This window comes from Pseudomonas sp. YA1 (assembly GCF_058680555.1).
In genome coordinates this window covers 1-431,422 of record NZ_JBZWBG010000002.1, presented here as the reverse complement: position 1 = coordinate 431,422, position 431,422 = coordinate 1, and the positions used below count along the sequence as shown (strand labels likewise).

Below are 431,422 nucleotides of genomic sequence, written 5' to 3'. Positions count from 1 at the left end.
TACAACACAGAGCGGCCTCACATGGCCCTGAAAAACAAAACGCCCGATGCGGTGCATCGGGCGCTTTGAGACCTATCGGCCTACCTGAGCAGGTGTAAACCTATTTCAGGACTAGACACTTTTCACGTCGGGCGGGGATCCAGCGGCCTGGCCGCCGGCGCGACGAAGGCGAAAACAGCGCGTTCTGCGGACCTGTTTCGCTCACTTCTTGTGAGTGTTCTTCGGCAGCCTGACCACCTGGCTCTCCGAATAGCGGTCGTGCCAGGTACGCTTGTCCTTGTCCCAGAGCATCCAGAGGAAGCCGAGGCCGAGGCACAGCCAGGAGGCGATGGCGATCATGAAGCGCAGCAGCGCCTGGAGCAGGCTGATGGCGCTGCCGTCGCGGTTCTGCACGCGCAGGCCCCAGACCTGCATGCCCAGGGTCTGGCCATTGTGGGTCCAGAATTTGGCGAAGAAGCCGAACAGGGCGAACACCAGCAGGGTCGAGAGCAGCGGGTCGCCGATCAGCGCGCCGCGGTCGGCCAGTTCGCGCAGGTGATCGCTGCCGTAGATCAGTCGAAGGATGCCTTGCTGGTAGACCAGGGTGACCACCATCATCAGCGCCACGCAGAGCAGGAAGTCATAGAACATCGCCGCCAGGCGGCGGACCAGACCGGCAGGGGCATAGTCGCCCTGGGGAGAAAGCATGTGTTTCGGCATCGGCGTGTTCCGTGCGGGGCAAAGCCGGGGATTATACGTCCATCCGCAGCTTGCGCCGCCCACCCGGGCAACGCTTTTCCCCGGCTGTTCTAGTCTTTGCGCAGACCCCAATCATTACGAGTCTTTTCTATGCCGATTCCGGTGAAGCGAGCCAGGAGAAAGGCGCTCCGGCTGTCGTTGTCCGTGCTGGTCGGGGTGATGCCGATCGTCCTGGGGCTGCTCATCCTCTACTGGCAGGCCGAGCGAAGCCTCCAGGAGACGTCCGAGCAGGCAGCCGGGAATGCGGTGCGGCAGTTCGAACGGATGCTCGACAACGCTGCGTTGGCGGCGCGCAAGGTCATGCCGGTGGCGGGGCGCCCTTGTCCCGAGGCCGAGCTGGCGCTGCGCGAGCAAGTGGCGATCATGCCGTTCGTGCGCTCGGTCAATTTGACGCGCGACAATACGATCTATTGCACGTCGTTGTTCGGCGGCTTCGACGAGCCGGTGCGGATCGAGAACTATGTCGACGGACGCCTCTTGCTGATGCCCGGCAACCAGGTCACGCCGGACGCCGCGCTGCTGGTCCTGCGGGACTCCGACGGCAAGCGCGGGGTATTGGCGGCGATCGACGGGCGCTACTTGAGCTACGTGCTGGACCTCGTCGACCGACGTAGCCGCCAGGTGCTGGTGGTTGGTCCCAATTGGCTGGATGCCGAGGGCCGCACTCACCGCGACGCGCCGCCCACCTATGAGGTCGCCGCCGTATCGCTCGCTTCGCAGCGTTATCCGTTGCGTGTGCTGTCGGGCTTCCCCGAGGGCGAGGAGTGGCGATCGATCCGCTCGCAGAACCCGGCGATGTTCGGCCTGCTACTGTTCTTCGGACTGCTGGCCGGCACTCTGTGCTACTGGCTATCCAGACGGGTCGCCTCGCCCAGCAGCGAACTGCGCCGGGCCCTGGAGGCCAACGAGTTCATTCCCTACTACCAGCCGCTGAGTCCCGGCCAGGGCGGACGCTGGATAGGCGTCGAGGTGCTCATGCGCTGGCGTCATCCGCGCGAGGGACTGATCCGGCCCGACCTGTTCATCCCCTTCGCCGAGCGCTCGGGACTGATCGTACCGATGACGCGCGCGCTGATGCGCCAGGTCGCGGAAGACCTGGGCGGGCATGCCGGGAAGCTGGAGCCAGGCTTCCACATCGGTTTCAACATCAGCGCCACCCATTGCCACGAACTGGCCTTGGTGGACGACTGTCGCGAGCTGTTGGCGGCGTTTCCGCCCGGGCACATCACCCTGGTCCTGGAACTGACCGAGCGCGAGCTGATCGAGTCGAGCGAAGTCACCGACCGCCTGTTCGACGAATTGCATGCCCTGGGAGTGAAGATCGCCATCGACGATTTCGGCACCGGACATTCCAGCCTGGCCTACCTGCGCAAGTTCCAGGTGGACTGCCTGAAGATCGACCAGAGCTTCGTCGCCCGCATCGGCATCGATACCCTTTCCGGGCATATTCTCGACAGCATCGTCGAGCTGTCCGCCAAGCTCGACCTGGATATCGTCGCCGAAGGCGTGGAGACCCCCGAGCAGCGTGACTACCTGGCCGCCCGCGGGGTGGATTACCTGCAGGGCTACCTGATCGGCCGGCCGATGCCGCTGGAGAGTCTGCTTTCCAGCCTGACTGTGCAGGAAGGGCAGGGGGCTTCCGTCGTCGAACTGCCGGCGGACCGAGGCTAGCGGCTGAAAGTCCCGCGCCAGGGGCGAGCTGCCAGCTTATTCGTCACGGATGAGCAAAAGACCCGCAGACCGAACAGGTGCAAACCGCCCCTGGCGCGACAAGAAGCCCGCATCCGCGGGGCTTCTTTTTGGCGTCGGCTGTGGTAGATTTTTTTCGCCGAGCTGGGAAGACAGCAGCTCGGGTAAAAGGCAGCGTCTCGACTCCAGCGCTGCCTTTTTTTATTTGCAGGCCGGATCAGCCAGATCGCGGACAACAAAAAACCGGCGCGAAGGCCGGTTTCTCTGCTGTCCTGTGCTCCCCCTGGAAACGCTTGGGAAGTCAGGATGGTGCCTCGGGAGAGACTCGAACTCTCACTCTGTCGCCAGAAACGGATTTTGAATCCGCCGCGTCTACCGATTCCGCCACCGAGGCAATGGCGGCGCAGTATAGGGAGGCGCCTACCGTTGGTCAATCGGGTTCGTGGCGGGGAAAACACATTTCCGGTAAGCTACGCGGCCTTTCGAGAGTCTCCCCATGCGTGTCGCCGATTTTCATTTCGACTTGCCCGAGGCCCTGATCGCCCGTCATCCCCTGCCTGAACGCCGCGCAAGCCGCCTGTTGGCGCTGGATGGCCCGACGGGAACCCTCGCCCACAGACAATTCGCCGATCTCCTGGACTACCTGCGTCCGGGCGACCTGATGGTGTTCAACAATACCCGGGTGATCCCGGCGCGCCTGTTCGGCCAGAAGGAGTCCGGTGGCAAGCTGGAAGTCCTGGTCGAGCGCGTGCTCGACCAGCACCGGGTGCTTGCCCACATACGCGCCAGCAAGGCGCCCAAGCCCGGTACGCGGATCCTCGTCGAAGGCGGTGGCAGCGCGGAGATGCTGCAACGCCGCGACGCCCTGTTCGAACTCGCTTTCGCCGAGCCTGTGCTGCCTTTGCTGGAGCGGGTCGGGCACATGCCGTTGCCTCCCTATATCGACCGACCGGACGATGCGGCCGACCGCGAGCGCTACCAGACCGTCTACGCCCAGCGCGCCGGTGCGGTAGCGGCCCCGACCGCCGGCCTGCACTTCGATGAGGCGCTGCTCGAGGCGATCCGCGCGAAGGGGGTGGATACCGCCTTCGTTACCCTGCATGTCGGCGCCGGTACCTTCCAGCCGGTGCGTGTCGAGCGTATCGAGGACCATGTGATGCACCGCGAATGGCTGGAGGTCGGCCAGGACGTGGTGGACGCGGTTTCCGCCTGCCGGGCCCGCGGCGGCCGGGTAGTCGCCGTCGGCACCACCAGCGTGCGCTCGCTGGAAAGCGCGGCACGCGACGGTGAGCTGAAGCCCTTCAGCGGCGACACCGACATCTTCATCTTCCCGGGCCGGCCGTTCCATGTGGTCGATGCTCTGGTCACCAACTTCCACCTGCCCGAATCCACCCTGCTGATGCTGGTCTCGGCCTTCGCCGGCTACCCGGAGACCATGGCCGCCTACGCCGCGGCGGTGGCGCAGGGCTATCGCTTCTTCAGTTACGGTGATGCCATGTTCATCACCCGCAATCCCGCGCCCCGCGGACCCGAGGACTGATCCATGAGCTTCATGAACTTCGAGCTGCTGGCGACCGACGGCAAGGCCCGTCGCGGCCGCCTGACCTTCCCCCGCGGCGTGGTCGAGACCCCGGCCTTCATGCCGGTGGGCACCTACGGCACGGTGAAGGGCATGTTGCCGCGCGACATCGAGGACATCGGCGCGCAGATCATCCTCGGCAACACCTTCCATCTCTGGTTGCGCCCGGGCACCGAGGTGATCCAGCGCCACGGCGACCTGCACGACTTCATGCAGTGGAAAGGCCCGATCCTCACCGATTCCGGCGGTTTCCAGGTGTTCAGCCTGGGAGCCATGCGCAAGATCAAGGAGGAGGGCGTGACCTTCGCCTCGCCGGTGGACGGCGCCAAGGTCTTCATGGGGCCGGAGGAGTCCATGGCGGTGCAACGCGCCCTGGGCTCGGACATCGTGATGATCTTCGACGAATGCACGCCGTACCCGGCCGACCATGACGTCGCCAAGCGCTCCATGGAGCTGTCGCTGCGCTGGGCCAAGCGCTCGAAGATCGCCCATGGCGATAGCCCGTCGGCGCTGTTCGGCATCGTCCAGGGCGGTATGCACGAGGACCTGCGCCTGCGCTCGCTGGATGGCTTGCAGGAGATCGGCTTCGACGGCCTGGCCATCGGTGGTTTGTCGGTGGGCGAGCCGAAGGAAGAGATGATCCGCGTGCTCGATTTCCTGCCGCCGCAGATGCCGGCCGACAAGCCGCGCTACCTGATGGGCGTGGGCAAGCCGGAAGACCTGGTGGAAGGCGTGCGCCGCGGCGTGGACATGTTCGACTGTGTGATGCCGACGCGCAATGCGCGCAACGGCCACCTGTTCGTCGACAGCGGGGTGATCAAGATCCGCAACTCGGTACACAAGCACGACGACTCCACGCTCGACCCGACCTGCGACTGTTACACCTGCAAACATTTTTCCCGCGCCTATCTGCACCACTTGGACAAGTGCGGGGAAATGCTCGGTAGCATGCTCAATACCATCCACAACTTGCGGCATTATCAGCGGGTTATGGCTGGTTTGCGCGAGGCAATCCAACAGGGTACATTGGCCGCCTTTGTCGATGCCTTCTATGCCAAGCGCGGCCTTCCCACGCCGCCGCTGGATGCCTGACTTTCCTTTATCCAACTCTATTGCTTTGTGACAGGAGTGCTACATGAGCTTTCTAATTCCCGCTGCCTACGCCGACGCAGCCGCTCCGGCAGCCGCTGGCCCGGCCGGCACCGGTTTCGAGTGGGTCTTCCTGGTTGGTTTCCTGGTCATCTTCTACCTGATGATCTGGCGTCCCCAGGCCAAGCGCGCCAAGGAACACAAGAACCTGCTGGGCAACCTGCAAAAAGGTGACGAAGTCGTCACTTCCGGCGGTATCGCCGGCAAGGTGACCAAGGTCGCCGACGATTTCGTCGTCGTCGAGGTTTCCGACAACGTCGAGCTGAAGTTCCAGAAGGCCGCGATTGCCGCGACCCTGCCGAAAGGCACCCTGAAAGCGATCTGATTTTCACCTAAACACATGACGGGGCGCGCAAGGCGCCCCGCGTCATAACGGGCGGTGTCATGCTCAACAAGTATCCTCTGTGGAAATATCTGCTGATCCTGGCGGTCCTCGCCGTCGGGTTCATCTATTCCGCACCCAACCTCTACCCGGACGACCCGGCGGTGCAGATCAGCGGCGCCAGCACGGCGCTGCAGGTCACCCAGGCCGATGTCGACCGCGCTGCCAAGGCGCTGACCGACGCCGGTATCGCGGTGAAGGCCGACAGCCTGTCGAAGAAGGGCGGCCTGATCCGCCTGGTCAAGCAGGACGACCAGCTTCCCGCCAAGGAAGTGGTGCGCCGGACCCTGGGCGACGACTACGTGGTGGCGCTGAACCTGGCCCAGACCACTCCCGAGTGGCTGCGCAAGCTGGGCGGCAGCCCGATGAAGCTCGGCCTGGACCTGTCCGGCGGCGTGCACTTCCTGCTGGAAGTGGACATGGACAAGGCGGTCGATGCCCGCCTGAAGGTCTATGAAAGCGAAGTGAAGAGCCTGCTGCGCAAGGAGCGCGTGCGCTACCGCAGCCTGCCGATCCAGGATCGCGCGATCCAGCTCGGCTTCACCGACAGCGAATCCCTGGACAAGGCGCGCAGCCTGATCGCCAAGGACTTCCGCGATTTCGAGGTCGTGCCCGAAGAGCGCAACGGCCTGCAGGTCCTGCGTGTCGCCCTGACCCAGGCCAAACTGGCGGAAATCCGCGAGTACTCCATCAAGCAGAACCTCACCACCGTCCGCAACCGGGTCAACGAGCTGGGCGTATCCGAGCCGCTGGTGCAGCGCCAGGGCGCCAATCGCATCGTGGTCGAGCTGCCGGGCGTGCAGGACACTGCGGAAGCCAAGCGGATCCTCGGCAAGACCGCCAACCTCGAATTCCGCCTGGCCGCCGAGCCGGACGCCCTGAAGTCCGCCACCGAGACCTTCGAGTTCCGCGAGCCGCGCCGTCCGCCGGTGCCGCTGGAGCGCGGGGTGATCATCACCGGCGACCAGGTCACCGACGCCAGCGCCAGTTTCGACGAGAACGGCCGCCCGCAGGTGAACATCCGTCTGGATGGCCATGGCGGCGAGCTGATGAACCGCGCCACCCGCAACAACGTCGGCCGCAGCATGGCGGTGGTGTTCATCGAGCAGAAGCCGGTGACCCGCTACACCAAGCAGATGGTCGATGGCGTCGAGAAGGAGGTCGCGGTTCCGGCGTTCAAGGAAGAGAAGCAGATCATCAGCCTGGCGACCATCCAGTCGCCGCTGGGCAACCAGTTCCGCATCACCGGCCTCGATGGCCCGGGCGAGTCCTCCGAGCTGGCCCTGCTGCTGCGTGCCGGCGGCCTGGCTGCGCCGATGTACTTCGCCGAAGAACGCACCATCGGCCCGAGCCTGGGGGCGGACAACATCGCCAAGGGTGTCGATGCGTCGCTCTGGGGCATGCTCTTCGTGTCCCTGTTCATCATCGTCATCTACCGTTTCTTCGGCGTGATCGCCACCGTTGCGCTGGCCTTCAACATGGTCATGCTGGTGGCGCTGATGTCGGTCCTCGGCGCGACCCTGACCCTGCCGGGCATCGCCGGTATCGTGCTGACCATGGGCATGGCGGTGGACGCCAACGTGCTGATCTTCTCGCGGATACGCGAGGAGCTGGCCAACGGCATGTCGGTCCAGCGGGCGATCCACGAAGGCTTCAACCGTGCCTTCACCGCGATCCTCGACGCCAACCTGACCTCGCTGCTGGTCGGCGGCATCCTCTACGCCATGGGCACCGGCCCGGTGAAAGGATTTGCCGTGACCATGTCGCTCGGCATCATCACCTCGATGTTCACGGCCATCATGGTCACCCGCGCAATGGTCAACCTGATCTTCGGCGGGCGTGACTTCAAGAAGCTGTGGATCTAAGGGGACTGAGATGAATATCAAGATCGGTACCATCAACTTCATGGGCATCCGCAACATCGCGTTTGCCGTCACCCTGATCCTGACCGTCATCGCCCTGGGCAGCTGGTTCACCAAGGGCATCAACTTCGGCCTCGACTTCACCGGCGGTACGCTGATCGAGCTGACCTACGAACAACCGGCCGATCTCGGCAAGGTGCGCGGTCAACTGGTCGGCGCCGGCTACGAGGACGCCGTGGTGCAGAGCTTCGGCGACGCCCGCGACGTGCTGGTGCGGATGCCCAGCGAGGACCCGGAACTGGGCAAGAAGGTCGCTACCGCCTTGCAGCAGGCCGATACCGGCAACCCGGCGAACCTGAAGCGGGTCGAGTACGTCGGCCCGCAGGTGGGTGAAGAGCTGCGCGACCAGGGCGGCCTCGGCATGCTCCTGGCGCTGGGCGGCATCCTGCTGTACGTCGGCTTCCGCTTCCAGTGGAAGTTCGCCCTCGGCGCGATCCTCTCGCTGGTGCACGATGCGATCATCGTGATGGGCGTGCTGTCGTTCTTCCAGGTGACCTTCGACCTGACCGTCCTCGCCGCGGTGCTGGCGGTGGTCGGTTACTCGCTGAACGACACCATCGTGATCTTCGACCGGGTGCGCGAGAACTTCCGCGTGCTGCGCAAGGCCAGTCTGATCGAGAACCTGAACATCTCCACCAGCCAGACCCTGTTGCGCACCATCGCCACCTCGGTCTCCACGCTGCTGGCCATCGCCGCGTTGCTGTTCTTCGGCGGCGACAACCTGTTCGGTTTCTCCATCGCTCTGTTCGTCGGTGTAATGGCGGGTACCTACTCGTCGATATACATCGCCAACGTGGTCTTGATCTGGCTGAACCTGACCAGCGAGGACCTGATCCCGCCGCAGGCCAAGGACACCGTCGACGATCGCCCCTGAGGCGCTCTGGTTCGGCACTCCGGCGCCTGCCGGTCACTCGAGGACTCCCGCTTTTGGCGGGAGTTTTCGTATCTGCGCCAACGAAACGTTTGTCGGGAGCCTGGAACTTGGTGGTTTTTGCCCAGTCCTAGGCAAGGCAAAGGGCGAACATAGCCCGCATTGGATGAAAGCCAGGAGGTACATGTGAACAAGTCGATGCTCGTCGGGGCCGTTCTGGGTGCCGTAGGCGTGACCGCAGGTGGCGCGGTAGCCACCTATAGCCTGGTGGATCGCGGTCCCGACTACGCCGAGGTCGTCGCTGTCCAGCCGGTCAAGGAAACCATCAAGACGCCGCGCCAGGTCTGCAAGGACGTGGCCGTGACCCGTCAGCGTCCGGTCAAGGACCAGCACCAGATCGCCGGTACCGCCATCGGTGCGGTGGTCGGCGGCTTGCTGGGCAACCAGATCGGCGGCGGTACCGGCAAGAAGATCGCCACCGTGGCCGGCGCCGTCGGCGGCGGCTACGCCGGCAACAAGGTGCAGGAAGGCATGCAGGAGCGTGACACCTACACCACCACCGAAACCCGCTGCAGCACCGTGCACGACAGCAGCGAGAAGGTCGTCGGCTATGACGTGAAGTACATGCTCGACGGCAAGGCCGGGCAGATCCGCATGGAGCGCGATCCGGGCAGCCAGATCCCGGTCGACAAGAACGGCCGGCTGATCCTCAGCCAGGGCGAAACGCTGCGCTGAGCCTGACTGTCGCAATGATGCACAAGGGCGCCTGCGGGCGCCCTTGTGCATTTTCATGGAGATGAAAAACCCGGCGCCAGGCCGGGTTCTTCGTCAGCGGCGGATCAGCGCTTCAGCGACGGCGGCAGGTGCGGCTGGATGGTGGTCAGCAGTGCCTTGAAGCACTTGGTGTTGCCGGCGACGATGTGACCCTTCTCGAGGAATTCGTGGCTGCCGGTGAAGTCGCTCACCAGGCCGCCGGCTTCCTGTACCAGTAGGGCGCCGGCCGCCATGTCCCATTCGGACAGGCCGAATTCCCAGAAGGCGTCGTAGCGACCGGCGGCGACGTAGGCCAGGTCCAGGCTGGCGGCACCGGCGCGGCGGATGCCGGCGGTCTGGCCGACCAGGCTGCGGAACATGTTCAGGTAGTTGTCGAGATTGTCGATCTGGTTGTCGCGGAACGGGAAGCCGGTGCCGAGCAGGGCGCCTTCCAGGCTCTTGCGGCCGCTGACGCGCAGGCGACGACCGTTGAGGGCGGCGCCGCGGCCGCGGCTGGCGGTGAATTCTTCCTGGCGCACCGGGTCGAGGACCACGGCGTGCTCCAGGCGGCCCTTGTACTTGCAGGCGATGCTCACGGCGAAGTGCGGTACGCCATGGATGAAGTTGGTGGTGCCGTCCAGCGGATCGATCACCCAGAGGTAGTCGGCACCCTCGCCGCTGCCTTCGATGAAGCCGCCTTCCTCGCCCATGATCGCGTGAGTCGGATAGGCCTTGCGCAGCGCGGCGACGATGGTCTGCTCGGCGGCGCGATCGACTTCGGTCACGTAGTCCTTGGCATCCTTCTCGTTGACCGAGATGACATCCAGGCGTTCGATGGAGCGGAAAATCAGTTCACCGGCGCTGCGAGCGGCGCGCAGGGCGATATTCAGCATAGGCTGCATGGAGAGGTCACCTGGGTCGTTAAAGAAAGCCGGCCATTCTAGCAGAAACCGATGGCGTTTGAAGGGCGACCTGTCGGCCGCATGGTATAAAGCTGACCTCTGCTGTAGGATTTCACACCCTTCAGTAACTTGGCGTTGGAGAGCATCGGCGTTGCTCGACCGTATTCGTGTGGTGTTGGTCAACACCAGTCATCCCGGCAACATCGGCGGGGCGGCCCGTGCCATGAAGAACATGGGCCTGTCGCAACTGGTGCTGGTGCAGCCGGAAAGCTTTCCCCACGGCGACGCGGTGGCGCGGGCTTCCGGCGCCACCGACATCCTCGACGCCGCAAGGGTGGTGGACACCTTGGAAGAGGCCCTGAGCGGCTGCAGCGTGGTGCTCGGCACCAGCGCCCGCGACCGGCGGATTCCCTGGCCGCTGCTGGATCCGCGCGAGTGCGCGACGACCTGCCTGGAGCACCTGGAGGCGAATGGCGAGGTGGCCCTGGTATTCGGGCGCGAATATGCGGGTTTGACCAACGAAGAATTGCAGCGCTGCCAGTTCCATGTGCATATCCCCTCCGATCCCGAGTTCGGTTCGCTGAACCTGGCGGCCGCGGTCCAGGTGCTCACCTACGAGGTGCGCATGGCGTGGCTGGCGGCCCAGGGCAAGCCGACCAAGATGGAAAAGTTCGAGTCCACCTCGATGCTCAACACCGAGCTGGTGACGGCCGACGAGCTGGAACTCTATTACGCGCATCTGGAGAGGACGCTGATCGATATCGGCTTCCTCGATCCGGAGAAGCCGCGCCACCTGATGTCGCGGTTGCGGCGCCTGTATGGGCGCAGCGCGATCAGCAAGCTGGAAATGAATATCCTGCGCGGGATCCTGACCGAAACCCAGAAGGTGGCCCGAGGCCTGTCCTACAAGCGGAGTGACGACTGATGTTCGAACGTGTGCGTGAAGATATCCAAAGCGTATTCCACCGTGATCCGGCGGCTCGCAACGCACTCGAGGTCCTCACCTGTTATCCGGGCCTGCACGCCGTCTGGCTGCATCGGCTGGCCCACGGCTTGTGGACGTCCGGCTGGAAGTGGCTGGCGCGCCTGGTGTCCAACTTCGGCCGCTGGATGACCGGCATCGAGATCCACCCGGGGGCCAGGATCGGCCGGCGCTTCTTCATCGACCACGGCATGGGCATCGTCATCGGCGAAACCGCCGAGATCGGCGACGACGTCACCCTCTATCAGGGCGTTACCCTGGGCGGTACCACCTGGAACAAGGGCAAGCGCCACCCCACCCTCGGCAACAACGTGGTGGTCGGTGCCGGTGCCAAGGTGCTCGGCCCGTTCACCGTCGGCGAGGGCGCCAAGGTCGGCTCCAATGCCGTGGTGACCAAGGAGGTCCCGCCGGGTGCCACCGTGGTCGGCATTCCCGGGCGGATCATCATGCGCGAGGATACCGAGCAGCAGGCCAAGCGCCAGGCGATGGCGGAGAAACTCGGCTTCGATGCCTACGGGGTCAGCCAGGACATGCCGGACCCGGTGGCGCGTGCCATTGGTCAGTTGCTCGATCACCTGCAGGCCGTCGACGGCCGGCTCGAGGGCATGTGCCAGGCGCTCACCGCCCTGGGGAGCGACTACTGCGCGAAGGATCTGCCGGTATTGCGCGAGGAGGATTTCGCCGGGGTCAAGGACGAGGACGGCAATCCGGCCGCGTAATGCGCGGCCGGCGGCTTTCTGCTAGCATGTAGCGCCCTGAATTTGCCTAATCCTGAGTAATTTGATCGGTCTTATAGTTGACTTAATTACTCGGATAAGAGCATAATCCGCGTCAACCCCGAATGATCCCGATGGGAAAAGCCCATGCGTCTGACCACCAAAGGCCGCTACGCCGTAACCGCCATGCTCGACCTGGCGCTGCATGCTCAGCAAGGTCCGGTCTCGCTGGCCGATATCTCCGAACGCCAAGGCATTTCCCTGTCCTATCTCGAACAGCTGTTCGCCAAGTTGCGCCGTGGCAACCTGGTGACCAGCGTGCGCGGCCCGGGCGGCGGCTACCAGCTGTCCCGCCATATGTCGGGCATCCATGTGGCGCAGGTGATCGACGCGGTCAACGAATCCGTCGACGCGACCCGCTGCCAGGGGCAGGGCGATTGCCACTCCGGCGATACCTGTCTGACCCATCACCTGTGGTGCGACCTCAGTTTGCAGATCCATGAGTTCCTCAGCGGCATCAGCCTGGCCGATCTGGTCAGCCGCCAGGAGGTCCAGGAGGTCGCGCTGCGCCAGGACGAACGCCGTTGCTCAGGCAAGACGCCTCGTCTCGACAAGATTGAAGCGTCCGCCATCGACTGAGCAGGGCGCCAGCCTGTAGGAGTTACCTGATGAAATTGCCGATCTACCTCGATTACTCCGCGACCACTCCCGTCGATCCCCGCGTCGCCCAGAAAATGAGCGAATGCCTGCTGATGGACGGCAACTTCGGCAACCCGGCTTCGCGTTCCCACGTGTTCGGCTGGAAAGCCGAGGAGGCCGTGGAGAACGCCCGTCGCCAGGTGGCCGAACTGGTCAACGCCGATCCCCGCGAGATCGTCTGGACCTCCGGCGCCACCGAGTCCGACAACCTGGCGATCAAGGGCGTCGCGCACTTCTACTCGGGCAAGGGCAAGCACATCATCACCTCGAAGATCGAGCACAAGGCGGTCCTCGACACCTGCCGCCAGCTGGAACGCGAAGGTTTCGAAGTGACCTACCTGGAGCCGGGCGAAGATGGCCTGATCACTCCGGCACTGGTCGAGGCGGCGCTGCGTGACGACACCATCCTGGTCTCGGTCATGCACGTGAACAACGAGATCGGCACCGTCAACGACATCGCCGCCATCGGCGAGCTGACCCGCTCCCGCGGCGTGCTGTTCCACGTCGACGCCGCACAGTCGACCGGCAAGGTCGAGATCGACCTGGACAAGCTCAAGGTCGACCTGATGTCCTTCTCCGCGCACAAGACCTACGGCCCGAAAGGCATTGGCGCGCTCTACGTCCGGCGCAAGCCGCGCGTCCGCATCGAGGGCCAGATGCACGGCGGCGGCCATGAGCGCGGCATGCGTTCCGGCACCCTGGCCACCCACCAGATCGTCGGCATGGGCGAGGCGTTCCGCATCGCCAAGGAAGAAATGGCCCAGGAGAACGCCCGCGTGCTGGCGCTCCGCGACCGCTTCTTCGCGCAGATCGACGGCCTGGAAGAGCTCTACATCAACGGCAGCATGACCTCCCGCGTCCCGCACAACCTCAACGTCAGCTTCAACTACGTCGAGGGCGAGTCGCTGATCATGGCGCTCAAGGACCTCGCGGTCTCCTCCGGTTCGGCCTGTACCTCGGCGTCCCTGGAACCGTCCTACGTATTGCGCGCCCTGGGCCGCAACGACGAACTGGCGCATAGCTCCATCCGCTTCACCTTCGGTCGCTTCACCACCGAGGAAGAGATCGACTATGCCGCGAAGAAGGTGGTCGAGGCCGTTTCCAAGCTGCGCGAACTGTCGCCGCTGTGGGATATGTACAAAGAGGGCGTCGACCTGTCCCAGGTCGAATGGCAGGCGCACTGAGCGCCTCGTGCCCCGGAAAAACGTGAGGATTAGCCATGGCATATAGCGAAAAGGTCATCGACCACTACGAAAACCCGCGCAACGTCGGCAAGCTCGACGCTGCTGATCCCAACGTCGGCACCGGCATGGTCGGCGCGCCGGCCTGCGGTGACGTGATGCGCCTGCAGATCAAGGTCAACGAGCAGGGCGTGATCGAAGACGCCAAGTTCAAGACCTACGGTTGCGGTTCCGCGATCGCCTCCAGCTCCCTCGCCACCGAGTGGATGAAGGGCAAGACCCTGGACGAGGCGGAAACCATCAAGAACACCACCATCGCCGAAGAGCTGGCCCTGCCGCCGGTGAAGATCCACTGCTCCGTTCTCGCCGAAGACGCCATCAAGGCCGCCGTTCGCGACTACAAGCAGAAGAAGGGTTTGCTCTAAGCCGCTCGTGACGAGTAAGGAGTTGCAATGGCCATCAGCATGACCGAAGCCGCCGCCAAACACGTGCAGCGCTCCCTCGAGGGGCGCGGCAAGGGCGAGGGTATCCGTCTTGGCGTGCGCACCACTGGCTGTTCCGGGCTTGCCTATGTCCTCGAATTCGTCGATGAACTGGCGGCCGAGGACCTGGTCTTCGAGAGCCATGGCGTGAAGGTCATCATCGACCCGAAAAGCCTGGTCTATCTCGATGGCACCGAGCTGGACTTCACTCGCGAAGGGCTCAACGAAGGCTTCAAGTTCAACAATCCCAACGTTCGTGGCGAATGCGGCTGCGGCGAAAGCTTCAACGTCTGAGGCCGGCGTGGGTAAACCCTGTCATTTCGCCCAGTTCGACCTGCAACCGGCTTTCCTGGTCGATCTCGACGAGCTCGGCCAGCGCTATCGCGAGTTGGTGCGCAGCGTCCATCCCGACCGTTTCGCCGACGCTCCCGAGCGCGAGCAGCGTCTCGCCTTGGAACGCGCGGCGCAACTGAACGAGGCCTACCAGACCCTGAAGAGCGCTCCGCGCCGGGCCCTGTACCTGTTGACCCTGAGTGGTCACGAGTTGCCCTTGGAGGCTACGGTGCAGGATCCGGAGTTTCTCCTGCAGCAGATGCAGCTGCGCGAGGAACTGGAGGAGTTGCAGGACAGCGCCGACCTGGCCGGCGTGGCGACCTTCAAGCGTCGGCTCAAGGCCGCCCAGGCCGAGCTGGAGCGCGAGTTCGCCGCGTGCTGGGACGATGCGCAGCGCCGCGAAGAGGCCGAACGCCTGGTCCGTCGCATGCAGTTCCTCGACAAGCTCGCGCAGGAAGTGCGCCAGCTGGAAGAGCGACTCGACGATTAATCCCTGCGGCCCCCGGGTCGCACCCCATAGTTAAGACAGAGCATGGCCCTACTGCAGATCGCCGAGCCCGGTCAGAGTCCCAAGCCCCATGAGCGTCGCCTGGCGGTTGGGATCGACCTGGGTACCACCAATTCGCTGGTCGCCGCGGTGCGTAGCGGCGTCGCCGAGCCCTTGCCGGATGCGCAGGGGCGCCTGATCCTGCCTTCCGCGGTGCGTTATCACGCCGAGCGGGCGGAAGTGGGTGAGAGCGCCCGCGCGGCCGCCGCGAAGGATCCCTTCAATACCATCATTTCGGTCAAGCGTCTGATGGGGCGCGGCCTGGAGGACGTCAAGCAACTGGGCGAGCAATTGCCCTACCGCTTCCGCCAGGGCGAGTCGCACATGCCCTTCATCGAGACCGTACAGGGGCTGAAGAGTCCTGTGGAAGTCTCGGCGGACATCCTGCGTGAGCTGCGCCAGCGCGCCGAAACCACCCTCGGTGGCGAGCTGGTGGGTGCGGTGATCACTGTGCCGGCTTATTTCGACGACGCCCAGCGCCAGGCTACCAAGGATGCCGCGCGCCTGGCAGGACTGAACGTCCTGCGCCTGCTCAACGAGCCGACCGCCGCCGCCGTGGCCTACGGCCTGGACAAGGGCGCGGAAGGCCTGGTGGCCATCTATGACCTGGGTGGTGGAACCTTCGACATTTCCATCCTGCGCCTGACCCGCGGTGTCTTCGAAGTCCTGGCCACCGGCGGCGATACGGCCCTGGGTGGCGACGACTTCGACCATGCCATCGCTGGCTGGGTGATCGAGCAGGCTGGCCTTTCTGCCGATCTGGACCCGGGCAGCCAGCGGCAGTTGCTGCAAATCGCCTGTGCGGCCAAGGAGCGTCTTACCGACGAGGCGTCGGTCCGGGTCGCCTATGGCGACTGGAGCGGCGAGCTGAGCCGGGCGACGCTCGACGAGTTGATCGAGCCGTTCGTCGCTCGCAGCCTGAAGTCCTGCCGCCGAGCGGTGCGCGACTCCGGTGTCGATCTGGAAGAAATCCGCTCGGTGGTGATGGTCGGTGGCTCGACCCGCGTGCCCCGTGTGCGCACGGCGGTTGGCGAGTTGTTCGGCTGCGAGCCGCTGACCGATATCGATCCGGACCAGGTGGTCGCCATCGGCGCGGCAATCCAGGCCGATGCCCTGGCCGGCAACAAGCGCGGCGAGGAATTGCTGCTGCTGGACATCATTCCGCTGTCGCTCGGCCTGGAAACCATGGGCGGGCTGATGGAGAAGGTGATTCCGCGCAATACCACCATCCCGGTGGCGCGCGCCCAGGAGTTCACCACCTACAAGGACGGCCAGACGGCCATGATGATCCACGTGCTGCAGGGCGAGCGCGAGCTGGTGAAGGATTGTCGTTCGCTGGCGCGCTTCGAGCTGCGCGGCATTCCGCCGATGGTGGCGGGCGCGGCGAAAATCCGGGTGACCTTCCAGGTCGACGCCGACGGCTTGCTCGGCGTGTCCGCACGCGAACTGAGTTCCGGCGTCGAGGCCAGCATCCAGGTCAAGCCGTCCTATGGACTGACCGACGGCGAGATCGCGCGGATGCTCAAGGACTCCTTCGACTACGCCGGCGACGACAAGGCTGCCCGCGCCCTGCGCGAACAGCAGGTCGAGGCGCAGCGGCTGCTGGAGGCCGTGCAATCGGCGCTGGACGTCGACGGCGAGCGGCTCCTGGACGAAGAGGAGCGCCTGGCCATCGCGGCGCAGATGGACACCTTGCGTGAACTGGCCGGTGGTAGCGACACCGCGGCCATCGAGAACCAGATCAAGCGCCTGTCCCAGGTGACCGACGCTTTCGCCGCACGGCGGATGGACGCGACCGTCAAGGCCGCGCTCTCCGGCCGCCGGCTCAACGAAATCGAGGAATAAGCGAAGATGCCGCAGATCGTGATTCTGCCCCATGCCGACCACTGCCCCGAGGGGGCGGTATTCGAGGCGAAGCCCGGCGAAACCATCCTGGATGCCGCGTTGCGCAATGGCATCGAGATCGAGCATGCCTGTGAGAAATCCTGCGCCTGCACGACCTGCCACGTAATCGTCCGCGAAGGCCTCGACTCCATGGAGCCGTCCGACGAACTCGAAGACGACATGCTGGACAAGGCCTGGGGCCTGGAGCCCGATTCGCGGCTATCCTGCCAGGCAGTGGTGGCCGACGAAGACCTGGTGGTCGAGATTCCCAAGTACACCATCAACCAGGTGTCGGAAGGCCACTGAGCCCGGCGGTAGAGAGGAGCGTGCAATGAGCCTGAAATGGACCGATGTGCTGGAAATCGCCATCCAGCTCGACGAAAGCAAGCCGGAGGTCGATCCGCGATACGTCAACTTCGTCGATCTGCGGCGCTGGGTGGTGGAACTTCCAGAGTTCTCCGATGATCCTCAGCGTAGCGGGGAGAAAGTCCTGGAGGCCATCCAGGCCGCCTGGATCGAGGAACGGGACTAGCCATAGGCCCGCCCTACGCATTTGCCGGGAACCCGCGTATAATTCGCGGGTTTTATTTTAGGTAAGGCCTGAAATCGCCCGCGGGCGCATTCCAGGCTAGGCGCGCCGGGCCCGATGCCAGGCGCAGCCACGCTGATTCCGGCCCTTTCGGGCCGTTTTCGTCAGCGTCCTGAACGAATCACGGCGTCCCGCCCCGCTGGCGGGGCCGCCCATGCTAGACAACCTTGTTTCGGAGTTTTACCAATGGCACTGCAACGCACCCTGTCCATCATCAAGCCGGACGCCGTTTCCAAGAACGTGATCGGCGAAATCCTGACCCGCTTCGAGAAAGCCGGCCTGCGCGTCGTCGCCGCTAAAATGGTTCAGCTGTCCGAGCGTGAAGCCGGCGGCTTCTATGCCGAGCACAAAGAGCGCCCGTTCTTCAAGGACCTGGTTTCCTTCATGACTTCCGGTCCGGTTGTAGTCCAGGTCCTGGAAGGCGAGGACGCCATCGCCAAGAACCGCGAGCTGATGGGCGCCACCGATCCGAAGAAAGCCGACGCCGGTACCATCCGCGCCGACTTCGCCGTCTCCATCGACGAGAACGCCGTCCACGGTTCCGATTCCGAAGCTTCCGCCGCTCGCGAGATCGCCTACTTCTTCGCGGCTACCGAAGTCTGCGAGCGCATTCGCTGATCGAGCGTGGGTGAGGGTGAAGCCATGACAACGACCACCGCCGGCAAGGTGAACCTGCTGGGCCTGACCCAGCCGCAGCTGGAACAGTTCTTCGAGTCCATCGGCGAGAAGCGTTTCCGGGCCGGCCAGGTCATGAAGTGGATTCACCACTTTGGCGTCGACGATTTCGACGCCATGACCAACGTCGGCAAGGCCTTGCGCGAAAAGCTCAAGGCCTCAGCCGAGATACGCGGTCCCGAGATCGTCAGCCAGGACATCTCCGCCGACGGCACCCGCAAGTGGGTGGTCCGGGTGGCGTCCGGCAGTTGCGTCGAGACCGTGTACATCCCCCAGGGCGGACGCGGCACCCTGTGCGTGTCTTCCCAGGCGGGCTGCGCCCTGGATTGCAGTTTCTGCTCCACCGGCAAGCAGGGTTTCAACAGCGACCTCACCGCCGCCGAGGTGATCGGCCAGGTGTGGATCGCCAACAAGTCGTTCGGTACCGTTCCGGCCAAGATCGACCGCGCCATCACCAATGTCGTGATGATGGGCATGGGCGAGCCGCTGCTGAACTTCGACAACGTGGTCGCCGCCATGAACATCATGATGGACGACCTCGGCTACGGTATTTCCAAGCGCAAGGTGACCCTGTCCACCTCCGGCGTGGTGCCGATGATCGACAAGCTCGGCGAGGTGATCGACGTGTCCCTGGCCCTGTCGCTGCACGCACCGAACGACGAGTTGCGCAACAAGCTGGTGCCGATCAACAAGAAGTATCCGCTGGGCATGCTGCTGGATGCCTGCCGCCGGTATATTTCCCGGCTCGGCGAGAAGCGCGTGCTGACCGTCGAGTACACCCTGCTCAAGGATGTCAACGATCAGCCCGAGCATGCTGAGCAGATGATCGCATTGCTGAAAGACACGCCTTGCAAGATCAACCTGATTCCGTTTAATCCATTCCCGCACTCCGGCTACGAGCGCCCGAGCAACAATGCCATCCGGCGTTTCCAGGACATGTTGCACAAGGGCGGTTTCAACGTGACCGTGCGTACCACCCGCGGCGACGACATCGACGCGGCCTGTGGCCAGCTGGTCGGCCAGGTCATGGATCGTACCCGCCGGAGCGAACGTTATATTGCCGTGCGCCAACTGGCCGAGTCCGAGTCGGCGGCGAATCGAAATTGAGTGAGAGGAGGGTTCCGATGACTGTACGCGCCGCGCTGGTGTTCCTGTTGGCAGTTGGGCTGACAGGCTGCGTGACGAGCGGAGATCAGAATCCCCTGAAAACCGACAAGGGCCGTGACGAGGCGCGCGATGCCTATATCCAGCTCGGCCTCGGCTATCTCCAGCGGGGGAACACCGAGCAGGCCAAGGTGCCGCTGCGCAAGGCCCTCGAGATCGACCCTTCCAGCGCCGACGCGCATGCCGCGCTGGCGGTGGTATTCCAGACCGAGATGGAGCCCAAGCTGGCCGACGAGGAGTACCGCAAGGCGCTCGCCAGCGATAGCCGCAATGCCCGGGTACTGAACAACTACGGCGGTTTCCTCTACGAGCAGAAGCGCTACGAGGAGGCCTACCAGCGTCTCCTGGAGGCCAGCCAGGACACCCTCTATCCCGAGCGCTCGCGGGTCTTCGAGAACCTCGGCCTGGTTTCGCTGCAAATGAAGAAACCGGCCCAGGCCAAGGAGTACTTCGAGAAATCCCTGCGTCTGAACCGTAACCAGCCCAGCGTCGCGCTGGAGATGGCCGACCTGCTCTACAAGGAGCGCGAGTACGTGCCGGCTCGCCAGTACTATGATCTCTTTGCCCAGGGCGGCGGGCAGAACGCCCGCAGCCTGTTGCTGGGCATTCGTCTCGCGAAGGTCTTCGAGGACCGCGACACGGCCGCCAGCTATGGCCTGCAGTTGAAACGCCTGTACCCAGGCTCTCCCGAATATCAGGAATTCCAGGCGGAAAAATGATGAAAGCGCCGCAGCCCGAAGTCGTAGCCACCGCTTCCCGTCAGAACCCCGGGGAAACCCTGCGCCAGGCGCGCGAGCAGAAGGGCTTGTCGTTGTCGCAGGTGGCCGGGCAACTGAACCTGACCGAGAATTCGCTGCGTCAGCTGGAAAACGGCGCGTTCGACAAGCTGCCGGGGCACACCTTCTCGCGCGGCTACATCCGCGCCTACGCCAAGCTCATGGGCCTCGACCAGGCCGAGCTGGTCAACAGCTTCGACCATTTCACCGGCACCAATGCCAGCGGCAGCACCGTACAGAGTCTGGGACGGGTCGCCGAGCCGGTGCGCCTGTCGCGCAACGTGCTGCGCATCGTCAGCCTGTTGCTGCTCGCCCTGCTGATCGGCTTCGGCTACTTCTGGTGGCAGGAACATTCCGCGCGCACGCCGGAGACCGCCGGCCTGAGCCTCGAGCATGTCGAAGTGGAAAGCGCCGACGGCACTACCGAGATCCATACCCTGGACGAGCCTGAAGACCAGGCGGTGATCGAAGCGCAGAAGGAGGGCGAGCAAGCGCCCGCCGAGGTTGCTCCGGAAGTCGCCGCCCAGGCCGAGGGTTCGCCGCCGGCGGCGAGCGAGGGTACGCAGGCTCCCGCCGCTCCGGCCCAGGGCACCCCCGCCGCGCCCCAGCAGCCCGTTACCGCTGCGCCTGCCGGCACGGCTCCCGCTCCCGGTACTGCTCCAGCCGTTCCGGCGACGGCCAGCCCGGCCGCCCCGCCAGCGCCGAGCGAACCTGCCGCCGCGCCCGTGGTGGCCGGCGAGGGCCAGGGGGTGGTCAAGGTACAGTTCGTCGCCGATTGCTGGACCCAGGTCACCGACGCCAACGGCAAGGTCCTGGTCAGCGCGCTGAAGCGCAAGGGCGACAGCCTGGAGTTGGCCGGCAAGGCCCCGCTGGAGCTGCGCCTCGGTTTCGCTCGCGGCGCCCAGGTCAGCTACAACGGCCAGCCGGTGGACGTGACCCCCTTCGTCCGCGGCGAAACGGCCCGTCTGAAGGTAGGACAATGAGCATTCATAGCGCTTCTCCGATCATTCGCCGCAAGTCTCGGAAAATCTGGGTCGGCAACGTTCCGGTGGGCGGCGATGCGCCGATCGCCGTGCAGAGCATGACCAACACCGAGACCTGCGACGTCGCTGCCACCGTCGCGCAGATCCGCCGCCTGGAAGATGCCGGCGCGGACATCGTGCGGGTTTCCGTCCCCGACATGGACGCCGCCGAGGCATTCGGCAAGATCAAGCAGCAGGTCAACGTGCCGCTGGTCGCCGACATCCACTTCGACTATCGCATCGCCCTGCGCGTCGCCGAGCTGGGAGTGGACTGCCTGCGCATCAATCCGGGCAACATCGGTCGCGAGGACCGGGTCAAGGCCGTGGTCGACGCCGCGCGCGAGCGCAACATCCCGATCCGTATCGGCGTCAATGCCGGTTCGCTGGAAAAGGACCTGCAGAAGAAATACGGCGAACCGACCCCGGAAGCCCTGCTCGAATCGGCCATGCGACACGTCGATCATCTCGACAAGCTGGACTTCCAGAACTTCAAGGTCAGCGTCAAGGCCTCCGACGTCTTCATGGCCGTCGCCGCCTATCGCCTGCTGGCCAGGCAGATCGAGCAGCCCCTGCACCTGGGCATCACCGAGGCCGGCGGCCTGCGCTCCGGCACGGTGAAGTCGGCGGTGGGGCTGGGCATGCTCCTGGCCGAGGGAATCGGCGACACCATCCGGATTTCCCTGGCTGCCGATCCGGTCGAGGAGATCAAGGTCGGTTTCGACATCCTCAAGTCCCTGCACCTGCGCTCCCGTGGCATCAACTTCATCGCCTGCCCGAGCTGTTCGCGGCAGAACTTCGACGTGGTGAAGACCATGAACGAGCTGGAAGGGCGCCTGGAGGACCTGCTGGTGCCGATGGACGTGGCCGTGATCGGTTGCGTCGTCAACGGTCCGGGCGAAGCCAAGGAGGCCCATGTCGGCCTCACCGGCGGCACTCCGAACCTGGTGTATATCGACGGCAAGCCGTCGCAGAAACTGACCAACGACAACCTGGTGGACGAGCTGGAACGGCTGATCCGCCAGAAGGCGGCCGAGAAGGCCGAGGCCGATGCGAGCCTGATCGCCCGCGGCTGACCCGTTTAAGGACCCTACGTGAGCAAGTCCCTGCAAGCCATTCGTGGCATGAACGACATCCTGCCGGAACAGACTCCGGCCTGGCGCTATCTGGAACGCACCTTCGCCGGCCTGCTGGACGGTTACGGCTACAGCGAGATCCGCCTGCCCATCCTCGAGTTCACCGAACTCTTCGCCCGCGGCATCGGCGAAGGCACCGACGTGGTCGACAAGGAGATGTACACCTTCCTCGACCGCAACGGCGAATCCCTGACCATGCGTCCGGAAGGTACCGCCGGTTGCGTGCGCGCCGTGCTGGAGCACGGCCTGAGCGGCGGTGGCCAGGTGCAGAAGCTCTGGTACACCGGGCCGATGTTCCGTTACGAGAAACCGCAGAAAGGTCGCTACCGGCAGTTCCACCAGATCGGCGTGGAAGTCTTCAACCTGCCCGGTCCGGACATCGACGCCGAGTTGATCATCCTCACCTGGCGCCTGTGGCAGAAGCTCGGCATGGCCGACGCGGTGACCCTGCAGCTCAACACCCTCGGCTCCAGCGAGGCCCGCGCACGCTATCGCGAGGCCCTGGTGGCCTATCTGCAGGAGCGCTTCGAGCAACTCGACGAAGACAGCCAGCGGCGCATGACCACCAATCCGCTGCGAATCCTCGACAGCAAGGTGGAGAGCACCCAGGCGTTGCTGGTCGGCGCGCCGACCCTGCACGACTATCTCGACGAAGAATCGATCGCCCACTTCGAGGGTCTCAAGGCCCGCCTGGATGCTGTCGGACTGCGCTATGAAATCAACCAGAAGCTGGTGCGCGGCCTGGACTATTACTGCCGCACGGCTTTCGAGTGGGTCACCGACAAGCTTGGCGCCCAGGGCACCGTTTGCGGCGGTGGCCGCTACGACGGGCTGGTCAGCCAGTTCGGCGGCAAGCCGACCCCGGGTGTCGGTTTCGCCATGGGCGTGGAACGCCTGGTGCTGCTGCTGGAGACCTTGGGGGTGATCCCCGCCGAACTGAACCGTCCGGCCGACCTCTACGTCTGCGCCTTCGGAGAACCGGCCGAGCTGGCCGCCCTGACCCTGGCCGAACAGTTGCGCAGCGCCATTCCCGGCATACGCCTGCTGGTCAACGCCGGCGCCGGTAGCTTCAAGAGCCAGTTCAAGAAGGCCGACAAGAGCGGCGCGCGCTTTGCCCTGATCCTCGGGGAGGACGAGGTGGCCAATCGCGTGGTAGGTTTCAAGCCCCTGCGTGACGAGGGCGAGCAACAAAGCATTGCCTGGGATGCTCTGCCCGAGCACCTGGCAGCCTGTCTGGCACAGGCTTGAGAACATAAAGAATAGGAGTGATTGGGGTGACATCGCGTACCGAAGACGAAGACCTGGCGCAGATCAAGGACTGGTGGCAGCGCAACGGCAAGCCCCTGGTCACCGGCGGCATCCTCGCGCTGGCAGTGGTATTCGGCTGGCAGGCCTGGCAGAAGTACCAGACCAACCAGGCGCAGGGCGCCTCGATCGTCTACCAGCAACTGATCGAAACCGCGCTGAATCCGGCCGGCCAGCCGGATCCGGCGAAGGTGGCGGAGCTGGCCGGCAAGCTGAAGAGCGAGTTCGGCGGCACCCATTATGCCCAGTACGGCAGCCTGTTCGTGGCCAAGGTCGCGGTCGACAGCGGCAAGCTGGATGACGCCGTTGCCGAGTTGAAGGCGGTCATGGACAAGCCGGCCGACGCCACCCTCGGCGAACTGGCGCGGCAGCGCCTGGCCCGGGTCCTGGCGGCCCAGGGCAAGGTCGAGGAAGGCCTGAAGCTGCTCGATGGCGACGCCGACAAGGCCTACGTCTCTACCCGCGAGGAGCTCAAGGGCGACCTGCTGGTGCAGCTCAAGCGCACCGACGAGGCACGCGCGGCCTACGAGAAAGCCAAGCAGTCGCTGCCCGAAGACGGTGCCGGCGATGCCCTGCAGATCAAGCTCGACGACCTGTCCAAGGGAGAGGCCTGAGATGGTGCAATGGAAACACGCGGCGCTGCTCGCCCTGGCCCTGGCGGTCGTGGGTTGCAGCAGCAACAGCAAGAAGGAACTCCCACCCGCCGAACTGACCGACTTCAAAGAGGAAGTCGTGTTGAGCAAGCAGTGGAGCCGCTCGGTCGGTGATGGCCAGGGCGACCTGTACAACCTGCTCGAACCGGCCGTCGATGGTTCCACCATCTACGCCGCGTCCGCCGAAGGGCGGGTGATGGCGATCCAGCGCGAGACCGGCGACGTGCTCTGGAAGAAGGACCTGGAACGTCCGGTTTCCGGCGGTGTCGGCGTTGGCTACGGCCTGGTGCTGGTGGGTACCCTGCGCGGTGACGTGATCGCCCTCGACGAAGCCACCGGCAAGAAGAAGTGGACCAAGCGAGTCAACAGCGAAGTGCTGTCGGCGCCGGCCACCAACGGCGACGTGGTGGTGGTGCAGACCCAGGACGACAAGCTGATCGGCCTCGATGCGGCCAGCGGCGACCAGCGCTGGATCTACGAAAGCACCGTGCCGGTGCTGACCCTGCGCGGCACCGGCGCGCCGCTGATCGCCGGCAACATGGCCCTGGCTGGCCTGGCCAGCGGCAAGGTGGTGGCGGTCGACGTACAGCGCGGCCTGCCGATCTGGGAGCAGCGGGTAGCGATTCCCCAGGGGCGTTCCGAACTGGATCGCGTGGTGGACATCGACGGCGGCCTCCTGCTGTCCGGCGACACCCTCTACGTGGTCAGCTACCAGGGCCGTGCCGCGGCGCTGGACGTGAACAGCGGCCGCCTGCTCTGGCAGCGCGAAGCGTCGAGCTACGTCGGCGTCGCCGAAGGCTTCGGCAATATCTACGTCAGCCAGGCCAGCGGTTCGGTGGAAGGCCTGGATTCGCGCGGCGCCTCTTCGCTGTGGAACAACGACGCCCTGGCGCGTCGCCAACTGTCGGCTCCGGCGGTATTCTCCAGCAACGTGGTGGTCGGCGACCTGGAAGGCTACGTGCACCTGCTGAGCCAGGTGGACGGTCGCTTCGTCGGTCGCGAGCGGGTCGACAGCGATGGCGTGCGGGTTCGTCCGCTGGTGGTCGGGAGCTGGATGTACGTGTTCGGCAACGGTGGCAAGCTCGTCGCCTACACCATCCGCTAGACTGGGTTTCAAGTGTCCGGCCGCTGCCGTCCGACGTCAGCGGCCTTTGTGTTTTCTGAATTCTCGTGGAGAGCCGCATGGTTCCCGTTATTGCCCTGGTGGGTCGCCCGAACGTCGGCAAGTCCACTCTGTTCAACCGCCTGACCAAGTCGCGCGACGCCATCGTGGCGGAGTACGCAGGCCTGACCCGCGATCGCCAGTACGGCGAGGCGCGCTGGCAGGGCCGCACCTATATCGTCATCGATACCGGAGGCATCTCCGGCGATGAGGAAGGCATCGATGCGAAAATGGCCGAGCAATCGTTGCAGGCCATCGAGGAGGCGGATGCCGTCCTGTTCCTGGTCGATTCGCGCGCCGGCATGACCGCCGCCGACCAGATGATCGCCGAGCACCTGCGCAAGCGGAACAAGCGCAGCTTCCTGATCGCCAACAAGGTCGACACCATCGATCCCGATCTCGCTCGCGCCGAGTTCAGCCCGCTGGGCCTGGGCGATGCGCTGCCGATCGCCGCCGCCCACGGTCGCGGCATCAACCATATGCTGCAGGAAGCCCTGGGGATCTTCCCCAAGGACAACGCGGAGGAAGAAGGCGAGGGCGAGCCGGCGAGCGAAGAGGTCGCCGAAGGCGAGGAACCGACCCGGATTCCCGGTCCCAGCGAGAAGGACGGGATCAAGATCGCCATCATCGGCCGGCCCAACGTGGGCAAGTCGACCCTGGTCAACCGCATGCTCGGCGAAGAGCGGGTGATCGTCTACGACCAGGCCGGCACCACCCGCGACAGCATCTACATCCCGTTCGAGCGCAACGAGGAGAAGTACACCCTGATCGACACCGCTGGCGTGCGGCGTCGCGGCAAGATCTTCGAGGCGGTGGAAAAGTTCTCGGTGGTGAAGACCCTCCAGGCGATCCAGGACGCCAACGTGGTGATCTTCGTCATGGACGCCCGCGAAGGGGTGGTCGAGCACGACCTCAACCTGCTCGGCTTCGTCCTCGAGACCGGCCGTGCCCTGGTCATCGCCCTGAACAAGTGGGATGGCATGGAGGCGGCCGAGCGTGACTACGTGAAGACCGAACTGGAGCGGCGCCTGCTGTTCGTCGACTTCGCCGACATCCATTTCATTTCGGCCCTGCATGGCACCGGCGTCGGCCATCTCTACAAGTCGGTCCAGGAGTCCTTCCGTTCGGCGGTGACCCGCTGGCCGACCAGCCGCCTGACCAGCATCCTCGAGGACGCCGTGCAGGTGCACCAGCCGCCGATGGTCAACGGTCGCCGGATCAAGCTGCGCTACGCCCACCTGGGCGGCGCCAACCCGCCGCTGATCGTGATCCACGGCAACCAGGTGGACGCGGTGCCGAAGGCCTATACCCGCTACCTGGAGAAGACCTACCGGCGGGTATTGAAGTTGGTCGGTACGCCGATCCGCATCGAGTACAAGGGCGGCGAGAACCCCTACGAGGGCAAGAAGAACTCGCTGACCGCGCGCCAGGTCAACAAGAAGCGCCGGCTGATGTCGCACCACAAGAAAGCCGAGAAGAAGAAGAAGGACAAGCGCCGCTGAGGGTGGCGTTTCCTTCGTCGAAAGGCCCGGCGGGTATCCCTGTCGGGCCTTTTTCATTGGCCGCGGCTGTAGAGCCAGGCCGCCGGCGTTGACCGCCGATGCCCTGTCGTGGCGACGAATGATCGCGAGGCGGTTGTTCGTCCTGCGCCATGGCCTGGCGCATATTCCCCTCTGACCTGAAGCGGCCACGGTTTTTTCTAAGGCGTGCCCCTGCAGCGTCGCTCCCGGATCGGCTATCCTGCCCTGCCACCCGTCTGGCCGGGCTGTCGTCCGGCGAGTCTCTGCAGGAAGTCCCGATGATTCAGAGCAAGCTGCCGAATGTCGGCACCACCATCTTCACCCGCATGTCGCAACTGGCCGCCGAGTGTGGCGCGATCAACCTCTCCCAGGGCTTTCCCGATTTCGACGGTCCGCCGGAGCTGCGCGAGGCGGTAGGCCGGCATATCGCCGCCGGGCACAACCAGTACGCGCCGATGACCGGCTTGCCGGCCCTGCGCGAGCAGGTGGCGAAGAAGATCGAGCAGTTCTATGGACGCCGGGTGAGCGCCGACAGCGAGGTGACCATCACGCCGGGGGCGACCGAGGCGATCTTCAGCGCGATCCAGGCGCTGGTCCATCCGGGCGACGAAGTGGTGGTACTCGACCCGTCCTACGACAGCTACGAACCCTCCGTGCAACTCGCCGGCGGGCGTTGCGTGCACGTGCCGCTGGCGCTGCCGGACTTCTCCATCGACTGGCAGCGCATGGCCGAGGCCATCGGGCCGCGTACCCGGCTGGTCATCATCAATACCCCGCACAACCCCAGCGGCGCGCTGATCAACCGCGAGGAACTGGACCGCCTGGCCGCGCTGATTCGCGACCGGGATATCTACCTGATCAGCGACGAGGTTTACGAGCACCTGGTGTTCGACGGTGTCGCCCATACCAGCGTGCTGTCCCACGACGAGTTGTATCCGCGCTCCTTCGTGGTCAGCTCGTTCGGCAAGACCTACCACGTCACCGGCTGGAAGACCGGCTACGTGGTCGCGCCGCCGATGCTCAGCGCGGAGCTGCGCAAGGTCCACCAGTACGTCAACTTCTGTGGCGTCACGCCGCTGCAATGGGCATTGGCGGACTACATGGCCGGCCATCCCGAACATTTGCGGCAATTGCCCGGTTTCTACCAGGCCAAGCGCGACCTGTTCTGCGACCTGCTGCTGGACTCTCGCTTCCGTTTCACCCGTGCGCCGGGCACCTACTTCCAGTGCGTGGACTATTCGGCCGTCCGTCCGGACCTGGACGACGTGGCCATGGCCGAGTGGCTGACCCGCGAACACGGAGTGGCGGCGATCCCGGTTTCGGTGTTTTATGAAAAGGCGCCGGACGCCATGCGGCTGGTCCGGTTCTGTTACGCCAAACGCGAGGAGACGCTGCGTCAGGCAGCGGAAAAGCTATGCGCGATCTGACGGTTCTGCCGGACCTGGACATCGCCCTGGTCCAATCCTCCCTGGCCTGGCACGACGCCCAGGCCAACCGCGAGCATTTCGCCGCCCTGCTGGAGAGCGCCGCCGGCGCCGACCTGGTGGTCCTCCCGGAGATGTTCACCACGGGTTTCAGCATGGCTTCGGCCGAGCAGGCCGAGCCCGAGCTGGGGCCGACCCATGCCTGGCTGCTGGAGCAGGCCCGGCGCCTTGGTGCGGTGGTCACCGGCAGCCTGATCGTCCAGCTCGCCGACGGCAGCCATCGCAACCGCCTGCTCTGGGCGCGTCCGGACGGCGAGATGCTGCACTACGACAAGCGCCATCTGTTCCGCATGGCCGGCGAACACGAGCACTACAGTCCCGGCGAACGCCAGGAACTGTTCGAACTCAAGGGCTGGCGGGTGCGCCCGTTGATCTGCTACGACCTGCGTTTCCCGGTGTGGAGCCGCGACCCGCACGACACTGACCTGTTGCTCTACACCGCCAACTGGCCCGCGCCTCGTCGACAGCACTGGAACCGCCTGCTGCCGGCGCGGGCGATCGAGAACCTTTGCTACGTGGTGGCGGTGAACCGTATCGGCGAAGACGGCAACGCCTTGCGCTACGCTGGGGATAGCCAGGTCCTGGACTTCCAGGGCGACAGCCTGTTCAACGCGGCGGACGCCGACGGCGTGTTCCGCGTCCGGCTGGACGCGGCGGCACTGGCGGCCTATCGCCAGCGTTTCCCGGCCTACATGGACGCGGATCGCTTCGAAATCCATCCTTGAGTGCCGGAACGTCCGCTTCCGGTCGATGTCCGAGGCCATGACCCGGCGCTGCGCATGATGGCGCAGTGCCGGGAATGGAGTTACCCGTATCCCGCGGCGCCGCGCCGTGGGCATCAGATCAGGAGGAAGACCAATGGGACTGCTCGATTCGATTCTCGGTTCGGCGCTGGGTGGCTCTGAAGGACAGGGAGGTGCTCGCGATCCGAAAGTGGCCCTGTTGATCGGGCTGGTGACCATGCTGATGTCGCGCCAGGGCGGTGCGGCACAGGGCGGTGGCGATGGCGGTGGTCTGCTCGGTTCGCTGGGCAGCATCCTTGGTGGCGCCGGCGGCGGGGCTGCGAGCGGCGGGCTGGGTGGCGTCCTCGGCGATCTGCTCGGTGGCGCCGCGGGCGGTGCCGGGCAGGCGGCGCCGGGCGTGGAGGCCGGCTCCCTGGGCGGACTCGGCGGGTTGTTCCAGATGCTCCAGAACGCAGGCCTGGGCGATGCCCTGAATTCCTGGATCGGCGCTGGGCCGAACCAGTCGGTGTCGGCGGCGGACATTTCCCGCGCCTTCGGCGACGGTCAGTTGCAGCAACTGGCGGACTCCGCCGGAGTCAGCCAGGGCGAGGCGGCCGAACACCTGAGCAGCCTGCTGCCGGAACTGGTCAACAAGCTGACGCCGGACGGCCAGGCGCCGCAGGGCGACCTGGACATCGGTTCGCTGCTGGCGCGCTTCAGCTAAGGCTTTCCCGTCGATGCGGGGCGGATAGCCGCGATACGGTTATCCGCTCTACGCAACGGGGCGAGGCCGCCCTCGACGGCAGGTCGGTCAATAGGCGCTGGCGCTGTCCAGGCGGTGGATCGCCTGTTCGTCGAGCTTCAGGTGGGTGGCGGCGATCAGGTCGTCGAGCTGTTCCAGGCTGGTGGCGCTGGCGATCGGCGCGGTCACCGTCGGGCGAGCGATGAGCCAGGCCAGGGCGACCTGGGTCGGGTTGGCGTTGTACTGCTCGGCCACTTCGTCGAGCGCCGCGAGGATGGCCACGCCGCGCTCGTTGAGATAACCCTTCACCTTCTCCCCCCGGGCTCGCCCGGCGGTGTCGGCCTGGCTGCGGTACTTGCCGCTGAGGAAGCCGCTGGCCAGCGAGTAGTAGCTGATCACCCCGATACCGAGTTCTTCCACTGTCGGCTCCAGGTTGGTCTCGTAGTCGGCGCGATCGTACAGGTTGTATTCGGGTTGCAGGCTCTGGTAGCTCGGCAGGTGGAGCCGGGCGCTGACCTGGCGTGCCTCGAGGAGGCGCCGGGCGTCGTAGTTGGAGGCGCCGATGACCCGCACCTTGCCTTTCTTGATCAGTTCGCCATAGGTGGAAAGGGTTTCCTCCAGGTCGGTGTGGGGATCGTCGGTGTGCGACTGGTAGAGGTCCAGGTAGTCGGTCTGCAGGCGTCGTAGCGAGCGCTCCAGGGCCTGCTCGATATAGGCGGCGGAGAGGCCTTTGTGGCCATTGCCCATGTCCATCCCGACCTTGCTGGCGATCACCACGCGGTCGCGTTTGCCGTTGCGTTTCAGCCACTTGCCGATGAGGGTTTCCGACTCGCCGCCCTGGTGCCCGGGAACCCAGCGCGAATAGACGTCGGCGGTGTCGATGCAGTTCAGGCCGGCGTCGAGCAGGGCGTCCAGCAGCCTGAAGGAGGTGCTTTCGTCGGCAGTCCAGCCGAAGACGTTGCCGCCAAATACCAGTGCCGGTATCTCCAGGCCGGAGTTGCCGAGTTTGCGTGTGGTCATGCGTCATCCCTCCTGAGTGCGGTCCTGTGTGGGCGCTTTCGTTCGCACGTCTTGCTGTGACTCCCGGCGGGCGCGGAATGTTCAGCCGGCGCGCGGCGTCCTATAGACTCTGCCGGTTGCCGGGATTTTCCAATGCCGGCCCTGGTAAAGCTTCAGTAAAGATCCGCAGGGAGCACACGCATGAACAGCGACACCGAGAATCCGTTCCGCCCGCCGGAGGCCCGCCTGGACGAGCCTGACGCCACCCATGTCGAGCCGTTGTACAGGCTTTCCGCGATCGGTCTGGGTACCTTCATCGGCACGCCCCTGGCCGGCGCCTTCCTCGCGGCGGTGAATCTCCGTCGCCTGGGACGGGCGCAGGAAGTCGGGAAAACCTGGCTGGTCGGCCTCGGTCTGTTCGTCCTGCTGCCGGTCCTGGGCGCGATACTGCCGGAGAACATCCCCTCGATCGGCTTCACGGTGGCGCAGATATTCGGCATGGTCTACTACGCCAAATCAGCCTTCGGTCCGGCCCTGGACAGCCACAAGGCAGCGGGCGGAGCGTTCATTTCCAACTGGCGGGCGGCGGGGATCGGCCTGCTGTTCATGTTGGTGGTCCTGTCGGTAGCGATCCCGGTGGTGATGCTGGTGGTGTGAGGGGCAGCCCGCGCTTTGCCTTATCATGAGTTCTTTATCCGCGATGACTGGCCATGACTACACAACGCTACCTGCTCGATGAACTGGAAACCGCCGACATGCTCGAGATCGACGGTCTGCACGCCTGGCGCTTCGAACTCAACGAGAACCTGCTGGACCAGGCGGACCTGGCGGCGGAAGCCGACCAGCCGTTCGCCAGCGAAGACTGGGTGCTGGCGGTGGAAAGCCTGGATGGACGCACCCGTCGCGAGTGGCGTTTTTCCTACAACGCGGTGATGGAAGCCGAGCCCCAGGCCGATGGCGAGTCCTGGCGCCTGACCACAGGGGAGGGGGCGTACCAGCTCCGTTGCCTGGGAGCGGTCAGCGCCAGCGGCGAGGATGAGTGAAGCGACTCAGCTGAAAGATGCCCATGAAAAAAGGGAGCCGCCTGGCTCCCTTTTTTCCTTCCGTGCCGGTCAGGCCGCCTTGGCCTCGGCCTGGGTCACCGCGCGGTTCAGCGCGCTGAACAGGGCGCGGAAGCTGGCGGTGGTGATGTTCTCGTCGATGCCGATGCCGTGCAGCGGGCGCTGGCCCTCCAGGCGGATCTCGATATAGGCCGCGGCCTTGGCATTGGCGCCGGCGCCGATGGCGTGCTCATGGTAGTCCATGATTTCCGCCTTGACCGGCAGGGCGGCCACCAAGGCTTCCAGCGGTCCCTTGCCGATCCCGCGCCAGTGCTGCTTCTCGCCGTCGAAGGAGACTTCCAGGTCGACGGCGCTGGTGCCGTTCTCTTCCTGCAGGCGATGGCTGGCGAGGACGTAGGGCGAGGTCGCCTTGAGGTATTCGTTTTCCAGCAGCGAGTAGATCTGTTGTGCGGTCATTTCCAGGCCGAGACGGTCGGTCTCGCCTTGCACTACCTGGCTGAACTCGATCTGCATGCGCCGCGGCAGGCTGATGCCGTACTCCTGTTCGAGCAGGAAGGTGATGCCGCCCTTGCCGGACTGGCTGTTGACCCGGATCACCGCTTCGTAGTCGCGGCCGATGTCGGCCGGATCGATCGGCAGGTATGGCACTTCCCAGATCGCGTCTTCCTTCTGCTGGGCGAAGCCCTTGCGAATGGCATCCTGGTGCGAGCCGGAGAAAGCGGTATGGACCAGGTCGCCGACATATGGATGGCGCGGGTGGACCGGCAACTGGTTGCACTCTTCGACCACCTTGCGCACCGCGTCGATGTCGGAGAAGTCCAGTTGCGGATGCAGGCCCTGGGTGTACATGTTCAAGGCCAGGGTCACCAGGTCGACGTTGCCGGTACGCTCGCCGTTGCCGAACAGGCAACCTTCGACGCGGTCGGCGCCGGCCATCAGGCCCAGCTCGGTGGCGGCCACGCCGGTGCCACGGTCGTTGTGGGTGTGCAGGCTGATGATCACGCTGTCACGCTTGTCGACGTGGCGGCCGAACCATTCGATCTGGTCGGCGTAGACGTTCGGCGTGGCGCACTCCACGGTGGCCGGCAGGTTGAGGATGATCTTGTTGTCCGGGGTCGGTTGCCAGACGTCGATCACCGCGTTGCAGACCTCCACCGAGAACTCCAGCTCGGTAGAGCTGAAGATTTCCGGCGAGTACTGGAACGACCACTGGGTATCCGGTTGCTCGGCGGCCAGCTTCTTGATCAGTTTCGCGGCGTTGGTGGCGATGTCCACGACGCCCTGCTTGTCCTGGTTGAAGACGATGCGGCGGAACGACGGGGCGGTGGCGTTGTAGACGTGGACGATGGCCTTCTTCGCCCCGCGCAGGGATTCGAAGGTGCGGGTGATCAGGTCTTCGCGGGCCTGGGTCAGCACCTGGATGGTGACGTCGTCCGGGATGTGGTTGCCTTCGATCAACTCGCGGACGAAGTTGAAGTCGGTATCGGAAGCCGACGGGAAGGCCACTTCGATCTGCTTCAGGCCGACCTGCACCAAGGTCTTGAAGAATCGCATCTTCTTCGCCGCGTCCATCGGTTCGATCAGCGACTGGTTGCCGTCGCGCAGGTCGGAACTGCACCAGATCGGCACCTCGGTGATGGTCTTCGACGGCCAGGTGCGGTCGGGCAGATTGATGGCCGGGAATGGGCGGTATTTCTGCGAAGGGTCTTTCAACATGCTCATGGGGCTAATCCTTTGGAGTCGGTTCCTGGGCCGGCGGGGCCAGGCGAACGCAGTGACGAGATGAAGAGAAGCGTCGCTCAGCCACGCAGTCGCGGGCTGACCAGGCACAGGCAGGCGTGTTGGCGGAGCAGGATGAGGGTGTGTGGTGTTTTCATGCGTACCACACTAGTGAGACTGCATTTGAATGGCAAGCATTAAAGGAAAATTAGTAGAATTTCCTATTTGTGCGGCTTTTGTGGGTTTTTATTCTTTCCCGGCGGTGAAAGCTTGTCCTCGATTGCGCCGCCGGCACGCTCTCCGCAACGGAAAATTCTGCGGCCCCATGCCGCAGAAGAGCCAGCCGCCCTTGTGCGATCATTTCGTTCCCCGTGCCTGGGGCGTATAACGACAGGCGCATTCTTCTTTTCGGCATGACCCGGCGCGAGCGGCCATCCGGCCCGCTACGCGGTGGTCTTCATTCAAGACGGCGGGAGTCGCAGGTGGCGACCACTCTGAAACGACAAGGCATCGGTGCATGGCTGGCTCTGTTCGCCATGCTGATGATCTTCGTCGGGCCGTTGATCTCCCAGTCGATGCCGATGGACCACCCGATGCCGATGGGCGTGGGGATGGGCCACGAAGGCATGTCCCACGAGCACATGGACCATGGCGACATGGCCCATGCCGGCTGTTCCGATGCCCAGCGCTCCGTCGTCCATGCCGGCATGCCGGGGATGGGCGGCGAGGAAGGCAATCGCCTGGCCAGCGACGTGCTCTGGGAGAAGTGCGGTTATTGCAGCCTGTTGTTCCACAGCCCGCCGCTCACCGAAGACGCCTGCCTGGCGCTGTTCTCCGTTCCCTTCGCGACGGCGCCCGCCGTCGCTTTCCTGAACGAGGCGTTCGTCGCCTCGCCGGTGTTTCCCGGCGCCCGTACCCGTGCGCCGCCGTTCCTGATCGGCTGACCTCTTTCAATCCGATAGCCGCCGCTTCCTGGGGGCACCGGCGCGTCTTCGCCGCGCCGGTGACGCGAGCCTGGCCGGGTGCCTGCTCGCCGTGGGGGCGGGGCGGAAGTCACATAGATCATGGAAAAACGTATGTCTACTCAACAACGAGCGGCCGGCAACGCCTGCCCGACCGCCGCTTTCAGCTTCGACCCTGCCCGTCTCGCACAACGCCGCCGCTGGGCGGGAGCCTTCGCCGCACTGTGCGGCCTGGCCCTGTCTCCGTCGGCGCTCCTGGCCGAGGAGCACTCCCAGCACCAGGATCACGCCGTGGAGCTGGCGCCGAGAGTGGTCACCGGAGTCGCCCAGAGTTCGCCGCTGACCATCGTCACCAATCCCAAGGAGCCGCGCCAACCGGTGCCGGCCAGCGATGGGGCCGACTACCTGAAGACCATTCCCGGCTTCGCGGTGATCCGCAACGGCGGCAGCAACGGCGACCCGGTGCTGCGCGGGATGTTCGGTTCGCGCCTGAACATCCTCACCAACGGCGGCATGATGCTCGGTGCCTGTCCGAACCGGATGGACGCGCCGACCTCCTACATCTCGCCGGAAACCTACGACAAGCTCACCGTGATCAAGGGCCCGCAGACGGTGCTCTGGGGGCCGGGCGCGTCGGCCGGGACGATCCTCTTCGAGCGTGAGCCGGAGCGCTTCGGCGAACTCGGCTCGCGGGTCAACGCCAGCCTGCTGGCCGGCTCCAATGGCCGCTTCGACAAGGTGCTGGACGCTGCCGCCGGCAACCGGCTCGGCTACCTGCGCTTCACCGGCAACCACGCGCAGTCCGACGATTACGAGGACGGCGCCGGGAATACCGTGCCGTCGCGCTGGAAGAAGTGGAACGGCGACGTCGCGGTCGGCTGGACCCCCGACGAGGACACCCTGATCGAACTCACCGCCGGCAAGGGCGACGGCGAGGCACGTTACGCCGGGCGCGGCATGGATGGCTCGCAGTTCAAGCGCGAAAGCCTGGGCCTGCGCTTCGTCAAATCGAACGTCAGCGATGTGCTGGAGAAGGTCGAGGCACAGGTCTACTACAACTACGCCGACCACATCATGGACAACTTCCGCCTGCGCACTCCCGACCCGTCCAGCATGATGCCCATGCCGATGGCGTCCCAGGTGGACCGACGCACCCTCGGCGGTCGCCTGGCGGCCACCTGGCGCTGGGACGACTTCAAGCTGGTCACCGGGGTCGACGCCATGCGCAACGAGCACCGCGCGCGCGGCTCCAAGTACGACATGATGACCGACTACTACACCGACGCCGACCAGTTCCCCTGGAGCAAGGACGCGGTGTTCCACAACTACGGGGCGTTCGGCGAACTGACCTGGTTCGCCGCCGAGCGCGACCGGCTGATCGGCGGGTTGCGCCTGGACCGCGCCTCGGTCAAGGACTACCGGCAGACCCTGAAGTCCGGGCACATGGGCCACGCCATGGCCAACCCGACGGCCAACGACACCCGCGCCGATACCCTGCCCAGCGGCTTCGTGCGCTACGAGCACGACCTCGCCGACTCGCCGACCACCCTCTACGCCGGCCTCGGCCATGCCGAGCGCTTCCCCGACTACTGGGAGCTGTTCTCGCCCAAGCGCGGGCCGAACGGGTCGGTCAACGCCTTCGACAAGATCAAGCCGGAAAAGACCACCCAGCTCGACTTCGGCCTCCAGTACAACGGCGACAAGCTGCAGGCCTGGGCCTCCGGCTACGTCGGGGTGGTCCAGGACTTCATCCTGTTCAGCTATCGCGAGGGCATGATGGGCTCCTCGACCCAGGCGACCAACGTCGACGCGCGGATCATGGGCGGCGAGCTGGGCGCTTCCTACCAGCTCACCGGCAACTGGAAGACCGACGCCAGCCTGGCCTATGCCTGGGGCAAGAACAGCTCGGACGACCGCGCGCTGCCGCAGATCCCGCCGCTGGAAGCGCGCTTCGGCCTGACCTACGAGGAAGGTGACTGGAGTGCCGGCAGCCTGTGGCGGGTGGTCGCGCCGCAGAATCGCATCGCCAGGGACCAGGGCAACGTGGTCGGCAAGGACTTCGACAAGAGCGCCGGCTTCGGCGTCTTCTCGCTCAACGGCGCCTACCGGGTGACTCGCAACGTCAAGCTGAGCGCCGGTGTCGATAACCTGTTCGACAAGGATTACACCGAGCACCTGAACAAGGCCGGCGACGCCGGCTTCGGTTTCTCCGCCAACGAAACGGTTCCAGAGCCGGGCCGGACCTTCTGGACCAAGGTCGACTTCAGCTTCTGAACCTTCAACGAGGCCCCGTCCAGCGGGGCCCGCCTTGCCTACGTGCGCTCCGATGAGGTGATCCATGCAATCGAACGAAAAGAACGGCCGTGACTTCTACGCGCTGGCCTGGCGCTGGCATTTCTACGCTGGCCTGTTCGTCGCGCCCTTCATGATCCTGCTGGCGCTGACCGGAATCGTCTACCTGTTCAAGCCGCAACTGGATGCGCTGCTCTATCCGCAACTGCTGCGGGTCGAGGCCGGTGCGCAGATGCGCAGCGCGGACCAGTTGCTCGCCGGGGTGCGCCAGGCGCACCCGCAGGCCGCCGTCAGCCAGTACCTGCCGCCGAGCGAGGCGGGGCGCAGCGCGCAATTCGTGATTGGCGAAGAGGGCAGGCAATGGAACCTCTTCGTCGATCCCTACAGCGGACGCGAACTCGGCCGCCAGGATGCGCAACTGAATCTCCAGGCGGTGGCCCGGGCACTGCATGGCGAGCTGATGGTCGGGACCGTCGGCGACCGGCTGATCGAGCTGGCCGCCGGCTGGGGCATCGTCCTGGTGGTCTCCGGTCTCTACCTGTGGTGGCCGCGCGGGCGGGCGGCGAGCGCGCTGTTCTGGCCGCGCCTGCACCTGCGCGGACGACCGCTGTGGCGCGATTTACATGTGGTCGCCGGTTTCTGGGGCAGCCTGCTGTTGTTGTTCATGCTGCTCAGCGGGATGACCTGGACCGGCTACTGGGGCAAGCAGTTCGCCGATGTCTGGAACCGCTTCCCGGCGGCGATGTGGAACGATGTGCCGACCTCCGACATGCAGGCCGGTAGCCTCAACAGCGCGTCGCGCCAGCAGGTGCCCTGGCCGCTGGAGAACACTCCGCTGCCGCGCTCGCAGCCGCCGGCGGCCGACGCCCATGCCGAGCATCGCGGGCACTCCGCCCAGGCCGGGCACGCGATGCCGGTGGACATGCCGATGCCGGCGGGCATCCCTCTGCAAAGGGTGGTGGATATCGCTCGCGAGCGCGGCGTGGCGGCGGGTTACGGGATCGCCCTGCCGAGCGGGATGGAGGGGGTCTACACGATTTCCGTGTTCCCCGACGATCCGCGCCACGACGCCACCCTGCACATCGACCAGTACAGCGGCAAGGTTCTCGCCGACGTGCGTTGGCAGGACTACAACGCGGTGGCGAGGAGCGTGCAGATGGGTGTCGTGCTGCACGAAGGCAAGCTCTTCGGCCTGGGCAACCAGTTGCTGATGCTCGCGGTCTGCCTGGCGATCCTGCTCAGCTCGGCGAGCGGCCTGTGGATCTGGTGGAAGCGCAAGCCGGCCGGACGCCTTGGCGTGCCGCCGCTGCGCCACGAGCTGCCGCGCTGGAAGACCGGCATCGCCATCATGCTGGCGCTGGGCGTGGCCTTCCCGTTGGTGGGGGCCTCGCTCCTGCTGGTCTGGGCGCTGGACTGGCTGGTGCTGTCGCGGCTGCCGGCGGTTCGCCGGGTCCTGGCCTGAGACCTGCTGCCCGGCGCTCAGTCGAGGTCGAGCTGGCGGGTCTTCCAGAGTGCCGCCAGCAACAGCATGCAGAGCAGCGCCTCGGCGCCGAGCCAGAGGAAGGTGGTTAGCGCCGGCGAGGCGTCGATCAGCACACCGTAGAGACGCGCCGCGCCGCCGCTGGCGATCACCGCCAGGGCGGCGAGCAGGCCGAGCACCAGGTAGCGGGGGCGCAGGGCGGCATAGCCGAGCAGCAGGCCGATGCCGAAGCTGGTGCCGCCGTAGCTGGCGCGCAGGTCGGTGAGGGCGGCGGGGGTGAGCGGTTCGCCGCTGGTGAGCAGGGAGGCGAGCGGGCCGGGGAAGAAGACGAAGCCCAGGCCGAGGACCACGAACAGTGCCGAGCACAGCCAGAGCAGGCGAAGCGGGTGAGTCATGCGGTGTCTCCCTTGGTCATGAAAGGGGCGCATCGACGCGGCCCCTGTTCCTTCTGACCTCAGCCGGCGCCGCGTTGCTCACTTCTCAGGGCTGGAAGGCACCGATGAAGATCGCCGGGTCGACCCGCGCGTCGTTCAGGCTGACGTTCCAGTGCATGTGCGGTCCGGTGGCCCTGCCGGTGGCGCCGACCTTGCCGAGTACGCCGCCGCGCGGCACCTGCTGGCCGAGCTTCACGTCGATCTTCGACAGGTGGCAGAACATGCTGATGAAGCCCTGGCCATGGTCGACGAACACCGTCTTGCCATTGAAGAAGTAGTCGCCGATGAGGATCACCTTGCCGGCCGCCGGCGCCTTGATCGGCGTACCGGCCGGTACCGCGAAGTCTAGACCGGAATGCGGGTTGCGCTCTTCGCCGTTGAAGAAGCGGCGCAGGCCGAAGGGGCTGGAGAGCGGACCGTCGACCGGCTTGTCGAGCATCAGGTTGCTGGGCAGGCCGGGACTGAAGCGGCGGTAGGCGGCGGTCTGCTCGGCGAGTTCGCGCTCGATGCGCTTGAGGTCTTCCGGCAGCGGATTGACCTGGCGCTTGTTCTTCAGGGTGATGCGCTGCTCGCGGTAGTGCTTGCTGCCGACGCTGAAGCGTTCCTCGTGGTTGCCGGTCGCCGCCCGCACTTCCAGCTTCTGCGGGCCGGGCTTGGTGCTCAGCGGGATGCCGACCACGGCGATCCAGCGGCGGCCTTCCTCGCGCACCACCAGCACCGGCTTGCCCTGGTAGAAGGCCCGCGGCGGCGGGCCTTCCTCGCCGAGGTCGACCACCGCCACCCCGCCGGGCACCGGCTTGTTCAGCAGGCGCATGATGAAGCTGTCGGCCTGGGCGGGCAGGGCGCAGAAAGCGGCGAGCAACAGCGTGGAAACGAAGGCTAGGGTGCGGGGCATCGGCTTCTCGACTCGTCGGGCGTCAAAGCCGTCTATGCTGGCGGAAGAGCGCGGCGGGGGAAAGCCCGCAAGGGTTGCAAACGTTTTCACCTGCGGCACTCTGTCGCGCCCGGCGTTTTTACTTTTGCCCCGCGCTCAGGCATAAAGGGCCCATTCTCCGGAGAACCGACGATGCCCCTGTCACGGCGCCCCGTGGCCTGGCTGGCCAGCCTGGCCGTGCTGATGAACCTGTTCGTGGTGCCGCTTTCGCAGGCGCTGACGACGCAGGAGCGCGCCTCGTTGCTGCTCGGCGGCTTCTGCAGCACTTCGTCCGACTCGCTGCTGCGCCTGAAGCTGAGCGCCGCGCTCAAGGACATCGATCTTCCCGACGACCACGAAAGCCTGACCCCGCACCTCTGCTGCTGCGCCGGCGCCGCCGGCACGCCCGGACTTGTCGCCTCCTGGCCGGCATTGCCGCTGGCGCCGCTGGCCAGCCCGGCCCGTAACGCTTTCTCCGCCACCGACCTGCCTCCCCTGCGCTACTGGCGCCTCGCCAATCCGCGCGCTTCTCCTGTCGCCTGACTCCTCCCCCGCGCCTTCGACAACCTGGACCTTCGGGTCGGGGCAGGTCGCGGCGCAATACCCTAGCTTCCCCCATGGAATCGCCGGTCCGACGGAAAAAGACCGGTCATACGCTACTGGAGAGTCACCATGCGCACATCCTTCTTCGCTGCCGCGGCCCTGCTGGCCGTTTCCGCTTTCGCCCAGGCCCACGAGTACAGCGCCGGCCAACTGCACATCGAGCATCCCTGGGCGCTGGCCCTGCCGCCGACCTCGCCGAACGGCGCGGCCTACTTCGTGGTGCAGAACCATGGCAAGGAAAACGACACCCTGCTTGGCGCCGACACGCCGCGCGCGGCTTCCGCCGAGGTGCACGAGCATGTGCACAAGAACGGCATGATGAGCATGCAGAAAGTCGACAGCGTCGACGTCGCACCAGGCAAGGACCTGCGCTTCGCTCCCGGCGGCTACCACCTGATGCTGATGGGCCTGAAGCAGCCACTGGTAGCCGGCGAGCGCTTCCTGCTGACGCTGCATTTCCGCAAGGCCGGCGACGTGCCGGTGGAAATCGTCGTCGAGTCCAAGGCGCCGGCCGAACAGGGCGGGCACGAGCAGCACGGCCACTGAGCGCCGTGTCGAGCAGGGGCGCCCGGCGCCCCGCCTTTGCGTGCGAGGTTCAGAGCATGAACAGCAACAGATATCCCTTGCCGGCGCAGACCGGCCTGGTGGTGGCTCCCAGCCTGCCGCCGAAGAACTCCACCCTGCGTCCGGACCAGCTCAACAAGCGCCTGAGCAGCGCCTGGCACCATCTCTACGACCTTTGCCCGGAACTGCTGAAGATCGATCCGCCGGATGGCCTGACCATCCTCCGCGGTTTCCTGCAATGGGCGGCCGAGCAGAAGGCCGCCTGGAACTGGGCGATGCACCTGCGCCTGTACTGCTGGCTGTTGCAGTCGCCGTTCGGCGCCAAGGTGACCGACGAGCACCTGGAGGTGCTGATGGACGCCTCCGCCGCGCGTTGGACGGTGGACGACACCAGCGCCAACCGCGGCATCCTCCTGGCCAGCCAGGGCGGTGCGCACATCACCCAGGACTGGAAGGCGCCGCAGGCCGGCGCCGGCACGCGCGTGCCGCTGGAGCGCCTGGACCTGCCGGCGCCGAACTGGACATTCGCCTATTGCGCGGTGCCCGACCCGCGGCTGCGCGAGTTCCCGGGCTGGAAGCCGTTGCCGGCGCGCGGCTCGCTGGTCGGTTGAGCGCTCGCCGCCCCGCGTACGGGGCGGCGCCGTTTCAGCGGTTGGCCAGGGCCCGCTGGTTGGAGTCGTAGATGTTGTCGCGTTCCGGAACGTGCCGGCCGGCGAGGCTTTCCAGCCATTCCTCGGTGCTGAGCACGGCGGCGAAGGAGGACTGCAGGACGATGCCGAAGATCCGGTGGATCTCTTCCGCGCTGGCCTGGCCGGCGCGGTTGCGGTAGGGCACCGAGCCGCTGGCGTCGTGCAGGTATTCCACCTGCCAGCCTTCGTGGATCGCCTGGCGGATGGTCGAGTCGTCGCAGTGCTGGGTCATGTAGCCGACCACGGCGAGGGTGTCGATGTCGCGCTCGCGCAGCCAGTCGGCCAGCCCGGTACCGACGAAGGAACTGGCCAGTTGCTTTTCCACCTTGTGCTGGTAGGGCCGCGAGGCGACCACCTCGTGCAGCTCGGCCTGCCGGCTGCCGCGCGCGAACAACGGCGAGTCCGCCGGCGCCAGGTGCTGCACCACGACGATCGGGATGCCCGCCGCGTAGGCGGCATCCATGGCGGCGCCGATACGTTCCAGCGACGATTGGATGGCGGGAAATTCGATACGCAGGTTGCCGCTGACGTATTCGTTCTGTACGTCGATGACCAGCAAGGCGCGTTTGGGTTGACGTGTGGACATGGCGTTTCCTCCTGAGTGGGTGAGGCGGATTCTGGTCCCGGTGCGGCGTAGCGAGTGAGTGGCCTGAGAGACAACTTTCGCTAGAATCGGGCCAACCCGCTCATACCCACCGAGGTGCGCATGTCCCGCCAGTCCGTGGCCGTGGTGGCCTTCGACCGCATCAGTCCGTTCCACCTGTCGGTGCCCTGCCTGGTGTTCGGCCAGGAGTGCTACGACCCTTGCGCGCAGGCCTTCGACCTGCGTGTCTGCGCCGCCGAGCCGGGCCGGCTGCGAACCACGGTGGGGTTCACCATCGAGGCCGAGGCCGGGCTGGAAGCGCTGGCCGAGGCGCAGACCGTGATCGTGCCGAGCTGGCGCGATCCACACGAGCGTCCGCCACAAGCGCTGCTGGAGGCGTTGATCGCGGCCCGTGCACGCGGTGCGCAACTGGTGGGCTTGTGCCTGGGGGCCTTCGTGCTGGCCGAGGCCGGGTTGCTCGACGGTCGCCGCGCCACCACCCACTGGATGTGGGCGGAGGATTTCGCTGGGCGCTTCCCTGCGGTGCGGGTGGAGCCCGACGTGCTGTACATCGAGGACGACGGCCTGCTGACCTCGGCAGGCACCGTCGCCGGCATCGACTGCTGCCTGCACCTGGTCCGCCAGCGGCTCGGTGCGCAGACTACCAATCACCTGGCCCGGCGCCTGGTGGTGGCGCCGCATCGGCAGGGCGGCCAGGCCCAGTTCATCGAGCAGCCGCTGCCGGACAGCGCCCAGGACGGCCGTCTCGGCGAGCTGCTGGTTTGGCTGCGGCAGAACCTCGACCAGGCGCACAGCCTGGACAGCCTGGCACAGCGGGTGCTGATGAGCCGGCGGACCTTCACCCGGCATTTCCGCCAGCTCACCGGCACCACCGTCAACCAGTGGCTGCAGGCCGAACGCCTGGCCCTGGCCCAGCGCCTGCTGGAAACCACCGAGCATTCGGTGCAGGCGATCGCCGGGCTGGCCGGCTTCGGTTCGGCGGTGTCGTTGCGCCAGCAGTTCTCCGCCGCGTTCGGCCTGCCGCCGCTGGGCTACCGGCGCGCCTTCGCCTCCTAGTCCGCCGGAGGGCGCTTCTGCAACTGCTGGCGCCAGAGCGCGTCCATCGCCTGCAACTGCACCGGGCCGAACAGCGCCTGCGTCGCGCCGGTGTGCCAGGCCCAGAGCTGGTCGCCGAAATCGTAGTGCCACCATTCGCTGGGCAGGTTGCTGAAACCGGCGTCGAGCATCGCGTGATAGAGCAGGCGACGATGATCGCGGACGCGTAGCTGGCGCGCGTCGGGCTCCGCCAGGCGTTCGAAGTAGGCGGTGTAGGAGGCCGGCACGGCTTCGTCGAAGGCGCTGCCCATGTCCAGCCAGCGGCCCTGGGCGTCGCACAGGGTGACGTCCACCGCGCCGCCGGTGAGATGCGGGCTGGGCGCCTCGCGGCTGCTGCTCGGCGGCGAGACGAACTGGCGGGTGAGCCGTTCCAGCTCGGCTTCGCCGGCCCGTGGGTAGTGCGCGGCCAGGGCGCTGGACAGGCTGTCGTAGAGATACTGCTGCACGGCGAACGGCCGCCAGGCGTCCAGCACCACCAGGCGCACGCCGCCGGGGAGGGCGGCGGCGACCCGCAGGAGACGCTCGAAGACCTCGCCGCGAGCGTGGCACTCCGGGATCGCGTGAGGAATGCCGAGCTTGTGGTAGGCCGGCCAGACGCTGAACTCGCGGCTCAGTCCGAGTGCTTCCAGCGGCGTGCCGGCATCGACGATGGGGATGCCGGCCACGGCGTGCCAGTCGGGCTCCGGGAGAACGGGGATGGCTTGGGTGAAGTCGGTCATGGTGTCAATTGAGCAGGCGTGGCAGCCACAGGGTCAGGGAGGGGAACAGGATCAGCAGCGAGAGTACCCCCAGGGCCAGCAGGATGAACGGCCAGATACCCTTGAACATTTCCAGGATATCGAGGCGGCTGATGGTCGCCACGATGAACAGGCAGGCGCCCATTGGCGGGGTGATCAGGGCGATGGTGATGTTCAGGGTGAAGATCAGCCCCAGGTGCACCGGATCCACGCCGGCGGCCAGCGCCACCGGAGCGACTATCGGCGTCAGCAGCATCAGTACCGAGACCTCCTCCATGAGCATGCCGCAGACGAAGATCACCGCGCTGATGATGAACAGCATCAGGGTTGGCGAGTGGCCGAACGGCTCCAGCAACTGGGCGAACTCGCTGGCGACCTGGGCGTAGTTGAGCAACCAGTTGACCACCGAGGCGGCGGCGATGATCACGTAGATGCTGGCGGTCAGGCGTACCGTCTCGCGCAGCGAGTTCCACAGCCCGACCAGGCTCAGTTGGCGCTGGAGCAGGCCGACCAGCGCCACGTAGAGGGCGATCAGGGCGCCCGACTCGGTGGGCGTGACCAGTCCCAGGACGATTCCGGCGACGATGATCACCGGCGCGATCAGCGCGGTCAGGGCGCCGGACAGCGCCGCCAGGATCTCGCCCCAGGCCGGTGCCGCATGGCGCGCCTGCAGCCCGTTGCGGTAGGCGTACACCGCGTTCAGCAGCATGAAGGCGGCGGCCAGCAGCAGGCCGGGAATCACCCCGGCGAGGAACAGCTCGCCCACCGAGGTGTTGGTCAGCGAGGAGTAGAGGATCATGAAGATGCTCGGCGGGATGATCGGACCGATCAGCGAACTGCCCGCGGTCAGCCCGGCGGCGAAGCGCCGCGAGTAGCCTTCCTTTTCCATGGCCGGCACCAGCAGGGTGCTGAGTGCCGAAGCGTCGGCCGCGGCGGACCCGTTGACCCCGGCGAAGAACACCCCGGCGACCACGTTGACGTGGCCGAGGCCGCCGCGGAAGTGGCCGACCAGGGCGTTGGCCAGGCGCATCAGGCGCGGGGTCATGCCGGAATGGTTCATCAGGTTGCCGGCCAGCACGAACAGCGGGATCGCCATCAGCGAGAAGATGTCCATGCCGCCGAAGAAGCGCTGCGGCAGGGTGTTGGCGAACAGCGCCGGGTCGACGAAGAGGAACCCCACCAGCGCGGTGAGCAGCAGGCAGAGGAACAGCGGCAGGCCGAGCAGGAGGTTGACCACGAAGGCTGCGATCATGGCGATGGCCATCATGCCTGCGACCCTCCCTCGACGGTGGTGCTGGCCGGCTGCCGCGGCCAGGGCCCCTGGAGCAACAGCATGAGGGTCAGCAGGCCGAAGCCGAGCGGCAGGCTGAGCAACGGCCAGGTGCGGCTGACGCCCAGGCCGAGGCTGCGGAAGCGCCCGGCGTTCAGCGCGTAGCGGGTGCTGACCCAGGCGGCGAAGGCGAAGAAGGCCAGCGCCAGCAGCCACTGGTAGAGCCTGAGGGCCTGCGCCAGGCGCGGCGGCAGGCGTTGTTCCAGCAGGTTGACGCGCATGTGCCCGCCTTCCATCCATACCGCGCCGAGCGCCAGCATTACTGCGCCGATGATGAGGTAGCGGGCCAGTTCGTCCATCCAGATCGGCGAGCTGCCGAGCAGGTAGCGGGCGAACACGCCGTAGATGAGCAGGACCAGGTCGAGCAGCAACAGCAGCGTGGCGAGATTCAGCAACGCGGCGCGCATGCCCTTGAGCAATGACGGCATGGGAGGTACTCCGGAAGTCGGACAGGCGCGCCCGGCCGACGGCAGCGGCCGTCGGGGGGCAACGCGCGAAGGTCAGGGGGCGGTGGCGAGACCGGCGTCGCGGAAGGCCATCTCGGTCCAGCGCGGCTCGATGTCCTGGGTCTTCAGCCAGGCCAGGTAGGACGGCTGGCCTTTCTCGCGGAAGGCGGCGAGGTCATCGGCGGACGGCTGGATGATCTGCATGCCCTTTTCCTTGAGGAACGCCAGGTCGTGCTCCTGCTGGGCGGCGACCGCCTCGCGGTTCAGCCGGGTGGCTTCGGCGGCGGCGTCGAGCAGGGCCTGGCGCGCCTTCGCCGGGAGGCCGGCGAGCAGCTCGCCGTTGGCCACCAGGAACTGGTCGGAGTACTGGATGTTGGCCAGGGTCAGGTACTTCTGCACCTGGTAGAGGCTGCCGAGGATGATGTAGGAGGTCGGGTTCATCTGGCCGTCGGCGACGCCGGTGCGCAGGCCCATGTACAGCTCGGTCCAGGGGATCGGCGTGCCGGAGGCGCCGAAGGCTTCGTAGAGCGCCACCTGGCTGGGATCCATGGCGCGGAAGCGCAGGCCCTGGAAGTCCGCCGGGCTGTGGATCGGCTTCTTGCCGTTGGTGAAGTTGAGGAAGCCGCCTTCCTCGACCACCGCCAGCAGCTCGGTGCCGGTGCGCTCGCGGAAGGCCTCGCGGGCGGCCTTCCAGTAGCTGCCGCTGTCGAAGAAGGCATGGGCCGCGGCGGCGTCCTTGAACATGAAGGGCGTGGCGCTGACGTAGATCTCCGGGAACAGCGGGGCGATCCCGGCGAACGAGGCGATGTTCAGGCCGGGGCCGGTCATCACCTGTTCCATGCGCTGCTCCTCTTCGCCGAGCATGCTGTTGGGGTAGAGCTTGAACTGCAGCTCGCCGCCGCTCTTTTCCTCGGCCAGGCGCTTGAGGTTGCTGGCGAACAGGTGCACCAGGTTCTTCTCGCTGTCGGCGGCGCCGTTATAGCTCAGGTTGAGGGTGGTGGCGGCCTGGGCGAGGCTGCCACCCAGGCCCAGGGCGGCGGCCAGCAGTCCGGCGGCGAAGCGGCGGGCGAGGCCGCGGCGCGGATTCGTGTGCATGTTGTTTTCCTTATGGCAGTCCGAACGGTCGGGGGATCGGCGGCACTTCTTGTCGGGGCGCGGGGCCGGGTGCTCGCACGAAAGCGAAGCAACGCTAGCCGTTGTCTCGTTGACTATTCAAGTCCGGACGTGATGCGAAAAAGACAACGCCTCAGCGCTGCGAGAGCCCGGGCGCGTCGCCACTGAAGAAGCGCATGCCACGGCGCAGGTGTTCCAGGCAGGCGATCGCCGCCACGGTCAGCTCGCGGCCCTTGTGGCTGACGATCCGTGCGCGGGCGTCGCGCAGCGCCGGGTGGGCCAGCGGCAGGCAACGGATATGCCCGGCCTCGATCTCGTGGCTGACCGTCAACTCCGGCATGAAGGCCACGCCGATGCCGGACTTGACGAAATTGGTCAGCACCGCCACCGAGTTGGTGCGCAGCTTCGGCCTTAGCTCGATGCGCTCCAGTTGGGCGGCGATCACCGCCAACTGGCCCATGCCGGTGCTGTTGTGGATCAACGCCAGCGACTCGTTGCGCAGCGCGTGCATCGGCACCGCACCGCGGTGTCCGGCGAGGGCATGGTTGGCGGGGATGATCAGGTCGAGGGGCTGGCGGGTGTCGACGTGCACGTCCAGCTCGCCGTCCTCGACCGGGGCGTAGACCAGGGCCAGGTCGACGGCGTCTTCCTTGACCAGCGCCACGCCTTCGTTGGCCCCGGCCATGCGGACCTCCAGCTCGATGCCGGGGTAGCGCAGGATGAAGCTCTGCAATGGCTGGGAGATCAGGTCGGCGATGAAGCCCTCGCCGACCGCCAGGCGCACCTTGCCCTGGCGCAGCCCCTGCAGGGCCGACAGACGCGACAGCACGCCCTCTTCGTTGGCCCGTTGCTGGCGGTAGTGCGCCACCAGCAGCTCGCCGGCCTCGGTAGGCGCCACGCCCTGCGGGGTGCGTTGCAGGAGGCGCACGCCAAGATGTTCCTCCAGGCTGGCGAGCTGCCGGCTGATGGCCGAGGGGTCGATGTTCAGGTGCTGGGCGGCGCGGCGAAGAGAACCGTGGTGGATCACCTCGTTGAGGTAGGCCAGGGCCCGTTGGCTGAGGCGGATCATCGCGGCTCAGTCCAGCAGCGACAGGGTCACCGGCGTCCGGTGGTTGTCCTCGACCCGCACCTCCAGTTCGCCTTCCGCGAGGCGCGCCTTCAAGCGCTGTCCCGGCTGGGTCTGGCCGGCATCGCGGATCGCCCGGCCACGCTCGTCGAGGAGGATGCTGTAGCCGCGGCCCAGGGTCGCCAGCGGGCTGACCACGTTGAGCGTCTGCGCCAGTCCTTCGAGGCGCTGACGACGATCCCTCAGTACCTCGCGGGCGGCGCGCGGCAGGCGCGCGGCGAGGCTGTCGAGCTTCTGCCGGAGCAGTGCCAGGGTGCGGCCCGGATGCTGTGCGGCGAGACGCGTCTCCAGGCGGGCCAGGCGTTCGTGGCGGACCGCCAGCTGGCGCTCGAAGGCACGGCGCAGGCGCATGTCCAGGTCGTCCAGGCGCTGTGCCTGCTGGCGCAGGCGTTCGCCGGGATGGCGCAGGCGGCGGGCGACGCCTTCCAGGCGCAGGCGTTCGCGCAGCAACTGGTCGCGCATGCGCAGCACCAGGCGCCGGCGCAGGCCGTCGAGACGCTGCTGCAGGTCGCCGGCGTTGGGCGCCAGCAGTTCGGCGGCGGCCGAAGGCGTCGGCGCGCGCACGTCGGCGACGAAGTCGCTGATCGATACGTCGGTCTCGTGGCCGACCGCGCTGACGATCGGCGTGGCGCAGGCCGCCACGGCGCGCGCCACCGCTTCTTCGTTGAAGCACCAGAGGTCTTCCAGGGAACCGCCGCCACGGGCCAGGATCAGCGCGTCGAAGCCCTGCCGGTCTGCCAGTTGCAGCGCGCGGACGATCTGCGCGACGGCCTCGCGGCCCTGCACTGCGGTGGGCACCAGGGTCAGCTCGACCTGCGGTGCGCGGCGGCGAAACACGCTGATGATGTCGCGGATCACCGCCCCGCTGGGCGAACTGACGATACCGATGCGGCGCGGATGGGCGGGCAGCGGACGCTTGCGTTCGCTGGCGAACAGGCCTTCGCCGGCGAGTTTTTCCTTCAATGCCTCGAAGGCCAGGCGCAGGGCGCCGTCGCCGGCCGGCTCGACGGTATCGGCGATCAACTGGTAGTCGCCGCGTCCCTCGAACAGCGAGATCTTTCCGCGCACCTTTACCGCCAGCCCGTCGCGCAAGGCCTGGCGTACGCGCAGGGCGTTCTGCCGGAACAGCGCGCAGCGGATCTGCGCGTTGCTGTCCTTGAGGGTGAAGTAGACATGGCCGGAGGCCGGCCGGGCGAGGTTGGACAGCTCGCCTTCGACCCAGACCTGCGGGAACACGTCTTCCAGCAGCAGGCGGGCGCGCTGGTTCAGTTGGCTGACGGTCAGCACCTCGCGATCGAGGCCGAGCCGTTGGAAGGGATCGTTACGCATGGGCGGCATGATAAGGCGGCGCACCGGGATGTGCGATCAATCCTTGGCTTCGTTCGGCAGATTCTCCAGGAAATATTCGACGAAGCCTTCCACCAGGGGGCTATCGTCGCGTCGCCAGGCCAGCGCCACCTCGCTGTATGCCTCGGCCTCGGCCAGAGACATGAAGCGCACGGCGGGCGGTGCGATGGCGCGCATCGAGGCGGGCACCAGGGCGACGCCGAAGCCGGCCTCGATCAGTTGCAACTGGCTGGTCTTGCGCGACAGCGCGCGCGCCGGGCGTGGGTAGAAACCGGCGCCGAGGCAGAGTTCGGCGGCGCGATAGCTGAGGCCGCCGCGTTGCAGGTGGGGAATGGAGACGAAGGTTTCTCCGGCCAGGGCGGCCAGGGCCACGGGGGCTTCACGGCGGGCCAGCGGATGGTCGGCGGCGAGAGCCAGGAGCAACGGCTCGCGGTACAGGGCGCGCAGGTGCAGCCGGGGATGCTGGCGCAGCACCGGCAGGCGCAGCAGGCCAAGGTCCAGGCGTCCTTCGGCGAGATCGGCGAGTTGCTGCTCGGAGGATTGCTGGGTCAGTTCCAGGCGGACGCCGCTCTGCGCCGCGAGGTAGCCGCGCAGCGCCGCTTGCAGGCCGCCCACCAGCGGCACCGAGCTGGAGTGCCCCAGGCGCAGCAGGCCATGGCCGCCTTCACCGACCTCGCGAGCCAGGCGCCGGGCGGCCTCCAGGTCGCCGAGCAGGCGCTGCGCGCGTGGCAGGAAGGCGCGACCGGCCGGCGTCAGCTCGACCTGGCGCGGACCGCGGCGGAGCAGTGGGGTGCCGATGCTGTCCTCCAGTTCGCGCACCTGCCGGCTGAGCGCCGACTGGGCGACGAACAGGCGTTCGGCGGCACGGCTGAAGCCGCCGGACTCGACGATTTCGACGAAATAATGGAGTTGCCGCAAAGAGATCATCGGAAGACTTTCCATGCCTTTTCGAGATGGCTACAGGACTCGGATTGTATTGGCTGGCGCCCCGTTGCGCTCGCTAGAGTGCGCAGGTCGTCGTTCCGGGAGCCGCCATGTCCTCGCTCGATCCGTCAGTCCTGTTCGCCGCCCTGCCGTTCAGCCTATGGCAATGGCTGCTGGTCGAACTGGCCATCGTCCTCGCCTATGTGGTGTTCGGCATCGCCGGCTTCGGTACCGCGCTGGTCGCCGGCCCGTTGCTGGCCAGGGTGCTGCCGCTGTCGCAGATCATTCCGCTGCTGGTCCTGCTGGATTTCAGCGCGTCGTTCGGCAACTGGCTGCCGGCGCGGCGGCAGATCGCCGTCACTGAACTCAAGCGTCTGCTGCCCTGCATGCTGCTGGGCTGTGCGCTCGGGGCGTACGGACTTCTGGCGCTACGCGCGGAGCTGCTGATGCTGGCCCTCGGCGTGTTCGTCAGTCTCTATGCGTTCTACGCGCTGTTCCTCCAGCCACGCGGCCAGCTGCGCTGGCGGGCGACCTGGGCGTTGCCCTTCGGTGTCTTCGGCGGGCTGTTCGGCGCGTTGTTCGGCAGCGGCGGCTTCCTCTATGCGCTGTACCTGAACGGACGCCTGGCGAGCAAGGAGCAGATGCGCGCTACCCAGAGCGCGTTGATCGGCTGTAGCACCTTCGTCCGCCTGGGGCTGTTCCTGCTCGCCGGGCTGTATGCCGCGCGCGAGCCCTGGCTGCTCGCCGCCTGCCTGCTGCCGGGCATGGCGCTGGGCCTGTGGATCGGCCGTCGGGTGACCCTGCGTCTGTCGCGTGAAGCCTTCGTTCGCCTGGTCACCTGGCTGGTGCTGTGCAGCGGCCTGGCGCTGGTCGGGCGCTACCTGGCCGCCTGAAGCGGCTGCGTCGGGCACAGGCCGAACTGTGCGGCCAGCTCTTCGAGGCGCTGGCGCTGGAAGTCGCGGAACGCCGCGTTGGGCTGCTGCAACTCGATGAAGTCGCGCAGCGGGTCGCGCACCGCGCTGCGCACGCCGCTGAGTTCTTCGATCACCGCCAGCCCGCAGAACGGCACGTAGGCTTCCGAGTAGCCGCCTTCGTGGACCACCACCAGGCGTCCGTCGGCATGCCGCTCGGCCGCGTCGCGGACCATCGCGGTCATCGCCCGGAAGCTGTCGCTGTGCAGTTGCATGCGTGCCAGCGGGTCCACCGCGTTGGCGTCGAAACCACTGGCGACCACGATCAATTGCGGGCGGAAGCGCTCCAGCGCCGGCAACACGATGCGTTGCATGGCCTGCATGTAGGCGTCGTGACCGCCGCCGGGAAGCAGCGGCACGTTGAGATTGAAGCCACGACCGCGATCCTCGCCGATGTCTTCGGCGCCACCGTAGCCAGGCGGGAAGCAGCCGTCCTGATGCAGGGAAATGCTCAACACGTCGTCGCGCCGGTAGTAGATCGCCTGGGTGCCGTTGCCGTGGTGTACGTCCCAGTCCAGCACTGCGACCCGCTCGACGCCGTGGCGAGCCTTGGCCGCCTCGATGGCCACGGCGATGTTGGCGAAGAAGCAGAAGCCCATCGCCTGGTCCGGCAGGCAGTGGTGACCCGGCGGCCGCGACAGCGAGTAGGCGTTGTCCGCCTCGCCGGCGAGCACCGCGTCCAGCGCGGCGATGGCCAGGCCGGCGGAGAGCCGGGCGATCTCGTAGCTGCCCGGGCCGATCGGCGCGTCCTGGCCGAGGCTGCCGCCGCCGGCGTCGCTCAACGCCTTGAAGCGTTCCAGATAGTGCGCCGGATGCACGCGCAGCAGGTCCTCGTCGCTCGCCGGCGGTGCGCTGCGCAGTTGCAGGCGGGCGGTCAGGCCGGACACGTCGAGCAGGCTTTTCAGCCGGCGCTTGGTTTCCGGTGATTCGGCGTGTCCGGCGGCGGCAGGCGGTTGCACCCAGCCGCCGACCGGCAGGGTTAGCGCGTGCGGGCCGGCGGCGTGCCAGAGGCAGAGTTCGTCGAAGAAGAAAGCGGTACGTCGGGTCATGGCGGGTATCCGTGGTTCGGGAAAGGGTTTCAGCGTGGCCGGCAGGCCAGGGCCAGCAGCAGCGAGAGGGCGGCCAGGCCGGCGGCGATCGGCAGCAGCGGGAGGAAACCGCCGCTGCCTTCGATGAGTCGTCCGGCCAGCGCCGGGCCGATGGCCAGCCCGCCGCCGATGACGAGGTTGGAGGCGTTCATCAGGCGGCCGGAGCGGTCCAGGTCGGCGAGGCAGGCGAGGATGAACGGCAGGGCGAAGGTCCAGGTGAACTTGAACAGCAGCGCGGCCAGGGCGAAGCGAGCCAGCGGCGGCTGGCCGATCAGCAGGAGGATCGCCGCGGCCATCGCCAGGTAGCCGCCGAGCAGCATCAGGTCGCGCGGCAGGCGGTTGCCGATGAAGGAGGCGCAGGCCGCCCCGGCGATGCCCATCAGGGTGGCGACGGCGAGTACCTCGCCGCTGGCGCCGGCACCGATCCCCGCGCCTTCGGCGATGGCGCCGATGAAGGTCCAGACGCCGCTGAGGCTGATATAGAAGGTGAGCACGGCGAGGATACCCAGCCCGACCCGCAGTCGCGAGTGAACCGCGCCGGTACTGGCGCGGGCTTCCGCTGGCGGGCTGCCACTGGGGAAGGCCCGCGACAACGGCAGGGCGAGGCCCATCAGGCCGGCCAGCAACAGGTAGCAGGCGGCCAGGCCGAAGCGTTCGAACAGCGCCGGCAGCAGTGCCAGGCCGACGGCGCCGACCACCAGTTGGCCCATCACCCAGAGCCCGTAGACCCGGCTCGGGGTGGCGGTGCTGGCGGCGCTGGACAGGCAGAGGATCATCAGCGAGCCGCCGGCGAGGGCGCTGCAGAAACGCAGGGCGAGCAGCAGCGGGTAGCTGCCGGCCAGCGCCGAGGCCAGGTTGGCGGCGATGAACAGCAGGCCGGCGAGCAGCGCCGCGTGGCGCCAATCGACGCGTTTCAGCCAATGGAAGGCCGGCAGCGTCGCCAGGCTCATGGCGCCCAGCTCCACCGAGAACAGGTCGCCGACCCGCGCCGGGCTCAGTTGCCACTGGGCCGCCAGTTGCGCGGCGACGGCGGGGGCGGTCATCAGGATGGTCGGGGTGATCGCGGCGAACACCACGATGGCCGCGAGCAGCGCGAGGTTGCCGGACGCCGGAGAGGCGCTGGCGAGGGTCTTGTCGGAAGCGTTCATGGCTGCGCCTCCTCAGAACACATGGACCAGGCGCAACAGGGCCTGGCTGCCATGGAACGCATTGTCGGTGGCGACGTTGCGCGAGAGACCGAACATCAGGCTGTTGCGCCGGTCCAGCCAGTGGCCTAGCTCGAAGCCGAGTTGGGTGTAGCGCTGGTGGGTGTCGTCGAGGGTATGGCCCTGCAGCTTCAGTTCGCCGCCATCGGCGTGCACCAGCTTGAGGGCGCCGTAGGTGCTCTGGCTGAAGTCGTAGGAGGCGAAGGCCTGCAGGCGATAGAGCGGTTTCTGTTCCAGGTCGCTGCCGAAGTAGTCGTCGTTCTTCGCGTAGAACTGCGCTTCCAGGTTGGCTTCCAGCACCCAGTCGCGGCCGATGCCCTGGGTGTAGTTGTAGACGAAGGTGGCGCCCCAGCGGTTGGTGCCGGGCGAGACATCGGGGTTCTTCGCGTGGTACTCGCCCAGCGGCAGGGTGATCAGGGTCAGCAGGCCGCTGTAGCGGCGCCGTTCCGGGTCGTTGATGAAGAACAGGGTGCCGCCGACCTGGGGATCGCCGAAACCGGTCTCGCCGGTATGCCCGGCGCTGCCGGGCAGGCGCGCATCGATGTCGACGAACGGAATGATGAACTGCGGCGTGCAGAGAGTGCCGCAGATGTCGCTGAAGAACACCTGGCGGTAGGCCACCGCGTTGGTCTTGAGTTCGGCCTTGCCGTTGCGATCGGCCGGCCCGTGGAACTCATGGGCGCGGGTCGCCGGCAGGTAGAGCACGCCGAGCGTGGTGCCCGCCGGGGCGCCGAAGAAGTCGCGGGCGTTGAGGTCGGCGGCGCCGGCCTCGGCGCCCAGCAGGAGCGGGATGCCGAGCAGCGCGAGGGCGCTGGCGGTCGGTGCGGCCATCGAGGCGGTGCGGTGGGTCATGTGTCGGTCTCCCCGGTCGTTGTGTGCCCGGCGTTCGTCGCGCCGGTGGTGGTTGCGCCTTTTCGCAGGCGAAAGGGCGCCCATGCCGCCCTTGGCGGGGCGGTCGAAGCGGTGATGGCAGGGGTGGAGGGCTGTCAGCCAGGCGGGAACTGGTGCAGCAGGTGGGCGATGCTCGCCTTGTCGTTGACGCCGAGCTTGGAATAGATGGTGCGTATGTGATGGCGCACGGTGTTCGGCGCCAGGCCGAGGTCGCGGGCGATCTGCTTGTAGGTCTTGCCTTCGCTGAACAGCAGGGCGACGTCGCCTTCGCGATTGCTCAACTGTTCGATCGCGCTCGGTTGCCGCGCGGTGAGCAGGTAGAGGTCGCCGACCTGCCGCGAGTCGATCACCAGGCGCGCATCGCGATAGCCCTGCGGGCTGGTTTCCTCCGGCAACTGCGGACCGGTCCAGCCCGGCCAGGCGCCGAGCAGCAGGTCGACGAAGCCGCGTTCGGCGCAATGCAGCACGCCGTAGCGGTCGCATACCGCCATGGCCAGAGCCTGGCGTTCGAGGGATTCGCGCAGGGCCACCAGGGTACGGATCTGGTTGGCCGAGACGGCCGCGGCCAGGTGCGCCGAGAGTTGCCCGAGGAGCAGCTTCTCCTGGTCCGCGAAGGGCGGGCCGCCAGGCGTGCGATAGAGGGCGACATGGTCGCTGAGGCGGGTGATCGGATCGACGTGGATCACGCAGAGCAGCTCACCGATGTCGTGACGCGCGCCAAGCCAGCGCAGCCCGGCGGTGGCCTGCATGTCGACGGCCACGGCGGTGCCCGGGCGGGCGTGTACCAGGCCGACGGTGATGTCGTCGTGGCTGATCGATTTCCAGTCCTCGACATAGTGCTCTTCGAGGTTGAACAGGTGTGCGCTGTGCTCCACCGGCACGCCGTCGATCAGCGCCGCGCGGCCCCACCAGGCACGCTGGAACGGCACCAGTTGCTGCAGACGTTCCAGCGCGGTGCGATGGAAACGCTCCAGGGTCTTGTCGCGCGCCAGCCGGTTGATGTCCAGCACGGCGGCGCCGAACGCCGCGAGCAAGGCTGCGGATGACGAATGCGGGTCAGTGCTCCCTTTCATTCTCTCCCCCGTCCCACTTTTATAGTTCTTGGAATCGGCGTCCCGCCGCCTGGGCGGTCGCTGGGTGACGTACGCAGTATCCGGCCATCCGCCGCCGCGCTGCCATCCTGCAAATGCGGGATAGGACAGGCGGAACGGGGCCTGGCGGGCGCCTTGCAAGATATTTGCCCATTCGCCGTTTTCGGCGATCAACTGCGTTGAGCGGAAGCGCGTGGCTGGGTATAATGTCGCGCTTCCATTTTTCCCGTCTGGGAGCGCCCGCCATGCTGCGAATCAGTCAAGAAGCCCTGACTTTCGACGACGTCCTTCTGATCCCCGGTTATTCCGAAGTCCTGCCCAAGGACGTGAGTTTGAAAACTCGCCTGACCCGCGGCATCGAACTGAACATCCCGCTGGTATCCGCCGCGATGGATACCGTGACCGAAGCCCGCCTGGCCATCGCCATGGCCCAGGAAGGCGGCATCGGCATCATCCACAAGAACATGGGCATCGAGCAGCAGGCCGCGGAAGTCCGCAAGGTCAAGAAGCACGAGACGGCCATCGTCCGCGACCCGGTCACCGTGACCCCCTCGACCAAGATCATCGAACTGCTGCAGATGGCCCGCGAGTACGGCTTCTCCGGCTTCCCGGTGGTGGAGCAGGGCGAGCTGGTCGGTATCGTCACCGGGCGCGACCTGCGGGTGAAGCCGAACGCCGGTGATACCGTCGCCGCGATCATGACCCCGAAGGACAAGCTGGTCACAGCCCGCGAAGGCACCCCGCTGGAAGAGATGAAGGCCAAGCTCTACGAGAACCGCATCGAGAAGATGCTGGTAGTCGACGAGAACTTCTACCTGCGTGGCCTGGTGACCTTCCGTGACATCGAGAAAGCCAAGACCTACCCGCTGGCGTCCAAGGACGAGCAGGGCCGCCTGCGCGTCGGCGCCGCTGTCGGCACCGGCGCCGATACCGGCGAGCGCGTTGCCGCGCTGGTCGCCGCCGGGGTCGACGTGGTGGTGGTGGACACCGCCCACGGCCACTCCAAAGGCGTGATCGAGCGCGTGCGCTGGGTCAAGCAGACCTTCCCGGACGTCCAGGTGATCGGCGGCAACATCGCCACCGCCGAGGCCGCCAAGGCCCTCGCCGAGGCTGGCGCCGACGCGGTCAAGGTCGGCATCGGTCCGGGCTCGATCTGCACCACCCGGATCGTCGCCGGTGTCGGCGTGCCGCAGATCTCCGCCATCGCCAACGTCGCCGCCGCCCTCGAAGGCACCGGTGTACCGCTGATCGCCGACGGCGGCATCCGCTTCTCCGGCGACCTGGCCAAGGCCATGGTCGCCGGCGCCTACTGCGTGATGATGGGCTCGATGTTCGCCGGTACCGAGGAAGCGCCGGGCGAGATCGAGCTGTTCCAGGGCCGTTCCTACAAGTCCTACCGCGGCATGGGTTCGCTGGGCGCCATGTCCGGCTCCCAGGGCTCGTCCGACCGCTACTTCCAGGACGCCTCCGCCGGCGCCGAGAAGCTGGTGCCGGAAGGCATCGAGGGTCGCGTGCCGTACAAGGGCGCCCTGTCCGCCATCGTCCACCAGCTGATGGGCGGCCTGCGCGCCGCCATGGGCTACACCGGCAGCGCCGACATCCAGCAGATGCGCACGCAGCCGCAGTTCGTCCGGATCACCGGCGCGGGCATGGCCGAGTCCCATGTCCACGACGTCCAGATCACCAAGGAAGCCCCCAACTACCGGGTTGGTTGAGGCTGATTGAAATGAGTGCTGCACGGGGCTGTTCGATTCAGCCCCGTGTCGTTTTCGAATTCCGTAGCGAGAGATGGCCATGTCCCAAGACATTCACGCCCACCGTATCCTGATCCTCGATTTCGGCTCCCAGTACACCCAACTGATCGCCCGCCGCGTGCGCGAGATCGGCGTGTATTGCGAAATCCATCCCTTCGACATGAGCAACGAGGCGATCATCGCCTTCGCGCCGCGCGGCATCATCCTCGCCGGCGGTCCCGAGTCGGTACACGAAGCCGACAGCCCGCGCGCACCGCAGGCGGTGTTCGACCTGAAGGTGCCGCTGTTCGGCATCTGCTACGGCATGCAGACCATGGCCGAGCAGATGGGCGGCAAGGTGCAGGGCTCCGACCTGCGCGAGTTCGGCTACGCCCGCGTCGACGTGGTCGGCAAGGCGCGCCTGCTGGACGGCATCGAGGACCACGTGGACGACGACGGCGTGCTCGGCCTCGACGTGTGGATGAGCCACGGCGACAAGGTCACCGAGATGCCGGCCGGCTTCCACATCCTGGCCAGCACCCCGAGCTGCCCGATCGCCGCCATGGCCGACGATGCCCGCGCCTACTACGGCGTGCAATTCCACCCGGAAGTCACCCACACCAAGCAGGGCCTGCGCATTCTCTCGCGCTTCGTCCTCGACATCTGCGGTTGTGCCGCGCTGTGGACCCCGTCGAACATCGTCGACGACGCCATCGCTACCGTGCGCGCCCAGGTCGGTTCCTCCAAGGTCCTGCTCGGCCTCTCCGGTGGCGTGGACTCCTCGGTGGTCGCTGCGCTGCTGCACAAGGCCATCGGCGACCAACTGACCTGCGTGTTCGTCGACAACGGCCTGCTGCGCCTGCACGAAGGCGACCAGGTGATGGCCATGTTCGCCGAGAACATGGGCGTGAAGGTGATCCGCGCCAACGCCGAGGACAAGTTCCTCGGTCGCCTGGCCGGCGTCGCCGACCCGGAAGAGAAGCGCAAGATCATCGGCCGCACCTTCATCGAAGTCTTCGACGAAGAAGCCACCAAGCTGCAGGACGTGAAGTTCCTCGCCCAGGGCACCATCTACCCCGACGTGATCGAGTCGGCCGGCGCCAAGACCGGCAAGGCCCACGTGATCAAGTCGCACCACAACGTCGGCGGCCTGCCGGAGGACATGCAGTTCGAACTGGTCGAGCCGCTGCGCGAACTGTTCAAGGACGAAGTGCGCAAGATCGGCCTGGAGCTGGGCCTGCCCTACGACATGGTCTACCGCCACCCGTTCCCCGGCCCGGGCCTGGGCGTGCGCATCCTCGGCGAGGTGAAGAAGGAGTACGCCGACCTGCTGCGCCAGGCCGACCACATCTTCATCGAGGAACTGCGCGCCTTCGACTGGTACCACAAGACCAGCCAGGCGTTCGTGGTGTTCCAGCCGGTGAAATCGGTCGGCGTGGTCGGCGACGGCCGTCGCTACGCCTGGGTCGTCGCCCTGCGCGCGGTGGAGACCATCGACTTCATGACCGCGCGCTGGGCGCACCTGCCCTATGAACTGCTGGAGAAGGTCTCGAACCGCATCATCAACGAGATCGCCGGTATCTCCCGGGTCACCTACGACGTGTCGAGCAAGCCGCCGGCGACTATCGAGTGGGAGTGAAGCCACTTCTTCCCTGGTGATTTATCCGAAAGACAACGGCCGTAAGGCCGTTGTCTTTTATGGCTCCGCCGAAAGCCTTGTGGCTCCGCCAAATGATGTCTGTATGGCGTTGGCTGGTGGTCCGGCAACTGTTTAACGGCCGTTTTACGGTTGAACCGGCCCGTCGATCATGAGATATACTGCTTCGCTTTAATGATGCTTTGCTTATTGTCATGGCAGCTTTTCAGTGAAAAGTGTCGGTTTCTCGGGGCTGTCGAAATTTTGCAGCATTTTTGGGGTTTCATTGTTTCAGAGGCGAGTTTCGGGATGAAAATAAAGGCCGCGTTGATTGTTGATGATCTTTCATTGAGTGAGTGGCAAAAACGGGCGATTGAAGATTCTTCTGAATATCTTGATATTCAATTGGTTCTCAGTTGTCGTAATAGCGCGACCAAGAAAAGTGTCATCAAGCATTGCGGGTATTATTTTCTCAATATTCTTTCCCTGAAGAATGATATGACTCGTCGAGTGCAGTTAGACTCTCGTGGCTCAGAAGTCATTCATTTCGATTCTGATTACGAAGGGGCCTGGCAGCGCATCCCGGAAGATGTCTGCGCCCGAATTCTGGATAAGGGTATAAAGCTGGTCATCAAGTTTGGCATGTCTCTGCTCCGCATCGATGGAGGATTGCAGAGGCTGGACATTCTTTCCTACCACCATGGCGATCCAGAGTACTACAGGGGGCGGCCCGCGGGCTTTTATGAGATCTATGAAAATGCAGACAGCGTCGGGATCATAGTCCAGAAACTCTCCAACAAACTGGACGCCGGCGAGGTTTTGGTGCGAGGGTACTCCAAGGTTCATCACCACTCCTACAAGAAAACCTCAAGAAACTTTTATATGAATTCGGTCGTGCTGCTTCGCAAGGCGCTTGTCAATTACTCTCGCGGAGAGCAGGTGGTATTAGAAAAGCTGGGCAAAAACTACCGTCTGCCCAGCAATTTCACCGTCTTCAAATTTTTCTGCAAGACCATCTTCCGGGGGCTTGCCCGGCTATCGTACGGGGCGCTTTTCGAAAAAAAATGGAATGTCGTTGCGCTTCCTTACAACGATATTCCTTCGTTGCAAGAATTGTCCGTCTCAGCGGGAAAGATTCCGAAGGTGGAGAAGGGGTATACTTTCTACGCCGATCCTTTCTTTAGTGCGGACGGTAAGCTGATACGTCTCGAAGCCTTGAATGCTAGCAACGGTCTGGGTGAAATCATTGAATTGAAGGCCCAGAGTCTTGACTTTTCACGTGTGATCTTGAAGGGGAATCATTTTTCCTATCCCTATTCGTTCGAGGCGTCTGGTGTCGAATATCTGATACCGGAAGTCGCCTCTCATTCCGCTCCCTGTCTTCTACCTCCTCCTTTCGCTCTGGAGAGCAAGAAGCTATTCCAGGGAATGGAGGGTGAGCGGATTCTGGATGGCACGCTTTTCGAACACGGGGGCAGGTACTACCTGTTCTGCGGCCAGACGGTATCAGGTTCGGACAACCTTTATCTTTATGTCGGCGAGAGCCTGGAAGGACCCTACACTTCCCATCCCTGTAACCCTGTGGTGATGAATCCCGGCTCCGCACGAATGGGCGGGCGTATCTTCAAGGAGGGAGGAAAGCTTTACCGGTTCGGTCAGAACAACTCCTATGGTTATGGAAGCAGTCTGGCCATAAACGAAATCGAGGTGCTCGATCCAGAGCATTATTCGGAGAAGCGTGTAGCAAACCTGGCGTTCCAGGACGCACGCGGTCCGCATACCATCGACATTCATGGGCAAACCATGATCCTCGATTTCTACCAGGACAGATTTTCGCTTCTGGCGGGGTATCGCCGTTTGGTGGCCAGGCTGCTCAGCAAGGGCTGAGCCATTTCCGCGTCGCTAGCAAGTTACCCACGAACTGGGCGGAGCGACTACTAGTCGTAGAGACGCACATGGGGGCAGGGTGGCCGACAGGTCGCCGTCTTCTATGTATGCGTCTTGGCAGGCCGGCGAATTTGTCATGTTAGCCATCGATTTTCTTCGCTCGGCGGCGAAAGCTTCTGTGGTTTTACCTCTTCCTGAGCAAGCGAGGGAGCGGCTTCAACAAGCAAGTACAAGTCAGGCTCATGTCGAACGGTTATCCACCAAAGTATTGCTCTGATATTGATGGCTTGCGCGCAGTGGCGGTGCTTTCCGTCGTTGTGTTCCATGCCTTCCCGGAAGTATTCGGTGGAGTGACCTGCCCCCAGTTTTAGTACAGCTGCCTAGTTAGTAGGCCCTGGGGTTGATATCAATTTTTCCTGCTTCAGCTGCTGTTGGCGAGTTCGCCAACGTACAGCAAATTTTGCGCCGTCCCATGCTTTTCTTGCAGCGGTGATGAAACAGCTGCTTACGGGATCGGACGATCTCGACAGAAAACTGGATTCCGCTGCATTCAGAGTCCGGTTTTCCACTTTGATAATGACCCTCGTCCCAAGAGCCAGCGCTATCCGCCTGGCCGCTTCCGCATGCGAGGAGAATTCTCATGACTATCAGGCAAACCCCCATCAATTCGGGATTCGGAGCGAAAACGCAGGCCAGCGAGGTGATGGCGGGGCGAGACCTCTCCGGAAAGACCGCCATCGTGACCGGCGGCTACTCCGGTCTTGGCCTGGAAACCACGAAGGCGCTGGCCGACGCGGGCGCGCGGGTCATCGTTACGGCGCGCAGACCGGATGTGGCAAGGGAGGCGCTGCTCGGGCTCGACGAAGTCGAGGTGCAGGCGCTCGACCTGGTCGAGTTGGCCAGCGTGCGTCGGTTCGCCGAGGCCTTCTCCGCCTCGCGCCGTCGTGCCGATATCGTCATCAACAACGCCGGTGTGATGGCCTGTCCTGAGACCCGCGTAGGCCCGGGCTGGGAGGCGCAGTTCGCGACCAATCACCTTGGCCACTACGCCCTGGTGAACCTCTTGTGGCCGTCGCTCGCGGACGACGCGCGAGTGGTCGCCGTGTCCTCCGCCGGGCACCACTACTCGGCGATCCGCTGGGACGACGTGCAGTTCGAACGGGGCTACGACAAGTGGCTGGCTTATGCGCAGTCGAAGACTGCCAACGCCCTGTTCGCCATCCAGTTGGATGCGCTGGGTCGCGAGAGGGGTGTGCGTGCCTTCGCAGTGCATCCGGGCAGCATCGCCACACCGTTGCAACGCCATGTTCCACGGGCGGAGATGATCGCCCTGGGCTGGATGGACGAAGCCGGCAATCCGGCCAGCCCCGATACGCTCAAGACCCCGCAGCAGGGGGCTGCCACCCAGCTATGGGCTGCGACCTCTCCGCTGTTGGCGGGGATGGGCGGGCTCTACTGCGAGGATTGCGACATCGCAGGCGTCGCGCCGGACGACTCGCGCACCCTGGCCGGCGTACGCGAACATGCGATCGATCCGGAGCAGGCCCGCCGCCTCTGGAGGCTTTCGGCGACGCTCACCGGGATCGACGCATTCGCGTCCTAGTCGAGCACACGGAAGACGCCGCGGATACCGCGCTTTCGCTGTCCATCAAACAAGCACCGGGATCGATCGAATGACCTCCAGCAGCGTAGGGAAAGGTATTGCCATCTCCGGCATGTTCTTCATGCTCGGACTGTGTTTCGGGAGCCTCAGCTCCCGGATGGCCACGATAAAAGACGGACTCCAGCTTTCCGACGGGGTGTTCGGCAGTGCGCTTTTCGCCATGTCGGCCGGGGTGGTGCTTTCGTTGCCGGTATCCGGCTGGATGATCGCGAAGCTCGGCAGCAGAAACGTTGGAGTAACGGCGATTCTCACGAACGCCGTTCTGCTGTCCTTGGTTCCCTTGGCTTCTAGCGTCTACCAGCTTGCTGCCCTGTTGTTCGTATCGGGGTTCTCCTATAGCGCGGTCAATGTGTCGAACAATACCCAGGCAAGCCTGTCGGAGGCGCTCAGCGGAAAGACCGAGTTGCCGTTCTTCCACGGTATATGGGGGTTGGCGGGATTCGTCGGCGCCGGGTTCGGGGCGTTGATGATCGGGCAGGACTTTGCCTTGTCCACGCATTTCGGCGTGATATCGGTGATCGCCTTCCTGGCCGCCCTGGCCTGCTGGCGCTTTCTCCACGACCAGCCTGGCGCGGAGCGGGTCGGGCGGGCCTTCGCGATGCCGGACAGGAGGCTTTTCAACTACGGGCTGATCGTTTTTTTCTCGATGGCCTGCGAAGGCATCATGTACGACTGGAGCGTCGTCTATTTCCAGGACGTGGTATCGGCCGAGCGGCAACTGGTCGGAGTCGGCTTCATGGTATTCATGGGCGCCATGACTGTCGGCCGGCTTCTGCTGAACCGGGTCGCCGACCGTTTCGGTACGCGCAGCACCTTGCAGTGGAGCGGGGGGCTCGCCTTGATCGGCATGGTCACGACGATTGCCTATCCGAGCCTGCCGGCGTCGATCATTGGCTTCTGCCTTGTCGGTCTCGGCATCTGTACCGTCATTCCGCTGGTGGCGGGGGCCGCCGCCCGCTCCTCGAGCATGGCGCCGAGTTCGGCTATCGCAGCCGTTCTGACGATCGGATTCCTGGGCACGTTGATCGGCCCGCCGCTGATCGGCTTTCTCTCCGAAGCGTTCGGCCTGCGTTATGCCTTCGGCGCGTGCGTGGTCCTGGCCATCGGGATCATCCTTCGGGCGGGAAAGATACCGCGGCAAGCTCCGTCGGTCGTTTGACCATGCGCTCGACCGCTCGGGGAACCTGCCGCATGGGCGGTTCGCCGAGCGCTATGCCCTGCTGGCCTGCCGGCTGCGATAGTCTCTGGGCGAGCATTTCATGATGCGTTTGAAGGCGTTGCTGAAGGCGCTGTCCGAGCCGTAGCCCAGGGTTTGCGCGATCGAGGAAATCGTCGCTTTGCTGTCGCGCAGGGCGCGAGCGGCCAATTGCATTCGCCAGTGCGACACATATTCCAGCGGCGCCAGTCCCGCGGTTTGCTTGAAACGCAGGGCCAGCGTGGAGCGCGAGGTACCCGCTACGTCGGCCAGGCGCTCGACCGTCCAGACTTTGGCTGGCTCGGCGTGGATCGCCCGGATCGCCGCGCCTATGCGCGGATCGGACAACGCCAGCAGCCAACTGGGCGTGTCGCTGCCCTCGCCGGCGAGATAGAGCCGCAGCACCTGCGCCAGCATGATGTGGCCCAGGTGGCGAGCGATCAGCGCGCTACCGGGTGACGGGCAGGAAAACTCATGGGCCAGTCGGTGCAGCGCCCAGCTCAGTACGGATGCCTGGTCCGAATCGCTTTTCACGACGGTCACCGGAGGCAGCCCGTCGAACAGCAGGTTGGCTTCTTCGCCAAAGGCGAAGCGACCGCCGATCAGGAAACAATCCTCGCTTTCCCCATAGTGCGCGACGCCGTCAGGGGCATCTCGGTAGAGCAGCGTGGCGTCGGCGGCGGGAAGGGATAGATCGCTGCCGACCAGCAGCGGACTGCGGCAGGACACCAGAAAGCAGTCGCCCGCTTCCAGTCGGATCGGCTCTTCCATGCCGTCGGTGGCCAGCAGGCAAGCGCCACGGACTACCACGTTGAACTTCACACCTTCCGGTGCCGGAAAGCGGAGTGCCCAATCGCCGCCGGTCTTCAGGGCGCCGAAGGAGGAGTCCTGGCTGTTGACCAGGGAAAGGACTTCGGAGAGAGGATCCATTGATACTGGACGATCGCGATAGAAGATAGGAGTTTTTTGCATTCTAAGTCCGGAGATGTTCTCTCACAATGAGATTGCATCAGGTTGCCATCGACTCGGAGAACAGCATGCACGACAGACAGTTTCACATGCCTCCCGCTTTCGGCGGTGAGGCCAGCGGCAGTGTCGCTCTCGCGGCGGGAGAGAAGCGATGATCAACCGTCAGATCGTTCTGAGCGAGCTTCCCCGGACTGCGCTCGCTGTCCGGCATTTTCAGGGGCGCGAGGTGCGTTGTCCGGTTCCGGCCGACGGTGAGCTGTTGCTCCGTGTCCTGTACATACCGCTGGACGCCGCCAGCCGGGCCTGGATGCAAGGCGCGACCTATCGCCCGGCCTCGTGGCCGGGGAGGTGATGGCGGGGTTGGGGCTGGCCGAGGTGGTGGAATCGCGCTCGGCGTCGTTCCAGCCCGGCGACCTGGTCTGTGCCGAGACCGGCTGGCAGACTTTCGCGGTCGTGCCGGCGGCCGGGCTCATCAGGCTGCCGCGCCTGGAGCCCCTCACGCATCTGCTCAGCGTCTACGGCGTAGCAGGCCTGACGGCCTATTTCGGCCTTCTCGAATGCGCCAGGCCGGTGCAGGGCGAAACGCTGGCAGTGTCTGCCGCCGCCGGTGCCGTCGGCTCTATCGTCGGGCAGATCGCCAGGATCAGGGGCTGCCGTACCGTCGGCATTGCGGGAGGCGCCAGCAAATGCGCCTGGCTGGTTCGTGAACTGGGTTTCGACGCGGCACTCGACTACAAGACGGGGACGCTGGCCGATGACTTGCGGCGGACCTGTCCGGACGGGATCGACGTGTATTTCGACAACACTGGCGGTGCAATCCTCGATGCCTGCCTGCCGAACATGGCGGAGCATGGACGGGTCGCCTGTTGCGGCGCGATTTCGCAATACGACCTGGACCGACCCGCCGCCGGTCCTGCCGGGATCCCCGGGCTACTCATCATCAAGCGCCTGACGTTGCGCGGATTCCTTCTTGGCGACTTTCTCGAGAGCAGAGAGCGGGCGCTCTCCGATCTCAAGGCATGGGTCGACTCCGGGCAGATCAAGGTATACGAGGATGTGCTCTACGGGCTGGAAAGCCTGCCGGCGGCTCTGGTTGGCCTGTTGAATGGCGAGAACTTCGGCAAGCGCATCGTGAAGGTAGCCTGAGCGCAGTCCGCGACCAGCGATCCGCCGCTGGCGCTGGGGAGCTCTTTTGCTTGCTGCAGGTCAGCGGGAGTGTATTTGTTCCGAGCGAGAACTCGCCTTGCGGGCGTGGAAATGAGAAAATCTATCATTTCCCAGCCGCAGTACCCGCGAAGGTGAAGGCTCCATGACATTTACCCGTAGACAAGTGCTCGGCGGCCTCGCCGGGCTGGCGGTGGTCGGCCTCGGCGCCGGCGGCGCGCGCCTCTGGCTGGCGCGTCCGCAGGTGGCGCAGGAGTACGACTACGAACTGATCGCCGCGCCGCTGGATCTGGAGATCGTCCCGGGCTTCAGCAGTCCGGCGCTGGCCTATGGCGGCCAGTGCCCCGGCGTGGAGTTGCGGGCGAAGCAGGGCGAGTGGCTGCGGGTGCGCTTCACCAACAGGCTGGACGAGCCGACCACCATCCACTGGCACGGCATCCGCCTGCCGATCGAGATGGACGGCGTACCGTACATTTCCCAGCCGCCGGTGCAGCCGGGCGAGAGCTTCATCTACCAGTTCAAGACCCAGGACGCCGGCAGCTACTGGTACCACCCGCACCTGATGAGCAGCGAGCAGCTCGGCCGCGGACTGGTCGGCCCGCTGATCATCGAGGAGCGCGAACCCACCGGGTTCCGCCACGAGAAGGTTCTCTGCCTGAAGACCTGGCACGTGGACGAGCAGGGCGCCTTCACCCCCTTCAGCGTGCCGCGCCAGGCCGCGCGCGAAGGCACCCGCGGGCGCTATTCGACGATCAACGGCAAGCATGTGCCGACCATCGACCTGCCGGCCGGGCAGATCGTCCGGGTGCGCCTGCTGAACGTCGACAACACCGTCACCTACCGTCTCAACCTGCCCAACGGCGAGGCGAGGATCTATGCCATCGATGGCCATCCGGTGGAACCGCGCGGATTCGAGGGGCAGTACTGGATCGGCCCCGGGATGCGCCTGGAGCTGGCGCTGAAGGTGCCGGAAGCGGGCACCGAGCTGTCCCTGCGCGACGGGCCGGTACGCCTGGCGACGATCCGCAGCGTGGCCAGCGCCGAGGCTCCTGCCGGCGACTGGCCGAAGCCGTTGCCGGCGAATCCGGTGAGCGAACCGGACCTGGCCAATGCCGAGAAGATCGGTTTCCGTTTCGAGTGGGTCGGGGCGATGTCCGATACCAGCGGCAAGAATCCCTATCCGTCGTTCTGGCAGATCAACGGCAAGGCCTGGGAAGGCGGCGAGGAGCACAAGCACAACGCGCCGCCGCTGGCCAAGCTCAAGGAAGGCCAGAGCTACATCTTCGAGCTGCGCAACATGGCGCAGTACCAGCACCCGATCCACCTGCATGGAATGGCCTTCAAGGTGCTGGATTCGGATCGCCGGGAGATCATCCCGTACTTCACCGACACCTACCTGCTGGGCAAGAACGAGACCGCTCGCGTCGCGCTGGTGGCGGACAATCCGGGCCTGTGGATGTTCCACTGCCATGTCATCGACCATATGGAGACCGGCCTGATGGGGACCATCGCGGTCGGCGAGGCCTGGTGCGGGTGACTAAGCTGATCAGCAACGGCAAGGGCTACCCGACGGTAAAAGGCGTGCGTCCGATCATCGATCGCAGCCGGGACCCGCATTTCATGCGCGAGGCCCTGGCAGAGGCGGAAAAGGCCGCGGCCCTCGGCGAAGTGCCGGTGGGCGCGGTCCTGGTGCGCGAGGGCGAGATCATCGGGCGGGGCTTCAACCGGCCGATCAGCAGCCACGATCCCAGTGCCCACGCCGAAATGCTGGCGATCCGCATGGCAGCGGCGGAGGCGGGCAACTACCGGCTGCCAGGCAGCACCCTGTATGTGACCCTGGAACCCTGCAGCATGTGTTCCGGACTGCTGGTGCACGCACGCATCCAGCGCCTGGTGTACGGCACGGTCGAGCCCAAGTCGGGCGCAGTGGAAAGCCGTGGGCGATTCTTCGAGCAGGAGCATCTCAACCATAGGGTCATGGTCGAGGGCGGCGTGCTGGCGGAAGAATGCAGCCAGGCGCTCTCGGCGTTCTTCCGCGCGCGGCGCGAAGCGGCGAAGAAGCCTCGCGAAGACTGACGGATGTTTCTCTTTTCGAACGCTCCGGCTGAAACGTTAAAGCACGCCATGGCGCCTCTCTCTCCTTCAAAAGCCATCTGCATCAATTATTTATCCGGATATTTCGGACGATCGGCATAGGCGTAAAGTCGTAGTCGCCGCGCGCTTCCTTCGTCGAATTGTGTGATATTTTGCACGGCCGCTTGAGCAAGCGGCCCGCAGGCAATGGCTTCAGGTGAGAGCGAGCCCGCCTGCGGATACCCCCGCCGGACCGCGCAGCCGAAAAGCGCGGCCGGTCCGGAGGCGTCCGCGATTCCCGGCCCTGCATTGTCCTCGAAGAAGGCCATCGGTACGGCGGTCCTGGCCGCCTCCCGCACAATGCCAATTCGAAATGCAGGGAGTTGTTGTCATGAGTGATACCCGGGTCCAGCAGTATCAGGATCACGCCGGGGCGGAAGCCGTCGATTCCTCGGGACTGGAGGTCAAGCGCCTGACGTTCCTCGAGGCGGTGGCGATGATCGTCGGAACCAACATCGGCGCAGGCGTGCTGTCCATGGCCTACGCCAGCCGCAAGGCCGGCTTCATGCCATTGCTGCTCTGGCTGGCGGTGGCCGGCCTGTTCACCACCATTTCCATGCTCTACGTCTCGGAAACCGCCCTGCGCACGCGCACCCACAACCAGTTGAGCGGCCTTGCCCAGCGCTATGTCGGCTCCTTCGGCGCCTGGGCGATCTTCCTGTCCGTGGCGGTCAACAGCATCGGCGCGCTGATCGCCTACATGAGCGGCAGCGGCAAGATCCTCAGCGCCTTCTTCGGCATCAGCCCGGCCCTGGGCAGCGTGCTGTTCTTCATTCCGGCCGCCGGCGTGCTGTATCTGGGACTGAGCGCCATCGGCAAGGGCGAGAAGTTCATCAGCATCGGCATGGTCAGCATGATCCTGATCCTGGTGGCGGCCACCCTGCTCAACGACAATACCGAGTTCGCTCGCCTGCTCGAAGGCGACTGGATCTACATGGTCCCGGTATTCAACATCGCGGTGTTCTGCTTCTCCGCCCAGTACATCGTCCCGGAGATGGCCCGTGGTTTCAGCCACGCTCCGGAGCGCCTGCCGAAGGCGGTGATCACCGGGATGCTGACCACCTTCGTCCTGCTCAGCATCGTGCCGCTCTCGGTGATCGCCCTGACCGGCCTGGAGAACCAGTCCGAAGTCGCCACCCTGGCCTGGGGCAAGGCGCTCGGCGAATGGGCCTTCTTCACCGCCAACACCTTCGCCCTGTGCGCCATGCTGACGTCCTACTGGGGCCTGGGCGGTAGCTTCCTGACCAACATCTTCGACAAGTTCCACAAGCTCGGTCCGGAGAACCGGCCGAAGACCCGCCTGCTGGTGCTGGCGATCGTCGCGCTGCCGCCGTTCGTCCTGGCCTACAGCGGGCTGGTCGGCTTCGTCAACGCGCTGTACTTCGCCGGGGCCTTCAGCGGAGTGATTCTCTCGATCATGCCAATCCTGATGCTGCGCTCGGCGCGCAGGAACGGCGACTTCGAGCCGGCCTGGAAATGCGGCTGGATCGCCCATCCGGCGATCCAGGCGGTGATCGTGACGATCTACCTGGCCAGCGCCGCCTACGCCATTTGCAGCGCCATGAACCTGCTGCCGGCCGGCTGGTAGGTCATCGCTGCCGGAAGAGGCCGCCATTGGGCGGCCTTTTTCATGGGATTTATTTTATCCGGATAATATTGTCGCTCTATTTATATCCGGGTATTATTCGGGCATTCCATCCATGGGAGCCTGTCATGGCCAATGATCCATACATCCGATCCTTCACCTGCTTCGATGGCACGCGCCGGCTGCTGACGGCGGCGCTGCCGGAGGTTGCGCTGGCCTTGAAGCAAGCGGTCGCCGGCGGTGCTGCCGGGCCGCTGCTGGTGTTCGACAATGCCACTGGGCGCTCCGTCGATCTCGATATCCGCGGTTCCAGCGAGGACCTGCTGGCGCGCCTGGTCGGCGCAGGCGAGCGGCAACCGGCGGAGGAGGCCGCGCCGCGCGGGCGCGGGCGGCCGAAGCTGGGCGTGGTGGCGCGCGAGGTGACCTTGTTGCCGCGCCACTGGGAATGGCTCGCCGCGCAGCCCGGGGGCGCCTCGGTGGCGCTGCGCAAGCTGGTCGAGGAGGCGCGCCGCAGCCAGTCCGGGCGTGCGCGGCAGGCGCAGGAGCGCGCCTACCATTTCATGAATGCGATGGCCGGCGACCTGCCGGGCTTCGAGGAGGCGACGCGGGCGCTGTTCGCCGGGGATCGCGAGGGCTTCGCCGAGCGGATCGCCGGCTGGCCGACCGATGTGCGCGAGCACGCCGCCTGGCTGGCAAGCGACGGAGAATCCTGAGGGGAGGGGGCGGCTAGAGTTTCTCGTCGCCGCTGTCTTCTTCCGGGCGCGTCTTGTTCACGCCGGGCAGGTGCAACCCGCTCTCGGCGATCTGGCTGCCTTCCATCTGCGGCTGGGTCACCCAGGTGAGGATGTCGTAGTAGCGCCGCACGTTCTGTACGAAGTGCACGGTCTCGCCGCCGCGCGCATAGCCGTAGCGGGTCTTGGCGTACCACTGCTTCTGCGCCAGGCGCGGCAGCATCTTCTTCACGTCCAGCCACTTGTTCGGGTTGAGGCCTTCCTTCTCGGCCATCTTGCGCGCGTCTTCCAGGTGCGCGCCGCCGATGTTGTAGGCGGCCAGGGCGAACCAGCTGCGGTCCGGTTCCTTGATGCTCTCGGGCAGTTCGCTGCGGATCTGCACGAAATACTTACTGCCGCCCTGGATGCTCTGCTTCGGGTCGAGCCGGTTGGACACGCCCATCGCCTGGGCGGTGCGGTTGGTCAGCATCATCAGGCCGCGCACGCCGGTCTTGGAGGTGGCGCCGGGCTGCCACAGCGATTCCTGGTAGCCGATGGCGGCGAGCAGGCGCCAGTCGGTATCCAGCTGCTTGCCGCTCTGCTTGAAGTGGCTTTCGTAGCGCGGCAGGCGTTGCTGCAGGTGCTGGGCGAAGGTGTAGGCGCCGACGTAGCCGAGTACGTCGACATGCCCGTAGTAACGGTCCTTCAGGCGTTGCAGCAGGCCTTCCTTCTTGGCCTGGTCGAGGAACGCGTTGACCTCGTTCATCAGGCTGTCGTCGTCGCCCCCCGGCAAGGCCCAGGCCAGCCCGCGGGCTTCGCCGAAGTCGAAGGCGACGCGGACGTTGGGGAAGTACACCTGGTTCATCGCCAGTTCGTTGGAGTCGACCAGGGTCAGGTCGATGTCGCCGACGTCGACCATGCGTAACAGGTCGACCACTTCGACAGCATCGGATTCTTCGTACTTCAGTTCGGGATACTGCTTCTTCAGCTCGGCGAGCTGCTCCGCGTGGCTGCTGCCCTTGAGCACCATGATGCGCTTGCCGACCAGGTCTTCCGGGCGGGTCGGGCGCTGCTGGCCGTTGCGGTAGATGATCTGCGGGGTGACGTCGAGGTAGGTGTGCGAGTAGCGCACGCTGGCGTCGTCTTCGCGTCCCGGGGTCAGGCCGGCCGCGGCGAGCGCCGGGCCGCCCTCGCGGGAAAGCTGGGCATAGAGGTCGTCGAGGTTGTCGGCGGTCTCGATCTTCAGCTCGACGCCGAGACGCTCGGCGAAGCGCTTGGCCAGTTCGTATTCGAAGCCGGTTTCGCCGTTGCGGTCCTGGAAGTAGGTGGCCGGGCTGTTGCGGGTGATCACGCGCAGTACGCCCTCCTTCTGCACGCGCTCCAGGGCGGTAGGGGCTTTCGCCTCGCTACAGCCCGCAAGCAGCAGAAAGATGCCGGTCGCCAACAGCCAGGCGGCGCAACGTAAGCGGTACGCGGTCAGGGCAAACATCGGCGCAGTATACGCAAAGGCGAGACGGCGCCATATCTCGACAGCCGGGACCTTCTCTGCTATCGCCGGGATACCGTTCGTCCGCCGTTTCCCTTGCCCCGTCGCAGAGCGCTGCGGCGCCGTTCTCGAAGTACTTCGAAGCGGGCCGCCGCGGATCCGATGGAGGGCTATGCGATAGCCATCGGCGCGGGTGCCGCCGGACGGTGCTTTACGGTAGAATGCACGGCCTCTGCGGGCCGGCCCGGCCGGCCCCCACACCTTCCCGTCTCCAGAGGCTGTTCCGACAATGCTGATCCTGCGCGGCGCTCCCGCCCTTTCCGCTTTCCGCCACGGCAAACTGCTCGAGCAACTGACCCAGCACGTACCTGCCGTTACCGGGCTGTACGCTGAGTTCGCGCATTTCGCCGACGTCACCGGCGCGCTCACCGCCGACGAGGAGCAGGTGCTGGCGCGGCTGCTGAAATACGGCCCGAGCGTGCCGGTGCAGGAGCCCAGCGGCCGGCTGTTCCTGGTGGTGCCGCGCTTCGGCACCATCTCGCCGTGGTCGAGCAAGGCCTCCGACATCGCCCGCAACTGCGGCCTGGCGAAGATCGACCGGCTGGAGCGCGGCATTGCCTACTATGTGCAGGGCGAACTTTCCGAGAGCGATGCCCAACAGGTCGCCGCCCGCCTGCATGACCGCATGACCCAACTGGTGCTGGACCGCCTGGAAGGCGCCGCCGAGCTGTTCAGCCATGCGCAGCCCCGCCCGCTCACCGCCGTCGACGTGCTTGGCGGCGGTCGCGCAGCGCTGGAGAAGGCCAACGTCGAGTTGGGCCTGGCCCTGGCCGAGGACGAGATCGACTACCTGCTGAAGAGCTTCGGCGAACTGGGGCGCAACCCGCACGACGTCGAGCTGATGATGTTCGCCCAGGCCAACTCCGAGCATTGCCGGCACAAGATCTTCAATGCCAGCTGGGACATCGACGGGCAGGCCCAGGACAAGAGCCTGTTCGGCATGATCAAGAACACCTACGAGATGAACCGTGAAGGCGTGCTGTCCGCATACAAGGACAACGCCGCGGTCATCGTCGGCCATGTCGCCGGGCGTTTCTTCCCCGATCCGCAGACCCGCGAATACGCCGCCAGCCGCGAGCCGGTGCAGATCCTGATGAAGGTGGAGACCCACAACCACCCGACCGCCATCGCGCCGTTCCCCGGTGCCTCCACCGGTTCCGGCGGCGAGATCCGCGACGAGGGCGCCACCGGCCGCGGCGCCAAGCCGAAGGCCGGCCTGACCGGCTTCACCGTGTCCAACCTGCAGATCCCCGGTTTCGAACAGCCCTGGGAAGTGCCCTACGGCAAGCCCGAGCGCATCGTCACCGCGCTGGACATCATGGTCGAGGGCCCGCTGGGCGGCGCCGCGTTCAACAACGAGTTCGGCCGTCCGGCGCTGACCGGCTACTTCCGTACCTTCGAGCAGAAGATCGCTACCCCTCACGGCGAGGAAGTGCGCGGCTACCACAAGCCGATCATGCTCGCCGGCGGCATGGGCAACATTCGCGACGAACACGTGCAGAAGGGCGAGATCAGCGTCGGCGCCAAGCTCATCGTCCTTGGCGGCCCGGCCATGCTGATCGGCCTGGGCGGCGGCGCCGCCTCTTCGATGGCCACCGGCGCCAGCTCCGCCGACCTCGACTTCGCCTCGGTGCAGCGCGACAACCCGGAAATGGAGCGACGTTGCCAGGAAGTGATCGACCGCTGCTGGCAGCTCGGCGAGCGCAACCCGATCAGCTTCATCCATGACGTCGGTGCCGGCGGCCTGTCCAACGCCCTGCCGGAACTGATCAACGACGGCGGCCGCGGCGGTCGCTTCGAGCTGCGTGCGGTGCCCAACGACGAGCCGGGCATGAGCCCGCTGGAAATCTGGTGCAACGAGTCGCAGGAGCGCTACGTGCTGTCGGTGGATGCCGCCGACTTCGAGACCTTCAAGGCCATCTGCGAGCGCGAGCGCTGCCCGTTCGCGGTGGTCGGCGAGGCCATCGAGCAGCGCCAGCTGACCGTCGCCGACAGCCATTTCGACAACAAGCCGGTAGACATGCCGCTGGAAGTCCTGCTCGGCAAGGCGCCGCGCATGCACCGCGCGGTCACCCGCGAGGCCGAGCTGGGCGACGATTTCGACGCCGCCGGGCTGGAGCTGCAGGAAAGCGTCGAGCGCGTCCTGCGCCATCCCGCCGTGGCCAGCAAGAGCTTCCTGATCACCATCGGCGACCGCACCATCACCGGGCTGGTGGCCCGCGACCAGATGGTCGGGCCCTGGCAGGTGCCGGTGGCCGACTGCGCCGTCACCGCCACCAGCTTCGACGTCTACACCGGCGAGGCCATGGCGATGGGCGAACGTACCCCGCTGGCGCTGCTGGACGCCCCGGCTTCCGGACGCATGGCCATCGGCGAGACGGTCACCAACCTGGCTGCCGCGCGTATCGGCAAGCTGTCCGACATCAAGCTTTCCGCCAACTGGATGGCCGCCGCCGGCCACCCCGGCGAGGACGCGCGCCTGTATGACACGGTCAAGGCCGTGGGCATGGAACTGTGCCCGGAACTGGGCATCACCATCCCGGTGGGCAAGGACTCGATGTCCATGAAGACCCGCTGGCAGGACAATGGCGAGGACAAGAGCGTCACTTCTCCGGTCTCGCTGATCGTCACCGGCTTCGCCCCGGTCGCCGACGTGCGCCAGAGCCTGACCCCGCAACTGCGCCTGGACAAGGGCGAGACCGACCTGATCCTGATCGATCTCGGTCGCGGCAAGAACCGTCTCGGCGGCTCGATCCTGGCCCAGGTCCACGGCAAGCTCGGCCGCGCCGTGCCGGACGTCGACGACGCCGAGGACCTGAAAGCCTTCTTCGCGGTGATCCAGGGGCTCAATGCCGACGGCCATATCCTCGCCTACCACGACCGTTCCGACGGCGGCCTGATCACCAGCGTGCTGGAGATGGCCTTCGCCGGTCACTGCGGCGTCGAGCTGAACCTCGATGCCCTGGCCGATAGCCGCGAAGAGTTGGCGGCCGTGTTGTTCAGCGAGGAACTGGGCGCGGTGATCCAAGTTCGCGAGGGCGCCACTCCGGAAGTCCTCGCGCAGTTCAGCGCCGCCGGTCTCGACGACTGCGTGGCGGTGATCGGCCAGCCGGTCAACGGCTACGAGATCAACCTGAACTACAACGGCGAGACCGTCTACAGCGCCCAGCGCCGCATCCTGCAACGCATCTGGAGCGAGACCAGCTACCAGATCCAGCGTCTGCGCGACAACGCCGACTGCGCCGAGCAGGAGTTCGACGCGCTGCTGGACGAAGACAACCCCGGGCTGTCGATCAAGCTCAGCTACGACGTCAACGACGACATCGCCGCGCCCTACATCAAGAAGGGCGTGCGGCCGAAAGTGGCGATCCTCCGCGAGCAGGGCGTCAACGGCCAGGTGGAGATGGCCGCGGCGTTCGACCGCGCCGGCTTCGCCGCGATCGACGTGCACATGAGCGACATCCTCGCCGGGCGGGTCGACCTGGACGCCTTCAAGGGCCTGGTGGCCTGCGGTGGCTTCTCCTACGGCGACGTGCTCGGCGCCGGCGAGGGCTGGGCCAAGTCGATCCTCTTCAACGCCCGCGCCCGCGACGGCTTCCAGGCCTTCTTCGCGCGCAAGGACAGCTTCGCCCTCGGCGTCTGCAACGGCTGCCAGATGATGTCCAACCTGCACGAGCTGATTCCCGGCACCGAGTTCTGGCCGCACTTCGTGCGCAACCGTTCCGAGCAGTTCGAGGCGCGGGTGGCGATGGTCCAGGTGCAGGAGTCGTCGTCGATCTTCCTGCAGGGCATGGCCGGTTCGCGCCTGCCGATCGCCATCGCCCATGGCGAAGGCCATGCGGAGTTCGAGTCGGAGGAAGCGTTGCTCGAGGCCGACCTTTCCGGCTGCGTGTCGCTGCGTTTCGTCGACAACCACGGCAAGGTCACCGAAGCCTACCCGGCCAACCCCAACGGGTCGCCGCGCGGCATCACCGGGCTGAGCAGCCGCGACGGCCGGGTCACCATCATGATGCCGCACCCCGAGCGGGTGTTCCGCGCCGTGCAGAATTCCTGGCGCCCGGACGACTGGCAGGAAGACGGCGGCTGGCTGCGCATGTTCCGCAACGCCCGGGTCTGGGTGGACTGATCCGGCATGGCGGGCGATGCGGACTCCAGCTCGTCGCCCGACCTTCTTCCCGAGGTTCGCCGGGTCTCTCCCGGCGACACCTTGCGGCTCTGTACCTGCGGGGCTTCGGCTTCGCTTCCCGACTGTCCCGCCGACTGCCGCAACGGTCTGACGCTCCACGCGACCCGCGAGCGCCTGTTGCTGTTGTGCCGCTGCGGGCGCTCTGCCGACCTGCCGTATTGCGACGGTAGCCATGCGCCTTCCGCCTCCGGGCTGAAGGCCAGGTGGCGGCGTTTCCGCGGGTGAACGTAAATCTGTGAACGCCCGCACGAAGGTGTTGTGACGGGCGAACAAATGTTGCGCTTATCTGTCGTAAAGACAGCGTCAAATATTCATCATGTCAAGGCAAAGTGCCATTATTTGGCGTCGGCAGTCGCACAACCACCGACCGCCTCGTGCAGCATTCGATTCGTGCGGAGAAAACGATGTACAAGCTGTGTTTCTATGTGCCTGAGAGCCATCTGGATGTCGTCAAGCAAGCGGTGTTCGCCGCGGGTGGCGGGCGCATCGGGGCGTACGACAGTTGCTGCTGGCAGTCCCTTGGCCAGGGCCAGTTCCGGCCCCTGGACGGTAGCCAACCCTACCTGGGCCAGGTCGGCCAGGTCGAGCACGTGGCGGAGTGGAAAGTGGAGCTGGTGGTGGCCGACGAGCTCATCCACGCCAGCGTCAAGGCGCTGAAGGCGGCGCATCCCTATGAGACCCCGGCCTACGAGGTCTGGCGCCTGACCGACATGGTCTTCTGAGTTTTCCTCGGACAAGCAAGAAGGGCGGCCAGTGGCCGCCCTTTTCGTTATCCGCCTCACGGGGAGAGCCCGACCCGGGGCTGTGGCGTGGCGCGAACAACCGTCTCGCGATTATCGAACCCGAGCGTGGGAGCTGTGGCGTAGGGCGGATAACCGCTTGGCGGTTATCCGCCGATTGGCCGAGGTCCAGCCCTCCTGCCGTCAGCGCCGCAGCAGCGGTTGCAGGGCCTGGCTCAAGGCCGCGGCGCGGGGGCCCACCAGGATATGGCAGATGCCGCCGGCGAGGGAACTGACGCCCTGTCCGCCGAGACGACGCAGTTGCTCGGTGGCCAGCTTGCGTTCGTCCGCCACGCTGACCCGCAGGCGGGTCAGTGCGACGTCCCGTACCTCGCGCAGGTTGCCGGCGCCGCCGAGGGCGCCGAGCCAGGCCTGGGCTTCGGCGGCGTCGACGGTGGCCTGCATCGACACCACCTCTTCGGCTGTGTTCGGACTGCCCAGCGGCGGTACGGCTTCGCCCGGTTGCGTATCGAAGGGCAGGGCGCGGCGGATCTCGTCGGCGATGCTGTCGGCCTGTGGGCCGACCACCACCTGCAGGCTGCCGGCCTTGCCCGGACGTACCACGGCCATCGCACCGAGGGCCTTGAGTTGGGCGTCCGAGGCCTTGTCGCGGTCGACCAGGCGCAGACGCAGGCGCGTGGTGCAGGCGTCCACCACTTCGAGGTTGGCTGCGCCACCCAGGGCGCGGATGAATGCCGGGGCGCGCTCGGCTTCGGTGTTGTCGCCCGATTCGCTGCTCGCGTCGTCTTCGCGGCCCGGGGTCTTCAGGTTGAAGCGGCGGATGCAGAAGTCGAACACCAGGTAATAGATGCCGGCATAGAGCAGGCCCAGCGGCCAGAGCATCCAGCCGTGGGTGGAACGGCCCCAGCCCAGGGCGAGGTCGATGGCGCCACCGGAGAAGGTGAAGCCGAGGCGGATGTCGAGCAGGTCGGTGAGGGCCATGGACAGGCCGGTGAGCAGCGCATGCAGCAGGTAGAGCAGCGGCGCGAGGAACATGAAGGCGAACTCCACCGGCTCGGTGACGCCGGTGAGGAAGGCGGTCAAGGCCATCGACAGGAGCAGTCCGCCGATCAGCTTGCGCCGCTCCGGACGGGCGTTGCGGTACATCGCCAGGCAGGCGGCGGGCAGGCCGAACATCATCACCGGGAACATCCCGGCCATGAACTGGCCGCCCTTCGGGTCGCCGGCGAAATAGCGCGCCAGGTCGCCGGTGACGACGCGCCCGGTTTCCGGGTCGGTGAAGCTGCCGAAGACGAACCACACCAGGTTGTTGAGGATGTGGTGCAACCCGGTGACGATCAGCAGGCGGTTCAGCACGCCGAAGGCGAAGGCGCCGAAGCTGCCGCTTTCCAGCATGAGTTGGCCGAGGCCGTTGATACCCTGTTGCAGCGGTGGCCAGATCACCCCGAACAGCAGGCCCAGGCAGACCGCGCTGATCCCGGTGGCGATCGGCACGAAGCGGCGGCCGCCGAAAAACGCCAGGTATTCCGGCAGCTTCACGTCCTTGAAGCGGTTATACAGGGCGCCAGCCACCAGGCCGCTGATGATGCCGGAGAGCACGCCCATGTCGATGCCCGGATCGATCACCTTGAGCACCGAGATCATCACCAGGTAGCCGATGGCGCCGGCCAGGCCGGCGGTGCCGTTGTTGTCGCGAGCGAAACCGACGGCGATGCCGATGGCGAAGATCAGCGCCAGGTTGGCGAAGATCGCCTTGCCGGCGTCGTGGACCAGCGGAATGTCGAGCAGGTCGACGTCGCCCAGGCGCAGCAGCAGGCCGGCGATCGGCAGGATCGCGATCGGCAGCATCAGGGCGCGGCCCAGGCGTTGCAGGCTTTCGATCAGGAACGGGGGCATGGCGGTGGTCTCCGATTGTTCTTGTCAGGCCAGCGGCCAGTGTTGCAGGCAGGCGTCGCGCACCGCCCGGGCGCTGCCCAGGTCCAGCAGCGCCTGGGCGTGGCGGCGGCATTCGGCGGCGTCGAGCTGGCGCACCCGGGTCTTGATCTCGCCGACCAGGTTCGGACCGACGGACAATTCCTCGACCCCGAGGCCGACCAGTACCGGTGTCGCCAGCGGGTCCGAGGCCAGTGCACCGCAGACGCCGACCCAGCGGCCGTGACGGGCTGCTCCGGCGCAGGTCTGGGCGATCAGCCGCAGCAGCGCCGGGTGGAGGGCGTCGATGCGGTCGGCCAGGCCGGCGTGGCAACGGTCCATGGCCAGGGCGTACTGCGACAGGTCGTTGGTGCCGATGGAGAGGAAGTCGGCGTGTTCGGCCAGTTGATCGGCGAGCAGGGCGGCGGAGGGCACCTCGATCATCACCCCGAGTTCGGGCAGGCGCTCGATCCCCAATTGCGTGGCCAGCTCGCCGAGGCGGCCACGGATGGCGCGCAGTTCGTCGACCTCGCTGACCATCGGCAGCAGTATCCGGCAGCGTTCCAGCGGTTCGACCCTCAGCAGCGCGCGCAACTGCTGGTCGAGCAGTTCCGGGCGCGCCTGGCCGAGACGGATGCCGCGCAGGCCCAGCGCAGGGTTTTCTTCCACCGGCAGCGGCAGGTAGTCGAGGTGCTTGTCGCCGCCGACATCGATGGTGCGGATGATCACCTTGCGCTGGCCCATGGCGTCCAGGACCTCCTGGTAGGCGTTGCGCTGCTCCTCTTCGTCGGGCGCGGCGCGGCGCTCGAGAAAGAGAAACTCGGTGCGTAGCAGGCCGACCCCGTCGGCGCCGTTGGCGAAGGCTTCGGCGGCCTCGCGCGGCGAGGCGACGTTGGCGCCGATCTCGATGCGCCGGCCGTCGCGGGTGAGCGCCTCGCGCTGCGCATCGGCCTGCTGGCGGCGGCGTTGTTCCTCGCGCTGCGCCACTTGCAAGGCGACCTGCTCCAGGCGTCGAGCGTCTGGGCTGAGTTCCAGCCGGCCCTGGCCGGCGTCCAGCACCACCTGCCGGCCTTCCTCCAGCTCCAGCAGCCCGGCGCCGAGCGCCACCAGGCACGGCAGGCCCTTGCTGCGGGCGAGGATGGCCACGTGGGAGGTGGCGCCGCCTTCGGCCATGCACAGGCCAGCCGCGCCGGCATCCACCAGCGGCGCGAGGTCGGAGGGGGTGATCTCCCGGGCGGCGACGATGGCGCCAGCAGGCACCCGCAATGGCGCGGTGTCGCCGAGCAGTACCCGCAGCACGCGTTTTTCCAGGTCGCGCAGGTCGTTGGCGCGCTCGGCCAGCAGCAGGTTGCCCAGCGCCTGGAGAATCTCGCACTGGGCCTGGATCGCCCGGTGCCAGGCGTGGGCGGCGCCGACGCCCTGGTCGATCAGCATGTCGGCGGCGTCCAGCAGACCCGGGTCTTCCAGCAGCGCGAGATGCGCGGAAAAGATCGCCGCTTCGTTCTCGTCGCCGCCGAGCCTGGCCTGCTGCAGGCTCCCCTGTACGTCGTCGCGCACCCGTTGCAGGGCCTGGTCCAGGGCGAGGTGCTGTTCCTCGGGACGATGCCGGCCGTCATCCGCCGGCAGGCTGATGGCGCCGAGCCGCGCCAGGGGACCGCTGGCCAGGCCGGGCGAAGCGCAGACGCCGGCCAGGGTACCGGCGACAGCCGCAGGTCGCGCCGGCTCGCCCGGGGCGATGGCGCGCGGGGCATCCTTCGGAGCCCCCGCGGTGGCGCTGGCGAGGGCCGCGAGCAGGGCGCCGAGGGCCGCCTCGCTGTCTTCGCCGCGACAGATCACCTCTACCTCGTCCTGTTCGGCGACCCCCAGGCCCATGATGCCGACCAGGCTGTCGACGCTGGCCACCTGCCCGGCGAAGTGCAGTTCGGCCTGGCTGGAAAAGCCCTGCGCGGTCTTGCGTAGCAGCGCTGCCGGGCGTGCGTGCAGACCGCCATGATGGGCGACCCGCGCCCGCCCGCGGACCTGGCGCTGCGCGGAGCCTTCGCCAGGCGCGGGATTGGCCGGACGTTGCTCGGCCTTCTCCGGACTCAGTTGCAGGAGCGGCGCGCCGACCTCCACCGGGTTGGTGGTCAGCGGGCGTACCTGGAAGCCGTCGCCGTTGGTCAGGATCATCACCGTGATCAGACTGCGGCTGCCGCGGGCGACGCGGTCCAGGTCGAAGCGCAGCAGCGGCTGGCCCTCGATCACCCGCGCACCTTCCTCGACCAGCGCCTCGAAGCCTTCGCCTTGCAGCTGTACGGTGTCGAGGCCGACGTGCAGCAGCAGCTCGGCACCGTTGTCGGCGCGCAGGCTGAGCGCGTGGCGGGTTCGCGCCAAGTGGCTGACCAGCCCGGCGCAGGGCGCGTGCAGGCAATCGTTGAGCGGGTCGATGGCGATGCCTTCACCCAGGGTGCCGCTGGAAAACACCGGGTCGGGTACTCGGTTGAGCGGCATCACGGGGCCGCTCAGGGGCGCTTTGAGGGCGAGATTCTTGTTGTTCATGGGCGCGCGCTCAGGCTCAGTGGGTTCGGGTGACTTTGCTCAGGTGCCGTGGCTGGTCCGGGTCCATGCCGCGGGCTTCGGCCAGGCCGGCGGCCATGACGTAGAAACTCTGGATCGCCAGGATCGGATCGAGCGCCGGATGCGCGGCGCGCTGCAGCGGCAGGTCGCGTTCGGCGATGTCGTCCGGGGCGGCGAGCAATACCTGCGCACCGCGCTGGCGCATATCCTCGGCGAGCGCCAGCAGGCCTTCCTGCTCCGGGCCGCGGGGAGCGAACACCAGCAGCGGATAGCGCTCCTCGACCAGCGCCATCGGTCCATGGCGGACCTCGGCGCTGCTGAAGGCCTCGGCCTGGATCGCCGAGGTTTCCTTGAATTTCAGCGCGGCCTCCTGGGCGATGGCGTAGCCGGCGCCGCGACCGATCACCATCAGCCGCTGGCAGTCGCGCAGGACCTCGATGGCCGGCGACCAGTCGAGCCTGGCGGCCTGCTCCAGCCCGGCCGCCAGGCCCTGGCCTGCGGCCAGCAGGGCATTGTCGCGCTGCCAGTGGGCGAGCAGGCGAGCGCTGGCGCTGAGCGTGGCGATGAAGCTCTTGGTTGCTGCGACGCTGCGCTCGCTGCCGGCGCAGAGCGGCACGACGAATTCGCTGGCGGCTTCCAGCGGCGAATCCTCGGCATTCACCAGGGCGATGCCCAGGGCGCCGCGTTCGCGCAGGATGCGCAGGCTGTCCACGAGGTCGGGGCTCTGCCCGGACTGCGAGAAAGCGAAGACGGCCTGCCCGGCGACACGCAGCGGCGAGCGGTTCAGGGTCACCACCGACATGGGCAGCGAGGCCACCGGCAAGCCGGCGTGCTGCATGGCCAGGTAGGCGAAGTAGCTGGCGGCATGGTCGGAGCTGCCGCGCGCGACAGTCAGTGCCAGGTTCGGATCGACCTCCCGCAGACGCTGGCCAAGCGCCGGCAGGCAGGCGTCGAGCACGGCCAGTTGACGGCTCGCCACCGTGGCGGCGGAGAGCGCTTCCTCGAGCATCAGCGAAGTCATTCGAGTTCTCCTTCCACCATCACGGCGTCGAGTTCCAGGGAGCGATCCAGGCGCACCACATCGGCCCAGGCTGCGGGCGCCAGGCGGCCGCGCTCGGCGAGGCCGAGGTAATCGGCGGGGAATTGCGAAAGGCGTTGCGAGGCTTCGGCCAGGGGCAGGCCGATCTTCACCAGGTTGCGCAGCGCCTGGTCCATGGTCAGGGTGCTGCCGGCCAGGGTGCCGTCGGGCAGGCGCACGCCGCCCAGGCACTTGGTCACCGTGTGGCTGCCGAGCTTGTACTGGCCGTCGGGCATGCCGGCGGCGGCGGTGGAGTCGGTCACGCAGTACAGGCACGGGATCGAACGCAAGGCCACCCTGATGGCGCCGGGATGGACATGCAGCAGGTCGGGGATCAGCTCGGCGTAGCGTGCGTGGGCCAGGGCCGCGCCGACGATACCCGGTTCGCGGTGGTGCAGGCCGGTCATCGCGTTGTAGAGGTGGGTGAAGCTGCTGGCGCCGGCCTCCAGTGCGGCCACGCCATCCTCGTAGCTGCCCAGGGTATGGCCGATCTGCAGGCGTACGCCGCGCTCGGCGAGGGCGCGGATCAGCGGCCGGTGTCCGGCGATCTCGGGGGCGATGGTGATCACCCGGATCGGCGCCCGGCGCAGGTAGTCCTCGACTTCCTCGAGCACCGCGGCATGGGCGAAGTTGGGCTGCGCGCCGAGCTTGCCGGAGTTGATGTGGGGGCCTTCCAGGTGCACGCCGAGTATCCGTGAACCGCCCTCCAGCGAGCGGCGGCAGTAATCGCCGAGCTGGCTGAGGATGTCGGCGATCTCCTCGCGCGGTGCGGTCATGGTGGTGGCCAGCAGCGAGGTCGTGCCGAAGCACCGGTGAGTGCGGGCGATGGTGGCGAAGGCGTCGCCGCCTTCCATGATGTCGCGGCCGCCGCCGCCGTGCACATGCAGGTCGATGAAGCCTGGCAGCAGGTACGGATCGGCGTTGCCGGCCGGATCGCAGGGCTCGCCTTCGATCCGCTGGATACGCCCGTCCTGGATGTGCAGGCGGCCGAGGATCCAGCCTTGCGGGGTGAGGATGTTGCCTTCGAGCATGGCGGCTCCGTGTCGGTCAGCGTCGCAGTTCGGCGACGAAGTCGTAGTAGTCGTTGCGGCAGTAGGTGTCGGTCAGCTCGATCGGGGTGTTGTCCTCGAGGTAGCCGATCCGGGTCATCAGCAGCATCGCGGTGCCCGGCGCGATGCCGACCAGCGCGGCATCGGACGCGGACGCGTTGATCGCGCGCACGTGCTGGAGGGCGCGGACCACCGGGCGACCGATGCCGTCCAGGTATTCGTAGAGGGAATCGCCGACCGCTGTCGGGTCCGGCAGCAGGCGTGCCGGCAGGGTGCTGTTCTCGATCGCCATCACCGTGCCGTCGGCCTTGCGCAGGCGCTTCATGCGCGCGACCTTCTCGGTCGGCGAGAGGCCGAGGCGGATCAGTTCGTCGTGGGTGGGCAGGGCGATGCCGCGTTCCAGCCAGGTGGAGCCGGGGGTGAAGCCTTTCAGGCGGAGCATCTCGCTGAAGCTGGAGAGACGCGACAGCGGTTGTTCGAGACGCGGCGTAATGAAGGTGCCGGAGCCCTGGTTGCGGCGGATCAGGCCCTGCTCGAAGAGTACTTCGAGGGCCTTGCGCGCGGTGACGCGGGAAATGTTCAGGGTTTCGCTGAGGTTGCGTTCGGAGGGCAGCGCCTCCTCCGCTTTCCACTGGCCGGCATGGATCGCGCTCTCGAGATTGCGCGCCAGCTGCAGATAGAGGGGGGTGGGTTGCGCCTCGTCGGGACGCAGGGCCAGGAGCAGGTCGTGGGCTGTCTTCATGAGAGGTTCCGATGCGGATTGTGTTGTTGTCGCCCGGTAATGCTGGGAAAACTAATACCACTTGAATACCACGTCAATGCCAGTTGTGCGTCGCGCACGCGTCAGCCAGCCGTCCCGTCGATTGACTCGGCCTGAGTAAGGGATGCAAGGGTTTGACGGATAAAAGAAAACGCCGCCGGAAAATCTCGCGGCGGCGTTCCTGGTGTGGCTGACGGCTGACGAGTGGTATCAGCCTGGTTCTGTCAGGGGCGGATCTCGATCAGCGTGCCGTCTTTCACCACGCTCCAGACTTCGCGCATGTCGGTGTTGTTCATGGCGATACAGCCATTGGTCCAGTCCAGGGTGGAGAAGTACCACTCCGGGTATTCGTCATCCAGCGGGGTGCCGTGGATCATGACCATGCCACCGGCCGGCAGGCCCTTTTCCCGGGCCTTGGCCACGTCGCGGGCGTTGGGGTAGGAAATGTGCATGGAGAGGTTGTAGTTGTTGCTGGTCTTGCGCCAGTCGATCCAGTAGAAGCCTTCCGGGGTGCGGTTGTCGCCTTCGGCCAGCTTCGGGCCGGTCGGGCGCTTGCCCAGCGAGACACGGTAGCTTTTCAGGACGTTGCCTTTGTTGAGGAGCAGCAGTTTTCGCTCGGACTTGAGCACCAGGACCTTGTCCACCTTGCCTTCCAGGCTCGGCGCGGCATTGGCCTGGGTCAGACTGGCGAAGGTCAAGCACAGCAAAGCAAGCAACCAGCGCATGGAAGTGAAATCCCCGATATTCCCTTGAGCCGCAACGGCGGCGGTGTTCGAGTGTTTGGCGTTCAGTCTTTCTTATAGGAAGCCAGCATAGGTGCAATGGCTTCGTTGCGCACCGGGAAGCAGCCTTCGCGGCGGTCGCTGAAGTAGCATTCTAAGGTACGGCCGATGGTCGGAAAAGCCAGCTCCGACCAGGGAATCTCCGCTTCGTCGAAAAGCCGCACCTCCAGGCTTTCATCGCCGGCGGAGAAATCCAGGTCGAGCAGCTCGGCGCGGAAGAACAGGTAGACCTGGCTGATGTGCGGTAGGTCGAAAAGGGTATAGAGCTGCAGGCCGCCGATCCGCGCGTTGGCTTCTTCCTCTGTTTCGCGGGCCGCCGCCTGGGCGAGGGTCTCGCCGTTCTCCATGAAGCCGGCCGGCAGCGTCCAGTAGCCCAGGCGCGGTGCAATGGCGCGACGGCAGAGCAGGACCTGGCCGTCCCACACCGGCAGGCTGCCGGCGACGATACGCGGGTTCTGGTAGTGCACGGTGTGGCAGGCGTCGCAGACGTAGCGCAGGCGGTTGTCGCCGTCCGGGATGCGCTGGACCACCGTGGCGCCGCACAGGCTGCAGAATTTCATGCCAGGTTCTTCTTCGGGGAAAGGCCTATCTTGCTCGGCTGGCCGGGAGGCGACAAGGCCCCGTGCGGGAGGGGTGGGCTGGCCGGGGCTTTCGTGCCATGATCTCGGGGAAACGACAAGACCTCGGAAACCCCGGCAGTATGAACTGCACGCTCGACGAGTTGCGCCAACGCATCGAGGCGCACCGCCCCCGCCAACTGGATACCGACCAGCGCTTCCCCCAAGCGGCCGTGCTGGTGCCCATCACCCGCAGCGACGATCCGGAGCTGGTGCTGACCCTGCGCGCCGCCGGTTTGTCCACCCATGGCGGCGAGGTCGCCTTCCCCGGCGGGCGGCGCGACCCGGAAGACGCCGACCTGGTGCGCACCGCCCTGCGCGAGGCGGAGGAGGAGATCGCCTTGCCGCCGGGCCTGGTGGAAGTGGTCGGGCCGCTGAGCACCCTGGTCTCGCGGCATGGCATCGAGGTCACTCCCTATGTCGCCTTCATTCCCGACTTCGTCGAGTACCAGCCCAACGACGGCGAGATCGCCGCGGTGTTCAACGTGCCGCTGAGTTTCTTTCGCGACGACCCGCGCGAGGTCACCCACCGTATCGACTACTTCGGCCGCAGCTGGTACGTGCCCAGCTATCGCTTCGGCGAGTTCAAGATCTGGGGCCTGACGGCCATCATGGTGGTGGAGCTGGTCAACCTGCTGTACGACGACCCCATCGACCTGCACACGCCGCCGGCTTCGTTCATCAAACTGAGTTGACCGACGGGGCGCAGACCCCGGCCATGAGGAGATCGCGATGAAATACCGCCTGGGCGATGCCCGCGTCGAAACCCATCCCGACAGCTGGATCGCGCCCAGCGCAGCGGTGATCGGCAAGGTTCGCCTGGATGCCGGCGCCAGCGTCTGGTTTGGCGCGGTGCTGCGCGGCGACAACGAGCTGATCCATATCGGCGAGCACAGCAACGTCCAGGACGGCTCGGTGATGCACACCGACATGGGCTATCCGCTGACCCTCGGCAAGGGCGTCACCGTCGGCCACAACGCCATGCTGCATGGTTGCAGCGTGGGCGACTACAGTCTGGTGGGGATCAACGCGGTGATCCTCAATGGGGCGAAGATCGGCAAGTACTGCATCATCGGCGCCAACGCGTTGATTCCCGAGGGCAAGGAGATTCCCGACGGCTCGCTGGTGATGGGCTCGCCGGGCAAGGTAGTGCGCGAGCTGAGCGAGCCGCAGAAGAAGATGCTCGAGGCCAGCGCCGCCCACTATGTGCACAATGCCCGCCGTTACGCCCGCGACCTCGTCGAGGACCCGGCGTGAACGAGCGACCGGTGGCTTCGCCCTGCGTGCATGTCTGCGCGCTGGACGAGCAGGACATCTGCATCGGCTGCCAGCGCACGGCGGCCGAGATCACCCGCTGGGGCTTGATGAGCAACGACGAGCGCCGCGAGGTGCTCGGTCGCTGTTTCGAGCGCGCCAAGGCGCAAGGGCTGGTCAGCGGTTCCGCCTGAAGCGGATTCCGTTTTCTTTCATTTCCGAGGTTCTTCCATGACCCGTATCGGTACCCCCCTGTCGCCGAGCGCGACTCGCGTCCTTCTCTGTGGCTCCGGCGAGCTGGGCAAGGAAGTCGCCATCGAGCTGCAACGCCTGGGTTGCGAGGTGATCGCCGTCGATCGCTACGGCAACGCGCCGGCCATGCAGGTGGCACATCGCAGCCACGTGATCAGCATGCTCGACGGCGCCGCCCTGCGCGCGGTGATCGAGCAGGAGAAGCCGCACTACATCGTGCCCGAGATCGAGGCCATCGCCACCGCGACCCTGGTCGAGCTGGAGGCCGAAGGCTACACCGTGGTGCCCACCGCCCGCGCCGCGCAACTGACCATGAACCGCGAGGGTATCCGCCGGCTGGCTGCCGAGGAACTCGGCTTGCCGACCTCGCCCTATCACTTCGCCGATACCTTCGAGGACTACCGCCGTGGCGTCGAGCGCGTCGGCTACCCCTGCGTGGTGAAGCCGATCATGAGTTCGTCGGGCAAGGGCCAGAGCGTCCTGAAAGGCCCCGACGACCTGCAGGCGGCCTGGGACTATGCCCAGGAAGGCGGGCGCGCCGGCAAGGGCCGGGTGATCGTCGAGGGCTTCATCGATTTCGACTACGAAATCACCCTGCTCACCGTGCGCCACGTCGACGGCACCACTTTCTGCGCGCCGATCGGTCACCGCCAGGTCAAGGGCGACTACCACGAGTCCTGGCAGCCGCAGGCGATGAGCGCGCAGGCCCTGGCCGAGTCCGAGCGGGTCGCCCGGGCAGTGACCGAGGCCCTCGGCGGACGCGGGCTGTTCGGCGTCGAACTGTTCGTCAAGGGCGACCAGGTGTGGTTCAGCGAGGTGTCGCCGCGCCCGCACGATACCGGCCTGGTGACCCTGATTTCCCAGGATCTTTCCGAGTTCGCGCAGCATGCGCGGGCGATCCTCGGCCTGCCGATCCCGGTGATCCGCCAGCTCGGCCCGTCGGCCTCGGCGGTGATCCTGGTGGAAGGCAAGTCCCGGCAGGTCGCTTTCGCCAACCTCGGCGCCGCGCTGAGCGAGGCGGATACGGCGCTACGCCTGTTCGGCAAGCCGGAAGTGGATGGCCAGCGGCGGATGGGCGTGGCCCTGGCGCGCGACGAGTCGATCGACGCCGCTCGCGCCAAGGCGACCCGGGCCGCCCAGGCGGTTCGCGTCGAACTCTGAGATGCGCCGGCTGGCATCGCTGGCCTGGTGGGCGGCGGCTCTGCCGTTGCTGCCGCTGGCGGTGCCGCTGGCTATCCGCACCCGCCGCCGAGCCTTGCGCCTGGCGCCCGCGGCGGGACCTCGCGAAGGGCTGGTCGGTGGGGCCGGTGCCGAAGAGCCGCTGCGCTTGTTGTTGTTCGGTGAGTCGACAGTGGCCGGGGTCGGCGCCAGTTGCCTGGACTACGCCCTGGCCGGCCGCCTGGCCGCGGCGCTGGGCGAGCGTCTGCGCCGCCCGGTGGCCTGGCAGGCGCTGGGCGAGAACGGCATCACCAGCGGCGAGGCGCGCGAACGCCTGCTACCGCAGGTGGCGGGACGTTTCTTCGACCAGGTGATCCTGGTCTTCGGCGTCAATGACACCACCAGCCTGCGCTCCCTCGAACGCTGGCGCGCCGACTGCGCGGCCCTGATCGACGGCTTCCAGGCGGCCGGCGCGCAGGTGACCTGCACCGCGGTGCCGCCGCTGCGGCATTTTTCCGCCTTGCCCGGGTTGCTGCGGGCCCTGCTGGGATGGCGCGGGCGGCTGCTCGACGAGGCGCTGCGCGATCTCGCTGGCGCGACCGGCGCCGGCTACTGCCCGATCTCGCTGGACCTGCTTCCGGACTACCTGGCCATCGACGGCTTTCATCCTTCGCAGCTGGGCTACCAGGTCTGGGCCGGGGCCCTCGCCGACTGGTTGGCGGCGAGGGAGAAGGGCGGCGTCGCGGTAGCCTGAGCGAGACTCAGGACACTGCGCCGAGGTCGTTGTCGCGGGTTTCCTTCAGGCACAGCACCGCCAGCAGGCTGAGCAGCGCCGCTGCGGAGACGTAGCCGCCGACCCAGCCCAGGCCGCCGATGCCGACCAGCTTCTGGGCGATATAGGGCGCCACCGAGGCGCCGAGAATGCCGCCCAGGTTGTAGGCCGCCGACGCGCCGGTATAGCGCACGTGGGTGGGGAATATTTCCGGCAGTAGCGCGCCCATCGGGGCGAAGGTGACCCCCATCAGGAACAGCTCGATGCAGAGGAACAGGGCGACGCTGAACGTCGAGCCCTGGCTGAGCAGCGGCTCCATGGCGAAGCCGGAGGCGATCGCCGCCAGGCTGCCGAGCAGTAGTACCGGCTTGCGTCCGAAGCGGTCGCTGAGCCAGGCCGACAGCGGCGTGGCGGCGGCCATGAAGAGCACCGCGAGGCACAGCAGACCAAGGAACTCCTCGCGGCTGAAGCCGAGGCTGGCCACCCCGTAGCTCAGCGAGAACACCGTGGAGATATAGAACAGCGCATAACACACCACCATCGCCAGGGCGCCGAGCAGGGTCGGCCGCCAGTGCTGGGCGAACAGCTCGGCGATCGGCAGGCGGACCCTCTCGTGCTTGGCCATGGCCTTGGCGAACACCGGGGTTTCCACCAGCTTCAGGCGTACGTAGAGGCCGACCACGACCAGCGCCGCGCTGAGCAGGAATGGGATCCGCCAGCCCCACTCACGGAACTGCTCCTCGCTGAGCAGCATCGCCAGGGCCAGGAACAGGCCGTTGGCGGCGAGGAAGCCGATCGACGGGCCGAGCTGGGGAAACATGCCGAACCAGGCGCGCTTGCCGGCCGGCGCGTTCTCCGTGGCCAGCAGCGCGGCGCCGCCCCACTCGCCGCCGAGGCCGAGGCCCTGGCCGAAGCGCAGCACGCAGAGCAGCAACGGCGCCCAGTAGCCGATGCTGTCGTAGCCGGGGAGGACGCCGATCAGGGTGGTGGATACCCCCATCAGCAGCAGCGAGGCGACCAGGGTCGACTTGCGCCCGATGCGGTCGCCGAAGTGGCCGAACAGCGCCGAGCCCAGCGGACGGGCGAGGAAGGCGATGCCGAAGGTGAGGAAGGCGCTGAGCATCTGCGCGGTGCCGGATGTCTGCGGGAAGAATACCGGACCGATCACCAGGGCGGCGGCAGTGGCATAGACGTAGAAATCGTAGAACTCGATGGCGGTGCCGATGAAGCTGGCGACTGCGACCCGGGTGGTCGAGTTGGCCGGTTCCGGAGCGGCGTCGGCGGCGAGGGTGGCGGCGGTCATGGTGGGAAGGTCCCTGGCAGTCGGGGCACGACGGAGTGCTTCCGTGCGGCCGGATGGTTATGGCCAGTGCGCCGATGCGGCGGCGCGGCGCCCGGGTGGGGCGGACGAGATCGGTCGCGCAGGGAGGATGGGGCTGCGCGCCGTGCGCCGGCTGGTACCGTCGGCATCGGGGCCGGACGGGCAGGCGGGACTGGCGGGTGACTGGCCGGGGCTCGGGCTGCGGGTAGCGGCGGAACCGGCGGCAGGGCTGGATAAGCTGGGGTCGATTATAGAGCGCCGCGGGGCGGGTTCGGCAATCCCGGATCAGACGCTGGCGTCGCTTTCGACCAGCGGGGTCAGCGCGCGGGGATGCCAGGCGCGCACGCTTTTCACACGGTTTTCCGCCGACTGCTGGATTTCCAGGCAGTAGGGGCCGATGCGCAGGCACACCGCGCAATCGGGGATCTGCTCCAGGGCTTCGGTGACCAGGCCGTTGAGGGTCTTCGGGCCGTCGCAGGGCAATTGCCAGCCAAGCGACTTGTTCAGCTCGCGCAGGTTGGCGCTGCCGTCGATGACGAAGCTGCCGTCCTCCTGGGCCTGGATATCCGGGTTGTCGAGGCTGTCGAGGTCGTTGAAGTCGCCGACGATCTCTTCGAGGATGTCCTCCAGCGTGACGATGCCGATCACCTCGCCATATTCGTCGACCACCACGCCGATACGGCGCTTCTCCTTCTGGAAGTTCACCAGCTGGGTCGACAGCGGCGTGCTTTCCGGCACGAAATACGGCTCCATGCAGGCCTGGCGGAGATTCTCCTTGGTCAGGCGGCCCTGGGTCAGCAGGCGCGCGATCTGGCGCATGTGCACGACCCCTTCGATCTGGTTGACGTCGTCGCGGTAGACCGGCAGGCGGGTGTGGCTGGTGGTGCGCAACTGCTCGACGATGACCTCGAGTTCGTCGTCGAGGTCGATGCCTTCGATTTCGTTGCGCGGGATCATCAGGTCGTTGACCGTGACCTTCTCCAGGTCCAGCAGGCCGAGCAGCATGTCATGCCGGTTGACCTCGCTGGCCTGGGGATTGTCGGCCGGATGCAGGGCCTCTTCGTCGCGGCTGCGTCCGCTGTCGTCCTGTTCCGCCGCGGCGACGCCGAGCAGGCGCAGCAGCGCGTTGCTCAGCAGGGTCAGCAGCCACAGCAGGGGCCAGCACAGGCGCTGCAGGATCAGGAGCGGCAGGCTGAGCGGCAGGGCGACGCGTTCCGAGCGGAGGGCGCCATAGCGACGCGGCAGCAGGGCGCCGAACAGCAGCAGGAGCAGGGTCATGCCGGGGATGGCGACGGCCAGGCCGATGACGCCCCAGTGGCGCAGCGCGGCCCAACTGGCCAGGGCGGCGGCGCTGACGTTGACCAGGGTGCGGCCGAACAACAGGGTGCCGCGCAGGCGGTCGTCGTGCAGCAGCAGCCAACTGCTGCGCCGGGCCCCGCGCAGGCCTTGCTTGGCCTGTAGGCGCAGGCGGTAACGGTCGAGGTTGAGCAGGGCGGTCTCGACGCAGGAAAAGAACGCCGAGCAGGCGACCAGGAGAACCAGCAGGCCGACCAGGTACCCGGGGTGCAGCTCATCCATGAAGGAGGCCCATCAGATGTGCAGGATGAATTCCCGCACCAGCTTGCTGCCGAAGTACGCCAACATCAACAGGCAGAAACCGGCCAGGGTCCAGCGGATCGCCTTGTGGCCCCGCCAGCCGAGCTGGTGGCGACCCCAGAGGAGCACGGCGAAGACCACCCAGGCGAAGCAGGACAGGATGGTCTTGTGCGCCAGGTGCTGGGCGAACAGGTTGTCGACGAACAGCCATCCGGACAACAGCGACAGCGAAAGCAGCGACCAGCCACCCCAGAGGAAGCCGAACAGCAGGCTTTCCATGGTTTGTAGGGGCGGGAAGTTGCGGATCAGCCCGGACGGATGCTTGTGCTTGAGGCGGTAATCCTGGAGCAGCAGCAAGAGCGCCTGGAACACCGCGATGGTGAGCAGGCCGTAGGCCAGGATCGAGAGCAGGATGTGGGCCAGGATGCCTGGTTGTTCGTTGATCGGCTCGACGGTGCCGTGGGGGATGAGTACCGCTAGCAGGGTGGTGAGGGCGCCCAGCGGGAATAGAAGGAGGAGCAGGTTCTCCACCGGTATCCGCAAGGTCGCCAGCAGGGTCAGGAGGATTACCGCGGCGGCGATCAGGCTGGCGGCGTTGAAGAAGTCCAGCACTAGGCCGGCCGGGGTCAGCAATTGCTGGTAGAGGCTGAAGGCGTGGGCGACCAGTGCCAGGAGTCCGAACAGGAGCAGCAGGGGTTTGCCCGGCGCGGTGCGCTTGGACACACAGGCACCCTGGTAGGCGGCGGTGCCGAGATAGAGAACAGCAGCGATGAGGCTGGGCAGCAGGGGATGCATAAGTCCTTGTAATCGCGGGCCCGAAAGGAAGGGAGTTTGGCATAGATCGAGCGTCGCGAGAAAGCCGTTGCGAACAGTTCTCTCGTACCTGTGGCCGGGTTGGCGGACCGCCTGCCGCGGGCGCCGTGACCTCCTGGCCCGGCAATCGCTTCGGCAAAGACGGAACGCATCGGCAAATCAAGGACTTGAGGCTGGCCTCCGGTCGTCGCCGGACACACACTCCGTCTTTCATCGCGTGTCCCGCGACGCGCTCTTGGTTATAATCCGCCGCTTGCCGCAACCCCCGTGGAAGGATCGCGCATGTTCGAAAACCTTACAGACCGCCTCTCGCAGACGCTTCGCCATGTCACCGGCAAGGCCAAGCTGACCGAGGACAACATCAAGGACACTCTGCGCGAAGTGCGCATGGCCCTGCTCGAGGCCGACGTGGCCCTGCCGGTGGTCAAGGACTTCGTCAACAAGGTCAAGGAGCGCGCCGTTGGCACCGAGGTCTCGAAGAGCCTGACCCCGGGACAGGCGTTCGTGAAGATCGTCCGCGCCGAACTCGAGGAACTGATGGGGGCGGCCAACGAGGACCTGGCGCTGAGCGTCGCGCCGCCGGCGGTGATCCTGATGGCCGGCCTGCAGGGCGCGGGCAAGACCACCACCGCGGGCAAGCTGGCGCGCTTCCTTAAGGAACGCAAGAAGAAGTCGGTGATGGTGGTTTCCGCCGACGTCTACCGTCCCGCCGCGATCAAGCAGCTGGAAACCCTGGCGGGCGAGGTCGGCGTAACCTTCTTCCCTTCCGACGTCAGCCAGAAGCCGGTGGCCATCGCCGAGGCGGCGATCCGCGAGGCGAGGCTGAAGTTCATCGACGTGGTGATCGTCGATACCGCAGGCCGCCTGCACATCGATGCCGACATGATGGACGAGATCAAGCAGGTGCACGCGGCGATCAAGCCGGCGGAAACCCTGTTCGTGGTCGATGCCATGACCGGGCAGGACGCCGCCAACACCGCCAAGGCCTTCAATGACGCCTTGCCGCTGACCGGCGTGGTCCTGACCAAGGTCGACGGCGACGCGCGTGGCGGTGCCGCGCTGTCGGTGCGGGCGATCACCGGCAAGCCGATCAAGTTCCTCGGCATGGGCGAGAAGAGCGAAGCGCTCGATCCGTTCCATCCCGACCGCGTGGCCTCGCGCATCCTCGGCATGGGCGACGTGCTCAGCCTGATCGAACAGGCCGAGCAGAACCTCGACCGCGACAAGGCCGAGAAGCTGGCGAAGAAGATCAAGAAGGGCAAGGGCTTCGACCTGGAAGACTTCCGCGACCAGTTGCAACAGATGAAGAACATGGGCGGCCTCGGCGGGCTCATGGACAAGCTGCCGATGCTCGGCGGGGTCAACCTGGCGCAGATGGGCAATGCCCAGGGCGCTGCGGAGAAACAGTTCAAGCAGATGGAGGCGATCATCAACTCGATGACGCCCGGCGAACGGCGCGATCCGGAAATGATCAGCGGCTCGCGCAAGCGCCGCATCGCCCTTGGCTCCGGTACCCAGGTGCAGGACGTCGGCCGGCTGATCAAGCAGCACAAGCAGATGCAGAAGATGATGAAGAAGGTCACCGCCAAGGGCGGCATGGCCAAGATGATGCGAGGCATGGGCAGCATGTTCCCGGGGGGCATGCCCAAGCTTTGATCGGACGCGCGGCCGCTGGCCACGCCGGCGGTTCCGCGCCGTCGGCCGGCGGGCGGACCGCGCGCTTCTCGCGCTCTCCGCGCCGGCCGATGGGTGGCCGAAAAAGAGATTTGCAAATTCCCCGATAATCCTTAGAATATGCGGCCTTTCGGGCCGTGGGCCCAGCGTGCATTCATTTTGCAAGCACCGACTACAGGAACGAAGTTCACATGGTAACCATCCGTCTTGCTCGTGGCGGCTCCAAAAAGCGCCCCTTCTACCACCTGACCGTGACCAACAGCCGCAATGCGCGCGATGGTCGCTTCGTCGAGCGCATCGGTTTCTTCAACCCGGTTGCGACTGGTGGCGAAGTGCGTCTGTCCGTCGACCAGGAGCGTGCAACCTACTGGCTCGCCCAGGGTGCACAGCCGTCTGAGCGCGTTGCTCAGCTGCTCAAGGACGCTGCCAAGGCAAACGCCTAAGCCGTCATGAGTGAAATGCCGACACCCGCCGACGACCTGGTCGTGATCGGCAAGATCGTTTCGGTGTACGGCATCCGCGGTGAGGTGAAGGTGTATTCCTTTACCGACCCGTTGGACAACCTGCTGGACTATCGCCGCTGGACGCTCCGGCGCGACGGCGAGATTCGGCAGGCCGAGCTGGTCAGGGGGCGCCTGCATGGCAAGGTCCTGGCCGCCAAGCTCAAGGGGCTCGACGATCGCGAAGAGGCCCGCACCTTCACCGGTTACGAGATCTGCATCCCGCGTAGCGAGTTGCCCTCTCTCGAGGAAGGTGAGTACTACTGGCACCAGCTGGAAGGCCTGAAGGTGATCGACCAGGGCGGGCAGTTGCTCGGCGTGATCGACCATCTGCTGGAAACCGGTGCCAACGATGTCATGGTGGTCAAGCCCTGCGCGGGCAGCCTGGACGACCGCGAGCGCCTGTTGCCCTACACCGGGCAGTGCGTGCTGTCGATCGACCTGGCCGCTGGCGAGATGCGGGTGGACTGGGACGCGGACTTCTGATCATCCATGGACAAGCGTTTGTGGGTGGGCGTCGTCAGCATCTTTCCGGAGATGTTCCGCGCGATCAGTGACTATGGCATCACCAGCCGTGCGGTAAAGCAGGGGTTGCTCACGCTGACCTGCTGGAATCCACGGGACTACACCGAGGACCGCCACCAGACGGTGGACGACCGGCCCTTCGGCGGTGGCCCTGGCATGGTGATGAAGATCAAGCCTCTGGAGGGCGCGCTGGCGGATGCCAGGCAAGCCGCCGGGGGCAGGAAGGCGAAGGTGATCTACCTTTCGCCGCAAGGCCGCCAGCTGACGCAGGCGGGCGTACGCGAACTGGCCGAAGAGGAAGCGTTGATCCTCATCGCCGGGCGCTACGAAGGCATCGACGAGCGCTTCATCGAAGAGCACGTCGATGAAGAATGGTCGATCGGCGATTATGTCCTGTCCGGCGGTGAGTTGCCGGCCATGGTGCTGGTCGATGCAGTGACGCGGTTGCTGCCCGGTGCATTGGGTCATGCAGATTCCGCCGAGGAGGACTCCTTCACGGATGGCCTGCTCGACTGCCCGCACTACACCCGACCCGAGGTGTATGCGGACAAACGTGTTCCTGAAGTGTTGCTCAGTGGCAACCATGAACACATCCGGCGTTGGCGTTTGCAGCAGGCCCTTGGGCGGACCTGGGAACGACGCGCCGATCTTCTGGATAGCCGCTCGCTTTCTGGAGAAGAGCAGAAGCTGCTGGCGGAATACATCCGTCAGCGGGACGATAGTTAACGTATCGATGGCTGGCCGATTGCCGGTCTTAGGAGCACAGCATGACCAACAAGATCATTCAGCAGATCGAAGCTGAACAGATGAACAAAGAGATCCCGGCGTTCGCCCCCGGCGACACCGTGATCGTCCAGGTCAAGGTGAAGGAAGGCGACCGTCAGCGTCTGCAGGCCTTCGAAGGCGTCGTCATCGCCAAGCGCAACCGTGGCCTGAACAGCGCCTTCACCGTGCGCAAGATCTCCAACGGCGTGGGCGTGGAACGTACCTTCCAGACCTACAGCCCGATCGTCGACAGCCTGAGCGTCAAGCGTCGCGGCGACGTGCGCAAGGCCAAGCTGTACTACCTCCGCGCCCTGTCCGGCAAGGCCGCGCGCATCAAGGAAAAACTGGTCTAATCCGGTTCTTCTCCGAGAAAAGCAGCCCGAGGGCTGCTTTTTTCATGTCTGGCGTTCGCCTTTCCGGCGGCGCTTCCTACTGCCCACGGCAGCGCATAACCAGTACAACATCCGCGGCACCCAGGCAGCCACTCCATCCGGTATTCGTGGCATGACCCCCAGAGAGCAAGAAATCCTGCGTCGCACCGAGCTTTCCGAAACCCGTGTGACCAAGGCGGTATTCCCGCCCACCACCAATCACCACAACACCCTGTTCGGCGGAACTGCGCTGGCCTGGATGGACGAGGTCTCGTTCATCACCGCGACCCGTTTCTGCCGCCTGCCGCTGGTGACCGTCTCCACCGATCGCATCGACTTCAACCACCCGATCCCGGCGGGCTCGATCGTCGAACTGGTCGGCCGGGTGGTCAAGGTCGGCAACACCAGCCTCAAGGTGGAGGTCGAGGTGTACCTGGAAAGCATGTACGCCGACGGTCGCGAGAAGGCCATACACGGCCTGTTCAGCTTCGTCGCCATCGACGACGAAAAGCGGCCGGTTCCGGTCCTGCCGGGGTTCCCGGCCAGCCAGGCGGCTTGAGCCAGGCGGAAAGAAGGCACCCAGGGGTGCCTTTTCCATATCCCCGGACGATCCGGCTCTGGGTTGGGATCAGGGCCGCAGGCTGATCTTCAGGGAAGCCTGGGACAGGTCGATCTGTTGCAGGCTGACGCTGCCGAACGTCTGCTCGCGCGGCGCGCCGGCAATGCGGATATTGTCGAAGCGCACCTCGCCGATACTGCTCGGCAGGCGCAGGTTGACCGAGCCGTCGGGGTTGAGCGTGCTTTGCGTCTTGCCGGTTTCGTAGCGAACGTCGCTCATCGAGGTTTCCGCCTCCAGGCTGTCGAGCACCGGCATCACCAGCTTCGCCAGTTGCTTCACCGCGGCCAGGCCGTCGCCGCCCTCGGCCTTCAGGAACAGGCCCTCGAGGCTTTCGTTGAGGCCCTGGGCGTTGACGTTGCTCATCTCGACGTCGGTCAGCGGACGCAGGTTCTTCGGCAATTCCTGGCGGCTCATGGCCGCTGGCGGCTGCATACGCTGGATGTCGGCGCTGGCCATCTGGAACGGACTGAGCAGGGCGGCGACCAGGGTCGCGGCCAGGCGCAGGTTGGTCTGCTTCTTCAGCGCCTTCTTCAGTTGCCGTTCGCTCAGCAGGCCCTGCTCGATCAGGGTTTCGCCCAGGCGCTTGTGGTTGCTCAACTGCGCCTGGATCGCGGCGTCCAGTTGGGCGGCGCTAATCAGCCCCTTGTTGATCAGGATCTGGCCCAGGCGGGAATGTTGTTGATTGGACATGGTCATGGCCTGATGAAAAAAGAGGATGATGGCTAGATGCAATCATCCTCTTCGTGGGCTTCGTTTGTCACCCAACCTTGGATAGGGTGACGACGGTCTTTCGTCGGTTCGTTGAAGTCTAGTCGGCGATTTCCGTGGCCTGCGACTTGCTGACTGACGGTTCTGCCTCGATCAGCGACAGCAGCGTCCAGCCGGTGCCCGGCGCCAGCGTGGACTGTGGCGTGGCGACGTGCATCCTGCCGTTCGGATCGCGGGCGAACAGCAGGATCGCGGACTCGCCGTGCAGCGCCTGGTAGTCGTTCCAGCCGAAGGTGTCGGTGAGCAGGGTGGTGCGGATTTCGGCGCCGCGCGACAGCAGGCTGGCGAACTGCGCGTAGGTCAGCGGTCGCTGGCCAAGCGGGCGGCCACGGTGTTCGTCGCTGGAGCGGTGCTTGTCGGTACGCTTGGCTTCCTGGCTGGTCGGCAGGCCGAACAACTGGCGATGGCCGAACTCGTGGCGGAAGCGCATGGCCGCCAGGGTGTTCAGCTCGCCGGCCGGAGAAACCCCCAGCAAATGCCCGATGCCGACCAGGTCGAGGTGGGCTTCGGCGTGCTGCGAGGTGGGGTTGCCGAAATAGGTGGGCAGGTTGTCCATGCGGGCGGCGCGGATGTTTTCCCAGCTCGAATCAGTCAGCAGCACGCGGCTGCCGAGGCTCTTCAGGGCCTTGCCGATGGCGCGCCCGACCGGATTGGCGCCGACGATCAGGTAGCCGCTGGGCGAGGGCTCGGCGACCTTCAGCAGGCGCGCCAGGGGGCGGGCGGTGGCGCTTTGCAGGACCACCGTGCCGATGATCACCAGGAAGGTCAGTGGCACCAGCAGCGCCGCCTGGGCATGGCCTTCGGCGCCCAGGCGGATGGCGAAGATCGCCGAGACCGCCGCGGCGACGATCCCGCGCGGGGCGATCCAGCTGAGCAGGGCGCGCTCGCGCCAGCTCAGCGGCGAACCCCAGGTCGACAGCGCCACGTTCAGCGGACGGGCGACGAACTGGATCAGCAGCAACACCAGCAGCGCCGCCGGGCCCAGGCCGAGCAGGGCATTGATGTCCAGGCGTGCGGCCAGGAGGATGAACAGGCCGGAAATCAGCAGGACGCTGAGGTTTTCCTTGAAGTGCAGGATCTGCCGTACGTCGACGCCCTTCATGTTGGCCAGGCCCATGCCCATCAGGGTGACGGCGAGCAGTCCGGATTCGTGCATCACCCGGTTCGAGGCGATGAACACGCCCAGCACCGCGGCCAGCGTCGCCAGGTTGTGCAGGTAGTCCGGCAGCCAGTGGCGGCGCAGGACGATGCCCAGCGCCCAGCCGCCGAGGATGCCGAACAGGCTGCCGCAGAGGATCACCCCGCCGAAGGTCTGCAGGCTGTGCAGCCAGCCGTCGCCTTCGCCGCTGGAGATGATGAAGCTGTACACCACTACCGCCAGCAGGGCGCCGATGGGATCGATGACGATGCCTTCCCAGCGCAGGATGTTCGCCACCGCGGCCTTGGGCCGGACCACCCGTAGCATCGGGACGATCACCGTGGGCCCGGTGACCAGGGTCAGGGTGCCGAACAGCAGGGCCATTTCCCAGCTGAAGTCGAGCAGGTAGTGGGCGGCCAGGGCGATCACGCCCCAGGTCGAGAGCGCGCCGATGGTCACCATTCGGTGCACCACGGTGCCGATTTCCTTCCATTCGCTGAAATGCAGGGTCAGGCTGCCCTCGAAGAGGATCAGCGCCACTGCCAGGGATACCAGTGGGAACAGCAGGGGGCCGAACATCTCGTCCGGATCGAGCCAGCCGAGCAGGGGGCCGGCGACGATCCCGGACAGCAGCAGGAAAAGAATGGCTGGCAGGCGCAGGCGCCAGGCCAGCCATTGACTGAGCAGGGCGGCGGCACCGATGCCGCCGAGGGCGAGCAGGATAGCGTTCTGGTCCATCGAGGATTCCTTGTCAGCGTCGCTCCGCTCGTCCTGAGCCGGGGCGAACCATCGAGCCACATGGCTCCGCTTTTTCCCGCGGGCACGGGAAGCCGGCCGACCTCCTGTCGACCGGCCTGACTAACCATTACGTGGCGATGACGGCCAACGCTCGCGATAGCGCCCAGGCTATGAAAGACTAGCCGCGCTTTCATTTGGTTCGCAGCCTTCATCCATGAGTACCCTCGAACATCCCCTGATCGACCGTTTCCTCGATGCCCTGTGGCTGGAAAAAGGCCTTGCCGACAACACCCGCGAGGCTTATCGCAACGACCTCCAGCAGTTCAACGCCTGGCTCGATGGCCGCGGGCTGCGCCTGGAGGGCATCGGCCGCGACGCCATCCTCGATCACCTGGCCTGGCGCCTGGAACAGGGCTACAAGGCTCGCTCGACCGCGCGCTTCCTCTCCGGCCTGCGTGGCTTCTACCGCTATTGCCTGCGCGATGGCCTGATCGCCGAGGATCCCACCTTGCAGGTGGACCTGCCGCAACTGGGCAAGCCGTTGCCGAAATCCCTCTCCGAAGCGGACGTCGAGGCATTGCTGGCGGCGCCGGAAGTCGACGACCCGCTGGGCCTGCGCGATCGCACCATGCTCGAAGTGCTGTATGCCTGCGGCCTGCGGGTCAGCGAACTGGTCGGCCTGACCCTGGAGCAGGTCAACCTGCGCCAGGGCGTGGTCAAGGTCTTCGGCAAGGGCAGCAAGGAGCGCCTGGTGCCGCTCGGCGAGGAAGCCATCGGCTGGCTCGAACGCTACCTGCGCGAGGCGCGCGGCGACCTGCTCGGCGGGCGGCCCAGCGACGTGCTGTTCCCCAGCCTGCGCGGCGAACAGATGACCCGCCAGACCTTCTGGCACCGCATCAAGCATCACGCGCAGGTGGCGGCGATCGGCACGTCGATTTCGCCGCATACCCTGCGCCACGCCTTCGCCACCCATCTGCTCAACCACGGCGCCGACCTGCGGGTGGTGCAGATGCTGCTCGGCCACAGCGACTTGTCGACCACCCAGATCTACACCCATATCGCCCGGGCCCGCCTCCAGGATCTGCACGCACGCCACCACCCGCGAGGCTGACGCTTTGTCCGAAAAATCCGTACCTATCCGAAAAGAGGCGCTTTCGTAGCGTTCTGCGACAAGCGTCGGGCCCGTCGGGATAGCGGTCTATGGTAGGCTTCGCCGACCGCACGACAGGAGTGACACATGCGCGTGACCCGTTTTCTGGCTGCTGCCGCCCTCGGCCTGATGAGTACCCTGGCCCTGGCAGACAATGCCGATCAGAACATCCGCAAGACCCTGCAGGCCCTGCAGCCGGACCTGCCCATCGACTCCATCGCCAGCAGCCCGCTGCAGGGGCTCTACCAGGTGCAGCTGAAGGGCGGCCGGGTGCTCTACGCCAGCGCCGACGGCCAGTTCGTCATGCAGGGCTACCTCTACCAGGTGAAGGACGGCAAGCCGGTCAACCTGACCGAGAAGGCCGAGAGCCAGGCGATCGCCAAGGCGATCAACGGCGTGCCCGCCAGCGAGATGGTGGTGTATCCGGCCAAGGGCCAGGCCAAGGCGCACATCACGGTGTTCACCGATACCACCTGCCCGTACTGCCAGAAGCTGCATGCCGAAGTGCCGGACCTGACCGAGCAGGGGATCGAGGTACGCTACATGGCGTTCCCGCGCCAGGGGCCGCAGTCGGCGGGCGACAAGCAACTGCAGGCGGTCTGGTGTGCGAAGGAGCCGACCAAGGCGATGGACGCCATGATGAACGGCAAGGAGATCAAGTCTTCCGAGTGCAAGAACCCGGTCGACAAGCAGTTCCAGATGGGCCAGATGGTCGGGGTGCAGGGAACGCCGGCGATCGTCCTCGCCAACGGCCAGTTGCTCCCCGGCTACCAGCCGGCCAAGCAGTTGGCCAAGCTGGCGCTGGAGGCCAAGTAGCGCCGGGCCTGCCGAACAATTGACTAATAAAGAGCCGCTTCGTAATGTGCGGCTCTTTTGTTTTCATCATTGGCGATTTCCGCCGCCCGCTGGCGGAATCCATCGCCAGGATGCGGCGTGGCCCGTACAGTGGTCGCGTCAACCTCGATTCGATCGGGGAACCATAGCAGGCCGGCGCGTCCGGCCGTCGTAGGTGAGATGGGGAGTTCCAGCGTGAAACCGGTCAAAGTAGGCATCTGTGGGTTGGGGACCGTCGGTGGCGGTACCTTCAATGTACTCGAACGCAACGCCGAGGAGATTGCCCGCCGTGCCGGGCGCGGTATCGAGGTTGCGCAGATCGCCGCCCGCCGGCCGAACCCGAAGTGCGATACCGGTGCGACCCCCATCACCGCCGATATCTTCGACGTAGCGTGCAATCCCGAGATCGACGTGGTCGTCGAGCTGATCGGCGGCTACACCCTGGCCCACGAGCTGGTGCTCAAGGCCATCGAGAACGGCAAGCACGTGGTCACCGCGAACAAGGCGCTGATCGCCGTGCACGGCAACGAGATCTTCGCCAAGGCCCGCGAGAAGGGCGTGATCGTCGCCTTCGAGGCTGCTGTCGCCGGCGGCATCCCGGTGATCAAGGCGATCCGCGAGGGGCTGTCGGCCAACCGCATCAACTGGCTGGCCGGGATCATCAACGGTACCGGCAACTTCATCCTCAGCGAAATGCGCGAGAAGGGCCGTACCTTCCCCGACGTGCTCGCCGAGGCCCAGGCCCTGGGCTATGCCGAGGCCGACCCGACCTTCGACGTGGAAGGCATCGACGCCGCCCACAAGCTGACCATCCTCGCCTCGATCGCCTTCGGCATTCCGCTGCAGTTCGACAAGGCCTACACCGAAGGCATCTCGAAGCTGACCAGCGCCGACGTCAACTACGCCGACGCCCTCGGTTATCGCATCAAGCACCTGGGCGTGGCGCGTCGCACCGAGAGCGGCTTCGAGCTGCGCGTGCACCCGACCCTGATTCCCTCGGATCGCCTGATCGCCAACGTCAACGGCGTGATGAACGCGGTGATGGTCAACGGCGACGCCGTCGGCTCGACCCTCTACTACGGCGCCGGTGCCGGCATGGAGCCGACCGCTTCCTCGGTGGTGGCCGACCTCGTCGACGTGGTCCGTGCCATGACCTCCGATCCGGAGAACCGCGTACCGCACCTGGCGTTCCAGCCGGACGCGCTGTCCGACCACCCGATCCTGCCGATCGAAGCCTGCGAAAGCGCCTACTACCTGCGCATCCAGGCCAAGGACCACCCGGGCGTACTGGCCCAGGTGGCCACCATCCTGTCCGAGCGCGGCATCAACATCGAATCGATCATGCAGAAGGAGGCCGAGGAACAGGACGGCCTGGTGCCGATGATCCTGGTTACCCACCGGGTCATCGAACAACGCATCAACGATGCCATCGCCGCCCTGGAAGCGCTGGAAGGCGTGTCCGGGCCGGTGGTCCGCATCCGTGTCGAACAACTGAATTGATCGAACGCCGGGCGCCGCTCGCGGGCCCGCGTCAACAGCGAAGGTTTTGAACATGCGTTACATCAGCACCCGCGGCCAAGCGCCTGCCCTGAACTTCGAAGATGTCCTCCTCGCCGGCCTGGCCAGCGACGGCGGCCTCTACGTCCCGGAAAACCTGCCGCGCTTCACCCTCGAGGAGATTGCCTCCTGGGCCGGCCTGCCCTACCACGAGCTGGCCTTCCGGGTGATGCGCCCGTTCGTCGCCGGCAGCATCGCCGATGCCGACTTCAAGAAGATCCTCGAGGAAACCTACGGCGTCTTCGCCCATGACGCAGTGGCGCCGCTGCGCCAGTTGAATGGCAACGAATGGGTGCTGGAGCTGTTCCACGGCCCGACCCTGGCCTTCAAGGACTTCGCCCTGCAACTGCTCGGCCGCCTGCTCGACCATGTGCTGGCCAAGCGCGGCGAGCGCGTGGTGATCATGGGGGCCACCTCCGGCGATACCGGCTCCGCGGCCATCGAAGGCTGCCGCCGGTGCGACAACGTCGACATCTTCATCATGCACCCGCACAACCGCGTGTCCGAGGTGCAGCGCCGGCAGATGACCACCATCCTCGGCGACAACATCCACAACATCGCCATCGAAGGCAACTTCGACGACTGCCAGGAGATGGTCAAGGCCAGCTTCGCCGACCAGGGCTTCCTCAAGGGTACCCGCCTGGTAGCGGTGAACTCGATCAACTGGGCGCGGATCATGGCCCAGATCGTCTACTACTTCCATGCCGCGCTGCAGCTCGGCGCGCCGCAGCGCTCGGTGGCGTTCTCGGTGCCGACCGGCAACTTCGGCGACATCTTCGCCGGCTACCTGGCGCGCAACATGGGCCTGCCGGTCAGCCAACTGATCGTCGCGACCAACCGCAACGACATCCTGCACCGCTTCATGAGCGGCAACCGCTACGACAAGGACACCCTGCATCCCTCGCTGTCGCCGTCGATGGATATCATGGTCTCGTCCAACTTCGAACGCCTGCTGTTCGACCTGCACGGCCGCAACGGCAAGGCCGTCGCCGAACTGCTGGATGCCTTCAAGGCCAGCGGCAAGCTGTCGGTGGAAGACCAGCGCTGGACCGAGGCGCGCAAGCTGTTCGACTCCCTGGCGGTCAGCGACGAGCAGACCTGCGAGACCATCGCCGAGGTATACCGCTCCTGTGGCGAGTTGCTCGACCCGCACACCGCCATTGGCGTGCGTGCCGCCCGCGAATGCCGGCGCAGCCTGAGCGTGCCGATGGTGACCCTGGGCACTGCGCACCCGGTCAAGTTCCCCGAAGCGGTGGAGAAGGCCGGCATCGGCCAGGCGCCGGCGCTGCCTGCGCACCTCGCCGACCTGTTCGAGCGCGAGGAGCGCTGCACCGTATTGCCGAACGAGCTGGCCAAGGTACAGGCCTTCGTCAGCCAGCACGGCAATCGCGGCAAGCCGCTCTGAGCCTGTCGTGAAAGGAAGAAGCCCGCCTTGATGGCGGGCTTTTTCATGTCTTCTCAAAGGGCGGCGGCGAGTTTGTTGCGCGAGGGGCGGAGCAGTCTCAGCGGATCGTTGAACTGGATGTCGCTGGCCAGCTTGTAGTAGCGCCCGACGAAATAGTCGCGGGCCTGGGCATCGTTCTTTCCCTGGTACAGCGCCCAGGCGACGCTGATGCCGGCGAACTCGTTGTACTCGATCTGTCGCAGCGGGCTGAAGTGGGTCGCCGTGGTGGCCGTGGCGCCCCAGGCGGGCACGTCGCGGATCAACGGGCCCTGCCAGAGGATCGGCCAACTGAGTGGCGGCACGACCACATCGGCCAGTCCGGTCAGCAGCAGGGTCGGGGTCTTTACCGTGGAACCGATGGCCAGGGGGCCTGGCTCGATCGGCAGGGCGCCGACCAGCTTCAACCGTGGCTCGATGAGTTGCAGGGCTTGTGCAGAGAGGCTGGCGCTCTGCAGCGTGGCCTGGCCGCCGGCGGAGTGCCCGGCGACCAGGGTCCGGGAAAAGTCGGCCCTGCCATGCAGGGCCGAGGTCGGGTCCTTGTCCAGTTTCGCGACCTCGAGGATGCCGAGGGCGTGCATCAGCGGGAAGGAATTGATGAAGTCGGAGGAGATCACCACGATGAAGCCGTGGCTGGCCCATAGCTTCATCAGTTCGTGATAGTTGCCGGCGTTGGAAAGTATGCCGCCGACGAAGGTGATGACCGGAAGCTTGGCGTCGGACGCGGCGATGTCCGCCGGATAGTAGACGCTGGTACTGATCGGGCTGGCGAAGCCATAGGGGAACGCCTCGTTGCAGCGGATCGAGCCGTCCAGCAGGACGATCCTGGCGATGGTCCCGACGAAGCCACGGCAATCGGCGAGCACGGCGGTGCTGGCGATCTCGGTGTCGGCGACCGGACGCGCGTACTGATCGTTGGCCAGGCCGACGGCGCCGAACAGCAGTGAGCCCTGTGCCGTGCCGGCGGCGAATGCCAGCGCGAGGATGAAGGCGCGCCAGGCGCCGCGGGGGGATGCGAAGGCAGTCATGAGATCCTCGCTGTTCGATACGCTGAGGGAAGTCTCGTTGTTACTGCCTGACGGACACGCCGGATACTGCAATTTCAAGCAGGTGAAGGCGTTGCGCGAGGGTGGGATGGTTGAAGTTTTTCCCGGTGCTTTCCTTATAGCGGGCTGATCGTTGCGTTGGCCTGGCTCAGCTCGAATGGCTATTTGCGCCGGCTCGTGGCCTTTCGCCAGATGCTGCCGTTAGTCCGGTAAATGCTTGCATCGACGAACCCTATTCGCGTTTTTTCGGTCTTTGACGAGTCTTATCGTCGAAACAGGAGACCTGATTTGGACAGCCTGAAGCAACGACTGGCCGATGCCTTCGCTCCCCATCCCTTCACCCTCAGTCAGCCCCGGCCCGATGGCGGACGGGTGGTCACGCTGGTCGATCCGCAGGGGGAAACCCTGTTGCAGCGGGTCATCGCCAAGGTGCAGTTGAACGACGAAAGCTATCTCGAGGATGCCGTGCAGACCATTCGCCGCGAATTGCAGGTGCTGGTCGGGCGGATGGAGGAAGACGTGCTGGCGACCTTCCGCGAGCGGGATCACGTGCTGCTGTATTCGTCGCGCTAGCGCCGTCTCGTTCGACGGCGCGTTGCGCATCGGGCGGTCAGGCCGAAGGCGCGCGCCGGTGTCGCGGCTCTTGCCGGATGGCGCCATGCTCGTGGAAGCGTGCGGATAACCCCCTCTCCCTTGCTGGATAGGGGGAGAGGGGGCCGCCCTGTCCGCGGAGCACCGATGAAGGGCTCCGCGTACCGTTCAGATGGCGCCTTCCCGGCGCAGGGCGGCGATGCGCTCGCTGTCGTAGCCCAGGTCGGTGAGCAGGGCATCGGTATGCTCGCCCAGTTCCGGGCCTACCCAATCCGCCGAGCCTGGCGTGGCGGACAGCTTGGGCACGATGCCAGGCATGCGGAACGGCTTGCCGTCCGGCAAGCGTGCCGAGAGGAACATCTCGCGGGCAAGGAATTGCGGATCGCGGAACATGTCTTCGGCGGAGTAGATGCGGCTGGCCGGGACTTCGGCTCGCGCCAGCACCGCCAGCACTTCCTCCAGGGGCTGCGAGGCGACCCAGCGGTCGATAACCCCATAGAGTTCGTCGCGGCGCGCATCGCGCCCGTCGTTGCTGGCCAGTCGCGGGTCGCTGGCCAGGTCGTCGCGGCCGATGGCCTGCATGAAGCGGCGGAAGATCGCGTCGCCGTTGGCGCCGATCTGTACGTGGCGGCCATCGGCGCTGGTGTGGATGGAGGAGGGGGTGATGCCCGGCATGATGTTGCCGGTGCGCTCGCGGATGAAACCGAACACGTCGAATTCCGGAACCATGCTTTCCATCATGGCGAAGATCGCCTCGTAGAGGGCGACGTCGACCATCTGTCCCTCTCCGCCGTTGACCTCGCGGTGTCGCAGCGCCATCAGCGCGCCGATCACGCCCCACAGGGCGGCGATCGAGTCGCCGATGGAAATCCCGGTGCGAACCGGCGGGCGGTCCTCGAAGCCGGTAATGTAGCGCAGTCCGCCCATCGACTCGCCGACCGCGCCGAAGCCCGGCTGATCCTTGTAGGGGCCGGTCTGGCCGAAGCCCGACAGGCGCACCATCACCAGGCGCGGGTTCAGCGCGTGGAGGACATCCCAGCCCAGGCCGAGCTTTTCCAGTACGCCGGGGCGGAAGTTCTCGATCAGGATGTCGGCATCGCCGAGCAGGCGTTTCAGGATCGCCTGGCCTTCGGCGTGCTTGAGATTGAGGGTCAGGGATTTCTTGTTGCGTGCCTGAACGAACCACCACAGCGAGGTGCCTTCGTAGAGCTTGCGCCACTTGCGCAGTGGATCGCCGCCGTCGGGCGACTCGATCTTGATCACTTCGGCGCCGAACTCGGCGCAGATCCGCGAGGCGAAAGGGCCGGCGATCAGGGTGCCGAGCTCGACCACCTTCAGGCCGGCCAGCGGTTTGGGCGAATGTTCCATGCGGTGTCCGTCAGGCTGCAGTGTGCGCATAGCCTAGAGCATTTGCCGGCGGTGCGGGCGGGTGCCACGGTAGGGTGAGACGTTTCCCGTTTTTTCCCGATATGCCCGGCGGTCCTTCAATTCCTTTTGCATAGAGGGTTTAATGCGGGAGTCGATACAGGATGTAGCGCGCCAGACACCGAGCCAGGGAGGCCCCTCGTGCCATTTCTTTCTCTCTTTCCTCCCCGTGTTTCTTTTCCATGCTCCGGCCGGCCCGGCGTAGATATGCGCGTGCGTTGGATTTTATTACATGTGATCTGTTGAAATCTTACATGTGATCTCGTAGTGTGAGTCCATGCAACGGAAATCATCAGCCCATTATCAGCGTGTCTTTCGCCAGCGCCTGCGCGAGCAGGGCCTGGTGAAGAAGGAAGTCTGGATCTTGCCGGAGAACGCCGCGGCGCTCGCCGGCATCGAGCGGATGCTGCGTCGCCCGGCTGCCGGAGCGGCTCATTTGGAGAAGGAGGAAGACATGACGGAAGCCCGGGTATGGAACGCTCGCTCGCTGGCCGAGGCCCTGAGCGGCACCGAGCTGTTCAGCAGCGGCGAGGCCCAGATCGAGCTGATCGAGGGGGCGGAAGCGAGTCTCTACGTGATCATGCGCGAATACGGCGACCTGCCGGTGTTCGTCGCGCCCCAGGGCGAGCAGATCATCGTCGAGGCGCTGCTCTGGCCGGAAAGCGACGTTACCGACGCGACCGCCTTCAACGAAGAGGTCCTGCTCAGCCGGCAACTGTTCCCGCTGTCGAGCATCGGCCTGCTCAACCTGCCGGGCGAGGAGCGCTGCTACAGCATGTTCGGCGCGTTGAGCACGACTTCGTCGCTGGCCAGCGTGCTGCACGAAATCGAAACCCTGGCCGGCAACGTGATCCGCGCCACGGAAGTCTACGCCGGCTACCTGAAAGCCCGGGCCTGAGGGAGGACACCATCATGACGGTATGGAGCAAGCTGCTGAGCGCCCTGCGCGGCGGAGCCAACGAGGTTGGCGAGGCGATCGTCGACAGCCAGGCGCTGCGCATCCTCGACCAGGAGATCCGCGACGCCGACGTCGAACTGCGCAAGTCGCGGGAAGCGCTGGCCTCGATCATGGCCCGCCACCGCCTGGCCCAGGAACGCGTCGAGAAGGGCGCGGCCCAGGTCGCCGAGTACGAGCAATACGCGATCAAGGCACTGGAGGCCGGCAACGAGGAGCTGGCCCGGGAGGTCGCGGAGAAGATCGCGACCCTGGAGAACCAGCTCGAGGGCGAGCGTGCCCAGGTCGCGGAATTCGCCGCCAGCGTAGCTCAGTTGCGCAAGTCGGTGAGCCAGGCCGAAGGCAACATCCGCCAGCTCAAACAACAGGTGGATACGGTCAAGGCCACCGAGAGCGTGCAGAAGGCGCAGATGGCCGTTGCCCAGCGCTACGGCAACTCGAAGAGCAAGCTGCAGACCGCGGTGGACTCCCTGGAGCGGATCAAGCAGCGCCAGGCCGAACGCGCGGCGACCATGGATGCCGCGGCCGAACTGGCCAGCGCGGCGGCGCCGGACGATGCGCTGGACGCCAAGCTGCGCGCGGCCGGGATCAAGGCCTCGGGCAACAGCGTGGATGGCGTGCTGGCGCGCCTGAAGGAAAAGGGCAAGGCCTGATAGGCCCGCGGCCCGGCGAAGGCGTCCGGGCCCGTTTTTCAGGGATAGAGCGACAATGGAAGGTTTCCTGCAGACGGCGCTGTCGTTCCCGACCGTGCTGTTCAGCTTTCTTCTGATCCTCGCGATCATCTACTGGGGCATCGTCGCCCTGGGCATGGTCGAGATCGATGTGCTCGATCTCGACGCCGAGTCGGTCGTCGATGGCGCCGGCCAGGCCGAAGGCCTCGCCGCGCTACTGGCGAAGCTGAAACTCAACGGCGTACCGGTCACCCTGGTGCTGACCCTGCTGTCCTTCTTCGCCTGGTTCCTCTGTTACTTCGTCCAGTTATGGCTGCTCAGCGCATTGCCGCTCGGCTGGCTGCGCTACCCGTTGGGCGCCGTGGTGGCGGTGGGCGCGCTGTTCCTGGCGGCGCCGCTGGCAGCCACGCTGTGCCGGCCGTTGCGGCCGCTGTTCCGCAAGCTGGAAAGCACCAGCAGCAAGTCGGTGCTGGGCCAGGTCGCGGTGGTGCGCAGCGGGCGGGTCACCCTGCAACATGGCGAGGCGTTGCTGGAAGACGGCGGCGCCGGGCTGATCCTGAAAGTTCGTGCGGAAGAAAACAAAGGCTTCAAGCGCGGCGATCGCGTCGTGCTGCTGGAGTACCTGGAGGCGGAGCACGCCTATCGGGTCGTTACCGAGGAAGAGTTCCGCGGTATCTGACCCGGGCTCGGTGAGAATCAAGGAGAACTGCTGCTATGGATATGACTTCGCTGATGCCCCTCCTGCTGGGAGTGGGCCTGGTCGTTCTGCTGGTCGTGGGCCTGCTGGCCCTGTTCAAGGCCTTCTACATCAAGGTCCCGCAAGGCACCGCGCTGATCGTCAACGACATGTCGTCGACGCCCAAGGTGCATTTCACCGGTGCGCTGGTCTATCCGGTGATCCACCTGAAGGAGTTCATGCGCATCTCGCTGATCACCCTGGAGGTCGACCGGCGCGGCAAGGACGGCCTGATCTGCCGTGACAACATGCGCGCGGACATCACCGTTGCCTTCTACCTGCGGGTCAACGAGACCCAGGACGACGTGCTCAAGGTGGCCAAGGCCATCGGCGTCGACCGTGCTTCCGACCGTTCGGCGGTGAACGAGCTGTTCAACGCCAAGTTCTCCGAGGCGCTGAAGACCGTCGGCAAGCAGTTCGACTTCGTCCAGCTGTTCGAGAATCGCCAGGACTTCCGTGACCGCATCATCGAGGTGATCGGCAACGACCTGAACGGCTACGTCCTGGAAGACGTCGCCATCGACTACCTGGAGCAGACCGCGAAGAACTCGCTGGACCCGAGCAACATCCTCGATGCCGAGGGTATCCGCAAGATCACCGAGCTGACCGCCACCCAGAACGTCATCACCAACGAACTGGAGCGCAACGAAGAGCTGGCGATCAAGAAGAAGAACGTCGAGACCCGCGAGGCTGCCCTGGCCCTGGAGCGCCAGCAGGCTGACGCCGAGGCCCGGCAGAAGCGCGAGATCGAGACCATCCGTGCCCGCGAGGAAGCGGAAACCGCGCGGGTCAAGGAAGAAGAGCGGCTGAAGGCTGAGCAGGCGCGGATCCAGGCGCAGCAGGAAATCGACGTGCGCACCGAGAACCACCAGCGCGAGGTCGAGGTGGCGCAGCAGAACCGCCAGCGCGCGGTGGTCATCGAGGTGGAGAAGGTCACCCGCGCCAAGGACCTGGAGATCGTCGCCCGCGAGCGTGAGGTGGAGCTGCAGAAGATCGAGAAGGAAAAGGCGCTGGAAGAGCAGCGCAAGAACATCGCCAATGTGATTCGCGAGCGCGTCGCGGTGGAAAAGACCGTGGCCCAGGAGGAGGAGCGGATCAAGGAGGTGCGCGAGGTTTCCGAGGCCGAGCGGGTCAAGCAGGTGATCCTGCTGCAGGCCCAGGCGGAAGCCGAGCAGGAGCTGGTACGCCAGGTCAAGCAGGCGGAAGCCGACGAGGCCCGCTCCAAGCACAAGGCGGTGGAAATCAACACCATGGCGCAGGCCGAGCTGGAAGCGGCGTCGAAGCAGGCCGAGGCGAAGAAGCGTCTGGCCGAGGGCATCGAGGCCGAGCGCGCAGCACCGGGCCTGGCCGATGCGCGGGTGCTGGAAGTCACCGCTGCGGCGAAGGAAAAGGATGGCTTGGCAGCGGCGCGGGTACGTGCCGAACAACTGATCGCCGAAGCCAGGGGCGACGAGGAGCGCGGCCTGGCCGACGCCCGGGTGCTCGAGGCGCAGGCCGCAGCCAAGGAGAAGGACGGCCTGGCCGAAGCCAAGGTGCTGGCCGAGAAGCTCGGCGCCCAGGCGCGCGGCGAGGAGCAGCTCGGCGCGGCCAAGGCCAAGGCCACCAAGGACCAGGGCAGCGCGGAAGCGGAAGTACTGCTGCAGCGCCTGAATGCCGAGGCCGAGGGGCTTGGCAAGAAGTTCGGCGCCCTGGATGCCCTCAGCGACAGCGCTCGCCAGCACGAAGAGTTCCGCATGCAGCTGGAGAAGAGCTTCGAGGAGGCCATGGCGGCCATCGCCGCGAACAAGGACATCGCCAAGGACCAGGCCGAGGTGCTCGCCACCGCGCTGGGCAAGGCGAACATCGAGATCGTCGGCGGCGAGGGCGACTTCTTCAACTCCTTCGCCAAGTCGCTGTCGGTGGGCAAGGCCATCGAAGGTGTGGTCGGCAAGAGCCCGGTGGTGCAGGACGTCCTCGCCCGTCTGCTCAACGGCCGTGGCGCAGCCGCTGCGGTGGTGCCGGAACGCAAGAGCGGCCACGAGAACGAGCCGGCGGCGGAAGTCTGAGCCGACCCGCAGCCTCCTCCGCCAACTGCGGAGGCGTTCCGCCCGCGCCCTGAGCGGCGCAGCCCCTGGCGTGGCCTGTTGGCTGCGCCCGGGACAGGCCGCTCGGGCCGGTTTCCATCGATGACCGCCGTAGACCCAGGAAGACCAGGATGTCGGACACTCAAGCCGCAACTCCCGCGCAGGACGTATTGGACAAGGCCGTTGCCGAGGGCGGCGCCTACGAGGTGCTGCACAAGCGCCTGCTGGAGCAGGGCCAGCGCCTGCGGCAGACCGCCGAAAGGCTCAACGCCAGTCGCCTGGAGGAGTTCGGCGACAGCCAGATGGATGTGATCGGCCGGGTCCGCATCCGTACCGAAAACAACTGCATCGCCCGCGATATCGTCCAGGTCGGCGATTGCCTGCTGTTCGGCTACAACGTGTTCATCGGCCTGCGCAAGGAAACCGGCGTGGCCGACGTGTTCTCCCTCTACCGCCTGGTGGAGGGCAGCGAAGGCTACGAGGCGGAGCCTGTGCCACTGGGGGACAGCTTTCTTGCCGCGCCGGGCTTCGTCAACGACTTCAACGAGCTTTACACCTACTACAAGAACACCCGCCTGCTGCAATTGGCGATCCGCGACGGCAAGCTGCTGGCCAGCTTCCAGATCGGCGAGCGGATCACCGACATCCGCGTGTTCCGCTGGTCGATCTCCAGCGACGGCAGCGAAGTCCGCTACATCGACAACCGCGGCGAGCGCGACATCGCCTTGCCGGCACCGTTCGACTTCGAATGGCAGCGGGCTACCCGCGAGATGGTGGTGGAGGGCCGTTTCCCGCACCTGAACATCCTCGACACCCTGTTCGTCGAGACCATTGGTGGCGACCTGACCATCAAGGTCGAGAACAACACCGAGGTCGGCCTGGGCATCTATCGCGAAGAGGTGATGGACAAGACCCAGTCGCTGGACGACGCGCAGGTTGAATTCGCCCGCCTCGGCAGCCTGCTGCTGCTCAAGGTCCTGCCCTATCGCGAAGAGCAGTGGCGCTACCTGGTGTTCAACAGCCTGACCGGCAAGGTCGAGCGCATCGACGCCATCGGCCTGGCCTGCATCCAGTTGCCGGAGGACCACGGGATCATCTTCCCCGGCGGCTACTACCTGCAGAACGGCGAGTACCGCACCTTCGAGCAATCCATGGAAGGCATGCGCTTCAAGCGCTCGGTACGCTCGCCCAACGGCGAGGACGTGCAGTACGTTTTCTACCATCCCGAGCAGGGGCGGAACGTACTGCTCACCTACAACCTGATCAACCGCCAGTTGCAGAATCCGCTGTTCGGCCATGGCTACGCGCGCCTGGAGGACGGGCGCATGGTGATCTTCGCCGCCGAAGGCGAGGAACCGACCCGCATCCACCCGATGCAGGTCTGGCAGACGCCGTTCTGCACCGAGGAGTACGCGGCCCGCCAACCGGCGCGTAGCGGTTTCCTCGGGCGGATCGGCAATGCCGAGCTGGTGCGCGGCGTCTCCGACCTCTACGACCTGTGCCGGGAGATCGAGACTCCGGCGGTTTCGATCCAGCGCTACTCGCTGCTGTGCCAGAACACCCAGCGCCTGTTCGACGTCTACCACTGGCTCGGCAGCGACCAACTGGACGGCTTGGCGCCGCTGTTGCGCGAAGTGGCGGCGACCGCCGAGCTGGTGCTCGACGAGTACGAGAAGGTCGAGAGTATCCGCCGCCAGTCGGCCCAGGCGATGGTCGACGCGGAGGAGCGGCACAAGGCGCTGCTCTCCGGCTTGCTGCCCGACGGCTGGGACCGGGTGCAGCAGTTCGTCGACGGGCTCAACGGCATCACCGCCCAGCGTGGCTTGCTGCTGACCATCCGCGAGTACCGCTACATCGACGTGGCGCGACTCGACGCCATGGAGGCCGAACTGCTCGCGGCCCACGAGCGGGTGGCCGCCGCCACCGCGACCTTCCTCGCCAGCGAACAGGCCCTGCAGCCCTTGCTGGAGCGCCTGCAGAGCCTCGATGGCGAGGCGCAGAAAGCCGAGACCGTGGCCCAGCTCGGCGAGCCGCTGGCGGCCCTGGAGGCGATGGCCGGCGACCTCGACATGCTGTCCTCGCTGATGGCTTCGCTGCGCATCGACGACGCGACCCAGCGGACCCGGATCATCGAGTCGATCTCGGAGATCTACGCCCGCCTGAACCAGGCCAAGGCGCGCGCCGAGCAGCGGCGCAAGGGACTCGGTTCGAGCGAGACCGTGGCCCAGTTCGGCGCCCAGTTCAAACTGTTCGGCCAGGGCATCACCAACGCCCTGGCCCAGGCCCAGGACCCCGAGCGCTGCGACGAGCAACTGTCGCGTCTGCTGGTGCAACTGGAGGAACTGGAAAGCCAGTTCGGCGACCATGAGCAGTTCCTCGGCGACATCCTGGCCAAGCGCGAGGAGCTGCTGGAAACCTTCGAAGCGCACAAGCAGACCCTGCTCGACGAGCGCCAGCGCAAGGCCCAGGGACTGCTCGACGCCGCCCGGCGAATCCTCGACAGCCTGCAACGACGCACCGCGCGCTTCACCCAGGCGGAGGAACTGAACGCGTTCTTCGCCGCCGACCCGCTGATCCTCAAGTTGCGCGAACTGGCCGAACGTCTTCGCGAATTGAAGGATAGCGTCAAGGCCGACGACGTCGAGGCGCGCCTGAAGGCCGCGCGCGACCAGGCGGTCCGCGCATTGCGCGACAAGAGCGAGCTGTTCGAGGAGGGCGGCGACGTCATCCGCCTGGGCCCGCGCCACCGCTTCAGCGTCAACACCCAGGAACTCGACCTGACCCTGATGCCGCGCGGCGGCGCGCTGTACCTGCACCTGACCGGCACCGATTTCCTCGAACCGCTGCAGGACCCGCGGCTCGATGAGTTGCGCGGGTTCTGGCAGGTGAACCTGGAGTCCGAATCGGAGACGCTGTACCGCGCCGAATATCTCGCCGGCGAAGTGCTCGTCGCCGCCGACGCGGGCCGCGATGGCTTCAGCCTGGAGCGCTTGCAGGCGCTGCTGGCGCAGCCGGACGAGCTGGTGCGGGCGATCCGCGATTTCGCCGCGCCGCGCTACAAGGAGGGCTACGAGAAAGGCATTCACGACCACGATGCGGCGGCGATCCTGGTTCGCCTGCTGCCGTTGCGCGAGAGTGCCGGACTGCTGCGCTACGCGCCCTCGGCGCGGGCCTTCGCCAGCCTGTTCTGGAGCCGCCGGCGCGAGGAGCGGGAAGTCGCCGGCTGGCCCGAGCGGGCACGCAGCAGCCGCAGCATCCAGCAGATGTTCGGTCGTGACGACGGCCTGCTCGCCCTTCGCGGCGAAGTGGCCGCGGCGATGCGTGCGCTGCTCGCCGAACAGCCCATCGCGCTGGACCCGCAGCATATCGACGAGGCGGCCGAGTACCTGGTCTGGGAATTGTCCGCCGAGCGTCCCGAATTCACCTTCAGCAAATATGCCCGGCAATTGCAGGAAGGACTCAAGCTGCGCCTGCAAGGCGCGCGTCTATGGGACGACTACCGGCAGACCCTGGAGCGTCTCGGCGAGCGGCCCGCCGCCCAGTGGGAACTGGCCGGCAACTGGCTGCGCGGACTATGTGGCGACGCCGAGTTCCAGCCGCTGGCGGCCTACCTGGACGAGGCGGTGGCGCTCTCGTTGCTGGACGAGGAGATGCCACGACGGATCACCGAGGTCGACCTGCGCTTCCAGGTCGACGGCCTGATGGGCGAGCATCCGCGCATCGTCGAACGCGGCCTGGCGCTGGCGGTGGACGATTTCTTCGGCCGCCTGCGTCGCCATCGCCAGCAGTTCCTGCCAGGCTTGCGGCGCTACCAGGCGCTGCGCCAGGAGATCGTCGAACGCGAGCGCGAGGCATTGCGCCTGGCCGAGTTCAAGCCGCGACCGCTGTCCTCGTTCGTTCGCAACAAGCTGATCAATGACGTCTATCTGGGTGTCATCGGCGACAACCTGGCCAAGCAGATGGGGACGGTGGGCGAGAACAAGCGCACCGACCTGATGGGCCTGCTGATGCTGATCTCCCCGCCAGGCTACGGCAAGACCACCCTGATGGAGTACGTGGCGCACCGCCTGGGGCTGATCTTCATGAAGATCAACGGTCCTGCCCTCGGCCACGAGGTGCGCTCGCTCGACCCCGGGCAGGCGCCGGACGCGACTTCGCGGCAGGAACTGGAGAAGCTCAACCTGGCGCTGGAGATGGGCAACAACGTGATGCTCTATGTCGACGACATCCAGCACACCCATCCGGAGTTCCTGCAGAAGTTCATCTCCCTCTGCGACGGCACGCGCCGCGTGGAAGGGGTGTGGAAGGGCCGGACCAAGACCTACGACATGCGCGGGCGGAAATTCTGCGTGGTGATGGCGGGCAACCCCTACACCGAGTCCGGCGAGGTCTTCCGCATTCCCGACATGCTCGCCAACCGCGCCGACATCTACAACCTCGGCGACACCCTCAGCGGCATGCAGGAGGCGTTCTCCCTCAGCTACATCGAGAACGCCCTGACCTCCAACCCGGTTCTCGCGCCGCTGGCCACCCGCGACATGGCCGACGTCTATCGCTTCGTCGCCAAGGCCGAGGGCAAGCCGTTCTCCAGCAACGAGCTGGCCCACGGCTACAGCGGTGCCGAGATCAACGAGATCAGCAGCACCCTGCAACGCCTCATGCAGGTGCGCGACGTGGTGCTCAAGGTCAACCAGCAGTACATCGCCAGCGCCGCCCAGGCCGACCAGTACCGTAGCGAGCCGCCGTTCAAGCTGCAGGGCAGCTACCGCAACATGAACAAGATGGCGGAGAAGATCTCCGCGGTGATGAACGATGCCGAGCTGCTGCAACTGATCGCCGACCACTACCAGGGCGAGTCGCAGTTGCTGACCACCGGAGCCGAGGAGAACCTGCTGAAGCTCGCCGAACTGCGCGGCAACCAGAGCCCCGAGCAGGCCGAGCGCTGGGCGCAGATCAAGCGTGACTTCCTGCGCAACAAGTCCTTGGGCGGCAGCGACGCCGACGTCGGCGTACGGCTGGTGGCGCAGCTCAACGACCTGGTGGAAAGCGTCCGTGGCCTGGCTCGCGAACCCCAGCCGGTACAACCGGCGCCCTGGGACGAGTTGCTGGCTGGATTGCGCCAGCTCGGCCAGGGCGCGCCGGCGCTGAACGTCGAGGTGACGGCGCCTGCGCAGCCGGGCGTGCAGCAGGTGCTGGAGAGCCTTGCCGCCTGCCTGCAGGACAGTTTCCTGCCGCTGATCAAGGTGATGGACCGCAAGATCGACGTCGACCTGCGCACGCACAACCGCATCAACGAGATATCCAGCCGCCTCGACGAACTGGGCCGGTTGCTGGGCGGCGAGCAGAGGCCGCTGGAGAACGATCAACCCTGAGGACACGAGGAGCGGGAAATGGACTTCGACGGATTGGACCGCCAACTGCGCGACAGCCTGGCCGACCTGAAGCTGAGCAACGAGGAACGGGACGAACTGCGCCAACTGGGCGGCGAGCTGGCGCCCGACCAGGTGCGTTTCCTGCGCAACCGTGCCTTCGGCCTGGTGCGTGAGCTGGTCCTCGTGGAGGAGCAGGGCGAACGGATAGCCGCCCTGAAGTGGCTGGAGCAGGTGGTGCGCACCCTGGAGGTTACCGCGGCGGCGCCGCGCAGCCGCGCCAGCGCCTATTTCAGTCCCGGCGAGGAGTGTCGGCGGAAGATCCGCGAGCTGTGCCGGCAGGCCAGGCAGAGCCTGGACATCTGCGTGTTCACCATCTCCGACGACCAGCTCAGTGCGGAAATCCTGGCCTGCCATCGGCGCGGCGTTCCGGTGCGGATCATCAGCGACGATGACAAGCAGTTCGACGAAGGCAGCGACATCCATGCGCTGCGCGAGGCCGGCGTGCCGCTGCGAATCGACGACAGTCCCTTCCACATGCACCACAAGTTCGCCCTGGTGGATGGCGCCTGGCTGCTCAACGGCAGTTTCAACTGGACCCGCAGCGCCAGCGTCAACAACGAAGAGAACCTGCTGGTAACCGACGACGCCGTGCTGATTGGCGCCTATCGGCGCGAATTCGAGGAACTCTGGGGCCGCTACGCCCCGCGCTGAGCGGCAGGGACGCGAGAAAGGCAGGGCAGGCGGTCGGCCGGCGGACCGCACGCGGGCGGGTTTCAGGTTAGACTTGCGCCCTTTCGCTTCCCACGCCGGTATTCCCATGGCCCTGCAATCCACGCCCTATAAAGCCGATATTTCCCTCACCGACCTGGACCGCGGGGTCTACGAGACGTTGCGCCTGACCGTGGCCCGGCACCCCTCCGAGACCGAGGAGCGCCTGGCCGTGCGCTTGCTGGCCTACGTGCTGTGGTACGGCGAGCAGATCGCCTTCGGGCGTGGCCTGTCGGACGTGGACGAACCGGCGCTCTGGGAAAAGAGCCTGGACGGCCGGGTCCTGCACTGGATCGAAGTCGGCCAGCCGGACGCCGAGCGCATCACCTGGTGCTCGCGTCGCTGCGAGCGCTTCAGCCTGCTCGCCTATGGCAACCTGCGGGTCTGGCAGACCAAGGTGCTGGACAGCGTGCGCAGCCTGAAGAACATCAACGTCGCGGCAGTGCCCCAGGAACCCCTGGAGAGCCTGTCCCGCGACCTGCCGCGTTCGATCAACTGGACCGTGATGATCAGCGAGGGCACCCTGTTCGTCACCGACGAGAACGGCCAGCACGAGTTGCAGCTGGAATGGCTGCAGGGCGAGCGTTGATCGCCGCCGCCGTTTCCTTCCGTCGAGCCGAACGAGTGACCTGATGCGTATCGAACCCCGCCCCCTGCCCGAAACCCTGCCCGATCTCGGCGACCTTCCGCCATTGCTGGCACGCCTGTACGCAGCTCGTGGCGTGCGTTGCGCCGAGGAGCTGGACAAGGGCCTGGCGCGGCTGATTCCCTTCCAGCGGCTGAAAGGCATCGAGGAGGGCGTGGCGCTGCTGGTGGATGCCCTGGAGGGCGGCCAGCGGATTCTCATCGTCGGCGACTTCGACGCCGACGGCGCCACCGCCAGCAGCGTCGGCGTGCTGGCCCTGCGCATGCTCGGCGCGGCCTGGGTCGATTACCTGGTGCCGAACCGCTTCGAGTACGGCTACGGCCTGACCCCGGAGATCGTCGGCGTGGCCCTGGAGAAGCGTCCCGACCTGCTGGTGACGGTGGACAACGGCATCTCCAGCGTGGACGGCGTCCAGGCGGCGAAAGCCGCGGGGCTCAAGGTGCTGGTCACCGACCACCACCTGCCTGGCCCGGAACTGCCGGCGGCGGATGCGATCATCAACCCCAACCAGCCGGGCTGCGAATTCCCCAGCAAGGCCATGGCCGGGGTCGGGGTGATCTTCTATGTGATGCTGGCGTTGCGGGCGCGCCTGCGCGAGCTGGACTGGTTCGCCCGGCGCGGGCTGAAGGAACCGAACCTCGCCGAGCTGCTCGACCTGGTGGCGCTGGGCAGCGTCGCCGATGTGGTGCCGCTCGATGCCAACAACCGCATCCTGGTCCACCAGGGCCTCGCGCGCATCCGCGCCGGCCGCGCCCGGCCGGGCTTGCGCGCGCTGCTGGAGGTGGCCGGGCGGCCTCCGGTACGGATCACCTCCACCGACCTGGGTTTCATCCTCGGTCCGCGCCTGAACGCGGCGGGTCGGCTCGACGACATGTCCCTCGGCATCGAATGCCTGCTCTGTGACGACGAAGCGCTGGCCCGCGACATGGCGGTGCAGCTCGACCAGTTGAACCAGGACCGCAAGGCCATCGAGCAGGGTATGCAGCGCGAGGCGCTGGCGCAGCTCAAGGAGCTGAGCCTGGAGCAACTGCCGTTCGGCTTGTGCCTGTTCGACGCCGACTGGCACCAGGGGGTGATCGGAATCCTCGCCTCGCGCCTGAAGGAGCGTTACCACCGGCCGACCATCGCCTTCGCCGACGCCGGCGACGGCAGCCTGAAAGGCTCGGCACGGTCGATTCCCGGCTTCCACATCCGCGACGCGCTGGACGCGGTAGCCGCCCGTCATCCCGGGCTGATCAGCAAGTTCGGCGGCCACGCGATGGCTGCCGGACTATCGTTGCCGCAGGAAAACTTCGGCGCTTTCTCCGCCGCCTTCGATGCCGAAGTACGCCGCCAACTGGCCGAGGAGGACCTGGCCGGGCGCCTGCTCTCCGATGGCCAGTTGAGCATCCAGGAGTTCCACCTGGAGCTGGCGCGCGCGTTGCGCCAGGCCGGTCCCTGGGGCCAGCACTTTCCCGAGCCGATGTTCCACGGGGTGTTCCAGCTGGTGCAGCAGCGGATCGTCGGCGAGCGTCACCTGAAGCTGGTGCTGAAAAGCGAATGCGGCTCGCTGCAACTGGATGGCATTGCCTTCAACATCGACCGCGAGCAGTGGCCCAACCCTACCGTGCGCTGGGCCGAGCTGGCCTACAAGCTCGACGTCAACGAATTCCGCGGCCAGGAAAGCGTGCAACTGATGATCGTCCACATGGCCCCTCGCTGAGCGCGTCCCGGGGCTGGGGGCAACCTAGCTGCCACCTGCTTTTCTGCTAGCTATTCCAGCGAAAACATACAGATTTCCGGCGAAATCAAGGCTACCTGCCAGTTCTGGCAGGTTTGGCCGCGGGTTCTTTTTGGTACACGAAAGCACCGTCGAAAACGGGACCGAGCCAGGGGAGTGCAGTTCCTTCTACCCGAAGGACTGATACGGCTGTTCCGATCAGCCCACAAGGCGGCGGTAAGCGTCGGCCGAGTACTTCGGCCTGAAAAAACCAGGAGAACTGAACAAGATGAAGAAGGTTTCTACGCTTGACCTGTTGTTCGTTGCGATCATGGGTGTTTCGCCGGCCGCTTTTGCCGCCGACCTGATCGACGTGTCCAAACTCCCCAGCAAGGCTGCCCAGGGCGCGCCCGGCCCGGTCACCTTGCAAGCCGCGGTCGGCGCCGGCGGTGCCGACGAACTGAAAGCGATCCGCAGCACGACCCTGCCCAACGGCAAGCAGGTCACCCGCTACGAGCAATTCCACAACGGCGTACGGGTGGTCGGCGAAGCCATCACCGAAGTCAAGGGTCCCGGCAAGAGCGTGGCGGCGCGGCGCAGCGGCCATTTCGTCGCCAACATCGCCGCCGACCTGCCGGGCAGCACCACCGCGGCGGTATCCGCCGAGCAGGTGCTGGCCCAGGCCAAGAGCCTGAAGGCCCAGGGCCGCAAGACCGAGAATGACAAAGTGGAACTGGTGATCCGCCTGGGCGAGAACAACATCGCCCAACTGGTCTACAACGTCTCCTACCTGATTCCCGGCGAGGGACTGTCGCGGCCGCATTTCGTCATCGACGCCAAGACCGGTGAAGTGCTCGATCAGTGGGAAGGCCTGGCCCACGCCGAGGCGGGCGGCCCCGGTGGCAACCAGAAGATCGGCAAGTACACCTACGGTAGCGACTACGGTCCGCTGATCGTCAACGACCGCTGCGAGATGGACGACGGCAACGTCATCACCGTCGACATGAACGGCAGCACCAACGACAGCAAGACCACGCCGTTCCGCTTCGCCTGCCCGACCAACACCTACAAGCAGGTCAACGGCGCCTATTCGCCACTGAACGACGCGCATTTCTTCGGCGGCGTGGTGTTCAACCTGTACCGGGACTGGTTCGGCACCAGCCCGCTGACCCACAAGCTGTACATGAAGGTGCACTACGGGCGCAGCGTGGAGAACGCCTACTGGGACGGCACGGCGATGCTCTTCGGCGACGGCGCCACCATGTTCTATCCGCTGGTGTCGCTGGACGTGGCGGCCCACGAGGTCAGCCACGGCTTCACCGAGCAGAACTCCGGGCTGATCTACCGCGGGCAATCCGGCGGAATGAACGAGGCGTTCTCCGACATGGCCGGCGAGGCCGCCGAGTTCTACATGCGCGGCAAGAACGACTTCCTTATCGGCTACGACATCAAGAAGGGCAGCGGTGCGTTGCGCTACATGGACCAGCCCAGCCGCGACGGGCGATCCATCGACAACGCCTCGCAGTACTACAACGGTATCGACGTGCACCACTCCAGCGGCGTGTACAACCGTGCGTTCTACCTGCTGGCCAACTCGCCGGGCTGGGATACCCGCAAGGCCTTCGAGGTGTTCGTCGACGCCAACCGCTACTACTGGACCGCCACCAGCAACTACAACAGCGGTGCCTGTGGAGTGATTAGCTCGGCGCAGAACCGCAACTACTCGGCGGCTGACGTCACCCGGGCGTTCAGCACCGTCGGCGTGACCTGCCCGAGCGCGTTGTAAGCTCGGTGGCCCCGGCCGGCACTCCAGGAAGGAATGCCGGCCGGGGCCGCTCAAGCCGTCTTCCGCCAGGAGGACGGCTGCTTTATGTCGCTTAGGCCGTTGGCCTCCGCGAACCCGGTCTAAAGTTCAGGTGTGAGCATTTATTCCAAGACCGACCGGGAGTCCTGCCATGAGTCTGCTGTTCGAGCCTCTTAGCCTGCGTCAAATCACCTTGCCCAACCGCATCGCCGTATCGCCCATGTGCCAGTATTCGGCGCAGGAGGGCCTGGCCAACGACTGGCATCTCGTGCACCTGGGCAGTCGCGCGGTGGGCGGCGCCGGCCTGGTGATCGTCGAAGCCACCGCGGTGTTGCCCGAGGGACGCATCACCGCTGACGACCTCGGCATCTGGAGCGACGCGCATGTCGAGCCGTTGCATCGCATCACCCGTTTCATCGAGTCCCAGGGCGCGGTCGCTGGGGTCCAGCTGGCCCACGCCGGGCGCAAGGCGAGTACCTGGCGGCCGTGGCTGGGCAAGCACGGCAGCGTGCCGATCGGCGACGGCGGCTGGATACCGGTGGCGCCGTCGGCGATCCCGTTCGATCCCCAGCACACGACCCCCGAGGCCCTGAGCGAGGCGCAGATCGAGGCGCTGGTGCAGGCCTTCGTACGCGCCGCCGAGCGCTCCCTGGCTGCCGGCTTCAAGATCGCCGAGGTGCATGCGGCCCACGGTTACCTGTTGCATCAGTTCCTCTCGCCGCTGTCGAACCAGCGTCGCGACCAGTACGGCGGCTGCTTCGAGAACCGCATCCGCCTGCTTCTGCAGGTCACCGCCGCGGTGCGCAAGGCCTGGCCGGAAGAGTTGCCGCTATTCGTGCGGCTGTCCGCCACCGACTGGGTGGAGGATGGCTGGAACCCCGACGAGACCGTGGAGCTGGCCCGGCGGCTGAAGGACCTGGGCGTGGACCTGATCGACGTGTCTTCCGGCGGTACCGCGGCGAATGCGGAAATCCCGGTAGGGCCGGGCTACCAGACCGAGTTCGCCGAACGGGTGAAGAAGGAGGCCGGCATCGCCAGCGGCACGGTGGGCATGATCACCGAGCCGGTGCAGGCCGAGCATATTCTGCGCACCGGTCAGGCCGACCTGATCCTGCTTGCCCGTGAACTGCTGCGCGATCCGTACTGGCCGTTGCACGCCGCCGACGAACTGCGCAACGAGCAGATGCCCTGGCCGCCGCAATACCTGCGAGCCGCTCATCGCAGCACGCCGCCGCGCAAATCCCTGGAAATGCAGTGAGCCGTCGGGGCCGTCGGCGCGGCGAGGCGCCGGCGGCCCACCTGATGGAAACCTTTGCCGCCCTTGGCGGTCTGCCTGGCATCAGGAAATCATCCTGAGCGTTTCGCGGGAGATATTGCGTAATGGCAATATGATGCTATTCTCCCGCGACGTTCGCTCCGGACCGCACTTCGAGAAAGGATGCTCGCATGCACGCTACCGCCGGTTCTCCCCACGCCTCCCTGCCTGACAGCGATGTCGCCCTGCTGGCCAATATCCTGGTCCTGGCGACACGCAACATGAACAACATGACCACCATGCTGGCGCACCTTTCGGTGGAACTCAGCCAGAGCGAAGAGCCACGCCTGCAACGGGTCGGTCATCGGGTCCTGAACGAACTCTCGGAGCTGGGGGCCGCCCTGGAGACCCAGTGGGACCTGATCGGCGCGCTGTCGCGTTTCTCGCCCCTGCTCGATCGCACCCTGCCGCGCCAGGAACCCCTGGTCACCGAGATCCACCTCACCGATCTGCCGGGCCAGGCGCTGCCGCCCTCCGCCTGAACGGCGCGTCGCTCAGCCCTGCGCGGGGCGCTGCGACAGGTGTTCCAGGTAGCAGGCGATGATGTCCACCGACAGCTTGAGGCGGGTTTCCAGCAGCGCCATGGTCGGCTGGAAGTCGGCCACGCTGAGGGCCTTGAGGAACAGGTCGGCCTTGAGCATCTCGAGAAACTGGCAGGCCACCGCGTAGAGCGTTTCCTCGTCCATGTGGGGGGCGACCGCTGCCAGTCGCTCGCTGAGCAGCAGGTAGCTCTGCTGCGGCCCCTGCTCGTAGAAGGACTTGCCGATTGCCGGAAACCTCGGAGATTCCGCCACCACCAGGCGATAGAGGCTCTGGCAGCGGGGATCGAGCAGGCTGGTGAGAAAGCGCCGGCCGAAATGCTCGAGGGTGGCGCTCAGCGTGGCGGCGGGGCGCGGCTGATCGGCGCTGTCGTCGAAGATTTCCTCGATCATGTGGGCGATCACCGCGGCGAACAGGCCTTCCTTGCCGCCGAAGGAGCTGTACAGGGTTCCCCGTGAACCACCGGCCCGTTCAATCACCATGTCCAGGGTGGTGCCTTCGAAACCGTGTTCGAGAAAGGCCTGGGTGGCGGCGTCGAGCATGGCGCGGCGGCGTTGCCTGCCGCGTTCGGTCAGACGGGGGGACGCATCGTTCATGGGCGGTATCGGGCCTCGCGGGGTGGCGGTCGGAAGGTGCGCATGGTGGGCCGTCGGGACGGTCCGTTCAAGTCTCCAGGCGGTTTGCTGAGAGCGTTTCTCGTTAGGGTTGACGCTGGTCATTTAAGAACTGTATCGTACAGTACTGTTTTGGCAAGCACTTCCGCTCATTCCTCCGCCTTGCCTCCCCGCAGGAGTCCCCCATGAATGCCCCCGCTAAGAGCCTGTTGGATATCGATGCCTTTCCCCTGGTCCAGGTCCGCGAGATGCCCCGCGAGCTGGCCGATGTCGAGCGCTGGTTGGAGGAGGTCGAAGCGCTGCTGGCCGTCGAGTGCGATTTCGCCCTGGTCTATCCGCCACTCCCGCAGGAAGAAGCTGAAGGCGACCAGCAAGCGCGCAAGCGCCTGGTGTTATGGCTCAAGGAAAATCGCCAGCGCTTCGTCGAGCATTGCCGGGGCATCCTGCTCAGTGCCAACGGCCAGCCGGACAACCTCGCCGACCTGCAGCAGCTGGCGCCGGTGCTGCAGGCTGTCTACGGCCCGCCGGTGAGCGTGGCGCCGGACCTGGCGTCCGCCCGCGGCATGGCGAAGGCGCTGCTGAGCGGGCCGGCGACGGGGATGAACTGGTGACGCCGCCATGTCCCTGAACACTCCGCGCAACAAACCGTCCCGCACCGAGACCGAGGCTGTCGCTGCCACCTCGGGACGATCCGCCGTCGGTCGGCGGGATTACACCGAGCAGCTGCGCCGGGCGGCCCGGCGCAATGCCTGGGACCTCTACGGCGAGCACTTCTACTGAGCGGGCGTGCCGGATTGCCATTGGTGCGGGCGATGGAACACATCGTTTGATTCCTGGGCTCTTTACCTCAAGTTAACTTGAGCTATCAGAATCCGCGCAGAGCGTCTGGCGACTTTGCCGGGCGCCACTCCATGCCCGGAGGCAACGATGGATAGCCCGTCCACTCCCGCTCGTCCGCACCCCCAGGCCAGCCCGCGATGGCTGGCAGTTGCCAATGTGATCTTCGCCGGCATCGCCGCCGCCCTGCATGTCGGCAAGGCGACCATCGCCCTGCCGTCGCTGCAACGGAGCTTCGGCGGCGACCTCGCCGCGCTGAGCTGGATCATGTCCGCCTTTCCGTTCGTCGGCGTATTCGGCGGCATCGCCGCTGGCCTCCTGGTGCGTCGCTGGGGAGATCGCCGGCTGCTGACCGGCGGACTGGCGATTCTCGGCGGAGCGAGCCTGCTCGGTGCGTCGATGCAGGACTTCGCCTGGTTGCTCGCCACTCGCTTCGTCGAGGGGCTCGGTTTCCTCATCGTGGTGGTGGCGGCGCCCGCCGTGTTGCACAGGATCACCAGCGAGACGCGGCGCAGCGTGGTGTTCGGTCTGTGGAGCACCTTCATGGCAGGCGGAATCGCCCTCTCGATGCTGTTCGGGCCGCTGCTCGCGGACTGGCGCGCCGACTGGCAACTGAGCGCACTGCTGGTACTGGTCGCGGCGCTGCTGCTGCCGCTCAGCGTCCCTGCCGACGATGGGCGCAGGGCGGCAGGCGTGAGGCCGGCCGGTCTTGGCACGTTGCTCAAGGTTCCGGCGATCACCCTGCTGGCGCTCGGCTTCACCACCTACAACCTGCAGTTCTTCGCCCTGATGACGTTCCTCCCCGTGTTCCTCATGCAGCGCCTGGGTGTCGCCCTGGAGACTGCGGGACTCATCGGCGCGGCCATCGTCGCGGCGAACGCCCTGGGCAATGTCGCGGCGGGCTTCATCCTTTCCCGCGGCATACGTCCCGGCGCCTTGCTGGTGACCACCGCGATCCTGATGGGAGTCACCGGTGCGGCGTTCTTCCATGCCGCGACGCCGGGGCTCCTGGCGATTGCGCTGGGGTTCGTCTTCTCGGCGGTCGCCGGCATGCTTCCCACCACCGTGCTGGCGACCGCGCCGCTGGCCTCGCCCACGCCTTCGCTGACGCCACTGGCCATCGGCTGGGTAATGCAGGGCAACTACCTGGGGCAGGTGATCGGCCCCTTGCTGATCGGCCTGATCGTCAGCCGTTTCGACTGGTCGGGCGCGATCGGCCTGATGCTGGTCGCGGGCGCGGCGGGGGCCGTCCTGGGGTTCTGCCTGCTGCGTGTGCTGGACGGCCTGCCTCGCGCCATTGCCACGGGTTCCGCGGCTCGCCCCGCGGATTAGAAGAGAAACCGGCTTCGTGCAGGGCGGATAGTCGAGCGACTATTCGTCCTGCGCATGGCGGCCAGAGGCCGCCGCCGTCCCTCGGCTCAGTCGTCGCGGGTGAGCACTTCCAGCAGTTCGATCTCGAACAGCAGGTTGGAGTGGGGCTTGATGTGCGCGCCGACCTGCCGTTCGCCGTAGGCCAGGTGGGAAGGGACGAACAGCCGTCGCTTGCCACCGACTTTCATGCCCATCAGGCCCTGGTCCCAACCCTTGATCACTCGTCCGGTGCCGATCACGCACTGGAATGGCCGGCCGCGCTCGTAGGAGGAGTCGAACAGCGTGCCGTCTTCCAGGGTGCCCTTGTACTGGGTGGTGATCAGCGCACCCTTCACTACCTCCTTGCCGTCGCCCAGGAGGAGGTCTTCGATCTGCAGTCGGTCGTTCATGGGGCGGTACCTGCGCGGTTTGCGGAAAGCCGCGATTCTGCCAGCAAGCGCGCCGCCTGTCGCCGAGCCGACGGACCAGGGCATTGCCAGGCGGTCCGCGGCACGGGCATCATGCCCGCGCCTTTCCGCCGGGAAGGCTACCGCGTTCCGCGATGTCGCGCGCATCGCGGCTGGACACATATCTCAGGGATCATACGAGAACATATCCGCATGCAAAGACTGTCGCGTATCGGCCGCAACACCCTCGCCGTCTCCGTTTCCACCTTGCTCCTCAGCGCCTGCAACCAGGGCGACGATGCGCCGAAGCCTGCGGCGGTCGCGCCGCAACCGGCCGCACCGAGCATGGCTGCACTGAGCATCCCGCTATGCCTCAACGGCCAGTGCGCGGTGATCGACCAGGACGCCAAGCTGCTCGTGCCGTTCGACAACGACTACGACAATATCGTCGCCAGCGCCTACCAGGGCACCCTGATGGCGGCGCGCGAGGAGCGCTGGAACCTGATCCAGGCGAAGGACGGCAAGGTGTTGCGCGACGATATCGGCGAAGCCCTGTCGCTGCTCACCCCCGACCTCTATGGCTTCGTCCGCGATGGCAAGTACGGCGTGGTCGACGGCCAGGGCAAGGAAGTCCAGGCGCCGCGTTTCGACGACATCTACCCCAACAGTGCCAACGAATTCATCATCTACGAGATCGATGGCAAGCGCGGCATCCTCGATGCCAAGGGCAAGCAGCTCACCGAGGCGCTCTACGACACCACCCTGGTCAACGGCAGCGTCGCCGAACACGGCGGCTTGATCAGCGCCGAGCGTGGCGAGGAGAAGTGGATCATCAACCTCGCCACCGGCGAACAGAAGGCCGTGGCCTACGAGAGCCTGGGCGACCTCCACGACGGCGTGATGAGCGCCAGCGTCATCGGCAAGGGCTCCCAACTGGTGGATGCCAAGGGCGACGTGGTCGGTGACGGCAAGAGCTACGATTACCTGGGCACCCCGGCCAACGGCCTGGTCGCGTTCCGCGAGAAGTACGACAGCCCCTGTGGCTACCTCGACTACCAGGGCAAGGTGGTGATCGCCGCCCAGTTCGCCGGTTGCGGCGCCTTCGGCAAGCAGGGCGGGCTGGCCCAGCAGCGCATGGAAGATGGCTCGTCGGGCAAGTACGGCCTGATCGATCGCAGCGGCGCCTGGAAGGTGCAGCCGCAGTACGATTCGGCCGACAGCGCCGGCCTCACCGCGCTTGGCTACACCGTCGACGTGCCCGGGCTGGCTGCCGTCGGCGTGAGCACCGGCCTGTTCAGCGCCGACTTCGGCATCTTCAACCTCGACGAAGGCAGCGAGTGGGTGAAGCCGGGTTATGCGCAGATCGGCGCGCTGGGCAACGACCTGTTCGTCGTGGCGAAGAAGGGCGGGCCGCAGAAGACCGTCAGCTTCATGGGTTCGGAAAGGCAGGTGCCGGTGGTGGGCCTGATGGACCGCAGCGGCAAGATGCTGCTGGAGCCGGGCGAACTGATCAGCATCCAGTCTGCGTATGACGGTCGTTTCCTGGAAGCTCTCGACGGTATGGACAACGCTGCCCACACCGTGTTGCTCGATCGCCAGGGACGCACGCTGGTTCCGGCGCTCTGGCAGAAGCTGGAGGTGAATCCGCAGCAGGGTTACATCCTGGGCTACGAAGTCAGCGGCACTGGCGACGAGGCGACGGAAACCTTGCGCGCACTGTACGACCTGAACGGCAAGCCGCGCTTCACCGTGGCCACCACCGATTGCGGCGCCGAACAGTTGCTCGACGGCAATGGCAAGGCGATCTGGCCGCAGGACCCGACGCCGTATTGCCAGTCGGACGACGAGCAGGGCGACGAAGGCGAGCCGGAGCAGGAGCCGGCGCCCGCCGAAGAGAGCGAGGAAACCAGCGAGAGCTGAGTTCCCTGCGCGCGTCCGCCCCTTGCGGCGGGCGCGCGGTTCCGCTGTTTCGCCGTGGCTGGTGGCCACGGCCTTCCCTCACTGGCGGTGCCAGAAGTCCGAATACTCCTCGAACGGGTAGCGCTCGCCGTCGTAGCGCAGCGTGCGCTTCACCGTGCGCAAGGGTTTGCCGTTCTCCGTTTCGCCGTCGCTGACCCGCGAGGTGACGACCAGGTCGGCAAAGCCGTTGGAGCGTCCGCGGCCGAGTTCCAGGGTCAGGTGCGAGACTTCCTGTTCGAACCCCGGCTCGGCGGAGCAGACCGAGCCTTTCAGCGTCCTCCACTGGTCCAGGTAGGTGTTGAGCACCGGCCGCAGCTTGCCGTCGCCGGCCGGCACCACCAGGGTCAGCAGGTTGTCGAAGCCGGCTTCCGGACAACTGGCGCCACGCGCCACGCTATGGAATACCACGCCGAAGGCGCGCACCGTCGGGCTCAGGCGATAGCGTGCGGTGTCCAGCCAGAGGCTGTCGCTGCCGACGGCGACGGACGCGTCTTCTTCGAAGTCGCTGTCGTAGCGTTCGAGCAGCCTGCCGCTGCGGCTGTCGGCCTTGGCCAATAGCAGATGCGGGTGGCGTTCGCCTTCCACGGCGGTGTCGCCCGGATCCAGGTAGGCCATGGCGATCACCGTCTGCGCGGGGTCGTCCGGCCAGGGCTTGCAGGCCACGGCGAGGAACGGACCGGAAGATTCGTACGAAGGGGCTATCCAGCCATCGTGGCCGACCTGCCTGGCTACGGCGTCAAGCAGTCGCGACGCGCAGGGCTGCGGTTCGCGGGCTTCGGCCTGGCTGGCGAGTCCCAGCAGCAGGAGGCAGAGTCGGGCGGAGAGGCGGCGGTTACGGTCCATGTGAAAAGAGTCCTTTGGCGGAGGCGGGCACGGAAGACGCCCGGCGCTGCGGGACATTCTAGCTGCTGCGCGGACCTTGCGAAGCGGGCTGGCGGGGCGGACATATCGCGGCCGCGCTGCTCAGGCCAGGCCGTTTTCCCGGATGTAGATAAAGAGTCCGGCATTGCTGTCCAGGCCAAGCTTGCGCATGGCGCTGCTCTTTTGCGCGCTGATGGTCTGCTTGCTGCGGCACAGTCGGATGGCGATTTCCCCGACCGCCAGGCCGCTGCCGTACAGGCGCAGCACTTCCACTTCGCGCGGGGTGAGTTGTTCGAGGCTGGCCAGCGGCTTGCCGTGCTCGGCTTCGCCCACTTCCAGCAGGTGTGCGATGGAGCGCGAGATGAATGGTCGACGGCCGGCGTGGCGGATCGCCTTGGGCAGATCGTCGAGCATGCCGCGTTTGCTCACCAGGCCGTGAATGCCCAGCTTGAGCAGGGATGAAACGAGTGCCGGGTTGCCGAGCATGGTGACGACGATGATCGGCAGGTCCGGATAGCGCCGCCGGACCTTCTGCACCAGGTGCAAGCCGTCGGCCTGCTGGCTGCCGGGCATCATCAGGTCGGTGATCAGCAGGTCGCAGGGGTGCGCTTCGAGCTGCGCCAGCAAGCCATCGGCGTCCTGGGCCTGGGCGACGATCCGCAGGTCGTCGTACGCACTCAGCAGATAGCGCATGCCGATCAGGGTGAGGGCGTGGTCGTCGACGAGGATGACGCGTGTTTTCATGAAATCGAACCCGATCGAGGTGGAGGTTTCCGCAGCGGCTACCGGCAACGCCGACAGGCGGATAATCCGCCAGGAGGCAGCTCCGGACGGGCTCGAATTCTAGCGATGGTGTCTGTCGGTTTAATCAGGACTTTTCTGAATGCTAGTAGGAAATTTCCTATGTGTTTTCCCTAGGTTATTTCGAGGGGAGGCCGAGAAACATAGGGTCTTTGAACGGCTTTCGTGGAGTAGGGGTTGAAATCTCTGTCAGTACATTTCTGTCAGTCTTGCTGGACATCGGAAGGGCGCGACGGCAGCGCGGGTCCCGCTGCCGTCGCCGTCCTTCAACCCAATTCGCGGACTGCCCGCACCGCCTGGTCGATGGCGGCATGGGCGTAGGCATCCCAGGCCGCATCCGAGTTGGCGATGGTGACATTGCCGACCTTGCTTCGCGCCAGTTCCATCAGCGCTTCGCTTTCCGCCTCGTCGTCGTAGAGGGTATTCATGAAGTAGGAGTAGCCGTGCGACCAGCGGTTCACGGTGATGCCGGTGATGTCGCGACGGTGGTCGAAGCCGGCCGGGCCGAGCATGGCCTGGAGCTGGTCGCGGATGTCCTTTTCCAGTTGCTCGAAGCTCATCGCGTAGAGCTTGCTGCGGCCTACGCGAGCCTGGGTGCGGGCGTCCATGCCGGCGTTCGGGGTGGTCGGCACGTAGACCATGTGCACGCCGATCGGCTGCCGCGGGTCGCGCGGGTGCCGGTAGCTGTCGAGGTCGACCGGGAAGTCCAGCTTGATCCGCGAGTAGGGCAGGGTCGGCGCGTAGATCTCGTGGATGCCGAGGGTCTTCCAGGCCTGCCAGTTGCGCAGCAATACCTTGGTGTACACCAGCGGGAACTTGACGTTCTGGCTCAGCGCGTGGGCCTGCTCCTCGGAGAGGTCGCGCAGCAGGTACGGCACCATCATGTTGTAGCAGGCCATCACGCAGTGCTTGCCGCGTACCCGGTGTAGGCGGCCGGCGCGGCTGTAGCCGACATCGACGCCGCCGGCGCGGTTGCGCACGCTGACGGCGGTGCTGTTCAGGCGCAGGCGCACCGGGTGCCCGGCGAGGTCCAGCTTCGAGTAGTCGAAGCGGGCCATGACGATGTCCTCCATGCCTCGGCCCGGCGCCACCGCGGGGATCAGGTCGCGCACCATGAGCCGAGCCAGCGAGGCGTTGCCGTCGGGGAAATGGTAGATGTACGGCTCGTCCATTTCCGCCTGGGCCTCCTCGCTGGGTTGCGGCAGGCCGAGGGCGTCGAAGCCGGGGAAGCCGGCGGCGTATGCGTCGGCCGCCGGCAGGGCGTCGGCGCCGAGGGCAGAGAAGTCGTTGCTGCGGCCCTGGAAGTACTTCACCGAGGTTTCCGAGAGCCCGACGTTCTTGAGCAGGTAGTCGCGGTAGCTGGTCTTCGCCAGGTAGGTTTCCTTCTCTTCCACGTTCTTGCCGGCAAGATAGTCGCGAGGTGATTCGTACAGCGCGATGAGCGCCTCCCGGTCTTCGCGGCTCAGCGGAAAGTCGCCGATGAAGGCGCGCCAGGAGCGGGCATTGAGACGATCGCGGGGGACCTCGTCGGCAACCATCGGCGTCGGGTCACCGCTGACCAGCTTGTCCACGCCGAAGCTGGCCTTGTCGAAGAACACCGCGCGGGACAGGCCCAGGCCGGGGTAGAAGTCGGTGTCGAAGGCTGTCTCGAAGCGCTTGAGCTCGACGCCCAGGCGTTTCAGCAGGTGTTTGGCGTCTTCGCTGTAGAGGGCGTTCGGCGATTGCAGCGACTCGCTGCCGCCGTAGCCGAGGATGGTGCGCCCGCCGGCCTGGAATTCGTTGCGCTTGGCATGGCCGCCGAAGTCGTCGTGGTTCTCGATGACGAGGATGCGCGCCGCGGGGTGCCGTTCGCGATAGAACCAGGCGGCGGCGAGGCCGCTGATGCCGCCGCCGACCACCACCAGGTCGTATTCCTCTTCGATCGGCAGGTGGTCGACATCGAAGGTCTTCTTCTCCCAGCCCATCTGGTGTGCGACTTCGAAGGCGCCCGGATGGCTACCGCGCAGGCCGGTGAGCGCGGGCGGATAGTAGCGGCCGCCGGGGGCGGCGCGGAGGATCTCGGCGGGGGTCAGGCCTGCGGCGATGGTCAGGGCTACGCCGTTCAGGAAGTCGCGGCGGGAGATGGTCATGGGAAGTCCTTTGCGAGGCAGTGGGTGGCTCGGGGGAGCCATGTTCACAGATTGCTGTTGCGAATGCGCGCGGAGCGGCTGGCGTCGGACGCCGACCCGCAGTCGCGGGCGGGCGCGGAGTTTAGAGGGCCATGCCGGCGCGTCGAAGGGCTTTCTGCTGGCACTAGGCCTCTATCTGGAGAAATGTGACATGTGTCGCGCTTTGCCACGGTGTCCGCGGAGGCCGGCAATATCTCGAAGCAAACTCCCGGCGGGCAGCGCGGACGCGAAGGGCTAGAGTCGGTCGAATCCGGTTGTTACCGAACGTCCTGGAGGTTCCTCATGAATACCCGTGGTTTGCTCGACCAATTGCTCAAGTCCGGGCAGGAAATGTTGCAGAACAAGTCCGGCGGCAAGCCCGGCGCCAGCGGCGGCGGACAGCTCGGCAGCCTGCTTTCCGGCGCCGGCGGCGGAGCCCTGGCGGCCGGCGCCATCGGCCTGCTGCTGGGAAACAAGAAGGCGCGCAAGTTCGGCGGCAAGGCGATCACCTACGGCGGCCTCGCCGCTCTCGGGGTGATCGCCTACAAGGCCTACAACAACTGGCAGCAGCAACAGAACGGCGCCGCGCCGCAGGCGCAGCCGCAGACCGTCGACCGCCTGCCGGAAGTCCAGGCCGAAGTGCATAGCCACGCGATCCTCCAGGCCATCGTCGGTGCGGCCAAGGCCGACGGCCACATCGACGAGCGCGAACGGCAGATGATCGAAGGCGAGGTGGCCAAGCTGACCAGCGACCGCGAGGTGCAGGGCTGGCTGGAGCGCGAGCTGAACAAGCCGCTGGACCCGGCCGAGATCGCCCGTGCCGCGAGCACCCCGGAGATCGCCGCGGAGATGTACCTGGCCAGCCTGCTGATGGTCGACGAGGAAAGCTTCATGGAGCGCTCCTACCTCGAGGAGCTGGCGCGGCAGCTGCGCCTGGAACCCTCGTTCAAGCTGGAGCTGGAGAACCAGGCCAGACAGGCGCTGCAACGCCTGGCCTGAGACGGCGGAGTGTCGTTCCGCGGATAACCGCCGCCATCATGGCGGCGGCGTTGCCGAAGGGCCGAGCAGAACCTCTCGCTCGCGCTGGCACAGCTCCAGCAGGAAGTCCCAGACCACCCGCAGGCGCACCGAGCGGTGCAGCTCCCGCCGGGTGCTCATCCAGTACTCGCGCTGGATGCTTTCCTCGGGCAGCACCGGTACCAGCAACGGATCGCGGCTACCCATGAAGTGCGGCAGGATCGCCAGGCCGATGCCGGCCTGTGCCGCCTGCTGCTGGGCGACCACGCTGGTGCTGCGGAACACGACCTGCGGGTGGCGGCAGAAACTGTGGTGGAACATCAGTTCCTGGCTGAACAGCAGGTCGTCGACGTAGCCGATCCACTGGTGCCTGCCGAGGTCGTCGCGGTCGCGCAGCGGCGGCGCCTGTTCCAGGTAGGCGGGGCTGGCGAACAACGCCAGGCGATAGCGGGTCAGCAGGCGGGTGATCACCAGGTCGGCGCTCGGCCGGTCTAGGGAGATGGCGATGTCCGCTTCGCGGTTGGTGATGCTGACGAAGCGCGGCACCGAGACCAGCTCGACCTCCAGGCCCGGGTAGTGGCGCATCAATTGCGCCAGGCGCGGAGCGAGGAAGACGCTGCCGAGGCCTTCGGTGACGCCGATGCGGATCTGCCCCAGCGGCGAGATGCTCTGGCTCATTTCTTCCTGGGCGAGCAGCGCGGTGTTCTCCATCGCCTCGGCGTGCTTGAGCAGCGCCTGGCCGGCCGGAGTCAACTGGTAGCCGCCGGTGTGCTGGGCGAACAGTTGGGTGCCGAGGTCGCGCTCGATGTTCTCGATGTGCCGGGCCACCGTGGCGTGAGTGGTGCCGAGACGCTTGGCGGCGGTCAGCAGGCGACCGCTGCGCTGCAACTCGAGGAAGAAACGCAGGTCATTCCAGTCGAACATGGGGAGCGCCTTCTGCCGGGCCGAGGGGGCGTTGTTAGAAAACGAACAATAGCTGCCCCGAAACGTTTGTTTTTTTATCGCGAATGAACGACTAGCCTCAAGCCGTTCGAGACTTGCCGGTCATCCGCAGGTCCGACGGCCCATCACAAGAACGACAAGACGAGGCTCGCCATGCCCGAGGTACTGGATACCTACGACTACCTCATCGTCGGCGCCGGACCTGCCGGCTGCCTGCTGGCCAACCGGCTTTCCGCCGACCCTGCCAACCGTGTCCTGCTGCTGGAAGCCGGCGGTCCGGACAACTATCCCTGGATCCACATTCCCGTCGGCTACCTCTACTGCATCGGCAACCCGCGTACCGACTGGTGCTTCGACACCGACGAGGTCCCCGGGCTCAACGGTCGTTCCCTGAAGTACCCGCGCGGCAAGGTGCTCGGAGGATGCTCCTCGATCAATGGCATGATCTACATGCGTGGCCAGGCCCGCGACTACGACCAGTGGGTGGCCGAAGGCAATCCGGGCTGGAGCTGGAGAGAGCTGCTGCCGCTGTTCCGCAGGATGGAGGACCATTTCGCCGGGACCAGCGAAATGCACGGCGCCGGCGGCGAATGGCGGGTAGAACGCCAGCGGCTCTCCTGGAAGCTGCTCGATGCCTTCCAGCAGGCGGCGGCGCAGACCGGAATCGCCAGCGTCGAGGATTTCAACGGTGGCGACAACGAAGGCTGCGGCTACTTCCAGGTCAACCAGCGCGGCGGGGTGCGCTGGAATGCCTCGAAAGGCTTCCTGCGCGGCATCGCCCAGCGCGCCAACCTGACGGTTCTGACCCATGCCGAAGTCCAGCGGGTGCTCCTCGAGGACGGCCGCGCCAGGGCCCTGTCGGTCCGTTGGCAGGGCCGCGAGCAGCGCTTCGAGGCGCGCCGCGAGATCGTCCTGAGCGCTGGCGCGATCGGTTCGCCGTGCCTGCTGCAACGCTCCGGGATCGGCCCGCGGGACCTGCTGGAGCGGCTCGGTGCCGGGGTCGTCCACGAGTTGCCCGGGGTCGGCGGTAACCTCCAGGATCACCTGCAACTGCGCATGATCTACAAGGTCGACGGCGTTCCCACCCTCAACCAGATCGCCGGCAGCCTATGGGGCAAGCTGGGCATGGGCCTGCGCTACCTGGCGAGCCGCAGCGGGCCGTTGTCGATGGCGCCGAGCCAACTGGGCGCCTTCGCCCGCTCCGATCCGCAGCAGCCCTCGGCCAACCTCGAATACCACGTCCAGCCGCTCTCGCTGGATCGCTTCGGCGAGCCGCTGCATGCCTTCCCGGCGTTCACCGCGTCGGTCTGCGACCTGCGTCCGCACAGCCGGGGAACGGTGCGCATCCGCTCGCTCGACCCGGGCGAGGCGCCGTCGATCCAGCCCAACTACCTGAGCGATCCGCGCGACCTGAAGGTCGCTGCCGACGCCATACGCCTGACCCGCCGCATCGCCGCCGCGCCGGCGCTGGCCGCCTTCCGTCCGCAGGAGTACAAGCCCGGCCCGGAATACCGCAGCGAAGAGGATCTGCAGCGCGCCGCGGCGGAGATCGGCACCACCATCTTCCACCCTGCCGGCACCTGCCGCATGGGCCAGGGGCCGCAAGCGGTGGTGGATGCGCAATTGAGGGTGCACGGAATCCCCGGCCTGCGTATCGCCGATGCCTCGATCATGCCCAGCCTGACCTCCGGCAACACCTGTTCGCCGGTGCTGGTGATCGCCGAGAAGGCGGCGCAGATGATTCTCGCCGAGCGCCGCCGCGAGGCCGCGCCGCAGGTCGTCGAAAGCGCCATGGCTACCGGCGGCAAGGAGGCGGTGGAGGCCTGAGGATCGCTACACCCCGTATCGCGTGGCGCCCGGCGCCGCAGCGGTCGACGCTGAAAACGGAAATGGCAGACAACAATAAGAGCCCCCACAAGGGGCGGGAGAGCCGCAATGACCGAGTACGCAACGACCCCTTCCTACACAGTGCCTGCGACCACGCCCCAGGAGGAGCGCAAGGTGATCTTCGCCTCCTCGCTGGGCACGGTCTTCGAGTGGTACGACTTCTTCCTCTACGGCGCCCTGGCGGCGGTGATCAGCAAGCAGTTCTTCGCCGGCGTCAACGACACCACCGCCTTCATCTTCGCCCTGATGGCCTTCGCCGCCGGCTTCCTGGTGCGGCCCTTCGGCGCGCTGGTGTTCGGCCGCCTGGGCGACATGATCGGGCGCAAGTACACCTTCCTGGTGACCATCCTGCTGATGGGGCTGTCGACCTTCGCCGTCGGCCTGCTGCCCACCTATGCCTCGATCGGTGTCGCCGCGCCGATCATCCTGGTCACCTTGCGCATGCTCCAGGGCCTGGCCCTGGGCGGCGAGTACGGCGGCGCGGCGATCTACGTCGCCGAGCACGCCCCGGCGAACAAGCGCGGTAGCTACACCAGCTGGATCCAGTCCACCGCGACCCTCGGCCTGTTGCTCTCGCTGCTGGTGATCCTGGCTTGCCGCCAGTTGACCGGCGACGAGTTCGAGACCTGGGGCTGGCGCCTGCCATTCCTGCTGTCCATCGTCCTGCTGGGCATTTCCACCTGGATCCGCCTGTCCATGCGCGAGTCGCCGGCGTTCCTCAAGATGAAGGCCGAGGGCAAGGTCAGCAAGGCGCCGCTGCGCGAGTCCTTCACCCAGTGGGGCAACCTCAAGGTGGTGCTGACCGCGCTGTTCAGCATCAATGCCGGCCAGGCGGTGACCTTCTACACGGCGCAGTTCTACGTGCTGTTCTTCCTCACCCAGGTGCTCAAGGTCGATGGCGGCACCGCCAACGGTCTGCTGATCGTCGCCCTGGTGCTTGGCGCGCCGTTCTTCATCGTCGCCGGCTGGCTGTCCGACCGCATCGGTCGCAAGCCGGTGCTGCTGGCCGGCCTGCTGCTCGCCACGTTGTTCTACTTCCCGCTGTTCAAGGGCCTGACCCACTACGCCAACCCGGCCATCGACCAGGCCAGCCGGCAGTCGCCGATCAGCGTGGTGGCCGACCCGGCGACCTGCACCTTCCAGTTCGACCCGGTGGGCAAGGCGACCTTCGACAGCCCCTGCGACAAGGTCAAGACCTTCCTGGTCAAGGCCGGCCTGCCCTACTCGACGGTGGCGGCGCCCGCCGGCAGCGACGTCAGGATACGGGTCGGCGAGACCGAGATCGCCGGCTTCGACGCCGAAGCGATGGCGGCCGCGGTGAAGGCGGCAGGCTACCCGCAGCAGGCCGACGGTAGCCAGGTGAACAAGCCGATGGTGATCGCCATCATCTTCGCCCTGGTGCTGATCTCCACCCTCTGCTACGGCCCGCTGGCGGCGCTGATGGTCGAACTGTTCCCGACCCGCATCCGCTATTCCTCGCTGTCCCTGCCGTACCACATCGGCAACGGCTGGTTCGGCGGCTTCCTGCCCACGGTCTCGTTCGCCCTGGTGGTGTACACCGGCGACATCTTCTACGGCCTCTGGTATCCGGTGCTGATCACCGGCGGCAGCCTGGTCTGCGCCCTGCTGTTCCTCCGCGAAACCCGCCATACCGATATCCACCGGTGACATCGCGCCCCGTTCCCGGCATGGGGACGGGGCGCACATTCCCTCCGTGATGTGCCTGTCTTCTCAGAAAAGTCTGGCTTGCCAGTTTTCTTTCTTTGTCTTTCTGCCACACTTCTGGCGTCAAAAAACGCCTTTCCAGCGCCTACAATAGCGGGAAAACCCTATGGCGCTGCTTGCCGGTGCCGGGGACGGCCTATACAGTCCGCGCGATTGACGGGCCGTTGTGGCGGCAGGAACGAATCCGGACTCGAGTCTTGGGGAAAAATGTGAAGAACTGGACTGTTCGCCAGCGAATCCTGGCAAGTTTCGCCGTGATCATCGCGATCATGCTGCTGATGGCCGCTACTGCGTACGTGAAGATGTTGACGGTGGAAAAGGGCGCCTACCGTGTCCAGGACGACGCCATGCCGGGGATGTACTTCATCACCCTGGTACGCAGTTCGTGGACCGACAACTACCTGCAGACCCAGGAACTGTTCGGCGTCACCGACGACCACGAGCTGAGCAAGGCCGAGGCTGACAGCATCCTTGCCAGCGAGGAGCGCCTGGACCAGCAGATCGCCTCCTACCAGAAGACCATGAACCCGGAGGAGGCCCGCGACCACGAACTGCTCGCCGGTTTCCTGGGTGTGCGCAAGGCCTACCTGGAGCAGCACGACAAGGTGCTCGAGCTGTATCGCGAGAAACGCTTCGAAGAAGCCGGCAAGCTCGTCGCCGGCCCGTTGACCGAGCACTGGCGCGACGGTCGCAAGTACCTCAACGAGCTGATCGAGCTGAACAAGGACATCGCCGATCGCGCCTCGGAGAACATCGTCAACGCGGTGGACGACGCCGAACTGAGCATGCTGGTGACCCTGTTGCTGGCGGTGGTGGTAGCCGGCATCTGCGGGTTCCTGCTGTTGCGGGCGATCACCCAGCCGATCCAGAAGATCGTCCGCAGCCTCGACCTGATGGCCGGCGGCGACCTCACCGCGCGCCTGAACCTTGGCCGCCGCGACGAGTTCGGCGCCATCGAGACCGGTTTCAATGGCATGGCCGAGGAACTCAAGGGCCTGGTGTCGCAGGCCCAGCGTTCTTCGGTGCAGGTCACCACCTCGGTCACCGAGATCGCCGCGACCTCCAAGCAGCAGCAGGCCACCGCCACCGAAACCGCTGCGACCACCACGGAGATCGGCGCCACTTCTCGCGAGATCGCCGCCACCTCGCGCGACCTGGTGCGGACCATGAGCGAAGTCTCCGGTGCCGCCGAGCAGACTTCGACCCTGGCCGGTTCCGGCCAGTTGGGCCTGGCGCGCATGGAGGAAACCATGCACCACGTGATGGGCGCGGCCGACCTGGTCAACGCCAAGCTGGCGATCCTCAACGAGAAGGCCGGCAACATCAACCAGGTGGTCACCACCATCGTCAAGGTCGCCGACCAGACCAACCTGCTCTCGCTGAACGCCGCCATCGAGGCGGAGAAGGCCGGCGAGTACGGCCGCGGGTTCGCCGTGGTGGCCACCGAGGTGCGCCGGCTGGCGGACCAGACCGCGGTCGCCACCTACGACATCGAGCAGATGGTGCGCGAGATCCAGTCGGCGGTATCGGCCGGGGTGATGGGCATGGACAAGTTCTCCGAGGAGGTCCGCCGCGGTATCGCCGAGGTCGGCCAGGTCGGCGAGCAACTGTCGCAGATCATCCAGCAGGTGCAGGCGCTGGCGCCGCGGGTGCAGATGGTCAACGAGGGCATGCAGGCCCAGGCGACCGGTGCCGAGCAGATCAACCAGGCGCTGGTGCAACTGGGCGAGGCCACCGGGCAGACCGTGGAGTCGCTGCGCCAGGCCAGCTTCGCCATCGATGAGCTGAACCTGGTGGCGAACGGGCTGCGCAACGGCGTATCCCGCTTCAAAGTCTGAGGCTGTGACCGTGTCCCGCTCCACCGGCGATCATCGACGCACCAGCAAGCTGTTCCTGCTGTTCCGCATGGAAGGCGACCGCTATGCCCTGGATGCCCGCGAAGTGGTCGAAGTGCTGCCGCTGCTGCGCCTGAAGCGCATTCCGGAGGCGCCGGAATGGGTCGCCGGGGTGTTCTCCCATCGCGGCGTTCTGGTCCCGGTGCTCGACCTCTGCGCAATGGCCTTCGGCCGCGCGGCGCTGGCCCGCACCAGCACGCGCATCGTGCTGGTCGAATACCGCGCCCGCCAGGAGCGGGAGCCGGTCTGGCTTGGACTGATCCTCGAACAGGCCACCGATACCCTGCGCTGCGAACCGTCGGCGTTCCGCGACTATGGCCTGGACAACGGCGGGGCCCGCTATCTCGGCCCGGTCTATGAAGGACCACGGGGACTGGTGCAATGGGTGCGGGTCGAGGCATTGCTGCCCGACGAAGTGCGCGCCCTGCTGTTCCCGCCGGAGTGCGGCGAGGGGGCGGCATGAACGATCGCTTCGAACGCCTGCTCAAGAGCAGGATCGGCCTGGATGCCAGCTCGGTGGGCAGCGCGGTGATCGAGCGCGCGGTACGCCAGCGCATGAGCGGCCTCGCGCTGCACGACGAGGACGAATACTGGATGCGCCTGAACGGCTCGCCGGGCGAGGTGCAGGCGCTGATCGAAGCGGTGGTGGTGCCGGAGACCTGGTTCTTCCGCTACCCGGAGTCGTTCACCACCCTCGCCAGGCTGGCCTTCGAGCGCCTGCCGAGCCTGGGCGGCGGACGCGCGCTAAGGATCCTCAGCCTGCCCTGTTCCACCGGCGAGGAGCCGTATTCCATCGTCATGGCCTTGCTCGATGCCGGGCTCTCCGAGTACCTGTTCGAGGTCGACGCCCTCGACGTCAGCGCTCGGGTGATCGAGCGCGCCAGCCTCGGGGTGTACGGCAGGAATTCCTTTCGCGGCGATGAACTGGGGTTTCGCGACCGCCATTTCAGCGAGGTTGCCGATGGCTACCAGTTGGCCGAGCAGGTTCGCCGCAAGGTGCGCTTCCGCTGCGGCAATTTGCTCGATCCCGGGCTACTGGCGGGCGAGGCACCCTACGATTTCGTGTTCTGTCGCAACCTGCTGATCTATTTCGACCGCCCGACCCAGAGCGAGGTGGTCGAGGTGCTCAAGCGCCTGTTGCGGCCGGACGGCGCGATGTTCATCGGTCCGGCCGAGGCGAGCCTGCTCAGCCAGCACGGCATGCAGCCGATCGGTGTGCCGCTGTCTTTCGTGTTCCGCCGGACCAGCGAGGCGCCCCGCGGCGTGCGGCCCAAGGCGGAAAGCGACGGAGCGCGCCCGGTCGTTGCCGCCGCCGCGGAACGTGCGAGTGTTCGGCCTTCGCCGCCGCCACCGGCGAAACCGCGCCAACGCCTGTCCAGCCTGGTTCCGCCAGCCAGCGGCCAGCCCCTCGCCAGTCCCGTCGGCGAGTTCGACGAAATCGCCCGCCTGGCGGATGCCGGCCAGCATCGCGAGGCGCGCGCCGCCTGCGAGCGCCAACTGGCCGCGCGTGGGCCGTCGGCCACGGTCTTCTACTGGCTCGGGCTGCTCAGCGATGTCGCCGGGCAGGAGCAGGAAGCCCAGGATTTCTACCGCAAGGCCCTGTACCTGGAGCCGCAGCACGCCGAGGCGCTGGCGCACCTGGCGGCGCTGCTCGCCGCCCGCGGCGACCATGCCGGCGCCCGGCGCCTGCAGCAACGCGCGGCCCGTGGAGTGAACAAAGATGGTTGAGGCGAGCCTGACCTTGCTCGATACCCAACAGGTGGATGACTGCTGGAACCGCATTGGCGTGCATGGCGACAAGTCCTGCGAACGCCTGGCCGAGCATGTCCATTGCCGCAACTGCGAGGTTTACGCTGCCGCGGCGACCTACTTGCTGGACCGCATCGCCCTGCGCCAGGACCAGCTCGACAGCGCCGAAACGATGGACAGCCAGCGCGAACAGAGCGACCTCGGCGAGACGCGCTCGATCCTGGTGTTCCGCCTGGGCGAGGAGTGGTTCGGTCTGGCCACCGGCAGCCTGGTGGAAGTGGCGCCGATGAACCCTATCCATTCCCTGCCGCACCAGCGCTCGCGCGCCCTGCAAGGGGTGACCAACGTGCGCGGCGCGCTGGTCGCCTGTCTTTCCCTGGGCGAACTGCTGGATCTCGAACCCGGCGCCGCGCCGGTCAGCGAGCGCCGGGTGGTTCCGCGCATGCTGATCATTTCCGCCGCCGGCGGTCCGGTGGTGGCGCCGGTGGAGGAAGTCGACGGCATCCATGCGATTCCGCTGGCGCGGATACTGCCGCCCAACCACGCCGACGGCCAGGCCTCGCGCCGGCACGTGGCCGGCGTGCTGCAATGGCGCGAGCGGAGCATCACCCTGCTCGACGAAGGCCCTCTCCTGCAAGCCGTAGCGCGGAGCCTGGCATGACCCCGGACCAGATGAGAGACGCGTCGCTGCTCGAGCTGTTCCGGCTCGAGGCGGAGGCCCAGACCCAGGTGCTCAACGCCGGCCTGATGGCGCTGGAGCGCAGCCCGACCCAGGCCGACCAACTGGAAGCCTGCATGCGCGCCGCGCACTCGCTGAAAGGCGCGGCGCGGATCGTCGGGCTGGACGCCGGCGTGCGCGTGGCGCACGTCATGGAGGATTGCCTGGTGGAGGCGCAGGACGGACGCCTGCTCCTGCAATCGGAACATATCGATGCGTTGCTCCAGGGCTGCGACCTGTTGCTGCGTATCGGCACCCCGCCCGCCGGCGACGCAGGCTGGGCCGAAGGCGCCGGGCGGGAAGAGATCGACGGTCTGGTGCAGCGCCTCGAAGGCCTGGTGCGCAGCGGCCTGCCGCTGGCCCGCGCGGAGCTGCCGGCGACGACTCCCGGCCTGCCGGAAGCGGCCCCCGAGGCGCAGCCAGCGGCGTCAGCGGCCGCCAGCGACGACAACGACGAGGAGCCCGCCGGGCAGGCGGGCGGCGAACAGGCCGAGGAGCGCCGCAGCCGGGTCCTGCGGGTCACCGCCGAGCGCCTGGACCGGCTGCTGGATATCTCCAGCAAGTCGCTGGTGGAGTTCCAGCGCATCAAGCCGCTGGCTGATTCCCTGCAACGCCTGCGTCGCCTGCAGTCCAGCGCCAGCCGCGCGCTCGACGTGGTACGCGAGACGGTCCAGGAAACCGCCCTCGACCCGCAGGCCCAGGCCATGCTCGGCGAGGCGCGGCAACTGATCGGCGAATGCCAGCAGATGCTGGTGCAGCACATCGCCGATCTCGACGAGTTCGCCTGGCAGGGCGGCCAGCGCGCCCAGGTGCTCTACGACGCGGCGCTGGCCTCGCGGATGCGACCGTTCGCCGACGTCCTTAGCGGCCAGGCGCGGATGGTTCGCGACCTGGGCCGCTCGCTGGGCAAGCAGGTGCGCCTGCTGGTCGAGGGCGAAAGCACCCAGGTCGACCGGGATGTCCTGGAAAAACTCGAAGCGCCGCTCACCCACCTGCTGCGCAATGCCGTCGATCACGGTATCGAGGCGCCGGAAACCCGCCTCGCCGCCGGCAAGCCGGCCGAGGGCAGGATCACCATCCGCGCCCGCCACCACGCCGGCATGCTGGTCCTGGAACTGAGCGACGACGGCGGCGGCATCGATCTGCAGCGCCTGCGCGAGACCGTGCTCAATCGCCAGTTCGCCACCGCCGAGACCGCGGCGCAATTGAGCGAGGAGGAACTCCTGGCGTTTCTCTTCCTGCCCGGCTTCAGCATGCGCGAGCAGGTCACCGAGGTGTCCGGTCGCGGCGTCGGACTGGACGCCGTGCAGCACATGGTCCGCCAGTTGCGTGGCGGCGTGCGCATGGAGCAACGCCAGGGGCAGGGCACGCTGTTCCACGTCGAGGTGCCGCTGACCCTGTCCGTGGTGCGCAGCCTGGTGGTGGAGATCGGCGAGGAGGCCTACGCCTTTCCGCTGGCGCACATCGAGCGCATGTGCGAGCTGGAGGCGGAGGAGATCGTCCAGCTCGAAGGTCGCCAGCACTTCTGGTACGAGGGGCGCCATGTCGGCCTGGTCTCGGCTGCGCAACTGCTGCAGCGGCCCGAGAGCAGCCGCACCGAAGGGGCCATCCCGGTGGTGGTGGTGCGCGACCGCGATGCAGTCTACGGCGTCGCCGTGGAGCGTTTCGTCGGCGAGCGCACCCTGGTGGTGATGCCCCTAGATCCGCGCCTGGGCAAGGTGCGCGACGTTTCCGCCGGCGCCTTGCTGGACGACGGTTCGCCGGTGCTGATCCTGGACGTCGAGGACCTCCTGCATTCGGTCGGCAAGCTGCTCAGCAGCGGCCGCCTGGAGCGCATCGATCGCAGCCGACGGCAGGCCGGCGGGGCGCAACGCAAGCGCATCCTGGTGGTCGACGACTCGCTCACGGTGCGTGAGCTGGAACGCAAGCTCCTGCTCGGCCGCGGCTACGACGTGGCAGTGGCGGTGGATGGCATGGACGGCTGGAACGCCCTGCGCTCGGAGCATTTCGACCTGCTCATCACCGATATCGACATGCCGCGCATGGACGGTATCGAACTGGTCACCCTGGTGCGTCGCGACAGCCGCCTGCAGTCGCTGCCGGTGATGGTGGTGTCCTACAAGGATCGTGAGGAGGACCGTCGGCGCGGTCTCGACGCCGGCGCCGACTATTATCTGGCGAAGGCCAGTTTCCACGATGAGGCCTTGCTGGATGCCGTCGTCGTCCTGATCGGAGAAGCACAGGGTTGAGGATCGGAATCGTCAATGACATGCCGTTGGCCGTCGAGGCGCTGCGCCGCGCGCTGGCCTTCGAGCCGCAGCACCAGATCGTCTGGGTCGCCAGCAACGGTGCCGAGGCGGTGACCCAGTGCGCCGCCGATACGCCCGACGTGGTGCTGATGGACCTGCTCATGCCGGTGATGGACGGCGTCGAGGCAACTCGTCGGATCATGGCGGAAAGTCCTTGCGCGATCGTGATTGTTACCGTCGATATCGAGCAGAATGTGCACCGGGTTTTCGAAGCGATGGGATATGGCGCGCTCGATGCGGTGAACACGCCGGCGCTGGGCATCGGCAACCCGCAAACGGCGGCGGCGCCGTTGTTGCGCAAGATTCAGAACGTCGGCTGGCTGATCGGCCAGCGCGATAACCGCGGCAAGGTTCAGGTGGTGCCGCCGAAGGCCGGCGGGGCGCGCCAGCGTCTGGTGGCGATCGGCGCCTCGGCTGGCGGTCCGGCGTCGCTCGCGGTGTTGCTCAAGCAACTGCCGGCCAGTTTCAATGCCGCGGTGGTGCTGGTGCAGCATGTCGACGAGGTCTTCGCCGCCGGCATGGCCGAATGGCTGGCCAGCGAATCGAAGCTGCCGGTGCGCCTGGCGCGCGATGGCGAGCCGCCGATACCGGGGCAGATCCTGCTGGCGGGGACCAACAATCACATCCGCCTGTTGCGCAACGGTTCGCTGGTGTACACCGCCGAACCGCGTTCTTTCGTGTACCGGCCGTCCATCGACGTGTTTTTCGAGAGCGTGGCGAACTACTGGCGTGGCGACGCCGTGGGCGTGCTGCTGACCGGCATGGGCCGCGACGGCGCCCAGGGCCTCAAGCAGATGCGCGAGCGCGGCTTCCTCACCATCGCCCAGGACCAGGCCAGTTGCGCGGTCTACGGGATGCCGAAGGCCGCGGCGGCGATCGATGCCGCGGTGCAGATCCTTTCCCTGGAAAAGATCGCCCCGCGCCTGGCGGAGGTATTCGATTAGCCGGGCGCGAGTCCGGTCAGGCGCCAGGGTAGGCGCCGGCGCCCGCCGTGGCGGTGCGTGGAACAGCATTCAATTTGATACGAGGGGCCCCGGTCCCGGAGAGAAACATGCACAACCCTCATGAGAGCAAGACCGACCTGGGCGCCCCTCTGGACGGCGCGGTCATGGTACTGCTTGTCGATGATCAGGCCATGATCGGAGAGGCTGTGCGTCGCTCGCTGGCGAGCGAGGCGGGCATCGACTTCCACTTCTGTTCCGATCCGCAGCAGGCGGTGGCGGTGGCCAACCAGATCAAGCCGACGGTGATCCTCCAGGACCTGGTGATGCCCGGCGTCGACGGCCTCACGCTGCTCGCCGCCTACCGCGGCAACCCGGCGACCCGCGACATCCCGATCATCGTCCTGTCGACCAAGGAAGAGCCGACGGTGAAGAGCGCGGCGTTCGCCGCCGGCGCCAACGACTACCTGGTCAAGCTGCCGGACGCCATCGAGCTGGTGGCGCGGATCCGCTACCACTCGCGTTCGTACATCGCCCTGCAGCAACGCGACGAGGCCTATCGGGCGCTGCGCGAGAGCCAGCAGCAGTTGCTGGAGACCAACCTGGTGCTGCAGCGGCTGATGAACTCCGACGGCCTGACCGGGCTCTCCAACCGTCGTCACTTCGACGAATACCTGGAGATGGAGTGGCGCCGCTCGCTGCGCGAGCAGTCGCAACTGTCGCTGCTGATGATCGACGTGGACTATTTCAAGAGCTACAACGACACCTTCGGCCACGTCGCCGGCGACGAGGCCCTGCGCCAGGTCGCCGGGGCCATCCGCGAGGGCTGCAGTCGCTCCTCGGACCTGGCGGCGCGCTATGGCGGCGAGGAGTTCGCCATGGTCCTGCCGGGCACCTCGCCGGGCGGCGCGCGGCTGCTGGCGGAAAAGGTCCGGCGTACGGTGGAGAGCCTGCAGATCAGCCACGACCAGCCACGCCCGGGCTCGTACCTGACCGTCAGCATCGGCGTCAGCACCCTGGTGCCGGGCGGCGGCGGACAGACCTTCCGGGTTCTCATCGAGATGGCCGACCAGGCGCTCTACCAGGCCAAGAACAATGGCCGCAACCAGGTTGGCCTGATGGAACAGCCGGTGCCGCCAGCCCCGGCGGGCTGAGTGGCGCGCGGCGGCCATGCGTCGCCGGCCGGCATTAAATAGAGGCCGGCGTACTGCCCGCAGGGCGCAAGTGCAGTATACTTCGCAGCTTTTCGACGTTTTCCCGCGAGTGAGCGCCAGCCATGGAAATCAACCCGATCCTCAACAGCATCAAGGACCTCTCCGAGCGCACCCAGACCATTCGGGGGTATCTTTGACTACGATCAGAAGCATGATCGCCTGGTCGAAGTAAACCGCGAGCTTGAAGACCCCAACGTCTGGAACAACCCCGAATACGCCCAGAACCTCGGCCGCGAGCGCGCCCAGCTGGCGCAGGTGGTGGAAACCCTGGACGATCTGACCAGCGGCCTGGCCGATTCCCGCGACCTGCTGGACATGGCGGTCGAGGAAGACGACGAGGGCGCCGTCGACGACGTCGCCAACGAAGTCGAGCGTCTGCGCGAGATCCTCGAGAAGCTGGAGTTCCGCCGCATGTTCAGCGGCGAGATGGACCCGAACAACGCCTACCTGGACATCCAGGCCGGCTCCGGCGGCACCGAGGCCCAGGACTGGGCCAACATGCTGCTGCGCATGTACCTGCGCTGGGCCGACAAGCACGGCTTCGACGCCACTATCATCGAGCTGTCCGAGGGCGAGGTCGCCGGCATCAAGGGCGCCACCGTGCACATCAAGGGCGAGTACGCGTTCGGCTGGCTGCGCACCGAGATCGGCGTGCACCGCCTGGTGCGCAAGAGTCCGTTCGACTCCGGCAACCGTCGCCACACCTCGTTCACCGCGGTGTTCGTATCGCCGGAAATCGACGACAACATCGAGATCGAGATCAACCCGGCCGACCTGCGCATCGATACCTACCGCTCCTCCGGCGCGGGCGGTCAGCACGTGAACACCACCGATTCGGCGGTGCGGATCACCCACGTGCCGACCAATACCGTGGTGGCGTGCCAGAACGAACGCTCCCAGCACGCCAACAAGGACACTGCGATGAAGATGCTGCGGGCCAAGTTGTACGAGCTGGAAATGCAGAAGCGTACCGCCGCGTCCCAGGCCCTGGAGGACTCCAAGTCCGACATCGGCTGGGGCCACCAGATCCGCTCCTACGTGCTCGACCAGTCGCGGATCAAGGACCTGCGTACCGGTATCGAGCGCAGCGACTGCGACAAGGTGCTCGACGGCGATCTAGACGAATACCTCGAAGCCAGCCTCAAACAGGGGCTGTAAAGCTGCTGCGCCTGGCCAGGCCGCGTTGGAAAATGGTTCGGACTGCTCGTTTTTTACGATCGTGAACTCCGTGTCCTCGCCATTTCCCGCCTTGCCTGGCCGGCGTTCGCTACGCTTTTCGCCCCTGTTGCGCAATCCGTTTCCACAGGCAAGAGAGCCTAACCAGGAACCACCAAGACCATGAGCGACCAACAACTCGACCAGCACGAACTGCAACAGGAAGAAAACAAGCTGATCGCCCAGCGCAAGGAAAAACTTGCCGCCGTGCGCGAAGCCCGGGCCATCGCCTTCCCCAACGACTTCCGCCGCGACGCCTACTTCGCGGACCTGCAGAAACAGTACGCCGACAAGACCAAGGAAGAGCTGGAAGCCGCAGCGATTCCGGTCAAGGTGGCCGGTCGGATCATGCTCAACCGCGGTTCCTTCATCGTCCTCCAGGACAGCAGCGAGCGCCTGCAGGTCTACGTCAACCGCAAGACCCTGCCGGAAGAAACCCTGGCCGAGATCAAGACCTGGGACCTGGGCGACATCATCGGCGCCGAAGGCGTGCTGGCCCGCTCGGGCAAGGGCGACCTGTACGTCGACATGACCAGCGTGCGCCTGCTGACCAAGTCGCTGCGTCCGCTGCCGGACAAGCACCATGGCCTGACCGACACCGAGCAGCGCTACCGCCAGCGCTACGTCGACCTGATGGTCAACGAGGAAACCCGCCACACCTTCCGCGTGCGTTCCCAGGTCATCGCCCACATCCGCCGTTTCCTCAGCGAGCGCGGTTTCCTCGAAGTGGAGACCCCGATGCTGCAGACCATCCCCGGCGGTGCCGCGGCCAAGCCGTTCGAGACCCATCACAACGCGCTGGACATGGCCATGTTCCTGCGCATCGCCCCGGAGCTGTACCTCAAGCGCCTGGTGGTCGGCGGTTTCGAGAAGGTCTTCGAGATCAACCGCAACTTCCGTAACGAAGGCGTCTCGACCCGGCACAACCCCGAGTTCACCATGCTCGAGTTCTACCAGGCCTACGCCGACTACGAAGACAACATGGACCTGACCGAGGAACTGTTCCGCGAGCTGGCCCAGGCGGTGCTCGGTACCACCGACGTGCCCTACGGCGACAAGGTCTTCCATTTCGGCGAGCCGTTCGTGCGCCTGTCGGTGTTCGATTCGATCCTCAAGTACAACCCGGAGATCACCGCCGCCGACCTCAACGACGTCGAGAAGGCGCGGGCCATCGCCAAGAAGGCCGGCGCCAAGGTCCTCGGCCACGAAGGCCTGGGCAAGCTGCAGGTGATGATTTTCGAGGAACTGGTGGAGCACAAGCTGGAGCAGCCGCACTTCATCACCCGCTACCCCTTCGAGGTCTCGCCGCTGGCCCGCCGCAACGACGAAGACCCGAGCGTCACCGACCGCTTCGAGCTGTTCATCGGCGGCCGCGAGATCGCCAACGCCTATTCCGAGCTGAACGACGCCGAGGACCAGGCCGAGCGCTTCATGCTGCAGGTCAAGGAGAAGGACGCTGGCGACGACGAGGCGATGCACTACGACGCCGACTTCATCAATGCCCTGGAATACGGCATGCCGCCGACCGCCGGCGAAGGCATCGGCATCGACCGCCTGGTGATGCTGCTGACCAACTCGCCGTCGATCCGCGACGTGATCCTGTTCCCGCACATGCGCCCGCAGGTCTGAGCGCCGCAACAGTCCATGGAAAAGCCGCCTTCGGGCGGTTTTTTCATGGCCGCGCGGTGTCCCGGCCGCCGGGCCAGGGGTCGATAGCCGCCGATCCGCCGGCTGACCACGGGAGGTGCGGGTGGGATCGGAGATTCCCCGGTAGCGGCCGATTGATTCCACGCGAAAAAGTCCGAACAATGCCCCATCGTCCGCGAGCGGAGGAAACACCGTGTCCCGAGTAGCTCCCAGAGACAGCGCCGCGCAGGCCGCCAGCGCGGTAGCCGAAAGCGTTCGTTACCAGGGCCGCAAGGCCAGCCGCCAGGGCAGCGAGCAGCGGCGCCAGGCGATTCTCGATGCCGCCATGCGCCTGATCGTCCGCGACGGCGTACGGGCCGTGCGCCACCGCGCGGTGGCCGCCGAGGCCCAGGTGCCGTTGTCGGCCACCACCTACTACTTCAAGGACATCGACGATCTCATCACCGACACCTTCGCCCTCTTCGTCGAACGCAACGCAGAGGCGCTGTCGGCGTTCTGGAGCAGCGTGGAGGGCGACCTCCAGGAGATGGCCGCGGTACTGGCCGACGACCCCGGCGCCCGTGGCTCGCTGGTGGAACGGATCGTCGAGCTGGCCGTGCAGTATGTCCAGGTCCAGCTCACCGAGCGCCGCGAGCACCTGCTGGCCGAACAGGCCTTCCGCCAGGAGGCGCTGCTCAACCCGCGCCTGCGCGAACTGGCCGATGCCCACCAGCGGATCCTCTCCCTCGGCGCCGTGCATTTCTTCCAGGTGCTCGGTTCCGGGCAGCCCGAGCAGGACGCCAAGGTGTTGACGTCGATTATTCTGCAGATGGAATATCAGGGCCTCGTGGACGGGGTCGAGCAACTGGCCGTGGACGAAATGCGCGCCATACTCAGACGGTACCTGAATCTGGTCATGGGCCTGTGACCTGAGCGTCAACCCCGCCATGGCGGGGTTTTTCATACCCGAACCTTCCCTCGGCCAGCCGGTCGCAGGTTGCGGAGGGTTCCTAAGGAGCGTGTGATGAAAGCCTGGCGTTGCCTGGTGGTCCTGAGTTTCCTGCTGTTGGGCGGTTGCCTGGTCACCTTCAAGGAGCCGATACCGCCGCGCGAGGCGGCGCCGAGCCACCTGCTCGGGACCTGGAGCCGCGAGAACGAGTGGAAGGAAGAACAATTCCTGGAGATCACCCGTTCCGGCAGCAATGTCTACCGCGCGCTCAGCTACGTGGACAGCAAGGACAATACCGAGAGCCTGGAGGACTACGGCTTCACCGTCTCCCACCAGGGCAAGCGCTGGTACCTGTCAGCCGGCCTGCCGAAGAGCCTGGGCGGCAACTTCGTCATCGCCGGCTTCGAGATCACCGACGGCGACGAACTGGTGATCTACAACCTCGACGTCGAGCGCATCGTCGAGGACCTCGGCGCCGGCCAGCTCGACGGCGAGACCGTCGACAGCGAGCAGGGCAAGGGCGCGCTGGTGCGCAGCCCGCTGGCGAAGGTCTTCGCCTACCTGAACGATCCCGCCAACTCCGACGTGTTCGTCGAGGCCGCCCGCTTCCAGCGGGTCACCCAATGAGATTGCCGATGAGCCAGCGCAAGGCGCAGAACGACTATCAGAAGATCATCCGCTCCCTGTCCGATCGCATCGTCGAGGCGCAGACGCCGATCCGCGTGCTGGATGCGATCAAATGGGACGACGGGATCCGCCAGGACTTCCTCAAGGGCCGCGGCAAGCATGCGCCGAAGGTCGACCGCGGCTACTACGACAGCCGCCCGCTGGCCTTCGACGCCAGCGCCAAGAAGCAGGAATTCCAGAACATCGAGCGCGACATCACCCGCCAGTTGGGCCAGTTCAACCCGGTCGGGCAGATCATGCGGCGGATGTGCAAGGAATACCGGATGGTCATCCGCATGCTCGAGGCGCGCGGCACCCCGGACCTCGGGCTGATCTCCCAGGAACTCTACGGCTCGGCCTCGGACGCCTTCCATGCCGGTGATCCGACCCTGGCCGACCTCGGCCTGATGCTCTCTGACTACCTGAACAACATCGCCGACCGCGGCGATCTCAAGGACGAACCCAAGACCCTGACCGCCAAGGAGGTCGTGCCGATCCTCCAGGCGCGGCTGAACACCGTGTTCGGCGAGGAGGAGGGCACCATCCGCGTGTTCGAGTCCGACGGCATCGTCGCCGACGCGGCGGCCGGCGCCGACTACATCAAGGTGCGCGCCGACGCCCTGTTCAACGAGCGCGACGTGCGCGCGCTGGAGGTCCACGAGGGCCTGGTGCACGTCGGCACCACCCTGAACGGCCTGAGCCAGCCGATCTGCACCTTCCTCGCCAAGGGGCCGCCGTCCTCCACCGTGACCCAGGAAGGCCTGGCGATCCTGATGGAGGTGATCGCCTTCGCCTCCTACCCGACCCGCCTGCGCAAGCTGACCAATCGCACCCGGGCGATCCACATGGCCGAGGAGGGCGCCGATTTCCTCGACGTGTTCCACTTCTACCGCGAGCAGGGCTACAGCCTGGAGGACAGCTACCAGAATGCCAGCCGGGTCTTCCGCGGCTCGACCCCGGATGGCCTGCCGTTCACCAAGGACCTGTCCTACCTGAAGGGCTTCATCCTCATCTACAACTACATCCAGCTCGCTGTGCGCAAGGGCAAGCTCGAACAGATCCCCCTGCTGTTCTGCGGCAAGACCACCCTGGAAGACATGCGCACCCTGCGCCAACTGGTGGACGAGGGCCTGGTGGCGCCGCCGAAGTACCTGCCGCCGCAGTTCCGCGACCTCAACGCGCTGTCGGCCTGGATGTGCTTCTCGAACTTCCTCAACCACCTCAGCCTGGACCGCATCGAAGCGGACTACGCGAACATCCTCTGACCGTTCCCCGCCGTGCCGGTCTTTCCCGGTGCGCGCGGGCGGTCGGCCGGCAAGCAAGGAGAACGGCGATGGCCAGCCACGAACTCGACTACCGCATCCTCGGCGAATCCATGCAGACCGTGGAGATCGAACTCGATCCTGGGGAAACCGTGATCGCCGAGGCCGGGGCGATGAACTACATGACCGGCGACATCCGCTTCACCGCGCGGATGGGCGACGGCTCCGACGGCAGCCTGCTGGGCAAGCTGTGGAGCGCCGGCAAGCGCAAGCTCGGTGGCGAGTCGGTGTTCATGACCCACTTCACCAACGAAGGCCAGGGCAAGCAGCACGTGGCCTTTGCCGCGCCCTATCCGGGCAGCGTGGTGGCGGTGGACCTGGACGATGTCGGCGGGCGCCTGTTCTGCCAGAAGGACTCGTTCCTCTGCGCGGCCTATGGCACCCGGGTCGGCATCGCCTTCGCCAAGCGCCTGGGCGCCGGTTTCTTCGGCGGCGAGGGCTTCATCCTGCAGAAGCTCGAGGGCGATGGCCTGGTCTTCGTCCACGCCGGCGGCACGCTGATCCGCCGCCAGTTGAATGGCGAGACGCTGCGGGTCGACACCGGTTGCCTGGTGGCCTTCACCGACGGCATCGACTACGACGTACAACTGGCCGGCGGCCTGAAGAGCATGCTGTTCGGCGGCGAAGGATTGCTGCTGACCACCCTCAAGGGCAGCGGCACCGTCTGGCTGCAGAGCCTGCCGTTCTCGCGCCTGGCCGGGCGCATCTACGACGCCACCTTTCGCGCCCGCGAAGAGGTAAGGACCAACAACGGATGAAGCGCCTGCTGATCCCGCTGCTGGTACTCGGCGCGCTGTTCCTCGGTGGTTGCAGTTCGCTGCTGTTCTATCCCGAGCCGGTGGTGCAGATCACCCCGGCGCGCGCCGGGCTGGAGTACCGCGACGTCACCCTGACCACCGCCGACGGCGTGCGCCTGCGCGCCTGGTGGCTGCCGGCGAAGAAAGGCGTGCCGGTGAAAGGCACCGTGCTCTACCTGCACGGCAACGGCGGCAACCTGTCCTGGCACCTCGGCGGCACCTGGTGGCTGCCCGCCGAGGGCTACCAGGTGCTGATGCTCGACTATCGCGGCTACGGCCAGTCGGAGGGCGAGCCGGGACTGCCGGAGGTCTACCGCGACATCGACGCGGCGTTCGCCTGGCTCGACCAGGCGCCGGAGGTGAAGGGCACCGAGCGCGTGCTGCTGGGGCAGAGTCTCGGCGGCGCGCTGGCGATCCACTACCTGGTCGAGCATCCGCAGCGCCAGGGCCAGTTCAAGGCGCTGGTGTTCGACGGGGTACCGGCGAGCTACCGCGGCATCGGCCGGCACATGCTGGACGGTTCCTGGCTGACCTGGCCGCTGCAGGTGCCGCTGTCCTGGCTGGTGCCCGACGACGACAGCGCCATCCATTCGATGGCGCGGCTTTCTGGCGCACCCATGCTGTTCTTTCACAGTATCGACGATACCATTGTGCCCCTCGAGAACGGCATCGCCCTGTACCGCCAGGCGCGGCCGCCGAAGGTCCTGCAACTGACCCGAGGCGGCCACGTGCAGACCTTCGCCGAAGCGACCTGGCAGGAAGTGATGCTGCGCTTCCTCGACGATCCCCATGGCTTCACCGGCCTGCGCCGGCTGGCCGAAATCCCGAACCGCGAATCCGCGAAACCCGAAGGCAATCCATGAGCGACCGTAACGTACTCCCCTGCATCCTGACCGGCATCGGTACCATCTTCGTCACCGTCGGCGTGCTCTGGTACTACGGCTACCTGCATTTCGCCAAGCCGCAGGACGCCCTGTTGCTGGCCGACTTCACCATGCTGAAGAGCCTGCCCGGCGAAGATGTGAAGCTGTCCCTGGAGCCGGCCAAGCAGGTCGCGCAGTGCATCGATGGCGTCCTGGTGCTGTTCGACACCGAGCAGAAGGGCCTTTCCGGCGTGCTGGTGGACAACAGGAAGCACGCCGTGCGCTGCGCCGGACAGGAAGTCCCGCAGGAAGTGAAATGACCGAGGTCCGCGTCTGGCAGGGGGACATCACCCGTCTTGCGGTGGATGCCATCGTCAACGCGGCGAACTCCTCGCTGCTCGGTGGGGGCGGGGTCGACGGCGCCATCCACCGCGCCGCCGGTGCCGAGCTGGTGGCGGCCTGCCGCCTGCTGCACGGTTGCAAGACCGGCGAGGCGAAGATCACCCGCGGGTTCCGTCTGCCGGCGGCCCACGTGATCCACACCGTCGGCCCGGTCTGGCGCGGCGGCGACAACGGCGAAGCGGAGCTGCTGGCCAGCTGCTACCGGCGCAGCCTGGCGCTGGCCGAGCAGGCCGGGGCGGCCAGCGTCGCGTTCCCCGCCATCAGCTGCGGCATCTACGGCTATCCGTTGGAGCAGGCCGCGGCCATCGCCGTCGAAGAGGTCTGCCGACAACGCCCGGCGCACAGCAGCCTGGAGGAAATCGTCCTGGTTGCCTTCGATAGCTCGATGGCCGAGCGCTACCAGCGCTTGCTCGGCGAGCGGCCTGTGGCCCGCTGATACCTGGAAAGCTCGGGCCACGCCCATGAAAAAGCCCCGCCGGATGGCGGGGCTTTTGGCTTCCGTAGGGCCTATCAGCCGCTGACGGAGGAGCGTGGCGCGACCGGCTTGGCGTCGTTGGAAATGGTGACTTCCACCCGACGGTTCATGGCACGGCCGGAGCTGGTGCCGTTGCTGGCCACCGGATATTCCTTGCCGTAGCCACGGGTGGCTACGCGTTCCGGGCTGATGCCGCGGCTGAGCAGGGCCATGCGCACCGAGTCGGCACGACGCTCGGACAGGCGCTGGTTGTAGTTGGCGGAACCGGTGCTATCGGTGTAGCCCTCTACGATCACCTGGCGTTCCGGGTTCTGCTGGAGGAACTCGGCCAGTTGCTGGATGTTGCGCATGGCGCCGGGCTTCAGGTCGGACTTGTCGAGATCGAACAGCACGTCGCCGAAAGTCACCATGGTGCCGCGCGAGGTCTGCTTGGCATTCAACTGGCTACGCAGCTTGTCCAGTTGCGCGGTGCGCGCGTCGAGGCGGGCCTGGGCGCGCTGGGCGGAGGCGTTCTGCAACTGCGCCTCGGCATTGCGCAGGACGATGGTCTGCTTGGCCAGTTCGATGCGCTGGTTGGTCAGGTAGGCCAGTTGGTCCACGTCGCGCTGGTCTTCGCCATCCTGGTAGGCCTTGTCGGCCTTGGCCAGCCAGTCGCCGGCGTCCTTGGTTTCCAGGGCCGCGACCTTGGTCGCGTCGGGCTGCGACTGCAGCGCGGAGAAGTTGCTGCGGGCCTGTTCCAGGTTGGCGTTCGGCGGCGTGGAGCAGGCGGCCAGCGCCAGGGCCAGCAGGGATACGGCGGGGAGGGCAATGTACTTACGCATAGGGGTCATCCTTAATCACGAATCGACGAAAGAAGGGCGGAATCCGGCTTAGTGCTGCGTATCGCGCATGCCTTCCTCACGCAGTTCCATGACGCCCTGCTGGGCATCCTTCACGGCTTTCTGCGCCTTGGCGGCCTGGGTCTTGCGCTCGGCGACCCGGGCGTCCCACTCGGCCTGCTGCGCCAGGCGCTTGGCCTGGTCGTATTCCTTGTCGTTCATGGCGATGCGCGCCTGGCTCAGCTTGTCCTGGGCGGACTTCATCTCGACCGGGGCATATTCCGGGCCGCCGGCGCTTACCGCGTTATTCACCGCGGACTCGGTCACGGCGAACTGCTCGGTCGGCGGGTTGCCGGCGCAGCCGGCCAGGACCAGGCTGCTGCCTACGGCCAGCAGGGCCAGCTTGAGGCCACGCAGGGAACCGGTGTGTTGCTTGCTCATCGCTTTTTGCTCCATGGGAAATTTCCTCTGACAGGGATGCTGATTCCTTGGCTTTCATCTCTGGCCATTACCGTGGGCGCGTTTCCGGCCCTCCGGTCTTTTCTTCCTGCTCACTGAGCAAGCCTCTGCCAGGCCTCTGTTTCAGGGGCTTGGCGATTGGCCATGTACTTTTAGTGACTCCCCCGCTGGTTCAGGGGTTCAAAAAAAAATCTGAAATTTTCTGACTGAACAGTCGGCTTCCGGCGTGGTCGCGGAACGCCGTCGCTCGTCATGAAAGCCCGTCGTACGGGGCTTTCGACCGTGAAGCGGGCAACCACGGCAGCGTTCCCAGCAGGTACGCCATCGCCTGCTTGTGCTTTTCCCAGGGCAGAAAAAAGCCCCACCTGAGTGGGGCTGGAGGAGGCCAGTGGGGCCTTTCAGAAACGCTTGCGCAACAGTCGCAGACCGTTGAACACCACCAGCAGGCTGGCGCCCATGTCGGCGAATACCGCCATCCACAGGGTGCCTTCGCCGGCCAGGGTAAGGGCGAGGAACACCGCCTTGATGCCCAGGGCCAGGGTGATGTTCTGGACCAGGATCGCGTGGGTGGTGCGCGACAGCCGGACGAATTGCGGCAACTTGCGCAGGTCGTCGTCCATCAGCGCGACGCCGGCGGTCTCGATGGCCGTGTCGGTGCCCGCCGCGCCCATGGCGAAGCCGATGTCGGCGCGGGCCAGGGCCGGCGCGTCGTTGATCCCGTCGCCGACCATGCCGACCCGCGAGCCGTCGGCCTGGCGCGCTTCCACTTCACGCAGCTTGTCCTCCGGCAGGAGGTTGCCGCGAGCTGCGTCGATGCCTACCTGGGCAGCGATGGCGGCTGCGGTGTGCGGGTTGTCGCCGGTGAGCATCAGGGTCTTCACGTCCAGCGCGTGCAGCTCGCGGATCGCCTCGCGGCTGCTGTCCTTGACCCCGTCGGCGACGGCGAACAGGGCCCGCACGCGCTGCGGATCGCACAGCGCGATGACCGTCTTGCCCTGGCGCTCCAGGGCGTCCAGGCGCTCTTCCAGGGCCGGCGAGCAGAGGCCCAGTTCCTCCACCAGGCGATGGTTGCCGAGGTGGTAGAGGACGCCGTCGATGCGTCCGCTGACGCCTCGTCCCGGCAGGGCGGCGAGGTCCTCGACCACGCCCAGGGCAAGGCCGTCTTCTTCCGCTGCGTTGGCCACGGCGCGCGATACCGGGTGGTCGGAACGCGCGGCCAGGCTGGCGGCGAGCAGGCGTGCATCCGTCCCGTCAGCCTCCGCGATCGGCAGGTAGTCGGTCTGTTGCGGTTTGCCATGGGTGATGGTGCCGGTCTTGTCGAGGGCGACCCAGGACAGCTTGCGCCCGAGTTCGAGGAACACCCCGCCCTTGATCAGGATGCCCAGGCGCGCCGCGGCGGAAAGGCCGCTGACGATGGTCACCGGGGTGGAGATCACCAGCGCGCAGGGACAAGCGATCACCAGCAGCACCAGGGCGCGGTAGATCCAGTCCAGCCAGGCGCCGCCGAACAGCAGCGGCGGCAGCACCGCGGTGGCGAGGGCGATGAGGAATACCACCGGGGTGTAGACGCGGGCGAAACTGTCGACGAAACGCTGGGTCGGTGCGCGGGAACCCTGGGCTTCCTCCACGGCGTGGATGATCCGGGCCAGGGTGCTGTCGTCGGCGCGGCGGGTGACGCGGTACTCCAGCGCGCCCTCGCCGTTGATGCTGCCGGCGAACACCGGCTCGCCGACCTCCTTCTCCACCGGCAGGCTTTCGCCGGTGATCGGCGCCTGGTTGACGCTGGAGCGGCCGCTGGTCACTTCGCCGTCGAGGGCGATGCGTTCGCCGGGCTTCACGCGCACGGTGGCTTCCAGTTCCACTTGCTTGGCCGGCAGTTCCTTCCATTCGCCGCCGACCAGTACCGTGGCCTGTTCCGGAGCCAGTTGCAGCAGGCCGCGGATGGCGTTGCGCGCGCGATCCAGGGACTTCGCCTCGATCAGTTCGGCGATGGCGAACAGCACGCTGACCATCGCCGCTTCCGGCCACTGGCCGATGAGCACGGCGCCGGTCACGGCGATGCTCATCAGGGCGTTGATGTTCAGGTTGCGGTTCTTCAGGGCGATCCAGCCCTTGCGGTAGGTCGGCAGGCCGGCGCCGAGGATGGCCAGCAGGGCGAGGCCGGCGACCACCCAGTCCGGCGCCAGGCCGAACCATTCGACGATCTCCGAGGCCAGCGCCATCGCGCCGGCCAGGGCCAGCGGCCACCAGGGTTTCGCCGGCGCTTGCGAGGGGCCGTCGGTATTTTCGCCGGCATCCAGCGGCACCGCTTGCATGCCGAGGCCGGCGATCAGCTTCTGCAGCGGCTCGACGCTGTCGAAGCGATGCTGGACGCGCAGCAGGCGCTGCATCAGGTTGAATTCCAGCGACTCCACTGCCGGCTGGCGACCGAGGGCGTCGCGGATCAGGCGTTCCTCGGTCGGGCAGTCCATCGCTTCGATGCGCAGGTCGCTCCAGCGCAACTCGGCGTTGCCGGCCAGGGTTCCGATGGCGGCCACCGCCGGGCGAGGCGCGTGGCGGTGCCCATGATCATGTCCGTGACCGTGACAGCAAGTGTCGGCGTGTTCGTGGCTCATGGAAACAATTCCCGTTTGACGTGTTGGGTGCGATTGCACACCCTGTAGCAACTACAGAGTCAAGCGGTACTGCCAATTCGGGTAGCCGCGTCGGCGATTGGAGGAGGGTTGGCATGAAGATCGGTGAGCTGGCGAAGAGAACCGGTTGCCCGGTGGAGACCATCCGCTACTACGAGCGCGAAGGACTGTTGCCCGAGCCCGCGCGTAGCGAAGGCAACTATCGGCAATACACCCTGGCGCATGTCGAGCGCCTGTCGTTCATCCGTCACTGCCGCTCGCTGGACATGACCCAGGAGGAAATCCGTACCCTGCTGGCGTTGCGCGACCGTCCCGAGGCGGATTGCGGCACCGCCAACCGGCTGATCGACGAGCACCTGCATCACGTCGAGGTGCGCATCGCCGAACTCCAGGCATTGCGCGAGCAACTGCAGGATCTCGGCTCACGCTGTACGGTCGCCGGCAACAGCCAGGCCTGCGGCATCCTCCGCGAACTGGAGCAGCCCGCGCCGCTGTCGCCGATCGCCGAGGAATGCGCCGAGGCCGGGCACATGCACGTCCCCGGCGTGCACCGCCGGCATGGCTGAAGTCGCGCTCAGTGACTGGAGGTGTCTTGTTGCGCGACCAGTTCGTGCAGGTACTTGCGCGAGAGCGACAGGAAGCGTGGGGTAGGGCCGACATCCTCATAGAGCGGATCGCCCTGTTCGTCGGTGGCCACCACCTGACTCCCCTTCACGTAGGGAAAGCTCGCCTCCAGTTCTTCCAGGGCGGCGCCGACCAGCTCGCCCAGTAGTTCCTCGACGCTGCGCCGCGGATACATCTCGTGCAGCGCGGCGAGGCGCGCGGCGCTTTCGACGTCCAGCGGGATGCTGTAGTGGTTGCGGGCCATGCGGCCCTTGGCGGTGTGTTCCCAATGGCGGACAAGCTCACGGATCTTCATGCTGACCTCTTCAGCCCGGTCGTGGCGGGCGTGCTGGGGGGCCCTCGTGGGGCCGTGCCTCGGTGCGGGCACTTCCTTCAGACTAGACCCGATCGGCGCCGGCAGCCTCGCTTCCGGCCCGGCGGCGCCGTACTGGCACCCTGCGGGCTTGTAAGCGCGGGGGCGCCTGAGCCAAGCTGGTTTCCCACCCGCAGTGGAGACAGGTCATGCCGGAAATCGATGCGCGCCTGCGCGAGGACGTCCACCAACTGGGCGAATTGCTCGGCGACACCATCCGCGAGCAGTACGGCCCGCGGTTCCTCGACAAGATCGAGCTGATCCGCAAGGGCGCCAAGGCTGCCCGCCGCGGTTCCGCGGAGGGCGCCCAGCAGCTCACCGCCACCCTCGACGGGCTCGAGGAAGACGAACTGCTGCCGGTGGCACGGGCTTTCAACCAGTTCCTCAACCTGGCCAATATCGCCGAGCAATACCATCGTATCCGCCGGCGCCGGCCGAACGAGCCGGAACCCTTCGAGAACCTGGTGCTGGAAGAGCTGCTGGGGCGTCTCAAGGACGCCGGGCATGCCCCCGGGCAACTGGCTCGCCAGCTCGCCGGGCTGGAGATCGAACTGGTGCTGACCGCCCATCCCACCGAAGTGGCGCGGCGCACGCTGATCCAGAAATACGATGCGATCACCACGCAGCTGGCGGCCAAGGACCATGCCGACCTGCTGCCGGAGGAGCGCAGTCGCATCCAGCAGCGCCTGCAGCGGCTGGTGGCCGAGGCCTGGCATACCGACGAGATCCGCAAGGTCCGGCCGACCCCGGTGGACGAGGCGAAATGGGGCTTCGCGGTGATCGAGCATTCTCTCTGGCAGGCCTTGCCGAACGTCCTTCGGCATGTCGACGAGGTACTCCTGCGCAGCACCGGCGAACGCCTGCCGTTGACCGCCGCGCCGCTGCGCTTCGCGTCCTGGATGGGGGGCGACCGCGACGGCAATCCCAACGTCACCGCCAGCGTGACCCGCGAGGTCCTGCTGCTGGCGCGCTGGATGGCCGCCGACCTGTACCTGCGCGATATCGACCGACTGGCCGCCGAGCTGTCCATGCAGCAGGCCTCGCCGCAGCTGCTGGCGCGGGTCGGCGATAGCGCCGAGCCCTATCGCGCCCTGCTCAAGCAATTGCGCGAGCGCCTGCGCGTGACCCGCAACTGGACCCACCAGGCCCTGGCCGGCGAGGTGCCGGCCGCGGAGGGCGTCCTGGAGCACAACCGCGACCTGGTCGAGCCGCTGCAACTGTGCCACGAGTCGCTGCACGCCTGCGGCATGGGCGTGATCGCCGATGGCGCGTTGCTCGACTGCCTGCGCCGCGCCGCCACCTTCGGCCTGTTCCTGGTACGCCTGGACGTGCGCCAGGACTCGGCCCGCCATGCCGCCGCGCTGAGCGAGATCACCGAGTACCTGGAGCTGGGCAGCTACGACGAGTGGGACGAGAAGACCCGCCTGGAATTCCTTCTCGAGGAACTGAACAGCCGCCGCCCCCTGCTGCCGGCGCACTACCAGCCTTCGGCGGATACCGCCGAGGTGCTCGCCACCTGTCGGGCGATCGCCGCCGCGCCACCGGCGTCGCTGGGTTCCTACGTGATCTCGATGGCCGGCCAGCCGTCCGACGTGCTGGCAGTGCAACTACTGCTCAAGGAAAGCGGCGTCGACTGGCCGATGCGCGTGGTGCCGCTGTTCGAGACCCTCGACGACCTGGACAACGCCGGCCCCTGCATGGAGCGCCTGCTGACGCTGCCGGGCTACCGTTCGCGGCTCTCCGGGGTGCAGGAAGTGATGATCGGCTACTCCGATTCGGCCAAGGACGCCGGTACTCTCACGGCGGCCTGGGCGCAGTACCGGGCGCAGGAGAAACTGGTGGAGATCTGCCGCCAGCACGAGGTCGAGCTGCTGCTCTTCCATGGCCGCGGCGGCACCGTCGGCCGCGGCGGCGGGCCGGCCCACGCGGCGATCCTGTCGCAGCCACCGGGTTCGGTGGCCGGGCGCTTCCGGGTCACCGAACAGGGCGAGATGATCCGCTTCAAGTTCGGCTTGCCGGACATCGCCGAACAGAACCTCAATCTCTACCTCGCCGCAGTGCTGGAGGCGACCCTGATGCCGCCGCCGGCTCCCGAGCCGGCCTGGCGCGCGCAGATGGACCGCCTGGCGAAGGACGCGCTGCTGGCCTACCGCAGGGTGGTGCGCGACGATCCGCAGTTCGTCGAGTATTTCCGCCTGGCCACGCCCGAGCAGGAACTGGGCCGTCTGCCGCTGGGCAGCCGCCCGGCCAAGCGCCGCGAAGGCGGGGTGGAGAGCCTGCGGGCGATTCCCTGGATCTTCGCCTGGACCCAGACGCGTCTGATGCTGCCGGCATGGCTTGGCTGGGAGACCGCCTTGCTGAACGCCATCGAGCGTGGCGAGGGCGCGCTGCTCGGGCAGATGCGCGAGCAATGGCCGTTCTTCACCACCCGCATCGACATGCTGGAAATGGTCCTGGCCAAGGCCGACGCGGATATCGCGCGGCTCTACGACGAACGTCTAGTGCCGCTCGAGCTGCGTCCGCTGGGGCGTCGTTTACGCGACCTATTGTCGCAGGCGGTGCGCGTGGTGCTGGGACTGACCGGGCAGTCGCTGCTGCTCGCCCACGCCAGCGAGACCCGCGAGTCGATCAGCGTGCGCAACAGCTATCTAGACCCGCTGCACCTGCTCCAGGCTGAGCTTCTGGCCCGTTCGCGGCGCTGCCGGGGCGACGCCTGCGGCGGCCTGGAGCAGGCGCTGCTGGTGACGGTCGCGGGGGTCGCCGCCGGACTGCGCAACACCGGATGAGGGAAGGCGGGGGGCAACTTTCGGTGTCTTGTGCGGTGGGGGGGCGCTGTGTATCTTGGACAGCCTTTTCGGCGCCATACAGTGCCGTTTCCTGCAAATACGAGATTGGCCCCACGAGGCGGATCCAGACTTTCGCTTACCAATTCTAAGGAGCATATCGATGCGTGTGATTCTGCTCGGGGCACCCGGTGCCGGCAAAGGCACCCAGGCACGGTTCATCACCGAGAAGTTCGGCATTCCGCAGATCTCCACCGGCGACATGCTGCGCGCCGCAGTCAAGGCCGGCAGCCCGCTCGGCCAGCAGGTGAAAGGCGTGATGGACAGCGGCGGCCTGGTATCCGACGACATCATCATCGCCCTGATCAAGGAACGCATCACCGAGGCCGATTGCGCCAAGGGCTTCCTGTTCGACGGCTTCCCGCGGACCATCCCGCAGGCCGAAGCGCTGAAGGACGCCGGCGTGACCATCGACCACGTGGTCGAGATCGCCGTCGACGACGAGGAGATCGTGTCGCGTATCGCCGGTCGTCGCGTGCATCCGGCCTCCGGCCGCGTGTACCACACCGAGCACAACCCGCCGAAGGTCGCCGGCAAGGACGACGTTACCGGCGAAGAGCTGATCCAGCGCGAGGACGACAAGGAAGAGACCGTGCGTCACCGCCTGTCGGTCTACCATTCGCAGACCAAGCCGCTGGTCGACTTCTACCAGAAGCTGTCGGCCGCCGAAGGCACCCCGAAATACCACAGCATCGCCGGCGTCGGCTCGGTCGAGCAGATCACCGCGAAAGTGCTTTCGGCCCTGAGCTGATCCGCAGCGCTGTAGCACCGACGGCCCGCTTGCGGGCCGTCGGCGTTTCCGGGGCGGCGAAGGCTGGTACAATCGGCGTCTTTTTCACCACGCGGAACCGTCGATGTCCACTCTGTTGGCCCTGGATACCTCCACCGAAGCCTGCTCCGTCGCCCTGCTCCACGAGGGGCGGGCGCTCAGTCACTACGAGGTGATCCCGCGCCTGCACGCCCAGCGCCTGCTGCCGATGGTCCGCGACCTGCTCGACGAGGCCGGCGTCGCCCTGTCCGCGGTGGACGCCATCGCCTTCGGGCGCGGTCCGGGCGCCTTCACCGGCGTGCGCATCGCCATCGGCGTGGTCCAAGGCCTGGCCTTCGCCCTGCAGCGCCCGGTACTGGCGGTCTCCGACCTGGCGATCCTGGCCCAGCGGGCCTACCGCGAGCAGGGTGCGGAGCGGGTCGCCGCGGCCATCGACGCGCGGATGGACGAGGTCTACTGGGGTTGCTACCAGTTGCAACAGGGCGAGATGCGCCTGGCCGGCAGCGAAGCGGTACTGCCGCCCGAGCGGGTCGCCGTACCGTGGGACGCCGCTGCCGCGGACTGGTTCGGCGCCGGCACCGGCTGGGGCTACGTCGAGCGCATGCCGCAGCGCCCGGCCGCGCTGGACGCGAGCCTGCTGCCGCATGCCGAGGACTTGCTCAGCCTGGCCGGCTTCGCCTGGGCGCGCGGCGAAGGCGTGGAGGCGGAACAGGCGCTGCCGGTGTACCTGCGCGACAACGTGGCGACGCCGAAAAAAGCGCCCTGAAAATGCCGCGCAGCGGTAATTGCCAAGCCTTTCGGGGCTGGCTAGAGTGTGGAGACTTCCCCGGGTTTTGATCATGCGTATCGACGGACTTTCTTCCTCTTCGTTGCCGCTGGAGCGCAGCGCCCGACCGGGCTCCGCGGTCACGCCGTATCGCGACGTGCAGCGCGAGGTCGAGGCGCGGCGCGAGCAGCCGGCGCCGGTTTCCGGCAGCCAGGGCTTCGAGCAGGCGCCGCAGGCGCGCAAGGTCCAGGCCAGTTCGGCGGGCGGCGACAGCCTGCCGGTGAGCGCCCGCGACCTGCTGGCGTTCCAGCGCCCGGTAAGCAGCCATGCGGCGATGGCCCTGGCCAGCTACAACTCCACCGCCAGCCTCAACATCGACGCCGGCGCCGAGGATGTCCTCGGCCTCGACCTCTACGCCTGAGCGGCTCCCTGCGCTGCCGTGGTTTCCCTTCCTTATTTCCTCGGTTGTCCATCCTGGAACGAGGCGGCCTGGCGCGGCAGCTTCTATCCGCGCGAATTGCGTTCCGCCGACTACCTCGGACACTACGGCGGCATCTTCAACGCGGTCGAGGGCAATACCACCTTCTATGCCCGGCCTTCGGCGGAAACCGTGCGGCGCTGGGCCGAGACGATGCCGGCGGGGTTCCGCTTCTGTGCCAAGTTTCCCCGCGATATCAGTCACGAAGGCGACCTGCGCGAACGGCTCGGGGCCGCCGGCGACTTCCTCGAGCTGCTGGCGCCGCTTGGCGAAAGGGTTAGCCCGCTGTGGCTGCAACTGTCGGCGGCGTTCACCCCGCAGCGCCTGGGCGAACTGCTGTATTTCCTCGATGAGCTGAGTCCGCGACGGATTGCCGTGGAAGTACGCCACCCGGCGTTCTTCGATAAAGGCGAGGACGAGCGCCTGCTCAACCGCCACCTGCGCGAGCGTGGCGTGGAGCGCATCTGCCTGGATTCGCGGGCGCTGTTCAGTTGCCGTTCGGACGATCCGGCGGTGCTCCACGCCCAATCGAAGAAGCCGCGCCTGCCGATCCGTCCGGCGGCCTTCAGCGATACGCCGCAGGTGCGTTTCATCGGCGGTCCCGACCTGCCGGCCAACGAGGTGTTCCTTTTGCCTTGGGTCGACAAGGTGGCCGACTGGATCGAGGCCGGCCTGACTCCATACGTATTCCTGCATACCCCCGACAATCACCTGGCGGCCCAGCAGGCCCAGCGTTTCCATGCGCTGCTGGGCCAGCGGCTGCCAGGCTTGCCGACGCTACCCGAGCCGATCCCGGCCCCGGAAGTGGAGCAACTGGGCCTGCTCTGAGCCGGTGCTCGACGCTCCGCCGGCCTGCGCCTAGGCTAGGGAGTCCTTTCCCCGCCACGGAGCCCGCCGCCATGACCAGCCAACGCCAACGCGCCGAACGTTTCCGCGATCTGCACCAGGGGCCCGGCATGCTGGTCCTGCCCAATCCCTGGGATGCCGGTTCGGCGAAGATGCTCGCCAGCCTCGGCTTCGACGCCCTTGCCACTACCAGCGCCGGCCTGGCGTTCTCTCTGGGCCGGCGCGATGCGGAAGGCGCGGTGAGCCGGACCGAGGCGCTGGAAAACGCCCGGGCGATCGTCGCCGCCACCGATCTGCCGGTCGCCGCCGACCTGGAAAACGGCTACGGCGATGCTCCGCAAGACTGCGCCACGACCATCCGCCTGGCCGCCGAGGCCGGCCTGGTCGGTGGTTCCATCGAGGATGCCAGCGGGCGCGCCGGACAGCCCATCTATGAGTTCTCCGCCGCGCTGGAGCGGGTCGCTGCCGCGGTCGAGGCGGCCCGTGCGTTGCCATTCCCGTTCACCCTCTGCGCCCGCGCGGAGAATTTCCTGCATGGTCGCGAGGATCTCGACGACACCCTGCGGCGCCTGCGCGCCTATGCCGATGCCGGCGCCGATGTGCTCTACGCGCCTGGCTTGAACCGCCGCGAACAGATCGTCGCGGTGCTCGAAGCGGTGGCACCGAAGCCGGTCAACGTACTGGTCGGTTCGCCGCGCCTGGAGCTGTCGCTGGACGAGCTGGAAGCCCTCGGCGTCAAGCGCGTGAGCCTGGGCTCGAACCTTGCCCGGGTCGCCTTCGGCGCTTTCCATGAGGCGGCGCAGGCGCTGGCGCGGCGCGACCTGGAAGCGACCCGTGCGGCGATGCCTTTCGACCGTATCAACGACCTGTTCCGCTGAACCCGTGCGCCGCCTGGCCTGGTTGCTGCCATTGCTGCTGGCGGGGGCCGTCGGCGCCCTGCGCTACCAGTGGCTCGATCTGCCGGCGCGCTGGAATCCCTGGCTGCCGCTGGACGTGCGCGAACCGCCGAACCTGCTGACCCGCTACAAGCTATGGCGGCTGGCCGACGACCGGAGCCTCTGTGACGCCGCCCTGGCCACCTCGCAACTGCGCTACCAGCGGGTCGCCGACGATCCGCCATCGGCTACCTGCCCGTTGAGCAACAGCCTGCGCGTGCGTGGGGCGGCATTGGAGTTGAGCAGCAGCTTCCTCGCCAGTTGCCCGTTGGCAGTGAGCTATGCATTGTTCGAGCGCCACGTGCTGCAACCGGCAGCCCTGGATATCTATGGCCAGCCGCTGACGCGGGTCGAGCATATCGGCAGCTTCGCCTGCCGCAACGTCTACAACCGCGAGAACGGCCGGCGCAGCCAGCATGCTTCGGCCAATGCCCTGGACATCAGCGGCTTCCGCCTGGCCGGCGGGAGGCGAATCCGCCTGGCCACGGACTGGGCCGACCAGGGCGCCGACGGGCGCTTCCTGCGCCGCGTGCGGGACGGCGCCTGCGCCAGTTTCAATGCGGTGCTGGGGCCCGACTACAATGCCGCCCACCGGGATCACTTCCACCTCGACATGGGCCTATGGAAGGTCTGCCGGTGAGCGCGCGCGGGCCAACTCTGGCAAAATCCGCGCTTTCCACGACGATTGCCCGACCATGACCGATTCCGCCGCTCCTCGCCTGCATGTCCAAGCCCTGTCCGCCGATTGCGCCGAGGCTGCGCGGCGCTGGGCGGAGCGGCTCGGCCTGCCGTTGGCGGCGGACGACGAGGCGGAGTTCGCCGTGCAGGTCGGCGAGCAGGGCTTGCAGGTCTTGCAACTGGGGGCGGACTCCCCCGGTCCGGTGCGGGTCGATTTCGTCGAAGGCGCCAGCGCCCACCGGCGCAAGTTCGGCGGCGGCAGCGGGCAGATGATCGCCAAGGCGGTCGGCGTCCAGCCAGGCATCCGCCCGCGCGTCCTGGATGCCACGGCCGGCCTGGGCCGGGATGGGTTCGTCCTCGCCAGCCTGGGTTGCGAGGTAACCCTGGTCGAGCGCCAGCCGCTGATCGCCGCTCTGCTCGAGGATGGCCTGGAGCGCGCCGGGCGCGATCCCGACGTGGCGCCGATCGCCGCGCGGATGCGTCTGCTCGGCGGCAACTCGGCGGACCTGATGCGCGCCTGGGACGGCGAGGCGCCGCAGGTGGTCTACCTCGACCCGATGTTTCCCCATCGCGACAAGAGCGCATTGGTGAAGAAGGAAATGCGTCTGTTCCGGCCGCTGGTGGGCGACGATCTCGACGCTCCGGCGCTGTTGCAGGCGGCCCTGGCCCTGGCCAGCCACCGGGTGGTGGTGAAGCGCCCGCGCAAGGCGCCGATCATCGAAGGGCCCAAGCCCGGCTATAGCCTGGAAGGCAAGTCCAGCCGCTACGACATCTACCCGAAGAAGGCCCTGGGCAAGGGCTGAGTGTCGACACCGCAGGGAGGCGGCGAGCATGCAGCAGACCATCGATTGTCCGATTCGCCGGCGCCTGGCGCACCTGCCCTGGGCCAACGACGGGCGTGCCGGCGCCCGCCACTGGCTGGAGATGCAGCGCGATCCGCTGGCCTGGTTGCAGAAGATGCACGTCGCGCAGCCGGACCTCGCGGTCGCCCGCATGGGCCCGCAGCGCCTCTGGTGCCTGTTCCATCCGCAGGCGGTGCAGGAATTGATGGTCGATCGCCGCGATGACCTGCAACGCTGGCAGCCGGCGCTGTGCATGCTGAAACAGTGGAACGGGCGCAGCTTCATGATGCGTGAGGGCGCCCCCGCCCAGGCCCGGCGCAAGGAGGTACGGCCGCACCTGGCGCCGCCGCCGGCCAGCGAGGTTCGCCGCCTGGCCGCGGAGTGGGGCGAGCGGGTGGAGGAGGGGCGAGAATACGACCTCGACCTGGAAATGGCTGCGTTCAGCGTCACCCTCAGCGGTCACGCGCTGTTCGACGTCGACCTGCAACCGTCGGCCTATCGGATCGCCAAGGCGGTGCGCCTGCTGTCGCGGGTGGCATTGCTGGAAATGAGCACCGGCCTGCCGCTGGGCCACTGGTTCCCGAGCAAACTGTGTCCGCGCAAGCGCTGGGCGCTGGGCCAGTTGCGCGAGGCGGTGGGCGAGGTGGCGGAGCGCTCGCCGCGGCCGCTGGCGGACCTACGCGATGAACTCTGCACCCTGCTCATGGCGTCCCACCAGTCCACCGGCGTGACCCTGACCTGGAGCCTGTTGCTGCTGGCCCAGCGTCCCGAGTTGCTCGCGCGGCTACGCGCCGAGCTGGCGGGGGTGAATTGGACGGCGATCCGCTCGGTCGCCGACCTGCGCGATTGCGCGCTGCTCAGGGCGGTCCTGCAGGAGTGCCTGCGCCTGTACCCGCCGGCCTACGGCCTGGCGCCGCGGCAGGTGACGGCGGACATCGAGGTGTTCGGCCAGCGGCTGAAGCGCGGCGACGTGACCATGGTCTCGAGCTGGATCACCCAGCGCGATCCCCGTTGGTTCGAGGCGCCGCTGGAGTTCCGTCCCGAGCGCTTCCTCGAACCGGCGCGCTGGCCGCGCGGCGCCTACTTCCCCTTCGGCCTCGGCGACCGCGCCTGCCCCGGCACCGCGATGGCGATGATCGATCTGGCGGCGGCGCTGGCCTACTGGGTCGAGCACTGGGACATCATGCACGACGGCGACCTGGCGCCGCGCGGCTGGTTTTCCCTGCGTCCGCAGCGAGCGCGGGTGCGTTTCCGCCGTCGCGCCTGAGCCGCGTCAGCCGCCCGCGGCGAAGGCGCGCAGGAACAGCGCCACCACTTCTTCCACGTGCCGCTCGCCTTCGGCCTCGTCCAGCGGTTCGGCGCAGCCGATCAACAGACGGTAATTGGCGCAGCCCTTGACCAGCATGAAGAAGTGTTCGGCGGCGTGGCGCGCGTCCGGGAACGCCAGCTTGCCGCTGCGGCGGGCCTGCTCGAGGAGGCGTTCCATCTCGTCGATCACCTGCTTCGGCCCGGCCTCGAAGAACAGCTCGGAAAGCTTGGGGTTCTGCCCGGCCTGCGCGGCCATCAGGCGGGTCAGGGCGATCGCCTCGTGGCTGTTGATCAGCCGGTGGAAGCCGCGGGCGATATTCAGCAGGACCTTTTCCAGCGGCGCGCCTTCGGCCAGCTGGAAGTACAGGGCGGGAAGCTGCTCGGCGCACTTGGCCTTCACCGCTTCGCTGAACAGGGTTTCCTTGTCGGTGAAGTGGCTGTAGACGGTGAGCTTGGAAACGCCGGCTTCCGAGGCGATGGCTTCCATGCTGCTGCCGTCGTAGCCGTTGCAGAGGAACAGGCGCTTGGCCGCCTCGAGAATGGCTTCCCGTTTGGCCGGGTCCTTGGGCCGGCCGGGACCGACGGAGGAGGTGGGTTCTGACATGCGCTTATACAATTGAAATACTGGACTGATGGGTTCTGTATTTTTACTATACCGCCCAGTATAAGAACTCGAACGCAGTTTGCGGAAGGTGTCACATGTACCGCCATATCCCGCTCGTCGCCCTGTCCCTGCTTTCCTCCCTGTTCCTCGCCGCCTGCGGCAACGGCACGCCGCCGCCAGCCGCGGCGCGTCCGGCGATCGTCGTCCAGCCCCAGCCGGCGGGGGAGGTGAGCCAGGCCTTTCCCGGCGAGATCCGCGCCCGCCACGAGCCTGAGCTGGCCTTCCGCATCGGCGGCAAGGTCATCCGCCGGCTGGTGGAAGTCGGCGAGCGGGTGAAGAAGGACCAGCCCCTGGCCGAACTCGATCCCCAGGACGTGCGCCTGCAACTGGAGGCGGCGCGGGCCCAGGTCAGTGCCGCCGAGGCCAACCTGCAGACCGTGCGCGCCGAGTACCGGCGCTACCGCACCTTGCTCGACCGCAACCTGGTCAGCCATTCCCAGTTCGAGAACATCCAGAACAGCTACCGCGCCGGCGAGGCGCGGTTGAAGCAGATCCGCGCCGAATTCAACGTCGCCGACAACCAGGCCGGCTACGCCGTGCTGCGCTCGCCCCAGGATGGCGTGATCGCCAGCCGGCGCGTCGAGGTGGGCCAGGTGGTGGCGGCCGGGCAGACGGTCTTCAGCCTGGCCGCCGACGGCGAGCGCGAGGTGCTGATCGGCCTGCCGGAACACAGCTTCGAACGTTTCCGCATCGGCCAGCCGGTGTCGGTCGAACTCTGGTCGCAACGCGACAGACGCTTTGCCGGGCATATCCGCGAACTCTCGCCCGCGGCCGATCCGCAATCGCGTACCTTCGCCGCCCGGGTGGCCTTCGACGACCGCGCGACTCCGGCCGAACTGGGCCAGAGCGCCCGGGTCTACGTCGCCGCCGCCGAGGCGGTGCCGTTATCGGTTCCCTTGTCGGCGCTGACCGCAGAGGCCGGCCAGGCGTTCGTCTGGGTGGTCGAACCGGGCAGCTCGACCCTGCGCCGGCAGCCGGTGCGCACCGGTCCCTATGCCGAGGACCGGGTGCCGGTGCTCGAAGGCCTGAAGGCTGGCGACTGGGTGGTGGCCACCGGGGTCCAGGTGCTTCGCGAAGGGCAGCAGGTGCGTCCGATCGACCGGGCCAACCGCACGGTGAAACTGGCGGCCAAGGAGTAGTCGCATGTCCTTCAACCTTTCCGCCTGGGCGTTGCAGAATCGCCAGATCGTCCTGTACCTGATGATCCTGCTTGGCGCGGTTGGCGCGCTGTCCTACAGCAAGCTGGGGCAGAGCGAAGACCCGCCGTTCACCTTCAAGGCCATGGTGGTGCAGACCAACTGGCCGGGTGCCAGCGCCGAAGAGGTGGCCCGGCAGGTCACCGAGCGTATCGAGAAGAAGCTGATGGAAACCGGCGACTACGATCGCATCGTGTCCTTCTCCCGCCCCGGCGTCTCGCAGGTGACCTTCATGGCCCGCGAGGACATCCATTCCAGCGAGATCCCCGAACTCTGGTACCAGATCCGCAAGAAGATCAGCGACATTCGCGCCACCTTGCCGCAAAGCATCCAGGGCCCGTTCTTCAACGACGAGTTCGGCACCACCTACGGCAACATCTATGCGCTCACCGGCAAGGGCTTCGACTATGCGGTGATGAAGGACTATGCCGACCGCCTGCAACTGCAATTGCAGCGGATCAGGAACGTCGGCAAGGTCGAACTGATCGGCCTGCAGGACGAGAAGATCTGGATCGACCTGTCCAACACCAAGCTGGCCACCCTCGGCCTGCCCCTGGCGGCGGTGCAGAAGGCGCTGGAGGAACAGAACGCGGTGGCCTCCTCCGGGTTCTTCGAGACCGCCAGCGACCGCGTGCAATTGCGCGTTTCCGGGCGTTTCGATTCGGTGGAGGAGATCCGCGACTTCCCCATCCGCGTCGGCGACCGCACCTTCCGCATCGGCGACGTGGCCGAGGTTCGCCGCGGCTTCAACGATCCGCCGGCGCCGCGCATGCGCTTCATGGGCGAGGACGCCATCGGCCTGGCGGTAGCGATGAAGCCGGGCGGCGACATCCTGGTGCTGGGCAAGGCCCTGGAAACCGAGTTCGCCCGCCTGCAGCAGTCGCTGCCGGCCGGACTGGAACTGCGCAAGGTGTCCGACCAGCCGGCGGCGGTACGTACCGGGGTCGGCGAGTTCATCCGGGTGCTGGCCGAGGCGCTGGTGATCGTCCTGCTGGTGAGCTTCTTCTCCCTCGGCCTGCGCACCGGCCTGGTGGTGGCGCTGTCGATCCCGCTGGTGCTGGCGATGACCTTCGCCGCCATGCATTACTTCGGCATCGGCCTGCACAAGATTTCCCTCGGTGCCCTGGTGCTGGCGCTGGGATTGCTGGTGGACGACGCGATCATCGCGGTGGAGATGATGGCGGTGAAGATGGAGCAGGGCTACGACCGCCTCAAGGCGGCCAGCTTCGCCTGGACCAGCACCGCCTTCCCGATGCTCACCGGCACCCTGATCACCGCCGCCGGCTTCCTGCCGATCGCCACCGCGCAGTCCGGCACCGGCGAATACACCCGCTCGCTGTTCCAGGTGGTGACCATCGCCCTGGTGGTCTCCTGGTTCGCCGCGGTGGTCTTCGTTCCCTACCTGGGGGCCAAGCTGCTGCCGGACCTGGCCAGGCTGCACGCGCAGAAGCACGGCGGCAGCGCCGACGGCTACGATCCCTATGCAACGGCCTTCTACCAGCGCTTCCGGCGTCTGGTGGAGTGGTGCGTGCGCTACCGCAAGACGGTGATCGTCCTGACCCTCGCCGCCTTCGTCGGCGCGCTGCTGCTGTTCCGCCTGGTGCCGCAGCAGTTCTTCCCGCCCTCGGCGCGCCTGGAGCTGCTGCTGGACATCAAGCTGGCCGAGGGCGCCTCGCTGCGCTCGACCGGCGAGGAAGTCCAGCGCCTGGAAAAAATGCTGCAGGGCCATGACGGCATCGACAATTACGTGGCCTACGTCGGCACCGGCTCGCCCCGCTTCTACCTGCCGCTGGACCAGCAGTTGCCGGCGGCCAGCTTCGCCCAGGTGGTGGTGCTGGCCAAGGACCTGGAGAGCCGCGAGGCGCTGCGCAAGTGGCTGATCGAGCGGATGAACGAGGACTTCCCGCACCTGCGCAGCCGCATCAGTCGCCTGGAGAACGGGCCGCCGGTGGGCTATCCGGTGCAGTTCCGGGTTTCCGGCGAGGACATCCCGCAGGTTCGCGAACTGGCGCGCAAGGTCGCCGACAGGATGCGCGAGAACCCGCACGTGGTGAATGTGCACCTGGATTGGGAAGAGCCGAGCAAGGTGGTGTACCTGAGCATCGACCAGGAGCGCGCCCGTGCCCTGGGGGTGAGCACCGCCAGCCTGTCGCAGTTCCTGCAGAGCGCGCTGACCGGTTCGCATGTGAGCTTCTTCCGCGAAGACAACGAGCTGATCGAGATCCTCCTGCGCGGCACCGAGCAGGAGCGTCGCGACCTGTCGTTGCTGCCGAGCCTGGCGGTGCCGACCGAGAATGGCCGGAGCGTGGCGCTGTCGCAGATCGCCACGCTCGAATACGGTTTCGAAGAGGGGATCATCTGGCACCGCAACCGCCTGCCGACGGTCACCGTGCGCGCCGATATCTACGACGATTCGCTGCCGGCGACCCTGGTCGCGCAGATCGCCCCGACCCTGGAACCGATCCGCGCCGAGCTGCCGGACGGCTACCTGCTGGAGGTGGGCGGAACGGTGGAGGACGCGGCGAAGGGCCAGAGTTCGGTGAACGCCGGCGTGCCGCTGTTCATCGTGGTGGTGTTGAGCCTGCTGATGGTGCAGTTGCGCAGCTTCTCGCGGATGGCGATGGTATTCCTCACCGCACCGCTGGGCCTGATCGGCGTGACCCTGTTCCTGCTGCTGTTCCGCCAGCCGTTCGGCTTCGTGGCGATGCTCGGGACCATCGCCCTGGCCGGCATGATCATGCGCAACTCGGTGATCCTGGTGGACCAGATCGAACAGGACATCAGCCATGGACTGGATCGCTGGCACGCCATCATCGAGGCTACCGTGCGGCGTTTCCGGCCCATCGTGCTGACCGCGCTGGCGGCGGTGCTGGCGATGATCCCGCTGTCGCGCAGCGTGTTCTTCGGGCCGATGGCGGTGGCGATCATGGGCGGGCTGATCGTCGCCACCGTGCTCACCCTGCTGTTCCTGCCGGCGCTCTATGCCGCCTGGTTCCGCGTGAAGAAGGACGAGGCGCGGGCCTGACGGGAGAAGGGGACGGGGCGATCGCGCCCCGTCCGTCGACTCACCTGGCCGCGCCGAAGACCTTCTTGGCCAGGCTGGTGGCGGCCGCCGCCGGGTTCTGGCGGATGCTCTTCTCCTGCTTGGCGATCATCTCGAAGAGCCCGTCGAGGGCCTGTTCGGTGACATAGCTCTCGACGTTGGCGCTCTTCGCATCGACCACCCCAAGGGTCGCCGCCTGGCTGGCGAAGGCGTTGTACTGCTTGACCAGGCCGACCTCGTCGGTGGCCTGCTTGACGATCGGCAGGAACTTCGCGCGCAGCTGTTCGCGGCTGGACTTGTCCAGGTATTCGGTGGCGGCGTCGTCACCGCCCTTGAGGATGCCCTTGGCGTCGGCCACGGTCATCTTCTTCACCGCCTCCACCAGCAGGCCCTGGGCCTGCGGCACGGCAGCCTCGGCGGCGCGGTTCATGCTCGCCTCGAGCTGGTCGACCTGGGCGCCCATGCCGAACTGCTTCATCAGCTTCGCCGCCTTGCCCAGCTTGCCGGGCAGTTCGATGCGCACGTCCGGGTTGTTGTTGAAGCCGCCCGGCTGGCCAAGCTGGCGGACGGCGATCTGCGCGCCCTGGGTCAGGGCGTCCTTCAGGCCGCTGGAGGCGTCGTTCTGCGACAGGTCGGCGAGGGACAGGGCGAGGGCGTTGGCCGAGAGCAGCAGGCCGGCGCAGAGGGCAGTGAGTCGGAACATGACAGCGTCCTTGATGTGGAACGTACGGGGTATCCGGCCGCTCGTCGTGAGGTGGATCGGCAACCGGTAGCGAATAGGAGGTGGAGTGTACTGGAGGGAACCACCGATTCGCACCGGCGGCTTGCCGCGGTGTGCTTCAGCGCGCCGATTCGACCTGCACGCGATAGGGCTGCGGGTCGCTGCCGTCGAGTTTCACCGAGTGGCGGGTGGTGTTGATGAACAGCAAGCGGCCGTTCAGCTCGATGCGCGCGCTCACCGCGTAGCTGTGGCCCGGCTTGACCTGCTTCGGGTCGTACTCCAGGTGGAACGCCAGCGGCACCTGGCTGGTGATCTCGCGGGTCTGGCTGGCCAACTGCACCGAAGGGGCGTCGGCCAGGGACACGTCTTCCAGGCTCACGCTCAGGCGCGCCGAGGGCGGCAGGGCGATACGCTCGCGGTAGAAGACCTCACCATCGAAGCTGGCGTTCGAAGTCGATTGCTGGGTACCGCAGCCGGCGAGGATGCTGGCGGCGAGCAGCAATGGCAGTTTTTTCATGGGAGCCTCCTTTCAGACGGAACAAAAAACGAGCGGGCCTCTGACCCGGGAAACCAGCATAGGTTGCCGGGCCGGAACAGGGAAAGGTCGCAGGATATTTCAGCGGAGCGGCGCCCGTCCCTCGCAGGGCGGGCGCCGGGTCTCAGTTGGCGGCTGCGTCGTTGCTTTCGGCGGCGGCTTCCTCGGCGGGACGCTCCAGCGCCACCTGGCGGATCGACAGGCGGATCTCCGCCGGCAGCACGCGCTTGGCGGCGCCTTCGGCCAGTTCGCCGAGCAGTTCGTGGTAGCTCAGTTTGCCGGCCTCGTCCTTGCGCAGCACACGCAGGTCGAGAAGGGTCTGGATGAAGTGGCGGAACAGGCTCTTGTCGAAGAACTCCGGGGCGTTCAGGCCATGCAGGATCGACAGGCGCTGGGCCATCACGGTGCAGAGGTTCTCCAGTTCCTCGGCGGTCAGGGCGTTCTGCCCGGCGTTGAGCAGCAGGGCGATGGCCATGTAGAAGCGCTGCAGGGTCTGGGTCACCGAACGAGCGAGGAGGATCAGCAGCACGTATTGCCGCGAGCTTGGCGCCGGGCGGATGAAGGTGTCGTTCTCCTGGCGCAGCAGGTCCTGTTCCACCAGGGCCGCCAGCCACTGGTCGATCACCGCGTCGAGTTCGTCCAGGCTCCAGCGGATGAACAGTTCCGCCTGCAGGTAGGGATAGAGCGCGCGGGCGAAGCGCAGCAACTGTTCGCGGCTGATCCGCGAGTTGCTCTGGAAGAAGCTGGCGATCAGCGCCGGCAGGGCGAAGACGTGGAGGACGTTGTTGCGGTAGTAGGTCGCCAGCACCGCGTTCTGTTCGTCGAGATAGAGGATGCGGCCCAGCGCGTCCTTCTGCTCGGCCAGCAGGTTCATGCTCTTCACGTATTCGATCAGGGCCTGGCCGTCGCCGTCCGGCAGGGTCGCGCTGGGCGAGTAGGGCACCTTGCGCAGCAGCGCCAGGTAGAGGTCGAGGATTCGCGCCAGGGCGCTTTCGTCGAGGGCCTGGCGGCTGGTGGAGAGCAGCGCCAGGGCGACCAGGTTGACCGGGTTGATCGCCGCCGCGTCGTTGAGGTGGCGGGCGACGTCCTTGGCCAGCAGGTTGGTGGTCTGCGGCAGCCAGTCGGGGCGGTATTCCGGGCCGAGGTCCTGGTCCTGCCAGTCGGGCTGGTGGCGGTCGAGGAACTGGTCGAGATGGATCGGCTCGCCGAAGTTCACCCAGACCTGGCCGAAACGCTGCTTCAGGGCGCCGACCACCTTGAACAGGTCGAAGATCGACTCCTTCTTCTTGGTCGCGCCGCGCAGTTCGCCGAGGTAGGTGCGGCCTTCCAGCACGCGTTCGTAGCCGATGTAGACCGGTACGAAGACGATCGGCCGGCGCGAGTCTCGGAGGAAGCTGCGCAGGGTGATGGCGAGCATGCCGGTGCGTGGGTGGAGCATGCGCCCGGTACGCGAACGGCCACCCTCGACGAAGTACTCGGTGGAGAAGCCGCGGGAGAACAGGGTGTGCAGGTACTCGTTGAACACCGCGGTGTAGAGCTGGTTGCCCTTGAAGCTGCGGCGCATGAAGAAGGCTCCGCCGCGGCGCAGGATCGAGCCGATCACCGGCATGTTCAGGTTGATCCCGGCGGCGATGTGCGGCGGGGTCAGGCCGTTGCGGAACAGCAGGTAGGAGAGCAGCAGGTAGTCGATGTGGCTGCGGTGGCAGGGCACGTAGACGATCTCGTTGCCCTGGGCCACGTCCTGCACCCGCTCGATGTGGTTGACCTTGACCCCTTCGTACAGCTTGTTCCAGAACCAGCTGAGGATGACTTCGAGGAAGCGGATCACCGGATAGGAGAAGTCCGAGGCGATTTCATTGGCGTAGCGCAGCGCGATGCCTTCGGCCTTCTCCTGGGATATCCGTTCGCTCTCGCATTCCTCGTTGATCGCCTGGCGTACCAGCGGCGCGCGCAGCAGGCCCTTGACCAGGTTGCGGCGGTGCGACAGGTCGGGACCGATTACCGCGGTCTTCAGGTTGCGGAAGTGCACCCGGAGGATACGGTTGACCATGCGCAGCGTGCGTTCGTGGCCCTTGCCCTGTTCCACCAGCTCGCGCAGGTGGATCGGCGCGGAGAACTGCACGCGGGTCTTGCGTCCGAGAATCAGGATGCGCGCCAGCTTGCGCAGGCGCCCGGTGACCGCCCAGTTGTCGGCGAACAGCAGCTTCCAGGGGCTCGATTCGCTGTCCGGCGATTGTCCCCAGAACACGCTGACCGGAATGATCTGCGCGTCGTCGAGACCGTTCTGGCCGACCGCGGCGAGCATGCGCACCAGGGTCGGCGAGGCGCCGCGCTTGTCCTGGCGGCCCAGCCAGTCGGGTTCGGGCGTCAGGTAGAAGAACGCCGCCGGCTCGATGGCGTCGCCTACCGCTACCGGCATCACCGGACGCGGCAGCCCGGCCTTGCGGCATTCGGTATCCACTACCGCGAGATCGCTGACCGAAGGCTGTTGCAGCACGTAGAGCACCGGCTTGCTGCGGTCGATCTTCAGGGTGAAGGCCGATTGGTTGATGGTTTCCGAGCGTACCCAGAGGTACAGCAGGCGGCGCAGGGCGCCAAAACCAAAGCGGCGGAAAGGGTAGCGGGGCATACGGTGTCTACTGGCAGTTGATCGGGACCCGGCGTGGCGGGCGCGGCTAGTTTGCCGCAATCCCCGGAGGGCCGCAAAAGAACGCAACGCGTCCTACGGCGAACGGCGGCGAACAGGTTGCGAATGTAGAACCTTCGGCAGGCGTTCGGGTTCTGTCACGTTTTGCCAAGGTTCTCCCGATGCCCCGTATTGCCAGGCGGCGGGGCGCTTCGGCTATAGTCCCTGCGCGTTTTTCGCGGCCCTGGCCGGACATGGCGGCGGCCGCCGGAACAGGTAGGGGACCATGATCGAAACAAGAAACCTCGGCAAACGCTTCGGCTCGCGGGTGGCGGTGGACGACCTGTCCTTCCAGGTGGAGACGGGGGAGGTACTGGGCTTCCTCGGTCCGAACGGCGCCGGCAAGTCCACCACCATGAAGATGCTCACCGGCTTCCTGGCGCCCAGCGCCGGCACCGCGAGCATCTTCGGCTTCGACATCCGCAACCGCACGCTGCAGGCGCAGCGGCTGATCGGCTACCTCCCGGAAGGTTCGCCCTGCTACGCGGAAATGACCGTGCAGGGCTTCCTCGATTTCATCGCCGAGATCCGTGGCTACCGTGGTGCCGGCAAGCGCGAGCGGGTCGCCCGGGCACTGGGGCTGCTGGAACTGGACGAGGTGCGCCGGCAGACCATCGAAACCCTCTCCAAGGGCTTCCGCCGGCGTGTCGGCCTGGCCCAGGCGATCCTCCACGAACCGCGGGCGCTGGTGCTCGACGAGCCCACCGACGGGCTCGATCCGAACCAGAAGCACCAGGTCCGCGAACTGATCCGCGGCCTCGCGCAGGAGCGCATCGTGATCATCTCCACCCATATCCTCGAGGAAGTCTCGGCGCTGTGCAGCCGCGCCCTGGTGATCGGCGGCGGGCGGCTGCTGGCGGACAGCACGCCGCTGGAGCTGGCCAGCCGCTCGCGCTACCACCAGGCGGTGACGCTCTACAGCGACGAGCCCCTGGATGCCGTGGCGCTGGCGGTGCTGCCGGGCGTGGCGGGCATCGAGGAGAACCCCGCCGAAGGCAGCCTGACCGTCCTGGCGCAGCCGGGCGCGGTGATCTTCCCCCAGGTCAGCGGGCTGGTCGCCGAGCGCGGCTGGCGGATCCGCGAACTGGACGTGGAGCGCGGCCGGCTCGACGAGGTATTCCGCAACTTGACCCGGGGGACGGAGGCATGAAGCAACTGCCGGTGATCTTCAAGCGCGAGCTGGCGAGTTATTTCGCCACGCCGCTGGCCTATGTGTTCATCGTGATCTTCCTGGTCCTGGCGGGCGTGTTCACCTTCTACCTGGGCAACTTCTACGAACGCAACCAGGCCGACCTGGCCTCCTTCTTCGCCTTCCATCCCTGGCTCTACCTGTTCCTGGTTCCCGCGCTGGCCATGCGCCTGTGGGCGGAGGAGCGCAAGTCCGGCTCGATCGAGCTGCTGATGACCCTGCCGCTGACCCGCTTCGAAGCCGTGGCCGGCAAGTTCCTGGCCACCTGGGCGTTCGCCGGAATCGCGCTGCTGCTGACCTTCCCCATGGTGCTCACGGTGAACTACCTGGGCGAGCCGGACAACGGTGCGATTCTCGCCGGCTATCTGGGCAGTTGGCTGCTGGCCGGCGGCTACCTGGCCATCGGTTCGTGCATGTCGGCCCTGGCGAAGAACCAGGTGATCGCTTTCATCCTCGCCGTGGCCGCCTGCTTCCTGTTCATGCTCAGCGGCTTTCCGCTGGTGCTCGATGCGTTCAGCCAGTGGGCGCCGCAGTGGTTGCTCGATGCGGTGGCCTCGCTGAGCCTGCTGACCCGCTTCGATGCCGTCAGCAAGGGCGTCATCGACCTGCGCGACCTGCTGTATTTCGTCAGCCTGATCGTCGCCTGGCTGGCCGCCACGGCGGTGGCGGTCGACCTGAAGAAAGCCGAATGAGGGGGAGTCGATGAAACGCGTGTTGTCCTCTGGCGCCGGGCTGTTGCTGATCGCGCTGGCGTTCCTGGCCTTCAACATGGTCTCCGGCCTGCTGTTCAGCGGCGCGCGGCTCGACCTGACCGAGCAGAAGCTCTACACCATCAGCCCCGGCACCAAGCGGATCCTGGCCGGCCTCGACGAGCCGATCAACCTGTACTTCTTCTATTCGGATAGCGGTGCCCGGGAACTGGTGCCGCTGCGCAACTACGCCAGGCGCGTCGAGGAACTGCTGCGCGCCTACGAGCGCGAGGCGAACGGCAGGATTCGCCTGCAGGTGATCGATCCCGAGCCGTTCTCCGAGAACGAGGACAAGGCCACCGAGTTCGGCCTGCAAGGAATTCCCCTGCAGCAGGGCGGCGACAACCTGTACTTCGGCCTGGCCGGCAGCAACGCCCTGGACGGAGTCCAGGTCATACCCTTCTTCCCGCTCGATCAGGAGGAGTTCCTCGAATACGACATCAGCCGCCTGGTGCAGACCCTGGCCCAGCCGCAGCGGCCGGTGGTCGGCCTGATGTCGTCGCTGCCGCTCAATGGCGGCTTCGACATGGCCAGCCGGCAGCCGACCTCGCCGTGGATGGTCATGGAGGAAATCCGCCAGCAATTCGACCTGCGCAGCCTCAAGAGCGATGCCACGGAAATCCCGCCGGAGGTCTCGGTGCTGCTGCTGGTGCATCCCAAGCAGTTACCCGAGCAGACGCTATACGCCATCGACCAGTTCGTCCTGCGCGGGGGCAAGCTGCTGGCGTTCGTCGACCCCTTCAGCGAGGCCGACAGCGGCAGCGATTTCACCGCTACGCTGGATGGCGACAAGTCGTCCGACCTCGCGCCGCTGTTCGAGGCCTGGGGGCTGCGCCTGCTGCCGGGCAAGGTGCTCGGCGACGGCGCCTATGCGATGTCCATCAGTCTTGGCCGGGACCAGCGTCCGGCCCGGCATCCGGCCTGGCTCAGCTTGCCGCGCGAGGCGCTGGACCAGGACGACATCGCCACTGCCGGCCTGGAAAGCCTGACCCTGGCGACGCCCGGCATCCTCGAAAGGCTCCCCGGAGCGAGCACCAGCTTCACGCCTTTGCTGCAAAGCTCGGCCCAGGCGATGCCGTTCGATGCCTCGCGCTTCGGCCTGCTGCGTGACCCCGGCGATCTGATGCGCGAGCTGCGCCCGAGCGGCCGGCGGCATACTCTCGCCGCCCGTATCCAGGGGCCGGCGAAGAGTGCCTTCGCGGAGGGCATCGAGGGGCATCGCGGAGGCCTGAAGGAGGCGCGCAACATCAATGTCATCGTCGTGGCCGATACCGACCTGCTCAGCGATCGCATGTGGGTCCAGGTGCAGGACTTCTTCGGCCAGCGCGTGCCGCAGCCCTGGGCCGACAACGGCGCGCTGGTGGTCAACGCGCTGGACAACCTGTCGGGCACCGATGCGCTGATCAGCGTGCGCTCCCGCGGCCGGTTCAGCCGGCCGTTCGTGGTGGTCGAGCGCCTGCAGCGCGAGGCCGAGACGAGCTTCCGGCAGAAGGAGGAGCAGCTCAAGCAGCGCCTCGCCGATACCGAGCAGCAACTCGCCGCTCTACAGCAGGGTGCCGACCCGGAGAAGGCCGTCGAACTGACGCCCGAACAGCAGGCCACGGTGCGCCAGTACATGCAGGAGAAGCTGCGCATCCGTAAGGAACTACGCGAGGTGCAGTACCAGTTGAACGCCGATATCGACGCACTGGGCCGCACCCTGAAGCTGGTCAATATCGCCCTGGTTCCCTCGTTGCTCACGGTCGGCGTGCTGCTCGGCTGGCTCTGGCGGCGCCGGCGCATGGCCCGGGGAGGGCATTGACGCATGCGGCGCAATACGCTGATCGTCCTGCTGGCGCTGGTGGCGGCGCTGGTCGGAACCTTCGCCTGGCTGCAGCGCGAGCGCGCAGCCGAGGTACCTGCCTTGCCGGTGGCAGAGGGCTGGCTGCCGGAACTGGACAGCGCGACGCTGAGTGGCCTGCACGTGCAGTTTGCCGACGGTTCGCCGGATATCTGGGTCGAGCGGCGTGCGGGCGCGTGGGTCCTGCCGGCCAAGGCCGGCTATCCGGCCGTTCGGCTACGCTTGTCGGCGCTGCTCGAGGCACTGGCAGAGGCGCGCAAGGTCGAGGCGAAGAGCGCCAACCCGAAGAACCACGCGATGCTTGGCCTGGCGGAGCGTGGCGAGGGGCAGGCGCTACGCCTGAGCCTGCAGCGGCAGTCCGGCGAGCCTCTGGTGCTGCTGGTGGGCAAAGATGCGCAGCATGGCGGTAGCTTCGTACGACGACTGGGCGACCCGCAGGCCTGGCTGATCGACAAGCGCCTGCCGTTGCCGAACAACGAGCTGGAGTGGCTCGACCGGCGGATCGCCACGCTGCCCTTCGCCCGGGTGCGCGAACTGCAACTGCGCTATCCGAAGGGCGAGCGTCTGGATCTCTATCGCGACGACGCCGGGCAGCCGAACCTGCAGGTCCGGCAATTGCCCACAGGGCGCAAGCTGGCCTATGAGGCAGCGGCCAACGGCGCGGCGGCGCTGTTCGCCGACCTGCGTTTCGCCGATGTAGCGCCGCTGGCGCAGGTGGGATTCAGACAGGCGCCATTGCTCCTGGCGTTCAGCCTGCGGACGTTTTCCGGCGCGCGCCTGGATGGCGAGATTCGGCGCCAGGGCGAGCAATACTGGTTGTTGCCGAAGAGCGTCGAGGGCTTCGCCGAGGGCGAGGTCGCCGCCCATCCTGACTGGGCCTATCGGATCGAAGAGGACCGCTACCGCGCCCTGGCCCGGCACCTGCCGGAGCTGCTGGCGCGCTGAGCGGGCTCAGCCGGCGGTCTGGCCGGCCAGTTCGCGCATGCGTTGCAGCACAGCGTTCAGGCCGTTGCTGCGCGAGGGCGACAGTTGGCGGGAAAGACCCAGGCAGGTGAACCAGTCGTTGAGGTCCAGGCGCGCCAGTTCGCGGGTCTCGATGCCGTCGACCCGTGCCAGCAGCACCGCCAGCAGGCCGCGGATCAGGCGCGCGTCGCTGTCGGCACGGAAGCGCCAGTGGCCGTCGCGCTGCTCGCCGAGCAGCCAGACCAGGCTTTCGCAACCGTGCACGCGATGCTCTTCCTGGCGTTCGTGTTCCGCGAGCGGCGCCAGGCGCTCGCCCCATTGCAGCAGCAGGCGTGCACGCTGTTCCCAACTGGCGGTGTGACCGAAGGCGTCCAGTGCCTCCTGGGCCTGTTCGGGGAGAACCGGGTTCATCGCAGCAACTCCAGTGAGCGGTCGAGGGCCAGGAAGAAGCGCTCCAGATCGTCGGCATCGTTGTACAAGCCCAGCGAGACACGCAGGGCGCCGGGTACCTGGAGGCGTTGCAGCAGCGGCATCGCGCAATGGTGGCCGGCGCGCACCGCGATGCCCTGCTCGCCGAGCAGGTGGGCGAGATCGGCGACGTGCACGCCGTCGACGCAGAAGCTGGCCAGCGCCGCCTGCGGTTCGCCGAGCAGGCTGACGCCGTCGCGCGCCAGCAGGCCGGCGAGCAGGCGGGCGTGGAGGGCGCCTTCGTGGGCGGCGACTTCGGCTTCGTCCAGGGTGGCCAGCCAGTCGATGGTCGCGCCCAGGCCGATCGCCGCGGAAACCGCCGGGGTGCCCGCCTCGAAGCCGAGCGGAGCGGCATGGAAGCTGGCTTCGTGGAAGCCGGTGTGGCGTACCATCTCGCCGCCGAACTGCCAGTGCGCCAGTTGCTCCAGGGCCTGCGGGCGACCCCAGAGCACGCCGATGCCGTCGGGGCCGTAGAGCTTGTGGCCGGAGAATGCGTAGAAGTCGCAGCCCAGGCCCGGCAGGTCGTGGCGTCCGTGGACGCTGCCTTGAGCGCCGTCGACCAGGGTCCAGGCACCGCGCTCGCGGGCCAGCTGGATCAACTCCACCACCGGTTGCCAGGTGCCGAGAACGTTGGACAACTGGCTGATCGCCAGCAGGCGGGTACGCTCGCCGATGATATGGCGAGCCTGCTCCAGGTCGATCACCCCGCGCTCGTCCAGCGGCAACACGCGCAGGACCAGGCCGCGGCGCAGGGCCAACTGCTGCCAGGGAAGCAGGTTGGCATGGTGTTCCAGGGCACTGACCAGCAGTTCGTCGCCAGGCCGGAAATGCCGCTCCAGGCCATAGGCCACCAGGTTGATCGCCTCTGTGGTGCCGCGGGTGAACAGCACCTCGGCCGGGTTGCCGGCGTGCAGCCAGTGGGCGACGCGGCTACGCGCGGCCTCGAAGGCCCGGGTGGCGCGCTCGCCGGGGACATGTTGGGCGCGGTGGACGTTGGCGGCGCCGCCAAGGTAGTAGCCGTTCAGGGCGTCGAGTACGGCCTGTGGCTTCTGGGTGGTGGCGGCGCTGTCGAGGTAGGTCAGGCCTTCCGCGGCGAAGGCGGAAAAGGCCGGAAAGTCGGCGCGCCAGGGAGACGGCAGGGACATGGCGGACACTGTGCGAGGACGGTTACAGGGGAAAGGGTAGCGCACCCGGCGGCGCTGGCGAGCGCCGTCGGGCGAACGGGGAGCGAGCTGGGCTCAGTTGTGCGCGTGCAGCGCTTCGTTCAGCTCGATGGCGGTCTTGTTGGTCTTGCACTCCACCGCACCGTTCTGCGAGTTGCGGCGGAACAGCAGGTCGGGCTGGCCGGCCAGGTCGCGGGCCTTGACCACTTTCACCAGGGCGTTCTGCTCGTCGAGCAGGGCGACCTTGGTGCCGGCGGTGATGTACAGGCCGGCCTCGACGATGTTGCGATCGCCCAGCGGGATGCCGATGCCGGCGTTGGCGCCGATCAGGCAGCCTTCGCCGACGCTGATGACGATGTTGCCGCCACCGGAAAGGGTGCCCATGGTCGAGCAGCCGCCGCCCAGGTCCGACCCCTTGCCGACGAACACGCCGGCGGATACGCGGCCTTCGATCATGCCCGGGCCTTCGGTGCCGGCGTTGAAGTTGACGAAACCTTCGTGCATCACCGTGGTGCCTTCACCGATGTAGGCGCCCAGGCGCACGCGGGCGGTGTCGGCGATGCGTACGCCGGCCGGGACCACGTAGTCGGTCATCTTCGGGAACTTGTCGACGGAGAAGACTTCCAGCAGCTTGCCCTTCAGTCGCGCTTCCAGTTGCAGTTCGGCCAGCTCGGCCAGGTCCACCGCGCCGATGTTGGTCCAGGCCACGTTCGGCAGGAGCGGGAAGATGCCGCTCAGGTTCACAGCGTGCGGTTTGACCAGGCGGTGGGAGAGCAGGTGCAGCTTGAGGTAGGCCTCCGGGGTGGAGGACGGCGCGGCGTCTTCCGCCAACAGGGTGGCGACCAGCGGCTTCTGGCTTTCCGCCAGGCGCGAGAGCAGGGCCGACTGAGCGGCGTCGATACCCTTCAGGGCGTCGGCCAGCTGGTAGGCCTGCTGCGAAGTGAAGGTCAGCGCCTGGTTGCCGGCTGCGTAGCCAAGGATCGGTGCGACGGCAGCGACGATTTCGCTCGAAGGCTTGAGCAGCGGCAGCGCGTAGAACACTTCCAGCCAGGCTTCCTGGCGGTTCTGGGTGCCGACGCCGAAGGCCAGGCTGAACAGGGATTGCGACATGTGGGTTTCCTCGAAACGGAGTGGAACGGTCAGGCCGGACGGCGGCTGAGCAGCAGGCCCAACCCCGCGCTGCCGAGCAGCGCGGCGCAACCGCGGTTGAACAGACGCCGGGCCCGCTGGCCGGCGAGCAGCCGGCCGAGGTGGAGCCCGGCATAGGAATAAAGAGCGATGGCCAGCCATTCGAGCAGCAGGAATGCCGCGCCGAGCTGGGCGAACTGGGCGCCCAGCGGTTGGCCGGGATCGACGAACTGCGGCAGGAAGGCGGTGAAGATCAGGATCGCTTTCGGGTTGCCCGCCGCCACCAGGAACTCCTGGCGCCCCAGGCGCCAGAGGCTGGGACGCGCCGGGCTGGCTTCGTTCGCCAGTGGCTGCGCATCGGCCCGCCACAATTGCACCGCAAGCCACAACAGGTAGGCAGCGCCGAGCAGCTTGATCGCCAGGAACAGCCAGGCCGAGGTGTGCAGCACCAGCGCCAGCCCGGAGGCGGCCAGGGCGAGCATGCCGGCGAATGCCAGCAGGCGCCCGCCGCCGGCCAGCGAGGCGGTGGCGAAACCGTGCCGCGCGGCGTTGTTCAGCGACAGCAGGTTGTTCGGCCCCGGCGCCAGGTTGAGGGCGAAGCAGGCGGGTACGAACAGGGCCCAGGCGATGCTCATGCGGCCTCCCGCTCAGGCCAGCGCGGCGGCGTAGGCGTCGGGCTTGAAGCCGACCAGCGTCCTGCCGCCCAGTTCCAGCACCGGGCGCTTGATCATCGACGGCTGGGCCAGCATCAGCTCGATCGCCTTGGCTTCGTCGAGATCGGCCTTCTGCGCTTCGTCGAGCTTGCGGAAGGTAGTGCCGGCGCGGTTGAGGACGGTCTGCCAGCCGTGCTCCGCGCACCAGCGCCGCAGGTGTTCGCGGTCGATGCCGACGGCCTTGTAGTCGTGGAAGTCGTAGGCGACCTTGTGCTCGTCGAGCCAGGTCCGAGCCTTCTTCATGGTGTCGCAGGCTTTGATGCCGTAGAGAACGTAGGTCATTGTTTTTCCTTTGGGGTTTTGGCTCCTCCAAAACCCCTCCAATATTCCTCTAAAATTCCTGCCGGATTATGCCACGTCGTTCCGCCCCTGTGCGGTCTCGGGGCTACCGCATCGGGAGCGGCGTGACGGCAGATAGCCGTGGACGGGCGGGCGGACAGGGAGCCGGGCTGTTTCCCTGGCCGGGAACGGAGAGAGCGCAGGTTGAACAGGTCGATTCGGCTCGCTGGAGAGCATCCTTACCGGTACTTTCGGAATGCTCCGGTCCGCGCTGTACAATCCTTCCCCCGCCGAGGAGATTTCCCATGAGTTGCATCGGTCGCCAGATAGACCAATTACGCCTGCAGATACCGGGCTTCGCCTGCAAGCCCGGCTGCCACGATTGCTGCGGGCCGGTTACCGCCTCGTCGGAAGAGATGGCCCGCCTGCCGCTGAAGAGCGAGGCCGAACACGACGCCGCCCTGGCCGAGTGGAACTGCGTCCATCTCGGACCGAACGGCTGCGAGGCCTATGAGGAACGTCCGCTGATCTGCCGGCTGTTCGGCACCACGCCGAACCTGCCCTGCCCGGAGGGGCGGGGGCCCGAAGTGCCGGTGGCGGAGCAGGTGGAGCGACAGGTCCATGCGCTGATCGCCAGCACTCGCCAGGTGCTGGTGTAGCGGCCTGCCCGCCGCTAGGTTTCCGCGGTCTCGGTGGCGCGGGACTGCAGGGACGGTTCGAAGGCTGGTTCGGGCGGCGTTTCCTCTAGGGGCATCGGCTCGTCCGCAGAGAGTTTCTGGAGAACCGCGGCGATCCGCTCGATGCTCTCTTCGAGCTCGAGCACCCGGTTGACCATGTACAGGATCATCTCCGGCGAACTCAGGTGCGCCAGCCGCATGGTCGCCTGCAAGTCGTCGTGGCGGTTGTCCCGGTCGGCCATTAGTGTTTCCGCCAGGCTCTTCAGCAACAGCATCTCGGCGCGCCTCATGGGCCGCTGCTCCGCGATTCCGCGGTAGGGGAAAAAGCTCGTTCCATCTCGCGACCTACCCGAAACGACTACATCCAAAGGTGTAATTCTACATTGCCATCACTTCGATCGTCGGACAATAGCCGCGTTCCAGACGCCTTGCACAGGTGACGAACGGGACTCGAAGCGGCCTGGTCTGCATGGCCGGGTGATGGGCGAGTTCCTTGATGCGGGGCGGCGGCTGTTTGGCGCAGGACAAAAAAAGCCCCGCCGGGTAGGCGAGGCTCAGGGGGAGAACAGCGTGCGGGGGCTCGCTGTCCGGGATGAATCGTCGTGGTGCGCTTAGCCGCAGGGCTGCTGCGGACCGCCGGTCATGCTCTCGACGCTGTCCAGCACGGCATGGCCCTTGCCGACCTTCTGCACGTCGTCGACGTCGCGCATGATGCTGCCGCCGTCGCTCATCTGGTTGCGGGTCTTGATCAGGTTGGTGGTGATGTCCAGCAGGCTGCGACCGGTAGCGATCAGGTCATTGGTGGCGCTGGGGGTGCAAGGGGTGTTGGCGGAGGCGACCTGGGCCTGGCCGGGTTGCCCGGGCTGGGTGGTGCGGTAGCCCTGGGTCAGTGCGTTCTGCTGGAGGCAGCCGGAGGTGGCGGCGAACATCGAGGCGAGCAGCAGTGCGGAAGTAAGTCCCTTGCTTGTCATGGCGGCATTCCTTTGTCTGAGTGGGCGCTGCACCCCGTACTCCTTCGGGGCGTCGTCCTGGCCGACGCTACGGCGGGCCTGGACTGAAGGGGAGTGTAGGAGCGTCTCGCACCGCTATGAAATAGCTCGGATGTACTAGTGCGGGAACCTTGGCCGGGCGCCCCGGTCGTCGCCGCGGAGGGGGCGGACGCGCGGGGTAGAGCGGCGGGGCTAGGAAAGACCGTACGGATTGTGCGAATGTCGGATAGCTGCCTACCGATCGCGATGGTGCAATCGGCGCAGTCGCATCGTCCAGGGACGAAGCCGGAGATCCCCGCCCTCATGCAAACCGTGTACACCGTTCTGACCCTGCTGCTGGTCGTCGGCGCCACCCGCCTGGCCGCCCAGTTGCTGCCCTTGCCGCTACCGCTGATCCAGATCGCCGCCGGGGCCCTGCTGGCCTTGCCGTCCCTCGGGCTGCACATTGCCCTCGACCCGGAACTGTTCCTCTTCCTGTTCATTCCGCCGCTGCTGTTCGTCGACGGCTGGCGCATTCCCAAGCGGGAAGTCTGGCGGATGCGCTGGCCGATCCTGATGATGGCGTTCGGCCTGGTGTTCTTCACCGTGGTCGGCGCCGGCTATTTCATCCATCTGCTGATCCCGGAAATTCCCCTGGCGGCTTCCTTCGCCCTCGCCGCCGTGCTGTCGCCCACGGACGCCCTGGCGGTCTCGGCGATCACCCAGGGGCGGCTGCCCAAGCGCCTGATGCACCTGCTGGAGGGCGAGGCGCTGATGAACGATGCCTCTGGCCTGGTGGCATTCAAGTTCGCCATCGCCGCGGCGATGACCGGCGTGTTCTCGCTGGTAGACGCCAGCCTCAACTTCCTCCTGGTCGCGGTCGGCGGCCTGGCCATCGGGGTGTTCCTCAGCTGGTCGCTGGGCCGCATCCGCGCCTGGATGATCTCCCGTGGCTGGGACGACCCGGCGACCCACGTGGTACTGATGCTGTTGCTGCCGTTCGCCTCCTACATGGTGGCGGAACACCTGGGTGTCTCCGGGATTCTCTCGGCGGTGGCGGCCGGCATGATGCAGAGCTGGGTCGACCTGCTGCCGCGGCAGACTTCCACGCGCCTGCTCAACCGCAGCGTCTGGTCGATGCTGGAGTTCGCCTTCAACGGCGTGGTGTTCCTGCTGCTCGGCCTGCAGTTGCCGGACATCATGAAGTCGGTGGCCAACCACCACGGCGACCTGCTCTGGCGTTCCTCGCTGCTGCTGGCCTACGTGGCGGCGATCACCGCCGTGCTGATGCTGATCCGCTACGGCTGGGTCTATGGCTACTGGAAGCTGTCGCTGCGCATCGATCGCTGGCGCGGCAAGAGCCCGCCCGGGCTGAGCGGCATCTCCCTGCGCCGTCTCTCCGCCCTCAGTGCATTGAGCGGCGTGCGTGGTGCGGTGACCCTGGCGGCGGTGCTGTCGGTACCGATGAGCCTGATGGATGGTAGCGCCTTCCCGCAGCGCGACCTGATCATCTTCATCGCCACCAGCGTGATCCTGATTTCCCTGATCGGCGCGACCATCGGCCTGCCGCTGCTGCTGCGCGGACTGCCGGCGAGCAACAATGGCGCCCACGAGCGCGAGCGGCGCGAGGCCTGGCGCAAGACCGCGGAGGCGGCGATCCGGGCCCTGGAGAGCGAGGAACTGCCGCAGGTGGAAGGCAACGATGCGGCGAATACTTCGCGGGTCGCCGAGGCGCGTGCGCAGATCATGGCCGAATACCGCCAGTCGCTGGATACCGCACCGACCACCGATGAGGCCCGCGACCAGGCCCAAGCCCTGGAGATCGCCGACAAGGCCTTGCGCCTGAAGGCGTTGCGCGCGCAGCGCCTGGAACTGTACCGGCAGCGGCGCAACAACGAGATCGACGACGAGACCCTGGGCGATATCCTGCGCGAGCTGGACCAGCAGGAAAGCTGGCTGACCAATCGCTTCGCCCGCTGGGTGTGAACGAAAAGGGATCGCCGCGGCGATCCCTTTTCGTTTCTCCGCGCAGGCTTCAGCGCGCCCGCAGGTAGTCGCGGATGCGCTCGGCGGCTTCGACGCACTCGGCCAGCGGTGCCACCAGGGCCATGCGCACGCGGTTGGCGCCGGGGTTCTCGCCGTCCACCTCGCGCGACAGGTAGGAACCCGGCACCACCGTCACGTGCTGCTGCTCGAACAGTTCGCGGGTGAATACGGTGTCGTCCACCGGGGTGCGTGCCCACAGGTAGAAACTGCCGTCCGGGCGCTGTACGTCGAGCACGCCGTCGAGGATCGCCAGCACGGCGTCGAATTTCTCGCGGTAGAGGCTGCGGTTGGCGCGCACATGGACCTCGTCGTTCCAGGCGGCGATGCTCGCCAACTGGGTCTGCACCGGCATGGCGCAGCCGTGGTAGGTGCGGTAGAGGAGGAATTTCTTCAGGATCTCCGCGTCGCCGGCGACGAAGCCCGAGCGCAGGCCGGGCAGGTTGGAGCGCTTGGACAGGCTGTGGAACACCACGCAGCGGCTGAAGTCCGTGCGGCCCAGCTCGGCGCAAGCGTTGAGCAGGCCGGGCGGCGGGGCGTTTTCGTCGAAGTAGAGTTCGCTGTAGCACTCGTCGGCGGCGATCACGAAGTCGTAGCGGTCGGCCAGGGCGATCAGCTTCTTCAGGGTCTCCAGCGGTACCAGGGCCCCGGTGGGGTTGCCCGGCGAGCAGAGGAAGAGAATCTGGCAGCGCTGCCAGGTCGCCTCGTCGACCGCGTCGAAATCGGGGTTGAAGCCGTTTTCCTCGCGGCAGGGCAGGTAGTGCGGCACGGCTCCGGCGAGCAGCGCCGCGCCTTCGTAGATCTGGTAGAACGGGTTCGGGCTGACCACCAGGCCGGGCGCCTCGCCGGGCTCGCTGCGGCGGACCACGGTCTGGGTGAAGGCGAACAGCGCCTCGCGGGTACCGTTCACCGGCAGTACGTGGCGCGCCGCATCCAGCCAGCCGGCCGGCACCGAGAAGCGCCGCTCGCACCAGCGCGCGATGGCTTCGCGCAGGGCCGGCAGGCCGAGGGTGGTCGGGTAGACCGCGAGCTGGTCCAGGTTCTCCGCCAGGGTTTCGGCGACGAAGCTCGGCGAGCGATGCTTGGGCTCGCCGATGGACAGTGCGATCGGCTTCAGCGTCGCGGGCGGCCGGGCGCCGCCGAGCAGGGCGCGGAGCTTCTCGAAGGGGTAGGGCTGGAGGTTGTCGAGTGCGGTATTCATGGCGTTGGCAAGGCTTCTCAGAAGTTTATCCGGGTAGGCAGGGTGTCCCGTCCGTTGTCTTGTGACAGCTGCTCGACCAGGGCGGCCTGCAGGCGTTTGCACAGGTCGGGGTCGGCGAGCGGCTGGTTGCGCGCATCGGTGATGTAGAAGACGTCCTCCACACGCTCGCCGAGGGTGGCGATCTTGGCGTTCTGCACCGACAGGTCGAAATCCAGGAAGATGCCGCCGATCCGCGCCAGCAGGCCGGGACGGTCGGGGGCGATGACTTCGAGCACCGAGACCTGGCGCAGCGCGTCGGTGGAGATGGTCACTTGCGGGGCGAAGGCGAAGTGCTTGAGCTGGCGCGGCACCCGGCGCTGGATGATGGTCGGGTAGTCGTCGGGGTTCTTCAGCGCGTCGATAAGCCCCTCGCGGATCTCGGCAATGCGCTCCGGGTTGTTGCCGATGGAGTCGCCATCGGCGTCGAGCACGATATAGGTATCGAGGGTGAACTGGCTGGTGGAGGTGATGATCCGCGCGTCCTGGATGCTCAGGTTGAGCTGGTCCATGGCGGCCACGGTGACCGCGAAGAAATCGTGCTGGTCGGCGGCGTAGATGAAGATCTGCGAACCGCTCTCGAACTCGCGCTGGGTGGTTTCCTTGATCAGCACCAGCGGCGTGCCGTCGTCCGGGTGCTGGAGGATCGCCTCGGTGTGCCAGGCCACGTCGCCGGCGGTGTGGCGCAGGAAGTAGTCGTCGCCGAGCTGGCTCCATAACTGCTCGGCATCGTCCTGGTCGATGCCGTTGCGTACCAGTTGGTCGAGGGCCGCGGTCTGCGTCTGGCGGATCTGCTCCTCGCGGTCCACCGGGTTCTCCAGGCCGCGGCGCAGGGCGCGCTTGGTCTCGGTGTAGAGCTGCCGGAGCAGGCTGGCGCGCCAGGAGTTCCAGAGCGTCGGGTTGGTGGCGTTGATGTCGGCCACGGTGAGCACGTACAGGTAGTCGAGGTGGGTCTGGTCGCCGACCAGTTGGGCGAAATCGAAGATCACCTGCGGGTCGGAGAGGTCCTTGCGTTGCGCGGTGGTCGACATCACTAGGTGGTTCTGCACCAGCCAGGACACCAGTTGGGTGTCCCAGGGCGGCAACTGGTGGCTCTGGCAGAAGGCCTCGGCGTCCACCGCGCCGAGTTCCGAGTGGTCGCCGCCACGGCCCTTGGCGATGTCGTGGTAGAGACCGGCGATGTAGATCAGTTCCGGCTTGGGCAGACGATCGATGATCTTGCTCGCCAGCGGATATTTCTCGGCCATCTCCGGCCGATTCAGCTTGCGCAGGTGCTTGATCAGGTTGAGGGTGTGGGCGTCCACCGTATAGATATGGAACAGGTCGTGCTGCATCTGCCCGATGATATGGCCGAACTCCGGCAGGTAGCGGCCGAGGATGCCGTAGCGGTTCATCCGCCGCAGGTTGCGGTGGATACCCTGGCTGCTCTTGAACAGCTCGATGAACAGGCTGGTGTTGCGGATGTCGTGGCGGAACTCGTCGTCGATCAGGTGTCGGCTGTCGCGCAGCAGGCGAATGGTGTCGGCGCGCACGCCCTTGATTTCCGGGTGCTGGGCCATCAGCACGAAGATTTCCAGGAGGGCGAACGGGGTGCGCTTGAAGACGTTCGGGTGCGTCACCTCGATGTAGCCGTCGCGCAACTGGAAGCGACTGTTCAGCGGCTGGATCTGCACCGGCTGCTCGCAGGGCAGGATGACTTCCTCGAAGTGCTGGATGATCAGGTCGTTCAGCTCGGAGATCGCCATCACCACCCGGTAGTACTTCTGCATGAAGCGTTCGACCGCCAGCTTGACGTCGTTGTCTTCGTAGCCGAACAGACGGGCGATGCTGCGCTGGTGATCGAACAGCAGGCGATCCTCGGCGCGCCCGGCGAGCATGTGCAGGGCATAGCGGACCCGCCAGAGGAACTCCTGGCTGGAAGCCAGCATGCTGCACTCGCTTTCCACCAGGAAGCCTTCGCGCACCAGGGCGTGCAGGTTGAGGCTGCCGAACTGGCGGCGGGCCATCCAGAGGATGGTCTGGATGTCGCGCAGGCCGCCGGGGGAGCCCTTGACGTTGGGCTCGAGGTTGTACTCGGTGTCGTTGTACTTGGCGTGGCGGCGCTGCTGTTCGTGGCGTTTGGCCAGGAAGAACTCCTTGCTCGGCCACATGTGCGCGCTGCCGGTAACCTGCAGCATGCGCTGGCGCAGGCTGTCGGGGCCGCAGATGGTGCGGCACTCCATGAGGGTGGTGATCACCGTCAGGTCGGCGCGCGCTTCCTCCGCGCACTGCTGCACCGAGCGCACGCTCTGGCCGACTTCCAGGCCGATGTCCCAGAGCAGGGTGAGGAAGCCTTCGATCGGTTCGCGGAAGCTCTCCTGGTCCTCGCTGTCGAGGAGGATCAGCAGGTCGACGTCGGAGTAGGGGTGGAGTTCGCCGCGGCCGTAGCCGCCCACGGCGACCAGGGCGATGTCGGCGTCGTCTCCCCAGTCGAAGCGCTGCCAGGCCTGTTGCAGGATCTGGTCGACGCACCAGGCGCGATCTTCGATCAGGCGGCGGATGTCGCGGCCGCTGTTGAAACGGTTGTCGAGCACTTCGCGGAATTGCCGGATGGCCTTCTTGAAGGCCGCGATCGGGCTGGACTTCAAGGCCAGTTCCGCCTGGAACTGCCCGCGATCGAACAATTCGGGATCCACCTGCGGCATGCGGCCTTCCTTTATCTGCTAGCGGTTGGGTTCGATACGCGAGCGCCCCGTTTTGGTGCGTTTATGCGCTGTATTGGTGCGCGCGCTGCGCCGAATCGGGGCGTCGGCCCCGCCGGAATGGGGCGGGGCGTCGAGGCGCACGGCTGGCAGCAAAAGCCGGGCCGGATCAGGCTGCCGAGGTGCGCGGGAAGGTTTCGTCGTTGCGCAGGGTGAGGATCTCGTAGCCATCGGCGGTGACCAGCACGGTGTGCTCCCATTGCGCGGACAGCTTGCGGTCCTTGGTGATCGCGGTCCAGCCGTCGCCGAGCAGGCGGGTCTCCGGGCGGCCCTGGTTGATCATCGGCTCGATGGTGAAGATCATGCCTTCCTTCAGCTCGATGCCGGTACCCGCACGACCGTAGTGGAGGACCTGCGGCTCCTCGTGGAACACCTTGCCGATGCCATGGCCGCAGTATTCGCGGACCACCGAGAAGCCGTTCTTTTCCGCGTGCTTCTGGATGATTTCGCCGATATCGCCCAGGTGCGCGCCCGGACGCACCACGGAAATGCCCTTGTACATGCATTCCTGGGTGATCTGGCAGAGGCGGTCGGCCCATTCCGGGGTCTTGCCGACCAGGAACATCTTGCTGGTGTCGCCGTGGTAGCCGTCCTTGATGACGGTGATGTCGACGTTGAGGATGTCGCCTTCCTTCAGCGGCTTCTCGTTGGGGATGCCATGGCAGACCACATGGTTGATCGAGGTGCAGATCGACTTGGGAAAGCCCTTGTAGTTCAGCGGGGCGGGAATCGCCTTCTGCTCGTTGACGATATAGTCGTGGCAGATGCGATCCAGCTCCTCGGTGGTCACGCCGGGCTTGATGTGTTCGCCGATCATTTCCAGCACTTCGGCGGCCAGGCGGCCGGCGATGCGCATCTTCTCGATATCGTCGGGCGTCTTGATGGTGACGGTCATGCGAATTCTCTTCGGGCGTGCAAGCACGCATGAATAATAAGGAATACGCGATTCTAGCAGACCTGACCGACCGATCTACTCCCGCCCGGCCATCCGCGGCGGGTTTCACTGCGTCCACGGTTATGGTATAAAGCGCCCCGCTCCGAGGCTGCGGCCTTTTCCGGAGCACAAACCCACACATGCATCGACACGATGGCCTGGGTGCCCGCAAGGGTTGGTCATTGGGATGCGTGGAGGCCTAACCCGACTTATCGAGGAACTATCATGTCCCAAGTCAACATGCGCGATATGCTGAAGGCCGGTGTGCACTTCGGCCACCAGACCCGTTACTGGAACCCGAAAATGGGCAAGTTCATTTTCGGCGCGCGCAACAAGATCCATATCATCAACCTCGAAAAGACCCTGCCGATGTTCAACGAGGCCCTGACCTTCGTTGAGCGCCTGGCCGCTGGCAAGAACAAGATCCTGTTCGTCGGCACCAAGCGTTCCGCCGGCAAGATCGTTCGCGAGGAAGCCGCTCGTTGCGGCATGCCGTACGTCGACCATCGCTGGCTGGGCGGCATGCTCACCAACTACAAGACCATCCGTCAGTCGATCAAGCGCCTGCGCGACCTGGAAACCCAGTCCCAGGACGGCACCTTCGACAAGCTGACCAAGAAAGAAGCCCTGATGCGCAGCCGTGACCTCGAGAAGCTCGAGCGCAGCCTGGGCGGCATCAAGGACATGGGCGGCCTGCCGGACGCTCTGTTCGTGATCGACGTCGACCACGAGCGCATCGCCATCACCGAAGCCAACAAGCTGGGCATCCCGGTCATCGGCGTTGTCGATACCAACAGCAGCCCGGAAGGCGTCGACTATGTAATTCCCGGTAACGATGATGCCATCCGCGCCGTGCAACTCTACCTGAACTCGATGGCCGAAGCGGTAATCCGCGGCAAGCAGGGCGCTGCCACCAGCGCCGACGAGTTCGTCGAGGAAGCGCCGGCCGAATCCGCCGAAGGCTGATTCCGGGACGTTCAGACGTCCGACGGTGCGCAGGAAGGGGGCTAGGCCCCCTTTTTGCCACCTTTGAGTTTCTGCCCGGCAGGCCGGGCACAAAGGTTTTTTGAGAGCTACCACTCAAGAGGATTTCGAAATGGCAGAAATTACTGCAGCCATGGTTAAAGAACTGCGCGAGCGTACCGGCTTGGGCATGATGGAGTGCAAGAAGGCGCTGACCGCCGCTGGCGGCGACATCGAGAAGGCCATCGACGACATGCGCGCTGCCGGTGCGATCAAGGCTGCCAAGAAGGCCGGCAACATTGCCGCCGAAGGCTCGATCGCCGTCAAGATCGCTGCCGACAACAAGGCCGCCGTGATCATCGAAGTCAACTCCCAGACCGACTTCCTGGCCCTCCAGGACGACTTCAAGGGCTTCGTCGCCGAGAGCCTGGAAAAGGCCTTCAACGAGAAGCTGACCGACGCAGCTCCGCTGGTCGAAGCACGTGAGGAAGCTCGTCTGGCCCTGGTCGCCAAGACCGGCGAGAACGTCAACATCCGCCGCCTGACCCGCGTCGAGGGCGACGTGGTCGGCGCCTACCTGCACGGCCACCGCATCGGTGTCGTGGTCAACCTGAAAGGCGGCAACCCGGAACTGGCCAAGGACATCGCCATGCATGTCGCCGCCAGCAACCCGCAGTTCCTGAGCGCTTCGGAAGTTTCCGAAGAAGCGATCGCGAAAGAGAAGGAAATCTTCCTGGCGCTGAACGCCGACAAGATCGCCGGCAAGCCGGAGAACATCGTCGAGAACATGGTCAAGGGCCGCATCAGCAAGTTCCTCGCCGAAGCGAGCCTGGTCGAGCAGCCTTTCGTGAAGAACCCGGAAGTGAAGGTCGGCGACCTGGCCAAACAGGCCGGCGCCGAAATCGTTTCCTTCGTTCGTTACGAAGTGGGCGAAGGCATCGAGAAGGCCGAAGTGGACTTCGCTGCCGAAGTTGCCGCTCAAGTAGCCGCCACCAAGCAGTAACAAAGACGGTTTCGACTGTCGCCCCGGAAGAGGCTGCCCGCTGATGCGTGCGGCCTCTTCGTCAAATGGGGAAGCGTTCGGGGCAGCTTCCGCGTTGCCGGCCCGCTCGGCGGGCTCGCACGCAACGCAGGCGCAAAGTCGTCTCCACCCACGACGGCCCGGCCGTCACGTATTTTTATCGCCGCAGGAGAAAAGGTCATGGCTCAGCAACTGAGCGCTCGTCAACCTCGCTATAAACGCATTCTTCTAAAGTTGAGCGGCGAAGCCCTGATGGGCTCGGAGGAGTTCGGCATCGATCCCAAGGTGCTGGACCGCATGGCGCTGGAAATCGGCCAGTTGGTCGGGATCGGCGTGCAGGTCGGCCTGGTCATCGGCGGCGGCAACCTGTTCCGCGGCGCGGCGCTGTCCGCGGCCGGCATGGACCGGGTGACCGGCGACCACATGGGGATGCTGGCCACCGTGATGAACGGCCTGGCGATGCGCGATGCGCTGGAGCGCTCGAACATCCCCGCGCTGGTGATGTCGGCGATCTCCATGGTCGGTGTGACCGACCACTACGACCGCCGCAAGGCCATGCGCCACCTCGGCGGTGGCGAGGTGGTGATCTTCTCCGCCGGTACCGGCAACCCGTTCTTCACCACCGACTCGGCGGCTTGCCTGCGCGCCATCGAGATCGACGCCGACGTGGTCCTTAAGGCTACCAAGGTCGATGGCGTGTACACTGCCGACCCGTTCAAGGACCCGAATGCCGAGAAGTTCGAGCGCCTGACCTATGATGAAGTGCTCGACCGCAAGCTCGGCGTGATGGACCTGACCGCCATCTGCCTGTGCCGTGACCAGAACATGCCGCTGCGGGTGTTCAACATGAACAAGCCGGGCGCATTGCTGAATATTGTTGTTGGTGGTGCCGAAGGCACCCTGATCGAGGAGGGTTGAGAATGATCAACGAGATCAAGAAGGAAGCGCAGGAGCGCATGGGCAAGACCCTGGAAGCGCTGGGCCATGCCTTCGCGAAGATTCGCACCGGTCGCGCGCATCCGAGCATCCTGGATAGCGTGATGGTTTCCTATTACGGTGCCGATACGCCGCTGCGCCAGGTCGCCAACGTCACCGTGGAAGACTCCCGCACCCTGGCCCTGGCCGTGTTCGACAAGAGCATGATCCAGGCGGTCGAGAAGGCCATCATGACCTCCGACCTGGGGCTCAACCCGGCCACCGCCGGCACCACCATCCGCGTACCGATGCCGGCCCTGACCGAGGAGACCCGCAAGGGCTACACCAAGCAGGCGCGTGCCGAGGCCGAGCAGGCGCGGGTTTCCGTGCGCAACATCCGTCGCGATGCGCTGGCCCAGCTGAAGGACCTGCAGAAGGAAAAGGAAATCAGCGAGGACGAAGAGCGCCGCGCCGGCGACGACGTGCAGAAGCTGACCGACAAGTTCATCGGTGAGATCGAGAAGGCACTGGAAGCCAAAGAAGCGGACCTCATGGCTGTCTGAGGCCGGGCTGACGTCATGGAAAAGACCCGGAAGGATGTGTGCGTGCCACGCCACGTGGCCATTATCATGGACGGTAACAATCGCTGGGCGAAGAAGCGTCTTCTGCCCGGCGTCGCCGGCCACAAGGCCGGTGTCGATGCCGTCAGGGCGGTGATCGAGGTCTGCGCCGAGGCAGGGGTCGAGGTCCTCACCCTGTTCGCGTTCTCCAGCGAGAACTGGCAGCGTCCGGCGGACGAAGTCAGCGCGCTGATGGAGCTGTTTCTCGTGGCCCTGCGCCGCGAGGTGCGCAAGCTCGACGAGAACGGCATCCGCCTGCGCATCATCGGCGATCGCACGCGTTTCCATCCGGAGTTGCAGGCGGCCATGCGCGAAGCGGAAGCCGCCACTGCTGGCAATACCCGTTTCCTCCTCCAGGTCGCCGCCAACTACGGCGGCCAGTGGGACATCGTCCAGGCCGCACAGCGCCTGGCGCGGGAGGTCCAGGGCGGGCACCTGGCGGCGGACGATATCTCCGCCGAGCTGCTCCAGGGTTGCCTGGTGACCGGCGACCAGCCGCTGCCCGACCTGTGCATCCGCACCGGCGGCGAACATCGCATCAGCAATTTCCTTCTCTGGCAGCTGGCCTACGCCGAGCTGTATTTCTCCGACCTGTTCTGGCCCGACTTCAAGCACGCGGCGATGCGGGCTGCCCTGGCGGATTTCTCCAAGCGCCAGCGCCGCTTCGGCAAGACCAGCGAGCAAGTCGAGGCCGAGGCCCGTCCGTCATGCTGAAACAACGGATCATCACGGCGCTGGTGCTTTTGCCCATCGCGCTGGGTGGTTTCTTCCTTCTCGAAGGGGCGTTCTTCGCCCTGTTCATCGGCGCGGTGGTGAGCCTGGGGGCCTGGGAATGGGCGCGCCTGGCCGGCTATGAACAACAGTTCGGCCGCGTTGCCTACGCGGCGACGGTCGCCGTGCTGATGGTCGCTCTCTACCATCTGCCGCAGCTTGCCGGAGCCGTGCTGCTGCTGGCGCTGGTCTGGTGGACGCTGGCCACCGTGCTGGTGCTCACCTACCCGGAAAGCGTCGGCTACTGGGGCGGCCGCTGGCGCCGCCTGGGCATGGGCCTGCTGATCCTGTTGCCGGCCTGGCAGGGGCTGGTCCTGCTCAAGCAGTGGCCGCTGGCCAATGGCCTGATCATCGCCGTGATGGTGCTGGTCTGGGGCGCGGATATCGGCGCCTACTTCTCTGGCAAGGCCTTCGGCAAGCGCAAGCTGGCGCCGCGGGTCAGCCCCGGCAAGAGCTGGGAAGGCGTTTACGGCGGCCTGGCGGTCAGCCTGGCGATCACCCTGGCGGTCGGCCTCTACCGCGACTGGTCCCTCGGCGCGCTGCTCCTGGCCCTGCTCGGCGCGGCGCTGGTGGTGTTCGTCTCGATCGTCGGCGACCTCACCGAAAGCATGTTCAAGCGCCAGTCCGGAATCAAGGACAGCAGCAACCTGCTGCCCGGCCACGGTGGCGTGCTGGATCGCATCGACAGCCTGACGGCAGCCATCCCGGTATTCGCGGCCCTGCTCTGGGCCGCCGGCTGGGGTGCGCCATGAGTCGACCGCAGCGGATCAGCGTGCTCGGCGCGACCGGCTCGATCGGTCTGAGCACCCTGGACGTCGTCCAGCGTCATCCCGATCGTTACGAAGCCTTCGCCCTGACTGGCTTCAGCCGCCTGGCCGAACTCGAGGCGCTGTGCCTTCGGCACCGCCCCGTCTATGCGGTGGTGCCGGAGCAGGCCGCGGCGATCGCCTTGCAGGGCTCGCTCGCCGCGGCGGGTATCCGCACCCGGGTGCTGTTCGGCGAGCAGGCGTTGTGCGAAGTGGCCAGCGCGCCCGAAGTGGACATGGTAATGGCGGCCATCGTCGGCGCCGCCGGGCTGCCGTCGACCCTGGCGGCCGTCGAGGCCGGCAAGCGCGTACTGCTGGCCAACAAGGAAGCGCTGGTGATGTCCGGCGCGCTGTTCATGCAGGCGGTCAAGCGCAGCGGCGCGGTGCTCCTGCCGATCGACAGCGAGCACAACGCGATCTTCCAGTCGCTGCCGCGCAATTATGCCGATGGCCTGGAGCGGGTCGGCGTGCGCCGGATCCTCTTGACCGCCTCCGGCGGCCCGTTCCGCGAGACGCCGCTGGAGCAACTCGCTTCGGTGACGCCGGAGCAGGCTTGTGCGCACCCGAACTGGTCGATGGGGCGGAAGATTTCCGTCGATTCCGCCAGCATGATGAACAAGGGGCTCGAACTGATCGAGGCGTGCTGGCTGTTCGACGCCCAGCCGAGCCAGGTCGAGGTGGTGATCCACCCGCAGAGCGTGATCCACTCGATGGTGGACTACGTTGACGGCTCGGTGATCGCCCAGCTCGGCAATCCGGACATGCGCACGCCGATTTCCTATGCCATGGCCTGGCCGGAGCGAATCGATTCCGGCGTTTCGCCGCTGGATATGTTCGCCGTCGGTCGCCTGGATTTCCAGCGCCCCGACGAGCAGCGCTTCCCCTGCCTGCGCCTGGCGAGCCAGGCCGCGGAAACCGGCGGCAGCGCCCCGGCCATGCTGAATGCCGCGAACGAGGTGGCCGTGGCCGCATTTCTCGAGCGGCGCATCCGCTTCAGCGACATCGCGGTTATCATCGAGGACGTGCTGAACCGCGAGGCGGTGACCGCAGTCGAATCGCTCGATCAGGTCCTGGCCGCCGATCGCCGCGCCCGTTCGGTCGCCGGGCAATGGTTGACCCGACACGCCGGCTAGTCTTCGGACGGCCTGGAGGTAGGAGATGAGTGCGCTTTACATGATCGTCGGTACCCTGGTGGCCCTGGGCGTGCTGGTGACGTTCCACGAATTCGGCCACTTCTGGGTCGCGCGACGCTGCGGGGTGAAGGTCCTGCGCTTCTCCGTCGGCTTCGGCACGCCGCTGGTGCGCTGGCACGACCGGCACGGCACCGAGTTCGTGGTGGCGGCCATTCCGCTGGGCGGCTACGTCAAGATGCTCGACGAGCGCGAGACGGAAGTACCGGCCCATCTGCTCGAACAGTCCTTCAATCGCAAGACGGTCCGTCAGCGGATCGCCATCGTCGCGGCTGGTCCCATCGCCAATTTCCTACTGGCGATTCTGTTCTTCTGGGTCGTCGCCCTGCTCGGTAGTCAGCAGGTGCGCCCGGTCATCGGTTCCGTGGCGCCGGAGAGCCTGGCCGCCCAGGCCGGCCTGGAGGCCGGGCAGGAACTGCTGGCGGTGGACGGCGAGCCCGTCACCGGCTGGAGCGGGGTCAACCTGCAGCTGGTTCGCCGTCTCGGCGAGAGCGGTACGCTGGAAGTGCGGGTGCAGGAAAAGGGCTCGAATGTCGATTCCACCCACCAGGTGCGTCTGGATGGCTGGCTGAAGGGCGAGGACAATCCCGATCCCATCGCCTCGCTGGGCATCCGGCCCTGGCGGCCGGCCTTGCCGCCGGTGCTGGCCGAACTCGACCCCAAGGGGCCGGCGCAGGCCGCCGGGCTGAAGCTCGGCGACCGTTTGCAGAGCATCGATGGCATCGCCGTCGACGACTGGCAGCAGGTGGTGGATAGCGTCCGTGCCCGTCCCGGGCAGCGCGTCCAGCTCAAGGTACTGCGCGACGGCGAAGTGCTGGATGTTGCCCTGGAGCTGGCGGTGCGCGGCGAGGGCAAGGCCCGGAGCGGCTACATGGGGGCGGGGGTCGCCGGTACCGAATGGCCGGCGGAAATGCTCCGCGAAGTGAGCTACGGACCGCTGGAGGCGGTGGGTCAGGCGCTTTCCCGAACCTGGACCATGAGCCTGCTAACGCTCGACTCCATAAAGAAAATGTTGCTCGGCGAGCTCTCGGTAAAAAACTTGAGCGGGCCGATAACCATTGCTAAAGTGGCGGGCGCTTCAGCCCAGTCTGGCGTGGGGGATTTTCTCAATTTCCTGGCCTATCTGAGCATTAGCTTGGGGGTTCTCAACCTGCTGCCGATCCCTGTCCTCGATGGCGGGCATCTGCTGTTCTATCTGGTTGAGTGGGTGCGCGGGCGCCCATTATCCGAACGGGTACAGGCTTGGGGGATGCAGATCGGCATCAGTCTGGTCGTTGGCGTGATGTTGCTCGCTCTGGTCAACGATCTGAGTCGTCTGTAGTCATGTTGAATTCGAATCTGCCGCCCTTTGCGGCAGATTCTCTATTTGTCAGTTGGAAAAAAAGGACTCCATGAAACGCTTTCTGCTACCCGCGCTGCTGTCAGCGCTGATGATCGCCGAGGTTCACGCCGAGTCCTTCACTGTTTCCGATATCCGGGTCAATGGCCTGCAGCGCGTGTCCGCCGGTAGCGTGTTCGCCGCCCTGCCGCTGAACGTCGGCGAGACCATCGACGACCAGGCCCTGGTCCAGGCCACCCGCTCCCTGTTCAAGACCGGTTTCTTCCAGGACATCCAGCTCGGCCGCGATGGCAACGTGCTGGTAGTCACTGTAGTCGAGCGCCCGTCGATCTCCAGCATCGAGATCGAGGGCAACAAGGCGATTTCCAAGGAAGACCTGCTCAAGGGCCTGAAACAGTCCGGCCTGGCCGAGGGCGAGATCTTCCAGCGCGCCACCCTCGAAGGCGTGCGCAACGAGCTGCAACGCCAGTACGTGGCCCAGGGCCGCTACTCGGCCGAGATCAACGCGGAAGTGATCCCGCAGCCGCGCAACCGCGTCGCGCTGAAGATCAACATCAACGAAGGCACGGTCGCCGCGATTTCCCACATCAACGTGGTGGGCAACACCGTCTTCTCCGAAGAAGACCTGACCGACCTGTTCGAACTGAAGACCACCAACTGGCTGTCGTTCTTCAAGAACGACGACAAGTACGCCCGCGAAAAGCTCTCCGGCGACCTCGAGCGCCTGCGCTCCTATTACCTGGACCGCGGCTACATCAACATGGATATCGCCTCCACCCAGGTATCCATCACCCCGGACAAGAAGCACGTCTACATCACCGTCAACATCAACGAGGGTGAGAAGTACACCATCCGCGACGTGAAGCTGACCGGCGACCTGAAGGTGCCGGAAGAGGAAGTGAAGCGCCTGCTGCTGGTGCAGAAGGGCCAGGTGTTCTCGCGCAAGGTGATGACCACCACCTCCGACCTGATCACCCGTCGCCTGGGCAACGAGGGCTACACCTTCGCCAACGTCAACGGCGTGCCGGAAGCCCATGACGACGACAAGACCGTCTCGGTGACCTTCGTCGTCGACCCGGGCAAGCGCGCCTACGTCAACCGCATCAACTTCCGCGGCAACACCAAGACCGAAGACGAAGTGCTGCGCCGCGAAATGCGCCAGATGGAAGGCGGCTGGGCCTCCACCTACCTGATCGACCAGTCCAAGGCCCGCCTGGAACGCCTCGGCTATTTCAAGGAAGTCAACGTCGAGACCCCGGCGGTTCCCGGCACCGACGACCAGGTCGACGTCAACTACAGCGTCGAAGAGCAACCGTCCGGCTCGATCACCGCCAGCGTCGGCTTCGCCCAGAGCGCCGGCCTGATCCTCGGTGGCTCGATCAGCCAGAACAACTTCCTGGGTACCGGCAACAAGGTCAGCATCGGCCTGACCCGCAGCGAATACCAGACCCGCTACAACTTCGGCTTCGTCGACCCCTACTGGACCGTCGACGGCGTCAGCCTCGGCTACAACGCCTTCTATCGGAAGACCGACTACGACGAGCTCGACGTCGACGTCGCCAGCTACTCGGTGAATAGCCTGGGCGCCGGCATGAGCATCGGCTACCCGATCAGCGAGACCTCGCGCCTGACCTATGGCCTGAGCGTGCAGCGCGACCAGATCGACACCGGCCGCTACACCGTGGACGAGATCTACGACTTCCTCGACAAGGAAGGCGACAACTTCACCAACTTCAAGGCTTCCATCGGCTGGTCCGAATCGACCCTGAACAAGGGCGTGCTGGCCACCCGTGGTCACTCGCAGAGCCTGACCCTGGAAACCACCCTGCCGGGCAGCGACCTGTCGTTCTACAAGATCGACTACCGTGGCCAGGTCTTCGCCCCGCTGACCGACAACTACACCATGCGCTTCCACACCGAGCTGGGCTATGGCGACGGCTACGGATCCACCGAGCGCCTGCCGTTCTACGAGAACTACTACGCCGGCGGCTTCAACTCGGTGCGGGGCTTCAAGGACAGCACGCTGGGGCCTCGTAGTACCCCCTCTAGGGCTTACAAGGATGGGAAGATCATTCCTGGGCCTGATGAGCGTGGTCGCTACACCGACCCGGACCAGGATCCCGAAGCCTTCGGTGGTAACATCCTGATCACCGGCGGCGCCGAGCTGCTGTTCCCGCTGCCGTTCGTCAAGGACCAGCGCCAGTTGCGTACCGTGCTGTTCTGGGACGTGGGTAGCACCTTCGATACCGACTGCCCGACCAAGACCACCACCAACTGCGACGGCATCAAGACCGACAACCTCGCCAGTTCCGTGGGCGTCGGCCTGACCTGGATCACCGCGCTGGGCCCGCTGAGCTTCAGCCTGGCGACGCCGATCAAGAAGCCGGACAACGCGGAAACCCAGGTCTTCCAGTTCTCCCTGGGCCAGACCTTCTGATTTGTACGTAGTACCGAGTAACGAAACCATGCTTTGTGCAGGAGTGCATCGTGCGTAAGTTCACCCAGTTCGTCCTGATCACCGCAGCCATCATGGCGGCTCCTTCGGCGTTCGCTGAAATGAAGATCGCGGTGCTCAACTACCAGATGGCGCTGCTCGAGTCCGATGCCGCCAAGCAATACGCCGTGGATGCCGAGAAGAAGTTCGGCCCCCAGCTGAACAAGCTGAAGAACCTCGAACGCGACGCCAAGGCGCTGCAGGACAAGCTGGTTTCCAACGGCAGCAAGATGTCCCAGGGCGACCGCGAGAAGGCCGAGCTGGACTTCAAGCAGAAGGCCCGTGACTTCCAGTTCCAGTCCAAGGAACTGAACGAGTCGAAGGCCGCCGCCGACCGCGACATGTTGAAGAAGCTCAAGCCGAAGCTGGACCAGGCCGTCGAGGAAACCATCAAGAAAGGCGGCTACGACATGGTCATCGAGCGTGGCGCCGTGGTCGACGTCAAGCCGCAATACGACATCACCCGCCAGGTGATCGAGCGGATGAACCAGCTGCGTTGATGATGAGTACCTTGTCCTACACCCTGGGCCAGCTGGCCGCGCATGTCGGCGCGGAACTCCGTGGCGACGCGGACCTGCCGATCCAGGGCCTGGCGACCTTGCAGGAGGCCGGACCGGCTCAGCTGAGCTTCCTGGCCAACCCGCAGTATCGCAAGTACCTGCCCGAAAGCCGTGCCGGCGCCGTCCTGCTGACGGCTGCCGACGCCGACGGGTTCGCCGGTACCGCGCTGGTGGTGGCCAACCCCTACCTGGCCTATGCCAGCCTGTCGCACCTGTTCGATCGCAAACCGAAGGCGGCCGCCGGTATCCATCCCACCGCCATCGTCGCGGCGGACGCCGAGGTCGATCCGAGCGCCAGCGTCGGCGCCTATGCGGTGATCGAGAGTGGCGCCCGCATCGGCGCTGGCGTCAGCATCGGCGCGCACTGCGTAATCGGCGCCCGTAGCGTGATCGGCGAAGGCGGCTGGCTGGCGCCGCGGGTCACGCTCTACCACGACGTCACCATCGGCGCGCGGGTGAGTATCCAGTCGGGCGCGGTGATCGGCGGCGAAGGTTTCGGTTTCGCCAACGAGAAGGGCGTCTGGCAGAAGATCGCCCAGATCGGCGGGGTGACCATCGGTGACGACGTCGAGATCGGCGCGAACACCACCATCGACCGTGGAGCACTGTCCGATACGCTGATCGGCAACGGTGTGAAGCTGGACAACCAGATCATGATCGCGCACAACGTGCAGATCGGCGATCATACCGCCATGGCCGCTTGCGTCGGCATTTCCGGCAGCGCCAAGATCGGCAGGCATTGCATGCTCGCCGGCGGCGTTGGCCTGGTCGGCCATATCGAGATCTGCGACAACGTTTTCGTGACCGGCATGACCATGGTGACCCGCTCGATCACCGAGCCGGGATCGTATTCCTCCGGTACCGCCATGCAACCGGCGGCCGAATGGAAAAAAAGCGCCGCGCGCATTCGTCAACTGGACGACATGGCGCGTCGACTTCAGCAGCTGGAAAAACGCCTGGCTGCCGTGACCTCAAGCGGTGACGCTTCATCTGATGCGTAATTGACGTTTTTTGCGTCACCCTTTTCTGAACAGGCTCCCCCTAACATGATGGACATCAACGAGATTCGCGAATACCTGCCTCATCGCTATCCTTTCCTGCTGGTGGATCGGGTGGTAGAGCTGGACATCGAGGGCAAGCGCATTCGCGCCTACAAGAATGTCAGTATCAATGAGCCGTTCTTCAACGGACATTTCCCCGAGCACCCGATCATGCCGGGCGTGCTGATCATCGAGGCGATGGCCCAGGCGGCCGGTATCCTCGGTTTCAAGATGCTCGACGTGAAGCCCGCCGACGGCACCCTTTACTACTTCGTCGGTTCGGACAAGCTGCGCTTCCGCCAGCCGGTCCTGCCGGGCGACCAACTGCAACTGCACGCCAAGTTCATCAGCGTGAAGCGCAGCATCTGGAAATTCGACTGCCACGCTACCGTCGACGACAAGCCGGTATGCTCGGCTGAAATCATCTGTGCGGAACGCAAACTATGAGTTTGATCGATCCTCGCGCCATCATCGATCCGAGCGCCAGGCTGGCGGCTGACGTCCAGGTGGGCCCGTGGTCCATCGTCGGGGCGGAAGTGGAGATCGGTGAAGGGACGGTGATCGGTCCGCACGTGGTGCTCAAGGGCCCCACGAAGATCGGCAAGCACAACCGCATCTACCAGTTTTCCAGCGTCGGCGAGGATACTCCCGACCTGAAATACAAGGGCGAGCCGACGCGCCTGGTGATCGGTGACCACAACGTGATCCGCGAAGGCGTGACCATCCATCGCGGAACCGTCCAGGATCGCGCGGAAACCACCATTGGCGACCACAATCTGATCATGGCCTATGCGCACATCGGCCATGACAGCGTGATCGGCAACCATTGCATCCTGGTGAACAACACGGCGCTGGCCGGGCATGTCCACGTGGACGACTGGGCGATCCTGTCCGGCTACACCCTGGTGCACCAGTACTGCCGGATCGGCGCGCACAGCTTTTCCGGCATGGGCAGCGCCATCGGCAAGGACGTCCCGGCCTACGTGACGGTCTTCGGCAACCCGGCCGAAGCCCGCAGCATGAACTTCGAAGGCATGCGTCGGCGCGGCTTCAGCAGCGAGGCCATCCATGCCCTGCGGCGTGCCTACAAGGTGGTCTATCGCCAGGGACATACCGTCGAGGAAGCCCTGGCCGAGCTGGCCGAAAGCGCTGCCCAGTTCCCCGAGGTCGCGGTGTTCCGTGATTCCATCCAGAGCGCAACCCGCGGCATCACCCGCTGAGCCATGGCTGACGGATTACGCGTAGCCCTGGTCGCCGGCGAGGCCTCCGGCGACATCCTCGGGTCCGGACTGATGCAGGCGCTGCGGGCGCGGCACCCGGATATCGAGTTCATCGGCGTCGGTGGGCCGCGCATGGAGGCCGAAGGGCTGTCCAGCTATTTCCCCATGGAGCGCCTGTCGGTGATGGGCCTGGTCGAAGTACTGGGCCGGCTGCCGGAGTTGTTGCGACGGCGCAAGCGCCTGATCCGCACGCTCATCGAGGCCCGGCCGGATGTGATGATCGGCATCGACGCTCCCGACTTCACCCTCGGCGTCGAACACAAGCTGCGCCAGGCTGGCCTGCGCACCGTGCATTACGTCAGCCCTTCGGTGTGGGCCTGGCGGCAGAAGCGGGTGCTGAAGATTCGCGAAGCCTGCGACCTGATGCTGGCATTGTTCCCCTTCGAAGCACGTTTCTACGAAGAGCATGGGGTGCCCGTGCGTTTCGTCGGCCACCCCCTGGCCAACACCATTCCCCTGCAGGCGGATCGCGCTGCGGCCCGCGCGCGGCTCGGATTGCCGGCGGACGGACAGGTGGTGGCGCTGATGCCGGGCAGTCGCGGCGGCGAGGTCGGCAAGCTCGGCGCCTTGTTCCTCGACACCGCCCAGCGCCTGCTCGTCGAACGGCCGGGCCTGCGTTTCGTGCTGCCCTGCGCCAGCGCTGCACGGCGCGAACAGATCGAGCAGATGCTCCAGGGCCGCGAGCCTCTGCCGCTGACGCTGCTCGACGGCGCTTCCCATGAAGCGTTGGCCGCCTGCGATGCGGTGCTGATCGCCTCCGGTACCGCGACCCTCGAGGCGCTGCTCTACAAGCGGCCGATGGTGGTGGCTTATCGGGTCGCCGGGCTGACGTACCGGATTCTCAAGCGCCTGGTGAAAAGCCCTTACATCTCCCTGCCGAACCTGCTGGCCGGGCGCCTGTTGGTGCCGGAACTGATCCAGGACGCCGCCACCCCGCAAGCGCTGGCCGCAACCCTCTCGCCGCTGCTGGACGACGGCTCGCAGCAGGTGGAATTCTTCGATGCCATCCATCGGGCCTTGCGCCAGGATGCTTCGGCACAGGCGGCGGAAGCCGTCCTGCAACTGGTGGAGCGCCGCTGATGCAACTGGGCCTGGATTTCAATCTGGTGGAGGATCTGGTCGCGGGCGTCGACGAGGTCGGTCGCGGTCCGTTGTGCGGTCCGGTGGTCACCGCCGCGGTGATTCTCGACCCGAGCCGCCCAATCCTCGGCCTGAACGACTCGAAGAAGCTCAGCGAAGCTCGTCGCGAGGCGCTGTTCGAAGAGATCCGCGAGAAGGCCCTGGCCTGGTGCATCGCCCGCGCCGAGGTCGAGGAGATCGACCGGCTGAACATTCTGCATGCCACCATGCTTGCCATGCAGCGCGCGGTCGAAGGCCTCAGCGTGACTCCGCGGCTGGCCCTGATCGACGGCAATCGCTGTCCGAAACTGGCGGTGCCCAGCGCGCCGGTGGTCAAGGGCGACAGCCAGGTACCGGCAATCGCCGCGGCGTCGATCCTGGCCAAGGTCAGTCGCGACCGGGAAATGGTCGAGCTGGACCGGGTCTATCCGGGCTATGGCATGGCCGGGCACAAGGGCTATCCGACCGCTGTCCATCTCGAGGCGCTTTCCCGTCTCGGCCCGACGCCGATCCATCGACGCTCGTTTGCTCCGGTTCGCGAATTGCTGGATGTCCCTGTTCAATAATTGAGCGGATGTCGCGTGACTGACCGTATCCGTCGCCTGGTGACAAGCGGTGAGCGGCGTCAATAGCGGAAAGTCCTGCCCCTTCCTGCCAGGTACCATTCACAGCGAAATTTCCTTCGGCTCGCACGTCATTCCGTGTGTGTCCGAAACACGCGGCCTTCTACCCGGGAGGTCGGCTGACAACAATCCGCCATAAGCGGAACAGGGGAGTTATCCATGCAAGAATTCGCCACTCAGGTCGTCGACCTGCTCAACGGCCTTATCTGGGGCAAGATCCTCATCTGGCTGCTGGTCGGTTGCGGCCTGTACTTCACTGTGCGCCTGGGATTGATCCAGTTCCGCCACTTCGGCCATACCTTCAGCGTGCTCAAGGGCAGCCGCCAGTCGGACGACTCGGGAATCTCCTCGTTCCAGGCGCTCTGCACCTCTCTGGCGGCGCGGGTCGGTACCGGCAACGTCGCCGGCGTGGCGGTAGCGATCACGCTCGGCGGTCCCGGCGCAGTGTTCTGGATGTGGGCGATCGCCCTGGTGGGGATGGCGACCGGCTTCGTCGAGGCGACCCTGGCCCAGTTGTTCAAGATTCGCGACGACAAGGGCCAGTTCCGTGGCGGCCCGGCCTACTACATGGAGAAGGGCCTGGGCGCGCGCTGGATGGGCATCCTGTTCTCGATCTTCCTGATCATCGCCTTCGGTTTCGTCTTCAACTCGGTGCAGGCCAATACCATCACCGGTGCCATGCAGGGCGCCTTCGGCGTGCCGACCTGGATCAGCGGCATCGCCGTGGTGATCCTCACCGCGTTGATCATCTTCGGCGGCCTGCGCTCCATCGCGCGCTTCTCCGAACTGGCGGTACCCTTCATGGCGGTGGCCTACCTGCTGCTGGCGGTGGGCATCATCCTGTTCAACCTCAGCGAACTGCCGGGCGTCCTGGCGATGGTGGTGAAGAGTGCCTTCGGCTGGCACGAGGCCGCCGCCGGCGGCATCGGCGCGGCGATCCTCAACGGCTTCAAGCGCGGCCTGTTCTCCAACGAAGCAGGCATGGGCTCGGCGCCCAACGCCGCCGCCTCGGCCACGCCCTATCCGCCGCACCCGGCGTCCCAGGGCTACGTGCAGATGGCCGGCGTGTTCATCGATACCCTGCTGATCTGCACCGCTTCCGCCGCCATCATCCTGCTGGCCGGACCGCAGGAAGGCGAGGGCATCATGCTGGTGCAGAATGCCCTGACCAGCCAGGTCGGCGACTGGGGCCGCTACTTCCTGGCGGTGATCATCCTGTTCTTCGCCTTCACCTCGATCGTCGCCAACTACTTCTATGCCGAGAACTGCCTGGTATTCCTCGAGCACAACCACCTGGCGGGCCTGTTGATCTTCCGCCTGATCGTGCTGGCGATGGTGATGTTCGGCGCGCTGGCTTCGCTGCCGTTCGTCTGGAACCTCGCCGACGTGTCGATGGGCCTGATGGCGATCACCAACCTGATCGCCATCCTGCTGCTGTCCAACCTCGCGATCAAGCTGGCCAAGGACTACAACGCCCAGCGCAAGGCCGGCAAGCTGCCGACCTTCGACGCCAGCCAGTTCCCCGAAGTCCAGCAGAAGCTCGAACCGGGTATCTGGGACGATCGCCGCGCCTGAGCGCGGGGCGGGCGACGTTTCTCGGCGCAGCCGAGGCGCATCGTCCGCTCTTGAACCTGTAGCTTTGCCACCGGGCCCGGTACAATCCGGGCCTTGTCGTTTTTGCGTTATTTCTGCTCCGGGGCCTTCATGACCGTATCCTTCGTTCACCTGCGTCTGCATACCGAATTCTCCCTGGTCGACGGCCTGGTCCGGGTCAAGCCCCTGGCCAAGGCGGTGGCGGGGCTGGGCATGCCGGCGGTGGCGGTCACCGACCAGAGCAACATGTGCTCGCTGGTGAAGTTCTACAAGACCGCCATGGGCGCCGGCATCAAGCCGATCTGCGGGGCCGACATCTGGCTCGCCAGCCGCGAGGAAGATGGCCCGCTCAGCCGCCTGAGCCTGCTGGCGATGAACGCGAAGGGCTATCGCAACCTCACCGAGCTGATTTCCCGCGGCTGGAGCGAAGGCCAGCGCAATGGCGAGATCATCATCGAGCGCGACTGGGTCAAGGAGGCGGCGGAAGGCCTGATCGCGCTGTCCGCGGCCAAGGAGGGCGAGATCGGCCACGCGCTGCTCGACGGCGAGGAAGCCAAGGCCGAGGCGCTGTTGCGCGAGTGGATGGAGGTGTTCCCCGAGCGCTTCTACGTCGAAGTGCAACGTACCAGCCGGGTCAACGACGAGGAGCACCTCCACGCGGCGGTGGCTTTGGCGTCACGCTGTAACGCGCCGCTGGTGGCGACCAACGACGTGCGCTTCATCAAGCAGGAAGACTTCGAGGCCCACGAGACCCGCGTCTGCATCGGCGAGGGGCGGACCCTCGACGATCCGCGGCGGCCGCGTACCTATTCGGACCAGCAATACCTGAAGTCGCCGGCGGAAATGGCCGAGCTGTTCAGCGACCTGCCGGAAGCGTTGGAAAACACCGTCGAGATCGCCAAGCGCTGCAACATCGAGGTGCAGCTGGGCAAGTACTTCCTGCCGGACTTCCCCACGCCCAATGGCATGGGCATCGACGACTACCTGCGGCACGCCTCCTTCGAAGGTCTCGAGGAGCGCCTGGAGGTGCTGTTGCCGAAGGACACCCCGGACTACGAGGCCAAGCGCCAGGTCTATGTCGACCGTCTGAACTTCGAACTCGATATCATCATCCAGATGGGTTTCCCCGGTTACTTCCTCATCGTGATGGACTTCATCAAGTGGGCGAAGAACAACGGCGTGCCGGTAGGCCCCGGGCGGGGCTCGGGCGCCGGCTCGCTGGTGGCCTACGTGCTGAAGATCACCGACCTCGATCCGCTGGCCTACGACCTGCTGTTCGAACGTTTCCTCAACCCGGAACGGATCTCCATGCCCGACTTCGACGTCGACTTCTGCATGGAGGGCCGCGACCGGGTGATCGACTACGTGGCCGACGCCTACGGGCGCAACGCGGTGAGCCAGATCATCACCTTCGGCACCATGGCGGCGAAGGCGGTGGTACGCGACGTGGCGCGGGTCCAGGGCAAGTCCTACGGTCTCGCCGACCGGCTGTCGAAGATGATTCCGTTCGAAGTCGGCATGACCCTGGATAAGGCCTACGAGCAGGAAGAAATGCTCCGCGACTTCCTCAAGAGCGACGAGGAAGCCGCCGAAATCTGGGAGATGGCCCTCAAGCTGGAAGGCATCACCCGCGGTACCGGCAAGCACGCCGGTGGCGTGGTGATCGCGCCGACCAAGCTGACCGACTTCTCGCCGATCGCCTGCGACGAGGAAGGCGGCGGCCTGGTGACCCAGTTCGACAAGGACGACGTGGAGGCGGCCGGCCTGGTGAAGTTCGACTTCCTCGGCCTGCGGACCCTGACCATCATCAAGTGGGCGATGGAGATCATCAACCGCGAGCAGGCCAAGAAGGGCCTGGAGCCGGTGAACATCGACTTCATCCCGCTGGACGACAAGCCGACCTATTCGCTGCTGCAGAAGGCCGAGACCACTGCGGTGTTCCAGCTCGAATCGCGCGGCATGAAGGAGCTGATCAAGAAGCTCAAGCCGGACTGCCTGGAAGACCTCATCGCACTGGTGGCGCTGTTCCGCCCGGGTCCTCTGCAGTCGGGCATGGTGGACGACTTCATCAACCGCAAGCACGGTCGCGCCGAGCTGTCCTATCCGCACCCCGATTACCAGTACGCCGGCCTGGAGCCGGTGCTCAAACCCACCTACGGCATCATCCTGTACCAGGAACAGGTGATGCAGATCGCCCAGGTCATGGCCGGCTATACCCTCGGTGGCGCGGACATGCTGCGCCGGGCGATGGGCAAGAAGAAGCCCGAGGAAATGGCCAAGCAGCGCGGCGGTTTCATCGAGGGTTGCAAGAACAACGGCATCGATGCCGATCTCGCGGGCAACATCTTCGACCTGGTGGAAAAATTCGCCGGCTACGGCTTCAACAAGTCGCACTCGGCAGCCTACGGCCTGGTCTCCTACCAGACCGCCTGGCTGAAGACCCACTTCCCGGCGCCGTTCATGGCCGCGGTGCTCACCGCGGATATGCAGAACACCGACAAGGTGGTGACGCTGATCGAAGAATGCCGGCACATGAAGCTGCGCATCGTGGCGCCGGACGTGAACAACTCCGAGTTCCGCTTCACCGTCGACGACGATGGCCGGATCGTCTATGGCCTGGGCGCGATCAAGGGCGTCGGCGAGGGGCCGGTGGAGGCGATCACCGAGTGCCGCGCCGAAGGCGGGCCGTTCAACACCCTGTTCGATTTCTGCGACCGCGTCGACCTCAAGCGCATCAACAAGCGCACCCTGGAAGCGCTGATCCGCGCCGGTGCGCTGGATCGCCTGGGGCCGCACTACCACGACGAGCTAAAGGCCTACCAGGCTACCGTCGACCTCAACCGCGCCGTGCTGCTGGCGGCGATGGAGGAAGCGATCCAGGCTGCGGAGCAGACCGCGCGCAGCCACGACAGCGGGCACATGGACCTGTTCGGCGGAGTCTTCGCCGAGCCGGAGGCGGATGTCTACGCCAACCACCGCAAGGTCAAGGAGCTGACCCTCAAGGAACGCCTGAAGGGCGAGAAGGACACCCTCGGCCTGTACCTGACCGGCCATCCGATCGACGAGTACGAAGGCGAGGTGCGGCGCTTCGCCCGCCAGCGCATCGTCGAGCTGAAGCCGGCGCGCGATACCCAGACGGTGGCCGGGCTGATCGTCAACCTGCGGGTGATGAAGAACAAGAAGGGCGACAAGATGGGCTTCGTCACCCTCGACGACCGCTCCGGACGGATCGAGGCCTCGCTGTTCTCCGAAGCCTTCGCCGCGGCCCAGTCGCTGCTGCAGACCGATGCGCTGGTGGTGGTCGAGGGCGAGGTCAGCCAGGACGACTTCTCCGGCGGACTGCGCCTGCGCGCCAAGCGCGTGATGAGCCTGGAGGAAGCGCGTACCGGACTGGCGGAGAGCCTGCGGATGAAGCTGCACGCCGACCTGTTGAAGGGCGACCGCCTGCGCTGGCTGGGCGAGCTGTTCAACCGCCATCGCGGTTCCTGCCCGATCACCCTGGACTACACCAGCGCCGACGCCAAGGCCCTGCTGCAGTTCGGCGAGAGCTGGCGGGTGGATCCGGCGGACGATCTGATCCAGGCATTGCGTGACCAGTTCGGGCGCGACAACGTCTTCCTCAATTATCGTTAATCGCGATGGGCGATAACGCCGTTGTTCCGCGCTCTGCGGCGGGAAAACGCGGATCGCCCTTGCTCCCGGCTCGACCCCTGGCGCCCGATCCCGTAAGGTAGGGCGCCAAACGGAAACGGCCCACTAGAATCTGCGCACGACGGAAGCCTATGAACCCGAACTTTCTTGATTTCGAACAGCCGATCGCCGACCTGCAAGCCAAGATCGAAGAGCTGCGCCTGGTGGGCAACGACAATGCGCTGAACATCAGCGACGAAATCTCGCGTCTGCAGGACAAGAGCAAGGCGCTCACCGAAAATATCTTCGGCAATCTGTCCAGTTGGCAGATCGCCCAGCTCGCGCGCCATCCCAAGCGTCCCTATACCCTCGACTACATCGGCTACCTGTTCAGCGATTTCGAGGAACTGCACGGCGACCGGCATTTCGCCGACGACCCGGCGATCGTCGGCGGCGTTGCCCGCCTCGACGGTTCCCCGGTGATGGTCATCGGCCACCAGAAAGGCCGTGAAGTCCGTGAGAAGGTCCGGCGCAACTTCGGCATGCCGCGTCCGGAAGGCTATCGCAAGGCCTGCCGCCTGATGGAAATGGCTGAACGCTTCAAGATGCCGATCCTGACCTTCATCGACACGCCCGGCGCCTACCCGGGCATCGATGCCGAGGAACGCGGCCAGAGCGAGGCGATCGCGTGGAACCTGCGGGTGATGGCGCGACTGAAGACGCCGATCATCGCCACCGTGATCGGCGAGGGCGGTTCCGGCGGCGCGTTGGCCATCGGTGTCTGCGACCAGTTGAACATGCTGCAATACTCCACCTACTCGGTGATCTCGCCGGAAGGCTGCGCCTCCATCCTCTGGAAGACCGCCGAGAAGGCGCCGGAAGCCGCCGAGGCCATGGGCATCACCGCCGAGCGCCTGAAAGGCCTGGGCATCGTCGACAAGGTCATCGACGAACCGCTGGGCGGCGCCCATCGCGATCCGGCGAGCATGGCCGAATCGATCCGTGGCGAACTGCTGGCGCAACTGAAGATGCTCCAGGGCCTGGAAATGGGTGAGTTGCTGGAGCGTCGTTACGACCGCCTGATGAGCTACGGCGCGCCGTAAGCCATCCGGCGCACTGGTACGATCGACAAGCCCGGCATTCGCCGGGCTTGTCGCATGAGGAGCGCAAGCATGCCGGCGGTGCCGCTCGAATCCCGTCTGTTACAGGCCCTGGCGCCCTGGCGCGAAGCGGGGGGCTGGTGCGTGGCGTTTTCCGGCGGGCTGGATTCCACGGTGTTGCTGCATCTGCTCGCCCAACTGGCCCGGAGCGAAGCCTTGCCGGCGCTGTCGGCGCTGCATGTCCACCATGGCTTGCAGGCTGCGGCGGACGGTTGGCCGGCGCACTGCCAGGCGGTCTGCCGGTCGCTGGGTATCCCGCTGCGGGTCGAGCGGGTGCAGGTCGCCGTTGGCGGCAGCATCGAGCAGGCGGCGCGCGACGCCCGCTATCGCGCATTCCAGGCGAGCCTGGGCGAGGGACAGGTGCTGCTCACCGCGCAGCACCTCGACGACCAGGCCGAGACCCTGCTGTTCCGCCTGTTGCGTGGAGCGGGCCTGCGCGGCCTGGCGGCGATGCCGGCGAGCCGGCCGCTGGGCGGCGGCCGCCTGTGCCGACCCTTACTCGGGGTTTCCCGCGCCGAACTGGAAGCCTATGCGCAGGCGCACCGGCTGGACTGGGTGGAGGATCCTTCCAACCAGGATCCGCGCTTCTCGCGCAACTACCTGCGCCGGGAGATCATGCCGCGTCTCGCCTCCCACTGGCCGCAGGCCGTCGCCGGCATGGCGCGCTGCGCGGCGCATCTGCGCGAGGCCGAAGACCTGCTGGCTGAACTGGCCGCCATCGACCTCCGGGCCTGCCGCCAACCCTCGGAACTGGATTGGCCGGACTGGCTGGATCTGCCCCGGATCGCCCTGGAGCCTCTGCGCCGCCTCAGCGCTGCGCGCCAGCGCAACCTGCTGCGGGCCTGGCTGGGACAGCTGACGCGGTTGCCGGACAGCGACCACTGGGTCGGCTGGGAGTCGTTGCGCGATGCCGGCGACGATGCCGACCCGATCTGGCGCCTGGAGAGCGGCGAGCTGCGTCGCGGCGCGGGGCGGATCTGGTGGTTGCCGGCGGACTGGCGTGCGGCGGCGGGACCGTTCGTCTGGGAGCGTCCCGCTCATCCATTGCTTCTTCCCGGCAATGGCCGGCTGGCGTTGCTCGGCGAGGTTCCGGCGGGGCCGTTGCGCGTCGACTACCGGCGGGGTGGGGAGGTGCTGGCCCTGGCCGGGCGCGGTCGCCGCGACCTCAAGCGATTGCTCAACGAAGCGGGCGTACCGAGCTTCCTGCGCGGTCGTTTGCCGCTGCTCTTCCGAGCCGACGAACTGCTCGCGGTGGCCAACATTCCTGGCCTGGACAGTCCCCGCGAGGGGGGCTGGCGACTGTCCTGGAGCCCGCCGACGAACGACCCGGGTTTGAGCTAGTAAGCCGTTTCCAGTAGACTACGCTCCCGTCTTGTACTGCTCCCGCCGATTCCCTCCGGAATCAGCAGGAGTTTGCTTTGCCCACGGATTTGTCCGTGGCGGGAGCTGGCCTCCCTTCTCCGAATCCCCGGCGGTTGATCCCGCCTAAACGCTGACTTCTAGGGTTTTTCATGACGCGCTACATCTTCGTCACGGGTGGTGTTGTTTCTTCATTGGGGAAAGGCATCGCTTCGGCTTCTCTGGCTGCGATCTTGGAAGCGCGTGGCCTGAAGATCACGATGCTCAAGCTGGACCCTTACATCAACGTGGACCCGGGCACCATGAGCCCGTTCCAGCACGGTGAGGTCTTCGTGACCCAGGACGGCGCCGAGACCGACCTGGACCTGGGCCATTACGAGCGCTTCGTTCGTACCACCATGACCCAGAACAACAACTTCACCACCGGCCGCGTCTACATGGACGTGCTGCGCAAGGAGCGCCGCGGCGACTACCTGGGCGCCACCGTGCAGGTGATCCCGCACATCACCGACGAGATCAAGCGGCGCATCATCAAGGGCGCCGGCGATGCCGACGTCGCCCTGGTGGAGATCGGTGGCACCGTCGGCGACATCGAGTCGCAGCCGTTCCTCGAGGCGATCCGCCAACTGCGCGTCGAGATCGGCGCCAAGCGCGCGATGCTGATGCACCTGACCCTGGTCCCGTACATCGCCACCGCCGGCGAGACCAAGACCAAGCCGACCCAGCACTCGGTCAAGGAGCTGCGCTCCATCGGCCTGCAGCCGGACGTGCTGGTCTGCCGTTCCGACCACCCGATCGACGTCTCCTCGCGGCGCAAGATCGCGCTCTTCACCAACGTCGAGGAGCGCGCGGTGATCGCCCTGGAAGACGTCGACACCATCTACCGCATCCCGTCGGTGCTGCATGCCCAGGGCCTGGACGACATCGTCGTCGAGCGCTTCGGCCTGGAGTGCGGGCAGGCCGACCTGTCCGAATGGGACCGGGTGGTCGATGCCAAGCTCAACCCCGAGCGTGAAGTCACCATCGCCATGGTCGGCAAATACATGGAACTGCTGGACGCGTACAAGTCGCTGATCGAGGCGATGACCCACGCCGGCATCCAGAGCCGCACCAAGGTCAACCTGCGCTACATCGACTCCGAAGACATCGAGCAGCAGGGCACCAGCCTGCTGGAAGGCGTCGACGCCATCCTGGTCCCGGGCGGCTTCGGCCTGCGCGGCGTGGAAGGCAAGATCAGCACCGTGCAGTACGCCCGCGAGAACAAGATCCCCTACCTGGGCATCTGCCTGGGCATGCAGGTCGCGGTCATCGAATACGCCCGCAATGTGCTCGGCTGGAGCGACGCCAACTCCACCGAGTTCGACAAGTCCAGCGGCCATCCGGTGGTCGGCCTGATCACCGAGTGGCAGGACGCGACCGGCGCCACCGAGATCCGCACCGAAGCTTCCGACCTGGGCGGCACCATGCGCCTGGGCGCCCAGGAATGCCAGCTGCAGACCGGCACCCTGGTGCACGACTGCTATGCCAAGGACGTGATCGTCGAGCGCCATCGCCATCGCTACGAAGTGAACAACAACCTGCTGCCGCAACTGGAACAGGCCGGCCTGAAGATTTCCGGCCGCTCCGGCGACGGCGCCCTGGTGGAAGTGGTCGAGGCCCCGGAGCATCCGTGGTTCGTCGCCTGCCAGTTCCACCCGGAGTTCACCTCCACACCGCGTGATGGCCACCCGCTGTTCAGCGGTTTCGTCAACGCCGCGCTGAAATATTCCGGGAAGGCCTGAGCATGGCACAGAAGATCGTTCGCGTCGGCGATATCCAGATCGGCAACGACCTGCCGTTCGTGCTGTTCGGCGGCATGAACGTGCTGGAGTCGCGCGACATGGCCATGCAGGTCTGCGAAGAATACGTACGGGTTACCGAGAAACTCGGTATCCCCTATGTGTTCAAGGCCAGCTTCGACAAGGCCAACCGTTCCTCGATCCACTCGTTCCGTGGCCCGGGCCTGGAAGAGGGAATGAAAATCTTCGAAGAGATCAAGAAGACCTTCAAGGTGCCGGTCATCACCGATGTCCACGAGCCGTTCCAGGCCCAGCCGGTGGCCGAGGTCTGCGACATCATCCAGCTGCCGGCCTTCCTCTCGCGGCAGACCGACCTGGTGGTGGCGATGGCCAGGACCAACGCGGTGATCAATATCAAGAAGGCCCAGTTCCTCGCGCCCCAGGAGATGAAGCACATCCTGACCAAGTGCGAGGAAGCCGGTAACGACCGCCTGATCCTCTGCGAGCGCGGCTCCTCCTTCGGTTACAACAACCTGGTGGTCGACATGCTCGGCTTCGGCATCATGAAGCAGTTCGAGTACCCGGTATTCTTCGACGTCACCCACGCCCTGCAGATGCCCGGCGGTCGCGCGGACTCCGCCGGCGGCCGGCGCGCCCAGGTCACCGACCTGGCCAAGGCCGGGCTCAGCCAGAAGCTCGCCGGGCTGTTCCTCGAGGCCCATCCGGACCCCGAGCACGCCAAGTGCGACGGTCCGTGCGCGCTGCGCCTGAACAAACTCGAAGCCTTCCTGTCCCAGCTCAAGCAACTGGACGAGCTGATCAAGAGCTTTCCTGCAATCGAGACTGCCTAGTCTCCTCAGACCGCCCCGTTCATTCACTTCGGAGTGTTAACAAGAATGGCAAAGATCGTCGACATCAAGGGCCGTGAGGTCCTGGACTCCCGCGGCAACCCTACCGTTGAAGCGGACGTGATCCTGGACAACGGCATCGTCGGCAGCGCCTGCGCGCCTTCCGGTGCTTCCACCGGTTCCCGCGAGGCCCTCGAGCTGCGCGATGGCGACAAGAGCCGTTACCTGGGCAAGGGCGTGCTGAAAGCCGTGGCCAACATCAACGGCCCGATCCGCGACCTGCTGCTGGGCAAGGACGCGGCCGACCAGAAAGCCCTCGACCACGCGATGATCGAGCTGGACGGCACCGAGAACAAGGCCAAGCTGGGCGCCAACGCGATCCTCGCGGTGTCCCTGGCTGCCGCCAAGGCCGCCGCACAGGCCAAGGGCGTACCGCTGTACGCGCACATCGCCGACCTCAACGGCACCCCCGGCCAGTACTCCATGCCGGTGCCGATGATGAACATCATCAACGGCGGCGAGCATGCGGACAACAACGTCGATATCCAGGAATTCATGGTCCAGCCGGTCGGCGCGAAGAACTTCGCCGAGGCGCTGCGCATGGGCGCCGAGATCTTCCATCACCTCAAGGCCGTGCTGAAGGCCCGTGGCCTGAACACCGCCGTCGGTGACGAAGGCGGCTTCGCGCCGAACCTGTCGTCCAACGAAGACGCCCTGGCCGCCATCGCCGAGGCCGTCGAGAAGGCCGGCTACAAGCTGGGCGACGACGTGACCCTGGCCCTGGACTGCGCCTCCAGCGAATTCTTCAAGGACGGCAAGTACGACCTGGAAGGCGAAGGCAAGGTATTCGACGCCGCCGGTTTCGCCGATTACCTGGCCGGCCTGACCCAGCGCTACCCGATCATCTCCATCGAGGACGGCATGGACGAGTCCGACTGGGCCGGCTGGAAAGGCCTGACCGACAAGATCGGCGCCAAGGTCCAACTGGTCGGCGACGACCTGTTCGTGACCAACACCAAGATCCTCAAGGAAGGCATCGAGAAGGGCATCGGCAATTCGATCCTGATCAAGTTCAACCAGATCGGTTCGCTCACCGAGACCCTAGAGGCCATCCAGATGGCCAAGGCCGCCGGCTATACCGCGGTGATCTCGCACCGCTCCGGCGAAACCGAGGACTCGACCATCGCCGACCTGGCCGTGGGTACCGCCGCCGGTCAGATCAAGACCGGTTCGCTGTGCCGCTCCGACCGCGTGTCCAAGTACAACCAGCTGCTGCGCATCGAGGAGCAGCTGGGTGCCAAGGCGCCGTACCGTGGTCGCGCGGAATTCCGCGGCTGAGCCTAGTCTGGTACGGTGAAGGGGTGGCAAGAGCCACCCCTTTTCTTCTCAAGGAGTTCGAGGCTTGAGGTTACGTAGCCCCTACTGGCTGTTCGTGGTGCTGATCCTGGCGCTGGCGGGCCTGCAATATCGCCTGTGGGTCGGCGATGGCAGCCTGGCGCAGGTGCGCGACCTGCAGAAGCAGATCGCCGACCAGCATGGCGAGAACGAGCGCCTGCTGGAGCGCAACCGGATTCTCGAAGCCGAAGTCGCCGAGCTGAAGAAAGGCACCGAGACCGTCGAGGAGCGTGCGCGGCACGAGCTTGGCATGGTCAAGGACGGCGAAACCCTCTACCAGCTCGCCAAGTGAGCTGACGACCCTTCTCCCGATGACGACTTCCGACCTTCCCGCCTTCTGGACGGTGATCCCCGCCGCCGGCGTGGGTTCGCGCATGCGCGCCGACCGCCCGAAGCAATATCTCGATCTTGCCGGCCGTACCGTGATCGAGCGCACCCTCGATTGTTTCCTCGAGCACCCGATGCTCAGGGGCCTGGTGGTCTGCCTGGCCGAAGACGATCCCTACTGGCCCGGGCTGGACTGCGCCGCCAGCCGGCATGTGCAGCGCGCCGCCGGGGGCGTCGAACGCGCCGACTCAGTGTTGAGCGGCTTGCTGCGCCTGCTGGAGCTGGGGGCACAGGCCGACGATTGGGTGCTGGTGCATGACGCTGCGCGGCCGAACCTGACCCGCGGCGACCTCGACCGCCTGCTCGAAGAACTCGCCGAAGATCCGGTCGGCGGGCTGCTGGCGGTGCCGGCGAGGGACACCCTCAAGCGTGCCGACCGCGACGGCCGGGTCAGCGAAACCATCGACCGCTCGGTGGTCTGGCTGGCCTATACGCCACAGATGTTCCGCCTCGGCGCCCTGCACCGGGCACTGGCCGATGCGCTGGTGGCCGGCGTGGCGATCACCGACGAGGCTTCGGCGATGGAGTGGGCCGGCTATGCGCCGAAACTGGTGGAAGGGCGCGCCGACAACCTGAAGATCACCACCCCGGAAGACCTGCTGCGCCTGCAGCGCAGTTTTCCGCACTGATCCCTGGCACAAGAAAGCCGACCCGAGGGTCGGCTTTCTTGTCGTTGCAGGCTCGCTCGTTCAGCTTTCCAGCGGCACCTCTATGAGGAAGCGGAACAGTGCGCCATGCTGCTCCACCGCCAGGCATTTGTAGCCCTGGCGCTGGGTGTCTTCGGGAATCCCGTGGACCGATTGCGAGCAGTCGGTGACCACTTCCAGGCGTTCGCCCGGCTGCATGGTCGCCAGGGTTTCCAGGGTGGCGATGGCGTTGTACGGGCAATGTTCGCCGCGCAGGTCAAGCGACAGGGTCGGTTTGTCGGGCTGGCTCATGGTTCGGTTTCCGCGGTCGGGTGAATCGGGAGGCGTTCAGTTGCACCAGCAGCAGGCACAGTGCCAGGCCGGCGAAGGTCAATAGCAGGCCGTTGCCGGGCCCGAAGCTTTCCAGCAGGTCGAGCTTGGGATAGGGCAGGGCGAGGCGGGTGCCCAACTGGTCCCAAAACACCGCCACCAGGGTTCCGCCGATGACGTTGCCGATGCCGACCACCCAGAAGTGCACCTGGCCTTCCATCGAACGGTACATCCAGCCGGTCTCGCAACCGCCGGCGAGGACGATGCCGATGCCGAAGAGAATGCCGCCGATGATCGCATTCGGGCCCATCCAGAAGATCTTCGGCGGGACGCCCAGGCGGATCGCGGCGAAGGTACCGATGCAGGCGGCCGCCATGCCGAGCAGGATGCCGAAGGCGGCGCGGGTCCGGCCGGTGGTCCAGAGGTCCCGTGCGGCGCTGGTGAAGCAGATCTGCGCGCGCTCGATCAGGCCGCCGAACAGCAGGCCGAACAGGCAGGCCATGCCCAGCACCAGCGATACCTCGAAGCGCCAGGCGGCGAACAGCGCGGCGAGCGCCAGCACCGCCAGGCCCAGGCGGGCCTGCAGGCGTGCGCGTCGGGCCAGGCTTTCGGCGCTGGGCAGGGCGCTGGCCGTGGCGCCGACTTTCAGCGGTGTGCGCAGGAACGGCAGCAGGCTGATCTTCACGCCGATCCAGGCGCCGCCGACGGTGGCGAACATGAAGGCCCAGGCGTGCAGGGAAAACATCGGGATACCGGTGAAGAACGCCGCCAGGTTGCAGCCCATCGCCAGGCGTGCGCCGAAGCCGGCGACGATACCGCCGACCAGGCCCTGCAGCAGGCGACGTTTGCTGGTCGGCCAGCGCAGGCTGACGTTGCCGGCCCAGAGGGCGCAGCACAGGGCGCCGAGGAACATGCCGATGATCATCACTCCGTCGATCCGGTCCAGCGGCGTGCCTTGAAGGCCGATCAGCCTGAAGTAGCTCCAGTCCTGTGGCTGGTAGCCGAACCAGGACAGCACGTGGCCGCCCCAGCGGGTGAATTCGCCGGTCACCGCCCAGAAGGTGCCGGTGAGCGCGAAGTAGTAGGCGGAGGCGACGCCGAGGGCGACCAGCGCCGGCAGCGGCGACCAGAACCTCACCAGGTAGCGTTGGCGAAACGCATTGAGGGCAGACATGCGACTTCCTTGAATCGATAGCGGGTGGAGCGGGAAACTGCCAAGTCTATCGCAGCGGCGAAACGCCTTACTGCTTCAGCGCAGGTTTTTCTCCCCGGCGAGTCCCGGATGGGATTGCGCCAGGCCTTCCTTGAGATAGTCCACCAGTTGCCGGACTTTCGGCGACAGGTGCCGCTGCTGCGGGTACAGCGCCCATACCGCGGTATTCGGCGGCTGGTGGCCTTCCAGCAGGGAGACCAGGCGGCCGCTGCGCAGATGCTCGATCACATAGTAGTCAGGCAACTGGCACAGGCCGAAGCCGCGCAGGGCGGCGTCGAGCACCGCCTGGCCGCTGTTGCAGCGCCAGTTGCCCTGGACCCGGTGCTGGGTTTCCCGGCCGTCCTCGAGGAAGCTCCACAGGTCGCTGCTGCCGATCAGGCAGTTGAACTGGCCGAGTTCCGTCGGCGACTGCGGAGTACCGTGGCGGCGCAGGTATTCCGGGGTGGCGCAGAGGTACATGAGGCGTGGCGCCAACCGTGTGGCGACCAATCGCGAATCGCTCAGGCGGCCGAGGCGGATGGCCAGGTCGAAGCCCTCGTGGAGCAGGTCCAGTTGGCGGTTGGACAACTCGATGTCGACCCGCAGTTGCGGATAGTCGGCCATGAAGGCATTCACCAGCGGCACGATGAAACGTTCGCCGTAGGCCACGGCGCAGGTCATGCGCAGCAGGCCCTTGGGCTCCGCGGAGAGGTCGCTGACCGCGCGCAGGGCTTCGTCGCGGGCGTCCTGCAGGCGCTGGCAATGTTGCAGGAAGGTCTGTCCGGCTTCGCTCAGCGATACTCGCCGGGTACTGCGGTAGAGCAGGCGGGTCTGCAGGCGCTCCTCCAGGCGGGCGACCTGGCGGCTGATGTGCGACGAGGAAACGCCCATGCGTTCGGCTGCCGCGGTGAACTGCCCGGTTTCGGCGACAGCGACGAATTCGTCGAGTCCTTCCCAGCGATTCATCTGGATTGTCCCTGTATGGCAATAATGTTTTGATTATTGCCTGATTATTCCTTGAAACGCGGTTTTCTACACTTTCCGTTTCAGTGGGTCGCTTAGCGGCCCGCCGGCTTCCATCGTTCAGGAGTTCCCAGATGATCAAGTCCCGTGCCGCCGTCGCCTTCGCCCCCAACAAGCCGTTGGAAATCGTCGAGGTGGATGTGGCGCCGCCGCAGAAGGGCGAGGTACTGGTGCGCATCGTCGCCACCGGCGTCTGCCATACCGACGCGTACACCCTGTCCGGCCAGGATTCCGAGGGGGTGTTCCCGTGCATCCTGGGCCACGAAGGTGGTGGTATCGTCGAAGCGGTGGGCGAGGGCGTGACCTCCCTGCAGGTGGGCGACCATGTCATCCCGCTCTACACCGCCGAGTGCGGCAAGTGCAAATTCTGCCTGTCCGGCAAGACCAACCTCTGCCAGGCCGTGCGCGCCACCCAGGGCAAGGGCCTGATGCCCGACGGCACCAGCCGTTTCTCCTACAAGGGCGAGCCGGTCTTCCACTACATGGGCTGCTCGACCTTCTCCGAATACACCGTGCTGCCGGAAATCTCCCTGGCGAAGATTCCCAAGGACGCGCCGCTGGAGAAGGTCTGCCTGCTTGGTTGCGGCGTCACCACCGGGATCGGCGCCGTGCTGAATACCGCCAAGGTGGAAGAGGGCGCTACCGTTGCCATCTTCGGCCTGGGCGGTATCGGCCTGGCGGCGATCATCGGGGCGAAGATGGCCAAGGCCGCGCGCATCATCGCGGTCGACATCAACCCGGGCAAGTTCGACATCGCCAGGGAGCTGGGCGCCACCGACTTCATCAATCCGAAGGACTACGACAAGCCGATCCAGGACGTCATCGTCGAACTGACCGATGGCGGCGTCGACTACTCCTTCGAGTGCGTCGGCAACGTGCAGTTGATGCGCGCCGCGCTGGAATGCTGCCACAAGGGCTGGGGCGAGTCGGTGATCATCGGTGTCGCCGGCGCCGGCCAGGAAATCAGCACCCGGCCGTTCCAACTGGTCACCGGCCGCGTCTGGCGCGGTTCGGCGTTCGGCGGGGTGCGCGGGCGCAGCGAGTTGCCGAGCTATGTCGAGAAGGCGCAGAAGGGCGAGATCCCGCTGGATACCTTCATCACCCACACCATGGGGCTGGAGGACATCAACGAGGCCTTCGAGCTGATGCACGAAGGCAAGAGCATCCGCACCGTCATTCATTACTGACAAGCCGTCGCGGCGGGCCCTGCAGCTCGCCACGACCGTTTCACGGAGGTCACGTGAAGGATTCCCTCGAACTGATCGGCAGCCAGAAGACCTTCGGCGGCTGGCACCAGCGTTACCGTCATTTTTCCCGGACCCTGAACTGCGAGATGGTCTTCGCCATCTACCTGCCGCCCCAGGCCGAGCCGGAGGCGGCGCTGCCGGCCCTGTACTGGCTGTCCGGGCTGACCTGTACCGACGAGAACTTCATGCAGAAGGCCGGTGCCCAGCGGGTCGCCGCCGAACTGGGATTGGTACTGGTGGCGCCGGATACCAGCCCGCGCGGCAGCGGTGTCCCCGGCGATCCCGACGGCGCCTGGGACTTCGGCCTGGGCGCAGGCTTCTACCTGAACGCCACGCAGGAGCCCTGGGCCGCGCACTACCGCATGCACGACTACGTGGTGCACGAGTTGCCGGCGCTGATCGAGGCGCATTTCCCGGTGTCCCGGCGGCGCGGCATCAGCGGGCACTCGATGGGCGGGCATGGCGCGCTGGTTTGCGCGCTGCGCAACCCGGGGCGCTACCTGTCGCTGTCGGCCTTCGCGCCGATCTGCCATCCGAGCGATTGCCCCTGGGGCCAGAAGGCGTTCTCCCGCTACCTGGGCGAGGACCCGGCAGCCTGGCGCGAGTGGGATGCCTGTGCTTTGCTCGAGGGTGCGTCCGAACGCTTGCCGATCCTGGTCGACCAGGGCGAGCGCGACGACTTCCTCGCCGTCCAGCTCAAGCCGGAAGCGCTACGCAATGCGGCGGACAAGGCCGGCCACCCGCTGGAGCTGCGTCTGCAACCAGGCTACGACCACAGCTACTACTTCATCGCCAGTTTCATCGAGGATCACCTGCGCCACCATGCCCAGGTTCTCAACGGTTGATCCGCGATACCTGAAGCCTGCCCCGATCCGGGGTAGAATCACGCCCTGACTCCAACCAGGGCGTTTTTTCATGCGAATTGGCCATGGCTACGACGTGCATCGCTTCGGCGAGGGCGACTTCATCACCCTCGGCGGCGTGCGCATTCCCCACAAACATGGGCTGGTCGCCCACTCCGACGGCGACGTGCTGCTGCACGCCTTGTCCGATGCGCTGCTCGGCGCGGCGGCGCTGGGCGACATCGGCAAGCACTTCCCGGACACCGACCCGCGGTTCAAGGGCGCCGACAGTCGCGCGCTGCTGCGACACGTGGTCGCCATCGTCGCCGAGAAGGGCTGGAAGGTCGGCAACGTCGACGCCACCATCGTCGCCCAGGCACCGAAGATGGCGCCGCACATCGAGACCATGCGCGGGTCGATCGCCGAGGACCTCGGCGTCGCGGTCGACCAGGTCAACGTCAAGGCCACCACTACCGAGCGGCTAGGTTTCACCGGACGCGAAGAGGGCATTGCTGTACATGCGGTCGCTTTGCTGATGGCCCGATGAGCGTTCTCGGCGAACTCGACCTGCTCGGGCCGCGCGCCCATGGGGCAGCCTGCGGCGAGGCGGTGCTCAAGGCCGTGGCCGAGGACTTCCAGGTCGACGAGGTGCTGGACATTCCCCTCAGCGGTGAAGGCGAGCACCTCTGGTTGTGGGTGGAAAAGCGCGGATTGAACACCGAGGAGGCGGCCCGTCGCCTCGGCCGCGCCGCCGGCGTGCAGCAGAAGAACGTCAGCTACGCCGGGTTGAAGGACCGCCAGGCCCTGACCCGGCAATGGTTCAGCCTGCACCTGCCGGGCAAGGCCGATCCCGACCTGGGCGCAGCCGAGGGCGCGGACCTGCGGATTCTTCGCCGCACCCGTCATTCGCGCAAGTTGCAGCGAGGCGCGCATGCCGCCAACGGCTTCACCCTGCGTCTGACCGGGCTGCGGGCGGAGCGTGCCGTTCTCGACGCGCGCTTGGAACGTATCGCCGCGGACGGCGTGCCCAATTATTTCGGCCTGCAACGCTTCGGCCACGGCGGCGGCAACCTGGTCGACGCGCGCAGTTGCGCGGAACAGGACCTGCTGCCGGCGAACCGCAACCTGCGTTCGCGCTTCCTTTCCGCCGGGCGCAGCTACCTGTTCAATCGCCTGCTCGCCGAGCGGGTCGCGGAGGGTAGCTGGAACCGGGCAGCGGTCGGCGACCTGCTGGCCTTCACCGACAGCCGCAGCTTTTTCCTCGCTGGCGAGGAAGAATGCCGCGATGCCCGTCTGGCCGCCCTCGACCTGCACCCCACCGGACCGCTCTGGGGCGAGGGCGATCCGCCGAGCGGCGCCGGCGTCCTCGAACGCGAGCTGGCCCTGGCCGGGAGCGAGCCGGCGCTCTGCCGCTGGCTGGCTAAGGCGGGCATGGCGCACGAACGGCGCATCCTGCGGCTCCCCATCCAGGGGCTGGCGTGGCATTATCCCGAACCTGATGTTCTGCAACTGGAATTCGTCCTGCCGGCCGGTTGTTTCGCCACCGTAGTGGTGCGTGAAATCCTCGACCTGGTACCGACAGGGCAGACGGAAAACCCATGCGCATACTGATTGCCAACGACGACGGGGTGACCGCACCCGGTATCGCCGCGCTTTACGACGCGCTGGCGGATCATGCCGATTGCGTAGTGATCGCCCCCGACCAGGACAAGAGCGGCGCCAGCAGTTCCCTGACGCTGGACCGCCCGCTGCACCCGCAGCGCCTGGACAACGGATTCATCAGCCTCAACGGCACGCCGACCGACTGCGTGCACCTGGGCCTGAACGGCTTGCTGGAGGAATTGCCGGACATGGTGGTCTCGGGTATCAACCTGGGCGCCAACCTCGGCGATGACGTCCTCTATTCCGGTACCGTGGCGGCGGCCATCGAAGGGCGCTTCCTGAAGGGGCCGGCCTTCGCCTTCTCGCTGGTCTCGCGGTTGACGGACAACCTGCCCACCGCCATGCACTTCGCCCGCCTGCTGGTCTCCGCCCACGAGCGCCTGGCCGTGCCGCCGCGTACCGTGCTCAACGTCAATATCCCGAACCTGCCGCTGGATCGCGTACGCGGTATCCAGTTGACCCGCCTCGGGCACCGCGCCCGTGCCGCCGCACCGGTGAAGGTGGTCAATCCGCGCGGCAAGGAAGGCTACTGGATCGCCGCGGCCGGCGATGCCGAGGATGGCGGGCCGGGGACGGATTTCCACGCGGTCATGCAAGGCTACGTGTCGATCACCCCGTTGCAGCTGGACCGCACCTTCCACGAAGCCTTCGGCGGCCTCGACGAGTGGCTGGGAGGACTGACGTGATGTCCGAAGACCTGCATCGCCGGGGTATCGGCATGACCTCCCAGCGTACCCGAGAGCGCCTGATCCAGCGCCTGTACGAAGAAGGCCTGTCCAACGCCCACGTGCTCGAGGTGATCCGCCGCACGCCGCGTCATCTGTTCGTCGACGAGGCGCTCTCGCATCGCGCCTACGAAGACACCGCCCTGCCGATCGGCCACAACCAGACCATTTCCCAGCCATTCATGGTGGCGCGGATGACCGAGTTGCTGCTGGCGGCCGGCCCGCTGGACAAGGTCATGGAGATCGGTACCGGGTCCGGCTACCAGACCGCGGTGCTGGCGCAACTGGTCGAGCGGGTCTTCTCCGTCGAGCGGATCCAGGCGTTGCAGGACAAGGCCAAGGAGCGTCTTGCGGAGCTAAACCTGCGTAATGTTGTCTTTCGTTGGGGCGATGGCTGGGAAGGCTGGTCGGCGTTGGCTCCCTACAATGGAATCATCGTCACCGCGGCGGCCACGGAAGTCCCGCAGTCGTTGCTGGACCAGTTGGCCCCGGGGGGGCGCCTGGTGATTCCGGTCGGTGGCGGCGAGGTCCAGCAACTGATGCTGATCGTCCGCACCGAGGACGGGTTCAGCCGCCAGGTACTCGACTCGGTACGTTTCGTCCCGCTGCTCAACGGCCCGATCGCCTGAGCCGGCGGCCGGCGTCGCCGGCCCGATTGAACGAAAGCGAAGAAGATGGATAAGGGGGAAGGATTGAGGCTAGCAGCGACCCTGCGGCAATGGACTCGGCTCTACGGTGGCTGCCACCTGTTGCTCGGGGCCGTCGTCTGTTCCCTTCTCGCCGCCTGTTCGTCGTCGCCTCCCGGCGGGGTCAAGGTCGTCGATCGCAACGGTTCCGCGCCTGCCGCTGCGCGGCGTACGCCGGTCACCAGCGGGCAGTACATCGTGCGCCGCGGCGACACCCTGTATTCCATTGCCTTCCGCTTCGGCTGGGACTGGAAAGCCCTGGCCGCGCGCAATGGCATCGCACCGCCCTATACCATCCAGGTCGGTCAAGCTATCCAATTTGGTGGGCGGGCACCGGCGCAACCGTCCGTCGCGAAAAACACGCCGGTCGTCGCTCCGCCCGTGGCGACCAAGCCTGCCCCGGTTCCACCCGCTGTTAGTACGTCGGTACCTGCCAAGCCCGCACCGGCTCCGGCCTCCACCACGACCCCACCCAGCAGCGGCGCGACTCCCGTCGTCGCGGGGCCTGCGGTGGGCGGTTGGGCATGGCCTGCGAGCGGTAGTCTGATCGGCCGTTTTGCCTCAAACGGAAGTTTGAATAAAGGGATTGATATAGCCGGTCAATTGGGCCAGCCTGTCCTGGCTGCGTCTGGTGGGACCGTTGTATACGCCGGTAGTGGTTTGCGGGGCTACGGCGAGTTGGTCATCATCAAACACAACGAGACCTACGTGAGTGCCTACGGTCACAACCGCAGGCTGCTGGTGCGGGAAGGGCAACAGGTCAAGGTAGGGCAATCGATTGCCGAGATGGGCTCCACAGGAACCGATCGGGTGAAGCTGCACTTCGAGATTCGCCGCCAGGGTAAGCCTGTCGATCCACTGCAATATTTGCCACGTCGCTGACCGGGAGTTCGCCCGCCCACATCATGTAGGTGAGCGGGTCCGGGCGTGTCCAGCGGGAAAGGAATCGCCCGGGCTTGAGTCGAACTCATGCAAGGGATAACGACATGGCACTCAAAAAAGAAGGGCCGGAGTTTGACCACGATGATGAAGTGCTCCTCCTGGAGCCTGGCATCATGCTGGACGAGTCGTCTGCCGACGAGCAGCCTTCTCCCCGGGCAACTCCAAAAGCCACCACTTCCTTCTCTTCCAAACAACACAAGCACATCGACTACACGCGCGCGTTGGACGCAACGCAGCTGTATCTCAACGAAATCGGTTTCTCGCCCCTGTTGACGCCCGAAGAGGAAGTCCACTTCGCTCGTCTGGCGCAGAAGGGCGATCCCGCTGGTCGGAAGCGGATGATCGAGAGCAACCTGCGGTTGGTGGTGAAGATCGCCCGGCGCTATGTCAATCGCGGACTGTCCCTGCTCGATCTGATCGAGGAAGGCAACCTAGGCCTGATCCGCGCCGTGGAGAAGTTCGATCCGGAGCGCGGATTCCGGTTCTCGACCTACGCCACCTGGTGGATCCGCCAGACCATCGAACGGGCCATCATGAACCAGACCCGGACCATTCGCTTGCCGATCCATGTGGTCAAGGAGCTCAACGTCTACCTGCGTGCGGCGCGGGAACTGACCCACAAGCTCGACCACGAACCTTCCCCCGAAGAAATCGCCAACCTGCTGGAGAAGCCGGTCGCCGAGGTCAAGCGCATGCTCGGCCTGAACGAACGGGTGACTTCGGTGGACGTCTCTCTTGGTCCGGACTCGGACAAGACCCTGCTGGATACGCTCACCGACGATCGCCCCACCGATCCGTGCGAGCTGCTGCAGGATGACGATCTCAGCGAAAGCATCGACCAGTGGCTGACGGAACTCACCGACAAGCAGCGTGAGGTGGTGATTCGCCGCTTCGGCTTGCGCGGGCACGAAAGCAGCACGCTGGAAGAGGTCGGCCAGGAAATCGGCCTGACCCGCGAGCGGGTTCGTCAGATCCAGGTCGAGGCGCTGAAGCGCTTGCGGGAGATCCTGGAGAAGAACGGCCTGTCGAGTGACGCGCTGTTCCAGTGACGGAAATCCTCAGACCCACGGAAGACCCGGCGTTCGCCGGGTTTTTTGTGTCTGCTCTTGTAAGCATTAACTTACACAGTGTGTGAGCCTAAGTAGATAAATGCCCGGGAGGTTTGCCAAAAACACTCGGTGAATTTAAGTAACTTATTGAAAATAAAGGAATATATTTTTCTAAAATGACTGCCGAAGAAGCTTCGCTGGGTTTTCTGGCAGGTTGCGGGAGCACAGGGAATCGCTAATATCACTCCTGCGTACAGGGAACACGCAACCCCGAAGGATCGGGGAAGGGACGTCGCCAGGGAGGCGATTCATCAGGATGATGACGAGGGACTGAAGAGTGGGCGGGGTAATACCCCGCCCCTTTTTTTTGCCTGCCGTTTTACTCGTCGCCAAAGAAAAGGCCCGCTGTTTGCGGGCCTTGGCGTATCAGCGCTCCAGATGCTGGAGCTTGCCGGCGACGCCGTCCCATTCCTCGGCGTCGGGCAGGGCATCCTTCTTCTCGGTGATGTTCGGCCAGACTTCCGCCAACTCGCTGTTCAGCTCGATGAATTCCTGCATGTTCTCCGGCACTTCGTCTTCGGAGAAAATCGCCTGGGCCGGACATTCGGGCTCGCACAGGGCGCAGTCGATGCACTCGTCCGGATGGATGACCAGGAAGTTGGGTCCTTCGTAGAAGCAGTCTACCGGGCAGACTTCCACGCAGTCGGTGTATTTGCACTTGATGCAGTTGTCGGTGACGACGAAGGTCATTTTCTAGTTCTCTCCTCAGGCGGGCGGCTAAGCGCGCGCGATTCTAGCAGCTTGTGCGGTAGTCCGTCAGACCCGCATCTTCCATGCATATAACAGATCGAGAGCTTGCCGCGGGCTGATATCGTCGGGATTGATCCTCGACAATTCATCGATCACCGGGTGCGGCAGGCTGGCGAACAGGTCGCTCTGCATCGGCGAGGCGGGCTTGCCGCTCTGCTGGCTCGGCATCTCGTGCGGCAGGCTGGTGGTTTCCAGGCGCTTGAGGTGTTCGCGGGCGCGCTGGATTACCGGAGTCGGCACGCCGGCCAACTGGGCCACCGCGAGGCCGTAGCTCTGGCTCGCCGGTCCCGGCAGTACATGGTGCAGGAACACGATGCGTTCATTGTGCTCGGTCGCGTTCAGGTGCACGTTGGCTACCGCGGGCTGGCTTTCCGGCAGTACGGTCAGCTCGAAGTAGTGGGTGGCGAACAGGGTGAAGGCGCGAGTCCGGGCCAGGTCCTCGGCCGCTGCCCAGGCCAGCGACAGTCCGTCGAAGGTGCTGGTGCCGCGGCCGACCTCATCCATCAGCACCAGGCTCTTGTCGGTGGCGTTGTGCAGGATGTTGGCGGTTTCGCTCATCTCCACCATGAAGGTCGAGCGGCCGCCGGCAAGGTCGTCGGACGAGCCGATGCGGGTGAAGATGCGGTCCACCAGGGACAGCTCGCAGCGTGCAGCCGGAACGAAGCTGCCGATGTGCGCAAGCAGCACGATCAGCGCGGTTTGCCGCATGTAGGTGGATTTACCGCCCATGTTCGGACCGGTGATCACCAGCATCCGGGTGTCGGCATCCAGCGCCAGGTCGTTGGCCACGAACGGTGTCTCCAGCACCTGCTCGACCACCGGATGGCGGCCCTGCTCGATGTGCAGGCAGGTGTGTTCGACGAACCGCGGGCGATTCAGGTCGAGGTTCAGCGCGCGTTCGGCGAGATTCGCCAGCACGTCCAGCTCCGCCAGCGCCGAGGCGCTGTCCTGGAGCGGAGCGAGATGGCCGATCAGGCGTTCCAGCAGCTCTTCGTAGAGCGCCTTCTCGCGGGCCAGGGCGCGGCTCTGGGCCGACAGCGCCTTGTCCTCGAAGGCCTTCAGTTCCGGCGTGATGAAGCGCTCGGCGCCTTTCAGGGTCTGCCGGCGGATGTAGTCGGCCGGCGCCTGTTCGGCCTGCACCCGTGGCAGCTCGATGAAGTAGCCATGGATGCGGTTGTAGCCGACCTTCAGGTTGGGCAGGCCGGTGCGGGCCTTCTCGCGCGCTTCCAGGTCCATCAGGAATTGCCCGGCGTTTTCGCTCAGCGCCTGCAGCTCGTCCAGCTCGGCGTCATAGCCGGTCTTGATCACGCCACCGTCGCGGATCACCGCCGGCGGGTTGTCGATGATCGCCTTGGCCAGCAGTTCGGCGAGTTCGGGATAGGTGCCGATGGTGGTGGCCAGCGCCTGCAGGTGCGGCGCTTCCAGTTCGGTCATGGCGTTCTGCAGGTCCGGCAACGCCGCCAGCGCGTCGCGCAGGCGCGCCAGGTCGCGAGGGCGGGCGTTGCGCAGGCCGATGCGGGCGAGGATACGTTCGAGGTCGCCGATTTCCTTGAGCTGCGGTTGCAGGTTCTCGAAGCGATAGCGTTCCAGCAGGCAGGCGATGGACTCCTGGCGGGCTTCCAGCACCGCGCGGTCACGCAGCGGACGGTTCAGCCAGCGGCTCATCAGGCGGCTGGCCATGGCGGTCTGGCAGCGGTCGACCACCGATTGCAGGGTGTTCTCGCGGCCACCGCTGAGGTTGATATCCAGCTCCAGGTTGCGGCGGCTGGCGCCGTCGAGGATCACCGTGTCATCGAGGCGGTCGTGGCGCAGGTTGCGCAGGTGCGGCAGGGCGGTACGCTGGGTTTCCTTGGCGTAGGCGAGCAGGCAGCCGGCGGCGCCGATGGCCAGGGTCAGGTTCTGGCAGCCGAAGCCTTTCAGGTCCTGGGTGCCGAATTGCTGGCAGAGGCTCTTGTGCGCCGAGTCGCGATCGAAGTCCCACGGCGCGCGGCGACGTACGCCGCGGCGCTTCTCCGCCGGCAGGCCCTGTGGCCAGTCGTCGGGAATCAGCAGCTCGGCCGGGTTGAGGCGCTCCAGTTCGGCCAGCAGGGTTTCCCAGCCTTTTATCTCCTGGACGCTGAAGCGGCCGCTGGTGATGTCCAGCACGGCGAGGCCGAACAGGCGCTCGTCGCCGAGGATTGCCGCCAGCAGGTTGTCGCGGCGTTCGTCGAGCAGCGCCTCGTCGCTCACCGTGCCGGGGGTGATGATCCGCACCACCTGGCGCTCCACCGGTCCCTTGCTGGTGGCCGGGTCGCCGATCTGCTCGCAGATCGCCACCGACTCGCCGAGCTTGACCAGCTTGGCCAGGTAGCCCTCCGCCGAATGGAAGGGAATGCCTGCCATCGGGATCGCCTTGCCGCCGGACTGGCCGCGTGCGGTCAGGGTGATGTCGAGCAGCTTGGCGGCCTTCTTCGCGTCCTCGTAGAACAGCTCGTAGAAGTCGCCCATGCGATAGAACATCAATTGGTCGGGGTGCTGATGCTTCAGTTTGAAGTACTGCTGCATCATTGGCGTGTGCTGAGAGAGGTCGGTCATACGGGCCTTCGGAAGCGGGCTTTGGACGGTGCAAAAGAGGGCAATGTTAACCCGATTCACCGGCCTGTGTCGGGTCCGTTCGGAACCGGCGCGGACCCTCAGGTCCGCGCCTGTGCGGGCTGCTTTCAGCGTGCCGCGGTATAGCTGGCGCCGAGCTTCTGCCGACCGTCGGGCAGGTTGATCTGCGCCGGGTCGAGACGCCAGACCCGCGCCGCGGCGATGTCGCCGAGGAGCAGGCTGTAGGTCGGGTCGAACGAAGTGCTGGAGAAGATCAGGTAGTCCTCGTTCACCGGCGCGGCATCGGAATTGTCGCCCTGGCAGTGGTTGAGCGGCAGGATCGCCGGGGTGCCGGGCGGGCTGTTGGGTACGACCATGGCCAACTGGTCGTTGCCGGCCGGCTGGGTACGCGAGAGGAAGTAGGCGGTGTAGTCGCGTACCACCGGGTAATAGTCGCGGCCCCCCGCGGCCGGGGTGGCGAGGGGGTTGACCTGGCCGTTCTCCAGGTTCCTGCGCACCACCCGCAGGCTGTCGCCGGCTCCTGTCGCGTAGACCACGTACTTGCCTGAGGGGGTGAGGAACGGCATCGACTCCTCGGTGCTCCAGCCGTCGCTGGTCACGGCTTTCCAGGCGCTCACGCCGACGCTGCCATCGCCATTGAAGACCAGGGTGGCGAGGCGGATGTCGCCCTCGTGCTTGAGCACGACCTGGCGGCCGTCGAAGGAGAACTTCGGGTCCTCGTTGCGACCGCCGATGGCCGCGGTCAGGTTGCTCGGCGCCTGGGTACCGCCGATGGCCCAGGCGAACACGTGCCAGGCGCCATTCTGGCGGCCCATGAAGGTCAGGTAGCGGCCGTCCGGGGAGAAATGCGCATTCATCGGGTCCTCGATGTTCCAGCCGGGTTGGTTGAGCTGGCGGGTGCTCTTGCTCTTGAAATCGTGCAGGTAGAGGTTCGAGGAGCCGTCCCCGTACTCCATATAGCTGTGGTAGACCAGGCGCCCGCCGAGCGCGGGCAGGCTGCTGGCGGGTTGCAGGGCCAGGTTGGCGGTGCAGGCCGCATGGGCGGGGAGGCTGGCAACGGGGGAGAGGAGCAGGGCGAGGGACAGCAGGGAGACCTTGAGTGGCGCTATGTTCATGGGGTGCCTTTCCTTGGACGGTGATGGAGCACGCATGTTCGCGCATTCGCTGCCTTCGCGCGGTTGCGCTTGTCCGAAAGCTGCTTCTGAATGGAAAAGCCGATGGTGTAGGGTAGTCCCTTTCCGTTTCTACCCTGGAGAACAGTGATGACCCTGATGGAGTCCGACCTGACCGCACTGGCCGCCCGCCTCGGCGAAAGCCTTCGTTACCTGGGCGAGCAGGTCAGCACGGCGGAATCCTGCACCGGTGGCGGCATCGCCGAGGCGATCACCCGCATCCCGGGGAGTTCGGGCTGGTTCGAGGCTGGCTACGTGACCTACTCGAACCGCCAGAAGACCCTCCAGCTGGAGGTGCCCGAGTCGCTGTTCCCGGCAGTCGGCGCGGTCAGTCGGGAAGTGGTCGAGGCCATGGTGCGCGGCGCCCAGCGGCACAGCGGAGCGCGTTTCGCGGTGGCGGTGAGCGGTGTCGCCGGGCCCGACGGTGGCTCGCCGGAAAAGCCGGTAGGCACGGTCTGGCTGGCCTGGGCCGACGGCGAGCGGCTGGTCAGCGAGCGCTGCCAGTTCAACGGCGACCGCGACGCCGTGCGCCGGCAGACGGTGGCGACCGCGCTGACCGGCCTGCTGCGCATGAGCAACGGCGAGAACCCGGGCTAGCCGCGCCTGCGGGCAACCGTTCGGAACATTCTTCCCGTCGGGGGTAGGCGAGCGACTTGCCCTGTGGAATAATACTGTCTACTTATACAGTTGTTCGTGGCCGTCCGGCCGCCCTGACTTCGCGAGGACTTCAATGGACGAGAACAAGAAGCGCGCCCTGGCCGCGGCCCTGGGACAGATCGAACGCCAATTCGGCAAGGGCGCGGTCATGCGCATGGGCGACCATGAGCGCCAGGCGATCCCGGCCATCTCCACCGGCTCCCTGGGCCTGGACATCGCCCTCGGCATCGGCGGCCTGCCCAAGGGCCGGATCGTCGAGATCTACGGTCCGGAATCCTCGGGCAAGACCACCCTGACCCTCTCGGTGATCGCCGAGGCCCAGAAACAGGGTGCCACCTGTGCCTTCGTCGACGCCGAGCACGCGCTCGATCCCGACTATGCCGGCAAGCTGGGCGTCAACGTCGACGACCTGCTGGTCTCCCAGCCGGACACCGGCGAGCAGGCCCTGGAAATCACCGACATGCTGGTGCGCTCCAACGCGGTCGACGTGATCATCGTCGACTCCGTGGCCGCGCTGGTGCCCAAGGCCGAGATCGAAGGCGAGATGGGCGACGCCCACGTCGGCCTGCAGGCGCGCCTGATGTCCCAGGCGCTGCGCAAGATCACCGGCAATATCAAGAACGCCAACTGCCTGGTCATCTTCATCAACCAGATCCGCATGAAGATCGGCGTCATGTTCGGCAACCCGGAAACCACCACCGGCGGTAACGCGCTGAAGTTCTACGCCTCGGTCCGCCTGGACATCCGTCGTACCGGCGCGGTGAAGGAAGGCGACGAGGTGGTGGGTAGCGAAACCCGCGTCAAGGTGGTGAAGAACAAGGTTTCCCCGCCGTTCCGCCAGGCCGAGTTCCAGATCCTCTACGGCAAGGGCATCTACCGTACCGGCGAGATCATCGACCTGGGCGTGCAACTGGGCCTGGTCGAGAAGTCCGGCGCCTGGTACAGCTACCAGGGCAGCAAGATCGGCCAGGGCAAGGCGAACGCCGCCAAGTACCTGGAAGACAATCCGGAGATCGGTTCGGTGCTGGAGAAGACCATCCGCGACCAGCTGCTGGCCAAGAGCGGTCCGGTGAAGGCTGACGCCGAAGAAGTGGCTGACGCCGAAGCCGATTGAGGCCAATGGCGACCGTGCTCGATACGCCCGTCGCCGTGCGGCGGGCGGCCATGGATCTGCTGGCGCGCCGTGAGCACGGGCGCGCCGAGCTTTCCCGCAAGTTGCGCCAGCGTGGCGCGTCTGCCGAGTTGATCGATCCCACCCTCGACCGCCTGGCCGAGGAAGGTCTGCTCGACGAATCGCGCTATCTCGAAAGCTTCATCGCCAGTCGCGCCCGCGGCGGCCATGGGCCGTTGCGCATTCGTGAAGAACTGGCGCAACGCGGCCTGCCGCGTGCCGATATCGAAAGGGCGCTGGGTGCCTGCGAGGTCGACTGGAGCGCGCAATTGCGTGAGGTCTGGCGACGCAAGTTCGCCCGCCTGCCGCAGGACGCCAGGGAAAAGGCCCAGCAGGGCCGCTTCCTGGCGTACCGGGGTTACTCCATGGAGTCGATCAGCCGCCTGTTGAACGGCCGCAGCGACGATTGAGCGCGTGCCGGACCGGCAGCTTCAGTCCCAGTTTTCCGGCAGGTTGATGTAGTCCAGCAATTCCCGCAGACGCCCCTGGTCGCGCCCGTTGAACACGAAGGCGAGGCGGGTCAGGTTGCGGAACTCCGGTTCGTCCTGTTCCTGCTCGCTGTAGGCCTGCTGCTGGAAGCCGCCGCTCAGGCAGAGGCTGGCGAAGTGTTCGTGCAGGTGCGCCAGCGCGGCTTCGTTCAGGGCGTGGTTCAGGCGAATAACGAACGTGCCTTTCAGCCAGCGGCTGGAGTGGAAGTTGCGGTAGAACTGGGCGATTTCCTTCACCGCGTCTTCGGCCGAATGCACCAGGCGCATCAGGCGCATGTCGGCCGGCAGGATATAGTGATTCTCCAGCAACTGTTCCTGCATGAACTCCAGGGCGTGTTCCCAGTAGCGGCCGCCCGGCTGGTCGAGCAGCACGATCGGCACCAGCGGGCTCTTGCCGGTCTGCACCAGGGTCAGCACTTCCAGCGCCTCGTCGAGGGTGCCGAAGCCGCCGGGGCAGAGCACCAGGGCGTCGGCTTCCTTGACGAAGAACAGCTTGCGCAGGAAGAAGAAGTGGAACGACAGCAGGTTGCCGCTGCCGTCCACCGTATGGTTGGCGTGCTGCTCGAAGGGCAGGGTGATGTTGAAGCCCAGGCTGTTCTCCAGCCCGGCGCCTTCGTGGGCGGCGGCCATGATGCCGCCGCCGGCGCCGGTGATCACCATCAGGTCGTAGCGGGCCAGTTCCTCGCCCAGCTTGCGCGCCAGGGCATAGACCGGATGTTCGACTGGCGTGCGCGCCGAGCCGAACACGGTGACCTTGCGCCGCCGCTTGAACTGCTCGAGAACGCTGAAGGCGTGCTCCATCTCGCGCAGGGTCTGCAGCATGATCTTGGCGTCCCAGCGGTTGCGGTCGGCCTGGGCCATGCGCGTCACGGTGAAGAGCATCTCGCGGTAGAGCGCGAGATTGGGGCTGTCGCCGGGAGCCGCAAGGGCCGCCAGTTCGTCGACCTTCCGCGCCAGGTCGGTGCCGCTGGTCTGGAAGTGCCGGGAAAGATAGTCATCGGCTTCGTAGGGCATTCGCATACTCCTTCTACCACCACCCTGTACAGGCGGTCATCCGCATACTGCCACGGACTGCGTGACAGTTGCGGACGGCGGCTCAGATCTCGATGCGTTCGCCGGGCTCGGGTATCTCGGCATCCCAGTCGAGGCGCTCGCGGATCGCGCCCCGCAGCGCTTCCATCTTTTCCCGCTCGCCATGTATCAGGTATAGCGCGGGACGGTGGGCGAAGTGAGCGACCCAGTCGAGCAACTGCGATTGCCCGGCGTGGGCGGAGAAGCCGCCGAGGGTATGGATCTGCGCCTTGACCGCGATGCGCTGGTGGAACACGCGAACCGCGCTGGCGCCGTCGACGATGTTGCGGCCCAGGGTGCCGCGCGCCTGGAAGCCGGGGAATACCACATGGCATTCCGGGCGCCAGAGGTTGTGCTTGAAGTGATGGACGATACGGCCACCGGTGCACATGCCGCTGCCGGCGATGATGACCGCGCCGCTCTTGATCCGGTTGATCGCCATCGACTCGTCGGCGCTGCGGGTGACGCGCAGGACCGGCAGCCATTCCTCCAGGCGGGTGGTGCCGGTGCCGCGGATGTACTCGCGGTCGCGGTCGTCGAACTCGTTGCTGTGGCGCAGGTAGATGCCGTTGGCGCGGGCGGCCATCGGGCTGTCGAGGAACACCGCCTGTTGCGGCAGGCGGCCCTCCTGGTAGAAGCGGCCGAGGTAGTAGAGCAGGTCCTGGGTGCGGCCGACGGCGAACGACGGGATCAGCACGTTGCCGCCGTCGCGATGCGCCTGTTCGAGGATCGCCGCCAGTTCCTCCAGGGTGTCGTTGCTGTCGCGGTGATCGCGATCGCCGTAGGTGGATTCGAGCATCACCACGTCGGCCCGGCTCAGCGGCGAGGGCGCGCGCATCAACGGCGAGCAGGTGTTGCCGAGATCGCCGGAAAACACCAGGCGGCGCGGTTGCACCTGGTCGTGGAATTGCACTTCGACGATCGACGAGCCGAGGATGTGCCCGGCGTTGTGAAAGGTCACCCGCACGCCACGAGCGACCGCCACGGTGCTGCCGAGGCTGATCGGCCGGCGCAGCTTGAGCGCGCGTTCGGTGTCGGCCTGGGTATACAGCGGCTTGATGCTCGGCTTGCCGATCCGGTTGCGCCAGCGGTTCTCCCACTCGGCGTCCTTTTCCTGGATGTGTGCGGAGTCCAGCAGCATGAGTTCCAGCAGTTCACAGGTGGCCTCGGTGGCGAAGATCGGGCCCTTGAAGCCCTCGGCCGCCAGGCGCGGCAGCAGGCCGCTGTGGTCCAGGTGGGCGTGGGAGATGACCACCGCGTCGATGCTCGCGGGATCGAAGGGGAAGGGCGCGCGGTTGCCGTTGTCGGCTTCGCGGCGCCCCTGGCGCATGCCGCATTCGAGCAGGACCTTCACGCCATCGAGGGTTTCCAGCAGATAACAGGAGCCAGTGACCTCCTGGGCGGCGCCTAGAAACGTCAGTGATGCCATCGAGCCTCCTCCGTCAGAGCTCTGTCGACCCCCCGATACCTTTCGGGGATCGTGGAATGCCATGGAACCTTCGTACAGAGCCAGGGTGAACGAATCGGGGGCGGGGAGCTTGATGCAGGTCAGCGCCCTTTGCCGTGTGCTGCCTAGACTGCAAGGCACCACTAGGGAGGCTACCCACCATGAGTCAGATTCTGCCCAGTCAGGACGAGTTGCTTGCCCATGCGGCGGCCGAGCCGGCGTTTGCCGCGTGGCTGCAAGGCCATGGTCCGCTCCAGCATAGCGCAGAGACCCGCGCCGCCGTGTTCCGCACCGCTCATCAATTGGTCCAAGCCGGGCTGCAACCGGACCTGGCCAGTGTCTACCAGCTGTTCCGCGCCCTCGACCGGCTGACCGCCAGCGCCCTGCGCATCGTCGTGCACATGACCTACGCCCGGCGCATCCGCCTGGACGGCCAGCCGTTGCAGGCCGAGGATTTCAAGACACAGCCCGAGGGCCACACCGGCGGAGCCCTGAACATGGTCCCGGCCTACGCCGGCTACCTGGCACTCAACGTCCTGACCGGCAAGACTCGCGCCTGGCTGATGGGCCAGGGCCATTGCGTGGCCGCCATCGACGCGCTGAACGTCCTGACCGGCAACCTGCACCCGGAGCAGGAGCGCGCCTATGCCGACGGCGAGGGGGGGCTGAACCGCTTGTTGCAGGACTTCTACGGCTACGCCCAGGCCCCCAACGGCGCACCGGCGGCGCCACTGGGCAGCCACGTGAATCCGCATACCGCCGGCGGTATCGCCGAGGGTGGCTACCTCGGCTTCGCCGAATTGCAGTACGCGCACATGCCGTTGCCCGGCGAGACCCTGGTGGCGTTCCTCTCCGATGGCGCCGCCGAGGAACAGCGCGGCAGCGACTGGATTCCGCGCTGGTGGCGAGCCGAGGATTGCGGGGCGGCGCTGCCGGTGATGATCGCCAATGGCCGGCGCATCGAGCAGCGCACCGAACTGGGCACCCATGAGGGCCTGGAGGGCTTCAAGCTGCACCTGCGCCGCTGCGGCTTCGATCCGATCAGCTTCGATGGGCGCGACCCGGCCGCCTTCGTCTGTACGCTCTGGGAGATGGAGCAGCGCCTGGAGCGGCGCGTGCAGGAGAAGAACAGCGGCATCCTCCGCTACCCGCTGCCGATTCCCTACGGCATCGCCGAGACGGTCAAGGGCTTCGGTTTCTATGGCGCCGGCAGCAACGCCGCGCACAACCTGCCACTGCCGGGCAATCCGCATAACGACGAACAGGCTCGGCAACTGTTCAACCAGCATGCGAACGACCTCTGGGTCGAGCCTGAGGCTCTCGAATTGGCCCGCCGGCTGTTCGCCGAGCAGCGCGGCGAGCGTCCCCTCGAACGGGACAACCCGCTGGCCCTGCGCCATCCCATCGAACCGATCATCCCGCCGCTGCGCTATCGCGACGACCCCTGCTCGCCGATGGCCGCGCTGGACCGTTTCTATACCGAGCTGGTGGAGGCCAACCCCGACCTGCGCGCCCGTGTCGGCAATCCCGACGAGTTGGCCAGCAACCGCCTCGGCGGCGTGCTCAAGGCGCTCAAGCATCGGGTCAGCGAGCCGGAGAGCGAACTGGAGTCGGTGAGCGGTCGGGTCATCACCGCGCTCAACGAGGAGGCGGTGGTGTCCGCCTGCCTGGCCAACCAGGGCGGACTCAACCTGGTTGCCAGCTACGAGGCGTTCTGCGTGAAGATGCTCGGCGCGGTGCGCCAGACCCTGATCTTCGCCCGCCAGCAGAAGGAAGTCGGGCGTCCGGCCGGCTGGCTGGGCTGGCCGCTGGTCGCTACTTCGCATACCTGGGAGAACGGCAAGAACCAGCAGTCGCACCAGGACACCACCTTCTGCGAGGCCCTGCTTGGCGAGATGAGCGACATGGTCCGGGTGCTCTTCCCGGCCGATCACAACAGCGCCCTGGCGCTGCTACCGACGATCTACCGCAGCCGGGGGCAACTGGCCTGCCTGGTGATCCCCAAGCGCGACCGGCCGATGGCGTTCGACGCCGTCCAGGCCGAGCGCCTGGCCCGTGACGGCGCGATCCTGGTCGAAGAGCGCTGCGGCTCCGATCCGCTGCTGCTGATCGCCAACGGCAGCTACCAGCTCGAACAGATGCGCCGCGCCGCGCAGCGCCTGGCCGAGGCCGGGCAGGCCTACCGGCTGGTCTACCTGCAGGAGCCGGGACGCTTCCGCGCGCCGCGCGATCGCTGGGAGGTCGAGGCGGTGGCCGAGGAAGCGCTGGTGGAGCGGCTGTTCCCGGATAGCCATGAACGCCGGGTGCTGCTCACCCATATGCGTGCGGAAGTGGCGCGTGGGCATCTCTGGCCGATCCTGCCGGATGCCCGGCGCACCTCGGTACTCGGCTATCGCAACCGCGGCGGCACCCTCGACGAGGCGGGCATGCAGTTCGCCAACCGCGCCTGCTGGGGCAACGTGCTGGCGGCTTGCGCCCGCTTGATGGAGGTCCCGCGCACCGCGCTGCTGACCCCGGAGGAGGCGGCGGCGGTGGCCGGCAAGGGCGATCCGGCGTTGTTGCGCTGAGTTCGGCTGCGTATCGGCGGATAACGTCTGTGGCGTTATTCGCCCTGCCGAACGGGGGCGGGTGTCTGGCGAAGGCAGGGTGTGGGCGGGGTATCGGCGGATAGCGTCGGCGACGTCATTCGCCTACGGAGCGGGGGGACGAAGCGGCTTGAGCAGCCCGTCCAGCCCGTCGATCTTCAGCTCCAGGGTCAACTGCATCAGCCGCCCGAGTTCACCGGGCGGGAAGCCTTTCTTGTAGAACCACAGCAGGTACTCCTCCGGCAGGTCGACCAGCATCCGTCCCTGGTACTTGCCGAACGGCATCGGCGTCCTGGCGATCTTCAGCAGATGCTGCTTATCCAGCATGGCGACCGCGCGGCGCGCTTACTTCTTGCCCTGGATGCGGCAGCTGCCGGCATCGAAGCGTTCGGTGGCGACCGGCTGGTTGGTCTTGTACTCGGTGAAGCTGTAGGTGAGGATCGCGCCGCGGGCGAGCAACTGGCGATAGCCGGTGTTGCTGCACACGCTATCGCCGAGCTGGCTGCGCACGCTGTCCGGGTTGGAGCGCATGCGCTCGGCGTGGCTGGCGCGTACGCTGAGGTGATTGATCAACTGGTTGCCTTCGACGGTGTAGCCCTGGTCGAGGATGTCTTCGTTGATGGCGCGAGGAGTGCCTACGCTGCTTTCCTTGGCCACTTTCTCCAGCATCTTGCTCAGTTCGAAATCCTTGAGCGAGGCGGCATGGGCGGCGGTGGGCAGGACGAAACAAAGGGCAAGGGCCATGAGGCGCGACATCGAAGATCTCCTGGGGCAATAAGCGGATTCGACCGATGAAGGGGCGAATTGTTTCCGTCGGCCCTTTCCCGGGACGGACGGTGGCGAATGGGCGCCATGTTACCGCGTTCGGGGCGGGGCACGGAAACGCAAAAGGGCGACCGAGGGTCGCCCTTTCGTCGATAGCGGTGCGGATCAGCGCAGCTTGATCTCGGTCCAGAGCTTGTTCAGGGCGCGTCGCTGGCGCGAGTTCAGGTCCTTCAGCGGCTCCAGCCTGGCCTGGGTGGCGGCGTCCGGGAACAGTGCGGCGAGCGTCTTGATTTCCGGCCTGATGAAGGGCAGGGCGGCGGCGTTGGGCGTGCCGGTACCGATCTGGTTGGTCAGCTCGGAAGCGTTCCGACCGTCGAGCATGAAGTCGATGAAGCGGTAGGCCAGGTCGGGGTTCTTCGAGCCCTTGTGGATCACCATGTTGTCGATGGCCAGTACCGCGCCCTGGCGGGGCAGGGCGAAGTCGACCTTGAAGGCGCGGCCGGCAGCCTCCGCGTCGGCCCTGGCCTGGTACATGTCGCTGGAGTAGCCATGGGCGACCCAGATGTTGCCCAGGGTCAGCTCCTTGATATAGCTCGACGAGTTGAACGCGGCCCAGTACGGCTTGGCCGCGAGGATCAGCGCCTGGGCTTCCTTCCAGTGCTGCGGGTCGGTGTCGTTGGCGGAGTGACCGAGGTACTTCAGGGCGGCGCCGAACAGTTCCTGCGGGTCGTCCATCACCGTGACCCTGCCCTTGATCTTCTCCAGGACCGCCGGGTCGAAGATCACCGACCAGTCGGAGGGGTCGATGCCCAGTTTGTCCAGCTCGGTCTTGTTGTAGCCGACCAGGGTGGTGGTGAAGGCGTAGGGCAGGGAATAGCGGTTGCCCTTGTCGAAATCCTTGTCGAGGTAGCCCGCGGCTTCGTTGCTCAGGTTCGCCAGGCGACTCTTGTCCAGCTCCAGCAGGTCGCCCTTGCGGATCAGCGCCTCGACCGCGTTCTGGGTCGGGATGATCACGTCGTAGCCGCTGGCCCCGGCGGCCAGCTTGGCCATCATTTCCTCGGTGCCGGAATAGAACTCCTGCACCAGCTCGCAGCCACATTGCTGCTCGAAGCGTTTCAGCGTGTCCTCGGCGATGTAGTCGTTCCAGTTGAACAGATACAGCTTCTCGGCGGCGGTGGCCTGGGCGGCTCCTGCCATGAGGGTTGCGACGAGCAACAGCTTTTTCATCATGGTTCCTTGTTACGGGGTGGCAGGGCTCCGGAAACCGGAGCAGGGCAAGGCCGCGGGCCTCTCCGGGAGGCACGCGGGTTTCGGCGGATCAATGGCCCTTGATGGCGCTGGGGGAGAGTTTCGAGGCGATCACGATCAGCACCAGGGTGAGCAGCATCAGCAGGGTGGAGACGGCGTTCACTTCGGGCGTCACGGCGATCTTGATCATGGTGTAGATCTGCGTCGGCAGGGTGGCGAAGCCGCCGCCGGCGGTGAAGAAGGTGATCACGAAGTCGTCGATGGACAGGGTGAAGGCCATCAGCGCGCCGGCGACGATGCCCGGCATGATCAGCGGCAGGGTCACCAGGCGGAAGCTCTGCCAGGGCGTGGCACCGAGGTCGCGGGCCGCCTCGGTGAGGCTTTCGTCCATGCCCGACATGCGCGCCTGCACCACCAGGGCGACGAAGCCGACCGAGAAGGTGATGTGCGCGAGGGTCACCGAGAGCATGCCCAGGCTCATGTTCAGGCCGATGAAGAAGATCACCAGCGAGACCCCCATCAGGAGTTCCGGAATGGCGATCGGGGTCAGCACCAGCAGGGGCAGCACGCGCAGCTTGAAGCGATGCAGGGCGACCCCGGCGAGGGTGCCGAGCAGGGTCGCCACGCTGGCCGAAACCAGCGCGATGACCAGCGAGTTGGCGGCGGCCTGGAGCATGTCGCGATTGCCGAACAGCTTGCGGTACCAGTCCAGGGTGAAGCCGACCCACTCGGCGTTCAGTCGCGAGTCGTTGAAGGAGTACAGCACCACGATCACCAGCGGTACGTAGAGGAACAGGTACACCAGCGCGGTGGCGCTCCAGAGCAGGTAGGGCCTACGCATGGGCGCCTCCCTTGCGGGCGCGCGCGGCGCCCATGCCGAGGGCGACCAGCAGCAGGATGCAGCCGGTCAGGGCGATCGACAGCGCGCTGCCGAACGGCCAGTCGCGGGAGTCGAGGAACTGGCTCTTGATCAGGTTGCCGATCATGATGCCGTCGGTACCGCCGACCAGGTCGGGGATGGCGAACATTCCCAGCACCGGGATGAATACCAGTGCCGCGCCGGCGGCCACGCCCGGCAGCGAGAGCGGGAAGGTCACCCGCCAGAAGCGTTGCCAACGACCGGCGCCGAGGTCTTGGGCGGCGTCGAGCAGGGCCGGGTCGTGTTTCTCCAGGTTGGCGTAGAGCGGCAGGATCATGAACGGCAGGTGCACGTAGACCATGCACAGGATCACCGCGAACGGGGTGAACATCAGGCTGATCGGCTGCGCACCGAGCAGGTCCAGCGCGGCGTTGATCCCGCGGGTCAGGGCACCGGACGGCGAGAGGATGATCATCCAGGCGTAGACGCGTACCAGCAGGTTGCTCCAGAACGGCAGGATCACCAGCAGGATCAGCAGGTTGCGCCACTTCGCCGGGGCCCGGGCGAGGGTGGTCGCCACCGGGTAGGCGAGCAGCAGGCAGGCCAGGGTGGTGACCAGGGCGTAGCCGAAGGATTTGACGAACAGATGCAGGTATACCCAGCTCTCGGTGAGCCGGGTGTAGTTCTCCACGCTGAGGTCGTAGACGGTCTGCCCGTCCTCGCTGTACATCCAGGGCGCCAGGCCGCCGTAGTCGCCGGGAAAGCGGAACGAGGCGAACAGCATGATCAGCGCCGGAACTAGGAAGAAGAACAGCAGATACGCTTGCGGTGGCCAGACCAGCAGCCACTTGCCGAGGTTCTTTCTCATCGTTTCAGGCCCTGACCAGATGGCCGGCATCGAAGCGCCAGGCGGCTTCCACCGCGTCGCCCACCTCGAAGAACTTGGCCCGGCCGGGCGTGGCGTTGGGCAGCAGGGTTTCCAGGCGCTCGCCGTTCTCCAGCTCGACGATGTACAGGGTCACGTCGCCCAGGTAGAGCAGTTCGGCGACGCGGCCGCGGAAGTGCACCTCGTCGCTGTCGGCGGTGACGCTCTGCGCCAGGCGGATCTTCTCCGGCCGCAGGGTCAGCACGCAGGCCTCGCCGGGCTGGGCGTCGAAGGATTTCAGCGCCTGGACCTCGCCCAGGCCCCGGAGATCGATGCGCACGCGTTCGCCGTCGACCGCCTCGACCGTGGCGTCGAGCAGGTTGCACTGGCCGATGAAGTCGGCGACGAAACGACTGCGCGGGAAGCTGTAGATGGTTTCCGGGGCGTCCAGCTGCTCCACCCGGCCCTGGTTCATCACCGCGATGCGGTGCGACAGCGCCAGGGCTTCGCCCTGATCGTGGGTGACATAGACGAAGGTGATGCCGACGTCCTTCTGCAGGTTGATCAGTTCGATCTGCATTTCTTCGCGCAGCTTGGCGTCCAGCGCCGACAGCGGTTCGTCGAGCAGCAGCAGGCGCGGCCGGTTGACCAGCGCGCGGGCGATCGCCACGCGCTGGCGCTGGCCGCCGGAAAGCTGTGTCGGCATGCGCCCGCCCTTGTCCGCCAGGCGCACGTCCTTCAGGGCCTGTTCGACGCGGGCGTCGATCTCGCTCTTCGCCACTCCGGCCATCTTCAGCGGGAAGGCGATGTTCTGCGCCACGCTCATGTGCGGGAACAGCGCGTAGCTCTGGAACACCGTATGCACCGGGCGCTTCTCCGGCTCGACGCCGGCGAGGTCCTGGCCGTTGAGGCGGATCTCGCCGCTGTCCGGCTGGTCGAAGCCGGCGAGCATGCGCAGGAGGGTGGTCTTGCCGCACCCGGAAGGGCCGAGGAGGGTGAAGAATTCGCCGGTGTTGATCGTCAGGCTGACATTGTCGACGGCGGTGAAGTCGCCGAAGCGGCGGGTCACGTTGCGGATCTCGAGCAAGGGGGGCGTCACTCGTCTGGAGAGGCAGTAAGGTCAGCGGGCGGAGCCGGCTGCCCGGTGTCGAAAAAAGGGGGCGGATTATAGGGATCGCATCCCGCTCTAACTAGACGTCTGAGGCCCCTGTGAAGAATTTTTTTTCGCGGCCTCGGAAGTTGTCCGACAAAGCAGGAGCCACGCGGGCTCTGATAGAATTTCGCGGTCGCTTTCCAGCCCGTTTCCTCGAGTCTTCGATGTTCCTTCGCCCGTCCTTTCCGTATCGGGAGCCTGCCCGATGAGCCATGCCGTTTCCCGCTTGCGCCAGGAGCGCCTGGCGCGCAGCCTGAAACCCTTCGTCGCGCGCGGCTCGCGCATGCCGCGCTGCGAAAGCTGTCGGCTGCTGCCCAGCTATTGCATGTGCGCCTGGCGGCCACGGGTCGAGGCGCGCGCCGGCATGTGCCTGGTCATGCACGACATCGAGGCGCTGAAACCGACCAACACCGGCTGGCTGATCGCCGATACCGTGGCCGACACCTTCGCCTTCGGCTGGTCGCGCACCGAGGTCGACCCGCGCTTGCTGGAGTTGCTGGCCGACCCGCAGTGGCAGCCATACCTGGTGTTCCCCGGCGAATACGTGGCGGCGGAGCGGGTGGTGAACGAGGTCGCCCCGCTGGCGGAAGGCAAGCGACCGCTGTTCATCCTGCTCGACGCGACCTGGACCGAGGCGCGCAAGATGTTCCGCAAGAGTCCCTACCTGGAGCCGTTCCCGGTGCTCAGCCTGCTGCCCGAGCAGCTCTCGCGCTATCGCCTGCGTCGCTCGACCCGTGGCGAGCACCTGTGCACCGCCGAAGTGGCGGCGCTGTGCCTGGAGCTGGCTGGCGACGAGGCTGCGGGCGAGGCGCTCGGCGCCTACCTGGAGGTGTTCAGCGAGCGCTACCTGGGCGCCAAGCGGCACATTCCGCTGGACGAGGCCAGCCCGGCGCACCGTGCCCTGGCGCCGTTCCGTGGCTGAGCGTCAGGCCGGGCGCACTTCGGCGGCGAGCTTGCGCGGCCACAACTGCGCCACCAGCATGCCCGCCAGCATCAGCGCGCAACCGAAATAGCCGCGCAGGTGCAGGGTCTCGGCGAGGAACAGGGCGCCGGCGATGGCGGCGAACACCGCTTCCAGGGACAGGATGATCGCCGCATGGGAAGCGATGGCGTGCTTCTGCGCCACCACCTGCAGGGTGAAGCCGGTGCCGACGCCGAGCAGGCCGCCGTATAGCAGGGCGGGACCGGCCTGGACGATGGCGTCCCAGTGGATTTCCTCGAAGACCAGTGCCAGCAGCAGGCTGACCGCCGCGCAGGTGGCGAACTGCAGGAAGGCCAGGCGGATCGGGTCGTAGCGGCTGGCGAACAGGCCTACCAGCAGGACGTGCGCGCCCCAGACCACCGCGCCGGCCAGTTGCAGCCAGTCGCCGGAGGCGACCTGGAAGCCCGGGCCGATGCTCAGCAGGGCCATGCCGAGCACCGCCAGCGACGCCCCCAGCCAGGTGCCCGCGCCGGTGCGCTGGCCGAACAGCAGGCCGAGCAACGGCACGACGATCACGTAGAGCCCGGTGATGAAGCCGGAGTTGGTCACGCTGGTGAACAGCAGGCCGACCTGCTGCAGGTTGATCCCGGTGGTCAGGGCGACGCCGAGGATCACACCGGCGAGCAACTGTCCGCGATTGAAGGGTTGCGCGCCGTCGCGTCGCGAGCGCAGCATCAGCAGTGGCACCAGCACCAGGGCACCGAGGACGAAGCGCAGGCCGGTATAGAGGAACGGCCCGATGGCGTCCATCCCCAGGCGCTGGGCGACGAACGACACCCCCCAGATCATGGCGGTGATCAGCATCAGGACATCGGCACGCAGGGCTTGGCTTCGCATGGCTCGCTCGACGGGGCGGGGAGGGTCCGCCACTCTGCCAGCAAGCCGGGGTGTTTGAAAAGACGAACGCGGTGTACGAGGTATCCCTCATTCGGCTTGACCGGTCCGCCCTCGGTCGGCATCCTGAGCGCCGCCTCGGCTGGGCCGAACAAACTAGGACATGTCATGGCTTCTTACGAGATCCTGATCGCCGACGATCACCCCCTGTTTCGCAGCGCTTTGCACCAGGCCCTCACCCTCGGGCTGGGCCCCGACGTGCGCCTGGTGGAAGCCGCCAGCATCGCCGAACTGGAAGCGCGGCTGAACGAGAAGGCCGATTGGGATCTGGTCCTGCTGGACCTCAACATGCCGGGGGCCTATGGCTTCTCCGGCCTGGTGCTGTTGCGCGGGCAATACCCGCAGGTGCCGGTGGTGATGATCTCGGCACAGGAGGAGGCCGCGGTGGTGCAGCGCTCCCGCGAGTTCGGCGCCAGCGGCTTCATACCCAAGTCCAGTCCGCTGGAAACCCTGCAGCAGGCGGTGCGCGCGGTGCTCGACGGGGACACCTGGTGGCCGCCGCAGGATGCCGCCGCCGAAGCCCTCAGCGAGGAGGCCAAGGCCGCCAGCGCCGGGCTCGCCAGCCTCACCCCGCAACAGTTCAGGGTACTCACCATGGTCTGCGAAGGGTTGCTGAACAAGCAGATCGCCTACGACCTGAACGTTTCCGAGGCGACGGTGAAGGCCCACGTCACGGCGATCTTCCGCAAGCTCAACGTGCGCACCCGGACCCAGGCCGCGCTGCTGCTGCAACAAATGGAGACGGTTCCCGCTTCTCATTGAGAGACGGCTTAACGCTTTTTTGACCAGCCGGCGGCTAGACTGCCGGCCTTCCGAATCGATGAGAACCCGACGTGTCGCCTTCCCCCTTCAAAGGCCAGACCGGCCTCAAGCGTATCCTCAACGCCACCGGCTATTCCCTCGCAGGTTTCCTCGCCGCCTTCCGCGGTGAAGCCGCCTTCCGCCAACTGGTGCTGCTCAACGTGGTGCTGATCCCGGTGGCCTTCCTCCTCGACGTCAGTCGCGGCGAACGCGCGCTGATGATCGCGGTGTGCCTGCTGGCGCTGATCGTCGAGCTGCTCAACTCGGCGATCGAGGCCACCGTCGACCGCGTCTCGCTGGAACGCCACCCTCTGTCGAAGAATGCCAAGGACATGGGCAGCGCCGCGCAGTTCGTGGCCCTCACCGTGATCACCGTGACCTGGGCGACCATCCTGCTGGGCTGATCTACGCGGACATGAAAAAGCCGGAGGCAGCGCTGCCTCCGGCTTTTTCTTGCGTGCGAGGGCGGCGGCTCAGGCCGCCGCGTCGAAGCTGTCGGCCCGCGCCATGTTCCACATGCGCTCGTAGAACTCGCCTTCGATCTTGCCGGACAGCAGTTCGCCCGGCTTGAGGAAGTAGTGCAGCTGCGAGAACAGGCGGATCTCGGTGTCGGTGATGCGTCGCACCAGGTGCTTGGCTTCGAGCTGCGAGGGATGTTCCAGGCCCGCCGCGGCGAGCATCTCGGCCAGGCCCTTGAGGGTGTTGCGATGGAAGTTGCGCACCCGCTCGGCCTTGTCCGGCACCACCAGCGCGCGCTGGCGCAGCGGGTCCTGGGTGGCGACGCCGGTCGGGCACTTGTTGGTATGGCAGCTCTGCGACTGGATGCAGCCGATGGCGAACATGAAGCCGCGCGCCGAGTTGGCCCAATCCGCGCCGGTGGCCAGGACGCTGGCGATGTCGAAGGCGCTGACGATCTTGCCGCTGGCGCCGACCTTGATCTTGTCGCGCAGGTTGAGGCCGACCAGGGTGTTGTGGACGAACAGCAGGCCTTCGCGCAGCGGCACGCCGATATGGTCGGTGAACTCCAGCGGCGCCGCGCCGGTGCCGCCTTCCTTGCCGTCGACGACGATGAAGTCGGGGAGGATGCCGGTCTCCAGCATGGCCTTGGCGATGCCCATGAACTCCCATGGATGGCCCAGGCAGAACTTGAAGCCGACCGGCTTGCCGCCGGACAGTTCGCGCAGCTGGGCGATGAACTGCATCAGTTCGATCGGCGTGGAGAAGGCGCTGTGGCGCGACGGCGAAACGCAATCCTCGCCCATCGGCACGCCACGGGTGGCGGCGATCTCGGGGGTGACCTTGTGCTTGGGCAGGATACCGCCGTGACCCGGCTTGGCGCCCTGGCTGAGCTTGATCTCTATCATCTTCACCTGCGGGTCGAGGGCCTGGGCGGCGAAGCGCTCAGGGTCGAACTTGCCGTCGCGGGTGCGGCACCCGAAGTAGCCGCTGCCCAGTTCCCAGACCAGGTCGCCGCCGTTCTCGCGGTGATAGGGGCTGATGCTGCCCTCGCCGGTGTCGTGGTAGAAGTTGCCCATCTGCGCGCCGCGGTTCAGCGAACGGATGGCGTTGGCGCTGAGGGCGCCGAAACTCATCGCCGAGACGTTGAACAGCGAAGCGGAGTACGGCTTGCTGCATTGCGGCCCGCCGATGTCGACGCGGAACTCGCAGGGATCGCTGAGCGGCGCCGGACGCATCGAGTGGCTGATGAATTCGTAGCCGGCGGTGTACACGTCGATCAGGGTGCCGAAGGGCTTCTCCGAGCTTTCGTTCTTCGCCCGCGAGTAGACCAGCGAGCGCTGGGCGCGGGAGAAGGGCAGGGCGTCGCCGTCGGCCTCCAGCAGGTACTGGCGGATCTCCGGGCGGATGCCTTCCACCAGATAGCGGATGTTGCCCAGGATCGGATAGTTGCGGCGCACCGCGTGGGGCGTCTGGATCAGGTCGAACAGGCCGAGCAGGCTCAGGGCCACGCCCAGCAGGGTGAACGGCCAGAGCCATTCGGTGCTGCCGAGGAACGGCAGGCTGAGCAAGGTGAACAGGGCGATACAGGCGAAAAACGCATAGCGACTGAGTAGCGACAGATTCATCACGTCTCCAATCTTCAGGCTTCGGTTCAAAATGGTAGTCACCTTCTTCGAGGCGTCTACGACGGGTTCCCCCCGCGCTAACCAAGCGCTGATTATGGGAAACAAACGGGGATAGAAAGCAAGCTAATAATTGTGTCTGGATGGTCGAGCAGCCGAATGGTCGCCGGGAACTCTTTCCGGAGTTGCGAATTATTCTTATCGGAGTAATATGTAACTATATAACATTATGTAGGAGGCATCCCCATGAAACCCGGCATCCATCCCGAATACCGTCCCGTCCTGTTCCATGACACCTCGGCCGACGTGTACTTCCTGATCGGCTCCACCGCGGAGACCGACAAGACCCATACCCATACCGACGGCAAGACCTATCCCTACGTGACCCTGGACGTTTCCAGCGCCTCGCACCCGGTCTACACCGGCGAACAGCGCAAGACCAAGAGCGAAGGCCGCGTGGCCGGGTTCAACAAGCGTTTCGCCGGCTTCGTCGGCGGCAAGGGGGCCTGATGAAAGTCCTCGCCTCGCTGAAACAGGCCAAGCTGCGCCATCGCGATTGCCAGGTAGTGAAGCGCCGTGGCCGGCTCTACGTGATCTGCAAGTCGAATCCGCGCTTCAAGTGCGTGCAGGGCCGGCCGAAGCCGAAGATCAAGCGCCGCTGAGCGGCGACGGGGCGGTCGCCCGTCCCGTCAGCCCTGGGCCTGGAGGAACAGGCCGAACAGCTCGGACTGCGACTTGATGCCGAGCTTGCCGTACATGTGCTTGCGGTGGACCTTCACGGTTTCCGCCGAGATCGCCAGCTTGCGGGCGATCTCCTTGCTCGAGCAGCCGCTGAGCATCAGCCTGCCGACCTCCAGTTCGCGCGCCGTCAGCGGCGTGCCCATCTGCTCCGCGACCTTCTCCAGCGAACCCTGCCAGCCCGGCTCCGGCGCCGCAGGGCTGTTCAACACTTCGTCCTCGAAGGCCAGGCGCTGGCGCATCAGCCCGGCCACCCAGGGCCGCACCAGACCGAGCACGGCGAGTTGCTCGGGGGTGAAGCGGCGCCGCGAGCCGAGCGACAGGCAGAGGGTGCGTTCGCCGGAGAGCTGGACGTTGATCTGGATTTCATCGGCCACCACGTTGAGGCGGAAGTAACGTTGGTAGTAATCGGTCTGCTCGAAGCATTCCGGTGCCACGTCGGCCAGACGGAACAGGCCGCTGCACGGGTTCTCGCGGCTGGCGATGTAGAACGGGTCGAGCAGGTAGAGGCCTCGCAGGTAGTCCTGGAACAGCGGGTCCGGCCCGCCGTCGGCGCCCGGGCATTCGGCGAACACCTGTGGCCGGCCCTGGCTGAACAGCAGGGCCACCCAGCTGTCGAACGGAACGTACTGTTCGAGCAGGCGTACCAGGCGAATCCAGAAGTCCGGCGCATCCAGCGCCTCGACCAGTTGCCCGACGGAGCGGTGCCAGGCGATGTCCTGCAAGGTGAAACTCATCTTCTACCCCTGTTGGGTTAACCCTCGGACGTAATTATCGGCGCGGGGAACGCCAAGCATACTGTGCCGACCCCTGCATACGAACAGCGCGCGTGCCGAACAGCGCCGAGAACAACAAGGAATTCCGATGAAAGTCGAACTCGTCCAGATCGCCGGTCGCGATGGCGACACCGCGCACAACCTGGAACGCGCCCTGGCGGCCATCGCCGACTGTGCGGCGGACACCGAACTGGTGGTGTTCCCGGAAACCCACCTGACCGGCTTCCCCAGCGAAGACAACATCGCCGCCCTCGCCGAGCCGCTCGACGGCCCGACGGTCAGCGCGGTGCAGCGCGTCGCCCGTGAACGTAACGTTTCGGTGGCGATCGGCATCGCCGAGGCGGACGCCGGCCGCTATTACAACACCACCCTGCTGATCGCTCCCGACGGCATCGCCCTGAAATACCGCAAGACCCACCTGTGGGCCTCCGACCGCGGCATCTTCACGCCTGGCGACCGCTACGCCACTGCCCTGTGGAACGGCATCCGGGTGGGCCTGCTGGTGTGCTTCGACATCGAGTTCCCGGAAAGCGCGCGGGCCCTCGGCCAACTGGGTGCGGAACTGATCATCGTGACCAATGGCAACATGGACCCCTATGGCCCCACCCATCGCACTGCGATCATGGCCCGCGCCATGGAAAACCAGGCCTACGCGGTGATGGTCAACCGCGTCGGGCATGGCGACGGCGGACTGGTCTTCGCCGGCGGCAGCGCGGTGGTCGATCCCTACGGCCAGTTGCTCTGCGAGGCCGGGCGCGAAGAATGCCGGCAGATCGTCGAACTGGACCTCGGCCGGTTGCAGGATGCGCGTCGGGATTACCGTTACCTCGAAGAGCGTCGCCTGGTCCTGCCCGGCGAGCGCCGCGAGCGCCCGGACGGCCTGCGCGAGCTGCTGATTCCCTGATTCACCACGGCGCGACAGGAGCGTCGCGTCGTCCTCCGCCCGCCAGCGAGCGGGCGAGGATCGGCCCGGAAAGCCGTAGCACAACGATGGGCGCCCGAGCGTCCGCCGGTCTCCCGGGTGAGGGGAGGCCCCTGCGTCCCGCGGCCTGGCCGGCTGCGGGCCACTGCCATAACAAACGATAATTCCGGAGTAAGCAGTAATGGCCAGACTCAAGCGCACCCTGTCGCTGGGTTCCGTGGTGCTGTTCGGCATCGCCTACATGACCCCCATCATCGTCCTCGGGACTTTCGGCATCCTCGCCGAGACCACCCAGGGACACGTCCCCGCCGCCTACATCGCCGCTTCCCTGGCGATGCTCTTCACCGCCCTCAGCTACGGGCGCATGGCCGCGGCCTTCCCCGTGGCCGGCTCGGCCTATACCTACGTGCGCAAGGCCATCGATTCCCGGCTCGGCTTCATCGCCGGCTGGGCGGTGCTGCTCGACTACCTGTTCCTGCCGATGGCGATCTGGCTGATCGGCGCCGCCTACCTGCACTCGGCCTTTCCCGCGGTACCCAACGCGGTCTGGGTGCTGGCGTTCATCGGCGTGACCACGACGATCAACATCGTCGGCCTGCGCCTGGCGAAGAACGTCAATGGCCTGCTGATGCTGGTGCAGTTCCTGGTCCTCGGCGCCTTCGTCGCGCTCTGCGTGCACTACGTGCTGGGCGACCCGGGCAAGCCGCTATGGTCGCTGCAACCGTTGCTCGGTGGCGACCTGCAGGTACCGCTGGTGATGAGCGGTGCGGCGATCGCCTGCTACTCGTTCCTCGGTTTCGACGCGGTCAGCACCCTGACCGAGGAAACCCGCGACCCGCGGCGCAACATCCCGCGGGCGATCCTGCTGATCACCCTGCTGGGCGGGCTGATCTTCATCGTCACCTCGTACTTCGTGCAACTGGCGCACCCGTCCTTCGCCTTCGACAGCGCGGACTCGGCGGCCTACGAGATCGCCCGCAACATCGGTGGCGACCTGTTCGTGACCTTCTTCCTGGTCGGCCTGATCGTTGGCCAGTTCACCTCCGGCCTCTCGGCCCAGGCCAGCGCCTCGCGCCTGCTCTTCGCCATGGGCCGCGACGGCGTCCTTCCGCGGCCGTTCTTCGGTCGTCTCGGCAAGCGCTTCGAGACGCCGGTGAACAGCATCGTCCTGTGCGGCGTGGTGGCCCTGCTGGCGCTGCAGATGGACGTGACCACCTCCACCTCGTTCATCAACTTCGGCGCCTTCCTCGCCTTCAGCCTGGTCAACCTGTCGGTGGTCTTCCACTACTACCTTGGTGCCGAGCGCCGCGGCCCACGGGAAACCCTGTTGTTCCTGGTATTCCCTGGCATCGGCCTGGTCGCCGACCTGTGGTTGATGGCCAGCCTCGACCATCTGGCGATCATCCTCGGCCTCTGCTGGCTGGCGCTGGGCGCGGTGTACCTGGCGGTGATCACCCACGGTTTCCGCGAGCAGCCGCCGGAGATGCGTTTCGAGGAGGGCTGAGAAAGAATCGACGCCCGTTTCGCGGCGGCAAGGCGCAGGCTCCTGGCCTAGAGTGGCTATCCATCGCCTCCCTGGTTCCGGAGCCGGCCATGTCCGACGCAGCGTTGTTCCTTCCCCTTCCCGATGACGACACCCTGTATGCCGCGCTGTTGGCGCGCGACCCCGCCTACGATGGCTTCGCCTTCGTCGGGGTGAAGAGCACCGGGGTGTTCTGCCGCCTGACCTGCCCGGCGCGCAAGCCGAAGCGCGAGAACACCCTGTTCTTCGATTCGATCAAGGGCTGCGTCGAGGCCGGCTTCCGACCCTGCCTGCGTTGCCGGCCGCTGGAGCGGCTTGGCACGCAGGGGCCACTGGTCAGCGACCTGCTCCAGCGCCTCGGTCGGCAACCGCAGCGGCGCTGGTTCGAAGACGACCTGGCGGCACTGGGCTATGACCCGTCCACCGTGCGCCGTGCCTTCAAGCGCGAGTTCGGCGTGACCTTTCTGGAAATGGCTCGCCTGCGCCGTCTTGGCCAGGTCGCCGAGCGGCTGTCCTCGGGCGCGCGGGTGATCGACGCGCAACTGGATGCCAGCTTCGACTCCGACAGCGGCTTCCGTAGCGCCTTCGCGCGCCTGTTGGGCGAGCCGCCGTCGCAGTTGCGCGGGCGCGAGCTGCTCAAGGCGGACTGGCTGCAGACCCCGCTCGGCGCCATGCTCGCGGTGGCCGATGCGCAGGCCCTGCACCTGCTGGAGTTCTTCGACCGCCCGGCGTTGAGCGGGGAGCTGAAACGCCTGCAGAAGAGCAGCGGATCGAGCATCGGTTTCGGCCGTTTCGCCTCCATCGACAGGATCGAGGCGGAACTCGCCGACTACTTCGGCGGTACTCCAGTGCGCTTCCAGACCCCGTTGGCGCTGAACGCCTCGGCCTTCACCCGCACGGTCTGGCAGGCGCTGCGCGAGGTACCGTGCGGCAGCACGCAGAGCTACGCCGGGCTGGCCAGGTCCATCGGCTCGCCGTCGTCGGTGCGCGCCGTGGCCCGCGCCAACGGAGCCAACCAGATCGCCATCGTGATTCCCTGCCACCGCGTCATCGGTTCGGACGGTTCCCTGACCGGTTATGGCGGTGGCCTTTGGCGCAAGCGCTGGTTGCTGGAGCACGAGCGGCGCATGGGCGCTGCCGGCTAGCCGGGATCGCCGCCCAGAAGCCGGGCGGGGGCGCGCAACACCGGTTCCCGCTCGACCGCTGCGGGCCGCTGCAAGTCCTCGGCGTCGGCGCGCTCGGCGGTCGACAGGTCGCTGGCGTGGAACCCGGTGATCCGCAACAGGGCCAGGGTACAGGCCAGCGAGACCAGCGCGTAGCAGGCCGAGGCCAGGGCCACGCCGACGATGCTGCCGGTACTGTTGAGAATCCACTGGGCCAGTACCGGCGTACCGCCGCCGACCAGCAGCGAGCAGAGCTGGTAGGCCAGCGACAGGCCGGTGTAGCGCACCCGCGCCGGGAAGGCTCGGGCGAGGATACCGCCCACCGCGCCGTAGAACATCGCGTGCGGCACCGTGGCCAGGCACATGCCGACCGCGGCGATCCAGTAGACCTTGGTTTCCACGGCGAAGAACATCGCCGGCATCAGGATGAACTCCGGCAGCACCATCAGGCATGCCGCCTTGCGCATGTCGATGCGCGAAGTGAGCAGCGCCCCCAGCGGCTGGCTGAGGAACTGCACCACCAGCGCGACCACGATGATGCTGAGGAAGGTGCCCTGGCTGTAGCCGAGGGTCTTGGTCGCCCAGGAGAGGGCGAAGGTGCTCTTGAAGTAGGTGACGTGAATGATCGGCAGCACGCCGGCGCCGAGCAGGACGATCTTCCAGTGCTTGCCCAGCACCTCGGCGAGCGGCAGCTTCACCGTGCGCTTCTGCGCCAGCACACGCTTCATGTCTTCCGACTCCTCCAGCTTCAGGCGGATCACCATGCCGACGATGACCAGCACTGCGGAGAGCAGGAACGGCGCGCGCCAGCCCCAGAGAATGAAGTCCGAGGCGGGCAGGGCGCTGAGGGCGAAGAACGCCAGGGTCGCCAGCAGGTTGCCGGTGGGCGAGCCCTGCTGGGCGAAGGCGGCGTACAGGATGCCCTTGCCCTTGGGCGCGCTTTCGCTGGCGATCAGGATCGCGCCGCCCCACTCGCCGCCGACCGCGATGCCCTGGACGATACGCAGCGCCACCAGGGAGATTGGCGCCCAGATGCCGATCTGCGTATAGACCGGCAACAGGCCGATGCAGGTCGTGGCGATGCCCATCATGATCAGGGTGATCACCAGGGTGGTCTTGCGGCCGATGCGGTCGCCGAGATGGCCGAAGATGATCCCGCCCAGCGGGCGGGCGATGAAACCCGACCAGAGGGTGACGAAGGACAGCAGGGTGGCCAGGCCCGGATCCATGTCGGCGGGGAAGAATACCTTGCCGAACACCAGGGCGGCGGCCAGGCCGTAGATGTAGAAGTCGTACCACTCGATGGTGGTGCCGATGAAGGAGGCGATACCGGCCCTGCGGGCCTTCTTGTGCAGGTCGGCGTCTTCGGGAGAGGGCGTGCGCGGCATGGGTCGAGTCCTGTTTATTGTTGTTCTCGCCGACACGCCGCTCCCTACCGCCCTTCGCTGAAAGGCGGGGCGGAAACGCTGGTTTCCGTGGAGGGAGAGCGTGCGTCGGTGTTGACCCGGGTGCCTCGGAGTCTAGGTGGCACCCCCGCAAATCAATAGTCTTTTAATCTTATGGCTCGATAAGGGATTCCATATCGACGTTTTCCGTCAGCCCTCGCTCAGGCGTCGTCCAGGCCGCTCTTCAGCGTCGCCAGGAACGCCTGCGCCGCCCGGGAAGGTTCGCTGGCCGGAAGGATCGCGTGGATCTCCGAACGCGCGCCGGCCGGCTCGATCTCCAGGTAGCGCACCTCGTTCCGCCAGGCCAGGCAGAGGGTTTCCGGGATCAGCGCGACGCCCATGCCGAGACCGACCATGGCGGCGACGGTCTGCCACAGGCGCGCCTCGTGGCGGATGCGCGGGCTGAAGCCGGCGTCCACGCAGCGGGCGATGATCAGGTCGTGGTAGTGCGGGGAGACATGGCGCGGGAAGAGGATGAAGTCTTCGTCGCGCAGTTCGGCGAGGTCCAGACGCGCCTGGCCAGCCAGGCGGTGCCCGGCGGGCAGGCAACAGAGGAACGGGTCGCTGATCAAGGGTTCGGAGACGATTTCCGCCGGCAGCCTGCCCCAGTGCACGAAGCCCAGGTCGATCTGCCCGCGCTGCAACGCCTGGGCCTGCTCCGCGCTGTTCATTTCGCCGAGCACCACCTCCATGTTCGGGTGCTCCCGTTCGAAGCGGGACATGGCCCTGGGCAGGCCGCGGTAGAGCATGGAGTTGACGAAGCCGACGCGCAGTTGGCCGACGTCGCCCTCGGCGGATAGCTGGGTCAGGCGTTTCACCTTCTCTGCCTGCAGCAGCAGGTTGCGCGCTTCCACCAGTAGGACCTGGCCGGCGCCGGTGAGCTTCACCGACTTGTTGTTGCGCAGCAGCAATTGGGTTCCGAGCTGTTCCTCCAGCTTCTTGATGTCGAAGCTCAGCGCCGGCTGGGAGATGAACAGGCGAGCCGCGGCGCGACCGAAATGCAGTTCCTCGGCGACCGCGATGAAGTAGCGAAGCTGTCTGAGATCCATGGCAGGCACCTGGTTCTACGATCTGTTTTTCTTATCGTCGATGATTTTTTTTGTATTGGATGCTTATCGAAGCACTCGCCTAGTCTCGGCGCAAGACAAGCAGGAGCCGCGCCATGACCGCCATGCCCGAAGTACTTCGCGAAGATACGCTGAACATCCCCGACAGCCGTGGGCTGAATCTCTACACCTGCGATCCGGCCCTGGAGCGGCTACTGGAGGTATACCTGCCGCCGGCGTTGCTCGCCGAATGGCGGCCGCTCCTCGAACGGCTCGGCGCCCGTGCCGGCGGCGAGCTGGACGTGCTGGCGCTGGCGGCGGACAAGAACCCGCCGGTGCTGGCGCCGCGCACCCGCCGCGGCGAGGATTTGCAGAGCATTCGCAAGCATCCGGACTACGTCGCCCTCGAACGGGTGGCCTATGCCGAACTCGGCCTGGCTTCCATGAGCCATCGCCCGGACGGCCCGCCGCCGCTGGTGAAGTATGCGCTCACCCACCTGTTCGTACAGGCCGAGTTCGGCCTTTGCTGCCCGGTCAGCATGACCGACTCGCTGACCCGCACCCTGCGCAGGTTCGGCGCGCCGGAACTGGTTGAGCGCTATCTGCCGTCCCTCGCCTCGCGGGATTTCGACGAGCTGTTCCAGGGCGCCATGTTCATGACCGAGCAGGCCGCCGGCTCCGACGTGGCGCGGACCCGTACCGTGGCGCGGGAGCAGGGCGGCGAGTGGAAGCTCTACGGCGACAAGTGGTTCTGCTCCAACCCGGACGCCGACCTGGCGATGGTCCTGGCCCGCCCCGAAGGCGCGCCGGAAGGAATGAAGGGCGTGACCCTGTTCCTGTTGCCGAAGGTCCGCGAGGACGGCACGCGCAACGCCTATCGCATCGTCCGCCTGAAGGACAAGCTGGGCAGCCGCTCCATGGCCAGCGGCGAAGTCCGCCTGGAAGGCGCCAGCGCCTACCTGATCGGCGAGATCGGCCGCGGCTTCCAGCAGATGGCCGACATGGTCAACATGTCGCGCCTGTCCAACGGCGTGCGCGCCGCCGGGCTGATGCGCCGGGCGCTGAGCGAGGCGCTGTTCGTCGCCCGCCATCGGCACGCCTTCGGCAAGCACCTGATCGACATGCCGCTGATGCAGAAGCAGTTGCTGAAGATGATGCTGCCCACCGAACAGGCGCGCTCGATGTTCATGCAGATCGCCACGCTGCTGCCGCGCGCCGATGGCGGCGAGGTCGAGGCGCAGAAATGCGTGCGGATCCTCACTCCGCTGATCAAGTTCCGCGCCTGCCGCGATGCGCGACGGGTCACCGGCGACGCCATGGAGGTGCGCGGCGGGGTCGGCTACATCGAGGAGTGGAGCGACCCGCGCCTGGTGCGCGACGCCCACCTGGGGTCGATCTGGGAGGGTACCAGCAACATCGTGGCGCTGGACGTCGCCCGTGCGGTGAGCCGCGAACAGGCGCTCGAACCCTTGCAGCGCCACCTGCGCCGGCTGCTGGATGACAGCGACCTGCCAGGGGACGCCCGCGACCTCTTCGACGAACTGCTGGTGCGAGTGGTCGCGACCATGGCCGACGTCGCCGAGCGCCGCCAGGATGAACAGGTGCGCCAGGCCGGCAGCGCCCTCTACCACCTGTGCACGGCGATCTTCATGGCCTGGGAAGCCAGCCGCCAGGCACCCGACCAGCGCCGCCTGGCCCTGGCCTTCCTGGTCGCCCGGCACAAGCTGCTGCCGCGCGACCCGCTGCACCTGGAGGGTTGGACCGACCAGGCCGAACTGCTGGCCAGGGTGGTCGGCGAGGTGCCGCTGAGCCAGGCCGAAGCCATGCAATTGCTGCCGGCCTGACTGCCCGCATTCCCGCTCACAACAACCAGAGAGTCGCCATGACCAATCAGACGGGCGCCCTGCGTGGCCTGAAAATCATCGATCTCAGCCGGGTCCTCGGCGGACCCTACTGCTCCCAGGCGCTGGCCGACCACGGCGCCGAGGTGATCAAGCTGGAACCCCTCGGCGGCGACGAGACCCGTGGCTGGGGGCCGCCCTTCGAGGGCGACACGGCGTCCTACTTCAAGGGCGTGAACCGCAACAAGAAGGGCATCGCCGTCGACCTGGCGACGGCGGAGGGCATCGAGCTGCTGCTGCGCTTGCTGGAGGACGCTGACGTACTGCTGGAGAACTTCAAGCCCGGCACCCTGGCGCGCTGGGGGATCGGCTACGAGGAGGTGCTTCGCCAGCGCTTCCCGCGGCTGGTCCACTGCGCGGTATCGGGCTTCGGCGCCGACGGCCCGCTCGGCGGCCTGCCCGGCTACGACGCGGCGATCCAGGCGATGGCCGGACTGATGAGCGTGAACGGCGAGGCCGGCGGCGACGCGTTGCGCATCGGCCTGCCGATCGTCGACATGGTCACCGGGCTGAACGCCATGGCCGGCATCCTCCTCGCCCTCCACGAGCGCCAGGTCAGTGGGCGCGGGCAGTCGGTGGACATCGCCCTGTACGACTGCGGTATTTCCCTGCTGCACCCGCACCTGCCGAACTACTTCGCTTCCGGACGTACGCCCCGGCGTAGCGGCAACGCCCATCCGAACATCGCGCCCTACGACAGCTACCGCACCGGTACCGAGCCGATCTTCCTCGCCGTCGGCAACGACCGCCAGTTCGCCCGCCTGTGCGAGTACCTGGGAGCCGATGAACTGCCGGGGGACCCGCGCTTCGCCGACAACGGCAAGCGCTCGGTCAACCGCGAGGCGCTGAAGCGCGCCCTGGAGGACTACCTGGCGGCCCACGACGGCCGCGAGCTGGCCGAGCGGCTGATCCGTCTCGGCGTGCCCTGCGGAGCCATCGCCACGGTGGATCGGGTGGTGGAACACCCGCACACCCGCCATCGCGGGATGGTCGTCGAACTCGAGGGCTATCGCGGCATCGCCTCGCCGGTGAAGCTTTCGCGCACCCCGGCCAGCTACCGCGCCACGCCGCCGGTACTGGGCGGAGACACCCGGGAAGTCCTGGCGGAACTGGGATTGAGCGCCGAGGCGATCGACGCGCTGGTCCGGCGCGGCATCGTCCGCGCCTGAAACCCCGCACGGCACGGCCTGCGCCGTGCAACTCAATCCCCGAGCAATTGGAGATGGCCATGGATTCCTCCCCTGGGGCGGTGAGCCCCGAACTCGTGCTGCTGGAGCGGCCGGAGCAGGGCGTGGCCCTGTTGCGACTGAACCGCCCGGCAGTACTCAACGCCCTGAACATGCGCCTGCGCGAGGCTCTGGCGGAGCACGTACGGCGCCTCGACGAGTGCGCCGATACCCGGGTCATCGTCCTCACCGGAAATGGCACGGCGTTCGCCGCCGGCGCCGATCTCAACGAACTGGCGGAGGCGTCTGCGCTGGAGATCCAGCAGCGCGGGGTGGAGCGCCACTGGCAGGCGCTCGCCGCCTGCCGCAAGCCGCTGATCGCCGCCGTGGAGGGCCATGCCCTGGGCGGAGGCTGCGAGTTGGCGATGCACTGCGACCTGATCGTCGCCGGTGCCTCGGCGCGCTTCGCCCAGCCGGAAATCCGTGTCGGCGTGATGCCCGGCGCCGGCGGCACCCAGCGCCTGGTGCGAGCGGTGGGCAAGTTCCAGGCGCTGCGCATGCTGTTTACCGGTTGCACGGTACGGGCGCCGGAGGCCCTGGCCATAGGGTTGGTCAGCGAGGTGGCGGCGGATGGCCAGGCATTGGATCGCGCCCTCGAACTGGCTCGCCAGATCGCCGGCCTGCCGCCGCTGGCGCTGGCGCAGATCAAGGAAGTGGTCCTGGCCGGCGCCGACCTGCCGCTGGACCAGGCCCTGGCGCTGGAGCGCAAGGCCTTCCAGTTGCTGTTCGACAGCCACGACCAGAAGGAGGGCATGCGGGCCTTCCTGGAAAAACGCACAGCGGAGTACCTGGGAAAATGAGCGAGCCACCAATCGTTCTCATCGGCATCGTCGGTACCGGCGCCATGGGCCAGGGCATCGCCCGGCTCGCTGCCTGTGCCGGGCTGTCGGTGCTGCTCTACGACAGCCGCCAGGGTGCGGCGCTGCAAGCGCGCGAGCAGATCGCCACGGTCCTTGCCCGGCAGGTGGAGCGAGGCCGGCTGGAGGCGGAGGCTGCCGCGCGCGCGATGGGCAATCTGCGGGTGGTCGAGGACTTGCGGGTCCTAGGCGACTGCCAGTTGGTGATCGAGGCGATCGTCGAGAACCTGGAGGCCAAGCAGGCGTTGTTCCGCCAATTGGAAGAGGTGGTCGGCGACGAAGCGATCCTCGCCAGCAATACCTCCTCGCTGTCGGTTACCGCGATCGCCTCGGCCTGTCGCGATCCCGGCCGGGTCGCCGGTCTGCACTTCTTCAATCCGGTGCCGCTGATGCGTCTGGTGGAGGTGATCGACGGTCTCGCCACCCGCACCGGCATTGCCGAGCGACTGTGCGCCCTGGTGGCGACCTTCGGCCACCAGGCGGTGCGTGCCACGGACAGCCCCGGCTTCATCGTCAACCATGCCGGACGGGCCTTCGGCACCGAGGCGCTGCGTATCCTCGGCGAGGGCGTGGCGCCGGTGGCGGCGATCGACGAAGTCCTGCGCGAGGGCGCCGGCTTTCGCATGGGCCCGTTCGAGCTGTTCGACCTGGTCGGGCTGGACGTCAGCCTGCCGGTGATGGAGTCGATCTACCGGCAGTACTACGAGGAGCCGCGTTATCGTCCGCATCCCTTGCTGCGCCAGATGCTCGCCGCCGGCCGCCTGGGGCGCAAGAGCGGCCAGGGCTTCTACCGCTACGACGGCGCTGGGCAGGTGCCCGTCGTCGCCCCGGCGGTTGCGCCAGGCGCGGTGTTGCCGCCGGTGTGGCTGGGCGTCGACGACGAACATGACCGCGCGCCGTTGCTGACGTTGCTACAACGTCTGGGCGCCGAGGTGGAGAGCGGCGAGCGTCCTTCCGGGGCGGCATTGTGCCTGCTTGCGCCGCTGGGCGCCGACGTCAGCGCCGCAGCGCGGCGGTTCGCCGTCGATCCGACGCGCAGCCTGGCCATCGACGTGTTGTCGGACCTGGAGCGACACCGCTGCCTGATGGCCTGCCCGGCGACCCGACCGGACTTGCAGCAGGCCGCTCGCACCCTGTTCGCTCGGGACGGCGCGAGCGTCACGCTGATCCGTGACAGTGCCGGGTTCATCGTCCAGCGCACTCTCGCCTCGATCGTCAATCTCGCCTGCGACATCGCCCAGCAGGGTATCGCTTCGGTGGAGCACATCGACCTGGCGGTGCGCCTCGGTCTCGGCTATCCGCTGGGGCCGCTGGAGTGGGGTGACCGACTGGGCGCCGGGCGCGTGCTGCGCATCCTCGAACGCCTGCATGCGCTCAGCGGCGACCCGCGCTATCGCCCCAGCCCCTGGCTGCGCCGGCGCGCCCAACTGGGCCTTTCCCTGCGCCAGCCGGACAGCCCGTTGGCCTCCTGATCCCTTCGCGGAGAAAAACACCATGCTCGATGCCTATATCTACGCCGGCCTGCGTACGCCTTTCGGCCGGCATGCCGGCGCACTCTCGACGGTGCGTCCGGACGACCTGGCCGGCCTGCTGCTGGCGCGCCTCGCGGAAACCTCCGGGTTCGCCGTCGACGACCTGGAGGATGTGATCCTCGGTTGCACCAACCAGGCCGGCGAAGACAGCCGCAACCTGGCGCGCAACGCGCTGCTCGCAGCCGGCCTGCCGGCGCGGCTGCCCGGGCAGACGGTCAACCGCTTGTGTGCCAGCGGACTGTCGGCGGTGGCCGACGCGGCGCGCGCGATCAGTTGCGGCGAGGGCCGGCTGTACCTGGCCGGCGGCGCCGAAAGCATGTCCCGGGCGCCGTTCGTCATGGGCAAGGCGGAGAGCGCCTTCAGCCGCACGCTGGAGGTCTTCGACAGCACCATCGGCGCGCGCTTCGCCAACCCCAGGCTGGTCGAGCGCTATGGCAACGACAGCATGCCGGAGACCGGCGACAACGTGGCCCGCGCCTTCGGCATCGCCCGCGAAGACGCCGACCGTTTCGCCGCTTCTTCCCAGGCGCGCTACCAGGCTGCGCTGGAGGAGGGCTTTTTCCTCGGCGAGATCCTTCCGGTGGAGGTGCATGCCGGACGCAAGGGCGAGACGCGGCTGGTGGAGCGCGACGAGCATCCGCGGCCGCAGGCCGACCTGGCGGCCCTGGCGCGCTTGCCGGCGTTGTTCGCCGGCGGGGTAGTGACCGCCGGCAATGCGTCGGGGATCAACGACGGGGCGGCGGTAGTGCTGCTGGGCGACCGCGCGATCGGCGAGCGCGAGGGCATCCGGCCGCTGGCGCGGATCCTCGCCAGCGCCAGCGTCGGCGTCGAGCCCCGGCTGATGGGCATCGGCCCGCAGCAGGCGATCCTCCGCGCGCTGCAACGCGCCGGCATCGACCTGGACGAGGTCGGCCTGATCGAGATCAACGAAGCCTTCGCGCCGCAGGTCCTGGCCTGCCTGAAGCTGCTCGGCCTGGACTACGAGGACCCGCGGGTCAATCCCCATGGCGGCGCCATCGCCCTTGGCCATCCGCTCGGCGCCTCCGGTGCGCGCCTGGTGCTCACCGCCGCCCGCGGGCTGCAACGCATCGAGCGGCGCTACGCGGTGGTCAGCCTGTGCGTCGGGCTCGGCCAGGGCGTGGCGATGGTGATCGAGCGCTGCCGATGAGACACCGTTCCCCCTAGAAAAAGAGGTGCCCAGGCGCCCGTCCGGAGTGCGTATGAACAACAACAAGAAATGCGCGTTTTTCCTGCTGCCGATCCTTGCCGGCGATAGCGTTCCCGCCCTGGCCGAGGGCTTCCTTGAAGACTCGCGGGCCAGCCTGGCCTTGCGCAACTTCTACATGAACCGCGACTTCCGCGATGGCGTGGGGCGTGCGAAAAACGAGGAGTGGGCCCAGGGCTTTCTCTTCGACTACCGCTCGGGCTATACCGAGGGCACCCTCGGCGTGGGTCTCGACCTGCTGGGTAAGCTCGGCGTCCGGCTCGATTCCGGCGCGGGTCGTAGCGGCACCGGCCTGCTTCCGCTTCGCGACGATGGCAGCGCGGCGGGCGACTACGCGCGGCTGGACGCGACCGCCAAGCTGCGCCTGTCGCGCAGCGAGCTGAAGGTCGGCGGCCTGGTGCCGAAGCTACCGACCATCCAGCCCAACTACGGGCGGCTATTCCCCCAGGTGTTCCAGGGCGCGCTGCTGACTTCCGGCGAACTGAGCGGACTGAGCCTGAACCTGGGACGGCTGACCGAGGTCAGCCAGCGCAACGAGGCGGGCACCAGCGACCTGGCGCTGTTCAACCGCAACCGGCGTTTCGCCGGCGCGGCGCAGGCGGACCGTTTCGACCTGGCCGGCCTGGACTACCGTATCGCCCCGGACTGGACCGGCAGCTACCACTATGGCGAACTGGAGCAGGTCTACGCCCAGCATTTCCTCGGTCTCAAGGGGCGCATCGGCGTCGCCGCGGACAGCCTGGAGAGCGACTTGCGCCTGGCGCTCAGCCGGGATACCGGCGGCGCTCGCGGCGGGCGCATCGACAACCGTTCCTTCAGCGGGTTGCTCACCTACCGCCTGCGCAACGGCCAGGCCTTCGGCCTGGGCTACCAGCGGATGAGCGGCGACCACGGTTTCCCCTACCTGGAGGGGACCGATCCGTACCTGGTCAATTTCGGCCAGTACAACGACTTCGCCGAGGCTGGCGAGTCCTCCTGGCAACTGCGCTACGACTGCGACTTCGCGCCGCTCGGGGTGCCTGGCCTGAGCCTGATGACGCGCTATTTCAGCGGCCACGGCGCGAAACCTAAGGGCGCCGACGGCAGTCGCGAGTGGGAACGCGACAGCGACCTGCGCTACGTGTTGCAGGGCGGTCCGCTGAAGGGACTGGGGCTGGTCTGGCGCAACGCTACCTACCGTTCGGCCTTCAGCCGCGACATCGACGAGAACCGCCTGTACCTGACCTATGAGCTGCCGCTGTTCTGAGCCGCTCAGCCCTTGGCGGCGCTGACCCCTTCGAGGGTGGCGAAGGAGGTGTCCTTGGCGGTGAGCAGGAAGTCGCGCATGAATGGCGCATCGAACATGTCCGTGCGGATGGCGGCGAAGAGCGTGCAGTACAGGCCCTTTTCACCGAGGCGCCGGGCCGTCACGTAGCCGCGCGAGCTGTACTCGTGCAGGGCCCAGTTCGGCAGGCAGCAGACGCCGCGACCGGAGGCCACCAGTTGCATCATCATCACGGTCAGCTCGGCTATGCGCACCTGCGCCGGCTCCACGTCGGCGGGGTCGAGGAAGCGGGTGAAGACGTCGAGACGGTCGCGTTCCACCGGATAGGTGATCAGGGTTTCCCGCTCCAGGTCCTCCGGGACGACGTACGGTCGACCAGCCAGGGCATGCTGGTTGGCCACCGCCAGCAGCGCTTCGTAGGTGAACAGCGGCACGTAGGTGATGCCGGGCAACTCGACCGGGTCGGCGGTCACCACCAGGTCGAGGTCGCCGCGGGCCAGGGCCGGCAGCGGCGCGAAGGAGAAGCCCGAGGCCAGGTCCAGTTCGACTTCCGGCCAGGCGTCGCGGAACTGGTCGATGGTCGGCATCAGCCACTGGAAGCAACTGTGGCATTCGATGGCCATGTGCAGGCGCCCGGCGGTACCGCCGGCGAGCCGTGCCAGGTCGCGCTCGGCGGTGCGCAGCTGGGGCAGCAGCGAGTCGGCCAGTTGCAGCAGGCGCAGCCCGGCGCTGGTGAAGCGTACCGGCTTGGTCTTGCGCACGAACAACTGCATGCCCAGGCGCTCTTCCAGTTCCTTGAACTGGTGCGACAGCGCCGACTGGGTAAGGTGCAGGCGCTCGGCGGCTTCCACCAGGCTGTCGGCTTCGCGCAGCGCGTGCAGGGTCTTGAGGTGGCGAAGTTCGAGCATGGCGGCCTCTGTATGAGCAAAACTTGATAGCGGTGCGGATTCGTTGAGTTTGTCTCATACGCCAGGGGCTGTCGACAAGCGATGGCCTCGATCCCGCAGAGCGCGCGATCGTGGAGCGACGGGGAGAATAGCCCGGCACACGGGACGGCGGCCCGGAGCAGCGGCGCAACGCCGCAGAGCCACAACGCCACGACCGCCTGGCGGCATTCATCAAACTGTCACGCTACTGTGGCAGCGCGCTGGACGAAATTTAATCAGAATCGCGTTCCACTGGGGTTTTGCGTTCTGGGTTTTCTTCATGCGTGCTTTCATCTTCCTGGCCGCCTTGTTGTGCAGCCTCTCCTCCTTTGCGGCGGCGCGTTGCGACGCACGCGTACCTACCGAGACGGTCGAACTGGGCGACGTGCGCCTGGCCTACCAGAGCATCGGCCGCGACAGCGATCCGGCCCTGCTGCTGGTGATGGGCCTGGGCGGGCAACTGATCCACTGGCCGGACGAGGTGGTCAGCGCCCTGTGCGAGCAAGGCTTCCGGGTGATCCGCTACGACAACCGTGACGTCGGCCTGTCGGCCTGGAACGTGCCGGTGCCCAGCTCGCGGCTGACCTACGAAGTGGTGCGTTATCGCCTCGGCCTGCCGGTCAGCGCGCCCTATACCCTCACCGACATGGCCGGCGATGCCCTGCATCTGCTCGACGCGCTGGATATCCCCCAGGCCCATGTGCTCGGCGCCAGCATGGGCGGGATGATCGCCCAGCATATCGCCGACATGGCGCCGCAGCGCCTGCTCAGCCTGACCCTGGTGATGACCAGCTCCGGCGCCGAAGGCCTGCCGGCGCCCAGCGAGTCGCTGCTGCGCCTGCTGGCGCGGCGCGAGGCGGCCAGCCGCGAGCAGGCGGTCGAGCAGCAGGCCGACCTGCTGGCGGCGCTGGGCAGCCCGGAAGTGCGCGACGATCGCCAGCAACTTCTGTTGCAGGCCGCACGTTCCTACGACCGCGCGTTCAACCCGGAAGGCGTGCAGCGGCAATTGCTGGCGATCCTCGCCGAACCCAGCCGGGTGCCGCTGCTGAACCGTCTGCAGGTGCCGACCCTGGTGATCCATGGCACCGCCGATCCGCTGCTGCCTGTGATGCACGGCGTGCACGTGGCGGCGCATATCCGTGGCTCGGAGCTGAAGCTGATCCCCGGTCTCGCCCATCGCTTCCAGGAAGCCTTCAAGGAGCCGTTGCTGGCGGCGGTGGTGCCTTACCTGAAGGCGCATCGGCAGGCCAGCGTCGTCCAGCTCTGAAGCCGCGCTCGCGGTCTCAGGCGTGCAGGCGTACCCAGAGGCCCACCAGCACGCTTGCCGCCACCAGCCAGGCCAGCGCCGCCAGGGCCAGCGAGGTCTCCAGGCGGAAGCGCTCGACCAGCAGGTAGAGCGCGGCGAGATAGACGAAGTAGGGGATGATCGACCACATGCCGAAGACGATGGTGGTCTTCAGGTCGTCCAGCGAACGGCCCTTGCCGACGATGTAGTGGGCAATCAGGGCGAAGGTGGGAAACAGCGGCACCAGGCCGGCGATGTAGTAGTTGCGGGTCTTCGACAGGACGGCGAGGAGCACGACCACGGCGGCGCCGATCAGCGCCTTGAACATCAGGTCCACGGGATTCTCGACTGCGGCGGCGCCACCGGCTTGGTGGCGTCGCGCATTATGCCCGGATCGTCCCGTACCCTTCCATAACGAACGAGGCCCGCAAAAGCGGGCCTCGACGTTTCTGGCTGGCGATCAGGCCGCATGCACCCGCGGGCGATGCGGATGCTCGCTCTGCAGGTACTGGCCGAGGCGCACCTGCTGGCTCGGCGAGAGGAACAGGCCGAGCTTGCTGCGGCGCCAGAGGATGTCCTCGGCGTCCTGGGCCCACTCGTGCTTGCACAGGTAGTCCACTTCGCGGGCATACAGGCCGCCGCCCAGGTGCTCGCCGAGATCGGCTTCGCCATTGACCCCGTCCAGCAGGCGCCACACCCGGGTGCCGTAGGTGCGCGCCCAGCGCAGCGCCAGTTCGCGGTCGAGCCAGGCGTAGCGGTTGGCCAGTTGCTCGGTGAGCGCCTCGACGCTCTGCATCTGCTCGCCGCCCGGCAGCGGTGCCTTGGCGGTCCAGGCCGGGCCGAGATTGGCGAAGAACGGCTGGAGCTGCGCCAGCGCCGATTCGGCCAGCTTGCGGTAGGTGGTCAGCTTGCCGCCGAACACCGAGAGCAGCGGCGGCTCGCCGTTGCCGGCGGAGAGCGACAGGGTGTAGTCGCGGGTGATCGCCGAAGGCTCGTCGGACTCGTCGTCGCACAGCGGACGCACGCCGGCGAAGCTGTGCAGGATGTCGGCGGCCGCAAGCTGCTGCTTGAAATGGGCGTTCACCACTTGCAGCAGGTAGGCGGTTTCCTCTTCGCTGATCGCCACCTTGGCCGGGTCGCCCTGGTACTCGCGATCGGTGGTGCCGATCATGGTGAAACGGTCCAGATAGGGGATGGCGAAGACGATGCGGCGGTCTTCGTTCTGCAGGATGTAGGCGTGCTCGCCTTCGTACAGCTTCGGCACGATGATGTGGCTGCCCTGGATCAGGCGGATACCGTAGGGCGACTTCTGTTTCAGGTCGTCCTGGATGAAGCGCGCTACCCAGGGGCCGGCGGCGTTCACCAGGGCGCGGGCGCGGATCGAATACAGGCTGCCGTCGCTGCGCTCCAGGTGCAGGTGCCAGAGTCCCTTGCTGCGACGGGCGCTGACGCAGCGGGTGCGGGTATGGACGTGGGCGCCGTGCTCGCGGGCGGAGATCGCGTTGAGCACCACCAGGCGCGCATCGTCCACCGCGCAGTCGGAGTACTCGAAGCCACGGCGGATCTCGGCCTTCAGCGGGCTGCTGCCGGTGAAGCGCAAGCCGCGCGAGGCGGGCAGCTTCTCGCGCTTGCCGAGGTGATCGTAGAGGAACAGGCCGGCGCGGATCATCCAGGCCGGGCGCAGGTGCGGACGGTGCGGCAGGACGAAGCGCAGTGGCTTGACGATGTGTGGCGCCTTGGCCAGCAGGACCTCGCGCTCGGCCAGGGCTTCGCGGACCAGGCGGAATTCGTAGTGTTCGAGGTAGCGCAGGCCGCCGTGGATCAGCTTGCTGCTGGCCGAGGAAGTGTGCTGGGCCAGGTCGTGCTGTTCGCAAAGGAACACGGACAGGCCGCGCCCGGCTGCGTCGGCGGCGATCCCTACACCGTTGATGCCACCGCCGACCACGGCGACATCGTAGACTTCGGCGAGTGGAGCGGAGGGGGTGTGCGCTTGACTCATGTGAAAGGCCCTGAAGTCGAAAGTGAACGTAGTTTTGTTCGAATTCGAAAATAGCTTAGTCGATTGCGCAGTTATTGACCAGCCCGATTCACCAGGCTTTTTCAATTTCGAAGGGTTGCCCGGGCGCTACCGGTTTGCCCGTCCGCGCGGGAACCGCCCCTCTTCCGCATGCGGGAAAGCGGCCGCCGAGGATCGCGGCGCATGGACGGGGGCGGCAGGTGGTTTTTCTGAAACGAACATTCACGGCGCCGAACGGCGCCGTGGCAGGGGAAATGCCTCAGACCAGGTCCAGGTGAACCTTGTGCTGTGCCATCAGGCGGGCGATGGCGGCGGGCGGCGGGCTGTCGCTGATGACCCGGTTGACCAGCGAGATCGGTCCCAGGCGGACCACCGCGTTGCGCCCGAACTTGCTCGAGTCGGCGGCCAGGAACACTTGCCGCGCGTTGTCGATGATCGCCTGGGATACGCGCACTTCCTGGTAGTCGAAGTCGAGCAGGCTGCCATCCTCGTCGATGCCGCTGATGCCGACCAGGGCGAAGTCGACGCGGAACTGCTGGATGAAGTCCACCGCGGCCTGGCCGACGATGCCGCCGTCGCTGCGTACGGTGCCGCCGGCGACCAGCACTTCGAAGTCTTCCTTGGCGCTGAGGGTGGCGGCCACGTGCAGGTTGTTGGTGATGATCTTCAGGTTACGGTGGTTGAGCAGGGCGCGGGCGATGGCCTCGGTGGTGGTGCCGATGTTGATGAATAGCGAGGCGTTGTCCGGCACCAGGCTGGCCACGGCTTCGGCGATGCGCTGCTTCTCGTCGCGCATCTGGTCGGCGCGCATGGTGTAAGCGGTGTTCTCGATGCTCGAATCGTAGGCCGCACCACCGTGGTAGCGGCGCAGCAGTCCCTGTTCGGCGAGCTGGTTGATGTCGCGGCGGATGGTCTGCGGGGTGACCGCGAACATCTGCGCCATCTCCTCGATGCTCAGGTAACCGCGCTCGCGGACCTCCTCGATGATGCTTTGCTGTCGGGGGGGCAGGTTCATGGGTTGTTCTCGTGCTGCCGGGCCGGGACCCTGGAAAGTCGCCAAGAATGCCGCACGCGGGGGGCCGTTGTCAGCCGTGCATGAGTCGTAGAGCGCGCCGCGGCGGCACCCGGCCGCCGCGCGCAAACGTTACCCAGGGCATGCCAGAGCGGCGCCGGGGAACACGCCATTCGCCGCATCGCGGCGGACGAATGGCGCCAGCTCGTCACAGTTCGCCGTCGTCCCAGCCGCGAGTGCGCTCCACCGCTTTCTTCCAGCCGGCATAGAGCTTTTCGCGCCGGGGCTCGTCGCACTCCGGCTCGAACACCCGCTCGATCACCGCCTTGCTCTTCAGCTCGTCGAGGCTGCTCCAGAAGCCGCAGGCCAGGCCGGCCAGGTAGGCGGCGCCGAGGGCGGTGGTCTCGCGCATCACCGGGCGCTCCACGCGGGTACCGAGGATGTCGGCCTGGAACTGCATGAGGAAGTTGTTGGCCACCGCCCCGCCGTCGACGCGCAGGGCGCGCAGGCGTTCGCCGGCATCGCGCTGCATGGCGTCGAGCACGTCGCGGGTCTGATAGGCGATGGATTCCAGGGTGGCACGGATCAGGTGGTCGGCCTTGACTCCACGGGTCAGGCCGAACACTGCGCCGCGCGCATAGGGGTCCCAATAGGGCGCGCCGAGTCCGGTGAAGGCCGGCACCAGGTAGACGCCGTTGCTGTCCTTGACCTTGGTGGCGAAGTATTCGGAATCGAAGGAGTCGTTGATCACCTTCAGTTCGTCGCGCAACCACTGCACCGTGGAGCCGCCGTTGAACACCGCGCCCTCCAGGGCGTAGCCGACCTCGCCGCGCGGGCCGCAGGCGATGGTGGTGAGCAGGCCATGGGTGGACTTCACCGCCTTGTCGCCGGTGTGCATCAGCAGGAAGCAGCCGGTGCCGTAGGTGTTCTTCGCCTGGCCCGGTTCCACGCACATCTGGCCGAACAGGGCGGCCTGCTGGTCGCCGGCGATCCCGGCGATCGGCAGCTCGCCGCCGCCGACCCCGCCGATCCGGGCGTTGCCGTAGACCTCCGAAGAGTTGCGCACCTCGGGCAGCATCGAGCGGGGAATGTCGAGCACCTCGAGCATCCGCGCGTCCCAGTCGAGGCTGTGGATGTTGAACAGCATGGTCCGCGAGGCATTGGTGTAGTCGGTGACGTGGACCTTGCCTTCGGTGAGCTTCCAGATCAGCCAGGTGTCGATGGTGCCGAACAACAGGTCGCCGTTGCGCGCGCGTTCGCGGGCGCCTTCGACGTTGTCGAGGATCCACTTCAGCTTGGTCCCGGAGAAGTACGGGTCGGTGACCAGCCCGGTGGTTTCGCGGATGTAGTCTTCCAGCCCGTCGCGCTTGAGCTGCGCGCATATCGCCGCGCTGCGCCGGCACTGCCAGACGATGGCGTTGTGGATCGGCCGACCGCTGTGACGGTCCCAGACCACCGTGGTCTCGCGCTGGTTGGTGATACCGATGGCGGCCACCTGGTCGTGCTCGATGCTGGCCTGGGCGAGGGCCTCGACCAGGGTCGAACTCTGCGTGGCCCAGATTTCCATCGGGTCGTGCTCGACCCAGCCGGCCTGCGGATAGAACTGGGCGAACTCGCGCTGGGCCTGGCTGACCACGTTGGCATCGCGGTCGAAGACGATGGCGCGGGAGCTGGTGGTGCCCTGGTCCAGGGCGACGACATATTTCTTGTTGTGCTTGTCGGTCATGGCTGTGGCCTTGTGGCTATGGCAGGAAAGAGCGGGCGGTCAGGAAGCGCGAACCTTCTCCGGCTCGGCTTCGGCGGGCGCCGCGGCGCTCGGCAGATGGCGCGCGATCAGTACACGATAGCCGCCGGCGCCGAGGCAGGCACCGAGGATCGGGGCGAAGATCGGCACCAGGAAGTAGGGAATCTCGCGGCCGCCGGTGAAGGCGATGGGCCCCCAGCCGGCCAGGTAGGTCATCAGCTTGGGGCCGAAGTCGCGCGCCGGGTTCATCGCGAAACCGGTCAGCGGGCCCATGGCGCTGCCGATCACGGCGATCAGCAGGCCGATCAGCAGCGGCGCCAACGGACCGCGCGGCAGGCCGTTGCCGTCGTCGGTAAGAGCCATGATCACCGCCATGAGGATGGCGGTGATCACCACTTCGACGAGGAACGCCTGGCCGACCGACAGCGCCGGGTGCGGATAGGTGGAGAACACCGAGGCCAGGGCCAGGCTGTCCTGGCTGCCGCGGACGATGTTCTGCGCCTGTTCGAACTCGATGAACAGGCTGCTGTAGAGGGTGTAGACCAGCGCTGCGGCGCAGAACGCACCGGCCACCTGGGCGGTGATGTAGAACGGCAGCTTGCGCCCCTCGAAGCCGGCGAACAGCCACAGCGCGATGCTCACCGCCGGGTTCAGGTGGGCGCCGGAGACGCCGGCGCTGAGGTAGATCGCCATGCTCACGCCGACCCCCCAGATGATGCTGATTTCCCACAGGCCGAAGCTGGCGCCGGCGACCTTCAGGGCCGCGACGCAACCGGTGCCGAAGAAGATGAGGAGGGCGGTGCCGAGGAACTCGGCCAGGCATTGGCCGAACAGGGACGGGGTCGGGGCGGCGGTGGTCATGGGGCCTCTCTTGTCTGTTCTTGTAATTATGGCGGGCAGCCGTGAAAATTGTTCAGTTTCGAAAAAATATATTCACAAAGGAATGCTGTCAAAGCGCGAAGATGAACGTTTGTCCGAAAAACGACCCTCCGGTTTCGTTTTCGCGGCCAATCGAATATCGCTACCGAGGCACGCGGGCCGCGGCATCGGCGCCCGTGCAGCAGGGGCGGCGATGGCTTAAGGTAGGCGCCGGTTTTCAGCCAACGTTCTTCTCCGGGAGTGACCATGACCCCTGCCATCGACCTGCTGAAAAAGGCCCGCGCCGAGCACAAGGTGCTCAGCTACAGCCACGACCCCAAGGCACCTTCCTATGGCCTGGAGGCCGCGGAAAAGCTCGGCCTGGACCCGCAGCGGGTGTTCAAGACGCTGCTCGCCGCCACGGAGAAGGGCGAGCTGCTGGTGGCGGTGGTGCCGGTGATCGGCAGTCTCGACCTGAAGGCCCTGGCCCATGCGGCGGGGGCGAAGAAGGCCGACATGGCCGATCCGCAGGCGGCGCAGCGGGCCACCGGCTACCTGGTGGGCGGGATCAGCCCGCTGGGGCAGAAGAAGCGCCTGCGTACCTTCATCGATGAAAGCGCGCGGCAGTACCCGAGCATCCATGTCAGCGCAGGACGGCGCGGGCTGGAAGTGGAGCTGGCGGCCGAGGTGCTGGCCCAGCTGACCCAGGGTTCGTTCGCCGCCATCGGCCGCGAATGAGCCGCTAATCCCGCCGGCCTAGCGGTCGGCATTCGTCTTACTTTTCAATCTGTCAGGTTTTCCATGTCCCACTATCTCCTCGCCATCGACCAGGGCACCACCAGCTCCCGCGCCATCGTGTTCAGTGCCCAGGGCTTGCCGGTGACGAGCTGCCAGCAGGAATTCAAGCAGTACTTCCCGAAGGACGGCTGGGTGGAGCACGACGGCGAGGAAATCTGGCTGACCACCCTCCAGGTCTGTCGCGACGCGCTCGCCCGCAAGGGCTTGCGCGCGGCCGACATCGCCGCCATCGGCATCACCAACCAGCGCGAGACCACGCTGGTCTGGGACGCCGCCAGCGGCGACCTGATCCACCCGGCCATCGTCTGGCAGGACCGTCGTACCGCCGACTACTGTGCCGAACTCAAGGCCGCCGGCCACGAGGCGAACGTCAGCGCGCGCACCGGGCTGCTGATCGATCCGTATTTCTCCGCCACCAAGCTGCGCTGGATCCTCGACAACGTGCCCGGCGCCCGCCAGCGCGCCGAACGCGGCGAGCTGCGCTTCGGCACCGTCGACTGCTTCCTGCTCTGGCGCCTGACCGGCGGCCGCTCCCATCGCACCGACGCGACCAACGCTTCGCGCACCCTGCTGTTCAACATCCACAGCCAGGACTGGGACGAGGAATTGCTGGCGCTGTTCGAGATCCCGCGCAGCCTGCTGCCGGAGGTGCTCGACTGCGCGGCGGAGTTCGGCGTCAGCGAGCCGTCGCTGCTTGGCGCGGCGATCCCGGTGCTGGGCATGGCCGGCGACCAGCAGGCCGCGCTGATCGGCCAGGCCTGCTTCCAGCCGGGCATGGTGAAGAGCACCTACGGCACCGGCTGCTTCATGATCCAGAACACCGGCGAGCAGCCGGTGACCTCGAAGAACCGCCTGCTTACCACGGTCGGCTACCGCCTGGACGGCAAGGTCAGCTATGCGGTGGAGGGCAGCATCTTCGTCGCCGGCGCCGCAGTGCAATGGCTGCGCGACGGCATCAAGCTGATCGACCACGCCCACGAGAGCGAAGCCCTGGCGATCCAGGCCGGCGACTCCAACGGCGTTTACCTGGTGCCGGCCTTCACCGGCCTCGGCGCGCCCTACTGGGACCCGAAGGCGCGCGGCGCGATCTTCGGCCTGACCCGCGACACCGGAATCAAGGAGATCGTCACCGCCGGGCTGCAATCGGTCTGCTACCAGACCCGCGACCTGCTCGAAGCGATGCGCCAGGACGGCACGCCGCCCAGCGCGCTGCGGGTGGACGGCGGGATGGTGGTGAACAACTGGGTGATGCAATTCCTCACCGACATCCTTGGTGTCACCGTGGAGCGCCCGGAAGTCACCGAGACCACCGCCCTCGGCGTGGCCTACATGGCCGGGCTGAAGGCCGGCTTCTATCGCGACCTGGACGACATCGCCAGCCACTGGCACCTGCAGCGCCGCTTCGCCGCACACATGGCCGAGGAGCGCCGTGGCGAACTCTACGCCGGCTGGCAGAACGCGGTGCGACGGGTGCGCAGCGAGGCCTGAGCGGCGTTTCGCGGAAAAAGGCGGCGTTTTTGCCGGCGGCTTCACCACGCCGGCAGGTCGCCGCAAACGCCCGCTCGGGCAATGGGTCGAAGGCAGGGCGAAGTCCCACTGTTACGATCGGAAAAGATCGCACTGTATCGCCCATCCCGGAGCCTGCGGCGGCATGCTGTGGCGATCGTTCCCAGGAGGTCTGCCATGCAGCTCGAGTTCCACCAGGTCGACGCGTTTTCTTCCCGCCCGTTCAGCGGCAATCCCGCCGTGGTCTATCGCCTCGACGCCTGGCTGGCGGACGAGCTGATGCAGATGATCGCGACCGAGCACAACCTCTCCGAGACCGCCTTCGTCGTTCGTGAAGGAGAGACCTGGCGGATCCGCTGGTTCACCCCGAGCGTCGAGGTGGCGCTCTGCGGCCACGCCACACTGGCTGCGGCCCACGTACTGTTCGAGGTCTACGACGAGCCGGGCGAGCGCCTGGAATTCATCTCGCGCTCCGGTGCGCTGCGGGTCAACCGCGAGGACGAGCGGCTGGTACTGGATTTCCCCGCGCAGTATCCGAGCGAGGTCGGTAGCACCGTCGAGCTGGAGCAGGCCCTGGGCCTGCCGCCGGTGGACGTGCTGGGCTCCACCGACAAGCTGCTGGTGCTGCTCGAGTCCGAAGAGGCGGTGCGCGCCTGTCGCCCCGACTTCGCGGCCCTGGCGCGGCTGCCCTGGCGTGGAGTGATCGTCACCGCGCGGGGCCTGCAGAAGGATTTCGTCTCGCGCTTCTTCGCCCCGGCGATGGGCGTCGACGAAGACCCGGTCACCGGCTCCGCACATTGCAGCCTGATTCCCTACTGGGCCCAGCGCTTGAACAAACTGTCGCTGACCGCCCAGCAGTGCTCGGCGCGCGGCGGCGAGCTGTGGTGCCGGTTGGAGGGCGAGCGGGTGAGTATCGCCGGGCATGCGGTGCTGGTGGCGAGCGGAAGGATTCGATTGGGCTGAGGGGCGCTTCAGGAGGGGGATGCCTCGTGCATGCCAGACCTCCACATACCGAAGCCCTGATCCGTAGGGTGAATAACCGCTTGCGGTTATCCGCCCTACGGATCGGGTTCCTGGCATGCACGAAGTGAGGTTTGCCCTCCAAGTGGTGGGGCGGCAAACCCGCCCCGTCAGGAGGCCGAGCGGAATCGTTGCGGAGGGGGACGAGTGGCAGGATGCCGCGAGAGCCGCCTCGGTCCACGAAGGACCGTGGCGGCGTGCCGCCGGGAGCAACGATGCAGCGAGGGCACCCCAGCCGAGAAGCGGCTGGGGCCGGATGCCGGGGCGAGTCTTTTGGTTCCTTTTGGACGCTTGCAAAAGGAACTCGCCTGGGAAGGCGAAACAAGAGGCCAAGGCAGGCACAGAAAACAGCTTGACCACCAAACATGACGCCCGCTCAAGCGCTAAGCAACGGCGTCCCCCATCACTGCCGTGTAGCTAAGAAATCGCGAGCGATATAGTCCCGTAGGGCGAATACCGCCACAGGCGGTATCCGCAGATGCCCCGGAGAGCCGGCGGATAACCGCAAGCGGTCATTCGCCCTACGGATCGGGCTCCTGGCATGCCCTCCGAGTGGCAGGGCGAGTCTTTTGGACGCTTGCAGAAGGAACTCGCCTGGAAAGGCGAAACAAGAGGCCAAGGCAAGCACGACAAGCAGCTTGAGCAGCAAACATGAAGCCCGCTCGAACGTCCCGTAGGGCGAATACCGCCACAGGCGGTATCCGCAGATGCCCCGGAGAGCCGGCGGATAACCGCAAGCGGTTATTCGCCCTACGGATCGGGCTCCTGGCTTGCCCTCCGAGTGGTGGGCGAGTCTTTTGGACGCTTGCAGAAGGAACTCGCCTGGAAAGGCGAAACAAGAGGCCAAGGCAAGCACGACGCCCGCTCAAGCGCTAAGCAACAGCTTCCCCCCTTAGTGCCGTGCAGGTAGCGACGGGAGCTGGGGGCCAGTCACGCATTCACGGCCCGCCAGGCAGTCCCCGTGCACCCGGTGCCGAAACGCCACCTTCGTGCCCTGAGTCATGGCGAATGCCCCACGGCAAGTCGCTACCCCTCAGTACCCATCCGCCACCGGCGCCAGGTAGAGCCCGCCCGCACCAAGGGCAATGCGCAGGTTGCGGATCTCCCCGGCGCGCAGGGTCAGGGTCTGTCCGGCGAGGATGGTCATGCCGTTCCGGCAGGCGTCGCCAGGACCGTTCGGCGCAAGACGCACGTCCACCGCGCCGGGTTGCAGGTTCAGGGCCAGGCTGGCGCCCGGTTGCAGGTTGCCGACCAGTTCGTCGTGGACGTACAGGCCGACATCGCAGGCAGTGCCGGACTCGACCCGCTCGCGGGAAACGTTCAGCACCGCATAGCCGATCGGCGCCGGGTCGGGTTGCGCCCAGCCGCCGCTGGCCGGTTGCGGGTCCGCGGCGAGCGCCGGGAGGGCGCAGGCCAGGGCAGCGGTATGGAGCAGCGGGCGAAGGATGGGGAACATGGCGGGCCTCGGCGGCGGGGGGCGTAGGGAAAAGCTTGGCCGAAGCCGGGGTCCGGGACAAGTCGGGACGGGCATCCGCGTGCCCGTCCGTCGCTGGGGTCAGGCGCCGCGTTGCGGCAGCATGGCGCGCAGTACGTCGTCCTTCTGCACGCGGTGGTGCCAGATGGCCGCGGCGGCGTGGCCGAGGATCAGCGCGAAAAGCAGGTACTGGACGGTGACGTGGGTGCCGCCGGCGAACGCCTTGAAGGCTTCCGGCAGGTCGAGCGGGCCGATCTGCACCAGCCAGAACAGGTCCAGCGGACGCTTGCCGGCGAGCATGCCGGAGAGCGGCATGACGATCAGCACCGCGTACAGCAGGAAATGCCCGGCCTTGGCGGCCGCGCGCTGCCAGTCCGGGTTCCCCTCCAAGGTATCCGGGACACCCTGGACGCGGCGCAGCGCCAGGCGTGTCAGGGTCAGCAGGAGTACCGCCACCCCCAGCGACTTGTGCAGGGTGAAGACGTTGCCCTTGCCGCCGAGCAGGCCGGCGAAGAAGTCGGCGCCGTAGGGCAGGGCGATGATCAGCAGGACCGCGACGGCGCTGAGCCAGTGCAGGGCGATCTGTGACGGGGAATAGCGGCGGATGGACATGGTTCTACCTCGTGAAGAACAAGGTGAACATGTTAACCATGTGCTTTGTAGGGTTTAAGCCTCTTTACTCCGCCTTTACCCGTTCTTGACGCTTTGTCGGTTACCGGATATTTCGAGGATTGACCTTGACACCATGTCAAGGTCGAAAATCGCCCCATCGATGACCAACAGGAGGCAATACCATGCAAGTCTTCAAGGTTCAGGGCATGACCTGCGGCCACTGCGTACGGGCGATCACCCATGCGGTGCAGGCGAAGGATTCGGCGGCGGACGTCCAGGTGGATCTTGGCGCCGGCGAAGTCCGGGTCGCCAGCCGGCTCGACAGCACCCAGGTACTCGAGGCGATCCGCGAGGAGGGCTACGGCGCCGAGCTGGCCTGACCCCAGTCGCGCACCAGGCCACGGAACATCGGCTCCAGCAGGTGTTCCGCGTCCGTATCCGGATCGAACAGGCGCGGATCGCGCAACCAGTCGTTGAACAGGCCCAGGATCAGCGCGTGCAAGGCGCGCGAGGCGATCCTCGGGGTCATGCCCGGATGCAGCCGCACACGGCATTCGTCGCGGGCGAACAACTGCTCGCAGAGTTCGATGAACATCTGCACGAAGGCGTTGTTGCGTTCCTGCGCCTCGCGCAGTTCCTCGGTGAATTCGCAACGTTGCATCAGGATGGTCAGGATGCGGCGCTTCTTCTCCTGCGTCAGCAGCGATTGCACGGCCTCCAGGCAGAGGTCGTAGAGCGAGCGCAGCGGGTCGCTGCCATCGCAGCCGGACAGGCGCTCGGTGAGTTGCTCCGGCGGCAGGCGTACCTGGTTGAGCATCTCGTTGAACAAGTGGGCCTTGTTCTGGAAGTGCCAGTAGACGGCGCCACGGGTCACCCCGGCGGCCCTGGCGATCTGTTCCAGGCTGGTATGGGACACGCCCTTTTCCAGGAACAGTTCCTCGGCGGCCAGGAGGATGGCCGTACGGGTTTTTTCAGAATCTTCCTTTGTGCGTCGCATGCTGTGCTGGGTAGTCGAATCGGTCTCGGCAACGGGGCGGGGAGTGTACCGATTTTAGCCGCGCTCGGGCGGACTCGAAGTATTTCGACACCACCTTTGTCTAATGCTGCTCATTCATGAGCCGTGGATTCCGCGGATCCACGGTCTCCGGCCATGATCGGCGGGTGTCTTCGGTGTTATGCTGCGCACTGCTTTTTCGGCGACTCCCCGGCTGTCCGTAGCATCTTCCCGCCAGTACCGGCCTTCAGGCCTGGAGCCGCCCGCCCTCACAGACGATTCAATGATAGGCGTCGTCGTCCCGCTTGCCGGGAGCCGCGCAGGGAAGTGCCTTGCCTGCCGCCGACGCGCCCCGTGCCGAGCGATCCATGAACCTGCGCATCCTGCTGATACTGGGAGCCCTGAGCGCCTTCGGGCCACTGGCCATCGACTTCTACCTGCCGAGCTTCCCGACCCTGGCCAAGGCCTTCGCCACCGACGTCGAGCACGTCCAGCTGAGCCTGGCCGCCTACTTCGCCGGCCTGTCCATCGGCCAGTTGCTCTACGGCCCGGTGGCCGATCGCTATGGCCGGCGCCTGCCGCTGCTGGTGGGGGTGAGTATCTTCACCCTGGCCTCGGCCGCCTGCGCCCTGGCGCCGAGCCTGGAGTGGCTGATCGTCGCGCGCTTCGTCCAGGCTCTCGGCGGCTGCGCCGGGATGGTCATCTCGCGGGCAGTGGTGCGCGACCTGTGCGATCCGATCGGCGCCGCCAAGGCGTTTTCCCAGTTGATGCTGGTGATGGGCCTGGCGCCGATCCTCGCCCCCGTGGCCGGCGGCCTGCTGCTGGACTGGCAGGGCTGGCAGTCGATCTTCGTCTGCCTGACCCTGTTCGCCGCCCTGGCCGGCCTCGGCGTGGCGTTGTGGCTGCCGGAAACCATCCCGGCCGACGGCGAGCGACCGCCGCTGTCCGGCGCGCTGGGGCAGTACCGGCGGCTGTTCGCTGACCGCCTGTTCCTCGCCTATGGCCTTTCCGGCGGGGTGGCGATGGCCGGGATGTTCGCCTACATCGCCGGTTCGCCCTACGTGTTCATCCAGCTCTACGGGATTCCCGCCGAGCACTATGGCTGGCTGTTCGGCAGCAATGCCGCGGGCTTCATCGTCATGGCGCAGGTCAACGCGCGGCTGCTGCGCTATCGCGGGCCAGCGTTCTGGCTGCGGCGGATCATCTGGGGCTACCTGGCGTGCGGCCTGGCCCTGCTGGGCATCGCCTCGCTGCAACCGGCCACGCTGTGGCCGCTGCTGGTTCCGCTGTTCGGATGCGTGGCCAGCCTCGGCTGCATCATTCCCAACGCTTCCGCCTGCGCCATGGCCGGACAGGGACAGCACGCCGGCAGCGCCTCGGCGCTGATGGGCAGCCTGCAGTTCAGCGTGGCGGCGGGCGCTTCGGCGCTGGTCGGCGTGCTCCACGACGGCACGGCGATCCCCATGACTCTGGTGATCGCCGTCTGCGGTGCGGTCGCGACCCTGCTCGCCTGGCAGACCGGGCGCCTGGAGCGCCAGGCCGCCTGAGCGCGGATCAGGCCGTTCGCTGCTTCAGTTCGGGCAGCATATGGGGCGCGCGCAGGCGCGCCTCGAGGCGGTCGACGAAACGCCGGGCCTCGCTTTCGCTACGGAAGTTGACGGCCTGCTGGTCGAGGCAGACCTGCCAGCATTGGCCTTTCGGGGTTTGCGACGGGCGGACGAGGATGTTCATGGCGATTCATCCATCGGGGCTGGAAAGGGAGCTTCAGTCTAGTCCTGTCGGCCCGGAAAACACTGACCGGGATCAGTTTGCCGACAACTGGTCGCCGCTTCGTTTATAGCCCCGCCGCAGAGCCCTTCAGGCTCCTCCCTCGCCCTGCCTCACCCGCTGCCGGTAGGCGCTCGGCGACAAACCCATGACCTTGCTGAACAGGCGCGAGAAGTAGTAGCTGTCGTCGTAGCCGACCGCCTGGCCGACCCGGGCCACGCTCTGGTCGCTGCTGTCCAGCAACTGGCAGGCGTACTCGATCTTCAGGTGCAGGAAGTGCTGGATAGGCGTACGGCCGGTGATCGCCTTGTAGCGACTGACGAAATGGAACTTCGACAGGTTGCAGAAGGCCGCCAGGCGTTCCAGTTCGAGGCGCGCATGCAGGTGTTCGCGCATGTAGGCGTGCAGCCCGTCGAGGTCCAGGCTGCCCTCGCGCAGCGGGCGCAGCAGCGGTAGCTGGCAGAGCAGGCTGCGCAGGCGGCTGGCGGCGAGCAGGAAGTGCTGGAAGCGGTAGCCGCTGTGGCGCACCTCCAGCAGTTGCTCGAAGCCGCCGAGCAGGGCGTGTTGCAGGCCCCAATGGCGCAGCGGGGTGTCGCGGTAGCCGGCGCTGTGTTGCAGCCAGGTGGCGCTGTCGCCGCGCAGGTGGGTCCAAAAGATGGTCCAGGGTTGGCGGTCGTCGGCGGCGTAGTCGTGGGCCATGCCCGGCGGCAGCCAGAGCAGGTCGCCGCTGCCGACCCGGTATTCGCGCCAGGTCTCGCCCTCGCGCACGCGCAACAGGCCCTGGCCTTCGCTGCAATAGATCAGCAGGTGCTCGTCATGGCGCTCGCGGCTCATGCGGTGGTCGCGGGCGCGCCGGTAGTGGCCCAGGGAGGTGGGGTAGAGGTCGCGGCTGAGCGGGTGGACCGCCAGTTTCTCCAGCAGCGCCGCCGGGATCGGCAAGCGCAGGCTGTCGGCCGGCAGGGGCCAGTCGGAGGTGTGCGACATGTCGGTAGCCGGCTCCGCAATATAGTCCATGAACAACACAATTTAGTCGATCTCGCGACCTTCCGCCCAGTGATAGCTTCTTGGCCAAAGCGAGGTCCGAATCGACCTCGTACCAGTCCGCCACAACAATAAAAGCCGGCCTGGCCGGTGCAGGAGGGTTCATGTCAGTCCCAGTCCGCCACCTCATCGCGGGAGCCTTCGTCGAAGGTCTCGGCGCCCAGCGCATCCCGGTCAGCAATCCCCTCGACAACAGCACCCTGGCGGAGATCGTCTGCGCCAGCGCGGAGCAGGTCGAGCAGGCGGTGGCCAGTGCCCGCGAAACCTTCGCCAGCTGGAAGGAAACCCCGGTTTCCGAGCGTGCGCGGGTGATGCTGCGTTACCAGGCGCTGCTCAAGGAACACCACGACGAACTGGCGAAGATCGTCTCCAGCGAGCTGGGCAAGACTTTCGAGGACGCCAAGGGCGACGTCTGGCGCGGTATCGAGGTGGTCGAGCACGCCTGCAACGTGCCCTCGCTGCTGATGGGCGAGACGGTGGAGAACGTCGCCCGCAACATCGACACCTACAGCATCACCCAGCCGCTGGGCGTGTGCGTTGGCATCACCCCGTTCAACTTCCCGGCGATGATCCCGCTGTGGATGTTCCCGCTGGCCATCGCCTGCGGCAACGCCTTCATCCTCAAGCCTTCCGAGCAGGTGCCGCTGACCAGCGTGCGGCTCGCCGAGCTGTTCCTCGAGGCCGGTGCGCCGAAGGGCGTGCTGCAGGTGGTGCATGGCGGCAAGGAACAGGTCGACCAGTTGCTCAAGCACCCGCAGGTGAAGGCGGTGTCCTTCGTCGGCTCGGTCGCCGTCGGCCAGTACGTCTACCACACTGGCACCGCGCACAATAAGCGCGTGCAGAGCTTCGCCGGGGCGAAGAACCACATGGTGATCATGCCCGACGCGGACAAGGCGCAGGTCATCAGCAACCTGGTCGGTGCCTCGGTGGGCGCGGCCGGGCAGCGCTGCATGGCGATCTCGGTGGCGGTGCTGGTGGGGGCCGCCCGCGAGTGGATTCCGGAAATCCGCGACGCGCTGGCCAAGGTCCGCCCCGGCCCATGGGACGACAGCGGCGCCAGCTACGGCCCGGTGATCAACCCGCAGGCCAAGGCGCGCATCGAGCGCCTGATCGGCCAGGGCGTGGAGGAGGGCGCGCAACTGCTGCTGGATGGCCGCGGCTACAAGGTCGAGGGATACCCGGACGGCAACTGGGTCGGCCCGACGCTGTTCGCCGGGGTGCGCCCGGACATGGCGATCTACCGCGAAGAGGTGTTCGGCCCGGTGCTCTGCCTGGCCGAGGTCGACAGCCTGGAACAGGCGATCCGCCTGATCAACGAAAGCCCCTACGGCAACGGCACCTCGATCTTCACCAGCTCCGGCGCCGCGGCGCGGACCTTCCAGCACCACATCGAGGTCGGCCAGGTGGGCATCAACATCCCGATTCCGGTACCGCTGCCGTTCTTCTCCTTCACCGGTTGGAAGGGCTCGTTCTACGGCGACCTGCACGCCTACGGCAAGCAGGGCGTGCGCTTCTACACCGAGACCAAGACCGTGACCGCGCGCTGGTTCGACAGCGACAGCGTGGCCGGGACCAACTTCTCGATCCAGATGCGCTGAAAGGGAGACGGACCGATGACCGACATCGCATTCCTCGGCCTGGGCAACATGGGTGGGCCGATGGCCGCCAACCTGCTCAAGGCCGGCCACCGGGTGAATGTCTTCGACTTGCAGCCCAAGGCCGTGCTGAGCCTGGTCGAGCAGGGCGCGCAGGGCGCCGATAGCGCCTTGCAGTGCTGCGAAGGCGCCGAAGTGGTGATCAGCATGCTGCCGGCCGGGCAGCACGTGGAAAGCCTGTATCTCGGCGCCGACGGCCTGCTCGCGCGGGTCGCCGGCAAGCCCCTGCTGATCGACTGCTCGACCATCGCCCCGGAGACCGCGCGCAAGGTCGCCGAGGCCGCCGCGGCGAAGGGCCTGACCCTGCTCGACGCGCCGGTTTCCGGCGGCGTCGGCGGCGCCCGCGCCGGCACCCTGAGCTTCATCGTCGGCGGCCCCGCCGAAGGCTTCGCGCGGGCCCGGCCGATCCTCGAGAACATGGGCCGGAACATCTTCCACGCCGGCGATCACGGCGCCGGCCAGGTGGCGAAGATCTGCAACAACATGCTCCTCGGCATCCTCATGGCCGGCACCGCCGAGGCCCTGGCGCTGGGGGTGAAGAACGGCCTCGATCCGGCGGTGCTGTCCGAGGTGATGAAGCAGAGTTCCGGCGGCAACTGGGCGCTGAACCTCTACAACCCCTGGCCCGGGGTGATGCCGCAGGCGCCGGCGAGCAACGGCTATGCCGGCGGTTTCCAGGTGCGCCTGATGAACAAGGACCTCGGCCTGGCGCTGGCCAACGCCCAGGCGGTGCAGGCCTCGACGCCACTCGGCGCGCTGGCGCGCAACCTGTTCAGCCTGCACGCCCAGGCCGATGCCGAGCACGAGGGGCTGGACTTCTCCAGCATCCAGAAGCTCTACCGCGGCAAGGACTGACCCCTACGACCAAAGGTTGATGGCGGGTGCCCGGCGCCCGCCCATACTCCAAGGCTCACTCACTGCTTCATCCCTAATAAGAACAATCAGAGGGCTGGAACATGACGTACCTGCAGCAGCACGCCCGCTCGATCGCCGAGCCGGCCGCGTTCTGGGCCGAACAGGCCCGTTCCCTGGCCTGGTACCAGGCGCCCGCGAACATCCTCGAAAGCCTGCCCGACGGCACCCATCGCTGGTTCGCCGATGGCCGTCTGAACAGCGCCTACCTGGCCCTCGACCGGCAGATAGAGGAGGGGCGCGGCGAACAGACCGCACTGATCTACGACTCGCCGGTGACCGGCACCCAGGACCGCTACAGCTACCTGCGGCTGCGCGACGAAGTGGCGCGCCTGGCCGGCGCCCTGCGGGCCCTCGGGGTCGGCAAGGGCGACCGGGTGATCATCTACATGCCGATGGTGCCGCAGGCGGCCATGGCGATGCTCGCCTGCGCGCGCCTGGGCGCGGTGCATTCGGTGGTGTTCGGTGGCTTCGCTCCCTACGAGCTGGCCCTGCGCATCGACGACGCCACGCCGAAGCTGGTGCTCACCGCTTCCTGCGGGCTGGAGTTCGACCGGGTGATCGAATACAAGCCGCTGGTGGACAAGGCCCTCGAACTGGCGATCCACCAGCCTGCCCACGTCATGGTCTGGCAACGCCCGCAGGCGCCCGCGCGCCTGCACCCGGGCCGCGACCTGGACTGGCAGGACTGCCTCGCCGCCGCCGAGCCGGCCGATCCGCTGCCGGTGGCCAGCGGCGATCCGCTGTACATCATGTACACCTCGGGCACTACCGGTAAGCCCAAGGGCATCGTCCGCGACAACGGTGGCCACGCGGTCGCGGTGCGCTACGCGGTCCGCACTATCTACGGCATGCAGGCCGGCGACGTCTGGTGGGGGATCTCCGACGTCGGCTGGGTGGTCGGCCACTCGCTGATCGTCTACGGCCCGCTGATGTGCGGCTGTACCACAGTGTTCTACGAAGGCAAGCCGGTGCGTACGCCGGACGCCGGCGCCTACTGGCGGGTGATCGAAGAGCACAGGGTGAACAGCCTGTTCTGCGCGCCGACGGCGATCCGCGCGATCCGCAAGGAAGACCCGCATGGCGAACGGGTGAAGCGCTACGACCTAAGTTCGCTGCGCCACCTGTTCCTGGCCGGCGAGAAGCTCGACAGCAGCACCCAGCACTGGCTGGAGGAGCACACCGGGCGGCCGGTTCACGACCACTGGTGGCAGACCGAGACCGGCTGGCCGGTGACCGCGCCCTGCATCGGGATCGCCGGCCACGACCTGCGGGCCGGCTCGACCAACCGCGCGGTGCCCGGCTACCACGTGCAGGTGCTGGACGACGAAGGCCGGCCGCTGGGTGCGAACCGCCAGGGTGCGATCGTCATTGCCCTGCCGTTGCCGCCGGGCTGCGCGCAGACCCTCTGGGGCGACCACCCGCGCTACCTGCAGGCCTACCTGGGCAGCTATCCCGGCTACTACCACACCGGCGACGGCGGTTATCTCGATGAGGACGGCTTCGTCTACATCATGGGGCGCACCGACGACGTGATAAACGTTTCCGGGCATCGCCTGTCCACCGGCGAGATGGAGGAACGCGTGGCGCAGCACCAGGCGGTTGCCGAGTGCGCGGTGATCGGCGTGCGGGACGAACTCAAGGGCCACGTGCCGCTGGGCCTGGTGGTGCTCAAGGACGATGCCGGGATCGCCGCCGAGCAACTGCAGCGCGAGCTGGTGGCGCTGGTCCGCGAACAGATCGGCGCGCTGGCCTGCTTCCAGCGGGTGGTGGTGGTCAAGCGGCTGCCGAAGACCCGCTCCGGGAAGATCCTCCGCGCGGTGCTGCGCAAGATCGCCGATGGCGAGGACTACGCGGCGCCATCGACCATCGACGACCCGACGATCCTTGGCGAGATCGAGGCTGCGCTGAGGGTGCGCAAGGCGGGATAGCAAAGGCCAGGGGCACGGCGGTAGGGTGGAAAACGCCGCGCCCCATGGTCCTGCCGCTCAGAACCCTTCGAGAACGATCTTGCCCTTGGCCCGGCCGCTCTCCAGCAGCGCGTGGGCGCGGCGCAGGTTGGCCGCGTCGATGCGGCCGAAATGCTCGCCGACGGTGGTCTTCAGCACGCCTTCGTCGATCAGCCCGGCGACCCGCTCCAGCAGCCGGTGCTGCTCGATCATGTCGTCGGTCTGGAACATCGAGCGGGTGTACATGAACTCCCAGTGCAGCGACAGGCTCTTCTGCTTCAGCTTGCCGATGTCCAGCGACGCCGGATCGTCGATCAGCGCCAGGCGGCCTTGCGGGCGCAGCGCGGCGACGATCTGTTCGAGGTGCTGGTCGGTGTGGGTCAGGCTGGCGACGTGGCTGACCTCGGCGATGCCGATCCGCTTCAGCTCTTCGGCCAGCGGCTTGCCGTGGTCGATCACATGGTGCGCGCCGAGGTCGCGGACCCAGGCCTGGGTCTCTGCGCGCGAGGCAGTGCCGATCACGTTCAGGCCGGTCAGTTGCCGGGCCAGTTGGACCAGGATCGAACCGACCCCGCCGGCGGCGCCGACCACCAGCAGGCTCTGGCCCTGGTCGGCCTTGCCTTCGGCGATCTGCAAGCGCTCGAAGAGCAGTTCCCAGGCAGTGATGGTGGTCAGCGGCAGGGCCGCGGCCTGGGCGAAGTCGAGGCTTTTCGGCAGGTGCCCGGCAATGCGCTCGTCGACCCGATGCAGCTCGCTGTTGCTACCGGGGCGGGTGATGTCGCCGGCGTACCAGACCCGGTCGCCAGGACGGAACAGGCTGACCTCGCTGCCGACCGCGCGCACCACGCCCGCCGCGTCCCAGCCCAGCACCTTGGCCTGGCCGGCTTCCGGCTGGGCGCGCTGGCGGACCTTGGTATCCACCGGGTTGACCGAGATGGCGCGGACCTCCACCAGCAGGTCGCGCGGGCCCGGCGTGGGCTCGGGTAGTTCGAGGTCGAGCAGGGCATCGGGATGGTCGATGGGCAGGGACTGGTAGTAACCGACAGCTTTCATGGGGGCTCCGGGAAACGGGCCTCAGGCGAGGCGATAAAGTTGGTCGATCTTCACGTTCTGCAGCAGGGCTTCGTTGCCGCGGCTGAAGCGCAGGAAGTGTTCGGTGTTCTGGTGCCGCTCCAGGGCGGCGTCGTCGCGCCACTGCTCGATCATGTAGAACAGGTGGGAGTCGTGGCGGTCCTGGTGCAGGTCGTACTGCAGGCAACCGGCCTCGGCGCGCGACGGGGCGACCAGGGCGCGCAATTCGCGTTCCAGGGCCTCGGCGTGGCCGGGGGCGGCGGTGATGGTGGCGATCAGGGTGAGGGGTGTGCTCATGGTGGGTTCCTTCGATGGGGCGGAGTCAGGATGGGCTATTTCAAATCGCTGAAAAACAGGCTATCAGGGAAGACTCTTTCAAAGGAATCTTGAAAATGCTGCGTTACGACGACCTCCAGGTGTTCGTCCACACCAGCGACAGCGGCTCGTTGTCCGCCGCCGCGCGCCAGTTGGAGATTTCCCCGGCGGTGGCCAGCGCGGCGCTGAAGCGCCTGGAAAGCGAGTTGGAGGTACGCCTGTTCGCCCGCTCCACCCGCAGCCTGCGCCTGACTCCCGAGGGCGACGCGTTCCTCCTGCATGCCCGCGCCTCGTTGCGCAGCCTGGAGGAGGGGCGCCGGTTGCTGCAGGGCGGCAAGGACCAGATCGCCGGGGTACTGCAGCTTTCCGCGCCCTCCGACTTCGGCCGCAACCTGCTGCTGCCCTGGCTCGACGAGTTCCAGGCGCGCTATTCGCAACTGAGCCTGCGCCTGCTGCTCGGCGACCGGGTGACCGATCTCTACCGGCAGCCGGTGGACGTGGCGATCCGCTACGGCGCACCGGCCGACTCCAGTCTGGTCGCCCTGCCGCTGGCGCCGGACAATCGGCGAGTGCTCTGCGCCGCGCCGGGCTACCTGGCGGAGCGCGGCGAGCCGCGCCAGCCGGACGACCTGCGCGAGCACAATTGCCTGCTCTACCAACTCGGCGGCCGGGTACACGACCGCTGGGCGTTCCAGCGGGGCCGCCGCAGCCTGACCCTGACGGTCGCCGGCGACCGGGTCTGCGACGACGCCGACGTGGTGCGGCGCTGGGCCCTGGCCGGCAAGGGGCTGGTCTACAAGTCCTGGCTGGACGTGGCCGAGGACGTGCGCGCCGGGCGCCTGCGCCTGCTGCTGCCGGAGTGGCAGGGCGAGGCGACGCCGATGAACCTTTTGTGTACCCACCGCGCCCAGTTGACCCGCCCGGTGACCCTCTTGCGCGCGTTCGTGCGCGAGCGTTGCGACGCATTGCTGGCGGAGGCTCCATGGACGAGGAACTGAACCGGGCGGCGAGCCTGGCCATCGAGCTGGCGGACGTGGACAGCGCCGCGCGGTTGCACGAACGCCTGCGCGAGGCCCTGGCGTTGCCGCAGTGGTACGGATGCAACTGGGATGCCTTCTGGGACGCCATCAGCGGCCTGGTGCCGATGCCCCGGCGATTGCGTCTGCAAGGCTGGAGCGACTTCGCCCGGCGCCTGCCGGAGGAAGCGGCGCAGCTTACGGCCTGCCTGGAGGCGTTGCGCGAGACGTACCCGCAACTGGCGCCGGAAGTCCTGCGCGACGCTTGATCAGTCCCAGCCGAACAGCTCGGCGGCGTTGCGGCTGCTGCTCGCCGCCAGTTCCTCGGCGTCGACCCCGCGCAGCTCGGCGAGGGCGCGGCAGATGTCCGGCAGGTGCTCCGGACTGTTGCGCTGGCCGGGATACATCGAGGGCGCCATGTCCGGCGCATCGGTTTCCAGCACGATGGCGTCGGCCGGCAGCTCCGCCGCCACCTTGCGCAGGCGGTTGGCCTGCGGCCAGGTCGGCGCGCCGCCGAGGCCGAGGCGGAAGCCGAGCTTGAGGTACTCGCGGGCTTCCTCGCGGCTGCCGGCGAAGGCATGGATGATGCCACGGCGCTCCAGGCGGATGCGCTTGAGGGTGGCGATGGTCGCCGCGTGGGCGCGGCGCACGTGGATCAGTGCCGGCAGGCGGAATTCCGCGGCCAGCCGCAGTTGGGCCTCGAACAGCGCCTGCTGGGCGTCGCGGTCGAGGTGTTCCAGGTAGTAGTCCAGGCCGATCTCGCCGACCGCGCAGAGCTTCGTCTCGCCGCGCAGGCGTTGCAGCCACTGGCGCAGGTCGTTCAGGTGCTGCGGGCGGTGCCGCGCCAGGTAGACGGGGTGCAGGCCGAGCGCCGCGTACAGGCCATCCTCGGCCTGCGCCAGGTCCCAGACCCGTTGCCAGTTCTCGCGGTAGACGCCGAGCACCACCTGGCGCTCGACACCCAGCGCGCGGCTGCGTTGCAGCAGCGCGGCGCGGTCGGCGTCGAAGTCCGGGAAGTCGAGGTGGTTGTGGGTGTCGACCAGGCGCATGGCGGCCGGCTCAGTCGCGCAGCTTGAGTTGCCGGGGGACGGCGTGCAGGCCCGGCCGGTAGTCGTTCTCCTCGACCGCGCGGAGCGCCAGTTCGAGGGCGTTGGCGGCGATCAGCGCGTGCTGCTGGTAGATCGAGTTGACCTTCAGCGGCACGAAGTCGAGCAACTGGGTGTCGCCGAAGGTCGCCACCCGCAAGCCTTCGGGCCAACCGTCGGCGCGCGCCTGGAACACGTCGAAGACGCCTTCGAGGAGTACATAGGCAGTGGTCACCAGGGCGTCGGGCAGGTAGCCCAGGCGCTCGAGCAATTGCTCCATCAGGCGGCGTCCGCACTCGCGGCTGAACACCTCGGCATGCTCGACGATGACCTCGCCGCGGAAGTCCTTCAGCGCCTGGCGGAAGCCGGCGGCGCGGTCGTGGCTGATGATCAGGTCCGCCCGCGCGCCGAGCAGGGCGATATGGCGCGGCGCCGGTTGCAACAGGGTTTCGGTGAGGCGGCGCGCGGCGTCCTGGTCGTCGCTGATCACCGAGGCGAAGCGCTGCGGGTCGAGCTGGCGGTCGATGGCCACCACCGGCAGGCCTTCGGCGACCAGCCGGGCATGGGTATCATCCCCGGCCGGCAGGCAACTGGCGACGATCAGCGCGTCGCAGCGGCGCGCGCGGAACAGGTTGACCACCTGGCGCTCGGTCTCCGGCTCGTCGTCGGAGCAGGCGATCAGCAACTGGTAGCCGCGCGCCCGGGCGCCTTGTTCGAGTTGCTTGGCGAGGCGGGCGTAGCTGGGGTTTTCCAGGTCCGGGAGGATGAAGCCGAGGGTGCGGGTCTGCCCGCGGCGCAGGCCGGCGGCCTGCTGGTCCGGCTGGTAGCCGTGTTCCTCGACCACGGCAAGCACGCGCTCGACGGTGGCGGCGCTGATGCGCCGCTGGGCGGCCTTGCCATTGATGACGTAGCTGGCGGTGGTCACCGAGACCCCGGCCAGGCGGGCGATATCACTGAGTTTCAAACCGATCTCTACTGGAGGCGACGACAAGTTGGGCTTCAAGGATCAATCATTATCGGGTAACGTGCCAATTTAATTAAGTGAATCGATTCAGCAAAAGATTCCGGCGAAGCCGGCGCCCCCTGCCCCAGGCTGCCTCGCGCAGCCCGAACGCGGCGCCGCCTACGCTATGGCAGGTCAATGACAACAAGCGGATCACCGCCCCAGGCTGTACGGAAGGCTCCCGCGAGCCGCTTTCCGCTACCGCCGGCACATCCCGCGCCCGCGCCTCGGCGCGGCGGGACGATCCGGACGTGAGACGGGGAGCCGTTCGCTCCTGAGGAGGTTTCCATGCTCGAACTCGATACCCGGCAGATCCGCATGGGCCAGCGCGCCGCGGACAAGGCCGAAGCCCTGCGCCTGCTCGGCGCGGCGCTGGTCGCCGACGGCCTGGCCGCGCCCGGCTATGCCGAGGGCCTGAAGGCGCGCGAGGCACAAGGCTCCACCTACCTCGGCCAGGGCATCGCCATACCCCATGGGACCCCGGATACCCGCGAGCTGGTCTTCAGCACCGGTGTGCGCCTGCTGCAATTCCCCGAGGGAGTGGACTGGGGCGATGGCCAGCAGGTCTACCTGGCCATCGGCATCGCAGCGAAGTCCGACGAACACCTGCAGCTCCTGCAATTGCTCACCCGCGCCCTCGGCGAGGCCGACCTGGGACCGGCGCTGAGCGCGGCCGCCAGCGCCGAGGAAGTCCTCGGCCTGTTGCAGGGCGCGCCGCAGGAACTGGCGCTGGACGCACAACTGGTCGGCCTCGGCCAGAACGCCGAGGACTTCGACGAACTGGCCTGGCTCGGCGCGCGCCTGTTGAAGAAGGCCGGCTGCGTGGAGAACGGCTTCGCCGCCGTGCTCCAGCAGACCGAACCGTTGCCGCTGGGCGACGGGCTGTGCTGGTTGCACAGCGAACAATTGGTGAAGCGCCCCGGGCTGGCCTTCGTCACTCCGGCGCAACCGTTGCAGCACCAGGGTCAACCGGTCACCGGGCTGTTCTGCCTGGCCAGCCTGGGCGAAGCGCACCAGGCGCTGCTCGAACGCCTGTGCGACCTGTTGCTGGAAGGGCGTGGCGCCGAGCTGGTGCGCGCCACCAGCAGCCGCAGCGTACTCGCGGCGCTCGGTGGCGAGCTGCCGCCGGACTGGCCCAGCGCGCGAGCGGTCCTGGCCAACCCGCATGGCCTGCATGCCCGCCCGGCGCAGGCGCTGGCGCAGCTGGCCAAGGGCTTCGCCGGCGAGATCCGGGTACGCCTGGCCGACAGCGAGGCGGCCCCCGTCTCGGCGAAGAGCCTGAGCAAGCTGCTCGCCCTCGGCGCGCGACGCGGCCAGACGCTGGAGTTCAGCGCCGAGCCGGCGATCGCCGAGGACGCGCTGCCAGCCTTGCTGGCCGCGGTGCGCGAGGGGCTCGGCGAGGAGGTCGAAGCGCTGGCGGAGGAGGCCTTGCCCGATGCCGTCGGCGAGGCGGAAGAGGATGCCCGGCCGGCGCCGCTGCGCGCCGGCGAGCGCCTGCAGGCGATCGCCGCGTCGCCGGGCATCGCCAGTGGTCCGGCGCATGTCCAGGTGGCGCAGCGCTTCGAGTTCCAGCCGCGTGGCGAGTCGCCGGCCCATGAGCGCGAGCGCCTGCTGCGGGCCAAGCGGGCGGTGGACGAGGAGATCGTCGGCCTGGTCGAACGCAGCACGGTGAAGGCGATCCGCGAGATTTTCGTCACCCACCGGGAGATGCTCGACGATCCGGAACTAGCCGAGCAGGTGCAACTGCGCCTGAATCGCGGCGAAAGCGCCGAAGCGGCCTGGAGTCGGGTGGTGGAAGACAGCGCGGCGCAGCAGGAGGCGCTGCACGACGCGCTGCTCGCCGAGCGCGCCGCCGACCTCCGCGACCTCGGCCGGCGGGTGCTGGCCAGGCTCTGCGGGGTGGAGGCGCCGCGCGAGCCGGAGCAGCCGTACATCCTGGTGATGGACGAGGTCGGCCCCTCCGATGTCGCCCGCCTCGACGCCCAGCGGGTCGCCGGCATCCTCACGGCGCGCGGCGGCGCCACCTCGCACAGCGCGATCATCGCCCGCGCCCTCGGCATTCCGGCATTGGTCGGCGCCGGCGCGGCGGTGCTCGGCCTGGAGCCGGGCACGGCGCTGCTGCTGGATGGCGAGCACGGCTGGCTGCAGGTGGCGCCGAGCACCGAACAGTTGCAGCAGGCCGCCGCCGAGCGCGACGCCCGCCAGCAGCGCCAGGCCCGCGCCGACGCGCAGCGCCTGGAGCCTGCGCGGACCCGCGACGGCCACGCGGTGGAAGTCTGCGCCAACCTTGGCGACACCGCCGGCGCGGCGCGCGCGGTGGAGCTGGGCGCCGAGGGCGTCGGCCTGCTGCGCACCGAGTTCGTCTTCATGAACAACGCCCGCGCGCCGGACCTGGCGACCCAGGAAGCGGAATACCGCCGGGTGCTCGACGCCCTCGACGGACGTCCGCTGGTGGCGCGGACCCTGGATGTCGGCGGGGACAAGCCGCTGCCGTACTGGCCGATTCCCCACGAAGAGAATCCCTATCTGGGCCTGCGCGGTATCCGCTTGACCCTGCAGCGACCGCAGATCCTCGAGACCCAGTTGCGCGCGCTGTTCCGCGCCGCCGGGGAGCGGCCGCTGCGGGTGATGTTCCCGATGGTCGGCAGCCTCGACGAATGGCGCCAGGCGCGTGACCTGGCGCTGTGCCTGCGCGAGGAAATCCCGCTGGCCGACCTGCAACTGGGGATCATGGTCGAGGTGCCCTCGGCGGCGTTGCTCGCGCCGGTGCTGGCCCGCGAGGTGGATTTCTTCAGCGTCGGCACCAACGACCTGACCCAGTACACCCTGGCTATCGATCGCGGCCACCCGAGTCTTTCGGCCCAGGCCGACGGCCTGCATCCGGCGGTGCTGCAACTGATCGACATGACCGTCCGCGCCGCCCATGCCGAGGGCAAGTGGGTCGGCGTCTGCGGCGAACTGGCGGCCGACCCGCTGGCGTTGCCGCTGCTGGTCGGCCTGGGAGTGGACGAGCTGAGCGTCTCGGCGCGCAGCATCGCCCTGGTCAAGGCCGGCGTGCGCGAACTGCAGCTGGTCGCTGCGCGCGGCCTGGCCCGCAAAGCCCTGGGCCTGGCGAGCGCCGCCGAGGTCCGGGCCCTGGTGGAAGCGGAGGTGCAGTAATGGCGCGGATCCTGACGATTACCCTGAATCCGGCGCTGGACCTCACCGTGCGCCTGCGCCAGCTGGAACTGGGGGCGGTTAACCGCAGCGAGGCGGTGCTGACCCAGGCCGCCGGCAAGGGCCTGAACGTCGCCCAGGTGCTCGCCGACCTCGGCCATCGGTTGACGGTCAGCGGCTTCCTCGGCGAAGACAACCAGCCGCCGTTCACCGCCATGTTCCAGCGTCGTGGCTTCGCCGATGCGTTCGTCCGGGTGCCGGGCGAAACCCGCAGCAACATCAAGCTGGCCGAGCGCGGCGGGCGCGTCAGCGACCTCAACGGGCCGGGCCCGGAGGCCGACGAGCGAGCCCAGGCGGCGTTGCTCGAACGCCTCGACCGGCTTGCCGGGGAGCACGAGCTGGCGGTGGTCGCCGGCAGCCTGCCGTGCGGGGTCGATCCGGAATGGCTGGGCGAACTGCTGCGGCGCTTGCGGCGCCTCGGCTTGAAGGTCGCCTTCGACAGCAGCGGCGCGGCCCTGCGCGAAGGTGTGAAGGCTGCGCCGTGGATGATCAAGCCGAACGTCGAGGAACTGGCCGACCTCTGCTCGGCGCCGATGGATGACCTGGTCGCACAGCGCCAGGCGGCCGAACGCCTGCGCCATGACGGGGTAGGCCAGGTGGTGATTTCCCAGGGCGCCGCGGGGGTGAACTGGTTCGCCGCCGAGGGTGCCTGGCAGGCGCGGCCGCCGGCGGTGGACGTGGCCAGCACGGTGGGCGCCGGCGATTCCCTGCTGGCCGGCATGCTGCACGGCCTGGCCAGCGGCTGGCCGGCCGAGCGGGTGCTGCGTCAGGCCACCGCCATCGCCAGCCTGGCGGTGACCCAGTTCGAGTTCGGCATCGGCGATCCGCAGCGCCTGGCGCGAATCGAAGCGGGCGTCGTGGTGCAGCCATTGGTCGAGGAGGCCTGAGATGAAACTAGCGATCGTCACCGCCTGCCCTGGCGGACAGGTCACCAGCGTGCTCGCCGCGCGCCTGCTGCGGGGCGCCGCCGAGCGCCTGGGCTGGGAAACCTGCGTCGAGGCGAATGCCGGGTCGAGGCCCGAGGGCGAACTGAGCGCCGAACAGATCGCCGAAGCCGACTGGGTCCTGCTGGTCGGCGTCGAGCCGCTGGCGGCGGCGCGTTTCGTCGGCAAGCCGGTGTATCGCGCGCGTCCCGCCGAGGCGCTGGCCGATCCGCGCGCCTTCCTCCAGCGGGCCGCCGCCCTGGCGAGCGTGGAGGTCGCCGGGGACGAGGCCGGCCTGGTTGCGCCGGAGGCCGGAGCGGCACCGCGGATCGTCGCGGTGACCGCCTGTCCGACCGGCGTGGCGCATACCTTCATGGCCGCCGAGGCGTTGCAGCTCGCGGCGGGGCAACTGGGCTTCGCGTTGCAGGTCGAGACCCAGGGCTCAGTCGGCGCGCGCAACCCGCTCGACCCGGCGGACATCGCCGCCGCCGACGTGGTCCTGCTGGCTGCCGACATCGACGTGGACACGGCCCGTTTCGCCGGCAAGAAGATCTACCGTTGCGGCACCGGCGTGGCCCTCAAGCAGGCCCGCGCGACGCTCGAGCGGGCGCTGGCGGAAGGGCAGGTCGAGAGCGCGGGCGCAGCCAGCGCGGTGGTCGCCAGGGACGAGAAGCGCGGGGTGTACAAGCACCTGCTGACCGGGGTGTCGTTCATGTTGCCGATGGTGGTCGCGGGCGGCCTGCTGATCGCCCTGTCGCTGGCCTTCGGCATCGATGCCTACAAGCAGCCGGGCAGCCTGGCGGCGGTGCTGAGGACGGTCGGCGACACGGCTTTCGTCCTGATGGTGCCGATGCTCGCCGGCTACATCGCCTATTCCATCGCCGACCGCCCGGGCCTGGCGCCGGGCATGCTCGGCGGCCTGCTCGCCGGGACCCTCGGCGCCGGGTTCATCGGCGGGATAGTCGCCGGCTTCATCGCCGGCTATGCGGCGCGGGCCATCAGCCACGGGCTGAGGCTGCCGGCGAGCCTGGAAGCGCTGAAGCCGATCCTGGTCATCCCGCTGCTGGCCAGCCTGGTCACCGGCCTGCTGATGCTCTACGTGGTCGGCAAGCCGGTGGCCGGGATGCTCGCGGCACTGACCGGGTTCCTCGACGGCATGGGCACCTCCAATGCCATCCTCCTCGGCCTGCTGCTCGGCGGGATGATGTGCGTCGACCTCGGCGGACCGGTCAACAAGGCCGCCTACGCCTTTTCCATCGGCCTGCTCTCGTCGCACAGCTACGCGCCGATGGCGGCGGTGATGGCGGCGGGCATGGTGCCGCCGATCGGCATGGGCCTGGCGACCCTGCTGGCGCGGCGCAAGTTCGCCGAGAGCGAGCGGCAGGCCGGCAAGGCAGCCTCGGTGCTGGGGCTGTGCTTCATCTCCGAAGGCGCGATCCCGTTCGCCGCCAAGGACCCGTTGCGGGTGATCCCGGCGAGCATCGCCGGCGGCGCGCTGACCGGTGCCCTGTCGATGTATTTCGGCTGCAAGTTGCAGGCGCCTCACGGCGGGTTGTTCGTGATGCTGGTGCCCAACGCGATCAACCACGCCCTGGCGTACCTGCTGGCGATCGTCGCCGGCAGTCTGCTTACCGGGCTGCTCTACGCCGTGCTCAAGCGCGGCGCCGAGCCGGGGCTGGCGCTGGGAACCTCGACCTCGCGCGAACCGGCGGCTGGCGGATAACCGCGAGGCGGTCATGCGCCCTACGCCACCTGAGCGACGTGGCAGGGGGGAGGGCGAATAACGCCGCAGGCGTTATCCGCCGAGACTCCGGAGAACCGGCGGATAACCGCAAGCGGTTATTCGCCCCAGCGGTCGATCCGACCTGGGGCGGCCTCAGGCCTGGCGCAACAGGCGCAAGCCATCTTCCTGTGCGAGGCTGGCCTCGTTGATCGGCAACGAGCAGGACTGCCCGCGTCCCATCGGGTAGTAGTGGAAGCCGTGGCGGGCCATGCGCTCGGGGTCGTAGAGGTTGCGCCCGTCGAAGATCACCGGGGCCTTCAGGCGCTCCTTGAGCAGCTCGAAATCCGGTGCCTTGAATTGCTGCCACTCGGTGCAGATGACCAGCGCATCGGCGCCTCCCAGGGTCGCCTCGGGGGTGCCCATCAGGCTCAGGCGTTCGTCGTGGCCATAGAGCCGCTGGGTTTCCTGCATGGCTTCGGGATCGTAGGCGCGCACCTGCGCGCCGTGGCGCCAGAGCGCTTCCATCAGTTCGCGGCTGGGTGCGTCGCGCATGTCGTCGGTGTTCGGCTTGAAGGCCAGGCCCCAGAGGGCGAAGGTCTTGCCGCGCAGGTCGCCGTCGTAGAACACCCGGATGCGTTCGAACAGCTTGTGCTTCTGCCGCCGGTTGATCGCTTCCACTGCCTGCAACAGGTCGCTGGAGCAATGCGCCTGCTCGGCGCTGTGGATCAGCGCGCGCATGTCCTTGGGGAAGCAGGAGCCGCCGTAGCCGCAGCCGGGGTAGATGAAGTGGTAGCCGATCCGTGGGTCGGCGCCGATGCCCTGGCGCACCGCCTCGATGTCGGCGCCGAGGTGTTCGGCCAGTTCGGCGATCTGGTTGATGAAGCTGATCTTGGTCGCCAGCATGCCGTTCGCCGCGTACTTGGTCAGTTCGGCGCTGCGCAGGCCCATGAACAGCATGCGGTCGTGGTTGCGGTTGAACGGCTCGTAGAGTTCGCGCATCACCTGGCGCACCTCTTCGTTGTCGCAGCCGACCACGATGCGGTCCGGGCGTCGGCAGTCGGCGACGGCGGAGCCTTCCTTGAGGAATTCCGGGTTGGAGACGATCTCGAATTCCAGTTCGCGTCCGTCGGCTTCCAGGCGCCGCTCGATGTGCGCGCGCAGGCGGTCGCCGGTGCCTACCGGGACGGTCGATTTCTCCACCACGATGATGGGCTTGCGGCGATGCTCGGCGATGGCATCGGCCACCGCGAAGACCGCGCCGAGATCGGCCGCGCCGTCCTCGCCAGGCGGGGTGCCGACCGCGATGAACTGCACCCGGCCGTGTTCCACGGCGAGGCGCGCATCGCTGCTGAAACGCAGGCGGCCGCTGTCCAGGCCTTCGCGCAGCAAGGCGTCGAGCCCGGGTTCGTAGATGCTGGCGAGGCCCTGCGCGAGGCGTTCGACCTTGTTCCGGTCGATGTCCATGCACAGTACATCGTGGTCCACTTCGGCGAGGACGGCGGCCTGCACCAGTCCTACATAGCCACTGCCGAATACGCTGATCTTCATGGTGCTTTCCTCGACGGATGATGCGCGGGCGCGGCAGCGGTGCGGCGGGCGTTGACGGTCAACACGCCGAGCACCACCAGGCCTACGCCCAGGGTCTTGCTGGTACTGAAGGTTTCATCGAACGCCGGCAGGCTCGCCGCCAGCAGGTAGACCAGCGCGTAGCTGGCGCTCAACAGGCTGTAGGCGCGGCCCAGCGGCAGGTGGCGCAGGGCGGCCAGCCAGCACAGCAGGGAGGCGGCGTAGGCCGCCACCGCCAGGGCTACCGCGAGCAACGCGGCGCGCTCCGGCGTTTGCCCGGCCCAGGCTTCCGGCAGCGGCAGGCGGCTCATGCCCCAGCGCATGCCGAGCTGGGCGGCGCTGGCCAGCAGCATGCTGCCTAGCGCCGCCAGCCAGCCGCGTAGCGCGTTCATGCGCTCCTCCCGAGCAGGACCACGCCGGCGACGATCAGCAACAGGCCGGCGAGGTGGCGGCGATCCACCGGCTCATCGAAGACGAAGCGTGCCGCCAGGGTGACCAGGACGAAGTTCAGCGCCAGCATCGGATAGGCGCTGCCGACTTCCACCCGTTGCAGGAGCAGCAGCCAGCAGAGCAGGCCGAGTCCGAGGGCGAGCAGCGCCAGCCACGGCCACGGACTGCGCAGGCGCGCCGTCCAGCCGTCGGTGGCGACCAGGCGCCAGTGCTCCACGGTGAGCTTCTGCGCAACCTGGCCGAGGCCGGTCATGAGCAGGGTGGCGAGCAGCAGCGCGGCGCTCATGGGCGCACCTGCGGCAGGATCGCCAGGACCAGGTTGCCGTTCCGGTAGCGTTCGCCGTCGCCCGGCAACAGCGCCAGCTGGTAGCGGTCGCTGGCGCCGTTGATCCGCAGCAGCACGGCCACCGAGCCGTCCTGGCGTGCCCGCCAGAGCCACTGGCGGATGTCTGCCAAGGGCACGCTGCGCTGGCTGTGCTCGGGGTAGGAGAGGCCGTACTTCAGCTCGCCGCGCGTGTCGTAGAGCGTCACGTCGCTACGGCGCAGGCGCCAGGCGAGGGCCGAGGCGGCGCCGAGGTCGTTGCTCAGCAGATGGCGGGCGCCGGCCAGTTCGTCGAGGTGTTCGGCGACGAACAGGTCGGGGGTCTTGTTCTGCACCACATGGTTGGGCATCGCTGCCGGCAGCAGCGCGATCAGCACCCAGCTCGCCAGCAGCGGCGCGGCCCAGGCGCGTAGCGGGTAGCGCCACTGGGCGAGGCCGGCGGCGGCCCAGGCGCCGATCACCAGCAGGACCAGGAACAGCTCGAAGGGTTCTTCCTGGTACACCGGCTTGCGCAGTTGCAGGTAGGCCAGGGCCGCCAGCGCGAGGAGCGCCAGGCCCAGGTTGAGCAGCCCGTTGCCGCGCAGCGCGACGCTGTTCCCCAGGCGCAGCCGCTGCACCAGGGCGTGGCCCATGAGCAGTGCCAGCGGCAGCAGGCAGGGCATGATGTAGGTCGGCAGCTTGCCCCGGCTCAGGCTGAAGAACGCCAGCGGCAACAGCAGCCATAGCGCCAGGAAGACCACCGGCGCCTGGCGCCGCTCGTGCCAGGCCTGGCGCAGCGCGCTCGGCAGCAGGCCACTCCAGGGCAGGCAGGCGACCGCCAGCAACGGCAGGTAGAACCACCACGGGCGAGAGTGCTGGGCGTCTTCGCCGGCGAAGCGGCGGATGTGTTCGTGCCAGAAGAAGAACCGCCAGTAGTCCGCTTCCCGCGCATGCACGGCGAGCGCCCAGGGCAGGCAGACGAGCAGCGCCACCAGCACCGCCAGCGCGCCGTAGCCAAGCAGCTCGCGCCAGCGCCGCTGCCAGAGCATGTAGGGCAGGGCGACCAGCACCGGCAGCAGCCAGGCGAGGAAGCCCTTGGTCAGGAAGCCCATGCCGCAGGCGAGGCCGAGCAGGGTCCAGCCGAGCAGGCGCGCGCGGCGGCTCCCCGCGTCGAGGGCATGCCACAGCGCCACCAGGCTCAGGTTGACCCAGAAGGTGAATTGCGGGTCGAGGTTGGCATAGCCGGACTGCCCGGCGATCAAGCCGAAGCTGGCGTAGAGCAGCGCGCACGCCAGGCTGGTGCGCGGGTCGCGCCACAGGCGGCGGGCCAGCAGGTAGGCGAGCAGGACGCTGAGGGCGGTGGCGACGACCGAGGCGATGCGCACGCCGAACAGGTTTTCGCCGAAGACCGCCTGGCCGAGGGCGATCATCCAGTAGCCGGCGACCGGCTTCTCGAAGTAGCGCAGGCCGAGGAAGTGCGGCGACACCCAGTCGCCGCCCAGCAGCATCGCCTGGCTGATCTGCGCGTAGCGGGTCTCGTCGGGAATCCACAGGCCATGGTTGCTCAGTGGAACCAGGTAGAACAGGCCGAAGGCGATCAGCAGCAGCGACCAGGTCTGGCGGCGGCTCATGGCTGGCGCACTCCCAGCCAGCCCTCGCGGCCGGCCAGGCGGCCTCGCACCAGTTCGGCCAGCGGCAGGCTGCGCGGATCGTCCGGCAGCAGTTCGCCCAACGGGCGGAAGCGGATGCCGCGCCGTTCGGCGCGCCGCAGCAGTTCGCGGAACGCCGGGGCGAGGAGCAGCCCCTCGACCTCGGCGTGGATGGTGTAGACGTTGTCGCGGCCAGCGGCGAAGCGTTCCAGGATGAAGTCGTTGTAGGCCTCGCGCGGTAGGCCGGGACCGACCACCTCGTCGAAGGTCGGCAGGTTCACCGGCACCTGCGGGATGCCGGGGCTGCCGTCGGCCAGGCGCGGGCGGAACGCGCCGCGTCCGCGGCAGTCGCTGTTGTAGCGGAAGCCGAAGGGCTGCTTGGCCTCGACCACCCGGCCGTCGGCGCGCCAGCCGGCGGCGGCGGAACAACGCACCGGCTGGCCGAGGATGTCCGCCAGGCAATCGCTGCCGCGGCGGATCTGCTCGCCGAGCTGCTGCACGCTCCAGACGCCGGCGTGGGTCTGCCAGGCATGGTGGTCCCAGGCGTGCAGGCCGACCTCGTGGCCGGCGGCCTGGGTCCGCCGCATCAGCGGGCCGAGTTCGCGGCCGATCGGCTTGCCCGGCCAGGCGGTGCCGGCCAGCAGGATGTCCCAGCCATACAGGCTGGCGGCGCGCGAGCGGAGCATCTTCCAGAAGAACGCCGGGCGCGCCAGGCGCCAGAGGTGGCGGCCCATGTTGTCCGGGCCGACGCTGAAGAAGAAGGTCGCCTTCAGCCCGGCTTCGTCGAGCAGGTCGAGCAGCCGCGGCACCCCGTCGCGGGTGCCGCGGAAGGTGTCGACGTCGATGCGCAGGCCGGCCTGGATCACGCCTGTGCCTCGCGCTCGCGGAGCGCTTCGTGGAGGAAGAAGTCGAGGGTCTTGCCGATGGTCTCGCGCAGTTCGATGGTGGGCTGCCAGTCGAGCAGGCGCCGGGCGTTGTCGATGCTCGGCTTGCGGTGGGCCACGTCCTGGTAGCCGTCGCCGTAGAAGCTGCGGCTCTCCACCTCGCGGAAGCCGGCGAAGGGCGGGAACTGCGCGCGCAGCGGGTGGGCCTCGAACTGGCGCAGCAGTTCCTCGCCGAGCTGGCGGATGCTCGCCTCGTTGTCCGGGTTGCCGATGTTGACGATCTGCCCGTCGCAGCGGCCGTCGCGGTTGTCGATGATCCGCGCGAGGGCCTCGATGCCGTCGTCGACGTCGGTGAAGCAGCGCTTCTGCGCGCCGCCGTCGACCAGGCGGATCGGCGTGCCTTCGACCAGGTGCAGGATGAGCTGGGTGATCGCCCGCGAGCTGCCGATCCGCGCCGAATCCAGGCGGTCCAGGCGCGGGCCCATCCAGTTGAACGGACGGAACAGGGTGAAGCGCAGGCCCTGCTGGCCATAGGCCCAGATCACCCGGTCGAGCAACTGCTTGGACACCGAGTAGATCCAGCGCTGCTTGTTGATCGGCCCGACCACCAGGTTCGAGCGGTCTTCGTCGAAGTCCGGGTCCTGGCACATGCCGTAGACCTCGGAGGTGGAAGGGAACACCACGCGTTTGCCGTATTTCACGCAGTAGCGGACGATCCGCAGGTTTTCCTCGAAGTCCAGTTCGAACACCCGCAGCGGGTTGCGCGTGTACTCGATGGGCGTGGCGATGGCCACCAGCGGCAGGATCACGTCGCATTTCTTCACATGGTATTCGAGCCACTCCGAATGGATGCCGATGTCGCCTTCGACGAAGTGGAAATGCGGGTCGGCCTTGAGCCGTTCGATGGCGTCGGAGCCGATGTCCATGCCGTGGACCTCGTAGCGCCCGTCGCGCAGCAGGCGTTCGGACAGGTGGTTGCCGATGAAGCCGTTGACCCCGAGGATCAGCACCCGCGTGCGGCGCTGCGGGCCGGACGCCGCGCCACGCAGGCGCGCGCCCTCGACCAGGCCCAGCTCGGTGGCCAGTTGCGTGCCGGCCAGGTACAGGCCGCGCTCGCCGCGCTGGCCGAAGCGCAGCACCAGCGAGTCCTCGCCGCAGGCGATCCGCAGCGGGTCGCAGGACAGTACGCTGCCCGGCTCGCGACCGTGGTTGCCGGCGACCACCTCGGCGCTCCAGACGATCAGCTTCTGTTCGCCGACCTGGCAGAAGGCACCAGGGTAGGGCTGGGTCACCGCGCGCACCAGGTCGTACAACTGCCGTGCCGGCCTGTGCCAGTCGAGCAGGCCGTCCGCCGGGGTGCGCCGGCCGAAGTGGCTGGCCTGGCTCTCGTCCTGCTCGACTTCCGGCAGCACGCCGAGGGCGAGCAGCGGCAGGCTGTCGCGCAGCAGGGCGCCGGCGGCCTTGCGCAGCTTGCCGTGCAGGCTCAGGGCGGTGTCCTCGGGGTCGATGGCGACGGCCTGCTGGGCGAGGATCGGCCCTGCGTCGGCGCGCTCGATCATGCGATGCAGGGTCACCCCGGTCTGCGTTTCGCCGTTGACCAGCACCCAGTTCGCCGGGGCGCGTCCGCGGTAGCGCGGCAGCAGCGAACCGTGCAGGTTGTAGGCGCCGCGTGCGGCGCAGGCGAGCAGTTCGGCGCCAAGCAGGCGGCGGTAGTAGAAGGAGAACAGATAGTCCGGGCGCAGTTGGCGGATGCGCTCCAGCCACAGCGGATGGTTCACGTCCTCGGGCGCGTGCAGCGGAATGCCGCGCTCGGCGCAGAGGCGCGCGACCGAGGCGTAGAAGGTGTTTTCCCGTGGGTCGTCGGCATGGGTGAAGACGGCGGCGATCTCGTAGCCGGCATTGAGCAGGGCTTCGATACCGGTGCAACCGATGTCGTGGTAGGCGAAGACGACGGCTTTCGAGGTCATGGCGTGGAAGGCTCGCTGGATGAAGAGGTGAAACCGGCCCGCTGCAGGGCCGAGGGAAGCGCGGAGGGCGTGGCGCGGACCACGCGCTCGATGAAGAAGCGCGGCCGCGCGCGCACGTCGCTGTACATGCGCCCGAGGTACTCGCCGAGCAGGCCCATGCCGAGCAACTGCACGCCGCTGAACATGAACAGCACGGCGAACAGCACGAACAGGCCGTTGCCGGCCCAGGCGGCGCCGAAGGCCAGGCGCAGCACGAGGAGGAACAGGGCGAAGAGGAAGCCGGCCAGGGCCATGCCACCGCCGACCAGGCTGAGCAGGCGCAGCGGCGTGGTGGTCATGCAGGTGACCAGGTCGAACATCAGGTTGAGCAGGCGCATCGCGCTGTATTTCGATTCGCCGTGGGCGCGCTCGGCGTGGGCGACGCGGATCTCGCAGGTATGCCGGGCGAAGCCGTTGGCCAGGATCGGGATGAAGGTACTGCGTTCGCGGCAGGCCAGCATCGCTTCGACGATGCTGCGCCGGTAGGCGCGCAGCATGCAGCCGTAGTCGTGCATGGCGACCCCGGTGGAGCGCTGCACCGCCAGGTTCACCAGGCGCGAAGGCCAGCGCCGCCAGGCCGAGTCCTGGCGCTCGGCGCGGATGCTGCCGACCACGTCGTAGCCCTGCGCGGCGCGCTCCACCAGGCGCGGGATTTCCTCCGGCGGGTTCTGCAGGTCGGCATCGAGGGTGATCACCAGGTCGCCACGGGACTGTTCGAAGCCGGCGAGGATCGCCGCGTGCTGGCCGTAGTTGCGGTTGAGGATCACCGCCACCACGGCGCTGCCGTCGCGTTCGGCGGCGGCCTGCAAGAGTTCCGCGGAGCGGTCGCGGCTGCCGTCGTCGACCAGCACGATCTCGAAGGCGCGGCCCAGCTCCAGGCAGGCGGCCTCGGTGCGGCGCAGCAGTTCGGGCAGGCTGGCTTCCTCGTTGTAGACCGGGATCACCACCGAGACCAGGTCGATCGGATAGGGCTTCATCGACGTTTCTCCAGGATGTCCTCGATGGCGCGGGCGACGCGCTCGATGTCGTCGTCGCGCATGTCGGGGAACAGCGGGATGGAGCACAGGCGGGCCGAGTTCCACTCGCTGTTGGGCAGGCTCAGGCGCGGCTGGCGCTGGCGGTAGTAGTGGTGCAGGTGACTGGCGATGAAATGGATGCCGCTACCGATGCCGCGCGCCTTCAGGGCTTCCATGAAGGCGTCGCGGCCCAGGCCGCAGGCCTCGGCGTCGATGCGCAGGATGAACAGGTGCCAGGCGTGGCGCTGCTCGTGCGCGGGCAGGCCGAGCGGCGCCAGCGGCAGGCCGGCGAGGCGTTCCAGGTAGCGTTCGGCGAGGGCCTGGCGGCGCGCGTTGAGCGCGTCCAGGCGCTTGAGCTGGACCAGCGCGAGGGCGGCATTGAGGTCGGCCAGGTTGTATTTGAAACCGGGCTCGATCACTTCCGCCTGCGGCTTGCGTCCATGGCTCAGGCGGTCGTAGGCATCGACCCCGAGGCCGTGGAACTTGAGGCGGCGGACCCGTTCGGCGAGGGCGCTGTCGTCGCTGACGAACATCGCGCCTTCGGCGCAGGTCAGGTTCTTGATCGCGTGGAAGGAAAAGATCGCCGTGCCGCGGGAGCCTACCGGGCGCCCGCGGTATTCGCTGCCGACCGCGTGGGCGGCGTCCTCGACCAGGGCGATGCCGTGGCGCCCGGCGACCGTGCGCAGGCCTTCGAGATCCAGGGTGGAGCCGGCGTAGTGAACCGGCACGATGGCGCGGGTGCGCGGGCCGATGGCGGCTTCCACTGCCTGCGCCGAACACATCAGGGTGTCGCGGTCGACGTCGACGAACACCGGGGTGGCGCCGAGCAGGGTGATGACGTTGGCGGTGGAGACCCAGGTCAGCGACGGCGTGATCACTTCGTCGCCGGGGCCGATGCCCAGCGCCAGCAGGGTGACGTGCAGGGCGCCGGTGGCCGAGGATAGCGCCACCGCGTGGCGGCAGCCGAGGCGTTCGGCGAAGCGCTGTTCGAGCTCCTGGTTCTTCGGCCCGGTGGTGATCCAGCCGGAACGCAGGACCTGCTCCACGGCGGCGATTTCGTCCTCGCCGATGCTTGGCCGGGAGAATGGCAGAAAGTCCAGTGACATGTAATGAAGCCTCGGTACTGGGAGGGCGGTACGAAGAGGTTATTTATATGTCGCTGAATGCTGCCTGAACGTTTGTTAAGACTCGCTTAACAACGGCTGAATGAAGACTGAACGAACTCGAAGAAACTGGAGGATAAAGCCGGAAGCCGCGTTTTCAGGGGCTTGCAGGGTTGGTTGGAATGGATCTCGGGTGTTTTCTGAGTGGCCTTTATTAATAACCCGAGTCCTGTTTCTTTAAGGGTTCATTAATACTTGATGTCCGCTCCCCGTGAATATTCCGGAAACTTTATGGAAATATGGGGAGGGCCAGGGAAAGTCAATCCCGTGGGTTGTCGGAAAAAAACAACCCCCTGGCGGATCGCTCCGCCAGGGGGCCGGGTCGACGCTTCAGCGGCTGCCGGCGACCACTTGCAGGGCCGGTTCGGCGGTGCGCCCGTAGACGTCTTCCAGGCGCTCGATGTCGTCCTCGCCGAGGTAGCTGCCGGACTGCACCTCGATGATCTCCAGCGGGATCTTGCCGGGGTTGGCCAGGCGGTGCACGGAGGCGATCGGGATGTAGGTCGACTGGTTCTCGGTGAGCAGGAAGGTCTTGTCGTCGCAGGTCACCTGGGCGGTCCCGGAAACCACGATCCAGTGCTCGGCGCGGTGGTGGTGCATCTGCAGCGAGAGGCGCGCGCCGGGCTTCACGGTGATGTGCTTGACCTGGAAGCGGCCGCCCATGTCCACCGAGTCGTAGGAGCCCCACGGACGGTAGACCTCGCAGTGGTTCTGGGTCTCGCTGCGGCCCTGGGCGTCGAGGTCCTTGACCACGTGCTTGACGTCCTGCACCCGGTCCTTGTGGGCGATCATCATGGCGTCCTTGGTTTCCACCACCACGATGTCCTCCAGGCCGATCACCGAGACCAGCTTGCCGTTGCCGTGCACCAGGCAGTTGTGGCTGTCGTGGACCAGCACGTCGCCCTTGGTGACGTTGCCGTTGGCGTCCTTGGCGTGCACGTCCCAGATCGACGACCAGCTGCCGACGTCGTTCCAGCCGGCGGACAGCGGCACCACGCAGGCGCGCGAGGTCTTCTCCATCACCGCGTAGTCGATGGAGTTGTCCGGGCAGCATTCGAAGGTGGCGGCGTCGATGTTCACCAGGTCGCCGTCGTGCTGGCTGCGCTCCAGGGCCAGCAGGCAGGTGTCGTAGATGTCGGCGTCGTGCTTCTTCAGTTCTTCCAGGTAGCGGCTGGCGCGGAACAGGAACATGCCGCTGTTCCAGTAGTAGCCGCCGGCGGCGACGAACTCGCGGGCGCGGGCTTCGTCGGGTTTCTCGACGAAGCTCTGCACCCGGCTGACGCCTTCCGGCAGTTGCGCATCGGCGCTCGCGCGGATGTAGCCGTAGCCGGTCTCGGGGCGGCTGGCGGGAATGCCGAAGAGCACCATCTCGCCCTTTTCGGCGGCGTTGGTGGCCAGCGCCAGGGCCTGCTGGAAGGCGCGCTGGTCCTCGATCACGTGGTCGGCGGGAAGGATCAGCAGCAGTTCGTCGCGGCCTTCGGCGACCAGTTTCATCGCGGCGATGGCCACCGCCGGCGCCGTGTTGCGGCCGAAGGGTTCGAGGAGGATCGCCTGGCTCGCCAGGTTCTGTGCCTCCAGCTGTTCCTGGACGATGAAGCGGTGCTCCTTGTTGCACACCAGCAGCGGCGCCTGCATGCCGTCGAAGGCCAGGCGCTTGATGGTCTGCTGGAACAGGGTGTCGTCGCCGGTAAGGGCGAGGAACTGCTTGGGGTACTGCTTGCGGGAAAGAGGCCAGAGTCGCGAGCCGCTGCCACCGGAAAGGATTACTGGGATCATGTTGTTTCTCCTTGAAGCGATGCGTCTGTCTAGGGATCCCGCCGCGCGGCGGGATATCTCGTTACCGGGCTCCACGGAGCCCCGGGTGACCTCTCCAGTGCGCTCCTTCTGCGGGAGCGCTGACGGTTGGTGCGCCGGTGTCGGGCCGGTCTTGTTGTGTGGAATGCCGGGAGGGGCGAGCCTCTCCCGGTCGGTCTCAGTCCGCCTTCACCGGGCGCTTGACCCAGACCGGCGCGAGCTTGCCGCCGCTGCCGGTGACGTACAGGCAGACCACCTCGCCGCGGGCCAGGGTGACCGGCTTCAGGTCGCTGACCTTCTTGCTGCCGTCGAACAGCGCCAGGTTCACCTTCACCGGGTTGATCTCGCGGTCGCCGTGGCTTTGCGGGCCGACGTCCTTGACCACGTCGGTCTTGCCGTCGGCGGTCTTCAGGGTCAGCTTCGAGCCGCTGAGGTTCTGCACCCGCACCAGCGCCTTCTGCTTGTTCTTGAACGGCGGCTCGGCCACCAGCTGCGGCTTGCCGCCGGGCTGGCTGACCAGGGTGTAGTAGCTGTCCGGGTCGAGCTTGACCGGCAGGCTCTGCTGGCCGACCTGGGCGGTGTAGCTGCCGGGGGGGAGGAACTTGAAGTCGCTGGAACCGAGCGGCGCGACGTCGTTCAGGCTGGTGCTGCCGACCGACACGTCGAGTTCGCTGTTGCCGGCGTTGTAGGCGCGGACGAAGGCCGAGCCCTTGGGTGCCTGGGGCCCGTACAGGGCGCCCTCGTCGGCCTGCGCGGCGAATGCGGCGACGCCGAGGGAAAGTGCGCAGGCCAGGCGGGTCCAGGTGTGGCGGCGGGTCATCGGGTTCATGGGTATTCCTCCGTTGCTTCTTCTTCAGCGGGGCGCTCGGCCCCGTGGGTAAACAGCCTTGGCTGTGTTCGTTCAATCGTTGCGGCTGGCGGCCAGGCGCTCGTCGCGGCCGCCACTGGCCTTCAGCTGGGCGACCCAGTCGGCGTCGAACTGGCTGAGGTCGCTGGCCATCGGCAGGTAGCGCTCGGGAAACTCCCAGACCAGCAGTTGCGGCGGGTCCTTGCGGAAGCCTTCGTCCTGCAGCAGTTCCAGCATCGGTTCGAGGGGGCCCTTGCCTTCCTTCGCGTAATTGATCAGGTCGGCGGACAGCGCCTGTTTCAGCGCGCCCTCGAAGTTCCACCTGGGGTTGGCGCTGTAGCTGGTGCCGACCAGCGCCAGGCGCGGTTGCTGGCTATCGCCGAAGAGGTCGTCGCCCGCGCCGGACTGCTGGCCGCCCGGCAGTGCCGGCGCGGCTTCGGTGGTGCGTTGCTGCAACTGCTCCGGACGCGGCAGCAGTTCGTCGAACAGCGGGTCGAGCGGCAGGAAGCTGAGCAGGTCGCCCTTGTGCGTGCGTTCTTCGCCGACGCGGGTGACGAAGTTCTGCGCCGGCACATCCAGCAGGTGCGTCTCGCGGATCTCCGCGCCGAGGCGCTGGGCCACGGTTTCCGCGCCGAGCGGCGACCAGTGGGTGTCGGTGCGCAGGAATACCGCGCCGTTGTCCTTGGCCTGGCGCAGGCTGCCGAGCAGGTCGGGACTGTCGATGCCGGCGGCGCGGGCGCGGGCCAGGAAGTCCTGGTAGAGGCTGTCGTGCAGCGCGGCCGGCTGCTCGCGGCCGATGTGCTCGGGATACAGGCGGGCCTTGGCCGGGATCACCGCGAGCACCAGCTTGACGCCGCGCCGGTTCAGCTCGCGCTGCACGCCGCGCACCAGTGCCCAGTTGTCTTCCAGTTGCTGGCCGCTCGGCGCCGGCTTGAACTCTTCGTCGGTGAACAGCCAGCCGTCCTTGCCGATCACCACGCCGGGGCGGCCTTCGTGGAACAGCGTGTAGTCGAGTGCGGCCCAGAGGTTGGTGCCCAGGCGCTTGATCGGGAATTCCTTGTCGTAGTGGGCTTCGAAGGCGTGCGCCAGCTTGCCGTTGAGCAGTGGCGTATCGGCCGCGGCGGAGAAGCCCGGCACGCTCTTCAGCGACCATCCGGCGAGCCCCAGCAGCAGCCCGCCGAAGGCGGCGATATAGGCGTATTGCAGGGGGCGGGAAATGCTCTGTGTCATGGCGTGGGCCTCGCTCAGAACTGGAAGTAGAGGAATGGCGAGTAGCTCTGCGCGGAGAGCTTCAGCACCGAGGCGGCGAACAGCAGGAGCAGCGCCAGGCGGGTGGCCAGGACGGGCAACTGGCTGAGCCAGCTCGGCTGGTAGACCAGCGCGCCGCTCGGCGAGTAGGCGATCGCCGCCGGGTCGCCGGCGGCCTCGCGCGGGGCGCGCGGCTGGGCACTGGCCGGGCCGTCGGCGGCCACTTCGTCGCTGTTCGCCGCGGCTTTGGGCGCCTTGGTCTGCAATGGCTGGTTGTAGAACTGGCGCAGGCCGAAGAACGCCAGCACCAGGTAGGCCAGGACCAGGGTGCCGACCTGCAGGCCGGTGAGGCTGGCGCGGTTCAGTTCGGAGAGCTGCCAGGTGCCGAAGCTGAACATGGCTTCGTACATGCGCCAGGCGACCTGCAGGTTCTCGGCGCGGAAGATCACCCAGCCGATCACCACCAGGAGGAAGGTGAACGCCCACTTCAACGGGTTGAGCACGCGCGGCGCGGCGTTCACTCCGAGGGCCCGCTCGATCGCCAGCCACATGCCGTGCCAGGCGCCCCAGATGATGTAGGTGAAGTTGGCGCCGTGCCACAGGCCGCCGAGGAGCATGGTCAGGAACAGGTTGCGGTAGGTCTGGAAGGTGCTGCCGCGGTTGCCGCCCAGGCTGATGTAGAGGTAGTCGCGCAGCCAGGTCGACAGGCTGATGTGCCAGCGCCGCCAGAACTCGGTGATCGACTGGCTGATGTAGGGCTGGTTGAAGTTCTCCATGAAGCGGAAGCCCATCATCAGGCCGAGGCCGATGGCCATGTCGCTGTAGCCGGAGAAGTCGAAGTAGAGCTGCGCGGTGTAGGCCAGGGCGCCGAGCCAGGCGTCGCCGGTGGTCGGGTTCTGCAGGGCGAAGCAGTGGTCGGCGAGGGCGGCCAGGGTGTCGGCGATGAACACCTTCTTGACGAAGCCCTGCATGAAGCGGGTGCAGCCTTCGGCGAACTTGTCGACGGTGTGGGTGCGGTGGTTGAACTGGTCGACCAGGTCCTTGAAGCGCAGCACCGGGCCGGCGATCAGGTGCGGGAAGATCGCGACGAAGGCGGCGAAGTCGATCAGGTTGTGGGTCGCCGGGGTATCGCCGCGGTAGACGTCGATGATGTAGCTGATCGACTCGAAGGTGTAGAAGGAGATGCCGATCGGCAGCAGGATGTGGGTCAGCACGAACGGCTGCATGCCGAACGAGGTGATGATCTCGTTGAGGCTGTCGACGCCGAAGTTGGCGTACTTGAAGTAGCCGAGCACGCAGAGGTCGACCACCACGCCGAGGATCAGCCAGCGTTGCGCGGCCCTGGTGCGTACGCCGGCGGCGCCGATGCGCAGGCCGATCCAGTAGTTGAAGACGGTGACCCCGGCGAACAGCAGGAGGAAGTCCACCCGCCACCAGGCGTAGAACAGGTAGCTGGCGATCAGCAGCAGCAGGTTCCGGTAACGTTCGCCGCTCAGGTAGTACAGGCCGAGAAAGACCGGCAGGAACAGGAACAGGAACACGTTTGAAGAAAAGACCATGCCGTCTCTCTCTCTAGAGCGTCAACCATTCAGGTCGGCCCTGCCTTTCCGCGCCCTGGAGCGCTCGAGGAAAGGCGGGACGACCCGCCGTTTTCCTCCCCGTGGTGTTGCCTAAGGTGTTGCGCCCGCCCGCGTCTGTCGCGCATGGGTCGGGGTGTGGCGCCTGGTGGGACGCCTGGTCGGCGAGCGGGGTAGAGGGGCGCGTGGCCCCCGGCCTGTGCGCCCGCTTCCCGCCACGCCCTCAACTTCCCCCTTCGCGGCTGAACACCCGCGTCACTTCGCCGCCGAGGCGGAAACTGTTGAACGGCTCGCGGTCCTTCTTCGCCTCGAGCATCTTCGGCTCGCAGCGGTAGAGGGCGCAGTAGGGCTCCAGCCAGGCGTACTTGTTGTCGACCTTGAGGTCGGTCATGTCCTGGTCCTCGCCGGTCTTCTCCTCGAAGGTTTCCTCGTCGTCGACTCCCTTCATCACCCGCTCGGCCAGGCGCTGCAGGGCGCCGTGGTTCTCCTGGCGCAGGTCGACGCCGTTGACCTGGGCGAACGCGGCGATCATCGCCAGCGGCGGCAGCGCATAGTTGTGGTAGGCGAGGGCGCGCTGGCGGCGCTTGAGTTCGTTGGGCAGGAAGCCCTGCTCGTCGACCTGGTTGGCGGCGACCTTGAACTCGCTCACCGCCCAGTCGAAGAGGTCGCGGCGGTTGGTCACCACCGCGGTGGACATCACCGACCAGGCCGCCCAGTAGGAATGGTTGTTGATCTTCTTCAGCGGCAGGCCGCTCCAGTCGCGGACTACCTGGGTGCCGAGCCGGGCGAACCAGTCCTCGATTTCCCGGCTCTGCTCGGCGTGGGCCGCGAGCGGCCGCGAGCTGGAGAACTTCAGGCGCATGTAGGCGCCGGAGAGGCTGCCCAGCGCCCATTTGCGCATGGACTTGCCGGTGTGGTTGAAGTCGTCGCTCTGCAGGGCGCCGGCGCGGGCCCAGGCGCTCATCCAGTTCAGTGCGCAGGCCAGGTCGCCGTCGCGGCCGCTGCGCATGTACTGGGTGACCAGCTTGGTGGCGCCGCGCTCCATGTCGGTGATGTCCTTGATCTGCGAGCGGAAGGTCTTCTCCGCCTTGACGTTGAGGGTCGCCCGCGCCGAATCGGAGCCTTCGTACTTGCTGGTGAAGACCAGGCTGCCGGTATACGGCGGCGGCACCGCGGGGCAACTGCCGGCGCTGCCCTTGCGCTCGCCGACCGCCGCGTAGTAGCCGGGCGGGGGTACCAGGTCGGCGGCCTGGCTGACCTGGCTGGCGAGCAATGCCGCGGCTAGGGCGCCGGGCAGGGCGATACGGATCAGGTGGGACGTTTTCATCGTTTACCTCCCGGCCACCGACTGGCTGGCCTTGGCGGGCGCCGCCTGGCAGATGCTGGCCTGGACCTCCAGGCCCTGGGGCATGTCCTCCGGCGCTTCGATTTCCAGGGAAAGGAACTGCTGGTCGGCCCAGTCGCTGTCGTTGCGCAGCTGGAAGACGTAGCGGCCGCCGGTATCGACGGCTTTCGACTGCTCGATCTTCAACTGCTCGCGGCGGCCGTTCATGTACCAGATGGTGTTCTTCAACTCGTGTACCGAAGGGTCGCTGTAGGTCACGTCGGCGACGTAGCTGCCGCTGCGGATCGGTAGCGCGGCGCTGTTCAGCAGCACCTCGTTGCGGCCCTGGCGCAGCTTGACCTTGCGGCTGAGTACGGTCTTCCGGCCGGAGCAGCCGTTGTCCACCAGCGGCATGGCCTGGCGGTAGAAGCTCTTCTGCGCCATGTCGTAGTGGGTGGCGAATTCCCAGATGAGGATCTTCGGCGGGTTTTTGTGGAATTCCTCGCTGGTCATGTACGCCAGCAGCGAACTGTCGAAGCCGCCGCCGGACACTGCGTTGTTGAGGATGTCGGCGCCGCTGAACTCCTCCAGGAAGCCGGCGAAGTTGTAGGCCGGGCCGCTGTTGGAGGTGCCGACCAGGGCGATCTGCGGGTTGCCGCCGTCGCCGAACAGGTCGCCGCTGTCGCTGGCGCCCACCGGCTCGGTCTCGAAACGGTCGACGTACTGGGTGGCGTAGCTGTTGCCGCAGAGCTGCGCGGCGGCCTTGTGGAAGGTGCCGAGCTTGGACAGCAGACCGACGCGCTTGCTTTCGAACTGCTTCTTGGGGATCGCCTCGAAGCCGGGCACCTGCTTCAGCGTCTCGGCCACGATCTTCGCGCTGCGCCGGGCGCCATGGGGAGTCCAGTGGTGGTCGCCCTTGAAGTAGTAGGCGTGCTCCTCCTTCTCGTCGAACAGCGGCGAGAAGTCCGGGGTCCAGATGCCGGCCTGGCGGAAGCGGGCGATGGTCGCCAGGTAGTTTTTCTTCGCCAGCTCGTAGTCGAAGCCGGCCTTTTCCGCCGGGCTGAGCTTCTCGCGGTTCACCAGGCCGCGGGTCGGCTGGTAGACCACCACCAGCTCGATGCCCTTGCGCTTGAGTTCGTCGCGCAGTGCGCGGAGTTCGCGCCAGCCTTCGGCGCTGGTGCCGAAGTCGGTACGCAGGTCGTAGGTGGTGCGGAACAGCCAGTCGTCCTGGGCCTGCACCAGGTGGGTGAAGAAGCCCAGGTACTTGGTGTTGTAGCGCGAGTCGTCGGCGGCGGCCGGGCACAGGTTGCCGGCCGGCAGCGCCTGGTAGCTCGGCGCCGCGCCGGGGTCGGCGGCCAGGGCTGCCTGGGCCAGGCAGAGGCCGGCGGCCAGGGCGCTCAGGCGGAACAGTCGGGAAGTGCGGGTTTTCATGCGTCTGGGTCCTCAGTCCTGGAGTTCGGCCTGGCTTTCCACGGGGTCGATCAGCACCGCCTTGTCCTGGCGCACCAGCAGGTCGAGGATCTGGTCCTGCTTCTCGCCGAGAACGCCGGGCAGGCTGATGCCGGAGGATTTGGTCGGGGCGAGCATCGCCACCCGGTACAGTTCGAGGCTCAGCGGCGAATCCACCGAGAGCGGGCCGGAGCCGTTGCCGGCGAGCTTGCCGCCGACCACGATCAGCGAGACCTTGGTGTCGAACGGGTCGAGGGCGATGTTGCGGTCGGTGTTGGTGAGGTCCTTGATGTGGCCGTACACGCCGATCAACTGGTTGCCCGCCGCGAGGTTCTCGTAGAGGCGGATGTTCACGCTGTTGCGCACGCGGATGCCGTGGCGGCGGTTGGCCAGGACCTGGTTGCCCCAGAGCAGGTTGTCGCCGCTCTCGTAGAGGGTGATGCCGTCGGAATGGTTGCGGTAGACCTCGTTGTAGGCCACCAGGTTGCCCTCGCTGTTACGGTCGAGGACGATCCCGGAAAGCTTGTTCTCGTAGCTGCGGTTGTTGAAGATGAAGCTGTCGTTGACTTCCCGCGAGACGATGATGCCGTGCTTCTTCCTGGTCCCGTGGACGGTGTTGTCGGCGATGATCAGGCGGTGCGAACGGTCGTGCGGGTCGATGCCGTAGACGATGTTGTCGCGGTAGGTGTTGCCCTTCACCACCAGGTCGTCGGCCTCGTAGCAATAGAAGCCGTACCAGCTGTCGACGATGGTCGAGTCGATCACCCAGCCCTTGGGACGCGGGCGCTTCATCTGCTTGTCCATGCCCGGGCTGTACTGCGAGATGGAGATGCCGTAGGCCTTGGAGGCGTTGTAGCCGAAGCTGGTGAAGGTGCTGTTGCTCAGGTACACCTCGGCGCCGCCCCAGGAGATCAGGAACGGACGGAACTCGTTGGGCGTCCTGAACCAGGCCGGCTCCTTCTTCGATTCGCTCCAGCCGGTGACCTTGCTGTCGCGGACGAACAGCATGCCGTCGTTGACCAGGAACGCGCCGCGCTCCTGGGACAGGCGCAGTTCCTTGACCTGCTTGTCGATGTCGAGGGTCGCGCCCTGGCTGACCACGATAGGCAGGCGGGCGACGAACACCCCCGGCTCGACCTGTTCCAGCGCGCTGGCGGGAAGCTTGCCGGCGAGCTGGGCGAGGTTCACGTAGCCGCCTTCGATGAAGATCGCCTGGGGCATCTGGCGCTGGCGCTTGACCCATTCGGCGAGGCGGTTGCTGCCACCGGTGAACTCCTTCAGCGGCTGCTGCTGGACCATCCGCTGCACGCTGGCGCGGCCACCCGGCTTGCGCACGATCTTGGCTTCCACCGCGGCGGCGGTGTAGCCGGAGAGGTCGGGCAGTTTCGGCGGGTCCAGGTGCAACGGTTCGGCCGGCGCGGTGGTCACCGTGTAGTTGCCGGTTTCCTTCAGGCCCTGGGTCAGGCCCGGCTCGTTGCCGGCCTGCGCCGGGACCGGCTGCGGTTTCTCCACCGGCTGCGCCGCCCACGCCTGGCCGTGCAGCAGCACCGCGCCGAGCACTGCCGCGGCCAGCGGGCGCAGGCGCGGGAGCCGGCGGCGGGGGATCGAAAGGGAAATGTCGGGCATGTCCGGTTTCCTCGCGGGGCTCAGAAGCGCCAGATGAAGTCGACGAAGGCGCGGTGCATGGTCGAGTCGGTGCCCGGCCCGTAGGCGTCGCCCGGCTTGAACAGGCCGCCGCGGAAGCGGATCAGCGCCGAGGGCTCGTCGACGTACTGGCTCATCGAGGCCGGCAGCAGGCCTTGCTTGAAGTACTTGGTCACCACCAGGTCGAGTTCCTGGCCGATGTCCTTCTCGCCCGGTTGCAGGGCGGCGTTGATGCCGCTGGTGCCGATGTCGGAGTCGTCGTCGACGCGCCAGAACTTGTGGTAGACCAGGCTCGCGTCGTAGTCCTCGCGCAGTTGCCAGGAGCCGAACAGGGTGGCTGCCTGGAGGTTGCTCAGTTCGCCGCGGAAGGCTTCGCCGAAGCGGTGCACGCGCGAGCGGGTGCCGGTGAAGTTGGAGCGATTGCTCTCCAGCCCGGTCTGCTGGAACTGCTCCTCGCCGTCCTTGCCACCGCCGCTGCCGCGGGCGTAGCCGACGCCGGCCTTCCATTGCTCGTCGATGTTCCAGCGCAGGCCGAGGTCGACGCCGAAGGCATTGACGTCGCCGCTCTGCTTGCCGGTGGCGATGCGCCGGTCGTCGACCGTGGTGGTGGTCAGGTTGTCGCGGTCGCCGGTCAGCCAGGTGGCGCTGGCCCAGTAGTTCAGCGGCATGCTCGAACGATAGTTGTAGGCATCGCCGGTAGCCTCGATGCCGAGCCAGGTGAGCTGGCCGGTATAGGTCTTGTCGAGGTTGTCGACTTCCTCGCCGGGGCGGCGCAGGTGGCCGCTGTCGTCGGCGTGGTGGATGCGCACGCCGATGCGGTGGTGCGGCGCCCACTGGGTGGAGATGTCGCCGAACACATGGGTGCGGTCCTTGTCCTCCGGAGCCAGTTCGTCGAGGTCGGTGCGGTATTCGCTGAAACGCTGGGCGACCCCGGCATGGGCGTTGAGCAGGGTGGTCTCGAAGCTCCAGTTCAGCGCCTCGATGTTGGTGTCCTGCCACTGGCCGCTGTCTTCCCGCAGGCGCTGGCGGCCGAAGCGCAGGTGCTCGCCGGGGTAGGCGGTGAGGCCGGCGTAGTCGACCCAGAATTCGCGTGCGGCGAGGTAGCTCTTGTCCGGCTCGCGACCGTCGTTGCGGCTGTTGTTGCCGTCGTCGGTGTCCGATTGCAGGGTGTCGGTCTCGATGGTGTCGGTGGCGGCCACCGCCTGGCCCATGAAGTAGGCGCTCCAGTCGCCCCACTGGCCGAAGGCCCAGGGCCGCAGGTCGATACCGATGTCGTTGAGGGTGCCGCCGGGAGCGGTGCCGAGGTCGCGATCGTTTTCCGATTCGCCGGTGATCTTCACGTCCAGGCCGAAGTTCTTCGGTGCCTCGCCGCTGCCGGCGGCGAACGCCGGCGCGCCGAGCAGCAGGGCGATGGCCAGGGACAGGGCGCGCGGCGCGAAGGACGGCCGCGGGTTGACGGAACGGGAGCTGTTCATAGGCTTTCTGGCTCTTCTTCGTTGATCGGCGAGTCCTGGCTCTGCAGCAGGCTGACGGTGGCCTGCCAGTTGTTGCCGCGGCTCTGTTGTTCGCGCTTGAGCAATTGCTGCGCCTGGCTGCGTTCGGCCGGCGGCAGTTGCGCTTCGATCTGCCCGAGCAGGTCGCTGGCCTGCGGTACCTGCTGCTGCACGGCGAGCTGGCCGAAGACGTAGGCGTTGACCCGGTTCGGCTGGATGCCGCGGCCCTGCGACCAGAGCTGGGCCAGGGCCATGTCGGCGCTGGCCTGGCCGGCGCGGGCGGCGAGGATCAGGTGGTCGACGGCCTTCTGCGGATAGACCTTGCCGAGGAAGCCGCGGCGGTAGATCTGCCCCAGGTAGTAGTTGGCCTGGGGTTCGCTGGCGGCGGCCTTGAGCAGGTGCCGCTCGGCCTTGCGCGGGTCCTGCGGCGCCCACTTGCCGTCGTAGTAGAGGCGCCCGAGGAGCAGTTCGGCGCGTGGCTGGGCGGCGTCCTGGGCGTTCTTCAGGTAGCCGAGCATCTTTTCCAGGTCGCCCTGGTCGGGATAGTCGTAGAGCAGCTTGGCCAGGCTGACCCAGGCCGCGGGGTAGCTCGGCGCGATCTCTTCCAGCAGCGCCTGGGCGGTCTGCGGGTCGGGCTGGCCGAGTTCGCCGTCGGCGAGCACCCCGGCCACCGAGTCGACCCGCTCGCCGGGCACCCGGCCGGCCTTGTAGGCGGCGCGCAGCTGTTCGAGCAGGACCTTCTGCTTTTCCGCGTTGCCCTGCATCTGGTAGACCGTGGCCAGTTCGTACCAGCACACATCCATGCGCCGCAGCCAGCGCTGGCAGACCTGCTCGATCTCGCCCAGGTGCTGGGCGTAGGTGCCCTGGGTGCGGTAGAGGATGATCTGCGCCAGGTCGGCCTGCGGCAGTCCGCGCGCGCGCCACTGGTCGATGCGCTGCTGCGGGTCGATTTCCGGCCAGGACTGCGGGTACTGCAGGTAGAGCACGATGAGCGGCACCAGGGCACTGTCCTCGCCCTGTTCGAAGGCCTGGCTGAGCAGGCGCTCGGCCTCGCGGTGCTCGGCGTCGCTGGCGCCGGGCTTGGCCGCCAGCCACTTGCCAAGGCGCGCGCGGGCCCGCGGCGAGGTCTGCGCGGCCTCGCGGTAGAGCTTTTCGGCCTTGGCCTGCTGGGCGCTGTCGCCGCTGGCGACCTGCATGTCGGCGAGGCCGACCTGGGCGTCGGCGTAACCCATCGCGGCCAGGGCCTGGTAGTTGCTCTGGGCGGTGGCGAGGTCGCCGCGCTCCAGGGCCTCCTGGGCCAGGCGCTGGTCGGGCAGTCCGGCGCAGCCGGCGGCCAGGGCGATGGCCGAGGCCAGCAGCAGGTGCCGGGACGCCAGGGGCAGGGGAGGGAGGATGGGCATCTTCATGGTCGGGTACCGGTCAGCGAGCGGTGGCCAGGGTCACGGCCTTGTTCAGCAGGGTGCGGCCGGGCAGGCCGCCGATGCTGACCTCGGCCGGGCGGCCGGCGTACTGGGCGTCGAGCGGCTGGTCGGGCTGGATCTGCACGCGGATTTCCGAGGACAGGTCGCCGTCCACCGGCGCGGTGTTGACGATGCGGCCGCTGCGGTTGACGCCGTCGCCGGCGACCTGGAAGTTCACCCGGGTGCCCGGCGCCAGCTCGGCGGCGTTGCGGTAGGGGAAGCGCGCCTCGATGCTGGCCACGCTGTCGCGCGGCGCGAGGGTGAAGATCACCTGGCCCTTGTTGGCGTATTGCCCGTCGGCTACCAGTTGCTGGACCACGCGGCAGTCGCAGGGGCTGGTCAGGGTCCCTTTCATCTGGTGGCCGAAGAGCTTCTCGATGTTGCCCGGGTTGAGCTGCTCCTCGGTCAGGTTGCCCTTGAGCATGTCCAGCAGGTTGGCCGAGAAGGTAGCGATCGGCGCGCCTTTGGCGACTTCCGCGTTGGGCCCGAGAAGGCTCTGCACGGTGCCCTCGCGGGGCATGGTGATCTGCTGGTTGGGGACGCTGACCACGCCGGAATCGGCATGGGTGACGAAGTACAGGTTGTACATCTGGTTGAGGATGAAGGCGAAGGCGCCGACTCCGACGACGAAGATCGCGGTGCTCAGGGTCACCGCCCGGACCCGGCCGAAGAAGCCCATCCCGCCGTTGCCGCCGCCCTGCTTGCGGGCCTTGGTGAAGTTCTCGCGCTGGAGGGTATTGAGCATGTCGCCGACGCCGATCACCTCGCCGGCCAGGTAGGAGGTGATCAGGTAGCGCAGGGCCGCCACCTCGCGCGGCTTGAGGTTCTGGAACTCGCAGCCGACGCGGCGGCTGGCGGGGTCCACCGAGCGCACCTGGAACTCCACTTCGAGGGAAAAGCTGATGCTGTCGACCTGGAACAGCAGCTTGCCCTTGTACAGGTCGCCGGGCTGGATCGGTGCGCCGCTCGCGGTGAAGGCGAAGCCGCCGGCGGAGAGATCCAGCAGGCGTGCGTCGACGCCTTCGCGGTTGGCGCCGATGTAGCGGATGCGCGCCGGCAGCTTGACCCGGGCGAACTGGCGCTGGGCTTCGGATTCGTGCACGACGTTGACGTTGACGGCTGTATTCATGGTGTCGGGTCCTGTTCGGTCCAATCTGGGTCGATTTGCGCGCGGGCCGCGGCCCTGGCGTTGTCCGTAGTCGATTCGGTGGTCATACGATGGTCAGCAGCACGGCGACGAAGATGCTGGCGGCAGAGAAGGTCATGGCCCGCGACGACCAGGCGTTGAACCAGCGCTGGAAGCTGGCCAGGCCGCGCTCCAGCTTGGTCGGCTGGCGGGTCCAGGACTGCCGGTCGAGGCGGAAGAACACGTAGATCTTCACCAGCGCGCCGACGATCTGGTTGTAATAGAGGATCAGCGGATAGGCCGGGCCGATGCGGTGCCCGGAGAGCGAGAGGAGCAGGGTCAGCACCAGGCGGGTGAGGCCGATCCAGAGCAGGTACACCAGCAGGAAGGCGATGCTGTACTTGAGGCTGGCGAGGATCGCCACCACCAGGCCGAGCAGGCTGGTCCACATCGAGACGCGCTGGTCGAACAGCACCAGCATGGTGAACCAGCCCAGGCGCCGCGCGCCGAGCTTGAGCGCGCGCGAGTTCTGCCGCAGGTTGTTGCCGTACCAGCGGTACATCAGCTTGCGACTGGCCTTGATGAAGCTCTTCTCCGGCGGGTGCTCGACCGTGTTGATCGCCGCGTCGGGCACGTAGAAGGTGTCGTAGCCCAGGCGCATCAGGCTGAACCAGCTGGACTTGTCGTCGCCGGTGAGGAACTTGAAGCGACCCAGGCGCCAGTGCTCCAGGTGGTCGTTCTCGACGTCGGTGATGAACTCGGGGTTGGTCACCACCCGGGCGCGGAACACCGACATCCGTCCGGTCATGGTCAGCACGCGCTTGGACAGGGCCATCGAGCACATGTTGATGTGGCGCTGGGCGAAGCGCAGCTTGTGCCACTCGCTCATCACGTAGCCGCCCTGCACTTCGCAGAATTCATTGGTGGTGAGGCCGCCGACGTTGGGGAAGAGCTTGAACCAGGGCACGGTCTTCTTCACCACGCCGTGGTCGAGCACGGTGTCGCCGTCGATCACCGCGACCACCGCGTCGTCGTCCGGCAGGTGCCGGGAAATCGCGCGGAAGCCATAGGCCAGGCCGTCGCGCTTGCCGGTGCCGGGAATCCGCACGAAGTTGAGGCTGACCCGGTCCGGCGGGTTCATCTTCTCCCACAGAGAACGGACCAGGACCTCGTCGGACATCTCGACGATGGAGCAGACCACGGTGGTCGGGTAGCCGCTGTCGATGGCTTCGCGGATCACCGAGCGATAGACCATGGCAGTGGTCAGGGCGTCGATGCGGAAACTGGTGACCATCAGGAACACGTGCGACGGGTCGGCCGCGCTGCCCAACTGGCGCACGCGCCGGCGGTAGTACGGGTAGACCACGTGGAGGAACAGCATGCCGCGCAGGAAGTGCACGCCGCCCATGGAGTAGCGCCAGATGCCGACGGCGCCGATAAGCAGGATGAAATCCTTGGAGTCGGCGTCGAACACGGTCTTCGGCACTGCCAGCGCGAGCACCATCAGCAGGCTGAGGAACACCAGCCAGCCGGTGGCTTCGGCGAGGCCACGTTTGTAAGTTTCCATCATCAGTTCCATCGGGCTGGGGACCTTGGCCTCGACGCCGGCGTGCGCTTGTTGTTGTTATGGCGCACGCCGCGGAGACGGCCTTCGGTCCGAGGGCGATAAAGAGGTTCTTTACCGGCTCACGGGGCCAGGGGGGCGGCCCGCTACCAGCAGATGCCCTCGGCCTGGGCAGTGGTGGTGTGCGGCATGAAGCCCACCAGGTCGACCAGCTTCTTGCCGCTCGGGGTCTTGTTCACCAGGTCGACGAACAGCTCGTCGCCATTGCCCAGCACCAGCACATCGGAACTCGCCACCACTTCGTCGAGGTCGGAGACCAGCAGCGAGGAGACGTGCGGGATCTTCGACTCGATGTATTCCTTGTTGGCCCCGTGGACACGCGCGTATTCGACGTTGCGGTCGAAGATGCGCAACTCGTAGCCCTTGCCGATGAGCATCTCGGCCAGCTCCACCAGCGGGCTTTCGCGCAAATCGTCGGTGCCGGCCTTGAACGACAGGCCGAGCAGGCCGACCTTGCGGGTGTCGTGGCTGGTGATGAGATCGAAGGCCTTCTGCACCTGGTTGGAGTTGCTGCGCATCAACGAACCGAGCATCGGGTGCTCGACGTCCAGCTGGCTGGCGCGATAGGTGAGGGCGCGTACATCCTTGGGCAGGCAGGAGCCGCCGAAGGCGAAGCCGGGACGCATGTAGTAGCGCGACAGGTTGAGCTTGTGGTCCTGGCAGATCACGTCCATCACCTCGCGGCCGTCGACGCCGACCGCCTTGGCGATGTTGCCGATCTCGTTGGCGAAGGTGACCTTGGCGGCGTGCCAGACGTTGCAGGTGTACTTGATCATCTCGGCGACCTCGACGGTCTTGCGGATGATCGGCGCGTCCAGCTCGCGGTAGATTTCCTCGAGAAGGTCGCCGGTCTGCTTGTCCAGTTCGCCGATCACGGTCATCGGCGGGAAGTCGTAGTCCTTGATCGCGGTGCTCTCGCGGAGGAACTCGGGGTTGGTGCCGACGCCGAAGTCGACCCCGGCCTTCTTGCCCGAGCAGTCCTCGATCAGCGGGATCACCACGTTGTTGACGGTGCCCGGCAGCACGGTGCTGCGCACCACTACGGTGTGGCGTTCGGACTTCTCGCGGATGGCGAAGCCGATCTCGCGGCAGACGGTCTCGATGTAGCCCAGGTCCAGGTCGCCGTTCTTCTTGCTCGGCGTGCCGACGCAGATGAACGATACGTCGGAGTCCAGCACGGCCTTCTTGAAGTCGGTGGTGCCCGACAGCCGTCCGGTCTGCCGGCCTTGCTGCAACAACGCTTCCAGGCCCGGTTCGACGATGGGCGACTTGCCCTGGTTGATCAGGTCGATCTTGGTGCTGGAGACATCCACACCAATGACTTCATGACCGCGTGCCGACAGGCAGCCAGCACATACTGCACCGACATAGCCCAAACCAAAGATGCTGATTCGCATCGCATTCACCTCGATTGTTTGTCGCGCCGTTAATGAGGTGGCCGTATGGCCACTTCCCTATCTGGCGAGCCGTTACTACGAGCCCCGATCCAGAGCCCTTGATCCGCCTTCAGGCAGTTTCGAAAAGAGTGCTTAGTTATTCGGCACTCTAATAGGGCAAGTTATAAGTTCATGCCCTTTAATGTTTCAGGTGGGTTTCAATAACGGTGCATAACCCGACCTTAGATGCTTCGTTTTAGTTCGGTCCATAGAATTCAAGTTTCTAAAGGCCTTTAATTTCAACAGGTTGAGTTTGTCCCTCGGAGCGGGGTCCGATTATTCGAGACGGTTTCAAGTTGCTCTGCCCATAACTATCGATAGGCATCGCGGTGATAGGATGTTTTCTCTGCGAGGGAAGTTCCGGCCGTTTGTCCCGCTCGCGAAATATTTGGAAATATCCGTTTGATATCACTTGATACCAACTTGATGGCCTTTCCGTTAAATGCCTGCCAATGGCCACTAGTTGCAGAATGCATGGCGCCTGAAAGTTCCGCGTCACCGGAATGAAACAGAAGCCGCTTTTACCGCCTTAAGCAAACCTTAAGGATTCCTTAATCTTCGACCCATGCACTTTGCAATCGTAATTTGCATGTGATGGCGGGAGGCTGGTAATGGCCAATGGATTATGCCGGAGATGGCATTTCCGCCTCGAATTGGGAAAAAGCAGGTGGGCTGGGTGTGAAAAAATGTGATGCAGTTCCGCATGACTTGCAGACGAACGGTTGAGTAGGCCTATTCGCCACAAGGGCTTTTCCGGGGAGAAAGACGGCGCAGCAGAGCCTCGGAGGGACGAACGCTCCAGCGCCAGGAGGCGTCGGCGTGCCGAAAGAGGAGCGGCCCGCCAGGGCGGCGGGCCGGGGGAGGTCAGTCTTGCGGGGCGTCCCTGAGGAATACCAGCTGATCCGGGCCGGACTGCTCGGCGCTGAAGTAATAGCCGTGGGCGTTGAAGTCCTTCAGCCCGGCCGGGTCGCGCAGGCGCTCGCGGATCACGTAGCGAGCCATCATGCCGCGAGCCTTCTTGGCGTAGAAGCTGATGATCTTGTACTGGCCGTTCTTCAGGTCCTTGAACTCGGTGTCGATGACCCGCGCTTGCAGCGCCTTGCGCTTCACCGCGCCGAAGTACTCGTTGGAAGCCAGGTTGAGCAGCACGTCGTCGCCCTGGGCGGCCAGCGCTTCGTTCAGCCACTGGGTGATACGCTCGCCCCAGAAGGCGTAGAGATCCTTGCCACGGGCGTTGGCCAGGCGGGTGCCCATTTCCAGTCGATAGGGCTGCATGAGGTCGAGCGGGCGCAGCACGCCGTAGAGACCGGAGAGCATGCGCAGGTGATCCTGGGCGAAGGCGAAATCGTCCTCGCCGAAGTCTTCCGCGTTGAGGCCGGTGTAGACATCGCCCTTGAAGGCGAGCAACGCCTGCTTGGCGTTCTCCGGGGTGAACTCCGGATGCCAGCTGGCGTAGCGAGCGGCATTCAGGCCGGCGAGCTTGTCGGAAAGCTTCATCAGTTCGCTGATCTGCAGCGGGGTGAGCTGGCGCAGTTGCTGGATCAGTTCCTGGGCGTGGTCCAGGTATTGCGGCTGGGTGAAGCGGTGGGTGACCGGCGGGGTCTCGTAGTCCAGGGTCTTGGCGGGGGAAATCACCATCAGCATCGTTCAGGCTCCTCGAATCGTCGGGCGATTGTAGGGGCTGGAGACGTCCGGCTCCACCTATGCGGTCGATAGGGAAAGGCGCCGCCGACCGAGCGGCGCCGAGGTATCAGGCCTGGACGGGAGCGAGGTGCGCGGCGACGCTGCCCCGGGCGGCGAACACCACCAGGTGGTCGGCGGCGACGCGGATACCGACGTCATCGCCCGGCTGGTGGTCGGCATGGCTGGGGAAGATCGATTCCAGCTGGGTACCGGTGGGTAATTGCAGGCGGTACAGGGTGGCTGCGCCGAGGAAGGTCTTGCCGACGATCCGCGCCTTCAGCTCGCCCTGCGGCGCGTGCACCAGGTCGTCCGGGCGCAGCAGGACGTCTACCGCGCTGCCGGAAGGCAGGCTGTAGGCGCGATTGCCGCGGATCACGCCGAGTTCGGTCTGCACCGTATCGGGGCTGAGCAACTGGCCGCGAATGAAGTAGCCCTGGCCGACGAAGCTGGCGACGAAGGGCGTCAGCGGCTCGTGGTAGAGGTTGTAGGGGGTGTCCCACTGTTCCAGGTGACCTTCCTTGAACACGCCGATGTGGTCGCAGACGGCGAAGGCTTCTTCCTGGTCGTGGGTCACCAGGATCGCGCTGGTGCCGCGTGCCTTGAGGATCTCGCGAACCTCCTGGCTGAGGCTGCGGCGCAGTTCCACGTCGAGGTTGGAGAAGGGTTCGTCGAGCAGCAGCAACAGCGGTTCGGGCGCCAGCGCGCGGGCCAGGGCCACCCGTTGTTGCTGGCCGCCGGAGAGTTCGTGGGGGTGGCGCGCGGCGAGGTGGTCGAGCTTGACCAGCTCCAGAAGCTCGCGCACCAGGCGCTCGCGTTGTGGATGCTTGCGGATGCCGAAGCCAACATTGTCGGCCACGCTGAGATGGGGGAACAGCGCGTAGTCCTGGAACACCATGCCGATCCGGCGTTTCTCCGGCGCCAGGGTGAAGCCGGGACGCGAGATGACTTCGCCGCCCAGCTCGATCTGCCCGGCCAGCACCGGCTCGAAGCCGGCGATGGCGCGCAGGGTGGTGGTCTTGCCGCATCCCGAAGGACCCAGCAGGCAGCCGATGTCTCCGGCATTGAGGTGCAGGTCGAGGTCCTGCACCACTTTCTGCGAGGCGTAGCCGCAGGCGAGATCTTTCAGGTTCAGCAGCAGGTCGTGGCTCATGGGCTCAGGCGTAATGGGCGTGTTCGATCAGCAATTCGAGGAGGGCCTTCTGCGCGTGCAGACGGTTCTCTGCCTGGTCCCAGGCTACCGAGCGCGGGTCGTCCAGCAACTCTTCGCTGATTTCCTCGCCGCGGTGGGCCGGCAGGCAGTGCATGAATAGTACATCGTCGGTGGCCCCATCGAGCAACGCGGCGTTCACCTGGTAGGGACGGAACAGGGCGATGCGCGCGGCGGCTTCGTCTTCCTGGCCCATCGAGGCCCACACGTCGGTGCTCACCAGGTGCGCGCCGGCCACCGCCTCGCGCGGGTCGCGGACGACGCGCAGGCGGTCGCCGGCAAGGGCGACGAACTCGGCCTTCGGCTCGTAGCCCTCGGGGCAGGCCACGCGCAACTGGAAGTCGAACTTCAGCGCCGCTTCTATATAGCTGTTGCACATGTTGTTGCCGTCGCCGATCCAGGCCACGGTCTTGCCCTGGATGCTGCCGCGGTGCTCGTGGAAGGTCTGCATGTCGGCGAGCAACTGGCAGGGGTGCAGGTCGTCGGACAGGCCGTTGATCACCGGCACCTTCGAGTGCGCGGCGAATTCCGTCAGGGTGGCGTGGGCGAAGGTGCGGATCATCACGCCGTCGAGCATCCGCGACATGACCCGGGCGCTGTCGCCGATCGGCTCGCCGCGGCCGAGCTGGGTGTCGCGCGGGGAGAGGAAGATCGCCTGGCCGCCGAGCTGGATCATCCCGGCTTCGAAGGACAGGCGGGTACGGGTCGAAGCCTTCTCGAAGACCATGCCCAGGACCCGGCTCTTCAGCGGCTCGTAGAGCACGTCTCGGTTGCGCAGGTCCTTCAGCTCGCTGCCGCGGCGGATCAGACCGATCAGCTCTTCGGGGCTGTAATCCATAAACGAGAGAAAGTGCCGTACGCTCATCGCTGACTACCTTTTATTTTTACTGCTGGCCGAGGCACTGGCCGGCTTTCGCGAGAGAAAACGGGACTGGACCTGCGGCGGGACCGCAACGTGCGGGAAAATAGGGGAAGGCGCGATCTTATAAGGAAATGTCGCGGAAACACAAGGAGGGGCTTGGAAGGCGCGGGTTACGGGGTTTTTCCCCGGTCTTCGCGGTTGTCCCGCCGCCAAAGTCCCGCCTCGTCGATCTATCGGTTGGGCGGGGCGACGCTTTATGCTGTGCGCGCCCGAATGCCTTCATGGAGGAGGCGGGTTTCGGACCAGGGAGGTCGAGCATGCACACGGGAGAAACACTCGCCGCCGCGCCGCCGGCACGGCCATTGCGCCAATCGCGGCTGGGCGGCCTGTCGCTGTTCCTCGCCCTGGCCGGGGTCGCCATCGCGCTGGTGGTGATGGCGCTGGCGCTCGGCGAGCGGATCGACCTCAGCGACGAGAACCATCTGCTCGGCCTGTTCGCCGCCTTGCTGGCGGTCTTCGCGGTATCGACCTGCGGCCTGGTGCTGGGCCTGGCCGGCCTGCTCAGGCGCAGCCGCAAGCGTCACCTGGCCCTGGCCGGCATCGTCCTCAACCTGTCGTGCCTGCTCTGGGGCTGGCATGCGCTGAGCACGGCGGCGGCCGCGATCCTGATGGTCCTGGGGCAAACCGGGTTGTCGTTCCTCAGCGCCCTGGCGGTGCTGTTCGGCATGATCTTCTTCCGCCAGGCCTGACCCGTTCCGCGACTATGCGCAGGCAGCCTGGGCGCCCGCCGTTCGGCCGCTCGTTCATCGGATTGCCGGATTGCGGCCATTCGTCGCGGATTTGCAGGGGGAGGGGCTCAGCCGGGGAAGGAGGGCGCGAGAGGAGCAAAAGGTGAGCCCCGGAGGTGCGGATCTCCGGGGCTCGTGCGGCACGGTGGTGCGGGCACCGGGTCGCGATCAGCGCTGGAAGGGATAGTACAGCGCTGGATGGACAGTATAGCGCTATGCATTTCGCATGAATCCTTTAGTTAGGTCTTTTTCTCATATTTGCAGCGGTTTCGTGACCGAGGGCAATGAAGTGGCTTTTTCCCCTTGCCGCCCGCCGGAACCCATCCAACGGACGGCATGCCCTCGTAACCGAAGTCAGAAACGCCAGTCGACGGCCAGTCCGACGCCATGGTCCTTCTCGCGGCTGCCCAGCAGGCCGTTGTAGCCCAGCCGCACGCTCACTTCGCGATTCACCGCGAGGCTGGCGTCGACGCCGAGCAGCGCGGCGTCGCGGGACAGGGCCACGCTTTCCACGCTGAATGGCTGGCTGCCGCTGGCGAACGCCAGGTGGCGTTGCGGGGTGGTGTCGCTCAGGTTGTGGCGCCAGCCGAGGGTGCCGGAGAGCGCCAGGCGGCGTTCGGCATCCAGCTCGAAATGCCGTTTCGCGCGCAGTCCCAGGGTGGTGAAGGCGGCGTCCAGGTTGTCGTCGCCGCCCTCCAGGGCTGCGGCGCTACCGCGTTCGCGGAAGTCATCGCTGGCGACGTGCACGTAGGCCAGCCCGGCGAAGGGTTCCAGCTCCAGGCTGCGCCAGCCCAACGCGTAGGCGGCCTCGGCGAACAACTGGCTGCTCTGTGCGTCGAGCTTGGCCTTCTGCTTGCCGGCCACGGCGCCGTATTGCAGGTCGCGCTTGACCTCGGCGCGGTGCCAGGCGTGCGCCGCGCCGAGGCTCAGGCGCCATTGCTGCAATTGCCGGCCGAGGTAGGCGCCGAGGTGGTAGCTGTCGATGCTGGCGGAGGATTGCAGGCTGCTGTCCATGTTCAGCGAGCTGTTGCTGTAGCCGGCCACCAGGCCGAGGCGCGTGTCGCTGGCGACCTGGCTGTCGACGCCGAGCAGGAAGCCGCCGACTGAATGCCGGTAGCTTTCGCTGCCGTGGCTGCCATCGGCACTCTTGCCCCAGGAGCCGAGCGCCTTGAACCAGCCTTCGGGAGCCTCCCCGCCGACCTCGCCGTCGCTGGCCTGGCGCAGGCGTTCGCCGACGCTGTCGCGCAGATAGCGGCTGTCGTTGAGCAACAGGCCGGCGAGCGCCGGGTAGATTTCCCCGGACAATTGCTGGAAGGCCCGTTGGGCGGTTGCGGCGTTTTCCGACAGGAGCAGGCTTTCGTAGACCGGGTTGCCGGCGCCGAGCGCTTCCACGGCACCAGCGACCGCCGCCTGGTTGGGCGTCTGCGCGACGCTGGCGAGGGCGGTGCCGTTGCGTCCGATATCCAGGCGGATGGCGTTGGCCGCGTAGTCCAGGGTGCCGCCGAGGAACAGGTAGTTCGGCAATACCGCGTCGAAGCGCCCGTCGATGCCGCCGGCGGCGTCGAGGATGTCGTAGCGGCGGCCGAGCATGCTCTCGACCTGGGACTGGCTGAGCAGGTCGGGGCTGTTTTCCATGGCCAGGGTGACATTGCCGCCCGCGATGCTCGCCTTGCCGCTGGCGACGATCCGGTCGCTGGCGCTTTCCGAAAGCTCCACCGCGTAGGTCGAGCCGGATTCGAAGCGCAGGTCCCCGGCGACCTCCAGGGTGCCGATGGAGTTGCCCGCGGCCACCGTGCCGCCGGAGCGCGCCAGCAGGCCGCCGATCCTGCCGTTGCCGCCGAGGGTGCCGCCGGCATTGACTTCGACGGCGGACAGCAGCGAACCGTCGACGCTGAGCAGCCCGCCATCGACCAGGGTCGGCCCGCGATAGGTGCTGTCGCCGCTCAGGACCAGGCTGCCGGCACCGGCCTTGACCAGGCTGCCCTGGTACTGGCGCTGGGCGGCGGCCTGGTCGCGGGCCATGCCGATGGCATAGTCGGTGCGTTCCTGCTGGCTGGCGCCGGCCGGCAGGCCGTTTTCCCAGCCCTTGTCCTTCAGCGTCCGCTGCCAGGCCGCGTGCTCGGCGGCGTCCTCGGCTTGGCGCTGGAGCAGGGCGCTATCGGAAATCGGGTTGCTCCATTCGTCGCGCAGGCCGGCCGGAAGGTTGGCCTCGAAGCGGCCGAGCAATTGTCCAGGCCCATGCATCGCCCGACCGAGATCCGGCACGCCCCAGCCGACGGTATCGGTGGGGGCGCCGGTCGGCGTGCCGTCGAGCTGGGTGGCGGTGGTCAGCAGAACCTGCAGCGCCTGCTCGTTGTTCAGGTACGGATAGCGCTGCATGACCAGGGCCAGCGCGCCGGTGGCGTGGGGCGCGGCCATCGAGGTACCGGACTTGTTGGCGTAGCCGCCGCCGGGCATGGTGCTGTTGATCAGGCGGCCGGGCGTGGTGATGCACCAGTACTTGGCGATGCCGCAGCGGTTGTAGCGCTGGCCGTTCTGCTGGTCGAGGCCGGACACGGCCAGCCAGTGGCCTTCCAGGTCCGGCTGGAAGTAGGGCAGGGCGGAGCGCACGCTGGCGTTGGCGTAGCCGCTGTTGCCGGCGCTGAAGACGTTGATCACGCCCTGGCGGGAGACGCCGGCGGCGGCGTCCAGCCAGGTGGAGCGCCCGTAGTGCTGGGCATAGGCGGCGTGCAGGCCGTCGAGGGTCTCGTAGCTGACGTCCTTGGGCTGGCTGCCCCAACTGTTGTTGATCGCCCGCACCCCGGCGTCGGCCAGCGCCTGGTAGGCGGCCTTGAAATAGTTCGGGTCGGGCGTCGGGCCGAACAGGAAGCTGTCGTTCTGGTTGGTGTTGGCGACGTACACCTGTGCCGCGTAGGCCACCCCGTGCATGCCGACGCCGTCGCGCGAGGCGCCGAGGGTGCCGCCGACGTGGGTGCCGTGGGAGTCGTTGTTGCCGTTCATCGCGCCGCTGACGCTGAACGGCGTGCCGTCGACATAGGTGCCGCTGGCCGTCACCGGCTGGTAGCGCGAGGCGGGGGTATCCGGATGGCTCGGGTCGAAACCGGAGTCCATCTCGCCGATCTTCACGCCCTGGCCGTCGATGCCGTCGGCATAGGCCTGGTCGGCCCGCATCCGTTCCAGGCCCCAGTCCTGCTGGTATTCGGCGGAGCGCCAACTGGCCGGATCGCCGGGCCGACCGGTTTCGACATAGGCGGCCGTGGCCGGCTGGGCGATCCAGGCGCCCAGCAGCAGGGCGGCTGACAACGAGGTGGGGCGAGGGCGGAAGGGGCGGGCGTCGGTCATGCGGTCTCCACGCTTTATTGGTCTTGTCGGACAGGGGCGGACTCGAAGAGACAAGGTTTAGCACCGGCTTTCGCCGCGCCGGAATTCCCAGGTGGATAGTTGACAGCCGGACAAACGGCACGCCTCCCCTCTACCGCGCCCATCGGCCAGCCTGATGCCTGGCGATTCAGCCGACTGACGCTGCTGGCGCGGCGGCGGAAGGCGCCGCATAGTGCCGATTCGACGACTAGACCGGTCGTCTGGTCCTCGCGTACGCGCCGGGCCGCGGCGGCCGGCGACGACAATGAAGAGGCGAGCCATGAGCAAGACCCTCCACTACCGTGCGTGCCATCTCTGCGAGGCCATCTGCGGGCTCGCCATCGAGACCGAGAGCGACGAGGGCGGCGTGCCGCGGATCCGCTCGATCAAGGGCGACCCGCAGGACAGCTTCAGCCGCGGCCATGTCTGTCCCAAGGCGGTGGCCCTGCAGGACATCCAGGACGACCCCGACCGCCTGCGCCAGCCGTTGCGCCGGGTCGGCAGCGAGTGGCAGCCGATCGGCTGGGACGAGGCCTTCGCGCTGGTGGCCAGCCGCCTCGGCGAGATCCGCGAGCGCCATGGCAACGATGCGGTGGCGGTCTACCAGGGCAATCCGAGCGTGCACAACTACGGCCTGATGACCCATAGCAACTACTTCCTCGGCCTGCTGAAAACGCGCAACCGCTTCTCCGCGACTTCCGTCGACCAGTTGCCGCATCACCTGGTCAGCCAGCAGATGTACGGCCATGGTTTGTTGATCCCGATCCCCGACATCGACCACACCGACTTCATGCTGGTGCTCGGCGGCAACCCGCTGGCGTCCAACGGCAGCATCATGACCGTGCCGGACGTGGAGAAGCGCCTGAAGGCGCTGAAGGCCCGCGGCGGCCGGTTGGTGGTGGTCGATCCCCGGCGCAGCGAGACCGCGGCTATCGCCGACCGGCACCTGTTCATTCGTCCCGGCCAGGATGCGGCGCTGTTGCTCGGGATACTCAACACCCTGTTCGAGGAGCACCTCGGTCGCCCCACGCCGCTGCCGGTCGACGGGCTGGAGCGGGTGCGCGAGGCGGTCGCGGTCTTCGACGCCGAGTCCATGAGCGTGCGCTGTGGCGTGCCGGCCGAAAGCATTCGCCAACTGGCGCGGGATTTCGCCGCCGCCGAACGGGCGGTCTGCTATGGCCGGATGGGCGTTTCCACCCAGGCCTTCGGCACGCTCTGCCAGTGGCTGGTGCAACTGATCAACCTGGTCACCGGCAACCTCGACCGGGTCGGTGGCGTGCTGTGCACCTCGCCGGCCCTGGACCTGGTGGCGAGTACCTCGGGTGGCCACTTCGACCGTTGGCGCAGCCGCGTCTCGGGGCTGCCGGAATATGGCGGCGAACTGCCGGTGGCGGCATTGGCGGAAGAAATCCTCGGCGAAGGCGAGGGGCAGGTGCGCGCGCTGGTCACGGTAGCCGGCAACCCGGTGCTGTCCACGCCCAACGGGAGGCGGCTCGAACAGGCCCTGGACGGCCTGGAGTTCATGCTCAGCATCGACCTCTACATCAACGAGACGACCCGCTACGCCGATCTCATCCTGCCGCCCACCGCGCCGCTGGAGCACGATCACTACGACACCACCTTCAACGTCTTCGCCGTGCGTAACGTGACCCGTTTCAACGAGGCCGTGCTGCCGCGTCCCGAGGGTGCGCTGCACGACTGGGAGATCTTCGTCGGCCTGGCGCGGGCCTTCGCCGCGCGCAACGGCCTGGAGCTGAAACCGACCCTGGAGCCGCAGCAGATGATCGACCTCGGCCTGCGCGCTGGCGCCTACGGCGACCGTTCCGAGCACAGGCTGAGCCTGGCCACTCTGCGCCAACATCCCCACGGCATCGACCTCGGGCCGCTGCGGCCGAACCTGGCGCCGCGCCTGAAGACCGCCGGCCAGCGCATCCAGGCCGCGCCGCCGCTGTTCGTCGACGACCTGCAACGCTTCGCCGCACAGCCACTGCCTGCGTCCGACCAGTTGCTGCTGATCGGACGACGCCACGTGCGCAGCAACAATTCCTGGATGCACAACTACCATCGCCTGGTGAAGGGCAAGCCGCGTCACCAGTTGCTGATGCACCCGCGGGACCTGGAGGGTCGCGGCCTGGTCGACGGGCAGCGGGTGCGGGTGCGCTCGCGGGTCGGCAGCGTCGAGGTGGAGGTGGCGGCGAGCAGCGAGATGATGCCCGGGGTGGTCAGCCTGCCGCACGGCTGGGGCCACGCGCGGCCCGGCGTGCAACTGGCGATCGCCCGCGCCCAGGCCGGCGCCAGCGCCAACGACCTGACCGACGAGCGTCATCTCGACCTGCTGTCGGGCAACGCCGCGCTCAACGGCCTGCCGGTGGAGGTGGAAGCGGCCTGAGCGGGTCGACGGAACGCGAGAGTAAAGCCGAGCGTCGCGCTAGGCTTTCCGATACAATACCGGTCATTATTTGCCGAGTTACCGTGTCGAAACGTTCCTGTTGAGGTAAGCCATGGACATCATCGAAACCATTAAAGAGCAGATCGCCAACAACCCCATCCTGCTGTACATGAAGGGTTCGCCGAACGCCCCGCAGTGCGGTTTCTCCTCGCGCGCGGCCCAGGTGCTGATGGCCTGTGGCGAGAAGTTCGCCTACGTCGACATCCTGCAGAACCCGGAAATCCGCGCCAACCTGCCGAAGTACGCGAACTGGCCGACCTTCCCGCAGCTGTGGGTCAATGGCGAACTGGTCGGCGGCAGCGACATCCTCGCCGAGATGTTCGAGAAGGGCGAACTGCAGACCCTGGTCAAGGACGCGGCGGCCAAAGCCAACGCCTGATCCGCGCATCCGACGAAGAGCCCCGCCTTGTGCGGGGTTTCTTTTTTGTCCGGAGAAACCAGCAAGGAAACCGGGAGCCTCCATGTCGGAAGTCAATCCTCGCCAGGGTCGCCTGGCTTGCATCTATTTCTTCGCCATGGCCGGGCTGGTCATCGGCAACCTGATGGGACGCATCCCGGCGCTCAAGGAGCAGACCCAGCTGGACGAGCGCGCGCTCGGCCAGGCCCTGCTCGGTGTCGGGGTCGGCGCGCTCACGGCGTTCCCGTTGAGCGGTTTCCTGGTCCAGCGCATCGGCAGCCGCAGCGTAGTGATCGGCGGTTGCCTGATCATGCTGCTGGTGTTTCCGCTGCTCGGCCTGAGCCAGGGCTGGTGGCAACTGGCGTTGGCCTTCTACGTGCTGGGTGTGAGCTTCGCCGGGATGGACGTGGCGATGAACATCCAGGCGGTGGATGTCGAGCGCCTGCTCGGCAAGCCCTGCATGTCCATGCTGCATGGCATGTACAGCCTCGGCTGCCTGGTCGGTGCGTTGAGCGCCGCGGCCCTGGCCGGACTGACGCCGTTCTGGCACTTCCTCATTCTCACCGCACTCGGCCTGCTGAGCCTGCCATTCTTCGTACGCGCGTTGCTTCCGCCGGATCCGAGCAAGGCGGGCGCGCGCAAGGGCGGCGGCTTCACCTTGCCGCCGCGGGCCTTGCTCGGCCTGGGCCTGCTGATTCTCTGCGCGTTCGTTTCCGAGGGCGGCGTGGCTGACTGGAGCGCGCTGTTCCTGCACAGCGTTCTGGATGCTTCCGAGCGGGTGGCGGCGCTGGGCTTCGCGGCGTTTTCCGCGGCGATGGTGGTGGGGCGCCTGTTCGGCGACCGCCTGCGCGGACGCATCGACGATGCGCCATTGCTGCGCGGCCTGGGTTCGCTGGCCACGCTGGGCATGCTGGTAGCGCTGTTCAGCCCCTGGCCGGCGCTGAGCATCGCCGGTTTCGGGGTGGTTGGCCTGGGGCTGTCGGTGATGGTGCCGATCGTGATTAGCGCCGCCGGCAACCAGCCGGGCATCGATCCGGTGATCGGGGTCGCCGCCGTCTCTACCGTGGGGTATGGCGGACTGCTGATGGGGCCGCCGCTGATCGGCCTGCTGGCCCACGAGATCGGCCTGCGCTGGGCATTGCTGGTGCTGGTCGGTCTTTGCCTGTTGCTGGCCCTGCGCGCCGATCTGGTCCGGCGTACGCCGCGCAGCGCCTGAGGCTTTCTGGCGGGCAAGAAAAAAGCGCCGGCGGGGCAGGCCGCCGGCGCTTCGTCGTGGTTCCCGATCAGTCGTCTTCGTGCATGTGCGACTGCAGGTAGTTCTCCAGGCCGACTTTCTGGATCAGGCCCAGCTGGGTCTCCAGGTAGTCGATGTGCTCTTCTTCCGACTCCAGGATGTCCTTCAGCAGGTCGCGGCTGACGTAGTCGTGCACCTGCTCGCAATGCACGATGGCTTCGCGCAGGTCCTTGGTCGCCTTCAGCTCCAGGTTCAGGTCGCACTGCAGCATTTCCTGGGTGTTCTCGCCGATCAGCAGCTTGCCGAGGTCCTGCAGGTTGGGCAGGCCTTCGAGGAAGAGGATGCGCTCGATGAGCTTGTCGGCATGCTTCATCTCGTCGATCGACTCGTGGTACTCGTGGGCGCCGAGGCGCTTCAGGCCCCAGTCGTTCCACATGCGCGAGTGGAGGAAGTACTGGTTGATCGCGATCAGCTCGTTGCCGAGGATCTTGTTGAGGTGCTGGATGACTTTCTTGTCGCCTTTCATGCCGAATCCTGCCGTCGTAGTGGGTGTGATTCGCCAAGTTTGGCCGCGACGAAGCAGGGTGTCAAACCTAAGTTATTGAAATATAAGGGAAAAAGAATATGAATACGAATGTTTTCTTTCCGCGTTCTGCCGCTAAGTCATTGAATTGAAGGCATAAAAAAACCGGGCGCCAGGCCCGGTTCTTCTGAAAGAGGGATAAAAAATATTTTTCAGGCAGCGACGAACGCCGTAGTCCCGAACGCCGGTACCGGCTGGGCACTCTGCAGGTCGTTGAGGGTTTCGCGTACCACCTGCTTGGCCAGGCATGCGCACTTGCCGCACTGGGTACCGACGCCGGTGGCTTCGCGAACCTCACGATAGCTGCAGCAGCCTTCGTAGATGGCATCGCGGATCTGGTTGTCGGTAACACCTTGGCAGAGGCAGACGTACATGGCGATCTGGCTACTGGGAAGTTGAGTTGGAAAAGATACTAATAATAATGAGAATGATTGTCAAAGTTCCCTGGAGCGTTTTAGTCGGGTTTTTTTCGCCCCCCGACAAATGGCTTTGTCGGACAAAGACTTAGCGCCGGCTGGGGCGGGGTGTATGATGGTTGTTTCCCGGGGAACGGCGCCCCTGCCATCGAGGCTTCGCGAGGAGCCGGCAGGCTGCGGTGCCGTCCTTCAACCTTCCGCTTAAAGGAGACATGGAATGAGCGTACTCGTAGGTAAGAAAGCGCCTGACTTCAACGTTGCCGCGGTACTGGGCAATGGCGAGATCGTCGAGAGCTTCACCCTGTCCGAGGCCATCAAGGGCAAGTACGGCCTGGTGTTCTTCTATCCGCTGGACTTCACCTTCGTCTGCCCGTCCGAGCTGATCGCCCTGGATCACCGCATTCCGGAGTTCCAGGCGCGCAACGTCGAGGTGATCGGCGTTTCCATCGACTCCCACTTCACCCACAACGCCTGGCGCAACACCCCGGTGGACAAGGGTGGCATCGGCGCCGTCAAGTACACTCTGGCGGCCGACACCAAGCACGAGATCGCCAAGGCCTATGACGTCGAGTCCGACGGTGGCGTGGCTTTCCGTGGCGCGTTCCTGATCGACAAGGAAGGCGTTGTGCGCTCGCAGATCGTCAACGACCTGCCGCTGGGCCGCAACATGGACGAGCTGCTGCGTCTGGTCGATGCCCTGCAGTTCCATGAGGAGCACGGCGAAGTCTGCCCGGCCAACTGGAAGAAGGGCGACAAGGGCATGACCGCCTCGCCCGAAGGCGTGGCCAAGTACCTGGCCGAGAACGCCAGCAAGCTGTAAGAAGAGCCTGCTTCGCGCGTTGGAAAAAGCCCCGCTTCGGCGGGGCTTTTTCATGGGCTCGCGAGGGCCGGCAGCCCCATCCCAGGTCACGCGCCTCGCTCCGAAGAGGGGGAGATTGCCTGACCGGTCGCGTAGGACGGATAACGTCCTGGCGTTATCCGCCTAAGTGGGCCGAGGCTCAGTCGTCGTCATCCATCCAGCCGCCCATTTCCTTCCAGCGGTTGACGATGCCGCAGAACAGCTCGGCGGTCTTCTCGGTGTCGTAGCGTGCCGAGTGCGCCTCGCGGTTGTCGAACTCCATGCCGGCGGCCTGGCAGGCCTTGGCCAGGACCGTCTGGCCGTAGGCGAGGCCAGCCAGGGTGGCGGTGTCGAAGCTGGAGAAGGGATGGAACGGATTGCGCTTGATCCCGGTACGCGCCACGGCGGCATTGAGGAAACCGAGGTCGAAGCTGCTGTTGTGGCCGACCAGGATCGCCCGCTTGCAGCCATTGGCCTTCAGCGCCTTGCGGATGCCGCGGAAGATCTCGGTGAGTGCCGCTTCCTCCTGCACCGCCATGCGTAGCGGGTGGTCGAGCTTGATGCCGGTGAATTCCAGCGCGGCCGGCTCGATGTTGGCGCCTTCGAAGGGCTCGATGCGGAAGAAGTAGGTGTGTTCCGGGAACAGGAAGCCTTTCTCGTCCATGCCGACGGTGGTCGCGGCGATTTCCAGCAGCGCGTCGGTGGCCGAGTTGAAGCCGCCGGTCTCGACGTCCACCACTACCGGCAGGTAGCCGCGGAAGCGGCGCGCCATCGGATGGCGCGGGCCGCTGGGGAGGCTGCCGTCGAATTCGTCGTCGAAGTTGTCTTCGCTCATGCCCCGGCCTCCAGCAGTTTCCAGCGGAGTGTCTCGCCGGCGCGCAGCGGTACCACGTCGAAGTCGCCGAAGGGGAGGCTGGCGGGCGCCTGCCACTCCTCGCGGACCAGGGTGATCCGGTCGGTGTTGCGCGGCAAGCCATAGAAATCCGGGCCATGCAGGCTGGCGAAGCCTTCCAGCTTGTCCAGCGCATTGCGCTGTTCGAAGGCCTCGGCATACAGCTCGATGGCGGCGTAGGCGCTGTAGCAGCCGGCGCAACCGCAGGCGGCTTCCTTGGCGTGGCGGGCGTGCGGCGCCGAGTCGGTGCCGAGGAAGAATTTCGGGTTGCCGCTCACCGCGGCGTCCAGCAGGGCTTCCTGGTGGGTGTTGCGCTTGAGGATCGGCAGGCAATAGAAATGCGGACGGATACCGCCGACCAGCATGTGGTTGCGGTTGTACAGCAGGTGATGGGCGGTAATGGTCGCGCCGACGTTGGCCGGGGCTTCCCGGACGAACTGGGCGGCGTCGCCGGTGGTGATGTGCTCGAAGACCACTTTCAGGGTCGGGAAGCGCTCGACCACCCGGCGCAGGTGCTCGTCGATGAACTGCTTCTCGCGATCGAATACGTCGACCTCGGCGCGGGTCACCTCGCCATGCACCAGCAGCGGCATGCCGACCTCGGCCATCGCCTCGAGCGCTTCGAAGATATTGTCGATGCGGGTCACGCCAGAGTCCGAGTTGGTGGTGGCGCCTGCCGGATAGAGCTTGGCGGCATGCACGAAGCCGCTGGCCTTGGCGGTACGGATTTCCTCGGCGCTGGTGCGGTCGGTGAGGTACAGCACCATCAGCGGCTCGAAGCGGCTGGCGGCGGGGCGGGCGGCGAGGATGCGCTGCCGGTAGGCGTCGGCTTCGGCGGCGTTGCGCACCGGCGGCACCAGGTTCGGCATGACGATGGCGCGGCCGAAGGTGCGGGCGGCGTCGCCGACGGTATTGGCCAGCGCGGCACCGTCACGCAGGTGAATGTGCCAGTCGTCGGGGCGCAGGAGGGTGAGACGGTCGGACATGGGGCTTCCAGGACGGGATTTCGTGGGGGGAAATGCTACCGGAAAAGGGGGGGCGGGGCACTCGCTATCAAGTTTTGTCCGGGCCGTCCGATACATCCTTCGTATTTGGACGCTTTCCCGGAGCCCGCCGTCGTGCAGCCGCGCCTTCTTCTATTGCCTTTCCTGCTCAGCAGCCTGCCGGCACTGGCGGTGACCTTCCAGACGCGGCTGGAGAGCGTCGAGTGGAAGGTCGAAGGCGACCAGTTCGAATGCCGCCTGTCGCAGCCGGTGGCGAATTTCGGGGTCGGCGAGTTCGTCCGGCGTGCCGGCGAGCAGGCGACCTTCCGCCTGAAGCCCGAGGCCCAGTGGCTGGGGCGCGGGGCGGCGACCCTGCTGGCTGCCGCGCCGCCCTGGCGACCGGGACAGGGCGACATCAACCTTGGCCAGGTCAGCATCGGTAGCGGCGAGGTGCCGTTCAACAGCAACCAGCAACAGGCCGGTCGGTTGCTCACCGGCCTGCTCGAGGGGCGCAGCCCGCTGGTCCGCCATCGCACCTGGCAGGGCGATCGCCTGGAGGTGCGCCTGCTGCCGGCGCGCTTCGCCAGCGTCTACAGCCAGTACCAGGCCTGCATCGCCAAGCTGCTGCCGGTGAACTTCGACCAGGTCAAGCTGGCCCAGGTCGGCTTCCCCGACGGCGGCACGGCGCTGAACGACGTGGCGCGAGCCAAGCTGGACATCATCCTGCAACTGCTCAAGGCCGATCCGAGCATCAACCGGATCGAACTCGACGGGCACTCCGACAACAGCGGCAACCGCCTGACCAACCGCGACCTGTCGCGCCGCCGCGCGCTGGCGGTGCAGGAGTACCTGAAGAGCAACGGGGTGCCGGAAAGCCAGATCAACGTGCGCTTCTACGGCGAGCGCTACCCGCTGGTGGCCAACAACAGCGCCGCCAACCGTGCGCGCAACCGCCGGGTCACCGTGCACCTGTCGCGCGAGGCGGTGGTCGAGCCGGCGACGGAAGCGCCGAAGGCCGAGGACAAGCCGGCGCCGCCCGCGGCAGAACCTGCCGCACCGAAGCCTCCGGCCGCCTCGCTTCAGGGAAAACCCACGGTTTGAGTCGCGCAAACGATAGAATCTGTCGCTTTTGCGTCTAAAGCTGTCGCCCCTCTGTAATTTCCCGAATGCCCTGCGTAGAATTGTCGCTTTTCGTGACGACCCCCGTGGAGTGATGGCATGGCGGATGTGAAGAAGGTAGTCCTGGCGTATTCCGGCGGCCTGGATACCTCGGTAATTCTGAAGTGGTTGCAAGATACCTATAACTGCGAAGTGGTGACCTTCACCGCCGACCTCGGCCAGGGCGAGGAAGTCGAACCGGCTCGCGCCAAGGCCCGCGCGATGGGCGTCAAGGAAATCTACATCGACGACCTGCGCGAAGAATTCGTCCGCGACTTCGTCTATCCGATGTTCCGCGCCAACACCGTCTACGAAGGCGAGTACCTGCTGGGCACTTCCATCGCTCGTCCGCTGATCGCCAAGCGCCTGATCGAGATCGCCAACGAGACCGGCGCCGACGCCATCTCCCACGGCGCCACCGGCAAGGGCAACGACCAGGTCCGCTTCGAGCTGGGCGCCTACGCGCTGAAGCCCGGCGTCAAGGTGATCGCGCCCTGGCGCGAGTGGGACCTGCTGTCCCGCGAGAAGCTGATGGACTATGCCGAGAAGCACGGCATCCCGATCGAGCGCCACGGCAAGAAGAAGTCGCCGTACTCGATGGACGCCAACCTCCTGCATATCTCCTACGAAGGCGGCGTGCTGGAAGATACCTGGACCGAGCACGAAGAAGACATGTGGAAGTGGACCGCTTCCCCGGAAAACGCGCCGGACACCCCGACCTACATCGAGCTGACCTACCGCAAGGGCGACATCGTCGCCATCGACGGCAAGGACATGACCCCGGCCGAGGTGCTCACCGAGCTGAACCGCGTCGGCGGGATCAACGGCATCGGCCGCCTCGACATCGTCGAGAACCGCTATGTCGGCATGAAGTCCCGTGGCTGCTACGAGACCCCCGGCGGCACCATCATGCTCAAGGCCCACCGCGCCATCGAGTCGATCACCCTGGACCGCGAAGTGGCCCACCTGAAAGACGAGCTGATGCCCAAGTACGCCAGCCTGATCTACACCGGCTACTGGTGGAGCCCGGAGCGCCTGATGCTGCAGCAGATGATCGACGCCTCGCAGGTCAACGTGAACGGCGTAGTGCGCCTGAAGCTGTACAAGGGCAACGTCGTGGTGGTGGGCCGCAAGTCCGACGACTCGCTGTTCGACGCCAACATCGCGACCTTCGAGGAAGACGGCGGCGCCTACAACCAGGCCGATGCCGCGGGCTTCATCAAGCTCAACGCGCTGCGCATGCGCATCGCCGCGAACAAGGGCCGCACGCTGTCCTGACCGACGCGCGCCGCCTGCGATGGAACGAAGAGCCCCGGCCATGAGCCGGGGTTCTTCGTTACGGATTGCTGAAAGCGATAGCCGGGGCCGTTCAGGAAGACTTCTGGATCAGTTCGATCTTGTAGCCGTCCGGGTCGGTCACGAAGGCGATCACGGTGGTACCGTGCTTCATCGGCCCGGCTTCGCGGGTGACCTGGCCGCCGTTGTTGCGGATGTCGTCGCAGGCCTGGTAGGCGTCGTCGACCTCGATGGCGATATGGCCGTAGCCGGTGCCGATCTCGTAGGCATCCACGCCCCAGTTGTGGGTAAGCTCGATCACCGCGGAATCCGCCTCGTTGCCATAGCCGACGAAGGCGAGGGTGAACTGGCCGTCGGGATAGTCGTTCTTCCTGAGCAGGGTCATGCCTAGCACCCGGGTATAGAAATCGATCGAGCGATCGATGTTTCCGACCCGGATCATGGTATGGAGAATGCGCATTTTCAGTGCCTCGAGCTTCACGGTCAAAGGCGGATTTTACCATGCGGCCGGCAACCGGCTGCGAGATCGGGATCGTCCCCGTCCCGGCGACCGGCCCTTTGCCGGACTTCCCTTCCTACAGGGTTTTTCGCCTCTTCCCTGGGCCGGCCGTCGATAGCCGGTCGGCCTGCCTCCGCCACCCTCCCGAGCTGCCCGCTGCGTCTCCGAGCGTGCCAGGCGTTCCGCCCCCGGTGACCGGCCGAAAGCTCGCTGCGCCTTCGCCATGAGGACGGAAAAAGGGGGGTTGACCTTACCAAGGTGTCAAGGTCGATAACCGGCCACGGAAGCGGTTTCGTCCAGCCAGGCCACGCAGGCTCAGACCAGGAAGGCATAACAATGAATCTCAGACACTTCATCCGCATCACCGCGACGCTAGGTGTCGCGGCCCTTATCGCTGGCTGCGGGGAATCGGCGCCGCCGGGAGCGGCGAGCGCCCCGCCAAGCGTTCCCGTAGCCGAGGTGGTGGTTCGCCCGGTGACACCCTACGCCGAGTTCACCGGCTCGCTGACCGCTGTCGAGCAGGTAGAACTGCGGCCGCGCGTCGCTGGCTACATCCAGGACGTTACGGTGCCGGAAGGCCGTCTGGTAGAGAAGGGCCAGCAACTGTTCCTCATCGACCCGCGCGTGTTCAAGGCGGCGCAGGATGCCGCCAGGGCGCGCCTGCGCGAGGCCGAGGCCGCGGCGTTGCTGGCGCGCACCGAACACGAGCGAGCCGAGCTGCTGTATGCGCGGAAGGTCGTCGCCCGGGAGCGGCTCGACAGCGCCATCGCCTCGCGCAATGCCAGCAAGGCCCAGGTCGATGCGGCCAGGGCCGCCCTCGACGCGGCGCAACTGGATCTCGGCTTCACGCGGGTGACGGCACCGATCGGCGGGCGTGTCGGGCATATCCAGGTCACCGAGGGCAACTACGTCACCAATGGCGTCACCGCGCTGACCAGCATCGTCTCGGTCGATCCGCTGTACGTGTACTTCGATGTCGACGAGCGCACCTACCTGCAGGCCCTGGCGCCGACCCGCGGCAGGGAAGGCGAGCAGGCCCCCAGGGTCAAGGTGGCGTTGCTCACCGACGAGTCCTATGGACGAAGCAGTCGCCTCGATTTCCTCGCCAATGCCGCCGACCGCGGGACCGGCACGGTCCGGGTTCGGGCGGTGGTCGACAACCCGGACGGGCAACTGACGCCGGGGCTGTTCGCCAAGGTCAGGCTGGAGACCGGCAAGCCTCGCGAGCAGGTGCTGGTCGCCGACCATTCCATCGGCACCGACCAGGGCCGGCGCTATGTGCTGGTCGTCGACGAAGGCAACAAGACCCAGTACCGGCCGGTGGAACTCGGCCCGATGGTCGACGGCCTGCGGGTCGTCCGCCAGGGCCTGCAGCCGGGCGAGCGCATCGTCGTCAAGGGCCTGGTGCGGCCGGACATGCAGATCACGCCGCTCCTTGCGGAAATCGATGGCACGCCCGTCGACCTGTCGAAGACCGTGGGGGCCGCACAATGACATTCCCACGCTTCTTCATCGATAGGCCGATCTTCGCCATCGTTCTTTCGGTGCTGATGATGATCGGAGGCATCGTTTCGTTCTTCCAGTTGCCGCTGAGCGAATACCCGGCGGTGACGCCGCCGACCGTGCAGGTGACCACCGCCTATCCCGGCGCCAACCCCGACGTGATCGCGCAGACGGTGGCGACGCCGCTGGAGCAGGCGATCACCGGGGTCGAGGGGATGCTGTACATGTCCTCGCAGTCGGCCACCGACGGGCGAATGATCCTGACCATCACCTTCGACCAGCACATCGATCCCGACATGGCCCAGATCCAGGTGCAGAACCGGGTCTCGCGGGTGCTCTCGCGCCTGCCCGACGAGGTGCAGCGGCAGGGCGTGGTCACCCAGAAGACCTCGCCGGACATCCTCATGGTGGTGCACCTGCTGTCGCCGGAGCAACGCTACGACCCGCTGTACATCTCGAACTACGCCTACCTCCAGGTGCGCGACGAACTGCTGCGCCTGCCGGGGATCAGCGATGTGGTGGTGTGGGGCGCCGGCGAGTACAGCATGCGCCTGTGGCTCGACCCCGACCTGATCGCCGCGCGCGGGCTGACGGCGGGCGAGGTGATCGCCGCGGTACGCGAACAGAACGTCCAGGTGGCGGCCGGCGCCGTCGGCCAGGCGCCGGACTCCACCGCGGCCTTCCAGGTCACGGTGAATACCCTCGGGCGCCTGAGCGACGAAGAGCAGTTCGGCGACATCATCGTCCGCACCGGCGCCGACGGCCAGGTGACGCGCCTGCGCGACGTCGCGCGGATCGAGATGGGCGGCGATGCCTATGCGCTGCGCAGCCTGCTGGACGGCGAGCCGGCGGTGGCCTTGCAGATAATCCAGAGCCCCGGAGCCAACGCGCTGGATACCGCCGAAGCGGTGCGTGCCACCGTGGCGAGGCTCGAAGGCAACTTCCCGGCCGGCCTCAGCGCGCGCATCGCCTACGACCCGACGGTGTTCGTCCGCGCTTCGTTGCAGACCGTGGCCACCACCCTGCTGGAGGCGATCCTGCTGGTCGTGGTGGTGGTGGTGCTGTTCCTGCGTAGCTGGCGTGCTTCGCTGATTCCGCTGATGGCAGTGCCGGTCTCGCTGGTCGGCACCTTCGCCATCATGCATCTGATGGGTTTCTCGCTGAATACCCTGTCGCTGTTCGGCCTGGTGCTGTCGATCGGCATCGTCGTCGATGACGCCATCGTGGTGGTGGAAAACGTCGAGCGCCACATCGAGAACGGCGAGCCGCCGCTCCAGGCCGCGCGGCGTGCGATGGACGAGGTCACCGGACCGATCATGGCGATCACCTCGGTGCTGGCGGCAGTGTTCATCCCCACGGCCTTTCTCAGTGGCCTGCAGGGCGAGTTCTATCGTCAGTTCGCCCTGACCATCGCCATCTCCACCATCCTGTCGGCGCTCAACTCGCTGACCCTCAGCCCGGCCCTGGCGGGCCTGCTGTTGCGTCCGCGGCCGGCCGGAGATGCGGTGGCGGGGCGCTTCCAGCGACTGCTCCAGGTCCTCGGCCGACCGTTGCGAAATGCCCCCGAGGCCTACGGCAACGCGGTGCGCAAGGTGGTGCGGGTGAGCGGCCTGGCCCTGGTGGTGTATGGGGGCCTGCTTGGCCTGACCTGGGTCGGTTTCCAGGCGGTGCCACCGGGCTTCGTGCCGATGCAGGACAAGTACTATCTGGTCGGCATCGCCCAGTTGCCGAACGGAGCGTCGCTGGAGCGTACCGATGCGGTGGTCAGGCAGATGTCCCGGATCGGCCTCGACGAGCCGGGGGTGGAGAGCGTCGTGGCCTTCCCGGGCCTGTCGGTGAACGGCTTCGTCAACGTGCCGAACGCCGCGGTCATGTTCTTCATGCTCGACCCGTTCGAATCGCGCACCTCCGCCGATCTCGGCGCGCTGGCCATCGCCGGGCGCCTGCAAGCCAGGTTCGCCAGCATTCCCGACGGCTTCCTCGGGGTCTTCCCACCGCCGCCGGTACCGGGGCTGGGAACCATCGGCGGCTTCAAGATGCAGGTCGAGGATCGCGGCGGCGCCGGGCTGGAAGCCCTGGCCAGGCAGACCCAGGTGCTGATGATGAAGGCCACTGAGTCCGGCCAGCTCGGGGGCTTGATGACCAGCTTCGATATCAATGCCCCGCAGCTCGAGGTGGTGGTCGACCGCACCAAGGTGAAGAGCCAGGGCGTTCGCCTGGCCGATGTGTTCGAGGCATTGCAGGTCTACCTCGGCTCGCTGTACATCAACGACTTCAACCGCTTCGGGCGCACCTACAAGGTCACTGCCCAGGCCGATGCGCCGCACCGCATGCAGGCCGAAGCCATCGGGCGCCTGCAGGTACGCAATGCCGCCGGGGCGATGTTGCCGCTGTCCTCGTTCGTCACCGTGACGCCCAGCTCCGGTCCCGACCGGGTAATCCACTACAACGGCTATCCGTCGGCCGATATCAGCGGCGGCGCGCTTCCCGGCGTCAGTTCGGGACAGGCGGTGGCGTTGATGGAGCGCCTGGCCGGCGAAGTGCTGCCCGAGGGCATGACCTTCGAATGGACCGACCTGACCTACCAGCAGAAGCTGGCCGGTAACAGCGCGCTGTTCATCTTCCCGCTGTGCGTGCTGCTGGCCTACCTGATCCTCGCCGCGCAGTACAACAGCTGGCTGTTGCCGCTGGCGGTCCTGCTGATCGTGCCGATGTGCCTGCTCAGCGCGATCGCCGGGGTGTGGCTGGTGGGCGGCGACAACAACGTGTTCGTCCAGATCGGGCTGGTGGTGCTGGTCGGCCTGGCGGCGAAGAACGCGATCCTGATCGTCGAGTTCGCCCGCACGCTGGAGGCCGAGGGCGCCCGTGCGCTGGAGGCGGTGGTCGAGGCTTGCCGCCTGCGCCTGCGGCCGATCCTGATGACCTCGCTGGCGTTCATCGCCGGCGTGGTGCCGTTGGTCATGGCCAGCGGCGCCGGAGCGGAAATGCGCCAGGCCATGGGCGTCGCGGTATTCGCCGGGATGCTCGGGGTGACGCTGTTCGGCCTGTTCCTCACGCCAGTGTTCTACGTACTGGTACGGGCACTGGCGGCGCGCCTGGAGCGACGCGCCGGCGGCAGCCTGGCGCATCTGGAGGGAGGCCGTCCATGAAGCCATACCTGCGGTCTTCGTTGAGCGCGCTGATCCTGCTGGGCGGCTGTGCCGCGGTGGGGCCCGACTATGCGCCGCCGAGCGCGTCCGCACCGGCCAGCTTCGGCGCGATGCCGGCGGGTATCGATGGCAGTGGCGTGGAGATCGAGTGGTGGCGCGGGTTCGACGAGCCAGCCCTGGAGTCTCTGATCCAGCGGGCGCTCGCGGCGAACCTCGACATCGCCCTTGCCGGCGCGCGCCTGGACGAAGCGAAGGCGCTGCTGCGCGAGAACCGCGAGGAGTTCCTGCCGCGCGGCGGGCCGGCGTTCGATTACCAGGCCCGGCGGCGCGGCGAGGTGGAAACACCGGCCGGCCAGCAGCGCGACATCGAGACCTATCGCGGCGCGCTGGATGCTTCCTGGGAAATCGACCTGTTCGGCCGGGTGCGGCGCTCGGTGGAGGCCGCCGAGGCGCAGGCGGGTTCGCGCGAGGCCCTGCTGCGCAACGTGCAGGCGAGCGTCGCGGCTACGGTTGCCATGACCTGGTTCCAGCTACAGGGCATCGAGGCCGAACTTGCGGTGGTCCATGACATCGCCGGCAACCAGCGCGACAGCCTGGAGATGGTCGAGCGCCTGGTCAGCGCCGGCTCCGCCCACGAGTTCGACCGGTTGCGCGCCGAAGCGTTATTGCACAACGTCGAGGCGGCCGTGCCCGACCTCGAACGGCGCCGCGCCGCCACCCGCAATGCGCTGGCCGTTCTCCTCGCGGAAGCCCCGCAGGCCTTCAGCCCGCCGGTCGCCCGCGCCTCCGGGGAAAGGCTGACGCTCCGCACCCTCGGGGTCGGCGACCCGGCGGGACTGCTGGCGCGTCGCGCCGACATCGCCGCGGCCGAACGCAACCTGGCGGCCGCGACCGCACGTATCGGCGTCGAGACCGCGGGGCTGTATCCGCAGGTCGAGGTACGCGGCTCGATCGGCCTGGTCGCCGGCAATCTCGATGCTTTGGACGAGAGTGGTACGTCCTTCAACGTCCTGAACCCGGTGATTCGCTGGGCGTTACTCGACCGCGGTCGCGTGCGGGCGCGGATCGCCGCCAGCGAAGCCCGTGCGCAGGAGGCATTGATCCTCTACGACCGGACGGTACTGCGCGCCCTGCAGGAGACCGATGATGCCTTCAACGGCTATGGCGCTGCCGCTGACAGGCTCCGCCTGCGCCTGCTCGAGGCGACGGCCAATCGCGAGGCGGCGCGCCTGGCCCGGGAGCGCTTCGTCCAGGGGGACGGCGAGTACCTGGACGTGCTCGAGGCGGAACGCTCGGACTACCTCAGCCGGCGCGCATTGAGCATCGCGCGCACCGAGCAGCGCCTTGCCGTCGTGGGTATCTACAAGGCGCTGGGGGGTGGCTGGGAGGCCTGCGCGGGGGCGCGGCGCTGTGGTGTGGCTACCGACGATACCTCTCCAGGCGTGGCACGGCAGCGCGACAGTCGCTCCTGATCAGCCGCCGGCCTTCGCTCGACTGCCTGGGTCGAGGGCCGTGCGGCGCGTCCTCCGGTTATTTGGCGAACCCCGGGAGTACGGATTGCCTGGCGCGGATCACTCGTCCCTGTCCGCCTTATCGATAAGTCGGTTCCGAACTCTTTTTCGGTAGTTCATTCAGATGGATGAGTGAAGAGGGCAGATGGAAAGTATCTGCTCGGGAATTCAATGTTCAGAAGAGTGGGGAAGTATTACTTTCTCACTGTTCTTCAGGTACGTTCCGGCTGCCCGCCGTTTCTTATTGGATGAAGTCACTCCTGTGCCTCTGCGCTCGCGCCGCACGGAGAATATCGTCGAGAGGTTCCTCAATGGTGAGTGGAGCTGGCTGACGCGGTATCTCGGTTGTCGGGCGGAGTTGTTCTATATGTTCGAACTTGGCTTTGCTCGTTGTTTTAATTTTGCGGAATAACCTCTGGAACTATTCATATGAATTTTTGAAAGTTTGGTTTACCTGAGAGATTTATGAGTTGACCTTGTCACGATGGCAGGACTCATGGTTCGCAGGAGTCAACAAACCAGGAGGTTGCGATGTTTTCTTTCCATATTCCGAACATGACCTGCGGCGGTTGTGCCAAGACTGTCACCCGTATCCTCCACGGCGTCGATCCCCAGGCGCGCGTAGAGACCGATCCCCCTCGGCGCGAGGCCAGGGTCGAGAGCACTCTGGACAAGCACGCATTCCTCAAGGCGTTGAGCGAGGCCGGTTATCCGGAGGGCCGTTGAGTGCATGGGCATGACGCAGGCGTAGGGTCGGATAGTAGCGTTTCGCCCAGTGCCGGCAATAGGAAAATGATTTTCATTGAAGTCCGCGTCCATATGCCATCAATGGCGCTTGGCTATTGTGGAAAGAACTCTTTGGAATTTGTAAATCAATATTTCAGTCGGCCGCGAGGTGACAGTTATGTGAACGGCAAGAGGCGCTGACAGGAAACCCTAAAAGTTATTCTCCGATGGATTCGCAGGCCTTTAGCTCGGGGTTTTTCGCAGCGCATCCAGTGTTATCGAAGAGCACCTTTCGGCGAACTCCGTTGTCCGCCGACAAGGCCGCTGCATTGCTTGACCTTGCCACCGTGGCAAGCTTTACGGTCGCCCCGCACAACAACAAAAACAAGGGTGATCCAAATGACTTCAAATCCGTTACAGCAATGCTGCAATTCTTCCTCCGATATGAATATCCGCCCCCAGCGGACAATGTCGGAACCTGCCCGAAATGCATCGGTTCTCCTGGCTGAAGCCTTGAAACCGGGTGCCTCCCTGGACCAGATCACGCTCGCGCTCGAGGCGATTCTCGCGGTCACGGCCAAAGGCCTGGGCGGTGATGCTTCGGCTTACGCGCAGTACCAGGCGTTGCTCCTGGAACTGCACGTAGGCAGCGATCCGCATACGGAGCCGACCCGCCGCTGGATGGCGAGCCAGGTCTACCTGGTCGAGGATCGTTTCGCTCCCGAGCCGGCCGGTTTCAGCGCCGTCCCGGTGGAGGAGTTCCGCAAGAAGGTCGACGCCGAGATCGAGGCGCGCAGCCGGGTGCGCCATCCCATGTCGGTCCACCTGTTCCAGGGCACGCCGCCGGTCGAGGACGTGCGCTTCTTCCTGGAACACCATTGGGTCCGTTCCTACAACTTCTACAGTCTCCTGGCGGAGCTGGCCTTCCGCTTCGAAAACATCGAAGACGCCTCGGTGTTCTATCGCAACCTCTACGGCGAGGCCGGGGCGGAGACGCCGGAGCGCTCGCACCCCGCGTTGCTGTCCCACCTGATGACCTACTTCGACATTCCGCTGCGCATCGATTTCCCGGCGCTGCATCCGCTGGAGAAGGCCTACCTCAACAACCGTATCCGTTGCGTGCGGCACACCGATGTCGCCTGGGGCCTTGCGCTCCTGTACGCGGTCGAGTCGGTGAGCTGCGTCAACCACCGGCGCATCTACGAACTCCTGCAGCGCCTGGGCGTGCCCGAGCAACCCAGCGAGTTCCATCGCCTGCACGGCACCCAGGACGAGATCGATACCGAGGAGATGTGGGCGCTGATCGCCAAGTTCGCGCCGAGCGAAGACTTCCAGCGCAAGTTCATGCAGTCGCTGGCGCGCCACTTCGAAATCAACCGGGCCTACTTCGACCTGCTCTGGGAGCAGATGCAGGCGAATTCCCTGGCCATGGCCTGATGCCTATCCAGAACAAGAACAAGGAGTACAGGATGAATACCCGCAATTTTTCCCTGCCGCAGTTGCAGAACCTGCCCATCGATGAAGCACGCATCGTTGCCGATGCGCTGGCCGTCCACGCTACTTCCCGCCAGATCGATAGCGCCGCGAGCAAGCTGGCCGCGCTGGCCGAGGCAGGGCTCAAGGGCGACCGCCAGGCCTATGCCGCGTACCAGCAGTTGCTCTACGTCCTTTCGTTGAGCGACGACGTGGCGACCGCCCAGACCCGGCGTTGGCTGGCCCGGGCGATCTATCGCGTCGAAGAGCGTTTCATGCCCGCCGCCGATCTTTCCAGGGCGCTGTCCGAGGAGGATTTCCAGAAGCGTCTCGAACAGGAAATCGCCGCGCAGTCCCGCGAGCGGCACCCGATGTCGCAGTACGTGTTCTCCGGCTCGGCCTCCCGCGCGCAGCTCCAGGTGTTCCTCCGTCACCAGTGGTTCCGCACCTTCCGCCTGTACCGCGATGCGGCCGATCTGTTGGTCAACCTGACCGATGTGGACGAGGCCGCGGCGCTCGCGCGCTACCTCTATGGCGAGTTGGGCGAGGAAGACGAAAAGGGTTCGCATCCGCGCCTGCTGGCCAAGCTGCTCGAAGCCATCGGCCTGGAGGCGGACTTCCAGGCCGTCTCGACGATGCCCGAGGAAATCGCCTACCTGAACAATCGCGCCCGTGCCTTCCGGCATGCCGAGGTCGGTTGGGGGCTGGCGGTGTTCTACATCACCGAACTGGTCGTGCCGGGGAACCACGAAAAGCTCTATCGGGCCCTGCTCCAGGCCGGCCTGAGCGAGGACCAGGCGGAGTACTACAAGGTCCACATCAGCCTCGTACCGCCGCGGGCCAAGCGCGAATGGCAACTCATCGCGCGGCGGATTCCGGACGTGCAGTTCCAGAATGCGTTCCTGACCTCGCTATCGCAGCACTTCCGTGTGGAAAGGGCCTATTACGACGCGATCTGGGAAGAGATGCAGAGCGTCAAGTGACTTCCACCGGGACAAAGCGAGCACTCGAAAATGCCAAGTCACATTACGGAATCCCGTATACACGGGGGCGCCTACTCGTCCCCGGCATTCGCCGCGATCTTTTCCGATACCAACCAGGTGCGGAGGTGGCTGGATGTCGAGCGAGCCTTGGCGGCGACCCAGGCCGAGATGGGCATCATCCCCCACGAGGCGGCGCGGGAGATCGACCGCGCCGCCCAGGTGGAGCGCTTCGACCTCACCCAACTGGGCCGCGAAAGCCTGGAGACAGGGCACCTGCTGGTGCCTACCATCCGCGCCCTGGCGAGGTCGTGCGAGGGTAGCCGGGGGGAGTACGTGCACTATGGCGTGACCACCCAGGACATCCTCGACACCGGGCTGATGCTGCAGGTCAAGGAAGCCTGGGGCCATGCGCTCGGGCTCCTGCACTCGATCCGTGGCCATCTGCTGGCGCTTGCCCTGCGCCACCAGCACACGCCGATGGTTGCACGCACCCACGGGCAGCAGGCGCTGCCCACGACCTTCGGCTACAAGGTCGCCGTCTGGGTGGATGAAATCGACCGTCACCTGGCGCGCTTCGACGAAGCGCGCGAACGCGTCCTGGTCGGCAACCTGACCGGTGCCGTGGGAACCCTGGCGTCGTTCGGCGCCCAGGGCTTCGAGCTACAGCGGCGAACCCTGGCCAGGCTTGGCCTCGGCGCGCCGTCGACCAGTTGGCACAGCGCCCGGGACCGGGTGCTGGAGGTTGCCGGGTTGCTGGTCCAGGTGTCGGTGACGCTGGGCCGGGTGGCGAACGAGATCTACCACCTGCAGCGCAGCGAAATCGACGAGGTACGCGAGGGCAGCCGGCCGGGACAGGTGGGCAGCAGCACCATGCCGCACAAGCGGAACCCGTCGTCGGTCGACCTGGTCAGCGCGCTGTCGCGGCTGGTGCGGGCGCAGATGGTGGCGCTCACCGATGCCGCGTTCCAGTTGCACGAGCGCGACGGCACCGCCTGGCGCATCGAGTGGGCGGCGTTGCCGGAGCTGTTCGTCTACGCCGGCGCCTTGCTGACCCGCATGGAGGCGGTGCTGGCCGAGGGGCTCGAGGTGCGCGAGGAACGCATGCGCACCAACCTCGACCTCCTGGGTGGGCTGATCCTGTCGGAGCGGGTCATGCTCGCGCTGGCGGGGCAGTTCGGCAAGCAGACCGCCCACGAACTGCTCCATGAGATAACCCAGGCCTCCCAGCGGCAGGGCGTTCCGTTCCGCGAGGCGCTGCTCGGGCAGCCAAGGTTGCGCGGCTGTTTCAGCGCCGAGGCGCTCGAAGAACTGCTCGACCCCGTCGGCTACGTCGGCCTCGCCGCGGAGATGGTCGACCTGGTCGCCGGCAAACCACGAACCGGCGCGTCGGGCGACAGGCCCGAAGGCGCCGCCTCTTCCCAAGGAAATACCGGTCAGTCCCAGTACGTGATGGAGGATAGGTGATGGATGCTGAATCGCTGGAAATGCTTGCCCGTTCCTCGTGCACCGCGCATCCGCAGAGCTTCGGCGGCGCACCGGCCGAGTCGTCCTGCAAGCACGAACACAGTCACATCGTTGACTCTAAAACCCATGGCGGAGGCTACGCCGGTCCGGTGAGCCGACGGATCTTCTGTAGCCACTGCCGCCTGCAACGCTGGCTCGACGTGGAGGCGGCGCTGGCGCTGGCGCAGGCCGATGTCGGCGTCATTCCGCCCGAGGCCGCGCTGGAGATCGCGAAGGCCGCCAGGCTTTCGGCCGTCGACCTGCAGCAGATCGCCGACGGCGTGGCCAGCACCGGGCACTCGCTGATGCCCCTGCTGGGTGCGCTGCAACGGAACTGCAGCCCCAGCGCGCGCGAGTACGTGCATTTCGGCGCGACCACGCAGGATATCCAGGACACCGCGCAGTCCCTGGAAATGCGCGATGTGCTGGATGAAACGGAGCGGGCGCTGGACATCCTCCTGGACCGGCTCTCGGTGCTAGCGAGCGGGACCCGCAATGCGCTGATGGTCGCCAGGACCCACTCGATCCCGGCGTTGCCAACCACCTTCGGGCTGAAGGTGGCCGGCTGGATCGACGAGTTGCTGCGTCACCGCGAACGCCTGGGCGAGGCGCGCAAGCGGATCCTGGTGGTGCAACTGTTCGGCGGCGTGGGCACGATGGCCGCCTTCGGCGACGAGGCCATGCTCCTGCTCGAAAGCTTCGCGCGGCGGCTGTCGCTGGACGTGCCGCTGGCGGGTTGGCACGTGTCCCGCGACCGGGTTACCGAGTTCGTCAGTACCCTGGCCATGGTCACCGCGTCCCTGGCGCGGATCGCCGACGAGATCCGCACCCTGAACCGCTGGGAGATCGGCGAGCTGGAGGTGGGCTGGACGCAGCAGCAGATCGGTAGCAGCACCATGCCCCACAAGCGCAATCCGGAAGGCTGCGAGCAGGTCGTGGTGCTGGCCCGGCTGGCCAAGGCCCAGGTCCTGCTCGCGCTGGACGCCATGATCCTCGAGCACGAGCGGGACTACCGCGGCACGCGCCTGGAATGGTGTGCGGTGGCGGACGTTTCCCACTATGCGCTGATGGCGCTGTCGCTGCTGACCGACACCATCGACGGGCTCACGGTCCACGACGAGACCATGGCGCGGACGGCGAATGCATACAGCGATGCGATCTGTACCGAGGCGTTCGTCTTCGAGATGGCCAAGCAACTGGGCAAGAGCAGCGCTTACGAAATCATCTTCGAGATCACCCAGGCCTGCCAGCGCAAGCGGATTCCGATGCGCCAGGCGCTCGAGTCGGATCCGCGGGTGGGCGCCGTCATGCCGAAGGAAACCCTGGCCAGGCTGTTCGAGCCGCGGACCCATCTCGGCATGGCCGGGACCATCGTCGACAAGGTGCTGGACAAGGTCGCCAGCCACCACTGAATCACCCGCCGCCAGAGGCGGCGGTACTGCACATCAATGGAGAACAAGAATGACAAAGGCTAACGAGATCGAAACCGCGAAGGTCAAGCAGTTTTCAGCGCGGATCATGGAGGACTACGGCAATACCCTGCGCGGCGCGATGCTCTACATCGGCGACCGCCTGGGGCTGTTCAAGGCGCTCGCCCATGGCCAATGGGTGACCCTGGAGGAGCTGGCGCAGCAGACCGGCTACACCACCCGCTACCTGCGCGAATGGCTGGGCAGCATGGTCACCGGCAACTACCTGGCCTACGATCCGCAGAGCAGGAGCTATCGGTTGCCGGCCGAGTTCGTCCCGGTGCTCGCCGACGAGGACTCGCCTTATTTCGCCGGCGGGATCATCCAGTTGAGCGTGCCCTTCGTGAGCATGGCGCCGAAGATCATCGAGGCCTTCCGCTGCGGCGGCGGTTGCCCCGAGGAATCCTTCCCGCTGGAAACCTGGGAAGGCATGGAGCGCATGACCATGCCCTGGTACAAGCACTTCCTCGTGCAGCACTGGATCCCTTCGCTGGATGGCGTCAAGGAAAAGCTCCAGGCGGGTGGCAGCGTGCTCGATTTCGGCTGCGGCAGCGGGCTGGCCGCGATCATGATGGCCAAGGCGTTCCCCGAAGCCCAGGTCTATGGCTGTGACTTCCACGCGCCGTCCATCGAACGCGCGCGGGCGAACGCCGAGGCCGCGGGGGTCGGCGACCGGGTGCGCTTCGAGGTCAGCGATTCCGATGCGCTGGCGGGCAAGAAGTTCGACTTCGTCACGACCTTCGTGGTCATCCACGACGCGACCGACCCGCAGCAGATGATGAAGGACCTGCGCGAGTCGACCGCCGACGATGGGACCTACCTGATGGTGGAACTCAACCTGTCGCAGGAACTGCACGAGAACATGAACCTGTTCGGTCGCGTGATGTACCCGCAGAGCACGCTGTATTGCATGACCTGTTCGCTGTCCCACGGCGGCGAGGGCCTCGGCGCCTTCATGGGCGAGGACCGCGCGCGGCAGATGGCCGAGGCCGCCGGCTTCAGTCGCTTCCGCAAGGTGCCTTCGGAGTGGCCGCCGCTGCCGGCGCTGTTCGAACTGCGACCCTGACGGCGTTATCCGGGACGGCCGGGACGGCAACCGTCGGATAGCGGTTGCCGTGGCCGCCGCCCGGCGCGTGCCGGCTGGGCATGGCGGTCTCGGCTCGATCGCACTGGTGTTCAGGCCCGCTTCGGCGGGCTTTTCATGGCCGCCGGAAAAACGAAGCCCCGCCAATTGCGGGGCTTGCTTGCGGTGTGGACGGCGCTGCTCACAGGTCGAAGTCGTAGTCCGACAACTGGCGCTGCAGGCGGCGTTCTTCCAGCAGGTTGTCGATGATGCGACGCTTGGTCAGGTTGGTCTTGGCCACCTCGACGCTGGTTTCCTCGCCGTCATCCTCTTCAACGCCGGCTTCGTCGTCGATCTCGAGTTCTTCTTTGGCTTTTGCCATGACATTCACTCCAACTTATGGGGTGGTAATGGCGCACCTTATAGCGACAAAGCCGTGGCTGGTAAAAAAGATTTTTTCAATCGTAAAGATAGGATTTCGAATAGTTGATCAATCGTCTGAAGTCTTGTGCTTGTATTCGCACAGGTCCTCGATCCGGCAGCTTCCGCATTGCGGCTTGCGCGCCTTGCAGACGTAGCGGCCATGCAGGATCAGCCAGTGGTGGGCATCGAGCAGGTACTCGCGCGGCACGAACTTCAGCAGTTTCTTCTCCACCTCCAGAACGTTCTTTCCCGGTGCTATGCCGGTGCGGTTGGCGACGCGGAAGATATGCGTGTCCACCGCCATGGCCAGTTGCCGGAAGGCGGTATTGAGCACCACGTTGGCGGTCTTGCGGCCAACCCCGGGCAGGGCTTCGAGGTCCTCGCGGTTGTCGGGGACCTGGCCGCCGTGCTTTTCGATGAGGATGCGGCAGGTTTCGATGACGTTCTTCGCCTTGCTGTTGTAGAGGCCGATGGTCTTGATGTACTCCGACAGCCCCTCGACGCCGAGGGCGTGGATCGCCTCGGGGGTGTTGGCCACCGGATAGAGGCGGGCGGTGGCCTTGTTCACCCCGACGTCGGTGGCCTGGGCGGAGAGGATCACCGCGATGAGCAGTTCGAAGGGGGTGGTGTAGGCCAGTTCGGTCCTTGGCTCGGGGTTGTCTTCGTGCAGTCGGCGGAAGATCTCCGCGCGCTTGGCGGCATTCATTCAATCACTCCGGTGACGCGGACGCGCTGGCGCTGGGTGGCGGGTACGTCGCCCGCCTGCACCTTGGCGCGTTCCGCCAGGCTTTCATCGATACGGTTCTTCAGGGCGATCAGCAGGCCGAGCATGATGAACGCGCCCGGCGGCAGGATCGCCAGCAGGAAGCCCTGGTACTGCGGGAACGGCTGGATCTTCCAGTCCGCCGCCGCCGGGCCGAACAGCAAGTGCATGTCGGCCAGCAGGGTACCCTGGCCGAGCAGCTCGCGCAGGCCGCCGAGGACCAGCAGGACCAGGGCGAAGCCGAGGCCCATCAGCAGTCCGTCGAAGCTGGCGCGCAGCACGCCGTTCTTCGCCGCGAAGGCCTCGGCGCGGCCGAGGATCACGCAGTTGGTGGTGATCAGCGGGATGAAGATGCCGAGGACCTGGTACAGCTCGTAGGTCCAGGCCTGCATCAGCAGTTCGATGCAGGTGGTCAGCGCGGCGATGATCATGACGAACGCCGGCAGCCGGATCGCCTCGCTCACCGCGCCGCGCACCAACGATACCGCGGCATTGGAGCAGGCCAGCACGAGCATGGTGGCCAGGCCCAGGCCGAGGGCGTTGACCGTCGAGTTGCTGGTGCCCAGCAGCGGGCACAGGCCGAGCAACTGGACCAGACCCGGGTTGTTGCGCCACAGGCCGTTGCGGGCGATCTCGCGGAAATCTTGTTCACTCATGTCCGGCAGCCTCTTCGGGGGCGAGCAGGCGTTCGCGGTTGGCGTCGAAGTAGCGCAGCGCCTTGTGCACGGCGCGGACCACGGCGCGCGGGGTGACGGTGGCGCCGGCGAACTGGTCGAACGTACCGCCGTCCTTCTTCACCGCCCAGCCGGCGTCCGCCGGATCGCCCAGGCTCTTGCCGTCGAAACCGTGCACCCAGGGACTCTTGGCCAGTTCGATGCGGTCGCCGAGGCCGGGGGTTTCCTTGTGCGCGACGACCCGTACGCCGAGCAGCCGGCCCTGGGCGGTGACCCCGACCAGTAGCTGGATGGCGCCGCTGTAGCCATCCGGCGCGCTGGCCTGGAGGATCACTGCGCTGGCCTGGCCGTGCAGGCGGGCGACATAGGCCGGACGCGGCGCATCCAGGCCGAGCAGCTTCGGCGCGAAGGTTGGCACCTGGCTGTCCAGCGGATGGTTGTCGTAGCTGCCCGGCGGCAGCAGTTCCAGCAGGGCGTGGCCGCGCGCCTCGCGCTGGGCTTCGGCGATGCGCGCTTCGGTGAATTGCTGCACCAGTGCTACCAGGCCCACTCCGACCAGGGCGAAGAGCCCGAGCAGGAGGGCATTGCGCAGCATCGAACGGCGAGTCGCGGCGTCCATCAGTCGCCTACCTTGAAGCCGCGCTCGGCCTTGCGATGGCCGTAGGTGCGCGGCCGGGTGTAGTAGTCGATGGTCGGCGCCGCCAGGTTCATCAGCAGCACGGCGAACGCCACGCCATCGGGATAGCCGCCCCAGGCGCGGATGACGTAGGTGAGGACGCCGACGCCGAGGCCGAAGACCAGCCGCCCGCGATTGCTGGTGGCGCCGGACACCGGGTCGGTGACGATGAAGAAGGCGCCGAGCATGGTCGCCCCGCTGAACAGATGGAACAGTGGCGAGCCATGGGAATCGGAGCCGGAACCATTCCAGAACAGCAGGCTCATGGCGAACAGGCCGGCGAGCATGCCCAGCGGCGCGTGCCAGGTGAACAGCCGGCGCCAGAGCAGGAACAGGCCGCCGAGGAGGAACGCCAGGTTGACCCACTCGCTGCCGGCGCCGCCGAGATGGCCGAAGGCCGGGTTGCCGGCGAACAGCTCGTCGACGGTCAGGCTGCGGTCGGTCTGCAGCACGTCGAGGGCGGTGGCGTGGGCCCAGGCGTCCGGCCGGGTAGCGAGGCCGAGGAATTCGCGGAGGCTGTCGGGCAGGCCGAGGGCGCTGTCCGGCGAGGGCCAGCGGGTCATTTCCAGGGGAAACGAGACCAGCGCCACGACGTAGCCGAGCATCGCCGGGTTGAACGGGTTCTGCCCGAGGCCGCCGTACAGGTGCTTGCCGAACACCAGGGCGAAGAAGGTCGCCACCAGGGTCAGCCACCAGGGGGCGTAGGGCGGCAGGGCGACGGCCAGCAACAGGGCGGTGACCAGCGCGCTGCCGTCCTTGAGGAACACCCCCGGCGGACGTTTGCGCAGGGCCAGCATGGCGGCCTCGCAGGCCAGCGCGACGAGGCTGGCCCAGGCCAGGTTGAGCAGGGTGCCCGGGCCGTACAGCCAGGTCAGCGTCAGCAGGCCGGGGACGCAGGCGCCGAGCACCAGGCGCATGATCGCCGGGGTACGGTTGGAGCCGCGGGCGTGGGGCGAGGTGGGGCGGGGCAGGGCCATGGTCACTCCGTACCGTGTTCGGTCAGGGCGCGCTCGGCGGCGCTCAGGCGCGCGCGGGCGGCGGCGAGTGCGGCGGGGTCGGCGTTCGCCAGGCGTTCGAGCTTCTTCAGGGCGGCGCGGGCGTAGGCCAGCTCGGTCTTCAGCTCGCGGGTGCGTGGGTCGACCGGGCGCTTGTCGATCCGCACCAGCTCCGGCGCCGGCTTGCCGCAGGCGTCCTCGGCGGCATGCAGGTCGCGCTCGGCGGCTTGCAGCTCGCCGCGCAGGCGTTCCAGCTCGCTGTCCATCACCCCGGCCTGCTCGGCCTTCTTCAAGGCCGCGCGCTTGCCGACCAGGGCGATCTTCGCACGCTTCAGCGCCGCCTGGCCGTCGTCGCGGGGCGCCGCGGGCTTCGGCGCGTGACGCTCGAGGCGGACCAGGGTGGTTTCGCAACGCTCGACCTCGGCGCGCAGTTCGTCGAGGGTCGCCCGCTGTTCGGCGCCGGGCGCTTCGCCGAAGGCCTTTTCCGAGCGCTTGAGCTGGGCGCGGGCCATGGCGGCCTGGGCCTTGGCCTTCTTCAGTTCGGCTTCGTCGTCGAGCGCGGCAGGCGGTGCGCTGGGTAGGTCGCGCGGCAGGCAGGCTTCGGCATCGGCCAGGGCCTTGTCGGAGGCCTCGGCGGCGGCGCGCAGTTCCGCGACCAGGCCGTGCTGTTCCGGGGTGTCGTGGCTGAGCAACTGTTTCTCGGCCTTCTTCAGGGCCACCCGCGCCATGCTCGCTTCGATCTTCAGCCGTTTCAGCCGTTCGCTGCCGCTACCGGCCTGCTTGCGCGCCCTGGCCCGCTCGATCGCCGCCTGCACCGGGTCGACCGCCGTGGCGGGGGCGGCTTCCTCGCGCTCGGTCTGGGCGGCGCGCGCCCGCGCGGCCTTCTCGGCGCGTTGGGCGCGTTCTGCGGCCCGGCGTTCCTCGTCGCGGCGCAGGCGAGCCTGGCGTTGCTCGAAACGCTCGCGGGACTGTTCGGCCTTCAGCAGCTTCTGCCGCTGCTCGCGGATTTCCGCCTTGGACGCGCGGTAGTACTGCACCAAGGGAATGCTCGACGGGCAGACGTAGGCGCAGGCGCCGCATTCGATGCAATCGAACAGGTTGTGGGCGAGCAATTGCTCGTGCTCGTCGCCCAGGGCGAAGAAATGCAGTTGTTGTGGCAGCAGGCTGACGGGGCAGACCCGGGCGCAGTCGCCGCAGCGGATACAGGGCATGGCCGGCACTGGTTCCGGCAGCTCCGTGGCATCGCCGGCGAGCAGGCAGTTGCAGGTCTTGATCAGCGGCACCGAGAGATCGGGCAGGGCGAAGCCCATCATCGGCCCGCCCATCAGCACGCGTTCCAGGCGTCCCTCGGCGAGGCCGGCGAACGCCAGCAGCTCGTGCACCGGCGTGCCGATCAGCGCCTCGACGTTCATCGGCCGCTCCAGGGCGCCGCCGGCGAGGGTGGTGATCCGCGAGATCAGCGGCCGACCGAGGACGACGGCATCGTGCACGGCGGCCAGGGTGCCGACGTTCTGGCACAGGATGCCGATGTCCGCCGGCAGGCCGTCCGCGGGGACTTCCCTGCCGGTGAGCAACTGGATCAGCTGGCGCTCGCCGCCCGAGGGATAGCGGGTCGGCAGGGCGACGATGCGATAGGGCCGTTCACCGAGGGCGGCGCCGAGGGCGGCGATGGCTTCCGGCTTGTCGTCCTCGATGCCGACCAGCACCTCTTCGGGGCGCAGGATCTGCACCAGGATATCGATGCCGCTCAGCACCTGCGTGGCGCGCTCGCGCATGAGCAGGTCGTCGGCGCTGATGTAGGGCTCGCATTCGGCGCCGTTCACCACCAGCGTATGGATCTTGTCCGCCGGGCGCGCGGCGAGCTTGGCGGCGGTGGGGAAGCCGGCGCCGCCGAGACCGCCGATGCCGGCCGCGCGGATACGTTCGAGCAGCGCCAGCGGGCTTTCGGCGCGGAAGTCCGGGCAGGGATGCAGCTCGGTCCAGCGCTCCAGGCCGTCGCTGGCGATGACGATGGCCGGCGCGGGAAGACCGGAGGCATGCGGATAGGGGTGTGCGCCGATCGCCACCACGGTCCCCGAGGTCGGGGCATGCAGCGCGGCGCTGACGGTGCCGTCCGGGAGGGCGATGGTCTGGCCTTTGAGCACGGCCTGGCCGACTTCCACGCAAGGCCGCGCCGGCGCGCCCATGTGCTGGCCGAGCGGCACGATGTAGCGCTGCGCCAGCGGCGCCTGCTGGATCGGCAGGGCGGTGGAGCGCTCCTTGTTGGCCGGCAGGCAGAGGCCACCGGGGAAGGCGTGCAGGGCGCTCATGCCGCTCGCTCCCGGTCGCTGGCGATCAGTCGCGGCGACGGCTGCGGCCATTTCCAGTGGCGCACGTCGTCTGGGGTTTCGCGCATCTCGATGCAGTCCACCGGACAGGGCTCCAGGCACAGGTCGCAACCGGTGCATTCGTCGGCGATCACCGTGTGCATCAGCCGTGCGGCGCCGACGATGGCGTCCACCGGGCAGGCCTGGATGCACTTGGTGCAGCCGATGCATTCGGCCTCGCGGATGTAGGCTACCCGCGGCGGGGTTTCCTCGGCGGCGTCGAGCGGCTCGGGCTCCAGGTCGAGCAGGTCGGCGAGGGCGCGGATGGTCGCTTCGCCGCCCGGCGGGCACTTGTTGATCTTGTCGCCGGCGGCGATCGCCTCGGCGTAGGGCTTGCAGCCGGGGTAGCCACACTGGCCGCACTGGGTCTGCGGCAACAGGGCGTTGACCTGCTCGGCGACCGGGTCGCCCTGGACGCGGAAGCGCACCGCCGCATAGCCGAGCAGCGCACCGCCGGCCAGGCAGATCGGCAGCAGCGCGCCGATCGCCAGGAACACGCCGTTCATGGCCGGACCAACCCGCTGAAGCCCATGAACGCCAGCGACATCAGGCCGGCGGTGATCATGCCGATGGCCGCGCCGCGGAACGGCGCCGGCACGTCGGCGATGGCGATGCGCTCGCGCAGGGCGGCGAACAGCACCAGCACCAGGGAAAAGCCCAGCCCGGCGCCGAAGCCCTGGGTAGTGGCCTGGAGGAAGCCGTATTCAGCCTTGTTGGCGTTGAGCAGGGCGACGCCGAGGACGATGCAATTGGTGGTGATCAGCGGCAGGAAGATGCCGAGCACCCGGTACAGCAGCGGGCTGGTCTTCTTCACCAGCATCTCGGTGAACTGCACCACCACCGCGATCACCAGGATGAAGCCGATGGTGCGCAGGTACTCCAGGTCCAGCGGGCGCAGCACGTAGCGTTGCAGGATATGGCTGCACATCGCCGCCAGGGTCAGGACGAAGGTGGTGGCGAGGGACAGGCCGATGGCCGTCTCGATCTTCCGCGACACGCCCATGAACGGGCACAGGCCGAGGAACTGCACCAGGACAAAGTTGTTGACCAGGATGGCACTGACCAGGATCAGGGCGAGTTCAGTCATACGCGAAGCATTCGTTGCAGGGCCGGGGCCGTCGGGGAAATCCCCTATTATCGGGTGGGATTGCCCTGCAAGGCTAGCGTACCTTCGCAGTTTGGCATGGCAACCCAGTCAGTCGCAGGCGCCGCCAGGACCCATGGTCCATGGCGGAGGCTCGTGCAAGTGCCCGCGATGTGGGTTTCAGCGCGCCAGCCGCTGCTCGATGCTTTGGCTCAGGGCCTTCAGGCGGGGCAGTACTTCTTCGGGGGGCGGGGTGTAGTCGGTGAGGTCGTCGGTGCCTTTCTGGAAGGTCTGCACCTGGATCGCTACCAGCGGATCGAGGGTGCCGCCTGTATGGGCCAGGCCGAACCAGGCGCGTTCCCGTTCGCCGGAGTCGGGGCGCGGGTCGAGGCGCCAGCCTTCGAAGGCGGCCAGGCGCTTGCCGATGTGGAGGCTGTCGAGCAGCGCGCTTTTTTTCCATTTCTGCCGGTCGTAGCCGGGACGGAAGTCGCTGTCGTAGAGGCCGCTGGTGGGACGGGTCTGCCAGGGATCGTTGGCCGAGGCGGTGAGCAGGCTGAAGATCACGTTGGGCGTGCGGGTGAAACGCAGGCTGTTCTTCAGTTCGTAGGCGGTCTTGCCGTCGTCGGCGATAAAGCCGTAGGGGAAGCAGATGCCCGGTTCGTTCGGCACTTCGTAAAGCTCGCGGGTGCGGAAACGGGCGATTAGGTCCTTGATGCGCTGGGCGGAGTTCTCGGTCGGCTTGGAGAAGGTGAAGTAATAGACCCGCTGGTTGCGCCAGAGCAGGACATGGAAGGGGATATTCTTGCTGCCAAGGATATGGGAGTCGGGGATGCCGAGATCGTGTTCGTAGATCTTGGCGAGAGGAATCTTGGCCTCCATTTCTGCGATTCCTTTTTTTATCCGTTCAATACTTTTCTCTTCGCTCTTGTTTTTTTGGAGCGTACTTATTGCTTTCTTATCTAGTTTTATGTTTTCTCTAAGATGGTCTTGGTATATTTCTGCTGTTCCTTTTATGTAGTTTGAGGCGTTATGGAATTCATTTTTATCAACCTTTTCGGAAACGTAAAAAATCATACTGTCGTAGTCATAGCTGCCGTTGTCACCTACGGCGGTCACCTCGGCGGTAAAGTTATGCCCCCCCCCTTTGGATATCTGCCAGACTCGTGAGGCATCATAAGTTGCCCACTCCATCTCCTCCGGTATCTCGAAGGTCATTCGACCCAGACACTCCTGGTATTTACTTGAGGGGGCTTCTGCCCAAGTTATATTCGAGCTGCTCAATAGGATAAGACCCATCAAAACCCTTTTCATGTGCGATGCTTTCCTTGTGCCGAGCTATCTCCATTCATGGCGACCTGGGTGGGAAGCGATCTGCTGTCCTGATGTGCCAGGATGCTTAGATTCAAGCCAGAATCATTGCGCTCACCACGGGTCCAACTGGTTGGTAGAGCCGTGATGAAACCGGAAACCCCGTTGGGTGGTGGGAAGGTTTTCACCGAAGTGAGATTAGATGAGCGCCAGAAGATTTCCTGATATGGCATCGGCTCCATCAGTTGTCCGCCCGCCCTTAACTCGCCAGGTTTTCTGTATGCCCAGGTTGGCCATATGGAGGCGGGAAATCCGTCCTCAAATCCTTTAGGCGGCTCTGGAGTCAGTTGCAGTTGAGTCTGGCTGATATTTTGGGGAATAAAATTGAAAGTCCGTTCATAGGCACGAGTATTCTCCTTGGCTAATGTTTGTATAGCTTCCCAGGCCTCTTGAGCCGCCGGGATGGACAGATAAGCACTCAACTCGCTGGCCGGCTTGACGAAACCGCCTGGCCCCTGGCTCAAGCCAAAATGCTTCTTCCACAAATTCACCCGCAACTGGTGGATGGCCTTGCCGACGATGGCGTCGTTCTTGCCGTCCAGCCTGACCGTCAGCGGCTCGCTGTCGCGCACCATCACCGCCAGCTCGGAGTCGCGCTCGCCTTGCAGGCTGCGGTCGTTGATATTGGCGCTGCCGAGGATGGCCACCCGGTCGTCGGCGATCAGCAGCTTGCTGTGCACGTAGATCTGTTCGGTGACCACCCGCCCGCCGAGCACCGCCCAGGTGCGCAGGTTGAGCAGGGTCAGGTAGCGGCTCCAGTCCTGCTGTTCGTAGACCGGGCGACCGCGAGCGTCCTTGCGCTCGATGATTTCCCGGGCCTGGGCCGGGTCGGACTTGCCTTCCAGGGCCTTGAGCGCCATCTGCCGCTGAATGCGCTTGACCAGGCTCTGTTCGCCGAACACCAGGCTCTGCTGGGTCAGGTGCACCTGGTGCATGATGTTCGGCACGTTCAGCGCGCCCTCCGGGTGCACCGGCAGGACCAGGTAGACGTGGAACGGGTGCTCGCGCTGGATGGCCCGTTCGATGCGCCGCGCCAGGGCTTCGCCGATCTCGTTGAGCAGGCCGTGCTGGGCCTCGCCGAGCTTGTGGGTGAGCCAGCCCTGGGCGTTCACGCCCCACATGGCGAGCATCGACTTGAGGAACTGGCGGGCCTCGGTGCCAGGCTCCTGGGCGATCTTCTCCACTTCGGCCCAGTCCAGCAGCCAGAGGTCGCGCTGCTCCAGGGCTTCCTCCAAGCGTATCCGGACGACGAAGTCGCGTCGCAGGCTGCCAACGTCGCGCAGACTGGCCATGGGGCCTGAAAGGGGCAGATCCTTGAAAACTTCGCCTTCCTTGCCGAACTCGCTCTGGAAGAACTGGTTCTCGATATAGATGAACTGCTGCGCCCCGGAAATCGCCAGGAGCATGGCGTCCTTGCAGTTGCTCTGGACTCCTTCGGTGGAGACGCCGACCTGCAAAGGCAGGTTCACTCCCGCGCCGAGGCGGCCGGCCTGCTCCTGTTCGAGCATGCGCGCCGCGGCGCTGCGCAGTACCTGTACGGTCATGCCGCCGCGGCGCACCTCCGGCTCTTGCGGCAACTGTTCCGGCGCGTTGATCCAGCAGGGCGTGGGTGGGTCCAGTTCGAGCCGGAGGTTGCGCTTCTCGTCCAGGTAGTTCTCCAATCCCGCGGCGGCGGCCAGGCTGTTCAGCCACTTCATCACGGCTTCCAGGGCGCTGCGTACCAGCGCCGTATCCTGTAGCGCCGGCGTCTTGGCCAGGTAGGCCTGCTGGCCGTTCCAGCGGTCGATGAAGTTGCGCGCCAGGTCGTACACCGACGGCCCTTCGATGCGGCAATGCACATCCTGCCAGGGCATGCGCGGCTGGTCGGCGGCCAGCCGGGCGTTGTCCGGCGAGGCCAATGGCTGAGGCGCTTCGTCCAGGTAGCGATAGGGTTGCTGGTGGCCTCCGGCGCGAGCCTGCAACAGCCTGTGGAGTGTCCAGAACAGCGAGCCGGCCAACTCGCCGGCCTTGCCGCTCAGGTTCTGCGGGATATCTTCGAAGCCCTTGCCGCTGATCAGGGTCAGGACCTGGCCCAGTTCGGTTTCGCTCATCCACTGGTTGATCAGGAGCAGGCTCTTGATCCGCAGGGCTTCCGGCAGGTTGAGCGCGGCCGTGCGCAGTTCCTCCAGCCAGGCGCGCAGGCGGCGTTCGAGTTCAGGCTCGATGGGCAGGGCGTCGAGGTTGTCGGCGATCAGGTTGGCAATGGCGCGGATGCTGCTGGCGACCATCTGCCGCCTGAGCGCATCGAGCCGTTCGAAGCCTTCGTCCAGGCCTTCTTTCGAGCTGTTGTAGGCGCGGCCGAGCCATTGCAGGGAGGGCAGCATCGGGCTGCGGAACAGGTCGGAAAGGTAGGCGGCGCCGTTGAGGGCGCGGGCGCGGCTGGGTGCGAGGGGAATGCTCAGCAGCGGTTCGTCGCTGGCGGCGATGTGCGGGAAGGGCGACAGGCGAAGGGTGGGCGCATGCAGCGTCAGGCTGGCGAGCGGCCTGGAAAGGTCGAACAGGGTGGCCATCATCAGGCCCATGGAGCTGACGTGTTCGTCCTCCGCCATCCAGCCAAGATGCGGTAGGCCGGGATTATAGGCGTCGTTGCCCCGGCGCCCGGAGGCGTCGAGGCTGAAATCGTTGTCGTCGCGACGGCCATAGGCAAGGTCGATCCCGCCGACATAGCCGATGCGGTTGTCGATCACCACGGATTTCTGGTGGTGGGAGAAGGCGACGCCCAGTCCCTGCATGTCGCTCTGCTGGATCGCCGGCGTACAGAAGGCGCGCGCGCCGCCCTCGAGTCCGGCGTTGAGCTGGAACACCGCGAGCATGGTTTCGAAGTCATAGGTGCCGAGGCTGCCGGAAGGGCTGAGCCAGGGCATCACGTAGACCTTCAGCGCGGGCGAGCGCTCCAGCGCCTGGCGCAGGCACTGCCAGAGGCTGCGGCGGCCGTCGAGGAGGACGTCGTAGTTGACCTGCCAGCCGGTGATGAAGATGCTCGAACTGGCGCTGTCGAGGGCGCTGGCCAGGTCGCTGAAGTAGTCCCGGCCGGTGGTGAAGAAGCGGACCCGGTTACCGGCCCGCTTTTCGGAAAAGAGGTTGGACCCCTTGATGAAACAGCCCGGTGCGGAAATGGCTACGCAGGGGCTGCCATCCTGCTGGTTGATCTGGTTGAGTTCCTTTTCGTGGAGGCCGTTGTAGGGCTTCTTCTGCAACATGGATCAGTCCTTGGCCAGTAGGTGGGAATAAAGGTCGCCTTCGCAGCAACTGTCGAGCTTGCCGCGCTGGTGTTCGAGCGGGGTGGGCGCGCGCTGGCCGCCCAGGGTGTCATGGAAGTCCAGCGCGCCCAGCGCGTGGCGCGTGGCGTCCCAACCCTCACGCTCCCGATGCGGACGGATGCCTATTCGTTGCCCCGGATACACCAGCCAGACATCGCCAGGCGCACGCTCGCAGGCGTTCGATAGCTGACGCTGTTGAGTGTCGTCCAGCACCAACCGTCCCTTCTCGTCGCTCTCGCCTTCCAATACCAGGTTGTGCTCCTTACCCTGGACGATGCGCCAGGGCGTATGAATCAAGGGGAATCCTTCGTCTCCGGGAATATCCTGCAAACGGATATCGAAGCGGTATTCGCCGTTCTGCTTCGGATCGCTGGCGTGGAGACCGGCGTTGGCGGGTTGTAGCGGGCGTCCTGCGACATCGGCGTCCGCCGCCCCCGGCGTCAACGGCATCTTGATCGCGATCCCCGAGCCGCTTCCCGGTGCGCCGCCTGCATTGATCCGTGCCAGCGGGCCGCTGATGGCGATGCCGCTTGCGTCAAGCCGGATGAAGCTGCCGCCGGCCTTCACCGTCAGTTCGCTGTCGGCCTCGATCACCATCTTCTGCCCGGCCTTCAGGTGGATCTCGCGCCCGGCCCTGGCCAGGTAGGCACGACCGAGCTTCACGTGCTGGCTGTCGCCGACCGTCAGATGGTCATCGGCCTTCAGCTCGACCTTGCGCTCTCCGTGCACGGTGTGATGCTCCTCGGCCTTGAACTCGCTGTAGCTGTTCGCCTCCACGGTGTCGTGGCGTTCGTGGCCGACGCGGATCTTCTGGTCGTGCTCGATGTTCTCGTCCCAGTCGCGCTGGGCATGGACGAAGATCTGTTCCTGGCCCTTGCGATCCTCGATGCGCAGCTCGTTGTAGCCACCGCCGCCAGGGCTGCTGAGGCTCTTGAAGACGCTGCGGGTCTGGTTCGCCGGCAACTCGTAGGGCACCGGGTGGGCGGCGTGGTAGACGCAGCCGCTGACCAGCGGCTGGTCGGGATCGCCTTCGAGGAAGTCCACCAGCACTTCCATGCCGACCCGCGGAATGACGATGCCGCCATAGCCGTTGCCGGCCCAACCGCTGGCTACGCGCAGCCAGCAACTGCTCTTGTCGTCGCCCTGGCCCTCGCGGTCCCAGTGGAACTGCACCCTGACCCGGCCGTAGCGGTCGCAGTGGATTTCCTCGCCTGGCGGGCCGGTCACCACCGCGGTCTGGCTGCCCAGCACGCGCGGCTTCGGGTGCTCCAGCGGCGGGCGGAAGAACACCTCCCAGGGCGTGGCGAGGAAGCGGTTGCGGTAGCCCTGCTGGAAGTCGTCCGTGCTGGCCGACGTGTCGGAGGTAACGTTCTCTTCCAGCACCTGCGGCTGCTTGCCTTCGTGGAAGACTTCGCTGAGCAGCCACAGGTCGTTCCACTCCGCGCGCGGGTGCTCGGCGATCTCCAGGAAATGCCCGCTGACCAGCAGCGGCTGGTCGCTGACCCCTTCGCCCAGGCGCCGGTCGGCGCGGTGCCGCTCCAGGGCGCGCTGGCTGAGCAGCTTGCCGCGCTGGCGATCGACGAAGCGACCGGGGTAGTCGTAGTCCTCCAGGTCCGGCTCGGCCGGGGCGTCGGCAGCGGGGCGATTGCCGGCCTCCAGCAGCAGCCGCGGCTTCTCGAAGTCGTAGTCGCGGCGAGTGGTGCGCGTGGTGCGGCTGGCCAGGCGCAGGCTGAAGCGCTTGATCACCGGTTCGTCGGCGACCAGCCCGCTGTCGTGCACGTAGGCGGTGGGACGGCCCAGGCGGGGGAACACCGTCTGGTCGTCGCCGAACACCAGCAGGTGCGCCTCGGTGCTGTGCCGGAAATGGAAATGGATGCCCTCTTCGGCACAGAGGCGCTGGACGAAATGCAGGTCGCTTTCGTCGTACTGCACGCAGTATTCGCGTTCGGGATACCGGGTGCCGAGCTGGAAGCGGTAGGCGTCGGCGAGGATGCCGTGCTCCTCGAGGATCAGGGCGACGATCTGCGGCACCGTGAGGTGCTGGAAGATCCGCTGGTTGCTGCGCTGCGCGAGGTAGGCCAGTTGCGGCACGAGGGTGAGGCGATAGCGGGTCAGGCGCTTGCCCGCGTCGGCCTGGGCGGCGCCGTAGACCAGCCCGTGGACGCCCTGGCCCTGCGGGGTGAAGGCGAGGAAGGCGGGTCGGTGCATGAGCGCTTCGAGGTCGAGGCCGGCGCGCTCGCTGACCAGTTCGAGTTCGAAGCGGTAGGGCCGGCTGATGCCTTCGTGGCCGCTGAATTCGAGAACCTGCAGGTCGTGACGGAGGCCGTCGAGGCTGAGGCTGAAGTGGGTCTGGTTGGCCGGGTTGAACATCCGCTGTCCCCTGTTTCTCGAAAAACCTGCACGGCTGGCGTCCCTGTTCGCCGTGCTCGATCCGAAGTGCGTGATCGCGCGGATGCTACGTCAAAAAAACTGTGCAAATTGTTGCGCACATCGCCGGAAAACCGCGGCGCGCCTGAGTCTCAGTACTATGAAACAAAATATGTCAGGGAAAATCCGATGGGCGCAGACTGAGCGAAAAAGCGCTACCGCAACCCGAGCAGGATGCTGCTCCGCCCGGATCGACGGAGGTTCCACGGAGCGTCCGGCACTCCGCAGAGAGCGGTTCTATTGCAACCTGGCCCGCTCCAGCAGCGCCCAGGCCAGGGCGAAGGTCGGTTCGCCATCCTCGCTCTGCTCGCTGGCGCTGACCACGATCCACCGCGCGCCCGCCGGCTTGGCTGCCCACAGGCGGTATTCGCTGCCGGCGGAGCCGCCGTCGTCTTCCTCTACCTTGTAGCGCGCCTCGCCGTCGCCCAGGCGCCTGCTCGCCAGGTCGGGCGGGGGCGGCGCGTCCCGGCGCTGGACCTCCAGTTGGCGTGGGTTGCGCAGCTTGCCGCCTTCGTCGAAGCGGAAGCCCTCGGCGCTGCGCCGCGCGTCGAAGCCGACGGGGCGCTCCACCACCAGGCCGTTCGGGTGGGTCAGGGTCTTGTCGAAGTCCACCCCGGACTCCGCGGTGCAGGCCAGCAGGGCGAGGCTGGCGAGAATCAGGGCGACTGTCTTCATGGGAACCTCATTCCAGGGTCGAGGAAGGTGGCGTAGGCATCGTCGACGAACATCGGCCAGCCCGGCGACAGGTTGTCGTCCCAGGGCCGCGAGGTGTATTCCGAGGCCAGCGCGCGGACATTGTCCCGCGGCCAGTTGCGCGGATTGCCGGCGTAGGCGCGGAGATCGATGGAGGGAAATGCGCCGCGGGTCTTCGGCAGCTTGCGCAGGTCCTGTTGCGACGCCAGGTTGGCGACGTAGCGGATGTAACGGGCGGTGGCGAAGATGTTGAATTCGTCGGAAGCCAGCAGGGTGGCGACCGCCTTGCGCGACAGGCCGCGGCGCACCGGCTGGCCGAGCAGGTCGGTGAACAGCTCGTACTTGATCGCGGTGGAGACCACCACCTGGCCGAGGCCGATGGAGGTGTTGGCGCTCTTGATGCTGACTGCCGCCTGATAGTCCTTGGCGTCTTCGTCGCGGGTCTGGTCACGCTGCTCGGCGAGGATGATCGCGCCGATCAGTTGCGGCGTCAGGTCGTACTTGCGCGCAGCCGCGGACATGACCTTGGCCCGCGACGGCGGGTTGCCCGGATAGGCGTCGGGGAACAGCGTGCTGATCGGCTGGCCGACCAGCGTCTGTGCCTGGTTCAGCTTGTCTTGCGGCGACAGTTGGCTCAGGTAGGCGCCCAGGTCGCCGAGCGGGTTGCTGTACTTGGTGACGGTCGCCGGGTCCTTGTTGAGCAGCTTGAGCTGGTCGCCGAAGGCAATGGACGGCAGGTCGGTCGGATTGACGCCGGTGGCGCCGACCCCGCTGAACGGACCCTGGATCGCCTGGCTGGCCACCCCGGTGGCGCCGGCCGCGGCGAAGCCCAGGCGACCGGCAGCGTCGGCGAGGTCGGCGCAGATGTCGAAGAAAGTGATGGTGGGGAAGTAGATCCAGTTGTCGGTCTGGGTGCCCAGGGGATTGTTGATCAGGCTGCGGATCAAGGCATTGCGTGCCTGGTAGCGCTGCATGGTGGTGCGCCCGGCGATGCTGGCGATCAGCGAGCGCGCCAGTTCCGGCGGGCCCACCCGCTGGAACAGCTTGATCAGCGAGCCGCTCTTGTCGAGTGCGGCGATGGTCGCATCGGGCACGTTGTCGTTGCGGATCGCGGCGATCACCCGGCGGGCTTCCTGGCGGGTCACCTGCCAGTCGTCCCAGCTATAGGAAATCAGTGACTCGATCAGGTCGCTGGTGGCGGTCATCGGTCTTCCTCCTTGTGAGTTGCCAGGCCCGTCAGGCGGTCCTGGGCGAAAGAGCGGACCCTCCCGGTCCGCCCGTATGCCTGGGCTCAGCGCGCCTCGTTCTTGCCGGGCCGCCGCAGCCAGCGCCACAGGCCGCGCAGCAACAGGCCCAGCGGCAGCAGCACGACGAGGAACGGCAGGCTGTAGGCGAAGAACTTCATCGCGGCGATGGTGCCATCGACAAGGTCGTCGAGCAGTTGCCCGGCGGCCGTGGCGAGCTGGCCGAGGCGGCTGTCCGGCTGCGCCTCGCTGCTGAAGCTCAGGGTCAGCAGGTTGGTGGCGATGCGCCGCTGCTGCTGGGCGCCGGCCTGGGCGTTGTCGGCCAGTTGGGCTTCCACCGCGGCGATTTCCTTGGCCAGGGCCAGCAGGTCGCCGACGCTCATGTCCTTGCGCCCCTGGTATTGCTGCAGGGTCTGGTACTCGCGTTGCAGGCGCTCGCGTTGCTGGCGGGTGTCGGCGACCGCCTGGGCCAGGTCCTCGGCGCGGGTCTGCCGGCTTTCCAGCGTGCCGCCCTGGGCAGCGGCCGCGACCAGCTTCTCCACGCCGTCCGGGACGATGCGCACGGTGAGTTCGGCGTAATGGCCGATACCGCCGCGTTGTTCGATGGCGAGCACGTCGCACTGGCCGAAGCGCTCGCTGTTGCAGGCGTCGCGGCTGGCGGCGAGTTGCGCGTCGATACGCGCGGCGGAAAGGCGGATGCCGACGCGGTGTTCGTAGGCGAGGGCGGTGCCGGGTTTGCCCGTCTCGCCCTGGAAACCGGCATTGCCGGAGACGCTTTCGGCGTGTTCGGCGGAGCATCCGTAGAGCGCCGCCAGCAGGACGCCGGCGGCAAGCTTCCATGCGTTCATTCTATCGAGCCCTCCGTGGCTTCGTGGTCTGCGTTACTTGACGCGCTGGCCCGGCTTGGCACCGCTGTCCGGACTCAGCAGGTAGATCTCCTCGCCACCCGGGCCGGCGGCCAGGACCATGCCCTCGGACACCCCGAACTTCATCTTGCGCGGCGCCAGGTTGGCCACATAGAGCGTCAGGCGGCCTTCCAGGGCGCTCGGGTCGGGATACGCGCTCTTGATCCCGGAGAACACGTTACGCTTCGCGTCGCCGATGTCCAGCGACAGGCGCAGCAGCTTGTCGGCGCCTTCGACGAATTCGCACTTCTCGATCAGGGCGATGCGCAGGTCGACCGCGGCGAAAGCGTCGAAGTCGATCTCCGCGGCGATGGGTTCCTTGACCAGCTCGCCGTTGCCGGCGGGTTGGGATGCGGCGGCGGCGAGGTCTTCCTTGGAGGCTTCGATCATGGCTTCTACTTTCGCGGGCTCGATACGGGTCATCAGGGGCTGGAACGGGTTCAGCTGGTGGTTGGCCAGCAGGGTCCGGTGGTCGGCCCAGGTCAGCGGGGCGACGTTGAGGAAGGCTTCGGCGGCGGCGGCCAGCTTCGGCAGCACCGGCTTGAGGAAGATCACCAACTGGCGGAACAGGTTGATGCCCAGGCCGCAGACGGCCTGGACCTTGTCCTGCTGGCCTTCCTGCTTGGCCAGCGCCCAGGGCGCCTGTTCGGCGATCCAGGCGTTGGCGCGGTCGGCGAGGGCCATGATCTCGCGCATGGCGCGATTGAAGTCGCGGGCCTCATAGGCCTCGGCGATGCCCGGTGCGGCCTCGCGGAAGGCGGCGAGCAGCTCCGGCGCAGGATCGGCGCCGACCAGCACGCCGGCGTTGCCCTTGTGGATGAAGCCGGCGCAGCGGCTGGCGATGTTGACGACCTTGCCGACCAGGTCGGAGTTGACCTTCTGCACGAAGTCCTCGAGGTTCAGGTCGAGGTCCTCGACGCCGCGGCCGAGCTTGGAGGCGTAGTAGTAGCGCAGGTATTCCGGGTCCAGGTGGTCGAGGTAGGTGCGCGCCTTGACGAAGGTGCCGCGCGACTTGGACATCTTCTGGCCGTTCACGGTCAGGTAGCCGTGCACGTTCAGCGCGGTCGGCTTGCGGTAGCCGGCGCCTTCGAGCATGGCCGGCCAGAACAGCGCGTGGAAGTTGACGATGTCCTTGCCGATGAAGTGGTACAGCTCGGCACTGGAGTCCTTGCCCCAGAACGCGTCGAAGTCCAGCTCGGGACGCCGCGCGCAGAGGTTCTTGAAGCTGGCCATGTAGCCGATCGGCGCGTCCAGCCAGACGTAGAAGTACTTGCCGGGAGCGTCGGGAATCTCGAAGCCGAAGTACGGCGCGTCGCGCGAGATGTCCCACTGCTGGAGGCCGCTGTCCAGCCATTCGGCGAGCTTGTTGGCCACCGACTCCTGAAGGGCGCCGCTGCGGGTCCATTGCTTGAGCATGGCCTCGAAGTCCGGCAGCTTGAAGAAGTAGTGCAGCGATTCCTTGAGCACCGGAGTGGCGCCGGAGATCGCCGATTTCGGGTCCTTCAGTTCGGTCGGGGCGTAGGTCGCGCCGCAGGCCTCGCAGTTGTCGCCGTACTGGTCGGCGGTGCCGCACTTCGGGCAGGTGCCCTTGATGAAGCGGTCGGCGAGGAACATCTGCTTTTCCGGGTCGAAGTACTGGGTCACCGGGCGGGTGTCGATGTGCCCGGCGTCGCGCAGTTTCAGGTAGATCGCGCTGGACAGCTCGCGGTTCTCTTCCGAGTGGGTCGAGTGGTAGTTGTCGAAGTCCACCAGGAAGTCGGCGAAGTCGCCCATGTGCTCGGCGCGCACGGCGTCGATCAGTTGCTCGGAGGTGATGCCCTCGCGCTCGGCGCGGAGCATGATCGCCGAACCGTGGGCGTCGTCGGCGCAGACGTAGACGGCCTGGTTGCCACGCATCTTCTGGAAGCGCACCCACATGTCCGTCTGGATGTACTCCAGCATGTGTCCCAGGTGAATGGAACCGTTGGCGTAGGGGAGGGCGCTGGTAACGAGGATCTTGCGTGGTTCGGACATGGGTTCGGCTTATCGGCTGAGAGCTAAACGGATCGGTCACTATAAAGAAGCGGCGGTTTTTTTTCATCCGCGCGCCACTCGGGTAGGATGACCGGCATCGATTCCCCGCTTAACCCTCAGGAAATCCCCCATGTCCGCTATCACTCGCCAAACGGTGGAAGCCACCCTCCGCCAGTACCAGGACCCCTATCTGAACCAGGACCCCGTCAGCGCCGGCTGCCTGCGCGAGGTGGAGATCCAGGGCGACCGCGTGCGGGTGCGCCTGGAACTGGGGTACGCCGCCGGGCTGTTCAGGAACGGCCTGGCGCAAACCCTGCAAATGGCCCTGGAGGCGCTCGACGGCGTCGCTCGCGCCGAGGTCCGGGTCGACTGCGTGATCCAGCCGCACAAGGCACAGCCGCAGGTCGAGGTGATGGGCAACGTGAAGAACATCGTCGCGGTGGCTTCCGGCAAGGGTGGCGTCGGCAAGTCCACCACCGCCGCCAACCTGGCCCTGGCCCTGGCCCGCGAGGGTGCGCGGGTGGGCATCCTCGACGCGGACATCTACGGACCCAGCCAGGGCATCATGTTCGGCCTGCCGGAAGGCACCCGGCCGAAGGTCCGCGAGCAGAAGTGGTTCGAGCCCCTGGAGGCGCACGGGGTGCAGGTGATGTCGATGGCCTTCCTCACCGACGACAGCACGCCGGTGGTCTGGCGCGGGCCGATGGTCTCCGGTGCCCTGATCCAGCTGATCACCCAGACCGCCTGGGACAACCTCGACTACCTGGTGGTGGACATGCCGCCGGGCACCGGCGACATCCAGCTGACCCTGGCGCAGAAGGTGCCGGTGGCCGGCGCGGTGATCGTCACCACCCCGCAGGACCTGGCGCTGCTCGACGCGAAGAAGGGCGTGGAGATGTTCCGCAAGGTGAACATCCCGGTGCTCGGCGTGGTGGAGAACATGGCGGTGCATATCTGTTCCAACTGCGGCCATGCCGAGCACCTGTTCGGCGAGGGCGGCGGCGAGAAGCTGGCGGCGCAGTTCGGCGTCGAGCTGCTGGCGTCCATGCCGCTGTCGATCGCCATCCGCACCCAGGCCGACAGCGGCCGGCCGACGGTGATCGCCGACCCGGAAAGCCAACTGGCGATGCTCTACCAGGAAATCGCCCGCCATGTCGGCGCGCGCATCGTTCTCAGCGAGCGGGCCAGCGTCGGCCTGCCGAACATCAGCATCAGCGACGACTGAGGCGCTCGGGCAGCCGTCGGCGACGGCTGCCTTTGCCCTGGGGCGGCGGCCCCGGTAAGATTCGCGATCATTTTTCGCAGCTTTCGACAGGACACCCTCCATGACCATCAAATCGGACAAGTGGATTCGCCGCATGGCTCAGGAGCACGGCATGATCGAGCCGTTCGTCGAGCGCCAGGTGCGCGGCGCGGACGACAGCCGGGTGATTTCCTACGGGGTGTCCAGCTACGGCTACGACGTGCGCTGCGCCGCCGAGTTCAAGGTGTTCACCAACATCCATTCGGCGGTGGTCGATCCGAAGAACTTCGACGAGAAAAGCTTCGTCGACATCAACAGCGACGTCTGCATCATCCCGCCGAACTCCTTCGCCCTGGCGCGCACCGTCGAGTACTTCCGCATCCCGCGCGACGTCCTGACCATCTGCCTGGGCAAGAGCACCTACGCGCGTTGCGGCATCATCGTCAACGTCACTCCGCTGGAGCCGGAGTGGGAAGGCCATGTGACCCTCGAGTTCTCCAATACCACCAACCTGCCGGCGAAGATCTACGCCAACGAAGGCGTGGCGCAGATGCTCTTCCTGCAATCCGACGAGGCCTGCGAAGTGTCCTATAAGGACCGTGGCGGCAAATACCAGGGCCAGCGCGGCGTGACCCTGCCAAAAGCCTGACGCCAGAGCGTTTCGACACCGGAAACCGGGCCTGGCGCCCGGTTTTTTCATGCCTTTTCCGCCAACCCCTCGCTGTCCCCCGCCGGCCGCTCTGGCACGCCTTATCGCGGGCGGGCAGGGGCTTATGCGCAGGCGACCGCCCGTCCTGTGAAATCTGGCAGTTACCGTTAGCTTTCGAATTGGCTAAAAAGTGTTCATCGGCTACGCGTGAACACGGACGCCAATCGTTTGCGCAGGCCGATCTGCAAGACCCACACAAGCCCCTCGCTTGAAGGGGTACGCATCCGCCGTGGCTGGTCCGCGCGGATGGCCGCTGAGTTACTTGTCTGCCGTTCGAACAATAAGAACGAACTCTACGTAATGCCGGGATACCCGTGGCAGCGATAGCTGTTTGCCTGTTCGAAAATTTTTGGGAGGTGTGAAATGCGGCGCGAAAGTCTGTTGGTATCGGTTTGCAAGGGCCTGCGGGTACATGTCGAGCGCGTTGGGCAGGATCCCGGGCGCAGCACGGTGATGCTGGTCAACGGCGCGATGGCGACCACCGCCTCGTTCGCCCGGACCTGCAAGTGCCTGGCCGAACATTTCAACGTGGTGCTGTTCGACCTGCCCTTCGCCGGGCAGTCGCGGCAGCACAACCCGCAGCGCGGGTTGATCACCAAGGACGACGAGGTGGAAATCCTCCTGGCGCTGATCGAGCGCTTCGAGGTCAATCACCTGGTCTCCGCGTCCTGGGGCGGTATCTCCACGCTGCTGGCGCTGTCGCGCAATCCGCGCGGTATCCGCAGCTCGGTGGTGATGGCATTCGCCCCTGGACTGAACCAGGCGATGCTCGACTACGTCGGGCGGGCGCAGGCGCTGATCGAGCTGGACGACAAGTCGGCGATCGGCCATCTGCTCAACGAGACCGTCGGCAAATACCTGCCGCCGCGCCTGAAAGCCAGCAACCATCAGCACATGGCTTCGCTGGCCACCGGCGAATACGAGCAGGCGCGCTTTCACATCGACCAGGTGCTGGCGCTCAACGATCGGGGCTACCTGGCTTGCCTGGAGCGGATCCAGAGCCACGTGCATTTCATCAACGGCAGCTGGGACGAATACACCACCGCCGAGGACGCCCGCCAGTTCCGCGACTACCTGCCGCACTGCAGTTTCTCGCGGGTGGAGGGCACCGGGCATTTCCTCGACCTGGAGTCCAAGCTGGCCGCGGTACGCGTGCACCGCGCCCTGCTCGAGCACCTGCTGAAGCAACCGGAGCCGCAGCGGGCGGAACGCGCGGCGGGATTCCACGAGATGGCCATCGGCTACGCCTGAACCCTTGACCTGCGAAGACCCGGCCTGGCCGGGCTTTGCGGTTGCATAACGCACGGAGTAGCCCCATGCACGCCATCCTCATCGCCATCGGCTCGGCCGGCGACGTATTTCCCTTCATCGGCCTGGCCCGGACCCTGAAACTGCGCGGGCACCGCGTGAGCCTCTGCACCATCCCGGTGTTTCGCGACGCGGTGGAGCAGCACGGCATCGCGTTCGTCCCGCTGAGCGACGAACTGACCTACCGCCGGACCATGGGCGATCCGCGCCTGTGGGACCCCAAGACGTCCTTCGGCGTGCTCTGGCAAGCCATCGCCGGGATGATCGAGCCGGTCTACGAGTACGTCTCGGCGCAGCGCCATGACGACATCGTGGTGGTCGGCTCGCTATGGGCGCTGGGCGCACGCATCGCTCACGAGAAGTACGGGATTCCCTACCTGTCCGCGCAGGTCTCGCCATCGACCCTGTTGTCGGCGCACCTGCCGCCGGTACACCCCAAGTTCAACGTGCCCGAGCAGATGCCGCTGGCGATGCGCAAGCTGCTCTGGCGCTGCATCGAGCGCTTCAAGCTGGATCGCACCTGCGCGCCGGAGATCAACGCGGTGCGCCGCAAGGTCGGCCTGGAAACGCCGGTGAAACGCATCTTCACCCAATGGATGCATTCGCCGCAGGGCGTGGTCTGCCTGTTCCCGGCCTGGTTCGCGCCGCCCCAGCAGGATTGGCCGCAACCCCTGCACATGACCGGCTTCCCGCTGTTCGACGGCAGTATCCCGGGAACCCCGCTCGACGACGAACTGCAACGCTTTCTCGATCAGGGCAGCCGGCCGCTGGTGTTCACCCAGGGCTCGACCGAACACCTGCAGGGCGACTTCTACGCCATGGCCCTGCGCGCGCTGGAACGCCTCGGCGCGCGTGGGATCTTCCTCACCGGCGCCGGCCAGGAACCGCTGCGCGGCTTGCCGAACCACGTGCTGCAGCGCGCCTACGCGCCACTGGGAGCCTTGCTGCCATCGTGCGCCGGGCTGGTCCATCCGGGCGGTATCGGCGCCATGAGCCTGGCCTTGGCGGCGGGGGTGCCGCAGGTGCTGCTGCCCTGTGCCCACGACCAGTTCGACAATGCCGAACGGCTGGTCCGGCTCGGCTGCGGGATGCGCCTGGGCGTGCCGTTGCGCGAGCAGGAGTTGCGCGGGGCGCTGTGGCGCTTGCTCGAGGACCCGGCCATGGCGGCGGCCTGTCGGCGTTTCATGGAATTGTCACAACCGCACAGTATCGCTTGCGGTAAAGCGGCCCAGGTGGTCGAACGTTGTCATAGGGAGGGGGATGCTCGATGGCTGAAGGCTGCGTCCTGAACGGTGCTGGCATAACAGATAGGGTTGCCATGATTTTGCCGTATCGGCAAGGCTGCGCGCTTGACAGCGTCATACCCCGGGCCAATTCTGCTGTGATGCATTTTATCGATCAGGGCTTACTGCAATGAGGAATGACGGAGGCTTTTTGCTGTGGTGGGACGGTTTGCGTAGCGAGATGCAGCCGATCCACGACAGCCAGGGCGTGTTCGCCGTCCTGGAAAAGGAAGTGCGGCGCCTGGGCTTCGATTACTACGCCTATGGCGTGCGCCACACGATTCCCTTCACCCGGCCGAAGACCGAGGTCCATGGCACCTATCCCAAGGCCTGGCTGGAGCGATACCAGATGCAGAACTACGGGGCCGTGGATCCGGCGATCCTCAACGGCCTGCGCTCCTCGGAAATGGTGGTCTGGAGCGACAGCCTGTTCGACCAGAGCCGGATGCTCTGGAACGAGGCTCGCGATTGGGGCCTCTGTGTCGGCGCGACCCTGCCGATCCGCGCGCCGAACAATTTGCTCAGCGTGCTTTCCGTGGCGCGCGACCAGCAGAACATCTCCAGCTTCGAGCGCGAGGAAATCCGCCTGCGGCTGCGTTGCATGATCGAGTTGCTGACCCAGAAGCTGACCGATCTGGAGCATCCGATGCTGATGTCCAACCCGGTCTGCCTGAGCCATCGCGAACGCGAGATCCTGCAATGGACCGCCGACGGCAAGAGTTCCGGGGAAATCGCCATCATCCTGAGCATCTCCGAGAGCACGGTGAACTTCCACCACAAGAACATCCAGAAGAAGTTCGACGCGCCGAACAAGACGCTGGCTGCTGCCTACGCCGCGGCGCTGGGCCTCATCTGAAGCGCAGGGCGCGCCGGCCGGCGCGCCCTACCAGATCTGGCAGGTTGCCTGCCGTTCATCCTCCTTTAGTCTTCCCCCTCATGTGTGTGCTGGTATGTCCTCCGACTGAGAGGGCCCAGGAGTATCAGGGTAGGGATGCCGCCTTTTTTTTCTCGGCCGGCACGACACGGGGACTTGGTCATGATCGAATTGCTCTCTGAATCGCTGGAAGGGCTTTCCGCCGCCATGATCGCCGAGCTGGGACGCTACCGGCATCAAGTCTTCATCGAGAAGCTGGGCTGGGACGTGGTCTCCACCTCCAGGGTCCGCGACCAGGAATTCGACCAGTTCGACCATCCGCAAACCCGCTACATCGTCGCCATGAGCCGCCAGGGCATCTGCGGTTGCGCCCGCCTGTTGCCGACGACCGACGCCTACCTGCTCAAGGAAGTCTTCGCCTACCTGTGCAGCGAAACCCCGCCCAGCGATCCGTCGGTATGGGAGCTTTCGCGCTACGCCGCCAGCGCGGCGGACGATCCGCAACTGGCGATGAAGATATTCTGGTCCAGCCTGCAATGCGCCTGGTACCTGGGCGCCAGTTCGGTGGTGGCGGTGACCACCACGGCCATGGAGCGCTATTTCGTTCGCAACGGTGTGATCCTCCAGCGCCTCGGCCCGCCGCAGAAGGTCAAGGGCGAGACGCTGGTCGCGATCAGCTTCCCGGCCTACCAGGAGCGCGGCCTGGAGATGCTGCTGCGCTACCACCCGGAATGGCTGCAGGGCGTACCGCTGTCGATGGCGGTGTGAGGTCGTCAGCCGTTTCGCGCACTTTTTTCCGCTTCTCCTGCCGCATGCTCGGCCCGCGCCCCGGCGTCATCGGGCGTTCCCCTGCATTCCGGGATTTGGCCGCGGCTGCCGACTTGCGTAGTCTCTCTGCGGTCCGCCATCCCGAGGAGTCGCCATGCCGAAGTCATTCCGCCATCTCGTCCAGGCCCTGGCCTGCCTTGCGCTGCTGGCCAGCGCCAGCCTCCAGGCGCAGGAGAGCCGCCTCGACCGCATCCTCGAAAGCGGCGTGCTGCGCGTCGCCACCACGGGCGACTACAAGCCCTTCAGCTACCGCACGGAAGAGGGCGGCTATGCTGGCTTCGATGTGGACATGGCGCAGCGCCTGGCCGAGAGCCTGGGGGCCAAGCTGGTAGTGGTGCCGACCAGTTGGCCGAACCTGATGCGCGATTTCGCCGACGACCGCTTCGACATCGCCATGAGCGGCATCTCGATCAACCTGGAGCGCCAGCGCCAGGCGTATTTCTCGATTCCCTACCTGCGCGACGGCAAGACGCCGATCACCCTCTGTAGCGAAGAAGCGCGTTTCCAGACCCTGGAGCAGATCGACCAGCCGGGCGTGACGGCCATCGTCAACCCCGGCGGCACCAACGAGAAGTTCGCCCGGGCGAACCTGAAGAAGGCCCGGATCCTGGTGCATCCGGACAACGTGACGATCTTCCAGCAGATCGTCGACGGCAAGGCCGACCTGATGATGACCGACGCCATCGAGGCCCGCCTGCAGTCACGGTTGCACCCGGAACTCTGCGCCGTGCATCCGCAGCAACCCTTCGACTTCGCCGAGAAGGCCTACCTGCTGCCGCGCGACGAGGCCTTCAAGCGCTACGTCGACCAGTGGCTGCACATCGCTGAGCAGAGCGGCTTGTTGCGCCAGCGCATGGAGCACTGGCTCGAATACCGCTGGCCCACCGCGCACGGCAAGTAGTACACGGCGAGGGTGGCCGCGGGCCCGCGCGGCCTTCCTTGGCGGCGGCAAAAACGTTATGGTCGGCGCCCCATCCTGGTGCCTGGTCCATGCGTTATCTACTGTTCGTCACCGTCCTCTGGGCGTTCTCCTTCAACCTGATCGGCGAGTACCTCGCCGGCCAGGTCGACAGCTACTTCGCCGTGCTTACCCGGGTCCTTCTCGCTGGCCTGGTGTTTCTCCCGCTGACCCGCTGGCGCGGCGTCGAACCGCGTTTCGTCGGCGGGGTGATGCTGGTCGGCGCGCTGCAGTTCGGCATCACCTACGTCTGCCTGTACCTGAGCTTCAACGTGCTGACGGTGCCCGAGGTGCTGCTGTTCACCGTGCTGACGCCGGTCCACGTGGCCCTGTTCGACGACCTGCTCAACCGCCGCTTCAACTTCTGGGCCCTGGCCGCCGCGCTGGTGGCGGTGCTGGGCGCGGCGATCATCCGCTACGACGGGATCACCGGCGAGTTCCTCCAGGGCTTCCTGCTGCTGCAACTGGCCAACGCCACCTTCGCCGCCGGCCAGGTGCTGTACAAGCGCCTGGTGCGCAAGTACCCGTCCGAGCTGCCGCAGCGCCAGCGCTTCGGTTATTTCTTCGTTGGCGCGCTGCTGGTGGCGTTGCCTGCCTGGCTGCTGTTCGGCGATCCGCAGCGCCTGCCGACCGGCGAGCTGCAATGGGGCGTACTGGTATGGATGGGGCTGCTGGCCACCGCCCTCGGCCAGTTCTGGTGGAACAAGGGCGCCACCGAGGTGGACGCCGGTACCCTGGCGGTGATGAACAACCTGCACGTGCCGGTCGGGTTGCTGCTCAACCTGCTGATCTGGAACCAGCACGCCGACCTGCCGCGCCTGGCCCTGGGCGGCGCGGTGATCGTCGCTTCGCTGTGGGTCAACCGGCTCGGCCGGCGCGAGGTGCGTGCATGAGGATTTCCGGACAGGGCGTGCTGCTGTCGCTGGCCGCCTCGGTGCTGTTCGTTACCCTGCCGGGCTACGTCCACCTGCTGGAGCCGCTGGACAGCCTGCAGGTGGTGGCGCATCGGGTGGTCTGGTCGATCCCGATGGTATTCCTGCTGGTCGTCGCCACCCGCCAGTGGCCGACCCTGCGCGCCGCCTGGCGCCGGCTGTTCGCCGAGCCCTGGCTGCTGGCCTGCTTCCCGCTGACCGCGGCGATGATGTTGCTGCAATGGGGCATCTTCATCTGGGCGCCGTTGGCCGGGAAGACCCTTGAACTGTCGCTGGGCTACTTCCTCCTGCCGCTGGCGATGGTGCTGGTGGGGCGGGTGTTCTACGGCGAGCGCCTGACGCCGCTGCAGGCTATCGCCGTGGCCTGCGCGCTGGCCGGGGTGCTCCACGAATTCTGGCTGACCCGCGCGTTCTCCTGGGTCTCCCTGGTCACCGCGCTGGGCTATCCCCCGTACTTCATGCTGCGGCGCAGGATGGGCGTGGACGCGCTGTCCGGGTTCGTCTTCGAGATGCTCTTCCTGCTGCCGCTGGCGCTGGCCGCGCTGTACTGGCTGGGCGACGAGAGCCAGGCCTTCCGCGAGGCGCCACGCCTGTGGCTGTTGCTGCCGATGCTGGGGCTGATCAGCGCGCTGGCCTTCGGCGCGATGATGGCTTCCAGCCGACTGCTGCCGATGGGGCTGTTCGGGATTCTCAGCTACGTCGAACCGGTGCTGCTGTTCCTGGTGGCGGTACTGTTCCTCGGCGAAGCGTTCCGTCCCGAGCAGCTATGGACCTACGCGCCGATCTGGCTGGCGGTGCTGTTGACCGGCTGGGACAGCGCGCGCCTGCTGAGGAAACAGGCGCGACGGGGCATCTGAGCGAGCCGCAGGCGCCGGAATCAGCGCTTGCGGGTGCTTTCGACCTGGGCGAGGGTGGTCGGCAGGATGCGCTTGCCGGCCAGGTAGTGGCGTTTCCAGTAGCTGCTGTTGAGGTCGGAGACGCGGACCTTCTTGCCGCGCCGCGGCGCGTGCACGAAGCGGTCGTTGCCGACGTAGATGCCGACGTGGTCGACGCTGCGGCTGCGGATCCGGAAGAACACCAGGTCGCCCGGTTGCAGCTTGCCGCGGGAGACCTTGTTGTTGTCCATGTTGTAGATGGCGCGGGCGGTCCGCGGCAGGTCGACGTCGTCGACATCCTGGAACACATAGTTGACCAGGCCGCTGCAATCGAAGCCTTTCTTCGGCGTGGTGCCGCCCCAGCGGTAGGGGGTGCCGATCATGCTGAAGGCGCGGTCGGTGACTTCGGAAGCGGCGGCCGCGACCACCGAGCGGTTGGCGGACTGGCGGGTGCTGACGACCCGGCTGGGCGACAGGGTGGAATTCTTCGACGGCTTGAAGGTGTGGGTGACCTGGTTGGAAGCCAGGCTGGGCGTCGAGAGGGCGGCCAGAAGGGCCGCGAAGCCTACAGACAGGCATGTCAAAAAGGGTGAACGCATTTCGGCATGTCTTCGCGTGCGTGAATAACGGTCCAGGCTTCCGCTGGTTCGTGGTTACTCTCTGTTCATCGGAGTGTCTTCTGGGTGACCGGAACGAGCCCTCCTGACTCTTCCGACCAGGCCGTCAAACGAAACGGCCAACTGCTTCCGGGCCTGGATGCATTCAGGTTGTCCCGGCGATAACGAGCTTCACGAAGGAAAATCGGGGACTCATCGGCGTTCCCAGCGTATTCCCCTACGAAAGCGGCGGCTATTGTGACCTATTTTGACGCCAGCCTTCTGACCATTCGTCGAATGGTCGGTTCCGGATGTGACGCGCCGGTTTCGCCGTGCAAGTGGCGATACTTGCGGGTCCGGCAATGACCTGTTGTTCGCCGTGGCCTTGGAAAGCCTCTGCGCCGGGGGTATGTTCGTGGTCCCCGTACCCGAGTGAAGCCCGTAGAAGCGAGTCCAGATATGACCGAAACAGCCAAGCGTCCCTTGTACGTTCCCCATGCCGGCCCTTCGCTGCTGGAGATGCCGCTGCTGAACAAAGGCAGCGCGTTCAGTACCCAGGAACGCATCGATTTCAACCTGCAGGGCCTGCTGCCGCACAACATCGAGACCATCGAGGAGCAGACCGAGCGCGCCTACAGCCAGTACAACCTGTGCAACACCGATCTGGACCGCCACATTTTCCTGCGCTCGATCCAGGACAACAACGAGACCCTGTTCTTCCGCCTGCTCGAGGAGCACCTGGAAGAAATGATGCCGATCATCTACACCCCCACGGTCGGCCAGGCCTGCCAGGAGTTCTCGAAGATCTACCGGACCCACCGCGGCCTGTTCATCTCCTACCCGGACCGCGAGCGGATCGACGACATCCTGCGCAGCGCCACCAAGAACAACGTGAAGATCGTGGTGGTCACCGACAGCGAGCGGATCCTCGGCCTCGGCGACCAGGGCATCGGCGGGATGGGCATCCCGATCGGCAAGCTGTCCCTGTACACCGCCTGCGGCGGTATCAGCCCGGCCTACACCCTGCCGGTGGTGCTGGACGTCGGCACCAACAACCCGGACCTGCTCAACGACCCGATGTACATGGGCTGGCGCCACGAGCGGGTGAGCGGGGCGCAGTACGAGGAGTTCGTCGACCTGTTCATCCAGGCGATCAAGCGCCGCTGGCCCAACGTCCTGCTGCAATTCGAGGACTTCGCCCAGACCAATGCCATGCCGTTGCTGGAGCGCTACAAGGACGAGCTGTGCTGCTTCAACGACGACATCCAGGGCACCGCCGCGGTGGCCGTGGGCACCCTGCTGGCGGCTTGCAAGGCCAAGGGCGAGAAGCTCAGCGAGCAGACCGTGACCTTCGTCGGCGCCGGCTCCGCCGGTTGCGGCATCGCCGAGCAGATCATCGCCGCCATGCAACTGGAGGGCCTGGACGAGGCCCAGGCGCGTCGGCGCATCTTCATGGTCGACCGCTGGGGCCTGCTCACCGACGACATGAGCAACCTGCTCGACTTCCAGCACCGCCTGGCGCAGAAGCGCGCCGATCTCGGTGCCTGGGGCGGCCAGCAGGGCGACGACCTGGCGTTGCTGGAAGTGATCCGCAATGCCCGGCCGACGGTGCTGATCGGCGTCTCCGGGCAGCGCGGGCTGTTTTCCGAAGAGGTCATCCGCGAGCTGCACAGCCATTGCAAGCAGCCGCTGGTGATGCCGCTGTCCAACCCGACCTCGCGGGTCGAGGCGACTCCGCAGGAAATCCTCAACTGGACCGACGGCCAGGCGCTGGTCGCCACCGGTAGCCCGTTCCAACCGGTGCAGGTGGGCGACAAGCGGATTCCCATCGCCCAGTGCAACAACGCCTATATCTTCCCCGGCATCGGCCTGGGGGTGATCGCCGCGCGGGCCAACCGGGTCACCGAAGGCATGCTGATGGCCGCGGCCAACGCCCTGGCCAACTGCTCGCCGATCGTTACCCAGGGCGAGGGCGCCGTGTTGCCGGCGCTGGGTGACATCCGCGAGGTCAGCAAGCGCATCGCCGTCGCCGTGGCCAAGCAGGCCCAGGCCGAGGGCAAGGCCCTGCATACCAGCGACGAGGTATTGAACGACGCCATCGAGGCGAACTTCTGGTTCCCGCGCTACCGTGCCTACCGCCGGACTTCGTTCTGAGGCTTAGCCGCAGGCTGCGCACAAGGGAGAGGCGTTAACCGCCGATATTCCGCGCGATCGGTGCGAGAACGCGAAAAGGCCACCCTGAGGTGGCCTTTTTCGTTGACGGGAGCGCTAGCGCTCAGCGCACATGATCGGGGCGCGTCCGGTGTTCGGCCTGGGTTTCCGGGTTTTCCGCCGCGCGCCGCGCCAGGGCCGGCAGGACATGATCGCGCAGCAGCGGCGCGAGATTGTCCGGCTGCGCTTGGCCGGGGACCAGCCAGGCCAGTTCCTCCAGCTCCGCCTGCGCACAGACGGCGTGGGGCAGGCGGGCGACGTAGATATCGGCATCGACGCGGGTGTTCGCCTCGTTGGCCGCCGGCGCCTGGAAGCTGCCGAGGTGCTCGAAGGTCGAGGCGCCCATCGGCAGGCGCAGTTCCTCCAGCAGTTCGCGCTGTAGCGCGGCGAGGGGCGTTTCGCCCGGCTCGCGCTTGCCGCCCGGGAGCATGAAGGCCTGGGTGCCGCGCTTGCGCACCAGCAGCAGGTTGCCCTGATCGTCGAACAGGCAGGCGGCGGAAATGCTCAGCAGGTTGTCGGTCATTGCGGGTCGTCCTCGGCGATCACCTGGTAGCGCATCTGTACGATGCCGCTGTTGTAGCCATGTTGTTCCAGCAGTTGCAGGCGCCGCTCGCGGCCGCCGGCGAACAGCGGGATGCCGGCGCCGAGCAGTTGCGGAATGACGCTGACGATCACCTCGTCGAGCAGCCCGGCCGCCAGGCAACTACCGGCCAGGCTGCCGCCGCCGGCCAGCCAGATCCGCCGGCAGCCCTGTTCGCCGAGGCGCGCGAGGCCTTCCTGGGGTGTGACGTGGCGCAACTCGACGCCTTCCGCTGCGCTTTCCTGCGGGTTGCGGGTGAGTACCTGGCAGGGTTTGCCCGGATACGGCCAGTCGCCGAAGCCGCGCACGATATCGTAGGTGCCGCGGCCCATCAGCAGGCCGTCGATGCCCTGGTAGAAGCTCTTGTAGCCGTGGTCGTTGCCGCCCTCGGCGAAACGGTCGAGCCAGTCGACGCTGCCGTCGGGGCGGGCGATGAAACCGTCCAGGCTGGCGGCGACGTAGTAGGTCAGGTGCGGTTTCATGGACGGTTTTCCTCGGTTCAGGCGGTGGCTTCGTCGCTGCGGCTCGGCGCGGCCAGCGCCTCGAACGAGCGGGCCCCGGCGTCACGCCCTTCGAGCATGCCTTGCAGCCCCTGGCGCAGGTCCTGCCCGCTGGGCTGCTGGTAGGCGCCGAGGCCGAACTCCGGCATCACCGCCAGCAGGTAGTCGAACACGTCGCCCTGGATGCGCTCGTAGTCGACCCAGGCGGTGGTGCGGGTGAAGCAGTATATCTCCAGCGGGATGCCCTGGGCGGTCGGCTGCAACTGGCGGACCATGCAGGTCATGTGCGGATGGATGTCCGGGTGGTTCTGCAGGTAGGCGAGGGCGTAGGCGCGGAACGTACCGATGTTGGTCAGCCGGCGGCGGTTGGCGGCCAGCGGGGCGACCCCGCCGTTGGCGGCATTCCACTCCTGCAACTCGGTCTGCTTGCGGGCCATGTATTCGGTGAGCAGGCGCACCTGGCTCAGGCGCCGCTCTTCCTTCTCGTCGAGGAAACGCACCTGGCTGGAGTCGACGTAGATTGCCCGCTTGATCCGCCGTCCGCCGGACTGCTGCATGCCGCGCCAGTTCTTGAACGACTCCGACATCAGGCGCCAGGTCGGCACCGAGACGATGGTCTTGTCGAAGTTCTGCACCTTCACGGTGTACAGGGTGATGTCCACCACGTCGCCGTCGGCGCCGACCTGCGGCATCTCGATCCAGTCGCCGACCCGCAGCATGTCGTTGCTGGTGAGCTGCACGCTGGCGACGAAGGACATCAGGGTGTCCTTGTAGACCAGCAGGAGGACCGCCGACATCGCGCCGAGGCCGGACAGCAGCAGGAGCGGCGAGCGGTCGATGATGATCGAGACGATGATGATCGCGCCGAACACGAACACGGCGATCTTCGCCAGTTGCACGTAGCCCTTGATCGAACGGGTGCGGGCATGCTCGGTACGCGCGTAGATGTCCAGCAGGGCATTCAGCAGCGCGGTGAGGGCGAGGATCAGGAACAGCACGGTGAAGGCCAGTGCCAGGTTGCCGAGGAAGTGCGCGGCCTTGTCCGGCATCTCCGGGATCCATGGCAGGCCGAATTGCACCAGCAGCGAGGGCGTGGTCTGTGCCAGGCGCTGGAACACCTTGTTGCGGATCAGGTCGCCGAGCCAGTGCAGCGCGGGCTGGCGGGCGAGCAGGTTGGCGGCGTAGAGGACGATGTAGCGGGCCACCCGGCCGAGAATCAGGGCGCCCACCAGCAGCAGGCCGAAGGCCAGGCCGGCGTGCAGGATAGGGTGTTGGTCGAGCGCCGACCAGTACCCGGAGAGCTGGTCGAGAAGGGATGTGGAGTCCATGGACAGGCGACTTCCTTTGTTGCGGGCGGGGGGGACGGGCCGGCCCCGCGGTTGAACGGAGATCCCGACGCGGGGGCCGGGAACGCACAAAGGAACCAAGAGTGCCCCATCGGGCGCCGGATCGCATCCCCGACGTGTCTACAAAGGTTTTCCGCCGACGCGCGGGCTCAGCCGGCAAGCTCCTCCAGGGTGCGCCCGCGGGTCTCGATGCCGAAGGCCCAGACCACCAGGGCGGCGACGCCGAAACAGAGGGCGCCGAGGGTGAACACCCCGCCCTGGCCGGTGAGCGGCAGGACCAGCCCGGTGACCAGCGGGCCGAGCAGCGAGCCGATTCGCCCGACCGCCGAGGCGAAGCCCGAGCCGGTGGCGCGCGCGGAGGTCGGATAGAGTTCCGGCGTATAGGTGTAGAGCACCGCCCACATGCCGAACAGGAAGAACTGCATGGCCAGGCCGAAGCCGATCAGCAGCGCCAGGCTGCCGCCGAACACCGCGGTCTGGCCGTAGGCGTAGGCCATCGCGCCGCCGCCGAGGAGCATCAGCACGCAGCTCGGCTTGCGGCCCCAGCTTTCCACCAGCCAGGCCGCGCAGAGGAAGCCGGGTATCCCGGCCAGCGAGATCAGCACCGTGTAGTACACCGACTGGGTGACGGCGAAGCCGGATTGCTGGAGCAGCGCGCTGAGCCAGGAGGTCAGGCCGTAGAAACCGAGCAGGGCGAAGAACCACAGGCCCCAGACGGTCAGGGTGCGGCGCCGGTAGGCTGGCGACCAGAGTTCGGCGAAGGCGCTGAAGAAGCCCGGACGGCTGCGTTCCCGCTGCGGCTGGCGCAGCGGCGGCGGCAGCTCGGTCAGGCCCAGCGAACGCATCACCCGTGCTTCTATGTCGCGCAATACCCGGTCCGCCTGTTCGCGCCGGCCGGCCTGCTCCAGCCAGCGCGGCGACTCGGGAATCAGGAAGCGGATGGTGAGGACGAACACCGCCGGCAGCGCCAGCACCAGGAAAATGCTGCGCCAGCCGGTCAGCGGCAGGAGGAAGTAGGACAGGCAGCCGGCGGCGACGAAGCCCAGCGGCCAGAAGCCGTCCATCAGCGCAATGTACTTGCCGCGGCGGCTGGCCGGGATCATCTCCGACAGCAGCGACTGGGCGATGGGAAACTCCATCCCCATGCCGATCCCCAGCAATACCCGGTAGAAGGTCAGGCTGCCGAGGTCGCCGGCGGTGGAGCACAGGTAGCTGGCCAGGCCCCAGAGCACGATGCTGGCCTGGAATACCGGCTTGCGTCCGAAGCGGTCGGCGAGCATGCCCGACAGGGCCGCGCCGATCACCATGCCGAAGAAGCTCGAGCTGGCCAGCAGCCCGGCCTGCGCCGAGTCGAGCCCGAACTCGGCTTTGATCGAGCCGAGCAGGAAGGTCATCATCGCCAGGTCCATCGAGTCGAAGAAGAACGCCAGCGCGATGATCACGAAGATCAGTCGGTGATACGGACTCAGCGGCAGCCGTTCGAGGCGTTCGGCGGCGGATGCGGGCGCGTCGGGCATGACCTGGTTCCTCTGGGCGGCGGGCGTCGAACGAGTCTGCGATCGCCGCCCGCGCCGCGCTTGCCTGGCGGCGACCCGGCGTCGAGCCGATTGCGACGCCGGCGCTGGCCGTCGCGCCGCGCGAATAAAGCCTGCGCGCCGGCGCGGCAACCGTTAGGCTATGCACCTGTCCATTTTCACGTGCAATGCCGAGGTCTCCCTTGTTCAGCCAATTTCCCCTCCACGAACGCCTGCTGAAGGCACTGGAAAGCCTGTCCTTCAGCGAGCCGACGCCGGTCCAGGCCGCGGCCATTCCCAAGGCGCTGGAGGGGCACGACCTGCGGGTCACGGCACAGACCGGCAGCGGCAAGACCGCGGCCTTCCTGCTGCCGCTGCTGCACCGCCTGCTGGCCGAGGACAAGCCGCGCTCCCTGGCGCGCGCGCTGATCCTCCTGCCGACCCGCGAGCTGGCCCAGCAGACCCTCAAGGAAGTCGAGCGCTTCGCCCAGTTCACCTTCATCAAGGCCTGCCTGATCACTGGCGGCGAGGACTTCAAGGTGCAGGGCGCGCGCCTGCGCAAGAACCCGGAGATCATCATCGGCACCCCCGGCCGCCTGCTCGAGCAGCGCAACGCCGGCAACCTGCCGTTGCAGGACATCGAGGTGCTGGTGCTGGACGAGGCCGACCGCATGCTCGACATGGGCTTCGCCGACGACGTGCTGGCCCTGGCCAATGCCTGCCCGGCCGAGCGCCAGACCCTGCTGTTCTCCGCCACCCACAGCGGCGCCGGGTTGAACAAGGTGATCGCCGAGGTGCTGCGCGAGCCGCAAGTGCTGCGCCTGAACCAGGTCGGCGAGCTGAACGAGAACGTCCGCCAGCAGGTCATCACCGCCGACGACGTGGCGCACAAGGAACAGTTGCTGCAATGGCTGCTGAGCAACGAGACCTACACCAAGGCCATCGTCTTCACCAACACCCGGGTCTCCGCCGATCGCCTGACCGGGCGGCTGATCGCCAACCAGCACAAGGTCTTCGTCCTGCATGGCGAGAAGGACCAGAAGGACCGCAAGCTGGCCATCGAGCGCCTGAAGCAGGGCGCGGTGAAGATCCTCGTCGCCACCGACGTCGCCGCACGCGGCCTGGACGTCGAAGGCCTGGACCTGGTGATCAACTTCGACATGCCGCGCAGCGGCGACGAGTACGTGCACCGCATCGGCCGCACCGGTCGCGCCGGCGCCGAGGGCCTGGCGATCTCGCTGATCTGCCATGGCGACTGGAACCTGATGTCGAGCGTCGAACGCTACCTCAAGCAGAACTTCGAACGACGCAACATCAAGGAACTGAAGGCCGCCTACCAGGGGCCGAAGAAACTCAAGGCGTCGGGCAAGGCCGCCGGCAGCAAGAAGAAAAAGCAGGACAGGAAGGGCGCCGCCGCCAAGCCCGCGGCCAAGCGCAAGCCCGCCGCGCGGCCGAAGGCCGGGCCGTCGGCGGTGGTCAGCGCCGACGGCATGGCGCCGCTCAAGCGCAAGAAGCCGACGGCGGAGTGATCGCGCGCTACTGACCGCTTCGGAGGGCGGATAACCGTTTGCGGTTATCCGCCGCGCCGGCGTTGGATGGCGGATAACGCCGCTGGCGCTGTCCGCCCCGAGGGACTGCCAGGCCCCGTTCTCAACTCCCCGCCGTCGCGCCCGCCTCGTCGTTGGCCGGCGGCGTGGCGCTCTTCACCAGCGGCGTATCGTAGCTGCTGGCCTCGTAGCTCACGCAATGGCGGATCTGCGGCGGACCGTCGCCGGCATGCAGGGCGGTGACGTTGTCGATGACGATCTTGTCGGCCAGGGTCATGCGGTCGAGCATGCGCAGGTGCTGGATCCAGTTGTCCACCAGGAACAGTTCCTGCCAGACCTCCGGGTTGCTCACGTCGCGGAACAGCGACCAGCGCTCCGCGCCGTTGCGCAGGCGCAGGCGGCGCAGCGGCTGGGCGGCGCGAACGAAGTCGCGGGTGCGCTCGGCGGGAATCCGGTATTCGATGGAGACCAGCACCATGCCCCGCCGCGTGTTGAAGACGAAGCTCGGCTGCCCGGGCATGCTCGCCGGCGCGCGGGAAATACTGGCGGCGTCCATTTCCGGCAGGCGCGAGTTGTACAGGAGGATCACCGAGGCCAGCAGCAGGCAGCCGGCGGCCAGCAGCGCACCGTGCACGGTCATGGTCTCGGCGAGATGGCCCCAGAGGAACGAACCCAGCGCCAGGCCACCGTACAGCGCGGTCTGGTACAGCGCCAGGGCGCGCGCCTTGATCCAGTCGGGGACGAGGATCTGCACCGCCGAGTTGTAGGTGGCGAGGGCGCCGATCCAGCAGCCGCCGCCGAGGATCAGCACCGGGAACAGGACCCAGAGGTTGTCTACCAGGCCGAGGGTCAGCAGGATCAGCGCCAGGGTGAAGCCGGCCAGGCTGATCAGCCGGCTGCTGCCGATCCGCTGGCGCAGGCGCGAGACCTGGGTGCTGCCGAGGATCGCGCCGAGGCCGAGGGCGCCGAGCATGTAGCCGTAGATCGCCGCGTCGCCGTCCGGGTTGCGGTGCGCCAGCAGCGGCAGCAGGGCCCAGACCGCGCTGGCGGAGAGGCCGAAGGCGAAGGAGCGCATCATCACCAGGCGGGTGACGGTGGAGTACTGGGTGAAGCGCAGCGCCGCGGTGACGCCTTCGAGGATGCCTTCCGGCGGCAGGCTGCGCTTGGGCACGTCGCGCCGCCACTGCCAGATCGCCCAGATCAGGGCCATGTAGCAGAAGCTGTTGAACAGGAACACCCAGGCCGGTCCCACCGCGCTCAGCAGCAGGCCGCCGAGGGCCGGGCCGGCGGCGCGGGCGACGTTGTAGTTGACGCTGTTGAGCAGCACCGCGTCGCTGACCATGCGCGCCGGCACCTGCTCGTTGACCGCCGCCTGCCAGGCCGGGATGGTCACCGAGCCGCCGAGGGAGATCCAGAGGATGGAGATGATCAGCAGCACCGGGTCGAGGTAGCCGAGGAAGGCCAGCAGGGTGGCGAACATCGCCCCGGTCATCTCGAAGCTGAGTCCCCAGAGCATGATCTTGCGCCGGTCGTGGTTGTCGGCGATGACCCCGGAGAGGATCGACAGCAGCACCAGCGGCAGCGCCGCGGCGACCTGGATCATCGCCACCATCAGCGGGCTGGCGTGGGCGTCGGTGACCACCCAGGCGGCGGCCACCGACTGGGCCCAGGTGCCGAGGTTGGCGAACAGGTTGCAGATCCAGATGATGCGGAAGGCCTGGATCGAGAACGGCGCCCAGGTGCCGGTGCGTTCTGGCTTGGCCGCTTGGCCTTCGGGTTTGAGGGGCAGGTCGTGCTTGGGCGAAACGGACTGGAGCATCAGATGGGTGCCTTGTATCAGCGTGCCTGATGTCGGGAAAGTCTAGCCGCCTGGCGCCTGGGCGCCATTGATGGCGGTCATGGGGCCGGCCCGGCGTGGATAGACATTGGTCCGATGGCGCTATCGGAGAGTTCCGATGTCCAGGCAGGACAGTGCCCTGGGTGTCCCGCATTGGTAGGCTTGCCGGCACAGAGTCGAGACAAGAGCGAAAAGCCGATGAAGTTGCTGTTGCGTTGCCTGCTGCTGGGGGCGTGGGTCGTCTCGCCGAGCCTGTGGGCCTGGTCCAACCATACGGTGGGCAGCTACCTGGCATTACGCGAGCTGGCGGCCATCCGCGAGGCGCCGGAAGTCGAGGTGGAGCCGCTGGAGGCGTTCCTCGCCGCCGAGCGCGGCGGACTGGCCGCACTGCTGGACGAGCAGGAAGCCTACGCCCGAGCGCATATCGGCAACTACCCGGCGCGTCCGGACGCCCTGCGCTTCGCCGCCGAGGGCGAGGCCGGCGACTTGCGCCAGGCGTTCCTCGCGGCGCTGCGGGTCAACCCGGAGATCCGCCTGGCGCTGGCGATCCAGCCGCTTCCCGGGCAGGACCAGCCGCAGCGCTCGCACCTCAAGCCACAGGAGGTGCTGGTGTTCCAGAACCTCTCGCCGTGGACCGCCTGGCGTTTCATCCGCCTGGAGCCCGGCGAGCGAGTCGCGCCCCTGGCAGTGCTGGCCACCGCCGCCGACGAACCGGACTACGGCCACGACATCAACCTGTTCAGCGACAACCCCGGCGAGGCCGGCCAGCGCTACGGCTTCGGCACCCAGCCATTCGGCGACCCGCGCTTCGAGTTCAGCTCCCAGGCGCCGTTCCACATGGGCTTCTACCACGAGGCGGCGGTGATCTACAGCGGCGCGCCGTTCCTCGCCCGGGCCTGGCCGGAATGGCGCGCCTACCAGTACTTCGGCCTGTCCCGCTTCGCCTTCGCCAGCGGTCATCCCTACTGGGGCTACCGGTTCCTTGGCTGGGGCATGCACTACATCCAGGACATCACCCAGCCCTACCACTCCACGCCGCTGCCCGGTGCCAGCCTGGCGGCGATGCTACAGATGGAGGGCAAGGCATTGCTCGGCTACCCGGAGGAAAAACAGGCGGCCATCGAGCGTGTCGCGAACCGCCATACCGCGGTGGAGAAATACCAGTTCGACTGGCTGCGCCAACTGCTCCGCGACGGCCGCCCGCAGCCGATGCTCGACGCCTACGCCGACACCCGCCGCGATGGTGCCTATCCGGCCTATTCGCCGACCTACTTGCGCGAGGTGGTGGCCGCCGAGTCGAACGCTCACGCCGCGGCCTTCGACGCCGCCATCGGCGAATGGCTGGCCGCCCGCCCGGCCTCCGCCGCGCAGGACTTCAGCGAGAGCAACCAGCCACGCCCCGAGGCCCACGACAATGCGGCGCTGAACGCGCAACTGATCGAACTGATCGGGCATTTCGGCGCGCATAGCCGGAACATCGCCAGGGCGGCGTTGGAAACGGAGGAGGGTGGGGCGAAGGAGTGAGGGGGCGGGCGGATGAGCGGCGGATAACCGCGAGCGGTTATTCGCCCTGCGGAGCAGGGGCGCTGTCCGGCGTTTCCGGGGTGTGCAGGGCGGCGAACCCGCCCCGCCAGGCGGGTCGATGCCGCGACTCAGTCGCGCAACAGCTCCGCAGGCACCTCGCTGCGCAACATCAACTGGCACTGCTGGCTCTCCGGGTCGAACAGGATCACCGCCTCGCCCCGCCGCAAGGCATGCCGGGCGCGTTCTACACGCACGTCCAGCGGGGTCTCGTCGCCATTGTCGGTGCCTTCGCGGGTGACGAAGTCTTCCAGCAGGTTGTTCAGGGTGTCGGCTTCGAGCAGGTCGTGGGGGATCAGCATGGCGGTACTCCGGTATGGCGGCGAATGCTAGCGCGACGCATCGCGTACTGTCATGCCTGTCGCGAAGGCTGGCCGAGCAGGCGTTCGAGGGTGGCATAGAGTTCCGCCCGGTCCACCGGCTTGCCGAGGTAGGCGTCCATGCCGGCCTCGATTCCGGCCCGGCGGTGTTCGTCGAGGATGTGCGCGGTCAGGGCGACGATCGGGACGCGCGGCCAGCCCTGGGCACGCTCCTCCCGGCGGATCAGGCGGGTCGCCTCGAAGCCGTCCATTTCCGGCATCTCGCCATCCATCAGGATCAACTGGATGCCGTTCGGGTCGCGCAGGTACTCGTCCAGCGCGAGCCGTCCGTTGCCGGCCAGGCGCACCGCGTAGCCGCGCTTGGCGAGGAAGCCGCGCACCACCAGCTGGTTCACCGGGTTGTCCTCGGCGACCAGGATGCATGGGGCGTCCAGGCGTTCGTCCGGGGCCGCCTCGCTGCTCCGCCCTGGCTGTCGGCGCCGCTCCCGGTACAGTTCCAGCAGGGCTTCGCGCAGGGCCTTCACCGCCACCGGCTGGGCCAGGGCCAGCAGGCGCAGGCCTTCGTGCGGCGGCAGGTCCTGGCAGTGCTGCGGCGGGCATAGCAGGAGGATGCGCTGGCCTTGCTCCAGTTGCGCATAGAGGGTGTCCAGCCAGATCGACGGCGGCCCCGGCCAGGGCGCCGCCAGGACCAGCAGGGGCGGTGCGCTGAAGTCCTCCAGGTAGGCGTTCAGCCGTCTCGGCTGCAGGCAGCGTTCGACCCGCAGCCCCCAACGCTCCAGCAATGCCTGCAGGCAGTCCAGGGTCAGGTTGTCCTCGCTGGCCAGCAGGGCCGGACGGTGTTGCAGCAGTTGCGCCAGTTCGTCCGCTTCGCCGGCGTCGAGGGCGGGGCTGAGCGGCAGGTCGACGCTGAACCGGGTGCCCTTGCCCGGCTCGCTGCTCACCTCGATGCGCCCGCCCATCATCTGCACCAGTTCGCGGCTGATCGCCAGGCCCAGGCCGCTGCCGCCGTAGCGGCGGGTGGTGCTGGAGTCGGCCTGGGAGAAGGATTCGAACAGGGTCTTCTGCGCCTGGGCGGATATCCCGATGCCGCTGTCGCTGACGCTGTACAGCAGGCGCTCGCGTCCGCCCTCGTCGAAGCGCCGCTGCACGCGCACGGCGACATGGCCTTCGGCGGTGAACTTGAGGGCATTGCTGAGCAGGTTCATCAGTACCTGGCGCAACCGCGTCGGGTCGCCGTTGAGGCGGCGCGGCACGCCCCTGTCCAGGCCGAGATGCAGGCGCAGGCGTTTTTCCACGGCCTGGGCGCTGAACAGCGCCAGGGTGTCGGAGAGCAGTTCCTCCAGGTCGAAGTCGATGCGCTCCAGGTGCAGCTTGCCGGACTCGATGCGAGCGTAGTCGAGGATATCGTTGATCACCGACATCAGCGCGCTGCCGGAGCTGGCGATGGTCTCCACGTAGGCCGCCTGGCCGCGATCCAGCGGGGTATCGCGGAGCAGTTGCAGCATGCCCAGCACGCCGTTCAGCGGGGTGCGAATCTCATGGCTCATCTTCGCCAGGAAGCGGCTCTTCGCCTCGTTCTCCACCCGCGCCTGCTCGGCCGCCTGGCGCGAGCGGAAGCCTTCCTCCTTGAGCGCATTGATGCGGTCGGCGAGGCCGATGGACAGGGTCACCAGTTCCACGGTCATGCCGATCTTGACCACGCTGCTGCCGAACAGGCCGAACAGTTCGAAGCCCAGCGAGGCGGCGGTGGTGACCAGGAACGACAGCAGCAGCGCGCCCCAGGCCAGGATGTAGTAGAGGCCGTAGCGCAGGCCCTGGCGCCAGACGTGGACGCCGGCCAGCAGCAGGCTGAGGGAGACCAGCATCACCGTCAGGCTGGCGAGGACGTTCCAGGCGCGCAGCCCCACCAGCGGCTCGCTGGCCAACAGGACCACGCAGGCCAGCAGCAGGCCGCGGAGGAAGCGGTCGAGGCGCGGGAAGTCGCGGCGGGTGTAGAGGTAGCCGCGGCTGAACTGGATCGACACCAGGCAGCTCAGGTACATCAGCAGGTAGATGCCGGCCGACTCCAGCGCCACGTGTCCGGGCAGCAGCTTGAACAGCAGGCCGTCGAAGCTGGCGGAAAACAGGCCGAGGCTGAGGTTGTACAGCAGGTACCAGGCGTAGGTGGCCTCGCGCAGCGAGACGAAGAGGAACAGGTTGTAGCAGAACAACCCGAACAGCACCCCGTAGAAGGCCCCGTTGAAGCCCATCAGGGTTTCCTGGCTGGCCGCGCTGGCCGCGTAGGTGCTGAAGTACAGCGGCACGTAGACGGTGCTGGTGCTCTGCACGCGCAGCAGCAGGGTGCTCTCGCCGGGCGGCAGTCGCAGCGGGAACCAGAAGTTGCGCACCTGCACCGGGCGCTGGGAGAAGGCGAACAGGTCGCCGCTCTCCTGCTGTTCGATGCGCCCATCGGCGGTTAGCAGGTAGACCTTGAGGTCGTCCAGCAGCGGGTAGTTGACCTCCAGGAAACCGGCCAGGTCGGCGCCGTTGCGGTTGTCCAGGCGCACCCTGAACCACCAGGCCGCGGCGTTCTTGCCGAAGTTCGCGTGGTCGCCGCGCAGGGCGGTGAAGGCCTGGGCCGGCAAGGCGAGGATGTCGCCCAGGCGCGCCTTGCCGCCGGCGTCGCGGTAGTACTCGGCGTATGCGCCCAGGGACAGGCGCAGGTCCTCTCCGTCCAGCGGCGCGGGCGGCTGCGCCCGGGCCGGCAGCGCGCAGCAGAGCAACAGCAGGACCAGGCAGAGTCGGGACATGCAACTACTCCATGGACACGAGTCGGCACGCATGATGCTACGGAGGAAATGAGACAGGCGAGGGAACCTGCCATCAGCCTAGCAGTTGGCTGGAGAGGAGGGCGGCCTCCCCGGGGGCGGGGAGGCCGGCGCGGGCTCAGCCCTTGTCGCTGTTGTTGCTGCTGTCGAGCACTTCGTCCACCGGCGGGACGTGGGTGCAGCTTTCCATGTGCACCGGATGCTCGAGCTGCTTGTTGAAACGTTCCAGCGAGGTTTCCCGGGGCTTGGCGTCGCTGGCGAAGACCGGCGGGCTGAGGATGTAGGCAGTGAGCAGGCGGCTCAGCGCGGCGAGGCTGTCGATGTGCGTGCGCTCGTAGCCGTGGGTGGCGTCGCAGCCGAACGCCAGCAGCGCGGCGCGGGTGTCGTGGCCGGCGGCGATCGCCGACTGCGCGTCGCTGTGGTAGTAGCGGAACAGGTCGCGGCGCAGGGCGATGTCGTGGCGCTCGCCGAGCCGCAGCAGGTGCCGCGACAGATGGAAGTCGTAGGGCCCGCCGGAGTCCTGCATGGCCACGCTGACGCTGTGCTCGTTGGAATTCTGGCCTTCGGCCACCGGGGCGATGTCGATGCCGACGAACTCGCTGACGTCCCAGGGCAGGGCGCCGGCGGCGCCGGAGCCGACTTCCTCGGTGATGGTGAACAGCGGGTGGCAGTCGATCGGCGGCTCCTGCCCGCTTTCCTTGACCGCCTTCAGCGCCGCCAGCAGCGCCGCGACCCCGGCCTTGTCGTCCAGGTGGCGGGCGCTGATATGGCCGCTCTCGGTGAACTCCGGCAACGGATCGAAGGCCACGTAGTCACCCACCGAGATGCCCAGGCTCTCGCTGTCGGCGCGGCTGGCGGTATAGGCGTCGAGACGCAGCTCGATGTTGTCCCAACTGATCTTCAGGTTGTCCACCTCGGTATTGAAGGCGTGGCCTGAGGCCAGCAGCGGCAGCACGCTGCCACGGAACACGCCCTGTTCGGTGAACACCGTGACCCGGCTACCCTCGGCGAAGCGGCTCGACCAGCAGCCTACCGGGGCCAGGCCGAGGCGGCCGTTGGGCTTGATCTCGCGGACCAGCGCGCCGATCGTGTCGAGGTGCGCGGAAACCGCCCGGTCCGGGGTATTCAGGCGGCCCTGGAGGGTCGCCCGGATGGTTCCCCGGCGAGTCATCTCGAAGGGCACGCCAAGTTCGTCGAGCTGCTCGGCGACATAGCGCACGATGGTATCGGTGAAGCCGGTGGGGCTGGGGATGGCGAGCATCTCCAGCAGCACCCGTTGCAGGTAGTTGAGGTCCGGTTGTGGCAGAGGGGTCATGAAGGCACCTCGCGGCTGAGGGGGAAGAGAAGATCGACGAAGCGTTCGGCGGTCGGCTGCGGCTCGTGGTTGGCCAGGCCGGCGCGCTCGTTGGCTTCGATGATCACGTAGTCGGGCTGGTCGGCGGCCTCGACCAGGAAGTCCAGGCCCACCACCGGTATTTCCAGGGCCCGCGCGGCCTGGATCGCGGCCTCGCGGAGGGCCGGATGGAGGGCGTCGGTGACGTCCTCGAGGATGCCGCCGGTGTGCAGGTTGGCGGTGCGCCGCACGGCCAGGTGTTCGCCGCTGGGCAGCACGTCGTCGTAGCCATAGCCGGCGGCCCGCAGGGTGCGCTCGGTCTCGTGGTCGAGCGGGATGCGGCTTTCCCCGCCGGTGGCGGCCTGGCGCCGGCGGCTCTGCGCCTCGATCAGCTCGCGGATGCTGTGCCGGCCGTCACCGATCACCGCGGCGGGACGACGGATGGCGGCGGCCACCACCTCGTAGCCGATCACCAGCACGCGCAGGTCGTGGCCGGCGTGGTAGCTCTCCAGCAGCACGCGCGAATCGAAATGGCGGGCGGCCTCGATGGCCTCCTCGACCTCGTCCGCGGTGCGCAGGTCCACCGCCACGCCCTGGCCCTGCTCGCCGTCCACCGGCTTGACCACCAGCGAACCGTGCTCGGCGAGGAACGCGGCGTTTTCCTCCGCGCTGCCGGCCAGGCGCTGCTGCGGCTGGCGCAGGCCGGCGTGCTGCAGGGCGCGGTGGGTGAGGACCTTGTCCTGGCAGAGGGTCATGCTCACCGCCGTGGTCAGGTCGGAGAGCGATTCGCGGCAGCGGATCTGCCGGCCGCCCTGGGTCAGGGTGAACAGGCCGCCCTCGGCGTCGTCGACGCGCACCTCGATGCCGCGCCGGTGGGCTTCGTCGACGATGATCCGGGCGTAGGGGTTGAGGTCTTCCTCCGGGCCGGGGCCGAGGAACAGCGACTGGTTGATGCCGTTCTTGCGCTTGATGGTGAAGGTCGCCAGTTCGCGGAAGCCGAGCTTGCGGTAGAGCGCCTTGGCCTGCTGGTTGTTGTGCAGCACCGAGAGGTCGAGGTAGGCCAGTTCGCGGCTCATGAAGTGCTCGACCAGGTGCCGCACCAGCGCCTCGCCGACGCCCGGCCGGCTGCATTGCGGGTCCACCGCCAGGCACCAGAGGCTGGAGCCCCCCTCCGGGTCCTGGAACGCCTTGGCGTGGTTGAGGCCCATCACCGTGCCTACCGCGACGCCAGTGTCGGCGTCCTCGGCCAGCCAGTAGATCGGCCCGCCCTGGTGGCGCGGGCTGAGGCGCTCGGTCTGCACCGGAAGCATGCCGCGCGCCAGGTACAGGCGGTTGATCGCCGCCCAGTCCTCCTCGGTATGCACCCGGCGGATGCGGAAACCGCGTGGCGGACGACGCGCCGGGCGGTAGTCGGTGAACCACAGGCGCAGGGTATCCGAGGGATCGAGGAAGAGCTGCTGCGGGGCGTGGGCCAGGACCTGCTGCGGCGCCGCCACGTAGAGCGCGATGTCGCGTTCGCCGGGGGCTTCCTGCAACAGGTCGCGGGCCAGTTCCTCGGCGTCCGGGTAGGTCTGCCCGATCAGCAGGCGGCCCCAGCCGCAGTGGATGCTCAGCGGTTTCTCGGTGGGCTCGCTGTGATCTTCGGCGAGACGCGCCTGCAGGCGTTCGTAGGTGGGCGCCTGGATACGTTGCAGGCGCTGGTTGTGCGGGTGAGGCAGATGCAAGTGGCCTTTCATGATCGCTCCTGGTTCGGGCCCCTGCGTTGGGGGCCCATTTTCAAAGTCCCTGTTCGCTGAGCCAGAGGTTGAGGGCGGCCAGCTGCCACAGCTTGGAGCCGCGCAGCGGTGTGAGGTCTCCGTCCGGATCGCTCAGCAGGCGATCGAATATCGCCGGCTGGAACAGGCCGCGGTCCTGGCTCGGGTCGAGCAGCAGTTCGCGTACCCATTCGCGGGTGCGGCCCTGCAGGTGCTTGAGACCGGGCACCGGGAAGTAGCCCTTGGGCCGGTCGATGACTTCGCTGGGAATTACCTTGCGCGCGGCGCCCTTGAGCACCTGCTTGCCGCCGTCGCCGAGCTTGAAGCGGGCGGGAATGCGCGCCGACAGCTCGGCCAGGCGGTAGTCGAGGAACGGCACGCGGGCTTCCAGGCCCCAGGCCATGGTCATGTTGTCGACCCGCTTGACCGGGTCGTCGACCAGCATGATCGTGCTGTCCAGGCGCAGCGCCTTGTCCACCGCGGCCTCGGCGCCGGGGCTGGCGAAGTGGTCGCGGACGAAGCGCCCGGCGACGTCCTCGACGCGGAAGCGCTCACCGACGGTGGCCAGGTATTCCTCGTGGTCGCGGTCGAAGAACGCCGCGCGGTACGCGGCGAAGGCGTCGTCGGCGCCATCCACCTTCGGATACCAGTGGTAGCCGGCGAACAGCTCGTCGGCGCCCTGGCCGCTCTGCACCACCTTGCAGTGCTTCGAGACTTCCCGCGCGAGCAGGTAGAAGGCGATGCAGTCGTGGCTGACCATCGGCTCGCTCATGGCGCGGAAGGCCGCCGGCAACTGCTCGATCACTTCGTGCTCGCCGATGCGCAGGCGATGGTGGCGGGTGTGGTAGCGCTCGGCGATCAGGTCGGAATACTGGAACTCGTCGCCGCGCTCGCCGCCGGCATCCTCGAAGCCGATGGAGAAGGTCAGCAGGTTGTCCACCCCGGCCTCGTGCAGCAGGCCCACCAGCAGGCTCGAATCGACCCCGCCGGAGAGCAGCACGCCGACCTCGCGGGCGGCGCGCTGGCGGATCGCCACCGCTTCGCGGAGGCCGTCGAGGACGCGCTCCTGCCAGTCGTCGAGCGTCAGCTCGCGCTCGTCCGGGCGCGGGCCGTAGTCCAGCGTCCACCAGGTGCGCTGCTCGCAGCTGCCGTCGAGGTCGACGCTCATCCAGGTCGCCGGCGGCAGCTTCTTCACGCCCTCCAGCAAGGTGTGCGGGGCGGGAACCACTGCGTGGAAGTTGAGGTAGAAATTCAGCGCCTGCGGATCGAGGTCGCTGGCGATGTCGCCGCCCTTGAGCAGGGCCGGCAGGCTCGAGGCGAAGCGCAGGCGCGAGCGGTCGAGGCTGTAGTAGAGCGGCTTGATGCCGAGGCGGTCACGGGCCAGGAACAGCCGCTGGCGATCGCGCTCCCAGACGGCGAAGGCGAACATCCCATTGAGCCGGGGCAATAAATCGGCGCCCCAGGCATGGTACCCCTTCAAGAGAACTTCGGTGTCGCCGCCGGAGAAGAACCGATAGCCAAGGCTTTCCAGTTCGCCACGCAGTTCGGGGTAGTTGTAGATGGCGCCATTGAACACCATGGCCAGGCCGAGATCGGGATCGATCATCGGTTGGCCGGAAGCTTCCGCCAGGTCCATGATCTTCAGCCGTCGATGTCCGAGGGCGATCGGGCCCTGGGCATGGAAACCCCAGGCGTCGGGGCCTCGAGGGGCCAGGTGGTGGGTGATGCGTTCGACCGCTGCGAGGTCGGCTGCCTGGTTGTCGAAACGAAACTCTCCTGATATGCCGCACATATTCCTTACCGGTTCTCCGTTGGGGAAGTGGGTTACGTACTCCTTCCGGGTACATGACTTACCTAACAGAGGACCGTTACAGTTGGAAGGAGTTCTATACGAATTTTCCGGGCCTATCAGGACCCTTAACGAAGAATTTATTATGGTTGAAAGTAATAAGACCGCTGCCGATACCTATTCGCTCGCTATTTTCCGCGCCATCCGCCGCCTCCAGCAGGCCGCTGAAATCCACTCCAAGCGTCTCAGCCGATACGGCGGCCTGACCCCGCTGCAATTGCTGATCCTGCATGTCCTGGCGGTGGAGGGAGAACTGACCGCGACGCAACTGGCCAAGCTGGTCAGCCTGTCCCAGGCATCGCTCTCCGGCGTGCTCGACCGCCTCGAAGGACGCGGCCTGCTCTATCGTCGGCGCGACGAACAGGACCGGCGCAAGTCCTGGCTGCACCTCGACCCGGCCGGCCACGAAGCCCTGGCGGAGGCGCCGCCGCTATTGCCGGAGTACGTGATCGAGCGCTTCGCCGCGTTGCCCGAGTGGGAGCGCCACGGCCTGCTGGCCGCGCTGCTGCGCGCGGCCGACCTGTTCGGCCTGCCGGAAGAGGACGTCGAAGAAGAGTGAGGGCGCCAGGTTCGCTACGAAAGACAGTCGCGTCGGCGGTCTTTACCTGGCGAACCTGCCGATGCCTTGCCGGTGCAGGCTGGTGGACAAGCGCGTTGTACGCCATGGCGTGACCTCCGCGTAGGGCGGATAACGCCGTCGGCGTTATCCGCCGACCCAGCGATATCCGCCCGACGACATGGCATGACCGTCGAGCAGGGCGCATAACGCCGCTTCCCCGGTGCCCCGGCCGCCGAGGAAAGCTACCCGCCGTAGAGCTTCTGCGCCGCCAGGGAGAAGCTCACCGCCACCAGCATCAGCGCGAACAGGCGTTGCAGGGTCGGGCCGCCGAGGCGCTGCGCCAGCAGGTTGCCGCCGAGCACGCCGACCGCGCCGCCGGCGGCGAGGCCGCCGAGCAGCGGCAGCGGCGGGTGGGCGCCGGTCAGGTAGATCAGGAAGCCGCCGCCGGAGACCAGCGCGATCACCGCCATCGAGGTGGCGGTGGCGGCCATCATCGACAGCGGGGTGAACCAGAGCAGCCCCGGCACCACCAGGAAACCGCCGCCCACGCCCATCAATCCCGACAGTAAGCCGACCGCCAGGCCGATGCCGAGCAGCGGCAGGCTCCGTGCCTGGTCGCTGGCCTCGCGTTTCATCCCGGCGCCGCGCCACATGCGCCAGGCCGACCAGAGCACCAGCAGGCAGAAGGCGACGATCAGCACGCCTTCCGGGACGAAGCGGCCGAGCCATTGGCCGACGGCGTTGCTCGGCAGGCCGGCCAGCGCCAGGACCAGCACCGGCCGCCAGGCCACCTGGCCCTGGCGAGCGCGCGGGATGGCGCCGATCAGCGCCGACAGGGCGACCGCGCCGAGGCTCACGCCGATGGCGTCGCGCAGCGGCAGGTGCAGGCTGAGCAGCAGGGGCAGGGCGACCAGCGAGCCGCCGGCGCCGGTGAGGCCGAGCAGCAGGCCGAGAACGGCGCCGATGCCCAGGGATTCGAAGAGCAGTACATCCATCGTCGATCAACTGTTTCCGCGGGTGAGCCAGCCGGTGGTCCGGTATGGCCTGCGCGTGCGGCAGGCTCGAAGGGTAGCGCAAATCGGTGCGCCCGGGGCTTCAGCCGCGCTGCCCACGCACCAGGTCGCGCAGCAGGAAGCGGTTCGGGTGGCAGGCCTCGGCCACCGCGCGCGGCAGCGGCAGCGGCTCGCCGCAGATCCACGCCGCCAGCAGTTCGCCGGACAGCGGCGCGCTGATCAGCCCGCGCGAGCCGTGGCCGCTGTTCAGGTACAGGCCTGGCAGCCAGGGGCAGGCCCGCTCCGGCACCTGGCGGGCGTCACGGGCGAGCACCGCGTAGGCCTCGTCGAAGGCCGCGCGCTCGGCCAGCGGGCCTACCAGGGGCAGGTAGTCGGGGCTGGTGCAGCGGAACGCCGCGCGGCCTTCCAGGCGCTCCAGCGGCAGGTCGTCGGCGCCCAGGCGCTGCAACAGGTCGGGGGATATCTCCCGCAGCAGTTCGAGGTTGCCCTGGTGTTCGGCGAGGGTCGGCGCCAGGTCTTCGCTCTTGAAGTCGAAGCTGGCGCCGAGGGTGTGTTCGTCGCCACGCGGCGGTGCGACGTAGCCCTCGGCGCAGACCACGGTGCGCAGCGCCCGGCTTTGCGGGGTGGCCGGCAGGCGGGTGACCTGCCCGCGAATGCGCTTCAGCGGCAGCTCGGCGGCGGGCGGGAAGTCGCGGATGTCGGCGGCGGTGGCGAGGATCGCGAGTGGCGCGCGGGCCAGGCATTCGTCGCCGGCGTAGGCGCACCAGTCGTCGCCCTCGCGGCGCAAGCGTACCGCCCGGCCGCTCAGCAGGGTGATCCCGGGGGTGGCGGCCAGGGCCTGGCACAGCGCGGGCGGATGGACCCAGCCGGCTTCGGGATAGAACAGGCCGCCGGCGGGCAGGGCGACGCCGGCGAGGCGCTCGGCCTGCTCGCGGTCCAGGCCGTGCAGCAGGTCGGCGGGGAAGGCTGCGGCCAGTTGCGCCTGGCGTTGCGCTTCCTTGGCGTCGAAGGCCAGTTGCAGTACGCCGCAGGCGTCCCAGTCGTGGCCGCGCCGCAGGCGTTCGAGCAGCCGGCGGGTATGGCCGAAGCCGCTGAGCACCAGGCGCGACAGCGGCGTGCCGTGGGCCGAGAGTTTCAGGTAGAGCACGCCCTGGGGGTTGCCCGAGGCTTCCCGGGCGAGGCCGGGATGGCGTTCGATCAGGGTCACCTGCCAGCCGCGCGCGGCGAGGCTGGCGGCGCTGGCGCAGCCGGCCAGGCCGCCGCCGACCACCAGTGCCGCGCGGCGCCCGGCGTGGGGCGCGGGGCGTGCGTACCAGGGCTTGCCGGCGTTCGCCGGCGGCCCCTGGTAGGTGCCGCCGAGCATCTCGCGCTTCTGCCCGTAGCCCGGTACCCGTTGCATGGCGAAACCGGCCTCGATCAGCCCGCGGCGGACGAAACCGGCGCTGGTGAAGGTGCCCAGGGTCGCCTGCGGCGCCGACAGTCGCGCCAGTTCGGCGAACAGCGCGGGCGACCACATGTCCGGGTTCTTCGCCGGGGCGAAGCCGTCGAGGAACCAGGCGTCGACCCGCGCGTCGAGCTGCGGCAGGCACTCCAGGGCATCGCCCAGCAGCAGGGTCAGGCCGACCCTTCCGCCCGCGAACGCCAGGCGCTGGAAGCCCGGATGCAGGGCGAGATACTGGTCCAGCAGGGCTTCGCTCCAGGGCGCCAGTTCCGGCCATAGCGCCAGGGCGCGGCGCAGGTCGGCGGCGGCGAGGGGGAATTTCTCCACGCTGACGAACTCCAGACGCGCGCCGGCCGGAGCAACCCGTTCGAACAATTGCCAGGCGCAGAGGAAGTTCAGTCCGGTGCCGAAGCCGGTCTCGCCGATGCACAGCACCTCGCCGTCGCCCAGCGCGGCGAAGCGCTCGGCCAGGCGGTTGGTGGCGAGGAACACATGGCGCGTCTCGTTGAGCCCGGAATGCCGGGAAAAATATACGTCGCCGAAGGCGCGGGATAGCGGCTGGCCGTTTTCGTCCCAGTCGAGCTGGGCATGCTGGAAGTCGGACATGGCAGAACCTGAAAAAGCGGATGGCGCATTTTACGGGGCTTTGCCGGCCAGCGGCGAGGCGCTGCGCGAACATGCCGCGGCGCCGCGCAGACAGCCGCACGCCGATCCGCTACCTTGAAGGACTCAGGTTAAGGGAGACCTCCATGTTCGAATCCGCGGAAGTTGGCCACAGCATCGACAAGGACACCTACGAGAAGGCCGTCATCGAGTTGCGCGAAGCGCTGCTCGAGGCGCAGTTCGAGCTCAAGCAGCAGGCGCGCTTCCCGGTGATCATCCTGATCAACGGCATCGAGGGCGCCGGCAAGGGCGAGACGGTCAAGCTCCTCAACGAGTGGATGGACCCGCGCCTGATCGAGGTGCAGAGCTTCCTCCGTCCCTCCGACGAGGAGCTGGAGCGGCCGCCGCAGTGGCGCTTCTGGCGGCGCCTGCCGCCCAAGGGGCGGACCGGTATCTTCTTCGGCAACTGGTACAGCCAGATGCTCTACGCGCGGGTCGAGGGGCATATCAAGGAGGCCAAGCTGGACCAGGCCATCGATGCCGCCGAACGCTTCGAGCGCATGCTCTGCGACGAAGGCGCGCTGCTCTTCAAGTTCTGGTTCCATCTCTCCAAGAAACAGTTGAAGGAGCGTCTCAAGGCGCTGGAGAAGGACCCGCAGCACAGCTGGAAGCTCAGTCCGCTGGACTGGAAGCAGAGCGAGGTCTACGACCGCTTCGTGCATTACGGCGAGCGCGTGCTGCGCCGTACCAGCCGGGACTACGCGCCCTGGTACGTGGTGGAAGGCGCGGACGAGCGCTACCGCGCCTTGACCGTCGGCCGCATCCTTCTCGAAGGGTTGCAGGCCGCGCTGGCCACCAAGGAGCGCGCCAAGCGCCAGCCGCACGCCGCACCGCTGGTGTCGAGCCTGGACAACCGTGGCCTGCTGGACTCCCTGGACCTGGGCCAGTACCTGGACAAGGACGCCTACAAGGAGCAGCTCGCCGCCGAGCAGGCGCGCCTGGCCGGGCTGATCCGCGACAAGCGCTTCCGCCAGCATTCGCTGGTCGCGGTGTTCGAGGGCAACGACGCGGCCGGCAAGGGCGGCGCCATCCGCCGTGTCACCGACGCGCTGGACCCGCGCCAGTACCATATCGTGCCGATCGCCGCGCCGACCGAAGAGGAGCGCGCGCAGCCCTATCTCTGGCGCTTCTGGCGGCACATCCCGGCGCGCCGCCAGTTCACCATCTTCGACCGTTCCTGGTACGGCCGCGTGCTGGTGGAACGCATCGAGGGCTTCTGCGCACCGGCCGACTGGCTGCGCGCCTATGGCGAGATCAACGACTTCGAGGAGCAGCTCAGCGAGTACGGGATCATCGTGGTGAAGTTCTGGCTGGCGATCGACAAGCAGACCCAGATGGAGCGCTTCAAGGAGCGCGAGAAAACCCCCTACAAGCGCTACAAGATCACCGAGGAAGACTGGCGCAACCGCGACAAGTGGGACCAGTACGTGGACGCGGTGGGCGACATGGTCGACCGTACCAGCACCGAGATCGCGCCCTGGACCCTGGTCGAAGCCAACGACAAGCGCTTCGCCCGGGTCAAGGTGCTGCGCACCATCAACGACGCCATCGAGGCGGCGTACAAGAAGGACAAGTGAGGCCTGCCGGAATGCGGCGCCGTCCTCTCCAGGGGATGGCGACGCATACGCCGGATGAATGATCGGTGCCTCGCGCGATTGCCTCGCCTTATCCTCGCTCGATCCGGCCGCTGCCCCGGCGGCCGCCCGACAATAACAGCGAGGGTTCCCCCATGCGTGAAGTGGTGATCGTCGACAGCGTCCGGACCGGCCTGGCCAAGTCCTTCCGCGGCAAGTTCAACCTGACCCGGCCGGACGACATGGCCGCCCACTGTGTCGACGCGCTGCTGGCGCGCAACGACCTCGACCCGCTGCTGGTGGATGACTGCATCGTCGGCGCCGGCTCCAACGAAGGCGCCCAGGGCCACAACATCGGGCGCAACGTGGCGGTGCTCTCCGGCCTCGGCATCCAGGTGCCGGGGATGACCCTCAACCGCTACTGTTCCTCCGGCCTGCAGGCGATCGCCATCGCCGCCAACCAGATCGCTTCCGGTTGCAGCGAGGTGATCGTCGCCGGCGGCGTCGAGTCGATCACCCTGACCCTGAAGAGCGTCAACACCGACCACCTGGTGAACCCGCTGCTGCAAAGGGAGGTGCCGGGCATCTACTACCCCATGGGGCAGACCGCCGAGATCGTCGCCCGTCGCTACGGCATCACCCGCGAGGCCCAGGATGCCTACGCCCTGCAGAGCCAGCAGCGGATGGCGCGAGCCCAGGCGGACGGGCTGTTCGCCGACGAGATCGTGCCGATGACCACCCGCTACGCGGTGGAGGACAAGGCCAGCGGCGAGAAGCAGGTGCTCGACGGAGTGGTCGACCGCGACGACTGCAACCGCCCGGACACCACCCTCGAAGGCCTGGCCTCGCTGAAGCCGGCGTTCGCCGAGGACGGTTCGGTCACCGCCGGCAACGCCTCGCAACTCTCCGACGGCGCCTCGATGACCCTGCTGATGAGCCTGGAGAAAGCGCTGGCGCTGGGCCTGGAGCCGAAGGCCTTTTTCCGTGGCTTCACCGTGGCCGGCTGCGAGCCGGACGAAATGGGCATCGGTCCGGTGTTCTCGGTGCCGAAGCTGCTCAAGGCGAAGGAGCTGAAGATCGCCGACATCGATCTCTGGGAACTCAACGAAGCCTTCGCCTCGCAGTGCCTGTACTGCCGCGACCGGCTGGAGATCGACAACGAGAAGTACAACGTCAACGGCGGCTCCATCGCCATCGGCCACCCGTTCGGCATGACCGGCTCGCGCCAGGTCGGTCATCTGGTCCGCGAACTGCGCCGGCGCAACCTGCGCTACGGCGTGGTGACCATGTGCGTCGGCGGCGGCATGGGCGCCAGCGGGCTGTTCGAAGCCGTACGCTGAGCCCGTGCGCGACGGCGGGCCCCGCAGGCCGGGGCTCGCCTCATGGGTTTTATTTACATGACGCTCCGTGCCATCCCCGGCGACTCGCGCTAGGCTAGGCGCCTTTTTCCTTGCATAGGGATGTAGCGATGTCCACCGAGCCCAACTCGCCGTTCGTCGACGACCCGCTGAGCGCCGTCGATGCACGGATTCTCGGCAGCCTCGTCGAGAAGCAGGCGACCACTCCGGAAACCTATCCGCTGACCCTCAATGCCCTGGTCCTGGCATGCAACCAGAAGACCAGCCGCGATCCGGTGATGAACCTCACGCCCGGCCAGGTCGGCCAGAGCCTGCGCCAGCTCGAGGGGCGCGGCCTGGTCAGGCTGGTGATGGGCAGCCGCGCCGACCGCTGGGAGCACACCCTGGGCAAGGGCCTGGAATTGGTGGCGCCACAGGTGGCGCTGCTCGGCCTGCTGTTCCTGCGTGGTCCGCAGACCCTCAACGAACTGCTCACCCGCAGCAACCGCCTGCACGATTTCGACGACGTCGAGCAGATCCGCCACCACCTGGAACGCCTCGCCGGCCGTGGCCTGGCCGTGCACCTGGAGCGGCGCGCCGGGCAGCGCGAGGAGCGCTACATGCATCTGCTCGGCAGCCAGGCCGACCTCGAGGCCGCCGTGGAGGCGATGGGCAGCGACCCGGAACGCGCCGCGCCGGCCGCTCTGTCGGCCGATGCGGAAGCGCGGATCGCCGAGCTGGAGACGCGCCTGGCGGCGCTGGAGGAGCGCCTGGCCAGGCTCGAAGGAGGGGCGTGATATCGCGGGTGGGCGCAATCGGTGACATGCAGGTTCCGGCGGATAACCGCGAGCGGTTGTTCGCCCTACGGCCCGCAGTGACTTTGTGGGCGGCGCTGCCTGTCGGGTAGGGCGAATAACGCCAGCGGCGTTATCCGCCGATGCGCCGCCCCGCAAGGCGCACGCCAACCCAAAAAAGCCCGGCTATTGCCGGGCTTTTTCATGCGCGCGCGTCGGTGGCCGATCAGGCCTCCGGCTGTACCGGCACGTGGATCAGTTGCAGGCGCTCGCTGCTCCAGGCACGGGTGCTGTTGGTCAGCTCGATGTCGTTGTTCAGCTTGCGCCCGTAAGACGGCACGATTTCCTTCAGGCGTGCCTGCCACTCGGGGGTGGCGACCTTGTCCTTGAAGGCCTTCTCCAGCACCGACAGCATGATCGGCGCGGCGGTCGAGGCGCCCGGCGAGGCGCCGAGCAGGGCGGCGACGGAGCCGTCGGCGGCGGTCACCACTTCGGTGCCGAATTGCAGTACGCCGCCTTTCTCGGCGTCCTTCTTGATGATCTGCACGCGCTGGCCGGCCTGCACCAGCTTCCAGTCCTCGTCGCGGGCTTCCGGGAAGTACTCGCGCAGCGAGGCCATGCGGTCGTCCTGGCTGAGCATCAGCTGGCCGATCAGGTACTGGCTGAGATCGAAGTTGTCGATGCCGGCGTTGAACATCGGGCCGATGTTGCTGCTGGTCACCGAGCCCGGCAGGTCCCACAGCGAGCCGTTCTTCAGGAACTTGGTGGAGAAGGTGGCGAACGGACCGAACAGCAGAACCGGCTTGCCGTCGATCATGCGGGTGTCGAGGTGCGGCACCGACATCGGTGGCGAACCCACCGAAGCCTTGCCGTAAACCTTGGCCAGGTGGCGCTTGACCACGTCCGGGTTGGTGGTGGCGAGGAACGAACCGCCCACCGGGAAGCCGGCATAGCCTTCGGCCTCGGGGATACCGGACATTTGCAGCAGCTTCAGCGCGCCGCCACCGGCGCCGATGAAGACGAACCTGGCCTTGACGCTGGTTTCCTTGTCGCCATTGGCCAGGTCGGCCATGGTCACGGTCCAGGTGTTATCGTCGTTGCGCTTGAGGTCGCGGACCTCATGTTGCAGGCGCAGCTTGAAGGTGTCCTTGGCCGACAGCGAGCCCACCAACTGGCGGGTGATCTCGCCGAAGTTGACGTCGGTGCCGATCGACATGCGCGTGGCGGCGATCTTCTGCCCCGGCTCGCGGCCTTCCATCACCAGCGGCACCCACTGCTTGATCTGCTCGGGGTCTTCCGAGTACTCCATGCCGCGGAACAGCGAGCTGTGCTGCAGGGCGGCGTGGCGCTTCTTGAGGAAGGCGACGTTGTCGTCGCCCCAGACGAAGCTCATGTGCGGGACGTTGTTGATGAACGACTTCGGATCGTTCAGCACCTTGCGGTCGACCTGGTAGGCCCAGAACTGCTTGGAGATCTCGAAGTTCTCGTTGATCGCCACCGCCTTGCTGATATCCATCGAGCCGTCCGCGGCCTCGCTGGTGTAGTTCAGTTCGCAGAACGCCGAGTGACCGGTGCCCGCGTTGTTCCAGCCGTTGGAGCTTTCCTCGGCGACCTTGTCCAGGCGCTCGACCATCTCGATGGTCCAGCCCGGTTCCAGTTCGTTCAGATAGGTACCCAGGGTGGCGCTCATGATGCCGCCACCGATCAGGAGCACGTCGACCGGTTTTTCCGATTCGACGCTGTTTTTGGAGCAACCCAGCACGCTGACGCACAAAAGCATCAATAAGATTTTTTTCATGGATTTACCGCTAGAAAACGTGGAGAAGCGTGGATACGCACGACGTGGCAGGTATTCACCGGGTGAATGATACTGGAACTCACCCCCGATGTGAGTGCGTTCACATGCGGTGACATTTGCCTCGGCGTTCCGCCGAGAATACCTGCCTTCCCTTTCTTGAACGTTTCAGCCGCCGGGAAATAAATTCCGCGCCTGTATCGTTTCAGTGGGAACCCGGCGCCTGGATTTCCGCCGATTGGCGCATCCTGCGGATATACGCGTCGATTTCCCGCTCCGCGTCGAAACGGGTGAAGTAGGGACCTTCCAGGGTCCCTTCGCGGGTGGAGAAGAAGTACTGGCCATTCACCGAACTTATCCGATCGCTGCGGAAGCGGGTGGCCGGGACGGGATCGGTGGAACGTTTCCCCAACATGACGGCGACTCCTGGATGGCGGGCCAAGGTGATTTCAGTGTAGGCGGGGGTTGGCCGGGCGGCAGGCCGGCGGACGAAAGGAGACGGATTTCCAGGCGAAGGGTTGGGTATTCTATTTTTGGTTATAAGAAAATCTGAATTTATTCTTTTTAACGTCGACCGGCCTTGGGCATAGTGGGTCCCAACACGAACAAGGAGTGACCCCATGAGCCTCAGACTCGGCGACATCGCCCCCGATTTCGAACAGGATTCCAGCGAAGGGCGCATCCGCCTCCACGAATGGCTGGGCGACAGCTGGGGCGTGCTGTTTTCCCACCCGGCCGACTTCACCCCGGTGTGCACCACCGAGCTGGGCTTCACCGCCAAGCTCAAGGACCAGTTCGCCCAGCGCGGGGTCAAGGTCCTGGCGCTGTCGGTGGATCCGGTGGACTCGCACCTGAAGTGGATCGACGATATCAACGAGACCCAGGACACCCGGGTCAATTTCCCGATCATCGCCGACGCCGATCGCAAGGTCTCCGAACTCTACGACCTGATCCACCCGAACGCCAACGACACGCTGACCGTGCGTTCGCTGTTCATCATCGACCCGAACAAGAAGGTGCGCCTGATCATCACCTACCCGGCGAGCACCGGGCGCAACTTCAACGAGATCCTCCGGGTGATCGATTCGCTGCAACTGACCGACGAGCACAAGGTCGCCACGCCGGCCAACTGGGAGGACGGCGACGAGGTGGTGATCGTGCCTTCGCTGAAGGACGAGGAAGAGATCAAGCGGCGTTTCCCCAAAGGCTACCGCGCGGTGAAGCCCTACCTGCGCCTGACACCCCAGCCCAACCGCTGAGGCCGGATTCGTCCCGCCTGCATGGGCAGGCACGGCAGGCGGGACCTTTTATTCGACGGTGCGTGCCGTCATGCAACGCTGTTTAGCCACGAGCAGGGTTTTTGGCCGGTTTCGACCGGCCCTCTTTTTTATGTGCGCCAGCGCGTCGCCGCGACGCTTTCTATCCGCCATCCGTTTCCGAAACCGGCTCTGACTTGCCCGCCAGACGGGGAGAAGGCTCGCTCATCCACCTCCTTCCAGGAGCAGACGCATGATCGCCGCTCTCCGTCGCTGCCGGGCCTGGCTGGCCCTGCTCGCCGTTCTTGCCGTGTTTCCCGCGGCCGAGGCCGCCGACGCCCCCGCTGAAATCCGTCTCGACTATGCCTACTACGCCCCCACCAGCCTGGCGCTCAGGAAGTTCGGCTGGCTGGAGAAAAGCCTGGACGGCAGCGGCACCCGGGTGCGCTGGGTGTTCAGCCAGGGCAGCAACCGTTCCCTGGAATACCTCAACGCCGGCAGCGTCGATTTCGCCTCGACCGCCGGCCTCGCCGCGGTACTCGCGCGGGCCAACGGCAGCCCGGTACGTACAGTATACGTCGCCAGCCGCCCGGAGTGGACCGCGCTGCTGGTGCGCAAGGATTCGCCGATCCGCAGCCTCGCCGAACTCAAGGGGCGCAAGGTGGCTGCCACCAAGGGCACCGATCCCTACCTGTTCCTGCTCCGCAGCCTGCACAGCGTGGGCCTGGACAAGAACGACCTGCGTATCGTCCACCTGCAGCATCCCGACGGCCGGGTAGCCCTGGAGAAGGGCCAGGTCGACGCCTGGGCCGGGCTCGATCCGCACATGGCGGCCAGCGAGTTGCAGGCCGGCTCGCGGCTGCTCTACCGCAACCTCGGCTTCAACAGCTACGGTGTGCTCAACGTCCGCGAGGATTTCGCCGAACGCCATCCGCAACTGATCCGCCAGGTGCTGGCGGCCTACGAGCAGGCGCGCCACTGGGTGATCGGGCATCCCGACGAGGCCGCGCAACTGCTTGCCGAGGAAGCCGGCCTGCCGCTGGAAGTGGCTCGCCTGCAACTGTCGCGCACCGATTTCAGCCAGCCGCTGCCGGGCGCCGAACAGGTCGCCGCGCTCAAGGCCGCGGCGCCGATCCTGGCGGACGAGCGCCTGGTGCGGCCGGGCGTGGACGTGCAGAAGGTGGTCGACGAACTGATCGCGCCGCAGTGGGCCGCCGAGGTCATCGGCGGTGCCCCGTTGGCGCGCACGGAGCCCTGAGCCATGGTCAGCCAGAGCCTGCGACTGGCCCGGCGAGTCTCGCGCCGGGCGTGGCGACTGCGCGTGCCGGGCGCCTGGCGGGCCTGGGCCTTGCCGCTGCTGGCGCTATCGTCGTGGGAAGCGCTGGTGCGCCTGGGCTGGCTGCCGGCCTACCAGATGCCAGCGCCGAGCGGCATCCTGCTGACCCTGGTGGAACTGGCTCGCGGCGAGCTGTGGGGGCATGTCGGCGCGAGCCTGGCGCGGGTCGCCGCCGGTTTCGCGATCGGCAGCGGCCTGGCCCTGGTGGTCGGTACCTGGGTCGGTCTCAGTCGTCGCGCCGAAGCCTACCTGGAGCCGAGCTTCCAGGCCCTGCGGGCGATCCCCAGCCTGGCCTGGGTGCCCTTGCTGCTGCTCTGGTTCGGCATCGACGAGACGCCGAAGATCGTCCTCATCGCCCTCGGCGCCTTCTTCCCGGTCTACCTCGCGCTGGTCGCCGGGGTACGCGGGGTCGATCGCAAGTGGGTGGAACTGGGGCGGCTCTACCGTTTGTCGCGCTTCGCCCTGGTCCGCCGCATCCTCCTTCCGGCGGCGCTGCCGAACCTGTTCACCGGCCTGCGCGGGGCGCTCAGCCTGAGCTGGATGTTCCTCGTCGCGGCGGAGCTGATCGCCGCCACCCAGGGCCTCGGCTATCTGCTCAGCGACGGTCGGGAAACCTCGCGTCCGGACCTGGTGATCGCCGCGATCCTGGTCCTGGCGGCGCTCGGCAAGCTCAGCGACGGCCTGCTCCGCTCGCTGGAGCGCCGGGCCCTGCGCTGGCGCGACAGCTTCGACGGGGAGGGCGGCGCATGAGCGGCCTGCTCGACCTGCTGGAGATTCGCAAGGCCTATGGCGATACGCGGGTGCTGGAGGGCGTGGCGCTGTCGCTGGCGCCCGGCGAGGTGGTCAGCCTGCTCGGCCCCAGCGGTTGCGGCAAGAGCACCCTGCTGCGGATCGCCGCCGGACTGGACGACGACTTCCAGGGCACTGTCGAACGCAACCCGATCCTCGGCTTCGGCCCGGACGGCGAGAACGGCCGCAGCGGCGGCATCGGCGTGGTGTTCCAGGAGCCGCGCCTGCTGCCCTGGCTGACGGTGGCGCAGAACGTCGGTTTCGCCGACGGCTGGCTGGAGGACGAGCACTGGGTCGAGCGCCTGCTCGCCGATGTCGGACTGGCCGGCTGCGGAGGATTGCTGCCCAAGCAACTGTCCGGCGGCATGGCGCAGCGCGCGGCGATCGCTCGCGGTCTCTACGGACGGCCGCAGGTGCTGTTGCTCGACGAGCCGTTCAGCGCGGTCGACGCCTTCACCCGCATGCGCCTCCAGGACCTGCTGCAGGACGTGGTGCAGAACTACGAGATCAGCGTCCTGCTGGTCACCCACGATCTCGACGAGGCGTTCTATCTCGCCGACCGCGTGCTGCTGATGGGCGGCCGTCCCGGACACATCCGCCGCGAGTTCCACGTACCGCTGGCGCGTCCCCGCGACCGCCGGGCGGTGGAGCTGGCCTACTTGCGCGGCGAGGCCCTGACCGAAATGCAGCGGGCACACGTGCTCTGAGGCAAGACCCCGAACCGGGTTCTTATATGCTTTATGGAATAAATAAATGAATAAAAAACATTTATTGGAATATGAGGCCGCCTGTTAAGGTCTATGCAACTTGGTTAGCAAGCAAAACGAATATCCTGTTTTCCGGTTATAAGGAATCCCCCCATGCTCGTCGTTTCCATCGCCGGAAGTCCCAGCGTACGCTCCCGCTCCGGGGTGTTGCTGGAGCGTGCCAGGGACTGGCTGAGCCGTCGCGGCGTCGAGGTGGCCAGCCACCAGGTGCTGGATTTTCCCGCCGAGGACCTGCTGCGTGCCCGCCTCGACAGTCCGCCGGTACTGGCGCTGGCCGAGCAGATCGGCCGCGCCGACGGCCTGCTGGTCGCCACCCCGGTGTACAAGGCCTCGTTTTCCGGCGTGCTGAAGGTCCTGCTCGACCTGTTGCCCGAGCGCGCCCTGGAGCACAAGGTGGTGCTGCCGTTCGCCACCGGCGGCAGCAGCGCGCACATGCTGGCCGTGGACTACGCATTGAAGCCGGTCCTGGCCGCGCTCAAGGCCCAGGAGGTGCTGCACGGCGTATTCGCCGTGGACAAGCAGATCGCCTACGCCACCGAGAGCGACCCGGCGCGCCTGGAACCGGTCCTCGAGCAGCGCCTGGAAAACGCCCTGGAAACCTTCCACCTGGCCCTCTCGCGACGGCCGCAGCCGATCGACCCGCAGTTGCTCAACGAGCGCCTGGTGAATGCCCGCTGGAGCATCTGATCCGTCCGCCGCCAGCGCACGCGCGCCGCGGCCCGAATGCACAACGCAGACACGACGACCTCACTGTTCCGTCAACGGCGCGGCAGGTTCGGCACCCACAACGACAAAGGAGAGCGCCATGCGCACCATCGCTTTGCGTCGTGGACTGGCGGCCCTGCTGGTGGCGGCCCTGTCCTACGGCGTCCAGGCCGACGAGAAGTCGGCCAATACCCTGCGGATCGGTTATCAGAAATACGGCACCCTGGTCCTGCTCAAGGCCCGCGGCACCCTGGAGAAACGTCTCGCCGAAGACGGCGTGAAGGTGCAATGGACCGAGTTTCCCGGCGGCCCGCAACTGCTCGAGGGGCTCAATGTCGGCAGCATCGACTTCGGCGTGACCGGGGAAACCCCGCCGGTATTCGCCCAGGCCGCCGGCGCCGACCTGCTCTACGTGGCCTACGAACCGCCGGCGCCGACCAGCGAGGCGATCCTCCTGCCGAACGACTCGCCGATTCGGTCGGTGGCCGAGCTGAAGGGCAGGAAAGTCGCCCTGAACAAGGGCTCCAACGTGCATTACCTGTTGGTCCGCGCCCTCGAGCAGGCCGGCCTGAAGTACAGCGACATCCAACCCGTCTACCTGCCGCCGGCCGACGCCCGCGCCGCCTTCGAGCGTCACAGCGTCGACGCCTGGGTGATCTGGGACCCCTACCAGGCCGCCGCCGAGAAGCAGTTGTCCGCGCGGGTCCTGGTGGATGGTCGCGAGCTGGTCGACAACCACCAGTTCTACCTCGCCACCCGGACTTACGCGCAACGGCATCCGCAGGTGCTCGACAAGCTGGTGGACGAGATCCGCCAGGTCGGCGACTGGTCGCGGGCCAACCCGCAGCAGGTGACCGAGCAGGTCGCGCCGCTGCTCGGGCTGCCCGCCGACATCACCCTGACCGCGGTGAAGCGCCAGGGCTACGGCGCGCAGTTGATCACCCCGGCGGTGGTCGAGGCGCAGCAGAAGATCGCCGACACCTTCACCCAGCTGAAGCTGATTCCCAAACCGCTGAGCATCAAGGACGTGATCTGGACGCCATCGGCCGGCAAGGTCGCCAGCGCACCCTGAGCCCGTACCGCCCACATACCGACACGATCATCGCGCGGCTACGCCACGCCGGCGCGCTCACCCTGGAGTCAATTGCGATGAGCCTCGAGATTTTCTGGTTCCTTCCCACCCACGGCGACGGCCACTACCTGGGCACCACCCAGGGCGCCCGTGCCGTCGACCACGGCTACCTGCAGCAGATCGCCCAGGCCGCCGACCGCCTGGGCTTCGGCGGCGTACTGATCCCCACCGGACGTTCCTGCGAGGACTCCTGGCTGGTCGCCGCCTCGCTGATCCCGGTAACCCAGCGCCTGAAGTTCCTCGTCGCGCTGCGTCCCGGGATCATTTCGCCGACCGTGGCCGCGCGCCAGGCGGCGACCCTGGACCGGCTGTCCAACGGCCGCGCGCTGTTCAACCTGGTCACCGGCGGCGATCCCGACGAACTGGCTGGCGACGGCCTGCACCTGAGCCACGCCGAACGCTACGAGGCCTCGGTCGAATTCACCCGCATCTGGCGTCGCGTGCTGGAGGGCGAGACCGTCGACTACGCCGGCCAGCACATCCAGGTGAAGGGCGCCAAACTGCTCTATCCGCCGTTGCAGCAGCCGCGTCCGCCGCTGTACTTCGGCGGTTCCTCGGAGGCCGCCCAGGACCTCGCCGCCGAGCAGGTCGAGCTGTACCTGACCTGGGGCGAGCCGCCGGCGGCGGTTGCCGAGAAGATCGCCCAGGTACGCGAGAAGGCCGCCCGCCAGGGCCGCCAGGTGCGCTTCGGGATCCGCCTGCACGTGATCGTCCGCGAGACCAGCGAGGAAGCCTGGCAGGCCGCCGATCGCCTGATCGCGCACCTCGACGACGACACCATCGCCCGCGCCCAGGCCTCCCTGGCGCGCTTCGACTCGGTCGGCCAGCAACGCATGGCCGCGCTGCACGGCGGTTCGCGCGACAACCTGGAAGTCAGCCCCAATCTCTGGGCCGGCGTCGGCCTGGTGCGCGGCGGCGCCGGCACCGCGCTGGTCGGCGACGGGCCGACGGTGGCAGCGCGGGTCAGGGAGTACGCCGAGCTGGGCATCGATACCTTCATCTTCTCCGGCTATCCGCACCTGGAAGAGTCCTACCGGGTCGCCGAACTGCTGTTCCCGCACCTCGACGTGCAGCGCCCGGCGCAGCCCGAGGGACGCGGCTATGTCAGCCCGTTCGGCGAGATGGTGGCCAACGACATCCTGCCCCAGCAGGCCGCGCAGAGTTGAGAGCGGTCGGAGCGAACGACATGAGCATTTCCAAACGACTGGCCGAGCGCCTGGCGCCTTGGGCGCTGCCGCTGGTCCTGCTGGCGGTGTGGCAGGCGGCGGTGGAGTTCGGCTGGCTGTCCAGCCGCATTCTCCCCGCGCCCAGCGCCGTGCTCGAGGCCGGCTGGGCGCTGCTGCGCAGCGGCGAGATCTGGCAGCACCTGGCGATCAGCGGCTGGCGCGCGGCGATCGGCTTTCTCATCGGCGGCACCATCGGCCTGGTGCTGGGCTTCGTCACCGGCCTGTCGAAGTGGGGCGAACGCTTCCTCGACAGTTCGGTGCAGATGATCCGCAACGTGCCGCACCTGGCGCTGATCCCGCTGGTGATCCTGTGGTTCGGCATCGACGAGTCGGCGAAGATCTTCCTGGTCGCCCTCGGCACGCTGTTCCCGATCTACCTGAACACCTACCACGGCATCCGCGGCATCGACCCCGGCCTGCTGGAGATGGCGCGCAGCTACGGGTTGTCCGGCTTCGCCCTGTTCCGCCAGGTAATCCTGCCCGGCGCGCTGCCGTCGATCCTGGTCGGGGTACGCTTCGCCCTCGGCTTCATGTGGTTGACCCTGATCGTCGCCGAGACCATTTCCGCCAGCTCCGGCATCGGTTACCTGGCGATGAACGCCCGCGAGTTCCTGCAGACCGACGTGGTGGTCCTGGCGATCCTGCTCTATGCCGTCCTCGGCAAGCTCGCCGACCTCGCCGCCCGCGGCCTGGAACGCGTCTGGCTACGCTGGCACCCGGCCTACCAGGTCAAGGGAGGTGGCGCATGAACGCGCACAACGCCGCCCTTGGCGGCACTCCGCAGCGCCTCAAGCGCGGTATCCCGCTGGCCCTGCGCGGAGTGGCGCGGCGCTTCGGCGAGCGCGAGGTGCTCAAGGACATCGACCTGCTGGTTCCGGCCGGGCAGTTCGTCGCTATCGTTGGCCGCAGCGGCTGCGGCAAGAGCACCTTGCTGCGCCTGCTGGCCGGCCTCGACCAGCCCAGCCGCGGCGAGTTGCTGGCCGGCTCGGCGGCGCTGGCCGAGGCCCGCGAGGACACCCGGCTGATGTTCCAGGACTCGCGCCTGCTGCCGTGGAAGCGGGTGATCGACAACGTCGGCCTCGGCCTGCGCGGCGACTGGCGGGCGAAGGCCCGGCAGGCGCTGCGGGCGGTCGGCCTGGCCGAGCGTGCCAACGAGTGGCCGGCGGCCCTGTCCGGCGGGCAGAAGCAGCGCGTCGCGCTGGCTCGCGCGCTGATCCACGAGCCGCGCCTGCTGTTGCTCGACGAGCCGCTCGGCGCGCTCGACGCGCTGACCCGGATCGAGATGCAGCACCTGATCGAAGGACTCTGGCGCGAACACGGTTTCACCGTCCTGCTGGTCACCCACGACGTCAGCGAGGCGGTAGCGGTGGCCGACCGGGTGATCCTCATCGAGGACGGCGAGATCGGCCTCGACCTGCCGGTGGAACTGCCCCGGCCGCGCTCGCGTGGCTCGGCGCGACTGGCCGCGCTGGAAGCCGAAGTGCTCAACCGGGTGCTGGCGCAGCCGGAGCTGCCGCCGCAACCCGAACCCGTTTCACCCCTGCCCACGCAACTGCGCTGGGCGCTCTAAGCAACCATGCCTCGTTCCGAATCCCCCCAGGAGAAACGCCATGACCATCAAAGCCATCAACGTTCGTAACCAGTTCAAGGGCACCGTGAAGGAAATCATCGAAGGGCCGGTATTGTCCGAGATCGACGTGCAGACCGCCGCCGGGATCGTCACTTCGGTGATCACCACGCGTTCGGTGAAGGAACTGGAGCTGGCCATCGGTAGCGAAGTGATCGCCTTCGTCAAGTCCACCGAGGTCTCCATCGCCAAGCTGTGACGCTGGCTGCGCCGCGCTTGCGGCGGCGAGAAGGGCGGGGACTCCGAGGGGGCCCCGCCTTTTTTCGTCGGCGTATCGGCAAGGCCGGCCGGTGGCGACGGCTGGCGTGGGTCGCTATGGAACGGTCGGTAGGGCGAATAACCGCTCGCGGTCATCCGCCGTGGGGTCGACCGGGACTTCTCAGCCCCGGCGCGACAGGGGCTGGCGCTCGAAATGCACGCCGGCCAGGCCGGTCTGTTGCAGGGCGCGGATGTTGGCGTGGTCGTCGCCTTCCGGGTTATCGCGCACCGCGCGGTAGTGCTCGCCGAAGGCCAGCAGGGTTTCCTCGAGGCTGAGGCCCTCGAGGATGGCGAAGCCCAGGGTCTTGCAGGAACCTTCGTTCTGCCCGGCCGGGTTGCTCACGCTGCCGTTGTCGAAGGCGCTCGGCGTGTAGCTGTAGTGCTCGGCGATGAACGCCAGGGTGTCGGTGAACAGGTGGTGTTCGCTGCGCAGGCGCGCGCGGAAGTCGGTCAGGGTCATCGAAACAGGCTCATGGTGTCTGGGGCAGGGTTGGCAAGGGGCCCGGTGGCCTCAGGCGTTGCCCTGGCTCTTGGCGAAGGCGGCCTGTTGTTCCGGGCTCGCTTCTTTCTGGTACTTGGCTTTCCACTCGGCATAGGGCATGCCGTAGATCTCTTCGCGGGCCTGGTCATTGCTGACTTCCACCCCGAGGTCGTCGGCAGCGGCCTTGTACCACTTGGACAGGCAGTTGCGGCAGAAACCGGCGAGGTTCATCAGGTCGATGTTCTGCACGTCCTTGCGGGTCTGCAAATGATGGACCAGGGTGCGGAAGGCGGCGGCTTCGAGTTCCAGGCGTTGCTGTTCGGTGAGGTTGGCTGCGGTCATGGCGGTGTTTCTCGACGATGGCTCGGGGCAGGGTGAAGGCACAGGGCCAGGTCCGGCGATGATAAGAGTTGGCGCGGCCGGCGGGCAACGCTTGTGCGCGTCTTCGCGCGGTTCGCTCGTCGGCCGCCTCAGCGGTGGCCGGCGAGGGTGATCGAGACCGACTCGGCGAAGCGCAGCGCGTGCGGCTTGTCCACTTCCACCTCGGCGTAGCGCACCGCCGGGTTCTCCATCACCAGGTCGAGGATTTCCTGGGTCATCCGTTCGAGCAGGGCGAAGCGGTTCTCCTCGACGTGGCGGATGATCGCCTTGGTGATGGTGCGGTAGTTCAGCGCGTGCTCGATGTCGTTGACCTCCACGGCGTCCGCGGCCGGGTAGAGGATGGTCAGGTTGATCAGCACGTCCTGCTTGTTGAGGATTTCCTCCTCCTTGATCCCGATGAAGGTGCGCAGGCGCAGGTCCTTGACGCGGATTCGCGCCATTCCCGGTTCCAGTCGCGGCATGTCACTTGCTCCTTCCGATCAATTGCAGAAATTCCTGGCGGGTGGTGTTCGAGTCGCGGAACGCGCCGAGCATCACCGAGGTGAACATCTGCGAGTTCTGCTTCTCCACCCCGCGCATCATCATGCACATGTGCTGGGCCTCGATCACTACCGCCACGCCGGCGGCGCTGGTCACCTGGCGGACCGCCTCGGCGATCTGCCGGGTGAGGTTCTCCTGGATCTGCAGGCGGCGGGCGAACATGTCGACGATCCGCGCCACCTTCGACAGGCCGAGCACCTTGCCGGTGGGAATGTACGCCACATGAGCCTTGCCGATGAAGGGCAGGAGGTGGTGTTCGCACAGGGAGTACAGCTCGATGTCGCGGACGATGACCATTTCATCGTTGTCCGAGGCGAACAGCGCGCCGTTGACGATTTCCTCCAGGGTCTGGCCATAGCCGTGGCAGAGGTACTGCATGGCCTTGGCCGCGCGCTTCGGGGTGTCGAGCAGGCCTTCGCGCTGCGGGTCTTCGCCGAGACCGACGAGGATCTCCCGGTAATGCTGGGAAAGTGCTGGGTTCATAAGGGGTCCTTGGCGCCTCACTTGACGTGGCGGCCGCCGTTCACGGTCAGGGTGGTCCCGGTGACGTAGGGGTTGTCCAACAGGTAGCGAAGGCTCTGGTAGATGACTTCCGGCCCCGGCTCGATGCCGAGGGCGGATTTCGCCAGGGTGCGGGCGCGGTATTCGGCGTCGTCCCCGTCGTTGAACATCACCAGCGCCGGTGAAATGGCGTTGACCTTGATCCTCGGCGCGAAGCGCGCGGCGAACGACAGGGTCAGGTTGTCCAGCCCGGCCTTGCTCGCGCAGTAGGCGATACGCCGGGCGCTGCCCTTGCGCGCCACGTCGTCGGTGAGGTGGACGATGTCGGCGGGCTGCGAGCGTTCCAGCAGCTCGGCGCAGTGCAGGTTGATCAGGTAGGGTGCGAGCATGTGCACGCTGAACAGTTGCTGGAACGCCTCGGCTTCGTGGCCGGGCGTCTCGGCGACCCAGTCCGAGGCGTTGTGGACTATCGCTCGCAGGCTGTCGGTATGCTGCCGGAGGGACCCGATGAAGGCGAAGATGCCGGCTTCGCTGGCGAAGTCGGCGTGCAGGGTCAGCGCGCCGGCCTGGCGCAGTTCGTCCAGCGCCGGGCGCTCGCTGCGGTAGCTGACGATCACCGACTCGCCGTCGGCCAGCAGGCGACGGGCGCAATGCAGGCCGACACGCTGGCTGGCGCCGGTGATCAGGATCGGGGCTGTCGCCATGGGACTCTCACAGCAGGCGAAGGGAATCGGATGGATGCAGGGTACCCGACTGAGCCAGTCGGGCAAAGCCTTGCGCTACGGCCCACCCCGCCGGGGTGGGCGGCAAGCCGTCAGTGCGCTTCCGGCAGGCTGGCGGCGCGCTGCGGGCGGCGGTGCAGCCAGGGGGCGAGCAGGCGGCTGGAGAGGGGAATGAACCAGTAGGTCATCAGCGGGGTGAGGACCAGGGTGCTGAGCAGCACCCGCGCGGCCAGCGACAGCTCGCCGAGGTAGGGGCCGGCGCCGAGATTGAAGGCCAGCGAGACCGGGAAGAACGCCAGCCAGATCGCCACGCTCTGCTTCCAGCGCGGCGGTTTGCGGTTGTCGTCGAACCAGGCGGCGAGGCCGTGGGCGCGGCGCTCGCGCGGTTCGTCGAAGAGTCCCTGGCCGCGTTCGAGCCAGGCCTGGCGCGAGGCGGAGTGGGCCCAGGCGGCGAGGGTGGCGTCGTCGGCGAAGCGAAAGATCATCTGGAATTCGTCTCCGCCAGCGGGCGGCGCCAGCGCCCCGGAGCCGAGGTAGCCGGGGAAGTCGGCGGCGAGGGCTTCGCCTTCGCGCTGCCAGGCGAGGAAGTCGCGGTAACGGCCGGCGGCGACGCGGCGGGCCACCAGCAGGGTAACGGGAGCGGTAGACATCGTGTATCTCCTGGAACGGTTGAGCGCGCTTCGTGGGCGCCCTCGGACAACGGCGCAGCGCCGGGGGTGGTGGGCTGCGTCGGAGGACAGGCAAGGATCGTTCCCGCCGTGGTGGCGAAGGTTCGCTGCCGTGTCTACGGCAGCGCGATGACATCCCGATGATAGGGCGCGCACCGAAATGGTGCTTTTGCGGCCTGTCTGCATTGATTCGGTGCGTCCCGCTCGGCGAACGCATGCGGCATAATGCCCGGCTTACCCCTGTTGGCTTACGGAGTGTTCATGAAAGTCGCCATTCTCTCCGGCTCGGTCTACGGCACCGCCGAAGAAGTCGCCCGGCACGCCCAGAAATTGCTGTCCGAGGCGGGCCTCGAGGCCTCCCATCTGCCCCGCGCCAGCCTCGACGAACTCAAGGCCTTCGCCCCCGAGGCATTCCTGGTGGTGACCTCAACCACCGGCATGGGCGAACTGCCGGACAACCTGCAACCGCTGTACTACGCGATCCGCGACCAACTGCCGGCCTGGCACGGTCTGCCGGGCGGAGTCATCGGCCTGGGCGATTCGAGCTACGGCGACACGTTCTGCGGTGGCGGCGAGCAGGTTCGCGAACTGTTCGGCGAACTGGGCGTGCGCGAAGTGCTGCCGATGCTGCGCCTGGATGCCAGCGAAACCGTTACCCCCGAGACCGACGCCGAGCCTTGGCTGGCCGAGTTCGCCGCCGCCCTCAAGGGCTGATCCCGGGCGTACCCCGCCGAGGCGGCGGATAACCGCGAGGCGGTTATTCGCCCTACACGGGGAGGGAGCAAGCGGTAGGGCAATGAAATGGACTCCTCCCTCCTACGGCGTCAAGCGCCAGACTAATGGTGCAGCCACAAGTCCCGGAGGGGGAGTCAGCATGAACCTTAGTCGCATTGGTCTGGATCTGGCAAAACAAGTATTCCAGGTGCACGGCGTTGATCGTCACGAGCATGTGGTATGTCGTCGCCAACTCAAGCGGGCACAGGTGCGGGATTTCTTTCGCCAACTGCCGCCGTGCCTGGTGGCGATGGAGGCCTGCGGCAGTGCGCACTACTGGGCGCGCGAGCTGCGGGAGCTGGGCCACACGGTACGCCTGATCGCACCGCAGTTCGTAAAACCCTACGTCAAGGGTGACAAGCACGATGCACACGACGCCGAGGCGGTCTGCGAAGCCGCCAGTCGTCCGAGCATGCGCTATGTCCCGGTGAAGAGCGCAGAGCAGCAGGCCGTGCAGTCGGTGCATCGGGTGCGCAGCCGTCTGGTGCGGGCCCGCACGGCGTTGTGCAATGAGGTGCGTGGCTTGCTGGGCGAGTTCGGGCTGATCGCGACGCGACGTGGGCGAGCGGCGACGATGGTCTTGCTCGAAACGGTCACGGCTACCGAACCGGCGTCCTTGCCGGCCCCGATGGGCGAGCTGTTGCGTGAATTGAAAGATGAATTGCAGACGCTGGAGGCGCGCATCGCTCGACTGGAGC

390 protein-coding genes and 1 tRNA gene are annotated in these 431,422 nt (G+C 66.7%); 232 read left to right on the top strand and 159 right to left on the bottom strand.

Translation table 11 applies throughout. The features are described 5' to 3' along the window. Positions 1-201 precede the first annotated feature (201 nt). Positions 202-699, bottom strand: coding sequence for an RDD family protein (locus tag AC4OR5_RS04340; protein WP_003110924.1), 498 nt, complete (start codon positions 697-699; stop codon positions 202-204). Positions 700-828: 129 nt separating this feature from the next. On the opposite strand from AC4OR5_RS04340, the gene AC4OR5_RS04335 reads away from it, so the two are divergent. Continuing rightward, positions 829-2,409, top strand: a complete 1,581-nt coding sequence (locus AC4OR5_RS04335; RefSeq protein WP_058160174.1) for an EAL domain-containing protein — start codon at positions 829-831, stop codon at positions 2,407-2,409. 325 nt (positions 2,410-2,734) lie between these two features. Here the strand turns inward: AC4OR5_RS04335 and AC4OR5_RS04330 are convergent. After that, positions 2,735-2,821 (bottom strand) — tRNA-Leu (locus AC4OR5_RS04330). Positions 2,822-2,923: 102 nt separating this feature from the next. Between AC4OR5_RS04330 and queA the strand changes: the two genes are divergently transcribed. The 6 genes from queA (at position 2,924) to AC4OR5_RS04300 (ending at position 9,065) form a co-directional block, all read left to right on the top strand. Further along, entirely contained in the window at positions 2,924-3,967 is a 1,044-nt protein-coding gene (gene queA, locus AC4OR5_RS04325) for a tRNA preQ1(34) S-adenosylmethionine ribosyltransferase-isomerase QueA (RefSeq protein WP_058160175.1), read from the top strand. 12 nt (positions 3,968-3,979) lie between these two features. Next, entirely contained in the window at positions 3,980-5,098 is a 1,119-nt protein-coding gene (gene tgt / locus AC4OR5_RS04320; RefSeq protein WP_003100607.1) for a tRNA guanosine(34) transglycosylase Tgt, read from the top strand. A 43-nt stretch (positions 5,099-5,141) separates the two neighbouring features. Further along, on the top strand, positions 5,142-5,480 hold the full coding sequence (yajC, locus tag AC4OR5_RS04315; protein WP_003092856.1) for a preprotein translocase subunit YajC: 339 nt from the start codon (positions 5,142-5,144) through the stop codon (positions 5,478-5,480). Positions 5,481-5,539: 59 nt separating this feature from the next. After that, positions 5,540-7,402, top strand: coding sequence for a protein translocase subunit SecD (gene secD / locus AC4OR5_RS04310; protein WP_034083473.1), 1,863 nt, complete (start codon positions 5,540-5,542; stop codon positions 7,400-7,402). 10 nt (positions 7,403-7,412) lie between these two features. Next, positions 7,413-8,333, top strand: a complete 921-nt coding sequence (gene secF, locus AC4OR5_RS04305; protein WP_003092852.1) for a protein translocase subunit SecF — start codon at positions 7,413-7,415, stop codon at positions 8,331-8,333. A 183-nt stretch (positions 8,334-8,516) separates the two neighbouring features. Beyond that, complete coding sequence (locus AC4OR5_RS04300) at positions 8,517-9,065, top strand: glycine zipper 2TM domain-containing protein (protein WP_003092848.1); 549 nt, start codon at positions 8,517-8,519, stop codon at positions 9,063-9,065. Between the two features lie 104 nt (positions 9,066-9,169). Here the strand turns inward: AC4OR5_RS04300 and suhB are convergent, their stop codons facing one another. Next, positions 9,170-9,985 carry a type III secretion system regulator SuhB gene (suhB, locus tag AC4OR5_RS04295; protein ID WP_003092845.1) on the bottom strand — a complete coding sequence of 272 codons (816 nt, stop codon included), beginning with the start codon at positions 9,983-9,985 and terminating at the stop codon, positions 9,170-9,172. A 151-nt stretch (positions 9,986-10,136) separates the two neighbouring features. Here suhB and trmJ point away from each other — a divergent pair, with 151 nt between their 5' ends. From trmJ to AC4OR5_RS04185, 22 genes are all read left to right on the top strand, one after another. Next, positions 10,137-10,910 (top strand): tRNA (cytosine(32)/uridine(32)-2'-O)-methyltransferase TrmJ, encoded by a 774-nt coding sequence (gene trmJ / locus AC4OR5_RS04290; protein WP_003092842.1) that lies wholly within the window; start codon positions 10,137-10,139, stop codon positions 10,908-10,910. Beyond that, complete coding sequence (gene cysE / locus AC4OR5_RS04285) at positions 10,910-11,686, top strand: serine O-acetyltransferase (RefSeq protein WP_003092839.1); 777 nt, start codon at positions 10,910-10,912, stop codon at positions 11,684-11,686. Before trmJ ends, cysE begins: the two co-directional genes overlap by 1 nt. Positions 11,687-11,830: 144 nt before the next feature. Continuing rightward, complete coding sequence (gene iscR / locus AC4OR5_RS04280; RefSeq protein ID WP_003092836.1) at positions 11,831-12,322, top strand: Fe-S cluster assembly transcriptional regulator IscR; 492 nt, start codon at positions 11,831-11,833, stop codon at positions 12,320-12,322. Positions 12,323-12,351: 29 nt separating this feature from the next. Then, a complete protein-coding gene (locus AC4OR5_RS04275) occupies positions 12,352-13,566 on the top strand; it encodes an IscS subfamily cysteine desulfurase (RefSeq protein ID WP_003092832.1) in 1,215 nt (404 codons plus the stop codon). A 35-nt stretch (positions 13,567-13,601) separates the two neighbouring features. After that, entirely contained in the window at positions 13,602-13,988 is a 387-nt protein-coding gene (gene iscU, locus AC4OR5_RS04270) for a Fe-S cluster assembly scaffold IscU (protein ID WP_003092829.1), read from the top strand. A 27-nt stretch (positions 13,989-14,015) separates the two neighbouring features. Further along, positions 14,016-14,339: an iron-sulfur cluster assembly protein IscA gene (gene iscA / locus AC4OR5_RS04265; protein WP_003100617.1), complete on the top strand. Its 324-nt coding sequence runs from the start codon at positions 14,016-14,018 to the stop codon at positions 14,337-14,339. Between the two features lie 7 nt (positions 14,340-14,346). Then, complete coding sequence (hscB, locus tag AC4OR5_RS04260) at positions 14,347-14,868, top strand: co-chaperone HscB (RefSeq protein WP_003092824.1); 522 nt, start codon at positions 14,347-14,349, stop codon at positions 14,866-14,868. 42 nt (positions 14,869-14,910) lie between these two features. Beyond that, positions 14,911-16,770 (top strand): Fe-S protein assembly chaperone HscA, encoded by a 1,860-nt coding sequence (gene hscA / locus AC4OR5_RS04255; protein ID WP_058160176.1) that lies wholly within the window; start codon positions 14,911-14,913, stop codon positions 16,768-16,770. A gap of 6 nt (positions 16,771-16,776) precedes the next feature. Next, positions 16,777-17,115 carry an ISC system 2Fe-2S type ferredoxin gene (fdx, locus tag AC4OR5_RS04250; RefSeq protein WP_003092818.1) on the top strand — a complete coding sequence of 113 codons (339 nt, stop codon included), beginning with the start codon at positions 16,777-16,779 and terminating at the stop codon, positions 17,113-17,115. Between the two features lie 25 nt (positions 17,116-17,140). Next, positions 17,141-17,341 carry a Fe-S cluster assembly protein IscX gene (gene iscX, locus AC4OR5_RS04245; RefSeq protein WP_003092814.1) on the top strand — a complete coding sequence of 67 codons (201 nt, stop codon included), beginning with the start codon at positions 17,141-17,143 and terminating at the stop codon, positions 17,339-17,341. Positions 17,342-17,584: 243 nt separating this feature from the next. Further along, positions 17,585-18,016 (top strand): nucleoside-diphosphate kinase, encoded by a 432-nt coding sequence (gene ndk, locus AC4OR5_RS04240; protein ID WP_003092811.1) that lies wholly within the window; start codon positions 17,585-17,587, stop codon positions 18,014-18,016. Between the two features lie 24 nt (positions 18,017-18,040). Next, positions 18,041-19,180, top strand: coding sequence for a dual-specificity RNA methyltransferase RlmN (gene rlmN, locus AC4OR5_RS04235; protein WP_003092809.1), 1,140 nt, complete (start codon positions 18,041-18,043; stop codon positions 19,178-19,180). Positions 19,181-19,197: 17 nt separating this feature from the next. Beyond that, the gene (gene pilF / locus AC4OR5_RS04230; protein ID WP_003092804.1) at positions 19,198-19,956 is read left to right on the top strand and encodes a type 4a pilus biogenesis protein PilF; all 759 of its coding nucleotides are present in this window, start codon (positions 19,198-19,200) and stop codon (positions 19,954-19,956) included. Further along, positions 19,953-20,996 (top strand): RodZ domain-containing protein, encoded by a 1,044-nt coding sequence (locus AC4OR5_RS04225; RefSeq protein WP_033940974.1) that lies wholly within the window; start codon positions 19,953-19,955, stop codon positions 20,994-20,996. Before pilF ends, AC4OR5_RS04225 begins: the two co-directional genes overlap by 4 nt. Beyond that, entirely contained in the window at positions 20,993-22,108 is a 1,116-nt protein-coding gene (ispG, locus tag AC4OR5_RS04220; protein WP_003092800.1) for a flavodoxin-dependent (E)-4-hydroxy-3-methylbut-2-enyl-diphosphate synthase, read from the top strand. Before AC4OR5_RS04225 ends, ispG begins: the two co-directional genes overlap by 4 nt. An 18-nt stretch (positions 22,109-22,126) precedes the next feature. Continuing rightward, positions 22,127-23,416 (top strand): histidine--tRNA ligase, encoded by a 1,290-nt coding sequence (hisS, locus tag AC4OR5_RS04215; protein WP_003092797.1) that lies wholly within the window; start codon positions 22,127-22,129, stop codon positions 23,414-23,416. Between the two features lie 26 nt (positions 23,417-23,442). Then, entirely contained in the window at positions 23,443-24,087 is a 645-nt protein-coding gene (locus AC4OR5_RS04210) for a YfgM family protein (RefSeq protein ID WP_003137855.1), read from the top strand. Position 24,088: 1 nt separating this feature from the next. Beyond that, entirely contained in the window at positions 24,089-25,231 is a 1,143-nt protein-coding gene (gene bamB / locus AC4OR5_RS04205; RefSeq protein WP_003092789.1) for an outer membrane protein assembly factor BamB, read from the top strand. Between the two features lie 77 nt (positions 25,232-25,308). Beyond that, entirely contained in the window at positions 25,309-26,790 is a 1,482-nt protein-coding gene (gene der, locus AC4OR5_RS04200) for a ribosome biogenesis GTPase Der (protein WP_003092786.1), read from the top strand. A 296-nt stretch (positions 26,791-27,086) separates the two neighbouring features. After that, on the top strand, positions 27,087-28,235 hold the full coding sequence (locus AC4OR5_RS04195) for a pyridoxal phosphate-dependent aminotransferase (RefSeq protein WP_058160177.1): 1,149 nt from the start codon (positions 27,087-27,089) through the stop codon (positions 28,233-28,235). After that, the gene (locus AC4OR5_RS04190) at positions 28,223-29,017 is read left to right on the top strand and encodes an amidohydrolase (RefSeq protein ID WP_003092781.1); all 795 of its coding nucleotides are present in this window, start codon (positions 28,223-28,225) and stop codon (positions 29,015-29,017) included. The genes AC4OR5_RS04195 and AC4OR5_RS04190 overlap by 13 nt, the downstream gene beginning before the upstream one ends. 133 nt (positions 29,018-29,150) lie before the next feature. After that, a complete protein-coding gene (locus AC4OR5_RS04185) occupies positions 29,151-29,738 on the top strand; it encodes a YidB family protein (RefSeq protein ID WP_003129788.1) in 588 nt (195 codons plus the stop codon). Between the two features lie 87 nt (positions 29,739-29,825). On the opposite strand, the gene AC4OR5_RS04180 is transcribed toward AC4OR5_RS04185, so the two are convergent. Continuing rightward, positions 29,826-30,776: an aldo/keto reductase gene (locus AC4OR5_RS04180; RefSeq protein WP_057385493.1), complete on the bottom strand. Its 951-nt coding sequence runs from the start codon at positions 30,774-30,776 to the stop codon at positions 29,826-29,828. A gap of 180 nt (positions 30,777-30,956) precedes the next feature. Between AC4OR5_RS04180 and AC4OR5_RS04175 the strand changes: the two genes are divergently transcribed. Together AC4OR5_RS04175 and AC4OR5_RS04170 are read left to right on the top strand one after the other, a co-directional pair. Next, entirely contained in the window at positions 30,957-31,412 is a 456-nt protein-coding gene (locus AC4OR5_RS04175; RefSeq protein ID WP_003092773.1) for a hypothetical protein, read from the top strand. 53 nt (positions 31,413-31,465) lie between these two features. After that, positions 31,466-31,798 (top strand): DUF5629 family protein, encoded by a 333-nt coding sequence (locus tag AC4OR5_RS04170; RefSeq protein WP_003092770.1) that lies wholly within the window; start codon positions 31,466-31,468, stop codon positions 31,796-31,798. A 69-nt stretch (positions 31,799-31,867) separates the two neighbouring features. Here the strand turns inward: AC4OR5_RS04170 and leuA are convergent, their stop codons facing one another. Further along, positions 31,868-33,538 carry a 2-isopropylmalate synthase gene (leuA, locus tag AC4OR5_RS04165; RefSeq protein WP_003092766.1) on the bottom strand — a complete coding sequence of 557 codons (1,671 nt, stop codon included), beginning with the start codon at positions 33,536-33,538 and terminating at the stop codon, positions 31,868-31,870. Between the two features lie 479 nt (positions 33,539-34,017). Between leuA and AC4OR5_RS04160 the strand changes: the two genes are divergently transcribed. The 3 genes from AC4OR5_RS04160 to AC4OR5_RS04150 all read left to right on the top strand — a co-directional run bounded on the left by AC4OR5_RS04160 (position 34,018) and on the right by AC4OR5_RS04150 (position 38,251). Then, entirely contained in the window at positions 34,018-34,479 is a 462-nt protein-coding gene (locus AC4OR5_RS04160; RefSeq protein ID WP_031638738.1) for a DUF2946 domain-containing protein, read from the top strand. Positions 34,480-34,599: 120 nt separating this feature from the next. Beyond that, on the top strand, positions 34,600-36,771 hold the full coding sequence (locus tag AC4OR5_RS04155; RefSeq protein WP_116271231.1) for a TonB-dependent copper receptor: 2,172 nt from the start codon (positions 34,600-34,602) through the stop codon (positions 36,769-36,771). Positions 36,772-36,835: 64 nt separating this feature from the next. Then, positions 36,836-38,251, top strand: a complete 1,416-nt coding sequence (locus AC4OR5_RS04150; protein ID WP_058160178.1) for a PepSY-associated TM helix domain-containing protein — start codon at positions 36,836-36,838, stop codon at positions 38,249-38,251. A gap of 17 nt (positions 38,252-38,268) precedes the next feature. Here AC4OR5_RS04150 and AC4OR5_RS04145 read toward each other — a convergent pair whose 3' ends face one another. Together AC4OR5_RS04145 and AC4OR5_RS04140 are read right to left on the bottom strand one after the other, a co-directional pair. Beyond that, complete coding sequence (locus AC4OR5_RS04145; protein WP_058160179.1) at positions 38,269-38,664, bottom strand: DUF4345 domain-containing protein; 396 nt, start codon at positions 38,662-38,664, stop codon at positions 38,269-38,271. An 85-nt stretch (positions 38,665-38,749) separates the two neighbouring features. Continuing rightward, on the bottom strand, positions 38,750-39,598 hold the full coding sequence (locus tag AC4OR5_RS04140; protein WP_003092745.1) for a M23 family metallopeptidase: 849 nt from the start codon (positions 39,596-39,598) through the stop codon (positions 38,750-38,752). Positions 39,599-39,769: 171 nt separating this feature from the next. Between AC4OR5_RS04140 and AC4OR5_RS04135 the strand changes: the two genes are divergently transcribed. The 3 genes from AC4OR5_RS04135 to AC4OR5_RS04125 all read left to right on the top strand — a co-directional run bounded on the left by AC4OR5_RS04135 (position 39,770) and on the right by AC4OR5_RS04125 (position 41,394). Then, a complete protein-coding gene (locus tag AC4OR5_RS04135) occupies positions 39,770-40,159 on the top strand; it encodes a DUF2946 family protein (RefSeq protein ID WP_023105992.1) in 390 nt (129 codons plus the stop codon). A gap of 129 nt (positions 40,160-40,288) precedes the next feature. Further along, complete coding sequence (locus AC4OR5_RS04130) at positions 40,289-40,765, top strand: copper chaperone PCu(A)C (protein WP_058160180.1); 477 nt, start codon at positions 40,289-40,291, stop codon at positions 40,763-40,765. Positions 40,766-40,821: 56 nt separating this feature from the next. Continuing rightward, a complete protein-coding gene (locus tag AC4OR5_RS04125; protein WP_003122107.1) occupies positions 40,822-41,394 on the top strand; it encodes a putative natural product biosynthesis protein in 573 nt (190 codons plus the stop codon). Positions 41,395-41,428: 34 nt separating this feature from the next. On the opposite strand, the gene AC4OR5_RS04120 is transcribed toward AC4OR5_RS04125, so the two are convergent. After that, complete coding sequence (locus AC4OR5_RS04120) at positions 41,429-42,058, bottom strand: cysteine hydrolase family protein (protein WP_003119300.1); 630 nt, start codon at positions 42,056-42,058, stop codon at positions 41,429-41,431. 120 nt (positions 42,059-42,178) lie between these two features. Between AC4OR5_RS04120 and AC4OR5_RS04115 the strand changes: the two genes are divergently transcribed. After that, positions 42,179-43,132: a GlxA family transcriptional regulator gene (locus tag AC4OR5_RS04115; RefSeq protein WP_015502432.1), complete on the top strand. Its 954-nt coding sequence runs from the start codon at positions 42,179-42,181 to the stop codon at positions 43,130-43,132. On the opposite strand, the gene AC4OR5_RS04110 is transcribed toward AC4OR5_RS04115, so the two are convergent. From AC4OR5_RS04110 to AC4OR5_RS04080, 7 genes are all read right to left on the bottom strand, one after another. Further along, positions 43,129-43,890 carry a M15 family metallopeptidase gene (locus AC4OR5_RS04110; RefSeq protein WP_023105993.1) on the bottom strand — a complete coding sequence of 254 codons (762 nt, stop codon included), beginning with the start codon at positions 43,888-43,890 and terminating at the stop codon, positions 43,129-43,131. The genes AC4OR5_RS04115 and AC4OR5_RS04110 overlap by 4 nt on opposite strands. A gap of 4 nt (positions 43,891-43,894) precedes the next feature. Then, positions 43,895-45,175: a TRAP transporter large permease gene (locus tag AC4OR5_RS04105; protein ID WP_003092733.1), complete on the bottom strand. Its 1,281-nt coding sequence runs from the start codon at positions 45,173-45,175 to the stop codon at positions 43,895-43,897. Then, positions 45,172-45,666, bottom strand: a complete 495-nt coding sequence (locus AC4OR5_RS04100) for a TRAP transporter small permease (RefSeq protein WP_003105397.1) — start codon at positions 45,664-45,666, stop codon at positions 45,172-45,174. Before AC4OR5_RS04100 ends, AC4OR5_RS04105 begins: the two co-directional genes overlap by 4 nt. 72 nt (positions 45,667-45,738) lie before the next feature. Beyond that, positions 45,739-46,779, bottom strand: coding sequence for a TRAP transporter substrate-binding protein (locus AC4OR5_RS04095; RefSeq protein WP_031692458.1), 1,041 nt, complete (start codon positions 46,777-46,779; stop codon positions 45,739-45,741). Between the two features lie 151 nt (positions 46,780-46,930). Then, positions 46,931-47,866, bottom strand: a complete 936-nt coding sequence (locus tag AC4OR5_RS04090; RefSeq protein ID WP_023125377.1) for a LysR family transcriptional regulator — start codon at positions 47,864-47,866, stop codon at positions 46,931-46,933. Positions 47,867-47,872: 6 nt separating this feature from the next. Continuing rightward, positions 47,873-49,252 (bottom strand): exodeoxyribonuclease VII large subunit, encoded by a 1,380-nt coding sequence (gene xseA, locus AC4OR5_RS04085; protein WP_058160188.1) that lies wholly within the window; start codon positions 49,250-49,252, stop codon positions 47,873-47,875. 36 nt (positions 49,253-49,288) lie between these two features. Continuing rightward, complete coding sequence (locus AC4OR5_RS04080) at positions 49,289-50,197, bottom strand: LysR family transcriptional regulator (RefSeq protein WP_003137872.1); 909 nt, start codon at positions 50,195-50,197, stop codon at positions 49,289-49,291. 107 nt (positions 50,198-50,304) lie between these two features. Between AC4OR5_RS04080 and AC4OR5_RS04075 the strand changes: the two genes are divergently transcribed. Further along, positions 50,305-51,087, top strand: coding sequence for a sulfite exporter TauE/SafE family protein (locus tag AC4OR5_RS04075; protein WP_058160181.1), 783 nt, complete (start codon positions 50,305-50,307; stop codon positions 51,085-51,087). On the opposite strand, the gene AC4OR5_RS04070 is transcribed toward AC4OR5_RS04075, so the two are convergent. The 4 genes from AC4OR5_RS04070 to AC4OR5_RS04055 form a co-directional block, all read right to left on the bottom strand. Next, the gene (locus AC4OR5_RS04070; RefSeq protein ID WP_034028381.1) at positions 51,072-52,214 is read right to left on the bottom strand and encodes a class II histone deacetylase; all 1,143 of its coding nucleotides are present in this window, start codon (positions 52,212-52,214) and stop codon (positions 51,072-51,074) included. The genes AC4OR5_RS04075 and AC4OR5_RS04070 overlap by 16 nt on opposite strands. A 29-nt stretch (positions 52,215-52,243) precedes the next feature. Continuing rightward, a complete protein-coding gene (locus AC4OR5_RS04065; protein ID WP_023517947.1) occupies positions 52,244-53,401 on the bottom strand; it encodes an MFS transporter in 1,158 nt (385 codons plus the stop codon). Between the two features lie 12 nt (positions 53,402-53,413). After that, positions 53,414-54,310 carry a transporter gene (locus tag AC4OR5_RS04060; RefSeq protein ID WP_015649466.1) on the bottom strand — a complete coding sequence of 299 codons (897 nt, stop codon included), beginning with the start codon at positions 54,308-54,310 and terminating at the stop codon, positions 53,414-53,416. 134 nt (positions 54,311-54,444) lie between these two features. Beyond that, positions 54,445-55,422, bottom strand: coding sequence for a helix-turn-helix transcriptional regulator (locus AC4OR5_RS04055; RefSeq protein ID WP_003119304.1), 978 nt, complete (start codon positions 55,420-55,422; stop codon positions 54,445-54,447). 263 nt (positions 55,423-55,685) lie between these two features. Here AC4OR5_RS04055 and guaB point away from each other — a divergent pair, with 263 nt between their 5' ends. The 5 genes from guaB (at position 55,686) to AC4OR5_RS04030 (ending at position 63,518) form a co-directional block, all read left to right on the top strand. Continuing rightward, on the top strand, positions 55,686-57,155 hold the full coding sequence (gene guaB, locus AC4OR5_RS04050; protein ID WP_003092702.1) for an IMP dehydrogenase: 1,470 nt from the start codon (positions 55,686-55,688) through the stop codon (positions 57,153-57,155). Between the two features lie 79 nt (positions 57,156-57,234). Further along, entirely contained in the window at positions 57,235-58,812 is a 1,578-nt protein-coding gene (guaA, locus tag AC4OR5_RS04045) for a glutamine-hydrolyzing GMP synthase (RefSeq protein ID WP_003105901.1), read from the top strand. 306 nt (positions 58,813-59,118) lie between these two features. Next, on the top strand, positions 59,119-60,696 hold the full coding sequence (locus AC4OR5_RS04040; RefSeq protein ID WP_058134085.1) for a glucosamine inositolphosphorylceramide transferase family protein: 1,578 nt from the start codon (positions 59,119-59,121) through the stop codon (positions 60,694-60,696). 640 nt (positions 60,697-61,336) lie between these two features. Next, positions 61,337-62,299: an SDR family NAD(P)-dependent oxidoreductase gene (locus AC4OR5_RS04035; protein WP_058160182.1), complete on the top strand. Its 963-nt coding sequence runs from the start codon at positions 61,337-61,339 to the stop codon at positions 62,297-62,299. A 70-nt stretch (positions 62,300-62,369) separates the two neighbouring features. After that, positions 62,370-63,518, top strand: a complete 1,149-nt coding sequence (locus tag AC4OR5_RS04030; RefSeq protein ID WP_003109803.1) for an MFS transporter — start codon at positions 62,370-62,372, stop codon at positions 63,516-63,518. A gap of 51 nt (positions 63,519-63,569) precedes the next feature. On the opposite strand, the gene AC4OR5_RS04025 is transcribed toward AC4OR5_RS04030, so the two are convergent. Then, a complete protein-coding gene (locus AC4OR5_RS04025) occupies positions 63,570-64,484 on the bottom strand; it encodes an AraC family transcriptional regulator (RefSeq protein WP_009313493.1) in 915 nt (304 codons plus the stop codon). Between the two features lie 190 nt (positions 64,485-64,674). Between AC4OR5_RS04025 and AC4OR5_RS04020 the strand changes: the two genes are divergently transcribed. From AC4OR5_RS04020 to tadA, 4 genes are all read left to right on the top strand, one after another. Then, the gene (locus AC4OR5_RS04020) at positions 64,675-64,875 is read left to right on the top strand and encodes a hypothetical protein (protein WP_071536168.1); all 201 of its coding nucleotides are present in this window, start codon (positions 64,675-64,677) and stop codon (positions 64,873-64,875) included. A gap of 8 nt (positions 64,876-64,883) precedes the next feature. Further along, the gene (locus tag AC4OR5_RS04015; protein WP_252596368.1) at positions 64,884-65,669 is read left to right on the top strand and encodes an MDR family NADP-dependent oxidoreductase; all 786 of its coding nucleotides are present in this window, start codon (positions 64,884-64,886) and stop codon (positions 65,667-65,669) included. A gap of 163 nt (positions 65,670-65,832) precedes the next feature. Beyond that, complete coding sequence (locus tag AC4OR5_RS04010; RefSeq protein WP_003137910.1) at positions 65,833-67,224, top strand: multicopper oxidase family protein; 1,392 nt, start codon at positions 65,833-65,835, stop codon at positions 67,222-67,224. After that, positions 67,215-67,763, top strand: a complete 549-nt coding sequence (tadA, locus tag AC4OR5_RS04005) for a tRNA adenosine(34) deaminase TadA (RefSeq protein WP_003092697.1) — start codon at positions 67,215-67,217, stop codon at positions 67,761-67,763. Before AC4OR5_RS04010 ends, tadA begins: the two co-directional genes overlap by 10 nt. A gap of 86 nt (positions 67,764-67,849) precedes the next feature. On the opposite strand, the gene AC4OR5_RS04000 is transcribed toward tadA, so the two are convergent. Further along, positions 67,850-68,089 (bottom strand): hypothetical protein, encoded by a 240-nt coding sequence (locus AC4OR5_RS04000; protein WP_152959661.1) that lies wholly within the window; start codon positions 68,087-68,089, stop codon positions 67,850-67,852. 62 nt (positions 68,090-68,151) lie between these two features. Here AC4OR5_RS04000 and AC4OR5_RS03995 point away from each other — a divergent pair, with 62 nt between their 5' ends. Beyond that, positions 68,152-69,408 (top strand): aromatic amino acid transport family protein, encoded by a 1,257-nt coding sequence (locus AC4OR5_RS03995; protein ID WP_003092694.1) that lies wholly within the window; start codon positions 68,152-68,154, stop codon positions 69,406-69,408. A gap of 125 nt (positions 69,409-69,533) precedes the next feature. Next, a complete protein-coding gene (locus AC4OR5_RS03990) occupies positions 69,534-70,118 on the top strand; it encodes a DUF2239 family protein (RefSeq protein ID WP_023106010.1) in 585 nt (194 codons plus the stop codon). Positions 70,119-70,131: 13 nt separating this feature from the next. On the opposite strand, the gene mltF is transcribed toward AC4OR5_RS03990, so the two are convergent. After that, on the bottom strand, positions 70,132-71,604 hold the full coding sequence (gene mltF, locus AC4OR5_RS03985) for a membrane-bound lytic murein transglycosylase MltF (RefSeq protein ID WP_003104806.1): 1,473 nt from the start codon (positions 71,602-71,604) through the stop codon (positions 70,132-70,134). Positions 71,605-71,890: 286 nt separating this feature from the next. Between mltF and purL the strand changes: the two genes are divergently transcribed. The 3 genes from purL (at position 71,891) to AC4OR5_RS03970 (ending at position 76,569) form a co-directional block, all read left to right on the top strand. Beyond that, positions 71,891-75,787, top strand: a complete 3,897-nt coding sequence (gene purL / locus AC4OR5_RS03980) for a phosphoribosylformylglycinamidine synthase (protein WP_003137917.1) — start codon at positions 71,891-71,893, stop codon at positions 75,785-75,787. 6 nt (positions 75,788-75,793) lie between these two features. Beyond that, the gene (locus tag AC4OR5_RS03975) at positions 75,794-76,072 is read left to right on the top strand and encodes a CDGSH iron-sulfur domain-containing protein (RefSeq protein ID WP_003158782.1); all 279 of its coding nucleotides are present in this window, start codon (positions 75,794-75,796) and stop codon (positions 76,070-76,072) included. 179 nt (positions 76,073-76,251) lie between these two features. Beyond that, positions 76,252-76,569, top strand: a complete 318-nt coding sequence (locus AC4OR5_RS03970) for a YqfO family protein (RefSeq protein WP_003092679.1) — start codon at positions 76,252-76,254, stop codon at positions 76,567-76,569. Positions 76,570-76,770: 201 nt separating this feature from the next. Here AC4OR5_RS03970 and nagE read toward each other — a convergent pair whose 3' ends face one another. The 7 genes from nagE to AC4OR5_RS03935 form a co-directional block, all read right to left on the bottom strand. Then, positions 76,771-78,483, bottom strand: coding sequence for an N-acetylglucosamine-specific PTS transporter subunit IIBC (gene nagE / locus AC4OR5_RS03965; RefSeq protein WP_003112082.1), 1,713 nt, complete (start codon positions 78,481-78,483; stop codon positions 76,771-76,773). Between the two features lie 24 nt (positions 78,484-78,507). Then, the gene (gene ptsP / locus AC4OR5_RS03960) at positions 78,508-81,036 is read right to left on the bottom strand and encodes a phosphoenolpyruvate--protein phosphotransferase (protein ID WP_003129848.1); all 2,529 of its coding nucleotides are present in this window, start codon (positions 81,034-81,036) and stop codon (positions 78,508-78,510) included. Between the two features lie 16 nt (positions 81,037-81,052). Beyond that, positions 81,053-82,075, bottom strand: a complete 1,023-nt coding sequence (locus AC4OR5_RS03955) for an SIS domain-containing protein (protein WP_034006345.1) — start codon at positions 82,073-82,075, stop codon at positions 81,053-81,055. Then, positions 82,072-83,163: an N-acetylglucosamine-6-phosphate deacetylase gene (gene nagA / locus AC4OR5_RS03950; RefSeq protein WP_058160183.1), complete on the bottom strand. Its 1,092-nt coding sequence runs from the start codon at positions 83,161-83,163 to the stop codon at positions 82,072-82,074. Before nagA ends, AC4OR5_RS03955 begins: the two co-directional genes overlap by 4 nt. Before the next feature lie 16 nt (positions 83,164-83,179). After that, complete coding sequence (locus tag AC4OR5_RS03945; RefSeq protein WP_003092669.1) at positions 83,180-83,923, bottom strand: GntR family transcriptional regulator; 744 nt, start codon at positions 83,921-83,923, stop codon at positions 83,180-83,182. 242 nt (positions 83,924-84,165) lie between these two features. Then, complete coding sequence (locus AC4OR5_RS03940) at positions 84,166-84,666, bottom strand: L,D-transpeptidase family protein (protein WP_491952825.1); 501 nt, start codon at positions 84,664-84,666, stop codon at positions 84,166-84,168. A gap of 62 nt (positions 84,667-84,728) precedes the next feature. Beyond that, positions 84,729-85,283, bottom strand: coding sequence for an NUDIX hydrolase (locus AC4OR5_RS03935; protein ID WP_021265187.1), 555 nt, complete (start codon positions 85,281-85,283; stop codon positions 84,729-84,731). A gap of 140 nt (positions 85,284-85,423) precedes the next feature. Between AC4OR5_RS03935 and AC4OR5_RS03930 the strand changes: the two genes are divergently transcribed. From AC4OR5_RS03930 to AC4OR5_RS03910, 5 genes are read left to right on the top strand one after another with little or no spacing between them, the layout of a single operon-like run. Then, the gene (locus AC4OR5_RS03930; protein ID WP_003092664.1) at positions 85,424-86,035 is read left to right on the top strand and encodes a CoA pyrophosphatase; all 612 of its coding nucleotides are present in this window, start codon (positions 85,424-85,426) and stop codon (positions 86,033-86,035) included. Between the two features lie 37 nt (positions 86,036-86,072). Beyond that, entirely contained in the window at positions 86,073-86,597 is a 525-nt protein-coding gene (locus AC4OR5_RS03925) for a gamma carbonic anhydrase family protein (RefSeq protein ID WP_003092662.1), read from the top strand. Continuing rightward, positions 86,594-86,788: a DUF1289 domain-containing protein gene (locus AC4OR5_RS03920; RefSeq protein WP_003092660.1), complete on the top strand. Its 195-nt coding sequence runs from the start codon at positions 86,594-86,596 to the stop codon at positions 86,786-86,788. The genes AC4OR5_RS03925 and AC4OR5_RS03920 overlap by 4 nt, the downstream gene beginning before the upstream one ends. A gap of 37 nt (positions 86,789-86,825) precedes the next feature. Further along, positions 86,826-88,007: a formate-dependent phosphoribosylglycinamide formyltransferase gene (gene purT / locus AC4OR5_RS03915; RefSeq protein WP_116271230.1), complete on the top strand. Its 1,182-nt coding sequence runs from the start codon at positions 86,826-86,828 to the stop codon at positions 88,005-88,007. A 1-nt stretch (position 88,008) separates the two neighbouring features. Then, the gene (locus AC4OR5_RS03910; RefSeq protein ID WP_058160184.1) at positions 88,009-88,758 is read left to right on the top strand and encodes an SGNH/GDSL hydrolase family protein; all 750 of its coding nucleotides are present in this window, start codon (positions 88,009-88,011) and stop codon (positions 88,756-88,758) included. A gap of 7 nt (positions 88,759-88,765) precedes the next feature. Here the strand turns inward: AC4OR5_RS03910 and AC4OR5_RS03905 are convergent, their stop codons facing one another. The 3 genes from AC4OR5_RS03905 to AC4OR5_RS03895 form a co-directional block, all read right to left on the bottom strand. Next, positions 88,766-90,079 (bottom strand): MFS transporter, encoded by a 1,314-nt coding sequence (locus AC4OR5_RS03905; RefSeq protein WP_058160185.1) that lies wholly within the window; start codon positions 90,077-90,079, stop codon positions 88,766-88,768. A gap of 303 nt (positions 90,080-90,382) precedes the next feature. Beyond that, entirely contained in the window at positions 90,383-91,675 is a 1,293-nt protein-coding gene (locus AC4OR5_RS03900) for an HlyC/CorC family transporter (RefSeq protein WP_003111904.1), read from the bottom strand. Positions 91,676-91,687: 12 nt separating this feature from the next. Continuing rightward, positions 91,688-92,488: a cytochrome C assembly family protein gene (locus AC4OR5_RS03895; protein ID WP_003092649.1), complete on the bottom strand. Its 801-nt coding sequence runs from the start codon at positions 92,486-92,488 to the stop codon at positions 91,688-91,690. A 300-nt stretch (positions 92,489-92,788) separates the two neighbouring features. Here AC4OR5_RS03895 and ffh point away from each other — a divergent pair, with 300 nt between their 5' ends. The 6 genes from ffh to AC4OR5_RS03865 all read left to right on the top strand — a co-directional run bounded on the left by ffh (position 92,789) and on the right by AC4OR5_RS03865 (position 96,900). Next, entirely contained in the window at positions 92,789-94,162 is a 1,374-nt protein-coding gene (gene ffh, locus AC4OR5_RS03890; protein ID WP_003092645.1) for a signal recognition particle protein, read from the top strand. Positions 94,163-94,371: 209 nt separating this feature from the next. Continuing rightward, a complete protein-coding gene (gene rpsP / locus AC4OR5_RS03885; RefSeq protein WP_003109644.1) occupies positions 94,372-94,623 on the top strand; it encodes a 30S ribosomal protein S16 in 252 nt (83 codons plus the stop codon). A gap of 15 nt (positions 94,624-94,638) precedes the next feature. After that, positions 94,639-95,166, top strand: a complete 528-nt coding sequence (gene rimM, locus AC4OR5_RS03880) for a ribosome maturation factor RimM (protein WP_003092640.1) — start codon at positions 94,639-94,641, stop codon at positions 95,164-95,166. A gap of 6 nt (positions 95,167-95,172) precedes the next feature. Then, positions 95,173-95,931: a tRNA (guanosine(37)-N1)-methyltransferase TrmD gene (trmD, locus tag AC4OR5_RS03875; RefSeq protein WP_003119312.1), complete on the top strand. Its 759-nt coding sequence runs from the start codon at positions 95,173-95,175 to the stop codon at positions 95,929-95,931. Between the two features lie 41 nt (positions 95,932-95,972). After that, complete coding sequence (gene rplS, locus AC4OR5_RS03870; RefSeq protein ID WP_003092637.1) at positions 95,973-96,323, top strand: 50S ribosomal protein L19; 351 nt, start codon at positions 95,973-95,975, stop codon at positions 96,321-96,323. Positions 96,324-96,474: 151 nt separating this feature from the next. Further along, positions 96,475-96,900 (top strand): acyl-CoA thioesterase, encoded by a 426-nt coding sequence (locus AC4OR5_RS03865; RefSeq protein WP_003092635.1) that lies wholly within the window; start codon positions 96,475-96,477, stop codon positions 96,898-96,900. 69 nt (positions 96,901-96,969) lie between these two features. Here the strand turns inward: AC4OR5_RS03865 and AC4OR5_RS03860 are convergent, their stop codons facing one another. Continuing rightward, a complete protein-coding gene (locus tag AC4OR5_RS03860) occupies positions 96,970-97,656 on the bottom strand; it encodes a cyclic di-GMP-binding domain-containing protein, MshE-related (protein ID WP_003092633.1) in 687 nt (228 codons plus the stop codon). A 112-nt stretch (positions 97,657-97,768) separates the two neighbouring features. After that, positions 97,769-99,604: a cation:proton antiporter gene (locus tag AC4OR5_RS03855; RefSeq protein WP_003109643.1), complete on the bottom strand. Its 1,836-nt coding sequence runs from the start codon at positions 99,602-99,604 to the stop codon at positions 97,769-97,771. Between the two features lie 214 nt (positions 99,605-99,818). Here AC4OR5_RS03855 and xerD point away from each other — a divergent pair, with 214 nt between their 5' ends. The 4 genes from xerD to thrC all read left to right on the top strand — a co-directional run bounded on the left by xerD (position 99,819) and on the right by thrC (position 104,550). Further along, positions 99,819-100,715 carry a site-specific tyrosine recombinase XerD gene (gene xerD / locus AC4OR5_RS03850; RefSeq protein ID WP_003092629.1) on the top strand — a complete coding sequence of 299 codons (897 nt, stop codon included), beginning with the start codon at positions 99,819-99,821 and terminating at the stop codon, positions 100,713-100,715. Positions 100,716-100,841: 126 nt separating this feature from the next. Beyond that, positions 100,842-101,570, top strand: a complete 729-nt coding sequence (gene dsbC / locus AC4OR5_RS03845; protein ID WP_003092626.1) for a bifunctional protein-disulfide isomerase/oxidoreductase DsbC — start codon at positions 100,842-100,844, stop codon at positions 101,568-101,570. Positions 101,571-101,783: 213 nt separating this feature from the next. Further along, complete coding sequence (locus tag AC4OR5_RS03840; RefSeq protein ID WP_003109642.1) at positions 101,784-103,088, top strand: homoserine dehydrogenase; 1,305 nt, start codon at positions 101,784-101,786, stop codon at positions 103,086-103,088. A 52-nt stretch (positions 103,089-103,140) separates the two neighbouring features. Then, the gene (gene thrC, locus AC4OR5_RS03835; RefSeq protein ID WP_058156770.1) at positions 103,141-104,550 is read left to right on the top strand and encodes a threonine synthase; all 1,410 of its coding nucleotides are present in this window, start codon (positions 103,141-103,143) and stop codon (positions 104,548-104,550) included. A 53-nt stretch (positions 104,551-104,603) separates the two neighbouring features. Here thrC and AC4OR5_RS03830 read toward each other — a convergent pair whose 3' ends face one another. Next, positions 104,604-105,614, bottom strand: coding sequence for a poly(ethylene terephthalate) hydrolase family protein (locus AC4OR5_RS03830; RefSeq protein ID WP_057385482.1), 1,011 nt, complete (start codon positions 105,612-105,614; stop codon positions 104,604-104,606). A 306-nt stretch (positions 105,615-105,920) separates the two neighbouring features. Here AC4OR5_RS03830 and AC4OR5_RS03825 point away from each other — a divergent pair, with 306 nt between their 5' ends. Continuing rightward, positions 105,921-106,205, top strand: a complete 285-nt coding sequence (locus AC4OR5_RS03825; protein WP_003092618.1) for a DUF3509 domain-containing protein — start codon at positions 105,921-105,923, stop codon at positions 106,203-106,205. Between the two features lie 186 nt (positions 106,206-106,391). Here the strand turns inward: AC4OR5_RS03825 and AC4OR5_RS03820 are convergent, their stop codons facing one another. Further along, positions 106,392-107,621 (bottom strand): CaiB/BaiF CoA transferase family protein, encoded by a 1,230-nt coding sequence (locus AC4OR5_RS03820; RefSeq protein WP_073665819.1) that lies wholly within the window; start codon positions 107,619-107,621, stop codon positions 106,392-106,394. A 304-nt stretch (positions 107,622-107,925) separates the two neighbouring features. Between AC4OR5_RS03820 and bacA the strand changes: the two genes are divergently transcribed. The 11 genes from bacA (at position 107,926) to AC4OR5_RS03765 (ending at position 124,159) form a co-directional block, all read left to right on the top strand. Next, positions 107,926-108,546 (top strand): biofilm formation regulator BacA, encoded by a 621-nt coding sequence (gene bacA / locus AC4OR5_RS03815; RefSeq protein WP_003092612.1) that lies wholly within the window; start codon positions 107,926-107,928, stop codon positions 108,544-108,546. 14 nt (positions 108,547-108,560) lie between these two features. Continuing rightward, positions 108,561-109,256 (top strand): PspA/IM30 family protein, encoded by a 696-nt coding sequence (locus AC4OR5_RS03810; protein ID WP_003092609.1) that lies wholly within the window; start codon positions 108,561-108,563, stop codon positions 109,254-109,256. A 55-nt stretch (positions 109,257-109,311) separates the two neighbouring features. Continuing rightward, the gene (locus AC4OR5_RS03805) at positions 109,312-109,953 is read left to right on the top strand and encodes a hypothetical protein (RefSeq protein WP_003100672.1); all 642 of its coding nucleotides are present in this window, start codon (positions 109,312-109,314) and stop codon (positions 109,951-109,953) included. Between the two features lie 35 nt (positions 109,954-109,988). Then, positions 109,989-112,055 (top strand): flotillin family protein, encoded by a 2,067-nt coding sequence (locus AC4OR5_RS03800; protein WP_003092604.1) that lies wholly within the window; start codon positions 109,989-109,991, stop codon positions 112,053-112,055. 149 nt (positions 112,056-112,204) lie between these two features. Continuing rightward, positions 112,205-117,445: a DNA repair ATPase gene (locus AC4OR5_RS03795; protein ID WP_058160186.1), complete on the top strand. Its 5,241-nt coding sequence runs from the start codon at positions 112,205-112,207 to the stop codon at positions 117,443-117,445. Positions 117,446-117,463: 18 nt separating this feature from the next. Then, positions 117,464-118,156, top strand: a complete 693-nt coding sequence (locus AC4OR5_RS03790; protein ID WP_058160187.1) for a phospholipase D-like domain-containing protein — start codon at positions 117,464-117,466, stop codon at positions 118,154-118,156. Positions 118,157-118,262: 106 nt separating this feature from the next. After that, positions 118,263-118,802 (top strand): YaeQ family protein, encoded by a 540-nt coding sequence (locus AC4OR5_RS03785; protein ID WP_003092594.1) that lies wholly within the window; start codon positions 118,263-118,265, stop codon positions 118,800-118,802. Positions 118,803-118,845: 43 nt separating this feature from the next. Continuing rightward, a complete protein-coding gene (gene recJ / locus AC4OR5_RS03780) occupies positions 118,846-120,561 on the top strand; it encodes a single-stranded-DNA-specific exonuclease RecJ (protein ID WP_003092592.1) in 1,716 nt (571 codons plus the stop codon). A gap of 286 nt (positions 120,562-120,847) precedes the next feature. Continuing rightward, on the top strand, positions 120,848-122,344 hold the full coding sequence (lasB, locus tag AC4OR5_RS03775; RefSeq protein ID WP_003092588.1) for a M4 family elastase LasB: 1,497 nt from the start codon (positions 120,848-120,850) through the stop codon (positions 122,342-122,344). A 169-nt stretch (positions 122,345-122,513) separates the two neighbouring features. Continuing rightward, a complete protein-coding gene (locus AC4OR5_RS03770) occupies positions 122,514-123,620 on the top strand; it encodes an NADH:flavin oxidoreductase/NADH oxidase (protein WP_019485708.1) in 1,107 nt (368 codons plus the stop codon). 188 nt (positions 123,621-123,808) lie between these two features. After that, complete coding sequence (locus AC4OR5_RS03765) at positions 123,809-124,159, top strand: hypothetical protein (RefSeq protein WP_003137947.1); 351 nt, start codon at positions 123,809-123,811, stop codon at positions 124,157-124,159. Positions 124,160-124,171: 12 nt separating this feature from the next. Here AC4OR5_RS03765 and nalC read toward each other — a convergent pair whose 3' ends face one another. Continuing rightward, entirely contained in the window at positions 124,172-124,813 is a 642-nt protein-coding gene (gene nalC / locus AC4OR5_RS03760; RefSeq protein WP_003109635.1) for an efflux system transcriptional repressor NalC, read from the bottom strand. A gap of 203 nt (positions 124,814-125,016) precedes the next feature. Between nalC and AC4OR5_RS03755 the strand changes: the two genes are divergently transcribed. The 3 genes from AC4OR5_RS03755 to AC4OR5_RS03745 all read left to right on the top strand — a co-directional run bounded on the left by AC4OR5_RS03755 (position 125,017) and on the right by AC4OR5_RS03745 (position 127,000). Beyond that, positions 125,017-125,442: a hypothetical protein gene (locus AC4OR5_RS03755; RefSeq protein WP_003129878.1), complete on the top strand. Its 426-nt coding sequence runs from the start codon at positions 125,017-125,019 to the stop codon at positions 125,440-125,442. A 7-nt stretch (positions 125,443-125,449) separates the two neighbouring features. Further along, a complete protein-coding gene (gene armR / locus AC4OR5_RS03750; protein WP_003109634.1) occupies positions 125,450-125,611 on the top strand; it encodes a MexR antirepressor ArmR in 162 nt (53 codons plus the stop codon). A gap of 147 nt (positions 125,612-125,758) precedes the next feature. After that, entirely contained in the window at positions 125,759-127,000 is a 1,242-nt protein-coding gene (locus AC4OR5_RS03745; RefSeq protein ID WP_033958387.1) for an MFS transporter, read from the top strand. A gap of 86 nt (positions 127,001-127,086) precedes the next feature. Here the strand turns inward: AC4OR5_RS03745 and AC4OR5_RS03740 are convergent, their stop codons facing one another. Further along, positions 127,087-127,428: an FKBP-type peptidyl-prolyl cis-trans isomerase gene (locus tag AC4OR5_RS03740; RefSeq protein ID WP_003092567.1), complete on the bottom strand. Its 342-nt coding sequence runs from the start codon at positions 127,426-127,428 to the stop codon at positions 127,087-127,089. Positions 127,429-127,638: 210 nt separating this feature from the next. Here AC4OR5_RS03740 and AC4OR5_RS03735 point away from each other — a divergent pair, with 210 nt between their 5' ends. Beyond that, positions 127,639-129,345, top strand: coding sequence for a WG repeat-containing protein (locus tag AC4OR5_RS03735; RefSeq protein ID WP_491952824.1), 1,707 nt, complete (start codon positions 127,639-127,641; stop codon positions 129,343-129,345). A gap of 78 nt (positions 129,346-129,423) precedes the next feature. Here the strand turns inward: AC4OR5_RS03735 and AC4OR5_RS03730 are convergent, their stop codons facing one another. The 3 genes from AC4OR5_RS03730 to AC4OR5_RS03720 form a co-directional block, all read right to left on the bottom strand. Beyond that, positions 129,424-130,227, bottom strand: coding sequence for a PA3715 family protein (locus tag AC4OR5_RS03730; RefSeq protein ID WP_003137956.1), 804 nt, complete (start codon positions 130,225-130,227; stop codon positions 129,424-129,426). A 120-nt stretch (positions 130,228-130,347) separates the two neighbouring features. After that, positions 130,348-130,989 (bottom strand): two-component system response regulator TtsR, encoded by a 642-nt coding sequence (gene ttsR / locus AC4OR5_RS03725; protein ID WP_058161250.1) that lies wholly within the window; start codon positions 130,987-130,989, stop codon positions 130,348-130,350. Positions 130,990-131,312: 323 nt separating this feature from the next. Continuing rightward, entirely contained in the window at positions 131,313-133,175 is a 1,863-nt protein-coding gene (locus AC4OR5_RS03720; RefSeq protein WP_058161247.1) for a flavin monoamine oxidase family protein, read from the bottom strand. A 321-nt stretch (positions 133,176-133,496) separates the two neighbouring features. Here AC4OR5_RS03720 and AC4OR5_RS03715 point away from each other — a divergent pair, with 321 nt between their 5' ends. Further along, a complete protein-coding gene (locus tag AC4OR5_RS03715) occupies positions 133,497-134,192 on the top strand; it encodes a tellurite resistance TerB family protein (protein WP_058161246.1) in 696 nt (231 codons plus the stop codon). A 36-nt stretch (positions 134,193-134,228) separates the two neighbouring features. Here the strand turns inward: AC4OR5_RS03715 and AC4OR5_RS03710 are convergent, their stop codons facing one another. Beyond that, positions 134,229-135,134 carry a LysR family transcriptional regulator gene (locus tag AC4OR5_RS03710; protein ID WP_003092552.1) on the bottom strand — a complete coding sequence of 302 codons (906 nt, stop codon included), beginning with the start codon at positions 135,132-135,134 and terminating at the stop codon, positions 134,229-134,231. Between the two features lie 171 nt (positions 135,135-135,305). Here AC4OR5_RS03710 and AC4OR5_RS03705 point away from each other — a divergent pair, with 171 nt between their 5' ends. The 18 genes from AC4OR5_RS03705 to AC4OR5_RS03620 all read left to right on the top strand — a co-directional run bounded on the left by AC4OR5_RS03705 (position 135,306) and on the right by AC4OR5_RS03620 (position 155,866). Next, complete coding sequence (locus tag AC4OR5_RS03705) at positions 135,306-136,979, top strand: GMC family oxidoreductase (protein ID WP_003137963.1); 1,674 nt, start codon at positions 135,306-135,308, stop codon at positions 136,977-136,979. Positions 136,980-137,087: 108 nt separating this feature from the next. Further along, complete coding sequence (locus AC4OR5_RS03700) at positions 137,088-138,707, top strand: MFS transporter (protein WP_003109626.1); 1,620 nt, start codon at positions 137,088-137,090, stop codon at positions 138,705-138,707. 266 nt (positions 138,708-138,973) lie between these two features. After that, positions 138,974-140,602: a Wsp signal transduction system chemoreceptor WspA gene (gene wspA / locus AC4OR5_RS03695; RefSeq protein WP_058161245.1), complete on the top strand. Its 1,629-nt coding sequence runs from the start codon at positions 138,974-138,976 to the stop codon at positions 140,600-140,602. Positions 140,603-140,606: 4 nt separating this feature from the next. After that, positions 140,607-141,122 (top strand): chemotaxis protein CheW, encoded by a 516-nt coding sequence (locus AC4OR5_RS03690; RefSeq protein ID WP_022579730.1) that lies wholly within the window; start codon positions 140,607-140,609, stop codon positions 141,120-141,122. Next, positions 141,119-142,387 carry a CheR family methyltransferase gene (locus AC4OR5_RS03685; protein WP_031632554.1) on the top strand — a complete coding sequence of 423 codons (1,269 nt, stop codon included), beginning with the start codon at positions 141,119-141,121 and terminating at the stop codon, positions 142,385-142,387. The genes AC4OR5_RS03690 and AC4OR5_RS03685 overlap by 4 nt, the downstream gene beginning before the upstream one ends. Then, positions 142,380-143,069 carry a chemotaxis protein CheW gene (locus AC4OR5_RS03680; protein WP_003103738.1) on the top strand — a complete coding sequence of 230 codons (690 nt, stop codon included), beginning with the start codon at positions 142,380-142,382 and terminating at the stop codon, positions 143,067-143,069. The genes AC4OR5_RS03685 and AC4OR5_RS03680 overlap by 8 nt, the downstream gene beginning before the upstream one ends. Further along, the gene (gene wspE, locus AC4OR5_RS03675; protein ID WP_058161244.1) at positions 143,066-145,375 is read left to right on the top strand and encodes a Wsp signal transduction system sensor histidine kinase WspE; all 2,310 of its coding nucleotides are present in this window, start codon (positions 143,066-143,068) and stop codon (positions 145,373-145,375) included. The genes AC4OR5_RS03680 and wspE overlap by 4 nt, the downstream gene beginning before the upstream one ends. Then, complete coding sequence (gene wspF / locus AC4OR5_RS03670) at positions 145,372-146,379, top strand: Wsp signal transduction system protein-glutamate methylesterase WspF (protein ID WP_003092534.1); 1,008 nt, start codon at positions 145,372-145,374, stop codon at positions 146,377-146,379. The genes wspE and wspF overlap by 4 nt, the downstream gene beginning before the upstream one ends. Positions 146,380-146,486: 107 nt before the next feature. Continuing rightward, entirely contained in the window at positions 146,487-147,530 is a 1,044-nt protein-coding gene (gene wspR, locus AC4OR5_RS03665; protein WP_003092531.1) for a Wsp signal transduction system regulator diguanylate cyclase WspR, read from the top strand. Positions 147,531-147,652: 122 nt separating this feature from the next. Beyond that, positions 147,653-148,748, top strand: a protein-coding gene (prfB, locus tag AC4OR5_RS03660) for a peptide chain release factor 2 (RefSeq protein WP_010895661.1) whose coding sequence is annotated in 2 segments (ribosomal slippage) — positions 147,653-147,724 and positions 147,726-148,748 — 1,095 coding nt in all. Because the reading frame shifts where the segments join, the coding sequence is not laid out codon by codon here. Positions 148,749-148,928: 180 nt separating this feature from the next. Then, a complete protein-coding gene (gene lysS, locus AC4OR5_RS03655) occupies positions 148,929-150,434 on the top strand; it encodes a lysine--tRNA ligase (protein ID WP_058161243.1) in 1,506 nt (501 codons plus the stop codon). A gap of 211 nt (positions 150,435-150,645) precedes the next feature. Further along, positions 150,646-151,359, top strand: coding sequence for a TetR/AcrR family transcriptional regulator (locus AC4OR5_RS03650; RefSeq protein ID WP_003092520.1), 714 nt, complete (start codon positions 150,646-150,648; stop codon positions 151,357-151,359). Positions 151,360-151,455: 96 nt separating this feature from the next. Continuing rightward, positions 151,456-152,007 carry a hypothetical protein gene (locus AC4OR5_RS03645; protein WP_022579728.1) on the top strand — a complete coding sequence of 184 codons (552 nt, stop codon included), beginning with the start codon at positions 151,456-151,458 and terminating at the stop codon, positions 152,005-152,007. An 8-nt stretch (positions 152,008-152,015) separates the two neighbouring features. Further along, positions 152,016-153,311: a flavohemoglobin expression-modulating QEGLA motif protein gene (locus AC4OR5_RS03640; protein ID WP_003092515.1), complete on the top strand. Its 1,296-nt coding sequence runs from the start codon at positions 152,016-152,018 to the stop codon at positions 153,309-153,311. Between the two features lie 68 nt (positions 153,312-153,379). Next, positions 153,380-154,126, top strand: coding sequence for a TIGR00266 family protein (locus AC4OR5_RS03635; protein ID WP_003092512.1), 747 nt, complete (start codon positions 153,380-153,382; stop codon positions 154,124-154,126). Continuing rightward, positions 154,123-155,028 (top strand): alpha/beta hydrolase, encoded by a 906-nt coding sequence (locus AC4OR5_RS03630; protein WP_058161242.1) that lies wholly within the window; start codon positions 154,123-154,125, stop codon positions 155,026-155,028. Before AC4OR5_RS03635 ends, AC4OR5_RS03630 begins: the two co-directional genes overlap by 4 nt. Beyond that, on the top strand, positions 155,025-155,348 hold the full coding sequence (locus tag AC4OR5_RS03625; protein WP_003092509.1) for a PA3694 family proteiin: 324 nt from the start codon (positions 155,025-155,027) through the stop codon (positions 155,346-155,348). The genes AC4OR5_RS03630 and AC4OR5_RS03625 overlap by 4 nt, the downstream gene beginning before the upstream one ends. Continuing rightward, a complete protein-coding gene (locus AC4OR5_RS03620; protein WP_003092502.1) occupies positions 155,345-155,866 on the top strand; it encodes an O-acetyl-ADP-ribose deacetylase in 522 nt (173 codons plus the stop codon). Before AC4OR5_RS03625 ends, AC4OR5_RS03620 begins: the two co-directional genes overlap by 4 nt. A gap of 74 nt (positions 155,867-155,940) precedes the next feature. On the opposite strand, the gene lptF is transcribed toward AC4OR5_RS03620, so the two are convergent. From lptF to AC4OR5_RS03605, 3 genes are all read right to left on the bottom strand, one after another. Then, positions 155,941-156,726 carry a lipotoxin F family OmpA-related lipoprotein LptF gene (gene lptF / locus AC4OR5_RS03615; RefSeq protein WP_003092499.1) on the bottom strand — a complete coding sequence of 262 codons (786 nt, stop codon included), beginning with the start codon at positions 156,724-156,726 and terminating at the stop codon, positions 155,941-155,943. 48 nt (positions 156,727-156,774) lie between these two features. After that, entirely contained in the window at positions 156,775-157,179 is a 405-nt protein-coding gene (locus tag AC4OR5_RS03610; RefSeq protein ID WP_003092495.1) for a DUF4398 domain-containing protein, read from the bottom strand. 401 nt (positions 157,180-157,580) lie between these two features. Continuing rightward, on the bottom strand, positions 157,581-159,797 hold the full coding sequence (locus tag AC4OR5_RS03605) for a heavy metal translocating P-type ATPase (protein ID WP_003117471.1): 2,217 nt from the start codon (positions 159,795-159,797) through the stop codon (positions 157,581-157,583). A 113-nt stretch (positions 159,798-159,910) separates the two neighbouring features. On the opposite strand from AC4OR5_RS03605, the gene cadR reads away from it, so the two are divergent. Next, the gene (gene cadR / locus AC4OR5_RS03600; RefSeq protein WP_010793370.1) at positions 159,911-160,381 is read left to right on the top strand and encodes a Cd(II)/Pb(II)-responsive transcriptional regulator; all 471 of its coding nucleotides are present in this window, start codon (positions 159,911-159,913) and stop codon (positions 160,379-160,381) included. 8 nt (positions 160,382-160,389) lie between these two features. Here cadR and AC4OR5_RS03595 read toward each other — a convergent pair whose 3' ends face one another. Next, positions 160,390-160,734, bottom strand: coding sequence for a hypothetical protein (locus tag AC4OR5_RS03595; protein ID WP_003092488.1), 345 nt, complete (start codon positions 160,732-160,734; stop codon positions 160,390-160,392). A gap of 206 nt (positions 160,735-160,940) precedes the next feature. On the opposite strand from AC4OR5_RS03595, the gene ppc reads away from it, so the two are divergent. The 9 genes from ppc to AC4OR5_RS03550 all read left to right on the top strand — a co-directional run bounded on the left by ppc (position 160,941) and on the right by AC4OR5_RS03550 (position 170,215). Then, positions 160,941-163,577: a phosphoenolpyruvate carboxylase gene (gene ppc, locus AC4OR5_RS03590; protein WP_058161241.1), complete on the top strand. Its 2,637-nt coding sequence runs from the start codon at positions 160,941-160,943 to the stop codon at positions 163,575-163,577. Between the two features lie 160 nt (positions 163,578-163,737). Next, positions 163,738-164,385, top strand: a complete 648-nt coding sequence (adk, locus tag AC4OR5_RS03585) for an adenylate kinase (RefSeq protein WP_003092485.1) — start codon at positions 163,738-163,740, stop codon at positions 164,383-164,385. A 103-nt stretch (positions 164,386-164,488) separates the two neighbouring features. After that, entirely contained in the window at positions 164,489-165,169 is a 681-nt protein-coding gene (tsaB, locus tag AC4OR5_RS03580) for a tRNA (adenosine(37)-N6)-threonylcarbamoyltransferase complex dimerization subunit type 1 TsaB (RefSeq protein WP_003092483.1), read from the top strand. A 73-nt stretch (positions 165,170-165,242) separates the two neighbouring features. Continuing rightward, complete coding sequence (locus tag AC4OR5_RS03575; RefSeq protein WP_003098661.1) at positions 165,243-165,590, top strand: hypothetical protein; 348 nt, start codon at positions 165,243-165,245, stop codon at positions 165,588-165,590. Between the two features lie 18 nt (positions 165,591-165,608). Continuing rightward, complete coding sequence (locus tag AC4OR5_RS03570; RefSeq protein ID WP_058161240.1) at positions 165,609-166,475, top strand: DUF72 domain-containing protein; 867 nt, start codon at positions 165,609-165,611, stop codon at positions 166,473-166,475. A 71-nt stretch (positions 166,476-166,546) separates the two neighbouring features. Continuing rightward, complete coding sequence (locus tag AC4OR5_RS03565; protein ID WP_003129903.1) at positions 166,547-167,371, top strand: isocitrate lyase/PEP mutase family protein; 825 nt, start codon at positions 166,547-166,549, stop codon at positions 167,369-167,371. Between the two features lie 4 nt (positions 167,372-167,375). After that, complete coding sequence (locus AC4OR5_RS03560; protein WP_023115118.1) at positions 167,376-168,068, top strand: extensin-like domain-containing protein; 693 nt, start codon at positions 167,376-167,378, stop codon at positions 168,066-168,068. 55 nt (positions 168,069-168,123) lie between these two features. Next, positions 168,124-168,909, top strand: coding sequence for a class I SAM-dependent methyltransferase (locus tag AC4OR5_RS03555; RefSeq protein WP_009876931.1), 786 nt, complete (start codon positions 168,124-168,126; stop codon positions 168,907-168,909). A gap of 28 nt (positions 168,910-168,937) precedes the next feature. Beyond that, positions 168,938-170,215 (top strand): cytochrome P450, encoded by a 1,278-nt coding sequence (locus tag AC4OR5_RS03550; protein WP_010793367.1) that lies wholly within the window; start codon positions 168,938-168,940, stop codon positions 170,213-170,215. Positions 170,216-170,221: 6 nt separating this feature from the next. Here AC4OR5_RS03550 and mexL read toward each other — a convergent pair whose 3' ends face one another. Continuing rightward, positions 170,222-170,860 carry an efflux system transcriptional repressor MexL gene (mexL, locus tag AC4OR5_RS03545; protein ID WP_003098648.1) on the bottom strand — a complete coding sequence of 213 codons (639 nt, stop codon included), beginning with the start codon at positions 170,858-170,860 and terminating at the stop codon, positions 170,222-170,224. A gap of 95 nt (positions 170,861-170,955) precedes the next feature. Here mexL and mexJ point away from each other — a divergent pair, with 95 nt between their 5' ends. Together mexJ and mexK are read left to right on the top strand one after the other, a co-directional pair. Then, positions 170,956-172,059, top strand: coding sequence for a multidrug efflux RND transporter periplasmic adaptor subunit MexJ (gene mexJ / locus AC4OR5_RS03540; RefSeq protein WP_003129909.1), 1,104 nt, complete (start codon positions 170,956-170,958; stop codon positions 172,057-172,059). A 4-nt stretch (positions 172,060-172,063) separates the two neighbouring features. Next, positions 172,064-175,141: a multidrug efflux RND transporter permease subunit MexK gene (gene mexK / locus AC4OR5_RS03535; RefSeq protein ID WP_003129911.1), complete on the top strand. Its 3,078-nt coding sequence runs from the start codon at positions 172,064-172,066 to the stop codon at positions 175,139-175,141. A gap of 40 nt (positions 175,142-175,181) precedes the next feature. On the opposite strand, the gene AC4OR5_RS03530 is transcribed toward mexK, so the two are convergent. The 3 genes from AC4OR5_RS03530 to plsB all read right to left on the bottom strand — a co-directional run bounded on the left by AC4OR5_RS03530 (position 175,182) and on the right by plsB (position 179,044). Further along, positions 175,182-175,862 carry a DUF4197 domain-containing protein gene (locus AC4OR5_RS03530; RefSeq protein ID WP_058161238.1) on the bottom strand — a complete coding sequence of 227 codons (681 nt, stop codon included), beginning with the start codon at positions 175,860-175,862 and terminating at the stop codon, positions 175,182-175,184. A 136-nt stretch (positions 175,863-175,998) separates the two neighbouring features. Next, complete coding sequence (locus AC4OR5_RS03525) at positions 175,999-176,397, bottom strand: YbaY family lipoprotein (protein ID WP_003119337.1); 399 nt, start codon at positions 176,395-176,397, stop codon at positions 175,999-176,001. 142 nt (positions 176,398-176,539) lie between these two features. Continuing rightward, positions 176,540-179,044 (bottom strand): glycerol-3-phosphate 1-O-acyltransferase PlsB, encoded by a 2,505-nt coding sequence (plsB, locus tag AC4OR5_RS03520; RefSeq protein ID WP_003098641.1) that lies wholly within the window; start codon positions 179,042-179,044, stop codon positions 176,540-176,542. Between the two features lie 283 nt (positions 179,045-179,327). On the opposite strand from plsB, the gene AC4OR5_RS03515 reads away from it, so the two are divergent. From AC4OR5_RS03515 to AC4OR5_RS03500, 4 genes are read left to right on the top strand one after another with little or no spacing between them, the layout of a single operon-like run. Beyond that, the gene (locus tag AC4OR5_RS03515) at positions 179,328-180,251 is read left to right on the top strand and encodes an ABC transporter ATP-binding protein (protein WP_003122138.1); all 924 of its coding nucleotides are present in this window, start codon (positions 179,328-179,330) and stop codon (positions 180,249-180,251) included. Continuing rightward, positions 180,248-180,982: an ABC transporter permease gene (locus tag AC4OR5_RS03510; RefSeq protein WP_058161237.1), complete on the top strand. Its 735-nt coding sequence runs from the start codon at positions 180,248-180,250 to the stop codon at positions 180,980-180,982. Before AC4OR5_RS03515 ends, AC4OR5_RS03510 begins: the two co-directional genes overlap by 4 nt. A 10-nt stretch (positions 180,983-180,992) precedes the next feature. Beyond that, positions 180,993-182,840, top strand: coding sequence for a GldG family protein (locus tag AC4OR5_RS03505; protein WP_058161236.1), 1,848 nt, complete (start codon positions 180,993-180,995; stop codon positions 182,838-182,840). 3 nt (positions 182,841-182,843) lie between these two features. Beyond that, on the top strand, positions 182,844-183,824 hold the full coding sequence (locus tag AC4OR5_RS03500; RefSeq protein WP_058161235.1) for a DUF4340 domain-containing protein: 981 nt from the start codon (positions 182,844-182,846) through the stop codon (positions 183,822-183,824). A 6-nt stretch (positions 183,825-183,830) separates the two neighbouring features. Here the strand turns inward: AC4OR5_RS03500 and AC4OR5_RS03495 are convergent, their stop codons facing one another. The 5 genes from AC4OR5_RS03495 to AC4OR5_RS03475 form a co-directional block, all read right to left on the bottom strand. Further along, positions 183,831-184,253 carry a SufE family protein gene (locus tag AC4OR5_RS03495; protein ID WP_003092439.1) on the bottom strand — a complete coding sequence of 141 codons (423 nt, stop codon included), beginning with the start codon at positions 184,251-184,253 and terminating at the stop codon, positions 183,831-183,833. Then, positions 184,250-185,455, bottom strand: a complete 1,206-nt coding sequence (locus tag AC4OR5_RS03490) for a cysteine desulfurase (RefSeq protein WP_023125416.1) — start codon at positions 185,453-185,455, stop codon at positions 184,250-184,252. Before AC4OR5_RS03490 ends, AC4OR5_RS03495 begins: the two co-directional genes overlap by 4 nt. 93 nt (positions 185,456-185,548) lie before the next feature. Then, the gene (gene dapD, locus AC4OR5_RS03485; protein ID WP_003092431.1) at positions 185,549-186,583 is read right to left on the bottom strand and encodes a 2,3,4,5-tetrahydropyridine-2,6-dicarboxylate N-succinyltransferase; all 1,035 of its coding nucleotides are present in this window, start codon (positions 186,581-186,583) and stop codon (positions 185,549-185,551) included. A gap of 29 nt (positions 186,584-186,612) precedes the next feature. After that, positions 186,613-187,236, bottom strand: a complete 624-nt coding sequence (locus AC4OR5_RS03480; protein ID WP_003109344.1) for a LysE family translocator — start codon at positions 187,234-187,236, stop codon at positions 186,613-186,615. A 12-nt stretch (positions 187,237-187,248) separates the two neighbouring features. After that, positions 187,249-187,596, bottom strand: a complete 348-nt coding sequence (locus AC4OR5_RS03475) for an ArsC family reductase (RefSeq protein WP_003098619.1) — start codon at positions 187,594-187,596, stop codon at positions 187,249-187,251. A gap of 302 nt (positions 187,597-187,898) precedes the next feature. Here AC4OR5_RS03475 and AC4OR5_RS03470 point away from each other — a divergent pair, with 302 nt between their 5' ends. Then, positions 187,899-188,252, top strand: a complete 354-nt coding sequence (locus AC4OR5_RS03470; RefSeq protein ID WP_003092421.1) for a YkgJ family cysteine cluster protein — start codon at positions 187,899-187,901, stop codon at positions 188,250-188,252. A gap of 14 nt (positions 188,253-188,266) precedes the next feature. On the opposite strand, the gene AC4OR5_RS03465 is transcribed toward AC4OR5_RS03470, so the two are convergent. Together AC4OR5_RS03465 and AC4OR5_RS03460 are read right to left on the bottom strand one after the other, a co-directional pair. Further along, on the bottom strand, positions 188,267-188,560 hold the full coding sequence (locus AC4OR5_RS03465; protein WP_003138008.1) for a hypothetical protein: 294 nt from the start codon (positions 188,558-188,560) through the stop codon (positions 188,267-188,269). A 321-nt stretch (positions 188,561-188,881) separates the two neighbouring features. After that, positions 188,882-189,241, bottom strand: coding sequence for a hypothetical protein (locus AC4OR5_RS03460; RefSeq protein ID WP_003092416.1), 360 nt, complete (start codon positions 189,239-189,241; stop codon positions 188,882-188,884). Between the two features lie 237 nt (positions 189,242-189,478). On the opposite strand from AC4OR5_RS03460, the gene AC4OR5_RS03455 reads away from it, so the two are divergent. Further along, positions 189,479-191,224 (top strand): Na+/H+ antiporter, encoded by a 1,746-nt coding sequence (locus tag AC4OR5_RS03455; protein ID WP_003109341.1) that lies wholly within the window; start codon positions 189,479-189,481, stop codon positions 191,222-191,224. Positions 191,225-191,273: 49 nt separating this feature from the next. Here AC4OR5_RS03455 and dapC read toward each other — a convergent pair whose 3' ends face one another. The 3 genes from dapC to map all read right to left on the bottom strand — a co-directional run bounded on the left by dapC (position 191,274) and on the right by map (position 196,154). Continuing rightward, entirely contained in the window at positions 191,274-192,482 is a 1,209-nt protein-coding gene (gene dapC, locus AC4OR5_RS03450) for a succinyldiaminopimelate transaminase (RefSeq protein WP_003092403.1), read from the bottom strand. A 17-nt stretch (positions 192,483-192,499) separates the two neighbouring features. Further along, complete coding sequence (locus tag AC4OR5_RS03445; protein WP_003109340.1) at positions 192,500-195,202, bottom strand: [protein-PII] uridylyltransferase; 2,703 nt, start codon at positions 195,200-195,202, stop codon at positions 192,500-192,502. Between the two features lie 166 nt (positions 195,203-195,368). Beyond that, entirely contained in the window at positions 195,369-196,154 is a 786-nt protein-coding gene (gene map, locus AC4OR5_RS03440; RefSeq protein WP_003092395.1) for a type I methionyl aminopeptidase, read from the bottom strand. A 264-nt stretch (positions 196,155-196,418) separates the two neighbouring features. Between map and rpsB the strand changes: the two genes are divergently transcribed. The 24 genes from rpsB to ispD all read left to right on the top strand — a co-directional run bounded on the left by rpsB (position 196,419) and on the right by ispD (position 223,713). Next, positions 196,419-197,159 (top strand): 30S ribosomal protein S2, encoded by a 741-nt coding sequence (gene rpsB, locus AC4OR5_RS03435; RefSeq protein WP_003092394.1) that lies wholly within the window; start codon positions 196,419-196,421, stop codon positions 197,157-197,159. A 130-nt stretch (positions 197,160-197,289) separates the two neighbouring features. Further along, a complete protein-coding gene (gene tsf / locus AC4OR5_RS03430; RefSeq protein WP_003092393.1) occupies positions 197,290-198,159 on the top strand; it encodes a translation elongation factor Ts in 870 nt (289 codons plus the stop codon). 198 nt (positions 198,160-198,357) lie between these two features. Next, complete coding sequence (gene pyrH, locus AC4OR5_RS03425) at positions 198,358-199,095, top strand: UMP kinase (RefSeq protein WP_003092391.1); 738 nt, start codon at positions 198,358-198,360, stop codon at positions 199,093-199,095. Between the two features lie 2 nt (positions 199,096-199,097). After that, a complete protein-coding gene (gene frr / locus AC4OR5_RS03420) occupies positions 199,098-199,655 on the top strand; it encodes a ribosome recycling factor (protein WP_003092390.1) in 558 nt (185 codons plus the stop codon). A gap of 15 nt (positions 199,656-199,670) precedes the next feature. Continuing rightward, a complete protein-coding gene (gene uppS, locus AC4OR5_RS03415; RefSeq protein ID WP_003113863.1) occupies positions 199,671-200,426 on the top strand; it encodes a polyprenyl diphosphate synthase in 756 nt (251 codons plus the stop codon). Next, complete coding sequence (cdsA, locus tag AC4OR5_RS03410) at positions 200,420-201,235, top strand: phosphatidate cytidylyltransferase (protein WP_058161234.1); 816 nt, start codon at positions 200,420-200,422, stop codon at positions 201,233-201,235. Before uppS ends, cdsA begins: the two co-directional genes overlap by 7 nt. Continuing rightward, the gene (gene ispC / locus AC4OR5_RS03405) at positions 201,232-202,422 is read left to right on the top strand and encodes a 1-deoxy-D-xylulose-5-phosphate reductoisomerase (protein ID WP_003109337.1); all 1,191 of its coding nucleotides are present in this window, start codon (positions 201,232-201,234) and stop codon (positions 202,420-202,422) included. The genes cdsA and ispC overlap by 4 nt, the downstream gene beginning before the upstream one ends. A gap of 25 nt (positions 202,423-202,447) precedes the next feature. Next, positions 202,448-203,800, top strand: a complete 1,353-nt coding sequence (gene rseP, locus AC4OR5_RS03400) for a sigma E protease regulator RseP (RefSeq protein ID WP_023097295.1) — start codon at positions 202,448-202,450, stop codon at positions 203,798-203,800. A gap of 70 nt (positions 203,801-203,870) precedes the next feature. After that, positions 203,871-206,255, top strand: a complete 2,385-nt coding sequence (gene bamA, locus AC4OR5_RS03395; protein WP_003098590.1) for an outer membrane protein assembly factor BamA — start codon at positions 203,871-203,873, stop codon at positions 206,253-206,255. A 50-nt stretch (positions 206,256-206,305) separates the two neighbouring features. Further along, positions 206,306-206,812, top strand: coding sequence for an OmpH/Skp family outer membrane protein (locus tag AC4OR5_RS03390; protein WP_003098586.1), 507 nt, complete (start codon positions 206,306-206,308; stop codon positions 206,810-206,812). Beyond that, positions 206,812-207,873 carry a UDP-3-O-(3-hydroxymyristoyl)glucosamine N-acyltransferase gene (gene lpxD, locus AC4OR5_RS03385; protein ID WP_003117487.1) on the top strand — a complete coding sequence of 354 codons (1,062 nt, stop codon included), beginning with the start codon at positions 206,812-206,814 and terminating at the stop codon, positions 207,871-207,873. Before AC4OR5_RS03390 ends, lpxD begins: the two co-directional genes overlap by 1 nt. 45 nt (positions 207,874-207,918) lie before the next feature. Continuing rightward, a complete protein-coding gene (gene fabZ, locus AC4OR5_RS03380) occupies positions 207,919-208,359 on the top strand; it encodes a 3-hydroxyacyl-ACP dehydratase FabZ (protein WP_003092375.1) in 441 nt (146 codons plus the stop codon). After that, entirely contained in the window at positions 208,356-209,132 is a 777-nt protein-coding gene (gene lpxA / locus AC4OR5_RS03375; RefSeq protein ID WP_003092373.1) for an acyl-ACP--UDP-N-acetylglucosamine O-acyltransferase, read from the top strand. The genes fabZ and lpxA overlap by 4 nt, the downstream gene beginning before the upstream one ends. A gap of 3 nt (positions 209,133-209,135) precedes the next feature. Further along, the gene (gene lpxB / locus AC4OR5_RS03370; RefSeq protein ID WP_003109334.1) at positions 209,136-210,272 is read left to right on the top strand and encodes a lipid-A-disaccharide synthase; all 1,137 of its coding nucleotides are present in this window, start codon (positions 209,136-209,138) and stop codon (positions 210,270-210,272) included. Then, entirely contained in the window at positions 210,272-210,877 is a 606-nt protein-coding gene (gene rnhB, locus AC4OR5_RS03365) for a ribonuclease HII (RefSeq protein WP_003092371.1), read from the top strand. The genes lpxB and rnhB overlap by 1 nt, the downstream gene beginning before the upstream one ends. A 216-nt stretch (positions 210,878-211,093) precedes the next feature. Further along, positions 211,094-212,509, top strand: coding sequence for an alanine/glycine:cation symporter family protein (locus tag AC4OR5_RS03360; RefSeq protein ID WP_003092370.1), 1,416 nt, complete (start codon positions 211,094-211,096; stop codon positions 212,507-212,509). A 129-nt stretch (positions 212,510-212,638) separates the two neighbouring features. Then, positions 212,639-216,160 (top strand): DNA polymerase III subunit alpha, encoded by a 3,522-nt coding sequence (gene dnaE, locus AC4OR5_RS03355; RefSeq protein ID WP_003098578.1) that lies wholly within the window; start codon positions 212,639-212,641, stop codon positions 216,158-216,160. 149 nt (positions 216,161-216,309) lie between these two features. After that, positions 216,310-217,260: an acetyl-CoA carboxylase carboxyl transferase subunit alpha gene (gene accA, locus AC4OR5_RS03350; RefSeq protein WP_003109333.1), complete on the top strand. Its 951-nt coding sequence runs from the start codon at positions 216,310-216,312 to the stop codon at positions 217,258-217,260. 69 nt (positions 217,261-217,329) lie between these two features. Further along, a complete protein-coding gene (tilS, locus tag AC4OR5_RS03345) occupies positions 217,330-218,658 on the top strand; it encodes a tRNA lysidine(34) synthetase TilS (RefSeq protein ID WP_052150527.1) in 1,329 nt (442 codons plus the stop codon). A gap of 170 nt (positions 218,659-218,828) precedes the next feature. Continuing rightward, positions 218,829-220,457, top strand: coding sequence for a CTP synthase (gene pyrG, locus AC4OR5_RS03340; protein WP_003092366.1), 1,629 nt, complete (start codon positions 218,829-218,831; stop codon positions 220,455-220,457). 2 nt (positions 220,458-220,459) lie between these two features. Next, a complete protein-coding gene (gene kdsA, locus AC4OR5_RS03335) occupies positions 220,460-221,305 on the top strand; it encodes a 3-deoxy-8-phosphooctulonate synthase (protein ID WP_023106046.1) in 846 nt (281 codons plus the stop codon). Between the two features lie 45 nt (positions 221,306-221,350). Then, positions 221,351-222,640: a phosphopyruvate hydratase gene (eno, locus tag AC4OR5_RS03330; RefSeq protein WP_003092364.1), complete on the top strand. Its 1,290-nt coding sequence runs from the start codon at positions 221,351-221,353 to the stop codon at positions 222,638-222,640. A 64-nt stretch (positions 222,641-222,704) separates the two neighbouring features. After that, a complete protein-coding gene (gene ftsB / locus AC4OR5_RS03325; protein WP_003098569.1) occupies positions 222,705-222,989 on the top strand; it encodes a cell division protein FtsB in 285 nt (94 codons plus the stop codon). A gap of 19 nt (positions 222,990-223,008) precedes the next feature. Then, a complete protein-coding gene (gene ispD / locus AC4OR5_RS03320; protein WP_003138030.1) occupies positions 223,009-223,713 on the top strand; it encodes a 2-C-methyl-D-erythritol 4-phosphate cytidylyltransferase in 705 nt (234 codons plus the stop codon). A 60-nt stretch (positions 223,714-223,773) separates the two neighbouring features. Here ispD and yedF read toward each other — a convergent pair whose 3' ends face one another. From yedF to gfnR, 3 genes are all read right to left on the bottom strand, one after another. Continuing rightward, on the bottom strand, positions 223,774-224,022 hold the full coding sequence (yedF, locus tag AC4OR5_RS03315; protein WP_003138031.1) for a sulfurtransferase-like selenium metabolism protein YedF: 249 nt from the start codon (positions 224,020-224,022) through the stop codon (positions 223,774-223,776). Next, positions 223,988-225,214, bottom strand: coding sequence for a selenium metabolism membrane protein YedE/FdhT (yedE, locus tag AC4OR5_RS03310; RefSeq protein WP_058161233.1), 1,227 nt, complete (start codon positions 225,212-225,214; stop codon positions 223,988-223,990). The genes yedF and yedE overlap by 35 nt, the downstream gene beginning before the upstream one ends. Before the next feature lie 75 nt (positions 225,215-225,289). Continuing rightward, positions 225,290-226,198, bottom strand: coding sequence for a glutathione-dependent formaldehyde neutralization regulator (gene gfnR, locus AC4OR5_RS03305; RefSeq protein ID WP_003092354.1), 909 nt, complete (start codon positions 226,196-226,198; stop codon positions 225,290-225,292). Positions 226,199-226,329: 131 nt separating this feature from the next. Here gfnR and AC4OR5_RS03300 point away from each other — a divergent pair, with 131 nt between their 5' ends. From AC4OR5_RS03300 to rpoS, 8 genes are all read left to right on the top strand, one after another. After that, on the top strand, positions 226,330-227,442 hold the full coding sequence (locus AC4OR5_RS03300) for an S-(hydroxymethyl)glutathione dehydrogenase/class III alcohol dehydrogenase (protein WP_003092351.1): 1,113 nt from the start codon (positions 226,330-226,332) through the stop codon (positions 227,440-227,442). A gap of 53 nt (positions 227,443-227,495) precedes the next feature. Beyond that, entirely contained in the window at positions 227,496-228,347 is an 852-nt protein-coding gene (gene fghA / locus AC4OR5_RS03295; protein ID WP_009876912.1) for an S-formylglutathione hydrolase, read from the top strand. 70 nt (positions 228,348-228,417) lie between these two features. Then, a complete protein-coding gene (ispF, locus tag AC4OR5_RS03290; protein ID WP_003092346.1) occupies positions 228,418-228,891 on the top strand; it encodes a 2-C-methyl-D-erythritol 2,4-cyclodiphosphate synthase in 474 nt (157 codons plus the stop codon). After that, entirely contained in the window at positions 228,888-229,955 is a 1,068-nt protein-coding gene (gene truD, locus AC4OR5_RS03285; RefSeq protein WP_004345456.1) for a tRNA pseudouridine(13) synthase TruD, read from the top strand. The genes ispF and truD overlap by 4 nt, the downstream gene beginning before the upstream one ends. Then, complete coding sequence (gene surE, locus AC4OR5_RS03280) at positions 229,943-230,692, top strand: 5'/3'-nucleotidase SurE (RefSeq protein ID WP_003092341.1); 750 nt, start codon at positions 229,943-229,945, stop codon at positions 230,690-230,692. Before truD ends, surE begins: the two co-directional genes overlap by 13 nt. A gap of 32 nt (positions 230,693-230,724) precedes the next feature. Beyond that, positions 230,725-231,360 (top strand): protein-L-isoaspartate(D-aspartate) O-methyltransferase, encoded by a 636-nt coding sequence (locus AC4OR5_RS03275; protein WP_003098558.1) that lies wholly within the window; start codon positions 230,725-230,727, stop codon positions 231,358-231,360. A gap of 45 nt (positions 231,361-231,405) precedes the next feature. Beyond that, a complete protein-coding gene (locus AC4OR5_RS03270) occupies positions 231,406-232,299 on the top strand; it encodes a peptidoglycan DD-metalloendopeptidase family protein (protein WP_003138035.1) in 894 nt (297 codons plus the stop codon). A 104-nt stretch (positions 232,300-232,403) separates the two neighbouring features. Further along, positions 232,404-233,408 carry an RNA polymerase sigma factor RpoS gene (gene rpoS, locus AC4OR5_RS03265; protein ID WP_003113871.1) on the top strand — a complete coding sequence of 335 codons (1,005 nt, stop codon included), beginning with the start codon at positions 232,404-232,406 and terminating at the stop codon, positions 233,406-233,408. A 426-nt stretch (positions 233,409-233,834) separates the two neighbouring features. Here the strand turns inward: rpoS and fdxA are convergent, their stop codons facing one another. The 3 genes from fdxA to AC4OR5_RS03250 form a co-directional block, all read right to left on the bottom strand. Continuing rightward, positions 233,835-234,158, bottom strand: a complete 324-nt coding sequence (fdxA, locus tag AC4OR5_RS03260) for a ferredoxin FdxA (protein ID WP_003092272.1) — start codon at positions 234,156-234,158, stop codon at positions 233,835-233,837. A gap of 66 nt (positions 234,159-234,224) precedes the next feature. Beyond that, complete coding sequence (gene mutS, locus AC4OR5_RS03255; RefSeq protein WP_079992460.1) at positions 234,225-236,792, bottom strand: DNA mismatch repair protein MutS; 2,568 nt, start codon at positions 236,790-236,792, stop codon at positions 234,225-234,227. A gap of 125 nt (positions 236,793-236,917) precedes the next feature. Further along, positions 236,918-237,925 carry a TolB family protein gene (locus AC4OR5_RS03250; RefSeq protein ID WP_031638797.1) on the bottom strand — a complete coding sequence of 336 codons (1,008 nt, stop codon included), beginning with the start codon at positions 237,923-237,925 and terminating at the stop codon, positions 236,918-236,920. A 147-nt stretch (positions 237,926-238,072) separates the two neighbouring features. Between AC4OR5_RS03250 and AC4OR5_RS03245 the strand changes: the two genes are divergently transcribed. The 3 genes from AC4OR5_RS03245 (at position 238,073) to recX (ending at position 240,220) form a co-directional block, all read left to right on the top strand. Continuing rightward, the gene (locus AC4OR5_RS03245) at positions 238,073-238,579 is read left to right on the top strand and encodes a CinA family protein (protein ID WP_003092262.1); all 507 of its coding nucleotides are present in this window, start codon (positions 238,073-238,075) and stop codon (positions 238,577-238,579) included. Between the two features lie 133 nt (positions 238,580-238,712). Further along, positions 238,713-239,753, top strand: coding sequence for a recombinase RecA (gene recA / locus AC4OR5_RS03240; protein WP_003092260.1), 1,041 nt, complete (start codon positions 238,713-238,715; stop codon positions 239,751-239,753). A gap of 5 nt (positions 239,754-239,758) precedes the next feature. After that, positions 239,759-240,220, top strand: a complete 462-nt coding sequence (gene recX / locus AC4OR5_RS03235; RefSeq protein ID WP_023097299.1) for a recombination regulator RecX — start codon at positions 239,759-239,761, stop codon at positions 240,218-240,220. A 21-nt stretch (positions 240,221-240,241) separates the two neighbouring features. Here the strand turns inward: recX and AC4OR5_RS03230 are convergent, their stop codons facing one another. Together AC4OR5_RS03230 and AC4OR5_RS03225 are read right to left on the bottom strand one after the other, a co-directional pair. Then, positions 240,242-241,312: an LOG family protein gene (locus AC4OR5_RS03230; RefSeq protein ID WP_003092255.1), complete on the bottom strand. Its 1,071-nt coding sequence runs from the start codon at positions 241,310-241,312 to the stop codon at positions 240,242-240,244. 82 nt (positions 241,313-241,394) lie between these two features. After that, positions 241,395-242,798: an MBL fold metallo-hydrolase RNA specificity domain-containing protein gene (locus tag AC4OR5_RS03225; RefSeq protein ID WP_023105088.1), complete on the bottom strand. Its 1,404-nt coding sequence runs from the start codon at positions 242,796-242,798 to the stop codon at positions 241,395-241,397. Between the two features lie 179 nt (positions 242,799-242,977). On the opposite strand from AC4OR5_RS03225, the gene AC4OR5_RS03220 reads away from it, so the two are divergent. After that, entirely contained in the window at positions 242,978-245,383 is a 2,406-nt protein-coding gene (locus AC4OR5_RS03220) for a phosphoketolase family protein (protein WP_058161231.1), read from the top strand. A gap of 123 nt (positions 245,384-245,506) precedes the next feature. On the opposite strand, the gene AC4OR5_RS03215 is transcribed toward AC4OR5_RS03220, so the two are convergent. The 6 genes from AC4OR5_RS03215 to AC4OR5_RS03190 form a co-directional block, all read right to left on the bottom strand. Beyond that, positions 245,507-245,728, bottom strand: a complete 222-nt coding sequence (locus AC4OR5_RS03215) for a DUF3820 family protein (protein ID WP_003092249.1) — start codon at positions 245,726-245,728, stop codon at positions 245,507-245,509. A gap of 18 nt (positions 245,729-245,746) precedes the next feature. Further along, positions 245,747-246,157 (bottom strand): quorum-sensing-regulated virulence factor family protein, encoded by a 411-nt coding sequence (locus AC4OR5_RS03210; RefSeq protein ID WP_003109703.1) that lies wholly within the window; start codon positions 246,155-246,157, stop codon positions 245,747-245,749. 174 nt (positions 246,158-246,331) lie between these two features. Continuing rightward, on the bottom strand, positions 246,332-247,396 hold the full coding sequence (locus AC4OR5_RS03205) for a polyamine ABC transporter substrate-binding protein (RefSeq protein ID WP_058161230.1): 1,065 nt from the start codon (positions 247,394-247,396) through the stop codon (positions 246,332-246,334). An 88-nt stretch (positions 247,397-247,484) separates the two neighbouring features. Beyond that, positions 247,485-248,255 carry an ABC transporter permease gene (locus AC4OR5_RS03200; protein ID WP_003092244.1) on the bottom strand — a complete coding sequence of 257 codons (771 nt, stop codon included), beginning with the start codon at positions 248,253-248,255 and terminating at the stop codon, positions 247,485-247,487. After that, positions 248,248-249,141 (bottom strand): ABC transporter permease, encoded by an 894-nt coding sequence (locus tag AC4OR5_RS03195; RefSeq protein WP_058161229.1) that lies wholly within the window; start codon positions 249,139-249,141, stop codon positions 248,248-248,250. Before AC4OR5_RS03195 ends, AC4OR5_RS03200 begins: the two co-directional genes overlap by 8 nt. A gap of 4 nt (positions 249,142-249,145) precedes the next feature. Continuing rightward, on the bottom strand, positions 249,146-250,237 hold the full coding sequence (locus AC4OR5_RS03190) for an ABC transporter ATP-binding protein (protein ID WP_003119359.1): 1,092 nt from the start codon (positions 250,235-250,237) through the stop codon (positions 249,146-249,148). A 259-nt stretch (positions 250,238-250,496) separates the two neighbouring features. Between AC4OR5_RS03190 and AC4OR5_RS03185 the strand changes: the two genes are divergently transcribed. After that, a complete protein-coding gene (locus tag AC4OR5_RS03185; protein ID WP_031692499.1) occupies positions 250,497-251,213 on the top strand; it encodes a tRNA-uridine aminocarboxypropyltransferase in 717 nt (238 codons plus the stop codon). A 3-nt stretch (positions 251,214-251,216) separates the two neighbouring features. On the opposite strand, the gene AC4OR5_RS03180 is transcribed toward AC4OR5_RS03185, so the two are convergent. Then, entirely contained in the window at positions 251,217-252,143 is a 927-nt protein-coding gene (locus tag AC4OR5_RS03180) for a DMT family transporter (RefSeq protein WP_021265155.1), read from the bottom strand. A 132-nt stretch (positions 252,144-252,275) separates the two neighbouring features. Here AC4OR5_RS03180 and erdR point away from each other — a divergent pair, with 132 nt between their 5' ends. Further along, entirely contained in the window at positions 252,276-252,929 is a 654-nt protein-coding gene (erdR, locus tag AC4OR5_RS03175; RefSeq protein ID WP_003092229.1) for a response regulator transcription factor ErdR, read from the top strand. A 71-nt stretch (positions 252,930-253,000) separates the two neighbouring features. Further along, positions 253,001-253,372, top strand: a complete 372-nt coding sequence (locus tag AC4OR5_RS03170; RefSeq protein ID WP_003092226.1) for a diacylglycerol kinase — start codon at positions 253,001-253,003, stop codon at positions 253,370-253,372. Between the two features lie 69 nt (positions 253,373-253,441). On the opposite strand, the gene AC4OR5_RS03165 is transcribed toward AC4OR5_RS03170, so the two are convergent. Continuing rightward, entirely contained in the window at positions 253,442-255,052 is a 1,611-nt protein-coding gene (locus tag AC4OR5_RS03165; protein ID WP_003092223.1) for an FMN-binding glutamate synthase family protein, read from the bottom strand. A 243-nt stretch (positions 255,053-255,295) separates the two neighbouring features. Between AC4OR5_RS03165 and AC4OR5_RS03160 the strand changes: the two genes are divergently transcribed. Both AC4OR5_RS03160 and ykgO read left to right on the top strand, forming a co-directional pair. Beyond that, positions 255,296-255,559 carry a type B 50S ribosomal protein L31 gene (locus AC4OR5_RS03160; protein WP_003092213.1) on the top strand — a complete coding sequence of 88 codons (264 nt, stop codon included), beginning with the start codon at positions 255,296-255,298 and terminating at the stop codon, positions 255,557-255,559. Further along, positions 255,559-255,711, top strand: coding sequence for a type B 50S ribosomal protein L36 (gene ykgO, locus AC4OR5_RS03155; protein WP_003092209.1), 153 nt, complete (start codon positions 255,559-255,561; stop codon positions 255,709-255,711). Before AC4OR5_RS03160 ends, ykgO begins: the two co-directional genes overlap by 1 nt. Before the next feature lie 27 nt (positions 255,712-255,738). On the opposite strand, the gene AC4OR5_RS03150 is transcribed toward ykgO, so the two are convergent. After that, positions 255,739-256,524 (bottom strand): helix-turn-helix transcriptional regulator, encoded by a 786-nt coding sequence (locus tag AC4OR5_RS03150; protein ID WP_003092207.1) that lies wholly within the window; start codon positions 256,522-256,524, stop codon positions 255,739-255,741. A 127-nt stretch (positions 256,525-256,651) separates the two neighbouring features. Between AC4OR5_RS03150 and AC4OR5_RS03145 the strand changes: the two genes are divergently transcribed. From AC4OR5_RS03145 to AC4OR5_RS03135, 3 genes are all read left to right on the top strand, one after another. Beyond that, positions 256,652-257,467, top strand: coding sequence for a carbon-nitrogen hydrolase family protein (locus tag AC4OR5_RS03145; RefSeq protein ID WP_023097302.1), 816 nt, complete (start codon positions 256,652-256,654; stop codon positions 257,465-257,467). Positions 257,468-257,666: 199 nt separating this feature from the next. Continuing rightward, complete coding sequence (locus AC4OR5_RS03140) at positions 257,667-258,989, top strand: APC family permease (RefSeq protein WP_058161228.1); 1,323 nt, start codon at positions 257,667-257,669, stop codon at positions 258,987-258,989. Positions 258,990-259,078: 89 nt separating this feature from the next. Further along, on the top strand, positions 259,079-260,152 hold the full coding sequence (locus AC4OR5_RS03135) for a bifunctional transcriptional activator/DNA repair enzyme AdaA (protein ID WP_003119362.1): 1,074 nt from the start codon (positions 259,079-259,081) through the stop codon (positions 260,150-260,152). On the opposite strand, the gene AC4OR5_RS03130 is transcribed toward AC4OR5_RS03135, so the two are convergent. Continuing rightward, positions 260,149-261,558 carry an MFS transporter gene (locus tag AC4OR5_RS03130; RefSeq protein WP_003098472.1) on the bottom strand — a complete coding sequence of 470 codons (1,410 nt, stop codon included), beginning with the start codon at positions 261,556-261,558 and terminating at the stop codon, positions 260,149-260,151. The genes AC4OR5_RS03135 and AC4OR5_RS03130 overlap by 4 nt on opposite strands. A 218-nt stretch (positions 261,559-261,776) precedes the next feature. Beyond that, positions 261,777-262,664 (bottom strand): LysR family transcriptional regulator, encoded by an 888-nt coding sequence (locus AC4OR5_RS03125; protein WP_003092195.1) that lies wholly within the window; start codon positions 262,662-262,664, stop codon positions 261,777-261,779. A 113-nt stretch (positions 262,665-262,777) separates the two neighbouring features. Between AC4OR5_RS03125 and AC4OR5_RS03120 the strand changes: the two genes are divergently transcribed. The 6 genes from AC4OR5_RS03120 to AC4OR5_RS03095 are packed head-to-tail and all read left to right on the top strand — an operon-like array spanning position 262,778 to position 270,648. Then, positions 262,778-264,505 (top strand): acyl-CoA dehydrogenase family protein, encoded by a 1,728-nt coding sequence (locus tag AC4OR5_RS03120; RefSeq protein ID WP_003163282.1) that lies wholly within the window; start codon positions 262,778-262,780, stop codon positions 264,503-264,505. Positions 264,506-264,543: 38 nt separating this feature from the next. Further along, on the top strand, positions 264,544-265,731 hold the full coding sequence (locus tag AC4OR5_RS03115; RefSeq protein WP_003109711.1) for a CaiB/BaiF CoA transferase family protein: 1,188 nt from the start codon (positions 264,544-264,546) through the stop codon (positions 265,729-265,731). 59 nt (positions 265,732-265,790) lie between these two features. Continuing rightward, entirely contained in the window at positions 265,791-266,588 is a 798-nt protein-coding gene (locus AC4OR5_RS03110) for an enoyl-CoA hydratase (protein WP_003119366.1), read from the top strand. Continuing rightward, complete coding sequence (locus tag AC4OR5_RS03105) at positions 266,585-268,117, top strand: 3-hydroxyacyl-CoA dehydrogenase (RefSeq protein WP_023436013.1); 1,533 nt, start codon at positions 266,585-266,587, stop codon at positions 268,115-268,117. Before AC4OR5_RS03110 ends, AC4OR5_RS03105 begins: the two co-directional genes overlap by 4 nt. A gap of 22 nt (positions 268,118-268,139) precedes the next feature. Continuing rightward, positions 268,140-269,345, top strand: coding sequence for a 3-oxoadipyl-CoA thiolase (locus AC4OR5_RS03100; RefSeq protein WP_058161227.1), 1,206 nt, complete (start codon positions 268,140-268,142; stop codon positions 269,343-269,345). Positions 269,346-269,397: 52 nt separating this feature from the next. Continuing rightward, on the top strand, positions 269,398-270,648 hold the full coding sequence (locus tag AC4OR5_RS03095) for an OprD family porin (RefSeq protein ID WP_058161226.1): 1,251 nt from the start codon (positions 269,398-269,400) through the stop codon (positions 270,646-270,648). 5 nt (positions 270,649-270,653) lie between these two features. On the opposite strand, the gene metR is transcribed toward AC4OR5_RS03095, so the two are convergent. Further along, positions 270,654-271,574 carry a transcriptional regulator MetR gene (metR, locus tag AC4OR5_RS03090; protein WP_003092181.1) on the bottom strand — a complete coding sequence of 307 codons (921 nt, stop codon included), beginning with the start codon at positions 271,572-271,574 and terminating at the stop codon, positions 270,654-270,656. Positions 271,575-271,872: 298 nt separating this feature from the next. Between metR and AC4OR5_RS03085 the strand changes: the two genes are divergently transcribed. Then, positions 271,873-272,859 (top strand): alpha/beta fold hydrolase, encoded by a 987-nt coding sequence (locus AC4OR5_RS03085; RefSeq protein ID WP_003098462.1) that lies wholly within the window; start codon positions 271,873-271,875, stop codon positions 272,857-272,859. Positions 272,860-272,875: 16 nt separating this feature from the next. Here the strand turns inward: AC4OR5_RS03085 and AC4OR5_RS03080 are convergent, their stop codons facing one another. The 5 genes from AC4OR5_RS03080 to glpF all read right to left on the bottom strand — a co-directional run bounded on the left by AC4OR5_RS03080 (position 272,876) and on the right by glpF (position 278,511). After that, positions 272,876-273,205 carry a GlpM family protein gene (locus AC4OR5_RS03080; RefSeq protein ID WP_003119370.1) on the bottom strand — a complete coding sequence of 110 codons (330 nt, stop codon included), beginning with the start codon at positions 273,203-273,205 and terminating at the stop codon, positions 272,876-272,878. A gap of 132 nt (positions 273,206-273,337) precedes the next feature. After that, positions 273,338-274,876 carry a glycerol-3-phosphate dehydrogenase gene (gene glpD / locus AC4OR5_RS03075; protein WP_003109717.1) on the bottom strand — a complete coding sequence of 513 codons (1,539 nt, stop codon included), beginning with the start codon at positions 274,874-274,876 and terminating at the stop codon, positions 273,338-273,340. Between the two features lie 277 nt (positions 274,877-275,153). After that, the gene (locus tag AC4OR5_RS03070; protein ID WP_003092173.1) at positions 275,154-275,909 is read right to left on the bottom strand and encodes a DeoR/GlpR family transcriptional regulator; all 756 of its coding nucleotides are present in this window, start codon (positions 275,907-275,909) and stop codon (positions 275,154-275,156) included. 205 nt (positions 275,910-276,114) lie between these two features. Then, positions 276,115-277,632 (bottom strand): glycerol kinase GlpK, encoded by a 1,518-nt coding sequence (glpK, locus tag AC4OR5_RS03065; protein WP_003092168.1) that lies wholly within the window; start codon positions 277,630-277,632, stop codon positions 276,115-276,117. A gap of 39 nt (positions 277,633-277,671) precedes the next feature. Continuing rightward, entirely contained in the window at positions 277,672-278,511 is an 840-nt protein-coding gene (gene glpF / locus AC4OR5_RS03060; RefSeq protein WP_003092166.1) for a glycerol uptake facilitator protein GlpF, read from the bottom strand. A gap of 264 nt (positions 278,512-278,775) precedes the next feature. On the opposite strand from glpF, the gene ybaK reads away from it, so the two are divergent. From ybaK to AC4OR5_RS03045, 3 genes are all read left to right on the top strand, one after another. After that, positions 278,776-279,246 carry a Cys-tRNA(Pro) deacylase gene (gene ybaK, locus AC4OR5_RS03055; protein ID WP_003092163.1) on the top strand — a complete coding sequence of 157 codons (471 nt, stop codon included), beginning with the start codon at positions 278,776-278,778 and terminating at the stop codon, positions 279,244-279,246. Between the two features lie 63 nt (positions 279,247-279,309). Then, on the top strand, positions 279,310-280,794 hold the full coding sequence (gene glpK / locus AC4OR5_RS03050; protein ID WP_033937536.1) for a glycerol kinase GlpK: 1,485 nt from the start codon (positions 279,310-279,312) through the stop codon (positions 280,792-280,794). A 195-nt stretch (positions 280,795-280,989) separates the two neighbouring features. Beyond that, positions 280,990-281,775, top strand: a complete 786-nt coding sequence (locus AC4OR5_RS03045; protein WP_058161225.1) for a PhzF family phenazine biosynthesis protein — start codon at positions 280,990-280,992, stop codon at positions 281,773-281,775. A 1,090-nt stretch (positions 281,776-282,865) separates the two neighbouring features. On the opposite strand, the gene AC4OR5_RS03040 is transcribed toward AC4OR5_RS03045, so the two are convergent. Then, on the bottom strand, positions 282,866-283,288 hold the full coding sequence (locus AC4OR5_RS03040; protein WP_003092157.1) for a hypothetical protein: 423 nt from the start codon (positions 283,286-283,288) through the stop codon (positions 282,866-282,868). A 99-nt stretch (positions 283,289-283,387) separates the two neighbouring features. Continuing rightward, on the bottom strand, positions 283,388-283,918 hold the full coding sequence (locus AC4OR5_RS03035; RefSeq protein ID WP_009313562.1) for a cytochrome b: 531 nt from the start codon (positions 283,916-283,918) through the stop codon (positions 283,388-283,390). A gap of 182 nt (positions 283,919-284,100) precedes the next feature. On the opposite strand from AC4OR5_RS03035, the gene AC4OR5_RS03030 reads away from it, so the two are divergent. Further along, positions 284,101-284,298: a heavy-metal-associated domain-containing protein gene (locus AC4OR5_RS03030; RefSeq protein WP_003092153.1), complete on the top strand. Its 198-nt coding sequence runs from the start codon at positions 284,101-284,103 to the stop codon at positions 284,296-284,298. Here the strand turns inward: AC4OR5_RS03030 and nalD are convergent. Continuing rightward, positions 284,277-284,915: an efflux system transcriptional repressor NalD gene (gene nalD / locus AC4OR5_RS03025; protein WP_003092152.1), complete on the bottom strand. Its 639-nt coding sequence runs from the start codon at positions 284,913-284,915 to the stop codon at positions 284,277-284,279. The two genes, AC4OR5_RS03030 and nalD, sit on opposite strands and share 22 nt — an antisense overlap. 365 nt (positions 284,916-285,280) lie before the next feature. On the opposite strand from nalD, the gene AC4OR5_RS03020 reads away from it, so the two are divergent. Next, positions 285,281-286,459 (top strand): multidrug effflux MFS transporter, encoded by a 1,179-nt coding sequence (locus tag AC4OR5_RS03020; RefSeq protein WP_058161224.1) that lies wholly within the window; start codon positions 285,281-285,283, stop codon positions 286,457-286,459. A 7-nt stretch (positions 286,460-286,466) separates the two neighbouring features. On the opposite strand, the gene AC4OR5_RS03015 is transcribed toward AC4OR5_RS03020, so the two are convergent. Further along, on the bottom strand, positions 286,467-286,643 hold the full coding sequence (locus AC4OR5_RS03015; RefSeq protein WP_003092147.1) for a hypothetical protein: 177 nt from the start codon (positions 286,641-286,643) through the stop codon (positions 286,467-286,469). A 126-nt stretch (positions 286,644-286,769) separates the two neighbouring features. Then, the gene (gene mmsR, locus AC4OR5_RS03010) at positions 286,770-287,693 is read right to left on the bottom strand and encodes an MmsAB operon transcriptional regulator MmsR (protein WP_003119526.1); all 924 of its coding nucleotides are present in this window, start codon (positions 287,691-287,693) and stop codon (positions 286,770-286,772) included. Between the two features lie 131 nt (positions 287,694-287,824). Here mmsR and mmsA point away from each other — a divergent pair, with 131 nt between their 5' ends. From mmsA to AC4OR5_RS02995, 3 genes are all read left to right on the top strand, one after another. Then, on the top strand, positions 287,825-289,318 hold the full coding sequence (gene mmsA, locus AC4OR5_RS03005) for a CoA-acylating methylmalonate-semialdehyde dehydrogenase (protein WP_058161223.1): 1,494 nt from the start codon (positions 287,825-287,827) through the stop codon (positions 289,316-289,318). A gap of 15 nt (positions 289,319-289,333) precedes the next feature. Next, positions 289,334-290,230 (top strand): 3-hydroxyisobutyrate dehydrogenase, encoded by an 897-nt coding sequence (mmsB, locus tag AC4OR5_RS03000; RefSeq protein WP_023088117.1) that lies wholly within the window; start codon positions 289,334-289,336, stop codon positions 290,228-290,230. 101 nt (positions 290,231-290,331) lie between these two features. After that, the gene (locus tag AC4OR5_RS02995) at positions 290,332-292,218 is read left to right on the top strand and encodes a propionyl-CoA synthetase (protein WP_058161222.1); all 1,887 of its coding nucleotides are present in this window, start codon (positions 290,332-290,334) and stop codon (positions 292,216-292,218) included. Between the two features lie 57 nt (positions 292,219-292,275). On the opposite strand, the gene AC4OR5_RS02990 is transcribed toward AC4OR5_RS02995, so the two are convergent. Together AC4OR5_RS02990 and AC4OR5_RS02985 are read right to left on the bottom strand one after the other, a co-directional pair. Next, on the bottom strand, positions 292,276-293,289 hold the full coding sequence (locus AC4OR5_RS02990) for a zinc-binding alcohol dehydrogenase family protein (protein WP_003092136.1): 1,014 nt from the start codon (positions 293,287-293,289) through the stop codon (positions 292,276-292,278). Between the two features lie 21 nt (positions 293,290-293,310). Then, positions 293,311-293,604 carry a putative quinol monooxygenase gene (locus tag AC4OR5_RS02985; protein WP_003104358.1) on the bottom strand — a complete coding sequence of 98 codons (294 nt, stop codon included), beginning with the start codon at positions 293,602-293,604 and terminating at the stop codon, positions 293,311-293,313. Between the two features lie 95 nt (positions 293,605-293,699). Between AC4OR5_RS02985 and AC4OR5_RS02980 the strand changes: the two genes are divergently transcribed. After that, complete coding sequence (locus AC4OR5_RS02980) at positions 293,700-294,620, top strand: LysR family transcriptional regulator (protein ID WP_058161221.1); 921 nt, start codon at positions 293,700-293,702, stop codon at positions 294,618-294,620. Further along, positions 294,605-294,907: a barstar family protein gene (locus AC4OR5_RS02975; protein WP_019485912.1), complete on the top strand. Its 303-nt coding sequence runs from the start codon at positions 294,605-294,607 to the stop codon at positions 294,905-294,907. Before AC4OR5_RS02980 ends, AC4OR5_RS02975 begins: the two co-directional genes overlap by 16 nt. On the opposite strand, the gene AC4OR5_RS02970 is transcribed toward AC4OR5_RS02975, so the two are convergent. Both AC4OR5_RS02970 and cra read right to left on the bottom strand, forming a co-directional pair. Beyond that, positions 294,908-295,687: a TatD family hydrolase gene (locus tag AC4OR5_RS02970; RefSeq protein WP_058161220.1), complete on the bottom strand. Its 780-nt coding sequence runs from the start codon at positions 295,685-295,687 to the stop codon at positions 294,908-294,910. 10 nt (positions 295,688-295,697) lie between these two features. Then, a complete protein-coding gene (gene cra / locus AC4OR5_RS02965) occupies positions 295,698-296,687 on the bottom strand; it encodes a catabolite repressor/activator (RefSeq protein ID WP_003104372.1) in 990 nt (329 codons plus the stop codon). A 327-nt stretch (positions 296,688-297,014) separates the two neighbouring features. Between cra and ptsP (AC4OR5_RS02960) the strand changes: the two genes are divergently transcribed. From ptsP (AC4OR5_RS02960) to AC4OR5_RS02950, 3 genes are read left to right on the top strand one after another with little or no spacing between them, the layout of a single operon-like run. Further along, a complete protein-coding gene (ptsP, locus tag AC4OR5_RS02960; RefSeq protein ID WP_058161219.1) occupies positions 297,015-299,885 on the top strand; it encodes a phosphoenolpyruvate--protein phosphotransferase in 2,871 nt (956 codons plus the stop codon). Next, the gene (gene pfkB, locus AC4OR5_RS02955) at positions 299,885-300,829 is read left to right on the top strand and encodes a 1-phosphofructokinase (RefSeq protein WP_058161218.1); all 945 of its coding nucleotides are present in this window, start codon (positions 299,885-299,887) and stop codon (positions 300,827-300,829) included. Before ptsP (AC4OR5_RS02960) ends, pfkB begins: the two co-directional genes overlap by 1 nt. Position 300,830: 1 nt before the next feature. Then, on the top strand, positions 300,831-302,588 hold the full coding sequence (locus AC4OR5_RS02950; RefSeq protein ID WP_058152244.1) for a PTS fructose-like transporter subunit IIB: 1,758 nt from the start codon (positions 300,831-300,833) through the stop codon (positions 302,586-302,588). 153 nt (positions 302,589-302,741) lie between these two features. Here AC4OR5_RS02950 and AC4OR5_RS02945 read toward each other — a convergent pair whose 3' ends face one another. The 23 genes from AC4OR5_RS02945 to argF all read right to left on the bottom strand — a co-directional run bounded on the left by AC4OR5_RS02945 (position 302,742) and on the right by argF (position 332,400). After that, complete coding sequence (locus AC4OR5_RS02945) at positions 302,742-304,136, bottom strand: UDP-glucose 6-dehydrogenase (RefSeq protein WP_058161217.1); 1,395 nt, start codon at positions 304,134-304,136, stop codon at positions 302,742-302,744. Further along, positions 304,133-304,546, bottom strand: a complete 414-nt coding sequence (gene arnF / locus AC4OR5_RS02940; RefSeq protein WP_003124269.1) for a 4-amino-4-deoxy-L-arabinose-phosphoundecaprenol flippase subunit ArnF — start codon at positions 304,544-304,546, stop codon at positions 304,133-304,135. The genes AC4OR5_RS02945 and arnF overlap by 4 nt, the downstream gene beginning before the upstream one ends. Next, the gene (locus tag AC4OR5_RS02935; RefSeq protein WP_023106064.1) at positions 304,543-304,890 is read right to left on the bottom strand and encodes an EamA family transporter; all 348 of its coding nucleotides are present in this window, start codon (positions 304,888-304,890) and stop codon (positions 304,543-304,545) included. The genes arnF and AC4OR5_RS02935 overlap by 4 nt, the downstream gene beginning before the upstream one ends. Then, positions 304,887-306,536 carry a lipid IV(A) 4-amino-4-deoxy-L-arabinosyltransferase gene (gene arnT / locus AC4OR5_RS02930; RefSeq protein ID WP_058161216.1) on the bottom strand — a complete coding sequence of 550 codons (1,650 nt, stop codon included), beginning with the start codon at positions 306,534-306,536 and terminating at the stop codon, positions 304,887-304,889. Before arnT ends, AC4OR5_RS02935 begins: the two co-directional genes overlap by 4 nt. Next, positions 306,533-307,420 (bottom strand): 4-deoxy-4-formamido-L-arabinose-phosphoundecaprenol deformylase, encoded by an 888-nt coding sequence (arnD, locus tag AC4OR5_RS02925; protein ID WP_058143397.1) that lies wholly within the window; start codon positions 307,418-307,420, stop codon positions 306,533-306,535. Before arnD ends, arnT begins: the two co-directional genes overlap by 4 nt. Then, on the bottom strand, positions 307,417-309,405 hold the full coding sequence (gene arnA / locus AC4OR5_RS02920; RefSeq protein ID WP_023083378.1) for a bifunctional UDP-4-amino-4-deoxy-L-arabinose formyltransferase/UDP-glucuronic acid oxidase ArnA: 1,989 nt from the start codon (positions 309,403-309,405) through the stop codon (positions 307,417-307,419). The genes arnD and arnA overlap by 4 nt, the downstream gene beginning before the upstream one ends. Then, entirely contained in the window at positions 309,402-310,421 is a 1,020-nt protein-coding gene (gene arnC, locus AC4OR5_RS02915; protein WP_003112880.1) for an undecaprenyl-phosphate 4-deoxy-4-formamido-L-arabinose transferase, read from the bottom strand. The genes arnA and arnC overlap by 4 nt, the downstream gene beginning before the upstream one ends. Continuing rightward, positions 310,418-311,566, bottom strand: coding sequence for a UDP-4-amino-4-deoxy-L-arabinose aminotransferase (gene arnB / locus AC4OR5_RS02910; protein WP_003110468.1), 1,149 nt, complete (start codon positions 311,564-311,566; stop codon positions 310,418-310,420). Before arnB ends, arnC begins: the two co-directional genes overlap by 4 nt. A gap of 387 nt (positions 311,567-311,953) precedes the next feature. Beyond that, positions 311,954-313,399 carry a mannose-1-phosphate guanylyltransferase/mannose-6-phosphate isomerase gene (locus AC4OR5_RS02905; protein ID WP_003092113.1) on the bottom strand — a complete coding sequence of 482 codons (1,446 nt, stop codon included), beginning with the start codon at positions 313,397-313,399 and terminating at the stop codon, positions 311,954-311,956. A 196-nt stretch (positions 313,400-313,595) separates the two neighbouring features. Next, positions 313,596-314,246, bottom strand: a complete 651-nt coding sequence (gene algF / locus AC4OR5_RS02900; RefSeq protein WP_003092112.1) for an alginate O-acetyltransferase AlgF — start codon at positions 314,244-314,246, stop codon at positions 313,596-313,598. A gap of 72 nt (positions 314,247-314,318) precedes the next feature. After that, the gene (gene algJ / locus AC4OR5_RS02895) at positions 314,319-315,494 is read right to left on the bottom strand and encodes an alginate O-acetyltransferase (protein ID WP_003092111.1); all 1,176 of its coding nucleotides are present in this window, start codon (positions 315,492-315,494) and stop codon (positions 314,319-314,321) included. Positions 315,495-315,508: 14 nt separating this feature from the next. Further along, positions 315,509-317,071, bottom strand: coding sequence for an MBOAT family O-acyltransferase (locus AC4OR5_RS02890; RefSeq protein WP_022579708.1), 1,563 nt, complete (start codon positions 317,069-317,071; stop codon positions 315,509-315,511). Between the two features lie 241 nt (positions 317,072-317,312). After that, on the bottom strand, positions 317,313-318,416 hold the full coding sequence (gene algL / locus AC4OR5_RS02885) for an alginate biosynthesis protein AlgL (protein WP_003092108.1): 1,104 nt from the start codon (positions 318,414-318,416) through the stop codon (positions 317,313-317,315). Between the two features lie 3 nt (positions 318,417-318,419). Beyond that, positions 318,420-319,844 carry an alginate biosynthesis protein AlgX gene (gene algX, locus AC4OR5_RS02880; protein ID WP_017002249.1) on the bottom strand — a complete coding sequence of 475 codons (1,425 nt, stop codon included), beginning with the start codon at positions 319,842-319,844 and terminating at the stop codon, positions 318,420-318,422. Between the two features lie 12 nt (positions 319,845-319,856). Continuing rightward, entirely contained in the window at positions 319,857-321,488 is a 1,632-nt protein-coding gene (algG, locus tag AC4OR5_RS02875; RefSeq protein WP_023099319.1) for a mannuronan 5-epimerase AlgG, read from the bottom strand. A gap of 20 nt (positions 321,489-321,508) precedes the next feature. Beyond that, complete coding sequence (gene algE / locus AC4OR5_RS02870) at positions 321,509-322,981, bottom strand: outer membrane porin AlgE (RefSeq protein ID WP_003110464.1); 1,473 nt, start codon at positions 322,979-322,981, stop codon at positions 321,509-321,511. Beyond that, entirely contained in the window at positions 322,978-324,405 is a 1,428-nt protein-coding gene (gene algK / locus AC4OR5_RS02865) for an alginate biosynthesis TPR repeat lipoprotein AlgK (protein ID WP_003112887.1), read from the bottom strand. Before algK ends, algE begins: the two co-directional genes overlap by 4 nt. A 13-nt stretch (positions 324,406-324,418) precedes the next feature. Further along, positions 324,419-325,588 carry an alginate biosynthesis protein Alg44 gene (gene alg44, locus AC4OR5_RS02860; RefSeq protein ID WP_003092101.1) on the bottom strand — a complete coding sequence of 390 codons (1,170 nt, stop codon included), beginning with the start codon at positions 325,586-325,588 and terminating at the stop codon, positions 324,419-324,421. Positions 325,589-325,670: 82 nt separating this feature from the next. After that, positions 325,671-327,155 (bottom strand): mannuronan synthase, encoded by a 1,485-nt coding sequence (gene alg8 / locus AC4OR5_RS02855; protein WP_079992461.1) that lies wholly within the window; start codon positions 327,153-327,155, stop codon positions 325,671-325,673. A gap of 140 nt (positions 327,156-327,295) precedes the next feature. Beyond that, positions 327,296-328,606, bottom strand: coding sequence for a GDP-mannose 6-dehydrogenase (gene algD / locus AC4OR5_RS02850; protein ID WP_003110461.1), 1,311 nt, complete (start codon positions 328,604-328,606; stop codon positions 327,296-327,298). A gap of 903 nt (positions 328,607-329,509) precedes the next feature. Beyond that, positions 329,510-330,289 carry a peroxide stress protein YaaA gene (yaaA, locus tag AC4OR5_RS02845; protein ID WP_021265141.1) on the bottom strand — a complete coding sequence of 260 codons (780 nt, stop codon included), beginning with the start codon at positions 330,287-330,289 and terminating at the stop codon, positions 329,510-329,512. A gap of 106 nt (positions 330,290-330,395) precedes the next feature. Next, positions 330,396-331,478, bottom strand: coding sequence for an ABC transporter ATP-binding protein (locus tag AC4OR5_RS02840; protein WP_003092092.1), 1,083 nt, complete (start codon positions 331,476-331,478; stop codon positions 330,396-330,398). Positions 331,479-331,482: 4 nt separating this feature from the next. Continuing rightward, positions 331,483-332,400: an ornithine carbamoyltransferase gene (gene argF / locus AC4OR5_RS02835; protein ID WP_116271278.1), complete on the bottom strand. Its 918-nt coding sequence runs from the start codon at positions 332,398-332,400 to the stop codon at positions 331,483-331,485. 314 nt (positions 332,401-332,714) lie between these two features. Here argF and AC4OR5_RS02830 point away from each other — a divergent pair, with 314 nt between their 5' ends. Beyond that, positions 332,715-333,146: a hypothetical protein gene (locus tag AC4OR5_RS02830; RefSeq protein ID WP_003110011.1), complete on the top strand. Its 432-nt coding sequence runs from the start codon at positions 332,715-332,717 to the stop codon at positions 333,144-333,146. Positions 333,147-333,539: 393 nt separating this feature from the next. On the opposite strand, the gene eprS is transcribed toward AC4OR5_RS02830, so the two are convergent. Further along, positions 333,540-336,527, bottom strand: coding sequence for an autotransporter serine peptidase EprS (gene eprS / locus AC4OR5_RS02825; RefSeq protein WP_058161214.1), 2,988 nt, complete (start codon positions 336,525-336,527; stop codon positions 333,540-333,542). Positions 336,528-336,825: 298 nt separating this feature from the next. On the opposite strand from eprS, the gene AC4OR5_RS02820 reads away from it, so the two are divergent. The 3 genes from AC4OR5_RS02820 (at position 336,826) to AC4OR5_RS02810 (ending at position 340,607) form a co-directional block, all read left to right on the top strand. Beyond that, positions 336,826-338,934, top strand: coding sequence for a molybdopterin oxidoreductase family protein (locus AC4OR5_RS02820; protein ID WP_058161213.1), 2,109 nt, complete (start codon positions 336,826-336,828; stop codon positions 338,932-338,934). Between the two features lie 112 nt (positions 338,935-339,046). Further along, a complete protein-coding gene (gene grxD / locus AC4OR5_RS02815) occupies positions 339,047-339,373 on the top strand; it encodes a Grx4 family monothiol glutaredoxin (RefSeq protein ID WP_003092082.1) in 327 nt (108 codons plus the stop codon). Positions 339,374-339,455: 82 nt separating this feature from the next. Continuing rightward, positions 339,456-340,607 (top strand): MFS transporter, encoded by a 1,152-nt coding sequence (locus tag AC4OR5_RS02810; protein ID WP_034015868.1) that lies wholly within the window; start codon positions 339,456-339,458, stop codon positions 340,605-340,607. Positions 340,608-340,674: 67 nt separating this feature from the next. On the opposite strand, the gene bfrB is transcribed toward AC4OR5_RS02810, so the two are convergent. Continuing rightward, on the bottom strand, positions 340,675-341,151 hold the full coding sequence (gene bfrB / locus AC4OR5_RS02805) for a bacterioferritin BfrB (RefSeq protein ID WP_003092078.1): 477 nt from the start codon (positions 341,149-341,151) through the stop codon (positions 340,675-340,677). Between the two features lie 209 nt (positions 341,152-341,360). Further along, on the bottom strand, positions 341,361-341,582 hold the full coding sequence (locus tag AC4OR5_RS02800) for a bacterioferritin-associated ferredoxin (protein ID WP_003092075.1): 222 nt from the start codon (positions 341,580-341,582) through the stop codon (positions 341,361-341,363). 259 nt (positions 341,583-341,841) lie between these two features. On the opposite strand from AC4OR5_RS02800, the gene AC4OR5_RS02795 reads away from it, so the two are divergent. Then, positions 341,842-342,444: a peroxiredoxin gene (locus AC4OR5_RS02795; protein WP_003092073.1), complete on the top strand. Its 603-nt coding sequence runs from the start codon at positions 341,842-341,844 to the stop codon at positions 342,442-342,444. Positions 342,445-342,622: 178 nt separating this feature from the next. On the opposite strand, the gene rnt is transcribed toward AC4OR5_RS02795, so the two are convergent. Both rnt and pyrC read right to left on the bottom strand, forming a co-directional pair. After that, a complete protein-coding gene (rnt, locus tag AC4OR5_RS02790; protein WP_003092070.1) occupies positions 342,623-343,297 on the bottom strand; it encodes a ribonuclease T in 675 nt (224 codons plus the stop codon). Beyond that, positions 343,294-344,340, bottom strand: a complete 1,047-nt coding sequence (pyrC, locus tag AC4OR5_RS02785) for a dihydroorotase (RefSeq protein ID WP_003092068.1) — start codon at positions 344,338-344,340, stop codon at positions 343,294-343,296. Before pyrC ends, rnt begins: the two co-directional genes overlap by 4 nt. A gap of 132 nt (positions 344,341-344,472) precedes the next feature. Between pyrC and motY the strand changes: the two genes are divergently transcribed. Together motY and AC4OR5_RS02775 are read left to right on the top strand one after the other, a co-directional pair. Continuing rightward, positions 344,473-345,438, top strand: coding sequence for a flagellar protein MotY (gene motY / locus AC4OR5_RS02780; RefSeq protein ID WP_058161212.1), 966 nt, complete (start codon positions 344,473-344,475; stop codon positions 345,436-345,438). A 117-nt stretch (positions 345,439-345,555) separates the two neighbouring features. Beyond that, positions 345,556-346,773 carry an argininosuccinate synthase gene (locus AC4OR5_RS02775; protein WP_003092065.1) on the top strand — a complete coding sequence of 406 codons (1,218 nt, stop codon included), beginning with the start codon at positions 345,556-345,558 and terminating at the stop codon, positions 346,771-346,773. Between the two features lie 91 nt (positions 346,774-346,864). Here the strand turns inward: AC4OR5_RS02775 and gloA are convergent, their stop codons facing one another. After that, a complete protein-coding gene (gloA, locus tag AC4OR5_RS02770; protein ID WP_003110007.1) occupies positions 346,865-347,251 on the bottom strand; it encodes a lactoylglutathione lyase in 387 nt (128 codons plus the stop codon). A 375-nt stretch (positions 347,252-347,626) separates the two neighbouring features. On the opposite strand from gloA, the gene mexP reads away from it, so the two are divergent. From mexP to AC4OR5_RS02715, 11 genes are all read left to right on the top strand, one after another. Continuing rightward, the gene (gene mexP, locus AC4OR5_RS02765) at positions 347,627-348,784 is read left to right on the top strand and encodes a multidrug efflux RND transporter periplasmic adaptor subunit MexP (RefSeq protein ID WP_003117521.1); all 1,158 of its coding nucleotides are present in this window, start codon (positions 347,627-347,629) and stop codon (positions 348,782-348,784) included. Continuing rightward, positions 348,781-351,942, top strand: coding sequence for a multidrug efflux RND transporter permease subunit MexQ (gene mexQ / locus AC4OR5_RS02760; protein WP_003110006.1), 3,162 nt, complete (start codon positions 348,781-348,783; stop codon positions 351,940-351,942). Before mexP ends, mexQ begins: the two co-directional genes overlap by 4 nt. Beyond that, entirely contained in the window at positions 351,939-353,414 is a 1,476-nt protein-coding gene (gene opmE, locus AC4OR5_RS02755) for a multidrug efflux transporter outer membrane subunit OpmE (RefSeq protein ID WP_003122178.1), read from the top strand. Before mexQ ends, opmE begins: the two co-directional genes overlap by 4 nt. Positions 353,415-353,598: 184 nt before the next feature. Continuing rightward, positions 353,599-353,865 carry a hypothetical protein gene (locus AC4OR5_RS02750; protein WP_127891027.1) on the top strand — a complete coding sequence of 89 codons (267 nt, stop codon included), beginning with the start codon at positions 353,599-353,601 and terminating at the stop codon, positions 353,863-353,865. 119 nt (positions 353,866-353,984) lie between these two features. Then, positions 353,985-354,179, top strand: a complete 195-nt coding sequence (locus AC4OR5_RS02745) for a heavy-metal-associated domain-containing protein (protein WP_003122179.1) — start codon at positions 353,985-353,987, stop codon at positions 354,177-354,179. Between the two features lie 227 nt (positions 354,180-354,406). After that, on the top strand, positions 354,407-354,688 hold the full coding sequence (locus tag AC4OR5_RS02740) for a hypothetical protein (RefSeq protein ID WP_162140467.1): 282 nt from the start codon (positions 354,407-354,409) through the stop codon (positions 354,686-354,688). Continuing rightward, positions 354,579-355,616, top strand: a complete 1,038-nt coding sequence (locus AC4OR5_RS02735; protein WP_003138125.1) for an HOASN domain-containing protein — start codon at positions 354,579-354,581, stop codon at positions 355,614-355,616. Before AC4OR5_RS02740 ends, AC4OR5_RS02735 begins: the two co-directional genes overlap by 110 nt. 32 nt (positions 355,617-355,648) lie before the next feature. Continuing rightward, positions 355,649-356,635 (top strand): HOASN domain-containing protein, encoded by a 987-nt coding sequence (locus AC4OR5_RS02730; RefSeq protein WP_003110004.1) that lies wholly within the window; start codon positions 355,649-355,651, stop codon positions 356,633-356,635. A 30-nt stretch (positions 356,636-356,665) separates the two neighbouring features. Beyond that, complete coding sequence (purB, locus tag AC4OR5_RS02725; RefSeq protein WP_058161211.1) at positions 356,666-358,099, top strand: adenylosuccinate lyase; 1,434 nt, start codon at positions 356,666-356,668, stop codon at positions 358,097-358,099. Then, entirely contained in the window at positions 358,099-359,550 is a 1,452-nt protein-coding gene (locus AC4OR5_RS02720) for a class-II fumarase/aspartase family protein (RefSeq protein WP_003092055.1), read from the top strand. The genes purB and AC4OR5_RS02720 overlap by 1 nt, the downstream gene beginning before the upstream one ends. Before the next feature lie 49 nt (positions 359,551-359,599). Further along, complete coding sequence (locus AC4OR5_RS02715) at positions 359,600-360,673, top strand: class I SAM-dependent methyltransferase (RefSeq protein WP_003092054.1); 1,074 nt, start codon at positions 359,600-359,602, stop codon at positions 360,671-360,673. A gap of 199 nt (positions 360,674-360,872) precedes the next feature. Here AC4OR5_RS02715 and AC4OR5_RS02710 read toward each other — a convergent pair whose 3' ends face one another. The 15 genes from AC4OR5_RS02710 to metG all read right to left on the bottom strand — a co-directional run bounded on the left by AC4OR5_RS02710 (position 360,873) and on the right by metG (position 379,600). Next, positions 360,873-361,052 carry a PA3496 family putative envelope integrity protein gene (locus tag AC4OR5_RS02710; RefSeq protein WP_003092052.1) on the bottom strand — a complete coding sequence of 60 codons (180 nt, stop codon included), beginning with the start codon at positions 361,050-361,052 and terminating at the stop codon, positions 360,873-360,875. A gap of 108 nt (positions 361,053-361,160) precedes the next feature. Next, entirely contained in the window at positions 361,161-361,799 is a 639-nt protein-coding gene (gene nth, locus AC4OR5_RS02705; RefSeq protein WP_003092050.1) for an endonuclease III, read from the bottom strand. After that, complete coding sequence (locus tag AC4OR5_RS02700) at positions 361,796-362,512, bottom strand: electron transport complex subunit E (protein WP_003092049.1); 717 nt, start codon at positions 362,510-362,512, stop codon at positions 361,796-361,798. The genes nth and AC4OR5_RS02700 overlap by 4 nt, the downstream gene beginning before the upstream one ends. Further along, a complete protein-coding gene (rsxG, locus tag AC4OR5_RS02695; protein ID WP_058161210.1) occupies positions 362,505-363,149 on the bottom strand; it encodes an electron transport complex subunit RsxG in 645 nt (214 codons plus the stop codon). The genes AC4OR5_RS02700 and rsxG overlap by 8 nt, the downstream gene beginning before the upstream one ends. Next, positions 363,149-364,183 carry an RnfABCDGE type electron transport complex subunit D gene (locus AC4OR5_RS02690; RefSeq protein WP_058161209.1) on the bottom strand — a complete coding sequence of 345 codons (1,035 nt, stop codon included), beginning with the start codon at positions 364,181-364,183 and terminating at the stop codon, positions 363,149-363,151. The genes rsxG and AC4OR5_RS02690 overlap by 1 nt, the downstream gene beginning before the upstream one ends. A 2-nt stretch (positions 364,184-364,185) precedes the next feature. After that, a complete protein-coding gene (gene rsxC / locus AC4OR5_RS02685) occupies positions 364,186-366,510 on the bottom strand; it encodes an electron transport complex subunit RsxC (protein WP_058161208.1) in 2,325 nt (774 codons plus the stop codon). Beyond that, positions 366,507-367,073 (bottom strand): electron transport complex subunit RsxB, encoded by a 567-nt coding sequence (rsxB, locus tag AC4OR5_RS02680; RefSeq protein WP_003092043.1) that lies wholly within the window; start codon positions 367,071-367,073, stop codon positions 366,507-366,509. Before rsxB ends, rsxC begins: the two co-directional genes overlap by 4 nt. Beyond that, the gene (gene rsxA, locus AC4OR5_RS02675) at positions 367,070-367,654 is read right to left on the bottom strand and encodes an electron transport complex subunit RsxA (RefSeq protein ID WP_003092041.1); all 585 of its coding nucleotides are present in this window, start codon (positions 367,652-367,654) and stop codon (positions 367,070-367,072) included. The genes rsxB and rsxA overlap by 4 nt, the downstream gene beginning before the upstream one ends. Before the next feature lie 177 nt (positions 367,655-367,831). Continuing rightward, positions 367,832-368,530 (bottom strand): T6SS immunity protein Tli4 family protein, encoded by a 699-nt coding sequence (locus tag AC4OR5_RS02670; RefSeq protein WP_003109999.1) that lies wholly within the window; start codon positions 368,528-368,530, stop codon positions 367,832-367,834. Between the two features lie 428 nt (positions 368,531-368,958). Further along, entirely contained in the window at positions 368,959-372,258 is a 3,300-nt protein-coding gene (gene pldA, locus AC4OR5_RS02665) for a phospholipase D (RefSeq protein ID WP_003092035.1), read from the bottom strand. A 3-nt stretch (positions 372,259-372,261) separates the two neighbouring features. Beyond that, entirely contained in the window at positions 372,262-374,688 is a 2,427-nt protein-coding gene (locus tag AC4OR5_RS02660) for a type VI secretion system Vgr family protein (protein WP_023127283.1), read from the bottom strand. Between the two features lie 294 nt (positions 374,689-374,982). Next, the gene (tsi3, locus tag AC4OR5_RS02655) at positions 374,983-375,420 is read right to left on the bottom strand and encodes a T6SS effector muramidase immunity protein Tsi3 (protein WP_003092029.1); all 438 of its coding nucleotides are present in this window, start codon (positions 375,418-375,420) and stop codon (positions 374,983-374,985) included. Continuing rightward, positions 375,417-376,643 carry a type VI secretion system effector muramidase Tse3 gene (tse3, locus tag AC4OR5_RS02650; protein WP_003092026.1) on the bottom strand — a complete coding sequence of 409 codons (1,227 nt, stop codon included), beginning with the start codon at positions 376,641-376,643 and terminating at the stop codon, positions 375,417-375,419. Before tse3 ends, tsi3 begins: the two co-directional genes overlap by 4 nt. An 86-nt stretch (positions 376,644-376,729) precedes the next feature. Beyond that, on the bottom strand, positions 376,730-377,530 hold the full coding sequence (locus tag AC4OR5_RS02645) for a DUF4349 domain-containing protein (protein WP_003138174.1): 801 nt from the start codon (positions 377,528-377,530) through the stop codon (positions 376,730-376,732). 33 nt (positions 377,531-377,563) lie between these two features. After that, a complete protein-coding gene (gene metG, locus AC4OR5_RS02640; RefSeq protein ID WP_003092021.1) occupies positions 377,564-379,600 on the bottom strand; it encodes a methionine--tRNA ligase in 2,037 nt (678 codons plus the stop codon). Positions 379,601-379,730: 130 nt separating this feature from the next. Between metG and apbC the strand changes: the two genes are divergently transcribed. The 9 genes from apbC to rarD all read left to right on the top strand — a co-directional run bounded on the left by apbC (position 379,731) and on the right by rarD (position 388,592). After that, entirely contained in the window at positions 379,731-380,825 is a 1,095-nt protein-coding gene (gene apbC, locus AC4OR5_RS02635; RefSeq protein WP_003092020.1) for an iron-sulfur cluster carrier protein ApbC, read from the top strand. A gap of 100 nt (positions 380,826-380,925) precedes the next feature. Beyond that, entirely contained in the window at positions 380,926-381,492 is a 567-nt protein-coding gene (dcd, locus tag AC4OR5_RS02630) for a dCTP deaminase (protein ID WP_003092017.1), read from the top strand. Positions 381,493-381,915: 423 nt separating this feature from the next. Beyond that, positions 381,916-382,803, top strand: a complete 888-nt coding sequence (gene rhlA, locus AC4OR5_RS02625; protein ID WP_003092013.1) for a 3-(3-hydroxydecanoyloxy)decanoate synthase — start codon at positions 381,916-381,918, stop codon at positions 382,801-382,803. Positions 382,804-382,868: 65 nt separating this feature from the next. Further along, positions 382,869-384,149, top strand: coding sequence for a glycosyltransferase (locus AC4OR5_RS02620; RefSeq protein ID WP_003092007.1), 1,281 nt, complete (start codon positions 382,869-382,871; stop codon positions 384,147-384,149). A 124-nt stretch (positions 384,150-384,273) separates the two neighbouring features. Beyond that, positions 384,274-384,999 carry a quorum sensing system transcriptional regulator RhlR gene (rhlR, locus tag AC4OR5_RS02615; protein WP_003119559.1) on the top strand — a complete coding sequence of 242 codons (726 nt, stop codon included), beginning with the start codon at positions 384,274-384,276 and terminating at the stop codon, positions 384,997-384,999. 180 nt (positions 385,000-385,179) lie between these two features. Next, positions 385,180-385,785: an acyl-homoserine-lactone synthase RhlI gene (gene rhlI, locus AC4OR5_RS02610; protein WP_017149259.1), complete on the top strand. Its 606-nt coding sequence runs from the start codon at positions 385,180-385,182 to the stop codon at positions 385,783-385,785. Between the two features lie 154 nt (positions 385,786-385,939). Continuing rightward, positions 385,940-386,746 carry a cyclohexadienyl dehydratase gene (gene pheC / locus AC4OR5_RS02605; protein ID WP_003092003.1) on the top strand — a complete coding sequence of 269 codons (807 nt, stop codon included), beginning with the start codon at positions 385,940-385,942 and terminating at the stop codon, positions 386,744-386,746. A gap of 89 nt (positions 386,747-386,835) precedes the next feature. Next, the gene (locus tag AC4OR5_RS02600; RefSeq protein WP_058160548.1) at positions 386,836-387,696 is read left to right on the top strand and encodes a carboxylate/amino acid/amine transporter; all 861 of its coding nucleotides are present in this window, start codon (positions 386,836-386,838) and stop codon (positions 387,694-387,696) included. Then, positions 387,693-388,592: an EamA family transporter RarD gene (gene rarD, locus AC4OR5_RS02595; protein WP_003091995.1), complete on the top strand. Its 900-nt coding sequence runs from the start codon at positions 387,693-387,695 to the stop codon at positions 388,590-388,592. The genes AC4OR5_RS02600 and rarD overlap by 4 nt, the downstream gene beginning before the upstream one ends. Before the next feature lie 20 nt (positions 388,593-388,612). Here rarD and AC4OR5_RS02590 read toward each other — a convergent pair whose 3' ends face one another. Next, entirely contained in the window at positions 388,613-389,209 is a 597-nt protein-coding gene (locus AC4OR5_RS02590) for a C40 family peptidase (RefSeq protein ID WP_003103763.1), read from the bottom strand. Positions 389,210-389,665: 456 nt separating this feature from the next. Between AC4OR5_RS02590 and AC4OR5_RS02585 the strand changes: the two genes are divergently transcribed. Further along, positions 389,666-391,360: an NAD-dependent malic enzyme gene (locus AC4OR5_RS02585; RefSeq protein ID WP_003103761.1), complete on the top strand. Its 1,695-nt coding sequence runs from the start codon at positions 389,666-389,668 to the stop codon at positions 391,358-391,360. 121 nt (positions 391,361-391,481) lie between these two features. Here AC4OR5_RS02585 and AC4OR5_RS02580 read toward each other — a convergent pair whose 3' ends face one another. The 4 genes from AC4OR5_RS02580 to AC4OR5_RS02565 all read right to left on the bottom strand — a co-directional run bounded on the left by AC4OR5_RS02580 (position 391,482) and on the right by AC4OR5_RS02565 (position 395,360). Further along, on the bottom strand, positions 391,482-391,940 hold the full coding sequence (locus AC4OR5_RS02580) for an NUDIX hydrolase (protein ID WP_003113894.1): 459 nt from the start codon (positions 391,938-391,940) through the stop codon (positions 391,482-391,484). After that, the gene (locus AC4OR5_RS02575; RefSeq protein ID WP_003111057.1) at positions 391,937-392,479 is read right to left on the bottom strand and encodes a dihydrofolate reductase family protein; all 543 of its coding nucleotides are present in this window, start codon (positions 392,477-392,479) and stop codon (positions 391,937-391,939) included. Before AC4OR5_RS02575 ends, AC4OR5_RS02580 begins: the two co-directional genes overlap by 4 nt. 17 nt (positions 392,480-392,496) lie before the next feature. Further along, the gene (locus AC4OR5_RS02570) at positions 392,497-393,825 is read right to left on the bottom strand and encodes a mechanosensitive ion channel family protein (RefSeq protein ID WP_003091979.1); all 1,329 of its coding nucleotides are present in this window, start codon (positions 393,823-393,825) and stop codon (positions 392,497-392,499) included. Positions 393,826-393,992: 167 nt separating this feature from the next. After that, entirely contained in the window at positions 393,993-395,360 is a 1,368-nt protein-coding gene (locus AC4OR5_RS02565; protein ID WP_058160542.1) for an MFS transporter, read from the bottom strand. A 185-nt stretch (positions 395,361-395,545) separates the two neighbouring features. Between AC4OR5_RS02565 and AC4OR5_RS02560 the strand changes: the two genes are divergently transcribed. Next, entirely contained in the window at positions 395,546-396,886 is a 1,341-nt protein-coding gene (locus AC4OR5_RS02560) for a DEAD/DEAH box helicase (RefSeq protein ID WP_003122185.1), read from the top strand. Positions 396,887-397,007: 121 nt separating this feature from the next. Here the strand turns inward: AC4OR5_RS02560 and AC4OR5_RS02555 are convergent, their stop codons facing one another. Further along, complete coding sequence (locus tag AC4OR5_RS02555) at positions 397,008-398,723, bottom strand: MFS transporter (RefSeq protein WP_003103747.1); 1,716 nt, start codon at positions 398,721-398,723, stop codon at positions 397,008-397,010. A gap of 216 nt (positions 398,724-398,939) precedes the next feature. Between AC4OR5_RS02555 and AC4OR5_RS02550 the strand changes: the two genes are divergently transcribed. Further along, a complete protein-coding gene (locus tag AC4OR5_RS02550; protein WP_058160540.1) occupies positions 398,940-400,265 on the top strand; it encodes a phospholipase C/P1 nuclease family protein in 1,326 nt (441 codons plus the stop codon). Positions 400,266-400,393: 128 nt separating this feature from the next. Here AC4OR5_RS02550 and AC4OR5_RS02545 read toward each other — a convergent pair whose 3' ends face one another. From AC4OR5_RS02545 to AC4OR5_RS02525, 5 genes are all read right to left on the bottom strand, one after another. Then, entirely contained in the window at positions 400,394-400,624 is a 231-nt protein-coding gene (locus AC4OR5_RS02545) for a YheU family protein (protein WP_003091959.1), read from the bottom strand. A gap of 50 nt (positions 400,625-400,674) precedes the next feature. Continuing rightward, the gene (locus AC4OR5_RS02540; protein WP_058160538.1) at positions 400,675-403,431 is read right to left on the bottom strand and encodes a hybrid sensor histidine kinase/response regulator; all 2,757 of its coding nucleotides are present in this window, start codon (positions 403,429-403,431) and stop codon (positions 400,675-400,677) included. 136 nt (positions 403,432-403,567) lie between these two features. Then, on the bottom strand, positions 403,568-404,764 hold the full coding sequence (locus AC4OR5_RS02535; RefSeq protein ID WP_003111432.1) for an osmoprotectant NAGGN system M42 family peptidase: 1,197 nt from the start codon (positions 404,762-404,764) through the stop codon (positions 403,568-403,570). After that, the gene (gene ngg, locus AC4OR5_RS02530; protein ID WP_003091949.1) at positions 404,761-406,518 is read right to left on the bottom strand and encodes an N-acetylglutaminylglutamine synthetase; all 1,758 of its coding nucleotides are present in this window, start codon (positions 406,516-406,518) and stop codon (positions 404,761-404,763) included. The genes AC4OR5_RS02535 and ngg overlap by 4 nt, the downstream gene beginning before the upstream one ends. A gap of 40 nt (positions 406,519-406,558) precedes the next feature. After that, on the bottom strand, positions 406,559-408,328 hold the full coding sequence (locus AC4OR5_RS02525; protein WP_003106635.1) for an N-acetylglutaminylglutamine amidotransferase: 1,770 nt from the start codon (positions 408,326-408,328) through the stop codon (positions 406,559-406,561). A gap of 142 nt (positions 408,329-408,470) precedes the next feature. Between AC4OR5_RS02525 and AC4OR5_RS02520 the strand changes: the two genes are divergently transcribed. Then, positions 408,471-408,944 carry a MarR family winged helix-turn-helix transcriptional regulator gene (locus tag AC4OR5_RS02520; protein ID WP_003091943.1) on the top strand — a complete coding sequence of 158 codons (474 nt, stop codon included), beginning with the start codon at positions 408,471-408,473 and terminating at the stop codon, positions 408,942-408,944. A gap of 242 nt (positions 408,945-409,186) precedes the next feature. Here the strand turns inward: AC4OR5_RS02520 and AC4OR5_RS02515 are convergent, their stop codons facing one another. Together AC4OR5_RS02515 and mnmC are read right to left on the bottom strand one after the other, a co-directional pair. Then, a complete protein-coding gene (locus AC4OR5_RS02515; RefSeq protein ID WP_003117537.1) occupies positions 409,187-409,939 on the bottom strand; it encodes a sulfite exporter TauE/SafE family protein in 753 nt (250 codons plus the stop codon). A 100-nt stretch (positions 409,940-410,039) separates the two neighbouring features. Then, positions 410,040-412,004, bottom strand: coding sequence for a bifunctional tRNA (5-methylaminomethyl-2-thiouridine)(34)-methyltransferase MnmC2/FAD-dependent 5-carboxymethylaminomethyl-2-thiouridine(34) oxidoreductase MnmC1 (mnmC, locus tag AC4OR5_RS02510; protein WP_058133908.1), 1,965 nt, complete (start codon positions 412,002-412,004; stop codon positions 410,040-410,042). Here mnmC and AC4OR5_RS02505 point away from each other — a divergent pair. From AC4OR5_RS02505 to AC4OR5_RS02490, 4 genes are all read left to right on the top strand, one after another. Continuing rightward, on the top strand, positions 412,003-412,122 hold the full coding sequence (locus AC4OR5_RS02505; RefSeq protein WP_003091936.1) for a hypothetical protein: 120 nt from the start codon (positions 412,003-412,005) through the stop codon (positions 412,120-412,122). The genes mnmC and AC4OR5_RS02505 overlap by 2 nt on opposite strands. 25 nt (positions 412,123-412,147) lie before the next feature. Beyond that, positions 412,148-413,638 (top strand): polyphosphate:AMP phosphotransferase, encoded by a 1,491-nt coding sequence (gene pap, locus AC4OR5_RS02500; protein ID WP_003091935.1) that lies wholly within the window; start codon positions 412,148-412,150, stop codon positions 413,636-413,638. A gap of 152 nt (positions 413,639-413,790) precedes the next feature. Continuing rightward, positions 413,791-414,975 (top strand): thiolase family protein, encoded by a 1,185-nt coding sequence (locus AC4OR5_RS02495; RefSeq protein WP_003160799.1) that lies wholly within the window; start codon positions 413,791-413,793, stop codon positions 414,973-414,975. A 128-nt stretch (positions 414,976-415,103) separates the two neighbouring features. Next, positions 415,104-415,769 carry a YceH family protein gene (locus AC4OR5_RS02490; protein ID WP_003091932.1) on the top strand — a complete coding sequence of 222 codons (666 nt, stop codon included), beginning with the start codon at positions 415,104-415,106 and terminating at the stop codon, positions 415,767-415,769. Positions 415,770-415,992: 223 nt separating this feature from the next. Here the strand turns inward: AC4OR5_RS02490 and AC4OR5_RS02485 are convergent, their stop codons facing one another. Further along, entirely contained in the window at positions 415,993-417,564 is a 1,572-nt protein-coding gene (locus AC4OR5_RS02485) for a malate:quinone oxidoreductase (protein WP_003091930.1), read from the bottom strand. Positions 417,565-417,766: 202 nt separating this feature from the next. Continuing rightward, the gene (locus tag AC4OR5_RS02480; protein ID WP_003091929.1) at positions 417,767-417,976 is read right to left on the bottom strand and encodes a DUF6316 family protein; all 210 of its coding nucleotides are present in this window, start codon (positions 417,974-417,976) and stop codon (positions 417,767-417,769) included. A gap of 205 nt (positions 417,977-418,181) precedes the next feature. Between AC4OR5_RS02480 and AC4OR5_RS02475 the strand changes: the two genes are divergently transcribed. From AC4OR5_RS02475 to AC4OR5_RS02430, 10 genes are all read left to right on the top strand, one after another. Then, the gene (locus tag AC4OR5_RS02475) at positions 418,182-418,820 is read left to right on the top strand and encodes a peroxiredoxin (RefSeq protein WP_003091927.1); all 639 of its coding nucleotides are present in this window, start codon (positions 418,182-418,184) and stop codon (positions 418,818-418,820) included. Between the two features lie 250 nt (positions 418,821-419,070). After that, positions 419,071-420,075 carry an aliphatic sulfonate ABC transporter substrate-binding protein gene (locus AC4OR5_RS02470; protein ID WP_023100885.1) on the top strand — a complete coding sequence of 335 codons (1,005 nt, stop codon included), beginning with the start codon at positions 419,071-419,073 and terminating at the stop codon, positions 420,073-420,075. 3 nt (positions 420,076-420,078) lie between these two features. After that, the gene (locus tag AC4OR5_RS02465) at positions 420,079-420,903 is read left to right on the top strand and encodes an ABC transporter permease (protein ID WP_003102304.1); all 825 of its coding nucleotides are present in this window, start codon (positions 420,079-420,081) and stop codon (positions 420,901-420,903) included. Continuing rightward, positions 420,900-421,649, top strand: a complete 750-nt coding sequence (locus AC4OR5_RS02460; protein ID WP_003091922.1) for an ABC transporter ATP-binding protein — start codon at positions 420,900-420,902, stop codon at positions 421,647-421,649. The genes AC4OR5_RS02465 and AC4OR5_RS02460 overlap by 4 nt, the downstream gene beginning before the upstream one ends. A gap of 153 nt (positions 421,650-421,802) precedes the next feature. Next, positions 421,803-422,396: an NADPH-dependent FMN reductase gene (ssuE, locus tag AC4OR5_RS02455; RefSeq protein ID WP_058160535.1), complete on the top strand. Its 594-nt coding sequence runs from the start codon at positions 421,803-421,805 to the stop codon at positions 422,394-422,396. Positions 422,397-422,514: 118 nt separating this feature from the next. Continuing rightward, positions 422,515-423,486, top strand: a complete 972-nt coding sequence (locus AC4OR5_RS02450) for a sulfonate ABC transporter substrate-binding protein (protein ID WP_058160534.1) — start codon at positions 422,515-422,517, stop codon at positions 423,484-423,486. A 77-nt stretch (positions 423,487-423,563) separates the two neighbouring features. Further along, positions 423,564-424,712: an FMNH2-dependent alkanesulfonate monooxygenase gene (gene ssuD, locus AC4OR5_RS02445; protein ID WP_058160533.1), complete on the top strand. Its 1,149-nt coding sequence runs from the start codon at positions 423,564-423,566 to the stop codon at positions 424,710-424,712. Between the two features lie 20 nt (positions 424,713-424,732). Continuing rightward, positions 424,733-425,521 carry an aliphatic sulfonate ABC transporter permease SsuC gene (gene ssuC / locus AC4OR5_RS02440; RefSeq protein WP_003091909.1) on the top strand — a complete coding sequence of 263 codons (789 nt, stop codon included), beginning with the start codon at positions 424,733-424,735 and terminating at the stop codon, positions 425,519-425,521. Next, positions 425,518-426,342, top strand: a complete 825-nt coding sequence (gene ssuB, locus AC4OR5_RS02435) for an aliphatic sulfonates ABC transporter ATP-binding protein (protein ID WP_031638864.1) — start codon at positions 425,518-425,520, stop codon at positions 426,340-426,342. Before ssuC ends, ssuB begins: the two co-directional genes overlap by 4 nt. Before the next feature lie 40 nt (positions 426,343-426,382). Beyond that, positions 426,383-426,598 carry a TOBE domain-containing protein gene (locus AC4OR5_RS02430; protein WP_003091900.1) on the top strand — a complete coding sequence of 72 codons (216 nt, stop codon included), beginning with the start codon at positions 426,383-426,385 and terminating at the stop codon, positions 426,596-426,598. A gap of 180 nt (positions 426,599-426,778) precedes the next feature. Here the strand turns inward: AC4OR5_RS02430 and AC4OR5_RS02425 are convergent, their stop codons facing one another. The 6 genes from AC4OR5_RS02425 to AC4OR5_RS02400 form a co-directional block, all read right to left on the bottom strand. Beyond that, positions 426,779-427,117, bottom strand: coding sequence for a HopJ type III effector protein (locus AC4OR5_RS02425; protein WP_003091899.1), 339 nt, complete (start codon positions 427,115-427,117; stop codon positions 426,779-426,781). A gap of 51 nt (positions 427,118-427,168) precedes the next feature. Next, positions 427,169-427,480, bottom strand: coding sequence for a DUF1244 domain-containing protein (locus AC4OR5_RS02420; protein ID WP_003091898.1), 312 nt, complete (start codon positions 427,478-427,480; stop codon positions 427,169-427,171). A gap of 128 nt (positions 427,481-427,608) precedes the next feature. Further along, positions 427,609-427,980, bottom strand: coding sequence for a dihydroneopterin triphosphate 2'-epimerase (folX, locus tag AC4OR5_RS02415; protein ID WP_003091897.1), 372 nt, complete (start codon positions 427,978-427,980; stop codon positions 427,609-427,611). Position 427,981: 1 nt separating this feature from the next. Further along, positions 427,982-428,542: a GTP cyclohydrolase I FolE gene (gene folE / locus AC4OR5_RS02410; RefSeq protein ID WP_003091896.1), complete on the bottom strand. Its 561-nt coding sequence runs from the start codon at positions 428,540-428,542 to the stop codon at positions 427,982-427,984. Between the two features lie 17 nt (positions 428,543-428,559). Next, entirely contained in the window at positions 428,560-429,264 is a 705-nt protein-coding gene (gene folM, locus AC4OR5_RS02405) for a dihydromonapterin reductase (protein WP_009313635.1), read from the bottom strand. Between the two features lie 110 nt (positions 429,265-429,374). Further along, on the bottom strand, positions 429,375-429,932 hold the full coding sequence (locus AC4OR5_RS02400; protein ID WP_003102317.1) for a putative antibiotic biosynthesis monooxygenase: 558 nt from the start codon (positions 429,930-429,932) through the stop codon (positions 429,375-429,377). Positions 429,933-430,211: 279 nt separating this feature from the next. Between AC4OR5_RS02400 and AC4OR5_RS02395 the strand changes: the two genes are divergently transcribed. After that, a complete protein-coding gene (locus tag AC4OR5_RS02395; protein WP_003130193.1) occupies positions 430,212-430,664 on the top strand; it encodes a flavodoxin in 453 nt (150 codons plus the stop codon). A gap of 160 nt (positions 430,665-430,824) precedes the next feature. Further along, positions 430,825-431,422 (top strand): IS110 family RNA-guided transposase (locus tag AC4OR5_RS02390; protein WP_491952823.1); only part of this gene is annotated, 598 nt, incomplete at its 3' end.

What these genes read in the sequence shown, in the direction of transcription:
- AC4OR5_RS03895 (WP_003092649.1), bottom strand. Translation starts at nt 92,488, where the DNA reads ATGCATCCCCTGCTGCCCAGCCTCATCGCTGCTGTTCTCTATCTCGGC.
- tsaB (WP_003092483.1), top strand. Translation starts at nt 164,489, where the DNA reads ATGTCCACTCTGTTGGCCCTGGATACCTCCACCGAAGCCTGCTCCGTC.
- AC4OR5_RS03635 (WP_003092512.1), top strand. Translation starts at nt 153,380, where the DNA reads ATGGCCAGCCACGAACTCGACTACCGCATCCTCGGCGAATCCATGCAG.
- AC4OR5_RS03465 (WP_003138008.1), bottom strand. Translation starts at nt 188,560, where the DNA reads ATGAGGCGCGCCGAGATGCTGTTGCTGAAGAGCCTGGCGGAAACACTA.
- truD (WP_004345456.1), top strand. Translation starts at nt 228,888, where the DNA reads ATGAGCGTTCTCGGCGAACTCGACCTGCTCGGGCCGCGCGCCCATGGG.
- AC4OR5_RS02480 (WP_003091929.1), bottom strand. Translation starts at nt 417,976, where the DNA reads ATGTTGGGGAAACGTTCCACCGATCCCGTCCCGGCCACCCGCTTCCGC.
- tgt (WP_003100607.1), top strand. Translation starts at nt 3,980, where the DNA reads ATGAACTTCGAGCTGCTGGCGACCGACGGCAAGGCCCGTCGCGGCCGC.
- secD (WP_034083473.1), top strand. Translation starts at nt 5,540, where the DNA reads ATGCTCAACAAGTATCCTCTGTGGAAATATCTGCTGATCCTGGCGGTC.
- AC4OR5_RS03770 (WP_019485708.1), top strand. Translation starts at nt 122,514, where the DNA reads ATGAGTCTGCTGTTCGAGCCTCTTAGCCTGCGTCAAATCACCTTGCCC.
- algG (WP_023099319.1), bottom strand. Translation starts at nt 321,488, where the DNA reads ATGCCCGACATTTCCCTTTCGATCCCCCGCCGCCGGCTCCCGCGCCTG.
- AC4OR5_RS02970 (WP_058161220.1), bottom strand. Translation starts at nt 295,687, where the DNA reads ATGCGCCTGGTCGACACCCACAACCACCTCGACTTCCCGGACTTCGAC.
- AC4OR5_RS02985 (WP_003104358.1), bottom strand. Translation starts at nt 293,604, where the DNA reads ATGAGCACACCCCTCACCCTGATCGCCACCATCACCGCCGCCCCCGGC.
- kdsA (WP_023106046.1), top strand. Translation starts at nt 220,460, where the DNA reads ATGGCACAGAAGATCGTTCGCGTCGGCGATATCCAGATCGGCAACGAC.
- AC4OR5_RS02395 (WP_003130193.1), top strand. Translation starts at nt 430,212, where the DNA reads ATGAAAGTCGCCATTCTCTCCGGCTCGGTCTACGGCACCGCCGAAGAA.
- ssuE (WP_058160535.1), top strand. Translation starts at nt 421,803, where the DNA reads ATGCTCGTCGTTTCCATCGCCGGAAGTCCCAGCGTACGCTCCCGCTCC.
- AC4OR5_RS04100 (WP_003105397.1), bottom strand. Translation starts at nt 45,666, where the DNA reads ATGCCGTCATTGCTCAAGGGCATGCGCGCCGCGTTGCTGAATCTCGCC.
- ssuC (WP_003091909.1), top strand. Translation starts at nt 424,733, where the DNA reads ATGAGCATTTCCAAACGACTGGCCGAGCGCCTGGCGCCTTGGGCGCTG.
- cysE (WP_003092839.1), top strand. Translation starts at nt 10,910, where the DNA reads ATGTTCGAACGTGTGCGTGAAGATATCCAAAGCGTATTCCACCGTGAT.
- AC4OR5_RS03700 (WP_003109626.1), top strand. Translation starts at nt 137,088, where the DNA reads ATGACCGAGTACGCAACGACCCCTTCCTACACAGTGCCTGCGACCACG.
- AC4OR5_RS03625 (WP_003092509.1), top strand. Translation starts at nt 155,025, where the DNA reads ATGAGCGACCGTAACGTACTCCCCTGCATCCTGACCGGCATCGGTACC.
- AC4OR5_RS03930 (WP_003092664.1), top strand. Translation starts at nt 85,424, where the DNA reads ATGAACTGCACGCTCGACGAGTTGCGCCAACGCATCGAGGCGCACCGC.
- ffh (WP_003092645.1), top strand. Translation starts at nt 92,789, where the DNA reads ATGTTCGAAAACCTTACAGACCGCCTCTCGCAGACGCTTCGCCATGTC.
- rhlA (WP_003092013.1), top strand. Translation starts at nt 381,916, where the DNA reads ATGCGGCGCGAAAGTCTGTTGGTATCGGTTTGCAAGGGCCTGCGGGTA.
- yedF (WP_003138031.1), bottom strand. Translation starts at nt 224,022, where the DNA reads ATGAGCCAGCCCGACAAACCGACCCTGTCGCTTGACCTGCGCGGCGAA.
- ngg (WP_003091949.1), bottom strand. Translation starts at nt 406,518, where the DNA reads ATGAAAGGCCACTTGCATCTGCCTCACCCGCACAACCAGCGCCTGCAA.
- AC4OR5_RS03220 (WP_058161231.1), top strand. Translation starts at nt 242,978, where the DNA reads ATGAGTCAGATTCTGCCCAGTCAGGACGAGTTGCTTGCCCATGCGGCG.
- ykgO (WP_003092209.1), top strand. Translation starts at nt 255,559, where the DNA reads ATGAAAGTCCTCGCCTCGCTGAAACAGGCCAAGCTGCGCCATCGCGAT.
- rimM (WP_003092640.1), top strand. Translation starts at nt 94,639, where the DNA reads ATGCCGACACCCGCCGACGACCTGGTCGTGATCGGCAAGATCGTTTCG.
- AC4OR5_RS04145 (WP_058160179.1), bottom strand. Translation starts at nt 38,664, where the DNA reads ATGACTCACCCGCTTCGCCTGCTCTGGCTGTGCTCGGCACTGTTCGTG.
- AC4OR5_RS03900 (WP_003111904.1), bottom strand. Translation starts at nt 91,675, where the DNA reads ATGGATGAGCTGCACCCCGGGTACCTGGTCGGCCTGCTGGTTCTCCTG.
- AC4OR5_RS02740 (WP_162140467.1), top strand. Translation starts at nt 354,407, where the DNA reads ATGGATTCGCAGGCCTTTAGCTCGGGGTTTTTCGCAGCGCATCCAGTG.
- mexP (WP_003117521.1), top strand. Translation starts at nt 347,627, where the DNA reads ATGAATCTCAGACACTTCATCCGCATCACCGCGACGCTAGGTGTCGCG.
- AC4OR5_RS02600 (WP_058160548.1), top strand. Translation starts at nt 386,836, where the DNA reads ATGCGTTATCTACTGTTCGTCACCGTCCTCTGGGCGTTCTCCTTCAAC.
- AC4OR5_RS02540 (WP_058160538.1), bottom strand. Translation starts at nt 403,431, where the DNA reads ATGTCCCGACTCTGCCTGGTCCTGCTGTTGCTCTGCTGCGCGCTGCCG.
- AC4OR5_RS04125 (WP_003122107.1), top strand. Translation starts at nt 40,822, where the DNA reads ATGAACAGCAACAGATATCCCTTGCCGGCGCAGACCGGCCTGGTGGTG.
- pyrC (WP_003092068.1), bottom strand. Translation starts at nt 344,340, where the DNA reads ATGTCCGACCGTCTCACCCTCCTGCGCCCCGACGACTGGCACATTCAC.
- lysS (WP_058161243.1), top strand. Translation starts at nt 148,929, where the DNA reads ATGAGCGACCAACAACTCGACCAGCACGAACTGCAACAGGAAGAAAAC.
- AC4OR5_RS02475 (WP_003091927.1), top strand. Translation starts at nt 418,182, where the DNA reads ATGAGCCTCAGACTCGGCGACATCGCCCCCGATTTCGAACAGGATTCC.
- ssuB (WP_031638864.1), top strand. Translation starts at nt 425,518, where the DNA reads ATGAACGCGCACAACGCCGCCCTTGGCGGCACTCCGCAGCGCCTCAAG.
- AC4OR5_RS04195 (WP_058160177.1), top strand. Translation starts at nt 27,087, where the DNA reads ATGATTCAGAGCAAGCTGCCGAATGTCGGCACCACCATCTTCACCCGC.
- arnA (WP_023083378.1), bottom strand. Translation starts at nt 309,405, where the DNA reads ATGACCTCGAAAGCCGTCGTCTTCGCCTACCACGACATCGGTTGCACC.
- AC4OR5_RS03820 (WP_073665819.1), bottom strand. Translation starts at nt 107,621, where the DNA reads ATGCGCACACTGCAGCCTGACGGACACCGCATGGAACATTCGCCCAAA.
- mexL (WP_003098648.1), bottom strand. Translation starts at nt 170,860, where the DNA reads ATGTCAGAACCCACCTCCTCCGTCGGTCCCGGCCGGCCCAAGGACCCG.
- AC4OR5_RS03470 (WP_003092421.1), top strand. Translation starts at nt 187,899, where the DNA reads ATGAGTTGCATCGGTCGCCAGATAGACCAATTACGCCTGCAGATACCG.
- ptsP (WP_003129848.1), bottom strand. Translation starts at nt 81,036, where the DNA reads ATGAACAACAAGAATCTCGCCCTCAAAGCGCCCCTGAGCGGCCCCGTG.
- pyrH (WP_003092391.1), top strand. Translation starts at nt 198,358, where the DNA reads ATGGCTCAGCAACTGAGCGCTCGTCAACCTCGCTATAAACGCATTCTT.
- nalD (WP_003092152.1), bottom strand. Translation starts at nt 284,915, where the DNA reads ATGCGACGCACAAAGGAAGATTCTGAAAAAACCCGTACGGCCATCCTC.
- AC4OR5_RS04090 (WP_023125377.1), bottom strand. Translation starts at nt 47,866, where the DNA reads ATGATCCGCCTCAGCCAACGGGCCCTGGCCTACCTCAACGAGGTGATC.
- AC4OR5_RS03990 (WP_023106010.1), top strand. Translation starts at nt 69,534, where the DNA reads ATGGCCAATGATCCATACATCCGATCCTTCACCTGCTTCGATGGCACG.
- AC4OR5_RS03245 (WP_003092262.1), top strand. Translation starts at nt 238,073, where the DNA reads ATGACCCTGATGGAGTCCGACCTGACCGCACTGGCCGCCCGCCTCGGC.
- nagE (WP_003112082.1), bottom strand. Translation starts at nt 78,483, where the DNA reads ATGCCCCCGTTCCTGATCGAAAGCCTGCAACGCCTGGGCCGCGCCCTG.
- secF (WP_003092852.1), top strand. Translation starts at nt 7,413, where the DNA reads ATGAATATCAAGATCGGTACCATCAACTTCATGGGCATCCGCAACATC.
- AC4OR5_RS02565 (WP_058160542.1), bottom strand. Translation starts at nt 395,360, where the DNA reads ATGCCCGACGCGCCCGCATCCGCCGCCGAACGCCTCGAACGGCTGCCG.
- AC4OR5_RS02745 (WP_003122179.1), top strand. Translation starts at nt 353,985, where the DNA reads ATGTTTTCTTTCCATATTCCGAACATGACCTGCGGCGGTTGTGCCAAG.
- AC4OR5_RS03205 (WP_058161230.1), bottom strand. Translation starts at nt 247,396, where the DNA reads ATGATGAAAAAGCTGTTGCTCGTCGCAACCCTCATGGCAGGAGCCGCC.
- AC4OR5_RS02810 (WP_034015868.1), top strand. Translation starts at nt 339,456, where the DNA reads ATGTCGGAAGTCAATCCTCGCCAGGGTCGCCTGGCTTGCATCTATTTC.
- algX (WP_017002249.1), bottom strand. Translation starts at nt 319,844, where the DNA reads ATGAAAACCCGCACTTCCCGACTGTTCCGCCTGAGCGCCCTGGCCGCC.
- AC4OR5_RS04055 (WP_003119304.1), bottom strand. Translation starts at nt 55,422, where the DNA reads ATGAAAGGGAGCACTGACCCGCATTCGTCATCCGCAGCCTTGCTCGCG.
- purB (WP_058161211.1), top strand. Translation starts at nt 356,666, where the DNA reads ATGCCAAGTCACATTACGGAATCCCGTATACACGGGGGCGCCTACTCG.
- AC4OR5_RS03475 (WP_003098619.1), bottom strand. Translation starts at nt 187,596, where the DNA reads ATGACCTACGTTCTCTACGGCATCAAAGCCTGCGACACCATGAAGAAG.
- glpK (WP_033937536.1), top strand. Translation starts at nt 279,310, where the DNA reads ATGTCCCACTATCTCCTCGCCATCGACCAGGGCACCACCAGCTCCCGC.
- AC4OR5_RS02460 (WP_003091922.1), top strand. Translation starts at nt 420,900, where the DNA reads ATGAGCGGCCTGCTCGACCTGCTGGAGATTCGCAAGGCCTATGGCGAT.
- AC4OR5_RS03480 (WP_003109344.1), bottom strand. Translation starts at nt 187,236, where the DNA reads ATGAGCATCGCCTGGGCCCTGTTCGTACCCGCCTGCTTCGCCCTCAAC.
- ppc (WP_058161241.1), top strand. Translation starts at nt 160,941, where the DNA reads ATGCCGGAAATCGATGCGCGCCTGCGCGAGGACGTCCACCAACTGGGC.
- arnT (WP_058161216.1), bottom strand. Translation starts at nt 306,536, where the DNA reads ATGAGCCGCCGCCAGACCTGGTCGCTGCTGCTGATCGCCTTCGGCCTG.
- AC4OR5_RS03210 (WP_003109703.1), bottom strand. Translation starts at nt 246,157, where the DNA reads ATGTCGCGCCTCATGGCCCTTGCCCTTTGTTTCGTCCTGCCCACCGCC.
- rseP (WP_023097295.1), top strand. Translation starts at nt 202,448, where the DNA reads ATGAGTGCGCTTTACATGATCGTCGGTACCCTGGTGGCCCTGGGCGTG.
- mltF (WP_003104806.1), bottom strand. Translation starts at nt 71,604, where the DNA reads ATGTTTGCCCTGACCGCGTACCGCTTACGTTGCGCCGCCTGGCTGTTG.
- AC4OR5_RS03680 (WP_003103738.1), top strand. Translation starts at nt 142,380, where the DNA reads ATGGTTGAGGCGAGCCTGACCTTGCTCGATACCCAACAGGTGGATGAC.
- AC4OR5_RS03360 (WP_003092370.1), top strand. Translation starts at nt 211,094, where the DNA reads ATGCAAGAATTCGCCACTCAGGTCGTCGACCTGCTCAACGGCCTTATC.
- AC4OR5_RS03745 (WP_033958387.1), top strand. Translation starts at nt 125,759, where the DNA reads ATGGATAGCCCGTCCACTCCCGCTCGTCCGCACCCCCAGGCCAGCCCG.
- mutS (WP_079992460.1), bottom strand. Translation starts at nt 236,792, where the DNA reads ATGACCGACCTCTCTCAGCACACGCCAATGATGCAGCAGTACTTCAAA.
- AC4OR5_RS03110 (WP_003119366.1), top strand. Translation starts at nt 265,791, where the DNA reads ATGGATTCCTCCCCTGGGGCGGTGAGCCCCGAACTCGTGCTGCTGGAG.
- AC4OR5_RS04010 (WP_003137910.1), top strand. Translation starts at nt 65,833, where the DNA reads ATGACATTTACCCGTAGACAAGTGCTCGGCGGCCTCGCCGGGCTGGCG.
- AC4OR5_RS03230 (WP_003092255.1), bottom strand. Translation starts at nt 241,312, where the DNA reads ATGCCCTACGAAGCCGATGACTATCTTTCCCGGCACTTCCAGACCAGC.
- AC4OR5_RS04065 (WP_023517947.1), bottom strand. Translation starts at nt 53,401, where the DNA reads ATGAACGCTTCCGACAAGACCCTCGCCAGCGCCTCTCCGGCGTCCGGC.
- AC4OR5_RS02550 (WP_058160540.1), top strand. Translation starts at nt 398,940, where the DNA reads ATGAAGTTGCTGTTGCGTTGCCTGCTGCTGGGGGCGTGGGTCGTCTCG.
- AC4OR5_RS03045 (WP_058161225.1), top strand. Translation starts at nt 280,990, where the DNA reads ATGCAGCTCGAGTTCCACCAGGTCGACGCGTTTTCTTCCCGCCCGTTC.
- algF (WP_003092112.1), bottom strand. Translation starts at nt 314,246, where the DNA reads ATGAACCCGATGACCCGCCGCCACACCTGGACCCGCCTGGCCTGCGCA.
- recA (WP_003092260.1), top strand. Translation starts at nt 238,713, where the DNA reads ATGGACGAGAACAAGAAGCGCGCCCTGGCCGCGGCCCTGGGACAGATC.
- AC4OR5_RS02750 (WP_127891027.1), top strand. Translation starts at nt 353,599, where the DNA reads ATGGAAAGTATCTGCTCGGGAATTCAATGTTCAGAAGAGTGGGGAAGT.
- algD (WP_003110461.1), bottom strand. Translation starts at nt 328,606, where the DNA reads ATGCGAATCAGCATCTTTGGTTTGGGCTATGTCGGTGCAGTATGTGCT.
- AC4OR5_RS02520 (WP_003091943.1), top strand. Translation starts at nt 408,471, where the DNA reads ATGGTTGAAAGTAATAAGACCGCTGCCGATACCTATTCGCTCGCTATT.
- AC4OR5_RS02620 (WP_003092007.1), top strand. Translation starts at nt 382,869, where the DNA reads ATGCACGCCATCCTCATCGCCATCGGCTCGGCCGGCGACGTATTTCCC.
- AC4OR5_RS02700 (WP_003092049.1), bottom strand. Translation starts at nt 362,512, where the DNA reads ATGAGTGAACAAGATTTCCGCGAGATCGCCCGCAACGGCCTGTGGCGC.
- AC4OR5_RS04120 (WP_003119300.1), bottom strand. Translation starts at nt 42,058, where the DNA reads ATGTCCACACGTCAACCCAAACGCGCCTTGCTGGTCATCGACGTACAG.
- rlmN (WP_003092809.1), top strand. Translation starts at nt 18,041, where the DNA reads ATGACAACGACCACCGCCGGCAAGGTGAACCTGCTGGGCCTGACCCAG.
- AC4OR5_RS03685 (WP_031632554.1), top strand. Translation starts at nt 141,119, where the DNA reads ATGAACGATCGCTTCGAACGCCTGCTCAAGAGCAGGATCGGCCTGGAT.
- AC4OR5_RS03460 (WP_003092416.1), bottom strand. Translation starts at nt 189,241, where the DNA reads ATGACAAGCAAGGGACTTACTTCCGCACTGCTGCTCGCCTCGATGTTC.
- mexJ (WP_003129909.1), top strand. Translation starts at nt 170,956, where the DNA reads ATGTACCGCCATATCCCGCTCGTCGCCCTGTCCCTGCTTTCCTCCCTG.
- rsxA (WP_003092041.1), bottom strand. Translation starts at nt 367,654, where the DNA reads ATGACTGAACTCGCCCTGATCCTGGTCAGTGCCATCCTGGTCAACAAC.
- lpxD (WP_003117487.1), top strand. Translation starts at nt 206,812, where the DNA reads ATGATGAGTACCTTGTCCTACACCCTGGGCCAGCTGGCCGCGCATGTC.
- AC4OR5_RS03275 (WP_003098558.1), top strand. Translation starts at nt 230,725, where the DNA reads ATGACCTCCCAGCGTACCCGAGAGCGCCTGATCCAGCGCCTGTACGAA.
- AC4OR5_RS03130 (WP_003098472.1), bottom strand. Translation starts at nt 261,558, where the DNA reads ATGCCGCGCACGCCCTCTCCCGAAGACGCCGACCTGCACAAGAAGGCC.
- nalC (WP_003109635.1), bottom strand. Translation starts at nt 124,813, where the DNA reads ATGAACGATGCGTCCCCCCGTCTGACCGAACGCGGCAGGCAACGCCGC.
- dcd (WP_003092017.1), top strand. Translation starts at nt 380,926, where the DNA reads ATGACCATCAAATCGGACAAGTGGATTCGCCGCATGGCTCAGGAGCAC.
- iscX (WP_003092814.1), top strand. Translation starts at nt 17,141, where the DNA reads ATGAGCCTGAAATGGACCGATGTGCTGGAAATCGCCATCCAGCTCGAC.
- gloA (WP_003110007.1), bottom strand. Translation starts at nt 347,251, where the DNA reads ATGCGCATTCTCCATACCATGATCCGGGTCGGAAACATCGATCGCTCG.
- ttsR (WP_058161250.1), bottom strand. Translation starts at nt 130,989, where the DNA reads ATGAAAACACGCGTCATCCTCGTCGACGACCACGCCCTCACCCTGATC.
- AC4OR5_RS04190 (WP_003092781.1), top strand. Translation starts at nt 28,223, where the DNA reads ATGCGCGATCTGACGGTTCTGCCGGACCTGGACATCGCCCTGGTCCAA.
- alg44 (WP_003092101.1), bottom strand. Translation starts at nt 325,588, where the DNA reads ATGAATACAGCCGTCAACGTCAACGTCGTGCACGAATCCGAAGCCCAG.
- rsxB (WP_003092043.1), bottom strand. Translation starts at nt 367,073, where the DNA reads ATGAACGGCGTGTTCCTGGCGATCGGCGCGCTGCTGCCGATCTGCCTG.
- AC4OR5_RS03445 (WP_003109340.1), bottom strand. Translation starts at nt 195,202, where the DNA reads ATGCCGCAGGTGGATCCCGAATTGTTCGATCGCGGGCAGTTCCAGGCG.
- rnt (WP_003092070.1), bottom strand. Translation starts at nt 343,297, where the DNA reads ATGAGCGAAGACAACTTCGACGACGAATTCGACGGCAGCCTCCCCAGC.
- iscU (WP_003092829.1), top strand. Translation starts at nt 13,602, where the DNA reads ATGGCATATAGCGAAAAGGTCATCGACCACTACGAAAACCCGCGCAAC.
- AC4OR5_RS02715 (WP_003092054.1), top strand. Translation starts at nt 359,600, where the DNA reads ATGACAAAGGCTAACGAGATCGAAACCGCGAAGGTCAAGCAGTTTTCA.
- eno (WP_003092364.1), top strand. Translation starts at nt 221,351, where the DNA reads ATGGCAAAGATCGTCGACATCAAGGGCCGTGAGGTCCTGGACTCCCGC.
- AC4OR5_RS04025 (WP_009313493.1), bottom strand. Translation starts at nt 64,484, where the DNA reads ATGGATCCTCTCTCCGAAGTCCTTTCCCTGGTCAACAGCCAGGACTCC.
- cadR (WP_010793370.1), top strand. Translation starts at nt 159,911, where the DNA reads ATGAAGATCGGTGAGCTGGCGAAGAGAACCGGTTGCCCGGTGGAGACC.
- folE (WP_003091896.1), bottom strand. Translation starts at nt 428,542, where the DNA reads ATGAACCCAGCACTTTCCCAGCATTACCGGGAGATCCTCGTCGGTCTC.
- dapC (WP_003092403.1), bottom strand. Translation starts at nt 192,482, where the DNA reads ATGAATACCGCACTCGACAACCTCCAGCCCTACCCCTTCGAGAAGCTC.
- AC4OR5_RS02975 (WP_019485912.1), top strand. Translation starts at nt 294,605, where the DNA reads ATGGACGAGGAACTGAACCGGGCGGCGAGCCTGGCCATCGAGCTGGCG.
- arnF (WP_003124269.1), bottom strand. Translation starts at nt 304,546, where the DNA reads ATGAACGCGCTACGCGGCTGGCTGGCGGCGCTAGGCAGCATGCTGCTG.
- AC4OR5_RS03020 (WP_058161224.1), top strand. Translation starts at nt 285,281, where the DNA reads ATGAACCTGCGCATCCTGCTGATACTGGGAGCCCTGAGCGCCTTCGGG.
- ispC (WP_003109337.1), top strand. Translation starts at nt 201,232, where the DNA reads ATGAGTCGACCGCAGCGGATCAGCGTGCTCGGCGCGACCGGCTCGATC.
- grxD (WP_003092082.1), top strand. Translation starts at nt 339,047, where the DNA reads ATGGACATCATCGAAACCATTAAAGAGCAGATCGCCAACAACCCCATC.
- ispF (WP_003092346.1), top strand. Translation starts at nt 228,418, where the DNA reads ATGCGAATTGGCCATGGCTACGACGTGCATCGCTTCGGCGAGGGCGAC.
- AC4OR5_RS03035 (WP_009313562.1), bottom strand. Translation starts at nt 283,918, where the DNA reads ATGTCCATCCGCCGCTATTCCCCGTCACAGATCGCCCTGCACTGGCTC.
- AC4OR5_RS03755 (WP_003129878.1), top strand. Translation starts at nt 125,017, where the DNA reads ATGAATGCCCCCGCTAAGAGCCTGTTGGATATCGATGCCTTTCCCCTG.
- AC4OR5_RS03795 (WP_058160186.1), top strand. Translation starts at nt 112,205, where the DNA reads ATGTCGGACACTCAAGCCGCAACTCCCGCGCAGGACGTATTGGACAAG.
- recJ (WP_003092592.1), top strand. Translation starts at nt 118,846, where the DNA reads ATGCGTATCGAACCCCGCCCCCTGCCCGAAACCCTGCCCGATCTCGGC.
- AC4OR5_RS03120 (WP_003163282.1), top strand. Translation starts at nt 262,778, where the DNA reads ATGACCGCCATGCCCGAAGTACTTCGCGAAGATACGCTGAACATCCCC.
- mmsR (WP_003119526.1), bottom strand. Translation starts at nt 287,693, where the DNA reads ATGGACTATATTGCGGAGCCGGCTACCGACATGTCGCACACCTCCGAC.
- AC4OR5_RS03215 (WP_003092249.1), bottom strand. Translation starts at nt 245,728, where the DNA reads ATGCTGGATAAGCAGCATCTGCTGAAGATCGCCAGGACGCCGATGCCG.
- purL (WP_003137917.1), top strand. Translation starts at nt 71,891, where the DNA reads ATGCTGATCCTGCGCGGCGCTCCCGCCCTTTCCGCTTTCCGCCACGGC.
- AC4OR5_RS03040 (WP_003092157.1), bottom strand. Translation starts at nt 283,288, where the DNA reads ATGTTCCCCATCCTTCGCCCGCTGCTCCATACCGCTGCCCTGGCCTGC.
- AC4OR5_RS03530 (WP_058161238.1), bottom strand. Translation starts at nt 175,862, where the DNA reads ATGTTCCGACTCACTGCCCTCTGCGCCGGCCTGCTGCTCTCGGCCAAC.
- AC4OR5_RS03620 (WP_003092502.1), top strand. Translation starts at nt 155,345, where the DNA reads ATGACCGAGGTCCGCGTCTGGCAGGGGGACATCACCCGTCTTGCGGTG.
- AC4OR5_RS03710 (WP_003092552.1), bottom strand. Translation starts at nt 135,134, where the DNA reads ATGTTCGACTGGAATGACCTGCGTTTCTTCCTCGAGTTGCAGCGCAGC.
- AC4OR5_RS04040 (WP_058134085.1), top strand. Translation starts at nt 59,119, where the DNA reads ATGAAAATAAAGGCCGCGTTGATTGTTGATGATCTTTCATTGAGTGAG.
- AC4OR5_RS04105 (WP_003092733.1), bottom strand. Translation starts at nt 45,175, where the DNA reads ATGATGGCCATCGCCATGATCGCAGCCTTCGTGGTCAACCTCCTGCTC.
- AC4OR5_RS03080 (WP_003119370.1), bottom strand. Translation starts at nt 273,205, where the DNA reads ATGTTCAAGGCGCTGATCGGCGCCGCCGTGGTCGTGCTCCTCGCCGTC.
- arnB (WP_003110468.1), bottom strand. Translation starts at nt 311,566, where the DNA reads ATGTCACTGGACTTTCTGCCATTCTCCCGGCCAAGCATCGGCGAGGAC.
- AC4OR5_RS02660 (WP_023127283.1), bottom strand. Translation starts at nt 374,688, where the DNA reads ATGTTCAACCCGGCCAACCAGACCCACTTCAGCCTCAGCCTCGACGGC.
- folX (WP_003091897.1), bottom strand. Translation starts at nt 427,980, where the DNA reads ATGCCGCGACTGGAACCGGGAATGGCGCGAATCCGCGTCAAGGACCTG.
- AC4OR5_RS02945 (WP_058161217.1), bottom strand. Translation starts at nt 304,136, where the DNA reads ATGAAGATCAGCGTATTCGGCAGTGGCTATGTAGGACTGGTGCAGGCC.
- AC4OR5_RS03730 (WP_003137956.1), bottom strand. Translation starts at nt 130,227, where the DNA reads ATGGACCGTAACCGCCGCCTCTCCGCCCGACTCTGCCTCCTGCTGCTG.
- AC4OR5_RS02560 (WP_003122185.1), top strand. Translation starts at nt 395,546, where the DNA reads ATGCCGAGGTCTCCCTTGTTCAGCCAATTTCCCCTCCACGAACGCCTG.
- AC4OR5_RS04180 (WP_057385493.1), bottom strand. Translation starts at nt 30,776, where the DNA reads ATGACCACACGCAAACTCGGCAACTCCGGCCTGGAGATACCGGCACTG.
- AC4OR5_RS02890 (WP_022579708.1), bottom strand. Translation starts at nt 317,071, where the DNA reads ATGGTCTTTTCTTCAAACGTGTTCCTGTTCCTGTTCCTGCCGGTCTTT.
- AC4OR5_RS04095 (WP_031692458.1), bottom strand. Translation starts at nt 46,779, where the DNA reads ATGCACACGAATCCGCGCCGCGGCCTCGCCCGCCGCTTCGCCGCCGGA.
- yaaA (WP_021265141.1), bottom strand. Translation starts at nt 330,289, where the DNA reads ATGCTGATGGTGATTTCCCCCGCCAAGACCCTGGACTACGAGACCCCG.
- rpsP (WP_003109644.1), top strand. Translation starts at nt 94,372, where the DNA reads ATGGTAACCATCCGTCTTGCTCGTGGCGGCTCCAAAAAGCGCCCCTTC.
- AC4OR5_RS02800 (WP_003092075.1), bottom strand. Translation starts at nt 341,582, where the DNA reads ATGTACGTCTGCCTCTGCCAAGGTGTTACCGACAACCAGATCCGCGAT.
- AC4OR5_RS03810 (WP_003092609.1), top strand. Translation starts at nt 108,561, where the DNA reads ATGACGGTATGGAGCAAGCTGCTGAGCGCCCTGCGCGGCGGAGCCAAC.
- rpoS (WP_003113871.1), top strand. Translation starts at nt 232,404, where the DNA reads ATGGCACTCAAAAAAGAAGGGCCGGAGTTTGACCACGATGATGAAGTG.
- AC4OR5_RS02905 (WP_003092113.1), bottom strand. Translation starts at nt 313,399, where the DNA reads ATGATCCCAGTAATCCTTTCCGGTGGCAGCGGCTCGCGACTCTGGCCT.
- bamA (WP_003098590.1), top strand. Translation starts at nt 203,871, where the DNA reads ATGAAACGCTTTCTGCTACCCGCGCTGCTGTCAGCGCTGATGATCGCC.
- alg8 (WP_079992461.1), bottom strand. Translation starts at nt 327,155, where the DNA reads ATGATGGAAACTTACAAACGTGGCCTCGCCGAAGCCACCGGCTGGCTG.
- mnmC (WP_058133908.1), bottom strand. Translation starts at nt 412,004, where the DNA reads ATGTCCGACTTCCAGCATGCCCAGCTCGACTGGGACGAAAACGGCCAG.
- nagA (WP_058160183.1), bottom strand. Translation starts at nt 83,163, where the DNA reads ATGCTCGAAGGCAACATCCTCACCCCGCAAGGCTGGATCCTCGGCCGC.
- AC4OR5_RS02555 (WP_003103747.1), bottom strand. Translation starts at nt 398,723, where the DNA reads ATGCTCCAGTCCGTTTCGCCCAAGCACGACCTGCCCCTCAAACCCGAA.
- AC4OR5_RS04020 (WP_071536168.1), top strand. Translation starts at nt 64,675, where the DNA reads ATGATCAACCGTCAGATCGTTCTGAGCGAGCTTCCCCGGACTGCGCTC.
- AC4OR5_RS02710 (WP_003092052.1), bottom strand. Translation starts at nt 361,052, where the DNA reads ATGGCAAAAGCCAAAGAAGAACTCGAGATCGACGACGAAGCCGGCGTT.
- AC4OR5_RS03805 (WP_003100672.1), top strand. Translation starts at nt 109,312, where the DNA reads ATGGAAGGTTTCCTGCAGACGGCGCTGTCGTTCCCGACCGTGCTGTTC.
- AC4OR5_RS03715 (WP_058161246.1), top strand. Translation starts at nt 133,497, where the DNA reads ATGAATACCCGTGGTTTGCTCGACCAATTGCTCAAGTCCGGGCAGGAA.
- algJ (WP_003092111.1), bottom strand. Translation starts at nt 315,494, where the DNA reads ATGACACAGAGCATTTCCCGCCCCCTGCAATACGCCTATATCGCCGCC.
- algK (WP_003112887.1), bottom strand. Translation starts at nt 324,405, where the DNA reads ATGAAGATGCCCATCCTCCCTCCCCTGCCCCTGGCGTCCCGGCACCTG.
- AC4OR5_RS04000 (WP_152959661.1), bottom strand. Translation starts at nt 68,089, where the DNA reads ATGGCCTTCTTCGAGGACAATGCAGGGCCGGGAATCGCGGACGCCTCC.
- metG (WP_003092021.1), bottom strand. Translation starts at nt 379,600, where the DNA reads ATGTCCGAACCACGCAAGATCCTCGTTACCAGCGCCCTCCCCTACGCC.
- algE (WP_003110464.1), bottom strand. Translation starts at nt 322,981, where the DNA reads ATGAACAGCTCCCGTTCCGTCAACCCGCGGCCGTCCTTCGCGCCGCGC.
- guaB (WP_003092702.1), top strand. Translation starts at nt 55,686, where the DNA reads ATGCTGCGAATCAGTCAAGAAGCCCTGACTTTCGACGACGTCCTTCTG.
- bamB (WP_003092789.1), top strand. Translation starts at nt 24,089, where the DNA reads ATGGTGCAATGGAAACACGCGGCGCTGCTCGCCCTGGCCCTGGCGGTC.
- AC4OR5_RS03790 (WP_058160187.1), top strand. Translation starts at nt 117,464, where the DNA reads ATGGACTTCGACGGATTGGACCGCCAACTGCGCGACAGCCTGGCCGAC.
- AC4OR5_RS02585 (WP_003103761.1), top strand. Translation starts at nt 389,666, where the DNA reads ATGACCGAAACAGCCAAGCGTCCCTTGTACGTTCCCCATGCCGGCCCT.
- pilF (WP_003092804.1), top strand. Translation starts at nt 19,198, where the DNA reads ATGACTGTACGCGCCGCGCTGGTGTTCCTGTTGGCAGTTGGGCTGACA.
- AC4OR5_RS03905 (WP_058160185.1), bottom strand. Translation starts at nt 90,079, where the DNA reads ATGACCGCCGCCACCCTCGCCGCCGACGCCGCTCCGGAACCGGCCAAC.
- pyrG (WP_003092366.1), top strand. Translation starts at nt 218,829, where the DNA reads ATGACGCGCTACATCTTCGTCACGGGTGGTGTTGTTTCTTCATTGGGG.
- yajC (WP_003092856.1), top strand. Translation starts at nt 5,142, where the DNA reads ATGAGCTTTCTAATTCCCGCTGCCTACGCCGACGCAGCCGCTCCGGCA.
- AC4OR5_RS04080 (WP_003137872.1), bottom strand. Translation starts at nt 50,197, where the DNA reads ATGATCTCTTTGCGGCAACTCCATTATTTCGTCGAAATCGTCGAGTCC.
- AC4OR5_RS03135 (WP_003119362.1), top strand. Translation starts at nt 259,079, where the DNA reads ATGTCCGACGCAGCGTTGTTCCTTCCCCTTCCCGATGACGACACCCTG.
- AC4OR5_RS02670 (WP_003109999.1), bottom strand. Translation starts at nt 368,530, where the DNA reads ATGGAGGCCAAGATTCCTCTCGCCAAGATCTACGAACACGATCTCGGC.
- map (WP_003092395.1), bottom strand. Translation starts at nt 196,154, where the DNA reads ATGACCGTCACCATCAAGACGCCCGACGATATCGAGAAGATGCGCATC.
- ybaK (WP_003092163.1), top strand. Translation starts at nt 278,776, where the DNA reads ATGACCCCTGCCATCGACCTGCTGAAAAAGGCCCGCGCCGAGCACAAG.
- AC4OR5_RS04185 (WP_003129788.1), top strand. Translation starts at nt 29,151, where the DNA reads ATGGGACTGCTCGATTCGATTCTCGGTTCGGCGCTGGGTGGCTCTGAA.
- rplS (WP_003092637.1), top strand. Translation starts at nt 95,973, where the DNA reads ATGACCAACAAGATCATTCAGCAGATCGAAGCTGAACAGATGAACAAA.
- AC4OR5_RS03510 (WP_058161237.1), top strand. Translation starts at nt 180,248, where the DNA reads ATGAAGCAACTGCCGGTGATCTTCAAGCGCGAGCTGGCGAGTTATTTC.
- AC4OR5_RS03735 (WP_491952824.1), top strand. Translation starts at nt 127,639, where the DNA reads ATGCAAAGACTGTCGCGTATCGGCCGCAACACCCTCGCCGTCTCCGTT.
- rhlR (WP_003119559.1), top strand. Translation starts at nt 384,274, where the DNA reads ATGAGGAATGACGGAGGCTTTTTGCTGTGGTGGGACGGTTTGCGTAGC.
- AC4OR5_RS02420 (WP_003091898.1), bottom strand. Translation starts at nt 427,480, where the DNA reads ATGACCGCAGCCAACCTCACCGAACAGCAACGCCTGGAACTCGAAGCC.
- AC4OR5_RS02570 (WP_003091979.1), bottom strand. Translation starts at nt 393,825, where the DNA reads ATGGACTCCACATCCCTTCTCGACCAGCTCTCCGGGTACTGGTCGGCG.
- AC4OR5_RS03610 (WP_003092495.1), bottom strand. Translation starts at nt 157,179, where the DNA reads ATGGAGCAAAAAGCGATGAGCAAGCAACACACCGGTTCCCTGCGTGGC.
- fabZ (WP_003092375.1), top strand. Translation starts at nt 207,919, where the DNA reads ATGATGGACATCAACGAGATTCGCGAATACCTGCCTCATCGCTATCCT.
- AC4OR5_RS03910 (WP_058160184.1), top strand. Translation starts at nt 88,009, where the DNA reads ATGCGCCGGCTGGCATCGCTGGCCTGGTGGGCGGCGGCTCTGCCGTTG.
- AC4OR5_RS03740 (WP_003092567.1), bottom strand. Translation starts at nt 127,428, where the DNA reads ATGAACGACCGACTGCAGATCGAAGACCTCCTCCTGGGCGACGGCAAG.
- AC4OR5_RS02995 (WP_058161222.1), top strand. Translation starts at nt 290,332, where the DNA reads ATGACGTACCTGCAGCAGCACGCCCGCTCGATCGCCGAGCCGGCCGCG.
- fdx (WP_003092818.1), top strand. Translation starts at nt 16,777, where the DNA reads ATGCCGCAGATCGTGATTCTGCCCCATGCCGACCACTGCCCCGAGGGG.
- AC4OR5_RS03150 (WP_003092207.1), bottom strand. Translation starts at nt 256,524, where the DNA reads ATGAGTTTCACCTTGCAGGACATCGCCTGGCACCGCTCCGTCGGGCAA.
- AC4OR5_RS02735 (WP_003138125.1), top strand. Translation starts at nt 354,579, where the DNA reads ATGACTTCAAATCCGTTACAGCAATGCTGCAATTCTTCCTCCGATATG.
- lptF (WP_003092499.1), bottom strand. Translation starts at nt 156,726, where the DNA reads ATGCGTAAGTACATTGCCCTCCCCGCCGTATCCCTGCTGGCCCTGGCG.
- adk (WP_003092485.1), top strand. Translation starts at nt 163,738, where the DNA reads ATGCGTGTGATTCTGCTCGGGGCACCCGGTGCCGGCAAAGGCACCCAG.
- iscR (WP_003092836.1), top strand. Translation starts at nt 11,831, where the DNA reads ATGCGTCTGACCACCAAAGGCCGCTACGCCGTAACCGCCATGCTCGAC.
- AC4OR5_RS03575 (WP_003098661.1), top strand. Translation starts at nt 165,243, where the DNA reads ATGCGTATCGACGGACTTTCTTCCTCTTCGTTGCCGCTGGAGCGCAGC.
- frr (WP_003092390.1), top strand. Translation starts at nt 199,098, where the DNA reads ATGATCAACGAGATCAAGAAGGAAGCGCAGGAGCGCATGGGCAAGACC.
- AC4OR5_RS02795 (WP_003092073.1), top strand. Translation starts at nt 341,842, where the DNA reads ATGAGCGTACTCGTAGGTAAGAAAGCGCCTGACTTCAACGTTGCCGCG.
- AC4OR5_RS03855 (WP_003109643.1), bottom strand. Translation starts at nt 99,604, where the DNA reads ATGGACCAGAACGCTATCCTGCTCGCCCTCGGCGGCATCGGTGCCGCC.
- AC4OR5_RS02950 (WP_058152244.1), top strand. Translation starts at nt 300,831, where the DNA reads ATGAAACTAGCGATCGTCACCGCCTGCCCTGGCGGACAGGTCACCAGC.
- yedE (WP_058161233.1), bottom strand. Translation starts at nt 225,214, where the DNA reads ATGTCTGCCCTCAATGCGTTTCGCCAACGCTACCTGGTGAGGTTCTGG.
- AC4OR5_RS02545 (WP_003091959.1), bottom strand. Translation starts at nt 400,624, where the DNA reads ATGCTGATCCCCCACGACCTGCTCGAAGCCGACACCCTGAACAACCTG.
- AC4OR5_RS04070 (WP_034028381.1), bottom strand. Translation starts at nt 52,214, where the DNA reads ATGACCCGACGTACCGCTTTCTTCTTCGACGAACTCTGCCTCTGGCAC.
- AC4OR5_RS03550 (WP_010793367.1), top strand. Translation starts at nt 168,938, where the DNA reads ATGCAGCAGACCATCGATTGTCCGATTCGCCGGCGCCTGGCGCACCTG.
- AC4OR5_RS03555 (WP_009876931.1), top strand. Translation starts at nt 168,124, where the DNA reads ATGACCGATTCCGCCGCTCCTCGCCTGCATGTCCAAGCCCTGTCCGCC.
- AC4OR5_RS02580 (WP_003113894.1), bottom strand. Translation starts at nt 391,940, where the DNA reads ATGACCGACAACCTGCTGAGCATTTCCGCCGCCTGCCTGTTCGACGAT.
- AC4OR5_RS03270 (WP_003138035.1), top strand. Translation starts at nt 231,406, where the DNA reads ATGGATAAGGGGGAAGGATTGAGGCTAGCAGCGACCCTGCGGCAATGG.
- ispG (WP_003092800.1), top strand. Translation starts at nt 20,993, where the DNA reads ATGAGCATTCATAGCGCTTCTCCGATCATTCGCCGCAAGTCTCGGAAA.
- AC4OR5_RS03860 (WP_003092633.1), bottom strand. Translation starts at nt 97,656, where the DNA reads ATGACCATGTCCAATCAACAACATTCCCGCCTGGGCCAGATCCTGATC.
- glpK (WP_003092168.1), bottom strand. Translation starts at nt 277,632, where the DNA reads ATGACCGACAAGCACAACAAGAAATATGTCGTCGCCCTGGACCAGGGC.
- AC4OR5_RS03525 (WP_003119337.1), bottom strand. Translation starts at nt 176,397, where the DNA reads ATGAAAAAACTGCCATTGCTGCTCGCCGCCAGCATCCTCGCCGGCTGC.
- AC4OR5_RS04175 (WP_003092773.1), top strand. Translation starts at nt 30,957, where the DNA reads ATGAACAGCGACACCGAGAATCCGTTCCGCCCGCCGGAGGCCCGCCTG.
- der (WP_003092786.1), top strand. Translation starts at nt 25,309, where the DNA reads ATGGTTCCCGTTATTGCCCTGGTGGGTCGCCCGAACGTCGGCAAGTCC.
- AC4OR5_RS03160 (WP_003092213.1), top strand. Translation starts at nt 255,296, where the DNA reads ATGAAACCCGGCATCCATCCCGAATACCGTCCCGTCCTGTTCCATGAC.
- pap (WP_003091935.1), top strand. Translation starts at nt 412,148, where the DNA reads ATGTTCGAATCCGCGGAAGTTGGCCACAGCATCGACAAGGACACCTAC.
- AC4OR5_RS04030 (WP_003109803.1), top strand. Translation starts at nt 62,370, where the DNA reads ATGACCTCCAGCAGCGTAGGGAAAGGTATTGCCATCTCCGGCATGTTC.
- folM (WP_009313635.1), bottom strand. Translation starts at nt 429,264, where the DNA reads ATGGCGACAGCCCCGATCCTGATCACCGGCGCCAGCCAGCGTGTCGGC.
- AC4OR5_RS03225 (WP_023105088.1), bottom strand. Translation starts at nt 242,798, where the DNA reads ATGGCATCACTGACGTTTCTAGGCGCCGCCCAGGAGGTCACTGGCTCC.
- metR (WP_003092181.1), bottom strand. Translation starts at nt 271,574, where the DNA reads ATGCTCGAACTTCGCCACCTCAAGACCCTGCACGCGCTGCGCGAAGCC.
- AC4OR5_RS04140 (WP_003092745.1), bottom strand. Translation starts at nt 39,598, where the DNA reads ATGCCCCGCACCCTAGCCTTCGTTTCCACGCTGTTGCTCGCCGCTTTC.
- erdR (WP_003092229.1), top strand. Translation starts at nt 252,276, where the DNA reads ATGGCTTCTTACGAGATCCTGATCGCCGACGATCACCCCCTGTTTCGC.
- AC4OR5_RS03830 (WP_057385482.1), bottom strand. Translation starts at nt 105,614, where the DNA reads ATGACTGCCTTCGCATCCCCCCGCGGCGCCTGGCGCGCCTTCATCCTC.
- AC4OR5_RS03145 (WP_023097302.1), top strand. Translation starts at nt 256,652, where the DNA reads ATGAAAGTCGAACTCGTCCAGATCGCCGGTCGCGATGGCGACACCGCG.
- AC4OR5_RS03595 (WP_003092488.1), bottom strand. Translation starts at nt 160,734, where the DNA reads ATGAAGATCCGTGAGCTTGTCCGCCATTGGGAACACACCGCCAAGGGC.
- dnaE (WP_003098578.1), top strand. Translation starts at nt 212,639, where the DNA reads ATGACCGTATCCTTCGTTCACCTGCGTCTGCATACCGAATTCTCCCTG.
- AC4OR5_RS02990 (WP_003092136.1), bottom strand. Translation starts at nt 293,289, where the DNA reads ATGAAAGCTGTCGGTTACTACCAGTCCCTGCCCATCGACCATCCCGAT.
- AC4OR5_RS03500 (WP_058161235.1), top strand. Translation starts at nt 182,844, where the DNA reads ATGCGGCGCAATACGCTGATCGTCCTGCTGGCGCTGGTGGCGGCGCTG.
- AC4OR5_RS03125 (WP_003092195.1), bottom strand. Translation starts at nt 262,664, where the DNA reads ATGGATCTCAGACAGCTTCGCTACTTCATCGCGGTCGCCGAGGAACTG.
- guaA (WP_003105901.1), top strand. Translation starts at nt 57,235, where the DNA reads ATGTCCCAAGACATTCACGCCCACCGTATCCTGATCCTCGATTTCGGC.
- AC4OR5_RS03455 (WP_003109341.1), top strand. Translation starts at nt 189,479, where the DNA reads ATGTCGGATAGCTGCCTACCGATCGCGATGGTGCAATCGGCGCAGTCG.
- AC4OR5_RS02590 (WP_003103763.1), bottom strand. Translation starts at nt 389,209, where the DNA reads ATGCGTTCACCCTTTTTGACATGCCTGTCTGTAGGCTTCGCGGCCCTT.
- glpD (WP_003109717.1), bottom strand. Translation starts at nt 274,876, where the DNA reads ATGAGTCAAGCGCACACCCCCTCCGCTCCACTCGCCGAAGTCTACGAT.
- AC4OR5_RS04115 (WP_015502432.1), top strand. Translation starts at nt 42,179, where the DNA reads ATGTCCCGCCAGTCCGTGGCCGTGGTGGCCTTCGACCGCATCAGTCCG.
- AC4OR5_RS02980 (WP_058161221.1), top strand. Translation starts at nt 293,700, where the DNA reads ATGCTGCGTTACGACGACCTCCAGGTGTTCGTCCACACCAGCGACAGC.
- AC4OR5_RS04225 (WP_033940974.1), top strand. Translation starts at nt 19,953, where the DNA reads ATGATGAAAGCGCCGCAGCCCGAAGTCGTAGCCACCGCTTCCCGTCAG.
- nth (WP_003092050.1), bottom strand. Translation starts at nt 361,799, where the DNA reads ATGAATGCCGCCAAGCGCGCGGAGATCTTCCGCCGACTGCACGAAGAC.
- eprS (WP_058161214.1), bottom strand. Translation starts at nt 336,527, where the DNA reads ATGACCGACGCCCGCCCCTTCCGCCCTCGCCCCACCTCGTTGTCAGCC.
- AC4OR5_RS03070 (WP_003092173.1), bottom strand. Translation starts at nt 275,909, where the DNA reads ATGAACCTGCCCCCCCGACAGCAAAGCATCATCGAGGAGGTCCGCGAG.
- AC4OR5_RS03115 (WP_003109711.1), top strand. Translation starts at nt 264,544, where the DNA reads ATGACCAATCAGACGGGCGCCCTGCGTGGCCTGAAAATCATCGATCTC.
- AC4OR5_RS02450 (WP_058160534.1), top strand. Translation starts at nt 422,515, where the DNA reads ATGCGCACCATCGCTTTGCGTCGTGGACTGGCGGCCCTGCTGGTGGCG.
- lasB (WP_003092588.1), top strand. Translation starts at nt 120,848, where the DNA reads ATGAAGAAGGTTTCTACGCTTGACCTGTTGTTCGTTGCGATCATGGGT.
- AC4OR5_RS03515 (WP_003122138.1), top strand. Translation starts at nt 179,328, where the DNA reads ATGATCGAAACAAGAAACCTCGGCAAACGCTTCGGCTCGCGGGTGGCG.
- AC4OR5_RS04110 (WP_023105993.1), bottom strand. Translation starts at nt 43,890, where the DNA reads ATGACCGACTTCACCCAAGCCATCCCCGTTCTCCCGGAGCCCGACTGG.
- AC4OR5_RS03495 (WP_003092439.1), bottom strand. Translation starts at nt 184,253, where the DNA reads ATGAACCCGGTTCTCCCCGAACAGGCCCAGGAGGCACTGGACGCCTTC.
- AC4OR5_RS03100 (WP_058161227.1), top strand. Translation starts at nt 268,140, where the DNA reads ATGCTCGATGCCTATATCTACGCCGGCCTGCGTACGCCTTTCGGCCGG.
- surE (WP_003092341.1), top strand. Translation starts at nt 229,943, where the DNA reads ATGCGCATACTGATTGCCAACGACGACGGGGTGACCGCACCCGGTATC.
- dapD (WP_003092431.1), bottom strand. Translation starts at nt 186,583, where the DNA reads ATGTCGCAATCCCTGTTCAGCCTGGCCTTCGGCGTCGGCACCCAGAAC.
- pheC (WP_003092003.1), top strand. Translation starts at nt 385,940, where the DNA reads ATGCCGAAGTCATTCCGCCATCTCGTCCAGGCCCTGGCCTGCCTTGCG.
- AC4OR5_RS03085 (WP_003098462.1), top strand. Translation starts at nt 271,873, where the DNA reads ATGCGTGCTTTCATCTTCCTGGCCGCCTTGTTGTGCAGCCTCTCCTCC.
- pldA (WP_003092035.1), bottom strand. Translation starts at nt 372,258, where the DNA reads ATGTTGCAGAAGAAGCCCTACAACGGCCTCCACGAAAAGGAACTCAAC.
- mmsB (WP_023088117.1), top strand. Translation starts at nt 289,334, where the DNA reads ATGACCGACATCGCATTCCTCGGCCTGGGCAACATGGGTGGGCCGATG.
- pfkB (WP_058161218.1), top strand. Translation starts at nt 299,885, where the DNA reads ATGGCGCGGATCCTGACGATTACCCTGAATCCGGCGCTGGACCTCACC.
- rsxG (WP_058161210.1), bottom strand. Translation starts at nt 363,149, where the DNA reads ATGGACGCCGCGACTCGCCGTTCGATGCTGCGCAATGCCCTCCTGCTC.
- rnhB (WP_003092371.1), top strand. Translation starts at nt 210,272, where the DNA reads ATGCAACTGGGCCTGGATTTCAATCTGGTGGAGGATCTGGTCGCGGGC.
- AC4OR5_RS02645 (WP_003138174.1), bottom strand. Translation starts at nt 377,530, where the DNA reads ATGAACGCATGGAAGCTTGCCGCCGGCGTCCTGCTGGCGGCGCTCTAC.
- tilS (WP_052150527.1), top strand. Translation starts at nt 217,330, where the DNA reads ATGCCGGCGGTGCCGCTCGAATCCCGTCTGTTACAGGCCCTGGCGCCC.
- AC4OR5_RS02775 (WP_003092065.1), top strand. Translation starts at nt 345,556, where the DNA reads ATGGCGGATGTGAAGAAGGTAGTCCTGGCGTATTCCGGCGGCCTGGAT.
- tsf (WP_003092393.1), top strand. Translation starts at nt 197,290, where the DNA reads ATGGCAGAAATTACTGCAGCCATGGTTAAAGAACTGCGCGAGCGTACC.
- AC4OR5_RS03935 (WP_021265187.1), bottom strand. Translation starts at nt 85,283, where the DNA reads ATGAAATTCTGCAGCCTGTGCGGCGCCACGGTGGTCCAGCGCATCCCG.
- AC4OR5_RS02515 (WP_003117537.1), bottom strand. Translation starts at nt 409,939, where the DNA reads ATGGATGTACTGCTCTTCGAATCCCTGGGCATCGGCGCCGTTCTCGGC.
- AC4OR5_RS02840 (WP_003092092.1), bottom strand. Translation starts at nt 331,478, where the DNA reads ATGAGCCACGACCTGCTGCTGAACCTGAAAGATCTCGCCTGCGGCTAC.
- leuA (WP_003092766.1), bottom strand. Translation starts at nt 33,538, where the DNA reads ATGAGCATGTTGAAAGACCCTTCGCAGAAATACCGCCCATTCCCGGCC.
- wspE (WP_058161244.1), top strand. Translation starts at nt 143,066, where the DNA reads ATGACCCCGGACCAGATGAGAGACGCGTCGCTGCTCGAGCTGTTCCGG.
- accA (WP_003109333.1), top strand. Translation starts at nt 216,310, where the DNA reads ATGAACCCGAACTTTCTTGATTTCGAACAGCCGATCGCCGACCTGCAA.
- opmE (WP_003122178.1), top strand. Translation starts at nt 351,939, where the DNA reads ATGAAGCCATACCTGCGGTCTTCGTTGAGCGCGCTGATCCTGCTGGGC.
- AC4OR5_RS03015 (WP_003092147.1), bottom strand. Translation starts at nt 286,643, where the DNA reads ATGAACATCCTCGTCCGCCCGTCGCAAACCCCGAAAGGCCAATGCTGG.
- AC4OR5_RS04170 (WP_003092770.1), top strand. Translation starts at nt 31,466, where the DNA reads ATGACTACACAACGCTACCTGCTCGATGAACTGGAAACCGCCGACATG.
- AC4OR5_RS03975 (WP_003158782.1), top strand. Translation starts at nt 75,794, where the DNA reads ATGGCGGGCGATGCGGACTCCAGCTCGTCGCCCGACCTTCTTCCCGAG.
- trmD (WP_003119312.1), top strand. Translation starts at nt 95,173, where the DNA reads ATGGACAAGCGTTTGTGGGTGGGCGTCGTCAGCATCTTTCCGGAGATG.
- AC4OR5_RS04150 (WP_058160178.1), top strand. Translation starts at nt 36,836, where the DNA reads ATGCAATCGAACGAAAAGAACGGCCGTGACTTCTACGCGCTGGCCTGG.
- dsbC (WP_003092626.1), top strand. Translation starts at nt 100,842, where the DNA reads ATGCGCGTGACCCGTTTTCTGGCTGCTGCCGCCCTCGGCCTGATGAGT.
- AC4OR5_RS02430 (WP_003091900.1), top strand. Translation starts at nt 426,383, where the DNA reads ATGACCATCAAAGCCATCAACGTTCGTAACCAGTTCAAGGGCACCGTG.
- gfnR (WP_003092354.1), bottom strand. Translation starts at nt 226,198, where the DNA reads ATGAATCGCTGGGAAGGACTCGACGAATTCGTCGCTGTCGCCGAAACC.
- armR (WP_003109634.1), top strand. Translation starts at nt 125,450, where the DNA reads ATGTCCCTGAACACTCCGCGCAACAAACCGTCCCGCACCGAGACCGAG.
- iscA (WP_003100617.1), top strand. Translation starts at nt 14,016, where the DNA reads ATGGCCATCAGCATGACCGAAGCCGCCGCCAAACACGTGCAGCGCTCC.
- xerD (WP_003092629.1), top strand. Translation starts at nt 99,819, where the DNA reads ATGAGTACCCTCGAACATCCCCTGATCGACCGTTTCCTCGATGCCCTG.
- AC4OR5_RS02400 (WP_003102317.1), bottom strand. Translation starts at nt 429,932, where the DNA reads ATGTCTACCGCTCCCGTTACCCTGCTGGTGGCCCGCCGCGTCGCCGCC.
- AC4OR5_RS03565 (WP_003129903.1), top strand. Translation starts at nt 166,547, where the DNA reads ATGACCAGCCAACGCCAACGCGCCGAACGTTTCCGCGATCTGCACCAG.
- AC4OR5_RS02425 (WP_003091899.1), bottom strand. Translation starts at nt 427,117, where the DNA reads ATGACCCTGACCGACTTCCGCGCGCGCCTGCGCAGCGAACACCACCTG.
- rpsB (WP_003092394.1), top strand. Translation starts at nt 196,419, where the DNA reads ATGTCCCAAGTCAACATGCGCGATATGCTGAAGGCCGGTGTGCACTTC.
- AC4OR5_RS03095 (WP_058161226.1), top strand. Translation starts at nt 269,398, where the DNA reads ATGAACAACAACAAGAAATGCGCGTTTTTCCTGCTGCCGATCCTTGCC.
- AC4OR5_RS03630 (WP_058161242.1), top strand. Translation starts at nt 154,123, where the DNA reads ATGAAGCGCCTGCTGATCCCGCTGCTGGTACTCGGCGCGCTGTTCCTC.
- tse3 (WP_003092026.1), bottom strand. Translation starts at nt 376,643, where the DNA reads ATGACCGCCACCAGCGACCTGATCGAGTCACTGATTTCCTATAGCTGG.
- AC4OR5_RS03765 (WP_003137947.1), top strand. Translation starts at nt 123,809, where the DNA reads ATGCACGCTACCGCCGGTTCTCCCCACGCCTCCCTGCCTGACAGCGAT.
- AC4OR5_RS03705 (WP_003137963.1), top strand. Translation starts at nt 135,306, where the DNA reads ATGCCCGAGGTACTGGATACCTACGACTACCTCATCGTCGGCGCCGGA.
- recX (WP_023097299.1), top strand. Translation starts at nt 239,759, where the DNA reads ATGGCGACCGTGCTCGATACGCCCGTCGCCGTGCGGCGGGCGGCCATG.
- hscA (WP_058160176.1), top strand. Translation starts at nt 14,911, where the DNA reads ATGGCCCTACTGCAGATCGCCGAGCCCGGTCAGAGTCCCAAGCCCCAT.
- AC4OR5_RS03940 (WP_491952825.1), bottom strand. Translation starts at nt 84,666, where the DNA reads ATGCGCTGGTTGCTTGCTTTGCTGTGCTTGACCTTCGCCAGTCTGACC.
- AC4OR5_RS03865 (WP_003092635.1), top strand. Translation starts at nt 96,475, where the DNA reads ATGACCCCCAGAGAGCAAGAAATCCTGCGTCGCACCGAGCTTTCCGAA.
- AC4OR5_RS02495 (WP_003160799.1), top strand. Translation starts at nt 413,791, where the DNA reads ATGCGTGAAGTGGTGATCGTCGACAGCGTCCGGACCGGCCTGGCCAAG.
- fdxA (WP_003092272.1), bottom strand. Translation starts at nt 234,158, where the DNA reads ATGACCTTCGTCGTCACCGACAACTGCATCAAGTGCAAATACACCGAC.
- AC4OR5_RS02465 (WP_003102304.1), top strand. Translation starts at nt 420,079, where the DNA reads ATGGTCAGCCAGAGCCTGCGACTGGCCCGGCGAGTCTCGCGCCGGGCG.
- ndk (WP_003092811.1), top strand. Translation starts at nt 17,585, where the DNA reads ATGGCACTGCAACGCACCCTGTCCATCATCAAGCCGGACGCCGTTTCC.
- cdsA (WP_058161234.1), top strand. Translation starts at nt 200,420, where the DNA reads ATGCTGAAACAACGGATCATCACGGCGCTGGTGCTTTTGCCCATCGCG.
- purT (WP_116271230.1), top strand. Translation starts at nt 86,826, where the DNA reads ATGACCCGTATCGGTACCCCCCTGTCGCCGAGCGCGACTCGCGTCCTT.
- queA (WP_058160175.1), top strand. Translation starts at nt 2,924, where the DNA reads ATGCGTGTCGCCGATTTTCATTTCGACTTGCCCGAGGCCCTGATCGCC.
- AC4OR5_RS02575 (WP_003111057.1), bottom strand. Translation starts at nt 392,479, where the DNA reads ATGAAACCGCACCTGACCTACTACGTCGCCGCCAGCCTGGACGGTTTC.
- suhB (WP_003092845.1), bottom strand. Translation starts at nt 9,985, where the DNA reads ATGCAGCCTATGCTGAATATCGCCCTGCGCGCCGCTCGCAGCGCCGGT.
- AC4OR5_RS04275 (WP_003092832.1), top strand. Translation starts at nt 12,352, where the DNA reads ATGAAATTGCCGATCTACCTCGATTACTCCGCGACCACTCCCGTCGAT.
- arnC (WP_003112880.1), bottom strand. Translation starts at nt 310,421, where the DNA reads ATGAAGCCCTATCCGATCGACCTGGTCTCGGTGGTGATCCCGGTCTAC.
- AC4OR5_RS02505 (WP_003091936.1), top strand. Translation starts at nt 412,003, where the DNA reads ATGGCAGAACCTGAAAAAGCGGATGGCGCATTTTACGGGGCTTTGCCG.
- AC4OR5_RS04060 (WP_015649466.1), bottom strand. Translation starts at nt 54,310, where the DNA reads ATGACCCACCGCACCGCCTCGATGGCCGCACCGACCGCCAGCGCCCTC.
- AC4OR5_RS04155 (WP_116271231.1), top strand. Translation starts at nt 34,600, where the DNA reads ATGGAAAAACGTATGTCTACTCAACAACGAGCGGCCGGCAACGCCTGC.
- ssuD (WP_058160533.1), top strand. Translation starts at nt 423,564, where the DNA reads ATGAGCCTCGAGATTTTCTGGTTCCTTCCCACCCACGGCGACGGCCAC.
- AC4OR5_RS02820 (WP_058161213.1), top strand. Translation starts at nt 336,826, where the DNA reads ATGAGCAAGACCCTCCACTACCGTGCGTGCCATCTCTGCGAGGCCATC.
- AC4OR5_RS02690 (WP_058161209.1), bottom strand. Translation starts at nt 364,183, where the DNA reads ATGGCCCTGCCCCGCCCCACCTCGCCCCACGCCCGCGGCTCCAACCGT.
- apbC (WP_003092020.1), top strand. Translation starts at nt 379,731, where the DNA reads ATGTCCGCTATCACTCGCCAAACGGTGGAAGCCACCCTCCGCCAGTAC.
- AC4OR5_RS04130 (WP_058160180.1), top strand. Translation starts at nt 40,289, where the DNA reads ATGCGCACATCCTTCTTCGCTGCCGCGGCCCTGCTGGCCGTTTCCGCT.
- AC4OR5_RS03300 (WP_003092351.1), top strand. Translation starts at nt 226,330, where the DNA reads ATGATCAAGTCCCGTGCCGCCGTCGCCTTCGCCCCCAACAAGCCGTTG.
- uppS (WP_003113863.1), top strand. Translation starts at nt 199,671, where the DNA reads ATGGAAAAGACCCGGAAGGATGTGTGCGTGCCACGCCACGTGGCCATT.
- AC4OR5_RS03720 (WP_058161247.1), bottom strand. Translation starts at nt 133,175, where the DNA reads ATGACCATCTCCCGCCGCGACTTCCTGAACGGCGTAGCCCTGACCATC.
- AC4OR5_RS03925 (WP_003092662.1), top strand. Translation starts at nt 86,073, where the DNA reads ATGAAATACCGCCTGGGCGATGCCCGCGTCGAAACCCATCCCGACAGC.
- AC4OR5_RS02490 (WP_003091932.1), top strand. Translation starts at nt 415,104, where the DNA reads ATGTCCACCGAGCCCAACTCGCCGTTCGTCGACGACCCGCTGAGCGCC.
- AC4OR5_RS03505 (WP_058161236.1), top strand. Translation starts at nt 180,993, where the DNA reads ATGAAACGCGTGTTGTCCTCTGGCGCCGGGCTGTTGCTGATCGCGCTG.
- AC4OR5_RS02730 (WP_003110004.1), top strand. Translation starts at nt 355,649, where the DNA reads ATGAATACCCGCAATTTTTCCCTGCCGCAGTTGCAGAACCTGCCCATC.
- AC4OR5_RS03945 (WP_003092669.1), bottom strand. Translation starts at nt 83,923, where the DNA reads ATGAAGACAGCCCACGACCTGCTCCTGGCCCTGCGTCCCGACGAGGCG.
- bfrB (WP_003092078.1), bottom strand. Translation starts at nt 341,151, where the DNA reads ATGAAAGGCGACAAGAAAGTCATCCAGCACCTCAACAAGATCCTCGGC.
- xseA (WP_058160188.1), bottom strand. Translation starts at nt 49,252, where the DNA reads ATGCGTAACGATCCCTTCCAACGGCTCGGCCTCGATCGCGAGGTGCTG.
- algL (WP_003092108.1), bottom strand. Translation starts at nt 318,416, where the DNA reads ATGAAAACGTCCCACCTGATCCGTATCGCCCTGCCCGGCGCCCTAGCC.
- AC4OR5_RS03955 (WP_034006345.1), bottom strand. Translation starts at nt 82,075, where the DNA reads ATGACTTCGCTGATGCTCGAGGAAGCGCTCTCCGCCGCCACGGTGGCG.
- AC4OR5_RS02485 (WP_003091930.1), bottom strand. Translation starts at nt 417,564, where the DNA reads ATGAAAAAAATCTTATTGATGCTTTTGTGCGTCAGCGTGCTGGGTTGC.
- mmsA (WP_058161223.1), top strand. Translation starts at nt 287,825, where the DNA reads ATGTCAGTCCCAGTCCGCCACCTCATCGCGGGAGCCTTCGTCGAAGGT.
- lpxA (WP_003092373.1), top strand. Translation starts at nt 208,356, where the DNA reads ATGAGTTTGATCGATCCTCGCGCCATCATCGATCCGAGCGCCAGGCTG.
- glpF (WP_003092166.1), bottom strand. Translation starts at nt 278,511, where the DNA reads ATGACCACCGCCGCCCCGACCCCGTCCCTGTTCGGCCAATGCCTGGCC.
- ispD (WP_003138030.1), top strand. Translation starts at nt 223,009, where the DNA reads ATGACGACTTCCGACCTTCCCGCCTTCTGGACGGTGATCCCCGCCGCC.
- wspR (WP_003092531.1), top strand. Translation starts at nt 146,487, where the DNA reads ATGCACAACCCTCATGAGAGCAAGACCGACCTGGGCGCCCCTCTGGAC.
- AC4OR5_RS02830 (WP_003110011.1), top strand. Translation starts at nt 332,715, where the DNA reads ATGCACACGGGAGAAACACTCGCCGCCGCGCCGCCGGCACGGCCATTG.
- AC4OR5_RS03200 (WP_003092244.1), bottom strand. Translation starts at nt 248,255, where the DNA reads ATGCGTAGGCCCTACCTGCTCTGGAGCGCCACCGCGCTGGTGTACCTG.
- AC4OR5_RS03140 (WP_058161228.1), top strand. Translation starts at nt 257,667, where the DNA reads ATGGCCAGACTCAAGCGCACCCTGTCGCTGGGTTCCGTGGTGCTGTTC.
- mexK (WP_003129911.1), top strand. Translation starts at nt 172,064, where the DNA reads ATGTCCTTCAACCTTTCCGCCTGGGCGTTGCAGAATCGCCAGATCGTC.
- AC4OR5_RS03185 (WP_031692499.1), top strand. Translation starts at nt 250,497, where the DNA reads ATGAGCCATGCCGTTTCCCGCTTGCGCCAGGAGCGCCTGGCGCGCAGC.
- AC4OR5_RS03250 (WP_031638797.1), bottom strand. Translation starts at nt 237,925, where the DNA reads ATGAACATAGCGCCACTCAAGGTCTCCCTGCTGTCCCTCGCCCTGCTC.
- AC4OR5_RS03800 (WP_003092604.1), top strand. Translation starts at nt 109,989, where the DNA reads ATGGATATGACTTCGCTGATGCCCCTCCTGCTGGGAGTGGGCCTGGTC.
- AC4OR5_RS03490 (WP_023125416.1), bottom strand. Translation starts at nt 185,455, where the DNA reads ATGTCCCTGCCGTCTCCCTGGCGCGCCGACTTTCCGGCCTTTTCCGCC.
- AC4OR5_RS03970 (WP_003092679.1), top strand. Translation starts at nt 76,252, where the DNA reads ATGTACAAGCTGTGTTTCTATGTGCCTGAGAGCCATCTGGATGTCGTC.
- AC4OR5_RS03605 (WP_003117471.1), bottom strand. Translation starts at nt 159,797, where the DNA reads ATGAGCCACGAACACGCCGACACTTGCTGTCACGGTCACGGACATGAT.
- lpxB (WP_003109334.1), top strand. Translation starts at nt 209,136, where the DNA reads ATGGCTGACGGATTACGCGTAGCCCTGGTCGCCGGCGAGGCCTCCGGC.
- rsxC (WP_058161208.1), bottom strand. Translation starts at nt 366,510, where the DNA reads ATGAGCGCCCTGCACGCCTTCCCCGGTGGCCTCTGCCTGCCGGCCAAC.
- ptsP (WP_058161219.1), top strand. Translation starts at nt 297,015, where the DNA reads ATGCTCGAACTCGATACCCGGCAGATCCGCATGGGCCAGCGCGCCGCG.
- AC4OR5_RS04135 (WP_023105992.1), top strand. Translation starts at nt 39,770, where the DNA reads ATGCCCCTGTCACGGCGCCCCGTGGCCTGGCTGGCCAGCCTGGCCGTG.
- AC4OR5_RS02720 (WP_003092055.1), top strand. Translation starts at nt 358,099, where the DNA reads ATGGATGCTGAATCGCTGGAAATGCTTGCCCGTTCCTCGTGCACCGCG.
- AC4OR5_RS03785 (WP_003092594.1), top strand. Translation starts at nt 118,263, where the DNA reads ATGGCCCTGCAATCCACGCCCTATAAAGCCGATATTTCCCTCACCGAC.
- AC4OR5_RS04075 (WP_058160181.1), top strand. Translation starts at nt 50,305, where the DNA reads ATGTCCTCGCTCGATCCGTCAGTCCTGTTCGCCGCCCTGCCGTTCAGC.
- mexQ (WP_003110006.1), top strand. Translation starts at nt 348,781, where the DNA reads ATGACATTCCCACGCTTCTTCATCGATAGGCCGATCTTCGCCATCGTT.
- bacA (WP_003092612.1), top strand. Translation starts at nt 107,926, where the DNA reads ATGCAACGGAAATCATCAGCCCATTATCAGCGTGTCTTTCGCCAGCGC.
- AC4OR5_RS03105 (WP_023436013.1), top strand. Translation starts at nt 266,585, where the DNA reads ATGAGCGAGCCACCAATCGTTCTCATCGGCATCGTCGGTACCGGCGCC.
- AC4OR5_RS04340 (WP_003110924.1), bottom strand. Translation starts at nt 699, where the DNA reads ATGCCGAAACACATGCTTTCTCCCCAGGGCGACTATGCCCCTGCCGGT.
- tsi3 (WP_003092029.1), bottom strand. Translation starts at nt 375,420, where the DNA reads ATGAAGACAGTCGCCCTGATTCTCGCCAGCCTCGCCCTGCTGGCCTGC.
- AC4OR5_RS04035 (WP_058160182.1), top strand. Translation starts at nt 61,337, where the DNA reads ATGACTATCAGGCAAACCCCCATCAATTCGGGATTCGGAGCGAAAACG.
- AC4OR5_RS02525 (WP_003106635.1), bottom strand. Translation starts at nt 408,328, where the DNA reads ATGTGCGGCATATCAGGAGAGTTTCGTTTCGACAACCAGGCAGCCGAC.
- AC4OR5_RS03995 (WP_003092694.1), top strand. Translation starts at nt 68,152, where the DNA reads ATGAGTGATACCCGGGTCCAGCAGTATCAGGATCACGCCGGGGCGGAA.
- AC4OR5_RS02535 (WP_003111432.1), bottom strand. Translation starts at nt 404,764, where the DNA reads ATGACCCCTCTGCCACAACCGGACCTCAACTACCTGCAACGGGTGCTG.
- AC4OR5_RS02470 (WP_023100885.1), top strand. Translation starts at nt 419,071, where the DNA reads ATGATCGCCGCTCTCCGTCGCTGCCGGGCCTGGCTGGCCCTGCTCGCC.
- plsB (WP_003098641.1), bottom strand. Translation starts at nt 179,044, where the DNA reads ATGCCCCGCTACCCTTTCCGCCGCTTTGGTTTTGGCGCCCTGCGCCGC.
- argF (WP_116271278.1), bottom strand. Translation starts at nt 332,400, where the DNA reads ATGAGCGTACGGCACTTTCTCTCGTTTATGGATTACAGCCCCGAAGAG.
- AC4OR5_RS03640 (WP_003092515.1), top strand. Translation starts at nt 152,016, where the DNA reads ATGAGCCAGCGCAAGGCGCAGAACGACTATCAGAAGATCATCCGCTCC.
- AC4OR5_RS03030 (WP_003092153.1), top strand. Translation starts at nt 284,101, where the DNA reads ATGCAAGTCTTCAAGGTTCAGGGCATGACCTGCGGCCACTGCGTACGG.
- AC4OR5_RS04335 (WP_058160174.1), top strand. Translation starts at nt 829, where the DNA reads ATGCCGATTCCGGTGAAGCGAGCCAGGAGAAAGGCGCTCCGGCTGTCG.
- thrC (WP_058156770.1), top strand. Translation starts at nt 103,141, where the DNA reads ATGCGTTACATCAGCACCCGCGGCCAAGCGCCTGCCCTGAACTTCGAA.
- AC4OR5_RS03195 (WP_058161229.1), bottom strand. Translation starts at nt 249,141, where the DNA reads ATGAGAAAGAACCTCGGCAAGTGGCTGCTGGTCTGGCCACCGCAAGCG.
- AC4OR5_RS03165 (WP_003092223.1), bottom strand. Translation starts at nt 255,052, where the DNA reads ATGAATCTGTCGCTACTCAGTCGCTATGCGTTTTTCGCCTGTATCGCC.
- rhlI (WP_017149259.1), top strand. Translation starts at nt 385,180, where the DNA reads ATGATCGAATTGCTCTCTGAATCGCTGGAAGGGCTTTCCGCCGCCATG.
- rarD (WP_003091995.1), top strand. Translation starts at nt 387,693, where the DNA reads ATGAGGATTTCCGGACAGGGCGTGCTGCTGTCGCTGGCCGCCTCGGTG.
- AC4OR5_RS02935 (WP_023106064.1), bottom strand. Translation starts at nt 304,890, where the DNA reads ATGAGCGCCGCGCTGCTGCTCGCCACCCTGCTCATGACCGGCCTCGGC.
- AC4OR5_RS03645 (WP_022579728.1), top strand. Translation starts at nt 151,456, where the DNA reads ATGAAAGCCTGGCGTTGCCTGGTGGTCCTGAGTTTCCTGCTGTTGGGC.